Below are 444,884 nucleotides of genomic sequence, written 5' to 3' on the forward strand. Positions count from 1 at the left end.
CCAACCGCGTGGTCTCGGACGCCGTCGAACGCGACGTCGGGCCGGTGATTCGCACCGCACCGGGCCTGCTCAACACCGAAGCGCAAATCGACCAGATGCTGGCCGTGCTCGACAAAACCCTTTAACCCCAGACGCTGCCTTTTACCCTTTATCGAGATCAATGATGAACAGTGACCTGCGTAGTTTTTCCTTGAAGGCACTCCCGGCCCTGCTGTTGGCCGCTTTGGCCGCCAGCCTGATGCCGGGCGCGGCCCAGGCCGCCGCCCCGGCGCAACCGGGCAAGGTGTTCAAGGATTGCAAGGACTGCCCGGAAATGGTCGTGCTGCCCACCGGCACTTTCACCATGGGCACCCCGGAAGATGAAGTCGGTCGCGAACCCGATGAAGGCCCGCTGCACCCGGTGACCTTCGCCACGCCGGTGGCGATCAGCCGCTTCCAGGTATTGAAAGGCGAATGGGACGCCTACATCCACGACAGCGGTTACGTGATGCCCGACGGCGACACCCGCCCGGGCCGTGAATGCAAGGCTGGCATCCCGCGCTACGAATACACCGCCAAACACCCGGCCGTGTGCATGGACTTCCCCGAGGCCAACGCCTACGTGGCGTGGCTGTCGAAGAAAACCGGGCAGAATTATCGACTGGTCAGCGAGTCCCTGCGCGAGTACGCGGCCCGTGGCGGCACCAGCGGTCCGTTCCCCTTCCCGTTCGATGAAGGCAAGGAATACAGCATCGCCAAACACGCCAATACCTACGGCGCAGCGGACGGCTACAACTTCACCTCGCCGGCCGGCAGCTTCCCGCCCAACGCCTTTGGCGTGTACGACATGCACGGCAACGTCTACGAATGGACCGCCGATTGCTTCAACGATGACTACGTCGGCGCCCCGAGCGACGGCAGTGCCTGGCTGACCGGCAAGTGCGAATACCGGCGCATGCGCGGCAACGACTGGAGCGAAGCCCCGGTGTTCTCGCGCTCCGGCAACCGCAACGCCACCTCCCCGGATGACCGTGGCGACTGGCTAGGCTTTCGCGTAGCCCGAGACCTGTAAGGTCTAAATGTGGGAGCGAGCTTGCTCGCGATAGCGGTGGGTCAGGCGAGATTTTTTCGCAGGAAGCCCGCTCCCACAGGGGATCTGTGTCGTGCGCAAATTCTGCGACCACTGGAGATCTAATGTGGGAGCGGGCTTGCTCGCGAAGGCGGATGGTCAGCCAACAGGATGCGGACTGACACACCCACTTCGCGAGCAGGCTCGTCCCCACCCATCGCCAGACCTGTAAGAAACCCGTGCGCGGCTAAATCGCCGCTCACGGGTTTCGTCTTTTAAGCAGCCAAACTCTTGAACCATTGCCCCTAGCGGCACTTGAAGCGGAAACCTCCATGACCTCAAATTCCCGCGGAGCCATCAGTGAAGTCCTCGGCCTGCTCAAGCCATTCCGGGTCATCGTTGTGGTGTCGATCGCGCTCGGCATGCTCGGCGGCCTCAGCATCACCGCGTTGCTGGCGACCATCAATGACGCCTTGAACGCCGACGGCAGCCCGACACCCCGGGTACTGCTGACGTTTGTCGGCCTGTGCGTGGTGGCGTTGCTGACGTCGATCCTGTCGGACATCGGCACCAACCACGTCGGGCAGAACATCATTGCCGGGCTGCGCAAAAACCTGGGCGAAAAAGTCCTGCGCGCGCCGATTGAACAGATCGAACGCTTTCGCAGCTATCGGCTGATTCCGGTGCTGACCCACGACGTCGATACCGTCAGCGATTTCGCGTTTTCCTTTGCGCCGCTGGCGATTGCGATCACCGTCACCCTCGGTGTCCGGGCTACCTGGCCTGGCTGTCGCTGCCGATGTTCGCCTTGCTGATGGTGGCGCTGGTGATCGGCACACTGGTTCAACTGGTTGCACGGACCAAGGGCATTCAGGGTTTCGAGGCCGCTCGCGCCGCCGAAGACGAACTGCAAAAACACTACAGCGCGATTGCCGATGGTGCCAAAGAACTGCGTATCCATCGTCCGCGCCGCCAGCGCATGTTCAGCCAACGCATCGAAGCCACGGCCGACTACATCTGCAACACGCACATCCGCGCAGTGAACACCTTTGTGGTGGCCAAGACCCTCGGCTCAATGTTGTTTTTCGTGGTGATTGGCCTGGCGCTGGTGCTGCAATCGTTCTGGCTGGGCACCGATAAAGCCGTGCTCAGTGGCTTCGTGCTGGTGCTGCTGTACATGAAAGGCCCGCTGGAATACCTGGTGACCACCCTGCCCGTCGTGAGCCGCGCCAACATCGCGTTCAAGCGCATCGCCGATCTGGCGGAACAGTTTTCCTCGCCGGAGCCACACCTGCTGCTCAGCGACAAAGCCGCGCCGAAACCGCTGGTCGAACACCTGGAGTTGCGCGACGTGCACTACGCCTTCCCAGCCGTCGACGGCAGCAAGCCCTTTGCCCTCGGCCCGGTCAACCTGCCGCATCGCCCAAGGCGAAATCGTCTTTATCGTCGGCGAAAATGGCGGCGGCAAGACCACACTGATCAAGTTGCTGCTGGGGCTCTACGCGCCACAGGGTGGCGAAATCATCCTCAACGGCGCGCCGGTCATGGCCGAAAATCGTGACGACTATCGCCAGTTGTTCACCACGATTTTTGCCGACTACTACCTGTTCGATGAACTGGTGCAGGGCGATCAGGAAATTCCGGAAGACGCCAACCGCTACCTGGAACGCCTGGAAATCGCCCACAAAGTCACGATCCGCGACGGCGCCTTCAGCACCACCGACCTGTCCACCGGCCAGCGCAAACGCCTGGCGCTGTTAAACGCCTGGCTGGAAGAACGCCCGGTGCTGGTGTTCGACGAATGGGCCGCCGACCAGGACCCGGCCTTCCGCCGCATCTTCTACACCGAACTGCTGCCGGAACTGAAATACCTGGGCAAGACCATCATCGTTATTTCCCACGACGACCGTTACTTCGATGTCGCAGACCAATTGGTGCGGATGGAAGCGGGTCGGGTCATCAGCGAAAAAGCACCGGTCGCGACCGCCTGAGCCCTTTGCGAGAACCTTCATGAACGAATTGCTTGATGATGATCTGCTGGCGCTGCTGATGTCCGATGCCGCAGACGATGAACCCTGCGCGATGACGCAGCGACTGGACCGGGCGCCGCTGTCGTTTGCCCAGCAACGCCTGTGGCTGGAGCAACAACGGGCGCCGGACAGCTCCGCCTATAACTTGCCTCGCGCGTTGCGCCTGACTGGCGAACTGAATATCGAAGCGTTGGAAGTGGCGCTGAATCGCGTGATTGATCGGCATGACATTCTGCGCACAGCTTTCACTGAGCTTGATGGCGTGCCGACGCAAGTGGTCGAGCGTCAGGCTCGGCTGACGTTGCATCGTCAGGACCTCACGGCGCTCGATATTCAGGCCCGTGCCGATGAACTGGCGCAGCGTATCCAGAGCCAGGCCACGCAAGCCTTCGACCTGAGCCAGGCACCGCTGATTCGCGCGACGCTGCTCAAGACCGACACGCGTGAATATGTGCTGCTGCTGAACATGCATCACATCGTTTCCGACGCCTGGTCCAACGGGATTCTCATGCAGGACCTGTCCCGCGCTTACGCCCAGGCCTGCGTCGGCGATGATTCAACCCTGCCGCCGCTGACAATGCAGTACGCCGACCACACCGATTGGCAGCGTGGCGAATACCTCGACAGTGCCGCGTGCACCCGCAGCGGCGAGTATTGGCGTGAATACCTGGGCAGCGAATTGCCGGTGCTCGAATTGCCTCAAGACATCGCCCGCGCCACCGGTCAGCAGCATTTGGCCGGCCGTTTTCAATGGACGCTCGAACCCGCACTCAGCCAAGTCTTCAACGCGTTCTGCCAACGACAGGGTTTGACCCCGTTTGTGGTCGCGCTGGGCGTCTGGCAGTTGCTGCTCGGGCGCTACAGCAATCAAAACGACTTCACCGTCGGCGTGCCCAACGCCAACCGCAATCGCGGCGAAACCCAGGAACTGGTCGGCTTCTTCGTCAGCAGCCAGGTCTACCGCGCGCGCCTCGATTCGACTCAACCGGTTGCTGATTTTCTCCAGGACCTGCGCGGGCAATCCCTCGCGGCGCTGGAGCATGCCGAGTACCCGCTGGAGCTGATGCTCGATCAACTGCAACGACCGGGCGCCCAGAGCGCCAATCCGTTGTTCCAGGTGCTGTTCAACTGGCGCACCGGCGGCACCGAGACGCAGCCCGTTGAATGGGACGGCTTGGCGCTGGAGTTTCTCGACGCCGGTGAGAACCAGGCGAAATTCGACCTGTCGCTGGACATCGACTATTCGCACCAAGGCCTGACCGGGACCTTCGAATTCAGCCGCGACCTCTACCATCCGGCGACCATCGAACGGATGGCCGGGCATTGGCAGAACCTGTTGCGCGGGATCATCCAGGCACCGGAGCGTAGCCTCGGCGAACTGCAACTGCTGAGCGCGGACGAACAGCAACTGACCTTGGCTGACTGGAATCGCCAGCCAACCGTGCTGCCGCGCAAACAGTGCCTACATCAGTTGATCGAGGCCCACGCCGAGCACTCCGGTGATGCCATCGCCCTGAGCTTCGGCGAGAAACACATGAGTTACGCCGAGCTCAATCGCCAGGCCAATCGGCTGGCGCATCAACTGATCGGCGAAGGTGTCGGGCCGGACGTTCTGGTCGGCATTGCCGTGGAGCGCACGCCGCAAATGATCGTCGGCCTGCTGGCGATCCTCAAGGCTGGCGGCGCCTACGTGCCGCTGGACCCGGTCTACCCCGCCGACCGTTTGGCCTACATGATCGAGGACAGCGGCGTCGCACTCGTCCTGACCCAGACGCACCTGCGCGAACAGTTGACGCTGCCGGCCGAGGTTCGTTGCCTGCTGCTTGAGCCATCGTCCACCGGCCCCGAGCACAACCCCGACGTCACAGTGCACCCGGACAACCTCGCCTATGTGATTTACACCTCGGGCTCCACCGGCAAACCGAAAGGCGCGCTGCTGCCCCATCACAACGTGGTGCGGCTGTTCCAGGCCACCGCCGGTTGGTTTGATTTCAATCACCGCGACGTCTGGAGCCTGTTCCACTCCTACGCCTTCGATTTCTCGGTGTGGGAGATTTTCGGCGCGCTGCTGCACGGCGGCCGGTTGGTCATCGTGCCGCACGCGGTCAGCCGCTCTCCGCAAGAGGTGTATGCGCTGCTGTGCGCGGAAAAAGTCAGCGTACTCAACCAGACGCCGTCAGCTTTCAAGCAGTTGATGCAGATCGCCTGCGAGCCGGGGCAACCGCTGACCCAACACCTGCGCTATGTGATTTTTGGCGGCGAAGCGATTGACGTGCAGAGCCTGCGCCCGTGGTTCGAACGCTTCGGTGATCGCGCGCCGCAACTGATCAACATGTACGGCATCACCGAAACCACCGTGCACGTGACCTACCGACCATTGTCGTTGAATGACCTGGATTCGAACGCCGCCAGCCCGTTGGGCGTGCCGATTGTCGACCTGTCGTGGTACGTGCTCGACCCGCACCTGAACCCGGTGCCCAAGGGTTGTGTCGGCGAGTTGTACGTTGGCCGCGCCGGTCTGGCGCGGGGTTACCTCAAACGCACCGACCTGACCGCGACCCGCTTCATTCCCGATCCGTTCGACCCGCTGCCCGGTGGGCGCCTGGTACCGCACCGGCGACCTCGCCCGTTATGGCGCCGACGGCAGCATCGAATACATGGGCCGAATCGACCATCAGGTGAAGATTCGCGGTTTCCGCATCGAGCTGGGGGAAATCCAGGCGCGCCTGCAAAGTTTGCCGGCGGTGCAAGACTGCGTGGTGCTGACCCACGAAGGCCCGAGCGGTCTGCAACTGGTCGGCTATGTGATCGCCATTGAAGAGGCCAACTCAGAATTGCGCGAAGAGTTGTTGGACGCACTGAAGTTGAAGTTGCCGGACTATATGGTCCCGGCGCACTTGCTGTTCATCGAGCACTTCCCGCTCAACGCCAACGGCAAACTCGACCGCAAAGCCTTGCCCGAGCCGGATGCCAGCCTGTGGCAGCAAACCTATGTGGCGCCGAGCAATCATCTGGAAGAAGCGCTAGCCGGGTTGTGGCAGCAAACCCTGGGACTGGAACGGGTCGGCGTCACCGACAACTTCTTTGAACTGGGCGGCCATTCGATTCTGGCGATTCAATTCATCTCGACCCTCAAGTCCCGGCTCAATATCGAACTGCGCCTGCAAGAACTGCTGGCCCAGCCGAGCATTGGCGAGTTGGCGGCGTTCATTTCGCGCAAGCACCATGATCAGACTCAGTGCGTGGTCGAACTCAACAGCGCACCGGCCGGCGCACCGACGTTGTTCTGCGTGCACCCGAGCGGCGGCATCGTGTTTTGTTACCAACCACTGGCGAAAAAACTCAAGGCGCATGCCGGGGTCAGCGGCGTGATGCATCGTGGGTTCGGCAAGCAGCACAACGACCGGCAAACCTGGGACGAGATGATTGACGACTACAGTCGCGAAATCATCAAGGCTCAACCTCAAGGGCCTTACCACTTGATGGGTTGGTCCCTGGGCGGCGCGATTGCGCTGGACATCACCGCGACCCTCGAAGGTCTAGGCCACGAAGTGCGCTTCCTCGGACTGGTCGACAGCACCATCCCGGAACACGCCTACCCCGCCGACATGCCGCGTTATCGACAACTGAACCCGCACGAAACCAGCGATGAAGCGTCGGAAGAAATCCTCGACGCCATTCACTACTTCGACCTGCTGTTCCCTACGCTCTCGGACCGCACCGCGGCTTACCTGAAAGACTCGCCACAGAGTTCGGCCAAGGACTTCTATGACTGGGCTGCCGACCAGGTGGAACCGGGCCAGGGCGATTTGTTGGAGATCGTGCAGAACGTCAAAAATGAAATCATGAACGCCCAAGCGTTCTCGGTGCACGATCGATTGGTGGAGGCGTTTGCGGCGTTTACGTTCAAACCGGTCAACGTCAAGCCGAGTTGCTGGTGGGCGCTGCCGGAAAAAACCGAGCAGGAACGGGCGTTCGGCGAAGCGTTGATCAAGGGCTACAGCCGCTCGGGGGAATTGAACTGTTCGGTTTGCTCGCCGCTGCTGCACCGCAGCATGATCTTCGAAGATGAAATGATCGACTCGTTGATCGAGACCTTCCTGGCCAGCACCCTCCTGCGCTGACCTGCCTCGCGTGATTGCAACCCGCCGCAGCGCTACGGCGGGTTGCCCTTTCATTCACGCACCTGGCGGCTATCCAGGCTTGTGGTTATCCAGTACCCGATTGACCGCCATCTCACCCATCAGGAGCGAACGATGCAACACCAGCATCGTATGGCGTCGCGGTCCGTCCGTCAGCTCGACGAGATCGTTGACCATCTTGCGGGCCGTTGATAACGATTCGTAGACCTCGACCAGCAACGTTTCGTCATCCACCGCTGCCTCGATGGTGAAGAAGGTGCCGGAACTGCGGGGCGGTATCTGCGTTTTCGTCGCCCCGGGTTTGAGGTAATAGCTGAGCGCGCGGTCGGCCGCTTCTTTCATTTTCTTGGGATCAAGTTCAAAAGCGGCGTCGCAGGGTACTGGACCCGTATTCGGGGGATTGGGTGTGACTTTGAACATAGATGAAACTCCATCGCAAATTTTAAGGAGCCATCACCTTCGCTACCAAACGAATAGGTGGCGGCCATGCATGGGTTGGTAGACCGGTCGCGATAGAAAACCCGGCGCTCACAAAGGAGCCCCACGCATGACCACCATATAGAGCATGTCCTAACAACAGGGCTGCATAAGGTGTTGCCATACGACTATCACGACGGGCTACCAAACCCGATCACTGTTTTGCAGTGACCAGCAAACGATATAGCCCACCCCACAGCCGCACAAGCCGGCGGATTCTGGCGTACGCGTAGGCAACGGCGCAAGGCGTTGTAGCCGTTTATGACGTAACACTGAGTGTCTTTAAACACGCGCCATTCAACGCGTGAACCCACATCAAGAATTTCAGGAATTCTCTGACAGCATTCAGGGAAAAACCCACTTGCCCAACCCGCGACATTTGGCGCTATCATTGCGTCAAATGTCGTATTGGAGGGCATTGGTATGTCCGCAGCGAATCAGGTAGAAGAACGAGCAGCTAAATACATAGGAGCGAGCACAAAAAAGGTCAGCCGAAAGCCGACTGAGGTGCTGTTACATGGCCGCAGAGGTGACACGCTTATGTTGATCATCCAATACACGCAGGAGGGCTTTGACCTGAGTGATGTCCAGGACATGCTTTCCACGTCAACGCTGTACATGGAGCACAACCTTGTTCAGCGCATCACCGGCAAGTCCATCAGGACTGTCCAACGCCTGGTGAAAGAAACCAAGCCGGTGCGTCTGAACCAGCAGCAGAGCACGGTTGCCTTTCAGTATGCGCAAACCCTGGAGCACGCAACCAACGTATTTGGCGACCAGCAGTTGGCTGAGGACTGGCTGAAGAAACCCTGTAAGTACCTGGACGATCATGTCCCGCTGGAGCTGATCGACAACTCGCTCGGTTTCCAGGTGGTAGAGGATTACCTGACCCGGATTGAACACGGGGTCTATCAATGAATCCTTTACCCTGGGACGGGAAGTGGCACGCTTGGCGTCTGGATCGCGAGGTTTACAAGGACACATGGGACAGTGGTGTTGGTGCACAAAGAACCGGTGGTCGATGGAACCCTCCCGGCCGCCGGGTTATTTACGCCTCGGCCGATCCCTCGACTGCCATTCTGGAAGTCGCAGTCCATGCGGGCTTCGATACCCTTGACAGGGTGCCTCACGTACTGACGTGCTTCGAAGTGCTGGACCCGAACATCATCAAGATTGTTCAGCCCGACGATGTACCGAACCCGAACTGGCTGGTCCCGTCCCTGCCCTCGCCCAATCAGCAGCAATTTGCTGATGAGTTACTGGCCGAGCATCCTTTTGTGCTGATCCCTTCCGCGGTGACCCGCCATTCATGGAATTTGCTGGTGAGCTGCGACTTGGCCGGGGATCAATTCAAGCTTGTCTCGCAGGAGCGCTTTGGGTTGGATACGCGGTTGGTCAAGTAAGCGATCAGGCTATGGGCCCGTTAAAAATAGCGCGCTGCGAACGCAGACCTTGTGGCGAGGGAGCTTGCTCCCGTTGGGTCGCGAAGCGGCCCCTGCATTCTTCCAGGCACACCGAGTCGCCTGGATTTACGACTGCTTCGCAGCCGAACGGGAGCAAGCTCCCTCGCCACAGGTCAGCGTCACGCCTGAATGAGTGACATTGGGCGACATTTTTTCAGGCCATAAAAAACCCGACCCGCAATCTGCGGGTCGGGCTCGTTACCACTTACACAGCGCTTATCAGAACTGCGGCTTGTACGTCACGCTGAACATCATGTTGCGCGGGTCGCCGTAGTAGTTGTTGGCGCCGATCTGACTGTAGGACGGGATGAAGTACTTCTTGTCGAAGATGTTGTTGAAGTTCACCGCCAGGTTCACTTCGTCGTTCAGGTCGTAGCCGACGCGGGAGGCCCAAATGGCGAAGCCCGGTTGGTTGAAGTTGCGGTCGAAGCTGATGGTGCTGGTCTGAGCGTTGACGCCGCCACCGACGCTGACTTTGTGGAAGTCACCCGGCAAGCGGTAGTCGGCCCACAGGCGCGCCATGTGTTTCGGGGTCCAGGTGCTGAAGACTTTGCCTTTGAGGTCGGTGTCTTCCAGGAACTTGGTGGTGTTGTAGGTGTAGCTGCCAGACAGTTGCAAGCCTGGCGCCACTTCACCGCCGACTTCCGCTTCGAAGCCCTGGCTGCGGACCTTGCCCGATGCCTTGGAGCAGTACCAGCCGCCGCAGGCTTCGCTGCTTTCGATGTCGGTGCTCAGGTCGGTGACCGCGCGGTTTTTCTGCTCGGCACGGAAGATCGCGAACGAGGTGTTGAGCTGGCCATCCATCAACTCGCCTTTGAGGCCGAGTTCATAGTTGTGGCCTTCGATCGGCTTGAGTACCACGTGTTGCTTGTCCATATCCGTTTGCGGGATGTAGACGTCGGCGTAGCTGCCGTAGGCCGACCACTGTTCGTTCAGCGCATACACCAGGCCGGCGTATGGGGTGATCTTGCCGTTGTGCCGGGTGGTGCTGTTGACCGCGGCGGTCGGGTCCACGACGCGGGCAAAGGAGTTTTCGGCGTCGTACTCGTATTGATACCAGGTCGACCGCGCGCCCAGCGTCAGGGTCAGCGGGTCGGCTAGTTTGACGCGCCAGGTGCCGTAGAGGCCTTTCTGGCGCACGTCATAGGTACTGGTCGTCAGATTGGCGACGTCGGCAATCGAGTTGAAGCTTTGTTGCGGCCGATGGTGGTCGATGTCGTCGATATCAACGCCCGGCGTAAAGGCACGCGCGTATTGGTCGTCGGAGGTGTACTTGGAATAGTTGCCACCGAACATCACACTTTGCTTGAACGACAGCGCTTCGAAGTCGCCATTCACGTACACGTCAAAACCACGGTTCTTGTTGTAGAAGTCAGTGGAGTAATCGGCGTACTGCGGGCCGGTGGAGGTGCCCGGCGTCACGGCACCAGTGATGAACTGGTAGGTCGATTCGTTCGACTCGTTCATGGCCAGGGCGGTGGCCTTGATTTTCCAGTTGTCGTTGAAGTGATGCTCCAGGTCCAGGTAAACGGAGGTCTGGTTATTGAAGCCACGGTTCCAGCTCGAGCCGCCGTAGGCAGAACGCCCCAGGTTCAGCGCGGTGCCGTCAGCGTAGCGTGGCAGGCCGATCAGGTAAGGCGTGGAATGGCTGGTCTTGTTGCTGAAGCCGACGCCGAGCACGGTGTCCGGGCTCAAGTCGAAATCGAGGGCGCCGTAGACGGTTTGTTCCCAGTTCGACACGTAGTCGGTGAACGATTTACCGGTTTCGTAGTTGACCACCGCACGACCGCGGATGGTGCCTTCATCGTTCAACGGGCCGCCGACATCGGCCTGGGACGCGTAACGGTCCCAGCTACCGGCCTTGGCGCTCAGGGTCACGGTCGGCACGTCTTGCGGACGCTTGCGCACCATGTTGATCGCGCCGCCAGGGCTGTTCGCGCCTTGCAGCAGGGCCGACGAACCACGGAGGATTTCCATGCGGTCGTAGATCGCCATGTTCTCGGTGATGTAGCTGCCCAGCGAGTACATGTTGCGCGGCACGGGCACGCCGTCGTACTGCAACGACTCGATATCAAAACCGCGGGCATAGATGAACATGCCCGGCCCCGGAGTCTTGATCGAACTCATGCCCGGCGTGGCTTCCAGCGCCTGGGTCAGGGTGGTGATGTTCTGGTCGTCCATGCGCTTGCGGGTCAGGACGCTGACCGACTGCGGGATGTCCTTGAGTTTCTGCTCACCTTTGCCAATGGTCACGGCACCGGTGGTGTAGGAATTGGTGCCTTCGGTGGTGGTGCCCAACTGTTGCGCGTTGATGGTCGTCGCGCCCAATTCCAGGCCTTCGGTCGAACTGCCGCGCACCAGCATCAGCGTGTTGCCTTCAAAGCTGTAGCGCACGCCCGTGCCCTTCAGCAGTTGGGTAATCGCCGCTTCGCTACTCAATTTGCCGCTGACACGGGTGCTGCGCAGGCCGGCCATATCGTCGGCGTTGTAGATCACCTGTTGATTGGTCTGCGCGCCAAACGCCTGCAGGGCCTGAGGCAAAGGCTGGGCCGCAATATTGAGGGTGAATTCTTCAGCGCACACCTGCGCGCTGAGCGGCAGCAGACAGGCCATGCTCAAACCGGCCAACGAGCGACGCGAGCGCAGGGTTCGGGCAATGACCAAGGCCTTGAACAGAGGTTTCAACTCATGAATTGCTGACATCGTGCTCTCTATTATTGGTTGAAGTGGATAAGACCAATGGGCCAGCGAGTGCCCTGACGCTGCCTGGACCTGTGAACCGCTTCGCTCCCGCAAAAGTCGGTGACCGGCCCCTCCCCGGGCTCGATCGTTGGTCCGGGCAGCGGTAAAAATTCTTCTACATCAAGGAAAAACCGAACCCAGTGGCTACCCTGCCCGGCTCTATTTGCCTGCTTACGTTAGTAAGACGCAGCACCGGACCAAAACCGGAATGAGTTTATTTATCATTAACGCCAAATCTCAAAAAAAGGCCGACGCTTTGGACATCGGCCTTTTTTCCGCGAATAACTTGAAAACGGTACAAATCCCCTGTGGGAGCGGGCTTGCTCGCGAAAGCGGTGTGTCAGGCAACAATGATTTGTCTGACACTCCCTCTTCGCGAGCAAGCCCGCTCCCACAGGACTAAACGGGTGTCAGCCGTTTTGTGCAGCCTTGGCGTTTTGCAGTTGCCGGGCCTTTTCGGTGAGCAAGGCTTTTTCTTCGGGGCTCATGTTGTCCAGGCGTAACCGCGCCTGAGCGATTCTCTCCAGTTGACCGGGACTGCTTTCCCCGGATCTCAACGCCACCGCCAGACCCGCCACGGTCGGGTGATCAAACACCACGCCCGGCTGGATTTCGCACTGCAACAGCTTGCGAATCCCGGCCACCAGTTTGATCACCAGCAAGGAATGGCCACCGGCAGCGAAAAAGTCGCGGTCGATACCCAGCCGTTCAACGCCGAGCAATTGCGCCATGCGTGCAGCCAGCAATTGCTCAAGGGCATCGCGGGGTGCCATGCCCTCGTCGTCAGTCTTGGCTGCCGCGAGTTGCTGCAAGGCTTTGCGGTCGACTTTGCCGTTGGCCAGTCGCGGGAAGCTGTCGAGCCATTGCAGGTGCTGCGGCAGCATCACGCTGGGCAGGCGTAAGGCCAGTTCGTCGCGAATCTCGTCGAGCACAGTGGCCGAAGGTGTTTGATGCGGGACGATGAACGCCAGCATCCCCTCTTGACCCGGCAACACCAGTGCCTGAGCAACTTGAGGCAAACGCAGCAATTCAGCCTCGACCTCGGCCAGTTCGATGCGGAAACCGCGCACCTTGATTTGCTGATCCCGACGACCGTGCAGTTGAATCGCCAGATCCGGACGATAGCGGGCCAGGTCGCCGGTTCGGTACAGCCGCTCTTCAGGGTTGAACGGGCTCTGGATAAACACCTGAGAATCGGCTTCGACATTGACGTAGCCACGGCACACCTGCGCGCCACCGAGGTACAACTCGCCCAGCACGCCGACCGGCGCCAGTTGCAGGTTGTCGTCGAGGACAAACACCTGATTGTTGCCCAGCACTTGGCTCAGAACGGCGGCATCCGGCACCTCGGTATTCAGCGACAACGGATGAACCAGCACGCCCACCGTAGCCTCGGTCGGGCCGTAGTGGTTGAACACTCGGCAATCGCTGCGCAGGCGAGCGATGCGTTGTACCAGCGCCGGAGCAATCGGTTCGCCACCGAGAATCAGCGTGCGCGGCAGTTGCGCGCGCTCGCTTTCGAGCAACGCGGCGAGGTGCGACGGGACGATCTTCAGGCAATCAATCGCCCGCTGTTGCACGAAGTCGGCAAACAGGTTGCCATCCTGCATCTGCTCATCGCTGGCCACGTGCAGGGTCGCGCCGTTGAACAGTGCGCCGAACAGCGCGGTGTTGCCCAAGTCCGCCGCCACCGTGGAGGTGAAGCCGAACTGTTTGCACTGTTCCAGCGCCAAGGCCTGGCTGACGTGGGCGGTGTAGTTGAGCAATTGGCCGTGCTCGATCACTACGCCTTTCGGCACACCGGTCGAACCGGAGGTGAACAGCACGTAGGCGGCGTCTCCACCCTGCGTAGCGAGTTCGATGGCCGACCCGGCAGCCGGGGCCGATTGCAGCACTCGCTCCACCGTCGCCAAGGGCAACGGATGATCGTGCCATTGAGCGATGTTCCGGGCGTCGACCAGCAGCAACGCGGCGCCGGCCTGTTCCAGCATCAACGCCTGACGGGCCTGCGGCCATTGCGCATCCAGCGGAAGATACGCTGCACCGATCCGCCAGGCTGCCAGCATCGCGACCACCAGGTCCGCCGAGCGCGGCAAGGCCAGCGCGACAACCGCGCCTGCGGCCAGGCCTTGGGCTTTCAGTGCCTGGGCCAACGCCTCGACGTTCGCCTGCAACTGCCCGTAGCTCAGGCGTTGATCGCCGTCGGTCAGGGCGATGGCATCCGGCGTGGTCCGGGCCCAATCGGCAATCCGTTGCGGCAGGAACCAGCCATCGACCAATACTTGCGCTGGCGGGTTGATTGCCAGCAGACGCTGCAGTTCCGCGGCACCCAGCAAGCTCAATTGGCCGAGTTCGGCGTGAGGATTGGTGACGATGTTTTCGAGCAAGACGCGCAACTGCGCCAGCAACCCTTCAATCGCCTGAACTGAGTAACGGGACGCTGCGTAGTGCAGATGGAACGCCTGCGGGTTGCCCGATTCGTCCGTTTCCAGTTCAAGCATCAGCTCAAACAGCGCTTCCCGCGCCAGCGGACGCGCAACCGGCGTCCATTGCAGATTCGCGGATGTCTCGACCTGCGTCGCCCGGCGGACGGCAAAACCGTAGGCCGGGCGAGCGGCCGCCGGAGCCAGTTCAGGCGACCAGTATTCCTGCCAGGTACGGTGTTCATCCAGACGCGCCGTCAGCTCAACCGCCCACGAACTGAACGTGGTATTCGCCGGCAGCGAAAGGTTCAGCGGCAGGGTTTTCTCGAACACGCCCAAGGCGTCGCCGAAGTATTCGTAATCGTCGCGGCTGTCATGCCGCACGCCGACCAGCACCTGCTCGTGTCCGCTCAGTCGCCCAAGCAGCAACCACCAGGCGGCTTGCAGCACTACGCTCGGCGGTTGTTCCAGAGCACTGGCCAACCGCTGCAAACCGGGTTCGACGCAAACCGTCAGCGAGGCCGTGGCCGACGACGCAGGATTCGCGTTGCGATAAACCAGCCACGGCGTGCTCAGCTCAGCCTCAGCCCCTTGCAGATGTTGCTGCCAGTAGGCGCGAGCGCTGGCCGCGTCTTCGTCGAGCACCACTTCACTGCGCCATTCCAGGTACTGGGTGAATTCACCGGGCTCTTCATCGTCCGCCGTCGCCTGCAGCTCGTAGGCGCTCGGTAATTGCTGAAACAGCAACCGCACGGCGCTTTCGTCGAGGCTGTGCCGGGCCAGGCCCAACACCAGTTTCCAGCGCTCGTCGGCCAGGCGATAAAGCACCGCTTGCGCGCCCTCGGACTCAGCGATATCGAAAGAACGTTCCGCCCATTCGGTGAGTTGCGCCTGAATATCGGCCGGCGTTTCGACCCGAGTCTGCACGGTCAGCGGGAAGCGCTCGGCGCCCCCGACGAACTGTCGAAGGCCATGAAAACCCGCCGCCTTACCGAGTCGCGCCACCAGCATCGGCTGCTGCGCCAGCAAGGTATCGAGCGCCAGTTGCACCCGCTGCGGATCGAGGGCGCCGCTGATCTCGACCTCGAGAAAACGCAGCGCATCCGCGCAGGCCGGGGCCTTGGGCAGTTGTTCAATCAACAACTGCTGCTCGGGCGTCAAGGCGTAACCCAGGTCCTGCTGGTCCATCGATACCTCGTTCATGCTCCGGTTTCCTCGGTGTTCAGTGCGCGTTCAAGTGCACTGCGGTCGAACATGTCACCCATTGCCACGACAATTTTGCGTGGGCCTTCGAACGGATCACGGGCGTGGGCCACCAGCATGTTGTCCAGCAGGATGGCGTCGCCTTTTTGCCAGTCGAAGCGCACCGCGCATTCTTCGTACAAGTCGCCGATGCGTTGCATCACCTCGTCTTCGATCGGGGTGCCGTCGCCGTAAAACACATGGCGCGGCATGCGGTCCAGGCCAAACATCGACAGCAGGTCTTCGCGCACATCCGGCTCCAGCCAGTAGATGTGGTGCAGTTGCACTTGGTTGAAGAACGATTTGGCGCCGGTCACCGGGTGACGAATGATCGCCGGCCCTGGGGTGCGGGTTTGCAATTCGTTGTTGTCGAGCCAGCGCCATTCGATACCACCGGCGCGGCAACGGGCCTCGACTTCGGCGCGGTCTTTGGTCTTGAAGAAGTGCTGCCACGACACGTCGAGGTTGTCGGTGAAGGTGCGCACGTAGAGCAGGCCCTTTTCTTCGAACTTGTCACGCAGGTCCGCCGGCAGTTTTTCGTACATCAACCGGCAATCCACCACCGGCGTTGCCCCGCCGACTGGCGCGGCTTGCTCGCAATAGAACATCTGCTTGCGCGGCCAGCGGTCCTGATGGGAGCTCTCGTTGTGGAACAGGATCATCTTGCGTTCCGGGTACGGCGTGGAGCGGTAGGTGTTCTTGCCGCCCTCCTTCTTCGGCAGGTCGCCGTACTGACCGTAAAGTCCCGGCTGGATCGCTTCGGCGAAGGCCTCGAAACCCTGAATGCCGTCGAGCTCGAAACCGCGGAATAGAATCCCGGCATGGGTCGCCAGTTTTGCTTCGATCAGCGGCCGGTTGTGGTTGATCCACTCGATCAAGTCCAAGTGCGGCTCGTTCGGTTCCAGCAGCAGCGGGAACGGCTGTGGCGCGGCGATCAACGACTCGCGCATCGGCGCTGGCCGGGCCTTGGCCGCCGAGGCCACACCGCGTTTGAGGAACTTGCCGAGTTTGTCGGCCTTCGGTCCGGGGACGGCAGGCTTGGTGGCCACCGCTAAATTGTCGACTGGCATGCTGATAGCTCCCAATTGAATGTCCTGAACAGCGACGATCTGTTCCAACAGGGCTATCCAGGCCTTGACCAAGTGCTGAATGCGCTCGTGTCCGAACACGCTTGTGGCGAATTGCCAATTACCCAGCAATTGCCCTTCTTCATCGTCAACGAACAACGCCATGTCGAATTTAGAATGGGTGTCCAGCGCCGGCAGCGATTCGACGCTCAAACCGCCCATGGCCTGGGTGCGTCCCGGCAGGTTGTTCATCACGAACAATACCTGCACCAACGGGTTCATACCCTTGTGGCGCGGCACGCCCGAGGCGTCGACGATCATGTCGAACGGCAGGTCCTGATGCTCCATGGCACTGAGCAAGGTTTCCTGGGTCTGGGCGAGGAATTTGGCGAACGGCGTGCCGGCATCAAACTGCGAACGTAGCGGCAAGACGTTTACGAAGAAGCCGATCAAGCGCTCCAGTTCCGGCTGCTCACGCCCGGCTACGTCGGCACCGACCAGCACATCCGCACCGCCACTGACCTGATGCAACAACACCTGGAATGACGCCAGCAGCGTGCTGTACAGCGTGACGCCGGCGTCCCTGGACAGTTGACGCAACGCAGCGCTCAGCGTCGTGTCGAGCTGGAATTGCACCGCATCGCCCTCATAGGACGGCGTCAGGCCTCGTGGCTTATCCAACGGCAACGACAACTGCCCGTTGTAGCCGGCCAATCGCGTTTTCCAGTACTCGGCCTGGCGTGCCAGAACCCCTTGTTGCTCAAGCTCCTGCTGCCAAATCGCGAAGTCGGAATACTGCACCTCCAGCGCTGGCAGCGGGGTCAAATCACCGACCTTGCTGCGGTCGTAAATCTGCACCAGTTCGTTGACCAAAACGCCCATCGACCAGCCGTCGGAAATGATGTGGTGCATGGCGTAAAGCATCACGTGCTCGGTCGGCCCCAGGTGCAGGGTCCGGCCACGTAACAGCGGCGCGTGTTCCATATCAATCGGCGTCCGGGCGTTCTCCAGCGCCGCTTGCGCCACCCATTCTTCCTGGGCGCTGCGTGACAGGCCGGACAAATCGATCACCGGGAAATCCAGTTCGACCTGTTCGGCGATCATGGCAATCGGATCGCCTTCATCGTCCTGGGTATACGCGGTGCGCAGCACTTCGTGGCGGCGGACCACCTCGGCGAAGCTGCTGATCAAGCGCTCGACCGACAACTCACCGCGCAAACGCAGGGCCATCGGCATGCCATAAGCCGCCGTGCCGCCGGACAATTGCTCGGCGATCCACAAGCGCCGTTGCACCAGCGACAACGGTGCACTGTGCTGCGTGCCGTGGGCCTTGAGCACCACGCCATGGCCGCCAGACGCCGCTGTGCCTTGCTGCTGCGTCATCCATGCCGCCAGGTCCTTGAGGCGCGGATGGCTGAACAGATCACGCAGGCTCAGGGTGCACGCCGTGAGTTTGCGCAGACGCGAAACCACTTGAGTCGCGAGCAGCGAATGCCCGCCCAGTTCGAAGAAGTGATCGTCGCGGCCCACCTGATCCAGCTCCAGCACGTCCTGCCAAACCGCTGCAATTTGCTGTTCGAGTTCACCTTCAGGCGCGACAAAATCCAGCGCCGCGAGGCTAACATCGATGCTCGGCAAAGCCTTGCGATCGATCTTGCCGTTCGGGCTCAGCGGCAGGCGTTCGAGGAACATCACCTGGGTTGGCACCATGTAATTCGGCAAGGTCGCTTTCAGTCGCGCCTTGATATCATCGCGCAACGCCGCCAGCGTCGAGGCATCGGCGTTGGCTTGCGCCGGGTCGTCGAACACCACGTAGGCGACCAATTGCTGACCGATGGCGCCCGGTTGCGCGACCACCAGGGCCTGACGCACCGCAGGAATCTGCAACAGATGGGTTTCGATTTCACCGAGTTCGATGCGGAAACCGCGAATCTTCACTTGATGATCCAGACGCCCGACGTACTCAATCACCCCGTCGGCGCGGTAGCGCGCCAGGTCGCCGGTGCGGTACATGCGGCCACCGCCCAGTGGATCGAACGGATCAGGAATGAAGCGCTCGGCGGTCAATTCCGGACGCTGGAAGTAACCGCGAGCCAGCAGCTCACCGCCAATCACCAGTTCACCGACCACCCCGACCGGCGCCGGTTGGCCCTGGGTATCGAGCACATGAATTGCCCGGCCGCCCAACGCCTGGCCAATCGGCATGGTCACCGGCAACGCGCTGCGCCCCGACACGTAGTCGCTGCAATCGAGCACCGTGGCGCTGACCGTGGTTTCGGTCGGGCCGTAGGTGTTGAGCAAACGCACATGAGCCAGGCCAGCCTTGCCCCACGCGGCGACGCCTTCCGGCGGCATGGCTTCGCCACCGACGATCACCTGGCGCAACACGCCGTAGTCGCGATTGCCAGCGGCAGCAAAGTCCTTGGCCAACATGTTCCAGTAGGCGGTGGTCAGGTCGCTGACGCTGAATTGCTTGTCGAGCAATTCGCGATACCAGGTCTCGCTGTCCCAGATGTCCGGCCCGCGCAGCACCACCGAGGCACCGCAAATCAGCGCCGGGTAAAGCTGCTCGACAAAAGCATCGAAGTTGAACGTGGCAAATTGCAGCGAACGGTCCTGCGGTGTGAGACCGAGGAATTCCAGCGCAACCTGGGCGTGACGGGTCAGCGCCGAGTGGGTGATGCCGACGCCTTTCGGGCGCCCGGTGGAGCCCGAGGTGAACATCACATACGCAAGGTTCTGCGGGCCGCTGCGCTCGGGCAGGTTGTCGGTCTGAGTAGGGTAATCCAGCTGATCCAGGCTCAGGACCGTCACGCACGCCGCACGTGGCAATGCTGCCGCCAGATGGCTTTGGGTCAACAACACCCGCAGGCCACTGTCTTCGATCATCGCGCCGAGGCGCTCGGCCGGATATTCCGGGTCCAGCGGCACGTAGGCGCCGCCAGCCTTGAGCACCGCCAGCAGGCTGATGATCATCTGCGTCGAACGCTCGACCGCGATGCCGACCAAGGCCTCCGGGCCGACGCCGTGTTGCAACAGCACGCGAGCCAATTGGTTGGCCTGGGCATTGAGCTGCGCGTAGCTGAGGTGTTGCTCGTTGAAGATCAGCGCCAAGGCGTGCGGCGTGCGCTCGGCTTGCCGTTCAAACAAGCGCTGCACGCACACCTCATCCACCGGCAACACCAGCGGCTCGCGAACCGCTTTTGCGACCAACGCCAGATCGCCAACGCAACTGGCGGCCGGTGCCTCGACCATTTGCAACAGCAGGTGCGCAAGGTGCGCGGCCAGTTGTTCAATCGCAGCAAAATCGAACTGCTGACGGTCGTAACTCAGTTGCAGCGACAGCTCTTCACCCAGGTTGACCGCCAGGGTCAGCGGGTAGTTGGTCTGTTCGAAGTTGCCGACTTCACCGAAACGCAGCTCTTGGGTTGCGCCCTGTTGCAGGGCTTCGGAGATCGGGTAGTTCTCGAACACCAGGATGTTGTCGAACAGCGCTTCACCGCCCTGCCCGGCCCAACGCTGGATGTCGAACAGCGGCGTATGTTCCTGCTCGCGCAGTGCCAGGTTTTGCGCCTGCACTTGCTGCAACCACTGCGACAGCGGCTGCTCGGCACCCGGGCTGGCGATTACCGGCAAGGTGTTGATGAACAAACCGATCTGTTGCTCGACGCCCGCCAACTGCGCCGGACGCCCGGACACCGTAGCGCCGAAGCTGACCGTGTCGAGCCCGGTGTAGCGTTGCAACAGCAGCAGCCACGCGGCTTGCACCAGCGTGTTGAGGGTGACTTTCTGTTCCCGCGCAAACCCATTGAGCCCGGCAGTTTGCGTCAGGTCCAACTCCAGGAAGTGTTCGCCCTGAGTCGCGTTGCTTGCTTCGCTGCCGGTCCAGACCAGCGCTTTGGCCAGCCTTGTCGGTTCCTCAAAGGACGCCAATTGGCCTTTCCAGAAACCTTCGGTGACCTGCGCGTCCTGCTTCGCCAGCCACTCGATGTAGTCGCGATAACGCCCCGCCGTGTTCGACGGCAGCTCGCCGCTGTAGCGTTGCAGCACTTCGCCCAACAGCTGCGAGTTGCTCCAGCCGTCCATCAGGATGTGATGGCTGGTGTAGATCAGGTGATAACGCTCGGCGGCAATTTGCACCACGGTCAGGTTCAGCAACGGTGCGTTGGCAAGGTCAAAGCCCTGTTGGCGCTGGGTGGTCGCCAGTTCATTGAGTGCTTGGGCGACATCGCTGTGAGAGCGCCAATCGTGGAAAGTGAACGGCACGTTCAGTTGCTTGTGGATCACCTGCAACGGACGCTTGAATTCACCGTCCCAGACAAAACTGCTGCGCAGCACATCGTGGGCGTCCATCGCCGCTTGCCAGGCCTCGCGGAAGCGCTCGACATTGAGGCCTTCGATGTCCACGCACATCTGGTTGATGTAGTCGCCGCCCTGCTGCTCGTAGAGCGAATGGAACAGCATGCCTTGCTGCATCGGCGACAGCGGGTAGATGTCGGCAATCTGCTGCGGCGCCACCGGCACGCTGTCGAGTTGTACTTGAGTCAGGCCGGCCAGCGGGAAGTCCGACGGCGTCAGGCCCTGGACGCCCGGCGTCACGCAGTGAGCGATCAGCGCTGCCAGTTCTTTGGCGTAATCCTCGGCCAGGCGTTCAATGGTCGCGGTGTCGAAACGTTCGCTGCTGAAGGTCCAGCCGATCGTCAGTTGACCGCCATAAACCTGGCCATTGAGGGAAAGCCAGTTGCCCATCGGTGCATCGGGGCTTTGGTCCAGGCCGGAGCTCTCTGACGCAGGAGCAAACAGCGCCGCGTCGTCCTTGTCGAAGCTACCGTCGAACTGGCCGAGGTAGTTGAAGGTGATCCGTGGGCTTGGCAAGACGCGCAACGATTGCTGCGCTTGCTCATCGCCCAGATAACGCAAGGCGCCGAAGCCGATGCCTTTGTGCGGGATCGAACGCAGTTGTTCCTTGACCTGTTTGATCGAGTCGCTCAGTGCATCGGCCGGAGTCAGCCGGACCGGGAACAGGCTGGTGAACCAACCGACGGTGCGGGTCAGGTCAACGCCGTCGAACAGCTCTTCGCGGCCATGGCCTTCGAGTTGAATCAGCGTCGAGGCCAGGCCGGTCCAACGGACAATCACCCGCGCCAACGCGGTCAGCAACAGGTCGTTGACCTGAGTGCGATAGGCCGCCGGGGCTTCTTGCAGCAATTTCCGGGTCAGTTCCTGATTGAGCTGAGTGTGAACGTTGAGCGCCAGACGATTCTGCTGCCCGGCGTCCACGCGTTTGCACGGCAGATCGGTGCTGACATCGCTCAAACAGGCTTGCCAGTACGTCAGTTCCTGCTGCAACGCCGGGCTGTGGGCGTAACGCTGCAAGTGCTGACTCCAGTCCTTGAAGGCACTGGTCTTGGCCGGCAGGCTCAGGGCCTTGCCGTCCTGTAATTGCTGGTAAGCGTTCTGCAGGTCTTCGAGCAGAGTCCGCCACGACACGCCGTCCACCGCCAGGTGATGGATCACCAGCAGCAACCGCTGGCTGCCATCGTTCATCGTCGCCAGCACACCGCGCAACAGCGGGCCGTCTTGCAGGTTCAGGCTGCGTTGGGCCTGATTGGCCAGGACTTCCAGTGCCTCGGCGTCGGCCACGTCGGTGGTCCAGAGCAGGCTGTTTTGCGCCAGGACATCGCGGTGATTGGCCTGCCAACCTTCCGAAGTTTCGGAAAAGGACAAACGCAATGCATCGTGATGCAGCACCAACGCCTGCAACGCCTGTTCAACCAGTGCCGGTTGCATCGGGCGGGCCGCTTTCAGCAGCACCGATTGGTTGTAGTGATGACGCTCGGGGATCGCATCGGTGAAGAACGCTTGCTGGATCGGCAACAACAGCGCCGGGCCTTGAACCGGGGTTTGGTCGATGATCAGCCCTTCGCCGCCGACTTGGGCCACGGTCGCCAATGCCTGGACGGTCTGGTGCTGGAACAGATCTTTCGGGCTGAATCGAATCCCGGCCTGCCGCGCGCGGCTGACCACCTGGATGGAGATGATCGAGTCGCCGCCCAGCTCGAAGAAGTTGTCGGTCAGGCCCACGCGCTCCAGTTTCAGCACGTCCTGCCAGATTGCGGCGATCTGTTGTTCCAGTTCGCTTTGCGGGGCGACGTAGTCTTGCTGCACTTGGCTTACGTCGGGTTGCGGCAGGGCCTTGCGGTCGAGTTTTCCGTTGGCGGTCAGTGGCCAATGGTCGAGGAACAGCAGGTGCGTTGGCACCATGTAATCCGGCAGGTCGGCCTTGAGTTGGGTCTTGAGGTTGTCGCGCAGGGTCGCTTCGTTGTCGGTGGTTTGATGCGTGATCACGTAGCCGACCAGTTGCTGGCCGCTCGGGCCTTCCTGGGCCAGCACCACGGCTTCGCGCACGGCATCCAACATATTCAGTCGTGCTTCGATTTCGCCGAGTTCGATGCGGAAACCACGGATTTTTACCTGGTGGTCGATACGACCGACGTATTCGATCACGCCGTCGTTGCGGTACTGCGCCAGGTCGCCGGTGCGGTACAACCGCGCCCCGCTCTCGCCGAACGGATCGGGGATAAAGCGCAGCGCGGTCAGGTCGCCGCGATTGAGGTAACCGCGAGCCAGGCCGGCGCGGCCGACGTATAACTCGCCGATGCAGCCTTTCGGTACCGGGTTCAGGTCGCCGTCGAGCAAGTACCAGGACAGGTCGGTAATGGGCTCGCCGATTGGGCTGCTGGCTTCCAGTTCCAGATCGACCAGGGACAGTGGACGGTAAGTCACGTGCACCGTGGTTTCGGTGATGCCGTACATGTTGATCAGTTGCGGGGCTTGATCGCCGAAGCGTTCGAACCATGGACGCAGGGATTTCACGTCCAACGCTTCACCGCCAAACACCACGTAGCGCAATGCGTTGGCGCGTTGATCGGCGCAAGCGACGTGCATCAATTGCTTGAACGCCGACGGCGTCTGGTTCAACACCGTGACCCCGGCGTCGCATAGCAGCGCGTGGAAGTCTTGCGGGGAACGGCTGACGTCGTAGGGCACGATCAGCAGTTCGCCACCGTGCAGCAGCGCGCCGAAAATCTCCCACACGGAGAAGTCGAAAGCGTAGGAATGGAACAGGCTCCAGACGTCTTGCGGGCCGAACCCGAACCATGGCTCGGTGGCTTCGAACAGACGCAGGATGTTGTGGTGCGGCAGCAACGTGCCTTTCGGTTTACCGGTGGAGCCGGAGGTGTAGATCACGTAAGCGAGGTTCGACGAGTGCATCGACACGTGCGGATCGCTGTCGGCGTTACCGCTGACATCGGTCTCCAGCATCAACGCTTGAACACTCGACGGCACCGGCAATTGGCTTAACAACGACGCCTGAGTCAGCAGCAGTTGAATGCCGCTGTCCTCGATCATGTAGGCCAGACGATCCTGCGGATAGGTCGGGTCCAGCGGCACGTAGGCGCCGCCAGCCTTGAGGATCGCCAACAGGCCGACCACCATTACCAGACCACGCTCGGCGGCCAAACCGACCAGCACATCCGGACCAACGCCCTGCTCGATCAACTGATGAGCCAACCGGTTGGCACGGCTGTTGAGCTGCGCGTAAGTGAGGGTTTGCTGGTTGAACCGCACGGCAACTGCATCAGGACTACGGCGCGCCTGCTCGGCAATCAACTGATGCGCGCACGCCTCGTTCGGGAACGCCTGAGTCGACGGATTCCAGTCTTTGAGAATCGCCTGCTGCTCAGCCGAGTCGAGCAACGGCAATTCGCCGATGCGCTGTTGCGGGTTGGCGACGATGCCTTGCAGCAGGTTCAGCCAATGCGCAGCCATGCGCTGCACGGTAGAGGCGTCAAACAGGTCGGTGGCATAAGTCAGTGCAGCAGTGATTTCACCGTCGGCTTCCAGAGTGTCCAGCGTCAGATCGAACTGCGCGGTGTGGCTGTCCCAATCCTGCGTTTCGATGGTCAGTCCGGACAATGACGGCACAGCCTGACGCCCGGCGTTCTGGTGGTTATATAACACCTGGAACAGCGGGCTATGACTCAAGTTACGCTCAGGGCGCAGCGCTTCGACCAGTTGTTCAAACGGCAGATCCTGGTGCGCCTCGGCGCCCAAGGCTGCGTGTTTGACCTCAGCCAGCAACTCGCTGAAGCGCTGCTGCGGATTGACCTCGGCCTTGAGCACCTGAGTGTTGACGAAGAAGCCAATCAACCCTTCAGTCTCGACCCGGTTACGGTTGGCAATCGGCACGCCAACGCGAATGTCCGACTGACCACTGTAGCGATGCAGCAAGGTCTGGAACGACGCCAGCAGCAGCATGAACAACGTGCCGCCTTCGCGCTGGGCCAGCTGCAGCAACTGCTTGCCCAACGCCGGCGGCAGGTCGATGGCCAGGCGTGCGCCGGCAAAACTCTGTTGCGCCGGACGCGGACGGTCGGAGGGCAATTCCAGCAGCGGCTGGTCACCGTCGAGCACACCGGTCCAGTACGCCAGTTGCCGCTCGCGCTCGCCGGCCTCCATCCACTGACGCTGCCACACGGCGTAGTCGGCGTATTGAATGGGCAACGCCGCCAGCTCAACCTCACGACCTTCGCTGTAATCGGCATAACGCTGAATCAGTTCCTGCACCAGCAACTGCATCGACCAGCCATCGGAAACGATGTGGTGCTGAGTCAGCACCAGCACATGTTCGTCAGCGGCGATGCGCAGCAGGCCAACCCGCAGCAGTGGGCCATTTTTCAGGTCGAACGGCTGTTGCATCTGCCGTTCAACGAACGCGCGGATCTGGGCCGTTATTGTTGCCGGTCGCCTCAGGCAAAATCTCGGGCACCACGGTCGGCGCCAGATCCGCATGAATCACCTGGAACGCCCGATCATCGATCTGGACGAAGGTGGTGCGCAGGCTTTCATGACGTTGCACCAGCGCGCTGAAACTGCGTTGCAGGGCTGCAAGGTCGAGGGCGCCGTGAATCCGCAGCGCCGCCGGAATGTGATACGCCGCGCTCAAAGGCTCCATCTGCCAGAGGAACCACTGGCGTTGCTGGGCGTACGACAAAGCCAACGGCTCATCGCGAGACACCCGCGCAATGGCGACTGGGCGGCTGACCTGGGTTTGCTCCAGCGCCGCAACGCAGGCCTTGAGGCTGGCGTTTTCGAACAACTGACGCAATTGCAGGTTCAGGCCGAGGGTCTGGCGAATGCGCGAGACCATTTGCGTGGCCAGCAGCGAATGGCCGCCGAGTTCGAAGAAGTTGTCGGTCAGGCCCACGCGTTCCAGTTTCAACACGTCTTGCCAGATCGTGGCGATCTGTTGTTCCAGTTCGCTGTGCGGGGCGACGTAGTCTTGCTGCACTTGGCTTGCGTCGGGTTGCGGCAGGGCTTTGCGGTCGAGCTTGCCGTTGGCGGTCAGCGGCCATTGGTCGAGGAACAGCAGGTGCGTTGGCACCATGTAATCCGGCAGGTCAGCTTTGAGTTGGGTCTTGAGGTTGTCGCGCAGATTGGCTTCGTTGTCGCTGGTTTGATGCGCGATTACGTATCCGACCAGTTGCTGGCCGCTTGGGCCTTCCTGAGCCAGCACCACCGCTTCGCGCACGGCGTCCAACGCATTCAGTCGAGCTTCGATTTCGCCGAGTTCAATGCGGAAACCACGGATTTTTACCTGGTGGTCGATACGACCGACGTATTCGATCACGCCGTCGTTGCGGTACTGCGCCAGGTCGCCGGTGCGGTACAACCGCGCCCCGCTCTCGCCGAACGGATCGGGGATAAAGCGCAGCGCGGTCAGGTCGCCGCGATTGAGATAACCGCGAGCCAGGCCGGCGCGGCCGACGTATAACTCGCCGATGCAGCCTTTCGGTACCGGGTTCAGGTCGCCGTCGAGCAAGTACCAGGACAGGTCGGTAATGGGCTCGCCGATTGGGCTGCTGGCTTCCAGTTCCAGATCGACCAGGGACAGTGGACGGTAAGTCACGTGCACCGTGGTTTCGGTGATGCCGTACATGTTGATCAGTTGCGGGGCTTGATCGCCGAAGCGTTCGAACCATGGACGCAGGGATTTCACGTCCAACGCTTCACCGCCAAACACCACGTAGCGCAATGCGTTGGCGCGTTGATCGGCGCAAGCGACGTGCATCAATTGCTTGAACGCCGACGGCGTCTGGTTCAACACCGTGACCCCGGCGTCGCATAGCAGCGCGTGGAAGTCTTGCGGGGAACGGCTGACGTCGTAGGGCACGATCAGCAGTTCGCCGCCGTGCAGCAACGCACCGAAAATCTCCCACACGGAGAAGTCGAACGCGTAGGAATGGAACAGGCTCCAGACATCTGAAGGGCCAAACCCGAACCATGGTTCGGTGGCTTCGAACAGGCGCAGGATGTTGTGGTGCGGCAGCAACGTGCCTTTCGGTTTGCCGGTGGAACCGGAGGTGTAGATCACGTAAGCGAGGTTCGACGAGTGCATCGCCACGTGCGGATCGCTGTCGGCGTAACCGCTGACATCGGTCTCCAGCATCAACGCTTGAACACTCGACGGCACCGGCAGTTGGCTCAACAACGACGCCTGAGTCAGCAGCAGTTGAATACCGCTGTCCTCGATCATGTAGGCCAGACGATCCTGCGGATAGGTCGGGTCCAGCGGCACGTAGGCGCCGCCCGCCTTGAGGATCGCCAACAGGCCGACCACCATTTCCAGACCACGCTCGGCGGCCAAACCGACCAGCACATCCGGACCAACGCCCTGCTCGATCAACTGATGAGCCAACCGGTTGGCACGGCTGTTGAGCTGCGCGTAAGTGAGGGTTTGCTGGTTGAAACGCACGGCAATCGCATCAGGATGCAAACGTGCCTGCTCGGCAATCAGTTGATGCGCGCACGCCTCGTTCGGGAAGGCCTGAGTCGATGGATTCCAGTCCTTGAGGATCGCTTGCTGCTCAGCCGCATCCAGCAACGGCAATTCACCGATACGCTGTTGCGGGTTGGCGACGATGCCTTGCAGCAGGTTCAGCCAGTGGCCGGCCATACGCTGCACGGTGGTCGCATCGAACAAATCGGTAGCGTAAGTCAGCGTTGCCGTCAGTTCGCCGTCAGCTTCATGCGTGTCCAACGTCAAATCGAACTGCGCCGTATGCGAGCTCCAATCCAGGCTTTCAACCCGCAACCCCGGCAGTTGCAGCGCCTGCGCCGCGCCGCCGTTCTGGTGGTTGAACATCACCTGAAACAGTGGACTGTGGCTCAGGTGCCGCTCTGGAGCCAGGGCCTGCACCAGTTGCTCGAAAGGCAAATCCTGATGCGCCTGGGCGCCGAGCGAAGCCTGTTTGACCTGGGCCAGTAACTCGGTAAACGGCGTGGTTCCGTGAATCTGGGCGTCGAGCACCTGAGTGTTGACGAAGAAGCCGATCAAGCCTTCGGTTTCGGTGCGGTTGCGGTTGGCCACCGGCACGCCAACGCGAATGTCCGACTGGCCGCTGTAGCGATGCAGCAAAGCCTGGAACGAGGCGAGCAAGACCATAAACAGCGTCAGGCCTTCGCGTTGGGCCAGTTGCTTGAGCCGTTCGCTGAGGTCAGCGGGTACGCTCAGGTCCAACCGCGCACCGCGATGGCTCTGCACCGCCGGGCGCGCGCGATCAGTCGGCAATGGCAACACCGAACCGCCATCGCCCAGGCGACCGGTCCAGTAGGCCAGTTGCCGCGACAACTCGCCGGCCTCCATCCACTGGCGCTGCCAGATCGAATAGTCGGCGTACTGGATCGGCAGCGGCGTCAGGTTTGTCGCCTGATCGGCGCTGAAACCGGCATAGAGTTTGACCAGGTCACCGACCATGATCTGCGCCGACGCGCCATCGGAAATGATGTGGTGTTGAGTCAGCACCAACACGTGATCGTCCGCCGCCAGTTGCAGCAGTTTGATCCGCAGCAACGGCCCGCGCTGCAAATCAAAGAGCTGGGCGATCTCAGCGTCGATCAGCGCTTTGAGCGCGACGTCGTCCGGGGTCGCGTCCAGCACCACCGGGGTGATCGGCAGGCTCAGATGCGCTTGCGCCACTTGCATCGGGCCGTCCGCGCCATCAACAAACACGGTGCGCAACACTTCATGGCGTTCCAGCAGCGCATCGAAACTGCGCTGCAAGGCCGGCAAATCAAGGGTGCCGTGCAAGCGCAAAGCAGTCGGCACATGGTACGCCGCGCTGTCCGGGTCCAGTTGCCAGAGAAACCATTGGCGCTCTTGGGCATAGGACAGGCCAATGGTTTCGAACTCGTCGCGCATCGGCGGAATCGGCAGCGCGGCGAAGCTCATGTTCTTGCTGTGCAGCTTTTGCAAAAAGGCCTGACGCTGGGCGAGCGGCAAACGGATAAAGCGCTGAACCAGGGCCAGGTTATCGAACTGTGTCATGTCAAAGGGTCTCCAGGTCCGCGAGGAAGTCGTGCATTTCACTCAGGTCGTCGCTGGAGTGAGGGGTCAGGTGTACCGCCAGTTGTTCGGCGTATTCAGCCAAGGATGAAGTTCGGAAAAGCAGGTCCAGAGGCACGGCGGCCCCCTGTTCCATTTGCAGGCGTGCCGTTGCTTGTGTCGCCAAAAGTGAATGTCCACCCAGTTCAAAGAAGTTGTCGTCGCGCCCTACCCGTTCCAGCTTGAGCACGTCCTGCCAGATCACGGCCACGCTCTGCTCCAGCGCGCCCTGCGGCGCCACATAGGCGCGCAACAATTGGTTGGCGTCCGGCAGCGGCAAGGCCTTGCGATCGAGCTTGCCGTTCGGCGTCAGCGGGAAGCGTTCGAGCACCAGCCAGTGGGCCGGGATCATGTAGTCCGGGAGCATCGGCGCGAGGTGCGATTTGAGTTCGTCGCGCAGTGCAGCGTCGGACGCCGGCTCAGTCGCCGGAATGACGTAAACCACCAGTTGCGTGCCGCCCGGTCCTTCCTGAGGCACAACCACGGCCTCGCGAATCAGCTCGTGGGCGAGCAGGCAGGCTTCGATCTCGCCCAGTTCGATGCGGAAACCACGAATCTTCACCTGGTGATCGACCCGACCGAGGTACTCGACCATGCCGTCGATACGATGCCGCGCCAGGTCACCGGTGCGGTATAACCGCGCGCCCTTGCCGAACGGGTCCGGCAGGAAACGCTCGGCAGTCATGGCCGCACGCCCGTGGTAACCACGGGCCAGGCCGTCGCCGCCGATCAGCAGCTCACCGATCAGACCGGCCGGGTTCGGCGCAAAGTGGTCGTCGACGATGTACAGCGCAGTGTTGGCAATCGGCCGGCCCAGAAATGGCAGACGCTTGCGTTCGGTCAGTTGATAAGCCGCCGACCAGATCGTGGTTTCGGTCGGGCCATAGAGGTTCCAGACCTGTCCAGCCACACCCAGCAGCCGCTCGGCCAGATCCTCGGCCAACGCTTCGCCGCCGCACAGGCATTTGCGCCCGCGAAGGTTCGCCAGCAACGGGTGGTCGAGCAACATCCGCCAGGTCGATGGCGTCGCTTGCACAATGCTGACCTGTTGCTGCTCGATCACCCGCAGCAGCGCCTCGGGATCGTGGGCGCTGAGCTTGTCGACCAGCACCACCGCCGCGCCGCAGAACAGCGGCCCGTAGAGTTCCAGACCGAAAATATCGAACGAGAACGTCGTCAGCGACAGCATGCGGTCAACCGCTGTAATGCCCGGCTCCTTCGCCATGCTGACGACGAAGTTCACCAGTGCTTCATGGCGCACCATCACGCCCTTCGGCTTGCCGGTCGAACCGGAGGTGTAGATCGCGTAGCAGAGATTGTCGCCATCGACCGCCACGTGCGGGTCGTGGTCAGCAGCCGATTCGTCCGGCGCACCGAGCAGCAGGGTTTGCACCCCGACCGGAATCGGCAGTTGCTCCAGCAGCGACACCTGGGTCAGCAACAGTTGCAGGCCACTGTCCTCGATCATGTGCGCCAGGCGATCCGTCGGGTATTGCGGGTCCAGCGGCACGTAGGCGCCACCGGCCTTGAGGATCGCCAACAGGCCGACAATCATCTCCAGACCACGGTCCACGGCAATCCCGACCAATTGATCCGGGCCGACGCCTTTTTCAATCAAGCGATGGGCCAAGCGGTTGGCGCGGATGTTGAGTTGGCGGTAGGTCAACGACTGCTCGGCAAATACCAGAGCAGTGGCGTCCGGCGTGCGTCGGGCCTGGGCCTCGATCAGCCGATGGATGCAACGCTCGCTCGGGTAGTCGGCCTGACTGGCGTTCCACTCCAGCAGATGCTGTTGGGTTTCACGCGGGTCCAGCAAGGTCAGGTCGCCCAGCGATTGCTGTGGGTTGCCGATCATTTGCTGCAACAAGCGCTGAAGATGCGTGCCGATCTGCTCGATCGAGTCCTGGGCAAAACTGGCGCACTGGAAGCTGAACTGCACCGCCAGTTGCGCACCGAGGCTGACCGACAGCGTCAGCGGATAGTTGGTTTGTTCCAGGTTATCCACCGCGCCAAAGCGCAGACCTTGCGGTGAACCTTGCTCCAGTGCCTCGGAAATCGGGTAGTTCTCGAACACCAAAATGTTATCGAACAAGGCTTCACCGCCCTGCCCGGCCCAACGCTGGATGTCGAACAACGCCGTGTGTTCGAACTCGCGCAGCGCCAGGTTCTGCGCCTGCACGACGTGCAGCCAGTCGCCCAGACTCTGCTCGGCACGCGGGCTGGCGATGACCGGCAAGGTGTTGATGAACAGACCGATCTGCTGCTCGACCCCGACCAGATCCGCCGGGCGCCCGGACACCGTGGCGCCGAACGCGACGCTGGATTTGCCGGTGTAACGCTGCAACAGCAACAGCCACGCCGCTTGCACCAGGGTGTTGACGGTGACTTTCGACTCGCGGGCGAACTCGCTCAAGCGCAGGGTTTGACCATCATCCAGCGCGATGTGGTGCTGGCCGTACAGGTGAGTCGCGACCTCCTCGGTCGGCCGGGCAAACACTTGCGCCAGGCGCAGCGGCTCGTCGAGGCTGCGCAACTGCGGCGTCCAGAACGCTTCGCTGGCGGCCGCGTCCTGGCGTTGCAACCAGGCGATGTAATCGCGATAACGCCCTGGCTGGCGAACCACGCCCTGACCGCTGTAATGCTGCAGCACCTCGCCGAGCAACTGCGCACTGCTCCAGCCGTCCATCAGGATGTGATGGTTGGTGTAGATCAGGTGATGACGGTCGGCAGCGGTTTGCACCAGCACCAGACGCAACAGCGGCGCCTGAGTCAGATCGAGGCCTTGGGCCCTTTCTTCATCTGCAAGGGTTTGCAGCGCCGCATCGAGGTCGAGCTGATTACGCCAGTCCAGCACCGAAAACGGCACTTCGATGTTGCGATGAACCACCTGAATCGGCTGCTCCAGATCGCCCTGCCAGAAGAATCCGGTGCGCAGGATATCGTGAGCATCAAGCGCCGCTTGCCAGGCGTCGCGGAAGCGTTGCGGGTCGACGCCATCAACGTCCAGACGCATCTGGTTGATGTAGTCGCCGGTGCCTTGTTCAAGCAAGGTGTGGAACAGCATGCCCTGCTGCATCGGCGATAACGGGTAGATGTCGTCAATGGTTTGAGGTGCGACAGCCAGGTTGTCCAGTTGCGCCTGGGACAGTTGCGCCAACGGAAAGTCTGACGGTGTAACGCCGCGATTGGCGGTGTCACAGCAATGAGCGATGAGCGCGGTGAGTTCTTGCAGGTAGTCATCGGCCAGGCGCTGGATGGTCGCCTCGTTGAACATCTCGCCGCTGAAGGTCCAGCTCAGGTCCAGTTCGCCGCCAAACACTTGGCCGTCGAGGGCCAACTGATTGCCCAGCGGGCCTTGCAGGTTCACTTCCTGGCCGCCGGACTCGCTGGTCGGCACGAACAAGGCATCGCCCGCCGCATCGAAACTGCCATCGAACTGACCGAGGTAGTTGAAGGTCAGGCGTGGTTTTGGCAGCGCTTGCAGGGTTTGCCGCGCGTGGTCGTCGCCCAGATGCGCAAGGGCACCGAAGCCGATGCCTTTGTTCGGGATCGCCCGCAGTTGTTCCTTGATCTGTTTAAGCGAGGTGCCCAGCTCGGCAACCGGGGTCAATTTCGCCGGGAACAGGCTGGTGAACCAACCGACCGTGCGGGTCAGGTCCACCGCTTCGAACAGGTCTTCGCGACCGTGACCTTCAAGTTGTACCAAAACACTGTCGTCACCGGTCCAGCGCACCGTCACCCGCGCCAGCGCGGTCAGCAGCAGGTCGTTGACCTGCGTGCGATAGGCCGCCGGGGCTTCTTGCAACAGTTGGCGGGTCAGGGTTTTGTCGAGTTGGCTGCGAATCACCAACGCTTGCTGGTGTTGCTGCCCGCCCTCGGCGTTGTCGCACGGCAATGCGACTGGCGCGCCTTGCAATTGTTGCTGCCAGTAAGCCAATTCGGTCTGCAACGGAGCACTGGCGGCATAGTCTTGTAGCGCTTCGGCCCAAGCCTTGACGGGGCTGGTCTTGGCCGGCAATTGCACGGCTTTACCGGCCAGGCTTTGGCGGTAAGCGGTTTGCAGGTCTTCGAACAGGATGCGCCACGACACGCCATCGACCACCAGGTGGTGAACGACCAACAACAAGCGTTGAGTACCATCGGCCAGGTTCGCCAACACGGCGCGCATCAGCGAACCGTCACTGAGTTGCAGGCTGCGTTGGGCTTGATTACCCAAGGCTTCGAGGGCTGCCAGATCGGCGACGTTGGCTTGCCAAAGGATCGCTTCGAGTTTGTTATCACGGTACTGCGCGAACCAACCTTCGGCCTGCGAAACGAAGTTCAAACGCAAGCTGTCGTGATGAATCAGCAACGCGGCCAAGGCCTGTTCCAAGGCTTGAGGATTCAACGCCTGAGTCGGCTTGAGCATCACCGACTGGTTCCAGTGACGACGATCAGGAATCTGCTGAGCGAAGAACACCTGATGCACTGGCAACAGCGGAGTTTCGCCGGTCACCGGACGCTGATCGATCTGCTGCAACGGTTCGCCGGTCTGGACCACCGCCACCAGCGCTTGAATGGTCTGGTGCTGGAACAGGTCTTTCGGGGTGAAGCGCAGGCCGGCCTGACGGGCGCGGCTGACCACTTGAATCGAGATGATCGAATCGCCGCCCAGCTCAAAGAAGTTGTCGCTCAAACCCACGCGTTCGAGCTTCAGCACGTCTTGCCAGATCGTCGCCAGTTGCTGTTCCAGCGCGCTTTGCGGCGCCACGTAGGCCTGCTGCAATTGGCTGACGTCAGGGCGTGGCAGGTTCTTGCGGTCGAGCTTGCCGTTGGGGGTCAGCGGCATGCAGTCGAGCAGCAACACGTAGGCCGGAACCATGTGCGCCGGCAGTGCGGCTTTAAGCTGTTCACGCAATGATTCGGCGAAATCCTTGCCTTGGGCGTCGCCGACCACGTAAGCGACCAGCCGTTTGCTGCCGGCGCTTTCCTGAGCGACCACCACCGCTTCGCGGACACCATCGAAGGTCTGCAAACGCGCTTCGATTTCGCCCAGCTCGATACGGAAACCACGGATCTTCACCTGGTTGTCGATACGTTCCAGGTAATCGAAAGTCCCGTCGGCGCGTTGGCGCACCAGGTCGCCAGTGCGATAGAGCAAACCGCCGGTACTGCTGAACGGATCAGCCACAAACCGCTCGGCCGTCAGGCTCGGACGATTCAGGTAACCACGGGCCAGCCCGGTGCCGCCGAGGTACAGCTCACCGGCCATGCCTTGGGACAACAGGTTCAGGTCGGCGTCGAGCACGTAAGCGCTGCGATCACCGATGCGACTGCCAATCGGCGCATAAGCCGCGCCGCACTGCACCTCGCGGCCAGCCTTCCAGATCAGCGGTGTGACCACGGTTTCGGTCGGGCCGTAGCCGTTGATGATGTACTCCGGGTTCAGCGCACGCTTGACCCGTTCAAAACTGGCGTTCGGCACCGCATCGCCGCCGAAGCAGTAGATGCGCACCTTCGGCGGGTTGCCTTCACGTTCAGCGTATTCGGCCAGTTGTTGCAGGTAGACCGGCGGGAACGCGACCACGGTCACGCCGTGTTCGATCATCGCGTTGTAGGTCTGCTCCGGGGTCCACAGGCTGTCGTCGCGAATCAGCAGCGAAGCGCCGTGGGTCAGGCTGGTCAACCAGCGTTCATGGGCGCCGTCGAAGGCGAACGACATGAAGTGGAATTCGCAGTCGCTGTCACGCATTTCATAACGTTCGCCGATGGCCAGGCAATGCATCGCCAGCGGACCGTGGGTCACGCTGACGCCTTTCGGATTGCCGGTGGAACCGGAGGTGTAGATCACGTAGGCGAGGTTGTTCGGGGCGAGGTTTACAACCGGTGCCGTTGTTGGACGTGCCCTCAGGTCGAGGTGATCCAGCTCCAGAACGTTCATGACATCTTCAATCGGCAACTGCGCCGAAATCCGCGAGTCGGTCAGCAGCAGCGCCAAACCCGAATCCTGCATCAGGTACGCCAGGCGTTCGCGCGGGTAACTGGTGTCCAGCGGCACATACGCCCCACCAGCCTTGAGCACCGCCAGCAACGCGACGATCAAGCCTTCGCCACGCGGCAGCGCCACGCCGACCCGCACTTCCGGGCCGACGCCTTGCGCCACCAGTTCATGGGCGAGGCGATTGGCCCGCAGGTCCAGTTCGCCGTAGCTGAAACGCTGACCGTCGAAGATCACCGCCGTGCGCTCGGGACGCTGGGCCGCCAGCGCAGCGAAACGCTGATGCACCGCGACATTAACCGGGTACGGTTGCGGCTGGTTGTTCGCTTGTTGCAGGGCCTGTTCTTGCGGGGTGACCAGGGCGATTTCACCCAGGCGCCGCTCGGCGGACTCGGCAAAGCTGTCGAGCAAGTGCAGCAAATGGGCGCTGAGACGTTCGATGGTCGCGGCGCTGAACTTCGCCTGATCGAAACTCAAATGCAGCGCCAACGTTTCGCCAAGCGTCACGCCAATCGTCAGCGGATAGTGAGTTTGATCCTGATTGGCGACGTCGCCGAACACCACGCCTTGGGCAGTGCCGTGTTGCAGTGCTTCGGAGATCGGGAAGTTCTCGAACACCAGCAAGGTGTCGAACAGCGACTCACCGCCCTGCCCGGCCCAGCGCTGGATATTCGCCAGCGGCGTGTGTTCGAACTCGCGCAGGCTGAGGTTTTGCGCCTGCACCGCAGCCAGCCACGCGCCGACGCTTTGGTCCGGACGCGAGCCGGCGATCACCGGCAAGGTATTGATGAACAGACCGACTTGTTGCTCGATACCCACCAGGTCCGCCGGACGCCCGGCGACGGTGGTGCCGAACGCCACGCAGGCGCTGCCGGTGTAACGCTGCAACAGCAACAGCCACGCGGCCTGGACCAAGGTGTTGACGGTAATTTTCTGCTGACGGGCAAAATCGTTCAGGCGACGGGTCCGCAACGCGTCAGCCTCGAAATGACGCAACGTGTGGCCGGTTTCGACCAACACTTCGCCGCCGCTCGCCGCGGCTTGGGCCAACACGGTCGGTTCCTGTAAATCGCCGAGTTGCGCCAGCCAGAACGCTTCGCTGACGGCGCCATCCTGACGTTGCAGCCACTGGATGTAATCGCGATAACGACCGACCGGGCGCGGCGGTTGTTTACCGCTGTAACGCTGCAACACCTCGCCGAGCATCTGCGCGCTGCTCCAGCCATCCATCAGGATGTGGTGGTTGGTGAAGATCAGGTGGTGACGGGTGTCCCCGGTCTGGATCAAGGTCAGGCGCAGCAGCCCGGCCTGGGTCAGGTCGAAACCTTGGGCCAGGTCGGCGGCGGTGAAGTCGCTGAGGGCCTGGGCGATGTCAGTGCGTTCGCGCCAGTCGAGCAGCACATAAGGCAGCGGCAGGTGGCGATGGATGATTTGCAATTGTTCCTGCAACTCGCCCTGCCAGATGAAACCGCTGCGCAGGATGTCGTGGGCGTCCATGGTCGCCTGCCAGGCATCACGGAAACGCTCGGCGTCGAGGCCGTCGACATCGACGCACAACTGGTTGATGTAGGTGCCGGTGCCCTGTTCGTACAAAGTGTGGAACAGCATGCCTTGTTGCATCGGCGACAGCGGGTAGATGTCCTCGATGTCGGCGGCCGGGACCGGGATTGCGTCCAGTTGCGCCTGATCGATCCGCGCCAGCGGGAAGTCCGACGGCGTGACACCCATCGACTCCGGCAGGCAGCAATGGCTGATCAACGCTTCGAGTTCGCGAGTGTATTCATCGGCCAATCGGGCGATGGTCGATTCGTTGAACACCTCGCGGCTGAAGGTCCAGCGCAGGTCGAGTTCGCCTTCAAACACCTGACCTTCGACGCCCAGCCAGTTGTCCAGCGGCGCTTCGGCGCTTTGTTCGAGGCCGGCACTTCCGCCGGCCGGGCTGAACAATACGCCTTCATCGGCATCGAAACTGCCGTCGAACTGGCCGAGGTAGTTGAAGGTGATGCGCGGTGCCGGCAAGGCTTTGAGGCTGGATTGCACCGACTCACCGCCGAGGTATTTCAGCACGCCAAAACCAATGCCTTTGTTCGGGATTGCCCGCAGTTGTTCCTTGATCTGCTTGAGCGCCGAGGCCAGGGAATCGGCGGTTGTCAGGCGCACCGGGAACAGGCTGGTGAACCAGCCGACGGTGCGGGTCAGGTCGATCGCGTCGAACAAGTCCTCACGACCATGACCTTCGAGTTGGATCAAGGCGTCAGCGTGGCCGGTCCAGCGGCAGATCACCCGGGCCAGCGCGGTCAACAGCAGATCGTTAACCTGGGTGCGGTAAGCGGCGGGCGCCTGCTGCAACAGTTGTTGGGTGAAGGCTTTGTCCAGTCGGCTGTGAACCACTTGGGCATGACGGCTTTGTTGACTGCCTTGCGGGTTGTCGCATGGCAGTTCGACGGTCGCACCGTTGAGTTGCTGGTGCCAGAAACTCAGCTCCGCTTGCACGGCTTCAGTACGCGCATAAGCCTGAAGATGCTCGCCCCAGGCCTTATAGGAACTGGTTTTGGCCGGAAGTTTGGCACTCGCGCCCAGCGACGCTTGCTCGTAAGCGAACTGCAAATCCTCCAGCAAAATGCGCCACGAAACACCGTCCACGGCCAAGTGATGGATCACCAGCAACAGACGTTGGCTGCCATCGGTCAACGTCGCCAACACACCGCGCAGCAACGGACCGTTATGCAGGTCGAGGCTGCGCTGGGCCTTGGCGTAGAGGTCGTCCAGTTCGATGGTGCTGACGTTGTCGGCGGTCCAGAGCAATTCGTTATCGACCGCAACCGCTGCCACTTCGGCGCGTCCTTCGGTAAACCGCGAACGCAGTACGTCGTGGTGCGCCATCAACACATTCAGCGCTTGAACCAACGGTGCCGCTTGCAAGCCTTGATGGGCGCGCAGCAGCACAGCCTGGTTCCAGTGGTGACGCTGGGGAATCTGTTCTTCGAAGAAGGTTTGCTGGATCGGCAGCAACGGCTGTTCGCCGGTCACTGGGCCTTGATCGATGCTCAGCGCTACGACGCCTTGCTGCGCGACGCCCGCCAAACCCTGCACGGTTTGGTGCTGGAACAGGTCACGGGGACTGAAATGAATTCCGGCCTGACGCGAACGGCTGACCACCTGGATGGAGATGATCGAGTCGCCGCCCAATTCGAAGAAGTTATCGGTCAAGCCGACCTTCTCCAGCTTGAGCACGTCCTGCCAGATCCCGGCGATTTTCTGTTCCAGTTCGCTGCGCGGCGCCACGTAGGCCTGTTGCATCTGGCTGGCGTCGGGCGCCGGCAAGGCCTTGCGGTCGAGCTTGCCGTTCGGGCTCAGTGGCAATGCCGCGAGGAACAGCAGATGGGTCGGGATCATGTAGTCCGGCAGGTTGTCCTTGAGTTGAGCCTTGATCGCTTCGCGGACCACGCCTTGTTCTTCGGCGCACGCTTGCACCAGCGAAGTGTCGGTCGGCACCACGTAGCCGACCAGTTGCAGGCTGCTGCCGCCCTGCACGGCAAGGACCACGGTGTCGCCCACGGTGTCCAGTTCCAGCAGTCGCGCTTCAACTTCACCCAGCTCGATGCGGAAACCGCGAATCTTCACTTGATGGTCGACGCGCCCCACGTATTCGATCACCCCTTGGGCGTTGAACCGCGCCAGGTCGCCGGTGCGGTACAGGCGTGCGCCGGAACCGGAAAACGGATCAGGGATAAAACGCTCGGCACTCAAGTCCGGCTGTTGGAAGTAACCACGGGCCAGCAACTCGCCGCCGATCACCAGTTCGCCGATCACACCGACCGGCGCCGGTTGGCCGTTCTCATCGAGCAGGTAAGTGTGGCGGCCGGGCAAAGGCTTGCCGATGGGCAAGGTCAGCGGCAACGGCTGGCGACCGAAAATGTAATCGCTGCAATCCAGGGTCGTGGCAGTGACGGTGGCTTCGGTCGGGCCGTAGGTGTTGAGCAACTTGACCTGCTCCAGCCCGGCCTGACGCCAGGCCAACACGCCTTCCGGCGGCATCGCTTCACCGCCGCTGTGCACTTGGCGTAGTTTTGCGTAGTCACGCGGGCCGACGGCGGCGAACTCCTTGGCGACCATGTTCCAGTAGGCCGTGGTCAGGTCCATCACCGTGATGCCCTGCTCGACGATCTGTCGGTAAAGGGTTTCGCTGTCCCAGACTTCGTTACCGCGCAGCACCACCGACGCGCCGCAGGTCAGTGGCCCGAAGAGTTGCTCGCCAAAGGCATCGAAGTTGAACGTGGCGAATTGCAGCGCGCAATCGGCGGCGCTCAGGTCGTAATAGTGCTGACAGGCAAAGGCATGTTTGCTCAACGCGCCGTGACTGATGCCGACGCCTTTCGGGCGACCGGTCGAGCCCGAGGTGAACATGACGTAGGCCAGGTTGTCCGCCCATACCGGACAGGACAAATTGCTTTCATCGGTCGACTTCCAGGCGTCCTCCTGATCCAGGCACAAGCAAGCCACGCCGTCCGGCACCGGCAAACGCTCAAGCAGATGACTTTGGCTGAGGATCAACTGGCTGGCGCTGTCTTCGATCATGCCCAGCAAGCGATCGCGCGGGTATTGCGGGTCCAGCGGCACGTAGGCGCCGCCGGCCTTAAGCACCGCGAGCACGGCGACGATCAGGTCGAGTCCGCGATCCACCGCGATGCCCACCAACACTTCCGGTCCCACGCCTTGGGCCACCAACGTGCGGGCCAAACGGTTGGCCCGGGCGTTGAGCTGCCCATAAGTCTGTTGCTGGCCATCGAAGATTAACGCGATCGCGTCGGGAGTTTTCTCGGCTGCGGTTTCAAACAGTTGATGCACCGGGCGCTCGCTCGGCCACACGTTGTCGTTACGGCCCCAGTCGGCGACCAGTTGCTGATACTCGTCCGCCGCCAGCAACGGGATTTCACCCACCCGTTGCTGCGGGTCGTTGACGATGCTGCGCAGCAGGAACGTCCAGTGCCGGGCCAGACGCTCGATGGTTTCAGGCTCGAACAGGTCGCTGGCGTAGGTGAACGCCGCGTGCAGTTGCCCGCCCTTCTCATACGTATCCAGGCTCAGGTCGAACTGGGTGCTGCGGCTTTCCCATTCGATCACGCCCAGTTCCAGACCGGTGCCAACCTTCAGCGTGGTGACATCCGCCACTTCCGGCTGGTGGTTGTACATCACCTGGAACAGTGGGTTGTAGCTCAGGCTGCGTTCCAGTTTCAGCGCTTCGACAAGACGCTCGAACGGCAGGTCCTGATGGGCCTGGGCGCCGAGGGCAGTCTCTTTGAGGTCGCGCAACAGATCGCCGAGATGGGTCTGGCCGTCCAGTTGCACCCGCAGCACTTGGGTGTTGACGAAGAAGCCGATCAGCCCTTCGATTTCCCGGCGATTGCGGTTGGCAATCGGCACGCCGATACGCAGGTCGTTCTGGCCGGTGTAACGGTGCAACAGAATATTGAAGGTGCCCAGCAGCAGCATGAACAGCGTCACGCCGTGCTGACGGGCAACGCCGCGCAGTTGCTCAGCCAGTGCGGCGTCGACCACGTGTTCATGGCGACGACCGCGATAGCTCGGCAGCACCGGGCGCGGATGATCGAGCGGCAGTGCCATCACCGGGTGTTCGTCACCCAGTTTCGCCAGCCAGTAATCGAGTTGTTTTTGCTGCTCGCCGGCTTCCAGCCAGCGGCGCTGCCACAAGGCGTAGTCGCTGTATTGAATCAGCAGCGCGGCGAAATCAGGGGGTTGCCTTGATCGTGGGCATCGTAGAAGCGGCAGAACTCGTCGATCAACACGTTCATCGACCAACCGTCAGAAACGATGTGGTGCAAGGTCAGCAGCAGCACGGACTCCTGCTCGTCCAGCTTCAACAAGCGCACCCGCAGCAGCGGGCCCTGGGCCAGATCGAAAGGAATCAGCGATTGCTGTTCGGCGGCTTCGGCGACACGGGATTCACGTTCTGCCGGCGGTAAGGCGCTGAGGTCGATGCGTTCGATGTCCAGCGGTTGCTGCACCGAGACTTGCAACAGGCTGTCGTCGGGTTGTTGCTGGAATACCGTGCGCAGGGTTTCGTGGCGTTCGATCAGGCTGGCGAACGCTTGCTCCAGCGCAACCTGATTCAGGCGCCCTGTCAGGCGCACCGCCGCCGGCAGGTTATAGGCGCCGCTTTGCGGGTCCAGGTGCCAAAGAAACCACATGCGTTGCTGGGCATAGGACAACGCCTGGCGGTCCTGGGCCTCAACCCCGGCCGGGATCGGGAATTGCGAGAAATCCACGCCTTCCTTTTGCAAGGCCGCAAGGAACATCTGGCGCTTTTCCAGGGGCAACCCGATAAACCGGCGAGCAAGTTTCAAGGAGTCTTCAGCATTCATTTCTTAGCATCCGGATCAGTAGGCAGGAAGCACAAAGGCACGTCGTCCCTATAAAACGAATGCAGACCGGAAAAATTAGCGAATGAGAACAACTATCAGGAAGGAGGTATTGCGGGGAGTTTGAGGCTGTCGCAGATCAATGTGGGAGCGGGCTTGCTCGCGAATGCGGTGTGTCAGTCAACAACAATGCTCAATGACATACCGCATTCGCGAGCAAGCCCGCTCCCACAGGGTAAAGCAGTTGAGTCGTCAGGCGCTGGCGGCCAACGCATGCCGCCGCCGATGCCCTTCCAGTTGATCCTTGATCACCCGCAGCACCTTGGGCTCATGCTCATGGATGAAGAAGTGCCCGCCGGCCAGCATGTCCACCGAGAAGCTGCCGTGGGTTTCCTTGCTCCAGCCGATCAATTGTTCGGTGGTGGCCTTGTCGGCCTTACCGCCGAGCACGTGCACCGGGCATTTGAGCAGTGGGCGCTGGATCGGCTGAAAACGCCCGCACAGCAGGAAGTCGGCGCGCAGGATCGGCAGGGTCAGGCTCATCAACTCTTCATTGGCCAGCACTTCTTCGCTGGTGCCATTCAGGGTGCGCAACTGGTCGATCAGTTCGGCGTCAGTCTTGGGTTCGGCAAAACCGCGATCATAGTCGGCGCGCATGGTTGGCGCTGCGGTGCCCGAGGCAAACAGCGCCACCGGTTCCGGGCAACCGAGTGCACGAAACGCGTGGGCCAACTCGCACGCCATCAGGGCGCCCAGGCTGTGCCCGAACAAGGCGTACGGCGTCTTGAGCGTCGGGCGCAATTCCTTGGCCAATTGCATCGCCAGCCCGCGCATGTCGGTGTGCAACGGTTCGTCAAAACGGGCGCCACGCCCCGGCAACTCGACCGGTTGCAGTTGCAGCCATTCCGGCAACTTGCGCCGCCAGCGGCTGTAGACCATGGCGCTGGCGCCGGAATACGGCAGGCACAGCAGAGTCAGCTTGGTCACCGTGGGTTCCTCAAAAAGATGTCTGTAAAAAGGAACGCTCCGGCGCCTGGGTAAATTAGTCGTCGATCACGCAACGATCGGGAAGAGGTTGGTAACCCATTACCCCTGTGGGAGAGAGCCTGCTCCCACAGTTAGATCTCATTTCAAATGGCGGAAGCTCTGGATCGCCGACCCCAACACCACCGCCCCCGCCGCAATCGCCACCCAAAACCCGCTGCGCGCCCCGAACGCATCCACCAGCCACCCGGAACTCGCTGCGCCCATTGCAACGCCAATGCTCAACCCGGTGACCAGCCACGTCAGGCCTTCGGTCAGTTTGGCTGGCGGCACGATGCGTTCCACCAACGCCATCGCCACAATCAGCGTCGGCGCAAAGAACAGCCCGGCGACAAACACCGCCAGTGCCAGCCCGAATATGTTCGTCGCCAGCAGTAACGGCAATGTCGTCACCGCTGTCGCCACACCGCCATAAAGGAACAATCGCGGCAGCGGCACTTTCGAGCGCAATGCGCCGAACGCCAACCCGGCCAGGCACGAACCGATGGCGTACACCGACAGCACGATACTCGCTGCCGCCGGTTGGCCCTGCTGCTGGGCGAACGCCACGCTGACCACGTCCACTACGCCGACAATGGTGCCCATGGCGGTCATCAACAGCATCAGCAGGCGGATTTCACCGGAACGAATGATTGAGCCCTGATGGTGAACTTCATGGGGATGCACCGCCGGCTCGGTGCCGCGCTGCAACACAAACGCCGCGACCCCGATCGCAAGCATCAGTAACGCCGCCAAGGGACCTGCCTCGGGGAACGCCACCACGCATAAGCCCACCGACAGCGGCGGCCCGACAATAAAGCAGACCTCGTCCAGCACCGATTCCAACGCATAGGCGGTTTGCAGTTGCGGCTGACCGCGATAGAGCTCGGTCCAGCGCGCCCGGACCATCGCCGACATGCTCGGCATGCACCCGGCCAGGGCAGCGAACACGAACAGCGTCCAGTGTGGCGCCTGCAACCGTGTGCAGAGCAACAACAGCAACAGCGAACCGCCACCCACCAGCGCCGACACCGGCAGGATCCGGCCCTGGCCGTAGCGATCCACCAGACGCGAAACCTGCGGCGCACAGAATGCCGTGGCGAGGGCAAAAGTTGCCGCAACGGCGCCGGCCAAGCCGTAGCCACCCTGTAACTGCGAGAGCATGGTGATCAGGCCGATGCCGGTCATGGAAATCGGCATGCGCGCGATCATCCCGGCCAGCACAAAGGCCCGGGCGCCAGGGGCGTTGAACAGTTCGCGGTAGGGGTTTGCCATCGATTTCGGCCTCAATCAGGGCCTGCAAGTTGCCATAAAGGCTGGTTGAGGGGAAAGCGGGTAATTGTTGGTTGAATGTTAAGGCCCCTTCGCGAGCAAGCCCGCTCCCACATTGGATTTTTGGTGTAAACGCGATCGTGTGGGCGCGACCAAACCTGTGGGAGCGGGCTTGCTCGCGAAGGGGCCTGCACTGACGCCCGAAAATGAACTCTCTACCCAACAATCCAGTCAGCTAGTTAGGCCCTCCCTTCAAGGCGCTAACGCTCATGCAGATTTCTCTCGATCAACAAGTAGCCCTGGTCACCGGCGCCAGTTCCGGCATTGGTGCCGGCGCCGCCAAAGCGCTGGCCGCTGCCGGTGCTGCCGTCGTCATCAACTACAACTCCCAGGCCGCTCCCGCCGAAGAACTCGCCAAGCAGATCAACGACAGCGGCGGTCGCGCCATTGCCATCGGTGCCGACGTCTCGAAGGAGGAGGACGTCGAACGGCTGTTCGCCCAGACCCTCGACGCCTTCGGTTTCCTCGATATTCTGGTGGCGAATTCCGGCATGCAAAAAGATGCAAATGCCGTGGACATGACCCTCGCCGACTGGAACCAGGTGATCGGCGTCAACCTCACCGGCCAGTTCCTCGCTGCCCGCGCCGCCCTGCGGATTTTCAACAAACAGGGCATTCGCCAAGGCGTGTCCCGAGCCGCCGGCAAGATCATCCACATGAGTTCGGTACACCAGCGCATTCCATGGGCCGGCCACGTCAATTACGCAGCGTCCAAGGGCGGCGTCGACATGCTGATGCAGACCCTGGCCCAGGAAGTCAGCCAGCAGAAAATCCGCATCAACGGCATCGCGCCAGGGGCCATTCGCACGGCGATAAACCGCGCCGCCACCGAGGGCGACGCCGCGCAAGAACTGCTCAAGCTCATCCCTTACGGTCGTATCGGTGATGTCGAGGACATCGCCAACGCCGTGGTTTTTCTCGCCTCCGATCTGTCCGATTACATCGTCGGCACCACCCTGTTCATCGACGGCGGCATGAGCCTCTATCCGGAGTTCCGTGGCAATGGCTGATCATCATCCCGAACGACAAAGCGCCATCGACGCCCACGGCATCATTGGCGACATGCGCAGCGCGGCACTGGTCAACGACAAGGGCAGCGTGGATTTTTTCTGCTGGCCGGAGTTCGACAGCCCGTCGATCTTCTGCTCGCTTTTGGACACTCCCGAGGCCGGGATTTTCCAACTGGCCCCGGACCTGCCTGACGCACGCCGCGAGCAAATCTACCTGCCGGACACCAATGTCCTGCAAAGCCGTTGGCTGAGCGAACGCGCCGTGGTCGAAATCACCGACTTGCTGCCGATTGGCGACAGCGAAGATGACCTGCCGATGCTGATGCGCCAGGTGCGGGTGGTCAGCGGCACGGCGACGATACGCATGCGTTGCGCGGTGCGGCATGACTACGCCCGGGCAAAAACCCGTGCTCGCCTCGATGAACAGGACGCGGTGTTTGAAGCCACAGACCAACCGTCCCTACGCCTGTCTTCGGATCAAGCCCTGAGCCTCGACGGTAATTGCGCCGTCGCCGAGTTCACCCTTAAGCAGGGACAAAGCGCGAAGTTTCTGTTGGGCGCGGTCGACGATCCACGCTTCAAGGAAGGTGCCGCCGAACTGTGCCTGGAACGTACCTTGAAGTTCTGGCGCGACTGGATCGGTCAGTCCAACTATCGCGGTCGCTGGCGGGAAATGGTCAACCGCTCGGCCCTGGCCATGAAGTTGCTGACCTCGCGCAAACACGGCGCAATCCTCGCCGCCGCGACCTTCGGTCTGCCGGAAACCCCCGGCGGCGAACGCAACTGGGATTACCGCTACACCTGGATCCGCGACGCCTCGTTCACCGTCTACGCCTTTATGCGCCTGGGCTTCGTCGACGAGGCCAACGCCTACATGAACTGGTTGCGCGGGCGCGTCAGTGATTGCCACGGCAACTCGATGAAAATCAACATCCTCTACGCCATCGACGGTCGCCAGAAACTGCCGGAAACCGAACTCACGCACTTGGCCGGCCACGGCGGCGCGAAACCGGTGCGCATCGGCAACCAGGCTTACGATCAGATCCAGCTCGACATCTTCGGCGAGCTGATGGACGCGGTGTATCTGGTCAACAAGTATGGCGAAGCGATTTCCCATGAAGGCTGGAAGCACACCGTGGAAGTGGTCGATCAAGTCTGCGAAACCTGGGAGAGCGAAGACGTCGGCATTTGGGAAATGCGTGGCGAGCAGCATCACTTCCTGCATTCGCGACTGATGTGCTGGGTCGCCGTGGACCGGGCCATTCGCCTGGCGTCCAAACGTTCCCTGCCCGCCCCGTTTGCGCGCTGGGACCAGACTCGCCAAGCGATCTACACCGACATCTGGGCAAAGTTCTGGAACGAAGAACGCGGGCATTTCGTGCAGCATATCGGCGGCACCGCGCTTGATGGCTCGATGTTGCTGATGCCGCTGGTGCGCTTCGTCAGCGCCAAGGACCCGCGCTGGCTCTCGACCCTGGAAGCGATCCAGAAAACCCTGGTGCGCGATGGCATGGTCTACCGCTACCACAACGAAGACAGCCACATCGACGGCTTGGTCGGCACCGAAGGCGCCTTCGCTGCTTGCTCGTTCTGGTACGTCGAATGCCTGGCCCGAGCCGGCCAGGTGGAAAAGGCTCATCTGGAGTTTGAGCAACTGCTGAGGTACGCCAACCCGCTGGGCCTGTATGCCGAAGAGTTCGACAGCCATGCGCGGCACCTGGGCAATACGCCGCAAGCGTTGACGCACCTGGCGCTGATCAGTGCGGCGAGTTTTCTGGATCGCAAGTTGAGTGGGGAGAAGAATTACTGGCAGCCTTAAAAACTGTTCACTGCCGCTCGCTTTAATAAAACACCCACCATCAAGAAGCTTCTTTTATAAGAAGCTTTACTTTAAAACAGCAATACAACAAACCCAATACACCGAACTTGAATTTTATCGCCACACTTTAAAACTTCCTTCCCTACCTGATAACGAATTATAAGTACTTCAAGCTCAAACCCGGCACAACATACGCCAACCAGGGCTTATCTACTTTATAATCCATCATCTAGAACCTTTAACAATGAATCCAGCAAGCAACACCACAACCCGCAACAACTACGCCAATTGGATGAGCACTACGCCACATATTGACAGTTTGAAAATCGGCGAACTTGTCTGGCCTGGCTGTCACAATGCCGCCATGGACTGGGACATCGGTCATTCTTTCCCGGAGTCTGCATCGGCCAACTGGGCGCTTTGTCAGAACCACGACTTACTCTGGCAAATGAGGAACGGGGCACGGTCTTTTGATCTGCGGATGCTCTTGCAAAATAACGAATTCAAGGCCTACCACTGGAAAATCCGCGGGCGGCTACTTAAAGAAATCGTTGCCGCAGCCAACACTTTCCTTGATGAAAACCCGGATGAATTCATCATCCTTGACTTTAATACGCTCCATGATGAAAAAGACAATCGGTTTGATCACTCATTATTCAGAGAGGAAATACTGCGCCATTTAAAAGACCGTCTGATCCCATACAGCAATAAATACCTAAGCTTTGCGCAACTGAGGAAAATCAGCCGAAAGCAACGAGTTATTCTCTCCATCGAATATCATGAAAAATTTGGTTCAGAATTATTCTGGCCTGCCTTTCAAAATCGCTGGGAGGGAAGCACATTTATTTCTGTTGAAAAGCTAGCGCAATACGTTACTGAAGTGATGCAAAACCCTCCGTCCTTCACTTATCCGTGGAGACTGTCCATGACCCAATATACTGCCGCACGTGGCCCCACCAAGTTAACCAAGGAAATCAATGCCTGGTTCGACATGGAAAGCTACTTCCTTTACCGTTCGAGCATTATCAGTGTCGACTTTTTTGACGAAAGCAGACTCGTGGAATATTGCATCGGCGCAAACAGTCGGCTGGTTCGGGAGCCGCATTTAAAACGTCCTTTTAAATGAGTCGGATACATCCGTAGGCATTAACGCTATTGGCATTGATCCTTGCGGCGGATTTTCTCTATCGCAAGTTCAGCGCCGAGAAAAATTACTGGCAGCCTTGAACGTCATCCATAGCCGCCAGATCTTGTCGGAAATTTCCTTTTTCTAACCTCGACCTGTAGGAATTAGACCTACATGCGATAAACAAAACCCGGTTTATCTGCCAAAACACACGCCCTTGTGGTGAGGGGGCTTGCCCCGTTGGGTTGCGCAGCGGCCCCTTTAACTTTTGCCCCATTGCCTCAGATGCACCGTATTTGCTGGTTTTGCGACTGCTGCGCAGCCGAACGGGGGCAAGCCCCTCGCCACAGAGGTATGTAGGTCGGCCCCTACAATGTCTAAACGACAGGCTCCGATTCAAAGTCCAGAACGTCCGTCCTACCCCCACAAATACCTTGTTGCCAGCTGTTACATCCCCCCTAACATCCACCGTCAACGGGTACAGCGGAGCTGTCCAACAAAACCCGAATTCAAGGAAACAGAATGACCCAGCGCATCCACCGCACCATCGACGCCCCACTGCGCTCCGGCCTGAACCGGGATGAACTGTGGGAAGCCCACGACAAGGGCCTGATCAAATGCTGGGAAATCGGCCGCCAACGCGCCAGCCGATTCCCCGACATTGCCCAACAGTGCCTCGCTGGCGAACTGCCGGTGCTGGGCTGGAAAGGTGGCGTGAGCCGCAGCCTGAAGAAACTCGAAAAGTACGGATCGCTCAAGTACCTGGCGCAATGGCAGGGGTTACGTGGGGAAGATCTGGATATTGATCTGAGTGAAGAGCGGGCATTGACGTGTTCGCGGACCAGAATGGTGGTGACGTTTACGCCGGATCGGTCGAAGTATTTTAATCAGGTGGCAGAAGTCGAGGCCTGAGGCTGACACACTCCCTGTGGCGAGGGAGCTTGCTCCCGTTCGGCTACGCGGCAGTCGTAAAACCTGCAAAATGTGTTTTCCAGGGAGGAATGCGGTGATTGATTTGGGCCTGCTGCGCAGTCCAACGGGGGCAAGCCCCTCGCCACAGAGCTCCCTCGCCACAGGTTCAGTGCACCGCTCAAGTCGGGCTTCATCAGCTAATGTTCTCGGATGCCAGCGCTCAGGAGTTCCTCGTGACCAAGTCGCCAGTCGTTCAGTACGTTGAAACTCCAAGCCTGAAAATCGCCTACGAAGAACACGGTCCGACCACTGGCGATCCGATAATCCTGCTCCACGGTTTCCCTTATTCCCCCCGTGCCTATGACGACATCGCCCCAGCCCTCGCGGCTCAAGGCTACCGCGTCATCGTCCCGTACCTGCGCGGCTACGGCCCGACTCGCTTCAATAGCCCCGACACTCTGCGCTCCGGTCAACAAGCCGCCCTCGCCCAGGATTTGCTGGACCTGATGGACGCCCTGGCCATCCTGCAAGCCGCGCTCTGTGGCTACGACTGGGGCGGTCGGGCGGCGTGCATTGTCGCGGCGTTGTGGCCGGAGCGGGTTCGCTGCTTGGTCACCGGTGATGGCTACAACTTGCAAAACATTCCCCACTCCACCCAACCGCTGGACCCTGAGACTGAACATCGCCTCTGGTATCAGTACTACTTCCACACCCCGCGCGGGGTTGAAGGCCTGACCCAAAATCGCCGGGCCTTCTGCGAATTGCTCTGGCGCCTGTGGTCGCCGACCTGGGTCAGGAACGCCGAGCGTTATCCCTTGAGTGCGCCGGCCTTCGACAATCCGGATTTCGTCGAGGTGGTGATTCACTCGTATCGGCATCGGTTCATGTATTCGCCCGGCGATCCTGCGCTGGAGTGGATGGAAGAGGCGCTGGCCAAGCAACCGCCGATCAGCGTGCCGACAATTTCCCTGTGCGGCGCCGACGATGGCGTCGGACCGGCGCCGGAGATGGACGAAGACATCGAGCACTTCACCGGCCTTTACGAGCGCCGCGTACTGGCCGGTGTCGGGCATAACATTCCTGAGGAAGCGCCCGAAGCGACGATCAAGGCGTTACTGGATCTACTGAAGGGCTGACGCTGAAACGCTCGCGGTAGGACTGCGGCGTCACGCCCATGGCCCGCAGGAAACTGCGGCGCAGGGTTTCTTCGCTGCCAAACCCGCATTGCACCGCGACCCGTTTGATCGGCACGCCAGTATCGCTGAGCAGCCGTCGCGCGGTTTCAACCCGAATCAGTTCAATGGCCCGGGCCGGGGTCTGGCCGGTGTCGGCGCGGTAGTGACGGATAAAGCTGCGTTCGCTCATGCCGGCCTGCAGGGCCAGGGTCGGGACACCGAGGTCTTTGGTGAGATTTTCGCTGATCCAGGCATGAAGTTCGTCGAAGCGGTTGCCTTCCTGTTGCAGGGACAGGGTCACGCTGAACTGCGACTGACCGCCCGGACGCTTGAGAAATACCACCAGTTGCCGGGCGACATCCAGGGCCACCGCGCGACCGAGGTCTTCTTCGACCATGGCCAGTGCCAGATCGATGCCGGCGGTGACCCCGGCCGAGGTCCAGACCGGGCCGTCGTTGATGAAAATCGGGTTGGGTTCGACGTGCAGGCGTGGATACATCTGCGCCAACTGTTCGCAGCGGGTCCAGTGGGTAACCACTCGTCGACCATCGAGCCAACCACTGGCGGCCAGCAGAAACGCGCCCGTACACACCGAAGAAACCCGACGACACCGCGTCGCCTGCTCGCGCACCCACGCCACCAAGGGCTCCTCCTGTGCCGCCGAATAAACGCCCCAGCCACCCGCGATGATCAAGGTGTCGCTGCCACCCGCCGGCAACGGCTCGGCCAATATCGCCAGCCCCGCCGACGACATTACCGCCCCGCCACCGCTGGCAATCACAGACGGTGCATAGGGCGCAGGCAAACCCTGTTGACGGGCACTGTCGTTGGCCGAAGCGAACACTTGCAAGGGTCCGGTGACGTCGAGCAGTTGCACGTTGGCAAACGCGAGTACGTGAATGGTCTTCGGCATGATTGGCGTAATTCGTGGGGTAATTGGCGGATACGCCAAATCCTACGAGCCTACAGTGAAGCCGTCCACCCCAACCAGGAGAAAAAACGCCATGACGTTGCAGATCGGTTTTCTGTTGTTTCCGCAGGTTCAACAACTGGACCTGACCGGCCCTTATGACGTACTGGCTTCGTTGCCGGACGTGAAGGTGCATTTGATCTGGAAGGACCTGGTGCCGGTCACCGCCAGTACCGGACTGGTGCTGAAACCGACCGCCACGTTCGACGATTGCCCGGCGCTGGACGTGATCTGCATCCCCGGCGGCAGCGGCGTCGGGCCGTTGATGGAAGATGAACAGACCCTGTCCTTCATCAAGGCTCAGGCGGCGAATGCCCGTTATGTCACCTCGGTGTGCACCGGTTCGCTGGTGCTCGGTGCCGCGGGCTTGCTGAAGGGCAAACGCGCCACGACGCATTGGGCGTATCACGAGTTGCTCGAAACACTGGGCGCGATCCCGGTGAAAGATCGGGTGGTGCGCGACGGTAACCTGCTGACGGGGGCGGGATCACGGCGGGCATCGACTTTGCCCTGACCCTGGCCGCCGAGCTGTTCGATAAAGACACAGCGCAAGTTGTGCAACTGCAACTGGAATATGCGCCAGCGCCACCGTTCCAGGCCGGCAGCCCGGAAACCGCGCCGCAGAACATCGTCGAAGAGGTTCAACGGCGTTCGGCGCAATCGTTCCTGCAACGCAAGCTGATCACCGAACGGGTGGGAGCCAGGCTGAACCTTCGATAAACAATCCCGCAGCAGGACGATTCAGAACGGACTCGCTGTCGGTGTACTGTAGGAGCAAGCGGTGCAGCGATCCGACTTGCCCGCGAAGAACGGTGACGCGGTTTGTCTGTGGCACCGCGTCAACTTCTTCGCGGACAAGCCTTGCTCCTACAGGGGCGATGTTGTGGGGGGATTTTCGACAGGCGAAAAAACCCGCCGAAGCGGGTTTCTCAAGACCATTGCGACATCCTGTCGGCAGCCATCCTGGCTAATGGTCGATCATCCGTGATCCTGAGCACTTCCTGTGCTTCAGTTGATGGATCCAGAATAAGCGTATCGACGAGGCTTAAACAGACGACATACCCGCGAGTGCGTGTAAGCCTTTGACCATTATTGCCAATAATCCCCCTGTGGGGGCGGGCTTGCTCGCGAAGACGGAGTGTCAGGCAACATTGATGTTGAATGTGCCGGCCTCTTCGCGAGCAGGCTCGCTCCCACAAAGTCAGCCATAAATTTTTCGACAGACGAAAAAAACCCGCCGAAGCGGGTTTTTCCCAAGACCATTGCGACTCCCTGTCGGCAGCGAATCCTTGCTTATGGTCGATCATCCATGATCCTGAGCACTCCCTGTGCTTCAGTTGATGAGGCTAGATTACGCTTCGGATCCAATGTGCAATAGACGACATAGCTACCATCGCGTGTAAGACATTCGCTATAGCTGCCCTTCCGAAAACCCTTAGACCTATCAGGTATCAAGCGTAAAAGCCGCGAGTTTAGCGACCTGCAGCTGACCTTCGGCCGCCATCGTGTCGTTATCCTCAAGAAACCAGGCGGCAGACAACCCGGCAAAGGCCAGCACCCATTGCAGCAAGCGCCGCCGCTCAAGCCCCGCTGCTTTAGCCACTATCTTGATTTGCCGCTCGAAACGCAGCGGATCCGACGCTGTAGGCAGTTCGGGGTTGCAGATCAGGTTGGCGTAATCGAAACCGCGCTCACCGAGCACCCGTTTGGGATCGATGGCCAGCCAGCCTCGCGTTTCGAAATCCAGAATATTGTCGTGATGGAGATCGCCGTGCAGCACCACCACGTCTTGCGGCTCGGCCAGCAAGGCTTCGGCCGTGGAAAGGCTGAGAGCATAGAGCCCGCCGTGCTGTTCAGCAGCCAGGCGCAACGCGTTGAACCATTGCGTCAACGGAACCAGCGGCGGCAAGGGCGACAAGCGCGGTGCATGCAACCGCGCCACCGCCGCACACATGATCTGGTTGGCTTCATCGTCCTGCCCGTTGAGCGCCATGCGCATCAGCGAGCGCCGGCCCATGGCTCGTTCAATCAACAAACCGTCGCCGTGATGGGCGAACACCTGGGCGGCGCCCTCACCGTCCCACCAGGTCATCAGCAGATTGCCGAATTTCTCTTCGTCATCGACGGCGATCTTCAGCATCGCCGGCACATCGCCCATGCGCACCGGTAGCAAGCGACTGCCAAGTGTGATGATGGGTTCGCCGTCCGGCACCAGCGCCCAGCGCTTCAACCAAGGTTCAAACATGCAACCTTCACTCGCCCTGATGTTCACGGGCCTTGATGCTGACTTTGAGAAACTCTTCGATATTGCTCATCTGCTCGTCCCAGCCACGGCTGTCCATGCGGAACGCCTTGAGCCTGCGCGTCTGGGGAATGTGATCAAAACCGGACTCGGTAACCTTCAGCAACGTACCGTTATCCATGTCTTCGAGCTCGAACAGCACCAGTGTGGTGGGCTCCTGGGAGTAATCGACGTCCGGCTCCACCGCATACGGATGCCAGCGAAACGAGAACACCCGTTCCGGCTCGACCCGCTCCACCAGGACATTCCACAGCAAATGCTCATAACCGGGATACGTGATTTGCCCCTGGGTCCACTCACCGGCGACAAAACGCTTGCCCTCCAGTGATACGCCAAACCACTGGCCGAACGCTTCGGCATTGGCCAACACGCGCCAGACCTGCGAACGCGGCGCCTTGAGCAGAATCTTCCTTTCGATGCGATCTGATGCTGGATTCATAAGTCACCTCCTGTACTGAACAGTAGGCCTGTGAGACCACAAGACCAACCCTAAAGTTGTATCAAGTGGGTGCGGTTGTCGCTTTCGGGATCTTGGTCGCGCCTTCGCAAGGGCCTGACACGCGCATGTTAAAGTGCGCAACGTTTTAAATTCCGGCCAAGGATGACCCATGCAACGTCCCTCCCTGCACGGCAGTTGCCTGTGCAAAACCATCGAATATCAACTCGACGGCCTCGACATGCCGATCGTTCACTGTCATTGCCAAACCTGCCGCAAGGCCCACGCTGCGGCGTTCGCCTCGACGGCCGGGGTCATGCGCGAGCATTTTCGCTGGACCAAGGGTCAGGATCGGCTGAGCAGCTACGAATCGTCGCCGGGCAAGCTTCGGCATTTCTGTTCGGTGTGTGGCTCGCAGTTGATGGCGGAGCGGTTGGCTCAGCCGCATGTGATCGTGCGGGTGGCGACGCTCGATGATGATCCGGGGACGACGCCTCAGGCGCATATCTGGATGGCTCACGATGTGCCTTGGCTTGAATATGAAGCCATTGAACAATGCCATGAGTGGCAGACATAAATTCCCGAGACTACACAGAACCTGATGTGGGAGCGGGCTTGCTCACGAAAGCGGTGTGCCAGGCAATATCAATGTCGACTGACACGCCCTCTTCGCGAGCAAGCCCGCTCCCACAGTAGATTGGGGTGGTCTGCAGATTGATTGATTGACCGTCCGCGTCGCTACACTGCACCTCAATTTTCCATTGTCACCGCGAGAATCCCCTATGAACCCACGCTTTCTCCTGGCCCTGTTGCCACTGCTGTTCACCACCGTGGCGCATGCCGTGGACTGCGCCAACGCCAACGACCAGAGCACCATGAATCAGTGCTCCGCCGAGCAGTACAAGGCTGCGGATAAAGAGCTGAATGTGCTGTATCAGCAGATCACCAAAAGATTGAAGGACAGTCCCGATGCCAAGAAGCTGCTGGTCAGCGCCCAGCGTAGCTGGGTGGCGTTTCGGGATGCCGAGTGCGAGTTTTCGGCCTCCGGGGTGGCGGGTGGCAGCATGGAGGGGCTGATCTACAACCAGTGCACCACCCACCTCACCAAGGTTCGCGTCGAGACCTTCAAGAGTTACCTCAAGTGCGAGGAAGGCGATATGAGCTGCCCGGTGCCCTCCTACTCTTAAAAGCGAAAAGATCGCAGGCTACGCCAGCTCCTACAGGGATCGCGTAACACTGTAGGAGCTGCCGAAGGCTGCGATCTTTTGATTTTCTGCCGAGAATCAGCGCACAAAGATCTGCGCCGTGGTAATCGCCATATCCCCACCCGGCATTTTGATGCTGCCGATCTGTTTCAGGCTCTCGGCATCGAAGATCGCCACATCATTGAACGTCCCGGCCAGGTAGATCTTGCTGCCGTCCTTGTTGAAGGAAATGCAGTAGTAGGAGTGATCCAGCGTCGCCGACTGCAACAGTTTTTTCTGCTTGATGTCGTACTTGGCCAACCGGTTGAGCACACCGAACATCAGGTTCGGGTCCTTCGGTGAGCGCATGCCGCTGAAGTAGATTTCCGTCAAAGGACCAAAATCGGTGGTTTCGGTCTTGCCGGTTTTCAGGTCGATACTGAACAGCCCGTAGAGGTACTCGGCGGTCAGCGGGTCCTGCTTCTTGTCCTTGAATTTCGCCGCGGTGTAGAGCAGCGAGAAGTCATGGCGATAGGTCTGCTGGTTCCACACGTAGAGCACGTCCGGCGCGCTGTAGTTCTCGCGTTTCCAGTGACGGCTGGGGATCAGTACATCGAACTTGCCGGTTTTGACATCGACCTTGTAGACGTCCGCCCCCGCCACATACAGCGTGCCATCGTCGCCACTTTGCATGATGGTCAACTGCCGTGGCGCCGGGAAACTGCGCACGGGTTTGGCGTCCATGCCAGCGTCGGTGGCGTAGACATCGAGCCGCGGTTGCTGCACTTCATAGCGGTCGTTGAGCATCAGCGTCGGGTTGGCGACAGCGAACAGTTCCTTGCCGTCATGGCTGAGGGTGAAGGCGAACATCGAGCGCGCTTTCTCACCGGGTTTCTGGGTGATGCTGGTGTGGAACACCTGTTTGCAGTTATCCAGCTCAACGCCGTAGATGTCCGCATAGTGGTTGTTCAGCACGTACGCGGTCTTGTGATCCGGCGACAGTTGCACGGTGCCAGGACCGAAGGCGTCCGGCATTTTGCAGGTCTTGAACAAGGTGTCGGTGGCCAGGTCGATCACATTCAGGTTGTTCGGGTAATTAGTGGTCAACATGTACTCGTGACCGTCTTGCAGTGCAGTGTTTTCATCGGCCAGAACGTTAAGCGAACAGACGCTCAGGACGGCGAACGCGGCCAGGCCGCAGGCTTTGACAATAAGCATGCTGAAATCCTTCTGAGGTCCGATCACTTATCTTTTGGGAAAACAGTCCCGAGGTTGCGCCAACTCTCGTTCGAGGCCTGCGCGTCCTTGTTCCAGTCCGGGTAAGTGCTCATCATGTCGGGCACCTGGGCCGGCCACCAGCACGGGTCGGAACAGCCATAAAGATCCGCTTCCATCGGCTGGCACAGCGACGACACACCGCCAAAGGCGTCGATTTCCCAACCCGGGTCGGTGGTCGAGGCGCAGCCGGCGACCGAGCTCATCGCCACCACTTCTTCAATGCGGTTTTCGGCTGCGGCCTGATCGAGCTTCAGCGCTTTGTTATTGATTGCCTTGAGATGTTTCATATCAGTGAGCCTTGCGCGGAGTGATGTAGCTGCTGATAAACGCAGGGTTGTGGGCCATGATCCGGGTGTAGACCTCGATGCCGAAGTCGACCCAGTCACGCATCAGTTCGCAGTAGTGATAGGTCGGGTGGGTCGGGTCGCCGTAACGGGCATAGCTTTCGTGATAGCAGCCGCCGGAGCAGAGGTTGCGGATCTGACAGTCCTCGCAACCGGTGTTGGTGCGGTCCAGGCGCTGGGACAGGAAGTCGTTCAATTCGACCTGTTTTACACCGCTGTGAACGTTGCCAAACGTCGGCAGTGACGAGCCGGTAAAGCGGTGGCACAGGTTCAGCTCACCCTTGTGATCCACTGCCAGCATCTTCAAACCCGCGCCACATGGCAGGGCTTTTTTATGGCCTTCGTGGATGTCGGTGATCAACTGGTGCAGGTTGGAAAAACCGATATTGCGGTGCTCCAACGCGGCTTCCAGGTAACGCCGGCCGAGTTTCTTCATGTTGGCAAAGACTTCGATCAGCTCCTCGCTGGACAGGTTGAAGGTGCTGATGTCGCCAGACGTCACCGGGGCGAAACCGACTTCGGCAAACCCCAGTTCGTTGAACAGATGATCCCAGATGGTTTCGACATCGGTGACGCCGGTGGTCAGGGTTACCCGCGCGCCGACCGGGCGGCTGTTGTAGCGCGACAGCAGCATCTCGGCCTTGCGCCGCACCACGTCATAGGTGCCCTGCCCGCCCACGGTGATGCGATTGCGGTCGTGCACGGTTTTCGGCCCGTCGATACTCACAGAGAGCCCGAAACGGTGGGCGTTGAGGTAGTCCACGGTGTCTTCGGTGAGCAGCGTGGCGTTGGTGGTCATGACGAACTCGACGAACTTGCCCGCCTCGGCAAACCGCTTTTCACAATAATCGACCATGTACTCGATCAGCTTGCGGTTGCTCAACGGCTCCCCACCGAAAAACACCACGGTGAAACGCTCTTCATCCGGGGATTCGCGCAGCAGCATTTCTACCGACGCGACCGCCGTTTCAACGTCCATTTTCTTGCCGGCCGACGGCTTGTCGAGGTCTTCCTTGTAGCAGTAGGTGCAGCTCAAGTTGCAGCCGGTGTTCACGTTGAGCACCACGGTATTGATCGCCGTGCGCTCGACTCGTTTGGTGCCGATGTCCGGGGTCAGTGGCGAGCCGTCGCTGACCAGTTCCAGGGCCATCAGCTCGCGCAGGGTTTCGGTGATTTCGTCACCGTTAAAGCGTGCGGCCAAACGCTGGATCAGGTCCTCCGACGAACAGCCGGGACCGCGCAAGGTATCGATGATGGTGCCGGTCAGCTCATCGCTGGCGAACAGCGAACTGCTGGGGATGTGGAACAGCATGCGGTCGGCGTCGACGTGCACTTCGTGCAGATTGCGTTCAACCAGATTCAAAATAGCGCCCATTGCAACCTCCTGTGCAAACCCCGGTTTCGAGGCCTGCGGTCATTCCGAAAAAGTGTCTGAAGCCGTTGCGGTCAGCTAGCTCACGTTTTCAACATCATGGAATGGGTGGATTGTTCCAGCGTTGCACGGTGACGATCATGTGGCCTTCGCCGGTCAGGGATTTTCCTGCGTCGTCGACGGCGGCGATCGACTCGAGGTTGCCGGCATTGTTGGTGGACATTTTGCGCTGCGGGTTTGGCCCGGCATCGCCCGGTGTAAACACGCCGCTGTCGGCCTGCATGGTGCCGGCGAACTTGACGTCCTGGTCTTCCTTGGCGCGATCATCGAAGGCCTCGACCTTCCATTGCGCCGGGAACACGCCAATGCGATACGGCTTGCCATCGGCGCCCTTGCCCCAGGCTTCAGCATCGAAACGGCCCTGGACTTTCGGCGTCGAGCCACCGCCCTCGCCGATCCGCGCCACCGAGAATTCCGGCACGACTTTGACGGCATCGATGCTGCTGTAGACCGACAGGGTCGGGCCTTTCAGCATGCCGACAGTGACGTTGCGCAGGCCCGGTTGAGCATTCGCAGCAGCCTTGAGTTTGACCTTGATCCGGTCAGGGCTTTGCTCGACGACGGCGACCACTTCCACGCCTTTGCCGAAGTTCGGTTTGCCGGTGAGACCGCTGCCAATCAACGTCACTTCGGTTTCAGCACCAGCCTTCAGATAACCCGGTTGAACGGCCAGCAAACGGCTGCTGCCCTGCTTGGCGGCAACGAAGTCCAGACCACGCTCATCGTGCTCAGCCTCGAACATCCGGCCCTGCATCGCGGTGCCTTGGGCGGCGAACACCTGGCGCATGGTCACGCCGTCGATGGTCACGTTACCGCGCCATTCATAACCGCTGTAGAGAATCGCGCTACCGTCGCCGTTGAACGGGCTGCCATCGGCGTATTGGCCTTTGACGCTGACCTGGAAGGTGTCGCTGCCATCGGCCGTGACGCTCATCACGCCGGCCAGTTCGCCTTTACCCGGCAAGTGGCCGCTGAAGCTCCAGTCGCCCACCAGCGCATCGGCTTTCGGCGCGACTTTCAGCCAGGCTTTCCAGGCCGGGTTGTCCAGCGGATAACGCTTGGCCAACAGGGGCACCATGTCCTTACGGGCGATATCAAACCAGTCGCGATCCCGAGCCAGGGCCTGGTACTCCAGCGACGGCCATTGACCGAGGTGGAAGTTCACCAGACGCTCCCACTCCTGGGCCGGACGGCGTTGCAGCGCAACCCGCGCACCGGAGTGGCAGCGGCCGCACATCTGGCTGGTCTGGTCGTCGAAATGCTCGACGGTATTGAGCCGGCGCTCCAGCGCATAGCGCACGCCATCGGTCTCGCTCGGCGCCAGGCCCTGGGTGTCGGCCAGGTATTTGACCAGGGTGCGGCGGTCGTCATCGCTGATCTGCAAACCGTGCATGGTCTGCATCCGGGCGATGCTCATCAGCCAGCCTTCCGGGGTCTTGCGCTGGTGGCTGATGCGGCTCAGGGCGTTATCGGCTTCGGGGGTGTGACAGCCCTGACAGGTTTCCTTGAGGATGGTCTGGGCGTCGCGGGCTGCCAGGCTGTAAGGCGAATGCAGCGCCACACAAGCGGCCACGGCCAGCAGGCCGGCGCTCATGCCTGATCGGAGTTTTCTCTTCATCAACGTCGAACCTCGCACGGTGCTTTCTTATTGTTGTGGCTTATCGTTTTTATGGTTTCTGCCACCGGCGGCGAGCCGCTGGCGGAGGCAAGAGAAACGTCTGCGATGAGCAATACACGGAGCGTGCCAGCTTATTAATAGTCTTTTAAATCAATAAACTGTGATGAAAAATCAGTTTACAACCGGGCTTCGAAAGGCAAGCCGGCGTCTAATATCGCGACAGCTGTTGCAGTCTGAGACAAGGATAACCAACTCCCGAACCACTGCTACGCTTGCAGCGCGCACATCGTGTGCGTTACGCCTCAAACCACCGAAAACCTGAGGAACGCGTCATGGGATCAAACGGAAATGATCACAATTGCACCCATTGCGGCTGCGAAAACCCCATCTGGAATGCACTCAAACACACTTTCGACCCAACGGCCCTTGCGAGCCAGCTGCCCAAGCTCGGGCCAGAACCTGATAGCGAGTCGGTCATCTTTACCGGCGGGGTGATTTACCCGCTCAAGGACGGCAACATGGATGAGCGGGTCGAAGCGCTGGGCATCCATGGTGGCGACGTCGTCGCCTCCGGTAGCCTCGGCCACGTCCAGGCCCACATGAAAGCCAAAGGCATCGCCTGGACGACCCGGCAACTGGACGGCAAAACCCTGCTGCCCGGCCTGATCGAACCCCACGTGCACATCGTGCAGACGTGCGCGATTGAAGGCTGGCTGGACCTGGGCGCCATCCAGGATTCGTCGAATCCGGATGACGTCAAAGGCCCGCGCGACATCAAACAGGATCAGCGGCTACGCCCCCGCTATGACTGGAACTGGCTGAAGGAAGAAATCAACAAGCACATTCCCGAAGACACTTCGACCTGGATACTCGGCCGCATGGTCGACCCGGCTCTGATGCCATTCACGGAAGTGAAAAACGGCCTCAACCAACTCACAACCTTTTACTGCGATATCGATGAAACCGGGGATAACGTCGGCAACCTGGACAACATCGTGTCGCAAAACCCGTTGTTGATGGTCAGCGCTTCGATGCACACCTTTTACTTGAACACGGCCGCGTGCAAAGCCGTCTACAACAGCCACAACCCGAGCAGCAAAAAACTGCGCGAGCACTACGCAACCTGCCAGGATTTCATCGACGCCACGCGCGGCAATCTTCAGGAGGAGGCCGGCATGATGCCTGCCATTCTGTCGATTCCGCTCAAGCAGGCCCTCGACGTGTTGAACATCTTCAACCACCTCAAGGCCTATTTCGATAAAGCGTCCAGCCGGGGCGTCACCCTGCTCTACGACGCCATGATGGACACGTTCTCCAAAATCGTCCTCGGCATCTATGATCTCAAGCACCACAGCAACGTGCGGATCGGTTATGCCGCGCCCTACGATAGCATTGGGAAGAAATACCATCCCGTGACCAAAGAAGCCGCCAGGCGTTTTTATCAAGGTGGGCTCAAGTTGATTTCGGACGGCTCCAACCAGGGGCTGACGGGCTATCAGGCGCAGCCGTACTGCTGTGAGACGAAGCCCGAGTTGGGTAACTTCAACTTCTGTGATCCGGATGGAACTACAACCCCGACAGTCATTCCCGACGCCTATCAGACCACCATCAATACGGCCATGAAGGACGGCTGGCCGCTGATGATTCATGCCAACGGTGACCGGGCGATCAGTTTCACCCTCAGCGCTTATGAGGCCGCGCTGAAAAAACCAGCGGGCTTGAAAAACGTCACCGTATCGAACACTGCTCGCTGTTAACCGAAGACCATCTCAAAGACATGAAAAGACTGGGCATCTCACCGAGCTTTCTGATCGGTCATGTCGGCTACTGGGGCTACGCATTCGAAAAGGCTATTTTCGAGGAGAAAGCCACGAAGATGCTCGACCTGTGCAAGTCGGCCCTGGACCATGGATTGAGAATCTCGCTGCACAGCGATTGTTCGGTCACCCCACTGGGGCCGCTGCGCTCCATGGAGCAGGCCGTGACCCGGAAAATGGAAGGCATGCGTGATGCGCAGGGCCATTTCATCAGTGACCCGCGTCAGCAACCGATCCTCAACGAAGCCGAGTGCCTGACCCGCCAGCAAGCCTTAAAAGCCATCACCTATGACGCCGCTTGGCAGTGCCATGCCGACCAGTGGATGGGCTCGTTGCAGGATGGTCACTTTGCCGACCTAGTGATTCTCGAGCAGAACCCGCTCGACGAAAAAGTCCCAGCGACCAGCATCCGCGATATCAAGATCTGTGAAACCTGGAAAGGTGGCCGCAAGGTCTATGCCCACCCTGAAAAGTGATCGGTAGCACCGGGCGTCCGACGTGACAGGTCGGGCGCCCATCACCGCGAAACCGTCTCAAGCGCGTCTCAGATTGCGACACACGCGCCCCTTCCTCAGCCTCTTTTGAAAGCTGAAACCCCGTTAAACCGCCGCTGTTACTGCTCGCCAGCAAACTGGCACAACCGTTGCGAAAGCGCTGATCTCACGAATAAAAAGAGATCTCACCATGTCGCTTCCTTATTTGCTTCCCGCCACTTCGGCCTTCATCCAGCGCGCGCCGCGCATGCTGATCGGCGGCGACTGGGTCGAGGCCGCCGACGGCCAGACCATGCCGCTGCACAACCCGGCCACTGGCGAAATGCTGTGCGTGGTGCCACGGGCGACGCCCGAGGATGTCGACCGTGCAGTACTCGCCGCCCGCCAGGCCTTCGATGATTCAGCCTGGACCCGCACCCGCCCGCGTGAGCGGCAAAACCTGTTGTGGAAACTCGCCGACCTGATGGAGCGCGACGCCGAGCTGCTGGCGCAACTGGAATGCCTGAACAACGGCAAAAGTGCGGCGGTGGCTCAGGTGATGGACGTGCAATTGTCCATCGATTTCCTGCGCTACATGGCCGGTTGGGCGACCAAAATCGAAGGCTCCAGCGTTGAAGTCTCGTTACCGCTGATGCCCAACGATCAGTTCCACAGTTTCATCCGGCGCGAAGCAGTGGGCGTGGTCGGTGCCATCGTCGCCTGGAATTTTCCGTTGCTGCTGGCCTGCTGGAAACTCGGCCCGGCCCTGGCCACCGGCTGCACCATGGTGCTCAAACCCGCCGACGAAACCCCGCTGACCGCACTGAAACTCGCCGAACTGGTGCTGGAAGCCGGCTACCCCGAAGGCGTGTTCAACGTGGTCACCGGCACCGGCATCACGGCTGGCTCGGCCCTGACGCACAACCCGTTGGTGGACAAGCTGACCTTCACCGGCTCGACCGCCGTGGGTAAGCAGATCGGCAAGATCGCCATGGACTCCATGACCCGGGTGACCCTGGAACTGGGCGGTAAATCGCCAACCATCGTCATGGCCGACGCCGACCTGAAGACTGCCGCCGCCGGTGCTGCAAGTGCGATTTTCTTCAACCAGGGCCAGGTCTGCTGCGCCGGTTCCAGGCTGTATGTGCAGCGCAAGCATTTCGAGAATGTGGTGGCGGACATCGCCGACATCGCCAACGCCATGAAACTCGGCAACGGCATGGACCCGAGCGTCGAGATGGGGCCGTTGATTTCGAAGCGTCAGCAGGAGCGGGTTTACGGATATATCGAAAAGGGTCGGGAAAGCGGCGCGACCATCGCGTGCGGCGGCGAGCAGTTCGGGCCGGGGTTCTTCGTCAAACCGACAGTGATTGTCGATGTCGATCAGAAGCACTCGCTGGTGCAGGAAGAAATCTTCGGCCCGGTGCTGGTGGCAATTCCGTTTGATGACGAAGCCGATGCGCTGCGCATGGCCAATGACAGTCCGTATGGATTGGGGGCGAGTATCTGGTCCAATGATCTGGCGGCGGTGCACCGGATGATTCCGTGGATCAAGTCAGGGTCAGTGTGGGTCAATTGCCATAGCGCGCTGGACCCGGCGCTTCCGTTTGGCGGGTACAAGATGTCCGGGGTTGGGCGGGAAATGGGGTATGCGGCGATTGAGCATTACACCGAGTTGAAGTCGGTGTTGATCAAGTTGTAATCGGCGGCGTTCTTTAGGCCGCTATCGCGAGCAAGCTCGCTCCCACATGGGTTTTGTGTCGATCACAAATCCACTGTGGGAGCGAGCTTGCTCGCGATGAGGCCAGCCAAGTCACCCAACATGTCAGGGCTTGAAACCCTGCTGCAACAACCAACCCCGAACCACCCGCCCCTGCTCCACCGTCAACCCGGCCAACGCCTGCTCCGCTGGCTCGCTGCGCAACCGCCGCACCAACGGCGCCAACTCAACCCCCTGAACATGCCAGATCCCCAGCGGCTGATCCGCTGTCACCACCACTTCAACCTCATCTACAAACCCATCCCGCAGCACCGGCGCCCGCTCAATCCGCAACGCCGCAAAATCCGCCTCGGCATGCGCCACCTCGGCATCCGGCCACTGTCGCCGAGCCTGCCAGAACGGTTGATCCCGCCAGCGCTGCTCATCGGCATAAAAATCTCGTCCGATCCGGGCAAAGCGCAAAAACAACTGCTCCACCCGCCGCTGATGAAAGCGCTGGGCCAACGCCGTTCGCTGCGGCTTACGCAGCAAGGTGTTGATCACCGTGGGCGCCTGCAATGCCGAGGACAACGACTGAAAAATCCCGTTGCCCGATAACGGGTCTACCGCCATCGCCGCGTCACCCACCCGAATCCAGTTATCGCCGCAGACCTGTGGGCACAAAATCGCTGTGCTGCTGCGGGCGTGCAGTTGCAGATCGTATTCAGGTTGATGACCGAAAAACGCCCGAGCCACTTCCGAACCGTGGCGCCGCTGACGACAGTAATCAAGCAACTGAGCCTTACCCGGTAACGAAGCACTGGCCACGTCCACCGTCCATTGCCAATAACATTGACCGTCGGCCCGCCGCGCCATCCAGGCCCAGCCGTCCTCAAGACTTTCCACAGCGCTGGCGGTACTGCCCGGCGTGCCTTGCCAGCGATTGAGCAGGCTGACCGTCTCCGGCCCGCGCAAGCCTTTACCGAGCGCTGGAGCGGAACGTCCACGAGCCTCCACCAGAAAATCCGCGACCAACACGTCGTGTCCTTCAATTTCGACCCGATGCCCGGTAGCCGAGGACCGCACCGTCAGCACCCGCCCTTCGATCATCTCAACACCAGCCAGACGCAAATCCTCGCGCAATCCACGATCAAAACTCGGACGGTCCAACAAATATTCGATGTTCTGCGCATGCTGCTGACCATTCCACGACACCTGTCGCTGGGAAGGTAGCGCCGCGTCCGCCAATGCGTGATTCAGTCCCGCGCCGCGCAACGCCTCCAGCACTCGAATGGAAACCCCTTCGAGCGCGGCAAACCGTCGCCATTCGCTGACCAGCGTCACCGGGTAACCGAGTCGACGCAAACCCAAGGCAACCGCCGCTCCTGCGGGCCCTGCGCCAAGAATCAAAATCATGGCCCGCTGCGCCGTTCTGGACCACGATAACGAGCGTTCTCTCGCAGCCATTCAATGACCTGCTCATTGCTCACATCAGGATGAGCAACCAGGAAACCGGCAATGTGTCCGCTCAACGCCGCACACCCCAGACTGGCCCCGGACTGCCCCGGATACGTCCCATGCACACACGCCGCGAAATCCGCCTGGGCACTGTTGAGCCACGACCATTCGTTCTCGGCACAACGGGCATCACCAGTGACGCGCAACACCTGTGGATATTTCGCTGGATACACGCCCTCGCCCTGAGCCGGACTCGATGCACACAACAACACGCCGCTCGCCACGGCTGCCGCGCAGGCTTCGCGCAACAAGCTGCGGTCCTGCCGCAACCCCAGGCTCAAATTGATCAGCCGCACATCCTGCGCCACCAGCCAGTCAATCGCCGTGGCGATCTGCAAGGCACTGGTGACGCCACGCTGGTCAAACACCTGCGCCACACAAAACACCGCCGCCGGCGCGCGCCGCCCGATGGCCTCGATCACCGCGCTGCCGTGGCCAAGCGGATCGTCGCGTAAATCACTTTCCGCCAACCCATCCTCCAGCAACGAAAACCGGCGCCCCGCAACAACCTGCACTCGCTGCACCGCCGAATGACCGCTGTCCACCACGCCAATTCGCAGTTCAGGCTTCATGCATCACCGTTTTCGAGGTGAGCACACCGTCGAGCAATTCAAAGCGCAGATCGGCGTCCGCCAGAGTCGATGGACGATGGCTGATAAGGATGCGCGTACGCCCGGCAAACAGTCGGTCGATGGCTTCGATCACTTCACGCTCGGTGGCTTCATCCACCGCCGAAGTCGCTTCGTCGAGCACCAGAATCAATGGGTCCTGCAACAGCGCCCGGGCAATGGCGATCCGCTGTTTCTGCCCGCCGGAGAGCTGCTGACCGCGCTCACCCAACGGACTGTCGAGGCCTTCGGGCAAGGATGCGATCAGGCTGTCGAGTTGCGCCAACTGCGCAACACCGGCAATCGCCTCGCGACTGGCATCCGGCACCGCATACGCCAGGTTATCGGCGAGGCTGCCGCGAAACAGCACGATGTCCTGACTGACGATCGCAATCCGTCGACGCAGCTCGAACAGGTCCAGTTCCCGCAGATCGATTTCCCCCAACAACACCCGGCCAGATTGCGGATCGTGATGCCGTTGCAGCAGGTCGATCAGGGTCGATTTGCCGACACCCGAGCCGCCACTCAGGGCGACTTTCAAACCGTAGGGAATGCGTGCATCAATCCCGCGCAAGGTGCTCGGACGCCCCGGATGGCTGAAATGCACGTTGTCAAAACGCAGCTCGCCGCAGCGCGGTATCGGCTGCGGCGTGACCGGTGTGAGCACGGTCGGCTCTTCGCCGCGCAACTCCATGACGCGCCCGAGGCTGACGGTCATCCGCTGAATGGCGACATAGAGCCCGAGCAGACTTTGCACCGGCCCCACCGCCATCCCGAGATAAGTTGAAAACGCGATCAGCGCGCCGAGTTGCCACGTCCCCTGCACCACCCAATAACCGCCGATCAAAAACGCACAGGCCCGCGACAACGACGTCAGTGTGCCGGGCACAGCCTGGGTGAAAAACTCGGTGACTTGCAGGCGCAGCAACTGGCTCATATAACCCTGGCCCAAGCTCTCCAGCCGTCGCGCTTCGCGTTGTTGCTGGCCGGCGGACTGGATGAATTTCATCACCGGCAGGGTCTCGACCATGAATGACGACATGTCCGCCGAACGCTCGCGCAATTGCCGCACATCGCGCTCGACCTTGCGCCGCATCCAGCGCAGCCACAGCACGTCGAGGGGAATCAGCACCAGCGCCAGCAGCGAGAGTTTCCAGGACAAGGTCAGCAGCATCGCCACGGAGAAGAACAGCCCGATCACGCTCGATACCGCCGAAAACAACGAGTCCACGGCAAAGCGCTGAATCTCTGCGACGTCGCCATCGAGGCGCGACATCAGGTCGCCGATCCGCCGCTGGCCATAGAAGCTCGGCGACAAGGTCTGCAAGTGTCGATAAAGGTCATCGCGCAGGGCGAACAGGATCCGTCCGGACAGCCGCGTGTGCAGGTAACGGTTGATCCCCGACAGCGCCGTACCGAGCAAACCGGCGACGATCATCAACCCCGCGATCAGCACCAACACCGGGAAATTGCGCCCCAGCAGGCCGTCGTCAATCAGCAGTTTGGTCAACCACGGTTGCACCAGCACCAACAACGAAGCGCAGACCGACAACCCGAGCAACCCGGCAATCGCCAGTCGATGCGGTCGCACGAAGCTGTAGAGCCAGCGCAACGAAGATTGCAGGGCTTGCGGATTCTGGCTGTCGATCAGCCGAACGATCAGGCGCTGCATCACGGGCGCAACTGCTTGAGTTTGCGATACAGGGTCGCGCGGCTGATGCCCAACGCGTCGGCGGCGGCCGAGACATTGCCCTGATGCGCGTCGAGGGATTGGCGAATCAGCTCCAGTTCGTTTTCGCGAATGCTCCCGGCCTGCGGGCGTTCGGTGGCGGTCAAGTCATCGAGCATGCTGTCGGGCAAGTGGTCGAGGGTGAGCACGGTGTCCCCCACCTCGCGCATCGCCAACGCCGTGCGCAAGACCATCTCCAATTGGCGGATGTTGCCCGGCCAGTGATAGCCGCCGAGCAATTTGCTCAGGTCGTCGTGCAAGGTGACGGTCGGGGCGTCGAGTTTGGCCAGCAGTCGACCGACCAGGCCACTGAAATCTTCGCGTTCGCGCAGCGGCGGGAGCATCACGCTGATGCCGTTGACCCGGTAGAACAAGTCTTCGCGAAAGTGTTTGTCCTCGACCAGACGCTTGAGGTCGCGGTGGGTGGCGCAGATCAGTGCGACGTCGATGTCCTGCTCTTCGCCAGCGCCCAATGGCGCGACTTTGCGGTCCTGCAACACCCGCAGCAGTCGCGCTTGCAAGGCCAACGGCATGTCGCCGATTTCATCGAGGAACAAGGTGCCGCCGTGAGCCTGTTGCAGGCGCCCGACCATGCCGCCACGGCGTGAACCGGTGAAGGCGCCTTCGCGGTAACCGAACAATTCTGACTCGATCAGGCCTTCGGGGATCGCCGCGCAGTTCACCGCGACGAAGGGTTTGTCGCAGCGCGTGCCGGCCATGTGCAGGGCACGGGCGATGACTTCTTTACCAGTGCCGGTTTCGCCGAGCAGCAACACCGGCAGTTCATTCGCCAGGCCTTGTCGGGCCATGCGCAAGGCGCGGGCATAACGGACATTGCTGCCGGCCAGGGATTCGAGGTCCGGTTGTGGTTTGGCGGGTTTGGCAACCGGGCGCGGCGTGGTGCCGACGTTGATCGAACGCTGCGGTGCACGCAGGGTTTTGTAGAAGAATTCGCCCTTGGCGGTTTGCAGGCTGCCGATGCCGCCCTGTTGCAGCCGGGCCAGCAGTTGCAGGCCATCGACCCCGAGAAACTCCTCGCAGCGGTGCCCCACCAGTGCCGAACGCTCGGCGCGCAGCAATTGGCAGGCCTGGGCGCTGACCGCGAGGATCTGCCCGCCGAGGCTCACCGCCAGCAGGCCTTGCCACGGCGATTCGAGGTACTGCCGACGGCTGTGGAATGCGAGGACGATTTGATCCGGATAACTGGCGTTGAACACCCGGCTTTCAATCTGGCTGACGGCCATGGCCAACAACGCAGTGCTGTCGTGAACCCGGCCGAGTGGGCCTTCGCGAGTGAGGTCGAGGACGCCGAGGATGTCGCCTTGCGGGCAGTGGATCGGCACTGAGGTGCAGGAGAAATCGCTCAGCCGATCCAGGTAATGTTCGCCGCAATCGATCAGGGTCGGTCGGGCTTCGACCAATGCGGTGCCGAGGGCGTTGGTGCCGCGAGCGGCTTCACTCCAGCAGGCACCGAGGGTGATGTCTTGCAGGCCAGAGCCCTTGAGGCGGTCGGCGCGGCCTTCGACGGCGAGGATGGTCGCGTCGGAGTTGGCGAGGATAATCAGCCCTTCCTTGCCCTGGCGCTCGGCCAGGTAATCGATGGCCGGCATCGCGGCGTCGATCAGCAGGCGATTGCTCGCCAGCAACACTTCAAGGCTGGCGCTCGATTCGAGCGTCAGTTCGTGTTTGCCGTTGAAATGCACGCCGTGGCTGAGGCTGCGCCGCCACGAGGCATCGATTTCCGCACGCAATACGCCATCGGGGACTTCGCCTTCGAGGTGAAGCTTTTCCCGGGCCAGCCGTGCTTCCTGTTGCGGTTTGGGATGTGTTGTTTTTATGAGTGTCATCAAGCGCTCCGCAGCGGTCCGCTCGGCGCTTTTTGAAATCAGCGCCCTGATGCCAATCTTTACGTTAACGTCAGGGCGATGGCAAGAGTTAGGTAGAGGAAGGCTTGCCTGTGGCGAGGGGGCTTGCCCCCGTTCGGCTGCGAAGCAGTCGTAAAACCATCGCCTGCGGTTTACCTGACACCCCGCAGTCGCAGGTTTTGGGGCCGCTGCGCGACCCAACGGGGCAAGCCCCCTCGCCACAGGTCAAAGGTGCCAAACGTCGGAATTCACAAAAAACGCCCGGGCGTTGTCCTCAAGACTCTCCAGGTGATAACCGCCCTCCTGCACAATCAGGCACGGTAACCCAAGGCTGCGAATCCGCTCGCCCAACACTGCAAACCCTTCCCGCGTCACCGCCACTTTGCTCTGCGGGTCCAATTCAAAAATATCGAACCCCAGGGACAGCACCAGCACCTCGGCACCAAAGTCTTTCACCGCCGCCAACGCCACCTCAAGTTGCCCGAGGAAATCCGCCTCGCTAGCGCCGTGAGCCATCGGCAGATTCAGGTTGAAACCCTCCCCCGCCCCGACGCCACGCTCATCGGCAAACCCGGCCACCCCCGGATAGAAGTTGGTCGGATCGCCATGCACCGAGACGTACAGCACGTCATCACGCTCGTAGAAAATCTCTTGAATGCCCTGGCCGTGATGCATGTCGGTGTCGAGCACCGCCACCCGTTCAAACCCGCCGAGCAACACTTGGGCCGCGACTGCGGCGTTGTTCACGTAGCAGAAACCGCCGGCCGCTTCGGCTCGGGCGTGGTGCCCCGGTGGACGGCACAAGGCATACGCGGCCGGTTCGCCGTCGAGTAACGCCTGGGCACCGGCAATCGCGCTTTGCGCCGACCAATAAGCCGAACGCCAGGTCTGCTCACCCACCGGGCAACTGCCATCGGCCAGATAACGGGAAGCCTGGGCGAGAATCCCGCGCAGGGCGTTGGGCTCGCGGACGAAGATGTTCGACATGACTTCGTCGCCCCAGTCCTCGGGGATTTCCTTCCAGCGTTGATGGGCTTCCTGCAGGAACGCCAGGTACGGCGCACCGTGTACCGCCAGCAAAGGAGCGAGTCCCGCGTCGGCGGGTTGCTCGACTTTGAAGCCCAAAGAATGAGAAGCCTGTACCAATCTTTGAGCGCGCTCCGGCACTTCCTGTGGCGTGCGCATTTGCCCGCGGGAGTAGTAGCTGCGTGGATGGTGGAGCAATTGTTCGGGGTGAAAAAAACTGCGCATGGGATAAATTCCTGTCAGCTAAACGTAGATCTTGAAACCGGGTGCATCCTCCTGTGGGAGCGGGCTTGCTCGCGAATGCGGTGTGTCATTCAGCATCGATGTTGGCTGATACTCCGCCTTCGCGAGCAAGCCCGCTCCCACATTGGATCGGGTTTATTCAGCTCTTTGGGCGCGAGCCAGGACTGCGTGGAGCAACACGTCAGTGCCCTGTCGCACGTCCTCAGGCAACACGTCTTCCGCTTCGTTATGGCTCAACCCACCCACACATGGGATAAACACCATCGCTGTCGGGCAGAACCGCGCCAGGAGAATCGCGTCATGCCCGGCGCCACTGACAATCGATTGCTGAGCGTAGCCCAAGGCATCCACCGCGTGCTGCACCGCCGCCACGCACTCGGCGTCGAATGGCGTGGCCGGGCTGATCCAGTGTGGGGTGATGGTCAGATTCAGGCCACGACCGTCGGCAATCGCCTGAAGTCGTGCGCGGACTTGCTGCTCCATCGCCTCAATCGCTTCGTCACGGTGATGACGCAAGTCGACGGTGAAATTCACCAGACCCGGAATGGTGTTGCGCGAGGATTTATTGATGCCCAACTCGCCAACGGTGGTCAGGCCTTCCGGGGCGAAATCAGTGGCTAGAACTTCGATGGCCTGAATCATCTGCGCCACGCCGTAGAGGGCGTCCTTGCGCAACGGCATCGGCGTGGTTCCGGCATGCGCAGCCATGCCTTCGACCCGCACGTCGAGCCAGCGAATCGCCTGGCCGCCAGTGACCACGCCGATGCTCTTGGCATTGTCTTCGAGGATCGGCCCTTGCTCGATGTGCGCTTCAAAGTACGCATCCACCGCGCCGCCCAACGGCCGTTCGCCGGCATAACCGGTGCGTTGCAGCGCTCCGGCGACGCTGATGCCATCGATGTCACGCACCATCAGCGCCGCGTCCAGTTGCATGATGCCGGTGAACACCGCCGAGCCAAACATCGCCGGGGTGAAACGCGCGCCTTCTTCGTTGGTCCACACCGCCACTTCCAGCGGCTTGCGGGTCTGGATGCCAAGGTCGTTGAGGCAGCGGACCACTTCCAGACCGGCGAGCACGCCGTAGACGCCATCGAAACGGCCACCTTCAGGTTGAGTGTCGAGGTGACTGCCCATCATCACTGGCGCAGCGTCCGGGTCAGTGCCGGCGCGGCGGGCGAACAGGTTGCCGATAGCATCGACGCTCAGGGTCATGCCGGCTTCGCGGCACCAATGGGAAAACAGTTCGCGACCGGCCTTGTCTTCATCGCTCAACGCCAATCGGCAACTGCCACCGCGGGCCGTGGCGCCGATTTCCGCCATGGCCATCAAACTCGCCCACAGGCGTTCACCATTAATTTTCAACATAAGTTACTCCTGCAAACGTTGGATTAAGCGTTGGCCAATTCAAGGCGTTCAGCGCTGGCATGGCGACGGGCAAGGGACAAGACACAGATCAAGGAAGTGGCAGCGATCAGGCTGTAGAACACCGCCAGCGGCCACCATTGGCCGGCGAACTTGTGCGCCAGCAAAGTGCCGATCAGCGGCGTCAGGCCACCCGCCACCGCACCGCAAATCTGGTAGGCCAGGGAGATCGCGGTGTAGCGCACGCGCGTCTCGAACATACCGCTGACGTACCCGGCAATCACCGCGTAGAACGACGCCATGCACACCACCGCCAAGGCGATGCCAAGGATGATCAGCGGCGCCTGGGCCGAGCTGACCAGCACGAACATCGGGTACGGCGAGGCCATCGCCAGCAGCGACATCAGGCACAGGAACCGCGTCGCGCCGATCTTCTCGGCGACCCACGCTGCCAGTGGTTGAATACAGAACTGAATGACCGCCACCACAAACAGGCACTCAAGGATCAGCGAGCGCGGCAGCGCGAGTTGCTGGGTGGTGTAGGCGATCATGAAAGTGTTGGTGAAATACACCCCGGCGATTCCGAGTGTGTTGGCGCCGATGCACAGCAACAGTGGCCGCCAAGCCGTGCGCAAGACTTCCATCACCGGTGCCTGCTCTTTACGCGTGCTTTTGCTCGCCAATTCTCGGCTGGCGAGAAACTCCGGGGATTCATTCACGCCCAGGCGAATCGCCAGGCCGACCAGCAACAACAGCGAACTGGCGAGGAACGGCAGACGCCAGCCCCAGCTCATCAAGTCTTCTTCGGACAAACGAGTGACCGCGCTGAAAGCGAGCAGCGACAGGATTAAACCGGCCGGGCTGCCCAGTTGTGCAAACGAGGCGAAGAAATTGCGTCGCCCCTTCGGCGCGTGCTCACCCGCCATCAACACCGCCCCGCCCCACTCGCCACCAACGGCGATGCCCTGGACGATGCGCAGCAGGATCAACAGCGCCGGCGCAGCCACACCGATTTGCCCGTAAGTCGGCAGCAAACCGATGCACACCGTGACCACGCCCATCATCAGCAAGGTGATGATCAGCGACTTCTTGCGGCCAATACGGTCGCCAATATGGCCAAAGATAATCCCGCCCAACGGTCGAGCGAAAAAGCCCACGGCGAAGGTGCCGAACGCGGCCATGGTGCTGAACAGTTTGTCGTCGGAGGGAAAGAACAGCGCGCCGAACACCAGGGCGGCGGCGGTGGCGTAGATGTAAAAGTCGTACCACTCGATCATGGTGCCGATGAAGGCAGCCGCCGCGGCACGGCGCGGCTGAGACGAAGCAACAGGCTTCATGGGGTCAGGCTCCTTTGATTGTTTTTTTGGCAGGAGTGAAACAGCAAAACCGAGGCACTCTGGCGGTGCCTGTCTGGGGGTGATTTATCGTCCCGGGGCTATGATTAGTCAATTTTCTATTTATTATGCGAACTATTACGCCAACTTATAATCGAGAACCACCATGGCCGAACGCGACGTGCAACGCCTGCTCAATGACCGTCTGGACTGGAACCTGCTGCGCACCTTTCGGGTGATCGGCCAGGAACTGAGCATCAGCCGCGCCGCCGCCCGCCTGCACCTGACGCAACCGGCGGTGAGCCAGGCGCTGAAGCGGCTGGAAGAACAACTGGGGCGCCAATTGATCGCCCGACGTGGACCACGGTTTGCCCTGACAGAAGTCGGTGAGCAGATCTTCGAACTGGCCGGGGAAATTTACGGGCAGATGTCGCAAGTCAGCAGCGTACTGGAGCAACCGGCCGACGAAGTGATCGGCAAGGTGCGGCTGTTGATCATCAGCCGAATCTTCTCCGAGCGCTTCGATGACTTCCTCGCCGACTTCCATCGCCACCATCCGCGGGTGGATCTGGAAGTGGATGTGATGCGCAGTTCCGACATCGTCAGCGCCCTCCAGGAAAAGACTGCGACCCTTGGCCTGAGCCTCAATCGTCGGCCGCAACCGCGCCTGGAACAGCGATTGTTCCTGCGCCAGCGCTATGCGTTTTTCTGCGGCAAGCACCATGCCTTGTTCGGGCAGCTGAACGTTGCCGAAGGGGATTTGCAGCGGGAGAATTTCGTCAGTTTCACCAGCGACCAGATTGGCGGCATGCTTTCGCCGCTGACGATTTTCCGTGATCAGCAAGGTTTCAGCGGACGGATTGTTGCGTCTTCACCGAGCCTGGAAGAAGTCCGAAGACTGGTGATCGCCGGCTTCGGCATTGGCTGCTTGCCCGAGCACGTGGTGGCGGCCGACGTCGACGCCGGATTGCTCTGGCGCCTGCCACCCCACAAAGGGATTGCCGATGTGGACATTCATTTGCTGTGGAACCGCGAGCAGCGCATGAGCCGGGCCGAGACGATCTTCATCGAGAGCTTGCAACGCTGCCTGACGGCCTAGACGCGCAACACCTGCGCCACCGGCTCACCGGCCCGCAAACGCTCAAGCAAACGCGGTTCGGCAAGATCGGACGCCAACGCCTGATCGATGACCCCGGCTGCCGTTGGCCAGTCGAGAAACAGCACGCCGTTGTCGTCCGCCAGCACCAGATCCCCTGGATTGACCGTCACGCCGGCACACTGGATCGGTTGATTGATCTGGCTGTCCCCACGGCCATGCAACTTGGTGGTCAGCAGGCTGGTGCCACGGGCGAAGACCGGCAGCCCGGCCTCGCGCAGTTCCAGTAAATCGGTGACTGCGCCATCCACCACAATGCCCACGGCCCCCGCGCAACTCGCGGCGCAACTGGTGACGGCGCCGACCGGAGCGTGCTGCCAGTCGCCATCGGTGTCGATCACCAGCACATCGCCGGGTTTGATCAGCGCCAGGGCCTGGTTGACTGCGATGGCATCGGCGCCGACCAGTTTCAGGGTCAGCGCCCGGCCGACCAGTTTCACATTGGGGACCATGGCCCTCAGTTGCGAATCGGCAAAGCCCTTCTCCAGGAAGTGCCCGAGGGTCGGAAAACTCACGGTTTTGAACTGCTCGATCAGCTGGGACTCATCCATGTTGCGACTCCCTGACAATTAGCTCGGCAACGCAATCGATCTCCAGCGACACGCCCCACAACCCCACGCACACCGTGGTCCGTGCCGGCGGTGCATGGCCGAGAAACTCGCGATACACCGCATTGAACGGCTCCAGTTGCGCCGGATCGGTGAGGTAGGCGTTGACCTTGATCACGTGGCTGAAATCAGACCCGGCTTCAATCAGGATCGCCTCCAGGTTGCGCAAGGTTTGCCGAACTTGTTCGGTGAAATCGGCGGGTTGGTCATCAAGAGTGTTCTTGGCCGGAATCTGCCCGGCGGTGAATACCAGATGGCCGCTGATCACTGCCTGGGAGTAAGGGCCGACCGGGCCGATAAAGCCTGGGGCGGATTGAATTCTGCGCATGGTGTTGAGCTCCTTGGGTCAGGCCGCAGCTGATTTGAAGGGTTTGTTGTGAGTGTCGGCAGGCGCCCCAACCGGGACTTCACTGATGTCTCGCTTGAAGGTCTCGGTTAGCAGTAACAGCGCCAGCAACGAAATCAACGCCGCGCCGATCATGTACCAGGCCACCGAAGAACCTTTGCCGGTCGCCGCCAGTAGCGCGGTGGTGACGATCGGCGTCGCCGCACTGCCGAGCAGGCCGGACAACATGTAGCTGATCGACAGCCCGGAATAACGCACCCGCGTGCCAAACAACTCGGCGAGAAAAGTTGCGATCGGCCCGTAGTTGGCGGCGAACGCGGTCATCAACAACAAGTAGCCGAAGATCACCAGCGGCAGTTTTTTGGTGTCCATCAACCAGAACATCGGGAACGCCACCAATGCTTCGGCGACGATGCCGGCAACGATGATCGGTTTACGTCCGTAGCGGTCCGACAGCGCACCGAACACCGGCAACATAACGATGCACCAGACGCAGGACAGCAACACCACGCCGAGCATCGTGCTGCGGCTGAAGCCCAGATTTTGCGTGCCGTAAGTCAGGCCAAACGCGACGATGATGTTGAACGAAGCACCGGTCGACATCGTCGCGATCCCCCCGAGCACCACTTGCTTCCAGTACTTGCGAAAGACCTCCGCCAGCGGCATTTTCACCTGCACCTCAGCTTCCTTGACCTTGTTGAAGGCCGGGGTTTCAGCGATGTTCAAGCGGATATACAAACCCACGGCAATCAGCAGCACGCTGGCCAGGAACGGGATACGCCAGCCCCAGGCCAACAGGTCTTCGGGAGACAGGAAAGCGGCGATCAACAGGAAGGCCAGGTTGGCGATCATGGTCCCGGCCGGAACGCCGATCTGCACCCATGATCCGTACAAGCCGCGCTTGTTGGCCGGCGCATGTTCCACCGCCATCAACACTGCCCCGCCCCACTCGCCGCCCAACGCCAGGCCTTGAACCACCCGCAGCAATAACAACAGGATCGGCGCCCAGATTCCGATGGCTGCGTAGTTGGGCAACAAGCCAATGGCAAACGTGGCAGCGCCCATCGTCAGCAGCGAAATCAGCAACATCGACTTGCGACCCAAACGGTCACCGAAGTGCCCGAACAATGCCGCGCCGACGATTCGCGCCAGATACGCCGAAGCGAAGGTGCCGAAGGCCAGTAACGTGCCGATCAAGGGCACGAAGTCCGGGAAGAACACTTTGTTGAACACCAGCGCGGAAGCGGTGGCGAAGACAAACAAGTCGTACCACTCCACCGTGGTGCCGATGACACTGGCCACCGCGACTTTTTTCATGCTGATGGCAACTTCCGGCGGTGCGCCGGACTTTTCTGCGGACGATAGATCGCTCATCACTGACTCCAGGCATTTATTTAATTGTTTTTACTGGCAGTAAAACGTTTCGAGGCGAAGGATTTTTGTTATTGCTCGCCCAACTTAATGGGCGAGTTTGTTATTAGTAACCCAGTGTTCTGTCCGCACAATTGAGCAGCGGTTCGTCGGCGTTTAAACGGCGGAAGTTCTCTGCCACTTGTTCGGCAATACAATCGTGGGAGGCGGCCGAGGCCATGTGTGGGGTGATCGTGACGCCGGGCAGGGTCCAGAGGCGATGATCGGCCGGTAGCGGCTCTTGTTCGAAAACATCCAGCAAGGCGCCGCGCAGTTTTCCGGTTTTTAAAGCTTGGTCGAGATCGTCGATATTGAGATGCCCGCCGCGACCACAATTGACCAGTGCGGCGCCATTGGCCAATCGTTCGAAAGTTGCACGGCCGAGGATGCCGCGGGTTTCACCGGTCAGTGGCAAAAGATTAATCAACAACTCCACGCCATCGAGAAACGGGTTCAGTTGTTCGGCACCGGCGAAGGTCCGGACACCGCTCAAATCCTTGCTACGGCGCGCCCAGCCTCGAACGTCATAACCGGCGGCGACCAGATCCTCGGCGATGGCGCTGCCCAACGAACCCAGGCCCATCACCCCGACCTTGAACTGCCCCGCCGCTCGTTGCAGCGGTCGCTCCCAATGCTGTTTCTGCTGTTGCACCAGCACCTGATCGAAGCCACGGTGATAGTGAATAACCGCCCAGCGTACGTACTCGGTCATGCCCTGGCGGTGGCCGGGATCGACCACCCGACACACCGGCAAGTCCGGGCACGAGGGGTCGTGTTCCAGGTGATCGATACCGGCGGCCACCGAGTGCACGACTTGCAGGTTCGGCAACGCGCCGAGGCTACCCGGCAAGGGAAACCAGCACGCGGCGATCTGTGCGTTGGTGGCCAGTGGATCGTCGGCCAGCACCACCGTGAGTTGCGGTGCACTACGAGCAAACGCGGCTTGCAGTTGTTTGAGCAACAGGTTGTCGTGGGACAGCAGAACCACGGTGTTGATGACGGTTTTCACGATAAGTACGACTCGCGCTGGGATTCGATCAGGGTCAGAGCGGCCTCCCAGGCCAAGTCGATGATGTTGTCCTGTTCATCGCGGTCAAATTGCTCGGCGGTGTGCGCGCATACTTCCGGGGACGGATAATTCAACGCCGAACCACCGGCCAGTGCCGCCACCTGCGCCTGGCAAGCTCGCTCCAGAAAGTGAATCTCCTGAAACGCCTGGGCCACGCCGGAGCCGCCGACCAACAAGCCGTGATTGCGAAGGATCATTGCCCGGTGCGGTCCCAGGTCGGCGATCAACCGCTCGCGCTCATCCAGCGACAGTGCGATGCCTTCATAGGTGTGATACGCCAACTTGCCGTAGAACTTCAGCGCGTGCTGACTGATCGGCAGCAAGCCTTGCTTCTGCGCGGCGACCGCCATACCAGCGGCGGTGTGCGTGTGGATCACGCAGTTCAGGTCCGGGCGGGCCATGTGGATCGCCGAGTGAATGACGAAGCCTGCGGCGTTGACCCGGTGACCTTCGTAGGCCGGATCGACGATGCGCCCTTCCTGGTCGATACGCACCAGGTCCGAGGCGCGCATGCGGTCGAAAATCACCCCGTAGCGGTTGATCAAAAAATGGTGCTCAGGCCCCGGAATCCGCAGGGTGATATGGGTGTCGATCAGGTCGGTCATGCGAAAGTGCGCGACCAGCCGATACAGCGCCGCCAGTTCGCAACGGGCTTGCCATTCAACCGAGTCGATGTGTGCAGGTTTACTCACGAATACACCTCTTTAGCAGCGTGGGTGGCGATCGGGTTGGCGCGCAGGCGGGCCAGGCCGCAAACACCGATCAAGGACAGGGCCGAGAGCAAGGTGAAGTACACCGCCAACGGCAACCATTGCCCGGAAAATTTGCTCGCCAGCAGCGTGCCGATCAGCGGCGTAGTGCCGCCGGCCAGGGCGCAGCTCAACTGGTAAGCGATGGAAATGCCCGAGTAGCGCAGGTGTACCGGGAACGCCTGGGTCATGTAACCGGCAATCACTGCGTACAGCGCCGAGAGGATCACCACCGCCAGGGCGATGCCGACGGTCATCAACACAATGTTCTGCGTGCCGACCAACAGGAACATCGGGTACGGCGTGACCATGCACAGCAACGCGACGAGTTTGAGGAAACGGCCTTCGCCGATGCGCTCAGCCAGCAGCGCGGAGAGCGGTTGCGAGAGCAACTGAATGACCGTCACCAGAAACAGGCAATCGAGAATCGTCGAGCGCGCGATGCCCTGATACTGAGTGACGTAAGTAATCATGAAGGTGTTGGTGAAAAAGAACCCGGCCGAACCGATGGTCACGGCGGCAGCGGCGAACAGAATCTGCCGCCAGCAGGTGCGGATCACATCCTTCACCGGGTATTTGGAGGTCTCGTTGTTGTCCCGGGCCTTGGCGAATTCCGGCGATTCGTGGACACCGGAACGGATCATCAGGCCGACCATCATCAGCACGCCGCTGGCGAGGAACGGCAGACGCCAGCCCCAGGCGAGGAAGTCCGCCGGGTCAAGCGAGGTCACCAAGCGAAAAGCAATCAAGGCCAGCAGCAAACCCGCGGGGCTGCCGAGCTGGGCGAACGAGGCGTAGAAGGTTTTGCGCTTGGCCGGTGCGTGCTCGCTGGCCATCAGCACCGCCCCTCCCCACTCGCCACCGACGGAAATACCCTGGATCAGTCGCAGCACAATCAGACCGACCGGCGCCCAGATACCGACGCTGGCGTAGCTGGGCAGCAGACCGATGCCGGCGGTGGCCAGGCCCATCAATGCCATGGTGACCAGCAGCATCTTCTTGCGACCCAGGCGATCGCCCAAGTGACCGAAGACCATGCCGGCCATCGGGCGGGCGATGAAGCCAACGGCGAAACTGCCGAACGCTGCCAGGGTGCTCATCACCGGGTCACTGCTGGGAAAGAACACTTGCCCGAGCACCAATGCCGCGGCGGTGGCGTAGATGTAAAAGTCGTAGAACTCGATGGTCGTGCCAATGAAGGCAGCGGCCGCGGCTCGTCGCGGTTGAGGGGTGGTGTGCATGCAAGGACCCTGTGTATTTATAGTTTTGGGCAGGTACTGAAGGCTGAATACGGTTGCACTCTGTGGCGCTTGTGGGCTTTATCGCTTCCGTGCCAGGATTAGTCAATTTTCAAATTCTTATCTTTACTATTAGCGCTGCTACTACCTGGATTTATCATGACCTCAACAAACCCCTGGGTCGGTCGTCGCTTTTTGAATGACCGCCTCGACTGGAACCTGCTGCGTACTTATCTAGTGATCGGCCAGGAAGGCAGCATGAGCCGGGCTGCTGCGCGATTGCACATCACCCAGTCGGCGGTCAGCCAGGCACTGAAACGGCTGGAGGAACAACTCGAATGTGTGCTGATTGCCCGCAGCGGGCGACGGTTTGATCTGACCGAAACTGGCGAAGAAGTCCTGCGCATTGCGGCGGATATCTACGGTGATATTTCCCGCTTGGGCACCGTGGTCGAAAGTCGTCATGACGATGTGGTGGGTAAGATCCGCATCCTCACCGTCAGCGGTGTGCAGGCGCGGCACTACGATGAATTCCTTGCTGACTTCCATGAGACCCACCCGAAAATCGAGCTGGAAGTCGAGGTGATGGGTAGCTCGAATATCATCAGTTCATTGCTGCAAAAGACCGCGACCATTGGCGTCGGCCTGTGCCGTTTGCCACAGCCACGGCTGGAACAGCGGGTGCTGTTTCGCGAGCGTTACGCGTACTTTTGCGGCCAGCGTCATCGGCTGTTCGGGCAGGAGAACCTGACCCTGGAACAGCTCGCGGCGGAGAATTTCGTGAGTTTTACCAGTGACCAGTTAGGGGGCAATCTTTCGCCGTTGACGCTGTTTCGCGACGAACAAGGTTTTACCGGGAAGATCGTCGCATCATCCACCAGCTTCGAAGAGATTTACCGTCTGATCTGCGCAGGGTTTGGGATTGGTTGTTTGCCGGTGCATTTGGTGCGGCGGGATGTGGAGCAAGGATTGCTCTGGCGTTTACCGCCGGAAGAAGGGGTGGTGGATTTCGATATCCAGTTGCTGTGGAATCGCGAGCAGAAGATGACTCAGGCAGAAACGGTGTTCCTGGAAAGCTTCCAGCACATGCTCAGCATCCGTGAGCCTGTGCTGTGAAGCCTTGATCGCTTAGACGTGAGGATCGCCCGGCGGTTTGGCGGGCGTGGCGTACTGCGGCTTGAGATGGCCGTCCTGATCGAGCAGCCAGGCGTCCATGATCTGCCGCACCACAGGACCGGCCACACGACCACCGGCCTCGCCGTTTTCGATCATCACCGAGATCACAATCTTCGGATGTTCGGCCGGCGCGAAACCGACGAACAAGGCGTTATCGCGGTTACGTTCCAGGGTTTTCGCCCGGTTGTAACGCTCACCTTGCTTGATCGCCACCACTTGCGCGGTACCACTCTTGCCGGCGATTCGGTACTGAGCCCCCACCGCGGCCGCTCGGGCAATGCCGCGAGGGTCGTGCATCACCATTTGCATACCGTGGTTGACCTGTTCCCAGTCACGCGGATCCTTGAGCAGGATATTCGGCATCGGGTTCGCATCCACTGGGGCTACGCCGTCGACAGTCTTGGCCAGGTGCGGTCGGTTCCAAACGCCTTTGTTGGCGATCAGCGCGGTGGCTTGGGCTAACTGCAACGGTGTGACCTGCATGTAGCCCTGGCCGATGCCGAGAATCACGGTTTCGCCGGGAAACCATGGCTGACGGCGTGTGGCGCGCTTCCAGGCTTGAGATGGCATCAGACCGGCAGACTCTTCGAACATGTCCAGGGACACCTTCTCACCCAGCCCGAACATGGCCATGTAGTCGTGTAGTCGATCGATGCCCAGCTTGTGCGCCAGATCGTAGAAGTAGGTGTCGTTGGAACGCATGATCGCTGCGTCCATGTCTACCCAACCGTCGCCGCTGTGGTTCCAGTTGCGGTACTTGTGATCGAAATCTGGCAGTTGGTAGTAACCAGGATCGAAAACGCGGGTTTGCGGGGTGACCACACCAGCGTCGAGGCCGGCAATCGCCACTTCTGGCTTGATGGTTGAGCCGGGGGCATAGAGGCCACGCAGGACGCGGTTGAACAGTGGCCGGTCGATGGAATCGTGCAGCGCCGCGTACTCCTTGAAGCTGATGCCGGTCACGAACATGTTCGGATCGAAGCTTGGCTTGCTGACCATGGCCAGCACTTCGCCAGTCGACGGATCGAGCGCGACCACTGAGCCACGACGGTCACCCAAGGCATCCTCGGCGGCTTCTTGAAGCTTGACGTCCAGACTTAGAACGATGTTCTTGCCTGGCGTCGGGTCGGTGTGCTTGAGCACTCGCAGCACGCGGCCTTGAGCGTTGGTTTCGACTTCTTCATAACCGACGTGGCCGTGCAGCTCGGACTCGTAGAATTTTTCGATACCGGTCTTGCCGATGGATTGGGTGCCACGGTATTCCACCCCGTCCAGAGCCTTGGACTCTTTCTCGTTGATGCGACCGACGTAACCGATCGAGTGGGCGAAGTGCACGCCCAACGGATAATGACGGACGAACTGTGGTTCGACATCAAGCCCCGGTAGGCGGAACTCGTTAACCGCGAGAACGGCGATCTGCTCTTCGGTGAGCTCGTAGAACAAGGTTACCGGCACGAACGGATGCCGTGCCTGCTTCATAGCCTTGTCGAACAACGTGCGGTCTTCGGCTGGCAAATGCAGGAGGTTGACCACCTCATCCAACTCGCCTTTGACGTCGGAGGCGCGTTCGCGGGTGATGGTCAGGTTAAAGCTGGGCCGATTGTCCGCCAGGATCACGCCATTGCGGTCATAGATCAGCCCTCTCGTCGGGGTGATCGGCAAAACGTGGACGCGGTTGTTTTCGGAGATGGTCGAGTGGTAGTCGAACTCAACCACTTGCAGAACGTACATGCGCACCACCAGTGCGCAGGTGATGGCGACCACAAACAAGGCGCAGGCCATCAGTCTTTTATTGACCAGGCGCGTCTCTTTTTCGTGATCCTTGATGGGTATCGGTTCAGGCATTTCTGCAGCAGCTCTTGACGATGAAGGGGGTGCCGATCCTCAGCGTTGTAATCAGTCCGTTAAAAAACGAGCTGCACCATACCAAAAATGACGCCAGCACTTTAGCGCGATTTCCTCGAACGGTTGTCCTTGAGGGCCAAAACGACGGTCGGACGTGCTGGGGATCAAGGTGAATTCGTGCGTTTTACTCAAGATTGATATTCCCATTCCTGCATTTTTCTTGCAGATGGGCCTGTGGATACTGGGTGCATGTCATTCCCTTTGGAGTTTTTCATGCACTCGCGTTTTCAACGATTACTGGGTTCGAATGGGTTTTCTATCGGGCTTGAATTGCCGCTGGATAACGACTGGTCCAGTGATGGCCAACGGTTGAGACTGGCCGAGGACAGGCCTTTTGGAGTTCCGGACCTGAAACAGCATACGGCAATGGCTCGTTTGGCCGACCAATCTGGGTTTCGCGCCCTTTGGGTTCGCGATGTACCGGTTTACGACCCCAACTTCGGCGATGCCGCACAGGTATTCGAAACATTTTCCTACCTTGGCTACCTGGCGGGGATCACCGACAACATTATGCTGGGCACGGCTGCGGTGGTACTGCCGTTGCGTCAACCCTGGCTGACACTCAAGGCTGCCAATAGTATCGACGAGCTTAGTGACGGACGGCTTTTGCTTGGCGTGGCCAGCGGTGATCGTCCGATGGAGTATCCATTGTTTGGTGTGGATTACGCTCAGCGCGCAGAGATCTTTCGCAATACGGTTGAGTTGTTGCGTAACCAAGGTGAAGGGCGGCTGCCTGAAGGCGCTCGCCTGCTGCCGGAGCGCGATCAGCCGGTACCATTGCTGGTAGCGGGGCTTGGTCAACAGTCGCCGGCATGGATTGGCCAGCACATGGACGGCTGGCTCGCTTACCCGGGCACTCCGGATGAGCATCGTCGTCGAGTGGGGCTGTGGCGAGAGGTCGGTGGCGATAAACCTTACATCAGCTTTGTTCATCTGGATTTGGTAGCCAATCCCCATGCGCCGATGCGACGTGTGCGCTTCGGCGGCAGTTGCGGGCGGCTGGCATTGATCGATGAACTTCAGGCCTTGCGTGATGCAGGTGTGCAGCATGCTGGCCTGCATATGCGTCGTAGTGAACGGCCGGTGGCGGAGGTTATTGAGGAGATCGCGGAACACGTTCTGCCGATGTTTCACTGACGATGCGGCTGGAGCCAGGGATAGCCATTGGGCTGTCCCTTTTTCGTTTGACCACTTTCCTGCAGGCAAAACAAAACCCCTACCTGCATACGCAGATAGGGGTTTCGGAATTTAATCTTGACGATGACCTACTCTCACATGGGGAAACCCCACACTACCATCGGCGATGCATCGTTTCACTGCTGAGTTCGGGATGGGATCAGGTGGTTCCAATGCTCTATGGTCGTCAAGAAATTCGGTAGCCAGGTCGTTCTCCTTACGGAGTACGCTCCAGCGAATGGGTATGTGATAGATCTCGGTGTTTTGTGAGTGTCTCGAACTTTCGGTTCGTTTCGTCTTCACACACCGCAATCTGGTGCTCTTTCGCTTTTCAGCTCGAAGCAAGCAAATTGCTTGGGTGTTATATGGTCAAGCCTCACGGGCAATTAGTATTGGTTAGCTCAACGCCTCACAGCGCTTACACACCCAACCTATCAACGTCGTAGTCTTCGACGGCCCTTCAGGGGACTCAAGGTCCCAGTGAGATCTCATCTTGAGGCTAGTTTCCCGCTTAGATGCTTTCAGCGGTTATCCGTTCCGAACATAGCTACCCGGCAATGCCACTGGCGTGATCAACTGACACACCAGAGGTTCGTCCATCCCGGTCCTCTCGTACTAGGGATAGATCTTCTCAAATTTCCTGCGTCGCGCAGCGGATAGGGACCGAACTGTCTCACGACGTTCTAAACCCAGCTCGCGTACCGCTTTAATGGGCGAACAGCCCAACCCTTGGGACCTACTCCAGCCCCAGGATGCGACGAGCCGACATCGAGGTGCCAAACCATGCCGTCGATATGGACTCTTGGGCAAGATCAGCCTGTTATCCCCGAGGTACCTTTTATCCGTTGAGCGACAGCGCTTCCACAAGCCACTGCCGGATCACTAGTCCCGACTTTCGTCCCTGCTCGACTTGTCAGTCTCACAGTCAAGCTCCCTTGTGCACTTACACTCGACACCTGATTGCCAACCAGGTTGAGGGAACCTTTGGGCGCCTCCGTTACTTTTTAGGAGGCAACCGCCCCAGTCAAACTACCCACCATACACTGTCCTCGATCCGGATAACGGACCTGAGTTAGAACCTCAAAGTTGCCAGGAGTGGTATTTCAACGTTGACTCCACCTGAACTAGCGTCCAATCTTCACAGTCTCCCACCTATCCTACACAAGCCACACCGAACACCAATACCAAGCTGTAGTAAAGGTCACGGGGTCTTTCCGTCATGCTGCGCGTAACGAGCATCTTTACTCGTAATGCAATTTCTCCGAGTTCGCGGTTGAGACAGCTGGGAAGTCGTTACGCCATTCGTGCAGGTCGGAACTTACCCGACAAGGAATTTCGCTACCTTAGGACCGTTATAGTTACGGCCGCCGTTTACCGGGGCTTCGATCAAGAGCTTCGCGTTAGCTAACCCCATCAATTAACCTTCCGGCACCGGGCAGGCGTCACACCCTATACGTCCACTTTCGTGTTTGCAGAGTGCTGTGTTTTTAATAAACAGTCGCAGCGGCCTGGTATCTTCGACCGGCATGGGCTTACGCAGTAAATGCCTTCACGCCTCACCGGCGCCCCTTCTCCCGAAGTTACGGGGGCATTTTGCCGAGTTCCTTAACCACGAGTTCTCTCAAGCGCCTTGGTATTCTCTACCCAACCACCTGTGTCGGTTTGGGGTACGGTTCCTGGTTACCTGAAGCTTAGAAGCTTTTCTTGGAAGCATGGCATCAACCACTTCGTGTTCTAAAAGAACACTCGTCATCAGCTCTCGGCCTTAGAATCCCGGATTTACCTAAGATTCCAGCCTACCACCTTAAACTTGGACAACCAACGCCAAGCTGGCCTAGCCTTCTCCGTCCCTCCATCGCAATAACCAGAAGTACAGGAATATTAACCTGTTTTCCATCGACTACGCTTTTCAGCCTCGCCTTAGGGACCGACTAACCCTGCGTCGATTAACGTTGCGCAGGAAACCTTGGTCTTTCGGCGTGGGTGTTTTTCACACCCATTGTCGTTACTCATGTCAGCATTCGCACTTCTGATACCTCCAGCAAGCTTCTCAACTCACCTTCACAGGCTTACAGAACGCTCCTCTACCGCATCACCTAAGTGATACCCGTAGCTTCGGTGTATGGTTTGAGCCCCGTTACATCTTCCGCGCAGGCCGACTCGACTAGTGAGCTATTACGCTTTCTTTCAAGGGTGGCTGCTTCTAAGCCAACCTCCTGGTTGTCTGTGCAACTCCACATCCTTTCCCACTTAGCACGCGCTTTGGGACCTTAGTTGGTGGTCTGGGTTGTTTCCCTTTTCACGACGGACGTTAGCACCCGCCGTGTGTCTCCCATGCTCGGCACTTGTAGGTATTCGGAGTTTGCATCGGTTTGGTAAGTCGGGATGACCCCCTAGCCGAAACAGTGCTCTACCCCCTACAGTGATACATGAGGCGCTACCTAAATAGCTTTCGAGGAGAACCAGCTATCTCCGAGCTTGATTAGCCTTTCACTCCGATCCACAGGTCATCCGCTAACTTTTCAACGGTAGTCGGTTCGGTCCTCCAGTTAGTGTTACCCAACCTTCAACCTGCCCATGGATAGATCGCCCGGTTTCGGGTCTATTCCCATGCGACTAGAATCGCCCTATTAAGACTCGCTTTCGCTACGCATTACCCTACTCGGGTTAAGCTCGCCACTGAAAATAAGTCGCTGACCCATTATACAAAAGGTACGCAGTCACCCAACAAAGTGGGCTCCCACTGCTTGTACGCATACGGTTTCAGGATCTATTTCACTCCCCTCTCCGGGGTTCTTTTCGCCTTTCCCTCACGGTACTAGTTCACTATCGGTCAGTCAGTAGTATTTAGCCTTGGAGGATGGTCCCCCCATATTCAGACAAAGTTTCTCGTGCTCCGTCCTACTCGATTTCATGACTAAGAGATTTTCGCGTACAGGGCTATCACCCACTATGGCCGCACTTTCCAGAGCGTTCCGCTAATCTCAAAGCCACTTAAGGGCTAGTCCCCGTTCGCTCGCCACTACTAACGGAATCTCGGTTGATTTCTCTTCCTCAGGGTACTTAGACTGTTTCAGTTCCCCTGGTTCGCTTCTTAAGCCTATGTATTCAGCTTAAGATACCTAACTTATGTTAGGTGGGTTCCCCCATTCAGACATCTCCGGATCAAAGTCTGTTTGCCGACTCCCCGAAGCTTTTCGCAGGCTACCACGTCTTTCATCGCCTCTGACTGCCAAGGCATCCACCGTATGCGCTTCTTCACTTGACCATATAACCCCAAGCAATCTGGTTATACTGTGAAGACGACATTCGCCGAAAATTCGCAATTACTCACAAATTTTACCTTAGCCTGATCCGTTACCAGTGAAAGTAACGTCCAGTCTATCTTTCTATCACATACCCAAATTTTTAAAGAACGATCTAATCAAAGACTAGAAATCAATATTCACCGAGGAATACTCATTTCTAAACTCTAACGACACAAGCCACCTTAAAGGCTGGCTTCTCGTCTTCTTCAATGAATCAAGCAATTCGTGTGGGAACTTATGGAGCAGCTGATGTCGTCGATTAAGGAGGTGATCCAGCCGCAGCTTCCGCTACGGCTACCTTGTTACGACTTCAGTCCTAGTCATCGAATCACACCGTGGTAACCGCTCCTTCCCGAGAGGGTTAGACTAGCTAGCTTCTGGTGCAACCCACTCCCATGGCTGTGACGGGCGGTGTGTACAAGGCCCGGGAACGTATTCACCGCAGCGTTGCTGATCTGCGATTACTAGCGACTCCGACTTCATGAGGTCGAGTTGCAGACCTCAATCCGAACTGAGACCGGCTTTTTGGGATTAGCTCCACCTTGCGGTATTGCAGCCCTTTGTACCGGCCATTGTAGCATGCGTGAAGCCCAAGACATAAGGGGCATGATGATTTGACGTCATCCCCACCTTCCTCCGAGTTGACACCGGCAGTATCCCATGAGTTCCCACCATTACGTGCTGGCAACATAGGAAGAGGGTTGCGCTCGTTGCGGGACTTAACCCAACATCTCACGACACGAGCTGACGACAACCATGCACCACCTGTCTCAATGTTCCCGAAGGCACCAATCTATCTCTAGAAAGTTCATTGGATGTCAAGCCTTGGTAAGGTTCTTCGCGTTGCATCGAATTAATCCGCATGCTCCGCCGCTTGTGCGGGCCCCCGTCAATTCCTTTGAGTTTTAGCCTTGCGGCCGTACTCCCCAGGCGGGGAACTTAATGCGTTAGCTGCGACACGGAGACCGTGGAATGGTCCCCACATCTAGTTCCCAACGTTTACGGCATGGACTACCAGGGTATCTAATCCTGTTCGCTCCCCATGCTTTCGCTCCTCAGCGTCAGTTACGGCCCAGAGATCTGCCTTCGCCATTGGTGTTCCTCCTGATATCTGCGCATTCCACCGCTACACCAGGAATTCCAATCTCCCCTACCGCACTCTAGTCTGCCCGTACCCACTGCAGGCCCGAGGTTGAGCCTCGGGTTTTCACAGCAGACGCGACAAACCGCCTACGAGCTCTTTACGCCCAATAATTCCGGACAACGCTTGCACCCTACGTATTACCGCGGCTGCTGGCACGTAGTTAGCCTGTGCTTTTTCTGCAGGTACCGTCACTTTCGCTTCTTCCCTACTAAAAGAGGTTTACAACCCGAAGGCCGTCGTCCCTCACGCGGCGTTGCTGCATCAGGCTTTCGCCCATTGTGCAATATTCCCCACTGCTGCCTCCCGTAGGAGTCTGGGCCGTGTCTCAGTCCCAGTGTGGCCGGTCACCCTCTCAGGCCGGCTACCCGATCGTCGCCTTGGTGAGCCATTACCTCACCAACTAGCTAATCCGACCTAGGCTCATCTGATAGCGCAAGGCCCGAAGGTCCCCTGCTTTCTCCCGTAGGACGTATGCGGTATTAGCGTCCGTTTCCGAGCGTTATCCCCCACTACCAGGCAGATTCCTAGGCATTACTCACCCGTCCGCCGCTCGCCACCAGGTACAAGTACCCGTGCTGCCGCTCGACTTGCATGTGTTAGGCCTGCCGCCAGCGTTCAATCTGAGCCATGATCAAACTCTTCAGTTCAAACATCTTTGGGTTTTTAAGAAACCCTAAACTTGGCTCAGCAATCGTTGGTTACATCTTTGATTTCTCGCGGAGTAACTTGTGATGCTGATAATCTTGTTGACTATCAGTCTGACTCCACAAGCACCCACACGAATTGCTTGATTCAGTTGTTAAAGAGCGGTTGGTTAAGATCTTTCGTCTCAACCGAGGCGCGCATTCTACAGCAGCCTCTGTCACTGTCAAGCGGTTATTTTCAGAAGTTTTCAAAGTTTCCTTTGCAACTTCAACCACTTGCGCTTCCGATCTCTCGTTAGCGGGAGGCGAATTCTACAGCGTTACTCGCTGCTGTCAACACCTCTTTTCCGCTACTTTCGACCGAGAAGATCGAACCGTTAATAGAGCCACACAACACCGCTCTACCAACTCCTTCTGGGCTTCGATGACCTGAAGCAACTCGCTGTCGAAAACTGCATAACTCTTTGTTTACCAAGGAGTTTTCCGTTTCGACTGCGCCGGAAGTGGGGCGAATTATAGACTTCCAGAATCTGCCGTCAAGCCCTGATTTAGCTTTTCTATCAGGATGCTGAAAATCCCTGCTTATATATAGACGCGACCACAACGAATGCGCAGTATATTGCCCAAACCATATAGCAATACTTTCGCTACCCACTTCGGACGATGCCTTGCAATGAATGACCAACCCCGCAGCCTTGCCTCGACCCTCTTTTCGGTTGGCCTGCTATTAATAGCCATGGCATCGATCCAGTCCGGCGCGTCCCTGGCTAAAAGCATGTTTCCTGTAGTCGGTGCTCAAGGGACCACCACCCTACGACTGGTATTTGCCAGCGTGATCATGCTGCTGCTATTGCGTCCATGGCGAGCGAAGCTCACCGCAAAATCCTTGCGCACCGTCATCATCTACGGGATGGCGCTGGGCGGCATGAACTTCCTCTTCTATATGTCCCTGCGTACTGTCCCGCTCGGCATTGCCGTAGCCCTAGAGTTCACCGGGCCGCTGGCCGTCGCGATCTATGCCTCACGTCGCGCCATCGACTTTCTGTGGATCGCACTTGCCGCTGTGGGTTTACTGCTATTGATACCGACGGGCGCCACAACGGCCGGAATTGATCTGGTGGGGGCTGGCTATGCATTGGGAGCCGGTGCCTGCTGGGCGCTGTACATTCTGTTCGGCCAGAAGGCGGGGGCTGACAATGGCGTAACCACCGCCGCGCTGGGCGTCATGATTGCCGCACTGTTCGTCGCGCCTATCGGGATTGTTCACGCAGGTGCTGCTTTGCTGACGCCGTCACTGATCCCCGTGGCAATCGGCGTTGCCATTCTTTCCACCGCCCTGCCCTACACACTGGAAATGGTCGCTCTGACCCGAATGCCAGCACGCACCTTCGGCACATTGATGAGCATTGAGCCGGCATTCGGCGCGCTGTCGGGCCTGCTTTTCCTCCACGAGTACCTTTCGTTATCACAGTGGATGGCCATCATGTGCATCATTCTTGCCTCAGTCGGCGCGACCATGACCATGGGCAGTGCCGCCAAGCCGGCGGTCGCTGCAGATTGATACAGGATTTGACGAAGCTCTGGCATTTGCCGCTCAATTAGGCCATGTTTAGGCCCGCAACCCAGTGCCACACATGGACTTTTTTCAGATAGGGACATTAGAGCGCGTCAAACGAAAGCGAATGCAGCCAGACTTGGGCGAAAGATCCGGGCCGCTATAAGGACAGCAATGAAACGAATTTTGATACTGATCGCCGTTCTCGCAGTTGCGGGCTGCGCGGCGACCACTAAAACCCAGGTCAAACACGGCAAAAAAGGGCTGCATATCAACTGTTCGGGGCTCTCATCGTCTTGGGACAAGTGCTACACCAGCGCCGCCGACTCGTGTGCGCCAAAGGGCTACAAGGTTATCGCCAAGTCGGGGGACGCGGTGGAAGAGCCTGGCGACTATCCGTTCGGCCTTAATCCTGCCGGCTACACCAGTCGCAGCATGATCGTCATTTGCAAATAGCCTGAGGCCGCCCGGCGATCTGGCGGCCAATCTCATCGTGACAGGACTGCAGCACGGTGCGCTGGATGTCCGCAGTGGCCAACATTCGCGCCACGACCAACGCACCGATGCATTGCGACAGAATCGCCCACGCCAGGCTGTCGCTATCCAGAATCCGCGCCCAACTCTCCTGAAGCCGACAAATCCAGATCTCTGCCTGCTGGCGTACCACGATGTCTGAGCGGGCAATCTCCGCACCTAACACAGGCAATGCACACCCGGACTCAGGCTGCTCGACATGGGCCATGCTCAGGTAGTGCTTGAGGCAACGCTCCAGCCTTGCGCGATCCTGCTCACCATGACCGCCTAACCGGGCCAGGCTTTGGCACAACTCTCGCTCGACGATCGCCGCAAACAGTTCATCCTTTGACGAAAAGTGACTGTAGAACGCCCCGCCACTCAAGCCGATCGCCTTCATCAAACCATCGACACCGACCGTTGCAAAACCAGACTTCTTGGCCGACACCGCACTGCTTTCCAGCAATTTCTCTTTGGTTTCCAGCTTGTGATTGGGCGAGTAACGCATTGCCTTGTCCTCAGGATTGATCACCTTGACGTTAGCCGGATCGTAGCATAACGTTCGTTTAGTTAACGATCGTTTACCAAAGGGATCTACCCATGAATAACAAGAAGGTCGTACTGATTGTCGGCGCTGGGGATGCTACCGGTGGCGCTATTGCCAAACGCTTTGCGCAAGAAGGTTTTATCGCCTGCGTCACCCGACGCAGCGCCGACAAACTCCAGCCGTTGGTGGATGCCATCAAGGCCAGTGGTGGCGAAGCTCACGGTTTCGCCTGTGACGCGCGCAAGGAAGAGGACGTGATTGCGCTGGTCGAGCAAATCGAAACCCAGATCGGCCCCATCGAAGCATTCGTGTTCAATATCGGCGCCAATGTGCCGTGCAGCATTCTCGAAGAAACCGCCCGCAAGTATTTCAAGATCTGGGAAATGGCCTGTTTCTCGGGGTTCCTCAACGCTCGCGAAGTGGCCAAGCGCATGGCCACACGCCAACGGGGAACGATCCTGTTTACCGGCGCCACCGCTGGCATGCGTGGAGCGGCAGGGTTTGCAGCGTTCGCCGGCGCCAAACACGGCATTCGCGCCCTGGCCCAAAGCATGGCCCGAGAATTGGGACCGATGAACATCCACGTCGCCCACATCGTGGTCGACGGTGCCATAGACACCGACTTTATCCGTGACAACTTCCCGGAAAAGTACGCGACCAAAGATCAGGACGGCATTCTCAACCCCGAGCACATTGCCGAAAACTACTGGTACCTGCACAGTCAGCCTCGGGACGCCTGGACCTTCGAGCTCGACCTGCGCCCCTGGAGCGAACGCTGGTAAGCCCTCCCCCAACAACAATAAGCAGAGCGCATTGACCATGAGCAAAACCGTGGAGTTCTACTTCGATCTGGGCAGCCCCGCCACCTATCTGGCGTACACCCAACTGCCGAAGATCTGCGCGCAGACCGGCAGCCAACTGATCTACATTCCCATGCTGCTGGGCGGCGTCTTCAAAGCCACCGGCAACGCTTCACCGGCGACCATCCCAGCCAAGGGTCGCTACATGTTTCAGGACCTGGACCGCTACGCCAAACGCTACGGCGTTCCGCTGAAGTTCAACCCGCATTTCCCGATCAATACACTGATGCTCATGCGCGCCGTCACCGGCATGCAATTGCGCCATCCCGAGCGTTTCCAGGCGTTCATCGATTGCCTGTTCATCGCCCTCTGGGTCGAAGGTCGCAGTCTCAATGATCCGGCGACCGTCGCGGCCGTATTGACGCAGAACGGTTTCGGCCCGAACGAGGTACTGGCCCTGACCGCCGACGAGGAAGTCAAAGCCGCCCTCAAGGACAACACCGAGAAAGCCGTGCAACGCGGCGTATTCGGCGCACCGAGCATGTTTATCGACAGTCAACTGTTCTTCGGCCAGGACCGCTTGGACTTCGTCCTTGAAGCCTTGCGTTAAATCTCGATAACCAATCGCCCTTTGGCCGCTCCGGCAGTGAGCATGTCATAGGCGGCCTCGGCAGTTTCCAGCGTGAACTGCCGGGGATCGAGTAACGGCGTCAGTTGACCCGCCTCGATCAATTGCGCAGCCTCCCGAAGTATCTGCCCGTGATGCTCACCGCCCGTGCCAGTCAGCAACGGCAACAAGGTAAATACCCCAGAGTAGGTCGCCCCACGAAACGAGAGCGGCGCCAGGCTGTGTTGTCCCCACCCGAGGCAGCTCACCACATGGCCGTGATAAACCCGAGCGGCCTTGAATGACGCATCCAGGGTCGCGCCGCCTACCGTGTCATAAACAATATCAAAGCCCTCACCCGCGGTGTGTTCAGCCACGTACTCTTCAACCGTAGACTTGCGGTAATCAATGAAAGTCGCACCGAAGCTCTCGATGATTGCCTGTTGTCCCGCCGATCCGGTGGCAAACACTTCAGCCCCGAACGCCCGAGCCAGTTGCACAGCCACATGCCCGACCCCGCCCGCGCCGCCATGAATCAATACCTTCTGGCCGGCCCGCACCCGAGCACGATCCACCAACCCTTCCCACGCTGTAATCAATACCAGCGGTAAACCCGCCGCCTCACGCATACTCAGACTCGCCGGTTTGCGCGCCAACAACCGTGAATCAACTACGGCGAATTCAGCCAGGGAACCCTGGACCCCGCCGATACCGGTGGCCATGGCATAGACCTCATCACCCGGCAGCCATCCACTGACACCTGCCCCTACCCCTTCAACGGTCCCTGCCAGGTCCATGCCCAATACCGCCGGCAATGGTTGGCGAGCATGGACAGCCTGACCCGCACGAATTTTCCCATCCAGCGGGTTCACGCCGCTGGCCTTGATCCTGACCAACACCTGCCCCACTCCCGGCACAGGCCGCTGAATCGAAGCCAAGCGTAACGGCCCGTTGGCCGAGTCAACAATCAGAGCGCGCATTTCCAGTAAGTCAGTCATTTCGTCAATTCCTGTAAGAGGTGAGTAACCCCATCCTCCTGCAATGCACTCATGCCGATAAGACGCTATATAGCTATAGTGACCATGCCCATTTGGCATCAATGAGAAACCCCGTGGACAAACTCAACGCAATGGCGGTTTTCGTCCGGGTAGTCGAGCGCGGCAGCTTTTCGGCAGTTGCCCGGGAATTGCAGACCAGCCAGCCGACCATCAGCAAAGTCCTGCGGGCGCTGGAAACCGAACTGGGCGGAAAGCTGATTTCCCGCAGCACTCGGCAACTGTCCCTGACGGACGAAGGTCAGCGGTACTACAGCGAATGCCGACAGATCCTCGCCGCCGTCGACGCCGCAGAACACAGTTTTCAATCGGGACGCGAGACCGTCGCCGGCAATCTAAGGATCGGCTCATCGGTGAGTTTTGGACGCATGCAAATTGCGACGCGACTGCCAGGTTTCCTCAAAAAATACCCACAAGTACACATCGACCTGCAATTAAGCGACCAAAACCAGGACCTGGTCAGCGAAGGACTGGACGTCAGTTTCCGGATCGGCGAGCTGAATGACAGCGGCATGATTGCTCGCCATATCGGCACCACGCACCGAGTGACCGTGGCTGCGCCCGATTACCTCAAGCAACACAAAACACTACAAACGCCACAGGACTTAAGCGAGCACAACTGCCTGCAGTTCAACCTGCTGAACAGCCAAAACCTGTGGGTTTACGAGAAAGACGCCCAACGCCACGAAGTGCGGATCAAGGGGAATGCACAGAGCAACAACTCCGAGGCGATCCGCGAAATGGTCTTGGGGGGATTGGGGATTGCACTGTCGCCGGTATGGCTGTTCAGCGAGGATCTGAAGGCAGGCCGTGTCACAGCGATTCTTAAAGACTACAGCGCACAGCCACTGCCGATTCATGCCGTGTCCCCGGCCAATCGTCGCCAATCGGCCAGGGTTAAAGCCTTTGTCGATTACATGAGTCAGGCGCTGGAGACAGCGCCTGAACTCAAACCGGTCAGATAGCTGCGGTCCGGGTTTTCAACCATTCAAGGGCAGCACCGTCGAGCAACGGGCTCAAGCGCTCACACACTTCGGCGTGATAGGCGTTGAACCACTGTTTTTCGTCCAGCGTCAGCAACGACGGCTCAAGGCATCGAGTGTCGATCGGGCACAGGGTCAGGGTTTCGAATTTCAGGAACTCACCGAACTCGCTCTTGCCTGCTTCACGGTTCAACACCAGGTTTTCGATCCGCACGCCCCAACGACCCGGACGATAAGTCCCCGGCTCAATGGAGGTAATCATCCCCGGCTGCATCGCAGTTTGCGGTGCGGCTGCGGCTTGATAGGCTATCACTTGAGGGCCCTCATGAACGTTCAGGAAGTAACCGACGCCATGACCGGTGCCGTGACCGTAATCCACGCTCTCCGCCCAGATCGGCGCGCGAGCGATGGAGTCCAGCAGCGGCGACAGAATGCCCCGAGGGAATTGCGCACGGGACAACGCGATCACGCCCTTGAGCACCCGCGTGCAATCGCGTTTCTGCTCATCGGTCGGCGTACCGACCGGAACCATCCGCGTAATGTCGGTGGTGCCGCCCAGGTACTGGCCGCCGGAGTCGATCAACAACAGGCCGTCACCCTCGATAACTGCATGTTCTTCTTCAGTGGCGTGGTAGTGCGGCATCGCGCCATTGGCGTTGAATGCGGCAATGGTGTTGAAACTCAGCGACACATAATCCGGACGCCGGGTACGGGCGGCGGTCAGGTGTTCGTCGATGGTCAGTTCGGTGATGCGCTCGCGGCCCCATGCCGACTCCAGCCAGGCGAAAAATTCGCACAGCGCCGCGCCGTCCTGCTCCATGGCCTGACGAATGTGTTCAGCGTCGGCCAGGCTTTTCTGTGATTTGGCCAAAGTAGTCGGGTTCAGGCCTTCCAGCAGTTTCACGCCACTGCTCAGGTTATCCAGTAGACCGGCAGTAACGCGGGCCGGATCGACCTGCAGGCTCGCGCCGTTCGGCACAGCGCGCAGGGCATCGGCCACTTCGCTGTAGTCGCGCAGTGTCACGCCGTCCTGTTCGAGGATCGCACGCAGTTCGGCGCTGACTTTGCTCAAGGCCACGAACAAGGTGGCCTGCTTCTGGCTGATCAAGGCGAAGGACACGAACACCGGATTAAACGACACATCGCCGCCGCGCAGGTTGAACAGCCAGGCGATGTCATCAAGGGTGGCGATGAAATGCCAGTCGGCACCGCGCGCCTCAAGCGTTTCGCGCAGCTTGGCGAGTTTCTCGCCACGACTGACGGTCGCTTGCGGCGGCAAATGTTGATAGATCGGCTCGTTCGGCAGCGTCGGACGGTCGCTCCAGACTTCGCTCAACAAATCGATGTCAGTGCGCAGTCGGGCACCGCGTTCTTCGAGTTTGCCGCCCAGCGTCCGCGCCGACGCCACAGCCATCACTGCACCATCGACGGCAACGACGCCACCTTCAGGGGTTTGTTCCGCCAGCCAGTCCAGCGGCCCGGGTTGACCCGGTTGCAGCTTGACCAGTTCGATGCCACTGCCCTTGAGCTCCTTGCTCGCTTGCTCCCAATAACGACTGTCGGCCCAGACACCGGCAAAATCCGGCGTGACGATCAGAGTGCCGACCGAGCCGTGGAAGCCCGACAGCCATTGCCGACCTTGCCAGTAACCCGGCAGGTATTCCGACAAATGCGGGTCGGCCGACGGCACCAGCAGGGCATGAATACCCTCCCGGCTCATCAGCTCGCGGGTTTGCGCCAGGCGCTGGGGTACCAATCCATTGATCAAAGGCTGCGTACTCATCATGTCTCCTGCTAACCACTTCATCATTATTGTTGAATGCCGATCTGAGTCGGCGCTTTCATAGCCCTATTGCCAGAATGCCGGCGCACTGGCGCAAGCCGCTTTAATCAGTTCGACCGCTTGATCGATGTCTTGCTCGGTGGTGAAACGCCCCAGGCTCAAGCGGATGGTGCGGCCGGCCGAGCGAGCGTCGTGCCCCAGCGCCAGCAACACATGGGACAGAGCATTGCTGGCGGAGTTGCAGGCCGAGGTCGCGGAAAATGCGATCGAATGGCCCAGCGCCGCCGCATTGAACTCACCTTCACCGAAGGTCAGGCTCAGCGTATGAGGAATACGTTGGGTCGCGCTGCCGTTGAGGCGCACGCCGGGGATATTCAATAGTTGTTCGAGCAGACGCTCACGCAGATGAACGACGGTCGCTTTTTCGTCATCGAACAAGGTCGCCGCCAACGCAAACGCCTCGCCCATCGCGACGATCTGGTGAGTGGCCAGGGTGCCGGAACGCAACCCGCCCTCGTGGCCGCCGCCATGGATCTGCGCCTGCAAACGCTGGTGTGCACGCGGACCGACATAGAGCGCGCCGATGCCTTTGGGGCCATAGATTTTGTGAGCGGAAAATGACATCAGATCCACCGGCCATTCGGCCAGGTCGATCGCGACTTTACCTGCACCCTGGGCGGCGTCGACGTGAAACAACGCGTCACGATTTCGCACCACCTGGCCGATGGCCGGGATGTCGTTGACCGTGCCCAATTCATTATTAACCAGCATCAGCGACACCAGAAACGTGTCGTCACGCATGGCTTCGCTGACCGCTTGCGGGGTGATCAGGCCTTCAGCGTCCGGCACCAGATAGGTGACCGCCACACCGGCGTCCTGCAATTGTTTCGCGGTGTCGAGAATCGCCTTGTGTTCGATCTGGCTGGTGATGATGTGGCCGCCGGACACACCACGGGCCTGGGCGACACCTTTGAGCGCGAGGTTATTGGACTCGGTGGCGCCAGAGGTCCAGACGATTTGATCAGCCTGGGCCCCCACCAGTTTGGCCACTTGCTGGCGCGCCTGCTCGACCGATTGCCGGGCCTGCTGGCCGAACGCATGGGAGCTGGACGCCGGGTTGCCGAAATTGCCGTTGAAACCCAGACACTCGACCATGACCTTGATGACCCGCTCATCCACCGGCGTGGTGGCGGCGTAGTCGAAATATAGCGGACGTTTATTCATAAAAAGACTCGCAGAGCATGTTCCGGGATCAGGAAGCTCGTGACTGGATAGGTCAAAGCGTCGCCTTGTGAGCGACGCCGAATAATCCGCACGTAAGCAATACCTGATCGGAGGCCGTTAAAGAAGAACAACTTCATTTAAAAGTGCGTAGGAACGCTCCTGAAGTCGAGCTTAACAGGCATCGGCCAACCGGTTGAAGCAATGCGTCAGCGAAAGCTTTCGATCAACAACGGATACAACGAAGCCACCAGCAGCAGGGCCATGCCCCAGTTGAAGATCCGCAACCAACGGCGATCCTTCAACACATTGCGCAACAAAGTACCGCAACCCGCCCAGACACCAACGCTAGGCAGGTTGATCAAGGCGAACACTGCCGCAATCACGATCACATTGGTGAAGTAGCCCTGCATCGGCGTGTAGGTACTGATGGCACCGATGGCCATGATCCAGGCCTTGGGATTGACCCACTGAAACGCCGCAGCGCTGAGGTAACTGATCGGTTTACTTTCGCCCTTTTCGCTCTCGGAGACGGGACCGGAATGGGCGATCTTCCACGCCAGGTAGAGCAAGTACGCCGCGCCGACGTAACGCAAAACCGTGTAGAGCAACGGATAGGTTTGAAACACCGCGCCCAGGCCGAAACCCACCGCGACCACCAGGACAAAGAAGCCGCAAGTGATGCCGAGCATATGGGGGATGGTGCGATTAAAGCCGAAGTTCACGCCCGATGCCAGCAACATGGTGTTGTTCGGGCCGGGAGTAATTGAGGTGACGAGGGCAAACAGGGCGAAGCCCAGCAGCAGATCGAGCGAGAGCGTCATCGGTGGCAGTCCGTCAGGGTCAGTCAGGTATTGACCCTATCGCACGCCTTGCGCAAAACCCACGGACAGTTACGTGAAAGTTCGAGCAGTACAGTCGCGAATCAGCTTGGGCGACCGTGAAGGTGTACGGCACGCTCGGCGTTCATTTCGCCTTGGCTATCAAAACCGTAGGACTTCTGTGGCTGGCCGAGCAATGCAGCTTTTTTCATTTGGTATTCATCGAAGGACAAACCCCGGCGGTTCAAGGCTTCCAGCGCCAGTTCCTTGGTTTCTTCGGCGGTGTAGGGGCGCAATTCCGGGGAAACATGGCTTGCACATCCAGTGAGTACGGAGACGGCGAGCAGCAAGGAAACAGCGAGTAACCGATTCATGGGGAGCGTCCTGACATTCTTTTGTTTAGCGATGGGTGAAGGCTACGCCCGGCCTGGGTTTGGTAGAAATCAACGCTCTCGATAGTGGGTATCAGGGTTGGAGGCAATGAGGCTTAAAAATCAAAAGATTGCAGCTTTCGGCAGCTCCAACAGGGATAAGTGCATATTCATTTATGATCTATAAATATCTTTTAATGATCTTTTGAGGAATAACAACAAGCCTTTATAACAACTCCATCGCTTCAACCACTGTTGCCCACGCAACTGTTTGCCAGGCAACAGTCATTCAACAAACAGCCCTGGAAATCGCACAGCTTGCGCTGTTCACGGCGCTGAAAGCCCCGAAAACAGGGGCCTCGAAGGATTGGTACAGGTCTTGCTCAGGCCCAGTGACTATTCACTGCTCCCTGAGCAACTGTTTAAAAAGGAACTGATCATGTCGCGTCCACTGAAAGTCGTTGCCCTCTCCGGCGGTACCTGGCGTCCGTCCCGCACTTTGGTACTGACCCAAGCCCTGTTGGCGGAACTGGCCGAACAGTTGCAGATCGAGAGCAAGCTGATCGAACTGGGCGACATTGCCCGACCACTGGGCGCCGCCCTCGCCCGCCAGGAACTGAGTGCCGAGATTGAAGCCGAACTGCAAGCCATCGAAAGCGCTGATCTGCTGATCGTCGCCGCCCCGGTTTATCGCGGTTCGTACCCCGGCTTGCTCAAGCACCTGTTCGACCTGATCGATCTCAATGCGCTGATCGACACCCCCGTGCTGTTGGCCGCGACCGGTGGCAGCGAGCGGCATGCACTGATGCTCGATCATCAACTGCGGCCGCTGTTCAGTTTCTTCCAGGCCCTGACCCTGCCGATTGGCGTCTACGCCACCGAAGCCGATTTCTCGAATTATCAAATAACCAGTGAGCCCTTGAAGGCCCGCATTCGCCTTGCTGCAGAACGCGCTGCGCCATTGTTTGGCGTGCACCCCAAAAATCTGCTGAAAATCGCTTAAGGATTTCTTCATGGATGTTTTCTGGTTCCTGCCGACCCACGGCGACGGTCATTACCTGGGCACTACCCAGGGCGCCCGCCCGGTGACGCTCAACTATCTGAAACAAGTGGCCCAGGCCGCGGACAGCCTTGGTTACCACGGTGTACTGATTCCCACCGGTCGCTCCTGCGAAGACTCGTGGGTGATCGCCTCGGCGCTGGTGCCGTTGACCGAACGACTGAAGTACCTGGTGGCGATTCGTCCGGGAATTATTTCGCCGACGGTCTCGGCGCGCATGGCCGCCACACTGGATCGTCTGTCCAATGGCCGACTGCTGATCAACGTGGTGACTGGCGGCGACCCGGATGAAAACCGTGGCGACGGGATCTTCCTCGACCACAGCGAGCGCTACGAAGTCACCGACGAATTCCTGCAGATCTGGCGTCGGGTGCTGCAAGGCGAATCCGTCGACTTCGAAGGCAAGCACCTGCAAGTACAAAACGCCAAGGCGTTGTATCCGCCGGTGCAGAAACCCTATCCGCCGCTGTACTTCGGTGGTTCTTCTGAAGCGGCCCATGAACTCGCTGCCGAACAGGTCGATGTTTACCTTACCTGGGGCGAGCCACCGGCCGCCGTGGCAGAAAAACTCGCCGATGTGCGTGAGCGTGCTGCACGCAACGGGCGCACGGTGAAGTTCGGAATTCGCCTGCACGTGATCGTTCGCGAGACGGCCGAAGAGGCCTGGAAAGCTGCCGACAAACTGATTGAGCACATCAGCGACGAGACCATCGCCGCCGCACAGAAGTCGTTCTCGCGTTTTGATTCCGAAGGCCAGCGGCGCATGGCCGCGTTGCATGATGGACGTCGCGACAACCTGGAAATCGCGCCCAACCTGTGGGCCGGTGTCGGCCTGGTGCGCGGCGGTGCCGGGACTGCACTGGTGGGCGATCCGCAACAAGTGGCGGCGAGGATCAAGGAGTACGCGGACCTGGGGATCGAGAGCTTTATCTTCTCCGGTTATCCGCACCTGGAAGAGGCGTATCGCTTTGCCGAGCTGGTGTTCCCGCTGCTGCCAGAACCGTATGCGAGCCTGGCTGGCCGGGGCGTCACCAACCTCACCGGGCCGTTTGGCGAAATGATTGCCAATGATGTGCTGCCCACCAAAGCGACAGCCTGATAGAACCGGTCTGTGGGCTGTCGGGATTAATTGTGGCGAGGGGGCTTGCCCCGTTCGGCTGCGCAGCAGTCGTAAAACAGGCTGACGCGCAGTATCAATAAATGCTCGGCTCTCAGGTTTTGGGGCCGCTTCGCAGCCCAACGGGGGCAAGCCCCTCGCCACAAAAGCCAGCTCCCACAGGGATTACGTCGACTTCAATGAGGAACCCCCGCGTGACGGCCAAACCACAAAGCGCCCTGCTATCCCCTTTGCACACCGCTCGCCAGTTGGCGGCCGAGTTTGCCCTGACCGCCGTCGAGCGCGACGAACGCGGCGGTACGCCCAAGGCTGAACGTGATGCCTTGCGCCACAGCGGTCTGCTCGCCTTAAGCATTCCCACCCAGTACGGCGGCCTCGGCGCCAGCTGGAGTGACACCCTGAGCATCGTCCGCGAGTTCGCCAAGGTCGACAGCTCGATTGCCCATGTCTTCGGTTTCCATCACCTGATGCTCGCCACCGTGCGCCTGTTCGCCAAACCCGAACAGTGGCAACCGTGGTTCGAACAAACCGCGCGCAAGAACTGGTTCTGGGGCAACGCCCTCAATCCGCTGGACACCCGCACCGTGGTGAAGAACCTCGGCGGCTGGCGCGAGTTTTCCGGCAAGAAGAGTTTCTGCTCCGGCGCCAGCGATTCACAAATGCTGATCGCCTCGGCGGTCGATGAAAGCGCTGGCGGCAAGCTGTTGATCGCCGCGATCCCCAGCGGTCGCAGCGGTATCACCCTGCACAACGACTGGAACAACATGGGCCAGCGCCAGACCGACAGCGGCAGCGCGACGTTCGAACGGGTGCGGGTCGAGGAATCGGAACTGCTGCTCGATCCGGGTCCGTTGAGCACACCGTTCGCTTGCCTGCGGCCATTGATTGCTCAACTGACGTTCACCCACATGTTCCTTGGCATTGCCGAAGGGGCGTTCGAAGAAGCGCGGCAATACACCCTCACCGAAACCCGACCCTGGCATAAATCCAGCGCCCAGGATGTGCGTGAAGATCCCTACGTACTCGGCCATTACGGCGAATTCTGGGTCGCTCTCGAAGGGGTTCGATTGCTGGTGGAACGCGCCGCCGAACTGCTCGACAAGGCCTGGGCCAAAGGCCCGAATCTCAGCGCCGAAGAACGCGGGCATCTGGCGACAGCGATTGCCACGGCCAAGGTCGCTGCCACCCGCAATGGCCTGGAACTCTGTAGCCGCTTGTTCGAAGTGACCGGCGCGCGCTCGACCCACGCCTCGCTGCGACTGGACCGCCACTGGCGCAACCTGCGCACGCAAACCCTGCACGACCCGGTGGATTACAAACTCCATGAACTGGGTGATTGGGCGTTGAACCAGTCCCTGCCGATTCCGACTTTCTATTCATAGCCTTCTCTTCATGGAGCCTGCTGCCATGCAACTGCTGACCCTACCGCCCTCACCCGCCCTCGCTACGTCGATCCGCGCCACCGCGCAGGTGTTCGAAGATCCGAAATCCCAGGCGTTGCTCGCGCATTTACAACAGGTCGCCCCGAGTGAAGCCAGCGTGCTGATCATCGGTGAAACCGGCACCGGCAAGGAGCTGGTGGCGCGGCACATCCACAACCTCAGCGCCCGGCGTAACCGGCCGTTCGTGGCGGTGAACTGCGGCGCGTTCTCCGAATCCCTGGTCGAAGCCGAGCTGTTCGGCCATGAAAAAGGCGCCTTCACTGGCGCCCTCAGCGCCAAGGCCGGGTGGTTTGAAGAGGCGGATGGCGGCACCTTGTTCCTCGATGAAATCGGCGATTTGCCGATGGCGATTCAGGTCAAGTTGTTGCGGGTGTTGCAGGAGCGTGAAGTGGTGCGACTCGGTTCGCGCAAGAGCATTCCCATCGACGTGAGGGTGCTGGCGGCGACCAATGTGCAACTGGAAAAAGCCATCAACGCTGGGCACTTCCGCGAAGATCTGTATTACCGCCTCGACGTCGTCAGCCTTGAATTAAGTCCGCTGCGCGACCGTCCCGGCGACATCCTGCCGCTGACCCGGCACTTCGTCGAAGCCTACAGCCAGCGCCTCGGCTACGGCACGATCACCATCAGCAAAGAAGCCGAACTGAAACTGCGCAGCTACAGTTGGCCGGGCAACATCCGCGAACTGGAAAACGTCATTCACCACACTCTGCTGATCTGCCGTAACGGCGTGATCGAACGCGATGACTTGCGCCTGTCGAACATGCGCATCGAGCGCCAGGACGATCACCACGGCAACGTCGACGATTCGCCGGAAGCCTTGCTCGACCGAGCCTTTCAAAAGCTCTTCGAGGAACAGGCCGGGGCGCTGCACGAAAAAGTCGAAGACGCGTTGTTGCGCGCGGCTTACCGCTTCAACCATTACAACCAGGTGCACACCGCCGCATTGCTGGGCTTGAGCCGCAACGTGACCCGCACGCGGTTGATCAAGATCGGCGAACTGGCAGTGAACAAACGCCGCCCGACGGAAAACGTGCAAGGCGAGCGCTTGATGCAGTTGTCGATCTAGGCGCTTACCGGGAATGCACCAAATTGCAGTGCAGCGCGTTGTCGTGACTGCGCTCCAGGCTGTGCAGCACCTGGAAGGAGCCGAACGTTACGGCTTTCGCCTTGTGGGCGCGGATCAGTTGCCAGAAATCCTGCTCGCCGCTTTCAAAGTGCTGGAATGCGGCTTCCCCGGCCTCGCGGGATTGCCATTGCAGGTAATTGAGCACCCGCCGACCATCGTCGCTGGCCTGGATGCTCGCACTCAGAAACCCGCTGAAATCCTGGGCCAGACGCTCGGTCTGGACAGACAGCGCCGACACTAGAGCCGGTTGCTGATGCGGTTCAATCTCGAATTCGATCAATTGGGTGAAACTGCGGTTTTTCTCTGACATCGGCATAAAGACTCCCCACTCACCGGTTAACCGGACCTTGCGATCCGAAGGCTTGCAGGGTAAAACCTCGAGTTAACTAGAGGTCAAGGAGTTTTTCCAATGATCACCGCGCAGAACCTGCACAAAGAACTCACCGTCGGCGAGGTTGCCACCCGCAGCGGCGTGGCCGTGACCGCCCTGCACTTCTATGAAACCAAGGGCTTGATCAAGAGCCATCGCAATCAGGGCAACCAGCGCCGTTATCCGCGGGAAGTGTTGCGCCGGGTGGCGCTGATCAAGGTCGCGCAACGGCTAGGGGTTCCGTTGGCGGAGATTGGGGACGCGTTGAAGAACTTACCGGACAACCGCGCACCGACGGCGGCGGACTGGAAAGTGATGTCGGCGCAGTGGAGCCAGGATCTGGATCAGCGGATCAAGCAGTTGACCCTGATGCGGGACCGGTTGAATGGCTGCATCGGGTGTGGGTGTTTGTCGATGGAAGCGTGTCCGTTGCGCAATTTTGGCGATGTGCTCGGGGAGCGTGGACCGGGGGCGCAGTTGCTCGAGTGATCGTTCCCACCCTGTGGCGAGGGGGCTTGCCCCCGTTGGGTCGCGAAGCGGCCCTGAAACCAGCGAATTAGGTTCTTCAGACAGACCGCGCGCTGGTTTTACGACTGCTGCGCAGCCGAACGGGGCAAGCCCCTCGCCACAATGAGATCACTCAACCACTCAGATGAACTCAGAACCCCGGCGCAATCTGCCCTTTGTATCGGGTCAAAATGAACTGCCGAACTTCATCGGAATTCAACGCCTTGGCCAGTTTCTGGATACGCGGATCGTTGATGTTGTCCGGCCGGGCGACCAGGAACTCGATGTACAGGCTCTTGCCCTTCTCGACGATCAACGCGCTGTTGGTGTCGATCCCCGCTTCCAGGGCGTAGTTGGCAAAAACAAACGCCAGGTCCACCTGACTCACCGAGCGCGCCAGCAATGCACCTTCCAGTTCACGAATCTTCAGGTGCTTGGGGTTGTCGATAATGTCGCGCTGAGTGGCCAGGGTGTTGCTTGGGTCCTTGAGTTTGATCAGCCCGGCCTCGTGCAACAGCACCAGTGCGCGCCCCGTGTTCACCGGGTCATTGGGGATCGACACCGTGGCGCTATCCTTCAACTCGGCGATGTTTTTGATCTTGGTCGAGTAAGCACCGAACGGTTCGATGTGCACGCCGACCACCGGCACCAGGTCGGTGTGGCGAGTCTTGTTGTAGTCGTCGAGGAACGGCCGGTACTGGTAATAGTTGGCATCGAGGTTTTTCAGCGCCAGTTGCTGGTTGGGCTGGATAAAGTCATTGAAAACCTTGATGTCCAGGTCCACGCCTTCCTTGGCCAGGATCGGTTTGACGAATTCGAGGATTTCCGCGTGCGGCACCGGGGTGGCGCCGACGATGAGTTTTTCGTTGGCGTGAACGCTGAACGACAGGACGGCAGCCAGAATGGCCAGGGTCTTTTTCATGGTGTGCTCCAAGGCAGATTGAGTGGCCGTCGTGGGGCGGACGTGGGGCCTGATTTTTTTGAATGAAATTGAATCGAATGTTTAGCGTCGGCTGTAGCGCGCCACCAACCGGTCGCCGGTCATTTGCAGGGCCTGCACCAGGATCAGCAGCAACATCACGGTGACCACCATCACGTCTGCCTGAAAACGCTGATAGCCGTAGCGGATCGCCAGGTCGCCCAGCCCTCCGCCACCAATCACCCCGGCCATCGCCGTGTAATCCACCAGCACAATCGCGGTCACCGTGACCGCCGCCAGCAACCCTCCCCGGGCTTCGGGCAACAAGGTGTGGCGGATGATTTGCCAGGTGGTTCCGCCCATCGCCTGCGTCGCTTCCACCACCCCGCGATCGACCTCGCGCAACGCGGTTTCCACCAGCCGCGCGAAGAACGGCGTGCAACCGACCACCAGCGGCGGAATCGTCCCCGGCACCCCGAGCGAGGTGCCGACCAGCAGCGTGGTCAAGGGAATCATCACGATCAGCAAAATGATGAACGGCAGCGAACGCAGCATATTCACGATCACCGACAACACCCGGTAAACCCCGACAGCCTCATGCAACTGGCGCTTGCCGGTGAGGAACAGCACCACTCCCAGTGGCAGCCCCAGCAACACGGTAAAACCGAGGGCCGCACCCAGCATGCTCAGGGTGTCGAGGCAGGCCTGGGCGATGTCCGCCCAATAGATGTGTTTCAGTAACTCGGCCATGGTCAGGACCAATCGTGGCGCGGCGGCTTCACGCCGTTGAGCAGCCAGTTGCCGACCACGTGGTACTTCCAGCGCACCGGGTCGTGCAGGGTGTGGACCCGAGCGTTGCGCCAGTGACGGTCGAAGTTGTGCTTCTTCAGAGTCGAGCGGGTGCCGCCGAGCTCGAAGAGTTTGTTGCTGGCCTCAATCGCAATTTCGGTGGTCAGCACTTTGGCCTTCGCGACAGCCAGCGAGGCGCGGGCGACGTTGTCTTCATCGGGTGCCGGACGTGCTGCGTCCAGCGCCCAACCGGCCCGTTCGAGTAAGGCTTCGGCGGCTTCCAGGCGAATTTCCAGGCCACCGACCTGGATGATGGTCAGTGGGTCTTCGCTGGCCTTTTCCACACCGGCGTCGATCCATGGCCGGGCGAATTGCTGGACGAAGGCGATGGTGTCACGCAGGGCCGCGCGGGCGATGCCGGCGTCGATGGCGGCGGTGGTCAGTTGCGCGAACGGGCCGGCCAAGGTTGGGCTTTCATAGGAACGCCAGGTCGGGAACACATTGAACGCTGGCACGTGCAGGTCCTCGGCCAACACCGTGCCGCTGGAGGTGGTGCGCTGGCCGATGCTGTCCCAATCGTCGACGATCACCAGCCCGGTTGTGCCGCGCTCGACGAACGACAACTGGCCCTTCTGCTCTTCATCCAGCGCCAGCACCGCCAGCCAATGTGCGTAGAGCGAACCGGTGCAGTACCCCTTGCGCCCGTTGATTACGTGCCCATCGCCGAACGGGCGAATGGTCGCCTGGATGTCCTGCACGTTCTTGCCACCAGTTTCCGACAGCGCGTTGGCGAACCGATGACCTTGCAGCGCGAGGCCAAAGAAATGCGCCTGTTGCTCGGGCGTGCCTTGCAGGCGAATGTCTTCCAGCAGGCAATAGTGGTTTTGCGGGATCTGCCCGAGGGATGGATCCGCGGCCGAAATGATCGCGATCACCTGCGCCAGTACCGCATAGGACACCTGCGCGCCACCGAACTCCCGAGGCACGCTGATGCCCCACAGACCGCTGTTGGAATACAGATCGACGATCTCGGCGGGCACCTGGCGACTACGGTCGCGCTCGGCGTCTTGTTCCAACAAAACGGCGGCCACGCGTTCGGCGACGCGCAGGGCTTCGGTTTCGTCGGCGATCCGATGGGCGGCCGGCGGGTTGATCGGATAAACGGCAGATTCAGGCATGCAAGACTCTCGACAACAGTGTTTTGAGGAGGTCATTGCAGCTTCTGTGCCGACTGTATCACCCAATGTTTTCGGGGGTTTACCGGGTTTCCTGGTGACAAACCCGAGCAATCTGCTGCTTCACTGTTGATGGCTGAACAGTGGCGTTTTTGCGCCCAACACCTGTAGGAACTGCCGAAGGCTGCGATCTTTTGATCTTGATCTTTGGTGGTTTCGGCATTGAGAAGATCAAGAACCAAGTCAAAAGATCGCAGCCTTCGGCAGCTCCTACTATATTTGTCCGCTCGTAATACTTTTGACCCATAACAAAAAACAGGGAGAACCGTCATGAGCGTCAAACCCATTCCAGAGGGTTATCACAGCATCACCCCGTACCTGGGCATTCAGAAAGCCGCTGAAGCCATCGAGTTCTACAAAAAAGCCTTTGGCGCCATTGAAGTCATGCGCCTGTCCATGCCCGACGGCGGTATCGGCCACGCTGAACTGCGCATCGGCGACTGCCCGATCATGCTCGGCACGCCGTGCGATCAAGGACCGTTGAGCAACCCGGACAAGTCACCGTCCGTGGGGTTGCACCTGTATGTGACCGATGTCGACAAGTCCTATGCCAAGGCAATTGCTGCCGGTGGCACGGTGGTGTCCGAGGTCAAAGATCAGTTTTATGGCGACCGCTCGGGGACCTTGAAGGATCCCTACGGGCATTTGTGGTTCCTGGCGACACGCAAGGAAGACCTGACGCAGGAGCAGATTGAGCAGAGGGCGAAGGAGATGTTTAGTCAGGGTTGAGTCTTCAGTGCCTGACCGGGCCTCTTCGCGAGCAAGCCCGCTCCCACAGGGGATCGGTGTGGATCACATATTTTGTGTACACAGCCGATCTACTGTGGGAGCGGGCTTGCTCGCGAAGGCGGCATTCCAGACAGCGCATATTCCTCGAACACACTTCATGAACAAACGCCCCACGCTTTGCGCCTTGCCCTAACACGCCAACAATTTCAGGATGCAGGCAACTACAACAAGGAGTCACTCCCCATGTTCGCCGGATTCCTGAAAGACCAGCGCCACGTCAACGGCGTGGACATTGCCTACCGCATCGGCGGCACCGGGCCGGGCCTGCTGTTGTTGCACGGTCACCCGCAGACTCACGTCATCTGGCACAAAATCGCCGAACAACTGGCCGAGCATTTCACCGTGGTCGCCGCCGACCTGCGCGGTTACGGCGACAGCGCCAAACCGCTGGCCAACGATCAGCACACCCACTACTCCAAACGCGAAATGGCCAAGGACGGTGTGGCGCTGATGCAGTCCTTGGGCTTCGAGCGGTTCTCGGTGCTGGCCCATGACCGTGGCGCCCGGGTCGCCCATCGTCTGGCGCTGGATCATCCCGATGCCGATGCAACGCATGGTCCTGCTCGATATCGCCCCGACCCTGTCGATGTACGCGCAAACCAACGAAGCGTTCGCCCGCGCCTACTGGCACTGGTTCTTCCTGATCCGCCCGGCACCGTTGCCGGAAACCCTGATCGAGGCCGATCCCGAAGCGTACCTGCGCAGTGTGATGGGCAGCCGCAGCGCCGGGCTCAAGCCGTTCACCGCCGAGGCGTTTGGCGAATACCTGCGTTGCCTGAAACTGCCCGGCACCGCGCGCGGGATCTGCGAGGACTACCGCGCCAGTGCCAGCATTGATCTGGACCACGACCGCGCCGACATCGACGCCGGCCATCAGTTGAATCTTCCCCTGCTGGTGTTGTGGGGCGCCGAAGGCACGGTCGGCCGCTGCTTCGAGCCGCTCAAGGAGTGGCAACGCGTGGCCACGGACGTGCGCGGCAAAGCGCTGCCCGCCGGCCATTACATCGCCGAAGAAGCCCCCGAACTGCTACTCGCCGAAGTCCTGGATTTCCTGCGCTGATAGCCGCGCCTTACTGACCTGAACCCGCCGCTCGTCGCGGGCCGTCACTGGCCCGTGCGGGATCGGCATGCCCAAAAAACCTCTGGAGATAATAAAAATGACAATCAGAAAACTGCTGGGAACCCTCTATGTGCAGGTGCTGATCGCCATCGCCCTGGGCATTGTGATCGGGCATTACTGGCCGCAGGTCGGCATCGATCTCAAGCCGTTGGGCGACGGCTTCATCAAGCTGATCAAGATGATCAAGATGATCATCGGCCCGATCATCTTCTGCACCGTGGTCTCCGGGATCACCAGCATGCACGACGTAAAACAGGTGGGCCGGGTCGGTGGCAAGGCGCTGCTGTATTTCGAAGTGGTCTCCAGCATCGCGCTGTTGATCGGGTTGCTGGCCGCTCATGCACTGCATCCGGGTGCGGGTTTCAATATCGACGTGAAGACCCTCGACACGTCGGCCATCGCCGGTTTCGTCGGCCAGGCCCAACATGGCGAAGGCGTCACCGGGTTTCTGTTGCACGTAATTCCGACGACGTTTTTCGAGGCGTTCTCACAGGGCGAAATTTTGCCGGTGCTGTTTGTTTCGGTGCTGTTCGGGATTGCACTGGTGATGGTCGGGGAAAAGGGTCGCCCGCTAGTGGGCATCATCAACCAGGCCAGCGAGGTGTTTTTCCGCATTGTCGGGATCATCAGCCGCGTGGCGCCGATCGGGGCGTTCGGCGCGATTGCCTTCACCATCGGCAAGTACGGTCTCGGTTCGCTGTTGCCGCTGCTGAAGTTGATCGGCACGTTCTACCTGACGGCGTTTATCTTCGTCGCTTGCGTGCTGGGCAGCATTGCCCGCTATGCCGGGTTCAGCATTTTCAAACTGCTGGCGTACATCAAGGCTGAACTGTTGATCGTGCTCGGCACCAGCTCTTCGGAATCGGCACTGCCGCAGTTGATCCAGAAGCTGGAAAGCCTCGGCGCGTCGAAAGGCGTGGTCGGCATCGTGGTGCCGACCGGCTACACCTTTAACCTGGACGGCACCAACATCTATATGACCCTCGCGGTGTTGTTCCTGGCCCAGGCAACCAACATTGACCTGACGCTGGAGCAGCAATTGACGCTGCTGGCAGTGGCGATGCTGACTTCAAAAGGCGCGGGCGCGGTGGTTGGTGCAGGCTTTGTCGCTTTGGCGGCGAGCCTCGCGGTGGTGCCGACGGTTCCGGTGGCAGCGATGGTATTGATCCTCGGGGTCGACCGCTTCATGGCTGAATGCCGGTCCCTGACCAACATCATTGGTAACGCGGTGGCAGCCTTGGTGGTGGCCGCGTGGGAAGGTGAACTGGATCGCAGCAAAATGGCGCCGATTGCGCTCAAGCGCGGACGTCATGCCCGGGCCGCAGCCAAGCTTTCCGCAGAATAGAAAGCCTGCACACCGATGCTATGCTGGCGGCTCATGCCGCCAGTGCTCGTTCTGTCATGACCATCAAGAAAGACACCGTGCCCCTACCCGAAGACCTGCGTGTTTTACTCACCGTCATCCGCAAAAGCGGTTTCGCCGCAGCTGCCGATGAGCTGGGGCTGTCCCCCGCCTACGTCAGCAAACGCATCCAGATTCTCGAGACCACCCTCGGCACTCGCCTGCTGCATCGCACCAGCCGCCGCATCGCGCTGACCGAGGATGGCGAGCGGGTGCAGCGCTGGGCCTTGCGCATTCTCGATGACTTTCAGCAACTGCACGACGAACTCTCCGACGCCCACGACAGCCCTCGCGGGCGTCTGCATTTGTGCAGCAGTTTCGGTTTCGGCCGTAACCATGTGGCGCCGGCTGTGTCGCTGTTGGCCGAGCGTTATCCGGAGCTGGAGATTCGCCTGGACCTGTTTGATCGAGTGGTGGACATCGTCAGCGAAGGCTTTGACCTGGAGATCCGCGTGGGCGATGACATTCCCGGCCAGCACATCGGTCGGCGGCTGGTGAGTAACCGTCGTGTTTTATGTGCGGCGCCCGGTTACCTGGAACGTCACGGTACGCCGCAGACGCTGGCGGACCTGGAACAGCATCATTGCCTGGTGATCAAGGAACGCGACAACGCGTTCGGCATCTGGAACCTGGAGCGCGATGGGGTTCAGGAGAGCGTGCGGGTCAGCGGGCCGCTGTCGTCCAATAACGGCGAGATTGTCTTGCAGTGGGCACTGGATGGGCGCGGCGTGCTGCTGCGCTCATTGTGGGACGTGAAGCCGTTGCTGGAACAAGGGCGGTTGGTGCAGGTGCTGGCGGATTACACCCAGAGCGCGAATGTCTGGGCGGTGTACCCGACGCGGTTGGCGTATTCCGGGAAGTTACGGGCGTGTGTGGAGTTTTTGCAGGAGCATTTCAAGGGGTTGTCGGTTTGAGGTGTGTTGTCTGTGCGGGCCTCTTCGCGGGCAAGCCTCGCTCCTACAGGTACAGTGTTGTTCGCGAATAATGCGCGATCCTGTAGGAGCGAGGCTTGCCCGCGAAAGCGATTTCAGCCCAACCAGGGATTCGCGGCCAGATGCTCGCGCTCGAAGGCTTTGATCTGCTCGCGGCGCTGAAGGGTGCTGCCGATGGCATCCAGCCCGAGCAGTAAGGCGGTTTTGCGCAAGGTGTCGATCTCGAACGGGATGACCTGGCCATCGCTCAGGCGAATCTGCTGCGACTCCAGATCAACGCTGATTTCAGCGCTGTCCGGCTGGCTGACCACCTGCCCAAGCCGCTGCAACACCGCCTCTTCCAGCGTGATCAACAAGACCCCATTGCGCTGGCAATTGTCGTAAAAGATCCCGGCGAAACTGCTGCCAATCAACGCTCGAATCCCCATCTGCTTTAACCCCCACACCGCATGTTCCCGGCTCGACCCGCAGCCGAAATTCGGCCCGACCACCATGAAGCTCGCGCCTTGCCACGCCGGTTGGTTCAGCACGAACTCGGGATTGAGCGAACCGTCCGGCATAAACCGCAGATCGAAAAACAACCCGCGATCCAGCCCGGCACGGTCGATGCCCTTGAGGAATTGCTTGGGCATGATCACGTCGGTGTCGATGTTGGCCGCCAGCATCGGCGCAGCTTTACCGCTGACTTGAGTGAAGGGTTGCAGGCTCATGCGCGGTCTCCAAAGTGACGAATGTCGGTCAGGCGCCCGGTGATGGCGGCCGCAGCGACCATCGCCGGGCTCATCAGATGGGTGCGGGCGCCGGCGCCCTGCCGGCCTTCGAAATTGCGGTTGGTGCTGGAAGCGCAGCGGTCACCTGGGGCCAGCACATCGTCATTCATTGCCAGGCACATCGAGCAGCCGGACTGGCGCCATTCGAACCCGGCATCGATAAAGATCGCCGCCAGGCCTTCGGCTTCGGCCTGATCGCGCACTTCGGTGGAGCCCGGCACAATCATCGCCCGCACATGGCTGGCGACGTGTTTGCCGCGCACCACGCTGGCGGCATCGCGCAGGTCTTCGATGCGGGCGTTGGTGCAGGAACCGATAAAGGCATGGCTGATGACGATCTCGCTCAGCGGCATGCCGGCCTCCAGGCCCATGTAGTTCAGGGCGCGGCGCATGTCCTGGCGCAGGATCAGGTCGCTGACGGCTTGCGGGTCCGGGACCCGCGCGCCGATGGGCGAGGCCTGGTCCGGGCTGGTGCCCCAGGTGACCATCGGTTCCAGAGTGCTGGCATCCAGTTCCACTTCGCAGTCGAACTGCGCGCCCGCATCCGTGTGCAAGGTGCGCCATTTCTCCACCGCGCGATCCCAGACCTGACCTTTGGGCGCCCGGGGTTTGTCCTTGAGGTAGGCGAAGACTTTCTCGTCCGGCGCCATGAAGGCGCCGCGGGCACCGGCCTCAACGGCCATGTTGCAGATGGTCATGCGGCTTCGACGCTTAAGGCATCGATGGTCGAACCGCGAAATTCGATGGCATACCCGGTGGCGCCCGATGCGCCGATCTGGCCGATCAGCGCCATGATCACGTCCTTGGAGGTCAGTCCGATTGCCAGTTCACCGTCCACAGTCACGCGCATGCTTTTCAGGCGTTTGTAGACCAAGGTCTGGGACGCCAGCAGGTGTTCGATCTCCGAGGTACCGATGCCGAAACCGAAGGCCCCAAGGGCGCCGTAAGTGGTGGTGTGACTGTCGCCCGCGGCGATCACCATGCCCGGCAGGATGAAACCCTGTTCCGGGGCGATTACATGTTCGATGCCCTGGCGCTTGTCGAGGATGTCGAGCAGTTCGATGCCGAAGTCCCGGCAGTTTTCCGCCAGGTACGACACCTGCCGCGCACCGCCGGCATCCGGCATCGCGGCGATACGCACCGGCGCCGTCGGGTTGACGTGATCGACCACCGCCAGTGCGGTTTCCGGGCGCCAGACATTGCGTTTGGCCTCGCGCAGACCGCTGAAGGCTTGAGGGCTGGTGTATTCGTTGATGACCTGGCGATCGATATACAACAGGACATGGCCCTGGTCATCGAGGCGACACACCGTGTGGGCATCGATGTGTTTGTCGTAGAGGGTTTTGGCTGAGGTCATGGAGGTGCTCGCTCGGGCGTGTGAGTTCCATCTTAGAGAGCGAGGGTTGGGCATCAATGGCCTGAGAGTGATCCCGTAAACCATGTTTCGTGTTGGATCTCGATCCAAAGGTCAGTGAAGACCCCTTGTGGGAGCGGGCTTGCTCGCGAAAGCGTCGTGTCAGCCGACATCAATTTTGACTGCCCCCGCTTTCGCGAGCAAGCCCGCTCCCACCAAAAGCCGACCTTCATGAAAATGCGAAATATTTTCTTTCATCTCTGCCTTCGGGATTTCCCCTGCTCATCCGTCCTATATAGATGCAGTCCGGCCGCGTAGGCAAAAGTCACGGCCGGGCTTTCAGGGGTCACCGCGCTACGAAGCCCGCAGCACGGCCCTCTCATCGATACAAGACCTTTAATCATGTCGAAGAAATCCCGCTCAAAACTCTGGTTTCTGGTCCATAGCTGGCTGGCGTTGCCGATCTGGTTTTTCGTCTTGATCGTCTGCGTGACCGGCACCCTGGCCGTCGTCAGCCAGGAGATCGTCTGGCTCGCCAACCCACAAATGCGCGCCAGCCCGCCTTCTGACGATGCCCGGCGGCTCAGCTATGACCAGATCCTCGCGGCCATGAAAAAAGCCGAACCCCAAACCCTCGTCTCAGCCATCAACCGCCCCGACGAATCGCACTTCGCCCTCGACGTGGACGTCAACTACCCCGACGGGCGCTCGGTGACGGTCTACGTCAATCCTTACACCGGGGTGATCCAGGGCGTCGCGCCAACGTTCAACTTCAAGGCGTTCACCCGCGCCTTGCATGGCTGGTGGCTGGTGCCATTTACCAACGGTTTCAGTTGGGGCTGGTACCTGGTGTCGTTCCTTGGCTTGCCGCTGCTGGTTTCACTGATTACCGGGCTGGTGGTCTACAAAAATTCTGGAAAGGCTTCTTCAAGCCGACCCTGCGTTTTCGTCACGGTGCGCGGATTTTCTGGGGCGACTTTCACCGACTCAGCGGCATCTGGTCGATCTGGTTCATCGCGGTCATTTCCGTCACCGGTACCTGGTTTTTGATTGAAGCCCTACTGTTCGACAACCAGATTTCCATCTCCAGCGAACCGATCATTCCGGCCATGGCCCGTGAAGCCGTGCCGTTGTCGCCGGATGGTTCGCCGGCACCGCAGATCCCGCTGGATCGGGCGATTGAAATCGCCATGCAGAAAATCCCGGGGCTGGAAGCCAGTTTTATCAGCCTGCCGGGCAATGCTTACAGCCACCTGGATATTGGTGGCCGTGGCTGGTATCCGCTGATGTACCAGACGGCGACCATCAACCCGTACAACGGCGAAATCGCTGCTTCGCGACTGCTCTCGAACCGGACCACGCTGGAGTTCGTCACCGAATCCATGCGGCCATTGCACACCGGGGATTTCGGTGGTTTGTGGATCAAGTTGATCTGGTTTTTCTTCGGCCTGGTGCTGAGCATGATGGTCCTCAGCGGCTTGCTGATCTGGACCAAGCGCACCGCCCTGGCCACCGCCAATGCGCTTAAGCGCAGCAGCAAGAAACAGCGCACTGCCACGGCGCAACCGAGCATGAGCCGCGAGACGTCGGAGGCTAGCCTGTGAGCAAAACCGCTGCCGCCCCCCAGCCCTCGCGCCTGAACGTGCTTTGGCACAAATGGCGTTTTCACCTGAACATTCTGTTGCTGCTGATCCCGTTGGGGTTCATGCCCAAATACTTCACCAACGCCGCGTTGATTCGCGGCGACACGGGGCTGGGCGAGCACGAAATCGGCGAGATCCAGGTCGGTCCCTGGAGCCTGCGCCTGGCCGAGTTGCGCGATGAAGCGCCGCGTCGGGATGGCGCGACCGGCCACGTAAAAGCCTTCAACGCAGCCCTGTGCGACGCCTGTATCGAACAGGTCAAAGCCACTTACCTGCGCATCGGCAAACCCCGCAGCCTGCGCGCCGCCGGGGTAATTTTCTTCGGTACACCGTACCGCATGGGTGCTTCGTTACCGGTGCCGAAAAAACCCAGTCCGACGCCGAGCTGTGGATAACCATGGAAGGCTGGGACGGCGCCATGCATCAAGCCGCTATCCCGCTGAGCCAGGCATCCCCGGCCACCATCGCTTGGCTGAACAAACAAGGAGGCAAACCATGAGCAACGCTTTTCGCCCTCTGCGCGCCGCGTTACTGGTGCTCTGCACCGGTTTCAGCGCCAGCGCCATGGCCCACAACCCGATGTGCGAATGCAAAGCCATCGACGCCGAGCAGATCAAATGCACTGGCGGTTTTTCCGATGGCAGCAGCGCGCCGGGGGTGACGCTGGATGTGATCGGCTACGACGAAACCATTCTGTTGCCGGGCAAGCTTGGGGCCGACTCGACCCTGATCTTCAAGAAACCCGCCGCTGAGTTTTATGTGCTGTTCGACGCCGGTCCCGGCCACGTGGTCGAGATCGACCAAGCCGACATCGAGGCGCCCTGATGAGTACGCCCACCACGCAAGTCGTCCGCCCGGCCGGTGCCGGCCATGAAACCCTTTATGTGCTGCTGTTGTGCCTGATGATCCTCGCGGTTGCGGGCTCGGTGGTCGCTTGGCGTCACGAGTCCCAAGTTGTGAGCAACGTCGGCAGCCATCAACTGGATGGCCGCCGCGACTTGAGTGCGTCCGAACAAGGCATCTACGCCGATCTGCGGGTGACCCTGGACGAGATTCAGCTGCTGCGTCAGGAGCAACAGGTACTGCCCACGCCAGAAGCACTGGCCGGTGAAGGCTTTGCACCGTTTGCGCAAGACGCCAGTTCGGTCAGCCGCGGTGGGCATGTCTGGCAGTTGCTTGAGACCAAGGCCTACTTCGGCCAGAGCCAGACGCCGAGCGTGGCCGGTTCGTTTTTGATGCGTTTGATCGCAGCTGATGACGCGCCGTCGGACATCTGGCTCAACCGCGCAAGCGACATCAAAGCCCCGTCCGACCTGACTGACGCCGCGCTCGAAAGTGCCGGCTGGCAGCAGATCGTCGCGCAATTCGATGCCGGCGTAACCCGCCAGCACCGGGACTAACCCCTCGCCTTCACCCGAGAGAAGACCGCTTGCCCATGCCTAGTTCATCTCAACGTTCTTTACTGCGCTTGTTGCTTGTCGGGCTGTTTGCCCTACTGCTGACACCACTGGCCAGCGCCGATCAGGCCAAGCGCCTGCGCATCGGCATCACCCTGCACCCTTATTACAGCTACGTGGCCAATATCGTTGGTGACAAGGCCGACGTGGTGCCGCTGATCCCGGCCGGTTTCAATCCCCACGCCTACGAGCCACGTGCCGAAGACATCAAGCGCATTGGCGGGCTCGACGTGATCGTGCTCAACGGCGTCGGCCACGATGACTTCGCCGACCGCATGATCGCCGCCAGCGAAAAACCGAACATCCCGGTGATCGAGGCCAACGAAAACGTGCCGCTGCTGGCCGCCACCGGGACCGCCGCGCGCGGCGCCGGCAAGGTCGTCAACCCGCACACCTTCCTGTCGATCAGCGCCTCAATTGCCCAGGTCAATAACATCGCCCGGGAACTGGGCAAACTCGACCCGGACAATGCCAAGACCTACACCACAAACGCCCGTGCCTATGGCAAACGCCTGCGGCAGATGCGCGCCGACGCCCTGGCCAAACTGACCCAGGCACCGAACGCCGAACTGCGGGTGGCCACGGTTCACGCCGCCTACGACTACTTGCTGCGCGAATTCGGCCTGGAAGTGACCGCCGTGGTCGAGCCGGCCCACGGCATCGAACCGAGCCCGAGCCAGTTGAAAAAGACCATCGATCAACTGCGCGAGCTGGACGTGAAAGTGATCTTCTCGGAGATGGATTTCCCGTCCACCTACGTCGAGACCATTCAGCGTGAATCCGGGGTCAAGCTGTACCCGCTGTCGCACATTTCCTACGGCGAATACACCGCCGACAAGTACGAAAAAGAAATGACCGGCAACCTCAACACGGTAGTGCGGGCGATTCAGGAGTCCGGTTCATGACGGCTAAAGAAACCATCAGTTCGACCAACCCCGAATCCCCTGTGGGAGCGGGCTTGCTCGCGAAGGCGGTGGGTCAGTCCACATCAATGTTGAATGATGAACCGCTTTCGCGAGCAAGCCCGCTCCCACAGGTTTCGGGGCCGACTCTGGATTTCGCGGAGGTCAGTCTGACGCTGGGGCGCACCACGATCCTCGATCAAGTCACCTTCACCGTTCAGCCCGGCAGCGTGCATGCACTGGTCGGCCCGAACGGCGGTGGCAAAAGTTCGCTGATCAAAACCCTGCTCGGGCAGATGCCGCATCAGGGTCGCTTGAGTCTGCAATGGCCCGGCGATCCCGGCACCATCGGTTACGTCCCGCAAGCGCTGGAGTTCGACCGGGGCTTGCCGATGACCGTCGACGATTTCATGGCCGCGATGTGTCAGCGGCGTCCGGCGTTTCTCGGTTTGAGCAAGCACTACGCAGCGGAGATTGGCGAAGCGCTGGAACGGGTCGGCATGCAGGACAAACGCAAGCGCCGCATGGGCGCGCTGTCCGGTGGTGAACGTCAGCGAGTGTTGCTCGCCCAAGGCCTGATCCCGGCGCCGAACTTGTTGGTGCTCGACGAACCGATGTCAGCGCTGGATGAAGCCGGGATTCAGGTGTTCGAACGACTGCTGGGTGACTGGCGCCAAAGCGGCATCACCGTGCTGTGGATCGAGCATGACCTGGAAGCGGTTGCACGCTTGGCCGATCGGGTTACCGGGCTGAATCGCCGGGTGCTGTTTGACGCGACGCCGAAACAGGCACTGACACCGGAGCGTCTGCTGACCCTGTTCTCGACCCATCCACGGAGCGCTGCCTGATGAGTTATGAAGCCTTTCGTTTGATGGTCCAGGGCTGGGCCTCTTCGGGTTATCTGCCGGAAGCGCTGGCTTATGGATTTGTGGTTAACGCGCTGATCGCCGGCCTGTTGATCGGCCCGGTACTGGGCGGGTTAGGCACGCTGGTAGTGGTTAAGCGCTTTGCGTTTTTCTCCGAAGCGGTGGGCCACGCGGCGCTGACCGGCGTGGCCATCGGGATTCTGCTTGGCGAACCCTACACCGGGCCGTATGGCAGCTTGTTTGGTTACTGTTTGCTGTTCGGCATCCTGCTTAATTACCTGCGAAACCGCACTGGTCTGGCCCCGGATACGCTGATCGGGGTGTTCCTCTCGGTGTCGTTGGCGCTGGGCGCCAGCCTGCTGTTGATTCTGGCGGGCAAGATCAATGTGCATATCCTCGAAAACGTGCTGTTCGGTTCGGTGCTGACGGTCAACGGTAACGACCTGTTGGTGTTGGCGATTGTCGGTTCGCTGGTCATGGCCCTCGCCCTGCCGCTGTACAACCGCATCATGCTCGCCAGCTTCAACCCGCAACTGGCGGCGGTGCGCGGCGTGGCGGTGAAGACCCTGGATTATCTGTTCGTGATTCTGGTGACGCTGATCACCGTCGCCGCGGTGAAAGTCATCGGCGCGATTCTGGTCGGTGCTTTGCTGGTGATTCCGGCGGCGGCCGCGCGGTTGCTCAGTCAGTCGCTGAAGGGGTTCTTCTGGTGCTCGGTGCTGATCGCCACGGTCAGCACGCTGTGCGGCATCCTGGCGCCGATAGTCTTCGACCTGCCGATCCCGTCCGGCGCCGCGATCATTCTGGTCGCCGGTATTGCTTTCGCCCTGTCCGCCATTGCGCGCGGCGGCGTCCCAAGTCTGAAAGGGAATCTCGGATAAATGTCATTTTCTCTGCGTCAATTAACCCTGGTCATAGCCCTATGCGGGCTGACCGCACCGCACGCGTTCGCGGACGACAACTTCGAACCGATGCGCCTGGTGGCCAATCACGGTGTCGGCAATACGCCGCTCTTCGCCTCTTCATCGGCGCACAAAGTCCTGGTCCTCGCGTCGTTGCCGGTGACTTATGGCCTGGGCTCGGTGCTGCTGGAAGGCACCGATGTTGCCATTCAGCGCGCCGCACCGGCCAACCTGCCTGGTTCGCGCCAGACCGCGTATTTCACCGGCCGTGGCGCGCCAGAACTGAGCAAGCTAGCGACCGATGCCGACGCAGTCATTGGCCTGCGCTCACTGTGGCCGGACGATCCGCTGTACCCGAATGCCCGCCGCAGCAATATCCGCATCATTGAAATCGACGCCGCCCGCCCAGTAGACGGCGCCCTGCCCGGTATCGCCGTGCAGCCGGGCAACAAGGTCGACGGCTTGAACAGTCAGCCATGGCTGGCGAGCAACAACATGGGGCGCATGGCGGACGTGATGGCCGCGGACCTGGTGCGCCTGGCGCCTGAGGCCAAGCCGAAGATCGAAGCGAACCTGGCGGCACTCAAGCAACGTCTGCTCAAGCTCAGCGCCGATAGCGAAGCGCGGCTGGCCAGCGCTGACAACCTCACGGTGATGAGCCTGAGCGATCACTTTGGCTACCTGATCGGCGGGCTCAACCTGGAACTGGTCGGCCTTGATACGCGGCCGGATGCCGAGTGGACGCCTGAAGCGCTGAAGCAATTGGGCGCGACACTCAAGGCCTATGATGTGGCGGTGGTGTTGCATCATCGTCAGCCTTCGCAGGCGTTGAAAGCGGTGATTAGCGAGGCAGGGAGTCGGTTGGTGGTGTTGAGTACCGATGCGCAAGATCCGGTGGTCGAATTGGAGGGGAATGTGGATTTGGTGATCAAGGGGTTGAGCGGGGCGTAACGTCAGTTGGACCGCGTTATCGTTCTTCGCGGGCAAGCCTCGCTCCCACATTGGATCTACGGCACGACGAAATTCCAATGTGGGAGCGGGCTTGCTCGCGAAGACGTCCTGACAGGCAACACAAATTCCAGGCCAATAAAAAGCCCGTTGACCTATCGGTTCAACGGGCTTTTTATTACACCGTGACTTACTGAGCCACAGCCGCCTGTTCTTCCATCTTCTGCCGCAAGCTCAGTGGACGCATGTCGGTCCAGGTTTCTTCGATGTAGGCCAGGCATTCCTTTTTCAGGCCGCTCTTGCCCACGGTGCGCCAGCCTTGGGGTACGGCTTTGTAGTCGGGCCAGATCGAGTATTGCTCTTCGTGGTTGACCACGACCTGAAAGAGGATGTCCTCGCGGTCGAATACTGACGTCATGCTATGTCTCCATCGCTATAGGGGTGGGCTGCACTGCGTGTACAGCCGGTATGTAGAAGGAACGTTCGAGTCGCTGAAAAATTTAGAGGCTGGCAATTGCTGCCGCCAACGCCCGGCCAAAAATCTCCGCGACCTGGTCGATTTCCGCAGCAGTGATCACCAGTGGCGGCAGGAAGCGCACCACCGCGCCATACCGGCCGCCCAGTTCGAGGATCAAGCCGCGTTTGAGGCATTCACGCTGAACCAGCGGTGCCAGGCGACCGAACGCCGGTGGATGACCTTGCACGTCCGGTGTGCCCGTCGGGTCGACCAGCTCGACGCCAAGCATCAAGCCGCGACCGCGGATATCGCCCAATTGCGGGAAGTCCCGCTGCAGGATGCGCAGGTGTTCGCTCAAGCGTTCGCCCATGGCCGCAGCGTGCGTACACACGTTGTTTTCGACCAGATAACGCATCACCGCCGAACCCGCGGCCATGGCCATCTGATTGCCACGGAAGGTCCCGGCGTGAGCACCCGGCAACCAGGTGTCGAGCCAGTCGCGATAAACCACCACCGCCAACGGCAGACTGCCGCCGATGGCCTTGGACAGCACCACCACGTCCGGAATGATCCCGGCATGTTCAAAGGCAAACATCTTGCCGGTGCGGGCAAAACCGCTCTGGATTTCATCGACGATCAGCGCCACGCCCGCCTGCTCGGTGATGCGCCGCAAGCCGCGCAGCCAGTCGAGATCCGCCGGGATCACCCCGCCCTCACCCTGCACCACTTCAACGATCACCGCCGCTGGCAATTGCACGCCGGCCTCGGGGTCGTTGAGCAGGTTTTCCAGGTAGTTGAGGTTGACCTGAACCCCTTGCGCACCGCCGAGCCCGAACGGGCAGCGGTAGTCGTAAGGGTACGGCATGAATTGCACGCCATTGCTGAGCAACGCGCCCAAGGGCTTTTTCGGCCCCAGGCTGCCCATCAGGCTCAGCGCGCCCTGACTCATGCCGTGGTAACCGCCCTGAAACGACAACACGGTGCTACGCCCGGTGGCGGTGCGCACCAGTTTCAGCGCCGCTTCCACGGCGTCGGTGCCGGTCGGGCCGCAGAACTGGATTTTTGCTTCAGCGGCCAGGGCCGGCGGTAGCAGGCCGAACAGGTCCTGGACGAATTGATCCTTGACCGGCGTGGTCAGGTCGAGGGTGTGCAGCGGCAACTCATCGGTCAGCACTTGCTGGATCGCTTCGATCACCACCGGATGGTTATGCCCCAGCGCCAGCGTCCCGGCGCCTGCCAGGCAATCGATAAAGCGACGGCCCTCGACGTCATCGACATAAATGCCCTTGGCGCGTTTGAGCGCCAGGGGAATCCGTCGCGGGTAGCTGCGGGCATTCGATTCCTGCTGGCTCTGACGGGCCAGTAATGGCGATTCGTTGAACTGGTAAAGCGTCTCGGCAGGCGTCGGGGCAACCCGGGCCGGCTGATCTTCGATAAGGCTGGTAGCGACTGACATCTCTCGACCCCTCAATACGCTGTAGATAGTGACCAAAACTGCACACCGGGCAGGTGCGCGTTCCGGTCACGGGGCGCACTTGCAGGTTTTCCTGTTCTGGAAACGCATCGGGGGCTTGAGGATTTAGACCTGCGATCAGCTTTCTATGAAGGTGGCGCCAGCGCTTTATGCATCGGGATGGCTTGCAGCCCCGCCACGCTGAAGATTTCGGCGCTGGCGCGATAACCCTGGCGCCGATAAAAGGCTTCGCTGGTGCGAGTGCTGTTGAGTCGCGACTGGCGCAAGCCCTGACCGAGCAACCAGGCTTCCAGGTCGTGAATCAAAGCCTGCCCGGCGCCACGACGAAACCATTCCGGTTGCACGTAGCAGAACGCGACCTGGCCGCTGAGCGCGGCCATGGCGACGCCAATGGGTTTGTCCTGAAGTAAGGCGATATTGAGGTACAACCGTGGGTTGGTGAGCCAGGTGTGGATGTGTTCGGCGGTTTTGTTGTGGGTCCAGGCGGCGACGATTTTTGCGTCGTTGCGGTGGTCGAGCGCGCAACCGACCCGGATCGAGCGTTCGACGATCCGGCTGATAATGCCGGCGTCGGCGGGCGTTGCCTTGCTGATGTGCAGGGGTGCATCCATGGCGCTGTTACCTCAATCCATTGAGTCAAAGCTGCCGGGGACGATAGCGCTAGCGCGGGCAGGAAAGCCAATGGAGAGAAGTTACATTTGATGTTCAACACCGATCCCCGAGGGGATTGGTGGTGTTGGTCAGGCCGGTTGCAACGGCATGGTCAGCTCGACCCGCAACCCGTCCGGGCGACTGTCGAAACGCAAGGTGCAGGCGCAACGCTGAACAATCGCCTGAACAATCGCCAGTCCGAGGCCGCAACCGGTGCTCTGGCCATTGCGCCAGAAGCGCTGGGTCAGGTGCTGAAGATCAGCCTCAGCAATTCCCGGCCCATGGTCGCGCACCACGAACCGCACACGGTTATCGGTGGTTTCAAGGCTCAACTCCACGGCACCGTCGCTCGGCGTATGACGCAAAGCGTTGTCCAGCAAGTTGCGCAACGCAGCAATCGACAGCACCGCGGGCATTTGCACCGGGGCGGCCGAGACTTTCGTCGGCACCTGAAACTTGATGCGTTGGCGATCACCACTGGCGGCATCCTGAATCGCCAGTTTTGCCACTTGCTCGGCGCTGCACTGAACGCCGTCATCGAACGACAGACTGCCCTCGACCCGCGCCAGCAACAGCAATTGTTCAAGGGTGCGGTGCAGACGGTCGGCGCCCTCCTCGGCCCGAGCCAGGGATTGATCCCGGGCTGCGCCGTCGGTCATGCGCGCCACTTGCAGGTGGGTCTTGATCGCGGTGAGCGGGCTGCGCAACTCGTGGGCCGCATCCCCGGTCAGGCGTCGTTCACGCTCGATGGTCCTGCCGATACGCTGGAACAGCTGGTTCTGGGTATCCAGCAACGGTTGCAGCTCACTGGGCAGCGGCTGGATCAGCAACGGTTCAAGGGAATCGGCACTGCGGCGCATCAAAGCATCGCGCATGCGATTGAGCGGCGCCAACCCCTGGCCGATGCCCAGCCAGAGCAGGCACAGACAACCGAGCAACGCCACGCCGACTGGCACCGACGCGGCCAGCAGGATCGACATGTTCAGCGCCTCGCGCTCGATCTGCCGATCCGCCGTGGTGATCCGCAGATCACCGCGCGCCAGGGTAAAACTGCGCCACGGCGCGCCATCAATCATCTGATCGTGGAAGCCCATTTTCTCGGCTTCCAGTTTTTGTTGCGGGTCGGTGTGACTACGGGCGAGGATTTCGCCGCGCAATGAACTGACCTGACAGGCCATGCCACCGGGGACATTCAATTGCTCAGCACTGAAATGAGTGCCTTCGCCCTTGGTCGGCAGCGCCGGCAGTTGCTCCATCAACCCGGCGACCATCCGCGCCGACGCCACCAGCCGCTGGTCGAGGGAAAACATCATCTGGTTTCGCAGGTCGCTGAGCATCCAGGCCGCCGCCAGCGCCCAGATCAGCGCAAACGCGGCGCCGAGGGTCAGGCTCAGGCGCAAACGCAGGCTCATCACTTCGATTGATCTCCGCCATCCGCCGGCCCCAGGCGATAGCCCAGGCCGCGCACCGTCTCGACGATGCCATTGCCGAGTTTACGCCGCAGGTGATGGATATGGACATTGAGGGCATTGCTTTCCAGTTCATCGTTGAAGCCGTAGACGCTGTCCTTCAATTGCTCGGTGGACAGCACTCGGCCACGGTTGTGCAACAGGGCTTGCAACAGCGATTGCTCGCGGCGCGACAGGTCAACCGGCTGGCCGCCGAGCATGGTTTCGCGGCTGCTTGGATCGTATGTCAGCGCGCCGTGTTCGATCAGGTTGACGCTGCGCCCGGCCACCCGCCGCAACAGCGTGTGCAGGCGCGCGGCGAGTTCACGCAGGTCGAAGGGTTTGAGCAGGTAATCGTCAGCGCCGGCTTGCAGGCCGTCGACGCGGTCAGTGACCGAATCCCGGGCAGTGAGGATCAGCACCGGAATCTCCAGGCCGCTATTGCGCAGCTGTTGAAGCAGCTTGAGCCCGTCTTCGTCCGGCAGGCCGAGGTCAAGCACCATGACGTCGAATTCAGCGACCTTGAGCATCGCCCGCGCAGCAGACGCGGTGGCGACGTGCTCCACGGTCAGGCCTTGGGCGGTGAGGCCGGCGACAATGCCGCTGGCGATCAGCTCATCGTCTTCGCATACCAGTACGTGCATGAGTGCTCCATGAGCAAAAGCGTGAGTCAAGCAGGTGAGTATTAAGCACCGATTATGGCAAGCCCGGCGAAAGACGAGAAGATCAACGTCTGCTCGCCCCCTCGGGCGTACCGAAAACAAGCCACATCGCCACGCCCCTCAAACAACTTAAAATTATTAATACTCAAGCCTGCCGTTTAAAACTGAAACACTATACCACTAACACTCTTATAAAAAGCCCCGTATAAAAAACGCATCTTTAAACCCACAAAAAGCACCTTAACCATGAAAACACTTAAAAACTTCGTTGCCGTTGACTGGCGCTCAGGCAAAGATCGTTTCTACTTCTTTTTCAAAGACACTAATACCTATACTCGATTTGACCTTGGGGATAACGAAACCCCCAAGAACTACCCAAGGACCATCAACGGTTACTGGGGCGATATGGATGCCAAACTTAAAAACCTGCGTTTTGGGTTTGCCACTACCGGCATCAGCCCGGCCAACTACCTAGAGCTCGATTCCGACATTTTATGGCTGTTCTATTATGAAGACGGGATTCCCATGGTCTGTAAGTACGACCAGGACACTGACAAGGTCAACAAGGTGTATCGACTGGCCGACTCCATCTGGCATAGATTACTTCCTTACTTTGATCGCATCGTCGCAGGCACGTGGTGGGAACAATCGCCGCACCCTCGGCTTTTTCGTTTCCTTATGAACGATGGAAACTGCCTTACCCTCAACCTTGCCATCGATAAATTGACGCAAGAGACCATCAGTGAAACCTGGTCTGGGCTGGCCCCCTATAAAGATCGAATCATTACAGCGGTGCAGAACGACCGGACGTTGGCCCACAACTATTACTATATATTCCTCACTGATAATGAATACCTACGGTACAGCGTCCCCTCCAGGCAGCTACTTGCCGGTCCGATTGCCATCGATGACGCTTCCTGGCCAGGGTTATTACGCGACTGAAAACACGTCAAAGCGCAACCCAAACACCATCACTTAACATTGAAAGAAATCAAGAATGCCCAAACTAAAAAATGTGGTCGCCGTCGACTGGCGCGCGGAAAAAGATAAAATCTTCTTCTTTTTCAAAGACAGTAATACTTATACAAAATTCGTTATAGACGGTAACGGAGTTCCTGATGGGTACCCCGCACCGATCAGATTCGGTAACTGGCATGATTTTCATATGCACGCAAAAAACTTGCGATTTGGGTTCACCACCACAAACTTTCAACGAGAAGACAGGTTTGGCCTTGATCAGGATTTTCTCTGGCTATTTTATGACGATGGCGGTACGCCAATGGTCTGCACCTATTATCAAGACGAAGACAAAGTAATAGGAAACTCTCGTGTTGCTGATTCGATATGGCACATGATTCTTCCTTATTTTGATCGTATCGTCGCGGGTACCTGGTGGCAGAACTCCACACCTCCACACCTGTCGTTTCGATTCCTCATGAACGACGGTAATTCACTATTCCTTAAATGGTATCCCCCTCGACAAAATCCGATGGCGACTGGGCACATAAAGTGACGCTTCAACCCATCACTAACAAAACATGGCCTGGCCTGGAGCCCTACAAGGACCGGATCATTACGGCCGCACAAAATGATCGAACACTTGCCGATAGTTATTACTATATTTTCCTGACAGGTAACGAGTACATCACCTACAACATCCAGCAAAACAAAGTCGAATATGGCCCGTATAAAGTCAGTGACTCTACCTGGCCCGGACTGTTACGCGACTGAACGCCAACCAGTCCCCATGGCAGCCAAGCGGCGGTTAATCATCGGTTAATCGCCGCCCACCATTGTGCACCTCACTTGCACAGGGATAAGGCCTACCCATGCGTCGACTGTTTTTCCTCTTTGCTCTCTTGATCTCGGGTCTGGCCCAGGCTGGCACCAATCCGTTCGAGACCAAACCCGACTTTCTCCCCGTCGATCAGGCGTTCATCTTTACCTCCGAACGCCTTGAATCCGGTGAAACCCAACTGTTCTGGCAAATCGCCGACGGTTATTACCTGTATCAAAAACGTCTGAAATTCGACGGACTGGAACCGCAGCAGCACCCCGCACTGCCTGAGGGCGAGTCGCATAGCGATGAGTTCTTTGGTGAGCAGCAGGTCTATCGCCAGGGTCTGGAACTGAAGATCCCGGCCGGTGCCACCGGCCAGATCAAGGTTGGTTTCCAGGGCTGTGCCGATGCTGGCCTGTGTTATCCGCCACAGACCCAGGTCGTGAACCTGGGCAACGCTGCCGACGCGCCCGCTATCAATGAAGCCCCGGACCAAGCCCTGGCCAGCAACCTGCAACAGCGGGCGCTGGGCTGGAGTTTGCTGGTGTTCTTCGGCCTGGGTCTGCTGCTGGCCTTCACCCCCTGCACCTTGCCGATGCTACCGATTCTGGGCGGTTTGATCGTTGGCAGCGGCGCAACGCCCAAACGCGGTTTCGCGCTGGCCGGCAGTTATGTGGTCTGCATGGCGCTGGTGTATGCGGCGATGGGCGTTTTGGCGTCTCTGCTGGGGGCCAACCTTCAGGCACTGCTGCAAAATCCCTGGTTGCTGGGCAGTTTCGCTGCGGTATTTGTGTTGTTGGCACTGCCGATGTTCGGCTTCTTTGAGCTGCAACTGCCGGTGGCCGTGCGCGATCGGCTGGAAAACGTCTCGCGCAATCAACGCGGCGGCAGCCTGATCGGGGCCGGTGTGCTGGGGGCCTTGTCCGGTCTGTTGGTCGGTCCGTGCATGACCGCGCCACTGGCCGGTGCCCTGCTCTACATCGCCCAGAGCGGCAACGCATTGCACGGCGGGCTGATTCTGTTCGCCATGGGCATCGGCATCGGTGTGCCGCTGTTGTTGCTGGTGACCGTCGGCAACCGCTTCCTGCCCAAGCCCGGCGCCTGGATGAACCTGCTCAAAGGCGTGTTCGGTTTCCTCTTCCTCGCCACCGCGCTGCTGATGCTGCGCCCGGTGCTGGACGAGTCGCTGTGGGTCGGACTGTGCGGCGCCTTGCTGTTGATCGCCGCCTACAGCGCCTGGAAACAGGCGGAAGGCTTTAGTCGCGTCGCCCATGTGTTCGGCGCCAGTTCGCTGCTGCTGGGTATATGGGGCAGCCTGTTGATGATCGGTGCAGCGGGCGGCAGCGATGATCTGTTCAAGCCGTTGCAGGTTTATGCCGGTTCCAGTTCCAGCAATACCGCCAGCCCGGTCGGCCATGATGCGTTCACCACGATCAAGGACCCTGCGTCACTGCAACGGGAGTTGGATGCCGCGCAGGCGCAGGGCCAATGGGTGTTGCTGGATTATTACGCCGACTGGTGCGTGTCGTGCAAAGTCATGGAAAAACAGGTCTTCGCCAAACCTCAGGTGCTTGAAGCCCTGAGCGATGTACGCTTGCTACGGCTGGACGTCACCGCCGACAATGCCGCCAGCCGCGAACTGCTCGGCCGTTATAAAGTGCCGGGGCCGCCTAGCCTGCTGTGGATTGGTGCCGACGGCGTCGAGCGCCGCAGCCAGCGCATCACCGGCGAGGTCGATGCCGACACCTTCCTGCAACGCTGGACCACCACCCGAGATGCCCGTTAATGCTGACCTTTACCCTCGGCACCTTTGCCATCGCGCTTAATCACCTGCTGCTGATCAGTGCCCTGGCGCTGGCCACCTTTGTCGGCTGGCGAGTGGCCAAGCGCGGCGGCGATAACCCCGAGTCGGTGCTGTTCGGCCTGTTTTTGCTGGGCATGCTGGGGGCGCGGATCAGTTTCGTGGTCGCCTACTGGGCGCAGTACCGCAACGATCCGTGGCAGATCATCGACCTGCGCGATGGCGGCTTTCTCGCTTGGCCGGGCGTGATCGTGCTGGTGCTCGCCGCGTTGTATCGCGGTTGGCGCCGACCGGGTTTGCGCCGGCCACTGGGTTTCGGTGTCGGCAGCGGCCTGCTGTTCTGGTTGCTGGCGACCTTCTCCTTGAGTCTTTACGAACAAGGCACGCGCCTGCCGGAAATCACCTTGCGCAATGCCGCCGGCGAAACCGTGCAACTGGCCGACTATCAGGGTGGCCCGCTGGTCATCAACCTCTGGGCCACTTGGTGTCCGCCGTGCCGCCGGGAAATGCCGGTGCTGGAAAACGCCCAGCAACAGCGCCCGGACCTGACCTTCCTGTTCGTCAACCAGGCCGAAAGCATGCAAAGCGTCAGCACTTTCCTGGAAACCCAGGGCCTGAGCCTGTCCAATGTGCTGTTCGATGGCAGCGGCCGACTGGGTCAGGCCGTCGGCTCCATGGCCTTGCCGACTACGCTGTTTTATAGCCACGACGGTCGCCTGCTGGGCAGCCATCTGGGCGAATTGTCGCAAGCAAGCCTGGCCCGAGCCCTGGAAAACTTCGACACCCCTAATCCTGCCGCACCGGCTACCTCTGCAAGGAAATTACCATGCCTCGCCTCCGCCACCTGCTGACGCTGACCCTGGGCGCTGCCCTGCTACACCTGCCGTCGGTACAGGCTGCTGAAGAACTGCCCGATGCGATCAAAAAGATCGAAGCCAAAGGCGCGAAAATTGTCGGCCAGTTCGATGCACCGGACGGTTTGCGTGGTTACGCGGCGCAATACCAGAACCGCGGCATGGCGCTGTACCTGACCCCGGATGGCAAGCACGTGCTGCTCGGTAACCTGTACGACGCTGACGGCAATGACCTGAGCAGCGCGCCGCTGCAGAAGCTGGTCTACGCGCCGATGGCCAAGGAAGTCTGGGGCAAGATGGAAGCGAGCAACTGGATCGGCGACGGCAACAAGGACGCACCGCGCGTCGTGTACCTGTTCAGCGATCCGAACTGCCCTTACTGCAATATGTTCTGGGAACAGGCGCGGCCGTGGGTCAAGGCTGGCAAGGTGCAATTGCGGCACATCATGGTCGGGATTATCCGCGAAGACAGCCCGGGCAAATCCGCCGCGCTGTTGGCCGCCAAGGACCCAAGCAAAGCCCTGGAGGAACACGAGAAATCCGGCAAGGCCAGTTCGCTCAAGGCCTTGAAAGAGGTGCCACCGGCGATTCAGGCGAAACTCGCGGCGAACATGAAATTGATGGAGGACCTGGAGTTGTCAGCGACCCCGGCGATTTTCTACATGGATGACAAGGGCGAGTTGCAGCAACAACAAGGCGCGCCGTCGCCGGACAAGTTGTTGTCGATTCTCGGGCCGCGTTCGGACGATCTTTTTCTTAAACGCTATACCTGATGTTGCTCAGCCAAAAACTTCAGCAGCGCCGCCGTCACAAACCCCGGATTCTCCAGATTGGAGATATGTCCCGCCTCCGGCACCAACACACACGGGCAACCAATCAGCTCAGCCATCTCTCGGGCCTCGGATGGCGGCCGTGGCTTGTCCTGATCACCACACATCACCAACGTGGTTTCAGCATTCAACTCAGCCAGTCGCGGCAACAGATCATCCCGACCAAACGTAATCCGCCCCATCGGCACGATGCCCTCGCGCAGACGTTCAGCGGGCAACGCCGCCAGCGATGCGCGGAATTGCTGATACAGCGCCGACTGCGGATCAATGCCCGGACGGAAGAAGATCGGCACCACGATGTCCAGTAGTTGCGGCGAGATCACGCCGGTGTCTTCAATCTGTTTGAACAGCGAAAAATAGTATTGGCGAGTCGGCTCGGGTTCGACGCCGACGTAAGTGTCCATCAGCACCAGGCCGTTGAGCCGCTGCGGTGCCGACAGCGCCAAACGCACGCCCCACATGCTACCGACCGACAACCCGACCAGGGTGACGCGATCGATGTCCAGATGATCGAGCAGCGCCAATGCCTGACGTGCAATGTCATCCAGTGACGTTGTGCCTTCGGGCAGCCGTCCGGACTCACCGTGGCCCCAGAGGTCCAGGGCAATCACCCGATACTGCTGCGACAGCGCGGCAATCTGCGGCGCCCACATGGCCTGGTCCCACAGGTAGCTGCCAGCCAGCAGGACTGCCGGGCCAGTGCCTTGATCTGTGTAGTGAAGGGGTTGTCCGTCTATTGTTGCGAAGGGCATCGAATGTCTCCTCTCCAAAAAATGGCATGGGCAGACTGTGCCGCTGGCGATCTACAGTCAACCTTATGGTGCTTTTGCCGGCCCTTTCGCGAGCAAGCCCGCTCCCACATTGGAATGCGTTCCCCTGTGGGAGCGGGCTTGCTCGCGAAGAGGCCGGTACAGGCGCCAGAGAACTACAGCCCCTCCAACTCCGCCATCAGATCATTCAGTCGATCAACTTTCTCTTCGGTGATGTCACTCGCCGCCAACCCCTCGATGTATTCGGCCAACGCTTCCACCGTGCTGCACTCGAACATTGCCCGCAGCGGCACGTTACGTTGCAGGGCTTTTTGCACCCGCGAGGCGATTTGTGTCGCCAGCAGCGAATGGCCGCCCAGCTCGAAAAAATTGTCGCGAATGCCGACTTTCTCCACCTTCAACACTTCAGCCCAAATGTCAGCCAGGGTCTGCTCCAGTTCATTGCGAGAGGCCAGATAATCCTGGCTCTGCAACTGGCCAATCTCCAGCGCCGGCAGCGCCTTGCGATCAAGTTTGCCGTTGGCGTTCAGCGGCATTTTTTCGAGCCACAACCAGTGCAGCGGCACCATGTATTCCGGCAATTCGGCGCGCAGACGTTGCTTGATACGCTCCAGTCGTTCACTCGGGTTGAGCGCTGAATTCGCCGCGACCAGATAGCCGACCAAGTGCTTGCCGTTTACACCTTCTTGCACGCCAACCGCCGCATCGCGAACTTCCGGTTGTTCGTACAGGCGCGCTTCGATTTCCCCCAACTCGATGCGGTAACCGCGAATCTTCACCTGATGATCGATGCGGCCAACGTATTCCAACACGCCGTCACTGCGCCGACGGGCCAGGTCGCCGGTGCGATACAACCGGTCACCGGGCTCGCCAAACGGGTTCGGCACAAACACTTGGGCGGTGCGCAGCGGATCACTGACATAACCGCGACCGACGCCGGTCCCCGCGACGCACAACTCACCCACCGCACCCAACGGCACCAGTTCCAGCGCGCCATCGAGCAGGTACAAACGGTTGTTGTCGGTTGGCGTACCAATCGGCAAATAACTGCCGCGGGTCGAGGCCATGTCGACGCGGAAGAACGCCACATCGTCCGAGCATTCCGCCGGGCCATAGGCGTTGACCAGCCCGATACCCGGGTAGCGCAGCAACCATTGGTGTGCCAGTTCCGGCGGCATCGCTTCACCGGTCGGCAGCATCCAGCGCAGGCCGTCGAGGCTCATGCGGTCCTGGGCGAGCATGCCCTGGATCAGCGACGGCACGCTTTCGAGCACGGTGATGCCCTGGCTCTGGACGTGAGCCAACAAGCCCTGCGGATCATGGGCGATGGTGTTCGGCACGATGTCTACCCGCGCGCCGAACAGCGGCGCGGCGAGGAACTGCCAGACCGAAATATCGAAACTTTGCGAGGCGGTTTGCGCAATCACATCCGCAGCGCTCAGGCTCAGGTACGGCACCTTGCTCAACTGGTTATTGAGCATGCCGCGCTGCTCGACCATCACACCTTTCGGCAAACCGGTGGAGCCCGAGGTATAGATCACGTAGGCCAGGTTATCCGGCCCGCTGTAGATGCCCGGGTTTTGCACCGAGGCATCACTCGCCTGCACCTCCTCCCAGACCAGCAATCGAGGTCGATGGGCGCAACCAAACTCTTCCAGCAACGCCACCGCTTGTTCACGGCAAGCCTTAGTGCAGACCAGCAACGGTGTATGACTCAGGTCGATGATCCGGCTCAAACGCTGGCTCGGCAGCGCTGGGTCCAGCGGCAGGTAACCGGCACCGGCCTTGAAGCTGCCGATGATCATGCCGAGCAGATCGAGGTTACGTTCCGCCAGCAACGCCACCGGTTGATCCAGCCCGACGCCGGCCGCGATCAACGCATGACCGAGGCGGTTACTGCGCTGGTTCAGCTCGACGTAACTGTGCAGACGGTCGAGGCAACTGGCGGCGATGCGCTGCGGATGCTGGGCAACCTGGGCTTCGAACAACTCGACGTAGCTTTGCTCCAGCGGGTAGTCGTGTTCGCTCTGGTTACAGCCGTGGATCAAGAAGTCCTGCTCCTCCGCGCCCAGCAACGGCAAGTCAGCCATGTCGCCATGGAAGCCCGCTACCAACGCCAGCAGCAAACGCTTGAACTCACCGAGCATGCGCTCGACCGTGGATTCGTCGAAATAGCGCTGATCGTAGGACAGGTGCAAACCGAGGTCATCGCCCGGATAGCAAACCGCCGTCAGCGGGAAGTTGGTGTGGGTGCGACCCGAATCCGAGCGTGGCGTTGAGGCTTTGCGCACGGTCCAGCACCGAGACTTCCACCGGAGCGTTTTCGAACACGAACAGGCTGTCGAACAGCGGCTGGCCCTTGGGCAGTTCGCTGTTTTCCTGAATCGTTACCAGCGGCAGGTATTCGTACTCACGTAGTTGCATGTTGTTGTCGAGCAAACCGCTGAGCCACTGACGCACGCTGCAACGCTGATCGTCTTCCGGCATCTTCACCCGCAGCGCGATGCTGTTGATGAACAGCCCGACGGTGCGCTGCATCTGCGGCATGTCCACCGGGCGCCCGGCCACCGTGACACCGAACAGCACGTCGCGATCACCGCTCAAGCGTCGCAGCACCAAGGCCCACGCCGCTTGGGCGAAGGTGTTGATGGTCAACTGATGAGCCTGGGCCAGTTCACGCAGTTGCGCACCGTCCCGGGCATCGAGTCGGGTGTAGCGGTCGCCCACCACCATGCCGCCGCTGTCGCCAGCGTGTTCACGCAGGAACGGCCGGTCACTTGGTATCGGCGTGGTCCGCTCAAAGCCTTGCAGGTTGGTTTTCCACCACTGCCGCGCTTCGGCAAGGCTTTGGCGTTGCAGCCAGCCGATGTAGTCGCGATAACGCGGCGGCACGGCCAACTGTGCTTCGCGCCCTTCGTCTAGCGCCGTGTAGATTTCGAAGAAATCGTTCATCAGCAGCGAGCGACACCACGCATCGATCAAGATGTGGTGGTTGCTCATCATGAACCAGTAACGCGCCTCGCCAACCTTGATCAAACGCAGGTGGAACGGTGCCTGGTTGAGCAGATCGAACCCGGCTTCACGCTCACTTTTGAGCAGCACTTGCAGCTTCGGTTCTTGCTCGGCATCGGCAATTGCAGTCCAGTCGAGGTACTCGATGGGCGTGCTGCCTGGCTTGTGGATCACTTGCAGCATGTCTTCGCCGACGTTCCAGCAGAACGAGGCGCGCAAGGCTTCGTGACGGGCGATCACCGCTTGCCAGGCCTGGGCGAAACGCTCGGGGTCGAGTTCGCTGTTGATGCGGTAGCGGTCCTGCATGTAGTAGAGGCCGGTGCCCGGTTCCAGCAAAGTGTGCAGTAGCATGCCTTCCTGCATCGGGGTCAGCGGGTAGACGTCTTCGATGACGGCCGCCGGGATCGGCAGTGCATCGAGTTGCGGCTGGGTCAGTCTGGCCAGCGGGAAGTCCGACGGCGTCAGGCCTCCGGCATCGTCTTGCAGGCAATGCTCGATCAGGCTTTGCAACTCACCGACGTAAGCCTGCGCCAGGTCGCTGATGGTTTGCGAGTCGTGGCGTTCGGCGCTGAAGGTCCAGCGCAGCACCAGTTCACCGCCGTAAACCTGACTGTCGACGCTCAGTTCATTAGGCAGCGGCGCGTGTGGATCATGGGCGGCGCCGACCGGCTCATCGAGCGGACGGAACAAGGCGTGCGCACCGAAACTCTGGTCGAACTGGCCGAGGTAGTTGAAGGTGATCGGCGCCACCGGCAACGCGGCCAGGGTCTGGCGGCACAGCTCATCGGCGAGGTAACGCAGCGCGCCATAGCCCAGACCTTTGTGCGGCACGGCGCGCAGTTGTTCCTTGATCGCTTTGATCGAGGCGCCCTGCTCGTCCATTGGCACCAAGCGCAGTGGGTAAGCACTGGTGAACCAACCGACGGTGCGAGTCAGGTCGATCTCGTCGAACAGGGTTTCGCGGCCGTGCCCCTCGAGTTGAATCAACGCCGATTCATGGCCGCTCCAGCGGCACATGACCCGGGCCAATGCAGTCAGCAATAAGTCGTTGACCTGCGTGCGATACGCGGCCGGTGCCAGTTGCAGCAATTGCCGGGTGCGCTCGACATCCAGCCGCACACTGACGGTTTGTGCATGACGATTTTGCTGGCCGCCCTGGGGGCGATCACACGGCAGACCGGCGCTTGACCCGGCCAGTTGCGCCTGCCACCAGCCCAGTTCTTCGCGCAGTGATTCGCTGCCGGCATAGGCCTGCAAGCGTGCGGCCCAGTCCTTGAAGGCACTGGTTTTGGCCGGCAATTTGACCGACTGCTGAGCATCGAGTTGACGGTAGACCGTTTGCAGATCGTCCAGCAGCACTCGCCACGAAACGCCGTCCACCACCAAGTGGTGAATGGCGATGAACAACCGTTGTTGGCCTTCAGGTCCATCGACCAGCAAGGCACGCATCAGTGGCCCTTGCTCCAGATCCAGACTGCGCTGGGCATCAGCGAACAGCGCCGTGCACTTGCCCATCGATGCGACGCGAATCTGCCACAGCACTGGGATGTCATTGACCGCTTGGTGTTCGGCGTGCCATTGCGCGCCGGATTGGGTGAAGCGCAGGCGCAAGGCGTCGTGTTGTTCGATCACCGCCAGCAGCGATTGCTCCAGGCGTTGGGGCTCCAGCGCCACGGTGGGTTCCAGCAGCAATGCCTGGTTCCAGTGCTGACGCTCGGGGATGTCGGTGTCGAAGAACCAGTGCTGGATCGGCGTCAAACGCGATTCACCGGTGAGCAAACCTTGCTCGGCGGTGACCTGCTCGGTGCGGGTCGCCACGGCGGCGAGGGTTTGCACGGTCTGGTGCTGGAACAGATCACGCGGACTGAAGTGAATGCCCTGCTGCCGCGCCCGGCTGACCACCTGGATCGACAGAATCGAGTCGCCGCCCAGTTCGAAGAAGTTGTCGTTGAGGCCGACCTGCGCGACGTTCAGCACTTCACACCAGATGCCGGCCAATGTCAGCTCCAGCTCATTGCTCGGCGCCACGTAGTGCTGACGGTTCAACTCCGGGTCCGGTGCCGGCAGTGCGCGGCGGTCAAGTTTACCGTTGGCTGTGAGCGGCATGCTCGCCAGCAGGATCAGATGCGTCGGCACCATGTAGTCCGGCAGCTGGGATTTGAGGTGAGCCTTCAATGCTTCGCGCAATGCGGATTGTTGCGCTTCCTCCTGTTCGGCGACGTCGGTGACTAGGTAGCCAACCAATTGTTTGCCGCTTGGGGCATCCAACGCCAGAACCACGGCTTCACGGATCGACGCATGTTCCAGCAGACGGGTTTCAATCTCGCCCAGTTCAATGCGGAAACCGCGAATTTTCACCTGATGGTCGATACGACCGAGGTACTCGACCAAACCGTCATCACGCTGACGCACCAAGTCGCCAGTGCGATAGATGCGCCCGCCGTTATCAGCAAACGGATCCGCCACAAAACGCTCGGCGGTCATGCCCGCCCGCCCGTGATAACCCTGGGCCAGACCGGCACCGCCGACGTACAACTCGCCGGTCGCGCCTTGCGGCACCAAGGCCAGGTCGGCGTCGAGAATGTAAGCCACCCGCGCGCCAATCACGCTGCCAATCGGCACGCTGCCCAACCCTTCTTCCAATTCCTCAGGCGCAAGACTGGCCAGTGGCATGACCACAGTTTCAGTCGGGCCGTAAGCGTTAAAGAACACACTCGGTTTGAACGCCGCGCGAATCCGCGACAAGTGTTCGCCGGTCAGGGCTTCGCCGCCGGTGATGCACATGCGCACCGGCAAGGTTTCGCCCTGGGTCGCCAGCCACTGCGCCAACTGACTGCCGTAACTGGGGGTGAAGCCGAGGATGTTGATCTGATGCCTACGAATCAGGCCGCAGATTTCTTCAGCGTCCCATTGCCCTTGAGCGCGCAACACCACTTGGGCACCGCTCAACAGCGGCACCAACAGACGCTCGGTGGCGGCGTCGAAGTTGATTGAATAGAAGTGCAGTTCGCAGTCGTCGGGGCGCATGCCGAAACGCTCGATCACCGCTTGGCAGTGCATGGCGATTTCGCCGTGGGACACCACCACGCCTTTCGGTTTGCCGGTGGAGCCGGAGGTGTAAATCAGGTACGCCTGATGCTGCGGCAGGCTGATAAACGGCAGCTCGCTGGCCGGGTAGTTGGCCAGTTCGGCGGTGTCTTCTTCGAGGCACCAGAGGGCTACGGTCGATGGCAATTCACCGAGGGCCTTGAACATCGCCGCGTCGCTGAGCAGCAGACCAATGCCGCTGTCTTCGATCATGTAATGCAGGCGATCGAGCGGGTATTCCGGGTCCAGCGGCACGTAAGCGCCGCCAGCCTTGAGGATCGCCAACAGGCCGATGACCATTTCCAGCGAACGTTCCAGCGCCAGGCCCACCCGCACTTGCGGGCCGACACCGCGCTCGCGCAGCATCCAGGCCAGGCGATTGGCGCGGCTGTCGAGTTCGGCGTAACTCAGGGTTTGCCCGGCGAAAGTCAGGGCCGGCGCGTCTTTGCGGGCCAACGCTTGTTCGCTGAACAGGTGATGAATGCACTGGTCCAGACGCTGCTCGCCCGGCTCGATGCCGAGGGCTGTCCAGCAGGTTTTTCTGTTCCGTGGTTTCAAGCAACGGCAGTTCACTGAGGCGTTGTTGCGGATCGGCCAGCAAGGCCTCCAGCAGGTTGCGCCAGTGCCCTGCCATCCGTGCAATGCGCGGTTCATCGAACAAATCGGTGCTGTAAGTCAGGCAGCAACCGAGTCGATGATCGAGGTCGGTGACTTCCAGGTTGAGGTCGAACTTGGTCGCCCGGGCATCGTTGGCCAGGTACTCGACGGTCATGCCGGCCAGCGTGCGGCTCTGCTGGAATTCCCAGCGCTGGACGTTGCACATCACCTGGAACAACGGGTTGTAAGCGGCGCTGCGCGGTGGCTGCAAGGCTTCCACCAGATGATCGAACGGCAGGTCCTGATGGGACTGACCTTCGATCACGGTGTGGCGAACCTGCTCGAACAACTCACCGACGGACATCTGTCCGTCGAGCTGGCAACGCAGCACTTGGGTGTTGAGGAACGCGCCGATCAGCCCTTCGCTTTCCGGGCGAATGCGGTTAGCTACCGGCGCGCCGATGCGCAGATCAGTCTGGCCGCTGTAGCGGTAAAGCAGCACGGCCAGGGCGGCGGTCATGGTCATGAACAGGGTCAGACCGTTTTGCGCATTGAAGGCACGAACCCGTGCAGCTAGCTCATCGCTCAGGTCGAAACGGAACAGTTCGCCCTGATGGCTTTGCACCGGTGGACGCGGACGGTCGGCAGGCAATTCCAGCAACGGATGTTCGCGACCGAGTTGCCCGGTCCAGTAGTCGAGTTGGCGTTGACGCTCGCCGGATTCCAGCCACTGCCGCTGCCAGACGCTGTAATCCAGATATTGCACTGGCAGCGGTTCCAGCGGCGACTCGCGGTCATCGACGAAGGCTTCGTAAAGCGCGCTCAGTTCACGGGCGAAGATGTCCATCGCCCAGCCTTCGGTGACGATGTGGTGCAAGGTCAACACCAAGTAGTGTTCCTCCTCGCCGGTCTTGACCAGACAGGCGCGCAGCAGCGGGCCGGTTTCCAGATCGAATGGCTTGTGCGCCTCATCGTCCGCCAGTTGCTGGACCTGCCACTCGCGGCCGTCGGCATCCAGAGAGGTAAAGTCCTTCCAGTCCATGCGCATGCCGGTGTCGACGTGCACCTGTTGCCGGGCCACGCCATCGACGCTCGGGAACGTGGTGCGCAGGGTTTCGTGACGGATGATCAGCGCTTGCAGCGCCGCTTCGAAACGCCCGACATCCAGCACCCCGCGCAACCGCGCCATGCCGCCGACGTTATAGGCCGGGCTGTCCGGCTCCATTTGCCAAAGGAACCACATGCGCTGCTGGGAATAGGACAGCGGCACCGGTTGGCTGCGATCGACTTTCTCGATCGGCGGCTGCTGGTTGGTTTTACCGCTGGCCTGGATCAACCGGACCTGTTCGGCGAACACCCCCAGCTCACTGTTTTCGAACAGCGCCCGCAGCGGCAATTCGACGTCGCAGGTTTGACGGGTGCGGGAAATGATTTGTGTGGCTAACAGCGAATGACCGCCAAGGGCGAAGAAATCGTCGCGCAGACCGATCTGGTTTTGGCCCAATACTTGGCGCCAGATGCAGGCGATTTGTTGCTCAAGTGCGCTGACCGGTTCGACGTGTTCACGAACCTGCCACTGCGGTTCCGGCAAGGCGCGGCGGTCGAGTTTACCGCTCGGGCTCAACGGCATTTCATCCAGACGCATCAGTTGCGCAGGGACCATGTATTCCGGCAGCTCGGCAACCAGCGCAGTGTTCAGGCGCTGATTTTGCACATCGATGTCTTCCGAGGAATCGGTGGTGGTGTAGTAACCGATCAACTGCCCGCCAGCGGCTGTTTCGCGCACCAGCACCACAGCTTGAGCGACGCCGTCCTGAGCCAGCAGGCGTGCTTCGATTTCTTCCGGCTCAACCCGGAAGCCACGCAGTTTGACCTGCTGATCGAGGCGCCCGAGGTATTCGATCACGCCATCAGTTGTCCAGCGTGCCCGGTCGCCGGTGCGGTACAGCCGCGCGCCCTGCTCGCCCAATGGATCGACGACAAAACGTTCGGCAGTCAGGGACGGACGACCGAGGTAGCCTCGGGCCAGGCCGATACCGCTGATGCACAGCTCTCCCGGCACGCCAGCCGGTACAGGATTGAGGTCGTTATCGAGCACGCGGCAGACCACGTTGCCCAACGGCCGGCCAATCGGCGAGCGCTCCCCATCGGCGCTGGTGCAATGCCAATGGGTGACGTTGATCGCGGTTTCGGTCGGGCCGTAACGGTTATGCAATTGCACCGCTGGCAGTTGCTCAAGTACGCGGTTGCGCAGTTCGGCGGGCAAGGCTTCGCCGCCGGAGAACACCCGGTGCAGGCTGGTGCATTCGGCGGTCAGTGGCTCTTCGATAAACAGCGCCAACAGTGGCGGGACGAAGTGCAGCGTGGTCACGCCATACTGCTGAACCAGTTGCGCAATGCGATGTGGGTCGCGGTGTTCGCCGGGCCCGGCAATCAGCAAACGCGCGCCTGTGATCAACGGCCAGAAGCACTCCCACACCGACACGTCGAAACTGATTGGCGCTTTTTGCATCAGCACATCGGTTTCATTCAGACGATAAGTGGTCTGCATCCATTGCAGGCGTTCAGCGAGGGCCGCGTGGGTGTTGCCGACCCCTTTCGGCTGACCGGTGGAGCCCGAGGTGTAAATCACGTAGGCCAGGTTGTCGCCGTGCAGGTGCAGGCCCGGTGCCTGGCTCGGCCAGTTCTCCAGGTGCAGAGCGTCCATGGCGATCACGCTGACGCCGTCGGTCGCTGGCAAGCGGTCGAGCAATTCGGTCTGGGTCAGCAGTAATTCGACGCCGCTGTCGCTGAGCATGTAGGCCAGGCGATCAGCCGGGTAATCCGGGTCCAGCGGCACGTAGGCGCCGCCGGCCTTGATGATCGCCAGCAGGCCGATCAACAGCTGCGGCGAACGCTCGGCGGCGATGGCCACGCACACATCCGGGCCGACACCTTTGTCGCGCAGGTAATGGGCCAGACGGTTGGCCTGGGCGTGCAATTCGGCGAAGTCCAGTTGACCGCCATCCCAGATCAGCGCGTTGCGTTCCGGGGTCTGGCGCAGTTGTTCATTGAGCAGCTCTGGCAGCCATTGGCTGGCGGGTGAGCACGGGGCCGCACTCCACGAATTTTGCTGATCGTGCTCGCACGGGGTCAGTAGTTGAAGGTCGCCGATGGCCTGTTGTGGCCGCTCGCAGACTTCACGCAGCAGGTTAGTGAAGTGCTCGGCCAGACGCTCGATGGTCGCGGCATCGAACAGTTCGCTGGCGTAATCGAAGGACAGGCTCAGCCGACCATTTCGGTCTTCTTCGCTGTGCAATTGCAGGTCGAACTTGGCTTCGCGGCTGTGCCACGGCAATTCTTCGGCCAGCAGTCCCGGCAAACGGCGCAGTGCGCCCAAGTCCCGTTGCTGGTGGTTGAACATGACCTGGAACAAACCGGATTCCCGAGCTTGCGCGAAGGCTTCGAGCAGTTGCTCGAACGGCAGGTCCTGATGGGCTTGCGCGCCCAACGCGGCTTGGCGGGTTTGCGCCAGCAGCTCAACGAATGGCAGCCGTGAATCAACCTCGGCGCGCAGAACCTGGGTGTTGATGAAGAAGCCGATCAGCCCTTGGGTTTCCAGGCGCGGACGGTTGGCGTTCGGCACGCCAATGCGAATGTCACGCTGGCCGCTGTAGCGGTGCAGCAGACTTTGGAACGCACTGAGCAACAGCATGAATGGCGTGGCTTCGTGGGCCTGGGCAGTCTGGCGGATCGCCTCGCTCAAGCTCACGCCCAAACGCACGGTATGCCGCGCGGCGCTGTGTGTCTGTTGCGCGGAACGTGGATGATCGGTGGCCAGGTTCAGCACCGGATATTCATCGCCCAACTGGTTTTTCCAGTAGGCCAGTTGCCGCTCGCCCTCGCCTTGCGCCAGCCATTGGCGCTGCCAACTGCCGTAGTCGGCGTATTGAGTCGGCAATGCCGGGAGGGTCGCTTTTTGCCCTTGGGATGCCGCTGCGTACAGGCGCGAGAACTCGTCGATCAATACGTTCAGCGACCAGCCGTCGGCGATGATGTGGTGCATCGTCACCAGCAACTGATGGTCCTCGTCGTCGAGGCGCACCAGGGTTACCCACAGCAGCGGGCCTTTTTCCAGGTCGAACTGGGTGTGCGCTTCGTCCTCACGAATTTGTTGCGCACGAGCCTCTCGTTCGGCAGCGGGCAGGTCGCTGATGTCGATCAATTGCAGGTTGAATTCACCGGCCGCATCGACCTTTTGCAGCGCCACGCCGGCACGCTCGAAGAAGCGCGTGCGCAGGGATTCGTGGCGTTCGATCAACTGTTGGAAACTGGCACGCAGCGCGTCTTCGTCCAGCTCGCCACGCAGACGCAAGGCGCCGGGAATGTTGTAGGCGCTGCTCTGCGAATCAAGTTGCCAGGTGATCCACAGACGGTTTTGCGCCAGGGATTGCGGCATCGCTTCGGTGCGCGACAACGCGGTGATCGTGCCTTGGGCGAGGCCGCCGTCCTGTTGCAGTCGAGCGACAGCATCAGCGAAGGCGCCGAGGGTCGGGGCCTCGAACAGCAGGCGCAGGTTCAGCTCCAGGCCGAGTTCTTCACGCAAACGCGCAACCACTTGGGTGGCGGCGATGGAGTTACCGCCGAGCAGGAAGAAGTGGTCGTCGGCGTTGACCTGTTTGACGCAGAGTTGCTCGCACCAGATCTTCGAGATCAGGCTTTGCATCTCGGAAGCGGATTGCGCTGAGGACTCGCTTTCAATGTTTGCCGACGGGAACAACGCATAGCTGTCGAGGCTGCCGTCCGCCAGACGATTGCGGCACGCCGAGCGTTGCAGTTTGCCGCTGGAGGTCTTCGGCAACGCACCCGGATTGAGCAGCACCACCACGCTCGGCGCTTCCTGATACGCCTCGGCCACCGCTTGGCGGATGGCTTTGATCAGCGCCTCGGGCGGGAGGATTTTCTGCACGCTGCGGCTGATTTCCGCAGCAATGCCGATGCCTTCCTGGCCGTCGATATTGACGGCGAATGCAGCGACGCGACCTTTGCGCACCACTTCCACTTCGCGCTCGATGGTTCGCTCGATGTCTTGCGGATACAGGTTGTGGCCGCGAACGATCAGCATGTCTTTCAGGCGCCCGGTGATAAACAGTTCATCGTCACGCATAAAGCCCAGGTCACCGGTGCGCAGCCAGGTGCGGCCGGCATACTGAACGAAGGTTTTGGCGCTGGCCTCGGGGTTGCGCCAGTAGCCGTGGGCGATGCTCGGCCCGGTGGCCCAGACTTCGCCAACGGCGTTATCCGCCAGTTCGGTGAGCACAAGCGGATCGATGATTAGCACCGCGTGATCCGGCTGGCTGACGCCGCAACTCATGATCGCTGCGCCCTCGCCCGGTTCGGCACGGTTTTGTGCCAAGGCCTGATCGTCCACCTTCAGGTTACCGATGCCTTGACCGCGAGGCGTGCCGGCCACGAACAGCGTGGCTTCCGCCAAACCGTAAGACGCCATGAAGCTGTCCGGGGTGAAGCCGCACGTCGCGAACTTCTCGGCGAAGCGTTCCAGCGTATCAAGACGAATCGGCTCGGACCCGGAATACGCCACGCGCCAGCCGCTCAGGTCGAGGCGTTCCAGCGCCGATTCGCTGACCCGCTCGCTGCACAGCCGATAGGCAAAGTCCGGCCCGCCGCTGATGGTGCCACCGTATTCGCTGATCGCTTCGAGCCAGCGCAACGGCCGGCCGAGGAAGTAGGCCGGCGACATCAACACGCATGGCACGCCACTGAAAACCGGCTGCAACAGGCCGCCAATCAGGCCCATGTCGTGGTACAGCGGCAACCAGCTGACGATCACATCGTCCGGGTTCAGATCAATGCCGAAGCCATGGCGGATCAGCAGTTCATTGGCCACCAGATTGCCGTGGCTGACTTGCACACCTTTAGGCAACGCGGTGGAACCGGAGGTGTATTGCAGGAAGGCGATGTGGTCGTCTTCAAGGTCAGGCGCAATCCAACCATCAGCCAGCGCAGCGTCGAGGGTATCGACGCAGAGCAACGGTGGTGCCCCGTCGATTTGCAGCAAGGCATCGCGCAGGCCGACGCTGGTCAGCAGCAAGCGCGGCTCGGCATCGCTGATGATCGACAGCAGACGTTCCTGGTGATGACGCTTGGTCGACTCCGGCGGATAGGCCGGCACCGCAATCACTCCGGCATACAGGCAACCAAAAAACGCCGCGACGTAATCCGGGCCGCTGGGAAACAGCAGCACCGCGCGATCACCCAATGCAGCCTCGGACTGCAACGCGCCGGCAATGGTCCGCGCCCGCTGATCTAGCTCGCGATAACTGAGCACTACGGCCTGATCCGGGGTTTCAGCGAGAAACCGCAAAGCCACGCGGTCCGGCGTCAGGGCCGCGCGGCGCTGAAGGGCTTGGACCAGTGTGCTGGGGAGTTCGAACGCGTCGGTCATGAGGTTTCCTGCCTGAATTCGGCTTGCAAGTTGAAATCGGTTTTCGTACGTCACGCTCATTTAGAGGGCGTGCAGGACGCGGTCTTCGCCGACCGCGCAAGGCTTGGGAATGCTGTTGTGGCCGGAACGTATCCGGACCCATTCACCAATGAGAACGATTGATGTCTTTAAATAATTAGTCCGCAGGCTTGAACCCAACCGGGCCGGGCCTGCCTGCGTGTCGCAGTTCGCACTCTGCACTTTTGTGGAGCATTAATTCTCTTTCTCAATTGACAATCATTATCATTCAACATAATTTGGCGCTCGATGTGTAGGACGGCTCCGAAACGCTTGTCGTCCCACAACCCTATTTGCAGCAAGGTGATTTCCATGACGGAACAAGTATCCACAGGCAGGTGCGATTCACCGCTACTTCAGGCCTTTGTCGACAACCGACTGATTCTGGTCAAAATTGCAGCCCGCATTACCGGCTGCCGGTCGCGGGCTGAAGACGTGGTGCAAGACGCGTTCTTCCGGCTGCAATCGGCGCCGCAGATCACCTCTTCATTCAAGGCCCAGCTGAGCTACCTGTTCCAGATCGTGCGTAACCTGGCGATCGACCACTACCGCAAACAGGCGCTGGAGCTGAAGTACTCGGGCCCAGAAGAAGAAGGTCTGAACGTGGTGATTCAGGGCGCTTCGCCGGAAACCTCGCACATCAACTTCTCGACCCTGGAACACATCGCCGACGCGCTGACCGAACTGCCGAGCCGCACGCGCTACGCCTTCGAGATGTACCGCCTGCACGGCGTGCCGCAAAAGGACATCGCCAAGGAACTCGGCGTCTCGCCGACCCTGGTGAATTTCATGATTCGGGATGCGTTGGTGCACTGCCGCAAAGTGTCGGGCAGTCGTGCGGATACGTTTGCCCGTCGGTAAGATCCGAAATTTCATCGCCCCCAATCGCGAGCAAGCTCGCTCCCACAGGTTCAGCGCAATCCCTGTGGGAGCGAGCCTGCTCGCGATGGCGGACTCAAGATCGCAACGGATCTTGAGTCCTACACCTCACGCCAATTTGCACCGATCAAAAAACCGCTCACGCCCCAGCACCATCAGCGCCGCGCGCTTGTGCGGGAAGTCGAACTCTTTTTCGCAGTGGAAACACTGGTTGTGCATATACCCGATCATCTTCGCGTTGTCGGCGCGAGGCTCGGCAACCACGTGCTGGGTGCGTGGATCGTCGAGAAACAGGTAATGCACCAGCGCCGATAACCAACTCGCGACTTTATGCGGGCCGCGATGCGCTTCTTCCCCCACCAGCATGTGAATGCCGCGGTCGTAATCGCCGGCGTCGTAGAACGGCGCGATGACGATCTTCCTTGGCCCAGTAGGCTTCAAAGTAAGCGAATGGCTGATCATCAAAACAACCGATCAGCGTCAAGGTGTGCGGGTCGGCATCGAGTTTGCTCAGGTACTCGCGATGCTTCTCGAGGCTGCCCTCTTCTTCCCAGAAACTCGCCACCCGCGGGCTGTTCTGCCAGCGATTAAACCGCGTCAGGTCATTTTCGATTTCCACTGTACGCAAGGAAACCCACGCACCGAGTCGCGCATCGAAACGTCGATAGACCTCGCCACGTGGTTTGGCCGGGCGTAATGGATGACGCTTGCCACCGCTGATGACCATCTGCTGCGGATAGCTGCCGGTCAGTGATTGCCCCAACCACGGCTGCGGCAACTGCCAGAACAAGGTGCGCTCACAGCGATACTCGCCAACCACGTCCGTCGGGATCAGCAAACCGCTGAGCAAGGCTTCGGTCGGTGCTTCATCCAGACGCCAGGTCAACTGCTGGCAGCCCGGGTCACGGGCAAACAACCAATAGCAAGCGGCCCAGAACGCCTGACTGGCAGGCAAACCAAAGCGCTCATCGACTTCGATGTGCAACTCGGGCTCGCGGCTCAGACGCAAGCGAATCAGCGGCTGCCCTTCCAGGCTGAGGCTCAGGCGGCTTTCGGTTTCATCGGCTACAAGACTGCGCCCTGACGGCAAGGCCAGGGCAGTCAGGTCATTCAGATTGGACATGGGTCGGGCTCACAGTAATCGTCGACAGTTCAACGATGTGACGTGAGCCGGGGCGGGAAATTTAAGCGAAGTGGTTAAATCCGCGACTTGCGGCACGCTTTCAGGTTTTGGGTACCGGCACCAAAGAGATTTTGTACGGCTCGAAAATCTTCAGCATCTGGCCGTTATCGCGCAAGCCTTGCAACAACTTGCTAAACGCCGGGCCACTGATCGGTGCAGCCGGACTGAGCAGTGCGTAATGGTGATAGACCTGATCGATGCGCTGGGACACCAGCAACTGATCGGCGACCTTCTCGTTGCGCAGCAGGTAATCGAACAGGTAAGAGCGCGTCACCAAGGCAATGTCCGCGCGCCCGCGCAGCACCATCAGCAGGTTGCTGTCGTGGGAATAGGTCAGCGTGGCGTTGTAGTTCTGCGCGAGGAATTTCGGGTCGGCATTGAAGTTGGCGAATTCGTAGTGATAACCGCTGAACAGGGCCAGGCGCTTGCCGGCGAGGTCGGCAAAGTAACTTTCACGACGATCAGGTTCGCGTTGCGCAACGAAAATCTCGGCGTCTTCCAGACCCATGTCGACGGTAGTGTGAGGAATGTCCTTCCAGCCCCAATCCGGGTTCTCGAAGATCGCCATGTCGACGCGACCTTGCTTGAAATCACCGAAACGCCGGGGAATGGAAGTGGGCACCAGTACAAACTGGTAATCGGTTTGCAACTGGTTCAAGGCTTCGACCAGTTGCGGCAGCAGACCGGTGTCGGCCCCGGACTCCGGGCGCACGGTGTAAGGCGGGAAATGCGCCGCACCGACCCGCACCTGTTGCGCAGCCTGGGAAGGCATTACCCAGACCACCGCAAGTGCCGTCAGCAATAACCGCGAGACCGTCCAAATTGGCGAAGACATCAAAAAACCCCACTCCCCGAAAAAAATACCCATCAATTCATTCAAGCTAGGCGGTTTCGCCTGTTTATCCAGTTTATTGTTGAGATAGACGTCTCATGGCTTCTCCTCAAGCACCAGAATCAACGCTTCATCAGCCAATTGATCAAGGCTCATGCTGCCACCGGCGCGAAACCAGGTGGTGGTCCAGGACAAGGCGCCCGTCAGGAACCGTCGAGTGATGAACACATCACCGCGAATAAAACCGGCGTCCTTGGCCTCGCCCAGCACATGCAACCAGATGTCTTCATAAATGTCCCGCAGCGCCAGTACCTGGGCCTGCCCTTCTTCGGATAACGACCGCCATTCGTAGACCAGCACCGCCATGGCTTCGCCGCTACCGCCCATGATCGACTGCAACTCGCAACGAATCAGCGCCAGCACCCGTTCACGCACGTTGGCCGCGTCGGCCAGGGCGGCGCGCATCAGCGCGGTGTTGTAGCGAATGGTTTCCTCCATCACGGCGCGCAGGATCTCGTCCTTGCTTTTGAAGTGATGAAAAATACTGCCCGACTGAATGCCCACCGCGCCGGCCAGGTCGCGCACGGTGGTGCGTTCAAAGCCTTTGTTGCGGAACAGGTGAGCCGCCACTTGCAGCAGTTTGCCACGGGCGCTGTCCGGGTCGGTCAATTGGCCGTTATCGACCAATTCGCGCATCACCCTCAGGGCTTTTTGCTCGTCCACCCGTTCTCTCCTACAGTCGTTCAGTCAAATACGCTACTCGCCGTTAAAACAGCGGGGTTGCGCGGGCAATTTAAGCTGGGCGGGGCGACCAAGCAAGCGCTTGGGAAGAAGATATTTCAGGCGTTTACAAACCAAGCGCTTGCTTGGTAGTCTCAAGCCACTTCTGTCGGACATGACCATGGAGTTGACCGTGCCAAAAACTATTCGCATCGGTTGTGCCAGTGCCTTCTGGGGCGACACCTCAACCGCCGCCGCGCAACTGGTGCAAGGCGGGCGCCTGGACTACCTGGTGTTCGATTATTTGGCCGAGATCACCCTGTCGATCATGGCCGGCGCACGGATGAAAGATCCCCAGGCCGGTTACGCCAGTGACTTCATTGAAGTGCTCAGCCCCCTCCTCACTCAACTCGCCGAACATAAAATTCGCGTCATCAGCAATGCCGGCGGGGTTAATCCGCAAGCCTGCGCGGCAGCCCTGCAAGCGGCGTGCGACAAGGCCGGTGTGGCGCTGAAAATCGCCGTGCTGTTGGGTGATGACCTGCAACCGCAATTCAAACAGCTGAGCAGTCAAGGCATTCACGAAATGTTCAGCGACGCGCCATTGCCGCCGATGTGTGTGTCCACCAACGCCTACCTCGGCGCACCGGGCATCGTCGAAGCCTTGCGTTTGGGCGCGGACATTGTGATCACCGGGCGGGTGGTCGACAGCGCCGTGGTCAGCGCTGCGCTGGTACATGAATTCGGCTGGTCCTGGCACGACTACGACAAACTGGCCCAGGCCGCACTGGCCGGGCACATCATCGAATGCGGCGCCCAGTGCACCGGCGGCAACTTCACCGATTGGCGCGAGGTGCCGGACTACGAGCACATCGGTTTCCCCATCGTCGAAGTCAGCGCCGACAGCCAGTTCATCGTCAGTAAACCCGAAGGCTCCGGTGGGCTGGTCACGCCACTGACCGTCGGCGAACAGATGCTCTATGAAATCGGCGACCCGCGGGCCTATCTGCTACCGGACGTGGTCTGCGACTTCAGTCAGGTCAAACTTCAGCAACAGGGTAAAAATGCGGTTCAGGTGCACGGCGCCAAAGGCTTGCCGCCCACCGATCAGTACAAGGTCAGCGCCACTTACCCGGACGGTTTCCGCTGCACCGCCAGTTGCCTGATCGCCGGGATCGATGCGGTGGACAAGGCCCGGCGTGTCAGCGAAGCGATCATCAACAAGACTTCAGAGATCTTCAGCCAGCGCGGCTGGGCACCCTACAGCGAAGTGAACATCGAACTGCTCGGCACCGAGGCCACCTACGGGCCCCACGGCCAGCGCCAGGACAGCCGCGAAGTGGTGATCAAACTCGCCGTGCGCCATCCAAGCAAACAAGCGTTGATTGTGTTTTCCCGGGAAATCGCCCAGGCCGCCACTGGCATGGCACCGGGGCTTACCGGGATCGTCGGCGGGCGTCCGACGGTGTATCCGCTGATCCGGCTGTTTTCGTTCCTGATCGACAAAAGTACCTGCACGCTGGACATTGATCTGCAGGGTCAGCGCCATCCCTGCGCCTTGCCGACGCTTGAGCCGCTGGACACAAACGCCCTGCCCGCCCCCCACGAACTGCCCAAACCCCAGGGCCGGGCCGACGCCAGTGTTGCGTTGGTCAAACTCGCGGTGGCCCGTTCCGGCGACAAGGGCAATCACAGCAACATCGGGGTCATGGCGCGTCAGCCGCAGTTCCTGCCGTGGATCGCCGAAGCGCTGACACCGGAAGTGATCGTCGACTGGATGAGCCACGTGCTCGACCCGGTCCACGGACGTGTCGGGCGCTGGTACCTGCCCGGCACCCACAGTTTGAATTTTCTGCTGGAAAACGCCCTCGGCGGTGGTGGCGTGGCCAGTCTGCGGATCGACCCGCAAGGCAAGGCCTTCGCCCAGCAACTGCTGGAGATCCAGATTCCGGTGCCCCAGAGCATCGCCGACCAGGTCAATTAGAGGACCGCTGCCATGGCTTACGACTCGATTTTCAAACCCGACCTGTTCGCTGGCCAGACCATCATTGTCACCGGCGGCGGCAGCGGCATTGGCCGTTGCACCGCCCACGAACTGGCAGCGCTCGGCGCCCATGTGCTGCTGGTGGGACGCAAGGCCGAGAAACTCAAAAGCGTTGCCATCGAGATTATCGAAGACGGTGGCAAGGCTGACTGGAAGGTCTGCGACATTCGTGAGGAAGACGCGGTCAAGCATCTGGTCAGTGAGTTGATCCGCCAATACGGACCGATTCACGGCCTGGTCAACAATGCCGGCGGGCAGTTCCCGTCGGCCTTGGCCTCGATCAACCAGAAGGGTTTCGAAACCGTGATGCGCACCAATCTGGTGGGCGGTTTCCTGATGGCCCGAGAAGTCTTCAACCAGTCCATGAGCAAGCACGGCGGCAGCATCGTCAACATGCTCGCCGACATGTGGGGCGGCATGCCCGGCATGGGCCACTCGGGCGCGGCGCGCTCGGGCATGGATAATCTGACCAAGACTGCTGCGTTCGAATGGGGTTATGCCGGGGTGCGGGTCAATGCCGTGGCGCCGGGCTGGATCGCGTCCAGCGGCATGGACACTTACGAAGGCGCGTTCAAGGCCGTAATCCCGACCCTGCGCGAACATGTGCCACTCAAGCGCATCGGCACCGAATCGGAAGTCAGTGCAGCGATTGTTTTTCTACTCAGCCCCGCAGCGGCGTTTGTCAGCGGCAGCACCTTGCGCATCGACGGTGCCGCGAGCCTTGGCGGTCGGGCGTGGCCGATCCACAAGGCACAAAACAGCGAATCGTATAACGGCTTTCACCGGGCGTATTTGCCGGACGTGCTCAAGGACAAGGAATAAGCCATGCCGGTTATCCAGTCGCAAATCGACCCTTTCAGTGAACAGTTCGCCCGCAATCGAGCGGCGATGCTGGTCGGCATCGAGCACGTCCGCCAGCTCGAACAAAACCTGCTGAACAAGGCCGCCGAAGCCAAGGCAAAATTCGACAAACGCGGGCAGTTGCTGCCCCGTGAGCGCCTCAATCTGCTGCTCGACCCCGGTGCACCGTTCCTCGAACTGGCGAGCCTGGCCGGCTACAAATTGCACGACGACAAGGACGGCAGTTCCGCCGGCGGCGGCTTGATTGCCGGGATCGGCTACGTCTCCGGCGTGCGGGTGCTGGTGGTGGCGAACAACAGTGCGATCAAGGGCGGGACCATTTCCCCCAGCGGTTTGAAAAAGTCCCTGCGCCTGCAACAGATCGCCATGGAAAACAAACTGCCGGTGATCACCCTCGCCGAGAGCGGTGGCGCCAACCTCAATTATGCCGCCGAGATTTTCGTCGAAGGCGCCCGCAGCTTTGCCAATCAGGCGCGGATGTCGGCCATGGGTTTACCGCAGATCACCGTGGTCCACGGCTCGGCCACGGCGGGCGGTGCCTATCAGCCGGGGTTGTCGGATTACGTGGTGGTGGTGCGCGGCAAAGCCAAGCTGTTTCTCGCCGGCCCGCCGCTGCTCAAGGCCGCCACCGGTGAAGTCGCCAGCGATGAGGAACTGGGTGGCGCCGAGATGCACGCGCAAACCGCCGGCACCGCCGAATACCTGGCCGAGAACGATGCCGACGGCGTGCGCCAGGTGCGCGAAATTCTCAGTCTGTTGCCGTGGAACGATCAACTGCAATGGTTACCCGAACGTCAGTGGAAAGAACCGCTCTACCCCATCAACGAACTGCTGGGGCTGATCCCGGATGATCCGAAAAAACCCTACGACGTGCGTGAAATCATCGCCCGGATTGCTGACGGCTCGAACTTCCTCGAATTCAAGGGAGAGTTCGATCAGCAGACTGTTTGCGGCCACCTGCACATTCAGGGCCGCGCCTGCGGCTTTATCGGTAACAACGGTCCGATCACGCCTAAGGGTGCGAGCAAAGCGGCGCAGTTTATTCAGCTCTGCGACCAGAGCCAGACGCCGCTGCTGTTTTTCCACAACACCACGGGGTTTATGGTCGGCACCGAATCGGAACAGCAAGGGGTGATCAAGCACGGCGCGAAGATGATTCAAGCGGTGGCCAACGCCCGAGTGCCGAAACTGACCATCGTCGTCGGCGGCTCCTACGGTGCCGGCAACTACGCGATGTGCGGCCGTGGCCTCGATCCGCGTTTCATCTTCGCCTGGCCCAACAGCCGCACTGCAGTCATGGGTGGCGCTCAGGCCGGCAAGGTGCTGCGGATCGTCACCGAGGCCAAGCAGCTCAAGGATGGCCTGGTGCCGGACCCGAAAATGCTCGACATGCTGGAGCAAGTCACCGCGCAAAAACTCGACAGCCAATCCACCGCGCTCTACGGCAGCGCCAGTTTGTGGGACGACGGGCTGATCGATCCGCGGGATACCCGCACCTTGCTCGGGTATTTGCTGGATATCTGCCAGGAGGCCGAGGTTCGGCCGCTGCAAGCCAACAGTTTTGGTGTAGCCCGCTTCTAGGGCGTTCAGGAGAACAATAAAAATGATCTTCACCCAGGAACACGAAGCACTGCGCCGCACCGTTCGCCAATTCGTCGATCACGAGATCAACCCGCACGTCGAGGAATGGGAAAAATCCGGGCGCTTTCCGATCCACGAGATCTTCCGCAAGGCTGGCGATCTTGGCCTGCTGGGCATCTCCAAACCGGAAAAATTCGGTGGCATGGGCCTCGACTACAGCTATTCGATCGTCGCCGCCGAAGAGTTCGGCACCATCCATTGCGGCGGGGTCCCGATGTCCATCGGCGTGCAGACCGACATGTGCACCCCGGCCCTCGCCCGCTTCGGCTCCGATGAACTGCGTGAAGAGTTCCTGCGCCCGGCGATCACCGGCGAACAAGTCGGCTGCATCGGCGTCTCGGAAGTCGGCGCCGGTTCCGATGTCGCCGGGTTGAAAACCACCGCCCGAAAGGATGGCGACGACTACGTAATCAACGGCAGCAAGATGTGGATCACCAACTCACCGAGTGCTGATTTCATCTGCCTGCTGGCCAACACCTCGGACGATAAACCACACATCAACAAGTCGCTGATCATGGTGCCGATGAACGCCCCCGGGATCAGCCTCAGTTCGCACCTGGACAAGCTCGGCATGCGCAGTTCGGAAACCGCCCAGGTGTTTTTCGACAACGTACGCGTGCCGCAACGCAATCGCATCGGCCATGAAGGCGCGGGTTTCATGATGCAGATGTTGCAGTTCCAGGAGGAACGCTTGTTCGGCGCGGCGAACATGATCAAAGGCCTGGAGTACTGCATCGATAGCACCATCGAGTACTGCAAGGAGCGCAAAACCTTTGGCAATGCGCTGATCGACAACCAGGTCATTCACTTTCGCCTGGCTGAGCTGCAAACCGAAATCGAATGCCTGCGGGCGCTGGTTTATCAGGCGACCGAGCAGTACATCAAAGGCCAGGACGTCACCCGCCTGGCTTCGATGGCCAAACTCAAGGCTGGCCGGCTCGGCCGGGAAGTCAGTGACAGTTGCCTGCAATACTGGGGCGGCATGGGTTTCATGTGGAACAACCCGGTAGCCCGGGCCTACCGCGACGTGCGGCTGGTGTCGATCGGCGGCGGCTCTGACGAAATCATGCTCGGGATCATCTGCAAACTCATGGGCACCCTGCCCGGGAAAAAGAAATGAACAGCCTGCCGGTTTGCCAGACACTGCTGCTCGAGTCCCACAATGGTGTGCTGCACATCACCCTCAATCGCCCGGAAAGCCGTAACGCCATGAGCTTGCAGATGGTCGCCGAACTGCGTGCGGTGCTGGCGGCGGTGAGCGAGGACCGAACCGTTCGAGCCTTGGTGATCGGCGGTGCCGGCGGACACTTCTGCGCGGGCGGCGACATCAAGGACATGGCCAACGCCCGGGCTCAAGGCCCGAGCGCTTATCGCGACCTGAATCGAGCGTTCGGTGCGCTGCTGCAAGAAGTGCAACACGCCCCGCAAGTGGTGATCACGGTGCTGCAAGGCGCAGTGTTGGGCGGTGGCTTGGGGCTGGCCTGTGTCAGCGACGTTGCGCTGGCCGATCATCAAGCGCAGTTCGGCCTGCCGGAAACCAGCCTCGGCCTGCTACCGGCGCAGATCGCACCGTTCGTGGTCCAACGCATCGGTCTGACCCAGACCCGAAGACTGGCCCTGACCGCAGCGCGATTCGACGGCACCCACGCCCGGCGAATGGGCCTGGTGCATTTTGTCGAGCATGACGCGCAAGCCCTGGCCGAGCGTCTTGATGAAGTGCTGGCCCATGTATTGTGCTGCGCACCGGGGGCGAACGCGCTGACCAAAAAGCTCTTGCTGGCAAGTGCCGGGCAGACTTGCGATGCGCTGCTGGATCAAGCGGCCGAGTGGTTCAGCGAAGCGGTGACCGGGGACGAGGGTATCGAAGGGACCATGGCATTCGTGCAAAAACGTAAACCGGGGTGGGCCTCTTAAAAGCTTCGCGGGCAAGCCTCGCTCCCACAGGGGTTATGTGTCGTTCACAAACCTTGTAGGAGCGAGGCTTGTCCGCGAAGAGGCCATCACATTCACCGCACAACAAAAGGGAACGCCCCATGCCCGGATTCAGCAAAATCCTGATCGCCAACCGCGGTGAAATCGCCTGCCGCATCCAGCGCACCGCCCAGGCCCTGGGCTACCGCACGGTCGCCGTCTTCAGCGACGCCGACGCTGATGCCCTGCACGTGCAAATCGCCGACGAAGCCGTGAACATCGGCCCGGCGCCTGTACAGCAGTCGTACCTGAACATCCCGGCAATCATCGATGCCGCCCGCCGCACTGGCGCCGATGCGATACACCCCGGCTACGGCTTCCTTTCCGAAAACGCCGAGCTTCGCCCTCGCCTGCCAGCAAGGCCGGCATCACCTTCATCGGCCCGAGCCCCGAAGCCATCGAGCTGATGGGAAGCAAGCGCCTGTCAAAACTCGCCATGATCGACGCGGGCGTACCCTGCATCAAAGGCTATCAGGGTGCCAAACAGGACGACGCGACCCTGAGCCGTGAAGCCGAACGCATCGGCTATCCGCTGATGATCAAGGCCAGCGCCGGTGGTGGCGGACGCGGCATGCGCCTGGTACACGACGCGGGTGATCTGCTGGAGCAACTGCGCACCGCACGTTCCGAGGCCCTGCACGGGTTTGGCAGCGATGAGCTGATCCTCGAACAGGCGCTGATCGATCCGCGTCACGTTGAGGTTCAGGTGTTCGGTGATCAGCACGGCAACCTGATCTACCTTGGCGAGCGCGACTGTTCAATCCAGCGCCGGCATCAGAAAGTCATCGAGGAAGCGCCTTGCCCGGTCATGACCGTCGAACTGCGCCAAGCCATGGGCGAAGCGGCGCTCAAGGCCGGGCGAGCGGTGAATTATGTGGGCGCTGGCACGGTGGAGTTCCTGCTCGATGCTCGCGGGCAGTTTTACTTTCTGGAGATGAATACCCGACTGCAGGTGGAACACCCAGTGACCGAACTGATCACCGGCCTGGACCTGGTTGCCTGGCAACTGCACGTCGCTGAAGGCCTGCCGCTGCCGCTACGTCAGGATCAGGTGCAGCTCAATGGGCATGCCATTGAAGTGCGCCTGTACGCCGAAGACCCTGCCCAAGGATTCCTGCCGCAGACCGGGCATATCGACGCCTGGGAGCCGGCGCTGCAACACGGCGTACGAATCGACCATGGCCTGATCGAAGGCCAGAACGTCAGCGTCTTTTATGATCCGATGCTGGGCAAACTCATCGCCCACGGCGCCACTCGCGAAGAAGCCCGGCGTAAGTTATTGCGGGCGGTGCAGGACAGCGTGCTGCTGGGCATTCAGAGCAATCAACGCCTGCTCGCCAGCCTGCTGGAGCATCCGCAATTCATCCGTGGCGAATTCAGCACCGGTTTTATCCCGACGCACTTCGCCGACCACCCCTGCCTGCATGCCCACGTCCCGAGCGCCGAAGAACTGGCCATCGCGGCGGCGCTGTTCTATCAGGCATCAGCGCAACATCACGCGGCCCCTTTGGCCGGTTGGCGCAACAACGCCAGCGTGCCATTGCACTATCGCATCGGTGTAGAGGACCAGGACTGGACCGTAGAACTGAACGCGGTGCCTGACGCGCCCTTCCGGCTTCGGATCGGCGACCGGACGCTCGAATTGAAGCTCATCCACTGCGACAGCCGTTGGACCACCCTGGAAATCGACGGCATCCGCCAGCGTCACGCCTATCGCCTCGACGCCGGGCAACTCTGGCTGTTCACCCGCCCCGGCAGCCTGCGGCTGGTGGATCGCACTCAGTTGCCGGTCAGCAGCCAGGCTAGCGTCGGCTCCGGCACGCTCAAGGCACCGATGGACGGGGCGATCATCGACGTATTGGTCAGCGAGGGCAGCACGGTCAGCAAGGGGCAATTGCTGGTGGTGCTGGAGGCCATGAAAATGGAGCATCCGCTCAAATCCGGGATCGACGGCGTGCTCAAACGCTTGCAAGTCAGGGTTGGCGATCAGGTTAAAAATCGTCAGATTTTGTTGGAGGTCGAATAAGGTGCCAGGGGCGTTCTCAATTAGTTTCCACGCGCGGAAACTAATTGAGAACGCCCCTAGGCGGATCCGCCGGGTTTGGCTACGCTCAAGCCCTATCGGGACGCGGATACCAGGAACCCTGCGATGCCTCACTGGTTGGTCATTGATCTGGAAGCCACCACCGATGAGGGCGGCTGGCCAGTCACAGAAATGGAAATCATCGAAATCGGTGCCACCCTGGTGGACCGAAAAGGTCGAGAACTGGATCAGTTCCAGCGTTTCGTACGCCCGACGCGCCGGCCTTTGCTGACGCCGTTTTGCCGGGAACTGACCCACATCACCCAGGCCAACATCGATGCGGCGCAGCCGTTGGTCGAGGTCTGGGACGCGTTCGAGCACTGGCTCACCCAGCATCACTCGCGCTTGGAAGGCTGGGCCAGCTGGGGCGATTACGACCGCCAACAATTGGTTCAGGAATGGCAACGCCTGCAACTCGACAGCTTTTTGAGCCAAGTGCCGCACATGAACCTTAAGCAGCGATTCGCCAAGGCGCGTCGACTGGATCGCCCGCTGGGGCTCAACGGCGCGCTGCAACTGGCGGGCATGCAATTCAATGGTCAGCAGCATCGGGCACTGGAAGACGCGCGCAATACGGCGCGGTTATTACCGCTGATTCTTCCCATCTAGGAAGGTGACGGCGCAAGGGGCGTTGTGCATACTGGCCGGCCCTTTTAAGCCCTTTTCGAGGAATCGCCCATGTTTAAAGTCAACGAGTACTTCGACGGCACCGTCAAGTCGATCGCCTTTGGCACCGCACAAGGTCCAGCGACTATCGGCGTCATGGCACCGGGCGAATACGAATTCGGTACCAGCCAGCGTGAAATCATGCACGTGGTGACCGGCGCCCTGACCGTCAAACTGCCAGACAGCACCGACTGGGAAACCTTCGCTGCCGGCAGCCAATTCAATGTGCCTGCCAACAGCAAGTTCCAGCTGAAAGTGGCCGTCGACACCGCTTACCTGTGCGAATACCGCGGCTAAAACCCTGGGTTTCACAGCAAAAAATGCCCGTGTCTAACGACACGGGCATTTTTCGTTTGCAGCCTTTTTACTCGAGAATGGTCACCGGCATACCGACTTCAAGTCGACCATTGCTGTCGTTGACCAGGTTCTGGCCAAACATCGCGCCGTCCGCCTCTGCGCGATACTTCTGCAAACTGGCCAGCGGCTCGCGATCATCGCTGCGCTCACCGGTCTTCGGATCAATCGTCGTCAGAATGCAGCGCGAGCACGACTTGACCACCCGGAACTCGACGTCGCCGATGCGAATGCGCTTCCAGCCGTCTTCAGCAAATGCTTCGCTGCCCTCGATCACCAGATTGGGCCGAAAGCGCAGCATCTCCAGCGGACGACCCACCTTGCTCGACAAGTCTTCCAGTGACGCCTGGCCGATCAGCAATAGCGGGAAACCATCGGCGAACGCTACCTGATCATCATCCTTGCCGTAGCCGGCCTCGGTGGTGCGCGCGCGATCCAGCGGCACTTGTACCAGTCGTGTTGGTTTTCCAATGAATCGGCTGACCCAGGCACCGGCCGCGTCGCCAGCATCGGGCACCCGCAGGGTGTCACGCCAAATGGTTACGCCACGCAGCTCGGCGTCGCTGCCGGGCAAGGCAATATCGATCGGTGAGTGGCCAGGAGCATTGAGGGTCAAGCCACCGTCGGCATTCCACAGCGCCGACAGCTGACTCATCTGCGCCACTGCGCGCTGGGTCAGGAAGCGTCCGCTGGCCTCGTCCACCAACATCCAGCGTCGATCCCCGTCCAGGCCCAGTTTGTCGAGGCTGACCTGTTGCAGGGTCTCGCCCTTGGCGGATTTCAACGGATAACGATAAAGCGCGCTCAGATGCAGCATGGCCAGCTCCCTGGTGGGCAAAAACGCCACCCTATACGAGCTTGATCGCCGAATCAAAGGCTGAGAACACTACATACCTTGTGGGAGCGGGCTTGCTCGCGAAAGCGGTGTGTCAGTCAACATTGATATCGACTGACACGGCCTCTTCGCGAGCAAGCCCGCTCCTACAGGTAGGCCAAGTCGTTATCAGGCCGGCACTTCGTCGAGCATCAGGCGTTGGCGCACCACATCGACGAGTTTGTCGGGCTGAAACTTGGAGAGGAAGTTGTCGCAACCGACTTTCTTGACCATCGAATCGTTGAAGCTGCCGGACAACGAGGTGTGCAGGACCACATAAAGGCCACGCAGGCGCGGATCGTTACGGATTTCGGTGGTCAGGCGATAGCCGTCCATTTCCGGCATTTCCGCATCGGTGAAGATCATCAGCAGTTTGTCGGTCATGACAACGCCGGTATCGGCCCAGGCTTTAAGCATGTTCAGGGCTTTCAGGCCGTCGCTGGCGATATGCATCTTCACGCCCAACTGGCCGAGGGTGTCGCGCAATTGCGACAGCGCCACGTTGGAGTCGTCCACCAGCAGCACTTCACGGCCACGAGCACGTTCCAGAACCGGGTCATCCAGTTTGTCCTTGGACACCTTGGCGTTGTACGGAACGATTTCGGCGAGGACTTTTTCCACGTCGATGATCTCCACCAACTGGTCATCGACCTTGCTGATGGCGGTCAGGTAATGCTGGCGACCGGCGCTGGTCGGCGGCGGCAGAATGGCTTCCCAGTTCATGTTGACGATGCGGTCCACGCCACCGACCAGGAACGCCTGCACCGAACGGTTGTACTCGGTGACGATGATGGTACTGGTAGGGCTTGGCACCAGTGGACGCATGCCGATGGCCTGGGACAAGTCGATGACCGGCAGGGTCTGGCCACGCAGGTTGACCACACCGCAGACAAACGGATGGCGCTGGGGCATCAGGGTCAGTTTCGGCAGTTGCAGCACTTCCTGAACCTTGAACACGTTGATCGCGAACAATTGCCGCCCGGCCAACCGGAACATGAGAATTTCCAGGCGATTCTCACCCACCAGTTGCGTGCGTTGGTCTACCGTGTCGAGAATGCCGGCCATTAATGACTCCTGGGCTTGTTCTGATGAATTCACTAAAGAGGGTTATCGGCTGTTATTGCCGGACCTTGACCCTCAGACAAAATGCCATGCCCAGCCATTGATGTCACATTAACATCATGCTTTACTGACCCGGTGATTTTCATCACTCCTGATTCCCTGACGCGCGACCTCGGTTTGCACGTTAGGTTCCCCTGCGTAAGGGATTCCCCTAGTAACAATCAGGCCCAACCTGATATTCGCAATATCCAATAGCCATTAATGTGACGCCATTCTCATTGCATGAACGGAGTCAGGCTTTTGTGTGCGATCGCAGGTCAGTGGCCCTCCACCCTCTCGAGTTCTCCAGCGTGCGCAATAGCCTGCCGGGGTGCGTTCGCGCAAAAACTCGTGATTATCGACACGCACGACATTCCCTCATCTGACATGACGTTGTGGAGATAAGCATGCCGTACGACCATAAAGAGGGCGCTCAACGGCTTCCCGAGTTTCTCGTCGAGGCTGAAACACTCCTGGCTAAATCCGAGGAATGTCTCTGTCATCTGCAACTGATCAGCAATGACACCGACGCCATTGACTGCATGCTCAGCACCCTCCTGAAGCTGGCGAACAAGGCCGATGCCCTGGCCCTGGAAGCGGTTTCAGAGTTTTCGCTGCATATTCATGGCTTGTTGAATCACGCCCAACACCACATGGCCCTGAACGATCAAGCTCTCGATGCGCTGAAAGACTGCTTTACGCTGATGGCCTGGCAACTTGAACTCATCGATCAGAAAACCGGACAGTTGACCCTCGATGACAGCGAGCAAGCGTCTTTGATTGAGGCGTTTGCCTTTCAACTCGGGCAAAACCGTTTTCAGCCACCCGCCCACGCCAAGCCGCTCACCCTCGTGGCCTTCTCGGAACGGCAAGCTTAGATTTGCCGGCCAACTAGGCGTTGCCTGGTTTTCTTAATACCCAGACCCGACTCAATAACTTGAGCGCACCTGTCGCAATTGAAACTTTCTTACCTGTCAGCGACAGCACTAAACAAATAATTGTTTCTGTCGCGCAAGGACTATTGCTCTAGCACTCAGGTAATACCTGACCATAAAAATAAATGGCCAATTACCTTCGGCATCCTCGCGTGACAATAACCACACTTTTTCCATTATGGAACTAACGTCCAGAACAGCTGAATTCCTGACTGTCTGGACATATATACCAAACGCGACCAACGGTATCTTAAGTGGTATTATGCCGCCCATTAGTTGGCTTCAATTAATGGCGTCGTGATTCCAGACGAGAGCGGCTCGATAAACTTCAAGGCCGATTTCAACCACTGGTTTCACCCCTTGAAGTCGCTGTTTCACCCAATAGTTTTTTTCAGACAGAGATCCGTCAGGCCCCCTGACCGATTTTCCCGCAGCGAACATCCATTGGCTCCATCCGCTATGTACGCCAGCCTCAAGTCAATCACCACGTGGCCACCTTCCAGAGAAAACGCGCGTCGGTTCACTCTGGTGCTATGTACCTGCTCAGCACTTGGCAGCCTGTTGGTCTATGGCCTGTCCACTCAACTGCCGGCGGGTCTGCTGGTGCTCAATCTGGCAGCACTTGCCTGCGTCTGGGTCGGGCATCGCCTCTCGCGCAAATCAATAAAGTTTCAGCCACAAGAGCTGGCCGATCGGCTTCTGGAAGTACAGGAAAACGAACGCCATCGGCTCAGCCGGGAGTTGCACGACGACATCGGCCAGTTACTGACGGCAGCGAAACTTCAAAGCGAATGGCTCAAACGTCGGCTACCCGAAGACCTGCAGGACCAGTGCTCGACGCTCTGCGATACCCTGGAAGAAACGTTGACCAAGGTGCGTGACGTGTCGGCTATCCTCAACCCCCGGCAACTGACCAGTCTTGGGCTGGAAGCCAGTTTGCGGGCACACTTGCTCAAGACCCTGGCCAATACGTCGGTGCACTGGAGCCTGGAGTGTCATCAGCGCTTGACCGGGCTCTCTGAAGAAATGGCCCTGGCAGCCTTCCGGATTACTCAGGAAGCGGTGACCAATATCCTGCGCCACGCCGAGGCCAGAAATTTATTGGTACGCCTGCAACGCCTGCCTCAGGGCCTGACATTGCTGATCAGCGACGACGGCCAGGGCTTTGAGCCCGCGGTAAACCCCGCGCGTGAAGGGCAGCGCGGAATGGCCGGGATGTCGGAACGGATCGATCAATTGGGCGGGACCTTGACCGTGACCAGCGAGCCGGGCAAAGGCACTCAAATCGAAGCACTTTTCCCCTGGGCGCCCCGCGCACTCGAGCGGGCCAGCACGAATAAGGTTCTGCGTTGACTTGTAACTTACTTCTGGTGGATGACCACTCGCTTATCCGGGCAGGCGTGCGCGCTCTGGTGCTGGATATTCCCGGCTACGCGGTCGTTGGCGAGGCCAATGACGGCTCGCAACTACTGGAGATGGTCGAGCAACTGTCCCCGGACATCGTCCTGCTGGATATTTCCATGAAGGAAACCGGCGGCCTCGAAGCCTTGCAGCGACTCAAAAGAGTTCGCCCACAAAGCAAAGTACTGATCCTGTCGATGCACACCGACCCGACACTGATCATGCAAGCTTTGGAGTCCGGCGCCCACGGTTATTTGCTCAAGGACACCACGGCCACCGAGCTCGAACACGCACTGGACGCCTTGCGCAATAACGAACGCTATCTGAGCCCGGCCATTGCCCACACGGTGATCAACCAGGCACTGACGCGCACTCAGAAAAACCAGCCGACTATTGCGGACTCTCACAACCTGACGGCCCGTCAGCTGGAAATCCTGCGCCTGATCGTTCGCGGCAAATCCACCCGGGAAATCGCCAACGGTCTGGGCCTGAGTATCAAGACTGTCGAAACCCACCGCTCGCAGATCATGAAACGCTTGCAGATCTACGACGTGGCGGGCCTAGTGCTGTTTGCCGTGCGCGAACAGATCATCAGCCTGGATGATTGACAGCCGGCGATGAACCCAGCAGCGGTGAGTTCGGCGGCAAATGCACACGCAATGCCGCCTCACGCGCCTCGAAACGCAAGCTGTCCCCCTCCAGAGGCTCACCATCAAGGTTGATGTGCAGGCCTTCCGAGACTTTGATCTCGACCCACGGCAAACGGGCTCGCACGAACATGTTGTCGATGCCGAAGCCATCGGCCAGCAGGTTTTTCAAGGTGCCTACCACCTCCTGCGGCGCTGGCAGAATGCTGATATCCAGCAATCCATCGTCAACCAGCGCTTGCGGGCACAGCACACGACCACCACCGGCCTGTCGGCCATTTCCGATACCCAGTGCCAACAGCTCGCCACGCCAGTAAAAGTCCGGTCCCTGCAATTCGCCATAGGCCGCATGCAATTCACTGAAGCGCGATAAACCGGTGAACAGGTACGCCGCCCCGCCCAGAACCTTTTTCAGGTCCTCCGACGTATTGGCCGTGACATTACTGCCAAAACCGCCAGTGGCCATATTCAGAAACACTTGTCCGTCTACCTCGCCCAGGTCGATGGAGACCGGGGCGCTGTCCAGAAGCTCCAGTGCCCGGGCAGGCTCCAGAGAGATGCCGGCAGCGCGCGCAAAATCATTAGCGGTACCCAATGGCATCAGCACCAGGCTGGACTCGTTCGAATGCGCTGCCATGGCCTCGGCGATATCGCGCAAGGTGCCATCGCCGCCGCCGGCAATGATCTGCGTATAACCCGCTGCCAGCGCTTCACCCACCAGACGCTGGGCGTCGCCCGCCTCCCAAGTCAGCCGAACGGCCAGATTCCAGCCCTCCTTGCGCTTGCCTTCGACGGCCGCGCGCACGTCTTCGTTGAGTGCCTGCTTGCCATGCAGAATCAACAGCGCCTTGCGCTCATCCATTGCGATAACTCCCCATGATTAGAATCCGTATGGGAGATGTTGACCTCACAGGCACCGAAAAAAGTCAGCGGATCTTGAATTAATTCAGGCCTCGGCGCCTCGCGTCCTACAGAGCGGGATATTTTCTTACAAAACGTGAGGAATCGGCTCAATTGACCGAGCCTGGTGATTGGTACACCTTTGGAGGCCTGCGGTTTCAATCACCAAAATACATACACACAAGGATGTGCACGCAATGAATGCAAACGCCTTAAGGGCTCATCAGGCTGAATTCAAAAACAGCGCAAAACCCACTGGAGAAGTTGATATGGAACCTCGCGTCATTGAACTGGAGACACACCTCAAGTACATCCGCAGGGACATGGATGAGGTGCGTGGTGACGTGAGATCCATCAAACACCGACTGGCCTATTCCACCGGTGCAACGGCCGTGATCCTGGGACTTCTGGGGTGGGTCGCCAACAGCCGGTTCGAACAGGTCGTAACGCTCCTGGCGCATTAAGCGGCATGGATGCACGCAAGACCCGGCTCATGCTACCGGGGCTTGCGTTGGTCAGCCAACAGCAGGCATCAGCTCAAGACTTCACTCAGGGGAATGAAATTGACGTATTCACCCTCGATCAGCGTCCGGTCCTCCAGCACTTCAACCAGGCCCTCGGCCCAAGCGGCGCTGCGTAGTACCCCGGAACTCTGGTTCCTGTAGATGGTTGCCCGACCATTCTCGAGACGCCCGCGCAGGTACTCGCGTCGATTGCCGGCCTTGGGCCAGACAAACCCTGCCAGCACTGGGAACTTCAGCGGTTCGACGTCTTTGACGCCTTGACGGCGAAAGATATAAGGCCGCGCCAGCAAGGCAAAGGTCACTAGCGTCGACGCCGGGTTACCCGGCAAACCAATCACCGGCACACCACGGAAATGCCCGAACGTCAGCGGTTTACCAGGCTTGATGGCGAGCTTCCAAAGCGTCAGTTCGCCCTCTTCGCGCAAGGCTATGCCGAGGAAATCAGCTTCGCCCACTGATACACCACCCGTGGACAAAATCAGGTCGACATCCGTCAGCTCGCTTAAACGAGCGCGAGTTATTTCCAGATCATCCACCAGGATGCCGGCGTCAATGACCTCGCAACCCAAACGCTGCAACCAGCTACAGAGCAACACGCGATTACTGTTGTAGATCTGCCCCGGGCCCAGGGCCCGACCGGGTTCGACCAGTTCATCGCCGGTGGACAGCACCGCGACGCGAACCTTGCGCACCACATCAAGCTCGGCACAGCCCAGTGATGCCGCCAAGCCCTGCTCGATCGGTCCAAGACGCGTGCCCGCCGACAAGACCAACTCGCCGACGGTGGTTTCCTGGCCTTGCGGACGAATGTTTTGACCCGCCGTCATGGCCTCGAAGAACACTACGCGTTCGTCTGCCCGAACCTCAGCGTTCTCCTGCATTTCCACGCAGTCCGCACCCTCCGGCACCGGCGCGCCGGTGAAGATTCGTGCGCAAGTCCCAGGCTGCAAGGGTTGCGGTGCCTGGCCAGCAAAAATCCTCTGGCTAACCACCAACGGTTCGCCGGTCCAATCGGCTAGGCGCAGGGCATAACCGTCCATGGCACTGTTGGGCCAGGGCGGTAAATCCAGCGTCGAGATCAGATCGTCCGCCAACACTCGACCCTGAACCTGCGCCAGCGGCAGGCGTTCACGTTCACGAATCGGCGCCGCTTCGGCCATTTCCAGCAAACGCGCGAGCGCCACTTCGACTGGCATCAAACTGCCGGTCTTGCCAGGCTTACCCGCGGGATTCACAGGGTGCCGCCTGTTTCAGATGAGGGACGAAATTGCACGGACGGTGCCGCGAATCCAGTTGTTCGGCGAGGATGCCATCCCAACCAGTACGCACGGCATTGGTCGAGCCCGGCAAGCAGCACACCAGCGTGCCGTTGGCCAGACCGGCCAGGGCTCGGGACTGCACGGTCGAGGTACCGATGTCTGCCACCGAAATCTGCCGGAACAGCTCGCCAAAACCATCGACCTGTTTATCCAGCAGGCAACTCACCGCTTCCGGCGTGCTGTCGCGGCCGGTGAACCCGGTGCCGCCAGTGATCAGCACCACCTGCACGACATCGTCGGCAATCCAAGTGGCGACTTGCGCACGAATTTTGTAGAGATCATCTTTAAGCAGCACCCGCGCCGCGAGGTTATGACCGGCAGCGCTCAGGCGGTCGACGAACACCTGGCCTGAAGTGTCGGTTTCCAGGGTACGGGTATCACTGACAGTCAGCACCGCGATGTTGAGCGGTGCGAAAGGTACATCAGCCTTGGCTTTCATAGGCTCGTCCAGTTGTAGGGGAAACAGCCCGGTGTTATATCACAGCACCTCATTTTTTTGCCGCCCCCAGGGAGAGTTGCCATGACGTCAAATACACCGCTGTCGCTGTGTTCCATTCTGCTCCTGGCGGGAGGGCGCGGCCAACGCATGGGCGGCCAGGACAAGGGGTTGATCGAATGGCATGGCGAACCGCTGATTGCCCACCTGCACCGTAAGACCCGTGCACTCAGCGATGACCTGATCATCTCCTGCAATAGAAACCAGGAAAAATATGCGCCGTACGCCGACCGATTGGTCGTTGATGATCACACCGATTTCCCTGGGCCTCTGGCCGGTATTCGTGCTGGCCTGAAGGCCGCCCGCCATCCGCATCTGCTGGTGTTGCCCTGTGATGTGCCGCGTATTGATGATGCGCTGCTGCAAAGCATGCGCGAAACGGCCGGGCTTCATCCGGACAAGCCGCTAATGCTGCGCCACGGCGAACATTGGGAGCCGTTGCTGTGCGTTATCCCCGTCGCCCTTTTAGATGCGTTCGAAAACGCCTGGAACGAGGGTGAACGCAGCCCGGGCCGGATCATGCGCCAGCTCGGCGCCATTGCCCTGCAATGCCCTGACAATGACCCTCGCCTGGCCAACCTGAACACCCCCGAACTGTTAAGTGCACATAACACTGTGTCAGACTGACACGAGAAGGAACTTGCGCGCGTTGCATACGTCTACAAGCTCAGTAACCAAAAGAATTCATATTCGGAGACACGCTCATGACTCAACGGACCCTCGCCACATTCATGCTCGCACTGGGCCTTGCCACCCTCGCCGGTTGCGCATCGCCAACAGTGATCACCTTGAATGACGGTCGTGAAATCCAGGCCGTCGACCAGCCTAAATTCGATTCCGAGTCGGGTTTCTACGAGTTCGAACAGCTGGATGGCAAGCACACTCGCATCAACAAGGATCAGGTTCGTACTGTTAAAGAGTTGTAATCTTTGCGGTGATAACCGGATACAGAAAAGCCCGCGAAATGCGGGCTTTTTCGTGGGCGAAGCATAGTGCGGCGACCGATCACCACTGCAAGGTGATGGTGCTTTCGAAGGCCCGCTCCTGACCGGTGACCGGGTCCACAAAGCGCAGTCCCTGGGCCAGCAATTTCAGGGGTTGGCGTAATCATCCTCGACGTCCTTGAGCACCTGTGGGTAGAACGGATCATTGCAGATACTCGCGCCCAAAGCCGTCATGTGCACGCGCAACTGGTGCTTCTTGCCGGTGACCGGATAGAGCCCGTAACGCCAGAGTTCGCCGTTTTTCTCCCTGACCTCGACCGCCGTCTCGGTGTTGCTGACGCCCGGACCTTCCTGCATGCGAAAGAACGGTTCGCCATCGACAAGCCGGCTTTTATGGACCAACGGAAAGGCCAGCTCAGGCAACGCCGGGGCAATGGCCTCGTAGCGTTTTTCGATTTGCCGCGTTGGGAACAACGACTGATACGCCGAACGCGTCTGAGGATTGGCTGAAAACAGCACGAGCCCCGCGGTATGCCGGTCGATGCGGTGCAAAGGCACCAAGTGGGGATTATCCAAGCGGTGGATCAGCCGCCGTAGCAGAGTCTGCTCCACGTATTCGCCAGCCGGCGTTACGGGCAGAAAGTGCGGTTTGTCCGCGACTACCAGATGTTCGTCGGCGTACAGGATCGACTCGATCACCGGAATAGGTTTTTCGTCCGGCACCTCACGAAAATAGTGAATCCGCAGACCTTCCTTGTAGGCCAGGTCAAGGGCGATTGGCAGGCCTTGTCCGTCGAGGACACGACCGCGAGCGATCCGGTCCAGCCACTGTTCACGACCAATTGCGCGAAAGTGCTCGCACAGGCAATCGAGGACGGTCTGCCACGGGCCGGGTGGCAAGTAGAGGGTGCTGGCCTGGCTGTGTGCAGCAGAAAAAGACGAAGTGGACATACGAAAGCTCTAACCCTCAATGCAGGGCGGCATTATCCAACAGTGACCGGAGCGAACCTAGCGAAGAATCCTCAAGCCGGGATCGACTGGGTCCGCGCGGCAGCCTCAGTGAACTCCTTGAGCCAGCGCAATACATCCACCGCTTCCCAGCGGCCGGGATCGTAAAGCGCATACATCAAGCCTTGATAACCCACGACATCCAGTTGCCGGTGATAGCCCGCGCGCTGGAACAAGGCTTCGATTTCGGCGAAACAGGTGTTGAAATGCAGCTTGTTGAACGGGGTTTTACCTTCGGTGACCAGGCCATCCAGACGCAATTCGAGGACCGCCTCGCGCACCACGTCGGCCGACATCCGGTTCACGCTGTTCTTCAATTGTTCGACATTGACCACGGTTCATCCCTCTGACTCACGGGATCACCTGGCCAACTCCGAAAGAGAAGGATGCAGGGCAGGCAATCCGAATAACTGTACATACATACAGTAACCGAATAACCTGTTTTGCGCCAATGGATGAACGCAACACCGCGACGGGTGGAAACGTTCAGCGCAAGAACGCCACGACCTGCTCGGCATCGAAGGGCCAATCGAGTTCAGCGCCGCTATCAAGACGCCGCAACACCGGGATACGCAGGCCATAGTCCTCGACCCAATCTTCGTTTTCCGCGATATCGACCAACTCCACCAACAAACCGTGCTCGACCAAGGGCATCAGTTCTTCTTCGGCAAGTTCACACAGATGGCAACCCAGGGTGCCGAATAGCTGACATTCAGGAGGCATGACAAACAGACCAGGCAAAGTGAGGTTTCATTCTAGGCCCACCAAAGCTGTCGAGCCAATGACCGTAAGGCCTGGAGACATCCCCGGCAGTCGATTTCAAAAGGTTTCGGCAATTTCCTGATGCATATCATTTGCGCCGAATCCCGTTTGCGCGATGCTCTCGACTTTTTTGCCTCTACGCTTGGGTAGCCCGAAGTCGTCACCGGAGTTTTTTGTGTTTGCCAATCTGTTGATCATCCTTGCCTCCTCCCTGGTGGTCATTGCCTTGTTCCGGCGCCTGCGCTTGCCGCCGGTGCTGGGCTACCTTTGTGTGGGACTGATGATCGGGCCTACAGCACTCGACTGGGTGAACGAAAGCGACGAGCTACCTGACCTCGCTGAGCTGGGCGTGGTGTTCCTGCTGTTCTCCCTCGGGCTGGAGTTTTCCCTGTCGAAAATGCTCGCGCTGCGCCACGTCGTGTTCGGCCTTGGCAGCTTGCAAGTGCTGGGCTCCGGGATGCTGCTGGGGGCTTTGCTGATGCTGTTTGGTATGTCTGTCACACCAGCATTATTGCTCGGTGCCGGCCTGGCGTTGTCTTCCACGGCCATTGTCAGCAAGGAGCTTGGCAGCCTGGGTGAGATTTTCAGCAGTCACGGCCAGAATGCCATCGGCGTGTTGCTGTTCCAGGACGTAGTGGCGGTGTTGCTGCTGACCTTGGTGCCGGTGTTTGCCGGTAGCAGCGATCAAGCCTGGTATTGGGCGCTCCCCCTGACACTGGCCAAGACCGTGCTGCTGTTTGTTGGCCTGCTGCTGGCCAGCCGCTGGTTGCTGCCCCGATTGTTCCATGAGGTGGCCGCGTCGCGTTCCGCGGAACTGTTCGTGCTACTGGCCCTGGTGATTGTGCTGCTGACGGCCTGGCTGACGCACTTGCTCGGCCTCTCCCCCGCCCTCGGCGCTTTCCTGGCCGGCATGTTGCTGGGGGAAAGCCATTACCGACATCAGATCGAGGCCGATATCCGGCCGTTTCGCGACATTTTGCTCGGGTTGTTTTTTGTCAGTATCGGCATGTTGATCGACTTGCAGCTGTTTGCCAGCCACGGTCTGCTCATCCTCGGTTTGACCCTCTGCCTACTCTTGATCAAGGGCAGCGTGGTAGCCCTGCTGGTCAAATGGCGTGGCAGCGATGACGAGACAGCCTGGCGCAGCGGTCTGGCATTGGCCCAGGGTGGCGAGTTCTGCTTTGCCTTGATGGCGCAGATGCAGCAACACAAACTGATGCCCGCCGACCTCGGCGGCCTGCTGCTGGCCGCGACGTTCTGTTCGATGCTGGTCACGCCGCTGTTGCTGCGCGCCGCGCCACGCATCGCCGCACGCCTGCACCGTAAACCCAACGAAGAAGCAAAGCTTGAGGAAATCAGCGCGCTCAATGCCGGCCTGCAAGGCCATGTGGTGATTTGTGGCTACGGTCGTGTGGGGCAATCCATTGGCCGGTTTCTGCACAACGCGCAACAAACCTACATTGCCCTGGATAACGACCCCGTGCGGGTTCAGGAGGCTGCCGTCGGTGAACGCAGCGTGCACTACGGCGACTCACGCCGTGGCGAACTTCTGGCTGCCGTGGGGCTGGAACGGGCCAGGTTGCTGGTGATCGCGGTGGACAATAGCGACATTGCGTTACTGATCTTGAAGGAAGCACGCCGATATAACCCGAGCGTGCCAATCCTGGTACGCACTCGGGACGACAGTCAGTGGGCCGAATTGAAAGCGGCCGGCGCCAATGAAGTGGTGCCGGAGCTGCTGGAGTCGAGCCTGATGCTCGCCTCCCATGCGCTGATCATGCTGGGTTTGCCCGCGCATCAGGTTCAGGAGCGTGTCGATCAGGTGCGCCACGATCGCTATCGCCTGCTGCACCGGTTTTATCCCGGTGCAGAAGATGAAGAAAACTAGTCCTGGCTCACGGCGCCGATCTTGTGCACCGACAGGTCCGCGCCGTAATACTCCTCTTCCTGACTCAGGCGCAGCCCGTGGAACGCCTTGATCGTGCCATACACCGCAAAGCCACCGGCCAGTGCCACGACCACGCCCAACGAGGTCCCAAGCAACTGGCTGATCAGGCTCACCCCGCCCAAACCGCCCAAGGCAGTCTGACCGAAGATGCCGCAAGCGATCCCGCCCCACACGCCACACAGACCATGCAATGGCCAGACACCCAGCACATCATCGATGCGCCATTTGCCTTGGGCAGCGGTGAAGCACCAGACGAACAACGCCCCGGCAATCGCCCCGGTCACCAGTGCACCCACCGGGTGCATCAGGTCGGAACCGGCGCAAATCGCCACCAGCCCGGCCAGCGGGCCGTTATGCAAAAAGCCCGGGTCATTGCGCCCGACGATCAACGCCGCCACGGTGCCGCCGACCATGGCCATCAGCGAATTCACCGCCACCAACCCGCTGATACCTTGCAACGTCTGTGCACTCATGACGTTAAAGCCGAACCAGCCAACGATCAGAATCCACGACCCCAAAGCCAGGAACGGAATACTCGACGGTGCGAACGCCACCAGTCGACCGTCGCGATAACGCCCCTGCCGTGGCCCGAGCAACAATACCGCCGCCAGCGCCAACCAACCGCCCATGGCGTGGACCACCACGGAACCGGCGAAATCATGGAAACTGGCGCCAAAATGCTCCAGCAACCAGGCTTGAAAACCGAAGTTACCGTTCCAGATCATGCCCTCGAAAAACGGGTAGATGAACGCCACTATCAGCGCGGTCGCGCACAACTGCGGAACGAAGCGTGCACGCTCGGCAATGCCGCCAGAAATGATCGCCGGGATCGCCGCGGCAAACGTCAGCAGAAAAAGAACTTCACCAGCGCGTAACCATGATCGGCATTGATCACCGCCGCCGGTTGCATGAAAGTGACGCCGTAGGAAATCCAGTAGCCTATAAAGAAGTAGGCCAGCGTCGAAATGGCGAAGTCGCTGAGGATCTTCGACAAGGCGTTGACCTGGTTCTTTTGTCGAACCGTGCCGACTTCCAGAAACGCGAAACCGGCGTGCATGGCCAAAACCATGACGGCACCGATCAGAATGAACAACGTGTTGGAGCTGTGGACCAGACTGTCCACAGCGCTTTGCAGATTTTCCATGGGGTTGGCAGACCTGAAGGCTAAAAAAGCACCAAAGCAGTTCGCGCAGGCAATCCATGCACCAAGTTGCGCCTTATCGGAACCAACGTATTGATTCCAATGAACCGCTTTGGCGCACAAGGCCGGAACCTTTGCGCGGGTTTTGATTATTTGAGTTATGGTTTTGCTCAAATCATGCACAGCAACAGCGCAACGGCGCGAGCTGACGCACCACGACATAGCAAAAGTTGTACCAGTCATTTGTACTGAACCTTCGCCCAAGGCTCATACTCGAACGCATCAGAAGCCACTTACGGAGATCTACCCATGGCCAGCATCAAGGCAAAGACTGCTCAAGAAATCCTGATGAACGATTTTCAAACCCTGGTCAACGACACCGAACGGTTGCTGGAACACACCGCGTCCCTGGCCGGCGACCAGGCCGATGAATTGCGCGACCAGATCCACGACAGCCTGCTGCGCGCCCGCGAAACCCTGAAGCTGACCGAAGACTCCTTGCGTGATCGCGGCCAGGCTGCGGTCACCGCCACCGAGGATTATGTTCAGGCCAACCCATGGCAATCGGTCGGCATCGCCGCCGGCGTGGGTTTCCTCATCGGCCTGCTAGCCACGCGTCGCTGATATGTCTATCGGCGAATCCGGCTCGTCCGCGACGGGCACCAGCGCTACAACGCGGCGCCTGGGTGCCGCATTTCTAGGGTTGCTGCACAGCCATGTCGAACTGTTCGGCATCGAATTGCAGGAACAGAAAGCACGCACCGTCAGCCTGTTGCTGTTTGCAGGCCTGGCGCTGGTCTTTGCCTTGCTGTTGCTGGTGGGGTTATCGACGCTGGTGATGATCCTGTTTTGGGACACCTACCGCCTGGCCGCGATCATTGGGCTTTGCGTGTTCTACACCCTGGCTGCGATATTTTGCGGGATGCGGCTCAAGGCTGCGGTCTTCGATGAGTCCTCACCCTTCCATGGCACCTTGGAAGAATTGGCCAACGACCGGGAGCGCCTGCTGCCATGAGCCTGCCTCAGCTACCTCAAAACAGTTCCCGCGCCGAAATGCGCAAGGCGCTGATCCGCTTGCGCATGGAAATGCACCGCCAGGAAATCCGCCAGGAATCCCGGCAACTGCTGCAACCCTTGCAGCGAGTGCGCGGGATGACACAAAACCTGCAGGACGGTTTCGGCATCAAGCACGCCCCGCTCTGGGGCGTGGCCGCCGTGACCCTGCTCGGTTTTCTCACCGGCAAGAGCGCCAAAAACGGTGGCGTCAGCAGCCTGACTCGCCTGGTTCAACTCGGCGCCAGCCTGGGGCCGCTGATCAAACTGGTCATGCAGGGCTCCTCACGTAAACCCTGATCAGCCGCTATCTGGCTGCATTCTTGCAATACCACCGGGATGAACCTCTCTATCGAGGGGTTCGATCCTGCCTACCTACCCGGTGACCAGGTTTATCCAAAAACAAGACCTTACCAAGGAGGCCTCGTGATCGACGGGCAACCGCTCGCCTGCTTTCAGCCGTTCATCGATACCGCCACTGGCCGTATCGCCGGCGTCGAGGCACTGGGTCGACTGCGTCAGGCCGATGGTCAATTGACCTCTGTGGGACCGTTGTTCGCCGACCCGCGAACCCCGGCCATCGCCCTGCGCCGTCTCGACCGACAGATCCGCGATAACGCCCTGAGTCGTTTGCACGAGGCCCCTGCGGACTGGTTTCTGAGCCTGAACATGTCACCACGCTGGATCAGCCGCCTGCGCCCGGACCAAGCTTTGCCAAGTCTCAAGCAATTGGCCAGGCATAGCGTCGATCCGCAACGCATTGTCTTCGAGATCACTGAACTGGGGGGCGACAGCCAACGTCTGGCCGAAGTGGTCGCGCGCTACCGACAGGCCGGCGCACGGATTGCGATCGATGACTTCGGTGCCGGTTACTCCCAACTCGATCGTGTGCTGGCCCTGCAACCGGACATTCTCAAGCTCGACATGCGCCTGTTTCAGGCCGCCGCCTTGGGCGGGCCGAGCAGCGAAGTGGTCAAGGCCCTGGCGCAAATGGCCGAGAAAACCGGGTGCTGGATCATCGCCGAAGGGGTGGAAACCGAGGCCCAGCTTAATTTCGCCCTGGAGTGCGGTTCACGCTATGTGCAGGGGTTTCTGTTCGCCCGGGCGCAAACCGGTTTCTTTGCCACCGATGCCTTTGTCGAACAGTTCGCGCAACTGCGCCAACGTTATGTTCAGCGCAAGCTGACGGAACGTGGCCGGCTGATGATCATGCGCCGGCAACTCACCGAGCTGATGGCCATCCTGCAAGACTGGGCTCAGGCCCGCGCGCCCCTCAGCGCTTTACCGCAACTGGATGCTTTTCCCTGGCTGTTGCGCTTCTACCAATGCGACCGTCACGGCACGCAACTGACGCCCAACCTTGAATGGCGCAACAACTGTTGGGAGGCCGACAACCGCTACCTGGGCCACAACTGGTCATGGCGCCCGTACTTCTATCACCTGCTGGCCGAAGGTTGGGATGAGCGTCGGCTAACCCTTTCCAATACCTACCGCGACGCCACCAGCAATCAGTATTGCCTGACGGCGGGACAGTTTTTCGACAATGGCGAGCGACTGCTGCTCATCGATATCGACGCCGCCGGGTTGTAGTTCTGCTTGCAGGCACTGATGCGAGTAAGGACACTGGGCCATCAGTCACTTGACGGAGAGACCCAGCCTTGGATTGGCAAACCCTGCTCACCCGAGAACGCCTCGGAAAGCCGCTGCACAGCCCGGAAGAACTCGGCCGCAGCCCTTTTCACAAAGACCACGACCGCATCATTTTCTCCGGCGCATTCCGCCGCCTGGGGCGCAAGACTCAGGTCCATCCGGTCTCCAGCAACGATCACATCCACACGCGTCTGACCCACTCACTGGAAGTCAGTTGCGTCGGCCGCTCCCTTGGGATGCGCGTCGGCGAAACCATCCGCAACGCCCTGCCCGACTGGTGCGAACCGAGCGACCTGGGCATGGTCGTGCAATCGGCTTGCCTGGCCCATGACATCGGCAATCCACCCTTCGGTCACTCCGGCGAAGATGCGATCCGTCACTGGTTCCAGCAAGCCGCCGGGCGTGGCTGGCTGGATGCAATGAGCGAGGTCGAACGCAACGACTTCCTCAACTTCGAAGGCAATGCCCAAGGCTTCCGCGTGCTCACGCAACTGGAGTATCACCAGTTCGACGGCGGTACCCGGCTGACCTACGCCACCCTCGGCACTTATCTGAAATACCCGTGGACAGCCAAGCACGCCGATTCTCTGGGCTATAAGAAGCACAAGTTCGGCTGCTATCAGAGCGAACTGCCGCTGCTGGAACAGATCGCGCACAAACTTGGCCTGCCGCAACTGGAAGACCAGCGCTGGGCCCGTCATCCGCTGGTGTACCTGATGGAAGCGGCCGATGACATTTGCTACGCGCTGATCGACCTTGAAGATGGCCTGGAGATGGACCTGCTGGAATACGCCGAAGTCGAATCCCTGCTGCTGGACCTGGTGGGCGACGATATACCGGAAACCTATCGCCTGCTCGGCCCACAGGATTCGCGCCGACGCAAACTGGCGATCCTGCGGGGCAAGGCCATCGAACACCTGACCAACGCGGCCGCGCGGGCCTTCGTCGAGCAACAGGACGCGTTGCTGGCCGGCACATTGCCGGGCGACCTGGTGGAGCACATGCACGGCCCGGCCAAGCGCTGCGTGCTGAATGCCAAGGACATGGCGCGTAAAAAGATCTTCCAGGACAAGCGCAAGACGCTGCATGAAATCGGCGCCTACACCACCCTGGAAATCCTGCTCAACGCCTTCTGCGGCGCTGCACTGGAACAGCACAACGGTCGCACACCGTCCTTCAAGAGCCGCCGCGTACTCGACCTGTTGGGTATCAACGCGCCCGATCCCCATGGCCCGCTGCATACATCGTTCCTGCGCATGATTGATTTCATCGCCGGCATGACCGACAGCTATGCCAGCGAAATGGCCCAGGAAATGACCGGCCGCTCGGTCCACGGATAAAAACGCTGAATCAGCCGTGTCAGATTCTTCTGACCGGCTGATTGAAGTGGCTTGCCCTTCACCGCATTTCAACGCGCGCAGAGTGGCCCTAAAAGTTGCTTTGATCCAGCTTGCCGGCCGCCGGGGAATGATCCGATACCCCTTGCTGGCATACATGACCAAGCCACTGAAAAACCCGGCTTTAGAAACTAATTGACCTTGGTCCAAATATAAACCCTGGCAAACTCCCGACACTTTCAAGTGCAATCAATTACAGCATGTAACTTGCAATGTAAACATCATCACTTTCCGATTACACAATCAGAACTTTCACATTTCCTCATTGGAAACCTAGTTGATACGTAGGCCCATTCCTTATCAATTGTAGGAAACGTCCTGTATTGCCGCTATAGACCCGCCAGTTCATGCGCCCCCTCAATTAACTGAGCTAAGGTGCGCGCTTTATTCGCGCTCGTATGGGACTTGATTATGAACTCCGTTTTTATTGTCGACGATCACCCCGTCATCCGGCTTGCTGTCCGGATGCTGCTGGAGCATGAGGGTTATAAAGTCGTGGGCGAAACCGATAATGGGGTCGATGCCATGCAGATGGTTCGCGAATGCATGCCTGATTTGATCATTCTCGATATCAGTATTCCCAAACTCGACGGACTGGAAGTACTCGCTCGTTTCAATGCCATGAGCACACCGTTGAAAACACTGGTACTGACAGCACAATGCCCAACACTTTTCGGCATTCGCTGCATGCAATCCGGGGCCTCGGGGTATGTGTGCAAACAAGAAGATCTCAGTGAACTGGTAAGCGCCATCAAGGCTGTACTTTCCGGTTACAACTACTTCCCCAGCCAGGCCTTGAACCCCGTGCGCCCGGATGACGCAAGGTATGCAGAACTTGAGCTGTTCAAGTCAGTCAACGACCGTGAATTGATGGTATTGCAACTGTTCGCCCAAGGGCGCACCAACAAGGAAATCGCCAAAGGCATGTTCCTGAGCAACAAGACTGTCAGCACTTACAAGAAACGACTCATGCAAAAACTCAAGGCCAAATCCCTGGTAGAACTCATCGAGATGGCAAAACGTAACGCGTTAGTGTGAGAGACAGGATGCCCAGTCGCATAAAGGACTATCTAATAACATTGAGCGCGGGTTTATGCCTGAGCACCTCAGTGTCCGCAGCACACACTGACGTCGAGAACTACAGCCTGCTCAGCCGCTCAACCGGCGGACACGTGGAAGTCCAACTGGATAAATCTCAACGTCAATGGGCACACAACAAGCGCGAACTGACACTGGGCACATCAGCCCCCGACTACCCGCCTTTTGACCTGACGGTCAGTGGCCGTGACTATGAAGGCTTCACCGCCGACTTCGCCGGGATCCTCGGCCGGGCCATGGGGTTGCCGGTGAAGGTTCAGCGCTACGCTTCGCGCCAGGCTGCCATCGAGGCGCTGCAAAAGGGCGAGGTCGACCTGCTCGGCACAGCCAATGGATTCGAAGCAGGCAATTCCGATATTGTGCTTTCTGCGCCCTATGCCGTAGACCAGCCGGTGCTGGTGACCCGCGAGGGGAAACCCGATCGCTGACCGACGGCCTCGCCGGGCTGCGACTGAGCATGGTGTATCACTATTTACCGCGCGAGGAAGTGAAGGCGCTGTACCCGAAAGCGATCATCACCGACTACCCCTCCTACCAGAATGCAATCAATGCAGTGGCCTTCGACCAGGCTGATGTCTTTCTCGGCGACACCATTTCAACCCACTACATGATCAACAAGGGTTACCTGAACAACGTCCGCATGGCCAACTTCGGTAAACACGAAGCCCACGGCTTCAGCTTCGCGGTGCACAAGGACAACCCGGATCTGTTACAGATCATCAACGCGACGCTCAAGGCCGTCCCCACCAGCGAGCGGGAAAGCATCGCCAAGCGCTGGAGTGCCGGCAGCGACATTCTCCTCACCGATCACAAGCTGCAACTGACTGAACGCGAACAACGCTGGCTGGCAAAACACCCGGTGGTGCGTGTGGTGGTCAACGAGGCGTTTGCGCCGCTGACGTTTTTTGACAGCAACGGAAACTTTCGCGGCGTCACCGCCGACCTTCTCGAACTGATCCGCTTGCGTACCGGTTTGCGCTTTGACATCCAGCGCAGCCGCGGCGACAACCAAATGATCGCCCTGGTCAAAGACAATCAGGCCGACTTGATCGCCGCGCTGCTCCCCAGCGCGCAACGCGAGACCCAACTGAACTTCAGCCGCCCCTACCTGGAAAACTCTTTTGTCCTGCTGACGCGTAAATCCGCCGACAGCGCGACAAACCTTGCGCAACTGCACGGCAAACGCCTGGCCATTGCCCAGGGCAACCCACTGATGGATTACTTGCGCCGCGAGTTCCCACGGATCCAGCTGATTGAAACGCCGGACACCTTTCACGCGGTGGAACTGCTCGCCGAGGGGCAAGTGGAAGGCGCCGTCAACTCGCTGATCATCGCCAACTACTTCATTTCATCGCGAATCTTCGAACACAAACTGCAAATCACCACCACCATCGGCACCGAGCGGGAGGCCGCGTTCTCCATGGCCACCGCGCGGGGTGCTACGGAACTGAATGCCATCCTCGATAAAGCGCTGCTGAGCATTGCGCCGGAAGAGCTGGGGGTCATCAACAGCCGTTGGCGTGGCTACTCGGCGGCCTCGGAAAAAACCTGGAACAACTTTCACCGGGTGTTCTATCAGATTGTGATCGGTGCCAGCGTGCTGTTGCTGATTTCCATGGCCTGGAATGCCTGGATGCGCCGTCAGATCAAACAACGTCAGGCGGCTGAGCGCGCGCTTAACGATCAGTTCGAATTCATGCGCTCGCTGGTCAACGGCACGCCTCACCCGATATATGTACGCGACCGCCAGGGGCTGCTGCAAAGTTGCAACGACAGCTACCTGGAGGCTTTCCAGGCGAAGCGCGAAGACGTGATCGGTAAGAGCATCATGCAGGGCAACATGAATAATGCCTTCGAAGCCCGGGAATATCAGGCTGACTATCAACGGGTCGTCGCCGAGGGCTCACCGTTGATCGTCGACCGCCCGCTGCACATTGGCGGCCGCCGGCTGACGATCTATCACTGGATCCTGCCCTATCGCGATTCGAGTGGTGAAGTGCAAGGCATTATCGGCGGCTGGATCGACATTAGTGAACGGCGACAACTGTTCGATAAGTTGCGCGCGGCAAAAGAACAGGCCGATGAGGCAAACCGGGCCAAGAGCACCTTTCTGGCCACCATGAGCCACGAAATCCGCACGCCGATGAACGCAGTGATTGGCATGCTTGAATTGACCCTCAAACGCATGGATCAGGGTCATCTGGATCGTTCGTCCATCGAAACCGCGTACTACTCGGCGAAGGACTTGCTGGAGTTGATCGGCGACATTCTCGATATAGCGCGGATCGAATCAGGGCGCCTGAGCCTGAGCCCGGAGCGCGTCAACCCGGGTGAAATCGTGGCCTCGGTGGTGAGGATTTTCGACGGCCTGGCCCGGCAAAAATCTTCGCCTGCTGCTGGAGTTCAATCCGCCGCAGCCGCCCGTGGATGTGATGCTGGACCCACTGCGCTTCAAGCAGGTGCTGTCCAACCTGGTCAGCAATGCCATCAAGTTTACCGAGCAGGGTCAGGTCAAAATTAGCGTCGACTTGCTTCCTGACGATGAGCCCGGACGTACGCAGATGCAGGTGCAGGTACACGACAGTGGTGTCGGCGTCAGCGAACAGGATCAGCAGCGGCTGTTTGAACCCTTCGCCCAGATTGACAACAACGGGCAGTTGGCCCGGGGCGGCGCAGGGCTCGGTCTGGTCATCAGTCGCAGTTTGTGCGAAATGATGGGGGGCAGCCTGCAACTGAGCAGCCAGCCGGGGGTTGGTACTCAGGTCAACGTTTCACTGCACTTGGCGACGCTGCCGCGCGAGCTGGCACCAGACCGGGTCGAACCACACATCCCCACCAGCGACGCGCCCTTGAACGTGCTGGTGGTCGACGATCATCCCGCCAACCGCTTGCTCATGTGCCAACAACTGGAATACCTCGGGCATCGTTTTACCGGTGCCTGCGATGGCCAGGCGGGACTGGAAGCCTGGACGCACGAAGCCTTCGATCTGGTGGTGGTTGATTGCAACATGCCCATCATGAATGGCTACGACCTGGCCTGCGCCATTCGCCTGCTGGAACAGCAACAGCACCGCCCTCCCTGTACCGTGCTGGGTTTTACCGCCAACGCACAGCCGGAAGAAATACACCGCTGCAAGCAAGCCGGAATGAACGATTGCCTGTTCAAACCCTTGAGCCTGGCTGCGTTGAGCCAATGGGTCGAAAGCATCAGGCCGGCCCTGCGCAACCAGCCATTCAATGTCGAAGGACTGGACCTGTTGACGGGTGGCAATCCGGAGCTGGCACAGCGCCTGATGGCCGAGCTACTGAACAGCAATCGCCTGGATCGACAGGAGTTGCTGGCCTTAACGCGACTGGAGCCCCGAGTCGAAGGCCGCCAGGCACTGATCAACGTCGCACATAAAATCAAAGGGGCGGCCCGAATTGCCCAGGCTACCCGATTGATCGAGTGTTGCGAGGCCCTCGAAAAAGCCTGCCACGACGCAGCGCCGGCGGATGAAGTCGCCCGATGCAATCAAGCCATGGACCAGGCCATGCTCGAACTGGAGCGAGCGTTACTGCACCAGATTGGCCTCAACACCAACAGCAAAATAGTGGAGCCTTAACTATGCTTGGACGCTGAGCAGTGCGTTAACCACTATGGAGAGACCAGCGATGCCCAGCCCACTGCGCCCGGATCAACGCCGGTTTCCCCTGCACGTCCATATCAGCGTCATGTTCACGTTCCTGTTGTTACTGACCGGCGTGGTGCTGGGGATTTTCAATTACCGACAAACCACGCAGATCATTCTTTCCAGCAGTGAAAAGCTCTTCAATCGCATCGAGCAGGATGTACGCCTGGACCTGCAAACCACCTATGAACCCATTCGCCACCTACTAAGCCTGTTGGCCGATCTGCCGGCCACCCAGGCCCCGGCTCTTGAACCACGGCTGGCATTGCTCAAGCCGTTCAGCCAATCGCTCAAGGACAACCCCGACCTGGCTTCGCTGTACCTGGGCTACGGCAATGGCGATTTCTTCATGGTTCGGCCGCTGCGCACCGATGCCCTCAAGACGCTCCTCAAGGCCCCGGATACCGCGGCCTATCAGGTCTGGAGCATCGAGCGTCACGACAGCGCCAATCAGGTCGTTTCCCAATCCTTGTTCTACGATCAGGCCCTGAACCTCATCAGCCGCCAGGACGTGTCCGACGAAAACTACGACCCTCGGACCCGCGCCTGGTTTACCAGCGCTCGTGCGGATGCAGACCAGATCACCACCGAACCCTATATCTTTTTCTCCACCCACAACGTCGGCACCACTCTGGCTCGACGCAGCGGCGACGGCGCGGTGATGGGCGCCGACCTGACCCTGGCCGAACTCTCCGCAACCCTGGCCAAACACGTCGTCACCCCCAGTACCGAAATCGTCCTGTTCGATGCCCAAGGCAATGCCATTGCCTACCCGGACGCCAGCAAACTGATCATCGACGACCAGAGCGCCCGCCTCAGCAAAGCTGCGGACCTGAGCCCTGGCCTCGGCGCGCTGCTCGCCAATTCGCCAGCAGGCAATCGCCTGGAGGTTGACGGCCGGCAGTGGATCTTTGCCCGCAGCAGCATGCAGGAAGGTGGCCCCCAGGGCTTGCAATTGGCACTGCTGGTGCCTGAAGACGAGTTACTCGTCGATGCCTATCGCATGCGCTGGCAAGGCGCTCTGATCACCCTGGCCACTTTGCTGCTGTGCCTGCCGCTGGGCTGGCTGACGTCGCGAATTCTGGTCAATCCCCTGCATGCCTTGGTGAAGGAAGCCGATGCAATTCGCAGTTTCGATTTCAACTTTCCGGTGAGCCGCCGCTCGCCAGTGCTGGAAGTCGATCAGTTGAGCGTGTCGATGGCGCGGATGAAGGACACCCTGGGGAGTTTTTTCCAGATCACCGACAGCCTGTGTGCCGAAACCCGCTTCGCGCCGTTGCTGCAGCGAGTGCTGTTTGAAACGGTAAAAATCGCCCAGGCCCAGGCCGGTCTGATCTACCTGCGCGAAGGCGACGGTGATCGAATTGAACCCCATGGCCTGGTCATCAATGGCCTGTCCCAGGCCTTGCCGTCGTTTGATATTCAAGGGCATGAACTGCAAAACCCACAGAACCCAGCGTGGTTACAACGGCTGGCGAATACCGAGAACGTGGTTGCCAGCCTGGGTTTCGAACAGGCCGGGGATTTGCAGAAGGTGCTGCTCGCGATGGAGAGCCCGCGGGTGCACCTGATCGGTATTCGATTGCGCAACCGGCATAACGAAACCGTGGGCTTGCTGGTTCTGCTGCTGGCCGACAGCGGCAGCCAAAGCGACCTGGAAAAACTTCGACCGGATCGCATTGCGTTTCTTCAAGCGGTGTCCGGCGCCGCAGCGGTGAGTATCGACAGCCAACGTCTGCAGGCGAAACAAAAACAACTGCTCGATTCCTTCATTCAACTGCTGGCCGGCGCGATCGACGCCAAGAGCCCCTACACCGGCGGCCATTGCCAGCGGGTGCCGGCGCTGACCCTGATGCTCGCCCAGGCGGCTGCGGCCAGTCAGGCCCCGGCCTTCAGCGGCTACCATCCCACCGAAGATGAGTGGGAAGCCTTGCACATTGCGGCCTGGCTTCACGATTGCGGCAAGGTCACAACGCCCGAGTATGTGGTCGACAAGGCCACCAAACTGGAAACCCTGAACGATCGCATCCACGAAATTCGAACCCGCTTCGAAGTGCTCAAGCGCGATGCCTGGATCAACTATTGGCAGGCCATCGCCCTGGGTGGCGACGAGCAGCACCTGGCCGAACTACGCAATGCCGTGCTGGCGGGGCTGGACGATGACTTCACCTTTGTCGCCCGCTGCAATCTGGGCAGCGAAGCCATGGCCGAAGCCGACCTCAAGCGCCTGAACACCATCGCTCAACAGACCTGGACCCGAACCCTGGATGATCGACTGGGGGTTTCCTGGGAAGAGAACCGTCGTCAGGCGCGCACCCCGGCGTCGACACTGCCGGTCAGTGAACCGCTGCTGGCGGACAAACCCGAGCAACTGTTCGAACGCGCCGAAGGCGAACTGATCCCGGCCGACAATCCCTGGGGCTTCAAACTTGATGTGCCGCGCTACAAATACAATCGCGGCGAGCTCTACAACCTGAGCATTCCCCGGGGCACCCTGACACGCGAAGAGCGCTACATCATCAATCACCACATGGTGCAGACGATCCTGATGCTCAGCCACCTGCCCTTTCCAGGCCATCTCAACAACGTTGCCGAGATCGCGGGCGGCCACCATGAAAAAATGGACGGCACCGGTTATCCCAAACAGTTGAAGCGCGACGACATGAGCCTGCCGGCTCGGATGATGGCAATTGCCGATATTTTCGAGGCGCTGACGGCGGCAGATCGCCCCTACAAAAAGGCCAAGTCCTTGAGCGAAGCGTTGGGCATCATGGCCACGATGTGCCGTGACGCCCATATCGATCCGCAATTGTTCGAGCTGTTTATCAACGAACAGATTTACCGGCAGTACGCCGAGCAATTCCTCGATCCAAAACAGATCGACACCGTGGACCCGGCAAGCCTGCTGGTCAGGGCAGGCTTGATCTGATGCCAGTCAGTTAAAGATTTGAACACCGCAATCCATGTGGGAGCGAGCTTGCTCCCACAGGTTGCACTCTTCACTTATGGACTGGACCTACTTTTATTGAAACCTACATCTAACGCGGGTAGTGGAGATACTTAATATTCTGAGTACCCGTTTTGTACCACCGTTTCACCATCTAACTGATTTTTTACCACGGTTTCCTACCGCCTTCTAATCTCATCCGCAAAGCCCATCACCTCTCGGCCGCATCAAGCTGCCAGGCCACTCGATTCAGCATCCCCAGTGGTGAATGAAAACAGTACACCTTTCTATCGATAACGAACGTTTCCAAGGTTTTTACAGACTTGACTCTATGCAAATATCCGTAGCAGACCTTACAATAGTAATTTGGCAGCGAGCGTAAAAATGAAAATACCCACTTTCCACAACACTCGAGTCTCTATTATATTTTCTGCGGACCTGCCCCAATGAGAGGGACACTTACAGCTCTATTTAATATATTTTTAATACTTATATTACCTATCTTGGCCTGGGGTACCTTTTTAGATGTTTTCTACCCAAAGTTTGGCACACCAATACTTGACCGGATAATTTTCGCAACCTTGCTCTTACTTCCACTGGTAGGTATTTATATAAAAACCGTTGAATGGCCGATATTCTTACGAATTGTTCTAGGGCTTTCTTGCCTGCTGATTTTACTCTTCGTATTTATACTTTTTGCATTCGCGGCAGCCCTGACGGGAGCGACGGTAATGCCATAGCTGTTGGCCACTGACTGCAATGCACGGTAGTACAAATGAGACAGCCGCCTTGGGCATAACACCTTTCTAGCGGCCATCTCACTTGCACCCTATGGCAGGCCTGATCAGCAATCAGTCAGTCGCAGGAAAATAGCTGCCAGTTGTTCGATGCCAGCCTGATCATCGGTGGTAAAACGCGCCAGTTTCGGGCTGTCCAGATCCAATACGCCGATCAGTCGACCGTCCTTGATCAAGGGCACCACCAACTCACTGTTCGACGCGCTGTCGCAGGCGATGTGCCCTGGAAACGCGTGAACGTCTTCGACGAGTTGAGTCTGCAAGGTCGCCGCAGCAGCCCCGCACACGCCCCGGCCAAACGGAATTCGCACACAGGCGATCTGACCCTGGAATGGGCCAAGCACCAGTTCTTCGTTGCGATTGAGGTAAAAACCGGCCCAGTTCAGGTCATCGAGCTGGTTAAACAGAAACGCCGAAAACTGCGCCGCGTTGGCGATGAAATCCCGCTCGTCCGCCAACAGCGACTCCAACTGCGCCCAGAGCATGCCGTAGCCTTCGAGGCCCTGGCCGCTCTTTTGTAAATCGATCATGCCTTGTGCTCCAACAGCTTGAGCCCGACCCAATAGCGAGCAAATTGATAGGCGCAACGTCCATTGCGATTACCCCGGCCAGTGGCCCAACGGACCGCGAGGATGTCCAGCTCTTCAGTGCGCTGCCAGGCCAGGCCGGCCTTGTCGGCCAATTGCCCGATCCAGTGCTCGACGACGTTGAGGAAGTGTTCCTGGGTAAACGGATAGAACGACAGCCACAGACCGAAACGATCCGACAGTGCAATCTTGTCCTCGACGGCCTCACTTGGGTGAAGCTCACCATCAACGCGTTTCCAGTTCTCGTTGTCGCTTTCCTTTTCCGGCACCAGGTGGCGACGGTTGGAAGTGGCGTACAGCAGAACATTGTCCGGCGCCTGTTCAAGGGAGCCGTCGAGCACGCTCTTGAGCACGCGGTAGTCGCCCTCGCCCGACTCGAACGACAGGTCATCGCAGAACAGCACGAAACGCTGAGGGAATTTGGCGATCTGCTCGACGATACGCGGCAAGTCCGCCAGGTGATCGCGTTCGATCTCGATCAAGCGCAAACCGGCCTCGGCGTGTTCGGCGAGCAACGCGCGAACCAGCGACGATTTACCGGTGCCACGCGAACCCCAGAGCAACGCGTGGTTGGCCGGCATGCCGTCGAGGAACTGTTGGGTGTTGCGCCCCAGTTGTTCAACCTGGCGGTCGACACCGATCAAGTCGGTCAAACGGGTGTCGAGGCTGACTTGCAGCGGCAGCAGAAAACCGCTGCGGCCCTCACGCTGCCAGCGCGCGGCCAGGCAGTGCGCCCAGTCGATAGTTTGTCTCGGTGCCGGCAACAGCGGCTCGATTCGGGCCAGAACGGCATCGGCGCGTTCAAGAAAAGCATTCAATCGGGAATCCACGTCTTCTCCTCGGGCACGTTTCACAGTAATGATGGCGACAAGAGCAACCCAACACAGTGTTCAATAACCGGCCCATCGTTGAATCTTGGGGCCGGGGAACATCGGTATCCCTGCATGATCGACTATGCTGGAGCAGCGAAGGGAAACGGAAGTGGTTCAACACCCAATGGATATCAAGTTCACCCACCGGCTTTCTTACAAGCAAGCCCGGCTTACTGTGCTGGTCGGTTTCATATTGGGCACATTGCTCAGTCTGGTGCAAATAGGCATCGATTATGCCAGCGAAGACGCCTCCATCAACCGCGAAATACTGTCTTTGCTGGAAATCAGCCATAACCCGGCGTCACGTATCGCCTACAACATCGACGCCGAACTCGCCCAGGAATTGACCATGGGCTTGCTGCGCTCACCAGCGATCATCAGCGCGCAATTGACCGACAACAACAATACCGTGCTGGCCAGCGTCAAACGCCAGGGCATGGAAAGCGGTTATCGGGTGATCAGCGACTTCCTGTTCGGCGCCAACCGCCAGTTCGAAGATCGCCTCTTCCTCGACCACTTGCCCGACGAATCCCTCGGCACCCTGCAGCTGGAGGTCGACACCTATTCCTTCGGTAGCCGCTTCCTGCGCCGGGCCGAAGTGACATTGCTCAACGGTTTCGCCCGCAGCCTGATCCTGACCGGCATCCTGCTGGCGCTGTTTTACGTGATGCTGACCAAGCCACTGGTACGGGTCATCCGCGAACTCAGCGGCCGCGATCCACGTAGCGCGGAGCCGACATGGCTGGAGTACCCGGCGGGGCATGAAAACGATGAAATCGGTGTGCTGGTCAAAGTGGCCAATCAACAGTTCGAAAACATCGCCACGGAAATCCAGCAACGGCGCAATGCTGAAAACCGCCTGACCGACTACCTCGAGCAACTGGAAAATATAGTCTCGGCCCGCACCGCCGAACTCAAGGCCATCAACACCCGGCTCAGTCAGTCCAACGAAGAACTGGAAGTCGCCCGCCAAACGGCCCTGGACATGGCCGAAGCGCGCTCGGCGTTCCTGGCCAATATGAGCCATGAAATCCGCACGCCGCTCAACGGCCTGCTGGGAATGATCGCCCTCTCGCTCGACGGCCCGCTCAATGCCGAGCAACAGCAACAACTGTCCATCGCCCATGACTCGGGCAAAGTACTGGTGGAACTGCTCAACGATATTCTCGACCTGTCGAAATTCGATGCCGGCCAGCTGGAGCTCGAACACATTCCGTTCGACCTTGGCTCGCTGATCGAGGACACCGCCAACCTGCTGTCCCAGAATGCCGCGCCCAGCGTCGAACTGGCCTGCCTGATCGATCCGCAGTTTCCGGCGCTGGTACTGGGCGACCCGACCCGCGTCCGGCAGATTGTCAGCAACTTGCTGTCCAACGCCCTCAAATTCACCCGTTTCGGGCGGGTCGATGTGCGTCTTTCAACGTTCGAGGATGGTGTGCGCATTGAAGTGTGCGACACCGGCATCGGGATCGCCCAGGACGCGCAGGTCAAAATCTTCCAGCCCTTCACCCAGGCCGGCGCCGGCATTACCCGGCAATTCGGCGGCACCGGGCTGGGCCTGGCCCTGACGTACAACCTCTGCGAAGCCATGCAAGGACGGCTGACGATCAGTTCGGAAGCCGGGTTTGGCAGCCAGTTCTGCGCCGACCTGCCGCTGCCCGCCCACACCCGCGCCATTGCGCCTGCACCGCTGCAAGGCAAGGTCATAGCGATTACGGCAGCCAGCAGCGGCTTGGCGGAACTATTGAAAGGCCTGCTGCCTTTATGGGGGCTCGAATATCAGCAGCGCTCCATTGAAGATTCGTTGCTCGGCCTGGAACCCGATGTATTGATCACCGACTGCCCGGAATGCCTGTTTGGCCTGCGCCCTACGTTCACGGCGCCGATCCTGTTGGTGACGGCCTATGGCAGTTTCATGCCCAGCCAAGAAGCTGCCGCCTTGGCGCCCTTGCAGCAACAGGCGCGGCCATTGGCGCGCAACGCGCTGTACCAGACGCTACGACGAGTCTTGCAACCGGACACCACGACAATCAACGACGCCCGCCTCGACGCCCTCACCCCGCAACGCCGCGGTCGGGTGCTGCTGGTGGAGGACAACCCGGTCAATCAGTTGGTGGCCAAAGGCATGCTCGGCAAGCTCGGTTGCGAGGTGATTGTCGCCGCCCACGGCGCCGAAGCCCTGGATCAACTTGAGCTGGGGGAATTCGACCTGGTGCTGATGGACTGCAACATGCCGGTGATGGACGGCTATGAAGCCAGTCGGCACATCCGCCGCAGCGGGCGCTGGCCACAATTGCCGATCGTCGCCCTGACCGCCAACGCCATGTCCGAAGAACGCGAGCGCTGTCGGGTGGCGGGCATGAGCGACTACCTGGCCAAACCCTTTCGACGAGAGGAACTGGCCGCTTTGCTCGACCAGTGGATACCGGCTAGGACAGCGCTTTGATCTGCCCCAACAACTGATCAAGGCCATCGCGCAGTTCATTCAGGCGATTCAGGTCCACACCGCTGTCGCACAGGAGGCGCGCCTTCAGCGGCCCGACCTGCTCGCGCAAGGCCAGGCCGGCTGGCGACAGGCTCAAGTGCACTTCCCGCTCATCTCGCGCCGAACGCTGACGCTGGACCAGTTGCAACTGCTCAAGCCGCTTGAGCAACGGCGTGAGCGTGCCGGAGTCCAGCGCCAGGCGTTCGCCCAAGGCCTTGACGGTCGGTTGCTCCGGGGCCGCTTCCTGCCATTCCCACAACACCAGCATCGCCAGGTATTGCGGGTAGGTCAGGCCGAGCTTATCGAGCATCGGCTTGTAGCCACGAATCACCGCCCGGGACGCGGCATACAGCTTGAAGCAGAGCTGGCTGTCGAGCTTCAGGGAGTCGGCGGACACGGTGTTCATTTGAGCAAGGCTTCGATCTCGGCGCTCAAATCCTGCGGCTTGGTCGCCGGGGCAAAGCGCTTGACCATTTGGCCGTCCTTGCCGATCAGGAACTTGGTGAAGTTCCACTTGATGCCCTGGGAACCCAGCAGGCCTGGTGCACGTTTTTTCAGTTGAACGAACAGCGGATGGGCGTCAGAGCCGTTGACGTCGATTTTTTTGAACAGCGGAAAGCTGACGCCGAAGTTCAACTCGCAGAATTCGGAAATCGCCCCTTCGTTACCGGGTTCTTGCTTGCCGAACTGGTTGCAGGGAAAGCCGAGCACTACCAGGCCTTGATCCTTGTAGGTCTGCCACAGCTCTTCCAGACCTTTGTATTGCGGGGTAAAGCCGCACTTGCTCGCGGTATTGACCACCAGCACCGCTTTGCCGGCGAAGTCGGACAGGGTCTTTTGTTCACCCTTGATGGTGGTGACCGGGATGCTCAGCAGGTTGTCGCTCATGATTCGGGCTCCAGATGTAGGAAGAAGCACTGAACATAGCGAGCAATTGAATTGTGTGCAATTTAATAAATCAATAGTCGATTACCTGTAGGAGCGAAGCTTGCTCGCGAAGAGGGACTGACATTCAACATTGATGTTGACTGAAAATCCGCCTTCGCGAGCAAGCTTCGCTCCTACAGGGCTCGCATTACGAGCGCGGAACGAGGTCCAGGCACACCGAGTTGATGCAGTAACGCAGGCCGGTCGGTGGCGGGCCGTCCGGGAATACATGCCCCAGGTGCGCATCGCAGGTGGCGCAGACTACTTCGGTGCGAATCATGCCGTGGCTGACATCGCGGATCTCGACCATCGCACTGTCGCCAATCGGCGCGTAGAAGCTCGGCCAGCCACAGCCGGAATCAAACTTGGTTTTCGAATCGAACAACGGCTCGTTGCAGCAGATGCAGTGGTAAACGCCGTCAGTCTTGGTGCCGTTGTACTTGCCGGAGAACGGTCGTTCGGTGCCTTTGAGGCGACAAACGTTGTATTGCTCCGGATCGAGCATGGCCTTCCATTCTTCCAGGGTTTTTTCCAACTTTTCCATCGTCACACCTCAGCAGCTGAAAAAGCCCGATCTGTACCTTTTCCACGGATCGGGCGGCACGTATGATTGCGCCTCGTCAAACGCCAGTCTGGCAGCCAGACCACGCGCATTCAAACGGATTTATGGGTGCTGCCTCTCAAGGCGTCAGGCCTGTGTGATTACGCAGGATTCCCAGTACGGTAGTTCATACGCCGCCTGGATCGTTCATTTTCGGGAACACATCGCCATGCAGGTCAGCAAATCGAACAAGCTCGCCAACGTCTGCTACGACATTCGCGGCCCAGTGCTCAAGCACGCCAAACGCCTGGAAGAGGAAGGCCATCGCATCCTCAAGCTGAACATCGGCAACCCGGCGCCCTTTGGTTTCGAAGCGCCGGATGAAATTCTCCAGGACGTGATCCGTAACCTGCCGACGGCCCAAGGCTACAGCGACTCCAAGGGTCTGTTCAGTGCGCGCAAGGCCGTCATGCAGTATTACCAGCAGAAGCAGGTCGAAGGCGTCGGCATTGAAGACATCTACCTGGGCAACGGCGTTTCCGAACTGATCGTGATGTCGATGCAAGCGTTGCTCAACAATGGCGACGAAGTACTGGTGCCGGCTCCCGACTACCCTCTGTGGACCGCCGCAGTCAGCCTGGCGGGCGGCAACCCGGTGCACTACTTGTGCGATGAGGGCGCCGACTGGTTCCCGGACCTGGCCGACATCAAGGCCAAGATCACCCCGAACACCAAGGCCCTGGTGATCATCAACCCGAACAACCCGACCGGCGCGGTGTACTCCAAAGAAGTCTTGCTGGGCATGCTCGAATTGGCCCGCTCGCACAACCTGGTGGTGTTCTCCGACGAGATCTACGACAAGATCCTCTACGACGACGCCGTGCACATCTGCACCGCCTCCCTGGCGCCGGACTTGCTGTGCCTGACCTTCAACGGTCTGTCCAAGTCCTACCGCGTCGCCGGCTTCCGCTCCGGCTGGATCGCCATTTCGGGCCCGAAACACCACGCCCAGAGCTACATCGAAGGCATCGACATGCTGGCGAACATGCGCCTGTGTGCCAACGTGCCGAGCCAGCACGCGATCCAGACCGCACTGGGTGGCTACCAGAGCATCAATGACCTGGTGCTGCCTCAGGGTCGCCTGCTGGAACAGCGCAACCGTACCTGGGAATTGCTCAACGACATTCCGGGCGTGAGCTGCGTCAAGCCGATGGGCGCGCTGTATGCCTTCCCGCGAATTGACCCGAAAGTCTGCCCGATTCACAACGACGAGAAATTCGTCCTCGACCTGCTGCTCTCCGAGAAGCTGCTGGTGGTTCAAGGCACGGCTTTCAACTGGCCATGGCCGGATCACTTCCGCGTCGTCACCCTGCCCCGGGTCGATGAACTGGATCAGGCCATCGGCCGGATCGGCAACTTCCTCAAGACCTACCGTCAGTAAGCTGACGTTCACCGTGCGACCCGGGTCGCACGGTGATTAATTCAGCAACACATCTCTGCACCCTGCCGCACATCTTTGTTGCCATCGCTGCCTGGTGACCGGTTTCGTGCGCGCGTCCAACAAAGACAGGGGCCACACAGTCAATCGACTGACAAACCCTTCCTGCGTCCACGCCGGAAATGCCCTGCATACAGCTAAACTATTGCTGTAGGACACAGTTTGAAATAGTCACTCGGTTGAATAGCACCGTGCAGCACCTTATATACCCCGCAGTACGCTACATCTTTAGCATGAGGAGATTTCTACAACCATGATGCGCATCCTGCTGTTTTTGGCCACTAACCTGGCGGTCGTGCTGATTGCCAGCATCACCCTGAGCCTTTTCGGCTTCAACGGGTTCATGGCGGCCAACGGGGTTGATCTCAACCTCAATCAGCTGCTGATTTTCTGTGCGGTCTTTGGTTTCGCCGGTTCCCTGTTCTCGCTGTTCATCTCCAAGTGGATGGCGAAGATGAGCACCAGCACCCAAATCATCAGCCAGCCGCGCACCCGTCACGAACAATGGCTGCTGCAAACCGTTGAGCAACTGTCTCGCGAAGCCGGGATCAAGATGCCCGAAGTCGGGATTTTCCCGGCCTACGAGGCTAACGCCTTCGCTACTGGCTGGAACAAGAACGACGCGTTGGTTGCGGTCAGCCAAGGCCTGCTCGAGCGGTTCTCGCCGGATGAAGTCAAAGCCGTCCTGGCCCACGAAATCGGGCACGTGGCCAATGGCGACATGGTCACCCTGGCGTTGATCCAGGGCGTGGTGAACACCTTTGTGATGTTCTTCGCGCGGATCATCGGCAACTTTGTCGACAAGGTGATCTTCAAGAACGAAGAAGGCCAGGGAATCGCCTACTACGTGGCGACCATCGTCGCCGAACTGGTGCTGGGTATCCTCGCCAGCTCGATCGTCATGTGGTTCTCGCGTAAACGCGAGTTCCGTGCCGACGAAGCCGGTGCACGCCTGGCCGGCACCAGCGCGATGATCGGCGCCCTGCAACGCCTGCGAGCCGAACAAGGACTGCCGGTGCACATGCCGGACACCTTGAACGCCTTCGGCATCAACGGTGGCGTCAAACAAGGGTTCGCCCGGATGTTCATGAGCCACCCACCGCTGGAAGAGCGTATTGACGCGCTGCGTCGTCGGGGCTGAGTCGCCCCGCACTAACAGAAAAGGCCCGCAGAGATGCGGGCCTTTTTTTGTCTGCTGATTGTTGTGGTATTTATCAGGGCCTCTTCGCGAGCAAGCCCGCTCCCACATTGGAATGCGTTCCCCATGTGGGAGCGGGCTTGCTCGCGAAGGCATCGGTACAACCAACACAAATCTATCGGCTGGAAACCCGGTAAACCCGCTCTTCAAGCCGCGTAACACCACCTTCCAGGAACTTCCAGCTCTGGCCCAGGATGTCCTGATCTTCCAGAATCTTCAGCTCCCACGAAGCGCCCAACAACCGTTGCACTTCGTCATCAAGCACAGCAAACGGCGGTCCGTCCATTTGCGCCTGGTCGTAGTCCATGGTGATCAAAAGCCCCAGGGAATCCTTTGGCAGAATCCGCTTCAAATGCTCGGCGTATTGCTCACGCATCGTCGGCGGCAAGGCGATCAACGCCGCGCGATCGTACAGCGCGCTGCAATCGGCGACATCGCCAGCGGTCAGCGCGAAGAAATCACCGCACCAAATCTCGATCGAACCCGCCCGATACACGGTGAAGGGGCCTTGGTCGCTGACGTCAGGGTCAAATTGATGCTCGTGGAAAAAGTCTTCCACCGCTTTTTCCGACAATTCGACGCCCAACACTTCATGACCACATTTAGCCAGCCACAGCAGGTCCAGGCTTTTCCCACATAAGGGCACCAGTACGCGCGCGCCCTCCTCCAGGCCCAGTTGCGGCCAGTACCGTTGCAGATATGGATTCACTTCCGGCAGGTGAAAGCCGATCTGATTCGACGTCCACCGCTTGTGCCAAAACTCCGGCTGCATAATTAATCCCGAAAATTCGATCAAAAGACGCTAAAACTTATATTAGATTTAGATCAATGATCTGACTGAAGATGGTGCCATCTTACCCCTCAGGAGCTCATTCATGTTCCCCAGCCTCTACATATCCCATGGTTCGCCGATGCTGGCACTGGAACCGGGGGCCAGCGGCCCGGCCCTGGCGCGCTTGGCTGCAGAAATGCCGAAGCCCAAGGCCATCGTGATTGTGTCGGCGCACTGGGAAAGCAACGAGCTGCTGGTCAGCGGTAACCCGCAGCCTGAAACCTGGCATGACTTCGGCGGCTTCCCAAAGGCCTTGTTCGAAGTGCAATACCCGGCGCCAGGCAATCCACAACTGGCGGCAGAGGTGGTCGAGTTGCTGAAAGCCGATGACTTGCCTGTGCGCATCGACGCCAAGCGACCGTTCGATCACGGGGTCTGGGTGCCGTTGTCATTGATGTACCCGCAGGCCGACATTCCGGTGGTGCAAGTCTCACTGCCAACCCGTGGCGGCCCGGCCCTGCAAACCCGCGTGGGTCATGCGCTGGCCAGTCTGCGCGAACAAGGCGTGTTGCTGATCGGCTCCGGCAGCATCACCCACAACCTGCGTGAACTGGACTGGCATGCCGGCCCGGAAAGCGTCGAGCCGTGGGCCAAGGCGTTCCGTGACTGGATGATTGAAAAACTGGCCGCCAACGATGAAACGGCGTTGCACGATTATCGCCAGCAGGCGCCGAACGCTGTGCGCAACCATCCGAGTGATGAGCATTTGCTGCCGTTGTACTTTGCTCGCGGGGCTGGGGGTGAGTTCGGGATTGCGCACCAGGGATTCACCATGGGGGCGCTAGGCATGGACATTTATCGTTTCGGGTAACGTTAAGATCAAAAGATCGCAGCCTTCGGCAGCTACGCGCCTGTGGGCGCTGCCGAAGGCTGCGATCTTTTTCAGGCAAAAAAATCCCCGAACCTGTCGGGGATTTTTTATGTTCGATCAATCAGCCCGAGAGCGGATTAATCTTCGCGGTAGCGACGCAGCTTCAACTGCTTACCAGCAACGCGAGTGTCCTTCAGTTTGGTCAGGAGTTTTTCCAGACCATCTTCCGGCAGTTCAACGAGGCTGAAGCTGTCACGCACCTGGATGCGACCGATTGCTTCACGAGCCAGGCCACCCTCGTTGAGGATAGCGCCCAGCAGGTTCTTGGCAGCGATACCATCACGCGCACCCAGCGCGGTACGGCAACGAGCACGGCCTTCAGCCAATGCAACCGGAGCACGACGCTCACGATCACCACGGTCCGGACGATCACCGGTACGCTCTGGACGATCGCCGCGCGGTGCGTTGTTCGGCACCAGTGGACGTTCTTTCTCGATCGCAGCCAGGGTCAACGCCTGAGCGTTGGTGGCCTTGCGCAGCAGAGCAGCAGCCAGTGCACGCGGAGTGCAACCGATGTCAGCGGTCAGGCGATCCAGCAGATCACCGTGAGTCGATTCGGCATCAGCAACCAGCGGCGACAGGCTGTTGGTCAATTTCTTGATGCGAGCATCGAGAACAGCTTGGGCGTCCGGCAGGCGAACTTCAGCAACCTTTTGACCGGTTACACGCTCGATCACTTGCAGCATGCGGCGCTCACGCGGAGTCACCAGCAGCAGTGCACGACCTTCGCGACCGGCACGGCCAGTACGGCCGATACGGTGAACGTAGGATTCCGGGTCGTACGGCATGTCAACGTTGAACACGTGAGTGATACGCGGAACGTCCAGACCACGAGCAGCTACGTCGGTCGCAACAACGATGTCCAGACGGCCATCCTTGAGGGATTCGATCACGCGCTCACGTTGGTTCTGAGCAATGTCACCGTTCAGCGCAGCGGCTTTGTAGCCTTTGGCTTCCAGGGCACTGGCCAGATCCAGGGTCGCTTGCTTGGTGCGCACGAACATGATCAGGGCGTCGAAGTCTTCAACTTCCAGCAGGCTCAATACAGCCGAGGTCTTCTGGTCAGCGTGAACCAACAGGTGAGCCTGTTCGATCGCGGTAACGGTCTGAGTCTTGGTCTGGATCTTCACGTGCTGCGGATCACGCAGGTGACGCTCGGCAATGGCACGGATCGACTGCGGCAGGGTCGCCGAGAACAATACGGTCTGACGGGTTGGAGGCAGAGCCTTGAAGATAACTTCGAGGTCGTCCATGAAACCCAGTTTGAGCATTTCGTCCGCCTCGTCGAGAACCAGGTGGTTCACGGTAGACAGGACTTTTTCGTCACGACGCAGGTGGTCGCACAGACGACCCGGAGTGGCGACAACAATCTGTGCGCCATTACGGATTGCTTTCAGTTGTGGACCCATAGGGGCGCCGCCGTAAACGGCCACAACGGTAACGCCCGGCATTTGCTTGGCGTAGGTTTCGAAAGCGGTTGCTACTTGCAGCGCCAACTCACGGGTTGGCGCCAGGATCAGGGCTTGCGGCTCGCGCTTAGCAGGATCGATGCGATGCAGGATTGGCAGAGCGAACGCGGCGGTTTTACCGGTACCGGTTTGCGCCTGGCCAATCATGTCGTGGCCGGCCATGATGATCGGGATCGATTGCTGCTGAATAGCCGAAGGCTCTTCGTAGCCAGTCGCGATGACGGCTGCAAGAATATTCGGATTAAGATTAAAAGCGGCGAAGCCGCCGGTTTCCTGGGTCATGGGTCTGCCTCTAAGTGCATCCGCAAAGACCCATGCTCCAAAGCTGCGCATGCCGTGTAAGACTCAAGAGTCGCCCTGGCTGCTTTGTCGGCGGGGATTTGCGAAAACGAATGAATGAAAAAGATTCGTCAAGGAAGAGTCCGCTGTGCGGACGTGCAGCCGAAGCTGACTTCGGGGAATTGCGCTACCTAAACGCGGCCCGGTTAAAGGCCGGCGCGCACTATACCGGAATTCGCCCAAAAAGGGAGCATTATTTGTCGGAAAAATGACGCATACACCGTTATGTCACAGGCTTTGCGGATAATCGTGCAACGGTCTATTTTTCAAAGGCCCGGCCCTGCTGGCGATGGCGCTAAAACGGTTCACCCTTGAGATACAGACCTTCGGTCTGACACCCCCCATCCCGCCCCTTCCCGCCCGAGGAAATGCCTCATGAATCAGCCCGTTTCCAGCCGTGTCAGCCGCGAACGACGCGGCCATGTCCTGTTGATCGGCCTGGACCGGGTCGCCAAGCGCAACGCCTTCGACCTTGATCTGCTCAATGAACTGAGCCTGGCCTACGGCGAGTTCGAGGCCGACAGCGAAGCGCGGGTGGCGATCGTGTTCGGCCATGGCGAGCATTTCACTGCCGGGCTCGACCTGATCAATGCCAGCGCCGCCCTCGCCAACGGTTGGCAGGCACCACCTGGCGGCTGTGATCCATGGGGGTGTTCGCCGGGCCCAGGGTCAGCAAACCGGTGATTGTCGCCGCCCAGGGTTATTGCCTGACCATTGGCATCGAGCTGATGCTGGCCGCCGATATCAACCTCTGTGCCAGCAATACCCGTTTCGCCCAGATGGAAGTGCAGCGCGGGATCTTCCCGTTCGGCGGCGCCACCCTGCGTCTGCATCAAGTGGCCGGTTGGGGCAACGCCATGCGCTGGCTACTGACCGGCGATGAATTCGACGCCCATGACGCCTTGCGTCTGGGGCTGGTGCAGGAAGTCATGGCCAGCGAGGATTTGCTGCCGAGGGCGATTGAACTGGCCGAGCGCATTGCCCGACAGGCGCCGCTGGGGGTTCAGGCGACGCTGATGTCGGCCAGGCAGGCACGTTACGAAGGGGAAACGGCGGCGGCGCAGGCGTTGCCGCCGATGGTGAAGAAGTTGCTGGCGAGTGAGGATGCAAAGGAAGGCGTGCGGTCGATGGTTGAGAAGCGACCCGGCGTTTTCAAAGGCTGCTGACCACAGCGCTTTTGTGGCGAGGGAGCTTGCTCCCGCTGGGCTGCGAAGCGGCCCCAAAAACCTGGTATTCCATGCAGATTTTGTGAGTGCTGCGCACTCAAGCGGGAGCAAGCTCCTTCGCCACAGGTAACCTCATCGCTTTACGTCGCCGGGCGAATCGCCTTGATCAAGGACGTCAACGAATACCCCAATCGCGGCGCCAGCCCTTCGGCCCGGGCGATCAAGCCGTCCATGTCCAGTTCCTGATCCAGCTCCGACGGCACGATCAGGATCACATTGCCCTCCTTCACCGGCAGCTCCCAGTAATGGCGGTGGTAGAGCCCGCGCAACAACGCCGCACCCAGCGGTTTACCATCGTCGGTCGCCCACTGATTGATCACCAGCCAGCCACCCGGATTCAAGCGTTTCTGGCAATCGGTCAGAAACCCCCAGGCCAGATGCCCGACGCCGGGCCCGACATCGGTGTAAAGATCGACGAAAATCAGGTCCGCCGGCTCGGCCGTGTCGAGCAGTTCCAGCGCATCGCCAACCCGGATGTACAACCGAGGATCGTCATCCAGCCCCAGGTATTCGATGGCCAGGCGTGGCACGTCGGGGCGCAACTCGATGGCTTCGACGTCTTCCAGCGGCAGGAACTTGAGACAGGCCTGGGTCAGCGTGCCGGCGCCAAGGCCCAGGAACAGCGCGCTTTCCGGCTGTTCATGGCACAACGCGCCGATCAGCATGGCGCGGGTGTAGTCGTACTCCAGCCAGCTCGGATCGGCAGTGAACACGCAGCTTTGCTCGATGGCATCGCCGAATTCGAGAAAACGGTAATCGGCCACTTCCAGCACGCGAATCACGCCGAACTCATCCTGTACCTCGGCGAGCAGATGCTCGACGCGCTCCTCAGTCATTTCGTCTCCTGATCGTCACCGGGTCTGCCACTTGGCAAACGGTGACGCAATACACCGCAACATGAAGCGGCAAAGGCGCGATTGTCCGCGAAGCGACGGGAATAGGTCACGCACTAATTGCTGATAACATGAGCGCCCGTGCGTAAACACTAGAGAACGTGATGAGCCAACCCTGGAGCCCTGACAGCTGGCGCGCCTTGCCGATCCAGCAACAACCCCAATACCCCGACGCAGCGCATTTGCTGCAGGTCGAGCAAACCCTGGCCAGCTATCCGCCGCTGGTGTTTGCCGGTGAAGCCCGGGAGTTGCGCCGTCAGTTTGCCGAAGTGACCCAGGGCCGCGCGTTTCTGTTGCAGGGCGGCGATTGCGCCGAAAGCTTCGCCGAGTTCTCCGCCGCGAAAATCCGCGACACCTTCAAAGTGTTGCTGCAAATGGCGATCGTCATGACCTTCGCCGCCGGTTGCCCGGTGGTCAAGGTCGGGCGCATGGCCGGTCAGTTCGCCAAGCCACGTTCGGCCAACGACGAAACCATCAACGGCGTGACCCTGCCCGCCTACCGTGGCGACATCGTCAACGGCATCGGTTTCGACGAAAAAAGCCGCGTCCCGGACCCGGAACGCCTGTTGCAGTCCTATCACCAGTCCACCGCGACCCTGAACCTGCTGCGCGCCTTCGCCCAGGGCGGGTTTGCCGACCTGCATCAGGTGCACAAGTGGAACCTGGATTTCATCGCCAATTCGGCGCTGGCCGAGAAATACAGCCATCTGGCCGATCGCATCGATGAAACCCTGGCCTTCATGCGCGCCTGCGGCATGGACACCTCGCCACAACTACGCGAAACCAGTTTCTTCACCGCCCACGAAGCGCTGCTGCTGAACTTCGAACAAGCCTTTGTCCGTCGCGACAGCCTGACCAACGATTACTACGACTGCTCGGCCCACATGCTGTGGATCGGCGACCGTACCCGTCAGCTCGACGGCGCACACGTCGAGTTCCTGCGCGGCGTGAACAACCCGATCGGCGTGAAAGTCGGCCCGAGCATGAACCCCGAGGACCTGATTCGCCTGATCGACGTGCTTAATCCGGACAACGATCCAGGTCGCCTGAACCTGATTGCACGGATGGGCGCGAACAAGGTCGGCGATCATCTGCCGCAGTTGATTCGCGCTGTTGAGCGTGAAGGCAAGAAAGTGCTGTGGAGCTGCGACCCGATGCACGGCAACACCATCAAGGCCAGCAGCGGCTACAAGACCCGCGATTTCGCGCAAATCCTCGGCGAGGTTAAGCAGTTCTTCCAGGTCCACGAAGCGGAAGGCACCTATGCCGGCGGTATCCACATCGAAATGACCGGGCAGAACGTGACCGAGTGCATTGGTGGCGCGCGGCCGATTACCGAGGATGGGTTGTCGGACCGTTACCACACCCATTGCGATCCGCGGATGAATGCTGATCAGTCGCTGGAGTTGGCGTTTTTGATTGCCGAGACGTTGAAGCAAGTCCGCCGGTGAGTCAGCCAGTCTCTGGTTGATTGACCTACCGCTATCGCGAGCAAGCTCGCTCCCACAGTGGATCACCTAACCCCTGTGGGAGCGAGCTTGCTCGCGATGACGTCAGCTCAATCACCACAAATTTGAGCCAATGCCACTCTTAACCGCCCCGCACTCACCCGCTGACAATTCAACTGCACCCGCTCCAAGCCCAACCAATCCGCCATCTGCCGCAAATTGACCGCCAACGCCATCATCCCCGCCTCATCCAGCCCCGGCTCTTCTTCATGCACGGCGTGCACCGCCAAACGGCCCAACGCCCGTTCAGCTCGCAAATCCACCCGCGCAGCAATCCGTTCGTTGTGCAAAAACGGCAACACGTAATAGCCGTAGACCCGTTTGTCCTTCGGCGTGTAGATCTCCAACCGATACCGGAAATCAAACAACCGCTCGGTGCGGCTACGCTCCCAGATCAGCGAATCAAACGGTGACAGCAAGGCGCTGGCCTCGACCTTGCGCGGCACCTTGGGCTCGGGCAGGCAATAAGCCGGATGCCGCCAGCCCTCGACTTCGCAGGTCAGCAGCTCACCGGCCTCGACCAACTCCGCCACACGCCGTCGGCTGTCGGCCGGGTTCAGGCGAAAATAGTCCCGCAGGTCCTTTTCCGTCGCCACACCCAAGGCATTCGCGGCATGCAACAACAGACCGCGTTGGGCTTCGGCTTCTGTGAGCAAAGGCTGCTGGAGAACGGCCGAGGGAATGACTCGCTCTGGCAAATCGTAAAGCCGTTCGAACCCGCGCCGGCCAGCGACAGTCACTTCCCCAGCGGCAAACAGCCATTCCAGCGCATGCTTTTCGGCGCTCCAGTCCCACCACGGCCCGGCCCGTTCCTGACGGGTCGACAAACTGCCAGCGCCCAGCGCGCCCAATTCCTCAACCGAACCCAGCACCCGGCGAATCGTGTCCTGTTCCTCACGCCCAAACCGCGCCAGTTGCTGGTAGATGTCTTCGCCACGGGTAGCGCGCTGCATGCGCCAGCGCATCAGCGGGTACATGGACAACGGCAACAACGAAGCTTCGTGGCCCCAATATTCGAACAACGTGCGTCGACGGCCCTGACTCCAGGCAGCCTGGTCGAGCAAGTCGGATGAATAGTTGCCGAGGCGGGAAAACAAGGGAAGGTAGTGCGAGCGCACTAACGCATTGACCGAATCGATCTGCAAAATGCCCAGGCGTTCGATCAGTCGGTTGAGTTGTACCGGCTTGATCGCCGCTGGCGGCTGGCGCCCGTTGAACCCTTGGGCAGCCAGTGCCAGACGTCGAGCCTGTTTGTTGGAAAAGGACAGCGTTGCGGGCATGAGCATCTCCTTGTCTGCTCGCAACCTACCTCACCAGGAAGGGGTTTGTGTAGCAATGGAATCATCATTTATGCATCGGATCGTCCCAGAACGGCCGGATCGATTCGTGCTCGACATCCGCACGACTCACGCCGATGTCCTTCAGCGCTTCATCGCTCAGGCTCGCCAATAGCTCACGTTCGCGGTGAAGTTCGTACCAGCGACTAAACTTGTGCAGCAAATCGGAAACCGCGTGGATTGAGAATTTTTCTGCCGTTACATGCTCGTGTTGACCTTTCATCATGTCGCCCTCCTTTAGGGATGGCTCAAGTCTCGCGCCGAAGCTAAGATCAATCCAACGAATGTTTCTGATGGTATGCATCTCGGAGATTGATGAATGTCGGCGTACCCAAGTATCGATACTGATGTACTGCGCACCTTTGTTGCCATCGCCGACCAGGGCGGCTTCACCCGTGCCGGCGAAATGGTCAACCGCACTCAGTCTGCGGTGAGCATGCAGATGAAACGCCTGGAAGAGGACGTGTTGCAGCGCCAGCTGTTCGAACGCGACGGGCGCCAGGTCAAGCTGACCGCCGAAGGCCAGGTGCTGCTCGGCTATGCGCGACGCATCCTCAAACTCCACAGCGAAGTCTTCAATACCCTGCGCGAGCCGCACATGGTCGGCACGGTGCGCATCGGCACGCCGGATGATTACGTGATGCGCTTTCTGCCGGGGATCCTGTCGCGCTTCGCGCAGTTCTACCCGCTGATCCAGATCGAAGTTCATTGCGAATCGACCAAGCAACTGTTGCAGCGCCAGGACCTGGACTTGTCGATCGTCACCCGTGAGCCGGGCACCGAGATTGGCCAGTTGCTGCGCAAGGAACGTTTTGTCTGGGCCGAAGCGCAATGTTTCAGCGCCCACGAGCAAACGCCCCTGCCCCTGGCGATGTTCAACAGTGATTGTTTCTGCCGGTTGTGGGCGTGCAACGCCCTCGACGCGATGGGCCGCGATTACCGCATTGCCTACAACAGCTCGAGCCTGTCGGCGCTGATGGCGGTGGTCAGCGCCGGGCTGGCGGTGACCGCGCAACTGGAAAGCCTGATCACCCCGGACATGCGTATCCTCGGCGCCGCCGAAGACCTGCCGCTGCTGCCCGAGGCCTGCATTATGCTGGTGCGCAACCTGCACAACCCGTCGCCAATCACCGAATGCCTGGCCGAGCACATCGTCGAAGGCTTCAAACTTTAAACGCGAGCATCACCGCACAGAACACCAGGAAACCACAGAACAGCCCGCGCAGCAGACCGTTCCGGCATGGCGTGAGCGACTTTCACACCCCAACTGATGCTCAGCAATCCACCGACTGCCAAGGGCAGGCCAATCATCCAGTTCACTTGATGATGCGCCGCGTAAGTTACCAAGGTAACGCCGGTGCTCGGCAACGCCAGCGCCAGCGACAAACCTTGGGCCACCACCTGAGTGGTGCCGAACAGGCTGGTCAGCACCGGCGTCGCCACCACCGCCCCGCCCACACCAAACAACCCGCCCATGGTCCCGGATGCCGCGCCCAGCACGCCCAGCCATGGCCATGAGTAATGCATTTGTGAGGATGCCGGCGCGTTGGCAGTGAACATTCGCACAAGGTTGTAGGTCGACAGGGCGACCAGGAACGCGACAAATCCCACGCGCATGGTTTGCGCATCAATGCCCACTGCCCAGATCGAACCGATCCAGGCAAAGCAGAACCCCATCGAAGCCAGTGGCAATGCATGGCGCAATTCAATGCGATTGCGTTGGTGATAACGCCACAGCGCGAGCATCACGTTCGGCACCACCATCACCAGCGCCGTGCCTTGGGCCAGTTGCTGGTCGAGCCCGCACAACACGCCGAGCAGCGGAATGGCGATCAGACCACCGCCAATGCCGAACAAACCACCCAAAGTGCCCAGGGCCGCGCCAAAGATCAGGTACATCAAAAACTCAATCACAGGCCAATTCCCTCTCGTCAGGTCTTTCATCCTACGCAGTCGGCGCTAGCGGGGAAACGCACAGCAACGCACAATGGCTGTGCCGATTTCGCACAGGCACTGGTAGAACCATGAACCCCAATCAATTGACCGACCAACTCGGGCTGTTCCTCGATGTGCTGGAAACCGGGAGCTTTTCCGCCGCGTCCCGGCGCCATCCGCTGACGCCTTCGGCGGTGGCCCGACGCATCGACAGTCTGGAAAACGCGGTCGGCAGCCAGTTGTTTCTGCGTAGCACCCACGCCGTGCGCGCGACCCCGGCCGGGTTGGCGTTTGCCGAACGTGCGCGGCGGATCGTTGCCGAGCTGCGCCTGGCCCGGGCCGAAGCGGTGTCCCTGAGCAGCGCGCCCGAAGGCTTGATTCGGGTCGACGCGCCAGCGGCATTCGGACGCCGGCATCTGGCCCCGGTCATTGCCGATTTTCTGATGCTGTATCCCGGCCTCGACGTGCAATTGCACCTGATCGACAGCTTTGTCGACATGCAGGGCTTGAACCTGGGCAAGGTCGATCTGGTGCTGCGCGCCGGGCAGATCGCCGATACCCGGCTGGTGGCCACACCGCTGGCGAACATGGTGCGCATTGCCTGCGCCAGTCCCGACTATTTGAAGCGCCGAGGCGTGCCGACCGATCCGTCGCAACTGAGCGAACACGATGGTCTGGACTGGGACGGCCTGGCCCCGCCCTTCGCCTGGCGCTTTGAACGGGACGGGCACATGCAGTTGCACCGACCCGCGCGCATCCGCATGAGCGCCAACAATGCCGAAGCGCTGGTCTGCGGCGCACTGGCCGGGCTGGGCATCGCGCACCTGCCGACATGGCTGGCCAGCGAATACCTGCTGCGCGGCGAACTGCTGCCGCTGTTCTGCGAAAAGGGCTTGCCAAAACCCGAGACCGCAGGGATTTACGCTCTGCGCCTGGAGCAACAGGCCAGTTCTCGCAGTCGTTTGCTGCTGGAATACCTGAAAACCCGCTTCAGCCCGATTGCCCCATGGGATCTGGCGCTGCAAAGCGATCTGGGCCGGCACTAGCCATAATTATCTGGCGCATTAAAGATTCGCCCGCTAGATTCATGACGATCACTGATCAAGGCTTTGACATGACCACCGAACGCAACACCCCGGACAACTGCGACAACCTGCTGCTGGACAATCAGGTCTGCTTCGCCTTGCACTCCACTTCGCTACTGATGACCAAGGTCTACAAACCTTTGCTGCAAGCACTGGGGCTAACCTATCCGCAGTACCTGGCGATGATGGTGTTGTGGGAACGGGATGGATTGACCGTAGGCGAAATCAGCACGCGACTGCTGACCGATCCGGGGTCGTTGACGCCGCTGCTTAAACGCCTGGAAGTCGAAGGTTTGCTCAGCCGGACCCGCAGCCGTGAAGATGAACGGGTGGTGATTGTCGAACTGACCGAACAGGGTCGCGCCCTGCGGGACAAGGCTCGGGACATTCCGCAGTGCATCCTTGGCGCCAGCGGGCAGACAATTGAGCAGTTGAAGAAGCTGCAAGCGGATCTCCAGGAGCTGCGCAGCCACCTGCAAGACAGCCTCTGATCTCCAATCCACCACAATTCCCCTGTGGGAGCGGGCTTGCTCGCGAAAGCGGTGTGTCAATCTGCATTGATGTCGACTGACACACCGTTTTCGCGAGCAAGCCCGCTCCCACATTTGTCTTATGGCGTTGCTGAAGCCATCGTTCACTCCCTCTTCGCAAAAAAATCACTCGCCGAAGATCCTGAACCAATCGCTCTAACTCAATAGTCTTTCCGGCATTCGACGCCCCGCTCATTCGAGTTCGCCAAACTTTTTCAAAAATTTATATTGCGCGCAAACTATTAGCGAACTACATTTACCTCGCAGTTACTTAGCGCGCAAACATTTAGCGCAAAACACCAAAAACCCGAATGAGACTCACACCATGCAAACTCTCTACACCGCAATCGCAACCTCCACCGGTGGCCGTGACGGTCGTGCGGTTTCCAGCGACGACATCCTCGACGTCAAACTCGCCACTCCGAAAGAACTCGGTGGTGCTGGCGGCTCGGCGACCAACCCGGAACAACTGTTCGCCGCCGGCTACTCCGCCTGTTTCATCGGCGCACTGAAGTTCGTCGCCAGCCAGACCAAACGCACCATCCCGAACGACGCTTCGATCACCGCCCATGTCGGCATCGGCCAGATCCCGGGCGGTTTCGGACTGGACATTGACCTGCACATCAGCCTGCCGGGTCTTGAGCAAGCCGATGCACAAACCCTGGTTGATGCCGCTCACCAGGTCTGCCCGTACTCGAACGCCACCCGTGGCAACGTCGATGTGCGCCTGCACGTCACCGTTTAACTGCTGATTCCAGGCCCGAACAGGAAACGACCATGAACACATTCAGCAAAGTCTTGACCGGTACCCTTCTCGCCCTGTCCGTCCACAGCGCATTTGCAGGCGATGGGGTTGAACACAACACCCAGGCGTTCCTCGATGCTCTGAACGCCGGCACCGGCAAACCGATGGAACAGCTCACACCTAAAGAAGCCCGCGCGGTTCTGGTGGGTGCGCAAGCCGGGGTGAAACTGACGCTGCCAAAAGCCGATGTCAGTCAGAAGACCATTCAAGTCGATGGTCAACCGATTAGCCTGACCATCGTCCGGCCAGCCGGGGTCAAGGGCGAGCTGCCAGTGTTCATGTTCTTCCATGGCGGCGGCTGGGTGCTGGGGGATTTCCCGACCCACGAACGGCTGGTTCGGGACTTGGTAACGGGTTCGGGTGCGGCGGCGGTGTTCGTCAATTACACCCCGTCACCGGAAGCGCACTACCCGGTGGCGATCAACCAGGCCTACGCCGCCACGAAGTGGGTGGCCGAGCACGGTAAAGAGATCAACGTCGATGGCAAACGCCTGGCGGTGGCGGGTAACAGTGTCGGTGGCAACATGGCCGCAGTGGTTGCGCTGATGGCCAAGGACAAAGGCACGCCGGCCATCAAGTTCCAGGTGCTGCTGTGGCCGGTTACTGATGCAAGCTTCGAGACCGCCTCCTACAACCAGTTTGCCGAGGGGCACTTCCTCACCAAAAACATGATGAAGTGGTTCTGGGACAACTACACCACCGATGCCCAGCAACGTAACGAGATCTACGCATCACCGCTGCGAGCGACCACCGCACAGCTCAAAGGCCTGCCTCCGGCGCTGGTACAGACCGCTGGCGCCGACGTGTTGCGCGATGAAGGCGAGGCCTACGCCCGCAAACTCGACGAGGCCGGCGTGCCGGTCACGGCGGTTCGCTACAACGGCATGATCCACGACTACGGGTTGCTCAATGTGGTGAGTCAGGTGCCGGAGGTGCGTTCGGCGATTCTGCAAGCGTCCGAAGAACTCAAGCAACACCTGAAGAAATAACACCGCTCGCTCCTACAAAGGTCATGCGTATTTCTGGCAGGCACAAAAAAGCCCGACTCAATGGTCGGGCTTTTTCATTACTCAAGCTGTGCTTATTTAGCACGGCCTTTGTAGGAACCGCCTTCGCGGGTGTCGATTTCGATGCGATCACCGATTTCGATGAAGTCGGCAACTTGCAGCTCAGTACCGTTGCTCAACTTGGCAGGCTTCATGACTTTGCCGGAAGTGTCACCGCGAGCGGAACCTTCGGTGTAGTCAACTACGCGCACGATAGTGGTCGGCAGTTCTACGGAAACCAGGCGCTCTTCGAAGAAGATCGCTTCGCAAACATCGGTCATGCCTTCTTCAACGAAAGGCAGAACGGCTTCGATGTCCTCAGCGTTCAGCTCGTACATGGTGTAGTCAGTGGTGTCCATGAACGTGTAGGTGTCGCCGCTGATGAAGGACAGGGTCGCTTCTTTACGGTCGAGGATTACGTCGTCCAGTTTGTCGTCAGCGCTGTAAACGATCTCGGTCTTGTAACCGGTCAGCAGGTTCTTCAGCTTGGTCTTCATGATCGCGCTGTTACGACCGGACTTGGTGAATTCAGCTTTCTGAACCAGCCAAGGATCGTTTTCGAGACGGATCACGGTACCGGGTTTCAGTTCTTTACCAGTTTTCATTGCGAATATCCGAATTTGGATGGGATTTACAAAAATCTAGGCCGCGTATCATATCCAATTTACATAAAACTGTACCAGCGCTGCGGCAAGATCAGCCTGCAAGGCTTGTTCCAGACACCACGCCTCGGCATGTTTTTCCAGCTCCGGCCAGTGTTTACGGGTCGCCAGCCACTGGTCGGCCATGTCTTCGCCAGCATTCCACGCCCGCCAAAGACCGCTGATCGCCTCGCTGGCCGGCGTCGACAAGCCTTTTGTATAGAGCGCGATGAAGGCTTCGAGCTTCTCCAGGTGCACATCTTCTTCCTGCTGATAGATGTGCCAGAGCATCGGCCGCCCTGCCCATTGGGCGCGGACAAACGAGTCTTCGCCGCGTACAGCATTGAAATCGCAGCACCAGAGCAGGTGATCGTATTGATCCTGCCGGACGAACGGCAGCACCTGAACAGTCAGTGCATCGCGCACATGCAACGCACCGGCCACCAGGCCGCTGACCCCGAGCCAGCGTTCAACATCACCGAGAATCCGCCCTTCGGGCACCAGCAGATGCGTGGGTGTCGGGTCGGTCGACAGCCTGTCAAGCCAGCTCGCCAGCCCAGTGTTTTCGTAGGCAAACAGCGAGATCAACCGGGCTGCGGGTGCACGATCAACGCCCAAACCTTGCAGGAATTCTCGCTGGGCTTCGGGGCTTTGCTGAAACTGCCGACGCCGCTCGAGCAATCCGCTTTCACGCAGCAAGCCACCGGTGTCCTTCTGGAACCCCGGGAAGAAGAAGTACTTCTGCACGCTCTTGTACTTCACCGACGGCAAACCGTGACAACCGATGACCCAGTCCTCGGCGCTTAGGTAATCCAGATTCAGCCACAACGGCGGTTTCTCCCGCTCGACCATGGCGTCCATGTACACGCCGGGCAGTTGGCAGGCGAACGCGGCGATCACCACGTCGGCGGCAGCAACCGGTTGCCATTCGGTCGGCCAGTGACACACCTCGACTCCCTGCTGCCATTGCTGGGGCGCATTGATGTCGATTTCCGGGCACAGGCGTTCGAAGGCGCGCAGGTCGTCAACCCATAGGCGCACGACCACAGAATGTTCGGCCACCAGTTGCCGGGCCAGGCGCCAGGTCACGCCGATGTCGCCAAAGTTGTCGACCACCGTGCAAAAAATATCCCAGCGGGTTTTCAGTTCAGGCATTGCGGGCTCCCGTTGGCAAAGGCGCCGATTGTCCGCATAAATTACCCCGTGCAGAAGAGCCGACGGCGATTAATCTTCGTGCGACAATCGCCATCCGCCCGCGACTACCCGCCAGGAGGCAGCCATGCCCTACCGTCCCAACCCGCGCCGCCCGTTGCCGATTCGCCTCAATGCCATGCAATTGACCGCCAGTATTGCCGTGGGTCTTTGGCTGGGGTTCATCGCCATCGCGCTGACCTGTTGGCTCGCTTCGCGTTTTTTGCCCTCCGAGCAATTGGCGCCCGTGGCTCAGGTCGTCCAGCGGCTGACCCAACCGACGGCAGTGGTGCAACCGGTGCCGGACATCCCGCCTCAGAGCCCGCTGTTCGAACAATACAAAGAAAACCTGCGCAAGAACGAACAGCAACAAACCCTGGATCAGGCCCGCACGAATAACCGCAACCTGTCGAATCCGAAATGCCAGTTCTGGCTGCAACAGGACCAGACCGCGCCGAGCGAAAAAAGCCGCGCCAACGTCCTGCAATTCTGCGATTGATCATGAAGCTCTCTATGCACAAGCCGACCGTCCACCAACTGATTCTCGACAAGCTGCGCATCGATCTCGACATCGCCGAACGCGCTGCGCAAACCGCCTACGAAACCGCGACCCACGAAGAAAATATCGCCGAAAACAAGTACGACACGTTGGGGCTGGAGGCGTCTTACCTCGCGGCCGGGCAGGCGAAACGGGTCGAGGAAATCCGTCATTCACTGACGCTGTGCCAAAACCTGACATTGCGCCCGTATGACGATCAGCGCGGTATCGAGGTCGGCGCCCTGCTCTGGCCTGGAGGACGAGAAGGGTCGTGAACAATGGCTGTTCCTGGCCCCCGATGCGGCGGGTTTGAAGGTTGACTTGGTGGGGCAGATGATCACCGTCATCACCCCCGCTCGCCGCTGGGCAAAAGCCTGCTGGGCAAGTTCGAAGGGGACGATGTGGAGATTCTGGTGGCGGGCGCTCGGCAACAGTTTGCTGTCACCGAGGTTGTGTAAGGCAGATTAATGGACTGGTAATTCGACGCCGTCGAACAGCTCTTCCAGTTCCTGCTTGTTGTGGCACTGAATGGCTTTGGCCATGACTTCGCGGGTCAGGTGCGGGGCAAACTTCTCGATGAAGTCGCACATGAAACCACGCAGGAACGTGCCGCGACGGAAACCGATTTTGGTAATACTGGACTCGAACAGATCGCTGGCATCAAGCATCACCAGGTCGCTATCGAGTTTGGCGTCGACCGCCATTTTGGCGACGATGCCCACGCCCAGACCCAGGCGAACGTAAGTCTTGATCACGTCGGCGTCGGCGGCGGTGAACACCACTTTCGGCGTCAGGCCACGATGGCTGAAGGCTTCGTCGAGTTTCGAGCGGCCGGTGAAACCGAACACGTAGGTCACGATCGGGTATTCGGCCAGGGCTTCGAGGGTCAGCTTCGGCAGCTTGGTCAGGGGTGCCCCTGAGGCACAACCACGCAGCGGTTCCAGCGGTAGCACGGCATCATCACCAGGTCGCCGAACAGCTCGAGGGCTTCGGTGGCAATGGCAAAATCAACGGTGCCGTCAGCGGCCATTTCGGCGATCTGCATCGGCGAACCCTGGTGCATGTGCAGGGCTACGTCCGGGTATTGCTTGATGAAATTGCTGATCACCGGCGGCAGCGCATAACGCGCTTGGGTGTGGGTGGTGGCGATCGACAGGGTGCCTTTCTTCTCGTTGGAGAATTCCTGGGCGATCTGCTTGATGCTTTCAACCTTGCGCAGGATCTCGCCGGCGGTGGTGATGATACGCTCGCCGGCCGGGGTGACGCGGGTCAGGTGCTTGCCGCTGCGAGCGAACACCTCAACGCCCAATTCGTCTTCCAATAGGCGGATCTGCTTACTGATGCCCGGCTGCGAGGTGTAGAGACTTTGGGCTGTAGCGGAAACGTTGAGGTCGTGGTGCGCCACTTCCCAGATGTAGCGCAATTGTTGAAGCTTCATATGAATCCCTCAAAGCAGGTAGACGCCACGGGCATCAGCGACGGTATATAACTATATTAATGGCTTGAAGAATAAATCTAGAACTTTTTTATCAAAACGCCATTATTCGTGTTCTGGCGTCCTGCTTCGTGAATACGCTCCTCTTTTGACGAGGGACTGTTGCTGCCAGGCAACGCACCATGGCAGTAACAGGCCCCGTCAAAAAGGAACAGTATTTGCGAAGCAGGACACTAACGATCACCTTGGCGCCGACGTTCCACCAACGGCACCAGATAGACCGGCACCCGCGCCAGTTGCAGCACACGCGCCGCCGTACGCCCCAAAGGTGTTTCCGCACCAGCACGATGGCTATGACTACCTAGGATCAGCAAATCCACCGAGAGTTTCTGCGCCTGCTCAAGAATCACCTGCGACGGATCGCCCTGAAGCACCCGCACCGCTTTGATCCGCTCCAGATCCTGCTCGCCCTCCTCCCCCAGCTCTTCACGAAAGCTTTCGAGCACCCGTTGCTCAATATTGGCGATTACCGTGCTCAGGCCCTGACTGTGAAACTCGTTCAGCGCCTGTTCATCGAGATAACTTTGCAGCACCGATTCGGCGAACAGCCCCATGGGTTCCACCGCGTGCACCACATACAAGTCGGCATTGAATGTTCGCGCCAATGCCAAGGCGTGCTGCATCACCAAAGGTGCGTACAGGCCGAGGTCGGTGGCATACAGCATGGAACCAATCATATGACCTCCTTGCGTGCCAACTTGGCGGAGATTTGATTCAGCTTAGCAGTGCCTTGGCGTGTACGACGGGCCGCGTAACGCCTTGAAGCAAGGGCTTAAACTTTCTGCTCGTTGCTGATGCCGTGAGGCACATGACCGGTGGCGACCACTTCGCGAGCCAGTTCGCAATGGCCGGCCTGATCATCGAAAAACACGTCGGCGGCAAAGGCTTCCAAAAACGCCGCTTTGGTCAGGCCGCCGAGAAACAGCGATTCGTCCAGGCGAATGTCCCACTCGCGCAGCGTGCGGATCACACGCTCGTGGGCCGGTGCCGAACGTGCAGTCACCAGCGCCGTGCGGATCGGGCAAGCGTCGTCGGGGAATTCGCGCTGCAACAGATTGAGCGCCGCCAGGAAGCCTTTGAACGGCCCACCGCGCAAGGGCTCGCGGGCAGCTTCACGTTCACTGGCCTGAAATGCCGCAAGGCCACCCGATTGATACACGCGCTCCGACTCGTCGGAAAACAGCACCGCGTCACCGTCGAAGGCAATGCGCAATTCGTCACTGGCCGCACGGCTCGCGCCGCCCGACAGAATGGTCGCGGCGGCAAAGCCGGCATCGAGTGCGCTGCGCACATCTTCGGCATGAGTCGACAGAAACAGGTCGCAACCAAAAGCCTTGAGGTACGGATAAGGACTGCGCCCGCCGACAAACGCCGCACGGGAAATCGCCAGGCCGTAGTGGTGAATCGAGTTGAACACCCGCAGGCCGGTGTCGGCACTATTGCGCGACACCAGCACGACTTCGACCCGGGCGCGGCCAAGGCTGGTATTGAGTTTCAGGAGTTTTTCCACCAGCGCAAAGGCATCGCCGGGCTCGAGGATCTCGTCTTCGTGCTCGATCTGGTATTGCCGATAGGCTTCGACGCCGCTCGACTCATACACCTTGTGGCTCTCGCTCAAGTCGAACAACGCTCGCGATGAAATCGCCAGCACCAACTTGTCATCTATGTCCTTGGCCATGCCCTTCCCCTCTGGTTGATCGACTTAAACGTTTCGTCGATCGATAAAACCGAGCGCCCGATACAGGGCCTCGATGCGCGGCAATTCACATCCCGCCGCTTTCGCCGCCGCCAGGGGCCGTGCGTAGATCGCTTCCAGCTCCAGCGGTCGTTTGTGCTGGAAATCGTGGTACATGCTCGGCCAATAGTCAGGCATTTTTTCGGTCACCATAAACAGGTGATCGGCATACCCGGCCGGGATGTCGTGACCGCAGGCGATTGCGCCCCGAACCACTTCGGCCATCAACGCCTTGATCAGTTCCCGACTGTCGGCGTCGGCCATCAGCGGTGTAGTGCTCGCCCCAAGCAGCACCGACAGACCGTTGTAAGGGATATTCCAGACCAGTTTTTGCCAGCGCGCCTGATGCAGGTTCGGCATGCCCTGAGAGTCGATGCCAGCCGAGCGGACCAATCCTGCGCCCTCTTCGACGATTGCCTGGCGGGCCTGCTCATCACCGGCCGGGCCACTGTGATAGCCGACATTCACCGCGCCGAGCGCCTGATGGGTAATGACGCCAGGCCCGGCGCGATGGACGCAGATAAAACAGAGCCCGCCAAGCACGTGCAGCGAATCGGGGAGCAATTCGCGCAAGCTGTCCTCAACATCCAGGCCGTTTTGCAGCACCAGTATTTTGGCATCGGGTGCGGCGGCCTGGAGGATGGCCGGTGCGAGATCGGCGTTGTTGGTGGTTTTGGCGCCGACCAGCAGCCAGTCGCAGGGCGGCATGTCCTCGGCACACGAATAGGCCTGGGCCGGGTTCAGGCTCAGCGCGCCATGCACTGCACTGTTGAGTTGCAGGCCGCGCTCGGCGACCGCTGAAAACTCACTGCGCAACAGAAAATGCACATCGAAACCGGCGCGCGCCAGCATCACCCCGTAGAAACCACCGATCGCGCCGGTCCCGATAATACCGATTGTCGGCTTGGCAACTGCTCCCATCATGGCAACTCCTCAGCAATTCGATTCAGCGCCTGCCCTACCGCCTCATTAAGTTCGGTGCTGGTCAGGCGCGACTGTACCGCCCCAAAGAACTCACCGTCGCGCACCACAAACAGCGCCGGCAAATGAAAGACCTCATAACGTTCCACCAACCCGCCATTGTTGCCGGCGTCGATCCAGCACAACTGATCGACCACCAGATCAAGCCTTGGCAATTGCTCGCGGGCAAAACGGCAACTGGCGCAGCCGACGCTGGTGAAAATCACTAGTGAAGTACCGCTCATCGCCAGCAGCCGTTGGTCGGCGTCGAAATCGGTCAGTTCCGATTCGAACACTATACTGGGGGAAACAATGTCAAATGGGCGACACAGGGAGTCCGTGTTCATGGGACGTTTTCTTCCTCATCCTGACGATGTGCCCGTGGAGCTGACGCTACTCAAACATGAGTGCATTTCACGGCAACGGCTGCACACTATCAGCCTCGGCGGCATGGCTTGCAATTACCACCGCGCCTGGCGCCACGGCACGGCGCTGGAAGTTCGCATGCCGACCTTGAACCCCGACTTGCGTTACCTGGGCTATGTAGCCTGGTGCCTGCGACGAAAGCGCGGCTATCTGGTGGGCATTGCCTTTGTTGACGAGCAGATGCTGTTCAGTGCCCGGATGGGCGAACAGGCATGCCAGATCGAACGCTATTGCCGCCTGCACGAGGTGCAGGAGGACTTGCAGGATATTCAAGCGCTGGCCCTCGAATGGGTCCAGCAGCATGCCGACGAGTTCTCCCACGACACGGTTCGCAAGGCTTTTGCACAGCCTGTGCTGGATTAGGTCCACGCGCAAACTAACTGAGAATGCCCCCTAAACCAGTGTTTGCCCATTGTCGAGCCACGGTGTAACGCGCTAAGGTTCCGCTCCCGACGCGCTTAATTTGCTGTGCTCCGCCGCGCGGGTTCGCTGGCGGCCGGCACCCGTGACCTGACGAGTAAACGATGGCTGATTTACCGATCAACGACCTAAACGTCGCTTCCAACGAGACGCTGATCACCCCTGATCAGCTCAAGCGTGATATCCCTCTGAGCGACGCTGCCCTGCGCACCGTGACCAAAGGCCGCGAAGTCATTCGCAACATTCTTGATGGCACCGACCACCGCTTGTTCGTTGTGATCGGGCCTTGCTCGATCCACGACATCAAGGCTGCCCACGAATACGCCGAGCGCCTGAAAACACTGGCCGCCGAAGTGTCCGATACCTTGTATCTGGTCATGCGCGTGTATTTCGAGAAGCCACGTACCACCGTTGGCTGGAAAGGTCTGATCAACGATCCGTACCTGGACGACTCGTTCAAGATTCAGGACGGTTTGCACATCGGTCGCAAATTGCTGCTGGACCTGGCCGAGATGGGTCTCCCGACCGCGACCGAAGCCCTCGACCCGATCTCCCCGCAATATTTGCAGGACCTGATCAGTTGGTCGGCCATTGGCGCGCGCACCACCGAATCCCAGACTCACCGTGAAATGGCCTCCGGCCTGTCCTCGGCAGTCGGCTTCAAGAACGGCACCGACGGCGGCCTGACCGTGGCGATCAACGCCCTGCAGTCGGTTTCCAGCCCGCACCGTTTCCTGGGCATCAACCAGGAAGGTGGCGTGTCGATCGTCACCACCAAGGGCAACGCCTACGGTCACGTGGTATTGCGCGGTGGCAACGGCAAGCCGAACTACGATTCGGTCAGCGTCGCACTGTGCGAGCAAGCGCTGAACAAAGCCAAGATCAAGCCAAACATCATGGTTGATTGCAGCCACGCCAACTCCAACAAGGACCCGGCCCTGCAACCACTGGTGATGGAGAACGTCGCCAACCAGATCCTCGAAGGCAACCAGTCGATCATCGGCCTGATGGTCGAGAGTCACCTGAACTGGGGCTGCCAGGCGATCCCGAAAGACCTCGCCGATCTGCAATATGGCGTATCGATCACCGATGCCTGCATCGACTGGTCCGCCACCGAAAACACCTTGCGCAGCATGCATGCCAAGCTCAAGGACGTGCTGCCGAAACGCGATCGCAGCTGATCGCCGTTTTCTGCGCACACAAAAACGCCGGGCTAAACCCGGCGTTTTTTTATGCGTTGTGTTTACTGGCTCAGCTTGGCAGCGTGCCGCTGGTGACGCTCCATGTAGCGCTCCACGTAGGAGCACGATGGAATGACTGTGTAACCCATTTCCTCGGCGTACTGCAGCGCCTGCTCGGTCAATGCCGCCGCAATGCCGCGGCCACGCAAGGCGTTGGGCACGAAAGTGCGATAGATATCCAGGGTCTGTTTCCCCAGATCCATATAGGTCAGGTAGGCACGATGACCGTCCACATTGGTCTCGAACTGATGACCAGCCTGGTCATGGTGGATGGACAACGCCTCGCTCATCACTACTCCTCGCGGGTCTTGGATTCTGACCCCTACCTTACCGATGTTTTTCCGGCGAAGGAACATCTACGCCACCCTGTGCCTGAATGGACACCGAGAAGAGCTGCACCTATCTCGCGCAACCGGGCACGTATCAAATAGTAGGCACCATTGGCAGAAATGCTCAAGGTGCGCTCGTCATCACGTTGGGGGCGGCAGGTACGGCTCCGGGTTACGCAGGGACGGCTCGACCGAGGATCTTCCCCGGGTCGAAAGCCTGAACATTGCCGGATGTTGAGACTTAAGACGAGCGCCCTTTGTTAAAGTCACCTCAACATGCAGAAAGATATGAGAGGCGCTGCGCAAAATCCGAACAAAAGTGTAGACGACAGCATGTAGACAGACTTTAACAAAGACTGAAAATACCGCCTTTTTGATCGGGAACTTTTTGCGCACGGCTCGCTCAGCTCGGGCTTTCTAGCTGGATATTTTTTATCCAGTGCAGTTAAAAGTTGCTCGAAAAAGAATCAACGCCTACAATTTTTTTTGCTTCTTGCTTTACGTCAGTTTACTTACGACAAGTAATGGGTAGTATGTACGCCGGCTATTTCCTCACTCTGAGGAGACAGCTACTTAATAGAAAGTCCTTGAAGGGGAACACGATGAACAACGTTCTGAAATTCTCTGCTCTGGCTCTGGCCGCAGTTCTGGCTACCGGTTGCAGCAGCGTATCGAAAGAAACCGAAGCACGTCTGACCGCTACTGAAGACGCAGCTGCTCGCTCCCAGGCTCGTGCAGACGAAGCTTACCGTAAAGCTGATGAAGCTCTGGCTGCTGCTCAAAAAGCACAACAGACTGCTGACGAAGCTAACGAGCGTGCTCTGCGCATGCTGGACAAAGCTAGCCGCAAGTAATAATCCTTCGGGGTTGTTATCAAGCCGATCCATTTATGGGTCGGCTTTTTTATGCCTGGCGTTTAGTCCCAGGCATAAAAAACCCGCCGACACAGCCTGCGTCGGCGGGTTCTTTTCAGCGTTTACTGCTGCAGGTCGATCGGCGCACTCGACGCCATCGGTGCAGAAGTATTCGGCACGGCAATCTCTACCGGCATGCCATCTTCGGCAGCAACCACGTCACGCACCACATCCCAGTTCATGCGCAGGTTGTTGGTGATGTCTTCACGCTTGAGCATCGCGTTGATCACGGCGGTGTGCTTGTCGACCACCGACGGGTTGCCGTTGTCGTCCAGCGGCGTATGCGCCTCCAGATAAACCTTGCCGCCACTCATGCCGAACTTGTACGGGTCGTTGATGATCCGCACCGACGTACCGACCGGCACCATGCCCGCCATTTCCAGCACGTTGTTGTTGAACATGCGGAAGCAGCCGTGGCTGGTGCGCATGCCGATACCGAATTTTTTGTTCGAGCCATGAATCAGGTAGCCCGGCGTGCCGAGGCTGAACTTGAACGGCCCCAGCGGGTTATCAGGGCCGGCCGGCACCACATTCGGCAACGGGTCACCATCAGCGGCGTGCTCGGCCTTGATCGACGCTGGGGGGTCCAGGTCGGGTTAGGCGTTTTGGCGGTGATGGTGGTGTGAGCGATTGGCGAACCCCAGCCTTCACGACCGATACCCAGCGGGAAGGTGTACACCACGTTCCGGCCTTTCGGGTAGTAGTAGAGACGGTATTCAGCCAGGTTGATCACAATGCCTTCACGCGGACCCGGCGGCAGGATGAAGCGGGTCGGCAGAATGATTTCGGTGCCGGCGCCCGGCAGCCAGGCATCGACGCCCGGGTTGGCCGCGACCATTTCCGAATAGCCCAGATCGTAAGTGGTACCAAGGTCGGCGAAGGTATCTTCGTACTTGGCCTTGATCACTTGCACCTGACCGATGATGTCTTCACCAGGGGGTGGTAGAGGCAGCTCCAATGCTGAAACAGGACCGGCCACACAGAGGGCAGCAAGGGTCAAGCAGCGGGTGACGGCGGGAAAGCGCGGCAACATCCAGAAAATCCTTCGCATGAACGACTAGAGGTATAAGACGGCGATTGTACACCGACACCCGTAAATTCGGGGAGATCGAGAACATTGCAGGCGATACATGACGTTTTTTTCATGTGGGCTTGTTTGGCGAAGGGACTTGGCCTAATCCCGATGAATTGAGGACGTCTGGCGTCGAACTCATACCTGTGGCGAGGGGGCTTGCTCCCGCTGGGCTGCGCAGCAGTCCTGAAATCAGGCAACTGGTTCTATAGATGGACCACATAATCGGAATTGGGGTCCGCTTCGCGACCCAGCGGGAGCAAGCTCCCTCGCCACAGGGACAATGGTCACCCGTAACTTACCGGCGCCTGCCACCGCAGTCTAAAGCTCGAAACGCAGTTCCGGCCAGATCGGCGAGGTGCCGCGTTTTTGCGACTCGAGGATGGCCCGGCACAACGAGCACAAACGCTGATCCTGAAACACCCTGCGGTCCACACTCGACCAGCGCGGTTGCGCCGGCAGCAAGCTGCCGCAGAGGGTCCGGTCCGCCGAGCCGCCGAGTTCCAGCTGACGGGTCACCAGATGCACCCGCACTTCCTGGCAGGCGAACAGATCCAGCTGCTCGTCAGGCTCGATCAGTTGGTAGGCAAAAAGGGACCAGGCGGGACGCGGCATCGGGGGCTCCAAATCGGGGCGCCACCTTAGCCGAAACACCGCCACTAGAAAAGCGTCAAAGCAGCGGTTTCAGTGTCGGCCAGACATTTTCCAGCAACTGGCCCTGAGCCCCTGCCGCCGGGTGCAGGCCATCGGCTTGCATCAGCTCCGGATGACCGCCGATTCCTTCGAGAAAAACGGCACCAGCGGGATCTTTTTCTCGGTGGCCAGGTTGCCGTAGACCTCGGCAAAGGCTTCGGTGTAGCGCTTGCCGTAGTTGGGTGGCAATTGCATGCCCAGCAACAGGACCTTGGCGCCACTGGCCCGGGAGCTGTCGATCATCGCCGCAAGGTTTTGTTGCAATTGTGTTGGCAGCATTCCGCGCAAGCCGTCGTTGCCTCCCAATTCGAGGATCACCAACTCGGGTTTATGCTCTGCAAGCAGCGCCGGCAGGCGTGCCTGGCCTCCGGCACTGGTGTCGCCGCTGATGGAGGCGTTGATCACTTTATCGTCGAAACCTTCGCGCTTGAGCCGTTGCTCAAGCAGCGACACCCACCCCAAACGGGTATCCAGTCCGAAACCGGCGCTGATACTATCGCCAACGATCAGGACTGTACCCGCCGCTGCGTTCTGGGCCATGCACATCAAGGCCAGGCCAGCACTCAAAAACCACACACGCATCGGATTCTCCATGGGCGCAAGCATTCTCACCGCGAAGAACCTCAGCAAAGTGGTTCCCAGCGCGGAAGGTGAACTGACTATCCTGCACGAACTCAGCCTGGAACTGAACAAGGGCGACAGCCTGGCCATCGTTGGTGCCTCCGGTTCCGGTAAATCGACCCTCCTGGGCCTGCTCGCCGGCCTCGATCTGCCGAGCAGTGGCGAAGTCATCCTCGCCGGCCAGGCCCTGAGCAATCTCGACGAAGATCAACGCGCGCGCATCCGCGCCGAGCACGTGGGTTTTGTCTTTCAATCGTTCCAGTTGCTCGACAGTCTTAACGCGCTGGAAAACGTCATGCTGCCGCTGGAACTCGACGGCCGCAAAGACGCCCGGGAGCGCGCCACCGAATTGCTGCAACGAGTTGGCCTGGGCCAGCGCCTCACCCACTCGCCACGCCAGCTCTCCGGCGGTGAACAGCAGCGCGTGGCCATTGCCCGCGCGTTTGCCGCCGAACCTGACGTGTTGTTTCGCCGACGAACCCACCGGCAACCTCGACAGCCACACCGGCGAGCGCATCAGCGACTTGCTGTTCGAACTGAACCAGGAACGCGGTACGACCCTGGTGTTGGTAACCCACGACGAACGCCTGGCACATCGCTGCCGGCGCCTGATCCGCCTTGAAGCCGGCCTGCTGGTCGCCCCTCTGGAGCCTTGATGGCACGCTTGCCGCTATTGCGCCTGTTCAGCCTCGCCATCCGCCAACTGCTGCGCGACGCCCGCGCCGGGGAGCTGCGGGTGTTGTTCTTCGCCTTGCTGGTGGCCGTGGCGGCGAGTACTGCCATCGGTTATTTCGGCGCCCGCCTCAATGGCGCCATGATGCTGCGTGCCACCGAGTTTCTCGGTGCCGACCTTTTGCTCGAAGGCAGTTCACCTGCGCGCCCCGAGCAGATCAAAAGCGGTACGGAGTTGGGCCTGGAACATGCGCAGGTGGTGGAATTCTCCAGCGTCATCGCAACGGACAAGGGCATTCAGCTGTCCAGCATCAAGGCGGCCGACGATGTCTATCCACTGCGCGGCGAACTGAAAAGCGCCCCCACGCCATTTGCCCCGGAAGTTTCCGGCGGCGGGCCAAAACCCGGCGAAGCCTGGGTCGAAGCACGCCTGCTGACGGCTCTGGATCTGAAGATCGGCGACAGCATCGACGTCGGCATGAAAACCCTCAAGCTGTCGCGGGTGTTGACGTATGAACCGGACCGCGCCGGCAATTTCTACAGCCTGACGCCGCGCGTGTTGATCAACCTCAGCGACCTTACGGCGACTGGCGTGGTGCAGCCCGGCAGCCGGGTCAGTTATCGCGAACTCTGGCGCGGCAATGCCCAGTCGCTGGAAACCTATCGGCAACTGGTCAAGCCGGGCCTCGCCGCCAACCAGCGCCTGCAAGATGCCCGGGATGGCAACCGACAGATCGGTGGTGCACTGGGCAAGGCCGAGCGCTACTTGAACATGGCCAGTCTGGTGGCGGTTTTGCTGTCCGGTGTGGCCGTGGCACTGTCAGCGACACGCTTCGCCATGCGTCGATTCGATGCCAGCGCCTTGCTGCGCTGTCTGGGTCTGTCCCGTCGGGAAACCATGCTGCTGTTCAGTTTGCAGCTGACAGTGCTTGGCTTGCTCGCCAGCCTCAGCGGCGCCCTTCTCGGCTGGTTGGCGCAACTCGGGCTGTTTGCGCTGCTGCATGACTTGCTGCCCACTGACGTTCCACCGGGCGGCTTGCTGCCAGCCATTGCCGGGATCGGCACCGGGCTGGTGGCACTGGCCGGTTTCGCCCTCCCACCGCTGGCCGCCCTTGGCCGGGTACCGCCATTGCGCGTATTGCGTCGAGACATGCTGCCAATCCCGTCCAGCACCTGGATGGTCTATGGCGCGGCGCTGGGCGCACTCGGGTTGATCATGTGGCGTTTGAGTCTGGACCTGGTGCTGACCTTCGCCCTGCTGGGCGGTGGCGTGATCGCTGCGGTAGTGCTCGGCGGCTTGCTGCTGTTGCTGCTCAATAGCCTGCGTCGAATGTTGGCCCGTGCGTCATTGCCGTGGCGCCTGGGTCTGGGCCAACTGCTGCGTCATCCATTGGCGGCCGCTGGCCAATCCCTGGCCTTCGGTTTGATTCTGCTGTCCATGGCGCTGATTGCATTGCTGCGCGGCGAGCTGCTGGACACCTGGCAGAACCAGTTGCCGAAAAACGCACCGAATTATTTCGCGCTGAATATTCTCCCGGCGGACAAACAGGCGTTCACCGATCGCCTGATCGAACTGTCGGCACAATCGGCGCCGCTGTACCCGGTGGTACCAGGCAGGCTGATCAGTATCAATGGCGAAGCGGTGCAGGACATCGTCAGCAAGGATTCGGCCGGTGACCGGGCGATCCAGCGTGACCTGAGCCTGACTTGGGCGGCGGACCTGCCAGCGGGCAACAAGCTCACTTCGGGAACCTGGTGGACCGAACAAACGCCGGAGGATGTTCCCGGTGTGTCGGTGGAAGGCAAGGTTGCCGAGAGCCTGAAGCTCAAGCTGGGCGATCATCTGGTGTTCACCGTCGGCGGGGTCAATCGCGAAGCGAAAGTCACCAGCCTGCGGGAGATCAACTGGGACAACTTCCAGCCGAACTTCTTCATGATCTTTCAGCCTGGCACGTTGAAAGATCTGCCCGCGACCTACCTCACCAGTTTTTATCTGGCAGCCGGTCACGATCAGCAGATTGTCGATCTGTCCCGGGCGTTCCCGGCGGTCACCATTCTGCAAGTTGAAGCCTTGCTGGAACAGCTGCGCAGTATCCTTGCCCAAGTCACCCTGGCGGTGGAATACGTGTTGTTGTTCGTGCTGGCGGCGGGCATGGCCGTGCTGTTCTCCGGCCTGCAAGCAACACTGGATGAACGAATTCGCCAAGGGGCGCTGTTACGCGCCCTAGGGGCCGAGCGCCAATTGCTGGTCAAGGCCCGGCGCATCGAGTTCGGCTTGCTCGGCGCCGTCAGCGGCCTGCTGGCGGCCCTGGGTTCGGAGCTGGTCAGCCTGGTGCTTTACCGTTACGCCTTCGACCTGCCCTGGCACCCGCATCCGTGGCTGCTGGTGCTGCCATTGATCGGTGCCGTGCTGATTGGTGGCGCCGGTGTGTTCGGTACGCGTCGCGCCCTGAACGCCAGCCCGCTGACAGTCCTGCGCGAGGGTTGATAGACTCCAGCACTCTCTACCACAAGAAGTCGCCATGAGCCGTTATCGCCCTCCCCGCACCGCTGGCACCGCGCTGATCACCCCCGAAGGTGAAGCGCGGATGCGTGCCGAGTTTCACGAACTCTGGCACGTGCGCCGACCGCAGGTAACGCAATCGGTCAGCGAGGCAGCGGCCCAGGGTGATCGCTCGGAAAATGCCGAATACACCTACGGCAAGAAAATGCTGCGCGAGATCGACAGTCGTGTGCGTTTTCTCACCAAACGACTGGAAGCCCTGAAAGTCGTCAGCGAAAAACCCAGCGATCCGAACAAGGTGTATTTCGGCGCCTGGGTGACGATTGAAGATGAGGACGGCAAAGAGTCGCGCTATCGCATTGTCGGCCCGGACGAACTGGACCTCAAACTGGGACTGATCAGCATTGATTCGCCACTGGCCCGCGCCCTGATCGGTAAGGCGCTGGACGCAGAAGTCCGGGTCCAGACACCCACCGGTGAGCAGTGCGTGTATATCGTGGCGATCGAGTATCTGTAGCGTCCTGAAACCTCAGCGCCGGGTAATCAACCCTTGTCGAGCGACACGGGTTAATTGTTTGATCACTTCGGGCGCATCTTCAAGGCTCGGCGACTGAATCACCGCCAGATCAAAACTGTCGTTGGCAAACCGAGCCAGTGACTCACCATCTTCGACAAACTGGATCAGGAAAGCTGCGGGGCCGCCAGTACGACGTGGCCAGCCGTCGAGATAACGCAGAAGCGTCGGCTGATGTTTGCCGCCAAGCAGGATTTTTGGATTGCGCTGGGTGAGGTGTGCCGTGATCGGCGCGGGGCGTACAACGGGGCTTAGTGCATTCATTGGGTCGTGTCTCTGCCTCAAAAGTCTGCATGGCAGGTGAGAGGCAACACCGAACCAGCGCTTTAGCGGTATTTCGAAGCCTGTTTCAAGCTTCTATCGGCAACTGGATGAGTCACCTGGCGCCCCGCAAGTAGCTGTTTAAATCGGCGCATGAGCAACATCCTAGAGAACGTGACCGGACAGTGTCAAGAATCCCGAGCAACAAAAAAGGCCCGCGCAATGCGGGCCTTTTCGTTAAGCCAGAGCGGTCAGCCGGCGATGGCGCGGTCTGCTGAAAGCTTGCCGGCGCCTTCGATCAGCACCGCGATGCTGCCACCGAGCAAAGCCAGGGCAAACTCGTAGCCATTGTTGGCCAAGAACAGACCGTTATGGATGTGCACCGAGAAGATCGCCACCAGTGAGAGGAAGGTCAGCCCCAGTGCCGCCGGACGAACCAGCAAACCGATGATCAAGGCCAGACCAGCGAAGAATTCCGTACCACCCGCCAGGATCGCCATCAGGTGACCCGGTGCAAGGCCAAGGCTTTCCATGTACTGCGCGGTGCCGGCAATCCCGTAACCACCGAACATTCCGAAGAGCTTCTGCGAACCGTGAGCCGCGAAGATAATGCCGACGAAAATACGCAGAACAGTCAGGCCGTAGCCAGCGCGGGTAAACAGTACCTTGTTGATCAGAGTGCTCATGCTGTGTCATCCATTGTGAGTATGTGTGTTGGTTGGCCGCCATATTAATCTGAAAATCGAATGATAAAAGCGGAAATATCCCACCATAACAATCAGTTTAGTCGATCATTTTCGCGAGACCACTTTTTGCCCTTTAGGCTCCAACGACTCCCGCTCCCGATCAAACGCCAAGTAATACTTGTTCACGCTATTAACATAGCTGACGGCGCTCATCCCCACTTGCTCCATGGCAATGCGCTCGACCTGAAAGAACCACTGATTAGGGTTCAAACCCCGTCGCCGGGCCTCAGCACGCATGCCCTGAACCCGTTCCGGCCCCATGTTGTACGCCGCCAGCACGAACGCCATCCGTTCGCGCTCGTTGAGTTTGGGGCTGGAGAAGAATTTTCGGCGGATCATCGCCAGGTACTTGGCCCCTGCCTGCACATTGGCGTCGAGGTTCTGCACATTGTTGACCCCGACCCGCTGTGCCGCCGACGGGGTGATCTGCATCAAGCCAGTGGGGCCACCGCCACTGCGGGCCTCGGGTTGCAGCGCCGACTCCTTAAACGCCAACGCCGCCAGGTTCAACCAGTCCATGCCTTGGGCATCAGCGTGTTTTTGCAACACCGGCCGGAGTTTTTCCAGCCGCTCCCGATCGGCCTTCGCCAACGGATAGTGCACTTGATACAGGCGCCGGTAGATCCGCAGAAACGCCACGTCCTCATCCGACGGTTTCTTGTAGGTGGTCAGGAAGCGATCAATGCTCGCCCGCAACATCGAGGCATCGCGGCGCACGAACCAGTATTCCTCGCCGGGCGCACCGATCAGCACCTGCCGATCAAACCGCAGCTTGGGCAGAATCTTGCCCCAGCGCTCGGCGATCGGCTGCTCGACGATGGTCAGGTGGAAGATGCCACCCTGGACCATCTCCAGCACGTCCTCAACCGCCAGGCTCGGGTCGACCCACTCAACCTTTACCGGTGCCAGTTTGTGCAAGGCGAGCTTTTGATTGATCTGACTGACCGCGTCCCCGGCCGCACTGCCCGTGGGCAATGCCAGGGTTTTGCCAGAGAGTTGTTCGAGATGGGTGTAACGTCGTTCACCCTTGATGCCGACCAGGATCAGCGGCACGTTGCTGGCAATCGGTTCGCTGGTACTCACGGCGTGGCCGGATTGCGGATCGAGCAATTCCCCGGGAGCCACCAGATCGCCCTCGCCGCGCTGCAACGCGCCGAGCAGTTGATCCTTGGCTTTGGGGATGATCTTGAGGGTGATTTCCTGGCCGTCACGTGCGTGGCCATTGAGGTATTGCTCGAAGGCCCGCAGGCGATGGTACTCGACACCGATGGCCTGGCCCTCAACTTCACCGGAGCTGTTACGGCTCTGATTGACCAGGACCTTCAGCACGCGGCTGCTGCGGATTGCCGCCAGATCGCGGACCTGGGTGGACGGCACGGCTTGCAGCGGCCCGGCGAGGCGCGCAACCGCCGGCATCGGCAGCAGCAACGAACAACACAGCAGTAGCAAAACCGAGGGACGTGTCATCCACTCTCCGGAAAGAATACTGGTCCGGCTTCAGGGTAAATTCCGTGAAGCAAAACGACAGAAACAGAGCGCCTGGAGCGCTGGCAAAGTGCGAAAGACTGGCACAGTGATGGCAGTTTCACCAACCCGACCTGTCTCGCGGCATCAAAAGACAGCTTTAACTCGTTGTAGTTCTTGGCTTTTCTTATAAATCTACAGCTCTGATATGCTTTCCGGCCTTTGGTCCGAGGTAGCACCATGCAACTCATCGATATCGGCGTCAACCTGACCAACCCCAGTTTCGACGATAAACACCAGGCCGTACTCGACCGCGCCTACGCTGCCGGGGTCTGCCAATTGGTGCTCACCGGGACCAGTGTCGACGGCAGCGAACAGGCTCTGGAACTGTGCCGGCAACTGGACGAAAGCGCGCAACGGCTGTTCGCCACCGCCGGCATTCACCCGCACTCCGCCAGCGACTGGAATGCCGATAGCGAGCGGCGCCTGCGCAGTTTGCTCAAAGAGCCGAACATGGTGGCCGTGGGCGAATGCGGGCTGGATTTCAATCGCGACTTCTCGCCGCGTCCGCAACAGGAAAAGGTCCTCGAAGAACACCTGGCCATGGCGGTCGAACTGCAATTGCCGGTGTTCCTCCATGAACGCGATGCCAGTCAGCGCTTGCTCGAAATCCTGCGCGACTACCGTGATCAGTTGCCAGCCGCCGTGGTGCATTGCTTCACCGGCGAAAAGAAAGCGCTGTTCAGTTACCTCGACCTGGATTTGCACATCGGCATCACTGGCTGGATCTGTGATGAACGACGGGGCACGCACCTGCATCCGCTGGTGAAAGAGATCAAGCGCGGACGCTTGATGCTGGAGAGTGATGCACCGTACTTGCTGCCGCGCAGTCTAAGGCCCAAGCCAAAGAACGGGCGCAACGAGCCGGCTTATCTGACCGAGGTGTTGCGCGAAGTGGCGTTGCATCGCGAGGAAAGTGAAGAAGACCTGGCGGCTCATACCACTGCTTGCGCCCGGGCATTCTTCGGCCTGCCTACGTTCCCCCAGTAACACCTAAATCCCCTGTGGGAGCGGGCTTGCTCGCGAAGGCGGCAGCACATCCAACATTGATGTGACTGACACACCGCTTTCGCGAGCAAGCCCGCTCCCACATTGGAACCGTGGTGGTTGTTGACCTGCATCAACGTCCGAATCCCTGCATAGCGGCACAATGCTGGCACCTTGCCAATGCTGTTTCCGCTATCAGAGAAGACCTCCTATGGGTGCCTGGCTTAGCAACATCTCGCTGAAATACAAATTCTGGGCGGTCAACGCGGTCGCCTTCGTCACCACCCTGCTGTTGGTGTTGTACGCCGTACAACTTGAACAGCAAGCCCGCAGCCATGCATCCCAGGCATCGGCTCAGGCTCAGGCACGTTTGCTCAACGCCTGGCCTGCCGGGCAGCCGCTGCCCCAGGCTGACAACGTACTGACCTTCAGTCACGGCCAGGCACCACGGATCAACGATCAACCAGTGCTGGAACTGACCGACACCAATGGCTGGGTCGATATCAACCGCATGCCGCTGTTCGGCGACAACCCGTTGATGGGCGCCGAGGTGTTCAGCCGCGCCGACGGCCAGCAAATCGCAGTGATCGCTTACGGCCCGAGCCTGACCCAAGTGTTCGGCGAACGTTTCTTCAACTATGCGATGGCGGTGGCGATCCTGATGCTGGCGATGCTCGGTGCTTCGCAGTTGTTGATCCGTTTCTTGCTCAGCCAGCTCAATACCTTGAAAGACGTGATGCTGCACGTCGAGAAAACCGGCGACCTGTCGGCCCGCGTGCCACTGGCCTGCAAGGATGAAGTCGGGCAGATGGCCAACGCCTTCAACGCCATGCAGGCCGGTTATCAGCGGGTGGTCAACACCGTCGCCAACACCGCCCGGCAACTGGATGTCGGCGCGGCACGGCTGGCGTCGAGCATGAATGAAGTGCGCCACGGCATGCTCGGCCAGCAAAGCGAAACCGATCAAGCCGCCACCGCCATCAACGAAATGACCGCCACGGTTTATCACATCGCCCAGCATGCCGGCGCCACCCGCGACCTCTCGCAAAGCGCCGACACCCTGGCCGGCAGCGGCCAGGAAGTGGTCAGCCGAGTGCAGAAGTCGATTGCCGGATTGTCCAGCGGCGTGCAGCAGACCGCCGAGATGATCCAGCGCCTGGCCGAGGACAGTCAGAAGATCAATGGCGTGGTCAGCGTGATTCACAGCATTGCCGAGCAAACCAACCTGCTGGCGCTCAACGCGGCCATCGAAGCGGCGCGGGCCGGAGAAATGGGCCGCGGCTTTGCGGTGGTCGCCGATGAAGTACGCAACCTGGCCAAGCGCGTGCAAACCTCGACGGATGAAATCACGCTGATGGTTGCTGCCTTGCAGGCCGGGACCCGAGACGCCGTGGACTTCATGCAGGAGAGCTCGTTCAAGGCCGACGATTGCGTCCAGCAGGCTCAGGAAGCCGGGGCAGCCTTGGCGCAAATCACCAGCGCGGTGGCGCAGATGCGTGAAAGCAATACGCAGATCGCAGTGGCCGCCGAGCAGCAGAGCCATGTGGCCGAAGAGATGAATCGGGCGGTGGTGAGCATTCGTGACGTGACCGAGAACACGGTGCAACAGACGGTGGATTCAGCGACCACCAGTAATGAGTTGGCGACGTTGGCTGGGGAGTTGAGCAAGGCTATCGGGCAGCTAAAGCTTTAAAGTCAAAAGATCGCAGCCTTCGGCAGCTCCTACATTGGATCGGCGTACACCTGTAGGAGCTGCCGAAGGCTGCGATCTTTTTGCCCATTACACCTATCGAGTCAATAGCCAACCTTGATTCGCCGCCCACCCCTGCCCCGCCTATTCTTCAAGCATGTGTTCAACATGTATCGAGGAGTTTCAACATGGGCAAACGTCATCCTAACCTTCCAGCCTGGCAATGGAAGTCGCACCCGCAAAATGACCAACACGCAACCCATCATGCTTTGAATCTGATCGCCGTTGCGCTGGTCATCATCGGGTTTCTGCTGCTCGTTTCAGGCGTTTTCAGCCTGAGCCCGATCAATGTCGTGATTGGCGCCATCGGTGTGTTCGCCGCGCTGGGTATTCAGCGCCGCGGTCACAGCCTGAAGGCGTGAGTCTGAGTGATGTCGTGCTTGCTGGCCGATCAATTCCTGACGTTCTCAGCGGTGGCGGGTGGCGCGCTTGGTGTAAGCAGCGCCACCCTTGCTGAGTCAGGCAAAAATCGTCACGGTCTGCCGGCTCATGGCAATCAACTGACCGTCTGTGCTCCACAGTTTCGCCGCCGCATGCCCATAGCCATCTGCAGCATATTCGATGTCCACCAGGTACTTGCACCAGTCCAGCGTACTCAACGCCAGCAACGGCTGGACGAATTCGATGGTCCAGGTCAGCGTACTGCCCGCCGCCGGTTTGTTCAGGTGCGGCAGCAAGGCCGGTGGCCAGGCGTCGACCAGCGCGAGGATATACGCCTCGCTGAGCGGCTCGTCCTTCACATCCCCGCGCAAGCGCACCCAACCGCCCATGTCCCGGGATTTGTTCCCGGTGAACGGCAACCCACCGACGCTCCAGCGCATCGCCAGATGTTTCATGAACTCCGGGGTCACGCCTTTGATGTAGGGCAGTTCCTGGCATTCGTCCCAGTGTTTCATCTCGGGCGCAGATTGCGCCGTCACCGCCACTTCGGACGGTCGCGAGGCACCGAAACTGCCCTGGACCAGTGTCACCACCTGACCTTTCTGCATCACCCGGCCCAGCACTTGGCTGACGGCCTTGCCTTCGCGCAACACGTCGACTTCAAAACTGACCGGCACATCGGGTTCTACCGGGCCGACAAAAGTGATCGCCAGCGAACGCACTGGCCGATCCGCCGGGACTTTTGCGCGCATGGCTTCGTACTGCAACGCGGCGACCAGGCCACCAAAACTGGCACGGCCCTGGCCCCATTCGGCGGGAATCGACAGCGCCTGCGGCTGGCTGCGGACAGCGTCGAGCAGATCGGAAAATCGCATGAAAACCTCAGAACGCGGAAAAGGATGAAGGGATCTTAACCAGCCTCTGAGGGCGGCACAGCGCTTATTCCGGCCAAAAGCACTGACAGATGAGCCGCGTTTGGCTCTAACACACCTTCCAAACTCAAACACAAAACCAATGTGGGAGCGGGCTTGCTCGCGAAAGCGGTCTGTCAGTCAACTTTGATGTTGAATGTATCGACCTCTTCGCGAGCAAGCCCGCTCCCACATTTGATCCGTGGTGTTCTCAGGATTTGAAGCAGGCAGCGCTTAGTTTATCGAGCACTCGGTCGGCACGCCTTTCAGCCTGGGTCATGGTGGTTTTCCAGACCGCGACGCAGGATTGTAAATCCGCTTCCTGTTCCGCCCGCAGCAGCCACTGCCAGCAGTCGTGCCAATCACCCAGCGCGGCCTGGGCCGATTTGAGTCTGGGCATGGCGGCTTTGGGTAAACGGTCGAGTTCGGGATAGGCCTCGATGCCATAGCGCACGCGCTTGATCAACAAGCGCAGCAAATGACGATCATGGGCCGGGTCGTGCAGGGTGTGGTCGAGTTTCTTCCACTGTTTGGCCAGGCGCTTTTCGATGCGCTTGCGCAAGCCCTTGAGCAACCCCTGACGCTGGGACGCGCGCAGGAAGCGCGGAAACGCGTCGAGGATCATCAGCAATTGAATGACTTCAGGGCTGGTCGCGACCGTCGGATAAGCCACGTCCATTTGCGCCATGCGCCGCTTTCGCCGCCTCGGGTTGACCATGTTCAAGCAGGTACGCCGCCAACACTTCGCGATCGCGCAGCGGCGTGGTCAGTTGACCGACCCCGGACGCCGCCACTTCCAGTTGCTCGACCCCAGGTAAACCACGAAGGGGCCGCAACAGGCTGCGCAAACGGCGCACCGTGGTGCGCAATTCGTGCAATGCTTCAGGGTCGGTACGGGCAGTCAAGCGTGCCTGACAGGCCAGCAAACGGACTTCCAGGCTCAGAACCTGAGCCACCAATCGGTCAACCAAGGCAGACATCGTTTGCTCCCTGAATCGAATTCCCTACGGCACTCGATGCATCTTGCCTGTATCGAAGCTCGCCGCCATTGAGCTACATCATAGTCTTAACGGCCCGCGCGGGATTCACGAATGTAGAAACGCGCCTTCTCGGCTTTGCTGGTGCAACCTTCGTAGGCTTCAAATTGCTGTTGGGTCTTGGCGCCGGTCAACAGCGACAGGGCCTTGGAGTAACTGACGGTGCCGGCGAAACCTTCGGCCTTGGCCAGGTCCAGTTCATGCCAGGCCGCATCAATCTGGCTGCCACAACTGTCACGGTACGCAGTTTTCCCAGCACAACCGGCCAGCGCCAGGGCAATCAAAGGCACACAGATCCAGGCTTTCATCGATAACACCTCAAAGATAAATAAACAGTCGTGCAGGTAAGACGTTTGGGCGCGTAAAAAGTGCCTTGACCCCGCTGCACAAACTACAGCGCCCGCGAGCATACCCATCTGTCGCCATGCAGTGTCGAAAAAACGACGCCCCTGCCCCGCCCAACGACCTTAACGATTGAAGCACGCCCCTCGATGGGTGCATTGTTGAACCTTGTCAGATGAGGGCGGTTCATGAAAAAGCGTGTCGCACTGGTGCTGGGCTCAGGTGGAGCCCGGGGCTACGCCCATATCGGTGTCATTGAAGAGATCGAACGGCGTGGCTACGACATCGCCTGCATCGCCGGTTGCTCGATGGGCGCGGTGGTCGGCGGGATTTATGCCGCCGGCAAACTCAACGAGTATCGTGACTGGATCGAAAGCCTGGATTACCTCGATGTGTTGCGCCTGGTGGACGTCAGTTTTCGCCTGGGGGCGATTCGCGGGGAGAAAGTCTTTGGCCAGATCCGCAAGATCGTCGGCGAGATCAATATCGAAGACCTGCGCATCCCTTACACGGCGGTGGCCACCGACCTGACCAACCAGCAGGAAATCTGGTTCCAGGCAGGCTGCCTGCACCAGGCCATTCGCGCCTCGGCGGCGATTCCCAGTTTGTTCACGCCGGTGATGCAGGGCAATCGCATGCTGGTCGATGGCGGCCTGCTGAACCCGCTGCCGATTGTGCCGGTAGTGTCGAGCCATTGTGATTTGATCATCGCGGTCAACCTCAACTCGACCAACCAGCGTCATTATCAACTGCCGGTGATCCAGCGCCCGGCGGCGTTCAAGTCGCGCTTCGATAACCTGATCAATTCCCTCGGCTCGAAGATGCCGTTCCGGCGCAAACAGGCTGAACAATTGCTGCTGCTGGAACAGGAGGCGTTGAAAGCCGAGGCGGCGGAAATCAATCCCTGGATCGAATCTGCCGAACCCGAAGCCCAGCAGCCCGCCGCTGCGCCGCAAGGCGAAGGTGCGCCGAAATCCGCTACGGGCTCGTTCATCATCGACAACGTTGGGCCGGCTTCTTTGCTGGACCTGATCAACCAGAGTTTCGAAGTGATGCAGACCTCGTTGGCGCAGTACAAGATTGCCGGGTATCCGCCGGATGTCTTGATCAACGTGCCGAAGCGCGTGTGCCGGTTTTTCGAGTTTTACAAAGCACCGGAGTTGATCGCGTTGGGACGGGAGATTGCGCGGGATACGATGGACCGGTATGAGAATGAGCAGAACTGAGAATCTGAAAATTCTCGGGTGACTGTCAGGACCTCATCGCGAGCAAGCTCGCTCCCACAGTGGATCTTTGGTGGACACACCATATGTGATCAGCCCCAATCAAATAATGAAATGGCTCCCCCGCCGCCCCCTGTGATCACCCACTAAGCTTTCACAGGGGGCTCATCGGAGACCGTTGCCATGAACAAAGTAGCTATTGTCGCCATCGATCTGGGAAAACACACCTTTCATCTGCATGCACAAGATGATCGTGGTCATGAGCTTTACCGCAAAAAGTTTAATCGGGCGGCGCTCATCCAACATCTGGCCAATCTCGAACCCTGCACCGTTGCGATGGAAGCTTGCGGCGGAGCCCACTTCATGGCGCAGGAAGTCTCAAGACTGGGGCATATACCCAAACTCATTGCTCCGCATCTCGTGCGTCCGTATGTGAAAAGCAACAAGAACGACTTCGCTGATGCCGAAGCGATCTGCGAGGCTGCAACTCGTCCAACAATGCGCTTTGTGCCGCCTAAGAATCAGGCTCAGCAGGCGCTGGCCATGCTCAACTCGACACGTGATTCGTTCATCAAAGAACGTACTGCTACCGTCAATCGGATTCACGCAGCCCTCCTGGAAGTCGGAATCAGCTTGGCCCCAGGCTTCAAGTCCATCAAAGATCTTCCAGCGCTGCTTGAAGCACATCCACTTCCCGATTCCATCAAAAAACTACTGACCAGGCTGCGTGAGCACTTCAATTACTTGCACGAGCAGGTCAAGGCTTTGGATAAGGAAGTGGAGTGCCAAGCCGCTGAAGATGATCTGGCTGTTCGCTTGATGACGATGCCGTGTGTCGGCCCGATCACCTCCAGCGTCCTGGCTGCCGAGTTGGGCGATGGCAAACAGTTCAAGTGCGGCCGAGGCTATTCGGCCTCGATCGGGCTAGTGCCCAAACAACACTCCACGGGCGGAAAAACCGTACTTTTAGGCATCAGCAAGCGGGGTGACCGAAACCAGAGACGCCTGCTGATCCAGTGTGCCCGCGTCTATCTGATGCAGTTGGATCGACAGAAAGGAGCGCTGGCGGACTGGGTCCGACGGCTATGGGACAACCATCACTCCAATCATGTGGTCTGCGCACTGGCCAACAAACTGGCGAGAATCGCCTGGGCGATTGCAGCACACCACACCGAATTCGATGCGGGGCCAGGCGCGATGAACGCCTGACCCCGCTGTCACCCGAGCACCACCCACCTGGTTTGCGATGCTGGATAACAGATGACGTGAACGGCCAACCGGCCTGACGAAAACCCTGAGCTCCCACACGGCTGAAAGGCCGTCCAAGTAATTAGGATCGCCGGGCATCGATTCTCATCAAGGCGCGAATGGACCAACCTCCACTCAGACGCCGGATAGATGAAAGCAAGCCAAACACATCATCAAAAACAGTATTGCAGAAAAGGGGGGAACCATAGATGTGGGAGCGAGCTTGCTCGCGATGAGGCCGGCTCAAACAATACAATTCCTAAAGACTGTCCTCGTTCAACAACCGATACCCCACCCCCGCCTCGGTCACGATAAACCGCGGCTGAGTCGGATCATCTGCGAGTTTCTGGCGCAAATGCCCAACCACAATCCGCAGGTAATGACTGTCCTCGGTATGGGTCGGCCCCCAGATGTCCTTGAGCAATTGCTGCTGGGTGATGACCCGCCCCGGATGCCGCGCCAGTTGCGCCAGCACCGCGTACTCCTTGCGGGTCAGCGCGACTTCAACACCGTCGAGCAACACTCGGCGATACGCCAGGTCTACGGTCAGCGGGCCGAACGTCAGGGCCGCTTGCTGAGCCTCACCGGCCGGCGCCTGTCGCAACAACGCCCGAACGCGCGCGAGGAATTCCTGAATGCCAAACGGCTTGGTCACGTAATCGTTGGCGCCGCCATCCAGCGCTTCAACCTTCTGCCCTTCGCTGGCGCGCACCGACAGCACCAGCACCGGCACCGTCGACCATTCGCGAAACTCGCGCAGCACTTGCTGGCCGTCCATGTCCGGCAGCCCCAGGTCGAGCACCAGCAGATCGGGTTTGTTCAGCGCCGCTTGCGCCAAACCTTCGTTGCCAGTGCCGGCCTCCAGCACTTTGTAGCCCTGGGAGGCGAGGCTGATGCGCAGGAACTTGCGGATCTGCGGTTCGTCGTCGATGACCAAAATGGTCGCGGTCTGGCTCATGAGTTCACATCAACAAATAGAAGTGGCAAGAGAGTAGCGCAAGCGCGATCAGGCTTCACTTTCGTAGCCCGGTTGCGCCTGCAACGGCAGGTGCAAGGTGATGCAGGTGCCACGCCCTTCAATGCCATCGGCAACGCTGATCCGCCCACCATGGGCGCCGACCATGCCCTGACAAATCGCCAGCCCCAACCCCGTGCCCTGCCCGCCACGATCACCACGCGCGGCGGTGTAGAACATGTCGAAAATCTTCGCTCGCTCGTCCTCCGGAATCCCCGGGCCTTCATCGCTGACGGAAAAAAACAGCTCGCTGTCATCGGCCCCGGCGCGCACTTGCAGGCGTCCGTGAACCGGTGAAAACCGCGCGGCGTTTTCGATCACGTTGACCAGCGCCTGTTCGATCAATGCCGCATGCACGTACAGCAGCGGCAGCTCGGCCGGCACTTCGGTGCTGACCTGCAACGGCGCCAACACCGCGCGCAGGCGATTGAGCGAACTGCCGACGATATCGGCGGGCGACACCCAGTCCCGGGCCAGTTTCAGCGCGCCGTGACCGAGGCGGGTCATGTCCAGCAGGTTTTGGATGTAGCGGTCGAGACGCTCCGCTTCATCGCGGGTGCCTTCGAGCAGCTCGCGGCGATCCTCCAGCGGGATCGCTTCGCCGAGGGCCAGCAGGCTGTCGATGCTGCCACGCATGGAAGTCAGCGGCGTGCGCAAATCGTGGGACACCGAGGCCAGCAAGGCACTGCGCAGTTGCTCGGTTTCACCGTGCAGCCGCGCTGCTTCGAGGTCTTCGGCCAATTGTGCACGGGCCAGGGCCTGGGCCAATGGCTGGCTCAGCGCAGTCAGCAAACGCCGGCGCTGGCCGCTCAAGGTCTGGCCTTCTTTGGCGCAGACACCGAGCAACGCCAGCGGCCCATCTTCGACCGACAACGGCCACCACCACCAACGCCCGAACGGCAGCGTGCCGGTGCCGGCGCCCGCCGGCTGATCGTGTTGCCAGGCCCAATCGGCAGCGGCACGTTCGGCCTCGGAGAACTCCAGCGGACCGCCGGTTTCGACTTTCCAGCCACCCTGCCCGTCGCGGTTGAGCAGGCACAGTTGCAGATCGCTCCAACCATTCAAATGCTGGGCGGCGGCACTGACCACGGCCTGGCGGTCGGTGGCGGCGGTGAGTTTGCGCGACAGGTCGAGCAGTTCGGTGGTTTCTTCCTGTGTGTCGCGCAAAGCCTCCAGTTGTCGACGTTGCCGCGCGGCGAGGTTGCCGGTGAGCGCCGCCATCAGCAGGAAAAACAGCAACGTCAGGACGTCTTCTTCGCGCTGGATGGCGAACGAGAAGTTTGGCGGTATGAACAAAAAGTCGTAGGTCAGAAACGACAACGCCGCACAGGCCAGCGCCGGGCCAAGGCTGCTGCGCACCGCCACCAGCAACACGGCGGCAAGGAACACCAGGGAGATATTCGGCAGCGGCAAAACACTTGCCACTGCCCAGGCCAAAGCACTGGCCAAAACGGTTGCCACCAAGGCCAGCGCGTAGTCGAACCAGACCAATGAATGCGCCGAACGCTGACGGGTTGCGGGCACTTCATGGTCGCTGTCGAGGACGTTGATTTCCAGCCCACGGGCATCGCGCAACAAGCGTGACGCCAGACCGCCGCCGAACACCCTTCGACGCAAACGCTGGCGCGACTGACCGACCAACACCAGGCTCGCGCGACGTTCGGCGGCGTGCTGGATCAGGGTTTTCGCCACCTCGCCGGCCCGCAGCAACACCACTTCGCCGCCGAGGCGCTCGGCCAGTTGCTGGGCGCTTTGCAGGCGCAGGCGCGATTGCTCGTCGCGCACGCTGCCGTTGTCCACATGCACCAGGCTCCACGGCAAATGCCGACGCTGGGCGACGCGGCTGGCGTGACGCACCAGACGTTCGGCCTGAGCATCGCCATCGACCCCGACCAACAAGCGACCGCGCACCGCAGGTGCCGCCTGGCCGAGCTGGCGATAACCCTGGGCCAGATCATCATCGACCTGAGCCGCAGCGGTTTGCATGGCCATTTCACGCAGGGCGGTGAGGTTGGTTTGCGTGAAGAACGCATCGATGGCCGCCCGCGCCTGCTCCGGCACGTAGACCTTGCCATCGCGCAGACGCTCCAGCAATTCCCGGGGCGGCAGGTCGATCAAGAGCAGTTCGTAGGCTTCTTGCAGGACCCAGTCCGGCAGGGTTTCGCGGACCTGGACGCCAGTGATGCCGCGCACCTGATCGTTGAGACTTTCCAGGTGCTGGACGTTGACCGTGGTGTACACGTCGATGCCGGCGGCCAGCAGTTCCTGGATATCTTGCCAGCGCTTGGCGTGACGACTGCCGGGGGCGTTGCTGTGGGCCAGCTCATCGACCAGCACCAGTTTCGGCTTGGCTTTGAGCAGGCCGTCGAGGTCCATCTCTTCAAGCATCACGCCACGGTATTCCGAGCGCACCAGCGGTTGTTGCGGCAAGCCACCGAGCAGCGCTTCGGTTTCGGCGCGGCCATGGGTTTCGACCACGCCAGCGATGATTTTCACGCCTTGGCGCAGTTGGGTGTGGGCCGCTTCGAGCATGGCGTAGGTCTTGCCGACGCCCGGTGCGGCACCGAGGAACACCTTGAGCCGGCCACGGCCATCCCGAGGCAGATCTGCTAACAACGCATCGGCGCGGCCGGAGTCACTCATGCTTGGGAATCTCTTTTTTCAGATGTTGATTAAGTGCCTGTGAGACCGTCTTCGCGAGCAAGCCCGCTCCCACATTTTGAAATGCATTCCAATGTGGGAGCGGGCTTGCTCGCGAATGGCCGCGCCACCGATTTACAGTTTTTCCAGCGCGATGTTCAACGCCAACACATTAACCACCGGTGGCCCCACCAATGGTCGCTCGATGTTTGCATTCATCAGTTGTTCAACCGTCGCCACCGGCAGGTTACGCGCAGCTGCAACACGCGCCAGTTGATAGGCAATCGCTGCCGGTGGCAAGTGTGGATCGAGGCCGCTGCCGGAGGTGGTCAGCATCGCCAACGGCACCGGGCCCTGGCCTGGCACGATCAGTTTGTTGGCATCGTCGATCACTCGAGTGGCCAGCGCCGGGTTGCTCGGCGAGAGGTTGCTGGCGCTGCTCGACACGGTGGCAAACGCACCTGCCGATGGCCGTGGATGGAACCAGGCGTCGCCGACGAAAACCTGGGCAATCAGCGACGAGCCACGGACCTTGCCGTCGGCGTCACGCACCAGGCTGCCATTGGCCTGGTCCGGGAAGGCGACCTGAGCCACGCCGGTGACCACCAAGGGGTAAGCGACGCCAGTGATCAGCGTCATCAGGACCAGCAGGCTCAGGGCCGGACGTATCATTGTGGACATTTCAAAATCCTCGAATTCGGAAAATACTGTGAAGGCACACACATCACCTGTGGCGAGGGAGCTTGCTCCCGTTCGGCTGCGAAGCAGTCGTCAACCCGGCGAATGCGCTTTGCCTGAACAAACGCGGTGGCTGGGATGGGGCTGCTTCGCAGCCCAGCGGGAGCAAGCTCCTCGCCACAAAAAGCAGCTCCCACCCACCCGTTAACTGTTAAACCAAATGCAACGCCGTCAACACCATGTCGATCGCCTTGATGCCCACGAACGGCACCAGAAGCCCGCCCAGGCCGTAGATCAGCAGGTTGCGGCTGAGCACGCTCGCGGCGGCGGCCGGACGGTAGGTGACTCCGCGAAGCGCGAGCGGGATCAGTACGACGATGATGATCGCGTTGAAGATGATGGCGGACAGGATCGCCGAGGCTGGCGAGTGCAGCTGCATCACGTTCAGCACGGCGAGGCCGGGGAAGACCCCTGCGAACATGGCCGGGATGATCGCGAAGTACTTGGCGATGTCGTTGGCGATCGAGAAGGTGGTGAGGGCGCCGCGGGTGATCAGAAGCTGTTTGCCGATTCGGACGATATCGATGAGCTTCGTCGGGTCAGAGTCGAGGTCGACCATATTGCCGGCCTCCTTCGCGGCGCTGGTGCCGGTGTTCATCGCGACCCCGACGTCGGCCTGGGCGAGTGCCGGTGCGTCGTTCGTTCCGTCGCCCGTCATGGCGACGAGATTGCCGCCCTCCTGCTCACGCCGGATGAGGGCGAGCTTGTCCTCTGGGGTGGCCTCGGCGAGGAAGTCGTCGACGCCGGCTTCCGCTGCGATCGTCTTGGCGGTCAGCGGGTTGTCGCCGGTCACCATGATCGTGCGGATGCCCATGCTGCGCAGTTCGGCGAAAACGCTCACGAATGCCAGGCTTGACCACGTCCTTGAGGTGGATCGCACCGAGCAGTTTGCCTTCGGCGCAGACCAGCAACGGAGTGCCACCGCTCTGGGCGATCTTGTCGATTTCCCGGGACAGCGACGGCGCCAAATCAGCACGTTTCAGACCGACGAAGGCCAGCAATGAATCCACCGCGCCTTTGCGATACACGCGGCCTTGATGGTCGACACCGGACAGGCGAGTTTCGGCGCTGAACGGCACCGCCGTCAGCAGCTCAGGGCTTGGCTCTGGCTGCGGATGCAGGCCACGCAGGTACTCGACGATGGATTTGCCTTCAGCCGTGTCGTCGGCCAGCGAGGCAAACAACGCACCTTCGGCCAGTTCCTTGGCGGTAACACCCGGTGCCGCGTAAACGGCGGTGCAACGACGGTTACCGAAGGTGATGGTGCCGGTCTTGTCCAGCAGCAGGACGTGCACGTCCCCCGCCGCTTCCACGGCGCGACCGGATTTGGCGATCACATTCAAGCGAACCAGGCGGTCCATGCCGGCGATACCGATGGCGGAAAGCAGGCCGCCGATGGTGGTCGGAATCAGCGTGACCAACAACGCCACCAGGAACACCAGCGGCAGGCTGCCGTTGGCGAAGTGGGCGAACGGTTGCAGGGTGACGACCACCAGCAGGAAGATCAGCGTCAGGCCGATCAGCAGGATGTCGAGCGCCACTTCGTTCGGGGTTTTCTGACGTTTGGCGCCTTCGACCAGAGCGATCATGCGATCGAGGGTCGACTCGCCAGGGTTGGCAGTAATGCGTATCAGCAGCCAGTCGGAGACCAGGCGGGTGTTGCCGGTGACGGCCGAACGGTCACCGCCGGACTCACGAATCACCGGCGCGGACTCACCGGTAATTGCCGCTTCGTTGACCGCCGCGATGCCTTCAATCACCTCGCCGTCACCGGGGATCATTTCCCCGGCTTCGACGCGCACCACATCATCCTTGCGCAGGCTGGTGGCCGGCACCACTTGAAAGGTGCCGTTGGAGGTTTTGCGGCGGGCACTCAAGCCTTCGCTGCCGGCCTTGAGGCTGTCGGCGCGGGCCTTGCCCCGACCTTCGGCCAAGGCTTCGGCGAAGTTCGCGAACAGCACGGTAAACCACAGCCACAGCGCGATTTGCGCCGCGACGAAGGTCGGCACGCTGCCGTCGGGAATGAAGCACAGCACGGTGGTCAGGATGGCGGTCAGTTCGACCACCAGCATCACCGGCGCACGCTGCAATTGCCGAGGGTCGAGCTTGACGAAGGCTTGCACCAGCGCCGGGCGCCACAGGGCCGACATCGCAGTTTTCGGTTGTTCCGGCGCCTTGACGATCACCGGTTTATTTACGGGCATATTCATTCATTGATTCCTTAGAAGCCCATGCTCAAGTGTTCGGCAATCGGACCCAGCGCCAACGTCGGCAAGAAGGTCAGGCCACCCACGAGCAAAATGGTCACAGTCAACAAGGTCACGAACAACGGGCCATGCGTCGGGAAGCTGTTCTGGCCAATCGGTGCGGTTTTCTTCATCGCCAGGCTGCCGGCCAATGCCAGAACCGGGAGGATGTAACCGAAGCGACCGATCAACATGCCAAGACCGAGCATCAGGTTGTGGAACGGGGTGTTGGCACTCAGACCGCCGAATGCCGAACCGTTGTTGGCACTGGCCGAGGTGTAGGCGTACAGCAACTGACTGAAACCATGCGGGCCAGGGTTACTGATGGCACCGGCAGGTCCCGGCAGGCTGGCGGCGATTGCACCCAGCACCAGCACGCCGACCGGCATCACCAGCAAGGTCACGACCAACAATTGCACTTCCTTGGCTTGAAGTTTCTTGCCGAGGTATTCCGGTGTGCGGCCGATCATCAGGCCGGCGAGGAACACCGCGATCAACACGTTCAGCAACATGCCGTAGAGCCCGGCACCGACGCCGCCGAAGATCACTTCGCCGACCATCATGTTGACCAGTGCGACCATGCCGCTCAGCGGGTTAAGGCTGTCATGCATGCCGTTGACCGAACCGTTGGACGCCGCGGTGGTAGTCACCGACCAGAGCACGGTGGCGGTGGTACCGAAGCGCGCTTCCTTGCCTTCCAGCGGTGCGGTCTGTTCGACGGCAGCGTTGGCCAGCGCAGGGTTGGGTTGGTATTCAGCCCACATCGACGTCGCGCCGCCGATCAGGAACAGCGCCAGCATGCAGGCGATGATCGCGCGGCTCTGACGCAGGTCTTTCACGTAATGACCGAAGGTGAACACCAGGGCGACCGGGATCAGGATGATCGAACCCATTTCAAACAGGTTGCTCCACGCGGTCGGGTTTTCGAACGGATGCGCCGAGTTCACGCCGAAGAAGCCACCACCGTTGGTGCCCAGTTGCTTGATCGCAATCTGGCTGGCGGCCGGGCCAAGCGGGATCACTTGATCGACGCCTTGCATGGTCACGGCATTCACGTAGTGCGCGAAGGTTTGTGGCACGCCCTGCCAGACCAGATACAGCGCCAGCAGCAAGCAGATTGGCAGCAGGCCGTAGAGGGTGGCACGGGTCATGTCGACCCAGAAGTTACCCAAGGTCTTGGTGGACTTGCGACCGATACCGCGGCACAGGGCAACCAGCACGGCGAGGCCGGTGGCGGCGCTGACGAAGTTCTGCACGGTGAGGCCGGCCATCTGACTCAGGTAGCTCAAGGACGCTTCACCGCTGTAGGACTGCCAGTTGGTGTTGGTCATGAAGCTGATGGCGGTGTTGAACGCCAGCGTCCACTCTTGACCCGGCAGGTTTTGCGGGTTGAGCGGCAAGTGGTCCTGGAACAACAGGATCGCGAACAACAGCAAGAAGCCCGCAAGGTTGAAGGCGAGCAAGGCCAGGGTGTATTTCTGCCAGCTCTGTTCTGCCTGCGGGTCTACCCCGGCTACGCGATAACAGCCGCGCTCCACCGGGCCAAGGATCGGTGACAGCCAAGTGCGCTGCCCCTCCATCACCTTGTAGTAAAAACGCCCCAGAAACGGTGCCGGAATCAGCACCAGGGCGAAGAAGGCCAGGATCAGCCAATAGTCATAACTGTGCATAGCCGCTCCTAGTTCCGATCCGCGCGCAACAGCGCAACCAACAGATAAATGAACAGCCCCACTGCCAGTAGCAGTGACACCCCGTCCAGAACGCTCATGGAAGTTCTCCGTGTTACGGCGTATTGCCGCGTGTGGAGTCATTGTCCGCAGGGTGGCTGTAAAGGAACGAGACCGAGGGGTGTGACGGGGCATAAAGAAAGCGTAAAGAGTGGCTTTATGCCGGCGTTACAGCGGGGTTGGGGCGGACGCCATCGCGAGCAAGCTCGCTCCCACAGGGATCGGTGTTGTTTGGGCGAACGCATTCCAACTGTGGGAGCGAGCTTGCTCGCGATGGCGGCATAAATGACGACACCGCCCCCAACTGGCGCACAAAAACAGGCCATTGCGCGGCGATCATCCCCGATACGACAGCTTTCACCCCTTTACGACGCACAAATACAAAATGGCACGCCCACTGCAAAGCCCTCCCCCGAGCTTTCCAAACCGTTCAGGGAGCAACGCATGAACACACAACTCAAACCCACGCTGGGCACGCTGCACTTGTGGGGCATCGCCGTCGGGCTGGTGATTTCCGGTGAGTACTTTGGCTGGAGTTACGGCTGGGGCGTGGCCGGGACATTGGGCTTTCTGGTGACTTCCTTTATGGTCGCCACCATGTACACCTGCTTCATCTTCAGCTTCACCGAACTGACCACGGCGATTCCCCATGCCGGCGGTCCCTTTGCCTACAGCCGCCGCGCCTTTGGCGAGAAAGGCGGATTGATCGCCGGGATGGCGACACTGATCGAATTTGTCTTCGCCCCGCCCGCGATCGCCTTGGCGATTGGCGCGTACCTGAATGTGCAGTTTCCAGCGCTTGATCCGAAACACGCAGCCGTCGGCGCCTACATCGTGTTTATGGGCCTGAACATCCTCGGAGTGAAACTGGCGGCGACGTTCGAATTGGTGGTCTGCGTATTGGCCGTGGCCGAACTGCTGGTGTTTATGGGCGTGGTCGCCCCGGCGTTCAGCTTCAGCAACTTTGCCCTTAACGGCTGGGCCGGTTCCGATGTGTTCAGCATGCCGGCGATTGCCGGGATGTTTGCGGCGATCCCGTTTGCGATCTGGTTTTTCCTGGCCATCGAAGGCGCGGCAATGGCGGCCGAAGAAGCCAAGGACCCGAAACGCACGATTCCGAAAGCCTACATCAGCGGTATCCTGACCCTGGTGCTGCTGGCCATGGGCGTGATGTTCTTTGCCGGTGGCGTCGGTGACTGGCGCACCCTGTCGAACATCAACGACCCGCTGCCGCAAGCGATGAAAGCGGTGGTTGGCGAAAGCTCCGGCTGGTTGCACATGCTGGTGTGGATTGGTCTGTTCGGTTTGGTGGCGAGTTTCCACGGGATCATTCTTGGCTACTCGCGGCAGTTCTTTGCCCTTGCTCGGGCCGGTTACTTGCCGAAATCCCTGGCCAAGCTGTCACGCTTCCAAACCCCGCACCGGGCGATTATTGCCGGCGGCCTGATCGGCATCGCAGCGATTTACAGCGACGGCTTGATCAACCTCGGCGGCATGACGCTGACGGCGGCGATGATCACCATCGCGGTGTTCGGCGCGATTGTGATGTACATCATGAGCATGCTCAGCCTGTTCAAACTGCGTAAAACCGAGCCGAACCTGGAACGGACTTTCCGCGCGCCGTGCTATCCGCTGGTGCCGATGATTGCGCTGGTGCTGGCGGTGGTGTGCCTGGTGGCGATGGCCTGGTTCAACGCATTGATCGGGGTGATCTTCCTCGGCTTCATGGCGGTGGGATTCGTGTACTTCATGCTCACCGCACAATTGCGTGCCGATGCGCCAGCAGATGCGATGCTGACCGGGCTCTGACATGCCGAGCCATCCGATCCTAGGGTGGCAACACACCCTTCGGCAGCTCCTACAAGGGTGTTTCGGGCGACCGTGACACCGTGCAGGTGAACGAGGCATAACAGGCATAGAATGGAACCACTGCGATTTTCCATCGCTCAAAGTGGTATGCACGATCGGTTGGCGAAATCCGTCAACCGGCCTGCCCTCAAGGAGAGCCCTATGCCCTGGTATGCCTGGTTGATTCTGGTCGTTGCAATCGGCTCGATCGTTGGTGGTTTGATGATGTTGCGCGACACCGCCACCAAGGTCGATATGACCGAAGAGCAACGTAAACGCGTCGCCGAACGCAATGCGGAAATGGATGCCAAGGAAGCGCAGGACCGCTAAACGAAAAACCCCACTCTTGCAGGTGGGGTTTGCTATTGGTCTCAACACAAATCCCTGTGGCGAGGGAGCTTGCTCGCGCTGCGTCGCGCAGCGGCCCTAAAACCGCCGCCTCCTTTCTTGCAGACATACGCATGCATAGGCCTGACGGCTGCTTCGCAGCCGTACGGGAGCAAGCTCCCTCGCCACAAAAGCACGGCTACTTTTCCCAATCGGCCTTGGCGATATGCAAGCCATGCAGCCCTTTATATGCAGCACGTTCAGGCTGGCTCCAGCCTTCGAGCAACGAATCCTCCAACCGATAAATCTCCACCCCCAACGGGCGACACACGCTCAGCGGATCCTGCGCATCCGGCCCCCACATGGCCAGAGACAGGTCGCCACCCGGGCAGGTCGACAGCGCGCACAACAAATCGATTTCGGCAAAGAACTCCAGGTAGTCGCCCTTCTGCGCCGGGCAGGCCTTCATGAAATACATGTCGTCGTGGTTAAGGCCGGTGCACTGGAAGATATTCAGCACGTCATGCACGTCGAACTCGGTCAGGCCATGGGGCAACACGGCGCGGGTCAGGTTCGAATGGCAGTGATGATGGAAGTCTTCGCCGGTGAGCATTTTGTTCACATACGGATCGCAGCGCGTGCCCAGCAAATCGTGCAGCCGGCCACCGTGCTCGTCGATGCCGTAACCGGCCAGGCTGTCATCGGTGATGGTCACCAGCGGACGCAAAAACGGCAGGTTCGACCAGAGCCGGTCATGGGTGCTGACGTGGGCGCCCTGCAACTGGCGGGTGCGCGCGGCCCACAGACGTTCCCGTGGGTCATGGGCATTCCAGACGTTGAAATCCCCGACCTGCGGGCCGACCGGCGTGGTCACCCGAAACACATGCCCGGCCGGCACATGCCAGGCGCGCCCGGTGCGGATCGGCACTTCGAATTGCTCGATCAGCGTGCGCCCGTCCTTCGCATCGCGGACCCGTTCATAGAACGCCTTGTCAACCTGCAAGGCCGAGCCTTTGCTGACTTGATAGGCCGCCGGATAGTCTTTGTACATGGCACGAATCCTCGATCAGTGATGGGAAACAGGGGTCAGCATCTGCAACAGCAGTTGCTCGGAATCGTCGAGATACAGGCTCATTTCATCCAGAGCCAGCGCTTTGTTACCGTCTGCCAGCAAGTCGTGGATCAAACGGTCGCGGGCCAGCCACGGCGCTTGAAAACGCGATTCATCGGGGGCGCTGCAAAACACCAGGCGCAGTTGGGCGACGACGTTGGTGAAGAACTCGTCGAACAAGGGGCTACGCAACAACCCGACGATGTGTTGATGAAAGGCCAGGCTATGGGTGCCGACCGCGCGCCAGTCTTCACGATCCCGAGCCAGTTCGGTGGCCTCCAGGGCTTCGAGCATCCGGTCCGACTGGTACTCACGCAGCGGTTGGCTGGCGCTGATGGCTTGCAATTCCAGGGTACGGCGCACGTTAAACAGATCCCGCACGTCTTCGACACCGACCCTGCGCACCATCACGCCTTTGTTGCGCACATAGCGCGTCAGCCCTTCCTGCCCCAGACGGTGCAGCGCTTCGCGAATGGTATTGCGCGATGCGTTGTAGGCCGACACCAGATCGTTTTCCACTAGCGCCATGCCCGGCAGCAAGCGACCGCCAATGATGTCGGCGCGCAACTCCCGGGTGATGTGGTCAGCCAGGGACAGTCCGCTGTTCATGCTCATCGCCTCATGATTGTTCAACAATCGTTGACGAGAGAGTAATCATTATTCATGCCAAGTAGCTGGACACCTCTGGACCCAGTCAGACGCATCTGCATGCTTTTTAGAAGTAGAAGTACAGTCACCATTCAACATTCATTGGTTAATATGGCGCATTGTTGTGGAGAATAAAGATGCGTTACTCGCAGGACCATAAAGCCCAGACCCACCAACGCATCATCAAGGAAGCATCAGCACGCTTTCGCCGCGACGGTATCGGTGCGACTGGCTTGCAACCGCTGATGAAAGCGCTGGGCCTTACCCATGGCGGCTTTTACTCACACTTCAAATCCAAGGATGAACTGGTTGAAAAGGCCTTGGTGGCCGCTGGCGAAGAAGTCGAGGGATTGTGCGCCGAGCTGTTCGCGTCGGAGCATCCGCTGGACGCGTTCATCGACACCTATTTGTCCGAATGGCACCAGACATCGCCCCATGAAGGGTGCCCGCTGCCAACCATGTCGTCGGAGCTCGGGCTGCGCGGGCAGCCGAGCCCGACCAGCGATACGGTGCTCAATGCACGACTCGAACAGGTGCAAGGCACCCTTGAAGGCGAAGATGCCGCCGAGCGCAGCATCGTTATCATGTCGACCCTGATTGGCGCACTGCTGCTCTCTCGCAGTGTCGAGAACACCGAGCTGGCTCAGCGGATTCTCGACGTCACTCGCGATCACCTCAAGCAGTCCAAAGACTAGCCCTGCCAGCGCTTGAACAATACGCTGGCATTTACCCCCAAATCCGAAGCCGTTGGACAGCGCGTATTCGATAGGCATCGAACGTGCCTGGCCATGGACGATGTCCACCCCTTGCGCCGCCGGATCCGGGCTATCGAAATTGAGGGTGGCGGGAACGATCTGATCTCGGATAGCCAACAGCGTGAAGATCGCCTCGATCCCGCCGGCCGCACCAAGCAGATGTCCGGTAGCCGACTTGGTCGATGTCACTGCAATCTTGTTATCCGTCCCGAACAACGACTTGATCGCTGCCAACTCACCCAAATCACCGACGGGTGTCGAGGTAGCGTGTGCATTGAGGTGCTGGACCTGCGCCGGCGAAATGCCTGCCTGCGCCAATGCCAACGACATCGCCCGACGCGCTCCGCTGCCATCCTCGGGGCCAGCAGTCAGGTGATAGGCATCAGCGCTGGTGCCGTAGCCGACCAGTTCCGCGATGGGCTGAGCACCACGAGCTAACGCGTGTTCAAGGGATTCGATCACCAGAAGACCGGAGCCCTCCCCCATCACAAAGCCATCGCGACCACTGTCGAACGGCCGCGAGGCGCGCTCCGGAGTCTCGTTGAAGCCGCTGGACAAGGCCCGGGCAGCGGCAAAACCGGCCAAGCTGACGCGATCGATTGCCGCTTCCGCCCCACCGCACACCGCAATATCCGCCTCACCACAACGAATCAGCCGCGCCGCATCACCAATTGCCTGAACACCCGCCGCACAGGCGGTGACCGGTGCGCCCAACGGGCCTTTGAAACCATGCTGGATCGAAACATGGCCAGCCGCGAGATTGACCAGAAACGACGGAATAGTGAACGGCGACAAACGTCGTGGCCCCCGACTGTCAGTGGTGCGCACCGCATCGGCTATCGCGCCAAAACCGCCAACACCCGAGCCGATGATGGTCGCCGTCCGTTCCTGAGCGTTGGCGTCCAGGGCTTGCCAATCGGCTTGCTCCAGCGCCTGGCGTGCGGCCTCCATGGCAAACAGGATGAAGCGATCCATCTTCTTTTGCTCTTTGGGCAGCGTTGCCCGATCCGGGTCGAAACCCGCTTCCGCATCTTCAGCCAGGGTCGGCACAGCGCCACCGACCTTGGCCGGCAAATCGGCAACCACCTCATCCGGCAACGCCCGCAATCCGGAACGTCCGGCCAACAAACGCGCCCAGACCGCCTCGACACCGCTACCCAGCGGCGACACCAGGCCCATTCCTGTTACAACCACTCGACGATCATTCATACCGCATTCACCTCAAGCCGATACATGGCGCCTCACTTATAGCGTGCGGCGGCTTTGTCTCGGGACAAGTTCGGCGCCATCACATGACGGGCCGCAACAAAGGCTTCCCATTCGCTGGCCTGTGGCAAGGAAGGAATGGTGATCAACTCACCCTGGTCCAGACCAGCCAAGGCAGCGTCGACCATTTCCCCTGCGTCCATGACCATTTCCGCCGGTATGCCACTGGCGTCGATACCGGAACGCTCCCAGATTTCGGTGCGTGTTACCCCAGGCAACACCGCTTGAACCTGGACCCCGGTGCCATTGAGTTCAGTGTTCAATGACTGAGTCAGACTCAGAACATACGCCTTGCTGGCGCTGTAAGTCGCGTTGAACCGCTCAGGGAACAAGGCGACTACCGACGCGATATTGATGATCGTCCCTCGCCCAGCCTTGGTAAAACTAGCGGCTGCGGCCGAGGCCAATCGTGTAACCGTGGTGACGTTGAGCTGAATCAGGCGCTCCAGTTGCTCCATATCGGCGTTGGCCAACAAACCATCGGCCGCGACGCCGGCGTTGTTGAGCAACAGGCTGATACTGGAATCACTGCGCAGGCGTTGCTCGAGTTTGAGCACTTCATCCTTTTGCGTCAGGTCTGCCTTGAGCACTTCGACCTTGATTCCATACTCTGAACGCAGCTTGCTCGCCGCCGCCTCCAGCCGCTGCTCGTCGCGTGCCACCAACAACAAATCAAAACCACGGGCCGCCAAACGCTCGGCGTAAACCGCCCCGATGCCCGAAGAGGCGCCGGTAACAAGGGCCGTGCCTTGAGACTGGACTGAATTCATGACTGTGCTCCTGAGGAATGCTTGAGGAAGACGAGCGCCAGTGCGCTTCGGCAATTTATTATAGGCATAATCAAAACACCATATGATAGTCGTAATTTTTTAAATCCCGACGAAAGGGAGCACATCGACGCTTTCGCCAGAATGCAAAAAGGCCGGTCAATGACCGGCCTCTTGGCGTTGATCTACAAGCTTAGTTCACTTGGAGCTTTTCACGATTCCTGTCCAGAATCGCCTTGCCGATCCCTTTCACTTCCAGCAACTCGTCCACGGATGCAAACGGCCCGTTTGTCTCACGATACGCAACAATCGCCTTGGCCTTGGCTTCACCGACGCCGGCCAGTTCGCGCTGCAGTGTCGGGGCATCCGCACCGTTCAGATCAATTTTTTCGCCCTGCGCCTTGGCGGCAACGTCCAGCACCATCGGTGCATTGACAGCCTCAGGCTTGGCCGCGGGTGCCGCGATCGCCGCGATAGAAGCGCTGGTAAGCAGTGCAAAAACCAAGGAGGAGAAATAGCCTGTACGCATAAGTGAAGCTCCATGACATCGATTGAGAAAAGCAGCTTTTCCGAAGCTGCTCCCCAAATTTAGGCGATGTGATGAAGCTGTCAAAAGTGTGTACGTTACAGGATGTGAAACAATCAGGGTTCGAGACGACGTTCCTGATAAATCCAGTCGACGATCTCGCCATCCGGGTTGTAGCCGCTGACGGTGTCGCGCAGGAGTTGACGGACGCGGGAGTAATCGTCTTGCTCAACGGCGTTAAGCAAATCCGTCAAACGCCCCTTGAGCACGTCCCATGGCAGGTGATCTTCATTGGCGCTCATAATCATCGGATGCTGAGTCGCCACGACGTTGTCACCGATCAGCAATTCTTCGTAGAGTTTTTCGCCCGGCCGCAACCCTGTGAACTCGATGGAGATGTCGCCTTGAAGATTTTTATCAGAACGAATACTCAAGCCGGACAAGTGAATCATCTTCTCCGCGAGCTCGACAATTTTTACCGGTTCGCCCATGTCCAACACGAAAACATCACCACCCTGCCCCATGGAACCGGCCTGGATCACCAGTTGTGCGGATTCGGGGATGGTCATGAAGTAGCGAGTAATTTTCGGGTGCGTGACGGTCAATGGGCCACCCGATTTGATCTGGCTGTGGAACAGCGGAATCACTGAACCGGAAGAGCCCAGTACATTGCCAAAGCGCACCATGGTAAATCGGGTCTTGTTCACGCGCGACACATTGGCCTTGTCGCCGAACAACACGGGAGCAATTTCGCGGCTGAGAGCTTGAAGGGTCAACTCGGCGAGACGCTTGGTACTGCCCATGACATTAGTCGGACGTACAGCTTTGTCGGTAGAGATCAATACGAAATTGGCAACACCCGACTGTAAAGCAGCCTGAGCCGTGTTGAGTGTACCGATGACGTTATTGAGCACTCCTTCGGCGATATTGTGCTCGACCATGGGCACATGCTTGTAAGCCGCGGCATGGTAGACCGTGTCTACGCGCCAAGTCTTCATCACATCCAGGAGTTTATCCTTATGGCGGATAGAGCCCAGGATCGGCAACAACTTGACCGATACTGACTCGCGACAGCCACGCTGTTCCAACTCCGAAATAATGCTGTAGAGATTGAACTCACTGTGCTCAAACAGCAAAAGCGTGGTCGGACCCAGCGAGAATATCTGTCGGCAAAGCTCAGAACCGATCGACCCGCCCGCACCAGTCACCATGACAGTCTTGCCCTTGATACAACGAGCGAGCAGATCAGGTTGCGCGGGTACGGAGTCGCGGCCCAGCAAGTCCGCGATATCGACTTCCTGAATATCCTCGACCTTCACCCGCCCACTGGCGAGGTCGGTGAAGTTGGGAACACTGCGAATGTGAAGCGGAAAACCTTCCAGCAGATTGAGAATTTCCCTGCGACGTGCACGAGTAGATGATGGCAGGGCCAAGAGGATTTCCTGGGCGCCCGTAACATCGATCATCTGTTGAATGTGTTTTGGTTTATAGACCTGGAGGCCGGAAATAGAGCGGTCCGCGATACTCGCGTCGTCGTCGATAAATGCCACAGGGCGCATCACTCGGCCCATGCGAAGTGCCGCCACCAGCTGATTGCCAGCGACGCCTGCGCCATAGATAGCAACCTTGGTCAAGCCATCGTCCCGATTGGTGAACGGTACGTGCTGCGCAGCGGTGAACCAATCACCCATGAAGTATTGGCGCATGCACAGGCGCAGACCGCCGATGATCACCATGCTCAACCACCAGTAGTTGAAGATGATGGAGCGTGGGACGACGGCCTGGTGATTGCTGTACCAATAGACGACAACCGCCAGGATCAGCGATGACAGGCTAACCGCCTTGACGATTGCGATCAGGGCATCGTTACCGAAATAACGCATGACCGCGCGGTACATGCCGAAACGTATGAAGAGCGGGATAGCGACAATTGGGGCACAGGCAAAAAGCCACAGATGGGCTTTGAGCGGATTGTACATATCGTCTATGCCAAGGCGGACAATGAACGCCAACCACAGGGCAAGCCACACCAATACCGTGTCGGTGGCCACCTGAATCAACCTTTTGCGCCGCCGGGGAAGCCCCAGCAGATACGCTCTGACCTTATCCATAAATCCGCCCACCACTCAGTACTCTCTCTTAAACAGCCTACATCGTTCGGCTAAGCCTTCCGGTACAGGAATAGCACTGTAATCCCAAACGACAAGAGTTTCCGTCAGTTCTTTGACGAATTACCCTCAAGCTGGCCTGCCTGATACCTCATTGCCAACAAAATCAGCGGTACATAAGCCAGCACCAATGCCCAGGCGCCGTCCAGATTGTAGAAAACAACGCAAAACGCTATTGGCAGCAACCAAAATATATTGATCAAGCCCACCGACAAGGTAACGGTCAGATGCTTGCCAAATCGACGCGATGCGAACTGATAAGCATGGCTGCGATGTGCTTCGTAAATTTTATCTCCCCGCACCAAACGGCGTAGCAGAGTGAACGTCGCATCGACGATAAAAACGCCAAGAAGTATCAACCAGCCCCAGAAAAGACCGAAGGAAACCCAGGCAGCCTGGAGCGATAACACGCCGATCACCACACCCAGAAAACCACTCCCGGCATCGCCCATGAAGATTTTTGCCGGAGGAAAATTCCAGCAGAGGAACCCTGCGACACACGCAGCCAGCAGAACCGGAGCCCCAATCTTATCCGGCGCACTGCTTACCCAATAAAGTAGACAGCCCCCAAGGCAAACTGTTACCGCTTCAACGCCGGCGATGCCATCAATGCCGTCCATGAAATTGTAAAGATTGAGCATCCAGACCAGATAAATCACCGCGAGTAGATGTCCGAACCAACCCAACTCCACGCTGACACCAAACAGACTGATAGCCGGCAGCCCTCCAAGCCAGTAAGCCCCCCAGATCGCCGCCAGAAAATGCGCCAGCAATCGCCACCGCGCGGCGATGTGCCCATGATCATCCAGAAAACCGATAATAGCGGTCAGTGCTCCGGCGCCTGCCAGCGCAAAAAAACCGTTTGGTCTATCACGCCCCCCGAATAGAGAACCACGAGTGCCACGAGAAAGGTCAGTACGATCGCGACTCCGCCACCACGCGGCGTGGGTACCGAATGGGAGCTGCGGCCGTTGGGGATATCCAGCAGACTTCGAGACAGGGCGTAACGGCGTAGAATGGCAGTCAGCACATAGGAAATGCCGGCTAGCGCCGGAATGAGCCACCAGTAGTTCATGATTTGCGGGATTCCAAAAATGGCTGCACGGCAGCACTTAATCCCCTATCAAGAGTGACGGGGGGGTCCATCCCAAGAGGCGTTCGTTCTTGCTTATATCAACCTGAAGAGAACCAAAGAGTCTTTGGGCCATAGCGCCTTTACCGACAAGTCTTGCCATGAAACTCATCAACCCGATCGGCAACGGAAGCAAGATGGCACGCTTGTTTAGAACAGTGGCAATTTTACGCAACAACTCTGTAGTGGAAACGTCTTCACCATCACTGGCCAAAAAGGTTTGATTCGCAGCGGATGGATGCTCGAAGCAAGTGACAATAAGGTCAATAAGGTTGTCCAGACTCACCAAGCTACGCTTATTGTTTACTGCACCGAATGGCAATGGGACACCTCGGTTCAGCCAGCGAATCATACTGAGAAAATTAGCCTTCACACCCGGACCGTAAACCAGCACTGGACGAATTATCACAATCTCCATGTGAGTGTTCGCGGCCAAACTACGCAGCCCTGACTCTGCTTCAAGTTTGGAAATACCGTAAGGGTCCACCGGAGCCGGCGTGTCATCAGCTGTAAATGCAGTTCCAGGTTTAGAGAGTTCCCCGTTAACCTTGATTGAGCTGATGTAAATAAAACGCTTTACGCCCGCCTCTGCAGCTTGTCGAGCGAGATTCAACGTGGCGTCAACGTTAACGAATCGAAACTCCGCCAGGGGATCGGCCGCTTCCTCATTCATGACATGCACTCGCGCAGCAGCATGAACAATGACATCGACGTCGGTTAATGCCTCTTGCCAATTATTGGAAGGCGTCAACTCCCCGAGTGTAACCGTGCGTATTGATTGAGGGAGATCCGTGCGAGCACTTCTCAGCGAGGTGATCAAGGAGTACTCACCTGAGCATGCCAGATAACGCAACAAAGCGGCTGCCAAAAAACCCGAGCCACCAGTCACAAGTATGGTTCTAGGAATCATCTATCTTGCTCTGACAACGCAACATGAAAACTTATTGCAGCGAAACCACGCGTCACCGTTGAAACGACCCATAATGCTTAGTTACCTCCGAAACACGAAAACCGGCACCCGTAAAATCATCAAATAACAAAAATCAAAGTGACTCGGAACGCGACTCAAAAAATAATATATGCGGTCCTGATGCAAATTAAACTCGTCCAGATCCGCAAGAGTCTGCACCAGCCCGAAGTCTATCAGGAGAACACATCATGGTCTCCAACCAGAACGCACCGCCCGAGGTGCTGGCTAAGACTGGCGCAACGATGGGCATCGCATTGCAAGGCTCCAACCGTGTCTGAACAGCGACCGCAAGCCCGCTCCCCGCCGGGTCGCCGCTCATCCAGCTACTGCAATGACGATCGAGCAATCGCGACAACACCTTCCACGCCGGGCTCTTCGAGAAGCGGAGAAAGGATCACAGGGTGATGCAGTGGCTTACTGGCCTGCACCCATGCCCATCGAAAATCACTGACTTGACGCCCCGAGCCTCCCGGGGCGAACAGGATCTAGTACGAACTATTCCAAGCCCCCTGGGGACGCCCTGAGCGTAAATAGTCGGCAAACGGATCGCTTTCGGATACAGCGGTACCGTGCAAATCCAGGTAAGTAGCAGGATCGAAATCCGAACGCGGCTTGCGCGTGTTAATCCCACACGCCCACTCACGAACATAACGAATAACATCTCGCTCATCCGGTGGGCCGCCAGCATTTTCTGCGCCTGTATTGTCGAAGCAATACAAATCGGATTCGATAATAGTTTTTACATCAGACTCTTGCTGACGAATTCTCCGGGAGGAAAGGCTGCCTAATGCCTCAAGCCGTTCAACATATTTTTTCATGTCAAAATATGAAGAAGCTGCCTCATAGCACTTACTGGACACCTGCTTATACAATGACTCTGAAGTACCAAGCGCAATTATTTTATGAACGGCATCATCAGTATCAAGGTAGTCAGCCACGCAGAACTCGCTCAAATCATTAGCGGCGAGGAAATCCGCAATACCTGTGGCTTTATCGAAACAAACCACCGGCACCCGATTAGCCAAGGAATCAATAGCGACATTTGGCAAAGGGTCTAGTCGTGACGAAACAAACAGTAAGTCCGCCTCCTCATAGACTGTCTCAATGGCGGCTGTCTCGTCTAAAAACGTAAAATAATCATGAAGACCTGAACGCTTAATTTGGTCCGCAATATAAACAGAATACCCATCATCTGTATTGGGGCTGTAACCACCACCAATCCAGACGAAACGGAAATTATCGCCTTCAGGTGATTGCATTATTTTTGAGGCGCACTGAAGAAAAAGATCAACACCTTTGCGATAGTTTGCATATCCAGCACCAAGAACGATGAACTTTTTGTTCACTGCACCATCAGGTCGGATTTTTTTGCGCAACCGTTCAGACTCAACCTCCAACTGTTTGCTACTAAGCTCTTTGTCAGGCAGTACGCATTGCCCTTGAGGAATGATATGCGCCGTTACTCTGGAGAGTTCCGGGCACTGTTCAAGAGCACTATCCCATGTCAAAGTTGCAGAAAAAACCAGTTCACTCGACCAAAGCCCTACACTTGAGAACAACTTGCGAGAGTTGGGATAGGCGGACGCAAACTCATGGATTAAGCTGATAGTAGGAATAAAGTTATTAGCCAGCAACTCTAAAACCACATGTGATTCAATACTATTAACCAACGAAAACTTGAAGCTGAATTTTCTGCACAAATCTTGTATCGCAGAACCGGCGTATTCAATATTGTAATTTAGGGTTGAGTTTATAACTATAGCAATGGCCGTCTCCTGAAATGCCTCAACCAGCGCACCTTCACCCAGTAGCAACACAACCACGTTATATCGAGAAGACAATACCTCAACCAAATTAAGCGCCAGTATCGGGGCTCCAGATCTGGAAGCCGCGTGACTGACGATCAAGATTGTCTCAAACTCTGGGTTGGCTGCACGCGTCTTCGAAAAATGAATCTCTGGGTAGGCAAAGATACGCCAACTGTCCTGATATCCATGATTCAAGTAATGAGCTACAGGATCGGTATCAGGCCCGAGATCAGAGTTGTACTTCAGGTACAAGGCAGCATCAAAATTCTTTGGCAGTAATGACAAGTTCGAACTCTCTGAAATCATTATAGGAGCAGCAACAGAAACTGGGACAGCTGAAATATCATCCATCAATTCGTTAGAGGAAGAACCCGGCAAACTAACCGCTGTTAGCTTCTTAGAAAAAAACTTAAGAGCTCGCGATAAAAAACTATTGTAAACCAAAGCCCACTCCTCCTATATGACTCATTTATAAGCATACAGAGTCCGCATTACGGATTAGCCCAGAAAAAAACAAGACTGTTTAACGCAAGAAGTTATCACCAATACGCCCTGGAGGCAAACACATCCACCAACAACTTGCTAATGATCTCTATCATCACGTCGATTTCGAAGGTGATCACTTTGATTTTTTGTAGGATGTATTTATATGGTCGTGCGGATCGCACGATGAGCTTCAGGCCAGGGTATTGGATCGTAGCATTGGGCTGATGCCGTGGTTACGGGAATATAATGCTTGCCAATGGCATTTGGTAAGTTATCAAAAGCTTACACCGGCCTTGTAAAAATGAGGCAAGGCCGGGAGGGCGGTAAGACGGGGTGAAAATGAGACGAAGGATGAACGGGTTAATTCTTCCGCTTTTTCCTACCGCATGCTGGCTGCAATCCGGACAGCCAAGGTCTTCGCATAAACTCTCAATTCCGGTACGGCCGTGGCTTCCCAAAACTGAGCCTTGAGCATCGGGCCAACATAGCTTAACCAGGTTGAGGGAGCTCCATTGCTATCCCTAACCGCGAGAGATTCGTCTACACACACACCAAGCCCGAGAGAATCCAACTGTATCAACCCGGCCTTACGAAGCTGAACAATCAACTGATCATCAACCCGGGCAAGATTTGAATTGGGCCCAGTGCAATTGATGATATGGGAAACCTCAATGGACTCAATGCAACCAGATCCGCGCAACCCGACTTGAACACGCAAACCGTCTGGCTGTACTTCTATACCGCAGATTCTACCGGCCATTGGCAGGAGCCTACGTTCTTTGATCCGATCAGAAAAAATCGCAAATGATGCCGGCGCGACCCTGTGACGATGTGCGTCCCAGTAAACTTGCGCATGGCGCAAAAACCGTTGCTTCTCCTTATCAGGCAGCCGACCCCACAACTTGGCGGTCACAGGTCTCAACGCACCAATAATATCCCGCCAATCGATATCGTCTTGTTGCCCGGCCGCCGCCAGCGAACGCATCTTTCGAAGGTAACTCACCACTGTCGGTTTGGACGATAGAAGCTGCTCGACTATGTCACTAGCAACAACTGACGAATTCCGGCTGGCGCGATGCGGCAATGGCTGAACGCCTCGTCGCGAAAGCATATAAACCGGCCCAGTATGACCTTGCTGATCTAACGTCAAGGCCACATCAAGAGCGGTTAAGCCTGCGCCCAATAGCAGAACGGGTGCCAGCGGATTGATCGGCACTTCCAGCGCCCCGGACCATGGGTCAGCAAGGTAACGCCCTTCAGCCCGCGCTACTGCGGTAACGGGTGGATTAAAAGGTGAAAAATTACCAAAAGCGAGAATCACATGATCCGCCGCCAATTGTCGACCGTCAGCCAGATGAACCAAGGCCGTTCCATTCTTCGGCTCAAGAACGTGAGCCTCGACGGTCATGCGCTCAAAACTTACACCAGGACCACAACGAAATGCAGCATCGGCCAGCAGACCGGATAGATACTCGCCATAGAGTTTGCGCGGGACGAAGGAAGACGCCCGTGTACCAGGCAACCGACTTTCACAAAAACGTAGAAAGTGGTCCGGCTGATCGACCAACGCCGACATATTACCAGCAGGTACATTCAGCAAATGCCTGGAGCTACTCGTTCCATAAGCCAGCCCCCTGGCCATTTCACCCGAACGGTTAAGGAGGATGACGCGAGTGTTCGGCGCGCACACCTGCAAAAACTGAATGGCCGTAACCGCACCACTAAAGCCGGCACCAATAATAACCAGCGTTTTCACAGTTCAAACCGCCCAACCAAAAAACTCATGATTTTTGCGACAGCCGTCGGAACATCATCCTCCAGCGTATTGATGCAAATATCCGGACTCACTGGCGGTTCATACAAAGAGTCGATACCAGTAAAGTTCTTTATCAAACCAGAGCGTGCCTTCCCGTAAAGCCCTTTGGGATCGCGGCGCTCGCACTCAACCAAAGAAGTATTGATATAGACCTCGACAAAGTAGGCCTCACCAATAACTTCCCGCGCCATAGCCCGATCACGTCGAAACGGAGAAATAAATGCACTAACGACAATCAAACCTGCGTCGACAAATAATTTGGCAACCTCAGCAATTCGCCGGATATTTTCAGCCCGATCATCATCGTTAAATCCCAGGTCGCGACAAAGACCGAGGCGCAAGTGATCGCCATCCAACAAATAGGTATGACGATGATGCTCGAGCAATGCTTGCTCAAGGGCATTGGCGATCGTCGACTTCCCGGCGCCACTGAGCCCGGTAAACCAAAGCACTGCAGGCCGTTGTTGCTTGATGGCGCTACGTTGCGCCTGGTCAACGGACGTTTTATGAACGACAAGGTTTTCAGTCATCGCTTCCTACACCGCAGCCATGTACACATGGACATGAATTCAAAATTTCAGCTCCAAAAAGTCGATTTGATCTCTAAACAACGAAGCCGAACCCATCAAATAGAACCGGAGAATAGACCCGGAGAACGTGTACGCCAAGGAAACCCGGCTCCGAAAAATACGCAGCCTATTCAGTTTACTGCCGAATGCCATGCATCTAACAGCTCATCTACATACGATGAAACAGACTTCGGCGACTTCGAGTTCAGGGCAAGACCCGCCAGCAACCCGGGACAATCAAGCAGGCGACGCAGGGCCCGCTCCAACTCGCTCGCGCTCCCAGGCTCGAACAGCAGACCATCGACGCCGTCAGCTACGACTTCAGCAATGCCCGGCACATCGGACGCCACTACAGGACACCCGGCTGCCTGAGCCGAGTAAACGACAAGAGGTGTGTTTTCATTCCAGACAGAGGGAACGACCAAGGCATCAAGCTGCCCAAAAACGCCAAAAATCTCATTATTTGGAAATGTACCGCAAAACTCCACACTCGCATTATCACCAGCCAATTGTCGCAGCCGAGCGGCGTACTCAGGAAAGTCCGTTTGCTTGCCGTAGATTTTGAGATTTATGTCGCTGGATGAAAGGCCCTGCAAGGCCTGCAACAGGACGTGACACCCCTTGTGTGGCGCAAGCGTTCCTATAAATCCGAGCCGCAAGGGACGAGTGCCGCCATTTCGTTCCCGAGGAACCACAGCCAAATCAAGATTGATGCCGTATGGCGATCTGACAAGAATGTCCTTTCTGACACCGTGGCGTAACAACAGTTCTTCGATCATCTTGTTGGGAGCAAAGATGCGGTGCAAAACATTGAGCCTGTTGACGTTGCGCTCAAGTCGACCGTCAAGGGCACGGAGTTCCTGGACAAAGGAAACGCTAGGCATCAATGGAGAGCGAGCAATACGCACCAAATAATCGCTGAAAACATCCGGAACTGCTGTGATCAGCTTGCCTACCCGATCGCCGAGCATATTGGCGGCAAAATGGATTGCACAATTGCCTGCATCGGGACTGGGGCCCGCACAGGCGCGACCACCACAACGCAGCAACTGCGCAGTCGGGCATACACTCCAAAAGTCGGTAGGGGTGTAAAAAGCCGGCACGCCTGCAGCCACCGCTTTATCGATCAGGCCAGTGCCCAAACGATTAAGGTGAAAAAAATGAACGACGTCAGGCTTGAACTCGACAAGCAAGCGCCCAAAGAAATCGGCAGCCAGGTGATTATCAAAGCCAATTTCGATCTTCGAAGTCTGCCCCCCATTGGCACATATGAATGCAGGAAGCGGTAGACCCGAATACCCTCGTACAGATAATCATCGGTGCGCTCAGCGTCCGTGAGCACATCGTTAGCGGGGTAACCCGTGAGGATGATCACTTCATGCCCACGGGCTATCAAAGCGTTAGCCACGGACAAAGTCAGGACTTCGGTACCCGCGGAGAACTCCGGAAAAAACTGATGTACCGTGAGCAGTACCTTCATTCCAGACCGCAACCAACGCGTCTGCAGAGGCCGCCGCGGATCATCTGGCCGGCCTCACTTTTCACTTTCTTTTTGCCCATTCGAATGTTCTGGCGATCCCCTCTTTCATCGAGACTTGAGGCGACCAGCCCAACTCTTCCCGCGCAAGATCATTGCTTAGTACGCTGACAGGCACATCAAAAGAGCGCCCCGGCTTATAGACCCTGGACACTTCCGCGCCACTGACTTCGCCGATCAGCTCCAACAGACTATTGAGGCTGGTCCCGACACCCGAACTGATATTGAACACCCCGGCATTGCCGGAGTAGCTGATGGACTTGGCGAAAGCCTCTGCCACATCGCTGACATGCAGGAAATCACGCTGGACACTGCCGTCCCCCCAAATCTCGATAGGGACTTGCTTCAACACATTGTGGATAAATACGCCAACCGCACCCTGCGCTGTCTCCACACGCTGCCGCTCGCCATAGGGATTCGCGACCCTGAGAATAACCGGCTTGATGCCGTGGATATGGCCGTACATCAAGATATACTTCTCAATGGCCAACTTGGTTATGCCATAAGAAACTTCTGGATCTGTAGGGTGTTTTTCATCAATCGGAATGTACTTTGGAGAACCATATACAGTTCCCCCCGAAGAAATGAATACAATCCGCCCTACTTTGTGAGCAACCATTGCATTAAGCAGTTGCAAACTTGCAATCAGGTTGCTCTGTACATCATAAATCGGATCTTCGTTCGAACTTTTAGGCAGCGTCGTAGATACGAGATGCAGCACCGCATCAACGCCCTCTACCGCCTTATTGATATCACTCGTCGCTAACAGGTCGCCGGTCATCCACTCGACGTTTTCGTGGGGAAGAAACTTCCGATATTCGCCAACTCGTGGACGCTCGAATACCCGGATCGAATGCCCATCAAGCAACAACCGATCAACAATGGTTGAACCGATAAAGCCGCCGCCACCAAACACTGTTATTTTCATAAAAACTCTCGACTGACATCGAACGCATGACTATAAATTTTATGTTATGCAACAATGCAAAAACGAAAAAACTAACACAAGAACAGCAATACGTCAAGAAATCAACAATTTCATTCTTCTTACTACCTTCTGAGTCAAGGGCTTATCGAGAATATATTTCCCTAAACGATAATGACGAACTCGCGCGACCAAAAGATAAATAAAACCACGTTTAAAGGACACCTCGGTCTGCGCGTCATTAGTCAGGCAATGCGTCGCATAAATTTGATCGAGGTAGGTGGTAACACGCCTGCTTTCCAGAGCCCACGTCGCCAGCTCTTTCGCAAGTCCCAAGGCGAGAGGCGGGTGTGACGAAGCAATCCTGTTGCGATGCGCCTCATCCAGAATCTCAAGCCACTGGCGATTTGTCGCTGCCGAAGTGTAATGGGCCGCAATCAGCCGCTTACACGCCTGCGCCTTGCGTTCACGCATGGACACATCGGCTGCAACGGCCTGCAATACACCAACATAGCGACTGACCTCATCCTCACCATGAGCGACCAGATATCCCATCTCTTCGCCAACCAGTTCGTCCTGTCCGCCCACATCCGCTACTACGGGAACGACGCCCGCGGCCATGGCCTCGAGAAGCGCGACCGAAATACCCTCGTATTCCGACGGCATCAGCAGGACGTCAGATACCGCCAGCAAGGAAAGCCACTCGGCGTGCGGCCTGGCGCCCAGCACCCTGACATTGTCCCCAAGCTCATAATCCTTGATCAGCCCTTCGAATGCTGGCCTTAGTTCGCCATCACCAATAACAAGTGCATTGAAGCGCACACCGGCGAGCTTCAACGTATGGAGTATCTCGGCAAGCTTCAACGGCCTTTTCTGATCGCACATACGACCGGCAAAAATGATGGTGAGCGCACTCTCGTCCAAATCGAAACGACGCAACGTATCGCCGCGCTCGGATGCTGTCATGGAAACCGGGTTCGACTTGATGCCTGTATACATAACCCGGATCTTTTCTTGGTCAGCTCCGCGCTCAGCCATCCACTCCGCCAAGTGGCGAGTGCTCACGACATTTATGTCGAGTGCATCCTGATACCCCACAGAAAACCGCGGATGCCCGCCATTGAGCCAGTGCATTTCCTCTGTGTGGCTAAGATCCAGGAATGCAGTTTCAGGCGCCGCACTCTTAAGATAAGGAAGCAACTGATAACCCAGGGTACTTCCAGTAATAAGCACCGTATCAATACCCCGAGAGGCGATAAGGTACAAAAGAAAGCGTGGAAAGTCGGACAGCGAGAGGAAGTTCGGAAGTACGAAAATATCCGGGGTCAATTCGGCAAACTTGTGCTCCCAGCGATGCTCAGCCTCAAGCGTGGCGCAAACAGTGACATCAGCACCGCCAGCAATCAGTCCTTCGATAAGGTCAATACTGACCCGATCCGCCCCGCCCTCAACCATCCAGGGCAAAAGGAACATAACTCTCCTGCCACGAACATTGGGCTTGAGCGGATTCTGAAAGGCAAATTCGACCGGCAATGTTTCATAGGCTGACGGGTAACGTCGGTGCGGATGCGGGACTTCTTTCTTGAAGCCTGCAAAGACACTCTCGGCCTCTTGTGCCACCGCCGTCAGTCTGCACCACTGCAAATGCTCGGGAATTGTAAAGCCCCAGTGACCCGCCCCAGCCAATCGGGTAAGCGTAGAGATGGGATCGCGACCATCCGGCAAGACAGCGATGTCATCAAAAGCCTCGATCAGAGCCGATGTACGAACAACCATGCCCCTGACTTTGACCTGAGGGTTGCCGAGGTAATATTTACCCTCACTACAACGTTGCTCGACCAGAAAATCTTCAGCCCCATGAATCACGCCGAAAGAGTTGCAAAAGGCAAATTCGGGATTGGAGGCGAGACACCAGAGCGCCTTCTCAATGAATGTTGCCCCCAGTCGAGTCGATGTATCGACAAGTACAATATACTCAGGCTGTGCCCAAATCGTACTCGTGACTGCACATTCCGCGTGTTCGCGAATGGATACCCGCGCGTCTCCCGCCACCTCAGCAACAAGCGCATCATGAACTTGCGCATCGAGATTTACGTCATGACAAACAAGCCACTTCCAGTTCTGAAAGGTCTGGCGTCGTAACGACTGATAGACTTCGGAAAAATCCAGGCTACGCCCATTAAAGTAGCTCACAACTAGAACTTTAGAGCCTTGTGCATCACTCACAGGCTCGGGTTCGTAACGGCCCGCTATCGTAGCCATGCCTGAATAATTGGAGAAATCAGAGGGGGCGGAGTTTAACATTGTGAGAACTATTTCCCTGCGCCGAGACGCTGAAGGCTCTTCATTAGCTTGAAAAGCGAAAATCCATTGTAATCACGAAGTTTGAGAAATGGTTTTTCTACAAACAGGTACGTCATGTAGGCAAGCGCATAAACACACGCCATAAATATCGGGTACACCAACCACGGGTTGTTATAAACGCTCTCATGCAGCCCAAAACGATTTATGACTGCTATCACCAATATGAAAGCAAATATGTGACCCAGATAAATAGAATATGAAATCAGGCTTGTGAATTTCACAAAACGATTAACCAAAGTCCAACGCGAAGGACGCAAGTTAAAAAAAGCCGGGACCAGAGCCGCAAAGAAAATTGCCGAACATGTAAAAAACAACGTAAGCACAGCTTTGTTATTTACGGTCCAAGGCCATCCTTGCTTGGTCAACACAATGATTGCAGCAACGAACGCTAAAGGTATGTACCAGTACTTGATCAGCCGATCAAACAACGACCGATGCCAGGTATAAAGATAAGCAATCGCGACCCCACCACCGATAGCATCCAGGCGAAAAAGCACAATATAACGAGCATCGTCATACCTGTCCGTCCCGATAGATATACCCAAACGGGCCAAAAAAGGAACAACGATGAACAATCCGATGGTGAAAGTGGCTGCGCGCTTTACCCCCGCGCCAAGCCCAATCATAAGCAACAGCGCTAAAGGAAAAGCGTAATAGAACCACTCTTCTACAGCCAGACTCCAAGACAACCGATAGAAATCAGTCATTGGCCAAGCAAAGTTCTGTGCGAAAACAAGATACTGGAACTGCTCGGCAAAAGTGGTCGCGCCCTTCCAGTCAAACCGCAACGAAATAAAGAAATAGAAAACGTAAAGTGGAAGCGTCCTCATCCACCTCCGGTACCAGAACCCGGTCAAGCCAATGGTCCTCATTTCCCCCCAATGGGCAGCCTCTTTTAATAGAATCCTGCCAATCAGAAAGCCGCTCAGACAGAAAAACAGATCCACACCAAAAATCGCAAGGAAAGCAAAGGATTGCAGAATAGGATTAGGCAGTGAATGCCCGAGCATGTGCCCGAATACGACGAGCAGACAGGCAAGCGTACGACAGACATCCAACCCGAAGGATCGATTCGTAGCTGTAGCTGATGAGTTCATAGGAATTGACACTCGGGTGCTATTTATTGGCATTTATTTGCTTGGTCCACAGTATTTCGCAGCAATGACCGGCCGGGGATTTAAACTGTCCCAAGGCAACCCGATCAACTGCAGCGGGTCCAAACTCTATTCGGTACTTACAGTAGGCAACGCCCGACCGCGTGCTGGTACTCTTTGGCGTAAGTGATTTCAAACTGAAATCCATATTAATAAAGCCTTCAGGACCGGCCTTAGAAAGATCAACCGGATATGCATGAAGAAAAAAGGATCCTCAAAACGCCCGACTTCACAATCCTTGAGTTCGAACTCCACCCCAGAGCTTGCAACCGCTACCTGCAGTCCTTCCGCGACCGCAACCGAGGCGACACTCTCGCCCCCATCCCAACGAGTGAAATATAAAGTGCCAATAGCGAGCACGACAAACAAAGAAACTGCACCTAGAATCCTAAAATCAATTTTCACTCGGTTTCCCTTCACTGTTGAAATACACCTGCTCACAATAAAACCAAAGACTCCTTCCAGGGCACACACCCCGAAATAATCGTTGGCTCCGGCGAAGCGTCCGCAGCTACTCAAGTAACCACGGACGAGCGCTTGATGTTACGCAGATCTCAATTTTCGAATAACTTTATCTGCAAAACCACGCAGACCACCTGACGCAACAGTTTGAGCAGGAGCGGCTACCAGAGCAGCAGAACTGAAAAAGTCTTCCTTGCCGGTGAGCGCAATAAAATCCAGATAATTGAAGCCGTGGATCGATTCGATATGCTCCTGCTCTTTGGGGCACGTCATCAATTGATAGAGCAACTCAATACCGAAAAGACGAGTACCTGGGCAAGTGCCAGCATGAATGGCGACCATAGCGAGTAGATACTTGGGGCTGGCGCCCGCAGGCGTCACCCATTGCTCGGACTCCGGAAATGCTTCAAGGATGTCCGCGAGCGGCAAGTCGATATAATGCTGCTTCTGCAGATGCCATTCCAGCTTCAACCGTGCCCGCCGGTCCGGCCGGTCCCCGCTGGCATTGGATTGATCCGAGAAAATCCGATGTAAGGTCAGATTTTCCTGAACCACATGGATGTCGGTGACCTTGAGCAAACGAGTCCAGAGTTCCGCGTCATCAATCTGGGCATGGGCACACTTGTACAACCCACTCTGCTCATAGGCACTTCTTCTGACCAATGCACTAGGGTGGCACAGTTGATTCATATTGAAGAAGAGTGCACGTAGCCACGCCGCTCGGGACTTATTTGGCTGGTTAAACCAGTCGAGATTCAACGAACGGTTATTTTCATCAATACACTGAACATGGGAAAACACCGCACCTATTTGCGGATTCGCCTCGAGCACAGCAACTTGCTTTTCCAGCTTATCGAGCGCCCAAGCATCGTCCGAGTGATGAATGGCGATGTAGTCGCCAGTGGATTGGGTTTCGATAGCACGGTTGATGTTATAGATATAACGACGAGTCCTATCATTCCGGACCTTGATAATTCTCGGGTCGTTGTAGGCCTGAATCACCTCCCAAGAAGCATCCGTCGATACATCATCAACGATAATCAACTCCCAATCACTGAAGGACTGATTGACAACAGTGTCGATCGCCTGCTTTACAAATTTATCGTGATTGAACGACGTGAGTACAACCGACACTTTTGCCACTTTAATCTCCTTTGCGCTTCTTTGTAGGCTGCACAATCCTGCGCAATCGAGCAACAATCGCGGTTTCAAAAAATCCATAAACACTAAGGTATCGTTTATGTTTCCGGTGGAGCTCATTAATCCTATGACTGAGTAGCGCAGAGCTCGCCCTCAACTCTTCCAAATTCGAATTAGCCAACCCTAAACTTACCTTCAAAGCCTGCAGCTCCGTGCTGGTTAGCGCGTAGCTTGCCCTCGACTCCTTCAGTTCGGAAGTGGTTAACTCATAACACACCCTCAGTTCGTCCAGCTCATTGCTGGTCAGCGAAAAACTCGCCCTCAACTCCTTCAACTCGGAAGAGGTCAACTCGGACCTCAGCTTCAGCGCCACCAGTTCTTTGCTGGTCAGCGCAAAGCTCGCCCTTAATTCTTCCAACTCGGAAGTAGCCAGTCCCGAGCTGACCTTCAACTCTTCTAGCTCTTTACAAGTCAGCGCAAAACTCGCCCTCAACTCCTCCAGCTCGGAATTGGCCAATCCTGAACTCACCCTCAACGCCTCCAGCTCTGTGCTCGTCAGCGTGAAGCTTGCCCTCAATTCCTCCAACTCTGCGCTGGTCAACTCAGAACTTACCTTCAACCCCTCCAGCTCTGCGCTGGTCAGAGTGAAGCTTGCCCTCAACTCCTTCAATTCGGAATTGCTCAACTCAGAACTTACTTTCAACCCTTCCAGCTCTGTGTTGGTCAACGCAAAGCTCACCGTCAACTCTTCCAGCTCGGCATTGGTTGACTTAGAGCTAACCTTCAACTCCAACAGCTCTGTGCCAGTGAGCAAGTAGTTTGCCTTCAACTCCTCCAACTCGGATTTGGTTGACTCAGAGCTTACTTTCAACCCCTCCAATTCTGTGTTGGTAAGCGCGAAGTTCGCCCTCAACTCAGCCAGCTCCTCCGACTCACCCCGAACAGAGTGAAGCGCCTGAGGATCACTGGCAATGCTGGCTTGCAACGCCAACAACTGGCTTTCTTTTTCCTGACATGCGGTCATCCAGGCAGCACGCTGCTCCAACAACCACTCTTTGTCTTTGGTCAGCACTTCGAGTTGATTACTGTAATGTTGGCGCATCTCAGCTATGCGTTGATGCCGACCTCGCAGCAGTTCGATCCCCTTCAGCACAGAAGACAACTGCTCTTGCGAAAACGTTTCCTTGGCCGGCGGAAGTTCAGTCGAGTAGCCAAATAGTTCGAAGTCGCGAGCATACAACTGGTCGATAATCTCTTTAGATCGCGCATTTATAAACTCGGGCAAATAAGGGATCAGGCTCTCGTTCGCACGCGTCGTCGTAAAAGGGTTTATGTAGGCATCTCCAAGATGCGCACTCAAGGCTGCATTAAGTTTTTTAGTATCCTCTATCTTCGATACTATGGTGTATGAAAAAAGATCAGGCCTTAGCAAGTCGTACTGGGGCGTCCAATGGCTGTCCTGGTACTGAGGGGCTTCGTGCGCATACAGAAACTCTACAAACTGCTCAAAAGAAGTCGCTACATCACTAATCGATGAAATATCACAACTGACAAACTCTTGCCCTTTGTAGCGTTCCATTTGCAAGGGCTCACACAGCAACACTTTTGATTGCCATGCAGAGAAAATTCTCTTGTAGGGATTTCTCACCACTGCAAAGGTTAAATACCCCTCAGTCTTGATCTGATCCAATCGCTCCTGCGTAGAAACAAACAGCTGGGGAGCCACGTACCATAACGAATCGTGAACAACCAGTTCAGGATCCGACTCAGTACTAGTTTTTAACTCTCGAACCGCTTCGGCAACACCCTCAAGCTCCGAAATCCACCATTTCAGGGAAGTACAAGCTACTTTGGGGGTCGCAACATAAAACAGCTTATTTTTTTCAGAAGCGTAGCTATTCCACAAAAAATAATCCAACAAGCGCTGGTCATCAATGCTCGTCATTGGCGGCCTCTCAGGCTCTTTTTCTTAAAAACGGAGACTTTTCCGATACTCAAGCACTCTTCGTACCGCGTTGCGAGTGACTCGTTGATCCGGATGCGAGGACGGGGCCTGGTCGAGTCATCATAAGCTATGCAAGCACCTTCGGCCGCACTGGACAGCCAGCACTCGAAACCCGGCTCACGATACGAGCCAGCCACGACAATACCGTCCAACTGCACCTGACTGCCCAGGGAATAGACAGCATGTACACCTGCGAAAGTATTTTCAGAGCAGTTCAAGAGCTGGCTCATTAGTAGACGCGTCCATATAACCGAAAGACCTGACACCTTGATCCGATACAAGACGGAACATCAGCGCATCCAAAATTCTGTGGCTGCAGGAGGGTTCGCTTTCCGACCACACTCCACCACCCACAAAGTATACGCCAGGCAGCATCACCATCTTGAAGCTGAAAGTGATTCTGAACGACTGCTCGCCACTCTCAAGCTCGACGTACCTTCCCTCCTCGGGATAACGCTGGCCGGTAATAACCACTCCGGAGATAGAGCGAATATGGACAGCGATAAATGCCCTTGAAACAGACTCCTTGAGAACGCCTGACATGACGATATCGTAATCTCCGCCAGCCTGGAGCACATTGCAGCGTCGCCCTTGCTTGTCGAAAATTTCGAAACTGTCGATCCGTGCCCCCAACTCCGGATAGACCGTCGTCGAATCGGGCACCATCCCTGCGTCGAAATACTGTTCGTCGGCGATCGAAACCGGCTCGATACTGACCTCTTGGGTCTTGGCAACAGCGCTGGCATCACCCAGAAGCCGAAACTCCTCGATTAACCGAGGCTGCTCGTCTACAGGCGCGTAGATCAGTTTTTGATACGCACGAATCACATCCATCGGCGCAGCGGTACAGATGTGCTCGCCCCGCTCCATCAAAATTGCCCGATCGCAGAACTCAACGACCTGAGGACCGGAATGGGACACGAAAAGAATCGAAGTACCCTTGGCCTTCAATTCATCGAGACGAGCGAAACATTTGCGCTGAAATCGCTCATCACCCACGGCCAGCGCTTCGTCGACGATGAGGATATCCGGATCTATCATGGCCTGTACGGCAAACGCCAGACGAACAATCATACCGCTCGAATATGTCTTCGTCGGTTGATGGATGAACTCTCCAATGTCGGCAAAGGCCACAATATCATCGTAACGCTCATCGACTTCAGCGCGGCTTAATCCGAGGATAGCGGCATTCATGTAGACGTTTTCGTGCCCTGTGAACTCGGGATTGAAACCGGAGCCCAACTCAAGCAATGCACCAATTCGCCCTTTGGTCTCGACCTCGCCGGCGCTCTGGCTCAACGTGCCGCAGATGACCTGAAGCAGCGTCGACTTGCCACTACCGTTACGACCCACGATACCGACCGTCTCACCCTTCTTGATCTCGAACGAGATATTTTTGAGTGCCCAAAACTCTTGGTAGTATTTTTTTCGCTGCCCCGCAAACATTTGGGCAAGGCGGTCACGAGGCTTGCCATAAATATGGTAGCACTTGCTGACATCTTGAAGCTTGATTGCGATCTCAGAGGACATCAGCAAACCCCTTTCTTGTCTTCTGAAACCAGGCAAAACCCATGTAAGCCACAAAAACCCCTACACCTGCGTAAATACCAAGTACTTGCCAGTCTGGTTGCACACCCCAGAAGAGAACATTTCTGACGCCTTCTACCGCAGTCGTCAGCGGATTGAATTGCAGGTACGAACGGTACTCTTCGGGCACTGCAGTGGCTGGGTAAAATATTGGGGCGAGGAACATCAGGCCAGTGGTCACAAGTCCGATGAAGTGAGCGACGTCGCGCATATAAACGCCTATCGATGCCAACCCCCAGGACAACCCGAGAATGATCAATAACAGCGGCGCAATAACCAATGGCAGATAAAAAATAGTCACCGGCGGCAGACCAAAAGCGAAAGAGTACGCTATCAGCCACACAATAAGACTGACCAAGGCGTGAAACAGCGACGCCCCTACTATGACGCAAGGTAATATCTCCAGAGGAAACACAACCTTTTTCACATAATTGGCATTTGAAATAATCAATGATGGCGCCCGAGTAACACACTCGGAAAACAGGTTAAATACCATCAAACCGGCAAACAGGATCAGCGCAAACTCGGCTTTCGAATCACTGGCTGCAGTCCATCTGGAGTTGAAAATAAAGCTGAATACGAATGTGTAAATAGCAAGCATCACAATCGGGTTAAAAAACGACCAGAGAATCCCCATAAAGGAACCCCGGTAGCGACCTATAACTTCTCGCTTGATCAGCGCAGTGATAAGCGCGCGATTATGCCAAAAGCTCGAAAACATGACGCCGGGCGAAGCTGAAAATTTCTGCATCAGCCGGCAACCTCAATAACACCCATCAACAAACTCCTTTGACAATATTCACTATCAAACCCCTTTGAAAATGGCGGCAACCAAAAGGCCGACATTACCCATGAAAGTCTGACGGTATATACCCGAACGCCAGATACCGATCACGCGGCCTGGCAAGTTACGGGCTCGAGCAGACTTGAACCGTTGAAGTACTTCCCGATTAGTTTCCGTCAGGAGGTAGTCTATGGCATCCAAATTCGCGATGTTCTGATCAATCCAGCGACTCAGGCGTCCCTGAAAAAGTTTGTGGATCCGCACCAAAGCAGCCTTTAAGCCGATAGCCGCGCCAATGGAATTCAACGGGTGCTGGCGATAAAAAATATGCGGCGTCGTATCGTAAAAAAAACGGCCTCCGGCACCCGTCACCAGCATGTATGCCCACCAATCATGGGCAACAATATTATCCTGCTGGCCCGCAGACTGTAGGAGTTCCCGGGCCGCATGGTTGAACACCATCGTGTTTCCGGCAGCAACGTTTTCCACCAAGGCATTGGAAAAACCAAAGGCACCGGAAAACCGTGATGTTAGCCCAGTATGATTTCCCGCTTCATCAACCAATGTGGTTCGCGAGGAGTAAAGTGCGGGAATATCTTTTGGCATTTTATTTAGCCAGGTCAGCGCCGCTTTGAGCTTATCGGCAGCCCAGATATCGTCCTGATCAGACCATGCATAAAAATCAGCGCTCGCGTCTTGATGGCAAGTAAGCGACATGAAATTACTGGCAAAACCACAGCCCGGGCCGGACAAAAGTTTTACTTTCTCCAAACCCAGTCGTGCCTGAAAAGCTTTAGTTATTTCGAGAGTTGAATCAGTTGAACCATCATCAGAAACATACAAGACCCAATTAGAGTAATCCTGCTGCTGAATAGAGGCCAATTGCTCAGAGAGAAAGCGCTCGCCGTTGTAGGTGCACATCAAGATCGCGACACGCCCCCCACGTCCGACCTTTCGACAGAATCCGGATTCAGGCTAGCGTTCGCGGACTCTGCTGATAAAAGGCCTACCACTGCACTCTCCACTTCACAATTAAGGGCTGACCGCGAAGCTCAGGAAAATCGTCTTCCAGGCTCCCGCTAGCCTCCAATTCGATACCTTCGCGAAATCGATGATTATAAAGAATTTTTGCCGGTGGTTGATAGGCCTCGCGCGATATCAACAACCCAATCACCCCTCAAAAAAAGACAAAAAAACATCAATACCACAAAAAAACCACCAAAAACTCATGAAAATCGTCGATTCACCTCGACCACAGCTGAAATCAACCGACTTAAATTCTGTTCACGGCAGATCTCACAAAAGGGGCCGAGACGCTACCATGGACTGTGACCCTGCTGCAGGAACGAGACCATGAGTCGAACATGAAAGGCGTTCCAATCCCAGGACAAAAACCATGCAGTCAATACACCGCTAATCATAATTTGATCATTCAGCTTTTTTACCGATGACGGCAGTCAAACAGCAAACAAAGAAAAACAAAAATTTATCGCGCAACCGCCGGCGACACTGCCCGCCTTTTAATGAGAGTGCGAACAGATCCCAACGCCTGAAGCGCAACCACTTTTTTACAAATGGGTCATTACTCTTACCTACAAGGACTGCTATTTCTCTGACCTGGTTAAACCACCAGCCCTCATGAATAGTTAAATAGCGCTGAAATAGAGATGAAAGCCCCGTATTCGCACCTACTTGATTATGCTCATGCTGGCGATAAAGCATGGTAGACCGGGAATCAATGAACCAACTAAATCGATGGCTTCGCGCAAATGCATAACAATACCAATCATGCAAACTTACTTGCTGCAGTTGATTCCAATCGCGGATAACAGAGTATTTCAATGCCCGAGCAAGCTCTTTATTCAATACATAGGTGCAACCTGGCCCTGCCGCCTCGAACAAAAAGTCCCAAGCGACCTGAGGCTGGCTTTTATCAAGCAGGATCTTTTTTCCGTCAGGCCAAAAGGCCGTGACATTACTCGAGTACGCATCAGCCTTACGCAAAGACATCATTTGCGTAGCGCGAAGCAGTTTATCGAAGTCCCAGATATCATCCTGGTCGGCAAAGGCAACGAGATCGTAACCCTCCAGATCCACGTCGCGAATCAGTCGAAAGAAGTTACGCGCAGCACCACCGAATCGCCCCGAATCAGGCAACAAAAAGACGCGCTCGTGTGTGGCACAAAATGCAGCGCACCAAGCCTCTGTTCCGTCGGTAGACGGATCGACACTGATAAAGACTGTGATGTCTACGGCCGACTGAGCAAGGATCGAGGCCAACTGCTCCTCGATCCACTGCATGCCATTGTAGGCAGCCAGCAAAACCGCAACCTTGGGATGTTTTACTGGCATGCCATATCTGCTTGCACCGATTAAAACACTATCACACGATAGAGCTAAGCTTTTGAATCAGCGGGAAGGCGAGTCCAGCAACTTCTGCAGGTATTGGCCGTAGCCAGTCTTCTTCAGAGCCTCAGCCTGAGCCCCCAACTGCTCGGCGGTGATCCAGCCGTTGTGGTAAGCGATCTCTTCCAGACAGGCCACTTTCAGACCCTGACGCTGCTCGATGGTATGCACAAAGTGACTGGCTTCAAGCAGAGAATCATGGGTACCCGTATCCAGCCAGGCAAAACCGCGGCCGAGCATTTCTACGTTGAGAGTCTTCCGCTCTAGGTAGGCACTGTTGACATCCGTAATTTCCAGCTCGCCGCGCTCGGATGGCTTGATGTTTTTTGCAATTTCGACAACATCATTGTCGTAGAAGTACAGACCGGTCACTGCATAGTTGGACTTTGGCTTCAGCGGCTTCTCTTCAATACTCAGAGCGCGACCGGTTTTGTCGAACTCAACAACGCCAAAGCGCTCCGGATCGGAGACGTGATAGCCAAATACAGTAGCGCCATTCTGCTGAGAGCTGGCGGAGCGCAAGTTATCCGAGAAGTGCTGACCGTAGAAGATGTTGTCACCCAGAATCAGGCAGCAAGGATCTTTGCCAATGAACTCTTCACCAATAATAAAAGCTTGTGCCAGACCATCAGGGCTTGGCTGCTCGGCGTACGTCAAATTGATACCGTACAAGCTGCCATCACCCAACAGCTTACGAAAACACGGCAGGTCTTCCGGAGTGGAGATGATCAGGATTTCACGCATACCCGCGAGCATCAGCACCGACAACGGATAGAAGATCATCGGTTTGTCGTAGATTGGCAGCATCTGCTTGGACACACCAAGAGTCAACGGATGCAGGCGCGTACCCGAGCCACCAGCGAGGATGATGCCTTTACGATTTGTCGTGGTCATTTGTTCAGAACTTCCCTAAGCATTCGGGTTACACCACTTCGCCAATCCGGCAAGTGTAGAGAAAAATTGTCACGCAGCTTCTGAGTATTCAAACGAGAATTCAGAGGCCGGCGTGCAGGTGTTGGATAAGCGGTCGTCTCGATCGGGTTAATCGCCTTTACAGCGAACTCTTCGCCATTTTCCCTGGCAAAACCGATCACGTGGCAGGCATATTCATGCCATGACACTTCGCCGCTGGCTACCAAGTGATACAGGCCCGCCAACTCTGGCTTCAGCAATACCTGGCGAATAGCCAACGCTGTCACATCGGCGATCAACTCGGCGCCAGTAGGGGCGCCAATCTGGTCCGCGATGACATTTAGCGTTTCACGATCCTTGGCCAGGTGCAGCATTGTTTTTGCAAAGTTGTTGCCGCGAGCGCTATAGACCCAGCTGGTACGGAAAATCAAATACTTGCAGCCGGATGCAATAATTGCCTGCTCACCAGCCAGCTTGCTGACGCCATAGCGATTCACAGGTCCAGCGACATCCTCTTCCTGCCATGGGGCTTGGCCCTGCCCATTGAACACGTAGTCGGTTGAATAATGAATAAGCCAGGCACCAACAGCCCTGGCCTCCTCAGCCATGACCTGAGTTGCATGACTGTTCACCCGATCAGCCAACTCCGACTCGCACTCGGCTTTATCAACAGAGTTATAGGCAGCAGCATTGACAATTACGTCAGGCCGAACCTGACGAATCGCTGCACGCAACCCATCAAGATCAGAGAGATCACCGCACAAACCGTTAACAGAATGGCGATCCAGGGAAATCAACTCACCAAGGGGCGCAAGGGAGCGCTGAAGCTCCCAGCCCACCTGGCCGTTTTTTCCCAGCAAGAGGATTTTCATGCCTTGCTCGAGCGATCCGAGTAGTTTTGGTCGATCCACTGCTGGTAGCTGCCGCTCTTTACATGAGCCACCCATTCAGTGTTAGACAGGTACCACTCCACAGTCTTGCGAATACCGGTTTCGAACGTTTCTTCCGGCGTCCAACCCAGCTCGCGCTGAATTTTGCTCGCATCAATTGCGTAACGCTGGTCATGGCCCGGGCGATCCTGAACGTAAGTGATCAGGCTGGCGTGGGGACGATGAGCGGAGTCAGGACGCAATTCATCGAGCAGTGCACAAAGAGTGTGCACAACTTCGATGTTTTGCTTTTCGTTATGGCCGCCGATGTTGTACGTCTCGCCGATAACACCTTCGGTCACGACCTTGTACAGAGCACGAGCATGGTCTTCGACGTAGAGCCAATCACGAACCTGGTCGCCCTTGCCGTAAACCGGCAGTGGCTTGCCTTCCAGCGCATTGAGGATGATCAGCGGGATCAGCTTCTCAGGGAAGTGGCACGGGCCATAGTTGTTCGAACAGTTGGTAACCAGTGTCGGCAGACCGTAAGTGCGGCTCCAGGCACGAACCAGGTGATCAGAGCTCGCCTTGCTCGCCGAGTAAGGAGAGCTTGGCTGATACGGGGTGGTTTCGGTGAAGAGGTCTTCCGGACCTTCAAGGTCGCCGTAAACTTCGTCGGTGGAAATATGGTGGAAACGGAAGTTGGCTTTGCGCCCATCATCCAGTGCAGCCCAGTAGTGGCGCGCAGCTTCCAGCAAAGTGTAAGTACCGATGATGTTGGTCTGAATGAACTCAGACGGACCAGTGATCGAGCGGTCTACGTGGGATTCTGCGGCCAGGTGCATGATGGCATCTGGTTGGTGTTCACGCAGAACACGGTCGATCTGATCGCGATCGCAGATGTCGACGCGCTCGAACACGTAACGCGAGTCCTGGCTAACTTCGGCCAACGACTCAAGATTACCGGCGTAAGTAAGCTTATCGACGTTAACAACCGAGTCGGTAGTATTGGAAATGATGTGACGGATGACTGCCGAGCCGATGAACCCGGCGCCGCCGGTTACTAGAATTTTCACGCGAAACCATACCCTTGAGTTGCTGACAGGGCCGCCAAACCGAGCACTGTCTAATCCATGAATGCAAAAGCCATCAAACCAGCTGTGGCCTCTGATAGAGTCAGCCTGAACCGATGCAGGACTACGCCATTATCGAACAAGCCCAGCATTTTACAGCTTAATGACGGTTTTACTAATGGATATAGATAAGCTGCAGCGCAAATTCGAACGGTTAGTGGCCTTTGTCGTATTTAGACAAGGCGCTTGCGTGAAAGCCTGGACGCACGCCCCAAAAACCAGCCCAGAATCGGCCCGATCAGCATGCCGATCAATAGTGCGATAACCATGACCACCGATACCGGTAGCTGTGGACCTGCCCAGCCGAGAAACAGCAGCGAAACGGATTGCTGATTTTCAAGAACAAACGCCAGAATCACCAGAATCAGCAACAGAATAAATACGCCAAGGAGTACACGCTTAAGATTGCGCATGCGTCGCCCCTTTAGTTATGGAGATCAAAGCCTTCCTCCTCTTCCTCATTCACCCGGTCACGCAACTCTTTGCCCGGCTTGAAATGCGGAACAAACTTGCCATCAAGGCTGACGGACTGACCGGTTTTCGGGTTACGACCTACCCGTGGGGCGCGGTAGTGCAGGGAGAAGCTGCCAAAACCACGGATCTCAATACGATCCCCAGTGGCCAGACATTGGGACATTTGCTCAAGCATGGTCTTGATGGCCAGCTCAACATCCTTGGATGAGAGCAGCCCTTGATGGGTGACAATTCGTTCGATCAACTCCGACTTCGTCATATTTTTCCCTTCTTTTTCAAGCAGCTAGATCAGCGCTTCAAAGGTTTTAGCATGCCCGGATGAATTTGAACAGCCCGTGTATTGACATATATTTAGCAAAGATGTGACGCCCATTTGCGGAGCACCACAACACGACAAAATCATTACGCACTCACCGACAAATAACCAACATGGTGCGCGTCACAAACCCTGCCGGATTGAAGCCGAACGGAAATTCGTCCTCGTCCTTAGCATCATCAGATCTGGCGACAACCTTGTAACCACTACCCTTACACTCCCTGTCAGCTCGCTTGCGGCACTTCTCCCACCCGGAACCCAAACCGGAACAATCAACCTCGATACCACTGACGCCACGCACGACGTGAGTCTTGGCATTGGTGGTACAACCTGCCAGTGTCAATAACGCTACTGCGACAATGAGCCTGTTCATTCACTTCCTTATACCGGGCGCTCCGCCCTACCGTCGTTCGTATCAAGCCTAAGCCTAGCTGCAAATAAACGATTGATCCTGTTAAAGAAAGAGACAGCAGGTGTTAGGGATTGGTTTCATAAGGGTCGTTTTTTGGGACGCTAGAAACATTACCAGGATCGCAGCCTTCGACATCCCCGAGCGACTCAGGGAGCTAGCCAAATCGCAGGCACAAAAAAGGGCGACCGAAGTCGCCCTTTTTCTATGGTCTGACAGAACTTAGTTCTGTTTTTCCATTTGTGCACGCAACAGGTCGCCCAGAGTGGTAGGACCAGCAGCAGGTTCCGAAGTCGCTGGCTTGTCGCGCAGGCTCTGGATTGCTTCTTTCTCGTCTTCAACGTCTTTCGACTTGATCGAGAGCTGGATTACGCGGCTCTTACGGTCAACGCTGATGATCTTGGCTTCTACTTCTTCGCCTTCTTTCAGAACGTTACGCGCGTCTTCAACGCGGTCACGGCTGATTTCGGAGGCTTTCAGAGTCGCTTCGATATCGTCGGCCAGAGTGATGATGGCGCCTTTAGCGTCAACTTCTTTCACGATGCCTTTAACGATTGCGCCTTTATCGTTCTCTTGAACGTACTCGGAGAACGGATCGCTTTCCAGTTGCTTGATACCCAGGGAGATGCGCTCGCGCTCTGGGTCAACCGACAGGATAACGGTGTCCAGCTCGTCGCCCTTCTTGAAGCGGCGAACGGCTTCTTCGCCCACTTCGTTCCAGGAGATGTCGGACAGGTGAACCAGACCGTCGATGCCGCCGTCCAGACCAATGAAGATACCGAAATCGGTGATCGACTTGATGGTGCCGGAGATTTTATCGCCCTTGTTGAACTGGCCAGAGAAATCTTCCCATGGGTTAGATTTGCACTGCTTGATGCCGAGGGAGATACGACGACGCTCTTCGTCGATGTCCAGAACCATAACTTCCACTTCGTCGCCGACTTGTACGACTTTCGAAGGGTGGATGTTCTTGTTGGTCCAGTCCATTTCGGAAACGTGTACCAGACCTTCAACGCCTTCTTCCAGCTCAGCGAAGCAGCCGTAGTCGGTCAGGTTGGTTACACGAGCGGTAACGCGAGTGCTTTCTGGGTAACGGGCTTTGATAGCAACCCATGGATCTTCGCCCAGTTGCTTGAGGCCCAGGGAAACACGATTGCGTTCGCGATCGTACTTCAGAACCTTGACATCAATCTCGTCGCCAACGTTGACGATTTCGGAAGGATGCTTGATACGCTTCCAAGCCATGTCGGTAATGTGCAGCAGGCCATCGACGCCACCCAGATCGACGAATGCGCCGTAATCGGTGAGGTTCTTGACGATACCTTTGACTTGTTGGCCTTCCTGCAGGGATTCCAGCAGAGCTTCACGCTCAGCGGAGTTCTCGGCTTCGAGGACGCTACGACGGGAAACGACAACGTTGTTGCGTTTCTGGTCGAGCTTGATGACCTTGAATTCCAGCTCTTTGCCTTCCAGGTGCGTGGTGTCGCGCACTGGACGGACGTCAACCAGAGAACCTGGCAGGAACGCACGGATGCCGTTAACGTCGACAGTGAAGCCGCCTTTAACCTTACCGTTGATAACGCCCTTGACCACTTCTTCGGCTGCGAAGGCTGCTTCCAGAACAATCCAGCATTCAGCGCGCTTGGCTTTTTCACGGGACAGCTTGGTTTCACCAAAGCCGTCTTCAACCGAGTCCAGAGCAACGTGAACTTCGTCACCGACGTTGATAGTCAGTTCGCCAGCATCGTTGTAGAACTGCTCAAGCGGGATGAGTGCTTCAGACTTCAGGCCAGCGTGAACGGTTACCCAGCGAGCTTGGTAATCGATATCAACGATAACACCGGTGATGATGGAGCCTGCCTGAAGGTTCAGGGTTTTTAGGCTTTCTTCAAAGAGTTCCGCAAAGCTTTCGCTCATTTTAATTCCTGTTGAATAAGGGCGAAGAATACGCCCATCTCCACATCCCAGACGATGTGGGTTACGTTCATTAGAAGAAGCATCGCAAGACTATGACTGGTCCCCTGCAAAGCTTCTTGGTCACCCGGCGATATCGCGAATGGCGATCTCGCTCATGATGCGTTCCAGCACCTGATCGATGGATAATTCCGTGGAATCCAGCTGTATGGCGTCAGCCGCCGGTTTGAGCGGGGCTACCGCTCGCTGGGTGTCACGCTCATCGCGGACACGTATCTCATCTAGCAGACTCGACAGACTAACACCATCGACTTTGCCCTTCAACTGCAAGTATCGACGGCGCGCACGCTCCTCGGCACTGGCCGTAAGGAATATCTTCAGCGGAGCATCGGGAAACACCACTGTGCCCATGTCGCGACCATCGGCCACCAGGCCCGGCGCCTCCTGAAACGCCCGCTGGCGCTGTAGCAGCGCATCGCGCACAGCCGGCAGTGCGGCGACCTGAGAAGCCCAGGCGCCGACTTGCTCATTACGCAGGTCGTCGGTGACATCGTCACCTTCGAGAATGATCCGCTGCGGATGACCTTCCGTCGCGCCGACAAACTGCACGTCCAGATGAGCGGCCAACAGCTTCAGCGATTCTTCATTGGTCAGGTCGACGCCATGGTTGCGCGCAGCGAATGCCAATAAACGATACAGCGCACCGGAATCCAGCAGACACCAACCCAGACGCTTGGCCAGAATCCCGGCAATAGTGCCCTTGCCCGAGCCGCTTGGCCCGTCGATGGTGATGACCGGTGGCTTGATAATCACGACTGAGCCTCTTGTGCAACACGGATACCGACCTGCGCGCACAGCGCGAGGAAGTTCGGGAACGAGGTCGCGACGTTGGCACAGTCGTGGATGCGGATCGGTGCAGTGGCGCGCAGCGAAGCAACGCTGAATGCCATCGCAATCCGGTGATCGCCGTGACCATGCACTTCGCCGCCGCCGATCTGGCCGCCGTCGATGATAATGCCGTCCGGGGTCGGTTCGCACTTGACGCCCAGCGCCAGCAAGCCATCAGCCATGACCTGAATCCGGTCCGACTCTTTGACTCGCAACTCTTCGGCACCGCGCAACACGGTGCGCCCTTCGGCACAGGCCGCAGCCACGAACAATACCGGGAACTCGTCGATGGCCAGCGGAACCAGCGCTTCGGGAATCTCGATACCTTTGAGTTTAGCTGCCCGCACGCGCAAGTCCGCAACAGGTTCGCCACCCACTTCACGCTGGTTTTCCAGGGTGATGTCGGCGCCCATCAGGCGCAGGATGTCGATCACGCCAGTGCGGGTCGGGTTGATGCCAACGTGCTCGAGCACCAACTCCGAACCTTCGGCGATCGACGCGGCCACGAGGAAGAACGCCGACGACGAGATGTCGCCCGGCACTTCAATGTGGGTCGCAGTCAGTTTGTGGCCGGACTCGACCGACGCGGTGGCGCCGTTGACGGTCACCGGGTAGCCGAAGCCGCGCAGCATGCGCTCGGTGTGGTCGCGAGTCGGCGCTGGCTCGGTGACGGTGGTCTTGCCTTCTGCGTACAGACCCGCCAGCAGCAGGCAGGACTTAACCTGGGCGCTGGCCATCGGCATGGTGTAGGTCAGGCCTTTGAGCTTGTTGCCGCCACGGATAGTCATCGGAGGACGACCTTCTGCGGCGGTCTCGATCACGGCGCCCATTTCACGCAGCGGATTGGCCACGCGATTCATCGGACGCTTGGACAGCGAGGCATCACCGGTCAGGGTGCTGTCGAAGCTTTGCGCAGCCAACAGGCCAGACAACAAACGCATCGATGTGCCGGAGTTGCCCAGATAGATCGGACCTGGCGCAGGCTTCAGGCCATGCAGGCCCACACCGTGAATGGTCACGCGACCGTGGTGCGGACCTTCGATCACAACACCCATGTCGCGGAAGGCTTGCAAGGTCGCCAGGGCATCTTCGCCCTCAAGGAAACCTTCCACTTCGGTGGTGCCTTCGGCTAGGGAGCCAAGCATGATCGAACGGTGGGAAATCGATTTGTCGCCCGGTACACGAATCCGCCCAGTCAGGCGGCCACCAGGTTGTGCCAGGAAAATCAGGTCGTTGGAGTTCATAGCGTCCACATAAGCCCGGCGGGCCAGGATTTTACTGAAATGTTCGCGGGCAACCCGGGCGCGAGTGAATACGCCCAACAATTGGTGCCCATCCCCTGCATCGACCGCGTCGCGCAAGGCGTCGAGGTCGCTGCGAAATGTATCGAGTGTGCGCAGGACAGCTTCGCGGTTGGCGAGGAAGATGTCATGCCACATGACCGGGTCGCTACCGGCGATTCTTGTGAAATCGCGGAAACCGCCCGCAGCGTAACGGAAGATCTCAAGATTTTCATTGCGCTTGGCCAATGAGTCGACCAAACCGAATGCCAGCAAGTGTGGCAAATGGCTGGTTGCCGCCAACACTTCGTCATGGCGCTCGACCTGCATGTGCTCGACGTCGGCGCCCAATTCGCGCCACAAACGGTCGACCACAGCCAGAGCTGCCGGATCGGTCTGATCCAGCGGCGTCAAAATCACTTTATGGCGACGGAACAGCTCGGCATTGGAGGCTTCCACCCCGCTCTGCTCGGAACCGGCTATCGGATGCCCCGGCACGAAACGCGCCGGCATACCGCCGAACGCCTCAGTAGCCGCACGTACCACGTTGCCTTTGGCACTGCCAACGTCAGTCAGGATCGCTTGCCCCAGATCCATGCCAGCCAGTCGGCCGAGCATTTTTTCCATGGCGAGGATCGGCACGGCCAACTGAATCACGTCTGCGCCCTGACAAGCAGCTGCCAAGTCTTCTTCACAGCGATCCACCACGCCCAACTCAACCGCCAGCTTGCGCGACTGCGGATCAAGATCGACCCCGACCACTTCGCGGCACAGGCCACTTTCACGCAAGCCCTTGGCAAACGAACCGCCGATCAACCCCAGACCGACCACCACCAGGCGACCAATCATAGGTTCAGCAGATTGCAGTGCAGTGACATCAACCACGAGCCAGAACCTTGGTCAGCGCCTCAAGGAAGCAGCTGTTTTCAGCCGGCAGACCAATGGTGATGCGCAAGTGATTCGGCATGCCGTAATTAGCCACCGGACGCACGATCACGCCTTCGCGCAACAAGCCCTGGAAGACCGGCGCGGCAACCTGCCCCAGATCAACACAGATAAAGTTGCCCTTGGACGGAATCCAGCTCAGCCCCAGCTCACGGAAACCCGCTTGCAGTTGCAGCATGCCGGCTTCGTTCAGGCGACGGCTTTCGGCCAGATAGTCGGCATCCTGAAGTGCGCCGCAAGCAGCGACCAGGGCCAGGCTGTTGACGTTGAACGGCTGGCGTACGCGGTTCAGCACATCAGCGACCACGGCGTAGGACAAGCCATAACCAACCCGCAGCGCCGCCAGGCCGTAGGCCTTGGAGAACGTGCGCGAGACCAGCAGATTCGGGTACGCCGCCAGGAAGTCCAGGCCATCCGGCAAGTCACTGCCTTCGGCGTACTCGATGTAGGCCTCGTCCAGTACCACCAGCACATGAGCCGGTACATCCTGCAGGAATTCGTCCAGTGCTTCGGCGCCGAACCAGGTCCCGGTCGGGTTGTTCGGGTTGGCAATGAAAACCACACGGGTGTCGGCATCGATCGCGGCCAGCATGGCCGGCAAATCATGCCCCCAGTCTTTGGCAGGGATAACGCGCGCGTCAGCACCCACGGCCTGGGTCACGATTGGGTAGACCGCAAACGCGTGCTCGCTGAACACGGCGTTCAGGCCCGGCGCCAGATACGCACGACCGACCAGTTCCAGAATGTCATTGGAACCGTTGCCCAGCGTCACTTGATTGAGCTCGACGCGGCATTGATCGGCCAGCAGGGTCTTGAGCGCAAAACCATTGCCATCCGGATAACGGGTCATCTCAGCCAATTCTTCGCGAATGGCTGCTAATGCCTTGGGACTGGCGCCCAGCGGATTTTCGTTGCTCGCCAGTTTGACGATTTTGGCCGGATCGATATCCAGCTCACGCGCCAGTTCGTCCACGGGCTTGCCCGGAACGTAGGGCGAAAGTTGTTGCACGCCCGGCTGTGCCAGAGCGAGGAAGTCACCACTCATTTGCTACCGCCCTTAGAGAACTGCTTTCGGGTAGGAACCCAGCACTTTGAGTGCCACTGCTTCCTGACTGATCTTTTCCAACACACTCTTGACCAGTGGGTCGCGGTGGTGGCCGACGAAGTCGATGAAGAACACGTAGGTCCATTTACCGCTGCGCGACGGACGGGTCTCGATCCGTGTCAGATCGATGCCGTTGTCGTGGAACGGCACCAGCAACTCGTGCAGTGCGCCGGGCTTGTTGCTCATGGATACGATGATCGAGGTCTTGTCGTCGCCGGTCGGCGGCACTTCCTGGCTGCCGATCATCAGGAATCGCGTGGAGTTGTCCGGGCGATCCTCGATTTTCTCGGCCAGACGGGTCAACCCGTACAAACCTGCAGCCATATCGCCGGCAATCGCCGCCGAGTTCCACTCACCCTTGACCCGCTTGGCCGCTTCGGCGTTGCTGGACACCGCAACGCGCTCGACATTCGGGTAATGGGCGTCCAGCCACTTGCGGCACTGGGCCAGGGACTGGGCGTGGGAATAGATGCGACTGATACTGTCGGTCTTGGTGTTCTCACCGACCAGCAGGTGATGGTGGATCCGCAGCTCGACTTCACCACAGATCACCATGTCGTGTTCAAGGAAGCTGTCGAGGGTGTGGTTGACCGCGCCTTCGGTGGAGTTTTCCACCGGGACCACGCCAAAGTTCACCGCACCGGCCGCCACTTCACGGAACACTTCGTCGATCGCCGCCATCGCGCTTGCTGATCACCGCATGACCGAAATGCTTCATGGCAGCGGCTTGGGTGAAGGTGCCTTCAGGGCCGAGATAAGCCACTTTCAATGGCTGCTCGAGGGCCAGGCACGAGGACATGATTTCGCGGAACAGTCGCGCCATCTCTTCGTTGCCCAGCGGCCCTTGGTTACGCTCCATTACGCGTTTGAGCACCTGAGCTTCGCGCTCAGGACGATAGAACACCGGCACTTCGCCTTCGGCCAGCGAGGCCATCTTTACTCGCGCAACTTCCTGGGCGCAGCGTGCACGCTCGCTGATCAGCTCCAGGACTTTGGTGTCCAGGGCATCAATGCGAACGCGCAGTGCCTTGAGTTCTTGCTCAGACATTAGCCGTGTTCCTTCTCGAACTCTGCCATGTACGAAATCAGTGCGTTGACCGCAACGATGTCGACGGCGTTATAGATGGAGGCACGCATGCCGCCCACGGAACGGTGACCCTTGAGATTCAGCAGGCCGCGCTCATCGGCACCGGCCAGGAATGGCTTGTCCAGGCGATCATCGGCGAGGCGGAACGGCACGTTCATCCACGAGCGGTCCGACTTGTTGATCGGGTTGCTGTACATGCCGCTGGCGTCGATGAAGTCGTACAGCGTGCGCTGTTTCACTTCATTGAGCTTGCCGATGGCTTCAACACCACCCTGCTCTTTCAGCCACTCGAATACCAGCCCCGACAAGTACCAGGCGAGGGTCGGCGGGGTGTTGTACATCGAGCCGTTATCCGCTGCGACCTTGTAGTTGAGCATGGTCGGGCACAGGGAACGGGCATGACCGAGCAGGTCTTCACGAATGATGTTCACGACGATGCCGCTCGGACCGATGTTTTTCTGAGCGCCAGCGTAGATCATGCCGAAGCGCGACACATCGACCGGACGCGAGAGGATGTCGGAAGACATGTCAGCGACCAGTGGTACATCACCGGTTTCCGGGATCCACTGGAATTCCAGGCCGCCAATGGTTTCGTTCGGCGCGTAGTGAACGTAGGCAGCGTCTTTCGACAGCTTCCACTCGTTCTGACCGGGAATTGCGAAATAGTCGTAAGGCTTGGCGGTAGCGGCGACATTGACGTGGCCGTAACGCGAGGCTTCTTCGATGGCTTTCTGCGACCAGATACCGGTGTCGATATAGTCGGCCGAGCCGCCTTCAGGCAACAGGTTCAGAGGGATCTGAGCGAATTGCTGGCTGGCGCCGCCTTGCAGAAACAGCACTTTATAGTTCGAAGGGATATTCAGCAGATCACGCAGATCCTGCTCGGCCTTGGTGGCGATGGACACGAACTCATCACTGCGATGGCTCATTTCCATGACCGACAAGCCCTTGCCGTGCCAATCAAGGAGTTCACCCTGGGCGCGTTTCAGGACAGCTTCAGGAAGTGCCGCAGGACCGGCACAGAAGTTATAGGCTCTCTTGCTCACATCCAATCTCGCTCTGATTTGGTGGTATCACGCAATAAATCTATTTGATCTGTAGGAGCTGTCGAGCGGAGCGAGGCTGCGATCTTTTCGTACGGACCCACATAACAAAAGCGAGAGCAAGATCAAGAGATCGCAGCCTCGCTTCGCTCGACAGCTCCTACAGCCCTACATTAAAAACAATCCCACAGGACAAACAACAAGGGGGCGAATCTTCATCCGCCCCCTGTTTGTCCGCTTATTCCTGCGGTTCTTCGTCGGCTGCGGCGTCGAGTTGCTGGTCTTCGACAGCGTCGTCGATCACGACCTCGCCGTCGAACACTGCACCTTCTTCACCTTCCAGCTCTTCGCCCTCGACTTCCGACGGCTCCTGAACCCGCTCCAGACCGACCAGCGTTTCATCGCTGGCGAGCTTGATGAGGGTCACGCCCTGGGTGTTACGACCCAGGCTGGAGACTTCGTCGACACGAGTACGAACCAAGGTGCCCTGGTCGGAAATCAGCATGATTTCCTCGCCGTCGAGCACCTGGACTGCACCGACCAGACGGCCGTTACGCTCGTTGCTGACCATGGCGATAACGCCCTGACCGCCGCGCTTGTACTCAGGGAACTCGGTAATCGCTGTACGCTTGCCGAAACCACGGGCCGAAGCGGTCAGGATCTGGCTGCCTTCTTCCGGGATCAGCATGGAAATCAGTTTCTGGCCTTCCGGCAGACGCATGCCGCGGACACCGCGAGCGGTACGGCCCATGGCGCGAACGTCGGTTTCCTTGAAGCGAGTTACCTTGCCGCCGTCGGAGAACAGCATGACTTCGCGATCGCCATCGGTAATGGAGGCGGAAATCAGCACGTCGCCTTCATCCAGCTCCAGCGCGATCAGACCAACGCTGCGCTGACGGCTGAAGGATTCCAGAGGAGTCTTCTTCACGGTGCCGTTAGCGGTAGCCATGAAGATGAAGTGACCTTCGGTGTACTCATCGACCGGCAGCATGGTGGTGATGTATTCACCATCGCCCAGCGGCAGCAGGTTGACCAACGGACGACCACGGGCAGCGCGGGATGCTTCCGGGATTTCGTAGGTTTTCAGCCAGTACACTTTGCCTTTGCTGGAGAACAGCAGCAGCGTGGTGTGGCTGTTGGCAACCAGCAGGTGAGCGATGTAGTCCTCATCCTTGACGCCGGTCGCCGATTTGCCTTTACCGCCACGACGCTGAGCCTGGTACGCAGCCAATGGCTGGGTCTTGGCATAGCCACCGTGGGAGATGGTCACGACGCGCTCTTCTTCCGGGATCATGTCACCCAGGGTCAGGTCGAGACGGGCATCGAGGATTTCGGTGCGACGCACGTCGCCGTATTCGGCGCGGATCACTTCCAGCTCTTCGCGGATCACTTCCATCAGGCGCGTGGCGCTGCTGAGGATGCGGATCAGTTCGCCGATCTGGTTGAGGATCTCTTGATACTCGGCCAGCAGCTTCTCGTGCTCCAGACCGGTCAGACGGTGCAGACGCAGTTCCAGAATGGCTTGCGCCTGTTCTGGCGACAGGAAGTACTTGCCTTCGCGCAGACCGTATTGCTCGTCCAGGGTCTCTGGACGGCAGGAATCGGCACCGGCACGTTCAACCATCGCGACTACGGCGGAAGATTCCCACGCGGTCTTGATCAGCGCTTCCTTGGCTTCCGACGGCGTCGGCGAAGCCTTGATCAGGGCGATGATCCTGCGGTCGATGTTCGACAGGGCAACCGCTTGACCTTCAAGGATGTGACCGCGTTCGCGGGCTTTACGCAGTTCGAACACGGTGCGGCGGGTAACGACTTCACGACGGTGACGAACGAAGGCTTCCAGCAGGTCCTTGAGGTTCAGGATCCGCGGACGGCCGTCGATCAACGCAACGATGTTGATACCGAACACGGCTTGCAGCTGGGTCTGGGCGTAGAGGTTGTTGAGAATGACCTCAGGCACTTCGCCACGACGCAGCTCGATCACGACGCGCATACCGTCCTTGTCGGACTCGTCGCGCAGTTCGGTGATGCCTTCGAGCTTCTTCTCTTTTACCAGCTCGGCGATCTTCTCGATCAGACGGGCCTTGTTCAGCTGGTAAGGGAGTTCGGTGATGACGATCTGTTGGCGACCACCGACCTTGTCGATGTCTTCGATCATCGAGCGGGCGCGCATGTAAATGCGACCGCGACCGGTGCGGTAGGCTTCGATGATGCCGGCGCGACCGTTGATGATCGCAGCGGTCGGGAAGTCCGGACCCGGGATGTATTGCATCAGCTCATCGATGGTCAACTCTGGGTTGTCGATGAGCGCCAGGCAACCGTCGATGACTTCACCGAGGTTGTGCGGCGGAATGTTGGTCGCCATGCCCACGGCGATACCGCTGGAGCCGTTGACCAGCAGGTTGGGAATACGGGTCGGCATGACCGCCGGGATCATTTCGGTGCCGTCGTAGTTCGGCACCCAGTCCACGGTTTCTTTGTGCAGGTCAGCCAGCAGCTCGTGCGCCAGCTTGGTCATGCGCACTTCGGTGTATCGCATGGCCGCGGCGTTGTCGCCGTCCACCGAACCGAAGTTGCCTTGACCGTCTACCAGCAGGTAGCGCAGGGAGAATGGCTGCGCCATCCGAACGATGGTGTCGTACACCGCGGTATCACCGTGAGGGTGATACTTACCGATCACGTCACCGACAACACGGGCAGATTTCTTGTACGGCTTGTTGAAGTCGTTGCCCAGCTCGCTCATCGCGAACAGCACACGCCGGTGCACGGGCTTCAAGCCATCGCGCGCATCCGGCAGTGCCCGCCCGACAATTACGCTCATCGCGTAGTCGAGGTAGGACTGCTTCAGCTCGTCTTCGATATTGACCGGGAGGATTTCTTTGGCCAGTTCGCCCATGAGAAGCTCGATTCCTTTTTCTGGTGAAACTTCGTCACATCCATATGGGACGAACGAAGCTCGCCGACGCAGGCTGAGTGCCATGCACCGACTTACGACAAATCAACGAGTTAAGCCATGGATCTGCGCAGTAAAGACAACCCCGTGGGACTGCCTCGGAAAACGCCGGATGTTATCACAAGAGCCGCCACGCACCTATCCCCCAGATGCGCATGGAGCATAGTTAGTTGACCGGTGACAGGCTTAACGGGGACGAGAGAGGCTTAGAGCTGCCACAGCCCCAGATTTGCTAGCGAAATGCGGGAGCTCGGAAGCAGGAGACCGTGTCATCGTTCTTCGCGGGCAAGCCTCGCTCCTACAGGTTTGTGTGTTCAGTAGGAGCGAGGCTTACCCGCAAAGGCGATTTATCGGACAACAAATACCGTCAATGTAGACGCTTGCGGCACATCAACTGCGCCATTTTCGCCGTGTCCGGCCGCTCGACAATGCCCTTTTCAGTGACGATCGCATCGATCAGGTCGGCCGGCGTCACATCGAACACCGGATTGAAGGCGTCAACATTCGCCCCGACCCGCTTGCCGCCGACGTCCAGCAATTCGCTGCCGTCGCGCTCTTCGATAGGAATGTCATCGCCGCTGGCCAGGTTCATGTCGATGGTCGAACTCGGCGCCACCACCATGAACCGCACGCCGTGGTGCATGGCGCTCACTGCCAGTTGATAGGTACCGATTTTGTTGGCCACGTCGCCATTGGCGGTGATCCGGTCGGCGCCGACGATGACCCAGGTAATGCCCTTGGTCTTCATGATGTGCGCGGCAGCAGAGTCAGCATTGAGGGTTACCGGAATGCCTTCATTGGCCAATTCCCACGCGGTCAACCGCGAACCTTGCAGCCAGGGACGGGTTTCGTCGGCGTAGACGCGCTCGACCATGCCCTCGATAAACGCGCCGCGAATGACGCCCAGTGCCGTGCCGAAACCGCCAGTGGCCAAAGCGCCAGTGTTGCAGTGGGTCAGGATCGCCTGAGCGTTGCCCTGATGCTTACGGATCAGGTCGACACCCAGTTGCGCCATGGTCAGGTTGGCTTCGCGGTCGCTTTCGTGGATGGCGATAGCTTCAGCCTCCAGCGCCGCCAGAGGGTCTGCATCTCCCTTGAGACGATCCAGGCGATCCCGCATGCGACTCAAGGCCCAGAACAGATTCACCGCCGTCGGACGGGAATCGGCCAGCACCGCGTAGTCCTCCTCCCACGCTGCCTGCCAGTCACCGCCCTCGGCAATTCGGGCGCGGGCTGACAACACCATGGCATACGCGGCGCTGATGCCAATCGCCGGCGCACCGCGCACCACCATCGAACGAATGGCTTCGGCCACGCCAGCAGCGCTGGTGTAGGCGATCCAGGTTTCCTCGAACGGCAAAATACGCTGATCCAGCAGGTACAGGGCGCCATCACGCCAATCGATGGCCTTCACCTTCTCCGCAGCCAACAGTCGATCGCGCATCATTCACCCCGCACTCATGAACAAAAGCCGCCGATTATAGCGATCCCCCCGCGAAGACGCTCGGGTATACTTCGCCATCCTTTACAAAAGCACTGGAACCGACCCTCGATGCCGAAACCTGCCGTTGCGCTCGACTTATTATTGCTGCCGACCTGGCTGGTACCCGTCGAACCCGCAGGCGTGGTCCTCAAAGAGCACGGCCTGGGTATCCGCGACGGTCGCATCGTGTTTATCGGCCCGCGTGCCGAAGCGCTGAAGTGTAACGCGACTGAAATTCGTGAGCTGCCAGATGTTTTGCTCAGCCCCGGCCTGATCAACGCCCATGGCCACGCGGCGATGACGCTGTTCCGCGGCCTGGCCGATGATTTGCCGTTGATGACTTGGCTGGAAAACCACATCTGGCCGGCCGAGGCCAAATGGGTCGATGAAGATTTCGTGCGCGATGGCACGGATCTGGCCATCGCCGAGCAAATAAAAGGGGGCATCACCTGCTTCTCTGACATGTATTTCTTCCCGAAGGTTGCCAGCGAGCGGGTGCATAACAGCGGTATTCGCGCGCAAATCGCGATTCCGATCCTCGATTTCCCGATTCCAGGTGCTGCCACTGCGGATGAAGCCATTCGTCAGGGCGTTGAACTGTTCGGCGATCTCAAGCACCACGAGCGGATCAAAATCACCTTCGGCCCCCACGCCCCCTACACCGTGGGCGACGAAAACCTGGAGAAAATCCGGGTAATCGCCGAGGAACTGGACGCGGCGATCCACATGCACGTCCATGAAACCGCCTTCGAAGTGCAGCAATCGCTCGAACAGCGCGGCGAACGCCCGCTGGCGCGCCTCGGTCGGCTGGGCTTGCTCGGTCCGCGCTTCCAGGCCGTTCACATGACCCAGATCAGCGATGAAGACCTGGCGTTGCTGGTAGAAAGCAACACCAATGTGATTCATTGCCCGGAATCAAACCTGAAACTGGCCAGCGGCTTCTGCCCGGTGGAACGCCTGTGGCAGGCCGGGGTTAACGTCGCCGTCGGCACCGATGGCGCGGCCAGCAACAATGACCTGGACCTGCTCGGCGAAACCCGTACCGCCGCGTTGCTGGCCAAGGCTGTCGCCGGCTCGGCCACGGCGCTGGACGCCCACCGCGCCTTGCGCATGGCCACGCTCAACGGTGCCCGCGCGCTGGGAATCGAAGCTGAAGTCGGCTCGCTGGAAGTCGGCAAAGCCGCCGACATCGTCGCTTTCGACCTGTCCGGCCTGGCACAGCAACCGGTCTACGACCCGGTTTCGCAACTTATTTACGCCACCGGTCGCGACTGTGTGAAACACCTTTGGGTCGCCGGCAAGCAACTGCTCGACGACCGGCGCCTGACGCGGCTGGATGAAGAACAACTGTGCGCCACGGCCAAGGCCTGGGGCCAACGCATCAGCGGCCATACAGAATCGTAAGCCCCCGGACCGAACACCGGGGCAACAGGATTTTTCAAGTTTTAGAGGACTTAAACCATGAGCAACGTCGACTACGCCGAAATCGCCAAATTCGAAGCCCTGGCCCATCGCTGGTGGGACCGCGAAAGCGAGTTTAAACCGCTGCACGACATCAACCCGCTGCGGGTCAACTGGATTGACGAACGAGTCAACCTGGCCGGCAAGAAAGTCCTCGACGTCGGTTGCGGCGGCGGCATCCTCAGCGAAGCCATGGCTCAGCGCGGCGCTACCGTCATGGGCATCGACATGGGCGAAGCACCGCTGGCGGTCGCGCAACTGCATCAGCTGGAATCCGGCGTGACGGTCGAATACCGGCAGATCACCGCCGAAGCCCTGGCCGAGGAAATGCCCGAGCAATTCGACGTGGTCACTTGCCTGGAAATGCTCGAACACGTGCCGGACCCATCCTCGGTGATCCGCGCTTGCTTCCGCATGGTCAAGCCTGGCGGCCAAGTGTTCTTCTCCACCATCAACCGCAACCCGAAGGCGTACCTGTTCGCCATCATCGGCGCCGAATACATCATGAAGCTGCTGCCGCGCGGCACCCATGACTTCAAGAAATTCATTCGCCCGTCCGAACTGGGCGCCTGGAGCCGCATGGCCGGCCTGACCGTCAAGGACATCATCGGCCTGACGTACAACCCGCTGACCAAGCACTACAAACTGGCGGCCGACGTGGACGTCAACTACATGATCCAGACCTTGCGCGAGGAGTAAGCCGATGCGAATCAGAGCAGTCCTTTTCGACATGGACGGCACTCTGCTCGACACCGCGCCGGACTTCATTGCCATCTGCCAGGCGATGCGTGCCGATCGCGGCTTGCCGCCGATGAATGACAAGCACGTTCGCGACGAGATTTCCGGCGGCGCCAAGGCGATGGTCGCAGTGACGTTCTCCATGGACCCGGAATCGCCGGGGTTCGAGGAATTGCGCCTGGAGTTTCTGGAGCGTTACCTCAAGGATTGCGCAGTTCACAGCAAACTCTTTGACGGCATGGGCGAACTGCTGGCCGACATCGAGAAGGCCAACCTGATCTGGGGCGTGGTCACCAACAAGCCGCTGCGCTTTGCCGAACCGATCATGCAGCAACTGGGGCTGGCGGAGCGCTCTGCGCTGCTGATCTGCCCGGATCACGTAAAGAACAGCAAGCCTGACCCGGAGCCATTGATCCTGGCGTGCAAGATGCTCAATCTGGACCCGGCCAGCGTGTTGTTTGTCGGCGATGATTTGCGTGATATCGAGTCTGGTCGCGATGCTGGCACCAAGACTGCTGCCGTGACGTATGGCTACATCCATCCGGACGATAACCCGCGGCATTGGGGTGCGGACGTGGTGGTGGATCATCCGCTGGAGTTGCGCAAGGTTCTGGATAGCGCGCTCTGCAGTTGCTAAACCGAGCGTCTTTTTGTGGCGAGGGAGCTTGCTCCCGCTGGGTCGCGAAGCGGCCCCTCTGTCTACCACCGCAATCTGTCAGGCACACCGCATTGCTGGTTTTACGACTGCTTCGCAGCCGAGCGGGAGCAAGCTCCCTCGCCACAAGTGCAACGCCTGCCTACTGCTGAATTGTTGTGAGGTTTTTTATGTTTGATTATTCCGCCCGCCCTGAATTGCTCAAGGACCGGGTCATCCTGGTCACCGGTGCTGGCCGTGGCATCGGTGCTGCCGCCGCGAAGACCTATGCCGCCCACGGCGCCACCGTATTGCTGCTGGGCAAGACCGAAGCCAACCTGACTCAGGTCTACGACGAAATCGAAGCGGCCGGTCACCCACAACCAGCCGTGATCCCGTTCAATCTGGAAACCGCCCTGCCCCATCAATACGATGAGTTGGCAGCGATGATCGAGACCGAGTTCGGCCATATTGATGGCCTGTTGCACAACGCCTCGATCATTGGTCCGCGCACGCCGATCGAGCAGTTGTCCGGCGAAAACTTCATGCGGGTCATGCATGTCAACGTCAACGCCATGTTCATGCTCACCAGCACCTTGTTGCCGCTGCTCAAGCTCTCGCAGGACGCCTCCGTGGTGTTCACCTCCAGCAGCGTCGGGCGCAAGGGTCGGGCGTATTGGGGAGCTTATGGCGTGTCCAAGTTTGCCACCGAAGGCTTGATGCAAACTCTGGCCGACGAGGTCGACACCGTGGCACCGGTACGCTCCAACAGCATCAACCCCGGCGCGACCCGCACCAGCATGCGCGCCCAGGCGTATCCCGGTGAAAACCCGCAGAACAACCCAACGCCTGAGGAGATCATGCCGGTCTACCTTTACCTGATGGGCCCGGACAGCACCGGCATCAACGGCCAGGCATTCAACGCCCAGTAACGGCCGTGCGTCGCTTTTGTGCTGCGGCATTTTATTGCCGCTGCACGCTTCAACCGCTGCAACCCCTGCCCTTTACAGTCAAACAAATGCCGCCGAACTGCGCGGCACTTCTTCAAAAGCGTCCTAACCAAATGATTTAGAACGGCTTTTATCCGAATGAACCGAATGGCACGACTTTCGCTCTAATTTTGTTCAGACACGCAGTGTGAAAGCAGTTGGCAGCAGCGCCTGAGTCGGCAGGTTACTAATCTTCGACAAAGCGGACTAGACTCGGACCAAATGTCCTACGGGACTGATGGACCAGTATGACGCGCAGCCCAAAGCCGCTCTCACCCAGCCTGTAAGACAGCCTTACTGCTTAGGGGCTCACGCCATATGAAATCACCTTCCCAGACCAACGCAATTGACTTCGATAGCGCCAAATTGCAACGCCTGGGCTTTGGTCAGCAGCCTCCTCTTCCGGAACGGCCGGTCAGTCTTGCGCAATTGCGTCAGCAACTGAGCTTGCAGCTGCAAACCAGTCTTGAGCCGCAACGCATTCTCGGGCTCTTTTTTCGTGAAATTCAGCGTCTAGTACCGCTCGATGCCTTGGGCTATCAGCACAAGGCCAGTGACTTGCGGCTGGAGTTTGGTCTTCGCGGTCATCATTCGGTCAGCTACAGCCTGAGCCATGAAGGTGAACATCTGGGTGAACTGGTGTTCCGCCGCAATCAGCGTTTCAGCGAGCAGGAACTGGGCAACCTGGAGTCGCTACTGTCTGCACTGCTCTATCCAATGCGTAACGCCCTGCTCTACCGCGCAGCGACCCAAAGTGCCTTGCGTGACCCGCTCACCGACACCGGCAACCGCGTTGCCATGGACCAGACCCTGCAACGGGAAATCGAAATGTCGCGGCGGCATTTGCAGCCCTTGTCGTTGCTGATGCTCGATATCGACCACTTCAAACGCGTCAATGACAGCCATGGGCACAGCGCTGGTGATGAAGTGCTCAAAGCGGTTGCCGCCTCGATCAAGGGCCAATTGCGCAACGTGGACATGGTGTTTCGGTTTGGCGGCGAGGAGTTTTTGATTCTGCTGTCCAACACCACTCGGGAAGCGGCGGCCATGGTCGGCGAGCGCCTGCGGTTTGCCGCCCAGGCTCAGGAGTATCACGCCGATGGCCAGTTGATCGAGCTGACCGTTAGCCTGGGTTGTTCGACCCTGCTGCCCGGTGAATCCGCCGAGAGCCTGTTGCGCCGAGCCGACAGTGCGCTGTACGTGGCCAAGCGCGAGGGGCGCAATCGACTGGCGATGGCGGGCTGAGCGTTCACGAACAATACAAAACAATGTGGGAGCGGGCTTGCTCGCGAAAGCAGTGTGACAGTCGACTTAAATGGTGACTGTCAGTCCGTCTTCGCGAGCAAGCCCGCTCCCACATTAGGTTGTGTGTTGCAGTTAGATCAGCTTTCAGCCAGCGCCATCCGCCCACGAACTACCGGCGCCCGTTCCGCGTGTTCCTGCTGCATGCAGCGCTCCAGAAACAGAAACATGTAGTCGTAGCTTTTGCACACAGCCTGGCGCAGTTCCACTTGCAGGGATTTGCTCGGGTTCTGGCCCGCCAGGGTGCAGATGATTTCCAGCGCTTCCCACGGGTGGGCATCGTCGTACTGGGCGTGCATCTTCAGCCACTTCATGGCCCGCTTGCGATCTTCCTCAGGGAAGGCTGCCGCGTACACGCCACTGGAACAGACCAGCGCCGACCACTCCCCGGTCGCGCCCTCAATGGCGTAGTTGGTAGCGGCGATGGCCACGATCAGCGAATCCGCTGAACTTGTGTGCCAGCACCAGTGGCTCAACGCATGAAGCTCCGGGGGCACTTGTTGCGCTTGCAGATCTTCCAGGCTGACACCGTGAGCCCGACTCCAGTGCACCCAGTAATCGGCGTGGTTCAGTTCGACGCGAATGTTACGCATCAACCAGCGGCGCGCCATGTCTTCACCAGGATGGCGGGCAAAGCGGGTTTTAGTCAGGTTTTGTGCCATATACAACGCGAACTGCTCGACTACCGGCCAGCCACCTATCAGGTACTGACGCATCGTCTTGGCGCTGAGTTTGTTATCTCGCATGCGCTGATACAGTTCGTGCTCGACAACCCGACGTTTGCTCTCGCTGCAATCCTGGATCAGTTGCTGAGCCCAGGCGGGATAACTTGCAGCTTCCATGAGTGGTCCGGTTCGGTTGAATGTGTCGATCACTGTTCGGCTCCTTTTGATTTGTGATTGTAAGGATCAGCAAGAGATTTCAACGGAACGTGCCAGGCGCCTTGAATAACAGCGGTTGCGGTCTGGCGGGACGACTTTGCAAGCTATCGCAGGTAAACAGTTGCGGGCGTTCGATGACATACCCTTGAGCGTAATCCACACCGATCTCGAGCAACGCCTGCTCGATCTGGGGTGTCTCGACAAACTCGGCAATGGTGCGTTTACCCATGACATGGCCGATGTGATTGATCACCTCGACCATAGCGCGGTTAATCGGGTCGTCCAGCATATCCTTTACGAAACTCCCGTCGATCTTCAAGAAGTCTACAGGTAAATGTTTCAAGTAAGCGAACGAGGACATTCCGGCGCAAAAGTCATCTAGCGAGAAGTGGCAACCTAAACCTTTGAGTTCATTAATAAATCTGATTGCACTTCCTAAATTCGCAATAGCGCTGGTTTCTGTAATTTCAAAACAAATCATTTCAGGAGGAATAGCGTAAGTAACAAACTGTTCACGCAGGAAGTCCAGGAACGCCTCATCTCCGATAGTAATGCCTGACAGATTAATCGCACACATGGCCAACGGGCCTTTGCGCTGTTCGGCAATACATTGGGCAATGATCTTGAATACGTTCTCCACAACCCAGCGATCCAGCGACGTCATCAGCCCATAACGCTCAGCGGCCGGGATGAAACTGTCGGGCAAAATCATCCGCCCGGCCTCGTCATGCAGCCGCAGCAGTATTTCGATATGCCCACCGCCCTGCTCGACATGCCCCAAAGGAGCGATTTCCTGGGCGTACAGGCAGAACCGGTTTTCTTCCAGCGCCATGTGCAAACGCTGCACCCAGGCCATTTCACCAAAACGCAGAGACAGTTCCGAGTCGTCGGCATGGTAGACCTGAACCCGGTTGCGGCCCTTTTCCTTGGCCATGTAACAGGCCATATCAGCGGCGCGCAGCGAGGATTCGAGCGTGGTGGGTGTCTGCGCTACATGGACCAGACCGATGCTGACGGTGGTCAGGAACGGCCGGCCTTTCCAGACAAAATGCAGGTTTTGCACGGTCTGGCGCAGTACCTCGGCGATTTTCTCCGCATGCTCCGGTGCGCAGTTCTCCAACAGGATGCCGAACTCGTCGCCACCCAATCTGGCCAGGGTGTCGCCTTCGCGCAAACCGGATTGCAGCAAGGCGCAGATATGCCGCAGCAATTCGTCGCCCGCCGCATGGCCGCAGGTGTCGTTGACCAGTTTGAACTGGTCCAGGTCGAGGAACATCAAGGCGTGGCGCCCCGGCTGCCGTGTCAGGTTGTGCAGCGCCTGCTCCAGGCGATATTCGAATTCGCGGCGGTTGGCCAGCCCGGTCAGGGCGTCGTGGGTGGCCTGCCAGGACAGATTGGCGATGTATTGCCGTTCCTGGGTCATGTCATGCAGCACCAGCACGGTGCCGCTGACCTTGCCGGCGTTGCGGATCGGTGCGCCGACCAGGGTCACCGACACGGTGCTGCCATCCAGACGCTGGATCAGTTTGGAATGCTCGCTGCCGCCGCTGAGCTGGCCACTCAAGATGTGCTCGATCAAGGTAAAGCCGTCGGCCTGGGCGTTCTCGTCCAGCAGATTGAACAGCGCGGCCAAGGGCAACCCCGTGGCCTGCTCGGCTTTCCAGTGGGTCATGGCCTCGGCTGCCGGATTCATGTAGGCAATCGCCCCTTCGACATCCGTGGTGATCACGCCATCGCCAATTGACTGCAGGGTGATCTGCGCCCGGTCTTTCTCCAGTTGCAGGGCCTCGGCGAAGGCGTGGCGCTGTTTGAGCAGTTTGTGAGTGCGCAGCAACGCCAGGACGATCAACCCCAGCGCAGTGGCCAGGTTGGTCACCAGCAACAGCCGCAGAATCACCCGCGAGCCCTCGCCCAATGCATCACTGAAGGCCTTGGCGGCCGGGGTTACGCCGTCGTTAATCGCAAAAATCTGATCCTTCCAGCGCTTGATGTCGGCAGAGGTGGCCTGATTATCGACGACACCCTGGTGCATCTCCCGAGCAACGTCATCGAGTTGCACCAGGTAAGCGTCGCCCACGGTCCAGCGATCAATGGCCTTTTCCAGATAACTGAAATGCCGGAAGTTCAGGTACAGCCAGATCAGGCTGGAGACGTCGTCCGGGTGATTGCCGCCCTTGAGAATCCCCACCCGCGCGGCGTCGAGATCCGGCGGCTGCTTGTCCAGCGCCAGACGCAACTCATGCCCGCCCTGAGGCACGGCAATTGCGTTCTGGTATTTGAGGAAGATCGCCTCATCGCGGCTGTCGGCGTAGAGATTGAGGTAATAAATGGCGTCTTTCTGGCCCTTGGACCACAGGCTTTCACCGGCCACATAGCCGCGAACCGCCGACAGCACATACAGGCTGACGCCACCGAGCAACGCTTGAAATAGCACGACGGCGATAAACGGCCAGACGATGCCCAACAATCGTGGCGTTCCGAGAGTCCGTTTTGGCTTCATGAGGTCCCTTGCATAGGCACTGCCCTGATCATCATCCAGATCCGACCACTCCCGCAAGACTAGGAGGCGTTCCCACTCCCCGCAAGGGGCAGGACGTACACCGAAAAAGACGCATCATCCCAGCATAGAGGAACAACGCGACCTTCGCCGTCAGTTGAGCGTTGCCGGGCACGAATGCCCGCCTCCCGGTTAAAGGGTTTCTATATATATGCACCGCACTAGAGCTTCTCGGACTCGCTTAACTGGGCGCCGGTCCTGCCCTTCGGTACGTCAATGAAGTGCAGGTTAAGCAAGCAACTTTGCGAAGAGAATCATTATTAATGTCTGCTGCATTACCAAACACCACCGAATTATCCTCACCGTCATATGCACAACGGCATCAAGGCCAGCTGGAAGATTACGATCTGTTGCTGTCGTCGATGCGCGCCCGTGAACAACCTGCCAATACATTGGCAATGAAGTTGTTGCGACCCAGTCGCTATTCCCCCATGGATCTGGACAGCCAAACAGCACAAGAAGCACTGAAGGCACTGGAAGTGCTTTATGCGAACGAAAACAAAAGTGCACTGGTTATTGAGTCCTACAGTAGTAACGTCCCTTCCGCGACCGGCAACTGGGTCGCGGCCACAACGCTCCCGCCCTTGTCGACCAACAACCCGCAATGGCGTCTTTACAAGGATGCCCTCGACAATGCCGTGCAATCTTTGGGAGGAACGATTCGCCGCGATGGCCTGTTCCCCCTTCAACAGATGGCGCTGTATTACGGCATCGCGCCGTGGGACCCGCAGAACGCGACCCAGCATCAATCGGTCATCGATACCCTGGAAGAAAAACGCGCCTGCCATTCTCTGGAACTTGAAAATGGCCTGGACCTTGACGAACTGCGACGCCCCGTGAGTTCGAAAGACCGAAAAGCCTACGACTCCATACGCAAAAGCGCTCCGCACCTGATCGAAACGCTGACGTTTGAGCGCTATCTGGCTAAACGGACGAATACCCTGATTATCGAGACCGTACGGGATTTTTTACCGCTACAGACATCGTTGATCGGCTATTTGAGCGATGAGGTTGACGCTAAGGTAGCGCTTGAAACGATGCGAGCAAAACCGAGCGTCTACCTGGAAAAACTGCTGAAATCGCCCAAGGCTCAGGCCCTCGCGAACCTTTTGATCAAGGCACTGGACTGGTACGGCGAAAAGCCCGGGGAGCAAACCTCACCGGCCATGCGCGCCAAACTGGTCTGCCGGGCCATCCGCCTTCATCGCCATGCTCCCTCCGGGGATGCGCCGCAAGAAACCGCCGGTTATGACTGGCGGCAATCCGCTCATTGGGGCAAGAGTTATCAGTCGATCCGCATTGCATTCGAAGCCCACTTGCTCAGCACCCGGCGCGTTGCTACAGCCAATGAGGCGGTCATTCTCGCCCGCCTCTATCAATCGCAACTGACGAAGGATTTTGCGGTACATGATGTCCCCGCCGAACTGCCATATAGAAGTTCTGTGGTGTGGGTGAACTTCATGCACGGCGTCTTGCTCTCCGATGCCATGGGATCGGGCTGGATTCAACGACAGACTTTCCAGCAACTGGTCAATCTGCCAATGGCGCTATCGACCGACGCCTCTGCCGAAGAGCTGGAAGCCATTGCGTTTGCGCGGTTGGTCCCAACAATCCATTGGGCAGTGACCCAGGGCATCATTCCCGATCGCGCCGATCGGGATTACAGCCAGGATGAACTCGAACGCGCTTCGAAAGCGCTTGATGCTCACAGCCAGGACCTGCAAAAAGCCATTGTTGAACTGGATGTTCCCCCGCCTGAAAGACTGAAGATGACCAAGCAAGAGATGGCCAATCTGTTCGGAAGCAAAACCTTCACCAGCGATGGACGCAAATTGGTCGTGCAGGATAAAACCCGCGCGGCTGGCGGCTTTCGCAGTACACCGCTGTTAGATAATCCCCGTGTTCAGGCTTTCACCTTTCTGGACGTTTACGCAGGGGAAAATTCGACAACGGCGAAATTTGGGGAATGACCGGCAGCGATGGAAAATCTCAAACAGACCGAATATTCAAATTGGGAAATGAGCGCGAGTTACTGACGTCGGTGACGGCTAACACCACTGATCACGACAGGAACGGCTTTTTTATATTCAGCTCCAGAGCCAAGAAGCTGCCCGATGTGAACAAGCTGTTCGAATCGGCATTCGACCTTCACATAGCATCGATCAAAGGGGCTTATGAATCACTGATCATCAGCCAGATCGCCTCTCTGCCGCTGGCCGAGCGCCAGTTGTTCAAGCTTGGAAAGCTAAGAATGCTGGCACTGCGAAAGGAAACGGAAAACCTCAGAGAAGCCGATGAAACCGAAGACATCATCCGGCAGAAGACCGCTCGAATGGGCTTTCTTTTACAGATTATCCACGAGCGTAAAACCTATTTTTATGAGCTGTTTCCGCGGGCCGGCACGATTCGCCAACGCCCGGATTTGACCCTTGACATCACGGGTGCCGTTCGAACAACCGCAGAGTTCGAAGGCTGGTTCTTCGGAGAAAAGTTTGATGCGCCTGTTCTACGAGGCAAACAGCTTCCGCTGGATTGGTCAGCCTATGCAAACGGTACGGCACCCAAAAAAGGGGCGAGCTGCCGAGCGATTCTGGAACAACGAGGAGCAATACTGCTCGCGCCCTCCGCTACAACCGGCGAAAGCGTTGACCCCTCCGGCTGGTCTCGTTTCAAGGAAATTGCCCAACTCGTCTCATCGAACCACCTTTACGTCGATGAAAAACAACTCCGTACCGAAGCGCGTGGCAGAACGGCTTTCGACGAAATCGAAAGCGCTTTCGAAAACAAACTCGACACCGTGAAATCGTTCATCCCGTTCTGGGGCAGCATTGAGGATTTGATGTCTGGGGACACGGATCGAATCTACAGCGGATTGCTTGGCCTCATGATGGACTTGACGGCGTTTGCCTTGCCCATCGGAAAATTCGTTTCCGGCTCGGTCAGGTTGGTCAAATTGGCCGGCACCGCCTCCGTGGCCGGGCGGTTAGGCAGCCAGGCCACGCTCCCCTCATTCTCCACGCTGACCCGCAAGCTGCTGGTTTCGACCGTGCAAAACCTGAACCCGCTGGATGGCATGCCGACCCTGCTTGCGTCGCTCGGCAAAGGGGTTTTATGGCTCGGAAAATTCGGTGCTCGCAAGGTCAGGACACTGGCCGGGGTATCAGGTCAGTACAACTTCATCCAGGGCTTTGCTCAAGCGACAACACCCGGTCGCTGGATGCCGCTCAACAGTGGTGATCAGTTGGCCACCGTCAAAGCCGTCGACGACGTTCCGGTGCGCAACGTTCCTCATGCTGGCTCGCCCCGACACTATTTGGTCGATCCTTTATCCTCCCTGCCTTATGGGCCACAACTGACCACCAGGAAGAAGGATTTTTCACCAGGAAGATCTGCGTTCACGCCCCTGGAAATAAACCACAGCCACGTCATTGTCGAGCTCCCCGAAAACGCCCGGGTGCTTGAAGTGCTTGAGGTCGACGGCCGAACTACCCTGTTCATCGATGACGTACCGTATCGCCTGGATGGGGACACACTGCGCCGAGCGGACAAGATTGATATCGGTGACACCCCCAAGGCGTTGCCATGCCGGATACGTCGCGCCTTGGGTGCGGATGTTTGTCAGACCCGCTACGTCATCCGCACACCGGGGCCCACACCTCACCTCGGGGTCTTCGATGAAACCAAAAGCTGGGCGCCCTGGTTCGGAAACAGTATTTACACGCCAGCCCCCAACAGAATGCCCATAAGCAGAACCTCGCTTGCCGCACATCCCACCCTCGAAGCCACGATGGAGTTTCAAACCGGTATTTATGGGTGGGTGAAAGTCCGTGTCCCCACACCCGAGCAGGATTTTTTCCATACCTTTAACGCAGGGGCGGTGATTGTCGAAGCCATAGACGACTCCAAACACTATCTTTTCACCCGCCTGAACGCTGGAGACTTTTACGTTGCCGAAGTCACCAAAGGTCAAAGCCTGCGCGATGCGCTGATTTTCAGGAAAGCGTCCTCCCTTCCCGACGAAGTAAGGAAGGAGTTGCTGGTGGTTTACACCGGGTCCCTCAACGCCAATAACACGGTGCGAATCCATGGTTTGAATTCCGTTGAGCGCGCCGTGAAGACCATGGAGGAAATCGCCATTCCGATTGGCGGCCACGCCAACCCACCCGAGACGCTCAAATGGCTGAAGGTCGATACCAGCCCTGGTGAGGCAGCGATGTTCGATCATCGGTCGCGGATGATCATCAGCAAACTGCCAGAAGGTTCCACGTCCTGGACCCGCAGCAAGGAAGCCCCGGAGGCCTTGCGCCAGAGAACGGCGGAAATCTTCGATACGCTGTTCCTGGAACCGGTCATTACCCTGAGAAAAGACAGTGCCTTGAAGATCGACGCCACGATGCAACGCCTCCAGAAACTGATCCCGCGTAGACAGCGCCCCCACAACGCTCGGAACATCGCCTATGCCCAAGTCACTACTGCAGCGGGCAAGCAGGAAGTCTATGTCAGTGTTTCAGGCGCTCAGGGGGCTACCGCGCATCTTCCGCTGTTCAAGCACAATGGGGGCACCCATCCGGTCATCGTCGGTGAAACGACCTACTTCAATATCGACCATAACCAGTCGTTTCCCAGTACCGCCCTCAACGTTACGGAGGACGGGAAACTGCTCGCCGTGCCACGCACCATCGACAACATCGACACCTACCGCCCGGAGCTGACCAGCCGACCTACTTCGCTGGACAGTGAAAGCAAGTTGATCAGCGTGATTCGCAAGAAATACCCAGATCGCACGTCGATCAAATCGGTCGACGTCGCCACGACGATGCCGCCGTGTGATTCCTGCTCGGTGGTGATGAAGGAGTTCGCCTACGACGGCGGGGAAAATGCGCTGCAAGTCTTGTGGAAATGACTTACAGCTGCTGCAGATGCCCGTAAAGCTTGGCGTACAAACCACCCTCAGCAATCAATTGCTGATGGTCGCCATCCTCGGCAATGCGCCCGCCATCGAACACCAGCACGCGGTCAGCCTGCTTAACGGCTGACAGTCGGTGGGCAATGATCAGGGTGGTGCGCTCGCTGAGGAACCGCGCCAGCGCCTCGTGCAGGTTGTATTCGGTGGCGGCATCAAGGGCCGAGGTGGCTTCATCGAGGATCACCACTTTCGGTTGGGCCAGGACCATCCGGGCAATCGCCAGACGCTGGCGCTGCCCGCCGGACAAGCGCACGCCGGAACGACCTACAACACTGTCCAGGCCCTGGGGCAAGGCGCGAACCGTGCCATCGAGCTGAGCGATTTCCAGGGCCTGCCAGCAGGCTTCGTCACTGCGTTCGCGGCCCATGGTCAGGTTCGCCCGCACGGTGTCGTTGAACAACGCCGGATGCTGCAGCACCACCGCGACATTTTCCCGAACCGTTTCCAGGCCGATCTCCTGCTGGGTCGAGCCGCCGAAGCGGATCGTCCCGGCCAGCGGCGTGTACAAGCCCAGCAGCAACTGCACCAGGGTGCTCTTGCCGCCACCGCTGGCGCCGACAATCGCGACTTTTTCACCGGGGGCGATGGTCAGGTTCATCTGGTCCAGCACCAACTCGTCGCCGTAACTGAAACTCAAGCCCTGCACGTCGATGCCCACCGTGTCGCGCCCCTGGAACGGATCGACGCCACCCGGGTATTGCGGCTCATCGGCGCGGGCCAGCAACTCGTTGATCCGTGACAGCGCACCACCGGCAGCGTAGTAGGCGTATTGCAGATTCAGCAATTGCTCCACCGGGCCGATCATGAACCACAGGTAGCTGAACACCGCGAGCATCTGGCCGATGGACAGGTCGGAGAACAGTACGGTGAGCATCGCCGCCGCGCGAAAAATATCGATACCAAACTGGAACAGCAAGCCGCTGGCACGGTTCGACGCATCGGTTTTCCACTGGGAATTCACCGCGTAGTCGCGCACTTCCCGGGCGCGTTGGCCGAGTCGTCCGAGGAAGAAGCCCTGACGGTTGCCAGCGCGCACTTCCTGAATCGAATCCAGGGTTTCGGTCAACGCCTGGGTGAAGCGCGAGGTGCTGTCGTTCTCCAGCTTCTTCAGGTGCTTGACCCGCTTACCCAGTTGCACCGTGGCGTAGATCACCAGCGGGTTGAACAGCATGATCAGCAGCGCCAGTTTCCAGTGCATCCAGAACAAAATGCTCGCGGTGCCGACCAGGGTCAGCATCGCCACGAGGAAACGACTGAGGGTTTCGCCGACAAACTTGTCGAGGGTGTCCAGGTCGGTAACCAGGTGCGTGGTCACCGTGCCGCTGCCCAGGCTTTCGTATTCGCCCAGGGAAATACGCTTGAGACGTTCGATCAGCCGCACACGGATCCGATAAACGATGTCCTTGGCCAAACCTGCAAACAACTTCGCCTGCACCACGTTGAACAGCAATGCCGCACAACGCAGGGTAAACGTCACGAGCAGCATCAACCCGATATAGCCGGCGGCTTTCTGCCAGGCATCGGGCAGTGCGTGGTTCATGATCTTCAGGGCCGAGTCGCCGTGACCCAGCAACACTTCGTCCACCAGCAACGGCAAAAGCAAGGGAATCGGCACGCTGCACAGGGTCGCCAGAACGGCGACGCCGTTGGCGATCCACAGGGATTTCTTGTGATGCAGGGCCAGTCGACGGATTTCCGCCCAGCTCAGTCGATCGACACGCGGTGGAGTTGGGGCGTCATCGGGCAGGTCATGCACAGGCAGCGCGCTCCAGCCAGCGGCCGAGCAGCGGTGACAGGACACTCAGCGGCTGATAGCCGTTGGTCAGTAACGCCAGTTGACCATCACGTTCGGCCAGCAAGGTCGGGAACCCGGCAATGCCGAGGTCCTGAACCCAGGTGAAATCGGCCGCGGTGGCGGCGTGTTGATCGGCGCGGTCGAATGCGGCGGCGAACTCGATACGCGGCACACCGGCCTGCTCCGCCAACTCCACCAGCACGCTGGCATGAGTGACGTCGCGCCCTTCGGCGTAAAACGCGTGTTGAATCAGCCCCAGCAGCGTCCAGGCGCAATCCGGCGCCAGGCTGCGCGCCGTCACCAAGGCCCGGCAAGCAGGCTCGGTGTCGTAGACAAAGCCCTCAGGCAGCGCGCCGTCGAGCTTGAACGGCTGACCGGTAGCCTCGGTGACCGCCTGCCAGTGCTCAAGGATGTAGCGCCGGGTGGTCGGCTCCAGAGCCGCGCCACTGCCGGTGCGCAAGCCGCCTACAACCAGATGCAACTCCACCCCTGCCGCCTGCGCCTGCTCGACCAGCGCTTCGGCCACCGGCGCAAAACCCCAGCACCAGGAACACATCGGGTCCATCACATAGAGCAGGCGGGCAGACATGGATTCAAGCCTCGGAAGGTGATTGCTTGTAGTTGTAACCAATCGGGTGCGGCAGGTTGCGCGCCTTGGCCAGTTCGATCTGCTTCTGCCGGTCGATGGCGCTGCGACGGGTTTTCTCGCTCAGCTTATCCCAGCAATGCGGGCAACTGATGCCGGCCACGTAGTGCTCGGATGCGCGGTCGCAGGCGCTGATCGGTGTACGACAGGCATGACATTGATCGTAGTCGCCTTCGCTCAGGTCGTGGCGCACGGTCACGCGGTTATCGAACACAAAGCAGTCGCCCTGCCACTTGGTTTCTTCCTGCGGCACCTCTTCGAGGTACTTCAGAATCCCGCCCTTGAGGTGGTAGACCTCATCGAAGCCCTGGCTGAGCATGTAGCTCGAAGCCTTCTCGCAACGAATGCCGCCGGTGCAGAACATCGCGACTTTTTTGTGCACGGCCGGGTCGAAGTGTTCTTTGATGTAGTCGGGGAACTCGCGAAAACTGGTGGTTTTCGGATCGATGGCGCCTTCGAAGGTGCCAATCGCGACTTCGTAGTCGTTGCGGGTGTCGATCAACAGGACTTCCGGATCACTGATCAGCGCGTTCCAGTTCTCTGGATCGACGTAGGTGCCGACCTTTTTGTTCGGGTCCACGCCTTCGACGCCGAGGGTGACGATTTCTTTCTTGAGTTTGACTTTGGTGCGGTAGAACGGCTGGTCGTCGCAGTACGATTCTTTGTGATCGATATCGTCCATGCGCGGGTCGTTCTTGAGCCAGGCCATCAGCCCGTCAATGCCTTCGCGGCTGCCGGAGACGGTGCCGTTGATGCCTTCTTCGGCGATCAGCAGCGTGCCTTTGACGCCGTTGTCGACCATCGCTTGCAGCAGTGGCTCGCGCAGCTCAACGTAGTTTTCCAGGGTGACGAACTTATAAAGTGCCGCCACGACAATCTGTTGTGTCATGGGTGATTCTCCAGGTGGCTACCCTCGTAAGGGGTGAACCGGATGCGAAAAAAACGCGCCGGGTAAGCGGCGCGTTGCGGATTCTAGCAAAAACGGTGTGGTTTTAGGACTGCGAGATGCCTTTGTGGCGAGGGAGCTTGCTTGTGGCGAGGGGGCTTGCCCCGTTGGGTCGCGAAGCGGCCCTGAAAATACAGGGATCACCTCGGTGCATCTGTCCAACCGAGTTTGCCGGTTTTACGACTGCTTCGCAGCCGAACGGGGGCAAGCCCCCTCGCCACAACAAGCTCCCTCGCCACAACAGCCCATCAGCCCATCAGCCCACTACCTTAATGCGTGCTACCGCCAGCACAGGTCGGCGAGGCCGGGGCCGCGTCGATCTGTGCCCATTCTTCAGGCGTGTAGGTATGCAGCGCCAACGCATGAAACTCACCCATCAGCTCACCCAGAGTGCCGTAGACCTTCTGGTGACGCTTGACGCGATTGAGACCTTCGAACTGCTGACTGACCACCACAGCCTTGAAGTGGGTTTGCAACCCACGGCTGTGCATGTGGCTTTCATCCAGCACTTGCAGGTGCTCGGGCTGCAACAGCCCCAACGTCGACTCGATGCGTTGTTGCATGGTCATACCGAACTCCGCTTAAGGCTTTTTCTTGACAGCTGGAGCAGCGGCGCCTTTAGGCACCAGCTCGTTGGTCATGTCATCCAGCAGTTTGTTGACCACAGGCACTGCGCTTTCGAGCTTGGCTTGAGTCATCTGGGCCGATTGCTGAGTCAGCTGCGGCATTTTTTCCAGGACTTTTTTACCCAGTGGCGACTGGTAGAACGCAACCAGATCTTTCAGCTCGGATTCGCTGAAGTTGGTGGTGTAGAGCTTGACCATGTCCGGCTTCAGCTTGTTCCAGCCAATGGCTGCGTCCAGCGCGGCGTTGGCCTTGGCCTGGTAGGTATCCAGCAGGGCTTTTTTCGATTCAGGGGCTTTGGTTTGCTCAAAGCGCTGAGCGAACATTTGCTGCACTTGCATGTACACCGGAGTGCCCAATTTGTCAGCGTGCGCCAGGGTCAGGAAAGCTTCGGCACTGGCGTTGTGGCTGGCGGTATCGGCAAAAACCTGGCCGCTGGCGCAAACCAGTGCAACCGCGGTACAGATGGCACGAAGACGAGTCATCGAGTTTCCTTTTCTAGCAGGCGAGGTAAAACCCCAAGGGCGACCATTCTGCGCCTAAAAAACGTCATGGCTCAACCCCCACCCCTTATGGGGCTTGATTTCTAAGGCTCAGTGGTCAAAAAACAGACTGATGGAACCACTGCTGCCGAACACGGCCTAAACTGCGCAATCAGACCTACAGGAGTGTGACCGATGAGCCGTATCGAAACCGACAGCCTTGGTGAAGTGAACGTCCCGGATGACGCCTACTGGGGCGCCCAGACCCAACGTTCGCTGATCAACTTCGCCATCGGTCAGGAACGCATGCCCCTGGCTGTGCTGCACGCCCTGGCGCTGATCAAGAAAGCCGCGGCCCGGGTCAACGACCGCAACGGCGACTTGCCCGCGGACATCGCCCGGTTGATCGAGCAAGCGGCCGACGAAGTACTCGACGGCAACCACGACGATCAGTTCCCGCTGGTGGTCTGGCAGACCGGCAGTGGCACCCAGAGCAACATGAACGTCAACGAAGTGATCGCCGGTCGCGCCAACGAACTGGCCGGCAACGCCCGCGGCGGCAAGTCGCCGGTACACCCCAACGATCACGTCAACCGCTCCCAAAGCTCCAACGATTGCTTCCCTACCGCCATGCATATCGCCACCGTTCAAGCGGTGCAGCAGCATTTGCTGCCGTCGATCAATGAGTTGTCTGGCGGGCTGGCCGAGCTGTCGGCCCGGCACATGAAACTGGTCAAGACCGGGCGTACCCACATGATGGACGCCACGCCGATCACCTTTGGCCAGGAACTGTCCGCGTACATCGCACAATTGGATTACGCCGAGCGGGCGATCCGCAGCGCACTGCCAGCCGTGTGTGAACTCGCGCAGGGCGGCACCGCTGTCGGCACCGGGCTGAACTCGCCTCACGGCTTTGGCGAGGCGATCGCCGCCGAACTGGCCGCGCTCTCCGGCCTGCCATTCGTCACTGCGCCAAACAAATTCGCCGCGCTCGCCGGCCACGAACCGCTGACGACGCTGTCGGGAGCGCTGAAAACCCTCGCCGTGACGCTGATGAAAATCGCCAACGACCTGCGTTTACTCGGCTCCGGACCACGCGCCGGTATCGCTGAAGTGAAACTGCCGGCCAACGAGCCAGGCAGTTCGATCATGCCTGGCAAGGTCAACCCGACCCAGTGCGAAGCCTTGTCGATGCTGGCTTGCCAAGTGATGGGCAACGACGTCGCCATCGGCTTTGCTGCGAGTCAGGGGCACCTGCAATTGAACGTGTTCAAACCGGTGATCATCCACAATTTGCTGCAATCGATTCGCCTGCTGGGCGATGGTTGCAGCAACTTCCAGCAGCATTGCATCGCCGGGCTGGAACCGGATGCAGCGAAAATGGCGGAACACCTGGAACGTGGCTTGATGCTGGTGACCGCGTTGAACCCGCACATTGGTTACGACAAGTCCGCCGAGATTGCCAAGAAGGCTTACGCCGAAGGACTGACCTTGCGTGAGGCGGCGTTGCAGTTGCGTTATCTGACCGATGAACAGTTTGATGCCTGGGTGCGGCCGGAGAATATGTTGGAGGCCGGCGCCAAGGGCTGAGATGTGTAGCGCCTGAAAGTCAGTTTTCGCGGGCAAGCCTCGCGCCTACAGGTGATCGCATTCCCCTGTGGGAGCGTGGCTTGCCCGCGAAGAACGATGACGCGGTCTATCGACCGACCGCCATCCGCGTCCGCCGCGCCCTGAGCCCGGCCATCAACGATGGCCCCAACGCCACCAGCGCCGACCCGAGCACCACCAACACCGCCCCGCCATAACCCAGGCCATTGATCGTTTCGGCATGCACGTACTCCGGCCACAACGATGCGGCCAGTGCCACGGCGACAAACGTCACCAGCGGCGTAATGGCCAATGTCGCGCTGACCCGCGAAGCCTCCCAGTGCGCCAACGCTTCAGCAAATGCGCCATAAGCGATTAGTGTGTTCAGGCAGCACGCCAGCAGCAGCCAGCCTTGCAGCGGGCTCAGATTCAGCGCCTCCAGAGGATGCACCCACGGCGTCAGCAGTAGCGCGCAGAACAGATAAATCACCATCATCACCTGCAACGAATTCCACACCGTCAGCAATTGCTTCTGGCCCAGCGCATAGAAGGTCCAGACCGTGGACGCCGCCAACACCATCAATACGCCAGCGGTGTAGTCAGTCAGGGAGGTGAGCAATTCGCTCAGGCGCTGATTGAAAAACAGCCCGAAACCGATCAGCAGCACCAGCAGGCCAATCCCCTGCCCCACGCTGAACCGCTCCTTGAACACAAACAGACTGGCGATCAGCAACATGATCGGTCCCATCTGCACCACCAATTGCGCGGTGCCGGGACTGAGCAGGTTTAGGCCCATCAGGTACAAAACGTAATTGCCCACCAGGCCGAGCACCGCCATCAGCACCAACCAGCCACCCTTCGGGCCGAGCGCTTTGCGGCTCGGCAGACGCTTGGTCGTCGCCAGATATAGAAAGAGGCAACCGCCGGACACCAGCAAGCGAAACCAGGTCACCGTCACCGGGTCCATCACCAGCAGCACTTGCTTGAGTTTGATCGGCAGGATTCCCCACAGCAGGGCCGTCAGCAACGCCAGGAACAGCCCGTAAACCCAGCGACCTGATGAAATGTGCATGCTGCCCCCGAAGCCCAATGGCGAGAGCGGTCATTCTAGGCCCAGCGCCCGGAGGCACACAGGGGCAGTTGCTCGCTGGCCGCAAATGAAACGGTGCAGGTCGCAACGCTAAATTGACGAAGTGCCGTCGATCAGGTCGCCAGGCGCCGCAAGTACTTCAGGCATAAGCTCATTGGATCCGTAAACAGGACCTACACTCAGGAGATTGCCATGTACGGCATGCGCGCCCAGGACAACGCCCCTACCACGCACTTTCGCAGTGACCGGTTGTGCAGGGTGAATGGGGAGTTGTATTTCAGCACTCGGGAAAACACCCTCGAGGGGCCGTTTGACAGCCCTGAAGCGGCGATGCGGGAGATTCAGGCGTATATCGAGCGGATGCAACTATTGAGTACCAGTCACTAGACCGCAGTGCTGCTTTCGCGAGCAAGCCCGCTCCCACATTTAACCGAGTTCTCCCAGGAGAATGCGGTTAAATGTGGGAGCGGGCTTGCTCGCGAAGGCTATTCAACAGGCAATACAAATCTATCGATTTAACGCACCGCCTCAAACAACCCCGTAGCCCCCATCCCGCCACCGACGCACATGGTGACCACGCCATAACGCAAATTGCGCCGTTGTAGCTCACGCACGATATGCCCGACTTGACGCGAACCGGTCATGCCAAACGGATGACCAATGGAAATCGACCCGCCGTTGACGTTGTATTTCGCGTTGTCGATTTCCAGTCGATTGCGGCTGTAGAGGCACTGGGAGGCAAACGCTTCGTTGAGCTCCCACAAGTCGATATCAGCGATCTGCAAACCCTTGGCCTTGAGCAACTTCGGCACCGAGAACACCGGGCCGATGCCCATTTCATCCGGGGCGCAACCGGCCACGGTGAAACCACGGAAGAAGGCTTTAGGCTTGAGCCCCAACTCCAGGGCTTTTTCCAGGCTCATCACCAGGGTCATCGACGCACCGTCCGACAGCTGCGACGAGTTGCCCGCCGTCACCGAGCCGTCCTCGGCAAACACCGGCTTCAAACCGGCGAGGCTTTGCAGCGTGGTGTCAGGACGGTTGCAGTCATCGTGATCAACAACACCATCGAGGATCTGCACCTGGCCGGTGGCCTTGTCTTCGACCCGGTACTTGACCGCCATCGGCACGATTTCATCATCAAACAACCCGGCGGCCTGAGCCTGGGCTGTGCGTTGCTGGCTCTGCAACGCGTAAAGATCCTGCTCTTGGCGGCTGACGTGGTAGCGACGGGCGACGATTTCGGCGGTCTGGCCCATTGGGAAGTAGATGCCCGGCACCTGTTCCTTGAGCAACGGGTTGATCAGGTTGTCGGTGTTGACGCTTTTCATCGTCAGGCTGATGGACTCGACGCCGCCGGCGACGATGATGTCGCTGCAACCCGAGGCGATCTGGTTGGCGGCAATCGCAATGGCCTGCAAGCCTGAAGAACAGAAACGGTTGAGGGTCATGCCGGCAGTGCCGATGCCCAGGTGCGACAGCACCGCAACGTTACGCCCGATGTTGTAACCCTGGGCGCCTTCGTTGGAACCGGCGCCAACGATGCAATCCTCGACGCTGGCCGGGTCAATGTCATTGCGTGTGAGCAGCGCATTGACACAGTGGGCCGCCATGTCGTCCGGACGGGTCATATTGAACTTGCCGCGAAAGGATTTGGCCAGGCCGGTCCGTACGCTGTCGACGATCACCACTTCACGCATGGCATACCTCATTGTTGTTGTCGGTTGAGAGTGGACCGAGCATAAGTCCACCCCATTACCGACCGCGACAATCATTCACCCGGCGTATGCGTAACCATCGTCTTAGTGCTTGTGCTTCTTGGCCTTCTTGTCGGCCTTTTCGAACGCCACTTCCAGCGCCCGGTTGATCGTGCGCAACACTTTGACCCGGGCCCAGCGCTTGTCATTGGCTTCCACCAGGGTCCAGGGCGAGATCTCGGTGCTGGTGCGATCGACCATGTCACCGACGGCGTCGCGGTAGGCGTCCCACTTGTCACGGTTGCGCCAGTCGTCCTCGGTGATCTTGAAGCGTTTGAAGGGAATCTCTTCCCGCGCCTGGAAGCGCTCCAGTTGCGTCTGCTTGTCGATGGCCAGCCAGAACTTGACCACGATGACGTTTGACTCGGAAATCTGCTCTTCGAAATCGTTGATCTCGCTGTAAGCCCGCAGCCAGTCCGCTGGCGGGCAAAAGCCCTCAATGCGCTCCACCAGGACCCGGCCGTACCATGAGCGATCGAACACCGTGAACTTACCCTTGGCCGGGAGGTACCGCCAGAAGCGCCAGAGATACGGTTGCGCCCGTTCCTCCTCAGTGGGCGCGGCAATCGGGATGATGCTGTATTGACGTGGATCGAGTGCGGCGGCAACCCGGCGAATAGCCCCGCCCTTGCCCGCCGCGTCATTGCCTTCAAACACCGCCACCAAGGCGTGCTGGCGCATGCGTTTGTCGCGCATCAGGCCAGAGAATCGTGCCTGTTCGGTAATCAGTTGTTCTTCGTAATCGTCCTTTTCCAGGCTCTGGGTCAAATCCAGGCTGTCGAGCACGTTCATCTGATCAATATGGGTGGGCAGCGGCGCGGCACTGACTTTGTCGGGATGGACCTTGGGCCGCTTCAGCGCATTTTGCAGGCCTTCGAGAAGGATCTGGCCCACCATCAGACTGCGGTAATACGGGTCTACACCTTCAACCACATGCCACGGCGCATAGTCGCGACTGGTGCGGCGTAACACCCGCTCGCCGAACTTCACAAATTTGTCGTAGGTTTGCGATTGCTGCCAGTCCAGCGGGCTGATGCGCCAACTGTGCAGCGGGTCGTCGGCGAGCGCCTTGAGGCGCGCCTTCATTTGCTGCTTGGAGAGATGGAACCAGAACTTGAAGATCAGCGCGCCTTCATCGCAGAGCATTTTCTCCAGGCGTTCGGACTGGTTGATCGCCTGGTCCAGCACCGCGTTCTTGAAATCGCCATGGACTCGCCCTTGCAGCATCTGGCTGTACCAGTTGCCAAAGAAAATACCCATGCGACCCTTGGCCGGGAGCATCCGCCAGTAGCGCCAGGCCGGTGGCCGCGCCAGTTCTTCGTCGGTTTGCTGGTCGAAGGTGCGGACCTCGATCAGGCGCGGGTCCATCCATTCGTTGAGCAACTTGACCGTCTCGCCCTTGCCAGCGCCTTCGATACCGTTGATCAAAATGATCACCGGAAAACGCTTTTGCTGCTGCAGTTCGAACTGCGCTTCAAGCAAGGCTTCACGCAGGGCCGGCACTTCAGCGTCGTAGGATTCTTTGTCGACGGCGTGACCGATTTCGGCAGATTCGAACATGGGCGGCTCCCTTCCAAGATTGAGCAAGACTAGCGGATTGGGCTGGTGATCATCAGAGAAATTCCCTGTTGCGTGGGGCTTTTGGCTTTTGTGGCGAGGGAGCTTGCTCCCGCTCGGCTGCGAAGCAGTCGTGAAATCAGCCAACTCGATTTACCTGATAAATCGAGTCGTCTGGTTTGAGGGCCGCTTCGCGCCCCAGCGGGAGCAAGCTCCCTCGCCACAAAAGCTTTCAAACCCAATCGCGGATGTTCCCTGACATCTCGTCATCAAGGCTTGCCATGGATCAAGCACACAAGCCCTGATCAGCTAGAATGCCCGCCTTGCCGTTGCCGAGCCTGCCATGAAACCTGTAATGCCTAACGCCCAGCTCGACTGGGACGATCAGGGTCGCCCGTATTCGCGGGTGTTCGATGATGTGTATTTCTCCGACCTGTCAGGGCTTGAGGAAACCCGCTACGTGTTCATCGAGCAAAACCGCCTGAAGGAACGTTTTGCCGCGTTGCCTGCGGACGGTCGACTGGTGATTGGCGAGACCGGTTTCGGCACCGGGCTGAACTTCCTGTGTGCCTGGCAACTGTTTGAAGAGCAGGCCGTGGCCGGTGCACGACTGCATTTTGTCAGCGTGGAAAAGTACCCGTTGACCGCCCCTGACCTGAAGCGGGCGCTGGCGTTGTGGCCAGAACTGAAACCGTTCGCCGATCAACTGCTGGCCCAGTACGTGGCGATCCATCAGGGCTTTCAACGCCTGATTCTGGATAACGGCCGCGTGACCCTGACGCTGCTGATTGGCGATGCGCTGGAACAATTGCCGCAGCTGGATGCGCAGATCGATGCGTGGTTTCTCGACGGTTTCGCCCCGGCGAAAAACCCCGACATGTGGACCGCCGAACTGTTTGCCGAACTGGCGCGCCTGGCCGCACCCGACTCGACCATCAGTACCTTCACCAGCACGGGCTGGGTGCGTCGATTACTCAATGCGGCAGGCTTCAAGATGAAGCGCACGCCGGGCATCGGGCACAAATGGGAAATCCTTCGGGGTGCCTTTATCGGCTGGCCGGCCGAGGTGGCGACACCGACACCGGCCAAGCCGTGGTTCGCTCGCCCGCCTCGACCTGAAGGCGAACGCCGCGCCTTGGTGATCGGCGCCGGCCTCGCCGGTTGTGCCAGCGCTGCGAGCCTGGCAGCACGGGGCTGGCAGGTGAGTTTGCTGGAACGTCACGCCGACATCGCCCAGGAAGCCTCGGGCAATCCGCAAGGCGTGCTGTACCTCAAACTCTCGGCCCACGGCACCGCATTGTCGCAACTGATTGTCAGCGGTTTCGGGCATACCCGGCGCGTGCTCGAACACCTGCATCGCGGCGTCGACTGGGACGGTTGCGGCGTGTTGCAACTGGCGTTTAATGCCAAGGAAGCCGAGCGTCAGGCGCAATTGGCGGCGGCGTTTCCTGCTGACCTGCTGCATTTGCTGGACCAGCCACAGGCCCAGGCTCAAGCCGGCATCGCGTTGGCCCACGGCGGATTGTTCTATCCCGAAGGCGGCTGGGTTCATCCTCCGGCGCTGTGCCAGTGGCAAGCCACGCAACCCAATGTTCAACTGCTGACTCATCGCGATGTGTTGGAGCTACGCAAGGTGGATGACCAATGGCAAGCCTGGGACGGCGACACCTTGCTCGCCAGTGCCCCGGTCGTGGTGCTGGCCGGTGCCGCCGAGATCAAACGTTTTGCGCAAAGTGCCGACTTGCCGCTCAAACGCATTCGCGGGCAAATCACCCGATTGGCGCAAACCACCGAGAGCCAGAGCCTGGCTACGGTGGTCTGCGCCGAAGGTTACGTGGCACCAGCACGCCTGGGCGAACACACCCTGGGCGCCAGCTTCGATTTCAACAGCGACGACCTGACGCCGACCACTGCCGAGCACTTGGGCAATCTGCAGCTACTGGAAGAAATATCCAGCGATCTGGTCAGCCGCCTGCACGCCGAGCAACTCGACCCGGAGCAACTTCAGGGCCGCGCCGCATTCCGTTGCACCAGCCCCGATTACCTGCCCATCGTCGGGCCTCTGGCCGACGGCCAAGCGTTCAACCAGGCCTATGCCGCCCTCGGCAAGGACGCCCGTCAAGTGCCGAATGTCCAGTGCCCATGGCTCGACGGTTTATACGTCAACAGCGGTCATGGTTCACGAGGCTTGATCACCGCCCCGCTGTCCGGTGAGTTGCTGGCGGCATGGCTGGATAACGAACCGTTGCCGTTGCCGCGCAGCGTGGCTGAAGCCTGCCACCCCAACCGCTTTGCCTTGCGCCGGTTGATCCGCGGGGCCTGATCACAGCTGCGGTATCGCGCAAATACCCTGGTCGGCGAGCGCCCCTGTGCCTGCCGTCCGCGATAGCCCAGCCTCACGGCTTATAACCGATCGATCTAAAACTCCCATCAATCCACCAGGTCAGTTTCAGAGTACCCGCCGTTTTGGCGCGGTTTTGATTGACCCTCCCCAACGGAAAAACCGGTAAGGACTTTATGTGTGGATTAGCTGGCGAGTTACGCTTTGATCATCAACCTGCCGACCTCGCAGCGGTTGAGCGAATCACCCATCACCTGGCCCCCGTGGCCCGGATGCGTGGGGCTTTCATGCCCAAGGGCCGATTGCCCTGGGCCATCGTCGCCTGAAAATCATGGACCTGTCGGACGGCTCGGCGCAGCCAATGATCGACAACCAACTGGGCTTGTCCCTGGCCTTCAACGGCGCGATCTACAACTTCCCGGAACTGCGCACCGAGCTTGAAAGCCTTGGTTATGCCTTCTATTCCGGCGGCGACACCGAAGTGCTGCTCAAGGGCTATCACGCCTGGGGCGAAGCACTGCTGCCCAAACTCAACGGCATGTTCGCCTTCGCCATCTGGGAGCGCGACGCCAAACGGCTGTTCATCGCTCGCGACCGTCTCGGTGTGAAACCGCTCTACCTGTCGCGCACCGGCCAGCGTTTGCGCTTTGCCTCGGCCTTGCCGGCGCTGCTCAAGGGTGGCGATATCAGCCCGATGCTCGACCCGGTGGCGCTGAACCATTACCTGAATTTCCACGCGGTGGTCCCGGCCCCGCGCACGTTGATCGCCGGCATTGAAAAACTGCCGCCAGCGACCTGGATGCGCATCGAGGCCGACGGCACCACCGAGCAGAAAACCTGGTGGACCCTGCCCTACGGCCCCCACGCCGACGAGATGAACCTGACGCTCGAAGACTGGCGCGACCGGGTGCTCGACAGCACTCGTGATGCGGTGGCGATTCGTCAGCGGGCGGCGGTAGATGTCGGCGTGCTGCTGTCCGGCGGTGTCGATTCGAGCCTGTTGGTCGGTTTACTCCGCGAAGTCGGCGTCGAGAACCTGTCGACCTTTTCCATCGGTTTCCAGGATGCTCGGCGGCGAGCGCGGCGACGAGTTCCAGTATTCGGACCTGATCGCCAAGCACTACGGCACCCAGCATCACCAGTTGCGCATCCAGGAGAGCGAAATCATCGAGCAACTGCCCGCGGCGTTCCGCGCCATGAGCGAGCCGATGGTCAGCCATGACTGCATCGCCTTCTATCTGTTGTCCCGTGAAGTGGCCAAGCACTGCAAGGTTGTGCAAAGCGGCCAGGGCGCGGACGAGTTGTTCGCCGGTTATCACTGGTACCCGCAAGTGGATGGCGCGGCCGATCCGTATACGGCCTATCGCGATGCATTTTTCGACCTCAGCTACGAAGACTACGCCGCCACTGTGCAGCCGAAATGGCTGACGGCCAACGATGCCGCGGGCGACTTCGTGAAGGAGCATTTCGCACAACCCGGCGCCGATGCGGCAGTGGACAAAGCCCTGCGGCTGGACAGCACGATCATGCTGGTGGACGACCCAGTCAAACGCGTCGACAACATGACCATGGCCTGGGGCCTGGAAGCGCGAACACCGTTTCTCGACTATCGCCTGGTGGAGTTGTCGGCCCGCGTGCCTGGCAAATTCAAACTGCCGGACGGCGGTAAACAGGTCTTGAAAGAAGCGGCACGACTGGTCATTCCAAGCGAAGTGATCGACCGTAAAAAGGGCTACTTCCCGGTGCCCGGTCTCAAGCACTTACAGGGCGATACGCTGAACTGGGTGCGCGAACTGCTGCTCGATCCAAGCCAGGATCGCGGCCTGTTCAACCCGGCCATGCTCGACCGCCTCACCGATCCGCAAGGCCAGTTGACCCCGTTGCGCGGCTCCAAGCTGTGGCAATTGGCGGCGCTGAACCTGTGGCTCAGTGAACAAGGAATCTGATTGATGAAACCCCACGCCACGGCTTACAGCCAACGCTTGTTGCGCGGCCAGTCACCCTCCTACGAACGCTTGCAGGCGTGACCTGGCCGAGGACGGCAGTGAACTCGGCGCGGCACCGATTGCGGTGCATTGCGGTTGGGGCCGGCTGCTGATCGGCCATACCTTTCCCGATGCCGCGAGCATCGCCCAGGAGTTGCTCAACGAGCAGCCCGGCGAGCGCGACATCGCGCTGTATGTCGCCGCGCCCCAGCAGGTTTTGGGGCTGGAACCGGCGCAGTTGTTTCTCGACCCGTCGGACACTTTGCGCCTGTGGTTCAGCGATTACCGCCAGGCGACCCGAGTGTTTCGCGGCTTCCGGATTCGCCGGGCGCAGAGCGAGGCGGACTGGCAGGCGATCAATGTTCTGTATCAGGCCCGCGGCATGCTACCGATCGACGCGTCGTTGCTGACCCCACGTCATCAGGGCGGCCCGGTGTATTGGCTGGCCGAAGACGAGGACAGCGGCGTGATCATCGGCAGCGTCATGGGCCTCAATCATCATAAGGCCTACAACGATCCGGAAAACGGCAGCAGCCTCTGGTGCCTGGCGGTTGACCCACACTGCTCGCGGCCCGGCGTCGGCGAAGTATTGGTGCGGCATTTGATCGAGCACTTCATGAGTCGTGGGCTCAGCTACCTGGACCTGTCCGTGTTGCACGACAACCACCAAGCGAAAAGTCTTTACGCCAAGCTCGGTTTTCGCAACTTGTCGACCTTCGCCATCAAGCGCAAGAACGGCATTAATCAGCCGTTGTTCCTTGGGCCGGGGCCTGAGGCTGAATTCAATCCTTATGCGCGGATCATCGTCGAAGAAGCTCACCGTCGCGGCATTGATGTACAGGTCGACGACGCTGACGCCGGGATGTTTACCCTCAGTCATGGCGGGCGCCGGGTGCGTTGCCGCGAATCCCTGAGCGACCTGACCAGCGCCATCAGCATGAGCCTGTGCCAGGACAAAAGCCTGACCCACAAGGTGTTGAAAGCGGCCGGTCTAACCCTGCCCTCCCAGCAACTGGCCGGTAATGCCGACGACAACCTGGCGTTTCTCGACGAGCACCAACGGGTGGTGGTCAAGCCGCTGGACGGTGAACAGGGCCAGGGTGTGGCGGTGGATTTGCAGACGATCGAAGAGGTCCAGCAAGCCATCGACGCGGCGCGTCAGTTCGACACTCGGGTGTTGCTGGAAAGCTTCCACGAAGGTCTGGACCTGCGAATTGTAGTGATTGGCTTTGAGGTGGTCGCCGCAGCGATTCGGCGTCCGGCGGAAGTGGTTGGCGATGGGCAGCATTCAATCGGTGCGCTGATCGAAGCCCAAAGCCGTCGACGTCAGGCGGCCACCGGCGGTGAAAGCAAGATCCCGCAGGACCACGAAACCCAGCGCACCCTGCACGCGGCGGGTTACGACTACAGCAGCATTCTGCCGGCCGGAGAGCATCTGTTCGTACGGCGTACGGCGAATCTTCATACCGGCGGCGTGCTTGAGGATGTCACCGCGATCCTTCACCCGACACTGGTGGATGCCGCCGTGCGTGCGGCGCGGGCGCTGGATATCCCGATGGTCGGACTCGACCTGATGGTGCCGGCCGCCGACCAGCCGGAGTATGTGTTTATCGAAGCCAACGAGCGCGCCGGCCTGGCCAATCATGAACCGCAGCCGACGGCGGAGCGGTTTGTGGATTTGTTGTTTCCGCACAGTCAGCCGGCGGTTTCCTAGCGATGTAGCGCCTGGACTGGCTTGCTCGCGAAGGCGTCAGCCCAGGCAACAATTGTTTTTCCCTTCATCGAAACCATCGATGTTCGTTACTCATCAGGAGTTTCCATGACCAGCAAAATTCCCGAACCGGATCTCAACTACCTGCAAAAGGTCCTGCTGGAAATGCTCGCTATTCCCAGCCCGACCGGGTTCACCGACACCATCGTGCGTTACGTCGCCGAGCGGCTCGAAGAGCTGGGCATTCCGTTCGAAATGACCCGGCGCGGTACTATCCGCGCCACCCTCAAGGGCAAGAAGAACAGCCCGGACCGCGCGGTATCCGCTCACCTGGACACCATCGGCGCAGCCGTTCGGGCGGTGAAGGACAACGGGCGCCTGACCCTGGACACCGGTCGGCTGCTGGTCCAGCCGTTTTGCCGAGGGCAGCCGAGTCAGCCTGTTTACCGACAATGGCGTGATCCGTGGCAGCGTGTTGCCCTTGATGGCTTCCGGGCATGCGTTCAATACCGCAGTGGATGAAATGCCGATCAGTTGGGACCACATCGAATTACGGCTGGACGCCTACTGCGCCACTCGCGCCGATTGCGACTCTCTAGGCATTAGCGTCGGCGATTTCGTGGCGTTCGACCCGTTGCCGGAATTCACCGAAAGCGGCCACATCAGCGCTCGCCATCTCGACGACAAGGCCGGGGTTGCGGCCCTGTTGGCCGCGATGAAGGCGATTGTCGACAGCGGCGAAGAGTTGATGATCGACTGCCATCCGCTGTTCACCATCACCGAGGAAACCGGCAGTGGCGCGGCGGCAGCGTTACCGTGGGATGTCAGCGAATTCGTCGGCATCGACATCGCGCCGGTCGCACCCGGCCAGCATTCCAGCGAACACGCGGTGAGCGTGGCGATGCAGGATTCCGGCGGGCCGTATGACTATCACCTGTCGCGGCACCTGCTGCGCCTGGCCAGTGACAACGAATTGCCAGTGCGCCGTGACCTGTTCCGTTACTACTTCAGCGATGCCCATTCGGCGGTGACCGCCGGGCATGACATTCGCACAGCGTTGCTGGCGTTTGGCTGCGATGCGACTCACGGCTATGAGCGGACTCACATCGACAGTCTGGCGGCGCTGAGTCGTCTGCTCGGCGCGTACATCCTCAGCCCGCCCGTGTTTGCCAGCGATGCGCAACCGGCCAAGGGTTCGCTGGACCGGTTCAGTCATCAGATCGAACATGACACGCAGATGGAAAGCGATACGCGGGTGCCGTCGGTGGACAGTTTGGTGGGGCAGCGTAGCGATAGCTGAACCTGGCCTTGTGCTGATGGAAAAATCGCCTTCGCGAGGCTTACCCGCGAAGGCGTCAGATCAGACACCTCAGGACACCAAAGCTAGCCGCAATCCATCATTCGCCGTAGCATCGCGCCATTGTTTTCGCCGAGGTGCCCATGCTGATCCCCTATGACCAACTTGAAGTCGACACCCTGACCCGCCTGATCGAGGATTTCGTGACCCGCGACGGCACGGACAACGGTGATGACACACCGCTGGAAACCCGGGTGCTGCGAGTTCGCCAGGCACTGACCAAGGGCCAGGCGCTGATCGTTTTCGACCCGGAAAGCGAGCAGTGCCAGTTGATGCTCAAGCACGATGTGCCCAAGCACCTGTTCGACTGATCCTTAACGACCTTTGCTTTTCGCCAGTTTGGTCTGGATGCGTTCGTAGACCTCGGCCCGATGCACGTTGACGTTTTGCGGCGCTTCGACGCCGAAGCGTACGCTGCCGCCATTGACGGCCAGAATGCGCACGGAAATGTTGTCACCAATGGAAATCAACTCGCCTACAACTCGACTGAGTACAAGCATGGCATTCGTCCTTCAGGGTTACTGGCCCCTGAAGATGCCCCGCGTGCGTCGGCGCTTCAATGTGACAGCCGCAAATCAGTCCTGCCCTACGGCACAGGACGAATCCCCCGACAGACGCTTCATGCAAACCGTCTGGATGAAGGACCGTTCCTTCAGGATGCGGAGAAGCGCGGGCCGAACAGAATGACACTCGCACCGATCACGCACAGCGCCACGCCGATCCAGTCCGAGCCCAGCGGACGCACTCGCTCGACCACCGCCAGCCAGCCAATGGACGCAATGATGTAGATGCCACCGTAGGCGGCATAGGCGCGGCCGGCGTAGGTTGCTTCGACGCGAGTCAGCAGCAGGGCGAACAAGGTCAGGCTCAGCAATGCCGGGACAACCCACAAGGCACTCTTGCCCTGGCGCAGCCACATCCAGAACGCGAAGCAACCGGCGATTTCGAACAGCGCGGCGAGGAAAAACCACAAGTAATTGAGCATGCAGACGTCTCGTGAGGATGGCCGATGGCGGCCACCCTAACGGCGGTGCTGGCTGCGGGCAAGATCAGCTGGCGGTTTGTTTGGCCTTGGCGCGCATTTTGTCGGCCATGACGGTCATTTCGTTGTAGAGCAGTTGCGGGTTCTTCTGCTTGATCGCCCAGGCCATGCGGCCCTGCTCGTGGGGCAGGATCATGAACTCGCCGGCGGCCACCTGGGTGTAGATGTAGTCGGCAATGTCAGTGGCAGTGATCGGCGAACTTTCCAGCAACTTGCCGACCTGGGCTTTCATGGCCGGCGTCGGGCCGCGGAAAGAATCCAGCAGGTTGGTCTGGAAGAACGACGGGCAAACCACATGCACGCCGACTTCCTGCTGCGCCAGTTCGATCAGCAAGCTCTCGGACAATGCCACCACTCCGGCCTTGGCCACGTTGTAGTTGCTCATGGCCGGGCCTTGCATCAGGGCTGCCATCGACGCGATGTTGATGATCTTGCCTTTGCTTATTTCCAGCAGTGGCAGGAAGGCCTTGCACCCCTTGACCACGCCCATCAGGTTGATTGCGATCTGCCAGTCCCAGTCTTCCAGGGACAATTCGCTGAAGAACCCGCCCGAGGCCACGCCGGCGTTGTTGACGATGATGTCGATGCCACCCAGTTTCTCTTCGCAAGCCTGGGCGAACGCGGTCAGTTGGCTGTAATCGCGCACATCGCAACGCTGGGTAAAACCGTCGCCGCCCGCTTCGCGAACCAGCTTCAGGGTTTCTTGCAGGCCGGGTTCGCTGACATCCGACAAGGCCAGTTGCCAGCCTTCGCGGGCCCAGCGCAGCGCGATTTCGCGACCCAGGCCAGAGCCCGCGCCAGTGATCATCATGCGATTTTGCATAGCAAACAGCCTTGTTGTTCTGGGGAAGATGCCCCGAGTGTAGCGAAGGATATTGCCCGACCCACGCTCCATCAGATTGCTGAATGGTCCGGGCAAACCGGCGCGCGTCTTTGGATCGAGTCGCGGCCTTCGCGAAGAACGATAACGCGGTTCAACTAACCAACTAGCGAGACTGCATAAACGAAATAAGCCTGCTTTCTAAAAAACATTAAAAAACTTTGAATTATCTTTCGCACGCACCGGTCGGATTTTGTAAGCAGTTCGGATTTATCGCATTCCGGCTGATAGTTAAAACATTCGGTCAATCCAGAACACTTCCAGTAAGGAAATCGTCATGGGCACAATTCTTATCGTAATTCTGATCCTCTTGGTGATCGGTGGTTTGCCAGTCTTCCCGCACTCCAGAAGTTGGGGGTACGGCCCGTCAGGCATCCTCGGCGTGGTGTTGGTGGTGCTGTTGATTCTGCTCTTGCTTGGCAAGATATAAAGTTTTAAACAGGCAAAAAAAGAGGCCCTTGAAGGGCCTCTTTTTATTGGGTCACCGGTTAGTCCGGCTTGCCGTTCACCACACCGGCCGTATTATCCAGCAGGCTCTTGGTCGCGGTTTGCAGGAACGCCTCGAGTTTCAGCTTGAGGGCCGCCTCATCACTCGACTCTGGAATCACTTCGCCTTTCGGGTCAGCGCCCAATTCGTAGTGATAAAGCTTTGGCGGCATCTCTTTAGGCAATACCAGCACGCGGTCTGCGGTCAGCAATGCCACGGTCTGATCACTGCCCGAAGGCTTGATCACGCCGAAACCCTTGTCGCCTTCCGGCAGGTTCAGCAGGTCACGACCCCAGCATTGATGAACCACATCACCACCGACACGGCCCATGATGGTCGGCACGATGTCGATCTGGGTGCCCACGGTGTGGTCACGCTGACCGAATTTTTCCTGGATGCCAGGTGCGATCATCAGCATCGGCACGTTGAAGCGGCCCAGGTCCATTTCGGTGATCTGTTGCTCGTCGCCGAAACCATGGTCGCCGACAACCACGAACAGGGTTTCTTTGAAGTAAGGCTCTTTACGCGCCTTCTCGAAGAACTGACCCAGCGCCCAGTCGGAGTAGCGCATGGCGGTCAAGTGTTCGTTCAGGCTGCCACGATCGGTCACACGCTCTACCGGCAATGGCGTCGGCAAGGCGTACGGCGTGTGGTTGGACAGGGTTTGCAGCAAGGCATAGAACGGTTTTTTGTCCTTGCCATCACGTGCCTTCAGTTCTTCCAGGCCGCGGTTGAACATGTCCTGGTCGGACACGCCCCACGTCGGGTCGGAGAACACCGGGTTAACGAAGTCGTTGCGTCCGATGAAGTTGGTCATGCCCTGGTTGCTGAAGAAGCCCGACTGATTGTCCCAGGCAAAGTCACCGTTGTAGACGTACACGTCGTCGTAGTCACGGGCGCTGAGCAATTGCGGCAGGCCGGACAACTTGTGGCTGCCTTCCGGGGTTTGCATCAGGTATTCGAAACCCGGCAGGTTCGGGAAGCAGGCCATGGTGGCGAACATACCCTGGTGGGTATGGGTGCCGTTGGAGAAGAAGCGGTCGAACAGCAGGCCTTCCTTGGACAGTTTGTCGAAGGCTGGCGTGATGTTGCCCGGACGACCCAGCGCGCCCACCGAGTGACCGGCGAAGCTTTCCATCAGGATCACGACGACGTTCTTGATCGGCAGGGTCTTGGTGGTGTCCGGCGTGTAGTTACGGCGTACCGCGGCGATGTCGGGATCGACCAGTTTATCGCTCGGGGTCAGCAACATGTCACGCACGGTCTGCTGGGCCAATGGCTGATCCAGCGTGGCTTTCCAGATATTGCTGCGCTCGTCCGACATCCGGCTCTTGGCAGCAGCAATCAGTTGCAAGGTGCCGTTAAGGCCCAACTGGTTGGCGAAGTTGGAATCGGTGGTGTAAACGTCCCCCCAGCGCAGCGGCGGGCCTTGGCGCAGGGTGCCACGGGCGGCGACCACGCAGATCACAAGGCAAACCACGAACACCGCGATGCGCGCATACCACGGCGCAACCTGGCGCGTGCCGATGCTGCCACCGCTGAACGGACCACGAGGACGGGTCGCGCGGTCGGCGCCCTTGAACGCCAGGGTCAGGATCACGGTACCCACGGCCCAGGCCAGCAGGTAGCGAACCACCGGAAAACCGTACCAGAGCATGCTCATCACGGTTTTCGGGTCTTCTTTCACATACTGGAAGACCAGGCCGTTGAGGCGCTGGTGGAACTCGCGGTAGAAGTCCATTTCCATCAGGCCGAGGAACAGCGCGATGCTGGAGGTCACGGTCAGCCAGAAACGGAAGAGCCCGCGAGCCGCCATGGCCCGGGCACTGAACAGCGCCAACAGCAATGGAATAATGAGATAGACCACGATGCGCAGGTCGAAACGCAGACCGTTGGCAAAAGCCTCAAGGAAGGTCGCGGCTGGCGTATCGAGGATCATCGAGCGGTTGTAAACCAGCAGCGCGACGCGCAGCAGGCTGAACATGACCATCATGACCAGGGCGCACAGTAGCGTGTAGGCCAGATGCGATTTGACGGTCGGTTGCAGCAAGCGACTAGAAGCTCGCTGCTGATTCAGGGCGTCCGGGTTTGCCATGTCGTTTTAGGACCCATTGGAAGTTTAAGTTTCAAAAATATAGCTGCGCCCTGCCCTCTGTTGGCCAGTACCTGGCCCCGGGGCTTGCGCGGGTGCGCAAATGTTGCACGATCAGTCGCGTCATTGCCATTGATTACTGTTCGAGGCGTCCAACTCTGTGCTGTAGCGCTCTGGAACACGGGCATTGAGGCTAAGTCGTGGGGAAAGTGGCGAGGTCGGATTGTCTTGGAGACTTTGTGAAAATTTCGTGCAACGCATATCTGGAAACACAATAAAGCCGCTGCACTGATACCTCTCAGCCAAGCCCGCTCCCACATTGGATTGCGCACAACCGGCTGATATCGGCTCACCCCCAAACAAAAACGCCCCGAACTAAGTCGGGGCGTTCTCACAAGCGCGGCGCTGTTACTTCTCGGCGCGTTCTTTCAGGGCTTTCAAGGTATTAAACGGGGCATCGACCACGAACTTGTTAGCGATCATCGACGGCACACTGCCACCTGGCTCGGTGTGCACCTGATAGGTCACTTCGACCTGATCACCCTTGGGCACGAACTTCCAGAAGCCGTCGACCTTGGTGACCCGTACAAAGCCTTTTTCCTCAGGAATGTACTTCGGCACGCCTTCGAGTTTGCGGGTCAGGCTGCCATCGGCACCTTCGATGGTGGTGACGTGCAACACCGAATCACGCGCGGTCACTGGCCATGGAGTGTTGAACTGGGTGTAGGTCCAGCTCTGGTCGCCTTCGTGCTTCAGCAACTTCTGGGCTTTGCATTCGTGAATCCAGGTGCAGGCTCCCGCCACGTCTTCCTGGAGCGCACGCAGTTTGGCGATGGTGGTCTTCATCAGGGTGACGCCCTGATAGGCCTTGTAATCGGAACCGGCCACTTCACTCAGGGAAACCTTGATGCCGTCTTCGTTTTTGGCGACTTTCCAATCGTCGGCCTGAGCAGCCGAGGTGGCCAGCAGAACCGTCAAACCACACAGCACAGCAATACGATGCAGCGAACCCATAGTCTTATTCCTTATTGTTGAAGTTCCGTTCTTTGACACATCACGCGGCCGTCATTTGCTCCCACCAGCCAATCAACCGGATGGCTTCTTCACTGCTGTTTCCGCAGACCTCGACATCGGCTTCAAAGGCCGAACAGACTGCCGGGCGCTCTGCCTGGCCGAAAATATTGCACAAGTTTTCGACAGACAGTTGTATGCAACGTTCTCCGGCGGCTTTGCCATTGGGCATGCCGGGAATCGCTGAACTGATGGAAGGGGCAATACAACAAGCGCCACAGCCTTCACGGCATTTCATGACGACAAGCACCTCGCGACGGGCAATATGTAAAAGGGACGTGGCACAGAGTAACCGCTAAAACGACTGTTTAAAATTACCTGGACCGGGGTTTTTTCGCTCAAGCGAACGTGACTGAGCAGTCTCCGACGAAGTGTCTGGCCTGCGGCTTACAGATGGGCATGATTTACTGCTTGAACTCGAACTCCAGCGCCGCACCTTCAACGTCACGCCGCTCTTCGTTACGCAGTTGCAGCTGCATTTCGTTGCTGATCAGACGACCATTGAGTTGGAACTGACTGGTCTTGTCGCCGAACATTTGCGGCAGTACCCCGTCGTGTTTGGGCAATGCCACGGTACCGGAGGGTTTGAGCTGTTCAACCATGTGCTGAGGCAAGCTCAAGTCGAGACTGACGGGAGGCAGTTGGGTTTTCACCACTTCGCTGGCCGGCTTGGACTTGGAAGCAATCGGCGGACGTTTCTTTATCGGCGTGGCTTTCTTTTGGACCGGAGCCGCTTTTTTGGCCGCAACCGGCTTCTTCGTCGTTGTCTGGGTGGTGTTGGTGGCCGGGTTTTCCTGAGCAGCCGCCATGACACCTTCCGGTAACACAGTCATCAACAGGCAAATCGACAGCCCGACGGCAGTAAAAATCGGTTTCATGGACCCAACGGCGCTAACGGCAGAGGTCCATATGCTCGCTTGTTGGAAGCGACATGACAAGCGCGGGCAGTGGATGTCCTGCCCGCGGAATCAAAAACCGCTGGCCGTCTCCTGGCAGAGTTGGGTCGCCAGCATGCCAAGCGTCATCAATGCCCGCTCGGCCTCGCGGTTCCAGGGTGTGCCACAGTTCAGGCGAATGCAGTGATTGAACTGCTCCGTATTACTGAAAATCAGCCCCGGCGCAATACTGATGCCCTGCTGCAGTGCGCGCACATGCAACTCCTGAGTGTTGACCCGTCCCGGCAGACTGACCCACAGAATAAAGCCACCCGTTGGCCGACTCATCTGCGTACCCTCAGGGAAATACTGCTGTACCGCCAACTGGAAAGCGCTGAGGTTTTTGCGATACTCCTGACGGATATAGCGCAAATGCCGGTCGTAGCCACCGTTTTCCAGGTACGCCGCGATGCCCATCTGCGTGACGCTGCACGCCGAATGGGTGCTGAACGTTTGCAAACGCTGGATCTCCTGCTGGTACTTGCCGGCAATCATCCAGCCGATCCGCACCCCCGGCGACAGGGTTTTGGAGAAGCTTGAGCAATAGATCACCCGATCCAAACGGTCGTAAGCCTTGAGCGCTTTGGTACGGCCCTGCTCGAACATCAATTCGCCATAGATATCGTCTTCGACGATCTGGATGTCGAAATCCGAGGCCAGGCGCAGCAATTGCTTCTGGCGCTCTTCAGGCATGGTGCCGCCCAGCGGATTGCTCAGGCGGGTGGTCAGCACCAAGGCCTTGATCGACCACTGGTTCGCGGCCAGTTGCAAGGCTTCCAGGCTCATGCCGGTGGCGGGATCGCTGGGAATTTCGATGACTTTTAGACCGAGCAAGTCGGCCAGTTGCAGCAGTCCGTAATAGGTCGGTGACTCGGCGGCGATCAGGTCGCCCGGCCGGGTCAGGACCCGAAGCGACATCTGCAAGGCATCGACGCAACCGTGGGTGATCACCACTTCAGACGGATCGACCACCACGCCAGCATCGCGCATGCGGATCGCGACCTGACGGCGCAACGGTTCGAAACCTGGGCTGAACATGTAGCTGAACGCCCGCGGACTATGAAATCGGGTGACCTTGGCCAACTGCTGATGCAGCGCCCGCACCGGCAAATAGTCGACGCTCGGCACGGCAGCGCCCAGAGGGAAGACGCCCTCGCGACGGGATTCAACCAGTACTTGCTGAATGATGCTGCTGCGGGTAACCAGCCCAGGCCGTTCGACCCTGGCAATGTCGGGTGTCGGCGCGGTCAGGGCCGGGGTCTGGTGCACGTAATAACCGGACTGCGGCCGGGCGCGGATCAGGCCCTGGTCTTCGAGGTTGGCGTAAGCCTGCAATACCGTTGCATGGCTGACATTGAGCTGCGAGCTCATCTTACGCACCGAAGGCACGCGCTCCCCCGGTTGGTAGACACCACGGCGGATGTCCTCGGCCAGTTGCTGAGCAATACGTTGGTAGAGCAAAAGATTGGTCATGACGCAGCACTCGATTTCACGGGCATTTTATTCTTGTGTGAAACAATACCGGAACAGTTTAGAAGTGTACTGGGACAGTTGCCACAATAGTCGACCGTACAGTGCGGTGTCAGCAAAATCTGTACTGCTTTGCGAAGCAATTGGCAGGCGCAAAAAAACCCGGCGCTGACTGGCAGGCCGGGTTTTCCAGTGACGCAGCCCTTATCGGGCGGCGCCGAGCTGGCCTTTTTCGTCGGAGAACACAATTTCCACCCGACGGTTCTGCGCGCGACCGCGCTCAGTGGCGTTCACGTCTACCGGGTATTCATCGCCGTAGCCTTCGACCTGAATGCGTTTGTCTTCGATGCCCAGGTCCATCAGCACGTCTGCCACCGATTGCGCACGGTCGCGGGACAGCTTGAGATTGTCCTGCTTGCCGCCGGTGCTGTCGGTGTAGCCCTCGATCCGCACCACGCGCTTGGGATTGAGCTGCAGGAACTGAACGATCTTCAGCACCACACGGTTCGCCGAGTTCTTCAACTCTGCTTCGCCGGTGTCAAACAATACGTCGCCCAAGGTCATCACCAGCCCGCGATCAGTCTGGGTGGTGGCCAGCGCCACGATCTGTTCTTCCAGCCACTTGCCCTGCTGCTGCACGCTGAGCAACTTGGATTCGCGCAGGGCCAGTTGCAGGCGCTGACGCTCCAGTTCGAGCTTCGCGGCTTGCTCCTCGTTGAGCACCTGATTGGTGTGTTCGCGGGCAATTTCGCTGTAGCGCTGGCTCAGATACGCGTAATGCACCACGTCGTAACCGCTACCCCAGTAGGTGGACAGGCGATCGGCCCGAGCCAGGGACTCGCCGGCGCGGATAACGTCCTTGGGCGCGATTCGCAGCACGTTGGAATCTTCCTTGACCTTCTGGAAGTCCGTACCAGCCTGCTGCAACGCGACGTCGCTGTGCTGACCGGCGCAGCCATACAGGCTGGCGCAGCCTGCCAGGATCAAACCACCGATTGCTTTGGTCTTGAGGCTCATTGGGCATCTCCCAGTTGCTTGCGCAGACGAGCGATGCGGGTATTGAGTACGTCCAACTGCTCCTGGCTCTTGAGGGTCAGGACCTTGGCTTCGGCCAGACGCGCGTCCAGCTCGGCTTGTTCGGCCCGCATGCGCGCATTCCTGTAGGACTGGTCGGTCATGTTGCCCTTGGCACGGTTGAACTTGTCTTCGGCCAGTTTCAGTTCTGGCACATCATCAACAGTGGCGCCAACGGCTTTGGCTTGTTCGAGTGCCTGCTCGGTCAGGCGTATTTGTTCATTCGGCGCCGGATCGGCTGCACAACCCGCCAGAGCCAGAACGGCCAGGGCAGCGAAAAGAGGTCGAATACTCACTAAAAATCCCTACTGTTTTGGGGTACTGGCGGGTTGTGGCTGCAGTTGCTGTTGTTGCGCCTTCCAGCGCTCGATATTGCGTTGCAGCACGGCTTCCGTCAGTCCGGACGCGGGCAATTCTGTCATCTTTTTGGCCAGCTGTCCGCGCAACCAAGGATCGTTGCAGGCGGAGTTATGGGAAACCGCGAGGAACAGGCCAGGTTTGTCGACCGGCTGCGGGAATGCCTGCAGGTCATTGACCATGCCCAATGCCTGCGCGGCGGCCATGCCCGCGTAGCGCCCGGCGAGTACATATTCCACCTCACCCAACAGCAATTTCTGAAAGGCCTGGGTCAGGTTTGGAGTACGGCTGAGGGTTAATTGCTGCTCGGCGAAAGTGCCGAATTCCTGGGTCAATCTAGCCTTTTCCGACACGGCGCCGGGATGTCCGTGCAGGTCTTTCGCTTCGCTGTAGGCCAGGGCCGAGCCTTTGCGAGTCCAAACCAGATAGTCGTTTTCCAGCAGCGGCGGGTGGATGTAATCGAGATTTTCCAACTCATTGAACGTCAACGGTGCGTCCGCCAGCATGTCCATGCGCCCGCTGCGCACTTCGTCCAGAGCCTGGGAGCGTTTGCCGGCGTAGAGCATTTCGACCTTGATGCCCAACTCCCCCGCCACTTGCTGCAACAAGTCAGCACTGGCGCCGATCAGATGTTTGGGGTTTTGCGGGTCTTGCCACAGATAAGGCGGCGCATCCGGGCTGCCGGTGACCACCAGGCGCTCACACTTGCCCGCGGCGACAGTTAGCCCTGGAAAAACCGCCAATCCCATCAGCAATGACCAGCCACATAGGCGGCGCAGATCCATGGCAAAGCTCTCCCACTCAAATTCGGAACAAAAAAAGCCCGACCAAAAGGTCGGGCTCTTTATAAGTCAAGCGACTGGATTAGACCAGTTTCTCGAACTCAGGGATTGCTTCGAACAGGTCTGCCACCAGGCCATAATCGGCCACCTGGAAGATCGGCGCTTCTTCGTCCTTGTTGATCGCAACGATCACTTTGGAGTCTTTCATGCCGGCCAGGTGCTGGATCGCGCCGGAGATACCGACCGCGATGTACAGCTGTGGAGCAACGATCTTGCCGGTCTGACCGACCTGCATGTCGTTGGGTACGAAACCTGCGTCGACCGCAGCGCGGGAAGCGCCGACTGCCGCGCCCAGCTTGTCGGCCAGGGCGTACAGGTGTTTGAAGTTGTCGCCGTTCTGCATGCCGCGGCCGCCGGAAACGACGATTTTGGCAGCGGTCAGTTCCGGACGATCGGACTTGGCCAGTTCTTCGCCAACGAAGCTGGAAGTGCCAGCGTCGTGAGCAGCAGCAACCGCTTCAACCGAAGCCGAACCACCTTCAGCGGCAACCGGGTCGAAACCGGTGGCACGCACGGTGATCACTTTGACCGCAGCGTTCGATTGAACGGTAGCGATGGCGTTACCGGCATAGATCGGGCGCTTGAAGGTGTCAGCGCTTTCAACCGAGATGATCTCGGAGATCTGGTCAACGTCCAGCTGAGCGGCAACGCGCGGGAGGATGTTTTTACCGTTGGAAGTCGCGGCAGCCAGGATGTGGCTGTAACCAGCGCCCAACTCTGCAACCAGAGGAGCGACGTTTTCCGGCAGTTGGTGAGCGTAGGCGGCGTTGTCGGCCACCAGCACTTTAGCTACGCCTGCGATTTTCGCGGCGGCTTCAGCCACGGCGCCAACGTTCTGGCCAGCGACCAATACGTGGATGTCGCCACCGATTTTCGCAGCGGCAGCCACGGTGTTCAGGGTGGCCGGGGCCACTACCTTGTTGTCGTGCTCTGCGATTACCAAGATAGTCATGATTAGATTACCTTCGCTTCGTTTTTCAGTTTCTCGACCAGTTCAGCCACCGACTTGACCTTGATACCCGCGCTGCGTGCAGCCGGCGCTTCGACTTTCACGGTCTTGTTGGTGGAGGCGGTGGAAACGCCCAAAGCTTCAGGAGTCAGCACTTCGAGAGGCTTCTTCTTGGCTTTCATGATGTTTGGCAGGGACGCGTAGCGCGGCTCGTTCAAACGCAGGTCGGTGGTGACGATGGCCGGCAGTTTCAGGGAAACGGTCTGCGCGCCGCCGTCGACTTCACGGGTCACGGCAACGCTGTCGCCGGACACTTCAACTTTCGAAGCGAAGGTGCCCTGACCGTAGCCGCTCAGTGCAGCGAGCATCTGGCCAGTCTGGTTGTTGTCGCTGTCGATCGCTTGTTTGCCGAGGATCACCAGCTGAGGCTGTTCCTTGTCGACAACGGCTTTCAACAGTTTGGCAACGGCCAGGGACGTCAGATCTTCAGCGGATTCGACGAGGATGGCGCGGTCGGCACCCAGAGCCAGCGCGGTGCGCAGTTGCTCTTGGGCGGTGGACGGGCCGATCGAGACGACGACGATTTCAGTCGCAACACCTTTCTCTTTCAGGCGTACGGCTTCTTCCACTGCGATTTCGCAGAACGGGTTCATCGACATCTTCACGTTGGCGAGGTCGACGCCGGAATTGTCCGCCTTGACGCGAACCTTGACGTTGTAATCCACAACGCGTTTGACAGCTACAAGAACCTTCATGGATTCCTCGTTACTCTCCGGTGAAAAGAAAGTCGCCTAGGCGAACCTGGCGGTTGATGCTCGTGGGCGCAAGGGCACCTCTAAAAACGCTGGCATCTGAACGGGGTGACACTGTTCGCAGTAGATGACGACCGTTCGTCAGTGGTGACTGACGAGTCATTCATTACCGCGGCGTGTAAACTGCGCGCCGAATCTTCGCTGCGCATCACCTTGTACTGCCATCGCCCTGTCTTTAGAGGTGCTCTTGAAACCAACAGTCAGCCTACGGCGAGCGCAAAACCGCCCGTATCTTGACCGGAACGCCTATTCCGGTCAATACGGCAAAATGGCCAGTCATAAGCCGAGTTACTTTGATTTCTCTGGCCTGGAGCCGATTCAAACAAACGTTTGTATTGGACGCTAGGAGTGGTGTAGATATAATGCGCCACCTAGAGAGAAAGGTGGTTCATCGATTGTCCACTTCCGGCATTGCGCTGGGGTTCATGGATGCGACACCAAACCTCCATATTAGAAAAAAACTGTTGAGCCTTGAGTAGGAGATAACCTGTGGAACGCGAATACATGGAATTCGACGTGGTCATCGTCGGTGCCGGCCCCGCGGGTCTTTCCGCCGCTTGCCGCTTGAAGCAGAAAGCCGCCGAAGCCGGTAAGGAAATCAGCGTCTGCGTGGTCGAAAAAGGCTCCGAAGTCGGTGCTCACATCCTGTCCGGTGCGGTGTTCGAACCCCGCGCCCTGAACGAATTGTTCCCGGACTGGAAAGAACTCGGCGCCCCGCTGAACACGCCGGTCACCCGCGATGACATCTTCGTTCTCAAGAACGCCGACAGCGCGCAAAAATTCCAGACCTCCTTGTGCCCAAGACCATGCACAACGAAGGCAACTACATTATCTCCCTGGGCAACCTGTGCCGCTGGCTGGCCCAGCAAGCCGAGAACCTGGGCGTAGAAATCTACCCAGGCTTCGCCGCTCAGGAAGCGCTGTTCGACGAGAACGGCGTAGTCCGCGGGATCATCACCGGTGATCTGGGCGTTGACCGCGAAGGCCATCCGAAAGAAGGCCTGTACACCCCAGGCATGGAACTGCGTGGCAAGTACACGCTGTTCGCCGAAGGTTGCCGTGGCCACATCGGCAAGCAACTGATCAAGCGCTTCAACCTCGACAGCGAAGCCGACGCCCAGCACTACGGCATTGGCCTGAAAGAAATCTGGGAAATCGACCCGGCCAAGCATCAGCCAGGCCTGGTGGTGCACACCGCCGGTTGGCCGCTGGACATCATGGGCACCGAGAACACCGGGGGCTCGTTCCTCTATCACCTGGAAAACAACCAGGTGGTGGTCGGTCTGATCGTCGATCTTTCCTACAGCAACACTTACTTGTCGCCATTCGATGAATTCCAGCGCCTCAAGCATCACCCGGTGCTCAAGCAGTATCTGGAAGGCGGCAAACGCATCAGCTACGGCGCTCGCGCGATCGCCAAGGGCGGCCTGAACTCGCTGCCGAAAATGGTCTTCAAGGGCGGCGCGCTGATCGGTTGCGACCTCGGCACCCTGAACTTCGCCAAGATCAAAGGCAGCCACACCGCGATGAAGTCCGGCATGCTCGCCGCTGAATCGGTGGCCGAGGCGTTGTTCGCTGACAAGGACGGCACCGAAGAGCTGACCACCTACGTCGACGCCTTCAAGAAGAGCTGGCTCTACGATGAACTTTTCGCCAGCCGCAACTTCGGCCCGGCGATCCACAAGTTCGGCGCTATCGTTGGTGGCGGTTTCAACTGGCTCGACCAGAACATCTTCGGCGGCAAACTGCCGTTCACCTTGCACGACACCAAGCCGGATTACGCTTGCCTGAAGCTCGCGGCGGACTGCAAGAAGATCGACTACCCGAAACCGGACGGCAAGATCAGCTTCGACAAACTCAGCTCGGTGTTCATCTCCGGTACCAACCACGAAGAAGAGCAACCGTGCCACCTGAAGCTGACCGACCCGAGCATCCCGATCAGCAAAAACCTGCCGCTGTACGATGAGCCCGCCCAGCGTTATTGCCCGGCCGGTGTGTACGAAGTGGTGACCAAGGAAGACGGCGAGAAGCGCTTCCAGATCAACGCCCAGAACTGCGTTCACTGCAAGACCTGCGACATCAAGGACCCTTCGCAGAACATCACCTGGGTGGCACCGGAAGGCTCTGGCGGCCCGACTTACCCGAACATGTAAGCCGAACGCTTGAACATCAAGGCTCCCGAAATGGGGGCCTTTTTGTTGCCCACGATTCAAGCAACAACACAAGCCCCCTGTGGGAGCGAGCTTGCTCGCGATAGCAACTTATCATTCAACATCAATGCAAGCTGACCCACCGCCATCGCGAGCAAGCTCGCTCCCACAGGGAATCAACGTCAACTCAAGCGGCGCGCTCATCCCCGGGATTACGCTCAAAGTAGCGCTTGTACTCGCGACTGAACTGCGACGTACTCTGATACCCCACCCGGTGCGCGACCTGCGCCACGCCCAACCCTTCCGACATCAACAACTGCTGCGCCTTGAGCAACCGCAAGCGCTTCAAATACTGCACTGGCGACAACAACGTGCTGCGCTTGAAATGCTCATGAAAGGTCGACGCACTCATGTTCGCGCAACTGGCCAGGGTCTCGACATTCAACGGCTCGGTGAAATGCCCGTGCAGATGGTTGAGTGAAGCCGCAATCCGCGCGAACTGTCCCTGCTGCTCCACCAGCGCGCGCAATACATCAGCCTGCGGACCACGCAATGCGACGAACAACAATTCCCGCAAACGCGCCTGGCCCATGATCTGGCATTCCAGCGGATCGTGCAGACAGCGCAACAACCGCTCCACGCAACCGCGCATGCCATCATCGAGCACCGTCGAGGTCATGGACTCCAGTGTCTGCGCAGGAATGTTACGCCCCGACACCAGCCCCATGGCCAACACCAATTCGCCAAGCAGTACCCGGTCGATGGCGATGGAAATCCCCAGCATCGGCCCCTCCGGCGCGGCAAAGGTTTCGCACTCGAACGGCACCGGCAGCGCCTGAATCAGATAATGCCCGGCGCCATATTCCAGCGTACGAGCCCCCAAATACGCCAGTTTGCTGCCCTGAACGATGATGACCAGGCTCGGCTCATAGATCTGCGGACCACGGGCCACATCGCAACTGGCGCGCAACACCTGCACACCCGGCAACGCCGTCGGGGCGAAACCGTCGCGATTGGTCAGAGGTTGGAGCAGTGAAACCAACGTGGCATTGGCATCGAGATGACGGGTCAACAACATGGGAAGTTCATCACAGAAAAAGTTGCAGAAATCGGGATGAAAACATCATCGCAGGTCTGAGGACCAATGCGACCAATCCGAGGCACATGCCGGAGGATTAGGCATGACACCCGGAGGAATCGCCATGGCCGCCCTCAGGCACCACGCCCAGAATGGCCCACCTCACCTGTCACCGTTTTTGCGAGGTTCCTCATGTACACCGCTATCGGATACGCCGCCCAGTCGGCCACCACTCCCCTCGCCCCCGTGAAATTTGAACGCCGCAGCCCTCGGGCCAACGACGTGGCGATCGAGATTCTCTACTGCGGCGTCTGCCACTCCGACATCCACCAGGCACGCAACGAATGGGGCATTGCCGTTTACCCGCTGATGCCTGGCCACGAGATCGTGGGTAAAGTTACCGCCATCGGTACGAACGTGACCAAGCACAAAATCGGCGATCTGGTCGGCGTCGGTTGCATGGTCGATTCCTGCCGCAGCTGCGAAGCCTGCCAATCCAACCTCGAGCAATACTGCCTCGAAGGCCCGACCATGACCTACGCCACCCCGGACCGGGTCGATGGCAGCAACACCATGGGCGGCTACTCCGACAGCATCGTGGTCAGCGAGCACTTCGTGGTGCGCATTCCGGAAAAACTCGACCTGGCCAGTGCCGCGCCGATTCTCTGCGCCGGTATCACCACTTACTCGCCGCTCAAGCACTACGGCGTGAAGGCAGGCGACAAGGTCGGGATTCTCGGCATGGGCGGCCTCGGCCACATGGGCATCAAGTTCGCCAAGGCCATGGGCGCTGAAGTGACGTTGTTCACCCGCTCGGCGAGCAAGGCTGAAGAAGCTCGCCGTCAGGGCGCGGACCACGTGATTGTGTCCACCGATGCTGAGCAGATGAAAGCTGCGGCCGGCCATTTCAACTTCCTGCTGGACACCATTCCGGTGCAGCACGACCTCAATCCCTACCTCGATACACTCCGTTTCGACGGTGTGCACATTCTGGTGGGCTTGATCGAACCGGTCGATCCGCCGGTGCATGCAGCCAAACTGGTGTTGGGTCGTCGAGTGCTGGCCGGCTCGCTGATCGGTGGCGTCGCAGAAACCCAGGAAGTGCTGGATTTCTGCGCCGAGCACAACATCACCTGCGACATCGAGATGCTCAACATCCATCAGATCAACGAAGCGTTCACCCGCATGATTGCCGGTGATGTGAAATACCGCTTCGTGATCGACATGGCGACGCTCAAGGTCTGATCAGACTTTAGCCCCGAGCTCCGCCGAGAGCCGAGCCGTGACCCCTTTGATCAGGGGAATCAGCTCGGCCATTTTTTCCAGCGGCATGTACGGCACCGTACTGGCGATGCTGATGCCAGCAACGATGCGCTTACTGGCATCACGGATCGGCGCTGCCACGCAGCGGATCGACGGTTCGTTGTCTTCCAGATCGAACGCGTAACCGCCCGCCACATATTCAACCATGCGCTGCTGAAATTGCTCCCAGGACTGCTCCGGGTGCTGCGGCCAGAACTGACTTTTCCCACCCGCCGGCAGACTGACTTCGTACAGCCGTTTCCAGTCTTCCTGCGTGTCATCGAGCATCAGCGCCTTGCCGATCCCGGTGCGCGCCAACGGCATACGATGGCCAACCCGTGAACGCATTTCCGGGCCGTTGCGCCCCGGATTCTTGTGCAGGTACAGCACCTCGTCGCCCTCCCGGATCGCCAAGTGAACGGTGTCGCCGGTCAATGCCGACAACTCATCCAGATACGGCCCGGCCAAGGTCACCAATGGCAACTCTTCGCGCGCCTGGAAACCCAGCTCGATCAGCTTCGGCCCCAGCAAATAACCGACTTGCGGGACCACACGCAGGTAACGCTCGTCCACCAGGCAACTGGCCAGACGATGGGTGGTGCTACGCGTGGTGCCGATCAGTCGGGCGATTTCCTTGAGATCGCGGGCGCCACTGGCCACGGCCTGAACCACACCCAAACCACGAAGCAGTGTCTGGGTGCCGGTCGGCGCGGCGTCCTTGGCGATTTTTGGGGCGTCTTCCTGCATATCCAGCCTTTACCGTTGAGCGAGTGAACGGGCGGCATTATGGTCGCCCGACGGCTGCGACTACAACTTGATACGTTCGACCTTGCCGACCAGCAACACGTAGGAAAGCGCACCAATCAATGCGAGAACCGCGATGTAGGTAATCGCCGGGGCAAACGAATCACCGCTGGCGAGGAAACCGATGACAATCGGCGTGGTAATCGCCGACAGGTTGCCAATGAAATTGAACACCCCGCCGGTCAGCCCGAGCAACCGCGCCGGGGCCAGGGTCGAGACCAGCGACCAGGTGATCGACGCGAGGCCGTTACCAAAGAACGCCAACGCGAGGAAGGCAATCACCAGCGGCGTCGACTCGACGAAGTTGGCGCCGATGATCGAGGTGGAAATCAGCAGGCCGCCAATGATCGGCAGCTTGCGGGCGAAACCGACGGTGTAACCACGACGGATCAAGAAGTCCGAAAAGAACCCGGAACACAGCACGCCGACAAACGCCGCGAGAAACGGCAGCGACGCCAACAAGCCAGACTTGATGAAGTCCATGCCGCGATATTTCACCAGGTAGGTCGGGAACCATGTCAGAAAGAACCACAACGTCGAGTTGAGGCAGAACTGGCCGAGGTAAATGCCCCAGAGTTTGCGTTTGCTCAGGACAATCCCGAGGTCGATCCAACTGAATTTGGCTTTGACTTTGGCTTGCTCGGCCTGGATATCCACCAGCCCGCCGCCCTCGCGGATCAGGTCGATTTCAGCGTCGTTGGCGCCCTTGAAATCCCGAGGCTCGCGATATACCGCGTACCAGATCACCGCCCAAATAATGCCGACGATACCGGTGCTGACGAACACCATGTGCCAGCCGTATTGGTGTTGCAGCCAGGCCAGTACCGGCGTGAGAAACGCCAGCCCGACAAACTGCCCGGAGGTGTAGAAACCAATGGCCGTGGCGCGTTCGCGTTCAGGGAACCAGGTGGTAACTACACGGCTGTTGATCGGATACGCCGGGGCTTCCAGCGCACCCACCGCCATGCGCAGGACGAACAACGCGATGAAGCTGGCGGCAAAGCCGAGCATCACCGTGGCCAGCGACCATAGCAGCAGTGCAACGCTGTAGAGAATTCGTGGCGGCACGCGATCCACCAGCCAGCCGCCGGGAATCTGCATGGCTGCATAAGTCCAGCCGAACGCCGAGAAAATCAGCCCGACATGGATTGGGTCGATGCCCAGTTCGCTGGTCAGCGCCGGAGCGGCAATCGACAGGTTGCTGCGGTCCAGGTAGTTGATCACCACCGTGATAAACAGCAGCACCATAATGAAAAAACGCTTGCGACTGGGCGTCACCAACGTCGCCTGCCCGGTGAGGGTTTGCGGTTGCATGGGGTGTGCCTCTTCTTATGTTTATTGAAGGCGATCTAAAGACTGGCGCTGAAACCCTGTGGGAGCGGGCTTGCTCGCGAATGCGGTTTGTCAGTCGAAATCGATGCTGAATGACACACCGCATTCGCGAGCAAGCCCGCTCCCACATTGGATTTGTGTTGAGTCAGAGCGAACTCACCACTCCGCAAAACTGCCATCGGCATGGCGCCAGATCGGGTTGCGCCAGCGGTGGCCGACTGCCGCGCGTTCGATGACGTATTCCTCGTTAATCTCAATCCCCAGGCCTGGGCCATTCGGGATTTTCACGAAGCCTTTGTCGTAATCGAACACCCGCGGATCCTTGACGTAATCCAGCAGGTCGTTGCTCTCGTTGTAGTGGATGCCCAGGCTCTGTTCCTGGATGAATGCGTTGTAGCAAACCGCGTCCAGTTGCAGGCACGCCGCGAGCGCGATCGGGCCCAATGGGCAATGCAGCGCCAGCGCCACATCGTAGGCTTCGGCCATGTTGGCGATCTTGCGGGTTTCGGTGATGCCACCGGCGTGGGACGCATCGGGCTGAATGATGTCGACGTAGCCTTCGCTGAGCACCCGTTTGAAATCCCAACGGGAGAACAACCGCTCACCGAGGGCAATCGGGGTGCTGGTCAGCGGCGCCAGTTCCTTCAACGCTTCGTAGTTTTCGCTGAGCACCGGCTCTTCGATGAACATCAATTTGTACGGATCAAGTTCCTTCATCAGCACCTTGGCCATGGGTTTGTGGACCCGGCCATGGAAGTCGACGCCGATGCCGACGTTCGGGCCGACCGCGTCACGCACGGCGGCGACGTTGGCCAGGGCCAGATCGACTTTCTCGAAGGAGTCGAGGAATTGCAGCTCTTCAGTGCCGTTCATTTTCACCGCAGTGAAACCGCGCTCGACCGCTTCTTTCGCTGCACGCGCGGTGTCTGCCGGGCGGTCGCCGCCGATCCACGAATACACGCGGATCTTGTCGCGCACCTGTCCGCCCAGCAAGTCACTGACCGAGACGCCCAAGGCTTTGCCCTTGATGTCCCACAACGCCTGGTCAATACCGGCCAGAGCGCTCATGTGGATCGCGCCGCCGCGGTAGAAGCCGCCGCGGTACAGCACGGTCCAGATATCTTCGATGTTGCGTGGGTCTTTGCCGATCAGGTAGTCGGACAATTCCTCGACGGCAGCCGCAACCGTGTGGGCGCGGCCCTCGACCACGGGCTCGCCCCAACCGGTCACGCCTTCGTCGGTTTCGATCTTGAGGAAGCACCAGCGTGGCGGGACGATGAAGGTGGTCAGTTTGGTGATTTTCATCTTTTGCCTCTCTTATTAGATGCAGCGCGCTCGGCGCCAAAAAGTCTTAACGCAGAGCGTTCCATGCCGCGACGTAGGCCTTGGCATTTACCGCGACGTCTTCAGGTGTCATGCCCGGTTTGAACAACCCGGAACCGAGACCAAAGCCTTTGACGCCAGCGTCAATAAACACCTGCATGTTGTCCGGCGTAATCCCGCCGACCGGCGCCAAAATAGTTCCGGCGGGCAACACGGCGAGCCAGGCTTTCACTACGGCTGGGCCCATCTGCTCGGCCGGGAACATCTTCAGCACATCCGCGCCTTCGGCCAATGCAGCAAAGGCTTCAGTCGGCGTCGCTACACCCGGCGACAAGAACAACCCCGCCGCCTTCGCCGCGCGCAACACCTTGGGATCGCTGTGGGGCATGACGATCACCTGGCCGCCCGCCGCTTTCACTAGCTCGACCTGTTCCGGCGTCAGCACTGTGCCTGCGCCGATCAGGCAATCGGCGGGCAAGGTGCTGCGCAGGATGCGGATACTTTCGTACGGCTCGGGGGAATTAAGCGGCACTTCGATGACGCGAAATCCGGCGGAATACAGGACGTTTCCGATGGCCGCTGCTTCCTGCGGGCGCAGGCCACGCAGAATCGCGATCAGGCCGTTTTGCGCCAGGGCTTGCTTGAGCATGTCAGACCTCCAGTCAGGTTTAACGGGATGGGTTGTGTTTGATCAGTCCGGCGGCAACCGCCAGTTGCCACAACCCGTGCTCGGTGGCTTGCTCGGCCAGCGTCACTCGGGCAAAGCCGCAAGCGTCGAGGGCCCGGCTGTAGCGGGCACAGAGTTGTGAATTACCAATAAGAATGATCGAGGGCAGGTGCACGCTGTTGCGTCGGCGCCGCTGAACATTGGCCAGGGCCGACAGTTCATGGCCGATCAACAGGCCGGACAGATAGTCCGGCTGGGCCGTGGCGCTGAGTTCGCCGGTCAGCCCGAGGCTGCGGGCGCTGAATAACGTCGACAGCGGCCCGATCTCGCCGTCCGCCGACAAGGCCACTTGCACACCACGGTCAAACGCCGGGCCATCGAACGACGCGCCCTGTTGCTGGGTGCGCCCGAGAATGCTGTGTTCACTGAGCACGGCGAAGACTTCGCCGGTCATGAAGGTGTCGAAATGAACGATGCAGCCATCGGCCACTTCGACCCATTTCGAATGGCTGCCCGGCAAACCGATCAACAGATCGTTGCCCGCCCCGCTCGGCAGATTCTGCAACACGCCAAGGACCTGGGTTTCTTCGCCGCGCATCACGTTCGGCAGACGCGAACGCTGAATCACACCCGGCACGATGTGCACATCGACACCGCGAAGACTGCGAACGGTTTGTAGGGAAGTTCCGAGATTGGCAACGTTTGCCGGCGTGTCGCAGTAGGCTGCTTCGGCCCAGCCCTGATTGCTCCCGACCATGCCGCAGGCAATCACCGGCAAATCGGGTTGGGCATCGAGCCAGTCACCGCAGGCCTCATCGAACGCCAGTTCAAAACCGTTGGTGCATTCCTGGCCGTTGATGATTCGCGGCGTGCGTGGCAATTGCATGATGCCGGACGACAGCGAACGCTGTTCCAGCACCTGGCCACCCGCGGCGAGTTTGTAAGCACGTAATGAGGTTGTCCCCCAATCGAGCGCGATCAATTGCGCCAGCATCGCTTCACCTGTTTTGTTTTTGGCAGTGAGTGAGCTGGACTATAAACCCGGACGCGGGAAAATCTCAATATATAAATATCACTCCCATATTATGGGATATCCAATAACAAAAAAATACCCGCCGGCGCAGATTTCGGCATTCAATCAGGGATTATGTGCAATGCAGAGCGGCCTCGATGAGATCAAGGCCGGAGAGCTTTCAGAGAGTAGTGCGACAAGCGCCAAATGGTTGGGCCGTTAGAGGCGGGCAAACACGTGGCGGGCGATGCAGGTACCGCTTGTATTTGCGCAAGTGAGCCTTGTGGCAGATGCCCGCGTTTACTGTTTCGTCGCCGCTTTTAGCAACTCACTCGTCGGGACGCGCATAACCTTTGAGAAGTACGTCTTGTAGGTTGTGGTCTGGACTCTAAATACACATGAAATAAAATCGCATCGTTTCAACAGCGGGACCAAGGTTTCACCGTCTAGATAATTTTCCCCGCCCTTGCCACTTTCCGATTCCCTGAAAATGACATTCGCGCGATACCGCAACGGCAGATCGCCCGCCACGGGTTCTACCAGACCAAAACCAGAACGTTTTATGTGATGGGCTTCGGTAAAGTCGAGGTCATCTTCCAACGCACAGACAAGCCCCTGACCAATCCTGGACTTAAACAACTGCAGAACATCGACGTCAGAGCTGAAATAAATCTGATAGAGCCCAGTATTACGAAGCTCCTCCACACTCAAATACTCGAGAGTGGCCTCTGGTTTTCCGTGATTTAACGAGCATCCGGCACTCATCAATATAAATAGACATAGAAGAACCTTGCGCACCCGGACTTACTTCCTGAAATAGATCAAAATTGATTCATAAAATATTTGTCGAGCCGATTTGCCGCCGGGCAGTATTTGCAAAAACATCCTGTCGGCATCCGCATGATTGACGTCAACGCGACCCATGACATTAGGGCCTTGCGTCACTTCCCACTGTTCACCAAAGTCGGCAACCAGGTCCGACACGTTCCAGTCGACGGCGGCAGCCGGGATATTCAACCAGTAGTCAGCCTTGGGTTTAGGCTCGCGCCGGTAGATATTGGAAATGCCGTAGACAATCTTGCCTTCGCCTACCGGGTCCAGCGTCATTAACTTTTTTACTTTAAAGCCTTTATCCGTCAGCACACTGGACAGGTGAGCACCTGTTCCAGCCTCCCAGGCTATGGCCCACAATGTAAATCGCAGTGGAACAATTTGGTATCCGGCTCAGTACGTTCTTTTCGAGATCTTCATCACTGATAAACGCGTTATAACTGAGCGGCCAGGACGGGCAGCGCTTCAATATATTCAACTGCGTTGCATCGTCAATGGTGATCTTTCGGACATAGTCAATATTATTATTCGGCCCCGTCCCGTAGTAACTTTCCTGATCGCCCGCACCGCCAATAAAGAATATGACCAAATCGCGCAAGGCCACAGGAACCGGCTTGACGGATTGGTCGGTCTTGCACGTTAACGTGTGAGTTTTTACTTCTCTTTTTGGCAGTTCTTCCTTCACCGCCGGCGCTGCACCTGCCATCCCGATCACTCCACAAACAGTTTGATAGTTTCAGCCAGATGCGAACTGACGGTGTGGGTGAATCCGGACACGTCCGTAATCCCATGCTCTTCGCTGCCGTCGCCACGCTGAATGGTGTAAGGGTGATAAGGCACCGGTTCTCCAGAGGCCTCGTTAACCACCTGTAGCCTGTCAGTGAAATGCACCGGCATCGGCAACAACCCACTAAACGCAGCCCCGCCGCCACTCTGGCCAATAATCACAGTCCCGGAGCCACCGATTACCACGTTGCCGTGACCACCGGTGCTGTCGAGGGTGGCGGCGTTGAGACCGTTGATGAACACCGCGCCGGTAATCGGGCTACCGCAGGCGGATTTGTCGGTCATGCGGGCGGCGGCGAGAATACGTCCGGGGAGCCAGAAGCGATCGGGTTGGTGCCATGGCCTGGCAATGGGCACGCGGTAGGATCGGTTACACGCGCGGCGGGTTTTCCACTCAAGTCAAAGCTCCTTGCTCATGAGTTATAAGTAATGGCGGGGAGATAGCCATGTCGCTCACGGCGAAGACTCCACGGGCGTGGAGATAGAGTGCCAAATGCATTGCAAGTGTCGTCCGTGAGCGCGCAAAAGGCGCGCACAATTCCGGACTAGAGCGGTCGGCACAACAAAATCATCAGATTGCCATCATCCACCTTCGGCAAATTCCCGGAGCACCGTCCCATCCATCCGATACCGCACCCACTCTTCCTGTGGTTGCGCGCCGAGGGATTTGTAGAAGTCGATGGCCGGTTTGTTCCAGTCCAGCACGCTCCATTCAAAACGCCCGCAATCATTGGCGCAGGCGATTTTTGCCAAGTGGCGCAGCAACGTTTTGCCGGCGCCACCGCCGCGTTGTTCGGGGGTGATGTAGAGGTCTTCGAGGTACAGGCAATTGCTGCCGAGCCAGGTGGAATAGCTGAAGAAGAACACCGCAAAACCAATCGGTAAACCGTCCCGCAGGCAGATCAGGCCGTGGGCGGTGGCGCCTTCGCTGAACAGGCTGCGCTCGATGTCGGCAACGCTGGCGATGACTTCGTGGCGGGCACGTTCGTAGTCGGCCAGTTCAGTGATGAACGCGAGAATTTGCGGTGCATCGCTGGGGGTCGCCGGGCGGATCTCGATCGTCATGGACGTGCCTTGTCAGAAGTTGAAAACGCCATACTAAGGCGGCAATCGGCGCTCGTCATATGGGAATGCAAAAAGTACCCTACAAATGGCTTTGTTGGGCCTTGTGTGGGAGCGGGCTTGCTCGCGAAAGCAGTCTTCCAGACACATGAACTTTGAATGTGAAACCGCTTTCGCGAGCAAGCCCGCTCCCACATTTTTACCGCGCATGACCAAAAGGATGTTTATGACCGCCGCCGCTTTCGTACCACTGCAAACCCTCGCCGAGACACTGCTGCCCCACGCGCTGGAACCCTCGGAGGACGGCGCCCACGACCTGTCGCACTTGCAGCGGGTATGGCACAACGTACGCACGCTTCATGCGCAAGAAGGCGGAGATCTAGAAGTGCTGCTGGCGGCGGTGTTGCTGCACGATTGCGTGGCGGTGGAAAAGAACTCGCCCCTGCGTTCCCAGGCGTCTCGATTGGCAGCAGAAAAAGCCGCAACGCTACTGACGACACTGGATTGGCCAAACACAAAAATCGCTGCCGTCGCCCACGCCATCGAAGCCCACAGCTTTTCCGCCAACATCGCCCCGACCACCCTCGAAGCCAAAATAGTGCAGGACGCCGACCGTCTCGATTCCCTCGGCATGCTCGGTGTCGCCAGAACGTTCTATATCGCCGGGCGCATGGGCAGTGCGCTGTACGACCCGCAAGACCCGGAAGCCAAGGCGCGGGACTACGACGACAAGCGCTTTTGCCTCGATCATTTCCAGACCAAGCTGCTGCACCTGGCGGACGGTTTCCAGACGACCACAGGCCAACGCCTGGCGCAGACTCGCCATCAACGGCTCAAGGGTTTCATGGAACTGTTCAAGGAAGAAATCGGCGTCTGCTGAACCCCTTACTCCGGTCCGCGCTAACCCTGAAATCGGCAACCTCGGACCTAACATCGGCGACTTGCATGGTAGATAGATGAAGCGCTCATTTATCTGGTCAAGGAACCGCCTCATGTCTACCGCCCCACCCCAGGTCTCAAGCAAGTTGTTCGGCCTGTTTTGCCTCGCCAGTTACCTGCTGTCGCTGTCCTATGGCGCGACGTTTTTGCTCTCGCTGCTGATCGGTTCCCGGGGCGGTAATGAACATGACGCCGGCAGCGTGATTTCGGCGGCAATGCTCAGCACCTTTGCGGCGGTGATTGTCTCCGGGCATCTATCGGACCTGCTCGGTGCAGCGCGTTCGATCGCCCTGTTCGGTCTATTGCTGGTGGCGGCGAGCCTGGGCTTCGCGCTGACACCGGGCTTCGGTAACTTGCTGCTGTTTTTCGGTCTGTTGCTGGGGCTCGGCTGGGGCGTGTTCTACACCTTGGGGCCGATCATTGTGGCGAGCCTGGTCACGCCGTCCCAACGAGCCAAATACTTTGCGTTGCTGTCGGGCAGCATGATGACCGGCATTGGCAGCGGCCCGTTGCTGGGTCGCGCCGCCAGCGCGTTGGGCTATCCGGTGACAGCGGCGTTTTACCTGGCAGCGCTGGCCAGCCTGATCGGCGTGGTGCTGTTCTGGCGATTGGATTCGCACCTGAAAAAGCCCACACCAACCCGACAGCGGTGTCGCGAATTTCCTGGGGCGCCGCACAGCAAGTGCTGTCCTCCAAAGCGCTGTTCCCCATCATCATGGTCGGTCTCGGCGGGTGCGTTTTTGGTGGACTGTCGAGTTTTCAGACCAGTTACGCAGCGTCGCGCGCACTGGATTACTCGCTGTTCTTTTTCGGGTTCATGGGTGCGGCCATCAGCAGCCGCATGCTGATCGCCAGTTTCGTGGTCAGGCGTGATCCGTTCCGGGCGTCCTGCCTGTTGTCGGGGCTGATGATGGGTTCGATCCTGATGTTCGGCTTCGTGGTCGATAGCAGCTTCACTTACCTGCTGGCGGCGGTGATGCTCGGGGTCGGTTACGGCCTGACCTATTCGGTGATCAATGGCCTGGCAGCAAACGAAGCGCCGACCGGCACCACCGCGCAAGCCTTGCTGCTGTTCAGCCTGTCGTACTTTATCGGCGTGTTCGGCTTTCCGCTGCTGGCCGGAAAAATCATCGTCGAGCACGGGATGGCGACATTATTGTTTGCCGTTTTGCTGATTGCCGCGTTGAACTGGCTGATCACGGTGGGCCGGCTGCTTTGGCGTCGAACTACACGCGCCAAAGCGCTGCAGCAAGCCTAGACCGTTCGTCATTCATCAGGCACCAATCCAGATCGGGGGCGGACCAACATCAGGTAAGGACTCTAATAATTGGAGACGACACCATGATCATGTCCCGGCTGACCGCCCTCGCTCTCGCTGCCCTGCTGTCCTCTACTGCCTTCGCCGCCACCATGGCCTCCGGCACCGGCCCGACCGACCCGGTCGAAAAACCCAAAGCCCCGGCCATCCAGGGTGCCCCGGGCATGAACAGCAATGGCTCGGGCATCGACAGCAGTTTGCCGCCAGCCACGGGCACTGACCCGCGACTCCAGGGCAGCGACGCCGGCCGTCAAGGCGGGATGAACATGCCGGACACCCAGACACCCGATAACGCTGGCAGCGGCATCGGCTCGAAAACCACAACCAGTGGTTCGGATTCCGAAGGTGCCGACCAATAGTTCGCCGACGCGAGTACCGCAACACCCTATCCACATCCATGAAAGAGGTAACCATGAACGTCGATAAAAACCTGGAAAAAGAAGTCCTGACCCGTCTGTTGCACGCCCACCCAAGCGGTTTGGGCAAGGAGGTCCTGGACAATTACCGGGGGAGAAAGTCGTGGCCAATACCCTCGCCGCTTTGCAGGATCGCGGACTGATCCACCATGGGCATGTGACCTGTAACGAGGCTGGCGAGCATTCACTGAGCTTGCCGATCAAACTCAGCGCGGCGGGGGTTGAGGCGGCGCGCAAGTTGGACGTTTAACCGCAGCAAGATCAAAAGATCGCAGCCTGCCACAGCCCCTACACGGTAGTGCCATACCCGTAGGAGCTGCCGCAGGCTGCGATCTTTCAAAAAATTCGTGAAGCCAGGAGAAATCCCATGCCTCGTGGAAGCAAAGACAAATACACCGCCGAGCAAAAACGCAAGGCCGAGCACATTGAAGAAAGCTACGAACACAAAGGTGTTTCGAAGGATGAGGCCGAAGCCCGGGCCTGGGCGACGGTGAACAAGCAGTCGGGCGGCGGCGAACGGGCCGGTGGTTCCGGGCGCAGGAAACCGGCAAGTGCCAAATCTGAAGATCGTAAAGAGTCGTCCCGTCGGGCGGTGGCCAGCCGTGAAGGTCATTCGCGTAACAGCAAGGCTTCGCGGGACACGCAAACCGTCGACAGTTTGATGAAAGAAGCCCGGGCGAAGAAGATTCCGGGGCGGTCGGGGATGCGTAAGCAAGAGCTGATAGAGGCGTTGCGCAAGGCTGGCTGACGGTCAGGATTTGTGTTGGGTTTGAAGGCCCCTTCGCGGGCAAGCCTCGCTCCTACGGATATACGCGATCCCCTGTAGGAGCGAGGCTTGCCCGCGAAGACGTCGGTTCAATCACCAAAAGTCTTACGGATCAACGCATCCACTTCAGCAGCCCCCGGCGAAGTCGCCGGCCCCCACCGTGTAACGGCCAAAGCCGCCGCCGCATTTGCCCGCCGTGCCGCCTCAACCGCCGCCAACCCTTGCGCCAACCCGGCCACAAACACCCCAGCATGGGCATCCCCGGCACCGTTGCTGTCCACCGCATCAACCTTGAACCCCGGCACGTGCTGACGCTCGCCACGCTGGCTGATCCAGCAGCCCTGCGGCCCATCGCGCACCACCATCAACACCTCGGCCGGCAGATGATCGACCAACCGATCCAACGCCTCGGCGATGTTTGGCGCGCCGGTAAACTTCAGCGCCTCGACGCCGTTGCTGGTCCACAAATCGATACGCGCCAGCAAGGCTTGCATCAATGGTTCATCCGGCGAATCCACCAACGGTCCCGGATCGAACACCACGTTGATCCCCTTCGGCAAACCCAGCACCCAATCCACCAGCGCCTGGGCCTTGCCGCTATGCAGCAGGCTGTAGCCACTGACGTAGACATAGTCACCCACCTCGGCCGGCACGCTGGCCAAATCTTCAGCAGTCACTTCGCCTTCAGCGCCGATGTAGGAAATGAAACTGCGCTCAGCCGAGGCGTCGGTCACCGCGACGCACAATCCGGTATCGCGCTCGGCGCTGTGAGTGATGCCGATCCGAATGCCTTCGGTCCTCATCGCCTCCCGGGCCAGGTCGCCAAAACGCCCGGTGCCATGGCGACCTAGGTAGACCACCGGCAAGCCATTACGCTGGGCCGCAGCCATCACGTTGAACCCGCCGCCGGCTTCGAAACTGGCGGATTGCGCCAACACGTCGCCGCCCGCCTGAGGCAGTTTATCCACGGCCATGACCAGGTCGATGATGACCTGGCCGGTGTGCAACAGCTTAGGCATGAGCGTTCTCAATCAGTGCAGCGCGACGATCCTTGGCCCCGCCGAGTACAAAGTAAATCCCGCCGGCCACCAGGAAGGTCACGATCCAGCCGAGGCCGTTATGGCCCAGCCAGGAGTCGGACAGGAAGCCGCGGAACCAGATGTTTTCTGCAGTGGTGCCGATGGTGGTGAAGCTGAAACCCAGCACAATCGCGAATGCCCACGCACCGAAGGCGCGCCATTCGATGCCGCCGCGATACCAGTAGGCGCTGCTCGGGCTGACGTCCAGCAAGTCTTTGGGGCTGTAGTAATGACGATGAATCAGGTCGACCACGAAGATCCCGACCCACGCGGTGATGGGCACTGCCAGCAGGGAAATGAAGGTGATGAACGGACCGTAGAAACTGTCGGCAATCAGCATGAAGTAGATCGAGCCGGCGAAGATCGCGACGATATCAACCACCACTGCGTACACCCGCTTGACCTTCAGGCCGAGGGTCAGCGTGGTCAAACCGGCGGAGTACACCGACAGGTTGTTCGACAGCAGCAGCCCGCCGAACGCGGTGATCAGGTACGGCACGGCCATCCAGGTCGGCAGCATGTCGCGGATCGCGATGATCGGGTCAGTGGCTTGGGCCAGGTCGTTATTGCCCACCGAGAGCAAGCCGCCGAGGGTGATCAGCAGCACCAGCGGAATCCCCGCACCGAATGCGGCCGAGGCCACCAGGCGCACGGCTTTGACGCTGCGGTGCTGATAGCGCGACATGTCCGCGCCAGCGTTGGCCCAGCCAATCCCGGTGCCGGCCGCCATGGTGCCGACGCCGATAATCATTGCACTCAGTGGTGCCGGCGTGGCGTTGAACACCGCGCTCCAGTCGATGGTCGCGCAGAGGAAACCGCCGACCACAATGTTCAGCGCGCCGAACACATAGGTCGCCCACTTCTGGATCACCAACAACGTAGCGTGGCCCAGGCCAGACACCGACAGGGTCAACAGGACGAAAATCGCAATGAAGATCAGCGTCAGCACGGGTGCGCTTTTGGCTTCTACAGGCGAACCGAACAGGATCGAGCACAACGACAACAACACGAACGCGGCGGTGGTGGTGTTGACCGTTTCCCAACCCAGGCGGGACATCAGCGAGACCACGGTCGGGCCGATGTTGCCGCGCACGCCGAAGATCGCTCGTGACAGGGTCAGACTCGGTGCGCGACCACGACGGCCGGCGATGGAGATGATCCCGACCACCGCGAACGAACCGGCTGCACCAAGGATTGCGACGATGATCGCCTGCCAGATGGCCAACCCGCGAAAGGCCACGAGGGTCGCGCCCAACGGCAGACCGAGGATTGAAATATTGGCGGCGAACCAGACCCAGAACAGTTGCAGCGGATGACCGTTGCACTCGCTTTCCGGCACCGGCTCGATACCGCGGGTTTCCAGTTGCCCGGCGCTTGGCCCGGCGTTCGATGAACTCATGTTGGATGCTCCTGTTGCCATTGTTTTGGTTGTGGGCAGTTTCGGAAGTCGACATCACATCCCGGCAGTCCTGGCCGTCTTCGTGCTTTCCGTTGCGGGTAAAAAAATCAGATCGGCGGCGCGCCCTTCGCGAGCAAGCCCGCTCCCACAGGGGATTTGTGTCGTGCACAGATCAAATGTGGGAGCGGGCTTGCTCGCGAAGGCGTCAGCCCGGTCAGCGCAAAGCCAACAGGCCTTTCACCAACGGTTCAAGCTCCAGACCATTCACGGCTTTGATCTCGTCGATCATCGCCACCGGCCAACTCTCAAGCCCCAGACAGGCCCCGAGCATTGCGCCGAGAATCGCCGCAATGGTGTCGGTGTCGCCGCCCAGACTGGCGGCCATGCACACCGCTTCGAAGGCGTTCATCTCGCCAATGGCCACTTGCTGAGCCAGGGCAAACGAGACCACCACCGATTCCTGCGAAGCCACCGAGGTGCCGATCACGTCGTACAGCAAGTCCGCCAACAAGGCCTTGTCGCTGTCGACGCTGATGGTCCGCGCCCAACTGATCCGCGAGGCGATACGTCCGCCAGCGACCCAGTGACCATGGCTTTCAGCTTGCTGGGCGATCTGCATGCCCAGGTTCAAAGCCTCGCCCAGGTCCATGCCATTGATGCCGGCCGAGACCACCGCCGCCACCGCCGCCGCACTGGAAATCCCCAGCGTGGTGTTGTGGGTGACTTGGCAGGCTTGCACCACGGCTTTAATGAAGCGCTGCGGATCGGCGACATCCGCCGCGATCCCGACCGGGGTGATGCGCATCGCTGCGCCATTGGTGGTGCCGTAGCGCCCCGCCTCTTCCGGCGAATGACCGGCGAGAATCATCTCGATCGCGCGTTTGGTCGAAGGGCCGAGCAAATCCTGCGAGCCCTTGGCCTGCATCTCGGCTTCCCACTCGATCAGCCGCTGGGCGAGCACGGCCGGTTCGATCCGGCCCTCGCCTTCAATCAGCAACTGGCCGACCAGGATCGCCTGTTCGGTGTCGTCGGTGATCGAGCCTTTGGGCATGTTGGCGGCGATTGGTTGATCGGGACCGGCATCTTCCAGGTCAGTGATTTCGCCGAAGCGCGCCTTGATTTCGGCACGGCTCAGGGATTGGGTCGGCATGCCCAGGGCGTCGCCCAACGCCAGGCCATAGAACGCGCCCAAGGCACGGTTGAGCGCGGTCACTTTGACTCTCCAAATTGCAGGTGCAAACGAAAATGCACCGGGTCGAGCAGGCTTTCGACCTGTTCCATAAACCGGCCCTGACGGTCGTACGTGGTGCGCAGGGCCTTGAGGAATACCGTGCCGTGCGGACGACCGAGCAGGTCGGCGTCTTCGGCACTCAACGGCTCGGCGCCGATCCACTGATCACCGCGTTCGCCGATGTAGCCGTAGGCAGCCAGGGTGATGGTCAGCGAGTTATCAATCAGGCCCACTCGCGGCAGGCTTTCCAGGCCCCCGGTGGCAGGCATCAGTGAACGTTCGAGGGACACCAGCGTGCCGTCGTTGGAACGGCGGCGACGATCAAGGGTGATGAACTTCTCGGTGCCGAACCGCGGCAGCAAGTCAGGACGAGTGACCGCCTCGAGCCGCAGCACTTCGGTATTGATCAGCGCCCCGCTGTCCGCCAGGGCCTGGGCCCAACCACTGCGCTGATCGAGCACCACACCGTCGAAGGTGACAATGGAGCCGACTCCGCTTTGCGTGGCGATGTAGTTGCGCCTCTTCAGTTCGGCCAGGGCTTCACGCAGCGTGCCGCGGCTGACCTTGAATTCTTGAGCCAACTGATGCTCGCCCGGCAACAGAAAACCGTCCTCCATGAGGCCGCTTTCGATGCGCCGGATGAGTTCGTCGACCACCCGTTGTTTCTTGTCAAATCGAACCTGTCTAATCATGTACAAAGTGATAACCGAAACAGGGTCGGGCGAGCAAGGAATTTTTTGAGGGAGGTGATGGAAGGAAGGAGGATCATAGATGTGGGAGCGGGCTTGCTCGCGAAAGCGGTCTGTCTGACACATCAATATTGAATGTGCCGACGCTTTCGCGAGCAAGCCCGCTCCCACACTGGACCTCCTGCCCCCACACATTTTGTGTGAGGCAGGTGAATTTATTTAGCGTTGTTTCAGTCGGTCAATCACCACCGCCAGCAACAGGATCGAACCGCGAATCACATACTGATAAAACGTATCGATGTTCTTCAGGTTCATCGCATTTTCGATGATCGCCAGAATCAACACCCCGGCAATCACATGCCGAATCATGCCGATCCCGCCACTCAACGACACCCCGCCCAACACACAGGCGGAGATCACCGTCAGTTCAAAACCCTGGCCAATCATCGGCTGGCCCGAGGTCATGCGCGAGGCGAGAATCACCCCGGCCAACGCCCCGATCAAACCGTGCACGGCGAAGATGATGATTTTGGTCCGATCAACGTTCACCCCGGCCAGCAGCGCCGCTTCCTGGTTACCGCCGATGGCCATGGTGTTGCGCCCGTAGGTGGTGTAGTTCAGCAGCCAACCGAAAAACAGGAAGCAGACGATGGTGATCAGGATCGGCACCGGCACGCCGAACAACTGGCCGTTGCCGAATACGAAGAACTGCTCCTGCGACACGCCCACCGCTTTACCGTTGGCAAAAATGTACGCCAGACCACGGACGATCTGCATGGTCGCCAGCGTGGTGATTAACGCATTGACCCGCAACTTGGCGATCACAATCCCGTTGATCAACCCGACAATCAGGCCCATGAACAGCGCAGCGACAACACCGAGGAACACGCTGTCGGTGTCGCGCATCACCACCGCCGCGACCACGCCGGCGCAGGCAATCACCGAGCCCACCGACAAGTCGAAATGCCCGGACGCCAGGCAATACAACATGGTGCACGCGGCAATCCCGGTGGTGGAAATCGCCAGCCCCAGGCCGCGCATGTTCAGCGGCGACAGGAAGTTGTCGATCAGCAAAGTACACGCCAGAAAGATCCCGACGGCCGCCAGCAACATGACCCAGTCGTCGAGAAAACGCCGCAGGTCCAGAGGTTTGCGCGGGGTCGGCAGAGCGTTGTTTTGGATTGTCATCATAGTCACCTCTCAGTTCGCCACGCTGTCAGCGCGTTGGCGCGGCAAAGCCAGTTGCAGCAAGTTGGATTCATTCGCTTCGTCGCGGGACAGTTCACCGCGCAGCGCGCCTTCGCAGAGCACCAGGATGCGGTCGGAAATGCCCATGACTTCCATCAAGTCGCTGGACACCACGATCACCGCGATGCCGCTTTCAGCGAGACTGTGGATGATCTGGTAGATCTCGGCCTTGGCGCCGATGTCGATGCCGCGAGTCGGCTCGTCGAGCAGCAGGACTTTCATCGGCATCGACAGCCAGCGACCGAGAATGGCCTTCTGCTGATTGCCGCCGGACAGGTACATGATTTTCTGCGACGCACTGGGCGTCTTCACTTTAAGCGCGGCAATCTGCTTGTCGGCGTTGCCCTTTTCCCACAGGCCGCGCAACAGGCAACCGAAGGTGGAATGGGCGCCACGGGCGCTGATGTTGATGTTCTCGGCGACGCTGGAGAGCGGCATGATGCCCTCCTTCTTGCGGTCCTCGGGGCACAGCAAAATCCCGGCGGCAATCGCATCCCGCGGTGAACGCAGTTTCAGTTCATGACCGCGCAGCTCCAGGCGTCCGGCGGTGTTGCGCGTCAGCCCGCTGAGCATCCGGAACAACTCGGTGCGACCCGCGCCGACCAGACCGAACAGCCCGAGAATTTCGCCTTTGTGCACCTCGAAACTTACCGGCTCACGCAGGCCCGGCCCGAGCAACCCGTCGACCTTCATCGCCACTGCACCTCGCTGGCGTGGGCGGTAATCGTAGATGTCCTGAATGTCGCGACCGACCATGCAGGTCACCAATTGGTCGTGGGTCAGTTCGCTCATGTTCTCGAACGTGCGCACGAAGCGGCCGTCCTTGAACACCGTCACCGCGTTGCAAATGCGGAACACTTCTTCCATGCGATGAGAGACGTAGAGCACCACTTTGCCTTCGTCCCGCAGCCGCCCAATGATCGCCATCAAACGATCAATCTCTCGGGCCGAGAGGCTGCTGGTCGGTTCGTCGAACGCAATCACATGGGCACCACGGGACAACGCCTTGGCGATTTCCACCAGTTGCCGCTGGCCGAGGGACAGCCGTCCGACTTTCTCTTGCGGATCGATTTCATCCGCCAGGCCCTTGAGGCAGGCCAATGCTTGCTGGCGCAAGGCGCCGCGATTGATCAGACCGAAACTCGCCGGCAAGTGACCGAGGAACAGGTTCTCCGCCACGGTCATTTCCGGGACCAGGTGCAGCTCTTGGTGGATCACCGCCACGCGGCTGGCGATGCTGTCGGCGGTGGACTTGAAGACCATCGTCTGCTCGCCGATCTGCAGATCGCCGCTGCTCGGGATGTAGGCGCCACCGAGGATTTTCAGCAGCGTCGATTTGCCCGCGCCGTTCTCGCCCATCAAGGCATGCACCTGCCCCGGATGCGCAACGAAGCTGATGCCGTCCAGCGCCTTCACGCCGGGAAAGGTCTTGCCGATCCCGTTGAAGCGCAAGCTGTCGCCGCGGTGTTCTTGTGTTTGTGTTTGCGCTTGCATAACCACCTCATCACACAGATCAGGCAGCCCCGTCGCCAGGGCCGCCGATGAAATCAACCGGCCTTCAGTTCCACAGGCCGATCTTTTCCAGTTCCTGCTTGAAGTTTTCACGCGTGATCAGCGTCACATCGTCCATGGCGGTGTATTTCGGCGGTTCTTTGCCGGTGGTCACCCACTCATACATCATCGCCGCAGTGTTGTAGCCCTCGATGTGCGGGCTAGGCAGCATTGAGCCGAAGAAGCCGCTGTTAGGCTTTTTCAGTTCGCCGATGGCGTCGGTGCCGTTGATGCCGATGCCGATTACGTTGGCCGCCGCAAACCCGGCGCTTTCGGTGGCGCGCACGCCGCCGAGCACGGTGTTGTCGTTCATGCCGCCGATGATCAGGTTTTTCGCACCGCTGGGCAGTTTCACCAGCGCCGAGTTGGTGGCGTCCATGCTGCCCGGTACGTCGAGGGTTTTCTGTGCGGTGTAGAGGATGTGGTCTTTCGGGAAGCCCGCATCTTCCAGCGCCTTGGCCGAACCGTCGGTGCGTTTCTTGCCGGTGTCGAGTTCGTTGAAGGTGTTGATCACCGCGTAGGTTTCTTTCCAGTCCCAGCCGCGCTTTTTAGCTTCGGTGGCCATGGCGGCACCCTGTTTCTGGCCGACTTCGAAAGCCGCCATGCCGAGGTAAGGCACGTCTTCCATGAACTTGCCGTTGGCATCGACAAACCGGTCATCGACCGCCATCACTTTCAAACCGTTGAGCTTGGCCTTGGCCTCGATGGCCGGGCCGAGGCCGACGTCCGGCGGGCAAATGACGAAGCCCTTGGCGCCGTTGGCCGCCAGGCTGTCGATGGCCGAGAGGGTTTTCTCGCCGTCAGGCACGGCGATCTTGATCACGGTGAAGCCCTTCTCTTTCCCGGCCTTTTCAGCGAAAGCCCATTCGGTCTGGAACCAGGGCTCTTCCGCCTGCTTGACCAGAAAACCGATCTTCACTTGCTCGGCCGCCAGCAGCGAACTGCTCAGGCTGACCGCCGTGACCGCCAAAGCGGCACAGCACAGGGAACGGATCCCACGACGACGATTCATAAGCTGACTCCTTGTTATTTTTTTTGAGCGTTATTTGAAAGCCGATGCAGCGGTCAAACCGTGAAGCGAATAGTCATATCGTATTATGATTGGAATTCAGACGGAGTTCCGCGCTGAAATCCACTTACTCAGTCGTGGTACATCACCGAGCGACCACCATCGATGGTGATGCATGAGGCATTGATGAATGGCGCTTCATCGCTGGCCAGGAATACGGCAGTCATCGCCACTTCCATCGGCTGACCGATGCGGCGCGGTGGATGCAGGTCAAACGCCCGCTGACGCTCAGCATGTGGGTCGGCAAAACCGTTCCAGTAGTCGACGTTCAGTTGGGTTTCGATGTAGCCCGGCGCAATGGCGTTGACGCGAATGCCCTTCGGCGCGTACTCGATGCCGAGGGCGCGGGTCAGGCCGAGCAAGCCGTGTTTGGCTACCGGGTACGGGAAGCAACCGGGAATGATGTGGGTGGAATGGGTCGAGGCAATGTTGATGATGCTGCCGATACCCTGCTCGATCATCTGCGGCAACACGGCTTTGCAGCCATACCAGGCGCCGTCCAGGTCGATGGCGAAGCAACGGCGCCAGTCTTCGTCGGTCATTTCCAGCGGATCGCGGAACACGTTGACCCCGGCGCAGTTGACCAGCACGTCGATCCGGCCGTGACGTTCGACGGCCAGTCTGGCCATGGCGTGCAGGTCTTGCTGGCTGGACACGTCAGCCTTGATCGCCTGGACGTCAAAACCTTTGTCCCGCCAATGGGCCGCGACTTTTTCGACTTTCTCGCCCTGGATATCGCTGATGATCAGCTTGGCTTGCTGGGAAACAAAGGTGGCGACGATGGCTTCACCGATGCCTTGAGCCGCACCGGTCAACAGCACGACTTTGTTTTTCAGTCGTTCGCCCTTCGGCGGCTCGGGCACCGGTGGCAAGGAAAGAGGTTCAGCCATGAATCCAGACTCCCTTTTTCAGGCACGACAAAAACCGGGCATCTGTCGATGTCCGGCCGAAAAGCTTTTGAGAAAATCGCTGCATCACTTCACCTGTTTTGTTTTTTTAAGTGTGAGTGCGTGTAACTGATGGAGCCGACTATAAACCCGACCACCAAATAATCTCAATATATAATTTTACGTCTCATATATTGGGATTTATCCGGCAAACCGGATGCAGGTTTTTCCAGGCACATCGAGCCGAATCGATAGCACCGCGCCGTCCAACGGATGGTTAAACGGGCTGGCGGCACTGGTGATGTACAGGGTTTTCAAGTCTTCGCCGCCGAACACACAGCTGGTTGGGCGGCTGATCGGCAGTTCAATGATTTGATCGACATGGCCTTCGGGACTTAATCGCAGCAGACAGCTGCCGTCCCATCGGGCGTTCCAGAGATAGCCCTGCGCGTCCATCGCCGAACCATCCGGGCCGCCGCGTTCGTGGGGGCCGAACCAGGCTTGCGCAGGTTCGAGGCTACCGTCGGTGCGAATGACATGTTGATAGAGCGTGCGGTCGAGGCTGTCGGCGAAATACACGCGGGTCAGGTCATCGCTCCACAATAGGGTGTTGGGAATGCCCAACCCTCGGAGCAGCGGCGTCACCCGTGCGTCGGCATCAATGCGGAACAAGCCACCGGAGCGGCGCTCGATGGGCAAGTCCTCGCCCTGTAAACCGATGTTGTTCTGCATGGTGCCGAGCCAGAGCCGGCCGAGTGCATCGCAGCGGGCTTCGTTGGGGCGATTGCCGGGTTGCGGGTCAGCGACACAAAGCAAGGTGAGGCGCGGTTCCAGGCCTGGCGAATCCAGGTCCAGCCGATACACTCCGCTGGTCATGGTCACCAGCGCATCGCCGCTTTCGCAGGGGATGAAGGCGGACACGTGTTCGGGCATTTGCCAGATCTGCACGTTGGCACCGATCAGCCTCAGCGCTTGCTTGCCGGCGATGTCTACCCAGTACAACGCCTGGGTTGACGCATCCCAGAACGGGCCTTCACCGAGCTGTGCCCGGTGTTGGGTAACGGCAGTCCACGTCATGAAACCTCCTGCATTGTTCTTGTTTTAGGTGGGAGGGGGCTTGCTCCCGAAGGCTGTGTATCTGTGACACCCATGTTGAATGTGTCGACGCCTTCGCGGGCAAGCCTCGCTCCTACAAGGGCACTTGTGTGGTCAGCTGGCTTTTTTGTCGGCCATGACTTGCGGGTAGAAACGCTTGATGGCCAGGTCGGCGTTGTCGATCAGGGTCATGCAGGCCCACACACCCCGCGCGGCGTCCCGGGCGGCGATGGCGTCGGCCATGTCTTTGTGGATTGGCAGTGTGCGGCGCAGTTCGTCCGGGTCGGCAGCGGACACTTCGAACGACACCGCCAGCAGCGCGCCGAGGGCCGGGACCATTTGTTCGATGAATTGATTGTGGCTGGCGGCGAGGATGCACTCGTGGAAGAACTGGTCGGCGCGGTTGTAGTCGATGCCGCTATCCACCGCTCGTTCCAGCGCGTTGTAAGCCTGAAGGATCGCTTGAACCTGTTCGACAGTGGCCCGCTCGCAGGCCCAGCGCACCGCCATGGGTTCGATGGTGCGGCGCAAGTCGAGCAAGTCGTCGACAAAGTTTTCCGGCAAGCCGCTGCGGGACAACCAGCCGACGACTTGCGGATCAAACAGGTTCCAGCGGCGCACCGGCAGCACTCGTGTGCCGACCTTCGGCCCGACTTCGAGCATGCCTTTGGCAACCAGGGTTTTGATGGCTTCGCGGATCGACCGTGCGACTGACCCCGAGCTGCTCGCCCAGGTCGGCTTCAACCTTGATGGTTTCGCCGGGCTTAACTTGGCCGGCGGCAATCCAGCAGCCTAGCCAATCGACCGTCGACGCATGAAAACTGCTGGACATGAAAACCTCGAGGCAGGGACGGCAAAAAGCCGTTCGCGATGGAGGTCACGCTAATCATCATATGATTGGGTGTCAATTTGATTTTTTCTGATCCGGCAAACGGCCCTTCCAGGCTGACGGTGCTTTTCTCAAGCGATTTGAAACAACCCATTTTGTGACCTACGGTTAGCCCGCGACAGATCAGGCAGTCAATAGCATCTGTTTCACTAAAGTCCGCTATCGACAGGTATGAGCATGAACATGGATGCGTCTACGCAATACCCAATTGTTTTGGTCCACGGCCTTTTTGGCTTCGACACAATCGCCGGCTATCCCTACTTCTTCGACATCAAGGAAGCGCTGGAACGGGCCGGCGCCAAAGTGTTTACCGTTAACATTCCAGCGGTTAATGGAAACGAGGAACGCGGTGAAAAACTGCTCGAACACGTCAATCGCATTTTGCTGGAAACGGGAGCAGCCAAGGTCAATCTGATCGGCCATAGCCAAGGTCCACTGTCCGCACGCTATGTAGCAGCGCTGCACCCGGAAAAGGTAGCGTCAGTCACCTCGGTCAGTTGCCCCAATCATGGTTCCGAAATTGCCGATCAGTTGCATAAGGCTTTGACGCCCGGAGAGTTGCCGGAAGCGTTCGTGCTGGCGCTGTTTGGAGCGGTCGGCACCTTCATATCGCTGATCAGTGGCCACCCGCAAAACCCACAGGACCCTCAAGCAGCTTTCGAATCGTTGACCAGCGCGGGATTGGCAGCCTTCAATAAGAAATACCCACAAGGGGTGCCGAAACACTGGGGCGGGGAAGGCAACGAAGTTGAAAACGGGGTCTATTACTATTCCTGGAGCGGGATCGTACAAAACTTTCAAAGCCTGCAACCACTCGATCCGACTCATTTGAACTGTATCGTGCTGTCGAAGTTATTTTATAAAGAGAAACACGCCAACGATGGACTGGTCGGACAGTACAGCTCGCACTTGGGCAAGGTCATTCGTTCGGATTACCCCATGGACCATTTTGATGCGGTCAATCAAATGGCCGGGATCACGAGTTGGAACGTAAGCCCGGTCCACCTCTATCTTGAGCATGCCGCTCGGCTCAAGGACAAAGGTTTGTAGACCCCAAAAAAATGGCCCGCTTAATAGCGGGCCATTGTCCGGAACAAAAAAACATCGCGCGTTACGGCTCAAGCCCGATGGGAAAGAACTCCCCGCCGCTCCACACACCCAACCATCGCTGCCCGTCGATTTCACGGCTCACCGCCAGTTCCACCAATTGGTAGAACACATTGCGATGGATCAACGCTTCAAGGTTGGTCCGCACGTGCACGTACGGCGCAGGCTCCTGGGTCACTGGATCAATCATCACGCGAATGGGATGTTCAGTGCCCGCCTCGGCGGTCTCATCGACATTGGTGGTGAAGCGCAAGACCTGGGCTTCGCCCTCGCCTTCGACGTCCACGGCAATCGCCACAAACGGTGCGTCATCGACCTTGATGCCGACTTTCTCGACCGGGGTGATCAGGAAGTAATCATCGCCGTCGCGGCGAATGATGGTGGAGAACAGCTTGACCATCGGCTTACGCCCGATCGGCGTACCCAGGTAATACCAGGTGCCGTCGCGGGCGATGCGCATGTCGATGTCGCCGCAAAAGTCGGGGTTCCACAGGTGGACCGGGGGCAAGCCTTTGGTCTTGGGGATTTGCCCCAACAGGTCGACGGCTTTTTGCGGGCCACTCATGGCGATCTCCTTTGAATTACTGGTCGCTGAGCCCTAACAAGCCGCGAGCATATTGCGCCAGCGGCGGGCCTATCAGGTCTTCAGGCTTGGTATCGTGGAACGTCAGTAAACCGCCACGACTCTTGATCCGTGCAGTATCAATCAAATACTGGGTGCTGGTCTCGATCAACATGATCTGAATCACGCCGCTGTCGAGACCGAGGCGATCTACGGCTTCCTGGTCGATCAATTCGTCCGAGTTGCCGATACGGTCGTCAGCCTTGGCGAAACGGGTGTAGAGCAGGTAATGCGCGCCAGCAGCACGAGCTTCACCCATGGCAGCATCGAGACCTTCCGGCGCCTGGGCGCGACGGACCATGGGGAAGTATTCGATAAAGCCTTCGAAGGCGGTTTCCGCCACCACGTTAGGGCGTGGGTAGGCGCTGCCCGGTGGCGCGAAAGCACCTTGGGCGATGAAGATGAACGAGTCCGGCTGAATGCGGAAGTTGTTCGAGCGCTGACTGTTGCTGTGATCCAACAGCCCCGCGTCGCTCATGTGGTAGCGAACACCTTCGCCCATATCGCTGACATTCATGCAGCCACCAAGCGCCAAAACGGCCAGCAGCAAAACCAGGCTACGCATCCTACCCTCCAGAGGCCGGTGACGGAAAACCGGCGAATGGGCGTTGAATGCAGCTTCCGCGCCAGTCCTTGAGTTGATCGAGATTTCAGGCTTGGGAATACAAACCTGTGGCGAGGGGCTTGCCCCTGTTCGGCTGCGCAGCAGTCGTAGAGTCGGTGAATGCGGTGTTTCTGACGCAACACGGGAATGATTGGGGGCCGCTTCGCGGCCCAACGGGGCAAGCCCCTCGCCACAGAGGGGCTTTCAGCCGCCGATAATTTTCATGATGGTCGCGCCACCGGAGAACGCCACTTCCTGCTTATCCCCCAGGGCTTTTACCAGCAGTCGCTGCAAGGCCGGCAGCGCTTGATGACGTGGCTTGTCCAGCAGGTCGCCGACATAGTGCCGATTACTCGACGACAGGCAGCCATGGAGCCAACCGGTGGACGACAGCCGCAGGCGTGAACAGGTCCGGCAGAACGGCACGCTTTCGTTGGCGATCACGCCGAAGTGGCCCAGCTCCGGAATCGCGTAGCGTACCGCCGTGGCATCCACCGGTGCGTCGGCTTGCAGGTATTCGTAGCGTTCGCCGATCAGGCTCAGCAACTGCTGAAGGCTGACGAACTGTTGTAGGAAGGCGTTGTTGTCGCTGGCCAGGTGGCCCATGCGCATCAGCTCGATAAACCGCAGCTCATAGCCACGTTCCAGGCAGTAATCGAGCAGCGGCATCACCTGATCGAGGTTCTGCCCACGCAACGGCACCATGTTGACCTTGATCTTGATGCCGGCAGCAGCGGCCTGATTCATGCCGTCGAGCACCGTCGCCAGATCGCCACCACGGGCAATGGTGCGAAACGCACTGGCGTCCAGGGTATCGAGGGAAACGTTGATGCGCCGAATGCCGGCATCCACCAGCAGCGGCAGTTTTTTCGCCAGCAACTGACCATTGGTGGTGAGGCTGATGTCCTCAAGGCCCATCTGGCCGACGGCAGTCATGAAGGCTTCGAGTTTGGGGCTGACCAGAGGCTCGCCGCCGGTGATGCGCAAACGCTCGATGCCGGCGGCTTCGATCAGATACGCCACGCCACGCGCCATGGCCTCGGCCGACAGTTCATCCTGCGCTGCCACCAACCGCTTGCCGTTAGGCACGCAATAGGTACACGCGTAATTGCAGGCTGAGGTCAGGCTGATCCGCAAATTGCGAAAACGCCTGCCTTGACGGTCAACGATCATGATCACTCCGGCGAAAGGATATTCGGACCGCTAAAACTTGACTCACAAATCAAGTTTTAGCAAGTCCTAAGCCTGAGTATATTCCTGCGGTACTGCGCCATGTAGCGAAATAATGGCGCAATAAGGGCGCTGAATGATTTAGCTGCTTGGCGTGTCGGTATCGCGCTTGCGCTTGTTGCCCATGCGCACGCCGATGTCCATCAGGAACTGGAAGAAGCCTTCCTGATCTTCCAGCACATTGCTCCAGAACGGCGAGTGATACAGCGCCACGGCGCCGTGCACCAGCGCCCAGGACGCGCAGTAATGGAAATACGGCGGCACGTCTTCGAGCTTGCCTTCGCTGATCCGGCCCTTGATCAGCAGGGTCAGGCGTTCGAAGTTCGAGGCACGGATCTTGTGCAGCTCCACGACCATCTCCGGCACCTGGTTGCCCTTGACCACCTTTTCTTCCAGGCGATCGAACAAGCGATAGCGTTGCGGATCGCGCATGCGGAATTCGAAGTAGGCCCGGGACAGGGCTTCCTTGTCCTTGTCGACATCGGCCGAATGCAACAGCTCGTTCAAATCGCGCTCGTAATCGAGCATCAGGCGCAGGTAGATCTCCGCCTTGGATTTGAAGTGCTTGTAGATCGTGCCTTTGCCGATACCGACGGCATCAGCAATCATCTCGACGGTGACACTGTCTTCACCTAGTTCGAGGAACAGCTTGAGCGCGGTATCGAGAATTTCTTGCTCGCGGCGACGAAACTCACGGACCTTACGAGGTTCTTTATGCATAAGAAAAGGTCTGTTGGGGTCAAAATTCGAAGCCGCGTATTATGCCTAACTTGCGCCAAAATGCACGGATCATCCGAGCATATCTGTGTTTCTTGATGATTTCATGCAGGGTCGACGATTGATGAGAACTCTTCCGAAGCGCCCGTATTCCAAATTTGTTTAAAAACCGGGGCGGCGAAACTGGCGTCGGCGCAATACTGATCAATACTTGAACTGTCGGCGAGGCATCTCCCCCAAGTGTCGCGCCGATATAGGTACCAACGGACCGCGTACCTTTGTTTTACTCCTAATGGTCTTAACCCGGATTCACCCCCCAGAACCCGGGTTTTTTTGCCTGCGATTTAACCTTTCACATGCGCAAGCGGGAACAGTCGCTTGAAGTTTTCCGTCGTCTGCTCGGCAAAACGCTCGTAGGACTCACCGCGCAGCATCGCCAGAAACTCTGCCACTTCCCGCACATATTGCGGCAGGTTCGGTTTGCCGCGATAAGGGATCGGCGCCAGGTACGGCGAATCGGTTTCCACCAGCAAACGGTCGGCCGGCACTTTGCTCGCGACGTCGCGCAGGGCATCGGCATTGCGGAAGGTCACAATCCCGGACAGAGAAATGTAATAGCCCATGTCCAGCGCTGCCTTGGCCATGTCCCAGTCTTCGGTAAAGCAATGCAGCACGCCAGCCTGCGGCAATGCGGCCTCGCGCAACAGGTTCAACGTATCGGCGCGAGCACCGCGGGTGTGGATGATCACCGGTTTGCCGGTCTGCTGGGCGGCTTGCAGGTGCAGGCGGAACGATTCCTGCTGGAGCTCGGCCGCTTCCGGCTCGTAGTGATAATCCAGGCCGGTTTCACCGATCGCCACCACGCGTGGATGATTCAGCTCCTGCAGCAGCCAATCGAGCGCGGGCGCGGCACCGGGTTGAACATCCAGCGGATGCACGCCCACCGAACAATCGACGTCGTCATAGCGCTCGGCCAGGGCTTTGACATCGGCGGCATTTTCGACGCTGACGCCGATACACAGAAAGTGCCCTACCCGCGCTGACGCGCGGCATCGAGTGCGGCATCCAGAGAGCCGTCATGGGCGGCGAGGTCGAGGCGATCAAGGTGACAATGGGAATCTACGAGCATAAAGGGCTGCAACTTACATCGTATGAGTGGGACGGTCGGATTTCAGGGCTCCGGCCAGATGGGTTTCGATTCGACTGCGGGCGGTGTTGTCACCGTCATTGAACTGCACGCCAACTCCGGCGGCCCGGTTACCCTGCGCACCTTTGGGAGTGATCCAGGTAACTTTGCCGGCGACCGGAATTTTTTCCGCCTCGTCCATCAGGTTCAGCAACATGAACACTTCATCCCCCAGCTTGTAGCTTTTGTTGGTCGGGATGAACAGGCCACCGTTCTTGATGAACGGCATGTAGGCGGCGTACAGCACGGACTTGTCCTTAATGGTCAGGGACAAGATGCCGTTACGGGGTCCGGTGTTGAGCGGTTCATTCATGCTGACCTCCACTGCTGATGGTCAGAGTCTAGGCGCACACGGTCACTTCTGGATAGGCAAAGAGGCCCATTGCACCAGCAGCGCCTCAAGCAGCAACGCCGGATTGAGGTTGGCTTTGCTCATCACTTTCTGACGCTGGGCGAGGATCCAGTCCTGAATGGCGAGCACTTTGCCCTGCGCGGTTTTCTGCGCCAGGTATTGGATGACCTTGCGCATGTCCGTCAGGCCCAGACCTTCCTCATCCTGGGTCAACTGATAACGCAGGATCAGGCTCGACCAATCGCAGAACCAGTCGAACAACAGCAATTGCGGGATGCTTTTCCATTCTTCCGCAAGCTGGGTCGGTGATTTTTGCTGTTTGAGCAACTGCTTCACGCCTTCAACCACCAGCAAACGCTGTTCGCGCACACCCTGGGTCTGCAACTTGACCGCGGCCAATGGCGAACCGGCGGCGAGGGTCAACAGTTCGACGCGTTCTTCTTGCGAGCAATCCGGCAGCGCCGTCGCCAACCAGGCCAGGCTCATCGCCTCGCTCGGCAGCGGACAGGCCTGCTGCTGGCAGCGGCTCTTGATCGTTGGCAGCAAACGACTGGTCTGGTGGCTGACCAGCAGCAACACCGTATCGCCGGACGGCTCTTCAAGACTTTTGAGCAAGGCGTTGGCGGCGTTGACGTTCATCGACTCTGCCGGCTCGATCAACACCACTTTGCGCCCGCCCATCTGTGCAGTCTGAACCACGAAGCCGACCAGATCACGGACCTGATCGACCTTGATCGCCTTGTCCGCCTCTTCCGGCTCGAGGATGTAGTTGTCGGGGTGACTGCCGGCCTTGAGCAACAGGCAGGATTTGCACTCACCGCAAGCATCCTGCGCGGTTGGACGCTGACACAGCAAATGCGCCATCAGCCGTTCGGCCAAGGCACGCTTGCCGATTCCGGCCGGGCCATGCAGCAAATACGCGTGAGCGTGCTGTTTACGCCCCGCCAATTGCTGCCAGAGGGCGTCCTGCCATGGGTAGGCCTCAGCCACGGGACAACTCACCAAGCGCGGCAACAACGCATCCAGCGACTGCTGAACCTGCGGCAACGTCTGGGCAGCATCCACCAGCACATAACGCGCAGGATCTGCTTCAGCACGCTTGAGAAAAGCACTGCGCACGGCATCGAAAAAGGCTCGACCTTCGAGTTCGAAGCGATCCAGTCGACCGCGCGCACTGGCGCGGGCCAGGCCGACTTCTACCGGCAGATCGAAAATCAGCGTCAGGTCCGGGCGCAAGTCACCTTGGACGAAGGTTTCCAGCGTCGCGATGCGCTCCAGCGACAAACCGCGACCGCCACCCTGATAAGCGTAAGTCGAGTCGGTAAAACGGTCACACAAGACCACCGCGCCCCGCGCCAGCGCCGGGCGAATCACCTCGGCCAGATGCTGGGCTCGCGCGGCAAACACCAGCAACAGCTCCGTGTCGGGGTTCATGACTTCGTCCACCGGCGCCAGCAGCACTTCGCGGATGCGCTCGGCCAACGGCGTACCACCCGGCTCGCGGGTCAACAGCACTTCGATACCGGCGGCGCGCAGGCGCTCGGCCAGGTATTCGCGATTGGTGCTCTTGCCGGCGCCTTCAGGGCCTTCGAGGGTAATAAACAAGCCAGTCACAGGCAGTCCTTAATCAGAGTCATTGCGGGCTTTGCGGCGCGGGTGCATCCGGCACAGGCGCGGGTGCGGGTGCGGGTTCTGGCGCCGGCGCTGGTGTTGGCGGTGATGGTTCAGGCGCGGCCGTCGGTGCAGGAGCGGGCTTCTGCGTCGGCACCTGAGGCACTTCTTCGGCCGCGGTATCGGGGGATGCGGCGGGTATCGGCGTTTCGGCATCCGGCGTCACCGGAGCGTTGGCCGGTGCCGGGCTGGAGCGGTAATCGGCACGACGCTTGAGCTGGAACTCGCGCACTGCCGTGTTGTGGGCGTCCAGGTCATCGGAGAACACATGGCTGCCGTCACCGCGGGCCACGAAATACAGGCTGTTGCCGGCCACCGGGTTCAACGCCGCATGAATCGCTTCACGGCCGACCATGGCAATCGGCGTCGGCGGCAGTCCGGAGATCATATAGGTGTTATACGGCGTCGCTTCCTTGAGATGGGCGCGAGTCAACTTGCCCTGGTAACGATCACCGAGGCCATAGATCACCGTCGGATCGGTCTGCAGCAACATGCCGATCGCCATCCGCCGCACAAAGACGCCGGCGATCTGCCCACGTTCTTGTGGCACGCCGGTTTCCTTCTCCACCAGCGAGGCCATGATCAGCGCCTGATAGGGTTCGGTGTACGGCGCGTCAACGGATCGTTTGTCCCATTCCTTGGCGAGTACTTCGTCGAGTCGGTCATAGGCTTTTTTCAGCAGCTCGGCGTCGGACATGCCACGCACAAAGCTGTAAGTGTCCGGAAAGAAGCGGCCCTCAGGGAAAATTCCGCTATGGCCCAGCTTGTCCATCACTTGCGTATCAGTCAGCCCCGTCAGGGTTTGTTTGAGCTTGTCGTCCTTGGCCAGCGCCGCGCGGACCTGACGGAAATTCCAGCCCTCGACCAACGTCACGCTGTACTGCACCACTTCGCCGCGCTTCCACAGATCGATCAAACCGTCGACGGTCATGCCGGGCAGCATGCGGTACTCACCACTGTGGATCGGTGTGCCGGCGAGGTTGAAACGCCAATAGACGCGCAACCAGAACGCGTCTTTGATGACGCCATCGGTTTCGAGTCGAATGAATGTGCCGGTCGGCGTAGAGCCTTTGGGCACCTCCAGCAGTTCTTCCTGGGTGATGTTCAGCGGCTGTTCCAGCGCCGAATTGATTTTCCAGGCCGAAGCGCCCAACAGCAGCCCCGCCAGAACCAGTCCGGTTTCCAGCAGCAGCAAGAATTTACGTCTCACGTATCAAGCATCCAGTAGCGCGCGGGCAATGGTTTGGAGTTTACGGGTGAGCGGGCCAACCGACCAGCTCAGTGCTGCATAGGCGCGCACCGGCCAGATGCCATACACGCTGTTGCAGATGAATACTTCATCGGCCCATTGCAGCTGATCGAGGCTGATGTCGGTAATTTGCGTGGGGATTCCCAATGACGCAGCCTGAAACAATAACTCAGCGCGCATCACGCCGGCCACGCCGCAACGTTTGAGATCGGCAGTGATCAGTACGCCATCGCGGACCATGAACAGATTGCTGAAGACACATTCGATCACCCGACCGGCCTGATCGAGCATCGCCTTCGGCGTGCTCGGCGTCTTGCCACTCGGAACGGGCGATAACCTGTTCAAGTCGATTCAGGTGCTTGAGGCCGGCGAGCAAAGGTTGTTTGGACAATCGTGTCGCACAAGGGAACAAACGAACGCCCTGCTCCCCATGAATAACAGGATAAGCAGCGGGAGGATTGCCTTGCAGAATGCGCCGGGCGCGGGCCGCAGGATCGGGGGCGTAACCGCGCAATCCGTCGCCGCGGGTGAGGATGAGTTTGAGCACGCCTTCACCCAGCACGGCGGCATAGGCTTGCAACTCGCTGCGAATCAACAGGTGATCGGCAGCGATCGCCAGGCGCGAACAGCCGTCAGCCAGACGCGACAGATGCCGATCCAGCAACAACGGTTGCCCACGCCTCACAGCGATAGTCTCGAACAGACCATCACCGTAAGCCAGGCCGCGATCCTTCAGCGACAGAGCGTCAGCCGGCTGACCGTCGACCCAGCTGTCCATCAGTCCGCGAACCGGCGGAACACCAGCGAGCCGTTGGTACCGCCAAACCCGAAGGAGTTGGACAGCACCACATCGATATCCATGTTGCGCGCGGTGTGCGGCACAAAATCGAGGTCGCAGCCTTCGTCCGGCTCATCAAGGTTGATGGTCGGCGGCGCTACCTGGCTGTTGATCGCCAGCACACTGAAGATCGCCTCGACCGCGCCCGCTGCACCCAGTAGGTGACCGGTCATGGACTTGGTCGAACTGACCGCCAGTTTGTAAGCGTGGTCGCCAAACACCGACTTGATCGCACGGGCTTCGGCGAGGTCGCCGGCCGAAGTCGAGGTGCCGTGGGCATTGATGTACTGAACCTGGTCGCCATTGATCTTGGCGTCGCGCAGGGCATTGGTGATGCAACGTGCAGCACCGGCGCCATCGGCGGGAGGCGAAGTCATGTGGTAGGCATCGCCACTGGTGCCAAACCCGATCAGCTCGGCGTAGATCGTCGCGCCGCGAGCCTTGGCGTGCTCCAGTTCTTCGAGAACCAGTGCACCAGCACCGTCAGACAACACGAAGCCATCACGGCCCTTGTCCCATGGACGGCTGGCGCGGGCTGGTTCGTCGTTGCGGGTCGACAGCGCGCGGGAGGCACCGAAGCCGCCCATGCCCAGACCGCAGGCCGCCATCTCGGCGCCGCCGGCAATCATCACGTCGGCTTCGTCGTACATGATGTTGCGTGCCGCCATGCCGATGCAGTGCGTACCGGTGGTACATGCGGTGGCGATGGCGTAGTTAGGTCCCTGTGCACCCAAGTGGATGGACAGGAAACCGGAAATCATATTGATGATCGAGCCAGGCACGAAGAACGGTGAAATTCGACGAGGGCCGGAATCATGCAGCGTGCGGCTGGTTTCTTCGATATTGGTCAAACCGCCAATACCCGAACCCATGGCCACGCCGATGCGCTCGCGGTTGGCGTCAGTGACTTCCAGACCGGAGTTGCGCACAGCCTGGAACCCTGCGGCCAGACCGTATTGAATGAACAGGTCGAGCTTGCGAGCTTCCTTGACCGACAGATACTCCTCGACATTGAAGCCCTTTACCGAGCCGCCAAAGCGGGTGGAATAGGCAGAAAGGTCGGTGTGTTCGATCAGACCAATGCCACTGCGGCCAGCCAGAATGCCCTGCCAACTGCTCGGCACATCCGTGCCCAGTGGCGACAACATACCCATACCGGTGACTACGACGCGTCTACGCGACACAGCACTCTCCTTTTTCAAATGACGACTTTGCATCAGGCCTAAAGAAAAAACCGCACGCCGTGATGGCAGTGCGGTTTTTCCATGACAGCAAGCAACGATTACAAGCTATTAAGCCTGGTGGTTAGTAACGTAATCGATTGCAGCTTGTACAGTAGTGATCTTCTCAGCTTCTTCGTCAGGGATTTCGGTCTCGAATTCCTCTTCCAGAGCCATCACCAGCTCAACGGTGTCAAGGGAGTCGGCACCCAGGTCTTCAACGAAGGAAGCAGTGTTGACCACTTCTTCTTCTTTAACGCCCAGTTGCTCAGCAACGATTTTCTTGACGCGCTCTTCGATGGTGCTCATACCTTGTTTTCACTCCTAATGGACAAATTCAGGCAGCTGGCCAGTGGGTAAGTGTATAGAAAGACTTTTCAGTTTTTCAACTGAAAGCTTCACTCCTCAAACCCAGGGACCCTCTGCCTATAAATAGATTGCAGCTTTATAACGGATTTTAGACAGCTCGTATGACATTTTTTTGAAGCAATCCGTCACATTTAACTCATGTACATCCCGCCGTTCACCGGGATTGTAGCCCCAGTAACGTAAGCCGCACCGTCGGAAGCAAGAAAAGCGACCACAGACGCGATCTCTTGAGCTTGCCCCAGACGGCCCAGCGGAATCTGCGTCTGCAAGGCTTCACGCTGCGCCTCGGGCAGTTCGCGGGTCATATCGGTGTCGATGAACCCAGGGGCCACCGAGTTTACCGTAATCGAACGCGAACCGACTTCACGCGCCAGTGCACGGCTGAAACCTTCCAGACCGGCCTTGGCGGCTGCGTAGTTTACTTGGCCTGCGTTGCCCATGGCACCCACAACAGAGCCAATACTGATAATTCGTCCCCAACGGGCTTTGGTCATGCCGCGCAGAACGCCCTTGGACAGGCGAAACAGACTGTTCAGGTTGGTATCGACGACGTCATGCCATTCGTCATCTTTCATGCGCATCATCAGATTATCGCGGGTGATGCCAGCATTATTGACCAGGATCGCCGGCGCACCGAACTGTGCACTGATGCTCGCCAGTACCGCAGCAACGGACTCGTCGCTGGTGACGTTGAGTTCCAGGCCAGTGCCCTGGATACCATTTTCTTTCAGGGTAGCGGCAATGCGCTCGGCACCCGAGGCGGAGGTCGCGGTGCCGATGACGATGGCGCCCTGACGACCCAGTTCCAGGGCGATAGCCTGGCCGATGCCGCGGCTCGCGCCGGTGACCAGTGCAACTTTACCTTGCAGACTCATGCAAGCTTCTCCTGATTCAGACCAACGCTGCACGGGCGGCAGCGAAAGCGTCTGGGGTATTGAGGTTGGATGTCGACACGCCTTCGGCGCAGCGTTTGTTCAGACCGGCAAGCACTTTGCCTGGACCGCACTCGACCAATTGGGTCGCGCCCTTGGCAGCCAGTGCCTGGACTGATTCAACCCAGCGCACAGGCTTGTAGAGCTGTTCAAGCAAATCGCGCTTGAGGGTTTCCAGATCGGCCGGCACGCTGGCGCTGACGTTCTGCACCACCGGAATCTTCGGCGCCTGCCAATCAATGGCAGCGATGGACTCGGCAAACCGTTCGGCCGCCGGACGCATCAGTTCGCAGTGGGACGGCACGCTGACCGGCAATGGCATGGCGCGCTTTGCACCACGGGCCTTGCAGCCTTCGATAGCGCGCTCGACCGCAGCCTTTGCACCAGCGATAACAACCTGGCCAGGGGAATTGAAGTTGACCGCACTGACCACTTCGCCTTGCGCCGCTTCGGCACAGGCTGCCAGCACATCGGCATCTTCCAGGCCGAGGATAGCGGCCATGCCGCCCTGCCCGGCCGGAACGGCTTCCTGCATCAACTGGCCACGACGCTCAACCAGTTTAACGGCGTCGCCCAGGCTCAGGCTGCCTGCAGCTACCAGGGCGCTGTATTCGCCCAGGCTGTGACCGGCAACGTAAGCCGGACGCGCGCCGCCTTCTGCCAACCACAGACGCCACAAGGCGATCGAGGCCGTCAGAATGGCTGGCTGGGTTTTATCGGTTTGATTGAGTTGCTCTTCCGGCCCTTGCTGGGTCAGTGCCCACAGGTCGTAACCCAGGGCATCGGAAGCTTCTTTGAATGTTTCGAGGACAATCGGATGTTGCGCGCCCAACTCGGCCAGCATGCCGAGGGACTGCGAACCCTGTCCTGGAAAGACGAATGCGAGGGAAGCAGACATGTAACAAGCCCCTAATGATCTTGTCGTCGGAGAATTGACGTCCCGCTTGGGGGACGCAAGAAACTGACAGTTGGATGGCCAATTGAACTGAGCGGTCACATTTAAGCATTGTCCGACGAAAACGCCTAAGGCAACAAATCCTCCAGACGACCGTGAAGCCGCTCCGGGAGGTTTTCCTGAATTTCGATCAGTGCGCGCTGTATCGCACTCTGAAAACCCTGCACCCCGGCCGAACCATGGCTTTTGACCACGATACCCTGCAAGCCGAGAAAGCTTGCGCCATTGTGCCGTGCCGGGGCCAGATCCGCCTGCAAGCGCTTCATCAGCGGCAACGCCAGTGCACCGACTATTTTCGACGCCAGGTTTTTCCTGAACAAGGCTTCGATGCGCCCGGCGATCATGGTCGCCAGGCCTTCGCTGGACTTGAGCAGGATATTGCCGACAAAGCCGTCACACACCACCACGTCCGCCTCGCCCCGGTACAAACCGTCGCCTTCGACAAAACCGATGTAATTGATACCACGGGCACTTTGCAACAATGTTGCAGCAAGCTTGACCTGCTGATTGCCCTTGATGTCTTCGGTGCCGATGTTCAGCAACGCCACACGCGGGCGAACGACACCCAGGGTTTCTGCCGCCACCGACCCCATGATCGCGAACTGCAGCAAGTGCTCGGCACTGCAATCGACATTGGCGCCCAGGTCGAGCAACTGGCAATAACCCTTCTGGGTCGGAATGGCCGCGACCATCGCCGGCCGATCGATGCCCGGCAAGGTCTTGAGCACAAACCGCGACAACGCCATCAGCGCCCCGGTATTGCCGGCGCTGACACAGGCCTGAACCTTGCCATCACGCAGCAACTCTAGCGCCACGCGCATTGACGAATCAGGTTTGCCACGCAAGGCCTGGGCAGGCTTTTCGTCCATGGCGATGACTTCGGACGCCGGCGTAATCGACAGGCGCGCGCGATCCACAGCCGGATGACTGGAGAGCAGCTCTTCTAAAAGGGTGGCTTGACCGACGAGGGTCAGGTGCAGCGAGGGCGTAGCAGACAGGCAAGCAAGGCTGGCCTGAACAATGCTGCGGGGACCGAAGTCCCCGCCCATTGCGTCAATCGCGATGACTTGAGCAGACAAGTGATTACTCGTCAGCGCCCTTGTCGATCACTTTACGGCCACGGTATACGCCTTCTGGCGATACGTGGTGACGCAGGTGAATTTCACCGGTGGTTTTTTCTACAGACAGAGTGCTTGCCGTCAGGGCGTCGTGCGAACGACGCATGTCACGGGCAGAGCGGGATTTTTTGTTCTGCTGAACAGCCATAATTGATTAACTCCTAAACGTTTGGGTCACGCTTTAACTGCGCCAATACACTGAACGGGTTGGACCGCGTTACCTCGTCCTCGCTCGGTTCGGGCTCATCGAGACCCGCCGGCTGCTGGCATTCTTCCGGATGATGAGCAGGCACAATGGGCAAGGCGAGCAGAAGCTCCTCCTCGATCAGTGACTGCAGATCCAATGGATCTTCGCCCAGTTCCAGCACGTCATAACCTTTCGGCAACGACTGGGTATTCGCACCCTCCTTCACCACAGCATAACTGCATTCGCTATGGATCGGCAGGGTGACCAGCTCAAGACAACGCTGGCAAACCATTTTGACCTCGGTGTCGATAAAGCTGTGGATGACCACAGATTTACGTTCATCTCGTTCAAAAACGAATTTAGCCTGCACCGTACCGACAGTGTCGGAAAGCGGGTCGCAGAGTCTCTCCAAATCGGCCAGCAGCATTTCACCTTGAAGGGTGGTGCCACGATCAGCCAATTTGCGCGGGTCAACGTGAGGTGGAATCGGGTCATTCAACATAGGCGCAGCATTATAGGGATGCACCCAGCCATGTCAAAGGAAATTCAACCCTGTCCGTCACTTGGAAGCCTCGCTAGAATTCGCCCCTGCCTTTTGGAGATGCGCATGCTGCCTTTATTACTCGCTTCAAGCTCGGTTTATCGCCGGGAATTGCTGGCCCGCCTGCAGCTTGAATTCACCTGCAGCTCGCCAGACATTGACGAAAGCCACCGTCACGACGAATCCGCAATCGACCTGGTAAAACGCCTGGCCGAAGAGAAAGCGCGCGCACTGGCCGGCAGTCATTCCGCTCATCTGATCATCGGCTCAGACCAGGTGGCGGTACTCGGCGAACGGATTATCGGCAAACCCCACACCTTCGAAAAGGCTCGTGAGCAGTTACTGGCCTCCAGCGGCGCCAGCGTGACCTTCCTGACCGGCCTGGCGCTACTCAATAGCCAGACCGGCCAGTGCCAGGTCGATTGCGTGCCCTTCACCGTCCACATGCGCACACTCGATCAGGCGCGCATCGAGCGCTATCTACGCGCAGAGCAGCCCCACGACTGCGCTGGCAGCTTCAAGGCCGAAGGTTTGGGGGTGAGCCTGTTTCAAAGCACCGAAGGCCCTGACGCCACCAGCCTGATCGGGCTGCCACTGATTCGCTTGATTGATATGTTGTTGGCTGAAGGTGTGCGGATCCCCTGAGCGGCAAAAGATCAAAAGACCGCAGCCTTCGGCAACCCCTACATGCCTGTGGCCGCCGCCGAAGGCTGCGATCTTTTGACTTAAAAAAACCGGCCACGAAGGCCGGTTCTTTTGTGCATCAAAGAGACTTATCGCAATGACGGGCCATGAAACCCCATCCACATCGCCAACTGCTCGGCCACGCTGGCACCGAGCTTCTTCGAGAAGCGATCAAACGTCGACTCCTGAATAGTGAAGTCCACCAGTTCTTTCTCGCCGATCACGTCACGCGCGACTGAGCTGGTGTTACCCAGCCCATCGATCAAGCCCAGCGGCAGCGCCTGCTCGCCAGACCAGACCAACCCGGAGAACAACTCCGGATGCTCTTTGTCCTTGAGACGATCGCCACGCCCCTTCTTCACACTGTTGATGAACTGCTGATGCGTGGTATCGAGCACGCCCTGCCAGAACTGAGTTTCCTCAGGCTTCTGCGGCTGAAACGGATCGAGGAACGATTTGTGCTCGCCAGAGGTGTAGGTGCGACGTTCGACACCAAGCTTCTCCATGGTCCCGACAAAACCGTAGCCGGCCGCCGTCACACCAATGGAACCTACCAGGCTCGCCTTGTCGGCATAGATCTCGTCCGCCGCGCTGGCGATGTAATAAGCGCCGGAAGCGCCCAGATCGGAAATCACCGCATACACCTTGGTATCCGGGTGCAGACCACGCAGGCGTTTGATCTCGTCGTACACGTAACCCGACTGCACCGGACTGCCGCCCGGGCTGTTGATGCGCAGGATCACGCCCTTGACCTTGGTGTCTTCAAAGGCTGCACGCAGACTGCCAACGATGTTGTCGGCGCTGGCAGATTCCTTGTCGGCGATCACGCCATTCACGTCGATCAACGCTGTGTAACTGGAGCCGCGGGTGGCGCTTTTTTCCATGTCCATCAGCGGCGTGAACAACAGCAACGCCGCAAACAGGTACACAAAGGTCAGCAGTTTGAAGAAAATCCCCCAGCGACGGGAGCGACGCTGTTCCTGCACGCTGGCCAGCAAGGTCTTTTCCAGCAGCTTCCAGCTCTTATCGTCACCGCCATCCGCGCTTGCCTTGGCAGGCGCTTTCCATTCGTCGGTCATGCCATCTACCCCAGCAAAAACGTATTAAGCCCGGTTGAGCCAGGCGTGCAATTCTGAAAAACGATCAATGGCCAGCTTCGGCTCGAACAACTTCAGCGCTTCGATGGATTGGGCGCCATAACTCACCGCAACCGAATCCATGCCGGCGTTACGCGCCATCTGCAGGTCAAAAGACGAATCCCCGACCATCAGCGCCTGTGCCGCCGGCACATCGCAATGAGCGAGGATCTCTTCAAGCATCAGAGGGTGAGGCTTGCTGGCAGTTTCATCCGCCGCACGGGTGATATCGAAATAGGTTTCCCAGCCGTGCGCCTTGAGTACCCGATCCAGCCCGCGACGAGCCTTGCCGGTAGCTACCGCCAAACGGTAGCCCTGAGCCCGAAACGCTGTCATCGACTCGACCACACCTTCAAACAACGGCGAAGGCACAGCCTCTGCGGCGATGTAGTGATCGGCATAGTGCTGACGGAACGCTATCAGTTCGTCATCGTCGATTTCCGGGTACAACGTGCGAATGGCCTCGGGCAACCCAAGGCCGATGATGCCTTTGACGGCAAAGTCATCGCACAACGGAAAACCGGAACGCTCGGAAGCGACATGCATCGCCTCGACAATCCGACCAATGGAATCGGCCAGGGTGCCGTCCCAATCGAAAATCAGCAGTTTGTAATCAGATGGGTGCACTCAGGCGCTCCACAGTCTTGGCCCACATCTCATCCACAGGCGCCTGCAGCTTCAGCTCGCCGCCATCAGGCAACGGCACGGTCAGCATGTAGGCGTGGAGGAACAGGCGCTTGCCACCCAGGTCACGAATTTCCTTGCTGAAATCGTCATCGCCGTACTTGGTGTCGCCAGCAATGCAGTGTCCGGCGTGCAAGGTATGGACGCGGATCTGGTGAGTCCGGCCGGTGATCGGTTTGGCTTCGATCAGGGTGGCAAAATCGCCGAAACGACGCAGGACCTTGAACACGGTCACAGACTCCTTGCCCTCCTCCTCGTCGACCTCGACCATGCGCTCGCCGGAGCGCAGATTGCTCTTGCCCAGCGGCGCACGGACTTGCTTGATCGAGGCCGCCCAGTTACCGCGGACCAGTGCCATATAGCGCTTATCGATACCATCACCGCGCAATGCCGTGTGCAAGTGACGCAGCATGCTGCGTTTTTTGGCGATCATCAGCAGGCCGGAGGTGTCACGGTCGAGACGATGAACCAGCTCGAGCTCCTTGCAATCAGGACGCAACTGACGAAAGGCTTCGATCACCCCGTAAGTCAAGCCGCTACCGCCGTGAACAGCGATGCCGCAAGGCTTGTTGATCACAATCAGGGCCTTGTCCTCGAAGACAATCGAGGCTTCGAGGCGCTGGAGCAGGCCTTGTGCCAGTGGCACTGGCTCATCGCGCTCAGGCACGCGAACCGGCGGCACGCGCACGATATCGCCCGCCTGCAGCTTGTATTCGGGCTTGATCCGACCCTTGTTCACTCGCACTTCGCCTTTACGCAAAATGCGGTAAATCAAGGTCTTGGGCACGCCTTTGAGCCGAGCGAGTAGGAAGTTATCAATGCGTTGGCCGGCATATTCCGGCGAGACCTCCAGCAGTTGTACGGCTGGGGTCGAAGGGGCAGTAGTCGTCATGGCGCGGATGATAACAATTTTTTATGGAATTGAAGCACTTAATCATTGCTGCTATAGTCGCGAACGCCGCCAAAAGCGGCCTGGACAGCGGACTAACGGTCAAAAACCGGCCCTGACCAACGCAATTCACCAGGACGCGAGGCCGTCCTACGGGGCTTTCGCTACGTAACGGTGGAGTTTGCAGGTGTAACGAGCGCAGGTGACATGAGGCCTGAATCAAGCGGCAAAGCAGAGTTTTCACTCGCCTTGCGAGCCAATATTCATGGCCAGTTCACAAAGTGCAGTCAGCTGCGAATGACCCCGAGCGAACGCTTCGGAAACAACGCCTAAATTAGCCATGATGCGTGACCTCCCCTTTCGGAGCTCACGGTAAATGCCAACCCGCTGCGGATTCTGCGCGCGGCAGCACCCGAATTATCAGGGATACGTGTAGGGTGGAGATGCACAACCGCTGGACTGTGTAGCAATAGGCTTTATCAAGACGCTTCATCTCGTCCACAGCCGCTGGTTGATTCCTCCTCCTGACTGAGTGCTTAAGTAGCCACAGCAAGCAGGACGCGTACGTCGCGACGCCGGCCCACATTGGCCGGACATCGCTAGACACTGGAGTGTCCAACCACACTCCTGACGCACCTGACACCGACCGTGAGAAGTCGTGTGTGCCGAACGCCGTTTCCGGCAGCCCGGAAACCGACGGTACTACATGAAAAGAATGCTGATTAACGCAACTCAACCCGAAGAGTTGCGTGTTGCACTGGTAGATGGCCAACGCCTCTACGACCTGGACATCGAATCCGGTGCACGCGAGCAGAAAAAGGCCAACATCTATAAAGGCCGGATTACTCGCATCGAACCAAGCCTTGAGGCTGCCTTTGTCGATTTCGGCTCTGAGCGCCACGGCTTCCTGCCCCTCAAAGAAATCTCCCGCGAATACTTCAAGAAAGCCCCCGAAGGCCGCGTCAACATCAAGGACGTCCTGACCGAAGGCCAGGAAGTCATCGTTCAGGTCGAAAAAGAAGAACGTGGCAACAAAGGCGCAGCCCTGACCACTTTCATCAGCCTGGCCGGTCGTTACCTGGTTCTGATGCCGAACAACCCGCGTGCCGGCGGTATCTCCCGTCGCATCGAAGGCGAAGAGCGCAACGAACTGCGTGAAGCCCTGAACGGTCTGGTTGCTCCAGCCGACATGGGTCTGATCGTTCGCACTGCCGGCCTGGGCCGCAGCAGCGAAGAAATGCAGTGGGACCTCGACTACCTGCTACAACTGTGGACCGCTATCAAAGAAGCCTCGCTGGATCGCTCCGCGCCGTTCCTGATCTACCAGGAAAGCAACGTGATCATCCGCGCCATCCGCGATTATCTGCGCCAGGACATCGGCGAAGTGCTGATCGACAGCGTTGAAGCCCAGGACGAAGCCCTGACCTTCATCCGCCAGGTGATGCCGCAGTACGCCAGCAAGATCAAGCTGTACGAAGACAGCGTTCCGCTGTTCAACCGTTTCCAGATCGAAAGCCAGATCGAGACCGCTTTCCAGCGCGTCGTTGAACTGCCTTCCGGCGGCTCCATCGTTATCGATCCGACCGAAGCCCTGGTGTCCATCGACATCAACTCGGCGCGCGCCACTAAAGGCAGCGACATCGAAGAAACCGCCCTGCAGACCAACCTTGAAGCCGCCGAAGAAATCGCCCGTCAGTTGCGCTTGCGCGACATCGGCGGCCTGATCGTCATCGACTTCATCGACATGACCCCTGCCAAGAACCAGCGCGCCGTGGAAGAGAAAGTCCGCGAATGCCTGGAAGCCGACCGCGCTCGCGTGCAAGTCGGTCGCATCTCGCGCTTCGGCCTGCTGGAAATGTCCCGTCAGCGCCTGCGTCCATCGCTGGGCGAAAGCAGCGGCATCGTTTGCCCGCGTTGCAACGGCACCGGCATCATCCGTGATGTTGAATCGCTGTCGCTGGCAATCCTGCGCCTGATCGAAGAAGAAGCCCTGAAAGACCGCACCGCCGAAGTTCGCGCGCAAGTGCCGATCCCGGTGGCCGCGTTCCTGCTCAACGAAAAACGCAACTCGATCACCAAGATCGAACTGCGCACCCGTGCCCGCATCGTCATTCTGCCGAACGATCACCTCGAAACGCCGCACTTCGAAGTTCAGCGTCTGCGCGATGACAGCCCGGAAGCCCACATCAACCAGTCCAGCTACGAAATCGCTGCTGCCGCTGCCGAAGTGGAAGAAGTCCAGCCAGCCGCTGCGACCCGCACCCTGGTTCGCCAGGAAGCCGCGGTCAAGACTGCACCGGCCCGCGCCAACGCTCCGGTTCCGGCCGAAGTCGTCGCTGTCGCTCCGGTTGCTGCACCGGTTGCCGTACCAGAGCCAAGCCTGTTCAAAGGCCTGGTGAAGTCGCTGGTCAGCCTGTTCGCGACCAAAGAAGAGCCTGTTGCTCCAGTCGTGGTTGAGAAGCCAGCGACCACCGAGCGTCCGGCGCGTAACGAAGAGCGTCGCAACGGTCGTCAGCAGAGCCGCAACCGTAATGGTCGCCGCGATGAAGAACGCAAGCCTCGTGAGGAACGTGCACCGCGTGAAGAACGCGCACCACGTGAACCGCGTGAAGAGCGTCAGCCACGCGAAGCCCGTGAAGAGACCACCACGCCAGTAGTTGCTCGCGAAGAACGCGCACCACGCGCCCCTCGTGAAGAACGTGCACCGCGCGCTCCACGTGAAGATCGCAAGCCACGTGGCGACCGCGAAGAGCGTCCGGTTCGTGAACTGCGTGAACCACTGGATGCCGTTCCTGCTGTTGCAGCCGCTGCCGTTGATGCTACCGCTGAAGAGCGTCCAGCCCGTCAGCCACGCGAAGAACGCGCTCCACGCCCACCCCGTGAAGAACGTCAGCCACGTGCCGAACAGGAAACTGTTGCGGCCGTCGCCGAAGAAGAGCTGCTGACCAACGAAGAGCAACTGCAGGAAGACGGTCAGGAAGGCGCCGAAGGCGATCGTCCACGCCGCCGCTCCCGTGGCCAGCGTCGTCGCAGCAACCGTCGCGAGCGTCAACGTGATGCCAACGGCAACGTGATCGAAGGTTCGGAAGAATCCGAGTCCGCCGAAGGCGAAGCCAACGAAACCAACAAAGCGCCAAGCGTTGCCGATCTGGCCGCCGGCCTGGCTGTTACCGCGGCCGTTGCCAGCACCGTGATCAGCGCTCCTGCTGAAGCCCAGGCTAACGAGCAAGCCGAACGCGCCACCGCTGCCGTGCAGGAAACTGCCCCGGTAGAAGCGCCGGTTGTTGAAGCGACTACTCCGGTAGAAGCTCCAGCGGCTCCGGAAGTTGAAGTGGCACCGGTACGTGAAGCACAGCCTGAAGTTCAAGCTGCCGCCGAACCTGCTTTCGTCGCTGAGCCAGTGGTTGTCGCAGAACCGGTTGTCGAAACGATCACCGAGACCGTGACCGAAGCTGTCCGCGAAGTTCGTGAAGAGCAAACCGCGTTCAACTGGGTTGCAGAGCCAGTCGTTGAAGCGCCAGCGCCAGTCGCTGAAGCTCCGGTAGCTAAAGCGATGGTCTCCGAGCCAGTGGTTGTGGCTGCCGAGCCTGCTCCAGTGGTTGAAGCCCCGGTTGTAGCCGAAGTGGTTGCACCGGTGGTCGAAGCCGCCCCAGCCAGTGCCCTGACCGAAAATGGCCGTGCGCCGAACGACCCGCGTGAAGTGCGTCGCCGCAAGCGTGAAGCCGAGCGTCTGCAGAAGGAAGCCGAACTGGCTGCCACAGCTGCACCGGTTGCTGCTGAAGTTGTCGAGGCAGCCCCTGCCCCGACTGCCGACGTTGCTGCCGAGCCGGTTGAGTCTGTGATCGACGAAGCACCACGCTCCGTTCAGGATGCGGTACAGCAACACGAACAAGCCCTGGAAAAAGAGCACGAGCCTAAACCTCTCGTCTGATTCCATCGGCCACTAAAAAGCCCCGCTTGGTGATCCAGGCGGGGCTTTTTTTGCCGGTCCATAAATAGGCAGGCGAGTATTACGAAAGCGTCGCCCAACAGGCAGAATAGAGCGCTTGCAGGGCCCAAAGCACGCCCTGTCACGGCCCGAAAGTCTTCGGCCGGTTATGGAGCAAAGAGTGCATGACGATGGAAATTGCTGAACTGGACGCCTTCAAGGCGATTGTCGACTATGGCAGTGTCACGCAAGCCGCGATCAGGTTGAACCGCGCTCAATCCAGTATTTCCTTTCGGATCAAGACCCTCGAATCACGGCTCGACGCCAAGTTGTTCGAGCGCTCCGGCCGCGGCATAACGATGACGGCTCAAGGCAAGGAGCTCTATACCTACGCCTCACAAATCCTCGAACTGGTCGCTCGCGCCCAAGCCAGCCTGAGCCAGGCCAAAACCGAAACGCGGGTTCGTCTGGGGGTTATCGAGAACCTCTCCATCACTCGCCAGAACCTGCTGCAAGGCATTGTCGCCAATACCGACGGCCTAGCGGTGGATATCAGCATTGGTAACACCCAGTCACTGCTCAATGATCTTGAGGCTGACAAACTCGATGCGGTGATTGTCGGCGCCGGCTTCGCACCTGCGCATTATCGCCGGGTGACGTTGTTCAATGACCCACTGGCCCTGATCTACAGCGCGACACAGCCCGCCATCCAGGATCTGAAAGCCTTTAGCGGCCAGGTATTCCTGGTCAACAGCCGGCGCAGCGCTTCGCAACGCAACCTCGACGAGCTGTTTCTGACGGGAAGCATCACCCCGAAAAAGATCATCGAGTGCGGCTCTTATCCTCTGTTGTTTTCAAACGTGATCAACGGCATGGGCGTCGCTCTGGTGCCCTTGTCACTGATCGATTCGTGCTGCGACAACGAACAGGTGCAGACCTACCGCCTGAACGATTCGTATGGCTCACTGACCACTGAATTCGTATTTTTCGATCATCCCGGCAAGCCTGCACCCAAGGCCTTGGCACAATGGGTGCTGGACTTCGAAAACCCGGATCGCTCACAAACATCAGGCGATCCTGGCGAGCAGTTCAGTTGATGCGCGCCGCTTGATCGAACAGAGGATGACCCCGAAAACGATCAGCACCAGGCTGACCAGGTGATAGGCGTGTAATTGAACGTCGAGAAACACAATGCTGAACAAGCCACCTGACAATGGGACCAAGTGAGTGAAGATCTCGCCGCGTGTAGCCCCGATTTCACCGATGCCTTTGCTCCAGAACAGGTATGAAAGCCAGGACGGGAACACCACCAGATAGGCCAGACCGAGCCAGGGTGCAGCGCCCTCCCCCAAATTGAACGTCAGATCCGGGTGCAAAATCAAAACCCCGACGCTGAATGGAATCAGGCACAACGCCCCCACCACGGCGCAATAAGTCACGAACGCATTGCCGGCGATGGTTTTGGGCTTTGTCCGCAGAAAAGAACAATAGAAAGCCCAACTGACGGCCGAGGCCATTGTCCAGAAATCCCCTTTGTTAAAGCCTTCCAGAAAGCTCAGATCGGAAAGATGTCCCATGGTCACCAGCCAGAACACGCCGACCGTACTGATGAGGACGCCGAACATGTTCGACCTGGAGATGAAATCACCAAAAACGAAACGATTGAGGGCCAAGACCAGGCAAGGCGTGGCCGACAGATAGATCGCGGCATTCAAAGAACTGGTGTACTGCAATCCGATGTACAAGGTCAGCGGGAATACAACTTGCCCGCACACCGCCAACATCACCAGGGTCAACCATGACTGGCGCGCCGCCGGCAAACTGGCGATCACCGCTTTATAGTTGATCAACACCAGCAACCCACTGGTTATGAGCCATCGAAGTTGTGACAGCAGCACCGGGTCGACGTCCACCACCATCAACTTGCCGACAACATAGTTACCGCCCCAGAACACGGCGGCGAGTGAAAGTAATAAGTACGGCATTGACGTCTCCGTTAGGTCTTCCTCAGCAACAGGAAGGGAGGCGGTGTCGGACTCGACACCACACGTCAAATGATCGTAAGTGGGATAAAACCCGTTGAATAACGAGTTCTATAGCTGGCACCCATCGATAAATACGAATGGGCTAAGTGTTTACCCAAACACCAGTTTCTCAGGCACATCCACATCCCATAACACGCCAGGATCGTCCAGCGTCACCTCGACCACCCTCGCCTGCGCGAACAACGGCTTGGCCCCACGATCACCCGACAACCCCATCAACCCCGGACCAAAACTGCGCCCGAACCCGACGGGGTGCCCGAACTCGCCCTCGTGTACCGGCACACTGATGCAATCGTCCGCAATGCCTGCCAGCACCCGTTCGATACTCGATGGCAGGATGAACGGCATATCCCCCAGCGCAATCAGCCAGCCACCGAGCTGCGAACAGGCGGCAACACTCGCAGCAATGCTGTCGCCCATGCCGGTGGATTCGATCAATACGATCTCGTAACCGTAAGCCTGAGCCATGCGAATCACCTGCGGGCGATCCTCGGTGGTCACCAGCACACGTTTCTCAATCGACGCTGGCAGATTCACCAGCACCTGCTCAATCACCGAGCGCACCGCGCCGTCGCGTCCGACACAGTCGGCCAGCAGCTTGTCCTTGTCAGCACCCGCGACTTGCCGAAACCGACTGCCCTGCCCCGCCGCCAGCACGATGACGCCGATGGATTCACTCATACGTCCTCCCGCAACGGCTTCTTCTGCTTCAGCTCGACGCCATTCTTGATCGCCACAATCTCGGCCAGCAGCGACAAGGCGATTTCCGCCGGAGAGTGGCTGCCGATGTGCAGACCAATCGGGCCGTGCAGCCGATTGATGGCCTGTTCAGACAAGCCTAGCTGAGCCAGGTTGTCTCGGCGCTTCAGGCTGTTGACCCGCGAACCCAGGGCACCGACGTAAAACGCCTTGGAATCGAGGGCGGTGAGCAGCGCCATGTCATCCAGCCGTGGGTCGTGGGTCAGGGCGACGATGGCCGTGCGTTCGTCGGTCTGGATGTTCAGCACGGCCTCGTCGGGCATGCCCGGCACGAAGCGACCGTGTTGCTCTTCCCAGCCGTAGACGAACTCGGTGCGTGGATCGCAGATCAGCACTTCGAAATCCAGCAGTCGAGCCATTTCCGCGACGTATCGCGACAGTTGCCCGGCACCGATCAGCAACAATCGCCAGCGCGGACCGTAAATGGCGCGCAAGGTGTTGCCGTCAAAACTTAGCACGTCGGTTTTGCTGGCCGAATGCAAAAGCACTTCGCCGGTCGTGAGATCCAGCGAGCGCGAGACGATTTCATGCGCCTCGCAACGGGCCAGCAACTCGGCAACCCATGCCGGATCACCGACGCGTTCCTCGGTCAGGCGCAACGTGCCGCCACAGGGCAAACCGAAACGCGCCGCCTCCTCACGGGTAACGCCGTAGGTGATCAACTGTACCGGCGGTCCGTCGGCTGGAATGCGGCCATCGTGCAGCCGCGCGATCAGATCGTCCTCGACACAACCGCCCGACACCGAGCCAATTACCACGCCGTCTTCACGCAAGGCCAGCATGGCGCCCGGCGCCCTAGGCGCCGTGCCCCAGGTCTGGACCACGCTGTACAACACCACTCGCTGGCCGGCGCGGCGCCATTCGAGCACGCTGCGCAGAACGTTCAGATCGACGCTGTCCATCAGGCGTCAGCCTTCTGCCAGCCTTGCAATTGATAGCGAACCGGCAGGCTGCGGACGCGTTTGCCGGTGGCGGCAAAGATCGCGTTGCACAGTGCCGGCGCAATCGGCGGCACGCCCGGTTCACCGACCCCGCCCAACGGCACCTCACCCGGCGGCGTGACCAAATGCACCGCGACTTCTTTCGGCGCCAGGGACATGCGCGCCACTTCGTACATGTGGAAGTTGTCCTGCTGAACCTTGCCGTCCTTGAAGCTGATTTCGCCCAGTACCGCGTTGCCCAGGCCCATGACGCAGGCGCCTTCGAACTGTGAGCGAATCCGCTCCGGGTTGATCTGCGGGCCGCAATCGACGGCGATGTCAGCCTTGTGCACGATCAAAGTGCCGTCATCTTTGACTTCCACTTCGATCACCGCCGCCACATAGGTGACGAAGCTGTAATGCACCGCCAGTCCCAAGCCTCGGCCCTTGGGCAACTTGCGGCCCCAACCGGCAGCCTTGGCGGCGGTTTCCAGTACCGTGCGCATCCGCGCGGTGTCGATCGGATAACGCTCGGGGGATTCGCCGTAGTTCCACTCTTCACTCAAGGTGCGCGGATCGATCTGACGGTCCGGGCCGAGCAACTTGATCTGGTACTTGAGCGGATCTTGCCCAGCCTTGTGGGCCAATTCATCAACGAAGGTCTGAATCGCGAAGCCGTGGGGAATGTTCGACACCGAGCGATACCAGCCGACCCGGGTGTGAACCGTCGCTTCCGGGTTTTCCAGACGCACGTTGGGGATCGCGTAAGCCATGTTGGTAAAACCCATGCCCAACTCGAACGCCGCCTCGTGGTTCATACCGGGGGCGAACAGCGCGGTGATGCTCGGCGCGACGGTCCGGTGCAACCAGCCGGACGGCATGCCGTCCTTGTCGAGGCTGGCCTTCAGGTATTCGGCGGACACGGTGTGGAAATACGAACAATGGATGTCGTCTTCCCGAGTCCACTGCACGCGCACTGCCTTGCCGGGGAATTCCTTGGCGAGGATCGCCGCTTCGACAACGAAATCCGGCTTGGATTTACGCCCGAAACCACCGCCCAGCAAGGTGACGTTAAACGTGACGTTATCGAAGGGCAGGCCGAGGCGTTCGCCAATCCGCTCGCGGGTGACTTGCGGCGCCTGGCTTGGTGCCCAGGCTTCGCACACGCCATCCTTGTAGCGGGCGATGGCGACCATTGGCTCCATCGGCGATTGCGCGAGATGCGGTAAGTAGTAGGACGCTTCCAACGTGCTGTTGGCATTACCCAAGGCTTTGTCGATGTCGCCAGTATTGCGCACCACTTTGCCGGGTTTGAGGGACGCGGCTTCCAGCTCTTTGCGATAGGCAATCGAGTCGTAACTGGCGTTCGGGCCGTCGTCCCACTCGATTTTCAGCGCTTCGCGGCCCTTGATTGCGGCCCAGGTGTTGCTGCCACCACCGCCACGCCACCCAGTGGCTGGAACTCGGACGGCAGCGGACGGCTTTCGATCTGCAAGACCTTGATCACACCCGGGACTTTCATCGCGTCACTGGCATCGAAGGATTTGACCTTGCCGCCATACACCGCAGGCCGGGCGATGGTCGCGTAGAGCATGCCGTCGAAATGCACATCGGCACCGTAGACCGCCCGACCGTTGACGATGTCAGCACCGTCGATGGCGCGCACGCCTTCCTTGCCGATGTAGCGAAACTCCGACGGTTGCTTAAGCCGCAGGCTGTCGCGGGCCGGTACCGCCAGCGCACCGGCAGCGGCGGCCAACGCGCCATAACCCAGTTCGCGACCGGTCGGCTGGTGAATGACCTTGTGCAGGTTTGCGTGGCATTCGCCGACCGGGACTTTCCACTGCTCGGCGGCGGCCTGCTCCAGCATGGTCCGCGCGGCGGCACCGCAACGGCGCATCGGTTCGTACCAATGGCGCATGCTGCGCGAGCCGTCGGTGTCCTGGTTGCCGAAGCGCACTTCATCGCCCGGCGCCTGTTGCACCTTGACCAGCGCCCAGTCGGCGTCCAGTTCATCGGCCACCACCATGCTCAGGCTGGTGCGCACGCCCTGGCCCATTTCCGAACGGTTACAGACCACGGTCACCGTGCCGTCGGCGGCAATGCTGACGTAGACCTTCGGATCGTCGATCCAGCCGTTGGGCATCCCATCAGCACCGAATTTCTTCGGTTTGTCTTCGGCGAAAGCGTCCTGCCAGCCCCAACTTGCGGCGAGCACCAGCGCACTGGTGGCGCCCACACCTTTGAGAAAACCGCGACGGCTGAGGTTGCTCAGCGCGAAATCATTCGGGAGCTGGCTCATGCCTTGGCCTCCTTCAGGTGAGCGGAGGCCTGGCGGATGGCGGTCTTGATGCGGTTATAGGTGCCGCAACGGCAAATGTTGCCGACCATGGCTTCTTCGATCTGCTCGTCGCTGGGATTGGAATTGGTCTTGAGCAGCGCGGTGGCGGACATGATCTGCCCGCCCTGGCAGAAACCGCACTGGGCCACGGCGGTGTCGAGCCAGGCTTGCTGGACGATCTGGCCGACGGGGTCAGCGTGCAGGTTGTCGATGGTGCTGACGTTTTGGCCAACCACCGAACCGATTGGCGTGATGCAACTGCGAGCCGGCAAACCGTCGATATGGATGGTGCAGGCGCCGCACAGGCCCATGCCACAGCCGAACTTGGTGCCGTTGTAACCGGCTACATCGCGGATTGCCCAGAGCAGCGGCATATCCTCGGTGACATCGAGTTGATGATCTTGACCATTGAGTTTCAGGGTAATCATGGGCACGCCCGCATAGTATTTCGGTTATGGGGTCGAGCAATCTGCCGCCAGGGGTTAGCGGTGGGTTCATGCAGATCGGCTCAGGCTAAATGGGCTCTCTTACGCGGACGGCAACGTCTGCATCGGGCTTTGGATGGAGCAAAAGATTGCATCGTTAGGGTGCTAAGTTAACCCAGCATTAACAAAAAAGCCCTGCACATTTGAAGTGTGCAGGGCTTCGAAATTCGCCTTGAAAGCGTAGCTTCAATAGCGATTGGGCTCCATTTCCAGCTCGACGCTGAATCGTTGCCAAATATCTTTCTGGATCCGTTGCGCCAGTCCCAGCAGTTGCAAACCGGTCGCGCCGCCGTAATTGACCAGCACCAGCGCCTGCAATTTATGCACGCCGGCATCAGCCTCACGGAAACCTTTCCAGCCAGCCTTCTCGATCAACCAGCCAGCCGCCAGTTTCATTTGCCCATCGGGTTGCGCATAGGCGACCAGATCAGGGTATTCACCCTTGAGCCGGGCCACCAGCGCCGCCGGCACCAAAGGGTTTTTGAAGAAACTGCCGGCATTGCCAAGCACCAGCGGGTCCGGGAGTTTTTCGCTGCGGATGCTGCAAATTGCCTGGCTGACATCGGTCGGCGTCGGCTGATCGATGCCTTGCTCGGTCAGGCGCTGACGCACCGGGCCGTATTCCAGATGCAAATGTGCGGTGCGGTTCAGGGTGAACCGAACCCGCAAGATCAACCATCGGCCCGGCTGCTGTTTGAACAGGCTGTCGCGGTAGGCGAAATTGCATCCTGCCAGCGTGAAGTCACGCAACTCGCCGGTCTGGCGATCCAGCGCGGTGAGGCCGGCGAACACGTCTTTGATCTCGACGCCGTAAGCGCCGATGTTCTGCATCGGCGCCGCGCCGACAGTGCCGGGGATCAGGCTGAGGTTTTCCAGGCCCGACAAACCCTGCGCCAAAGTGTGTTGCACGAACGGATGCCAAGGCTCGCCGGCCTCGGCTTCGATCACCACCTGACTGCCGTCATCACTTAATACACGAATCCCGCGTGTCGCCATGCGCAGCACCAGTGCCTGGATATCAGCGGTCAGCAACAAGTTGCTACCGCCGCCAATCACCAACAGTGGCACAGCGTTCGTCGCTGCATAGGCCAGGGCTTCGCGCACGTCGGCATCGCTGTGGGCTTCGGCGAACAGTTGCGCCTGGACGTCTACGCCAAAACTGTTGAACGGCTTGAGGGAAACGCCGGGGTGTACCTGCAAACTCATAACCGTCCCTTTAACTCGATCACCAGCAGATCACTGGCGCGCTCGATCAAATCCAGTACTTGCTCGAAGCCTTGGTCACCGTCGTAATACGGGTCCGGCACTTCGTCGACTTCTGAAGCGTAGCGGCGCAGGAACAAGTCCAGCTCAGCCTTGCTCTTGGCCGGTTGCAGGACCTTGAGATTGCGCAGGTTGCTGTTGTCCATCGCCAGGATCAGGTCGTAGGTGGCGAAATCGGCACGGCTGACTTGCTGGGCACGTTGGGCTGACAAGTCATAACCGCGCAACTTGGCCGCAGCCTGGCTGCGCTTGTCCGGGGCCTTGCCGACGTGCCAGTCACCTGTACCGGCGGAGGCCACTTCGATTTGATCGGCCAGCCCAGCCTCGCGCAATTTGTGCCGCAGCACACCTTCAGCCGTAGGCGAACGGCAGATGTTGCCCAGGCAGACGAACAGAACCCGCATCAGGCCTCCAGCAGGCGACGAACGCGCTCAAGGTCTTCGACGGTATCAACGCCGGTCGGCGGTGCCATCAGCGCATCGGCAACGTGAATCCGCACGCCGTGCCACAGGGCTCGCAGTTGCTCCAGGGATTCGGTGTTTTCCAGCCAGCACGGGCCCCAACTGACGAAGTCATGCAGGAAACCGGCGCGGTAGGCATAAATGCCAATGTGGCGGCGATACGGCACGCCTTCCGGTAACTGGTCGCGGCTCTTGGCGAACGCGTCACGGGCCCACGGCAAGGTGGCGCGGCTGAAGGTCAGCGCCAGGCCATTGAGGTCGCTGACGACCTTGACCACGTTGGGATTGAACAGGGTTTCCACGTCTTCGATCGGCTCAGCCAACGTGGCCATGCTTGCTTCAGTGTGGGCAGCCAGGTTGGCAGCAACCTGATCGATCACACTCGGCGGGATCAACGGCTCGTCGCCCTGGACGTTGACCACAATGGCGTCAGGCGCCAGACCGAGTTTCGCGGCGACTTCAGCCAGGCGATCGGTGCCGGAATTGTGGTCTTCACGGGTCAGTACCACTTCAGCGCCAAAGCCTTTGCAGGCCTCGACGATGCGGCTGTCATCCGTGGCGACTACCACGCGCTGGGCGCTGCTTTTGCTCGCCTGTTCCCAGACGTGCTGGATCATCGGCTTACCGGCGATCAACAGCAGTGGTTTGCCCGGCAAGCGGGTGGAGGCGTAACGCGAAGGAATGACAACGGTAAAGGCTGTGGTCATTTATCCAGACGCTCGTCGGTGGTCAGGGTGCGGGCTTCGGTTTCGAGCATCACCGGGATGCCGTCGCGAATCGGGTACGCCAGGCCTGCGCCTTTGCTGATCAGCTCGGTCTTGTCGGCGCTGAGCTTGAGCGGGCCTTTGCAGACCGGGCAAGCGAGGATATCGAGCAATTTGGTGTCCATGAGCATTCCCTGGATAAAAACGGATTTAAGGCAAAAGACGAGCCGGCAACAGGCGTATCAGCTGCGTATCGAACCAAGCCACGAAGGCCGGCGACGGCACAGCATCAACCGCCAGGTACCACCAATCGGCGGCGGCAAAGGCACGGCACTTCACCGCATCCTTTTCAGTCATCACCAACGGCAATGACGGTGTGAAATTCAAGGCCTGCACGCTGTATTCGGCGTGGTCGGCAAATGCGTGGGGTACTGGCTGCCAGTGTAGCGTTTCGAGGGTTTTGAAGAAACGCTGCGGATTGCCGATCCCGGCGACCGCGTGCAGGGTCTGGCCTGCCGGGAAATGGTCGAATGGTCGACGTTCGCCCGTTTTCAGATTGATCAGCGCAGTGGGTTGCAGTTGAAAGGCAAAACCGTCGTCGCGATCATTGGCGGCGCCGTTGTAGAGCACGGCGTCGACGCTTTGCAGACGCTCGATCGGTTCGCGCAATGGCCCGGCGGGCAGGCAACGTTTATTGCCCAGGCCACGGACGGCATCGATCAGCACCAGTTCCAGATCCCGGGCCAATCGATAATGCTGCATGCCGTCGTCGGACAGGATCAGGTCCAGCGGTTCATTGGCCAACAAGGCTTTGACGGCGCTGCTGCGGTCCGGGTCGATCATCACCGGCACGCCGGTGCGCTGGACGATCAACAGCGGCTCGTCGCCCGCGATGTCGGCGCTTTGATCGGCCTCGACCCTCCACGGCAATTGCGGCGGCTTGGCGCCGTAGCCACGGCTGACCACGCCAACCCGCAATCCGCTTCTCTGACAATGCTCGATCATCCACAGAATCATCGGCGTCTTGCCGGTGCCTCCGACGGTGATATTACCGACGACAATCAGCGGCACCGGAGGTTGATAAATTTCGCCCTCACCCGCCAGAAAACGTTCGCGCTTGGCGTTAACCACCCGCCGATACAGCCATTCCAGTGGCTGCAACAACTTCAGGGCCGGATGACCTTGGTACCACGCGGCGAGCAAACGATCAGACATGGCCATCAGTGCGCCGGCGCTGCCTCTACGGTGGTCATGCGCAGATGGCTGAAACCGAGCTTGCCGGCGGCGTCCATGGCGGTGATGACAGACTGATGTTGAGTCTTGCCATCGGCGCTGATGGACAGCGGCATGTTGGTGTCGCCGTTTGATTCTTTCTGCATTGCGTCCATCAGGCTGGCCAGGTCGTTCTTGGGCAACAACTGGTTGTTCACCGAGAACACGCCTTCGGCACTGATGGCGATGTCCAGCTGCTTGAGCTGCTGGTCTTCGGCCGGCGAGCCGCTGACGGCTTCCGGCAATTCGACGCGCAACTGGGTTTCACGGGTAAAGGTGGTGGTCACAACGAAAAACAGCAGCAGGACAAATACCACGTCGATCAGCGACACGAGATTGATGTCCACATTCTCCCGTTGCTTGCGGCGGAATTTCACGCTTTGCCCTCAGCCAGATCCACGTCACGGTCGCCCTGCACCACTTCGACCAGCTTGATGGCTTCCTGCTCCATCCCCACCACCAGCTCATCGATGCGCCGTTGCAGGAACCGGTGGAAGAATACCGACGGGATACCGACGATCAGGCCCGAAGCCGTGGTGATCAAGGCTTTGGAAATACCGCCGGCCAGCACCGCGGCGTTGGTGGTCATGCCCGTGCCCATGAACGAACTGAAGATATCGATCATGCCCAGCACCGTCCCCAGCAACCCGAGCAACGGGGCCATGGCGGCGATGGTGCCCAGGGCGTTGATGTAACGCTCCAGTTCGTGGATGACCCGGGCGGCGGCCTCCTCAATGCACTCTTTCATGATCTCGCGACCATGCCTGGAGTTGGCCAGGCCCGCGGCCAGGATCTCGCCCAGCGGCGAGTTGGCGCGCAGTTCCTTGAGTTTCTCTTTATTGAGTTGCTTGTCTTTGATCCAGACCCAGACCTGCCCGAGCAAATGCTCCGGGGTCACACGGCTGGCACGCAGGGTCCACAGACGTTCGGCAACGATCGCCATGGCCGCGATGGAACTCAGAATGATCGGCAGCATCATCCAGCCGCCGGATTTGACCAATTCCCACACAGTGACAGTCCCCTCGAAAAAGTGCGCCACTCTAACATAGGGGGTCGGCGCACCGAAGACCGTGATGTCGCATCCCGTCCGGCTGTAATAACTCATGGTTATTTGTTCAACCCGGGCGCATCACGCCAGAAGCGTCGTTGCTGACGCAGGGTCCGGGGTGGCTTGAAGCTGCCCAGTTGCAGACGGACGGCACCATCCTCGGCGCTGTCATAGATGTGCAGACCACGCTTGCGATAGCGCGCCATCACCGTGGGATGGGGATGCCCGAAAGAATTGCCGTGGCCGCGGGAGATCAGCACGGCTTTGGGTTGCAGGGTTGTGAGCAGTGCCATGGATGAAGAACTGCGACTGCCGTGGTGTGGCGATTGCAACCAATCGGTGGGCACCGCCAGTGGACTGTCCAGTAATGCGCGCTCGGCATGGGTATCGATGTCGCCGGTCAGCAGCAGTCGCTCGCCGTTGGCTTCGATCTGCAGGACGCAGGATTTCTGATTGCTTTCACTGGCTGATGACCATTGCCAGAGCCGGAACGTCACGCCATCCCAGGTCCATTGCTCGCCACTTTCGCAGCCTTCAGCTTGCAGCTCGACGGGCAGCGCCAACGGATCGCCACTGAGTACCCGCGCAACGGGCAGTCCGCTGGCGATTGCTCGCGCACCACCGGCATGGTCGGCGTCAGCATGGCTTAGCAGCATCAGGTCGAGCCCGTTCACCCCCAGTTTGCGCAATGACGGCAGCACCACTCGCTCACCGAGGTCGAAATCACCGAAACGCGGGCCGGCGTCATACAGCAGTGTGTGATGGCGAGTGCGCACCAAAATCGCCAAACCCTGGCCAACGTCCAACTGCCAGATATCAGCCAGTCCTTCGGGAACGTCCTCGCGCGGTGAAAAAACCAACAGCAACAACATCGGCCATCCCAGCGGACGTAAGGGCACGCCTCGCGGCATTAAAAGAAGAAAGGCGCCTAATGCGCCGATGGCCCCGATCCATATCGGCACGGCCACTGGCTCCCACGCCGGTAATTGATTCGCCATCAATGCCAGCGCCTTGAACAGCAGGTCGATCAGACCACCAGCCAACCACAGCAACCCTTCTCCCACGTAGGGGACCGGCAGCAACAAGGTTCCCAGCAAGGCGGGTGGCAATACCACCAGACTGATCCACGGCACCGCCAGCAGATTGACCAGCGGCCCGCTGACACTGATGGGTAATCCCAGCACCAGCAACAACGGCCCCAGACCAATCGCGATCAGCCACTGGGCGCGGGTCCAGGTTTGCCACCAACGCCATGGGCCGAGACGGCCACCGAAGGTGAAAATCAACACTGCCACCGCTGCAAAGGACAACCAGAAACCCGGTTGCAGACTCGCCAGCGGATCGAGCAGCAAAACGCCATTAAGCGCCAGCAACAATGGCCACCAAGCGCCGAGATGACGAAAGCGCAGCCGCCACAACAGCACCAGACCGATCATCACGCACGCCCGCCGCACCGGCACCTCGAATCCGGCCAGCAGCCCGTAACCGAGAGCGGCGGCAAACGCCAGGCCGCAAGCCCACGGCAACCAGGGCCAGCGAGCCGGCCACACGCCATAACGGGCCAGCCCGGCGATCAGCAAATAGACCAACCCCGCCAACAAACCGATGTGCTGACCGGAAATCACCAGCAAATGCACGGTGCCGGTGTCCTGCAATACTTGCCAGTCCTCGCGGCTCAACCCGCCACCATCCCCCAGCACCAGCGCCGTCAGTGCTCCCGCTCGACCTTGGGCATCGACACTGAGCAAACGCTGGCGGATGCCGTCGCGCCAGGCCCAGCGGGCAGGCGACAGGCGCTGGCCATCCTTGACCGTGCCAGTGGCGCCGATGCCTTGGGCCAGCAGCCAGGCGTCGTAATCAAAGGCATGGGGATTGAGCAGCCCGGTTGGACGCTTCAACTTCACCGCCAGACGCCAGCGCTCGCCGCTGTTGACCGGCGGCCCGCCGTACCAGGCCAGGCGCATCAGCGACGGAAGCGTCCCGTGGCGCGAGCGCGCGTCCGCCAGTTCGAATCGCACCACCGCTTCATTGTTCTGCGGCAACCCCGTGACCCGGCCTTCAACCCAGCGGGTTTCGCCGTCCAGGCTCGCCCGTAGCCGATCATCCAGCGCCGACTGCGCCTGCCCGCAGGCCCAACTGAAGCCGAAGAGGAAAAACGCCAGCGGATATGTGCGAAACGGCAGCAGCATCAAACCCGCGACCGGCAACAACAGCCATAACCAGACCGGCGGTAAAACCGGTAAAAAACGCAACGCCAATAACCCAAGGGCCAGCGCCACCATCCCTGTGCGCATAAGCCCGTCCTTGAGAGTCCCCCTCCTAGGCATAGCCGGCTAGTTGCACGGGCGTCGTTATTAATTGTCACAAAGTCTGAATGGGCGGCTAATAGAATCCAGACATACTTGCCGCCTGAACCGACCGAGAAGCCTTATGCCCCGGCGCTTATTCAAACGTTACATGCCAGACCCGACCAGCATCAGGGAACACAAATCCTTACGCTTTCTCGGCACGTTGCTGCATGACCCGAACCTTTGGCACCTCAACCGCCATTCGGTGGCCCGGGCGATGGCTGTCGGTCTGTTCGCCGCATTCCTGCCGATTCCGCTGCAAATGCTCCTCGCCGCCTTCCTTGCGATCATGGTGCGCGGCAACATGCCGATTGCGGTGAGCCTGGTCTGGCTGACCAACCCGATCACCATGCCGGCGGTGTTCTTCTGCACGTACCAGACCGGCGCCTGGCTGATGGACGTGCCGGCCCGTTCACTCCCGGACGAGCTGACCTGGGAGTGGATCAGCGGCGAACTCTCGACGTTGTGGCAACCGTCTCTGCTTGGCTCAGTGGTGACCGGGCTAGTGCTGGGCGCCCTCGCCTATTGCCTGACGATGATGTATTGGCGTTGGTGGGTCGGACGACAATGGAAGCGGCGCAAGCAACGCCGGATGTAAGAATGCAAAACGGCCTCCGCTTGGGAGGCCGTTTTTATGCGGTGTCTGAGCTGGCGCCTTCGCGGGCAACTCGGTCCCGAATCAGGTACGCATCCCACGCCCACTCACCAGCAACCGCGCACAACCGACGTACAACACCACGGTCGCGACCAGCATGAAGGTGATCGCCACGCTGATCTTGATGTCCGAAACGCCGAGGATGCCGTAACGGAACGCGTTGACCATGTGCAGCACCGGGTTGGCCAGGGACACGGTCTGCCAGAACGGCGGCAGCAAAGTGATCGAATAGAACACGCCGCCCAGGTACGTCAGCGGTGTCAGCACGAAGGTCGGGATGATCGAGATGTCATCGAAGTTGCGTGCAAACACCGCGTTGATGAAGCCCAGCAGCGAGAAGATCGTTGCCGTCAGCACCACCACCAGAATGGTCACGCCCAGGTGATGAACCTGCAAATCGGTGAAGAACAGCGACAGCAGGGTCACGATGACCCCGACCATCAACCCGCGCAGCACGCCGCCCAGGGTGTAGCCGATCAAAATCGTATGCGGTGATACCGGCGAGACCATCAATTCTTCGATGGAGCGCTGGAACTTGCTGCCGAAGAAGCTCGACACCACGTTGCCGTAGGAGTTAGTGATCACCGACATCATGATCAGCCCCGGCACGATGTACTCCATGTAGGTGAAACCACCCATGCCACCAATCTGCTTGCCGATCAGGTTGCCGAAGATCACGAAGTACAAAACCATGGTGATGGCCGGCGGCAGCAAGGTCTGCGGCCAGATCCGGGTAAAGCGCCGGACCTCACGGTAAACGATGGTATTGAGGGCAACGAGGTTGGGTTGCAGCTCGGAACTCATACCGCCACCTTCGACAGATTTTTCTCCACCAGGGACACGAACAACTCCTCGAGGCGATTGGTTTTGTTACGCAGGCTCAGCACTTCGATGTTCTGCTGCGCCAATTGAGTGAACAACGCGGTGATGCCCATGGCCTTGTCCACCTGGACTTCCAGGGTGTGAGCATCGAGCAGTTTGGTCGGGTAACCGAGCAACTGTGGGACCACGGCCAGTGTGTTCTTGGTGTCGAGCAGGAAGGTTTCCACATGCAGTTGGCTGAGCAACTGCTTCATGCTGGTGTTTTCGACAATGGTGCCGTGGTCGATGATGCCGATGTTGCGGCACAACTGCTCAGCCTCTTCCAGATAGTGCGTGGTGAGGATGATGGTGATGCCTTTCTGGTTCAGCTCGGTGAGGAAGGCCCACATCGAACGACGCAGTTCAATGTCCACCCCCGCCGTCGGTTCGTCGAGGATCAGCAGGCGCGGTTCGTGAACCAAGGCGCGGGCGATCATCAGTCGACGCTTCATGCCGCCGGACAGCGAACGCGACGGCACATCGCGTTTGTCCCACAGGCCCAGTTGCGTCAGGTATTGCTCGGCGCGTTCCTTGGCGATTTTCGGCGGGATGCCGTAGTAACCGGCCTGGGTCACGACGATGTCGAAGGTCTTTTCGAACTGGTTGAAGTTGAATTCCTGAGGCACCACGCCGATGGAGCGCTTGAGCTGCGCAGGATTCTTGTCCAGGTCGTGACCGAAGATATTCACCGTGCCGCTGGTCTTGTTCACCAGGGTCGAAAGGATGCCGATGGTCGTGGATTTGCCGGCGCCGTTAGGGCCGAGCAAGGCAAAAAGTCACCTTCGGCGACATCCAGATCGATACCACTCAAGGCCTGGAAACCGTTGCCGTAGGTTTTGGTTAGCTGCCGGATGGACAGAGCGGAACTCATATCGGGATACGCACCAAGAAGGGAAGAAAGGAATAAATAAGGGCGGGCGGCGACTTATACAACCACGGCGCACGAACGCAATGGTGCTTGTCGCCGCCACACAAGTACAGTCAAGTGTGTCGATAGTGAGTATTAAGTCAACGCGGTCATGACGGCTTTCTGATACGCCGGGCGCTGTTTCAGTCGCGCATACCAGGCCTCTAGATGGGGCTGCGGCGCGCGCTCGATCGGCATCTCGAACCAGGCATAAATGAAACTGCCCAAGGGAATGTCGCCCATACCGACCTCATCGCCGGACAGGTACGGTTTGTCTGACAACGCCTGATCGGCCATCGACAGCAAGCCTTCGCATTCCTTGATCGCCGCGTTGATGGCCGACCAGTCCTGCTGATCTTTCGGGGTGCGCAACACGCCCCAGAACACAGTACGGAACGGGCCGGCAAAGCTTGAAGTGGTCCAGTCCATCCATTTGTCGGCGGTGGCGCGGGCCTGCAGATTTTCCGGATACCAAGCGGTGTTACCAGCATGACGAGCCAGCAGATAACGCACGATGGCGTTGGATTCCCACAGTACGAAACCGTCGTCCTGGATCACCGGCACGCGGCCATTGGGATTCATCGCGCGGTACTCAGGCGTATCCACCACACCGAAAGCGCCGCCGGCATCGATGGCTTCATAAGCCAGGCCCAGTTCCTCGGCGGCCCATAGCGGCTTTCTGACATTCGACGAATTTTTCCGACCCCAGATCTTCAGCATGACCGCCTCTTTATGGATGAATGCGCAGGCAGCATACGCCGGATCAGGCGCGACTCAAATCGCTCTGCATATCGCCCAACAGCGATGGCAGTTGCTCGCCGAACAGGTGCGGATAGCTCTTTTGCAAATGCTCGAAAAAGAACGCTTCGGGCACGTCGGAGAACTGGCCATGGTCCACCACGTACTCCATCAGCTTCGCGCCATCGCGGTTGAACGGATGGAAAACGCTGTCGTTGATCCCGTCAAATTCCAGCGGCGCGACATTGAACACTTCGCACAAGCCTTGATTGAACGCGGGCGTGGCTTTGACCCAGCGCTCGTTCAAGTACAGCTCGGTGTAGCCGTGCATGGCGAACACATCGCTCTCGAGCAGTTCGAGCAGGCGCGGGGTCGACAGGTGATTACGCACGTCCGCCAGACCGATCCTTGCCGGGATGCCGCAATGCCGGGCGCACCCGGCCAGCAGCGTAGCCTTGGGCACGCAATAACTTTCGCCCGTCGCCAACGCATAACTGCCGCGCAAGGTGTCTGGGTCGCGGCTGAAGGTGTAGGGGTTGTAGCGCACCGCCTCGCGCACGACGTAATACAGATTGATCGCTTGCTCGCGAGGATCACGACTGACGCCGCGATGTTTTTCCGCGAACTCCACCACCGAAGGATGGTCACTATCGATGAAGCGGCCGGGACTCAGGTACTCGTGCATGAGGATGATCTCCTGGGGGAATCTCGAGTCTATCGACACCTTCAGCACAGAGATAACGACGATTCGGCCAAACATGGGCGCTTTGCCGCTTGCTCCACGAACGATTTCCCACGCCTGTTGCCCACAGGTCTTACAAAACCCATCTAAGGTTTCCCACGATTTCAATCACCTTGCTCTGACCACCTGTTTTGCGGATGCCGTCTAAGCTCTGAAGGTTGGTTTTGCCTTGGCTTCACGGAGGATTAAATATGCTGTTGTTGTGGATACTGGTTCTGATCGTCGGAATTGCCTATTTGGCCCACCGCCGCATCGCCCCGTTACCTGCTTTGGGTATCGTGGCTGTCTATGTGGTGGCGATGGGTGCCTTCAGCCACCACGCACCAGGCTGGCTGCTGCTGATTCTCTGGGTGTTGATCGCGGCGGTCGCGGCGCCACTGTTGCTACCTGACCTACGCCGCAAATTCTTCAGCGCGCCGCTGTTCAGCTGGTTCCAGAAAACCCTGCCGCCGATGTCGCAAACCGAACGCGATGCGATCGATGCCGGCACGGTCTGGTGGGACGGCGAACTGTTCAGCGGCCGTCCTGACTGGAACAAGCTGCTGTCCTATCCAAAAGCGCAACTGAGCGAAGAGGAACAGGCCTTCATCGACGGCCCGACCGAAGAACTCTGCGCAATGGTCACCGACTGGCAGATTGGCCAGCACATGGACCTGCCAGCCGAAGCCTGGACCCACATCAAGGAACACGGCTTCTTCGCGCTGATCATCCCCAAGGAATTCGGTGGCAAAGGCTTCTCCGCCTACGCCCACTCCCAGGTGGCGATGAAACTCGCGACCCGCAGCGGCGACCTCGCGTCCACTGTGATGGTCCCCAACTCCCTTGGCCCGGCCGAACTGTTGCTGCATTACGGCACCGACGAACAACGCAACCATTACCTGCCACGGTTGGCCCGCGGCGATGACATTCCGTGCTTCGCCTTGACCGGGCCTCTAGCCGGTTCCGATGCTGGCGCGATGCCCGACACCGGGGTGATCTGCAAGGGCGAATGGGAAGGCCAGGAAACCCTTGGCCTGCGCCTGAACTGGGAAAAGCGTTACATCACGCTGGGCCCGGTGGCCACCCTGCTCGGCCTGGCCTTCAAGGCCTACGACCCGGATCATTTACTGGGCGAGAAAGAAGATTTGGGCATCAGCCTTGCGCTGATCCCGACCGACACCGCCGGGGTTGAAATCGGTCGCCGTCACCTGCCGCTCGGCGCCGCGTTCATGAACGGCCCGAACTCTGGCAAGGACGTGTTCATTCCACTGGACTTCCTCATTGGCGGCCAGGAAATGCTCGGCAAAGGCTGGATGATGCTGATGAACTGCCTGTCGGTGGGGCGTTCGATTTCCCTGCCGGCGGTCGGTACTGGCGCGGCGAAGTTCACCAGTCTGGTCACCGGCCAGTACGCTCAGGTCCGCGAGCAGTTCAACGTACCGCTGTCGGCGTTCGAAGGGATTCAGGAAGCCATGGCCCGCATCGGCGGCAACGCCTGGATGATGGACGCCGCCCGGATGCTGACCGCGAATGCAGTGGATCTTGGCGAAAAACCGTCGGTACTGTCGGCGATTCTCAAGTACCACCTGACCGAACGCGGCCGCGAGTGCATCAGCCACGCCATGGATGTGCATGGCGGCAAGGCGATCATCATGGGGCCGAACAACTATCTGGGCCGCAGCTGGAATGGCGCGCCAATCTTCATCACCGTGGAAGGCGCGAACATTCTCTCGCGCAACCTGATGATCTTCGGCCAGGGCGCGATTCGCTGCCATCCGTTTGTACTCAAGGAAATGGCGCTGGCCGGTCGTGAAGACAAGGACCAGGCACTCACCGAGTTCGATGGCCTGCTGCTCAAGCACATCGGTTTCGCGGTGAGTAACGCCGCCAGCACACTAGTGCTGAACCTTGGTTTTGGTCACTTCGAACATTCACCGGGTAACACACTCAGCCAGGGTTACTTCCGCGCGCTGAACCGTCAGGCTGCCGCGTTCGCCATGCTCGCCGACCTCAGCATGATGCTGCTGGGCGGTGAATTGAAACGTCGCGAACGCCTATCGGCCCGTTTGGGGGATGTGCTCAGCAACATGTACCTGGCCTCGGCCGCGCTCAAGCGTTATCACGACCTCGATTCGCCGGAGCACATGGCACCGTTGTTTAACTGGGCGATGGAAGAAAGCCTCGGGCAGTCGGAACGGGCATTGGATGAACTGCTGACTAACTTCCCGAATAAGGTGCTGGGTTGCCTGCTACGGGTGATCGTGTTCCCGTTCGGTCGTCGTCACAAAGGCCCGTCGGACAAACTCGGCGCCGAAGTGGCTGCAGTGATTGGTCGGGCCAAGGGCGATCCGACCCTCGAAGAATTGCTCGGCGGTTGCTACCGTCCGCAATCGGCCGAGGATGCCGTTGGTGCTCTGCAACACGCCTGCAACCTGCTGAATGCAGCGCAACCGTTGCAGAAAAAGCTGCATGTGGCGCTAAAAAGTGGCCAAGTCAAACCGGCGGCCGGGGAGCACGCCATCGATGCCGCGCTGGAAGCCGGGGTGTTGCAGCCGGGTGAAGCGCAGACCCTGCGTGACGCCGAAGTGGCGCGGCGCAAGGTGATCGACGTCGATGATTTCGACAAAGAGGAGTTGGCGCTGGCCGAAGGAAAGGTCCGCTGATCCAGCCATCGATGTAAAAATGGGCGCAGGAGCTTTATACTCCTGCGCCCGTTTTGCTCTTGAGGACTTATCTCGTGTCCAATGTCGTTGCCGACCATCTCGTCTTGCTTGACCACTTGCGCAGCATCCTGGTCGCCGTAGGTGAGGCCGAACAGGTTCCCGAAGAAAGCCATGCCTTGTTCCTGGAGCGCTTCGACGAATTGCGTGCGTTGCTGCCGGTCGATCCGATCGAAAGCCAATACCTGGGCCAGGACATCCTGTGCCAGGTGATCACCCGCTACCCGCAAATCGCTCATCTGGTGCCGCGCGACCTGCTGTGGTACTTCGCTGGTGACTGCCTGCATTACATGCCCGATGATGAAATCGACTTGTATCAGGCGCTGGAAGAGCGTCGTTTCGAAGCCGAACAGAACGATGAACCGTTCGACTGGAACCAGGAAAAACAACTGCTGGCGATGTCGAACCAGGACAGCAAGCACTGATCCCGGATCAGTAATACAAAAGGCCCGCATGGTTGAACATGCGGGCTTTTTTTGTGTTTTGAAGATCACAAGATCGCAGCCTTCGGCAGCTCCTTGCGCCTGTGGGCGCTGCCGAAGGCTGCGATCTTTTGATCTTGACTTCAGAGCAACCCATCACGCTCGGGTAACTCATACTCCGCCGCCACCTTACCCAACGCACCGGGCTTACCCGGCTTACTCAATGTTGGCTCCTTCTCCAGGCACTCCACCAGATAATCGATAAACACCCGAAGCTTGGGCGGCAGATAGCGGGTCGGTGAGTGCAACAACCAGGCACCGCCATGGTAGGAGGCCAGAAAGGTCCAGTCCGGCAGCACTTGCACAATCAACCCCTGCTCCAACGCATAACGGGCGGTGAAGTACGGAAGGCTGCCAATGCCGATGTGCTGCAACACCGCGCCCAAACGCACGCCAGTGTGATTGGCGGCGTATCGCCCGCGCACACCGACGGTCACGGCTTTAGTGCCTTTCTTGAATTTCCAGCGCGCATCGCTCGGGGTTTCGCCCAGGTAGATGCAGCTGTGATTGAGCAAGTCGTGGGGATGCATCGGCGTGCCGTGCTCGGCCAGGTACTGCGGCGTCGCACAGAGCAAGTGGTCAATGGTCAGCAACTGCCGCCCTACCAGTCCTGCGGGCGGCCGATCAGTAATACGGATCGCCAGATCGACATGGTCATCGATCAAGTCCACCTGCCGGTCTTCGAGCAACAACTCCACATCCACTTTGGGATATCGGCGCAGAAATTCCGGCATATGCGGGTGAATCACAAATCGCCCCACTGCTTTGGGCACGCTGACCCGCACCAGGCCTTCAGCCTCATGGGTGAACTGGCCGCTGATTTCCATCACTGACTTGGCTGCGCTGACCATCTCCTGGCAACGCTTGAACACCTCTTCGCCACCGTCGCTCAGCCGCAGCTTGCGTGTGGTGCGCTGCAGCAACCGGGTGGCCAGGGCTTTTTCCAGACGCGAAATACTGCGACTGACTGCCGAAGGTGACGAGCCCAACTGACGTGCCGCTTCGGAGAAGCTGCCGGTTTCGACAACCTTGACGAAAATCGCCATTTCACCCAACAGCGGTAGCGGTAGATTTATGCTCACAGCGCAACAGTCCTTTGATGTTTGAACGGATTATCACGCAATTCCACGCTTCATATAATAAAAATAGAAACTTTAATAAGGGCATGGAATATGACGCTTCGCCTCTTTTTCCATAGTGATGACCTCAAAGCTAATGTGGAAGTCCTGGATTGCACGCCCCACGAGAATGAATTCGCGGTCGTTTTGCGCGCCACACTGTTTCACCCCCAGGGCGGTGGACAGCCCTTTGATACCGGCTGGATTGGTGAAAGCCAGGTGCTACGGGTGGTCCAGGATCCGGACCGGATCATCCATTACGTCGACCACCCGGTAAAACTCGGCATGACTCAGATACGGGTCGACGAGCAACGCCGCCAATTCAATACCCGCATGCATTCGGCCGGCCACCTGATTGGCCACTTCGTTCAGGCGCTGGGCTGGATGCCGACCAAGGCGCATCACTGGCCCAACGAAGGCCGTGTGCAGTTCAAACCGGCAGACTCGGCACAAGAGGTTGATGCGCAGATCGTTCAGAGCGGCATCGAACAGTGGATCGCCCATGACCTGCCACGCCTGACTTCACTGCGCGAAGGCGCCCGGGAAATCGGTTTCGGTGAACTTCCGGCCTACGGCTGTGGCGGCACCCATGTACGTAGCCTGAAGGATTTGGGCACAGTCTCGATCGACTCCCTTTCTCAGAAAAAGGGCACGTTGTCCGTCCACTACCACGTGGATTGAGCATTTTGGCGATGTCGACACCGTCATCGCCTGACGCGGGGGCGCCTGCATTCGCGGGCTCCGTTGACTACTCGATAGATGGACCTAAACCATGATGCTTGACGTCGAGCGTCTCGATGAGACGTGCATAAAAAAACTGGCCAATGAAGAAGTCCTCGCCATCCGCGTCAAAGGCTTTTTGCCTCAGCCGCTGGCGGTGCAGATTGGCGACAAGATTCTTGCACCGGGCTTTGAAGGCTATATCAATGCGCCGAGCATCGGTCGCATCGGCATGGCGTTTTACGAAGCGGAAAACCAGCCACTGCTGATCGAAGACTATTTCGAGCGCGCCACCAGCAACATCGAGGAACTGCGCAACCGATGCGCGCCCTACTCGTCCCCGGTCGACACCCTGCGTTGCATGCTTGATGAGTCCTGGCCAGCAGGCGCGCACCTGGAGAACCTCTACGGTCGCAAAATGTATGTCGGGCTGTCCCGAGTGGTGAAGCCCGGGGTGTGCTTTCTCGCCCATCACGACATTTTCGCCAAGGACGCCCCGGACAGTTTCCAGGCCAAAAGCCTGGAGGCGCAATTTGCCTGCAACGTGTACCTGAACATGCCCACCGAGGGCGGCGCGTTGCAGATGTGGGACCACGACATTACCCCCGACCAGTTCGACGAAATGCGTGGCGACAGTTACGGCATCGAGCCGACCCTGCTTGGACCTCCAACCCTGGAGATTCGCCCCGACCCGGGCGATTTCATCATGTTCAATTCGCGCTGCATGCACTCGGTGACCCCGGGTGTGGCAGACCCGCGATTGAGCCTTTCGTTCTTTGTCGGCTACCGCGGCAATGCTTCACCCCTTACCTTTTGGAGTTGAGATGCTTTCGAATTACCTGGGCGAGTTTCTGGCGCTGGCGACCATCCACTTCCTGGCCGTGGTCGCACCCGGACCGGACTTCGCCGTGACCATTCGCCAGAGCGTGCGCTTTGGTCGACTGGTGGGTATCTGCACCGCACTGGGCATCGGTGCGGGGATTTCCGTGCATGTGCTTTACACCCTGCTGGGCGTTGGCGCGCTGATGCACACCACGCCCTGGTTGCTGACAGTGGCCAAGGTCGTGGGCGGCGCCTACATTCTGTATCTCGGCGTCAGTCTGTTGCGCAGCAAACCGAAAACCGCGCTGGAAGGTGACAAGGCGGCAGACGAACCAGTGGTCGAGCAAACACTGTTGAAGGCATTCACCACCGGCTTCCTGACCAACGCGACCAACCCGAAAGCCACGCTGTTTTTCCTGGCGATCTTCACCACCATCATCAGCGCCACGACGCCGCTAAAGATCCAGGCTTTGTATGGCCTTTGGATGTGCTTCGTGAACGCATTGTGGTTTGTGATCGTTGCGCTGTTCTTTTCCAGCGCTCGAGTGCGACTGCTGTTTATGCGCATGGGGCATTGGTTCGAACGCACCATGGGAGTGATTCTGATCCTGTTCGCCGGGCGCCTGATTTTATCGATGTAAACCTCGCGCTCATGCAAAAGGCCCGCTCAGTCTGACTGGCGGGCCTTTTTCGTTTGTGCGTCGCTTTTGCGTTTCTGTGCGACAGATCCCACTTCGAGGGCTCCCCTATCGCTCCCTCATGGTGTTAGTTTAAAAAATGTTTCTGACCTATCGATCAGACATTTCTCACAAACCGCCTGCAAAGGAATGCCCCCAGCAATGGATTTTTCTCTCAAACAACTGGCCGCAACTACATTGATGCTGGCCAGCCTTTCGTCGTTTACCACACTTGCGCACGCCAGCATCACCCCGCAACAGAGCGCGACCATTCTCAAGACTTTCAGTGACGCCTCGGTGACAGACTTCAGGCAGTTCCTGGGAAGCCTGGCCAAGAGCGATCTTGCCAAAACCGACGACCTCGGCCCGGCAATCAGTGCTTTCCTCGACAACAAGACACTTTCCCCAGATCAGCAGAACGAGATATATCGCCTGCTTGGCCTCTATGCACGAGTGAAGTATGGCGCCGCTGCCACCGAGACTCTGCGCGAACTGGTGGAAATCCCGACCTTCCAAGTGGAAGGTGTTGCCCAGCATGACAACCCGCAATTCATCAAGATCGCCGACAAGATCAAGGGCCTTGCCCAGGCCTTCAACCTGAACTTTCGCAACATCGACAACCGTGTCTATGAAATCTCCCTGGAAGGCAGTGGCGATGAAGTCGTGGGCATTCACGCGCATGCCGATGTGGTGCCCGTGACGCCGGAGAACTGGGTCCTGAAAGATGGCACCAAACTCGATCCATTCAAGATCACCCTGATCGGCGACCGCATGTACGGCCGGGGCACCGAGGATGACAAGAACGGCATCGTCGTAGCGCTCTACGCCATGAAGATCATCAAGGAAGAGAAGCTGCCACTGGCGAGGAATTTCAAGCTGCTGGTCGACACCACCGAGGAAACCACCGGCGACGCCATCCCCTATTACTTCGAACACAACCCGATACCCAACTACAACCTGGCGCTGGATGGCGGCTATCCGGTAGTGATTGCCGAGAAAGGCTACGGCACCGTCATGGCGAGCTTTGCCAAGCGCAAGGCAGAGGGCAAAGGCGCCGAAATCATCTCGATGACGGGCGGCCTGGCCACTAACCAGATTCCGTCGGCTTCGGTCGCCACCCTGGTGACTGACAAACCCGCCGAATTGGCTGCCAGCCTGCAGACGGCCGGGACTGACTATGCCAAGCGCAATGGCGGCAACTTCGAAGTGAGCGCCAAGGTCGACGGCAAGGACGTCAAACTGACGGTCACCGGCGTCTCCGCCCACTCCTCCGAGCCCGAATCAGGCGTCAACCCGGTAGCCAGGATGCTGGACTTCATCAACAGCCTCGACGGCAAGGTTGCGCTCAAGCACAACCACATCACTGACGCCGCCCGTTACGCCGCCGATAACTGGGGCCTGGACTATCTGGGTGGCAAATTGGGCGTTGGTTTTTCCGATGCCTTCATGGGGCCGCTGACCACGTCCCTGACCTATGTCGGGATGGATAAGAAAGCCTTCAAGCTCGCGGTCAATCTGCGCGTGCCGAAGGGCGAGTCCCCGGAAGCGCTCAAGACGAAAATTGCTGAAAAGATTGGCGCCTGGAGCAAGAAGTCCCACGTTGCAGCAACCTTCAACTACTCGATCGCTGAGCCTATGTACCGCAACCCTGAGGGCGAATGGGTCAAAGCCCTGCTGGCCGTGTCCACTGAAAACCTCGGCATGGAACACAAGTTTGGCAGCTCCGCTGGCGCCACTTCGGTCCATGAGCTGCCCAATGGCGTGCAGTTCGGCCTGGCCCGGCCAGAGGTCAAGTACACCGGGCACACTGACAACGAGTTCAAGACTGTCGACCAGTTCCTGCTGGACCTGCAGATCGTGACCGAGATGATGGGGCGTATCGGGCAGTTGCCGAAGCTCTGATTCGCTAGTCGGGCCCGCTCTATTGGCGGGCCCTACGCAAAAATGTGGGAGCGAGCCTGCTCGCGATTGCGGTGTATCAGTCGAAAAGTGCGCCAACTGACAGACCGTAATCGCGAGCAGGCTCACTCCCACAAAAAAATGCGCAAACAAAAACGCCGCTCATCACTGAGCGGCGTTTTTGTTAAATATGGAGCGGGAAACGAGACTCGAACTCGCGACCCCGACCTTGGCAAGGTCGTGCTCTACCAACTGAGCTATTCCCGCAAATGGCGTCCCCTAGGGGACTCGAACCCCTGTTACCGCCGTGAAAGGGCGGTGTCCTAGGCCACTAGACGAAGGGGACACGCTAACTGAAACACATGGTGTGTATTCCAGTGCCCAAATCCGTATCCGAAGATATCGGTTCTGGTTTCACTCAGCTTTGCCCGAAAGCAACGCTGTTTAAAATTGGAGCGGGAAACGAGACTCGAACTCGCGACCCCGACCTTGGCAAGGTCGTGCTCTACCAACTGAGCTATTCCCGCATATGGCGTCCCCTAGGGGACTCGAACCCCTGTTACCGCCGTGAAAGGGCGGTGTCCTAGGCCACTAGACGAAGGGGACACACGTACAACATTCACTACCTACCGCGTTTCGCTGTGTGCTTTACGCTGTAAGTGGCGCGCATTCTATGGATGGATTGAGGGGTCGTCAACCCCCTGATATAAATTTATTTAAATCAATGACTTCGCCCCGCTTTGGGAGGCGAATCCGGGTTTTCCGTCGTCCGGCGTTTGACGCCTATATTCTGGCACCCGCCAAGGCGCTATAGTCCACCCACGCAACAAATGATGGCAATGTGCACCTCGCGCGCTATTACTTATATAAGCAGCCTTGCGGCCGATATAAGTAGAGTCGTGGCCGATTCAACTCGTCGAGCGGCCCTATGCGCCCCCATGCCAAGCCACTACACTCGCACGCGAACCCTATAAAGAGGTCTTACCGGTGACACCACTCATGATCACCCTGCTAGTCATAGCCGGGATCGCACTATTGATCGCCATTGGCTACATGAACCATGTGGTGGAAAACAATAAGCTGGAAAAGGCCCGTACCAAGGTTGAACTCAACGACCGTTTGCGTCGCTGTGGCGAAATCACCGAGACCTTCCCCGGTCAGTTGATGACACCAGCGCTCAAGCTGCTGCTGACCCGTCTGGAGCTGAACGTCTGCCAGCGCCTGCTGAACCTTGAGAAAACCAGTGCATCGGTCAAGGCACGAATCGCCGAGCTGAACACCCTGGTTGCCCAAGGCGAATCGATCCCGGTGAACAACCCCCGGCACCGATCCAGACCGAGGCCAAGGCCAAGGACGTGCGCTTCCTGCTCGAAGCCTTGCATGGCCAGATCACCCGCGCTGCTCAGGACGGCTTCTTGCCGACCAATGAAGCCAAGCGCTGGATCCGCGAAGTGCGCCACATCCTGGTGCTGCTGCACATCGAGTTCTTCAACAACCTCGGCCAACACTCCCTGCAACAGAACCAGCCTGGCCAGGCTCGCCTGGCGTTCGAACGCGGCGTGCAATACCTGCGCAAGCAACAAGAACCGCAGATATACGCCGAACAACTCGAATACCTGGAAAAACTCCTGGCTCGCGCCAACGCCCAAGTCATGGACAAAACTGCCCCGGCAGAAGGCGAGGTCAACCAATTGACCGAAGGCCTCAAAGACGTCGAGGCCGATGCCGACTGGAAGAAGAAAGTGATTTACGACTGATTGGAAGAAAAAAGAGCCACCGAGAGGTGGCTTTTTTTGCCTTGGATTTGATGGGGGAAGATCAAAGGATTGCAGCCTTCAGCGCCCACAGAAACCATTGCACTAACAATAGATTGATAGGCCTTCAGTGCGCCTTCGCGAGCAAGCTCAACTCCTACAATGGGGGTGAGTACATCCGAGGGAGATTGGTCGGCTGTCAGGCCGCCTTCGCAGGCAAGCCAGCTCCCACAATTGGACCGAGTGCATCCGAAAGATATGGGTCGGCTGTCAGGCAGCCTTCGCGGACAAGCCTCGCTCCTACAAAAGCAGAATCAAAAGCAGAGCGGCGTACACCCACCCGCTCCTCACCACTCATTAGGCCGAGCGTTAGCTCGCCTGCTCTTGATCTTGCTCTACCCGCCCCTTCGGGAGGCTGAGTGGAGGTGTTCATCTGGGGGGTGGGCGCGTAGCGCCGTTCGACGAAGTCGAACACATCGAGAGGAGGTCGAAGCGAAGCCGACCGTAGGCAATGCCCCCAGATGAATACCGAAACGAAGGCACGCCGAGCCTAAGCGAGGGGCCGGACGCCGGGGCGAGACCTTTTGGTTACTTTTGGGGCGTTTGCCAAAAGTGACCCGCTGTAAGAGCGGAACCATAAGAAGCCGTTACCGCAACAAAGGATATGTACTCAACCAACAAGAACCTGGTCGGCCCTAAGGCCGCCAAGTCAACGCGTCAAAGTCGAAAATGCCCGACCATCCCCTTAAGCTCAACCCCCAACTGCGCCAACTCAATACTGGACGCCGCATTCCCCCGCATCGCCAACGAAGACTGATCCGCACTCGCACGAATACTCGTCACACTGCGATTAATCTCCTCAGCCACCGAACTCTGCTCCTCGGCCGCCGCCGCAATCTGCTGGTTCATCTGCTGAATCAACGACACCGCCGCCGCAATACTCCCCAACGCACTCTCAGTCTGCAGCGCATCACTGACCGCCAACTTAACCAACTCACCACTGTTCTGAATCTGCCGTACCGACGACTGCGCCGCCGAACGCAAGGCACTCACCAACCGCTCGATCTCCTCAGTCGATTGCTGAGTACGCTTGGCCAGCGCCCGTACTTCGTCGGCCACCACCGCAAAGCCCCTGCCCTGCTCACCCGCCCGGGCTGCCTCGATGGCCGCGTTGAGGGCCAACAGGTTGGTCTGCTCGGCCACGCTTTTGATCACGCTGAGCACCGTGCCGATGTTCTGGATCTCCGCACTCAGGCTCTCGATACTGGAACTGGCCGAAGTCGCCGAATCCGCCAGTTGCTCGATCCGCGCCATGCTCTGGCGTACGACCTGCTGACCACTCTCGACCTTGTCGTCCGCGGTCTGCGCCGCCGTCGGCGGCTTCCTCCGCGTTACGGGCGACGTCATGCACCGTGGCGGTCATCTGATTCATTGCCGTGGCGACTTGCTCGGTTTCTTCTTTCTGGCTGCTGACTTCCAGGTTGGTCTGCTCGGTCACCGCTGACAGCGATTGCGCGGAACTGGCCAACTGTTCGATGCCGGCCTGCAAACCACTGACGATACTGCTCAGGCCTGCGCCCATCTGTTGCATGGCCTGCATCAACTGACCGATTTCGTCGCGGCGGGTTACTTCAACCGTCGCACTCAAATCACCCGAGGCAATCTGCTGAGCGACACGAATCACACTGCGCAGCGGCGCCACAATCAACCGGGTAATCACCCACGCCGCGATCAGCCCGACCAGCAGCGCCAGCGCCGAGGAGCCAATGATCAACAACGAGTTCTTTTTCAGCTCGGCCTGCATCGCCCCGTCTTCAGCCACGTAGGCCTGATCCACCCGCTCCACCACTTGAGCGGCGCGCTGGTGCAGTTGCTCATAGACGGTTTTTTCCTGGGCCAGGAGGCCGGTGTACTCGGTGAGTTTGTCACTGAAACTGGCGATATGACCGGTCACTTCATTGAGGACAGTCTGGTAACCCTCGTCCTTGACCGTGGTTTTCAGCTGCTCGGCCTGAGCCAGTGCCTGGTCGGCCTGCTCGATCTTGCCCTTGCCGGCGCTGTCGTCGTCACCCTTGCGGCTCTGGTCGAGGCGCACACGGGCCTCATTCATGGCCTGCAACATCAACCGTGACACTTGGCTGACCTGATTGGCCTGCTCAATGAACTGCGAACCATCCTTGCCCTCGGACTCCTTCAAGGCATAGGCGCCATCGTCTGCGAGGCCGGCCTGCAATACATCGAGGTTATTGGCCACGCTGGACACCGACCAACTGGCCATTTCCAGGGCCAGGTCCTTGGCCTGGGTCAATGAGACAAATTCGTCGAAGGCCTTGCGATAGGCACCAAGCGACTGCTCGACATCGTTCATGACCGGCACGTTGAGCGCCGACTGCGCCTTCAACTGAGTCGCCAGGGCAATCAGCGCATCAACCCCCTGATGCAGCGCATCGGCGGTTTTCGGGTTGCCGTGCAAGGCGTACTCCTGCTCTAGCAAACGCACCTTGAGCAAGCCGCTGTTAAGCGATGACATCTGCTTGAGCCCGTCGAAACGCTGACTGATGGTTCGCAGGGACCATACGCCAATGGCTGCCACCAAGGCTGTCAACAACAGCACCAGGACAAACCCGACACCCAGTTTTTTTGCCATACCGAGGTTGGCAAAACGTCCTTGCACGGCCGAAATCATTGCTCGTAGTCCCCTGCCAAAGTCTGTAGATGGAGATTCGCAACGGGCCTGTGTCAACACAAGTCTCTGGCGTCGGAATAATGGCAAAAAGCTACGCCTACGTCGTTTTCAGAACGTTTTAGGTCGATCCACAGCGGTGGCCTGAAAAAACCGCCGGGCACGCGGATCGCAGGCACTGGCGACATTGATCCGTTGCCAGTCATTGGCTTCACCGGTCGGGCTGAATGCCGTAGGAGAAGACAGCAGCACACCGAAACGCCGCGCCTGCACGCGCAGCTGAGCGTAGTCGGACATCGGCGGTCGCGCCCAGATGAACAAGCCTCCGGCAGGCTTGCCGAAGACTTCCCACTCGGCATCTTCGAGCAACTGCAACGCCGCAACCCGGTCCATGCTCAGACGCTGACGCAGGCGTTGTACCAATTTGCGATAGGCACCTGAGGCCAACAACCCGGCCAGCACCGACTCGCAAAACCGCGAGCCGCCCATGCTGCTGATCATCTTGACCTCGGCCAGCCGTGAAATGAGCCCGGCACCCGCCACCACAAACCCCACCCGCAATGAGCTGCTGAGGGTCTTGGAAAAGCTGCCGACGTAGATCACCCGGGCGTCGTCATCCAGCGCGGCGAGGCGTGTGCCCGGACCATGGTGCAAATCCGCATAGACATCATCTTCGATCACCAGCACGCCATGGGTTTTGCACAGTTGCAGAACCCGCTGCGCCACTGCCGGCGTCACGCAACTGCCGGTGGGGTTGTGGTGGTAGCTATTGATGAACAAGGCTCGAGGATTGTGTTTGATCAACAACCGCTCGAGCGCTTGCGTGTCGGGCCCACGCGGCGTGCGGGGCACCTCGAGCATGCTGACCCCGTGCAGCCGGAGCAAATCGAACAGATGAGAAAAACCGGGGTTTTCCACCACCACGCAGTCCCCCGGCCTGAGCAAGGTCCGCACAATCAGGTCGAGCCCTTGGCTGGCGCCGACCGTGGTCAGGACACAACTGTCGTCCACCTCGATATTGAGCGGCTTCAAGCGCTTGAGGATCTGCTGACGCAGCGCAAGCAAGCCCAGTGGCGTGCTGTAGTTGAACAGACCGGCCATGTCGGTACGGGCCACCTGACGGATCGCGTAACTGAGGTCGTCGGTTTCGCGCCAGCTTTCGGGCAGCCCGCCACACCCCAGCATCAGCTCACCCGACAGACTGTTGCTGAAATCCGTTTGCATCGCCTCCGCGCCTTCGAACCTGGGAAGATCCCACGCATCCGGCACCACCGGTGCTGATGCGGCGACAAAGAACCCCGAACCATGACGCGAGGCCAGGACCCCTTGGGCGACGAGGCGCTCACAGGCTTCAACGACACTGGATTGACTGAGCAAATTGATCCGCGCGATGTGTCGCACAGAAGGCAAGCGAGTCGCGGGCGGCACTTCGCTTTGACGGATCCAGCCCGCGAGTCCGTCGACGATTTGCTGTACGACGGGCACCATTGCCTGTCGATCAATTCTCAATTCCATGAGCAAGCCAACTCCTGTCCATTTTGCTGACAGCAGTTAATCACAGGAACACTCGTTCGGCTGTGCGACAACACCGCCAAAACCGCCGGTTCTAACCATTTGAAACACATTGTCCGGGGTCTTCACGGAACCTGTGGGAGCGGGCTTGCTCGCGAAGGCGGTATAACAGTCAACAGAAGTGTTGAATGCCAAGCCGCCTTCGCGAGCAAGCCCGCTCCCACACGGTTCGCGTTAGCAACATTCAGAATGCAGTGACGCCACCATCCACGGCCAGCGAATGCCCGGTAGTGAAGGCCGCGCCGTCACTGCACAGATACAGCACCGCGCTGGCGATTTCCTCGACCTTGCCGATGCGACCTACCGGGTGCATGGCATTGGCGAACTCACCCTTCTTCGGGTCAGCCTCATAGGCGCGACGGAACATGTCGGTGTCGATCACCGCCGGGCACACTGCGTTTACGCGGATCTTTTTCTTTGCATATTCAATGGCGGCCGATTTGGTCAGGCCGATCACCGCGTGCTTGGAGGCGGCGTAAATGCTCATCTTCGGCGCAGCACCCAGGCCGGCTACCGACGCAGTGTTGACGATCGCCCCGCCGCCCTGGGCCAGCAGCAACGGCAACTGATACTTCATGCACAACCAGACGCCTTTGACGTTGACGCCCATGATCGCGTCGAACTCATCGATCGTGCCGTCGGCCAGCTTGCCTTTTTCGATCTCGATACCGGCGTTGTTGAAGGCATAGTCGAGACGGCCGTAGGTATTCACCACTTCGTCCATCAGATGTTTTACCTCGCTTTCCACGGTGACGTTGCAGCGCACGAAGGTCGCTTCGCCGCCCGCCGTGCGAATCAGCGCTACCGTGCCTTCGCCGCCCGCCGTGTCCAGATCGGCAACCACGACCTTCAACCCTTCAGCCGCAAAGGCCTGGGCGGTGGCGCGGCCAATACCGTTGGCGGCACCGGTCACAACGGCTACCTGGCCGGAAAACGTCATGCTCATTGTTATGTCCTCGAAGAGAAGAATGCGGCGCGATTGCGTGCTTGCAGTCTAGCCACAGGGGCCTGCCGCGCGGCAGCACTATCAGAAGGCCGGTTGAGCGCCCATGAATCGCAGTGATAGAAGCGACCGCCCGACTATCACTGCACTGGATCGACCTGCATTCGCCGCATCAGCCAACCTTGCGGCATCAGCCATGAAGGTCTATCAACAAAGCTTCATTCATCTTGAGTGCCTGTCATGACTACCCAGACCAATCGCCAGTTCCTGCTCGCCAAACGCCCGGTAGGCCCGGCGACCCGCGAAACCTTCACCTATCAAGAAGTACCGGTCGGCGAACCGGCCACGGGTCAGATCCTGGTCAAGAACGAATACCTGTCCCTGGACCCGGCCATGCGTGGCTGGATGAACGAGGGCAAGTCCTACATCCCGCCGGTCGGCCTGGGTGAAGTAATGCGCGCATTGGGTGTAGGCAAAGTGATTGCGTCGAACAGCCCGGGCTTTGCGGTGGGCGACTACGTTAACGGCGCCCTGGGCGTTCAGGATTACTTCCTCGGCGAGCCGCGAGGCTTCTACAAGGTTGATCCGAAACTGGCGCCACTGCCGCGCTACCTGTCGGCGTTGGGCATGACCGGCATGACCGCCTACTTCGCTCTGCTCAACGTCGGCGTACCGAAGGCCGGCGACACCGTAGTGCTGTCGGGCGCGGCAGGCGCGGTGGGGAGCATTGCCGGGCAGATCGCCAAGATCAAGGGCTGCCGCGTCATCGGCATTGCGGGCGGCGCCGACAAGTGCAAGTTCCTGATTGATGAACTGGGTTTTGACGGGGTCATCGACTACAAGAACGAAGACGTGGTCGCCGGGCTCAAGCGCGAATGTCCGAAGGGCGTGGATGTGTATTTCGATAACGTCGGCGGCGATATTCTCGATGCTGTACTGAGTCGCCTGGCAATGAAAGCGCGAGTGGTGATTTGCGGCGCCATCAGCCAATACAACAACAAGGAAGCGGTCAAGGGCCCGGCCAACTACCTGTCGCTGCTGGTCAATCGCGCACGGATGGAAGGTTTTGTAGTGATGGACTACGCCGCGCAATTCACCGCCGCCGGACACGAAATGGCCGGCTGGATGGCCAAGGGGCAGTTGCAGAGCCGGGAAGACATTGTGGAAGGACTGGAGACGTTCCCCGAGACGCTGATGAAGTTGTTCAGCGGGGAGAATTTCGGGAAGTTGGTTCTGAAGGTTTAACCCGATATTTCAAAGCACCACAAAACCAATGTGGGAGCGAGCTTGCTCGCGATAGCGGTGTGTCAGACAACATTGATGTCGACTGACATGCCCTCATCGCGAGCAAGCTCGCTCCCACATTTTGATCTTCAGCGTTTGGTCAGGCGATTTCGGCTACAACCGCCGCCAACGCCTTCGCCGGATCCGCCGCCTGGCTGATCGGACGGCCGATCACCAGATAGTCGGAACCAGCATCCAGCGCCTGACGTGGGGTCAGGATGCGGCGTTGATCGTCCTGGGCGCTGCCCGCCGGACGAATCCCCGGGGTGACCAGTTGCAGCGACGGGTGGGCCGCCTTCAGGGCCTGGGCCTCCAGGGCCGAGCACACCAGACCGTCCATCCCGGCTTTTTCCGCCAACGCGGCCAGACGCAGCACCTGCTCCTGCGGCTCGATATCCAGGCCAATAGCCGCCAGATCCTCACGTTCCATGCTGGTCAGCACGGTCACGCCGATCAACAACGGCTTGGGGCCGGTACGCTGGTCGAGCACTTCACGGCAGGCTGCCATCATGCGCAAGCCGCCGGAGCAGTGCACGTTGACCATCCACACGCCCATTTCCGCCGCAGCCTTGACCGCCATCGCGGTGGTGTTCGGAATGTCGTGGAACTTGAGGTCAAGGAACACTTCGAAACCCTTGTCGCGCAAGGTGCCGACGATTTCCGAGGCGCAGCTGGTGAACAACTCTTTACCGACTTTGACCCGGCACAATTTAGGGTCCAACTGGTCGGCCAGCTTCAGTGCGGCGTCACGGGTGGGGAAATCCAGGGCGACGATGATAGGAGTCTGGCAGACGGACATGTGCGGGCTCTCAGGCAGGACGAAATCGGCGCGCATTGTAGCGGAACCAGCGCCGCTGCGGGACCCGATGATCGGTAATTCGTCGTCGCAGCTCAAGCAAGACTAGCCCTTTGGCCAATTGCTGTCTCAGCCGGATACACTCACGACACGCCCACAACATCCTTCATCGCTACCCTCGGGAGCCGCAACACGCCCTTACAGCACTTCCCGCCTTCGGGCAGGACGCCTATGCTGAAGCCACAACCTCGCAGCCCATCTTTGTGGTTGGCAGCCTACCTGGCAGATGAACGCACGCATGCAAAACACCCCTGCACCTGTGAACGACGATCAAAAAGCGCCCGGCGACGACAAACGCTGGAGCATTCGCGCCCTGATCGTCGACGATGACGTCCCGATCCGCGAATTGATGATCGACTATCTGGCCCGGTTCAATATCCACGCCAGCGGCGTCACCGATGGCGCAGCCATGCGTCTGGCGCTGCAAGCGGAACATTTTGACGTGGTGGTGCTCGACCTGATGCTTCCCGGCGAGGACGGCTTGTCTCTGTGCCGTTGGCTGCGTGCCGAATCGGACATCCCGATCCTGATGCTCACCGCGCGCTGCGAACCCACCGACCGGATCATCGGCCTGGAACTGGGCGCCAACGACTACATGGCCAAGCCGTTCGAGCCACGGGAACTGGTGGCGCGGATTCAGACCATTCTGCGTCGGGTGCGCGACGATCGTACCGAACAGCGTGCGAATATTCGATTCGACAACTGGCGCCTGAACAGCGTTTTGCGCCAGTTGATCGCCGCCGATGGCCTGGTGGTGCCACTGTCCAACGCCGAATTCCGCCTGCTCTGGGTGTTCATCGAACGTCCGCGCCGGGTGCTCAGTCGCGAACAATTGCTGGATGCTGCTCGTGGTCGTTCGATCGAAGCCTTTGATCGCAGCATCGACCTGCTGGTGTCGCGCCTGCGCCAGAAACTCGGGGATGACCCCAAGGCACCGCAGTTGATCAAGACCGTTCGCGGTGAGGGTTACCTGTTCGACGCGAGGGACATCGGCTGATGCGTGCGCGCTTCGATACGCTGTTCGGCCGCCTGTTTGGTGTGTTGCTGATCGCGATCATCCTGGCGCACCTGTTGGCATTTTTCTGGTTTCACCATTACGGCCCGCCTCCCCTCCGCCGCCACCTGGGTTCTCCGAGAACTTCGACGGGCAACAGCCGCCGATGGACCCGCGCTTCCAGAAACGGCCACCACGGCCCTGGTTCGGCGGCCCGTTGGTGCCGCTGACCTTTCAGCTGATCTCACTGGTCATCGCGGCCTGGTACGGCGCCAAACTGCTGAGCCGGCCGATTCAACGCCTGAGCGATGCGGCCGAACGCTTGAGCGAGAACCTCGATAGCCCGCCACTGGACGAGTCCGGCCCCCGGGAAGCACGGCAAGCAGCCCACACCTTCAACAAGATGCAGCGACGCATCATCGAGCAAGTGCAGCAGCGCTCTCGGATGCTCGGTGCGGTGTCCCACGACCTGCGCACCCCGCTGTCGCGACTCAAGCTGCGACTGGAACAAATCGAAGACGACAAGCTACAAGGCCAGATGCGTCAGGATCTGGACGACATGATCGGCATGCTTGACGCCACCCTCACCTACCTCCACGAACAGCGCACCAGCGAGGCCCGCCAGTGGATGGACGTGCAGGCACTGGTGGAATCCCTGAGCGAAAACGCCCAGGACCAGGGCGCCGATGTTCAGGCCAGTGGTCATTGCGCACCGCTGCAAGTCCAGCCCATGGCCCTGCGTTCGTGCATAAACAACCTGATGGACAACGCCCTGCGTTATGCCGGGCAAGCACTGATCACCCTCGAAGACAGCCGTGGGCAACTGGTGATCCGGGTAATCGACCACGGGCCAGGGATTGCAGAAGACAAACGCGAAGCGGTGTTCGAGCCATTCTTTCGGCTGGAGGGTTCACGTAACCGCAACTCCGGTGGCGTCGGCCTGGGCATGACCATCGCCCGGGAGGCGGCGGAACGCCTGGGCGGGCAACTGAGCCTGGAAGAAACCCCCGGCGGCGGCCTCACTGCGGTCATTCGCCTGCCCCGCACCTAAGCCCAACACCTATCCAATGTGGGAGCGGGCTTGCTCGCGAAAGCGGTGTATCAGTCAACATGGATATCGACTGACACACCCTCTTCGCGAGCAAGCCCGCCCCCACAGGGTTTGCTTCAGCCTGACGACTGTGTACCAACCGGTACAAACGCCACATACCCACGACAACTTGCCCCTTGAGGCTGCATAAGCCGGTGCACTCACCGGTTTTCCATCCCAAGGAGTGAGCCCAATGATCGGTAGCGTTAGCAGCAGCAACACGAGCTATACCAGCACGAGCACCAGCAGCACGTCGGCCAACGCCGCGCGCCGTGCACAGTTCCAGAAAGAGCTGTTCACCAAGCTCGACACTAATGGCGACGGTAAGGTCAGTCAGGACGAGCTGAAGACCGCCCAGGCAGAGAAACCCAACAGTCGCCTGTTGGCCGACCTGAGCAAGAATTTCACCAGCCTGGACAGCGACAGCAGCGGCAGCCTGAGCAGTGAAGAAATGGCCGCAATGGCGCCGCCGGCACCGCCCGCGCAGGATCAAGCGCCTAACACTGATCTGGCTGACGCGATCCTCGGCGCTCTGGATGCCAACGGCGACGGCAACCTCAGCAGTGCGGAACTTAGTAACGGCCTGACCAATGCCGGCAGCAGCGCCGACAGCAGCGCAATTTTCTCGGCCCTGGACAAAAACCAGGACGGCACCGTCAGCAAGGACGAACTCGCCGCCGCCCTCAGCCCTCCGCCACCGCCACCGCCGCAGCAGGCATCCAGCGATCAGTTGTTCAGCCAGCTCGACACCAACAACGATGGAAGTATCAGCGCCACCGAACTGAGCAGCGCGTTGCAGGCCAGCACCAGCAGCTCATCGACCGCTACGTCGAACGCCACCGACACAAGCGCCGCATTAATGAAGATTCTTGACCGCGACAACAGCGGTGGCGTCAGCAACTATGAACTCAAAGCCGCCATGCAAGCTGGCCGCGAGAAAAACAGCGACAGCTCCACCGCTCAGTCGAACGTCAGTGCAGCCCTGGACAAAATGATCGCCAGCCTGAGCCAGCAGTATTCGCTCGACAACGTAGCGAGCGCGGGCAAGAACCTGAGCGTCGCGACCTAAGCCAAAAGCTTCGCGGGCAAGTCGGATCGCCGCACCGCTCGCTCCTACAGGTTTTTGTTGTATCGCGATGAGGCGAACAACGCATGACCTGAAGGAGCGAGCGGTGCGGCGATCCGACTTGCCCGCGAAGAGGCCATCACAGACACAGAAAAGCCCACTGACCTTCACAGGTTCAGTGGGCTTTTCAAGATCAAAAGATCGCAGCCTTCGGCAGCTCCTGCATAAGTAAATCAGCGGCGATCTTCGACCCGCGCCTGGCTTTTGCTCCAATCGGTCAACAGGCTGTAAGCCACCGCCAACAACGTCGGGCCGATGAACAAACCGATAAACCCGAACGCGATCAACCCGCCAAACACACCCAACAGCACAATCACCAACGGCAAATTTCCGCCGCGACTGATCAGGTATGGCTTCAGCACGTTGTCCACGCCACTGATGATGAACGTCCCCCAAATCCCGAGGAACACCGCCAGCCCGTACTCGCCCTTCCACGCCAACCAAGCCGTGGCCGGGATCCAGATCAGTGGCGGCCCCATCGGAATCAGGCTCAACAGGAACGTCACGATCCCCAGCACCAACGCACCAGGAACCCCGGCGATCAAGAAGCCGATCAATGCCAGAATCGCCTGGGCCGCCGCGGTGCCGATCACACCGTTGACCACCCGTTGCACCGTCCCGGCGACCAGTTCGATGTAGTACCCGGCGCGGTCACCGATCAACCGCTCCAGCAACCCATGGACAAACGCCGCCAATCGCGGCCCGTCACGGTAGAAAAAGAACACGAAGACAATGCTCAACGTCAGTTCGAGAATCCCGCCGCCGATCTGCGCACTGCGCGCCAGCAACCAGTTGCCGACCTGCCCCAGATAAGGTTTGACCGCCAGCATCATCGCCGCACCTTGCTCATCAATGCTGTTCCAGACACCCACCAGGCGTTCACCGACCAAGGGAAGTGTACCCAGCCAGGCCGGCGCTTCCGGCAGGCCGTCGACCTGCACATCCTTGATAAACACCGTGGCATCGCGCACGTGATCCGCCAGGTTGAACCCCAGCCACACCAACGGCACCGCCACCAGCAACATCCAGCACAGGGTCAGCAACGCCGCCGCCAGGGATTCACGGCCATGGAGCCAACGGGTCAGTAAACGCATCAGCGGCCAACTGGCGAACGCCAATACCGCGCCCCAGAACAATGCCGACCAGAACGGCGCCATCACCCAGAAGCTCGCGCCAAACAGCACCAGGAGCAGAATCTGCACCAACAGCCGATCGTTATTGAGCATGTAAGGTCTCGAAAAAGTCAGTTCGCAAAGAGTAGGCGAACGCGCGGGACGCGTTCGCCTGATGCAGCTTATCGCAACAATTCGATGTGCAGCCCAGCACCTTCGACGTTGCCGGCTTCCATCCGCGCCGCACGCACGCCCTGGGCGATCAGCGATTGGCGCCAAGCCTCGGCTTTAGGCCCGGAAACACTGACTCGCAGCGTAGTGTCCAGGTTCAAACCGCGAGAAATCAAACGCAGCCAGGTGTCGTCGGGATCGGCACTCAGTTTCGGGAAATCGAGCTCACCGGTGCTTTTGAGCTGGCGAAGCAAGGTCGCGGACGTTGGCAACAAATCCCCCAGCGGCGCGGCGGCTTCAAATTGCTCGACGTGCAGGTAGGCTTTGCGATTGCCGCGAGTGATGCTGTAGAGCGCCACCAGCGAATTGTCCTTGGGTGCCGCCAGCCGCAGCAACAAGTAAGACTGTTGATCGTCGGCGCCAAACAGCTTGGCGTTGCCGAAGACTTCATTGGCCCACAGGCTGCTTTCGCCGCAATCGCGGGCCTGGCACCAGAACAGCAGTTCGGCGCCCTGCTTTTGCAAGGCTTCGCGCGCAACGGTAAACGCTTCGGTGGCGGAATGTTCCGGCGGTAGCTCGTAGGTCACCGAGGTGGTTTGCCCGCGGGCGCTGACCTGGCCGTCGAAACGCAACTGGCCGCTGATCTTGCGGATCGAGCCCAGCGGATAAATCCGCTCAAGATCCACCGGTGGGCGAAAGTCGACGATCTGCGCATCGGCCAGACGCGGCACAATGGGCAAGTCCTGACTGCCCGGCACATCGGCGGCAAACAATAAAGGGCTGAAACAACACAACGCCAGCAGACTGAGTGATCGCATGGGCAGGCTCATCGGATCAGCATGGCCTGGGCACCCTTGACGATACTGGCGTCATCGACGTACTCCGGCACCAACAAACCACGCTGTACCGCCGGGCGTGCTTCCATGGCTGCCAGCCAACGCTGCAAGGCCGGCAAGCCTTCGACTTCGACCCCGGACCAGTCGTGACTACGCACCCACGGGAAGGTCGCGATGTCGGCAATGCTGTACTCGCCGGCCAGAAATTCCACAGTTTGCAAACGCGTGTCGATCACTTCGTACAGGCGCCGGGTTTCATGCTGGTAGCGGTCGATGGCGCCCTGAAGTTTTTCCGGAAAATAACGGAAGAACACGTTGGCCTGGCCCTGCATCGGGCCGATGCCACCCATCTGGAACATCAGCCACTGCAACACCACCGAGCGCCCCTTGGGGTCCTTGGGCATGAGCTGGCCGCTCAGTTCAGCGAGGTAAATCAGGATAGCGCCGGATTCGAACACGGCGAAATCGCCGTTGGCGCGGTCGACAATCGCCGGAATCCGGCCATTGGGATTGATCTTGAGGAAGTCCGCGGACTTCTGTTCCTTTTGTCGAAACTCAAGGCGTGCACCGTATAGGGCAGGCCGAGTTCCTCGAGCACGATAGAGACCTTGTGGCCATTCGGGGTCGCAGCGGTGTAGAGATCTATCATGGTTGTCTCCCATTTCAACCCGCCCAGCCTCGACAGTTGCCCGGCGCAAGTCAAGGAACGGCGAAGAACCGATTGAAACAGTCTGCGACAAGGTCGGCGCCGGGTTCGTCATTCAGGTGCAAATGATGGCCGCCGGGCAGCTGTTCACGGCTAAAGGGTAGACGCTCCAGCAACTCGGGATGTTTGGCGAGCATGCCGTCAGCCGCGACCACCAGTTTCGCAGGACAACTGATGCGCTGGACGAAGGCCATCGCTTGTTCTTGTGTCAGACGCAGCGGCGATGGCAGCGTCAGGCGGTTGTCGGTGCGCCAGGTGTAACCACCCGGCACCGGCATCAGGCCCCGTTGCGCCAACAGTTCGGCGGCTTCGCGACTGACCGCCACCAGGCCTTTCATGCGCGCTTCGATGGCGCGGTCGAGGGTGCTGTAGACCGGTTTGCGTTTCTCCCGCAGATCCAGTTGCGCTTGTAGGGCCATGCCCATGCGTTCGGCGGCGTTTTCACCTTTATCTGTCGGAGGAATCACGCCATCGATCAAGGCCAGATGCGTGACACGCTCAGGCATCGACCCGGCAATAATCAATGAAGCAATCGCGCCCATGGAGTGCCCCATCAGCGCAAACCGCTTCAAACCCAGCTGTTCTGCGACTTGTAACACGTCGTGGGCGTAGTCCCACATCGCGTAGCCGGCGCCAATCGGACGATGCCCGGAATGACCGTGACCGGCCATGTCCAGCGCAATGATGCGCAAGCCTTTGAGCTTGGGCGCCAGCCGGGCAAAGCTGTTGGCGTTGTCGAGCCAGCCGTGCAAGGCAATCACCGGCAGACCGTCCTCGGGGCCGAACAGGTGCGCCGCCAGCTCGATGTGCGGCAGGCTCAGGCGGACTTCTTCGACAACGTGGCTCATGCGCAATCCTGTTGGTGGCGACCGTCCCAGCGACTGAACAGATCCTTCAGCAGCGTGGCGGTGTCCTGCGGACGTTCGAGGGGAAACATGTGGCCGCCGGGCATGGTCAGCGACTCGCCCAACGGCATGCGCCCGACAGAGCTGACGTGGTGACGCATGACCACACGGCTGTTACGTCCGCGCACCACCGCCAGTGGCACTTTCAACTGTCGTGCACGGCCGGGGCTGGTGTGGGGCACGCCACGGTAGATGCTGATTTCCGTGGCCGGATCGAAGCGCAGGCGCAGCTTGTCGCCGACCTTGTGCAAGCCGTGCTGCAAGTAGGCGTCGAAGCATTCCGGGTCAAAACCGCGAAACAGGGTTTTGCCGGCAAAATAACTGCGTGCGCTGTCCAGATCGGCAAACTCTTCGCGCCGGCCCAAGGTGCGACCGGCCGGGGTCAGGCGATCAATGAAACCAAAGCGCTTGGCGGCGAGGATCACCCATTGATCGGCACGGGTCAGTACCGGCGAATCGAGCATCACCACACCGCGATACAGCTCGGGGCAACGCAGGGCCGCGTGCAAGTGCAGCACGCCGCCAAAGGAGTGGCCGACGCCCCAGACTGGTTCTGGTTGCTGCTTGAGGTGATGGATCAGTTCGTCCACCAGGTTGTACCAGTTGTCATCCGCCGGGAAGCGCGGATCATGGGCGTGCTGCTCCAGATGCGTCACCTGATACTCAGGTGCCAACGCCGCGAACAACTTGCCGTAGGTCCCCGAAGGAAAACCATTGGCGTGGGCGAAAAAGATCTGCTGCGACATACCGGTCAATCCATGGGCGAGAAACATGGGGTTGATTGTCCGCAAGACGCCGTCCTACAGCAATGACCGTAACTGACAGGAATGATGACAGTCCGGCCAGAGCTATAACCCATTAAGCATTCACGCATAACCCTGTGGCGAGCGAGCTTGCTCGCGCTCGGTTGCGTAGCAGCCGCAATACCGGCGAACGCGGAACATCTGGGGAGCGATGGTGCCGGGGTTGGCGCCGCTTCGCGACCCAGCGGGAGCAAGCTCCCTCGCCACAGAACTCCGTCTGCAGATAAAACGTCGTTTAACGCGTCGGAGGATTCTCACCCAACGGCACCACAGCCATGGTCAACCGCGAAACACAACTGGCCTTGCCTTCATCACTGCTCAACCGAATATCCCAAACATGCGTGGTGCGCCCAATGTGAATCGCCTTGGCCACCGCCGTCACCCGCCCGCTGCGCAAGCCGCGCAAATGGTTGGCGTTGATTTCCAGGCCCACGCAGTAAAACTTGCTGGCATCGATGCACAGGTAGCTGGCCATCGAGCCGACGGTTTCGGCCAGCACCACCGAGGCGCCGCCGTGCAGCAAACCGTAAGGCTGGTGCGTGCGATGGTCGATGACCATGCTCGCGGTCAGGGACTCGTCGTCGAAGGCTTCGAAGCGGATATCCAGCACTTCGCCGATGGTGTTTTTCTGGATCGCGTTCAACTGTTCGATGTTGGGAGCGGTACGCCAAAGACTCATCGCCGTTTTTCCTTTGTTGGTTTTGTTCGTCACTCAATCCTGCCACAGCACCGCTTCGTTGCGCTCGCTCCATTCTTCGAAACGGGCGCCATACGCGGCTTCGATGACGTTGCGCTTGATCTTCAGGGTCGGGGTCAGAAAACCGTTTTCCACCGCCCAACTGTCCTTGACCACCACTAACCGGCGCAAGCGCTCATGCTTGTCGAGGACGGCGTTGACCTCTTCCAGGAGTTTTTCCAGGCTGGAATGCAAACCCGCGCGCGCCGTGCCAATGGCATCCTGCTGCCCGACTGCCGAGAGCACGCACAACCCTAGCGGCGCACTCAGGCCATCGCCGACCACGCATACCTGCTCGATCCGCGAATGCACCGCCAGGCGATTCTCGATGGGTGCCGGAGCCACGTATTTTCCTTTGCTGGTTTTGAAGATTTCCTTCAGGCGCCCGGTCAAGCGCAGGTTGCCTTCGGCATCTTGTTCGCCCTTATCGCCGGTACGCAAAAAGCCGTCCTCGGTGATGGTTTCGGCGGTTTTTTCCGGTTCCTTGAAGTACCCGAGCATGGTCGCGCCGCTGCGCACCATGACCTCACCGGACTCGGCAATCCGCACCTCGACCTCGGGGCAGGGCTTACCGATCCAGCCGGGTTTGTTCTCACCCGATCGGCCGATGTGCGAGTAACCACAGCTTTCGGTCATGCCATACACCTCCAGCACATCCAGCCCCAGTTTGCGGTACCACAATAACAAGGTCTGCGGCACAGGAGCCGCACCGGACAGCGCGATGCGCAACGCATCCAGCCCCAACCCGGCGAGGACTTTGTGCCCTACCCGCTTGCCGATAATCGGCAGGCCAAGCAGGAAATCGAGGCGCTTTGCCGGAATCTTGCTGTACACGCCCATCTGGAATTTGGTCCAGATGCGCGGCACGCCAAATAGCGCTGTCGGCCGGGCGCGCTGCAAGTCGGTGAGGAAAGTGTCGAGGCTCTCGGCAAAGAACACGGTTTGCCCGGTATAGATCGACGCGAGCTCAACGAACATCCGCTCGGCAACGTGGCACAGCGGCAAGTAGGACAACAACCGATCCGACTCATTGAGGCCAAACAACTGCGTACCACGGGTGGTGGCGAACCCCAGATTGCCGAAGCTGTGCATCACGCCTTTGGGCAGGCCAGTGGTGCCGGAGGTGTAAATGATGGTCGCCAGCTGATCGGCGGCGGGTTTCGGGTCGTCCTGGATCGGCGAGCTTTTTTGCAGGTCGTCCCAACTGAAATCAAAGGTGCCGGGCGGATGCAATGGCAGGCTGATGGTCGGCAGGTCGGGGCTGACGCCACGGGACATGCCGGGCCAGTCATCGAGTTTGCCGATGAACGCCAGCGCGGCTTCGGAGTGAGTCAATACTTGAGCCACGGACTCGGCAGTGAGGTTGGGGTACAACGGCACCGACACATGCCCGGCCATCCAGATCGCCAGGTCAGCGATGATCCAATGGGCGCAGTTTTTCGAGATCAGGGCGATGTGACTGCCTTGCGGCAATTCCCGGGCGCGCAGCCAGTGAGCGGCGCAGCGAGCCTGATGGCCGACGTCGGCCCAGGTCAGCGTCTCGACCTGGCCACCGCCCACCGGCTGCACCAAAAAGCGCTGGCGGGGATGACGGGCTTCACGCTCGTAGAACACGTCCAGCGGCAAACGAAAGGCAGCAGACATAAGGCTTGCTCCTGATTTTTTGGTCTGGAGCAAGCGTAGTCAACCAAGCAAGTGCTTGGTTGACTATTTCACACAAAAAATCAGGTACACCGCAAAACAATGTGGGAGCGGGCTTGCTCGCGAATGCGGAGGATCAGTCGACATAAATGTTGCCTGACACACCGTATTCGCGAGCAAGCCCGCTCCCACATTAGTCCTGCGCTCACCGAGCTATGGGTGTTTGATACCGTTGAGCTTCATCGCCCCGGCCAGCGGCAAGTCGCCTTCCAGCTCGGCCAAGCCAGCGGTTTTTACCGCTTCCGGCTGCTGCACATGACCGTGCTGCAAGTAGCCCAACAAGTTGCCCACCAACGGGTTATGGCTGACCAGCAACGCGTAATCCACCGACACCAACTGCTCCGCCACCGCTTGCGGGCGGTTGTCGGGGGTCAGCCACTCGACGGTACGAATCTCCGGTTCAAAGCCCAAGGCCTCACGCACCAACTGCGCAGTCTGCTGTGCTCGCAGGTAAGGGCTGGCGTAGATCGCGCTGATCGGCTGACCGATCAACTCGGCAGCGCTGCGCAGCGCCTCTTCACGACCGTGGGCGGTCAGTGCCCGTTCGGAATCGGGACGCGAGCCATAAGGCTCGGCTTCACCGTGACGCAATACCCAGAGTTTCATAGCTTGGGTTCCTCATCTCGAACCGGATGCGGAGCAGGCGCCACCACATGCGGCGCTTCACCTTCCGGTGTACGCGGCGCCGGCCAGTCGGCGAACGGCCAAGGTTTCTGGTCGCTGTGAAAGCTGCCGAAACGACCGATCTGCGCCAGGAACTGGCTCAGGCTGTCGCCGAAGTTCATCAGGCTGGCGCTCGGGGCGCCATAGATCAAACGATAGATCAACTGCACCAGCACTACCGCGCCGAGGATGAATTGCGCCACTTGCCAGACCAGCAAGAAGACGATCATCCACAACACCCGCAGCAGGATGGATTCGTACTTGGCTTCTACTTTCGGATCGTTCATGTCTCGTTCTCCCTGCCCGTAGATTAAGGATTCAGTTGAAACCGCTGGTGGAGATAAAGTCGACGTCGGTTTTCGGCTCGGCACGCATTAGCAGCCCGATCACCTGCTCAAGCGTGCGCCCTTCGAACAAAATCGCGTGCAGGCCGGCGACCAGTGGCATGTACACGCCCACTTCCTGAGCCTTGGCCTTGAGCACTTTCAAGGTGTTCACACCTTCGGCGACTTCGCCCAGGCGCGTCACCGCGTCTTCCAGGCTCAAGCCCTGGCCGAGGGCGAACCCGACCTGGTAGTTACGGCTTTTCGGCGACGAACAGGTGACGATCAAGTCGCCCACGCCCGCCAGTCCGAGGAAGGTCATCGGGTTGGCACCCTGATTCACCGCAAAACGGGTCATTTCCGCCAGCGCCCGAGTGATCAGCATGCTCTTGGTGTTTTCGCCCATGCCCAGCGCCACCGCCATGCCGGCAATGATCGCGTAGACGTTTTTCAACGCGCCGCCCAGCTCTACGCCGAAGCGATCGGCACTGGCGTACACGCGAAAGGTGCGACCGTGCAGCGCTTCCTGCACCCGCACGCACAGCTCTTCGTCTTCACTGGCGACGACAGTGGCGGTCAGCGCATGTTCGGCGATTTCACGGGCCAGGTTCGGCCCGGACAACACGCCAATACGCGCTTGCGGAGCGATCTCTTCGAGGATCTCGCTCATCAGTTTGAACGTGTGGGCTTCGATGCCCTTGGTCAGGCTGACCAGCAGCTTGCCGCTCAAACGATTGGCAAAAGGGACCAATACCGAGCGTAGCGCGCTGGATGGCAGTGCGACGAAGCACAGGTCGCAGGCTTCCAGAGTGGCTTGCAGGTCAGTGACTGCCGTAACACCCGGCAGAATCTTGATGCCTTTAAGGTAACGCGGGTTCTCGCGATTGACCCGAATGGCCTCGGCCTGCTCGGGGTCACGCATCCACTGCAAGACCTGATGTCCGTTCTCGGCCAGAAGATTAGCCACGGCGGTACCAAAACTTCCGCCTCCCAGGACCGCAATTGGGCGCTGTTCAGTCATATGCAATCCGTTAATCCATACCAGTGGCGATGCCAGCATTATACGGAGCGGCCCAGTGGCGGCCAGCCCCTGCGTCAATTACCGGCACTTGTAGGAAGAAGACCAATAAAACCGAGGAAAATGCCCCTAACGTGACTGGAAAAGTCACTGAGCTCGGTTAACATGCGCGCCAATTAATCGCTATCAAGGCTGTGTTGTGTCTTTTGGCCCGCCCTCACCTCGCTCGCCGCTGCTTCTGGCGCTGGTCTTCAGCCCGGCATTGCTGGCCGACGATCTGTTCCTGGACAGTGAAACGTTGCCGCAAGTGCTGACAGCCACGCGATTGAAGCAGTCGCCAGCGGCGGTGCCAGGCAGCATGACGGTGATCGACAGCGAACTGATCAACGCCAGCGGCGCCCGGGACATCAGCGAATTGCTGCGACTGGTGCCGGGCATGATGGTCGGCAACATTACCGGCAATCAGCCAGCGGTGAATTACCACGGCACCAACGCCAGCGAAGCCCGGCGTATGCAGGTGTTGATCGATGGCCGTTCGGTGTACCGGGCCGGCCTGGCCACAGTGGACTGGAGCGATATTCCGGTGGCCATGGAAGACATCGAACGTATCGAAGTCTTTCGCGGCCCGAACACCGTCAGCTATGGTGCCAACGCGCTGATGGCGGTGGTCAACATCATCACTCGCAACCCCGCCGACAGCCATGGCACGCGGCTGAAAGTCACCCAGGGCCAGCGCGGCATCAATGACTTTTACGCCAGCCAGGGCACCGGTTGGGACGGTGGCGATTTGCGCCTGTCACTTTCCGGCCAGCAAGACGATGGCTTCGACTCGGACCGCACCGGCGCCGATTACCGCGACAGCCGACGCTTGAACCGCTTCAATCTCGCGGTCAGCCAGACGCTCAACGACAGTCAAAGCATCGACTGGCAATTGAACGCCAAGGACGGGACCAACCAGCGCCCCTACACCTACCGCCCGGTGTTTTCGGGGATTACCGCTGCCGGGAACAATTCCGACGTGATCGCCAAGGATTACGCCGGCTCGCTGCGCTGGAATCTGGACATCAATCCCGAGCACAGCCTCTATATCCAGGGCTCGGCGCAACACTGGGATCGCCAGCAGACCTGGCGCGCCTGCGACGCCGAAGTGTCGTTCAGCCCACAACTGACTGATCTGTGGCAACTCAGCCCGAACTATGCCGAACGCCTGGCGCGCAACATGGAGCGCTACACCGGCCCCGGCGCACCGGCCGGCAGCCCGGCTGAACGCGCATTGGGCAATCAGGTGCTGGACCAATGGAGAAACGGCGCCCGGCAAACCCTGTGCGGCGACATTGACCAAAGCGCCCGGGAGTCGCGCTATGACCTCGAACTGCAAGACACCCTGAGCCTGTCCGATAGTCTGCGACTGGTCAGCGGCATGAACTATCGTTACGACCGGGCAGACTCCGAGACCTACTTCAATGGCACGCTCGACGACACCACCTGGCGTACGTTCGGTCAACTCGAGTGGCGCGCCAGCGAACACTGGCTGCTGCAGGGCGGTGCCATGTTCGAAGACTCGAAGCTGACCGGCAACTCGCTGACGCCACGGGTAGCGGTCAATTATTTGATCAACCCGCGCCATGGCCTGCGCGCGGTGTATTCCGAAGCGATCCGCTCCCCGGACATGTTCGAGAACAATGTGAACTGGAGTTATCAGGTGACCAACCTGCGGCCCAGCGCCTATGGCCAGACCAGCGCCCGCTACTTTGTGAAGACCCGCGGCCCCGGCGACCTCGACAAGGAGCGCATGCGTTCACGGGAACTGGGCTACAACGGCTACTTCGCCGAACTGGGCCTGGCGGTGGATGTGAAGCTGTTCTACGACGAAATCACCGGCATGATCAGCGAGCCGTTGCGCAACAATCAGTACATTGCCAGCAACGCCAACAACTCGCGGTTCAGCGGGACTGAAACCCAGCTCGACTGGCGCCTCAGCAACGCCGATCGCCTGCGCCTGACGTATGCCTACGTCGATGCCAAGGCCAGCAACCCGCTGGACCAATTGCAGACGGCGCGTAACAGTGGTTCCGCCGGTTGGCTGCGCAATTGGGGCCGGGGCTGGAACAGCGCGCTGTTCTATTATGGTGACGACGCCCTCAACGGCTACCGCTTCGAACGGCTCGACACACGCATCGCCAAACGCATCGGCCTGGGCAAGGCCAACCTGGAACTGGCAGGCGTGTTGCAGCAACGCCTCGACAATCAACCCACCACCTTCGTCGACAATAATTACGACGAACGCCGAGTGCTCTACTTCAGCGCGGAGCTGGCGTTTTAGATGCAGCCTTCGTCACGGAAGACGCCAACCCTTGGCCGCCTGCTGGCCGGGTTGTGCCTGGCCGTCAGCGGCCTGCTGTGCAGTCTGCCGGTCAGTGCCGCGGACATTCTGTTGACCGGCGCCGAAGACAGCCCCGGCGTGCAATCCTTCACCCAGGCCCTGAGCGAGTTACGCCCCTCCGACAGCGTGCGCTTCAAGCTGCTGGCCAGCCTGCCGGCGCCGGGCAAACTGCCCAGCGACACGCGCTTGATCCTGCTCGATTTGCCGAGCCTCGACTGGCGCCTGCAAGACAGCCAGGGCCCGGCGACACTGGTGCTGCGCATCAGCCGCCTGCAAGCGCGGCAACGGCTGAACAATCTGCTGCCATCCCATTTGAGCCTGCTGTGGAGCGATCCGCCGATTGAGCGGCAATTGCGCCTGACCCGGCTGATCCTGCCCCAAGTCCGTCGGGTCGGCGTGCTGTATGACCGGCACAGCGAATTCCTTTTGAAAGAACTGCGCCTGGCCGCCCTGCCCCTGGGCCTTGAGATCGTCACGCAACGTTGGGAAAACACCAGCGACAGCCGTCCATTGCAGGCGTTGCTGAAAAACAGTGACGTGCTGCTGGGGCTCGACGACCCCGACCTGTACAACCCCAAAACCGCGAAAAATCTGTTGCTCAGCAGCTACGCGCGGCAGATGGCGCTGATCGGCCCCAATGCCGGTTTCGTCAAGGCCGGCAGCCTGGCCAGCACTTACAGCGACCAGAGCGACTGGCTGGCGATTCTCGACGACTTGCTCGACCAGTCACCGGCCAGTTGGCCACGCACGCTCTACCCCAAACACTTCAAAGTCTTAAGCAACCCGCAAGTGGCTCGTTCATTAGGTATTGAACAGATGGATGAAGCATCGGTCGCAAGCCAGTTGGCCGAAGGAGAACGCCGCCCATGACCTTCCGCCGTTGGGACATCAACACCCGGACCCAGATCATCAGCCTCGGCCCTGCCCTGCTGTTGACCTTGCTGCTGATCAGTTTCTTCACGTTCGTACGGATCCAGGACCTGCGCCAGGAGCTCAACCACACCGGTCAACTGATCGCCAACCAACTGGCACCGGCCACCGAGTACGGCGTGATCTCCGGCAACAACGATGTGCTGGAAAGCCTGCTCAAGGCCACGCTTGCGACGCCCAACGTGCGTTTTCTGGAAGTCCAGGACAGCGCCAACCGCATTCTGGTGTACGTCGAGCAACCGTCGGAGTCGCACACCCGTTCGCAGCAAGTCGAAGTGTTCCAGGCGCCGGTGCGGTTGCAACGCATCGCGCTGAACAATGACTTCTTCCAGAACACCCGCACCTCGGTCAGTGCGCCGAGCGAGGACTACCTGGGGCGAGTGATCGTCGGCCTGTCCAACGACGCCTTCAGCCAGCGCCAGCAAGAAATCCTGTTCAAGGCCGGGATCCTCGCGCTGTTCGCCCTTCTGTTTACTTTCCTGCTGGCCCGGCGCCTGGCGGGCAGCCTGTCGCAGCCGATCCGCGACATCGGCAACGCGGTCAAGGCGATCCAGAAAGGCGACTACACCACGCCCCTGCCGATCGTCGATGACACCGAGCTGGGCGCCTTGTCGCAACACATCAACAACCTCGCCGAGGGGCTCGAACAGGCCAGCCGCGAACAGCATCAAGCGATGGCGCAGCTGATCCAGACCCGCGAAGAAGCGGAAAAGGCCAACAACGCCAAATCCGACTTCCTGGCGATGATGAGCCACGAACTGCGTACGCCGATGAATGGCGTGCTGGGCATGCTGCAACTGTTGGAAACTACTGACATGACCGAGGAGCAGGTCGAATACGCGGCGCTGGCCTCGGAGTCCACCGAACACTTGCTCAAGGTCATCAACGACATTCTCGACTTCTCGCGCATCGAACGTGCAGAGCTGGAACTTGAGCATATTCCGTTCAACCTCGCGGACCTGATCGGCAGTTGCGCCCAGTCTTTCCTGCACAGTGCCGCGCAACGCAAACTCGACCTTGAGCTATTGATCCCTGAAGACATGCGCGCCTTGCAGGTTCAGGGCGACCCGACGCGGATCCGGCAGATTCTGGTGAACCTGATCGGCAACGCATTGAAATTCACCGAACAGGGTCGCGTAACCATCGAGCCGCAGTGGCAATCGCTGGATCACGATCTGTTGTGGTTTACCTGCACCGTGCGTGACAGCGGCATTGGCATTTCGGCCGAAAGCCTGGAATTAATGTTCAACGCGTTCCAGCAGGCCGACAGTTCCATTTCAAGACGTTACGGCGGCACCGGGCTCGGTTTGCCAATTGCCCGCACCCTGGCCGAGCGCATGGGTGGCACATTGCGGGCCCAGAGCGAAGAAGGTCGCGGTTCGGTGTTCACCCTGGAAATCCCCCTCGCCCTTTATAAACAGGCGCTGCCGGAACTGGCGCCGCCGCGGGTACCGACAGGCAATGGCAATGGCGAAGGACGCAATGTGCTGCTGGTGGAGGACAACCCGGTCAACCAGACTGTTATTGAGGCCATGTTGCGCAGCTTGGGCTTTACTGTGAGTGTCGCCACCGATGGCGCGCAGGCGGTACGCAGTGCCGAGAGTCTGATTTTCGAGGCCATTTTGATGGACTGCCGATTGCCGATCATCGACGGCTATGAAGCCACCCGACAGATCCGCCAACTGCCCGGCGGCCTGGACGTGCCGATCATCGCCCTGACGGCCAATGCCTTGCAGGGTGACCGCGAAGCGTGCCTGTCGGCGGGCATGAACGATTACCTGGCCAAGCCCTTCAAACGGACTGATCTGCAGCAAATTCTGCAACGATGGGTGCAGTAGAACTGTCCTTTCGGCTATCTGCGACTGGCGTGAAAGGCGAAAGTGCGGCAGTCTTAGGCACCCGAACAGGCCCGAAAAGGGGCTTGAATAATAATTTCAGTGCACAAGTGTACATTCATGTCCTTGGTGCTGTGACTTTCACCACAACGCAATAGTCTATGAGTAGGCTGTCGACTCGAGGCATGAATGCTTCGATCGGCCGGGAAGATTCGCCCCACCTGCCGCACGGGACTATTGAGGAGCTCGCATGACCAAACAAAACGCCTTTACTCGGGAAGACCTGCTGCGCTGCAGTCGCGGTGAGCTGTTCGGCCCAGGTAACGCGCAACTGCCCGCGCCTAACATGCTGATGGTGGATCGCATCACCCATATCAGCGAAGAGGGTGGCAAGTACGGCAAAGGTGAATTGGTCGCCGAGCTGGATATCACTCCGGACCTGTGGTTCTTCGCCTGTCACTTCGAAGGTGATCCGGTGATGCCGGGCTGCCTGGGCCTCGATGCCATGTGGCAACTGGTCGGTTTCTTCCTCGGCTGGCAGGGTCTGCCGGGCCGTGGTCGTGCGCTGGGTTCGGGCGAAGTGAAGTTCTTTGGTCAGGTCCTGCCGACCGCCAAAAAAGTTACGTATAACATTCAGATCAAGCGTGTCCTCAAAGGCAAGCTGAACCTCGCTATCGCCGATGGTTCGGTCAGTGTCGACGGCCGCGAAATCTACACCGCCGAAGGCCTCCGGGTCGGCGTGTTCACCTCCACTGAAAACTTCTAAGGGTTATCCGCATGCGCCGCGTCGTTATCACTGGTCTGGGCATCGTTTCGTGCCTGGGCAATGACAAAGAGACCGTCTCCGCTAACCTGCGTGCAAGCCGCCCTGGCATCCGGTTTAACCCGGAATATGCTGAAATGGGTCTGCGTAGCCAGGTTTCCGGCTCCATTGACCTTCCTCTCGAAGAGTTGATCGATCGCAAGATCTATCGCTTCGTTGGCCACGCAGCGGCTTACGCCTACCTGGCCATGAAAGACGCTATTGCTGACTCCGGCCTGACCGAAGAGCAAGTGTCCAACCCGCGTACCGGCCTGATCGCCGGTTCCGGTGGCGCCTCCACGCTGAACCAGATGGAAGCGCTGGACATCCTGCGCGAGAAAGGCGTGAAGCGCGTTGGCCCATACCGTGTAACGCGGACCATGAGCAGCACCGTTTCCGCTTGCCTGGCCACCCCGTTCAAGATCAAGGGCCTGAACTACTCCATCGCTTCTGCCTGCGCCACCAGTGCTCACTGCATCGGTACCGCCATGGAACAGATCCAGATGGGCAAGCAGGACATCGTGTTCGCCGGCGGCGGTGAAGAAGAACATTGGAGCCAGTCGTTCCTGTTCGACGCCATGGGCGCATTGTCCAGCAAGCGCAACGACACCCCTGAACAAGCCTCCCGTGCCTACGATGCCGACCGTGACGGTTTCGTCATCGCTGGCGGTGGCGGCATGGTCGTGGTTGAAGAGCTGGAACACGCTCTGGCTCGCGGCGCGAAGATCTACGCGGAAATCGTTGGCTACGGCGCGACGTCCGACGGCTACGACATGGTCGCTCCAAGCGGCGAAGGCGCCATCCGCTGCATGCAGATGGCCATGTCCACCGTTGACACCCCGATCGACTACCTGAACACCCACGGCACCTCGACTCCGGTCGGCGACGTCGCGGAAATGAAAGGTGTGCGTGAAGTGTTCGGCACCAACGCTCCGGCCATCAGCTCCACCAAGAGCCTGTCGGGTCACTCCCTGGGCGCCGCCGGCGTTCACGAAGCGATCTACTGCATGCTAATGATGGAAGGCAACTTCATGGCGGGTTCCGCCAACATCGACGAACTGGACCCGGAAGTGGCGGACATGCCGATTCTGACCAAGACTCGCGAAGATGCCACCATCAACACTGTGATGAGCAACAGCTTCGGTTTCGGTGGCACCAATGCCACGCTGGTACTGAAGCGCTGGGCCGGCAAGTAATACCCCGCCGCCTCGCTGCACACAAAAACGCCCCGACTGGTTCGGGGCGTTTTTTTCGTCTGGAAAAACTGGCTCGTCCTGCCAACACAAAACCTGTGGGAGCGAGCTTGCTCGCGATGGCGTCGGCATAGCTAAAATAAAGGTTGCCTGACACAACGCTATCGCGAGCAAGCTCGCTCCCACAGGGGATTAGCGCCTGGTTCAGGCAACGGTTTTGTTCAGTGCGAACATGAAACTTTTGTCATTTAACTCAGCAGCCTGCGACCGAATGTCGCGTGTTTAGCGGCCTGCGGGACTTTTGCAGATTTCGCAATTATTCGTTACCGAACGAAAGCGTTTACTTAGGAAGCTAACAAAATATATAACAGAGGCCTGCACACGCCTTGGTGCAGGTAACTGAGATTGGAGCTAGCAGATGACTGTAAAAGTAACTGAACGCGACGATTCACATAAATCCCACGAAGGCATCGCCGCCGGTATCCGCATCTGGGATGTACATCAACAAGACATGCTGGTGGGGATGTTCCATTCCGAGACTGACGCCCACAACTACAAGTCCGAACTGGAAACACTGGAGCAAAAACGCGAAGCGCGTTCCGCCTAGGCGCAAAGCATAAGCAATTACAGCATTGAAAACGACAAACCCCGCCATGAGCGGGGTTTGTCGTTGTTGCAGGCCTTAAAGGCTTACCACATCAGATCATCAGGAATCTGATAGGCCGCGTACGGATCGTCCTCGGCAGCGACTTCTTCTGTCTTGACGTTCAGCTGCACGATCCGCTGTGGATCACGCTCCTGGATCTTCAGGGCCGCCTCACGCGGGATCACTTCGTAACCGCCAGCATGGTGCACGATCGCCAGGAAACCATTGCTGAGCTGGTTGCGCATCAGCGTGTTGACCGAGAGGCGCTTGACCTTCTTGTCGTCCACGAAGTTGTAGTAGTCCTCGGTGGTCAACTTCGGCAGGCGCGAGACTTCGATCAATTGCTTGACCTGGGCCGCACGAGCCTTCGCCTCAGCCTTTTCTTGCTGCTGACGGTTGAGCTCCTGGTCACGCTTGACCTTCTCGGCCAAGGCTTCCTGAGCCAGGCGCTGCTGGGTGTCATCCTGTTCGATCTGGCCTTTGTGAACCAGACGTTGCTGCTTCTGCTTGTCTTTGCCGACCTGTTTGGCCTGCTTTTGGTTGACCAGCCCTGCTTTGAGCAACTGGTCGCGAAGGGAAATGCTCATGGTGCTTATTTCTCACTTAGGCAACTGCTCAACCGCAGCTGGGCAAATTCTTTTCCTGACGTTTGGCTTCGCCCCACAAGGCGTCCAACTCTTCGAGGGTGCAATCTTCTATGGGACGGTGGGTGTCGCGCAATGCCTGTTCGATAAAACGGAAGCGTCTTTCGAATTTGCTATTCGCGCCGCGCAAGGCGGTTTCCGGATCGACCTTGAGATGCCGCGCCAGATTGACCACGGAAAACAGCAGATCACCGACTTCGTCGGCAATCGCCGCCGAGTCATTGTCGGCCATGGCTTCGAGCACTTCATCGAGTTCTTCGCGGACCTTATCGAGCACCGGTAACGCATCGGGCCAGTCGAAACCGACCTGCCCTGCCCGCTTCTGCAACTTCGCCGAGCGGGACAGTGCTGGTAGCGCAGCAGGCACATCATCGAGCAAGGACAGTTGCTGCGGCGCGGCTGACTTCTCGGCCCGTTCTTCAGCCTTGATCTCTTCCCAGCGCTGCTTGACCTGTTCTTCATTCAGACGCGGGACGTCCAGCGGTGCGTACAGATCACCGGTAGGGAATACGTGAGGATGACGACGAATCAGTTTGCGGGTGATGCTGTCGATGACGCCGGCAAATTCGAAGCGCCCTTCTTCCCGGGCCAGTTGGCTGTAATAAACCACCTGGAACAGCAAATCGCCTAACTCACCCTGCAAGTGATCGAAGTCACCACGCTCGATGGCGTCGGCGACTTCGTAAGCTTCTTCCAGGGTGTGCGGGACGATGGTGGCGTAGGTTTGCTTGATGTCCCACGGGCAGCCGAACTGCGGGTCGCGCAGGCGGTTCATCAGGTGCAATAAATCTTCGAGTGAATACATCAATCAATCTCTACACAAAACCAATGTGGGAGCGAGCTTGCTCGCGATTGCGGTGTGTCAGGCAACGGTGATGTCGACTGACACGCCCTCATCGCGAGCAAGCTCGCTCCCACAGGGATAATCATCACGGCGTGCGGTTACGCCGGGTTTCGATGATGTTCGGCAATTGGGAAATTCGTCCCAGCAACCGGCCCAATGCATCCAGCCCTGGAATCTCGATGGTCAGGGACATCAACGCAGTGTTGTCCTCTTTGTTCGAGCGGGTGTTGACCGCCAGCACGTTGATCCGCTCGTTGAGCAGCACCTGGGACACGTCACGCAGCAGACCGGAACGGTCGTAGGCGCGGATGATGATGTCCACCGGGTAGGTGAGCACCGGCACCGGGCCCCAACTGACCTGAATGATCCGCTCCGGCTCGCGCCCGCCCAGTTGCAGCACCGAGGCGCAGTCCTGACGGTGAATGCTCACGCCGCGGCCCTGGGTGATGTAACCGACGATTGCATCGCCCGGCAACGGCTGGCAGCAGCCGGCCATTTGGGTCATCAGGTTGCCGACGCCCTGGATCTGAATGTCGCCGCGCTTGCCAGGCTTGTAGCCGGTGGCTTTGCGTGGAATCAATTCCAGCTGTTCGTTGCCGCGTTCCGGCTCGACCAGTTGCTGCGCCAGATTGACCAGTTGCGCCAGACGCAAATCGCCGGCACCGAGGGCGGCGAACATGTCCTCGGCAGTCTTCATGTTGGCCTTTTCGGCCAACTTGTCGAAATCCACCGCTGGCAAACCCAGGCGCGTGAGTTCGCGCTCGAGCAAGGTCTTGCCGGCCGCGACGTTCTGATCGCGAGCCTGCAATTTGAACCAATGAACGATCTTCGCACGCGCCCGCGAGGTGGTGACGTAACCCAGGTTCGAGTTCAGCCAGTCACGGCTCGGGGTACCGTGTTTGCTGGTGATGATCTCGACCTGCTCACCGGTTTGCAGGCTGTAGTTGAGCGGTACGATGCGCCCGTTGATCTTCGCGCCACGGCAGTTGTGACCGATTTCGGTGTGTACGCGGTAAGCGAAGTCCAGCGGCGTCGAGCCTTTCGGCAAGTCGATAGCGTGACCGTCCGGGGTGAAGATGTAGACCCGGTCCGGCTCGATATCGACCCGCAGCTGTTCCGCCAGGCCACCAATGTCGCCGAGCTCTTCGTGCCACTCGAGGACCTGACGCAGCCAGGAGATTTTCTCTTCGTACTGGTTGGAGCCGGCTTTGACGTCGGTGCCCTTGTAGCGCCAGTGCGCGCAAACCCCCAACTCGGCTTCTTCGTGCATGGCGTGCGTTCGGATCTGCACTTCCAGCACCTTGCCTTCCGGACCGATTACCGCGGTGTGCAGCGAGCGGTAGCCGTTCTCTTTCGGGTTGGCGATGTAGTCGTCGAACTCTTTCGGGATGTGCCGCCACAAGGTGTGGACGATGCCGAGCGCGGTGTAGCAGTCGCGCATTTCCGGCACCAGCACGCGCACGGCGCGCACGTCGTAGATCTGGCTGAACTCCAGACCCTTGCGCTGCATTTTGCGCCAGATAGAATAGATGTGTTTGGCCCGGCCGCTGATGTCGGCATCGACGCCGGTGGCGGTCAGCTCATTCTTCAACTGACTCATCACGTCGGCGATGAAGCGCTCGCGATCCAGTCGCCGCTCATGCAGCAACTTGGCGATCTGCTTGTACTGGTCAGGCTCAAGGTAACGGAAGGACAAGTCCTCCAGCTCCCACTTGATATGACCGATACCGAGGCGGTGGGCGAGCGGCGCGTAGATGTCGAAGACTTCACGGGCGACGCGGTTGCGCTTTTCGTCGTCGGCGGTTTTCACCGCTCGGATCGCGCAGGTGCGTTCGGCCAGTTTGATCAGCGCGACGCGAACGTCGTCGACCATGGCCACGAGCATCTTGCGCAGGTTTTCCACCTGGCCCTGAGTGCCCAGCACCAAGGATTGACGGGGGCTCAGGCTCGCGCTGATCGCCGCCATGCGCAACACGCCGTCGATGAGTTTGGTGACGACAGGGCCAAAGCGCTGGCTAACCGCCGGCAACTGGATCTGGCCTTCGCGCACGCCGCGATACAGGATCGCGGCCACCAACGAATCCTGATCGAGCTTGAGGTCAGCGAGAATTTCGGCGATCTCAAGGCCCGTGCGAAAACTCGAGGTCCCTTCGGACCAGAGGTTTTTCGCCGCATTGGCTTGCTGTTCAGACGCACGAGCGAACTCGCACGCTTCTTTCAAGGCTTCGCGATCCAGTGCCTGATCGACAGTGACCGCGTGATCGAGCCAAGCCTCGAGATTGATACTGCCGTCGGTGTTGATCGGCTGGTGTGCTCTCACCTGTACCATCTTGCTTTACCTTCCCTACGACGCAGATTCAATGCGTCAAATCGCTGACCTTCATTGCCCGTGAGCCCGCGCCGGGCTGGAGCGCGGCTGCACAGGCGGCCAGTCGGACCAGACGAGCCATCCTAGCTCGCTTCAAATAACGCCATGGCCTCGACATGTGCCGTTTGAGGAAACATATCGAGAATCCCGGCACGTTTTAACCGGTAGCCCTGCTTGATCAATTCGACCGTATCGCGCGCCAGAGTTGCAGGGTTGCACGACACATACACCAACCGTTCGGCGCCCAGGGACTTGAGCTTGCGCACCACCTCAAAAGCACCATCACGTGGTGGGTCCAAGAGTACCGCACAAAAGCCTTCGCGCGCCCATTCGGCATCAGTCAAAGGCTGGGATAAATCGGCCTGAAAAAACTTCGCGTTATGCAGATTGTTGCTAGCGGCGTTCGCGGCAGCGCGCTCGACCATCGCTTGCACACCTTCCACCGCCACCACTTCGCGAACGGTTTTGGCCAGCGGCAAGGCAAAATTGCCTAGACCACAGAACAGATCGAGGACACGCTGATCCGCTTGCGGTTTGAGCCAGTCCAGCGCCTGGGCGACCATCGCTTCGTTGACCCCGGCGTTGACCTGGATGAAATCCCCCGGCCGATACGCCAGGCTCAAGTCCCACTGTTCCAGGCGATAACCCAGCTGTTGAGTGACATCGACCGGTTGCGGCTCGCCATCGCCATGCAGCCACAACTGGGCTTCATGGAACGCACAAAAATCCTTGAGGATCGTCATGTCGGCGTCGGACAACGGCGCCATGTGCCGCAGCAATACCGCCAACGACGAACCACTGAACAATTCCACATGCCCCAGCGCCTGAGGTTTGCTCAAGCGGCGGAGCATCTCCGGCAAGCGGGTCATGATCGGTTGCAAGGGCTGTACCAGCACCGTGCATTCGGTGATCGCAACGATGTCCTGACTGCCCGCAGCGCGAAAACCGACTTCGAGTTTTTTCGCCTTCATGTCCCAGCGCACCGCCACACGGGCGCGACGCCGGTAACCGAATTCCGGACCGCTCAACGGCGCGGCCCACTCTTCGGGTTCGACCCCGGCCACCTTGGACAACTGCTCGGCGAGCATGCGCTGTTTCAGGGCGAGTTGTTCGTTGTGGGGCAAGTGCTGCACGCTGCAACCGCCACAGCGACCAGCGTGCGGGCACGGTGCCGGGCGACGCAGTTCGCTGGCCTGGAACACCCGTTCGGTGCGTGCCTCGACCACTTTACCGTGGGCACCCAAGACTCGCGCCTCGACTTCCTCACCGGCCAATGCGCCGATGACGAACCAGGTGCGACCTTCAAAAAACGCGATACCGCGACCGTCGTTAGCCAGGCGCTCGATGTTCAAGCGCTGCTTTTTGCCGGTCGGAATTTGCGGGGCCTTGCTGCCGCCCGTGGGCTGGAAGCGCAGGCCTCTCTCTTGCTTGGCCATCAGTTAGGCGCGTCGAAAATGCCGGTCGACAAGTAACGGTCGCCACGGTCGCAGATGATCGCGACGATCACCGCGTTTTCAACTTCCTGGGACAGACGCAGCATCGCTGCCACCGCACCGCCCGAGGACACACCACAAAAAATGCCTTCTTCGCGTGCCAGACGACGGGTCACGTCTTCGGCTTCGCTTTGCGCCATGTCGACGATGCGGTCGACACGATCAGCTTGATAAATCTTCGGCAGGTATTCCTGCGGCCAGCGACGGATGCCCGGAATCGCCGAGCCTTCCATCGGTTGCAGACCGACGATCTGCACGTTGTCGTTCTGCTCTTTCAAGTAGCGCGACACGCCCATGATGGTCCCGGTGGTGCCCATCGAACTGACGAAATGAGTGATGGTGCCCTCGGTCTGGCGCCAGATTTCCGGGCCGGTGGTGGTGTAGTGCGCCTCGGGATTATCCCCGTTGGCGAACTGGTCCAGCACCTTGCCACGGCCTTCGGCTTCCATTCGCTGAGCGAGGTCGCGAGCGCCTTCCATGCCTTCTTCCTGGGTGACCAGAATCAGCTCGGCGCCATAGGCGGTCATCGCAGCTTTGCGTTCGGCGCTGGAGTTGTCCGGCATGATCAGGATCATCTTGTAACCCTTGATCGCGGCGGCCATGGCCAGCGCAATCCCGGTGTTACCCGAGGTCGCTTCGATCAGCGTATCGCCGACGTGGATCTGCCCACGCAACTCGGCGCGAGTGATCATCGACAACGCCGGCCGGTCCTTGACCGAACCCGCCGGGTTATTCCCTTCGAGCTTGAGCAAAAGGGTGTTGCTGGTGGCGCCAGGCAGGCGCTGCAAACGAACCAGCGGAGTGTTGCCGACGCAATCGGCAATGGTTGGGTACTGCAAGGTCATGGCGTATTCGCAATCCAGACTGCGGGGGCGCCTATCATACCGGCAAACGTTGGCAGGCCATATCACGCAAAGTGCGGTGCTTATGGCTTATGGGAATAAGCGCGGGGTTTGCAGCGAAAGAAATCCTACACAAATGGGTAATAGCTCCGTAGGAACAAGGATTGCCCACGATGATTCTGCAATACACAACGATGTTTCCGGACAATCGCCTAGGATATTTCCCGCAGGTTTTGGCGGCTTTCATGAACTAGTGAGTAAAAGATTTCATTGATAGTCTTTTGGTCGCATTCCGCGCTCCCTAGCGAAATGAAGCACATGCAAACATCCTGAAGGACTCTAAATCAATGTCCGAAACCTTGACTTTATTTCGCTCTGAAGTTGCTAACGCGAAGAACGAACAACACTTCGGTCGCGTGCTGATCCATCAACCCTGGGGATATGGTGTAGCCGCCATCTTGGCTAGTATGTTGATACTACTGTTGATGACCTATGCCTACTTCGGAACCTATACCCGTAAATCAACTGTTAATGGCTTGCTTATGCCAGAGCAGGGAATGTTGCGTTTAACGTCTGTGGGCACAGGATTACTAACAGAGGTTCTTGCTAAGGAGGGACAAGCCGTTGAGATCGGCCAAGCTTTATTCATAGTTTCTGGCGAACGCTTCGGTACAACGGGCGGTGTACAAAATCTCATCTCAGAGCAACTTACTCAACGCATACAGATAACTGAGCGAAACCTCAACTTGGCGAACGAGCGTCGGAGAGGACAGCTACTCATGCTTGATGGTCGCCTCACTGCGATTACCGAAGAACTGAGTCAATTTCGAGAAGAAATACGACTGCTAAAACGGCGGGTAGCACTGGCTGAAACACAACAGCAACGACAGCACGAACTGGCAGCAGTTGACTTCATTTCGGTTGCACAGCTTCAAAAAGGAGAAGGGGAATTTCTAGCGCTGCAGGGGCAACAGCAAAGTATTCAACGCGCTCGTGCGAGTCTCAATCGCGAACGCATGGAACTGGTGGCGCAAAGACAAGAGGTCGAATTGCGACATCGCGCTGAGACTGCAGAGATAGATAACAGTATTTCCCTGGTCAGGCAGGAGCAGGCGGAAAACGAAGTTCGCCGAAAACAGATAAGCGTGGCACCGTTTGCCGGTACCGTCACTGGTTTGAACGTGCAAAAAGGTCAACAAGTCGAGGCCGGCTCACTGCTGGCTAGCCTTATCCCTCAAGGAGAAAATCTTACTGCTCACTTATATGTCGCTTCTCGTCAAGCGGGGTTTATAGAGAAAGGGCAGACCGTGTTAATCCGCTACGCCGCCTACCCTTATCAGAAATTCGGCATGGCCCGAGGACGGATCTTAGAATTGACGAAGAGCCCCTACGCAGCTCAGGAGTTACCTACCCATATTGCAAGTGCTCTTTATAGCACCGCTCCGCCGTCTGAGCTTTTTTATCGCGTAACCGTTGCACTCGATTCACAGAACATCGCCGTCTACGGTAATTCACACCCCCTGCAAGCAGGCATGCTATTGGAAGCCGATATTCTCCAGGACGAACGTCGCCTTTATGAATGGGCTCTGGAACCGATTTACTCTCTCACAGGCAAACATCTCTATTAAACAGCATTTAAACAGAAACAACAGGGAGCGGTAAACATATGACAAAAAGGAGCAAGAAGTCCTAAAATCACTTCTCCAAGGACATACCAACAAACAAATCGCCATATTACTTGGAATAAGCAATTTCACAGTACGCGATCACGTTTCTTCAATTCTACGTAAGAAAGGAGCCGGATCAAGGGCGGAGTTATTCGCAGCAGAAATAGGCCAAAGAAAGCCTTAACCCCTACATTTATAGGATTAAAAAATCTCGCCAAGTGAATTACACTTCCAATCACACCCAAAACAATACAATCCGTTTTTATTGCCAATGATACAGCGCCCAGCAAATACCAATTATCGGCTACCACCTTGACAAGTAAAAGCGCAACCAATTCAACCCCATCCTTAAACCAAAGATAAAAACAGAGGACTTAAGCCCAATGGTCGACCACAACCTTGGAGAATCGAGTGAAGGATGGAGCATAGTTGTATTGGTATTCGCTTTGTAGAAGGCACTGTATCGAACGCCCTAATCTCCGCCCTTCCAATAACTCTTTATTTTATTTTCTTTTATTGGATATTCAGATTGTTACGCTTACGATGGGACCACCTAAAAGCTTATTCATTACTCTCCTTACTTCATATAATTCCC

The 444,884-nt window shown here is 59.2% G+C and carries 331 protein-coding genes, 4 tRNA genes, 3 rRNA genes and 45 pseudogenes (1 of these 383 only partly in view); 143 read left to right on the forward strand and 240 right to left on the reverse strand.

Features of this window, described 5'->3' with window-relative positions:
- From RHM58_RS31930 to RHM58_RS31945, 4 genes and pseudogenes are all read left to right on the forward strand, one after another.
- Nucleotides 1-125, forward strand: the end of a protein-coding gene (locus tag RHM58_RS31930; RefSeq protein WP_201255724.1) for an aminotransferase class V-fold PLP-dependent enzyme. 1,156 nt of this gene lie to the left of the window's left edge; the window shows 125 of its 1,281 coding nt (coding positions 1,157-1,281); its start codon lies beyond the left edge, outside the window; its stop codon occupies nucleotides 123-125.
- A 38-nt stretch (nucleotides 126-163) separates the two neighbouring features.
- A complete protein-coding gene (locus RHM58_RS31935; RefSeq protein ID WP_201255723.1) occupies nucleotides 164-1,051 on the forward strand; it encodes a formylglycine-generating enzyme family protein in 888 nt (295 codons plus the stop codon).
- 329 nt (nucleotides 1,052-1,380) lie between these two features.
- A pseudogene (locus RHM58_RS31940) lies at nucleotides 1,381-3,039 on the forward strand (cyclic peptide export ABC transporter).
- Nucleotides 3,040-3,058: 19 nt separating this feature from the next.
- Nucleotides 3,059-7,202 (forward strand): annotated as a pseudogene (locus RHM58_RS31945) (amino acid adenylation domain-containing protein).
- A gap of 69 nt (nucleotides 7,203-7,271) precedes the next feature.
- Here the strand turns inward: RHM58_RS31945 and RHM58_RS31950 are convergent.
- Nucleotides 7,272-7,640: a DUF6124 family protein gene (locus RHM58_RS31950; protein ID WP_322269170.1), complete on the reverse strand. Its 369-nt coding sequence runs from the start codon at nucleotides 7,638-7,640 to the stop codon at nucleotides 7,272-7,274.
- Between the two features lie 480 nt (nucleotides 7,641-8,120).
- Here RHM58_RS31950 and RHM58_RS31955 point away from each other — a divergent pair, with 480 nt between their 5' ends.
- Together RHM58_RS31955 and RHM58_RS31960 are read left to right on the forward strand one after the other, a co-directional pair.
- Nucleotides 8,121-8,615, forward strand: coding sequence for an antitoxin Xre/MbcA/ParS toxin-binding domain-containing protein (locus RHM58_RS31955; RefSeq protein ID WP_201255719.1), 495 nt, complete (start codon nucleotides 8,121-8,123; stop codon nucleotides 8,613-8,615).
- Nucleotides 8,612-9,100: an RES family NAD+ phosphorylase gene (locus RHM58_RS31960; protein ID WP_322269171.1), complete on the forward strand. Its 489-nt coding sequence runs from the start codon at nucleotides 8,612-8,614 to the stop codon at nucleotides 9,098-9,100. Before RHM58_RS31955 ends, RHM58_RS31960 begins: the two co-directional genes overlap by 4 nt.
- 279 nt (nucleotides 9,101-9,379) lie before the next feature.
- Here the strand turns inward: RHM58_RS31960 and RHM58_RS31965 are convergent, their stop codons facing one another.
- The 8 genes from RHM58_RS31965 to RHM58_RS31990 form a co-directional block, all read right to left on the reverse strand.
- Nucleotides 9,380-11,863 (reverse strand): TonB-dependent siderophore receptor, encoded by a 2,484-nt coding sequence (locus RHM58_RS31965; protein WP_322269172.1) that lies wholly within the window; start codon nucleotides 11,861-11,863, stop codon nucleotides 9,380-9,382.
- A 449-nt stretch (nucleotides 11,864-12,312) separates the two neighbouring features.
- Nucleotides 12,313-15,528 (reverse strand): non-ribosomal peptide synthetase, encoded by a 3,216-nt coding sequence (locus RHM58_RS31970; RefSeq protein ID WP_322269173.1) that lies wholly within the window; start codon nucleotides 15,526-15,528, stop codon nucleotides 12,313-12,315.
- Nucleotides 15,525-25,397 carry an amino acid adenylation domain-containing protein gene (locus RHM58_RS31975; protein ID WP_416195284.1) on the reverse strand — a complete coding sequence of 3,291 codons (9,873 nt, stop codon included), beginning with the start codon at nucleotides 25,395-25,397 and terminating at the stop codon, nucleotides 15,525-15,527. The genes RHM58_RS31970 and RHM58_RS31975 overlap by 4 nt, the downstream gene beginning before the upstream one ends.
- A gap of 7 nt (nucleotides 25,398-25,404) precedes the next feature.
- Nucleotides 25,405-29,025 carry an amino acid adenylation domain-containing protein gene (locus RHM58_RS34260; RefSeq protein WP_416195285.1) on the reverse strand — a complete coding sequence of 1,207 codons (3,621 nt, stop codon included), beginning with the start codon at nucleotides 29,023-29,025 and terminating at the stop codon, nucleotides 25,405-25,407.
- 1 nt (nucleotide 29,026) lies between these two features.
- The gene (locus RHM58_RS31980; RefSeq protein WP_416195286.1) at nucleotides 29,027-40,771 is read right to left on the reverse strand and encodes a non-ribosomal peptide synthase/polyketide synthase; all 11,745 of its coding nucleotides are present in this window, start codon (nucleotides 40,769-40,771) and stop codon (nucleotides 29,027-29,029) included.
- 20 nt (nucleotides 40,772-40,791) lie between these two features.
- A complete protein-coding gene (locus RHM58_RS34265) occupies nucleotides 40,792-41,442 on the reverse strand; it encodes a condensation domain-containing protein (RefSeq protein ID WP_416195287.1) in 651 nt (216 codons plus the stop codon).
- A 249-nt stretch (nucleotides 41,443-41,691) separates the two neighbouring features.
- Nucleotides 41,692-42,426: a thioesterase II family protein gene (locus tag RHM58_RS31985; protein WP_201255845.1), complete on the reverse strand. Its 735-nt coding sequence runs from the start codon at nucleotides 42,424-42,426 to the stop codon at nucleotides 41,692-41,694.
- Nucleotides 42,427-42,564: 138 nt separating this feature from the next.
- On the reverse strand, nucleotides 42,565-43,737 hold the full coding sequence (locus tag RHM58_RS31990) for an MFS transporter (RefSeq protein WP_201202193.1): 1,173 nt from the start codon (nucleotides 43,735-43,737) through the stop codon (nucleotides 42,565-42,567).
- 266 nt (nucleotides 43,738-44,003) lie between these two features.
- Between RHM58_RS31990 and RHM58_RS31995 the strand changes: the two genes are divergently transcribed.
- The 5 genes from RHM58_RS31995 (at nucleotide 44,004) to RHM58_RS32015 (ending at nucleotide 49,797) form a co-directional block, all read left to right on the forward strand.
- Nucleotides 44,004-44,804, forward strand: a complete 801-nt coding sequence (locus tag RHM58_RS31995) for a glucose 1-dehydrogenase (protein WP_322269174.1) — start codon at nucleotides 44,004-44,006, stop codon at nucleotides 44,802-44,804.
- Nucleotides 44,797-46,623 carry a glycoside hydrolase family 15 protein gene (locus tag RHM58_RS32000; protein WP_201202191.1) on the forward strand — a complete coding sequence of 609 codons (1,827 nt, stop codon included), beginning with the start codon at nucleotides 44,797-44,799 and terminating at the stop codon, nucleotides 46,621-46,623. Before RHM58_RS31995 ends, RHM58_RS32000 begins: the two co-directional genes overlap by 8 nt.
- A 244-nt stretch (nucleotides 46,624-46,867) precedes the next feature.
- Nucleotides 46,868-47,749 (forward strand): phospholipase, encoded by an 882-nt coding sequence (locus RHM58_RS32005; RefSeq protein ID WP_322269175.1) that lies wholly within the window; start codon nucleotides 46,868-46,870, stop codon nucleotides 47,747-47,749.
- Between the two features lie 522 nt (nucleotides 47,750-48,271).
- Nucleotides 48,272-48,661: a hypothetical protein gene (locus RHM58_RS32010; protein ID WP_322269176.1), complete on the forward strand. Its 390-nt coding sequence runs from the start codon at nucleotides 48,272-48,274 to the stop codon at nucleotides 48,659-48,661.
- A gap of 233 nt (nucleotides 48,662-48,894) precedes the next feature.
- Nucleotides 48,895-49,797, forward strand: coding sequence for an alpha/beta hydrolase (locus RHM58_RS32015; RefSeq protein WP_322269177.1), 903 nt, complete (start codon nucleotides 48,895-48,897; stop codon nucleotides 49,795-49,797).
- Here RHM58_RS32015 and RHM58_RS32020 read toward each other — a convergent pair.
- Nucleotides 49,766-50,749 (reverse strand): GlxA family transcriptional regulator, encoded by a 984-nt coding sequence (locus RHM58_RS32020; RefSeq protein ID WP_201202176.1) that lies wholly within the window; start codon nucleotides 50,747-50,749, stop codon nucleotides 49,766-49,768. The genes RHM58_RS32015 and RHM58_RS32020 overlap by 32 nt on opposite strands.
- Before the next feature lie 91 nt (nucleotides 50,750-50,840).
- On the opposite strand from RHM58_RS32020, the pseudogene inhA reads away from it, so the two are divergent.
- Nucleotides 50,841-51,526, forward strand: a pseudogene (gene inhA, locus RHM58_RS32025) (isonitrile hydratase).
- Between the two features lie 724 nt (nucleotides 51,527-52,250).
- Here the strand turns inward: inhA and RHM58_RS32030 are convergent.
- Together RHM58_RS32030 and RHM58_RS32035 are read right to left on the reverse strand one after the other, a co-directional pair.
- Nucleotides 52,251-53,051 (reverse strand): aminoglycoside phosphotransferase family protein, encoded by an 801-nt coding sequence (locus RHM58_RS32030; RefSeq protein WP_322269178.1) that lies wholly within the window; start codon nucleotides 53,049-53,051, stop codon nucleotides 52,251-52,253.
- Nucleotides 53,052-53,058: 7 nt separating this feature from the next.
- Nucleotides 53,059-53,547, reverse strand: coding sequence for an SRPBCC family protein (locus tag RHM58_RS32035; protein ID WP_201255841.1), 489 nt, complete (start codon nucleotides 53,545-53,547; stop codon nucleotides 53,059-53,061).
- A gap of 169 nt (nucleotides 53,548-53,716) precedes the next feature.
- On the opposite strand from RHM58_RS32035, the gene RHM58_RS32040 reads away from it, so the two are divergent.
- The gene (locus tag RHM58_RS32040) at nucleotides 53,717-54,121 is read left to right on the forward strand and encodes a GFA family protein (RefSeq protein WP_201255840.1); all 405 of its coding nucleotides are present in this window, start codon (nucleotides 53,717-53,719) and stop codon (nucleotides 54,119-54,121) included.
- Between the two features lie 205 nt (nucleotides 54,122-54,326).
- Nucleotides 54,327-54,731, forward strand: a complete 405-nt coding sequence (locus RHM58_RS32045; protein WP_322269179.1) for a lysozyme inhibitor LprI family protein — start codon at nucleotides 54,327-54,329, stop codon at nucleotides 54,729-54,731.
- Between the two features lie 96 nt (nucleotides 54,732-54,827).
- Here RHM58_RS32045 and peaD read toward each other — a convergent pair whose 3' ends face one another.
- From peaD to peaA, 4 genes are all read right to left on the reverse strand, one after another.
- Nucleotides 54,828-55,946, reverse strand: a complete 1,119-nt coding sequence (peaD, locus tag RHM58_RS32050) for a quinohemoprotein amine dehydrogenase subunit beta (protein WP_201191082.1) — start codon at nucleotides 55,944-55,946, stop codon at nucleotides 54,828-54,830.
- Nucleotides 55,947-55,969: 23 nt separating this feature from the next.
- Nucleotides 55,970-56,293 (reverse strand): quinohemoprotein amine dehydrogenase subunit gamma, encoded by a 324-nt coding sequence (qhpC, locus tag RHM58_RS32055; protein WP_201205012.1) that lies wholly within the window; start codon nucleotides 56,291-56,293, stop codon nucleotides 55,970-55,972.
- Between the two features lies 1 nt (nucleotide 56,294).
- Complete coding sequence (gene peaB, locus RHM58_RS32060) at nucleotides 56,295-57,725, reverse strand: quinohemoprotein amine dehydrogenase maturation protein (protein ID WP_201191091.1); 1,431 nt, start codon at nucleotides 57,723-57,725, stop codon at nucleotides 56,295-56,297.
- Between the two features lie 94 nt (nucleotides 57,726-57,819).
- Nucleotides 57,820-59,400 (reverse strand): quinohemoprotein amine dehydrogenase subunit alpha, encoded by a 1,581-nt coding sequence (gene peaA, locus RHM58_RS32065; protein ID WP_322269180.1) that lies wholly within the window; start codon nucleotides 59,398-59,400, stop codon nucleotides 57,820-57,822.
- Between the two features lie 599 nt (nucleotides 59,401-59,999).
- Here peaA and RHM58_RS32070 point away from each other — a divergent pair.
- Both RHM58_RS32070 and RHM58_RS32075 read left to right on the forward strand, forming a co-directional pair.
- Nucleotides 60,000-61,693: pseudogene (locus tag RHM58_RS32070) on the forward strand (amidohydrolase).
- 208 nt (nucleotides 61,694-61,901) lie between these two features.
- Complete coding sequence (locus RHM58_RS32075; protein ID WP_322269181.1) at nucleotides 61,902-63,392, forward strand: aldehyde dehydrogenase family protein; 1,491 nt, start codon at nucleotides 61,902-61,904, stop codon at nucleotides 63,390-63,392.
- A gap of 123 nt (nucleotides 63,393-63,515) precedes the next feature.
- Here the strand turns inward: RHM58_RS32075 and RHM58_RS32080 are convergent, their stop codons facing one another.
- The 7 genes from RHM58_RS32080 to RHM58_RS32115 all read right to left on the reverse strand — a co-directional run bounded on the left by RHM58_RS32080 (nucleotide 63,516) and on the right by RHM58_RS32115 (nucleotide 73,077).
- On the reverse strand, nucleotides 63,516-64,805 hold the full coding sequence (locus tag RHM58_RS32080) for an NAD(P)/FAD-dependent oxidoreductase (protein WP_322269182.1): 1,290 nt from the start codon (nucleotides 64,803-64,805) through the stop codon (nucleotides 63,516-63,518).
- The gene (locus RHM58_RS32085) at nucleotides 64,802-65,479 is read right to left on the reverse strand and encodes a S8 family serine peptidase (protein WP_322269183.1); all 678 of its coding nucleotides are present in this window, start codon (nucleotides 65,477-65,479) and stop codon (nucleotides 64,802-64,804) included. Before RHM58_RS32085 ends, RHM58_RS32080 begins: the two co-directional genes overlap by 4 nt.
- Complete coding sequence (locus tag RHM58_RS32090; RefSeq protein ID WP_201191679.1) at nucleotides 65,469-67,187, reverse strand: ABC transporter ATP-binding protein; 1,719 nt, start codon at nucleotides 67,185-67,187, stop codon at nucleotides 65,469-65,471. The genes RHM58_RS32085 and RHM58_RS32090 overlap by 11 nt, the downstream gene beginning before the upstream one ends.
- Nucleotides 67,187-69,091, reverse strand: a complete 1,905-nt coding sequence (locus RHM58_RS32095) for a sigma-54-dependent Fis family transcriptional regulator (protein WP_201255836.1) — start codon at nucleotides 69,089-69,091, stop codon at nucleotides 67,187-67,189. The genes RHM58_RS32090 and RHM58_RS32095 overlap by 1 nt, the downstream gene beginning before the upstream one ends.
- 243 nt (nucleotides 69,092-69,334) lie before the next feature.
- A complete protein-coding gene (locus RHM58_RS32100; protein WP_322269184.1) occupies nucleotides 69,335-70,360 on the reverse strand; it encodes a histone deacetylase family protein in 1,026 nt (341 codons plus the stop codon).
- A gap of 153 nt (nucleotides 70,361-70,513) precedes the next feature.
- Complete coding sequence (locus tag RHM58_RS32110) at nucleotides 70,514-71,743, reverse strand: Zn-dependent hydrolase (RefSeq protein WP_322269185.1); 1,230 nt, start codon at nucleotides 71,741-71,743, stop codon at nucleotides 70,514-70,516.
- Nucleotides 71,744-71,766: 23 nt separating this feature from the next.
- A complete protein-coding gene (locus RHM58_RS32115; RefSeq protein ID WP_201191111.1) occupies nucleotides 71,767-73,077 on the reverse strand; it encodes an MFS transporter in 1,311 nt (436 codons plus the stop codon).
- Between the two features lie 163 nt (nucleotides 73,078-73,240).
- Between RHM58_RS32115 and RHM58_RS32120 the strand changes: the two genes are divergently transcribed.
- On the forward strand, nucleotides 73,241-74,173 hold the full coding sequence (locus RHM58_RS32120) for a LysR family transcriptional regulator (protein ID WP_322269186.1): 933 nt from the start codon (nucleotides 73,241-73,243) through the stop codon (nucleotides 74,171-74,173).
- Here the strand turns inward: RHM58_RS32120 and RHM58_RS32125 are convergent.
- The 6 genes from RHM58_RS32125 to RHM58_RS32150 all read right to left on the reverse strand — a co-directional run bounded on the left by RHM58_RS32125 (nucleotide 74,170) and on the right by RHM58_RS32150 (nucleotide 79,653).
- On the reverse strand, nucleotides 74,170-74,781 hold the full coding sequence (locus RHM58_RS32125) for an RraA family protein (RefSeq protein WP_322269187.1): 612 nt from the start codon (nucleotides 74,779-74,781) through the stop codon (nucleotides 74,170-74,172). The genes RHM58_RS32120 and RHM58_RS32125 overlap by 4 nt on opposite strands.
- The gene (locus RHM58_RS32130; protein ID WP_322269188.1) at nucleotides 74,774-75,166 is read right to left on the reverse strand and encodes a RidA family protein; all 393 of its coding nucleotides are present in this window, start codon (nucleotides 75,164-75,166) and stop codon (nucleotides 74,774-74,776) included. Before RHM58_RS32130 ends, RHM58_RS32125 begins: the two co-directional genes overlap by 8 nt.
- 18 nt (nucleotides 75,167-75,184) lie before the next feature.
- Complete coding sequence (locus tag RHM58_RS32135) at nucleotides 75,185-76,558, reverse strand: MFS transporter (protein ID WP_322269189.1); 1,374 nt, start codon at nucleotides 76,556-76,558, stop codon at nucleotides 75,185-75,187.
- Nucleotides 76,559-76,661: 103 nt separating this feature from the next.
- The gene (locus RHM58_RS32140) at nucleotides 76,662-77,603 is read right to left on the reverse strand and encodes a 2-hydroxyacid dehydrogenase (RefSeq protein ID WP_322269190.1); all 942 of its coding nucleotides are present in this window, start codon (nucleotides 77,601-77,603) and stop codon (nucleotides 76,662-76,664) included.
- Complete coding sequence (locus RHM58_RS32145; protein ID WP_322269191.1) at nucleotides 77,600-78,355, reverse strand: class II aldolase/adducin family protein; 756 nt, start codon at nucleotides 78,353-78,355, stop codon at nucleotides 77,600-77,602. Before RHM58_RS32145 ends, RHM58_RS32140 begins: the two co-directional genes overlap by 4 nt.
- Nucleotides 78,352-79,653: an MFS transporter gene (locus RHM58_RS32150; RefSeq protein ID WP_322269192.1), complete on the reverse strand. Its 1,302-nt coding sequence runs from the start codon at nucleotides 79,651-79,653 to the stop codon at nucleotides 78,352-78,354. The genes RHM58_RS32145 and RHM58_RS32150 overlap by 4 nt, the downstream gene beginning before the upstream one ends.
- Nucleotides 79,654-79,809: 156 nt before the next feature.
- Between RHM58_RS32150 and RHM58_RS32155 the strand changes: the two genes are divergently transcribed.
- Nucleotides 79,810-80,766 carry a LysR family transcriptional regulator gene (locus RHM58_RS32155; protein ID WP_207200136.1) on the forward strand — a complete coding sequence of 319 codons (957 nt, stop codon included), beginning with the start codon at nucleotides 79,810-79,812 and terminating at the stop codon, nucleotides 80,764-80,766.
- A 12-nt stretch (nucleotides 80,767-80,778) separates the two neighbouring features.
- Here the strand turns inward: RHM58_RS32155 and mrdA are convergent, their stop codons facing one another.
- A complete protein-coding gene (gene mrdA / locus RHM58_RS32160; protein WP_201205028.1) occupies nucleotides 80,779-82,671 on the reverse strand; it encodes a penicillin-binding protein 2 in 1,893 nt (630 codons plus the stop codon).
- A gap of 273 nt (nucleotides 82,672-82,944) precedes the next feature.
- Here mrdA and RHM58_RS32165 point away from each other — a divergent pair, with 273 nt between their 5' ends.
- Nucleotides 82,945-83,868, forward strand: a complete 924-nt coding sequence (locus RHM58_RS32165; protein WP_322270935.1) for a TIGR03571 family LLM class oxidoreductase — start codon at nucleotides 82,945-82,947, stop codon at nucleotides 83,866-83,868.
- A 115-nt stretch (nucleotides 83,869-83,983) separates the two neighbouring features.
- On the opposite strand, the gene rrf is transcribed toward RHM58_RS32165, so the two are convergent.
- The 3 genes from rrf to RHM58_RS32180 all read right to left on the reverse strand — a co-directional run bounded on the left by rrf (nucleotide 83,984) and on the right by RHM58_RS32180 (nucleotide 89,006).
- Nucleotides 83,984-84,099: ribosomal RNA gene (gene rrf / locus RHM58_RS32170) — 5S ribosomal RNA — on the reverse strand.
- 173 nt (nucleotides 84,100-84,272) lie between these two features.
- Nucleotides 84,273-87,175: ribosomal RNA gene (locus tag RHM58_RS32175) — 23S ribosomal RNA — on the reverse strand.
- Nucleotides 87,176-87,475: 300 nt separating this feature from the next.
- Nucleotides 87,476-89,006 (reverse strand): 16S ribosomal RNA (locus RHM58_RS32180).
- The 16S, 23S and 5S rRNA genes sit together here, the layout of an rRNA operon.
- Nucleotides 89,007-89,676: 670 nt before the next feature.
- Between RHM58_RS32180 and rhtA the strand changes: the two genes are divergently transcribed.
- On the forward strand, nucleotides 89,677-90,564 hold the full coding sequence (rhtA, locus tag RHM58_RS32185) for a threonine/homoserine exporter RhtA (RefSeq protein ID WP_201191129.1): 888 nt from the start codon (nucleotides 89,677-89,679) through the stop codon (nucleotides 90,562-90,564).
- Between the two features lie 168 nt (nucleotides 90,565-90,732).
- A complete protein-coding gene (locus RHM58_RS32190; protein ID WP_201205359.1) occupies nucleotides 90,733-91,014 on the forward strand; it encodes a hypothetical protein in 282 nt (93 codons plus the stop codon).
- Here RHM58_RS32190 and RHM58_RS32195 read toward each other — a convergent pair.
- The gene (locus tag RHM58_RS32195) at nucleotides 91,001-91,579 is read right to left on the reverse strand and encodes a TetR/AcrR family transcriptional regulator (protein WP_201205361.1); all 579 of its coding nucleotides are present in this window, start codon (nucleotides 91,577-91,579) and stop codon (nucleotides 91,001-91,003) included. The genes RHM58_RS32190 and RHM58_RS32195 overlap by 14 nt on opposite strands.
- A 92-nt stretch (nucleotides 91,580-91,671) precedes the next feature.
- Between RHM58_RS32195 and RHM58_RS32200 the strand changes: the two genes are divergently transcribed.
- Together RHM58_RS32200 and RHM58_RS32205 are read left to right on the forward strand one after the other, a co-directional pair.
- Nucleotides 91,672-92,400: an SDR family oxidoreductase gene (locus RHM58_RS32200; RefSeq protein WP_201205363.1), complete on the forward strand. Its 729-nt coding sequence runs from the start codon at nucleotides 91,672-91,674 to the stop codon at nucleotides 92,398-92,400.
- Nucleotides 92,401-92,437: 37 nt separating this feature from the next.
- Entirely contained in the window at nucleotides 92,438-93,028 is a 591-nt protein-coding gene (locus RHM58_RS32205) for a 2-hydroxychromene-2-carboxylate isomerase (protein ID WP_322269193.1), read from the forward strand.
- On the opposite strand, the gene RHM58_RS32210 is transcribed toward RHM58_RS32205, so the two are convergent.
- Nucleotides 93,025-94,023, reverse strand: coding sequence for a zinc-dependent alcohol dehydrogenase family protein (locus RHM58_RS32210; protein WP_201256336.1), 999 nt, complete (start codon nucleotides 94,021-94,023; stop codon nucleotides 93,025-93,027). The two genes, RHM58_RS32205 and RHM58_RS32210, sit on opposite strands and share 4 nt — an antisense overlap.
- 101 nt (nucleotides 94,024-94,124) lie before the next feature.
- Here RHM58_RS32210 and RHM58_RS32215 point away from each other — a divergent pair, with 101 nt between their 5' ends.
- Nucleotides 94,125-95,045 (forward strand): LysR family transcriptional regulator, encoded by a 921-nt coding sequence (locus RHM58_RS32215; RefSeq protein ID WP_322269194.1) that lies wholly within the window; start codon nucleotides 94,125-94,127, stop codon nucleotides 95,043-95,045.
- On the opposite strand, the gene RHM58_RS32220 is transcribed toward RHM58_RS32215, so the two are convergent.
- The 4 genes from RHM58_RS32220 to RHM58_RS32235 form a co-directional block, all read right to left on the reverse strand.
- Nucleotides 95,038-96,846 carry an aminopeptidase P family protein gene (locus RHM58_RS32220; RefSeq protein WP_322269195.1) on the reverse strand — a complete coding sequence of 603 codons (1,809 nt, stop codon included), beginning with the start codon at nucleotides 96,844-96,846 and terminating at the stop codon, nucleotides 95,038-95,040. The two genes, RHM58_RS32215 and RHM58_RS32220, sit on opposite strands and share 8 nt — an antisense overlap.
- Nucleotides 96,847-96,912: 66 nt before the next feature.
- Nucleotides 96,913-98,070 (reverse strand): aminotransferase class V-fold PLP-dependent enzyme, encoded by a 1,158-nt coding sequence (locus RHM58_RS32225; RefSeq protein WP_322269196.1) that lies wholly within the window; start codon nucleotides 98,068-98,070, stop codon nucleotides 96,913-96,915.
- A gap of 206 nt (nucleotides 98,071-98,276) precedes the next feature.
- Nucleotides 98,277-98,891 (reverse strand): LysE family translocator, encoded by a 615-nt coding sequence (locus RHM58_RS32230; protein ID WP_201191143.1) that lies wholly within the window; start codon nucleotides 98,889-98,891, stop codon nucleotides 98,277-98,279.
- A 101-nt stretch (nucleotides 98,892-98,992) separates the two neighbouring features.
- A complete protein-coding gene (locus RHM58_RS32235; protein ID WP_201205369.1) occupies nucleotides 98,993-99,262 on the reverse strand; it encodes a hypothetical protein in 270 nt (89 codons plus the stop codon).
- Between the two features lie 436 nt (nucleotides 99,263-99,698).
- On the opposite strand from RHM58_RS32235, the gene msuE reads away from it, so the two are divergent.
- The 4 genes from msuE (at nucleotide 99,699) to RHM58_RS32255 (ending at nucleotide 103,947) form a co-directional block, all read left to right on the forward strand.
- Nucleotides 99,699-100,262, forward strand: coding sequence for an FMN reductase (gene msuE, locus RHM58_RS32240; RefSeq protein WP_322269197.1), 564 nt, complete (start codon nucleotides 99,699-99,701; stop codon nucleotides 100,260-100,262).
- Between the two features lie 10 nt (nucleotides 100,263-100,272).
- Entirely contained in the window at nucleotides 100,273-101,418 is a 1,146-nt protein-coding gene (gene ssuD, locus RHM58_RS32245; RefSeq protein WP_123409526.1) for an FMNH2-dependent alkanesulfonate monooxygenase, read from the forward strand.
- Between the two features lie 197 nt (nucleotides 101,419-101,615).
- Nucleotides 101,616-102,818: an acyl-CoA dehydrogenase family protein gene (locus RHM58_RS32250; protein ID WP_201256341.1), complete on the forward strand. Its 1,203-nt coding sequence runs from the start codon at nucleotides 101,616-101,618 to the stop codon at nucleotides 102,816-102,818.
- 25 nt (nucleotides 102,819-102,843) lie between these two features.
- Nucleotides 102,844-103,947 (forward strand): sigma-54 interaction domain-containing protein, encoded by a 1,104-nt coding sequence (locus RHM58_RS32255; RefSeq protein WP_322269198.1) that lies wholly within the window; start codon nucleotides 102,844-102,846, stop codon nucleotides 103,945-103,947.
- A gap of 4 nt (nucleotides 103,948-103,951) precedes the next feature.
- Here the strand turns inward: RHM58_RS32255 and RHM58_RS32260 are convergent, their stop codons facing one another.
- Nucleotides 103,952-104,323: an antibiotic biosynthesis monooxygenase gene (locus RHM58_RS32260; protein WP_201205379.1), complete on the reverse strand. Its 372-nt coding sequence runs from the start codon at nucleotides 104,321-104,323 to the stop codon at nucleotides 103,952-103,954.
- Nucleotides 104,324-104,416: 93 nt separating this feature from the next.
- Here RHM58_RS32260 and soxR point away from each other — a divergent pair, with 93 nt between their 5' ends.
- Nucleotides 104,417-104,866 carry a redox-sensitive transcriptional activator SoxR gene (soxR, locus tag RHM58_RS32265; RefSeq protein WP_201256342.1) on the forward strand — a complete coding sequence of 150 codons (450 nt, stop codon included), beginning with the start codon at nucleotides 104,417-104,419 and terminating at the stop codon, nucleotides 104,864-104,866.
- 169 nt (nucleotides 104,867-105,035) lie between these two features.
- Here the strand turns inward: soxR and RHM58_RS32270 are convergent, their stop codons facing one another.
- The 3 genes from RHM58_RS32270 to RHM58_RS32280 all read right to left on the reverse strand — a co-directional run bounded on the left by RHM58_RS32270 (nucleotide 105,036) and on the right by RHM58_RS32280 (nucleotide 107,770).
- On the reverse strand, nucleotides 105,036-105,806 hold the full coding sequence (locus RHM58_RS32270; RefSeq protein ID WP_322269199.1) for a MetQ/NlpA family ABC transporter substrate-binding protein: 771 nt from the start codon (nucleotides 105,804-105,806) through the stop codon (nucleotides 105,036-105,038).
- 81 nt (nucleotides 105,807-105,887) lie between these two features.
- The gene (locus tag RHM58_RS32275) at nucleotides 105,888-106,553 is read right to left on the reverse strand and encodes a methionine ABC transporter permease (protein WP_322269200.1); all 666 of its coding nucleotides are present in this window, start codon (nucleotides 106,551-106,553) and stop codon (nucleotides 105,888-105,890) included.
- A gap of 2 nt (nucleotides 106,554-106,555) precedes the next feature.
- Complete coding sequence (locus tag RHM58_RS32280; RefSeq protein ID WP_322269201.1) at nucleotides 106,556-107,770, reverse strand: SfnB family sulfur acquisition oxidoreductase; 1,215 nt, start codon at nucleotides 107,768-107,770, stop codon at nucleotides 106,556-106,558.
- A gap of 327 nt (nucleotides 107,771-108,097) precedes the next feature.
- On the opposite strand from RHM58_RS32280, the gene RHM58_RS32285 reads away from it, so the two are divergent.
- The 4 genes from RHM58_RS32285 (at nucleotide 108,098) to RHM58_RS32300 (ending at nucleotide 112,052) form a co-directional block, all read left to right on the forward strand.
- Nucleotides 108,098-108,556 (forward strand): VOC family protein, encoded by a 459-nt coding sequence (locus tag RHM58_RS32285; RefSeq protein WP_201191158.1) that lies wholly within the window; start codon nucleotides 108,098-108,100, stop codon nucleotides 108,554-108,556.
- Between the two features lie 243 nt (nucleotides 108,557-108,799).
- Nucleotides 108,800-109,453, forward strand: coding sequence for an alpha/beta fold hydrolase (locus tag RHM58_RS32290; RefSeq protein WP_416195288.1), 654 nt, complete (start codon nucleotides 108,800-108,802; stop codon nucleotides 109,451-109,453).
- Nucleotides 109,454-109,773: 320 nt separating this feature from the next.
- On the forward strand, nucleotides 109,774-111,081 hold the full coding sequence (dctA, locus tag RHM58_RS32295) for a C4-dicarboxylate transporter DctA (protein ID WP_322269202.1): 1,308 nt from the start codon (nucleotides 109,774-109,776) through the stop codon (nucleotides 111,079-111,081).
- 20 nt (nucleotides 111,082-111,101) lie between these two features.
- Entirely contained in the window at nucleotides 111,102-112,052 is a 951-nt protein-coding gene (locus RHM58_RS32300; RefSeq protein WP_201256345.1) for a LysR substrate-binding domain-containing protein, read from the forward strand.
- 113 nt (nucleotides 112,053-112,165) lie between these two features.
- Here the strand turns inward: RHM58_RS32300 and leuD are convergent, their stop codons facing one another.
- A complete protein-coding gene (gene leuD, locus RHM58_RS32305) occupies nucleotides 112,166-112,780 on the reverse strand; it encodes a 3-isopropylmalate dehydratase small subunit (RefSeq protein WP_322269203.1) in 615 nt (204 codons plus the stop codon).
- Nucleotides 112,777-114,197 (reverse strand): annotated as a pseudogene (leuC, locus tag RHM58_RS32310) (3-isopropylmalate dehydratase large subunit). Before leuC ends, leuD begins: the two are co-directional and overlap by 4 nt.
- 399 nt (nucleotides 114,198-114,596) lie before the next feature.
- Between leuC and RHM58_RS32315 the strand changes: the two are divergent.
- The 8 genes and pseudogenes from RHM58_RS32315 (at nucleotide 114,597) to RHM58_RS32350 (ending at nucleotide 120,915) form a co-directional block, all read left to right on the forward strand.
- A pseudogene (locus RHM58_RS32315) lies at nucleotides 114,597-115,798 on the forward strand (PepSY-associated TM helix domain-containing protein).
- Nucleotides 115,795-116,336: pseudogene (locus RHM58_RS32320) on the forward strand (thiamine pyrophosphate-binding protein). Before RHM58_RS32315 ends, RHM58_RS32320 begins: the two co-directional pseudogenes overlap by 4 nt.
- Nucleotides 116,333-116,662, forward strand: a complete 330-nt coding sequence (locus RHM58_RS32325) for a hypothetical protein (RefSeq protein WP_201205389.1) — start codon at nucleotides 116,333-116,335, stop codon at nucleotides 116,660-116,662. Before RHM58_RS32320 ends, RHM58_RS32325 begins: the two are co-directional and overlap by 4 nt.
- Complete coding sequence (locus tag RHM58_RS32330) at nucleotides 116,662-117,237, forward strand: DUF6162 family protein (RefSeq protein WP_322269204.1); 576 nt, start codon at nucleotides 116,662-116,664, stop codon at nucleotides 117,235-117,237. The genes RHM58_RS32325 and RHM58_RS32330 overlap by 1 nt, the downstream gene beginning before the upstream one ends.
- Nucleotides 117,238-117,272: 35 nt before the next feature.
- Nucleotides 117,273-118,199: a metal ABC transporter substrate-binding protein gene (locus RHM58_RS32335; protein WP_322269205.1), complete on the forward strand. Its 927-nt coding sequence runs from the start codon at nucleotides 117,273-117,275 to the stop codon at nucleotides 118,197-118,199.
- An 86-nt stretch (nucleotides 118,200-118,285) separates the two neighbouring features.
- On the forward strand, nucleotides 118,286-119,044 hold the full coding sequence (locus RHM58_RS32340) for a metal ABC transporter ATP-binding protein (RefSeq protein ID WP_201206731.1): 759 nt from the start codon (nucleotides 118,286-118,288) through the stop codon (nucleotides 119,042-119,044).
- A complete protein-coding gene (locus RHM58_RS32345; protein ID WP_322269206.1) occupies nucleotides 119,044-119,943 on the forward strand; it encodes a metal ABC transporter permease in 900 nt (299 codons plus the stop codon). Before RHM58_RS32340 ends, RHM58_RS32345 begins: the two co-directional genes overlap by 1 nt.
- Entirely contained in the window at nucleotides 119,944-120,915 is a 972-nt protein-coding gene (locus RHM58_RS32350; protein ID WP_322269207.1) for a metal ABC transporter substrate-binding protein, read from the forward strand.
- 187 nt (nucleotides 120,916-121,102) lie between these two features.
- On the opposite strand, the gene RHM58_RS32355 is transcribed toward RHM58_RS32350, so the two are convergent.
- The 5 genes from RHM58_RS32355 to RHM58_RS32375 all read right to left on the reverse strand — a co-directional run bounded on the left by RHM58_RS32355 (nucleotide 121,103) and on the right by RHM58_RS32375 (nucleotide 125,586).
- Nucleotides 121,103-121,330 (reverse strand): MbtH family protein, encoded by a 228-nt coding sequence (locus tag RHM58_RS32355; protein WP_201191179.1) that lies wholly within the window; start codon nucleotides 121,328-121,330, stop codon nucleotides 121,103-121,105.
- Between the two features lie 82 nt (nucleotides 121,331-121,412).
- The gene (locus tag RHM58_RS32360) at nucleotides 121,413-122,825 is read right to left on the reverse strand and encodes an aspartate aminotransferase family protein (protein WP_322269208.1); all 1,413 of its coding nucleotides are present in this window, start codon (nucleotides 122,823-122,825) and stop codon (nucleotides 121,413-121,415) included.
- A gap of 143 nt (nucleotides 122,826-122,968) precedes the next feature.
- Nucleotides 122,969-123,454, reverse strand: coding sequence for a GNAT family N-acetyltransferase (locus RHM58_RS32365; RefSeq protein WP_322269209.1), 486 nt, complete (start codon nucleotides 123,452-123,454; stop codon nucleotides 122,969-122,971).
- A gap of 129 nt (nucleotides 123,455-123,583) precedes the next feature.
- Nucleotides 123,584-124,909: an ATP-binding protein gene (locus RHM58_RS32370; protein WP_322269210.1), complete on the reverse strand. Its 1,326-nt coding sequence runs from the start codon at nucleotides 124,907-124,909 to the stop codon at nucleotides 123,584-123,586.
- Entirely contained in the window at nucleotides 124,906-125,586 is a 681-nt protein-coding gene (locus tag RHM58_RS32375; RefSeq protein WP_201205408.1) for a response regulator, read from the reverse strand. The genes RHM58_RS32370 and RHM58_RS32375 overlap by 4 nt, the downstream gene beginning before the upstream one ends.
- A gap of 264 nt (nucleotides 125,587-125,850) precedes the next feature.
- Between RHM58_RS32375 and RHM58_RS32380 the strand changes: the two genes are divergently transcribed.
- The 5 genes from RHM58_RS32380 to dsbG all read left to right on the forward strand — a co-directional run bounded on the left by RHM58_RS32380 (nucleotide 125,851) and on the right by dsbG (nucleotide 130,812).
- Nucleotides 125,851-126,546 carry a hypothetical protein gene (locus tag RHM58_RS32380; protein WP_201255322.1) on the forward strand — a complete coding sequence of 232 codons (696 nt, stop codon included), beginning with the start codon at nucleotides 125,851-125,853 and terminating at the stop codon, nucleotides 126,544-126,546.
- A 55-nt stretch (nucleotides 126,547-126,601) separates the two neighbouring features.
- Complete coding sequence (locus tag RHM58_RS32385; RefSeq protein WP_322269211.1) at nucleotides 126,602-127,117, forward strand: hypothetical protein; 516 nt, start codon at nucleotides 126,602-126,604, stop codon at nucleotides 127,115-127,117.
- 316 nt (nucleotides 127,118-127,433) lie between these two features.
- Nucleotides 127,434-129,170 (forward strand): protein-disulfide reductase DsbD, encoded by a 1,737-nt coding sequence (gene dsbD, locus RHM58_RS32390; RefSeq protein ID WP_201255324.1) that lies wholly within the window; start codon nucleotides 127,434-127,436, stop codon nucleotides 129,168-129,170.
- Entirely contained in the window at nucleotides 129,170-130,036 is an 867-nt protein-coding gene (locus tag RHM58_RS32395; RefSeq protein WP_201205411.1) for a TlpA disulfide reductase family protein, read from the forward strand. Before dsbD ends, RHM58_RS32395 begins: the two co-directional genes overlap by 1 nt.
- A complete protein-coding gene (gene dsbG, locus RHM58_RS32400) occupies nucleotides 130,012-130,812 on the forward strand; it encodes a thiol:disulfide interchange protein DsbG (protein WP_322269212.1) in 801 nt (266 codons plus the stop codon). Before RHM58_RS32395 ends, dsbG begins: the two co-directional genes overlap by 25 nt.
- Here dsbG and RHM58_RS32405 read toward each other — a convergent pair.
- Both RHM58_RS32405 and RHM58_RS32410 read right to left on the reverse strand, forming a co-directional pair.
- Entirely contained in the window at nucleotides 130,803-131,621 is an 819-nt protein-coding gene (locus tag RHM58_RS32405; RefSeq protein WP_322269213.1) for an alpha/beta fold hydrolase, read from the reverse strand. The genes dsbG and RHM58_RS32405 overlap by 10 nt on opposite strands.
- A gap of 173 nt (nucleotides 131,622-131,794) precedes the next feature.
- Nucleotides 131,795-144,780: pseudogene (locus RHM58_RS32410) on the reverse strand (non-ribosomal peptide synthetase).
- 369 nt (nucleotides 144,781-145,149) lie between these two features.
- Between RHM58_RS32410 and RHM58_RS32415 the strand changes: the two are divergent.
- Nucleotides 145,150-145,698 (forward strand): RNA polymerase factor sigma-70, encoded by a 549-nt coding sequence (locus RHM58_RS32415; RefSeq protein ID WP_201205415.1) that lies wholly within the window; start codon nucleotides 145,150-145,152, stop codon nucleotides 145,696-145,698.
- Between the two features lie 126 nt (nucleotides 145,699-145,824).
- Here the strand turns inward: RHM58_RS32415 and RHM58_RS32420 are convergent.
- The 3 genes and pseudogenes from RHM58_RS32420 to RHM58_RS32430 form a co-directional block, all read right to left on the reverse strand.
- A pseudogene (locus tag RHM58_RS32420) lies at nucleotides 145,825-146,839 on the reverse strand (GNAT family N-acetyltransferase).
- A gap of 100 nt (nucleotides 146,840-146,939) precedes the next feature.
- Complete coding sequence (locus RHM58_RS32425) at nucleotides 146,940-147,734, reverse strand: substrate-binding periplasmic protein (protein WP_201255327.1); 795 nt, start codon at nucleotides 147,732-147,734, stop codon at nucleotides 146,940-146,942.
- Between the two features lie 93 nt (nucleotides 147,735-147,827).
- On the reverse strand, nucleotides 147,828-148,454 hold the full coding sequence (locus RHM58_RS32430; protein ID WP_201205421.1) for a TetR/AcrR family transcriptional regulator: 627 nt from the start codon (nucleotides 148,452-148,454) through the stop codon (nucleotides 147,828-147,830).
- Nucleotides 148,455-148,644: 190 nt separating this feature from the next.
- Here RHM58_RS32430 and RHM58_RS32435 point away from each other — a divergent pair, with 190 nt between their 5' ends.
- The 8 genes and pseudogenes from RHM58_RS32435 to RHM58_RS32470 all read left to right on the forward strand — a co-directional run bounded on the left by RHM58_RS32435 (nucleotide 148,645) and on the right by RHM58_RS32470 (nucleotide 158,014).
- Entirely contained in the window at nucleotides 148,645-150,435 is a 1,791-nt protein-coding gene (locus RHM58_RS32435) for an acyclic terpene utilization AtuA family protein (protein WP_201255328.1), read from the forward strand.
- A gap of 12 nt (nucleotides 150,436-150,447) precedes the next feature.
- The gene (locus tag RHM58_RS32440; RefSeq protein ID WP_201205425.1) at nucleotides 150,448-151,317 is read left to right on the forward strand and encodes an SDR family oxidoreductase; all 870 of its coding nucleotides are present in this window, start codon (nucleotides 150,448-150,450) and stop codon (nucleotides 151,315-151,317) included.
- A gap of 3 nt (nucleotides 151,318-151,320) precedes the next feature.
- Nucleotides 151,321-152,937 (forward strand): geranyl-CoA carboxylase subunit beta, encoded by a 1,617-nt coding sequence (gene atuC, locus RHM58_RS32445; RefSeq protein ID WP_201255329.1) that lies wholly within the window; start codon nucleotides 151,321-151,323, stop codon nucleotides 152,935-152,937.
- Between the two features lie 22 nt (nucleotides 152,938-152,959).
- Entirely contained in the window at nucleotides 152,960-154,117 is a 1,158-nt protein-coding gene (gene atuD / locus RHM58_RS32450) for a citronellyl-CoA dehydrogenase (RefSeq protein ID WP_322269214.1), read from the forward strand.
- Complete coding sequence (locus RHM58_RS32455) at nucleotides 154,114-154,911, forward strand: enoyl-CoA hydratase/isomerase family protein (RefSeq protein ID WP_322269215.1); 798 nt, start codon at nucleotides 154,114-154,116, stop codon at nucleotides 154,909-154,911. The genes atuD and RHM58_RS32455 overlap by 4 nt, the downstream gene beginning before the upstream one ends.
- 119 nt (nucleotides 154,912-155,030) lie before the next feature.
- Nucleotides 155,031-156,994 (forward strand): annotated as a pseudogene (locus RHM58_RS32460) (acetyl/propionyl/methylcrotonyl-CoA carboxylase subunit alpha).
- Nucleotides 156,995-157,117: 123 nt separating this feature from the next.
- A complete protein-coding gene (locus RHM58_RS32465; protein WP_201205435.1) occupies nucleotides 157,118-157,660 on the forward strand; it encodes an exonuclease domain-containing protein in 543 nt (180 codons plus the stop codon).
- A 69-nt stretch (nucleotides 157,661-157,729) separates the two neighbouring features.
- Nucleotides 157,730-158,014, forward strand: coding sequence for a pyrimidine/purine nucleoside phosphorylase (locus RHM58_RS32470; protein WP_201205437.1), 285 nt, complete (start codon nucleotides 157,730-157,732; stop codon nucleotides 158,012-158,014).
- Between the two features lie 67 nt (nucleotides 158,015-158,081).
- Here the strand turns inward: RHM58_RS32470 and RHM58_RS32475 are convergent, their stop codons facing one another.
- Both RHM58_RS32475 and RHM58_RS32480 read right to left on the reverse strand, forming a co-directional pair.
- Complete coding sequence (locus tag RHM58_RS32475) at nucleotides 158,082-158,888, reverse strand: MOSC domain-containing protein (RefSeq protein ID WP_201205439.1); 807 nt, start codon at nucleotides 158,886-158,888, stop codon at nucleotides 158,082-158,084.
- 186 nt (nucleotides 158,889-159,074) lie between these two features.
- A complete protein-coding gene (locus tag RHM58_RS32480; protein ID WP_054052105.1) occupies nucleotides 159,075-160,010 on the reverse strand; it encodes a chemotaxis protein CheV in 936 nt (311 codons plus the stop codon).
- Nucleotides 160,011-160,453: 443 nt separating this feature from the next.
- On the opposite strand from RHM58_RS32480, the gene RHM58_RS32485 reads away from it, so the two are divergent.
- The 3 genes from RHM58_RS32485 (at nucleotide 160,454) to RHM58_RS32495 (ending at nucleotide 162,990) form a co-directional block, all read left to right on the forward strand.
- A complete protein-coding gene (locus RHM58_RS32485; RefSeq protein ID WP_201205441.1) occupies nucleotides 160,454-160,924 on the forward strand; it encodes a hypothetical protein in 471 nt (156 codons plus the stop codon).
- A gap of 516 nt (nucleotides 160,925-161,440) precedes the next feature.
- A complete protein-coding gene (locus RHM58_RS32490; protein ID WP_201206733.1) occupies nucleotides 161,441-162,334 on the forward strand; it encodes a sensor histidine kinase in 894 nt (297 codons plus the stop codon).
- Nucleotides 162,331-162,990, forward strand: a complete 660-nt coding sequence (locus RHM58_RS32495; protein WP_201205443.1) for a response regulator transcription factor — start codon at nucleotides 162,331-162,333, stop codon at nucleotides 162,988-162,990. Before RHM58_RS32490 ends, RHM58_RS32495 begins: the two co-directional genes overlap by 4 nt.
- Here the strand turns inward: RHM58_RS32495 and yegS are convergent.
- Nucleotides 162,974-163,891 carry a lipid kinase YegS gene (yegS, locus tag RHM58_RS32500; RefSeq protein ID WP_201205445.1) on the reverse strand — a complete coding sequence of 306 codons (918 nt, stop codon included), beginning with the start codon at nucleotides 163,889-163,891 and terminating at the stop codon, nucleotides 162,974-162,976. The two genes, RHM58_RS32495 and yegS, sit on opposite strands and share 17 nt — an antisense overlap.
- 235 nt (nucleotides 163,892-164,126) lie before the next feature.
- Between yegS and RHM58_RS32505 the strand changes: the two genes are divergently transcribed.
- Entirely contained in the window at nucleotides 164,127-164,393 is a 267-nt protein-coding gene (locus RHM58_RS32505; protein ID WP_242486242.1) for a hypothetical protein, read from the forward strand.
- A 68-nt stretch (nucleotides 164,394-164,461) separates the two neighbouring features.
- Here RHM58_RS32505 and glp read toward each other — a convergent pair whose 3' ends face one another.
- Nucleotides 164,462-165,688, reverse strand: coding sequence for a gephyrin-like molybdotransferase Glp (glp, locus tag RHM58_RS32510; protein WP_322269216.1), 1,227 nt, complete (start codon nucleotides 165,686-165,688; stop codon nucleotides 164,462-164,464).
- Nucleotides 165,672-166,211, reverse strand: coding sequence for a molybdenum cofactor biosynthesis protein B (gene moaB / locus RHM58_RS32515; RefSeq protein WP_092279602.1), 540 nt, complete (start codon nucleotides 166,209-166,211; stop codon nucleotides 165,672-165,674). The genes glp and moaB overlap by 17 nt, the downstream gene beginning before the upstream one ends.
- 81 nt (nucleotides 166,212-166,292) lie before the next feature.
- On the opposite strand from moaB, the gene mobA reads away from it, so the two are divergent.
- Together mobA and RHM58_RS32525 are read left to right on the forward strand one after the other, a co-directional pair.
- Nucleotides 166,293-166,895 (forward strand): molybdenum cofactor guanylyltransferase MobA, encoded by a 603-nt coding sequence (mobA, locus tag RHM58_RS32520; RefSeq protein WP_201205451.1) that lies wholly within the window; start codon nucleotides 166,293-166,295, stop codon nucleotides 166,893-166,895.
- Between the two features lie 77 nt (nucleotides 166,896-166,972).
- Nucleotides 166,973-167,194, forward strand: coding sequence for a YgdI/YgdR family lipoprotein (locus RHM58_RS32525; protein WP_201191232.1), 222 nt, complete (start codon nucleotides 166,973-166,975; stop codon nucleotides 167,192-167,194).
- Nucleotides 167,195-167,273: 79 nt separating this feature from the next.
- On the opposite strand, the pseudogene RHM58_RS32530 reads toward RHM58_RS32525, so the two are convergent.
- From RHM58_RS32530 to RHM58_RS32540, 3 genes and pseudogenes are all read right to left on the reverse strand, one after another.
- A pseudogene (locus RHM58_RS32530) lies at nucleotides 167,274-168,163 on the reverse strand (pseudouridine synthase).
- Between the two features lie 71 nt (nucleotides 168,164-168,234).
- Entirely contained in the window at nucleotides 168,235-168,555 is a 321-nt protein-coding gene (locus RHM58_RS32535) for a transcriptional regulator (RefSeq protein WP_201205505.1), read from the reverse strand.
- Nucleotides 168,556-168,706: 151 nt separating this feature from the next.
- Nucleotides 168,707-168,943, reverse strand: a complete 237-nt coding sequence (locus tag RHM58_RS32540; protein WP_201191238.1) for a glutaredoxin family protein — start codon at nucleotides 168,941-168,943, stop codon at nucleotides 168,707-168,709.
- 214 nt (nucleotides 168,944-169,157) lie between these two features.
- Between RHM58_RS32540 and RHM58_RS32545 the strand changes: the two genes are divergently transcribed.
- A complete protein-coding gene (locus tag RHM58_RS32545) occupies nucleotides 169,158-170,870 on the forward strand; it encodes a cation:proton antiporter (RefSeq protein WP_201205507.1) in 1,713 nt (570 codons plus the stop codon).
- Here the strand turns inward: RHM58_RS32545 and RHM58_RS32550 are convergent.
- Nucleotides 170,867-172,074: pseudogene (locus RHM58_RS32550) on the reverse strand (ammonium transporter). The gene RHM58_RS32545 and the pseudogene RHM58_RS32550 overlap by 4 nt on opposite strands.
- 306 nt (nucleotides 172,075-172,380) lie before the next feature.
- On the opposite strand from RHM58_RS32550, the gene RHM58_RS32555 reads away from it, so the two are divergent.
- The 8 genes and pseudogenes from RHM58_RS32555 to RHM58_RS32590 all read left to right on the forward strand — a co-directional run bounded on the left by RHM58_RS32555 (nucleotide 172,381) and on the right by RHM58_RS32590 (nucleotide 183,869).
- Nucleotides 172,381-172,695 carry a DUF883 family protein gene (locus RHM58_RS32555; RefSeq protein WP_201205511.1) on the forward strand — a complete coding sequence of 105 codons (315 nt, stop codon included), beginning with the start codon at nucleotides 172,381-172,383 and terminating at the stop codon, nucleotides 172,693-172,695.
- A gap of 1 nt (nucleotide 172,696) precedes the next feature.
- Entirely contained in the window at nucleotides 172,697-173,086 is a 390-nt protein-coding gene (locus RHM58_RS32560; RefSeq protein WP_201191242.1) for a phage holin family protein, read from the forward strand.
- The gene (locus RHM58_RS32565; protein WP_201205513.1) at nucleotides 173,083-173,424 is read left to right on the forward strand and encodes a hypothetical protein; all 342 of its coding nucleotides are present in this window, start codon (nucleotides 173,083-173,085) and stop codon (nucleotides 173,422-173,424) included. Before RHM58_RS32560 ends, RHM58_RS32565 begins: the two co-directional genes overlap by 4 nt.
- A 126-nt stretch (nucleotides 173,425-173,550) precedes the next feature.
- Complete coding sequence (locus tag RHM58_RS32570) at nucleotides 173,551-174,714, forward strand: EAL domain-containing protein (protein ID WP_201205515.1); 1,164 nt, start codon at nucleotides 173,551-173,553, stop codon at nucleotides 174,712-174,714.
- A 68-nt stretch (nucleotides 174,715-174,782) separates the two neighbouring features.
- Nucleotides 174,783-176,114: a deoxyguanosinetriphosphate triphosphohydrolase gene (locus tag RHM58_RS32575; RefSeq protein WP_322269218.1), complete on the forward strand. Its 1,332-nt coding sequence runs from the start codon at nucleotides 174,783-174,785 to the stop codon at nucleotides 176,112-176,114.
- 468 nt (nucleotides 176,115-176,582) lie between these two features.
- A complete protein-coding gene (locus tag RHM58_RS32580; RefSeq protein ID WP_201206739.1) occupies nucleotides 176,583-177,209 on the forward strand; it encodes a response regulator transcription factor in 627 nt (208 codons plus the stop codon).
- Nucleotides 177,210-177,217: 8 nt separating this feature from the next.
- Nucleotides 177,218-180,874, forward strand: a pseudogene (locus RHM58_RS32585) (transporter substrate-binding domain-containing protein).
- Nucleotides 180,875-180,923: 49 nt separating this feature from the next.
- Nucleotides 180,924-183,869, forward strand: coding sequence for an HD domain-containing phosphohydrolase (locus RHM58_RS32590; protein ID WP_322269220.1), 2,946 nt, complete (start codon nucleotides 180,924-180,926; stop codon nucleotides 183,867-183,869).
- Nucleotides 183,870-184,731: 862 nt separating this feature from the next.
- Here RHM58_RS32590 and RHM58_RS32595 read toward each other — a convergent pair.
- Nucleotides 184,732-185,214, reverse strand: coding sequence for a GAF domain-containing protein (locus tag RHM58_RS32595; protein ID WP_201205524.1), 483 nt, complete (start codon nucleotides 185,212-185,214; stop codon nucleotides 184,732-184,734).
- On the reverse strand, nucleotides 185,211-186,101 hold the full coding sequence (locus tag RHM58_RS32600; RefSeq protein ID WP_201191251.1) for an ATP-binding protein: 891 nt from the start codon (nucleotides 186,099-186,101) through the stop codon (nucleotides 185,211-185,213). Before RHM58_RS32600 ends, RHM58_RS32595 begins: the two co-directional genes overlap by 4 nt.
- A 166-nt stretch (nucleotides 186,102-186,267) precedes the next feature.
- Between RHM58_RS32600 and RHM58_RS32605 the strand changes: the two genes are divergently transcribed.
- Entirely contained in the window at nucleotides 186,268-188,589 is a 2,322-nt protein-coding gene (locus RHM58_RS32605; protein ID WP_322269222.1) for a hybrid sensor histidine kinase/response regulator, read from the forward strand.
- Here the strand turns inward: RHM58_RS32605 and RHM58_RS32610 are convergent.
- The 3 genes from RHM58_RS32610 to msrB form a co-directional block, all read right to left on the reverse strand.
- Nucleotides 188,573-189,034: a MarR family winged helix-turn-helix transcriptional regulator gene (locus RHM58_RS32610; RefSeq protein ID WP_201205528.1), complete on the reverse strand. Its 462-nt coding sequence runs from the start codon at nucleotides 189,032-189,034 to the stop codon at nucleotides 188,573-188,575. The two genes, RHM58_RS32605 and RHM58_RS32610, sit on opposite strands and share 17 nt — an antisense overlap.
- The gene (locus RHM58_RS32615) at nucleotides 189,031-189,516 is read right to left on the reverse strand and encodes a glutathione peroxidase (protein ID WP_201205531.1); all 486 of its coding nucleotides are present in this window, start codon (nucleotides 189,514-189,516) and stop codon (nucleotides 189,031-189,033) included. The genes RHM58_RS32610 and RHM58_RS32615 overlap by 4 nt, the downstream gene beginning before the upstream one ends.
- 187 nt (nucleotides 189,517-189,703) lie before the next feature.
- Nucleotides 189,704-190,099 (reverse strand): peptide-methionine (R)-S-oxide reductase MsrB, encoded by a 396-nt coding sequence (gene msrB, locus RHM58_RS32620; protein WP_201205533.1) that lies wholly within the window; start codon nucleotides 190,097-190,099, stop codon nucleotides 189,704-189,706.
- A 226-nt stretch (nucleotides 190,100-190,325) separates the two neighbouring features.
- Between msrB and RHM58_RS32625 the strand changes: the two genes are divergently transcribed.
- Nucleotides 190,326-191,537, forward strand: a complete 1,212-nt coding sequence (locus RHM58_RS32625; RefSeq protein ID WP_054052048.1) for a pyridoxal phosphate-dependent aminotransferase — start codon at nucleotides 190,326-190,328, stop codon at nucleotides 191,535-191,537.
- Between the two features lie 310 nt (nucleotides 191,538-191,847).
- Complete coding sequence (gene htpX / locus RHM58_RS32630; protein WP_201205535.1) at nucleotides 191,848-192,735, forward strand: protease HtpX; 888 nt, start codon at nucleotides 191,848-191,850, stop codon at nucleotides 192,733-192,735.
- Nucleotides 192,736-192,907: 172 nt separating this feature from the next.
- Here the strand turns inward: htpX and RHM58_RS32635 are convergent, their stop codons facing one another.
- Nucleotides 192,908-193,564, reverse strand: coding sequence for a thiopurine S-methyltransferase (locus RHM58_RS32635; RefSeq protein ID WP_322269225.1), 657 nt, complete (start codon nucleotides 193,562-193,564; stop codon nucleotides 192,908-192,910).
- Nucleotides 193,565-193,667: 103 nt separating this feature from the next.
- On the opposite strand from RHM58_RS32635, the gene RHM58_RS32640 reads away from it, so the two are divergent.
- On the forward strand, nucleotides 193,668-194,435 hold the full coding sequence (locus RHM58_RS32640) for a DODA-type extradiol aromatic ring-opening family dioxygenase (RefSeq protein ID WP_322269226.1): 768 nt from the start codon (nucleotides 193,668-193,670) through the stop codon (nucleotides 194,433-194,435).
- Between the two features lie 137 nt (nucleotides 194,436-194,572).
- On the opposite strand, the gene RHM58_RS32645 is transcribed toward RHM58_RS32640, so the two are convergent.
- Nucleotides 194,573-196,246: a DEAD/DEAH box helicase gene (locus RHM58_RS32645; protein WP_123510266.1), complete on the reverse strand. Its 1,674-nt coding sequence runs from the start codon at nucleotides 196,244-196,246 to the stop codon at nucleotides 194,573-194,575.
- 432 nt (nucleotides 196,247-196,678) lie between these two features.
- Between RHM58_RS32645 and RHM58_RS32650 the strand changes: the two are divergent.
- Nucleotides 196,679-197,469: pseudogene (locus RHM58_RS32650) on the forward strand (crotonase/enoyl-CoA hydratase family protein).
- Nucleotides 197,470-197,609: 140 nt separating this feature from the next.
- On the opposite strand, the gene RHM58_RS32655 reads toward RHM58_RS32650, so the two are convergent.
- The gene (locus RHM58_RS32655; protein WP_201191269.1) at nucleotides 197,610-198,365 is read right to left on the reverse strand and encodes a spermidine synthase; all 756 of its coding nucleotides are present in this window, start codon (nucleotides 198,363-198,365) and stop codon (nucleotides 197,610-197,612) included.
- 161 nt (nucleotides 198,366-198,526) lie between these two features.
- Here RHM58_RS32655 and RHM58_RS32660 point away from each other — a divergent pair, with 161 nt between their 5' ends.
- A complete protein-coding gene (locus RHM58_RS32660) occupies nucleotides 198,527-199,873 on the forward strand; it encodes a class II 3-deoxy-7-phosphoheptulonate synthase (RefSeq protein WP_201205460.1) in 1,347 nt (448 codons plus the stop codon).
- A gap of 107 nt (nucleotides 199,874-199,980) precedes the next feature.
- Here the strand turns inward: RHM58_RS32660 and RHM58_RS32665 are convergent, their stop codons facing one another.
- Both RHM58_RS32665 and RHM58_RS32670 read right to left on the reverse strand, forming a co-directional pair.
- Nucleotides 199,981-201,210: a winged helix-turn-helix domain-containing protein gene (locus RHM58_RS32665; RefSeq protein ID WP_322269228.1), complete on the reverse strand. Its 1,230-nt coding sequence runs from the start codon at nucleotides 201,208-201,210 to the stop codon at nucleotides 199,981-199,983.
- A 64-nt stretch (nucleotides 201,211-201,274) separates the two neighbouring features.
- Complete coding sequence (locus tag RHM58_RS32670; RefSeq protein WP_123410637.1) at nucleotides 201,275-201,490, reverse strand: DUF1127 domain-containing protein; 216 nt, start codon at nucleotides 201,488-201,490, stop codon at nucleotides 201,275-201,277.
- 96 nt (nucleotides 201,491-201,586) lie between these two features.
- Here RHM58_RS32670 and RHM58_RS32675 point away from each other — a divergent pair, with 96 nt between their 5' ends.
- On the forward strand, nucleotides 201,587-202,441 hold the full coding sequence (locus tag RHM58_RS32675) for a LysR substrate-binding domain-containing protein (protein WP_201191277.1): 855 nt from the start codon (nucleotides 201,587-201,589) through the stop codon (nucleotides 202,439-202,441).
- Here the strand turns inward: RHM58_RS32675 and RHM58_RS32680 are convergent.
- Nucleotides 202,431-203,181: pseudogene (locus RHM58_RS32680) on the reverse strand (sulfite exporter TauE/SafE family protein). The gene RHM58_RS32675 and the pseudogene RHM58_RS32680 overlap by 11 nt on opposite strands.
- 110 nt (nucleotides 203,182-203,291) lie before the next feature.
- Between RHM58_RS32680 and RHM58_RS32685 the strand changes: the two are divergent.
- The 4 genes from RHM58_RS32685 to RHM58_RS32700 all read left to right on the forward strand — a co-directional run bounded on the left by RHM58_RS32685 (nucleotide 203,292) and on the right by RHM58_RS32700 (nucleotide 206,611).
- On the forward strand, nucleotides 203,292-204,248 hold the full coding sequence (locus tag RHM58_RS32685; RefSeq protein WP_201205465.1) for a LysR family transcriptional regulator: 957 nt from the start codon (nucleotides 203,292-203,294) through the stop codon (nucleotides 204,246-204,248).
- 68 nt (nucleotides 204,249-204,316) lie between these two features.
- The gene (locus RHM58_RS32690; protein WP_322269230.1) at nucleotides 204,317-204,778 is read left to right on the forward strand and encodes a MarR family winged helix-turn-helix transcriptional regulator; all 462 of its coding nucleotides are present in this window, start codon (nucleotides 204,317-204,319) and stop codon (nucleotides 204,776-204,778) included.
- 364 nt (nucleotides 204,779-205,142) lie between these two features.
- A complete protein-coding gene (locus RHM58_RS32695; protein ID WP_201205469.1) occupies nucleotides 205,143-205,562 on the forward strand; it encodes an organic hydroperoxide resistance protein in 420 nt (139 codons plus the stop codon).
- Nucleotides 205,563-205,594: 32 nt separating this feature from the next.
- Nucleotides 205,595-206,611, forward strand: coding sequence for an alpha/beta hydrolase (locus tag RHM58_RS32700; protein ID WP_322269233.1), 1,017 nt, complete (start codon nucleotides 205,595-205,597; stop codon nucleotides 206,609-206,611).
- Nucleotides 206,612-206,703: 92 nt separating this feature from the next.
- Here the strand turns inward: RHM58_RS32700 and RHM58_RS32705 are convergent, their stop codons facing one another.
- Complete coding sequence (locus RHM58_RS32705; protein ID WP_032626910.1) at nucleotides 206,704-207,273, reverse strand: elongation factor P; 570 nt, start codon at nucleotides 207,271-207,273, stop codon at nucleotides 206,704-206,706.
- Nucleotides 207,274-207,321: 48 nt separating this feature from the next.
- Nucleotides 207,322-208,464: an elongation factor P maturation arginine rhamnosyltransferase EarP gene (gene earP / locus RHM58_RS32710; RefSeq protein ID WP_322269235.1), complete on the reverse strand. Its 1,143-nt coding sequence runs from the start codon at nucleotides 208,462-208,464 to the stop codon at nucleotides 207,322-207,324.
- Between the two features lie 124 nt (nucleotides 208,465-208,588).
- Between earP and RHM58_RS32715 the strand changes: the two genes are divergently transcribed.
- Both RHM58_RS32715 and RHM58_RS32720 read left to right on the forward strand, forming a co-directional pair.
- Nucleotides 208,589-208,999 carry a hypothetical protein gene (locus tag RHM58_RS32715; RefSeq protein ID WP_201205473.1) on the forward strand — a complete coding sequence of 137 codons (411 nt, stop codon included), beginning with the start codon at nucleotides 208,589-208,591 and terminating at the stop codon, nucleotides 208,997-208,999.
- 14 nt (nucleotides 209,000-209,013) lie between these two features.
- Nucleotides 209,014-209,496 (forward strand): annotated as a pseudogene (locus RHM58_RS32720) (GreA/GreB family elongation factor).
- Between the two features lie 6 nt (nucleotides 209,497-209,502).
- Here RHM58_RS32720 and cysB read toward each other — a convergent pair.
- From cysB to RHM58_RS32745, 5 genes and pseudogenes are all read right to left on the reverse strand, one after another.
- Nucleotides 209,503-210,476 (reverse strand): annotated as a pseudogene (gene cysB / locus RHM58_RS32725) (HTH-type transcriptional regulator CysB).
- A 230-nt stretch (nucleotides 210,477-210,706) separates the two neighbouring features.
- A complete protein-coding gene (locus tag RHM58_RS32730; protein ID WP_201205477.1) occupies nucleotides 210,707-211,210 on the reverse strand; it encodes a universal stress protein in 504 nt (167 codons plus the stop codon).
- A gap of 95 nt (nucleotides 211,211-211,305) precedes the next feature.
- Nucleotides 211,306-212,211: a 5'-nucleotidase gene (locus RHM58_RS32735; RefSeq protein ID WP_201205479.1), complete on the reverse strand. Its 906-nt coding sequence runs from the start codon at nucleotides 212,209-212,211 to the stop codon at nucleotides 211,306-211,308.
- A gap of 24 nt (nucleotides 212,212-212,235) precedes the next feature.
- A complete protein-coding gene (locus RHM58_RS32740; protein ID WP_322269238.1) occupies nucleotides 212,236-213,192 on the reverse strand; it encodes a putative 2-dehydropantoate 2-reductase in 957 nt (318 codons plus the stop codon).
- Complete coding sequence (locus RHM58_RS32745; RefSeq protein ID WP_201256819.1) at nucleotides 213,189-213,575, reverse strand: thioredoxin family protein; 387 nt, start codon at nucleotides 213,573-213,575, stop codon at nucleotides 213,189-213,191. The genes RHM58_RS32740 and RHM58_RS32745 overlap by 4 nt, the downstream gene beginning before the upstream one ends.
- Here RHM58_RS32745 and RHM58_RS32750 point away from each other — a divergent pair.
- Complete coding sequence (locus tag RHM58_RS32750) at nucleotides 213,574-214,017, forward strand: PilZ domain-containing protein (protein ID WP_201205485.1); 444 nt, start codon at nucleotides 213,574-213,576, stop codon at nucleotides 214,015-214,017. The two genes, RHM58_RS32745 and RHM58_RS32750, sit on opposite strands and share 2 nt — an antisense overlap.
- A gap of 161 nt (nucleotides 214,018-214,178) precedes the next feature.
- A complete protein-coding gene (locus RHM58_RS32755; RefSeq protein ID WP_149660118.1) occupies nucleotides 214,179-215,255 on the forward strand; it encodes a 3-deoxy-7-phosphoheptulonate synthase in 1,077 nt (358 codons plus the stop codon).
- 62 nt (nucleotides 215,256-215,317) lie between these two features.
- Here the strand turns inward: RHM58_RS32755 and RHM58_RS32760 are convergent, their stop codons facing one another.
- Nucleotides 215,318-215,605, reverse strand: coding sequence for a GNAT family N-acetyltransferase (locus RHM58_RS32760; protein WP_020800382.1), 288 nt, complete (start codon nucleotides 215,603-215,605; stop codon nucleotides 215,318-215,320).
- Between the two features lie 641 nt (nucleotides 215,606-216,246).
- On the opposite strand from RHM58_RS32760, the gene oprI reads away from it, so the two are divergent.
- Nucleotides 216,247-216,498, forward strand: a complete 252-nt coding sequence (gene oprI / locus RHM58_RS32765) for an outer membrane lipoprotei OprI (protein WP_002553018.1) — start codon at nucleotides 216,247-216,249, stop codon at nucleotides 216,496-216,498.
- A 122-nt stretch (nucleotides 216,499-216,620) separates the two neighbouring features.
- Here oprI and RHM58_RS32770 read toward each other — a convergent pair.
- The 3 genes and pseudogenes from RHM58_RS32770 to RHM58_RS32780 form a co-directional block, all read right to left on the reverse strand.
- Nucleotides 216,621-217,591: pseudogene (locus tag RHM58_RS32770) on the reverse strand (L,D-transpeptidase family protein).
- Nucleotides 217,592-217,951: 360 nt separating this feature from the next.
- Nucleotides 217,952-218,245, reverse strand: a complete 294-nt coding sequence (locus RHM58_RS32775; RefSeq protein ID WP_003226812.1) for a hypothetical protein — start codon at nucleotides 218,243-218,245, stop codon at nucleotides 217,952-217,954.
- 55 nt (nucleotides 218,246-218,300) lie between these two features.
- Nucleotides 218,301-218,905 (reverse strand): annotated as a pseudogene (locus RHM58_RS32780) (arylesterase).
- Between the two features lie 10 nt (nucleotides 218,906-218,915).
- Between RHM58_RS32780 and RHM58_RS32785 the strand changes: the two are divergent.
- The 3 genes and pseudogenes from RHM58_RS32785 to greB all read left to right on the forward strand — a co-directional run bounded on the left by RHM58_RS32785 (nucleotide 218,916) and on the right by greB (nucleotide 222,636).
- Nucleotides 218,916-219,600: pseudogene (locus tag RHM58_RS32785) on the forward strand (ABC transporter ATP-binding protein).
- On the forward strand, nucleotides 219,600-222,104 hold the full coding sequence (locus RHM58_RS32790; RefSeq protein WP_322269241.1) for an ABC transporter permease: 2,505 nt from the start codon (nucleotides 219,600-219,602) through the stop codon (nucleotides 222,102-222,104). Before RHM58_RS32785 ends, RHM58_RS32790 begins: the two are co-directional and overlap by 1 nt.
- Nucleotides 222,105-222,138: 34 nt before the next feature.
- Nucleotides 222,139-222,636 carry a transcription elongation factor GreB gene (gene greB / locus RHM58_RS32795; protein WP_033057207.1) on the forward strand — a complete coding sequence of 166 codons (498 nt, stop codon included), beginning with the start codon at nucleotides 222,139-222,141 and terminating at the stop codon, nucleotides 222,634-222,636.
- Nucleotides 222,637-222,648: 12 nt separating this feature from the next.
- On the opposite strand, the gene RHM58_RS32800 is transcribed toward greB, so the two are convergent.
- The 3 genes from RHM58_RS32800 to RHM58_RS32810 form a co-directional block, all read right to left on the reverse strand.
- A complete protein-coding gene (locus tag RHM58_RS32800; RefSeq protein WP_201205501.1) occupies nucleotides 222,649-222,957 on the reverse strand; it encodes a class I SAM-dependent methyltransferase in 309 nt (102 codons plus the stop codon).
- A 248-nt stretch (nucleotides 222,958-223,205) separates the two neighbouring features.
- Nucleotides 223,206-223,640 carry a DoxX family protein gene (locus tag RHM58_RS32805; RefSeq protein WP_201205537.1) on the reverse strand — a complete coding sequence of 145 codons (435 nt, stop codon included), beginning with the start codon at nucleotides 223,638-223,640 and terminating at the stop codon, nucleotides 223,206-223,208.
- Between the two features lie 105 nt (nucleotides 223,641-223,745).
- The gene (locus tag RHM58_RS32810; protein ID WP_201205539.1) at nucleotides 223,746-225,167 is read right to left on the reverse strand and encodes a transglycosylase SLT domain-containing protein; all 1,422 of its coding nucleotides are present in this window, start codon (nucleotides 225,165-225,167) and stop codon (nucleotides 223,746-223,748) included.
- A gap of 237 nt (nucleotides 225,168-225,404) precedes the next feature.
- Here RHM58_RS32810 and RHM58_RS32815 point away from each other — a divergent pair, with 237 nt between their 5' ends.
- The 3 genes and pseudogenes from RHM58_RS32815 to RHM58_RS32825 all read left to right on the forward strand — a co-directional run bounded on the left by RHM58_RS32815 (nucleotide 225,405) and on the right by RHM58_RS32825 (nucleotide 228,418).
- A complete protein-coding gene (locus RHM58_RS32815) occupies nucleotides 225,405-226,214 on the forward strand; it encodes a TatD family hydrolase (protein WP_201205541.1) in 810 nt (269 codons plus the stop codon).
- Nucleotides 226,215-226,422: 208 nt separating this feature from the next.
- Entirely contained in the window at nucleotides 226,423-227,904 is a 1,482-nt protein-coding gene (locus RHM58_RS32820; protein ID WP_201205543.1) for a methyl-accepting chemotaxis protein, read from the forward strand.
- Nucleotides 227,905-228,089: 185 nt separating this feature from the next.
- A pseudogene (locus RHM58_RS32825) lies at nucleotides 228,090-228,418 on the forward strand (terminase).
- A 1-nt stretch (nucleotide 228,419) separates the two neighbouring features.
- Here the strand turns inward: RHM58_RS32825 and RHM58_RS32830 are convergent.
- The 3 genes and pseudogenes from RHM58_RS32830 to RHM58_RS32840 all read right to left on the reverse strand — a co-directional run bounded on the left by RHM58_RS32830 (nucleotide 228,420) and on the right by RHM58_RS32840 (nucleotide 230,598).
- Nucleotides 228,420-229,217, reverse strand: coding sequence for an acyl-CoA thioesterase (locus RHM58_RS32830; protein WP_201205545.1), 798 nt, complete (start codon nucleotides 229,215-229,217; stop codon nucleotides 228,420-228,422).
- Nucleotides 229,218-229,464: 247 nt separating this feature from the next.
- Nucleotides 229,465-230,233, reverse strand: a pseudogene (locus tag RHM58_RS32835) (CHAD domain-containing protein).
- A gap of 86 nt (nucleotides 230,234-230,319) precedes the next feature.
- Entirely contained in the window at nucleotides 230,320-230,598 is a 279-nt protein-coding gene (locus tag RHM58_RS32840; RefSeq protein ID WP_157711547.1) for a hypothetical protein, read from the reverse strand.
- Between the two features lie 222 nt (nucleotides 230,599-230,820).
- Here RHM58_RS32840 and RHM58_RS32845 point away from each other — a divergent pair, with 222 nt between their 5' ends.
- Nucleotides 230,821-231,858 (forward strand): patatin-like phospholipase family protein, encoded by a 1,038-nt coding sequence (locus tag RHM58_RS32845; protein ID WP_201191347.1) that lies wholly within the window; start codon nucleotides 230,821-230,823, stop codon nucleotides 231,856-231,858.
- A gap of 180 nt (nucleotides 231,859-232,038) precedes the next feature.
- Nucleotides 232,039-233,064, forward strand: coding sequence for an IS110 family transposase (locus tag RHM58_RS32850; protein ID WP_201256610.1), 1,026 nt, complete (start codon nucleotides 232,039-232,041; stop codon nucleotides 233,062-233,064).
- 298 nt (nucleotides 233,065-233,362) lie between these two features.
- On the opposite strand, the gene RHM58_RS32855 is transcribed toward RHM58_RS32850, so the two are convergent.
- From RHM58_RS32855 to kdpF, 6 genes and pseudogenes are all read right to left on the reverse strand, one after another.
- Nucleotides 233,363-234,061, reverse strand: coding sequence for a response regulator (locus RHM58_RS32855; protein WP_201256594.1), 699 nt, complete (start codon nucleotides 234,059-234,061; stop codon nucleotides 233,363-233,365).
- 48 nt (nucleotides 234,062-234,109) lie between these two features.
- A complete protein-coding gene (locus RHM58_RS32860) occupies nucleotides 234,110-236,761 on the reverse strand; it encodes a sensor histidine kinase KdpD (protein ID WP_322269244.1) in 2,652 nt (883 codons plus the stop codon).
- A gap of 132 nt (nucleotides 236,762-236,893) precedes the next feature.
- Nucleotides 236,894-237,439 (reverse strand): potassium-transporting ATPase subunit KdpC, encoded by a 546-nt coding sequence (gene kdpC / locus RHM58_RS32865; protein WP_322269246.1) that lies wholly within the window; start codon nucleotides 237,437-237,439, stop codon nucleotides 236,894-236,896.
- Between the two features lie 208 nt (nucleotides 237,440-237,647).
- Nucleotides 237,648-239,706: pseudogene (gene kdpB / locus RHM58_RS32870) on the reverse strand (potassium-transporting ATPase subunit KdpB).
- Nucleotides 239,707-239,717: 11 nt separating this feature from the next.
- The gene (kdpA, locus tag RHM58_RS32875; protein ID WP_201205559.1) at nucleotides 239,718-241,412 is read right to left on the reverse strand and encodes a potassium-transporting ATPase subunit KdpA; all 1,695 of its coding nucleotides are present in this window, start codon (nucleotides 241,410-241,412) and stop codon (nucleotides 239,718-239,720) included.
- Between the two features lie 8 nt (nucleotides 241,413-241,420).
- Nucleotides 241,421-241,510, reverse strand: a complete 90-nt coding sequence (kdpF, locus tag RHM58_RS32880) for a K(+)-transporting ATPase subunit F (protein WP_007899818.1) — start codon at nucleotides 241,508-241,510, stop codon at nucleotides 241,421-241,423.
- Nucleotides 241,511-241,913: 403 nt separating this feature from the next.
- Between kdpF and eat the strand changes: the two genes are divergently transcribed.
- Both eat and RHM58_RS32890 read left to right on the forward strand, forming a co-directional pair.
- Complete coding sequence (gene eat, locus RHM58_RS32885) at nucleotides 241,914-243,278, forward strand: ethanolamine permease (protein WP_201256593.1); 1,365 nt, start codon at nucleotides 241,914-241,916, stop codon at nucleotides 243,276-243,278.
- 201 nt (nucleotides 243,279-243,479) lie between these two features.
- Complete coding sequence (locus RHM58_RS32890; RefSeq protein ID WP_123406749.1) at nucleotides 243,480-243,647, forward strand: DUF2897 family protein; 168 nt, start codon at nucleotides 243,480-243,482, stop codon at nucleotides 243,645-243,647.
- 196 nt (nucleotides 243,648-243,843) lie between these two features.
- Here the strand turns inward: RHM58_RS32890 and RHM58_RS32895 are convergent, their stop codons facing one another.
- Nucleotides 243,844-244,695, reverse strand: a complete 852-nt coding sequence (locus tag RHM58_RS32895; protein ID WP_322269250.1) for an urea carboxylase-associated family protein — start codon at nucleotides 244,693-244,695, stop codon at nucleotides 243,844-243,846.
- Nucleotides 244,696-244,710: 15 nt separating this feature from the next.
- Nucleotides 244,711-245,364: a GntR family transcriptional regulator gene (locus RHM58_RS32900; protein WP_322269251.1), complete on the reverse strand. Its 654-nt coding sequence runs from the start codon at nucleotides 245,362-245,364 to the stop codon at nucleotides 244,711-244,713.
- 176 nt (nucleotides 245,365-245,540) lie between these two features.
- Between RHM58_RS32900 and RHM58_RS32905 the strand changes: the two genes are divergently transcribed.
- Complete coding sequence (locus RHM58_RS32905) at nucleotides 245,541-246,098, forward strand: TetR/AcrR family transcriptional regulator (RefSeq protein WP_322269253.1); 558 nt, start codon at nucleotides 245,541-245,543, stop codon at nucleotides 246,096-246,098.
- On the opposite strand, the pseudogene fabF (RHM58_RS32910) reads toward RHM58_RS32905, so the two are convergent.
- The 34 genes and pseudogenes from fabF (RHM58_RS32910) to mtnA all read right to left on the reverse strand — a co-directional run bounded on the left by fabF (RHM58_RS32910) (nucleotide 246,095) and on the right by mtnA (nucleotide 288,802).
- A pseudogene (gene fabF / locus RHM58_RS32910) lies at nucleotides 246,095-247,367 on the reverse strand (beta-ketoacyl-ACP synthase II). The gene RHM58_RS32905 and the pseudogene fabF (RHM58_RS32910) sit on opposite strands and share 4 nt — an antisense overlap.
- A 32-nt stretch (nucleotides 247,368-247,399) precedes the next feature.
- On the reverse strand, nucleotides 247,400-248,194 hold the full coding sequence (locus tag RHM58_RS32915) for an SDR family NAD(P)-dependent oxidoreductase (protein WP_322269254.1): 795 nt from the start codon (nucleotides 248,192-248,194) through the stop codon (nucleotides 247,400-247,402).
- Nucleotides 248,195-248,384: 190 nt separating this feature from the next.
- A complete protein-coding gene (locus RHM58_RS32920; RefSeq protein ID WP_201256587.1) occupies nucleotides 248,385-248,720 on the reverse strand; it encodes a ComEA family DNA-binding protein in 336 nt (111 codons plus the stop codon).
- 113 nt (nucleotides 248,721-248,833) lie between these two features.
- Nucleotides 248,834-250,828 carry a polysaccharide biosynthesis protein gene (locus RHM58_RS32925; RefSeq protein ID WP_322269255.1) on the reverse strand — a complete coding sequence of 665 codons (1,995 nt, stop codon included), beginning with the start codon at nucleotides 250,826-250,828 and terminating at the stop codon, nucleotides 248,834-248,836.
- A 104-nt stretch (nucleotides 250,829-250,932) separates the two neighbouring features.
- A pseudogene (locus RHM58_RS32930) lies at nucleotides 250,933-251,960 on the reverse strand (MraY family glycosyltransferase).
- Nucleotides 251,957-252,927: pseudogene (locus RHM58_RS32935) on the reverse strand (UDP-glucose 4-epimerase family protein). Before RHM58_RS32935 ends, RHM58_RS32930 begins: the two co-directional pseudogenes overlap by 4 nt.
- A gap of 545 nt (nucleotides 252,928-253,472) precedes the next feature.
- On the reverse strand, nucleotides 253,473-255,239 hold the full coding sequence (locus RHM58_RS32940; RefSeq protein ID WP_322269257.1) for a glycosyltransferase family 4 protein: 1,767 nt from the start codon (nucleotides 255,237-255,239) through the stop codon (nucleotides 253,473-253,475).
- Between the two features lie 421 nt (nucleotides 255,240-255,660).
- Nucleotides 255,661-257,037: an FAD/NAD(P)-binding protein gene (locus RHM58_RS32945; RefSeq protein WP_322269260.1), complete on the reverse strand. Its 1,377-nt coding sequence runs from the start codon at nucleotides 257,035-257,037 to the stop codon at nucleotides 255,661-255,663.
- On the reverse strand, nucleotides 257,034-257,627 hold the full coding sequence (gene cysC / locus RHM58_RS32950; protein WP_322269261.1) for an adenylyl-sulfate kinase: 594 nt from the start codon (nucleotides 257,625-257,627) through the stop codon (nucleotides 257,034-257,036). Before cysC ends, RHM58_RS32945 begins: the two co-directional genes overlap by 4 nt.
- A gap of 170 nt (nucleotides 257,628-257,797) precedes the next feature.
- On the reverse strand, nucleotides 257,798-258,859 hold the full coding sequence (locus RHM58_RS32955) for a glycosyltransferase (RefSeq protein ID WP_322269262.1): 1,062 nt from the start codon (nucleotides 258,857-258,859) through the stop codon (nucleotides 257,798-257,800).
- A gap of 348 nt (nucleotides 258,860-259,207) precedes the next feature.
- The gene (locus tag RHM58_RS32960) at nucleotides 259,208-260,131 is read right to left on the reverse strand and encodes an NAD-dependent epimerase/dehydratase family protein (RefSeq protein ID WP_322269264.1); all 924 of its coding nucleotides are present in this window, start codon (nucleotides 260,129-260,131) and stop codon (nucleotides 259,208-259,210) included.
- A gap of 93 nt (nucleotides 260,132-260,224) precedes the next feature.
- Entirely contained in the window at nucleotides 260,225-262,432 is a 2,208-nt protein-coding gene (locus RHM58_RS32965) for a glycosyltransferase family 4 protein (RefSeq protein ID WP_322269266.1), read from the reverse strand.
- Between the two features lie 8 nt (nucleotides 262,433-262,440).
- Complete coding sequence (locus RHM58_RS32970) at nucleotides 262,441-263,589, reverse strand: acyltransferase family protein (RefSeq protein ID WP_322269268.1); 1,149 nt, start codon at nucleotides 263,587-263,589, stop codon at nucleotides 262,441-262,443.
- 189 nt (nucleotides 263,590-263,778) lie between these two features.
- Nucleotides 263,779-264,051, reverse strand: a complete 273-nt coding sequence (locus RHM58_RS32975; RefSeq protein WP_322269269.1) for a hypothetical protein — start codon at nucleotides 264,049-264,051, stop codon at nucleotides 263,779-263,781.
- Between the two features lie 138 nt (nucleotides 264,052-264,189).
- On the reverse strand, nucleotides 264,190-265,251 hold the full coding sequence (locus RHM58_RS32980; protein ID WP_322269271.1) for a glycosyltransferase family 2 protein: 1,062 nt from the start codon (nucleotides 265,249-265,251) through the stop codon (nucleotides 264,190-264,192).
- Between the two features lies 1 nt (nucleotide 265,252).
- Nucleotides 265,253-267,193: a sulfotransferase family 2 domain-containing protein gene (locus tag RHM58_RS32985; protein WP_322269273.1), complete on the reverse strand. Its 1,941-nt coding sequence runs from the start codon at nucleotides 267,191-267,193 to the stop codon at nucleotides 265,253-265,255.
- A 264-nt stretch (nucleotides 267,194-267,457) separates the two neighbouring features.
- A complete protein-coding gene (locus RHM58_RS32990) occupies nucleotides 267,458-268,783 on the reverse strand; it encodes an ABC transporter ATP-binding protein (protein WP_322269274.1) in 1,326 nt (441 codons plus the stop codon).
- A complete protein-coding gene (locus tag RHM58_RS32995; protein ID WP_322269276.1) occupies nucleotides 268,773-269,591 on the reverse strand; it encodes an ABC transporter permease in 819 nt (272 codons plus the stop codon). Before RHM58_RS32995 ends, RHM58_RS32990 begins: the two co-directional genes overlap by 11 nt.
- Nucleotides 269,592-269,645: 54 nt before the next feature.
- On the reverse strand, nucleotides 269,646-270,545 hold the full coding sequence (locus RHM58_RS33000; protein ID WP_322269278.1) for a glycosyltransferase family 2 protein: 900 nt from the start codon (nucleotides 270,543-270,545) through the stop codon (nucleotides 269,646-269,648).
- 507 nt (nucleotides 270,546-271,052) lie between these two features.
- Nucleotides 271,053-271,976 (reverse strand): glycosyltransferase, encoded by a 924-nt coding sequence (locus RHM58_RS33005; protein ID WP_322269280.1) that lies wholly within the window; start codon nucleotides 271,974-271,976, stop codon nucleotides 271,053-271,055.
- 57 nt (nucleotides 271,977-272,033) lie between these two features.
- Nucleotides 272,034-272,924 (reverse strand): glucose-1-phosphate thymidylyltransferase RfbA, encoded by an 891-nt coding sequence (gene rfbA / locus RHM58_RS33010; protein ID WP_322269282.1) that lies wholly within the window; start codon nucleotides 272,922-272,924, stop codon nucleotides 272,034-272,036.
- Nucleotides 272,921-273,814 (reverse strand): dTDP-4-dehydrorhamnose reductase, encoded by an 894-nt coding sequence (gene rfbD / locus RHM58_RS33015; protein ID WP_322269284.1) that lies wholly within the window; start codon nucleotides 273,812-273,814, stop codon nucleotides 272,921-272,923. The genes rfbA and rfbD overlap by 4 nt, the downstream gene beginning before the upstream one ends.
- Nucleotides 273,811-274,887, reverse strand: coding sequence for a dTDP-glucose 4,6-dehydratase (gene rfbB / locus RHM58_RS33020; protein WP_322269285.1), 1,077 nt, complete (start codon nucleotides 274,885-274,887; stop codon nucleotides 273,811-273,813). Before rfbB ends, rfbD begins: the two co-directional genes overlap by 4 nt.
- 230 nt (nucleotides 274,888-275,117) lie before the next feature.
- A complete protein-coding gene (locus RHM58_RS33025; protein WP_322269287.1) occupies nucleotides 275,118-275,357 on the reverse strand; it encodes a LapA family protein in 240 nt (79 codons plus the stop codon).
- A gap of 11 nt (nucleotides 275,358-275,368) precedes the next feature.
- Nucleotides 275,369-275,677, reverse strand: a complete 309-nt coding sequence (gene ihfB, locus RHM58_RS33030) for an integration host factor subunit beta (protein ID WP_054051920.1) — start codon at nucleotides 275,675-275,677, stop codon at nucleotides 275,369-275,371.
- Nucleotides 275,678-275,828: 151 nt separating this feature from the next.
- Nucleotides 275,829-276,107 (reverse strand): hypothetical protein, encoded by a 279-nt coding sequence (locus RHM58_RS33035; protein WP_201256572.1) that lies wholly within the window; start codon nucleotides 276,105-276,107, stop codon nucleotides 275,829-275,831.
- A gap of 258 nt (nucleotides 276,108-276,365) precedes the next feature.
- Nucleotides 276,366-278,060: a 30S ribosomal protein S1 gene (gene rpsA / locus RHM58_RS33040; protein ID WP_059406800.1), complete on the reverse strand. Its 1,695-nt coding sequence runs from the start codon at nucleotides 278,058-278,060 to the stop codon at nucleotides 276,366-276,368.
- 120 nt (nucleotides 278,061-278,180) lie between these two features.
- Nucleotides 278,181-278,870 (reverse strand): (d)CMP kinase, encoded by a 690-nt coding sequence (gene cmk / locus RHM58_RS33045; protein WP_008148720.1) that lies wholly within the window; start codon nucleotides 278,868-278,870, stop codon nucleotides 278,181-278,183.
- Entirely contained in the window at nucleotides 278,867-281,074 is a 2,208-nt protein-coding gene (locus RHM58_RS33050) for a bifunctional prephenate dehydrogenase/3-phosphoshikimate 1-carboxyvinyltransferase (protein ID WP_242486218.1), read from the reverse strand. The genes cmk and RHM58_RS33050 overlap by 4 nt, the downstream gene beginning before the upstream one ends.
- A 28-nt stretch (nucleotides 281,075-281,102) precedes the next feature.
- Nucleotides 281,103-282,215, reverse strand: coding sequence for a histidinol-phosphate transaminase (gene hisC / locus RHM58_RS33055; protein WP_322269290.1), 1,113 nt, complete (start codon nucleotides 282,213-282,215; stop codon nucleotides 281,103-281,105).
- 12 nt (nucleotides 282,216-282,227) lie between these two features.
- A pseudogene (gene pheA / locus RHM58_RS33060) lies at nucleotides 282,228-283,323 on the reverse strand (prephenate dehydratase).
- A complete protein-coding gene (gene serC, locus RHM58_RS33065) occupies nucleotides 283,323-284,408 on the reverse strand; it encodes a 3-phosphoserine/phosphohydroxythreonine transaminase (protein ID WP_201205613.1) in 1,086 nt (361 codons plus the stop codon). Before serC ends, pheA begins: the two are co-directional and overlap by 1 nt.
- 235 nt (nucleotides 284,409-284,643) lie before the next feature.
- The gene (gene gyrA / locus RHM58_RS33070) at nucleotides 284,644-287,301 is read right to left on the reverse strand and encodes a DNA gyrase subunit A (RefSeq protein WP_322269292.1); all 2,658 of its coding nucleotides are present in this window, start codon (nucleotides 287,299-287,301) and stop codon (nucleotides 284,644-284,646) included.
- Nucleotides 287,302-287,725: 424 nt separating this feature from the next.
- Nucleotides 287,726-288,802 carry an S-methyl-5-thioribose-1-phosphate isomerase gene (gene mtnA / locus RHM58_RS33075; protein WP_201206747.1) on the reverse strand — a complete coding sequence of 359 codons (1,077 nt, stop codon included), beginning with the start codon at nucleotides 288,800-288,802 and terminating at the stop codon, nucleotides 287,726-287,728.
- 108 nt (nucleotides 288,803-288,910) lie between these two features.
- On the opposite strand from mtnA, the gene RHM58_RS33080 reads away from it, so the two are divergent.
- From RHM58_RS33080 to RHM58_RS33100, 5 genes are all read left to right on the forward strand, one after another.
- Nucleotides 288,911-290,245, forward strand: coding sequence for a TRZ/ATZ family hydrolase (locus tag RHM58_RS33080; protein ID WP_201205617.1), 1,335 nt, complete (start codon nucleotides 288,911-288,913; stop codon nucleotides 290,243-290,245).
- 57 nt (nucleotides 290,246-290,302) lie between these two features.
- Entirely contained in the window at nucleotides 290,303-291,001 is a 699-nt protein-coding gene (ubiG, locus tag RHM58_RS33085) for a bifunctional 2-polyprenyl-6-hydroxyphenol methylase/3-demethylubiquinol 3-O-methyltransferase UbiG (protein WP_201191408.1), read from the forward strand.
- A gap of 4 nt (nucleotides 291,002-291,005) precedes the next feature.
- Nucleotides 291,006-291,677, forward strand: coding sequence for an N-acetylmuramic acid 6-phosphate phosphatase MupP (gene mupP, locus RHM58_RS33090; RefSeq protein WP_322269295.1), 672 nt, complete (start codon nucleotides 291,006-291,008; stop codon nucleotides 291,675-291,677).
- A gap of 188 nt (nucleotides 291,678-291,865) precedes the next feature.
- Entirely contained in the window at nucleotides 291,866-292,606 is a 741-nt protein-coding gene (locus RHM58_RS33095) for a YciK family oxidoreductase (protein ID WP_201205621.1), read from the forward strand.
- A 375-nt stretch (nucleotides 292,607-292,981) separates the two neighbouring features.
- Nucleotides 292,982-293,908, forward strand: a complete 927-nt coding sequence (locus tag RHM58_RS33100; RefSeq protein ID WP_201205623.1) for a GGDEF domain-containing protein — start codon at nucleotides 292,982-292,984, stop codon at nucleotides 293,906-293,908.
- A 137-nt stretch (nucleotides 293,909-294,045) separates the two neighbouring features.
- On the opposite strand, the gene RHM58_RS33105 is transcribed toward RHM58_RS33100, so the two are convergent.
- Both RHM58_RS33105 and RHM58_RS33110 read right to left on the reverse strand, forming a co-directional pair.
- Nucleotides 294,046-294,807 (reverse strand): TenA family transcriptional regulator, encoded by a 762-nt coding sequence (locus RHM58_RS33105; protein WP_207200039.1) that lies wholly within the window; start codon nucleotides 294,805-294,807, stop codon nucleotides 294,046-294,048.
- A 79-nt stretch (nucleotides 294,808-294,886) separates the two neighbouring features.
- Complete coding sequence (locus tag RHM58_RS33110) at nucleotides 294,887-297,346, reverse strand: EAL domain-containing protein (RefSeq protein ID WP_201205627.1); 2,460 nt, start codon at nucleotides 297,344-297,346, stop codon at nucleotides 294,887-294,889.
- Between the two features lie 320 nt (nucleotides 297,347-297,666).
- Here RHM58_RS33110 and RHM58_RS33115 point away from each other — a divergent pair, with 320 nt between their 5' ends.
- Together RHM58_RS33115 and RHM58_RS33120 are read left to right on the forward strand one after the other, a co-directional pair.
- Nucleotides 297,667-299,373, forward strand: a complete 1,707-nt coding sequence (locus tag RHM58_RS33115) for a hypothetical protein (RefSeq protein ID WP_322269297.1) — start codon at nucleotides 297,667-297,669, stop codon at nucleotides 299,371-299,373.
- Nucleotides 299,370-302,306 (forward strand): deaminase domain-containing protein, encoded by a 2,937-nt coding sequence (locus RHM58_RS33120; RefSeq protein ID WP_322269298.1) that lies wholly within the window; start codon nucleotides 299,370-299,372, stop codon nucleotides 302,304-302,306. The genes RHM58_RS33115 and RHM58_RS33120 overlap by 4 nt, the downstream gene beginning before the upstream one ends.
- Before the next feature lies 1 nt (nucleotide 302,307).
- On the opposite strand, the gene RHM58_RS33125 is transcribed toward RHM58_RS33120, so the two are convergent.
- The 5 genes from RHM58_RS33125 to RHM58_RS33145 form a co-directional block, all read right to left on the reverse strand.
- On the reverse strand, nucleotides 302,308-304,125 hold the full coding sequence (locus RHM58_RS33125) for an ABC transporter ATP-binding protein (protein WP_201254930.1): 1,818 nt from the start codon (nucleotides 304,123-304,125) through the stop codon (nucleotides 302,308-302,310).
- On the reverse strand, nucleotides 304,118-304,720 hold the full coding sequence (locus RHM58_RS33130; protein WP_201206749.1) for a DsbA family protein: 603 nt from the start codon (nucleotides 304,718-304,720) through the stop codon (nucleotides 304,118-304,120). The genes RHM58_RS33125 and RHM58_RS33130 overlap by 8 nt, the downstream gene beginning before the upstream one ends.
- 37 nt (nucleotides 304,721-304,757) lie before the next feature.
- Nucleotides 304,758-305,699, reverse strand: coding sequence for a rhodanese-related sulfurtransferase (locus RHM58_RS33135; RefSeq protein WP_322269300.1), 942 nt, complete (start codon nucleotides 305,697-305,699; stop codon nucleotides 304,758-304,760).
- Between the two features lie 326 nt (nucleotides 305,700-306,025).
- Nucleotides 306,026-306,325 (reverse strand): BolA family protein, encoded by a 300-nt coding sequence (locus RHM58_RS33140; protein ID WP_201254931.1) that lies wholly within the window; start codon nucleotides 306,323-306,325, stop codon nucleotides 306,026-306,028.
- 12 nt (nucleotides 306,326-306,337) lie between these two features.
- On the reverse strand, nucleotides 306,338-306,865 hold the full coding sequence (locus RHM58_RS33145) for a DUF2059 domain-containing protein (protein WP_201191427.1): 528 nt from the start codon (nucleotides 306,863-306,865) through the stop codon (nucleotides 306,338-306,340).
- A 192-nt stretch (nucleotides 306,866-307,057) separates the two neighbouring features.
- Here RHM58_RS33145 and RHM58_RS33150 point away from each other — a divergent pair, with 192 nt between their 5' ends.
- Entirely contained in the window at nucleotides 307,058-308,452 is a 1,395-nt protein-coding gene (locus RHM58_RS33150; protein ID WP_201205636.1) for a class II fumarate hydratase, read from the forward strand.
- A gap of 106 nt (nucleotides 308,453-308,558) precedes the next feature.
- On the opposite strand, the gene RHM58_RS33155 is transcribed toward RHM58_RS33150, so the two are convergent.
- Entirely contained in the window at nucleotides 308,559-309,521 is a 963-nt protein-coding gene (locus RHM58_RS33155) for a DMT family transporter (RefSeq protein ID WP_322269302.1), read from the reverse strand.
- Nucleotides 309,522-309,731: 210 nt separating this feature from the next.
- Here RHM58_RS33155 and RHM58_RS33160 point away from each other — a divergent pair, with 210 nt between their 5' ends.
- Entirely contained in the window at nucleotides 309,732-309,926 is a 195-nt protein-coding gene (locus RHM58_RS33160; protein WP_201191433.1) for a DUF6316 family protein, read from the forward strand.
- A gap of 128 nt (nucleotides 309,927-310,054) precedes the next feature.
- Here the strand turns inward: RHM58_RS33160 and RHM58_RS33165 are convergent, their stop codons facing one another.
- Entirely contained in the window at nucleotides 310,055-311,239 is a 1,185-nt protein-coding gene (locus RHM58_RS33165; RefSeq protein ID WP_201205640.1) for a thiolase family protein, read from the reverse strand.
- A 102-nt stretch (nucleotides 311,240-311,341) separates the two neighbouring features.
- Nucleotides 311,342-312,856 (reverse strand): polyphosphate:AMP phosphotransferase, encoded by a 1,515-nt coding sequence (pap, locus tag RHM58_RS33170; protein ID WP_322269303.1) that lies wholly within the window; start codon nucleotides 312,854-312,856, stop codon nucleotides 311,342-311,344.
- Nucleotides 312,857-313,196: 340 nt separating this feature from the next.
- Between pap and mnmC the strand changes: the two genes are divergently transcribed.
- The 5 genes and pseudogenes from mnmC to RHM58_RS33195 all read left to right on the forward strand — a co-directional run bounded on the left by mnmC (nucleotide 313,197) and on the right by RHM58_RS33195 (nucleotide 320,558).
- Nucleotides 313,197-315,176 (forward strand): bifunctional tRNA (5-methylaminomethyl-2-thiouridine)(34)-methyltransferase MnmD/FAD-dependent 5-carboxymethylaminomethyl-2-thiouridine(34) oxidoreductase MnmC, encoded by a 1,980-nt coding sequence (gene mnmC / locus RHM58_RS33175; RefSeq protein ID WP_322269304.1) that lies wholly within the window; start codon nucleotides 313,197-313,199, stop codon nucleotides 315,174-315,176.
- A 194-nt stretch (nucleotides 315,177-315,370) separates the two neighbouring features.
- A pseudogene (locus tag RHM58_RS33180) lies at nucleotides 315,371-317,140 on the forward strand (N-acetylglutaminylglutamine amidotransferase).
- A gap of 3 nt (nucleotides 317,141-317,143) precedes the next feature.
- Nucleotides 317,144-318,893, forward strand: a pseudogene (ngg, locus tag RHM58_RS33185) (N-acetylglutaminylglutamine synthetase).
- Between the two features lie 105 nt (nucleotides 318,894-318,998).
- A pseudogene (locus tag RHM58_RS33190) lies at nucleotides 318,999-320,190 on the forward strand (osmoprotectant NAGGN system M42 family peptidase).
- 140 nt (nucleotides 320,191-320,330) lie between these two features.
- A complete protein-coding gene (locus RHM58_RS33195; RefSeq protein WP_007945785.1) occupies nucleotides 320,331-320,558 on the forward strand; it encodes a YheU family protein in 228 nt (75 codons plus the stop codon).
- A gap of 3 nt (nucleotides 320,559-320,561) precedes the next feature.
- Here the strand turns inward: RHM58_RS33195 and csrA are convergent, their stop codons facing one another.
- The 3 genes from csrA to RHM58_RS33210 all read right to left on the reverse strand — a co-directional run bounded on the left by csrA (nucleotide 320,562) and on the right by RHM58_RS33210 (nucleotide 322,112).
- Nucleotides 320,562-320,747, reverse strand: coding sequence for a carbon storage regulator CsrA (gene csrA / locus RHM58_RS33200; RefSeq protein WP_201205657.1), 186 nt, complete (start codon nucleotides 320,745-320,747; stop codon nucleotides 320,562-320,564).
- A 152-nt stretch (nucleotides 320,748-320,899) separates the two neighbouring features.
- On the reverse strand, nucleotides 320,900-321,232 hold the full coding sequence (locus tag RHM58_RS33205; protein WP_201205659.1) for a YnfA family protein: 333 nt from the start codon (nucleotides 321,230-321,232) through the stop codon (nucleotides 320,900-320,902).
- Nucleotides 321,233-321,296: 64 nt separating this feature from the next.
- Entirely contained in the window at nucleotides 321,297-322,112 is an 816-nt protein-coding gene (locus RHM58_RS33210; RefSeq protein ID WP_201205661.1) for an SDR family oxidoreductase, read from the reverse strand.
- Nucleotides 322,113-322,440: 328 nt separating this feature from the next.
- On the opposite strand from RHM58_RS33210, the gene RHM58_RS33215 reads away from it, so the two are divergent.
- The gene (locus tag RHM58_RS33215) at nucleotides 322,441-322,599 is read left to right on the forward strand and encodes a DUF3309 family protein (protein ID WP_201206751.1); all 159 of its coding nucleotides are present in this window, start codon (nucleotides 322,441-322,443) and stop codon (nucleotides 322,597-322,599) included.
- 58 nt (nucleotides 322,600-322,657) lie between these two features.
- On the opposite strand, the gene RHM58_RS33220 is transcribed toward RHM58_RS33215, so the two are convergent.
- From RHM58_RS33220 to RHM58_RS33265, 10 genes are all read right to left on the reverse strand, one after another.
- Nucleotides 322,658-324,751 carry an LTA synthase family protein gene (locus RHM58_RS33220; RefSeq protein WP_322269307.1) on the reverse strand — a complete coding sequence of 698 codons (2,094 nt, stop codon included), beginning with the start codon at nucleotides 324,749-324,751 and terminating at the stop codon, nucleotides 322,658-322,660.
- A gap of 405 nt (nucleotides 324,752-325,156) precedes the next feature.
- Complete coding sequence (locus RHM58_RS33225; RefSeq protein ID WP_201205665.1) at nucleotides 325,157-325,762, reverse strand: START domain-containing protein; 606 nt, start codon at nucleotides 325,760-325,762, stop codon at nucleotides 325,157-325,159.
- 40 nt (nucleotides 325,763-325,802) lie between these two features.
- Nucleotides 325,803-326,057, reverse strand: coding sequence for a YkgJ family cysteine cluster protein (locus RHM58_RS33230; RefSeq protein ID WP_201205667.1), 255 nt, complete (start codon nucleotides 326,055-326,057; stop codon nucleotides 325,803-325,805).
- Between the two features lie 166 nt (nucleotides 326,058-326,223).
- On the reverse strand, nucleotides 326,224-326,697 hold the full coding sequence (locus tag RHM58_RS33235; protein ID WP_201256923.1) for a translation initiation factor 2: 474 nt from the start codon (nucleotides 326,695-326,697) through the stop codon (nucleotides 326,224-326,226).
- A 90-nt stretch (nucleotides 326,698-326,787) separates the two neighbouring features.
- Nucleotides 326,788-328,227 (reverse strand): PLP-dependent aminotransferase family protein, encoded by a 1,440-nt coding sequence (locus tag RHM58_RS33240; protein ID WP_123510082.1) that lies wholly within the window; start codon nucleotides 328,225-328,227, stop codon nucleotides 326,788-326,790.
- Between the two features lie 201 nt (nucleotides 328,228-328,428).
- Complete coding sequence (locus RHM58_RS33245) at nucleotides 328,429-329,241, reverse strand: OmpA family protein (RefSeq protein ID WP_201205673.1); 813 nt, start codon at nucleotides 329,239-329,241, stop codon at nucleotides 328,429-328,431.
- Nucleotides 329,238-329,594, reverse strand: coding sequence for a DUF4398 domain-containing protein (locus RHM58_RS33250; RefSeq protein WP_201205674.1), 357 nt, complete (start codon nucleotides 329,592-329,594; stop codon nucleotides 329,238-329,240). The genes RHM58_RS33245 and RHM58_RS33250 overlap by 4 nt, the downstream gene beginning before the upstream one ends.
- 9 nt (nucleotides 329,595-329,603) lie before the next feature.
- The gene (locus tag RHM58_RS33255) at nucleotides 329,604-330,440 is read right to left on the reverse strand and encodes a substrate-binding periplasmic protein (protein WP_322269310.1); all 837 of its coding nucleotides are present in this window, start codon (nucleotides 330,438-330,440) and stop codon (nucleotides 329,604-329,606) included.
- A 79-nt stretch (nucleotides 330,441-330,519) separates the two neighbouring features.
- Nucleotides 330,520-331,449 (reverse strand): electron transfer flavoprotein subunit alpha/FixB family protein, encoded by a 930-nt coding sequence (locus RHM58_RS33260; RefSeq protein ID WP_201205677.1) that lies wholly within the window; start codon nucleotides 331,447-331,449, stop codon nucleotides 330,520-330,522.
- Nucleotides 331,450-331,451: 2 nt separating this feature from the next.
- Nucleotides 331,452-332,201, reverse strand: coding sequence for an electron transfer flavoprotein subunit beta/FixA family protein (locus RHM58_RS33265; RefSeq protein WP_201191463.1), 750 nt, complete (start codon nucleotides 332,199-332,201; stop codon nucleotides 331,452-331,454).
- Nucleotides 332,202-332,747: 546 nt separating this feature from the next.
- Between RHM58_RS33265 and RHM58_RS33270 the strand changes: the two are divergent.
- Nucleotides 332,748-334,411, forward strand: a pseudogene (locus RHM58_RS33270) (electron transfer flavoprotein-ubiquinone oxidoreductase).
- A gap of 184 nt (nucleotides 334,412-334,595) precedes the next feature.
- Here the strand turns inward: RHM58_RS33270 and RHM58_RS33275 are convergent.
- Nucleotides 334,596-335,486 (reverse strand): AraC family transcriptional regulator, encoded by an 891-nt coding sequence (locus RHM58_RS33275; RefSeq protein WP_201256924.1) that lies wholly within the window; start codon nucleotides 335,484-335,486, stop codon nucleotides 334,596-334,598.
- A 192-nt stretch (nucleotides 335,487-335,678) separates the two neighbouring features.
- Between RHM58_RS33275 and RHM58_RS33280 the strand changes: the two genes are divergently transcribed.
- Entirely contained in the window at nucleotides 335,679-336,731 is a 1,053-nt protein-coding gene (locus RHM58_RS33280) for an NAD(P)-dependent alcohol dehydrogenase (RefSeq protein WP_322269311.1), read from the forward strand.
- On the opposite strand, the gene RHM58_RS33285 is transcribed toward RHM58_RS33280, so the two are convergent.
- The 10 genes and pseudogenes from RHM58_RS33285 to RHM58_RS33325 all read right to left on the reverse strand — a co-directional run bounded on the left by RHM58_RS33285 (nucleotide 336,732) and on the right by RHM58_RS33325 (nucleotide 344,608).
- Nucleotides 336,732-337,535, reverse strand: a complete 804-nt coding sequence (locus RHM58_RS33285) for an IclR family transcriptional regulator (protein ID WP_201205687.1) — start codon at nucleotides 337,533-337,535, stop codon at nucleotides 336,732-336,734.
- Nucleotides 337,536-337,595: 60 nt separating this feature from the next.
- Entirely contained in the window at nucleotides 337,596-338,906 is a 1,311-nt protein-coding gene (locus RHM58_RS33290; RefSeq protein WP_201205689.1) for an MFS transporter, read from the reverse strand.
- Nucleotides 338,907-339,080: 174 nt separating this feature from the next.
- Nucleotides 339,081-340,229, reverse strand: coding sequence for a galactonate dehydratase (gene dgoD, locus RHM58_RS33295; RefSeq protein WP_090186690.1), 1,149 nt, complete (start codon nucleotides 340,227-340,229; stop codon nucleotides 339,081-339,083).
- A 46-nt stretch (nucleotides 340,230-340,275) separates the two neighbouring features.
- Nucleotides 340,276-340,896, reverse strand: coding sequence for a 2-dehydro-3-deoxy-6-phosphogalactonate aldolase (locus tag RHM58_RS33300; protein WP_322269313.1), 621 nt, complete (start codon nucleotides 340,894-340,896; stop codon nucleotides 340,276-340,278).
- 19 nt (nucleotides 340,897-340,915) lie between these two features.
- Nucleotides 340,916-341,908: a 2-dehydro-3-deoxygalactonokinase gene (locus tag RHM58_RS33305; protein ID WP_322269315.1), complete on the reverse strand. Its 993-nt coding sequence runs from the start codon at nucleotides 341,906-341,908 to the stop codon at nucleotides 340,916-340,918.
- Nucleotides 341,909-342,226: 318 nt separating this feature from the next.
- Nucleotides 342,227-342,724 carry a hypothetical protein gene (locus RHM58_RS33310; protein WP_322269317.1) on the reverse strand — a complete coding sequence of 166 codons (498 nt, stop codon included), beginning with the start codon at nucleotides 342,722-342,724 and terminating at the stop codon, nucleotides 342,227-342,229.
- A gap of 6 nt (nucleotides 342,725-342,730) precedes the next feature.
- Nucleotides 342,731-343,069 (reverse strand): hypothetical protein, encoded by a 339-nt coding sequence (locus tag RHM58_RS34270; protein ID WP_416195289.1) that lies wholly within the window; start codon nucleotides 343,067-343,069, stop codon nucleotides 342,731-342,733.
- The gene (locus RHM58_RS34275; protein WP_416195290.1) at nucleotides 343,056-343,463 is read right to left on the reverse strand and encodes a hypothetical protein; all 408 of its coding nucleotides are present in this window, start codon (nucleotides 343,461-343,463) and stop codon (nucleotides 343,056-343,058) included. Before RHM58_RS34275 ends, RHM58_RS34270 begins: the two co-directional genes overlap by 14 nt.
- A 5-nt stretch (nucleotides 343,464-343,468) precedes the next feature.
- A pseudogene (locus RHM58_RS33320) lies at nucleotides 343,469-343,941 on the reverse strand (PAAR domain-containing protein).
- A 184-nt stretch (nucleotides 343,942-344,125) separates the two neighbouring features.
- Entirely contained in the window at nucleotides 344,126-344,608 is a 483-nt protein-coding gene (locus RHM58_RS33325) for a GNAT family N-acetyltransferase (protein ID WP_201205701.1), read from the reverse strand.
- A gap of 223 nt (nucleotides 344,609-344,831) precedes the next feature.
- On the opposite strand from RHM58_RS33325, the gene RHM58_RS33330 reads away from it, so the two are divergent.
- The 5 genes and pseudogenes from RHM58_RS33330 to RHM58_RS33350 all read left to right on the forward strand — a co-directional run bounded on the left by RHM58_RS33330 (nucleotide 344,832) and on the right by RHM58_RS33350 (nucleotide 348,026).
- Entirely contained in the window at nucleotides 344,832-345,485 is a 654-nt protein-coding gene (locus tag RHM58_RS33330) for an HD domain-containing protein (protein WP_322269318.1), read from the forward strand.
- Between the two features lie 112 nt (nucleotides 345,486-345,597).
- Nucleotides 345,598-346,802 (forward strand): annotated as a pseudogene (locus RHM58_RS33335) (MFS transporter).
- Between the two features lie 83 nt (nucleotides 346,803-346,885).
- Nucleotides 346,886-347,221 carry a hypothetical protein gene (locus RHM58_RS33340; protein ID WP_322269319.1) on the forward strand — a complete coding sequence of 112 codons (336 nt, stop codon included), beginning with the start codon at nucleotides 346,886-346,888 and terminating at the stop codon, nucleotides 347,219-347,221.
- Between the two features lie 53 nt (nucleotides 347,222-347,274).
- Nucleotides 347,275-347,528: pseudogene (locus RHM58_RS33345) on the forward strand (hypothetical protein).
- A gap of 117 nt (nucleotides 347,529-347,645) precedes the next feature.
- Nucleotides 347,646-348,026: a Rho termination factor N-terminal domain-containing protein gene (locus RHM58_RS33350; RefSeq protein WP_201205707.1), complete on the forward strand. Its 381-nt coding sequence runs from the start codon at nucleotides 347,646-347,648 to the stop codon at nucleotides 348,024-348,026.
- A 107-nt stretch (nucleotides 348,027-348,133) separates the two neighbouring features.
- On the opposite strand, the gene RHM58_RS33355 is transcribed toward RHM58_RS33350, so the two are convergent.
- The 10 genes and pseudogenes from RHM58_RS33355 to RHM58_RS33400 form a co-directional block, all read right to left on the reverse strand.
- Complete coding sequence (locus RHM58_RS33355; RefSeq protein WP_201205709.1) at nucleotides 348,134-349,063, reverse strand: PfkB family carbohydrate kinase; 930 nt, start codon at nucleotides 349,061-349,063, stop codon at nucleotides 348,134-348,136.
- Nucleotides 349,056-350,522 carry a purine-cytosine permease family protein gene (locus tag RHM58_RS33360; RefSeq protein ID WP_201205711.1) on the reverse strand — a complete coding sequence of 489 codons (1,467 nt, stop codon included), beginning with the start codon at nucleotides 350,520-350,522 and terminating at the stop codon, nucleotides 349,056-349,058. The genes RHM58_RS33355 and RHM58_RS33360 overlap by 8 nt, the downstream gene beginning before the upstream one ends.
- Before the next feature lie 214 nt (nucleotides 350,523-350,736).
- The gene (locus RHM58_RS33365; RefSeq protein ID WP_322269320.1) at nucleotides 350,737-351,735 is read right to left on the reverse strand and encodes an ADP-ribosylglycohydrolase family protein; all 999 of its coding nucleotides are present in this window, start codon (nucleotides 351,733-351,735) and stop codon (nucleotides 350,737-350,739) included.
- Nucleotides 351,732-352,445 (reverse strand): GntR family transcriptional regulator, encoded by a 714-nt coding sequence (locus tag RHM58_RS33370; RefSeq protein WP_201205715.1) that lies wholly within the window; start codon nucleotides 352,443-352,445, stop codon nucleotides 351,732-351,734. Before RHM58_RS33370 ends, RHM58_RS33365 begins: the two co-directional genes overlap by 4 nt.
- A gap of 216 nt (nucleotides 352,446-352,661) precedes the next feature.
- A complete protein-coding gene (gene araH, locus RHM58_RS33375) occupies nucleotides 352,662-353,630 on the reverse strand; it encodes an L-arabinose ABC transporter permease AraH (RefSeq protein WP_322270936.1) in 969 nt (322 codons plus the stop codon).
- Nucleotides 353,631-353,642: 12 nt separating this feature from the next.
- The gene (gene araG, locus RHM58_RS33380) at nucleotides 353,643-355,184 is read right to left on the reverse strand and encodes an L-arabinose ABC transporter ATP-binding protein AraG (RefSeq protein WP_322269322.1); all 1,542 of its coding nucleotides are present in this window, start codon (nucleotides 355,182-355,184) and stop codon (nucleotides 353,643-353,645) included.
- A gap of 64 nt (nucleotides 355,185-355,248) precedes the next feature.
- The gene (locus tag RHM58_RS33385; RefSeq protein WP_322269323.1) at nucleotides 355,249-356,253 is read right to left on the reverse strand and encodes a substrate-binding domain-containing protein; all 1,005 of its coding nucleotides are present in this window, start codon (nucleotides 356,251-356,253) and stop codon (nucleotides 355,249-355,251) included.
- 128 nt (nucleotides 356,254-356,381) lie between these two features.
- Nucleotides 356,382-357,200, reverse strand: coding sequence for an SDR family oxidoreductase (locus tag RHM58_RS33390; protein ID WP_201205721.1), 819 nt, complete (start codon nucleotides 357,198-357,200; stop codon nucleotides 356,382-356,384).
- Nucleotides 357,201-357,398: 198 nt separating this feature from the next.
- A complete protein-coding gene (locus RHM58_RS33395) occupies nucleotides 357,399-358,274 on the reverse strand; it encodes an SMP-30/gluconolactonase/LRE family protein (protein ID WP_322269324.1) in 876 nt (291 codons plus the stop codon).
- A 132-nt stretch (nucleotides 358,275-358,406) separates the two neighbouring features.
- Nucleotides 358,407-359,124: pseudogene (locus RHM58_RS33400) on the reverse strand (FadR/GntR family transcriptional regulator).
- Between the two features lie 234 nt (nucleotides 359,125-359,358).
- On the opposite strand from RHM58_RS33400, the gene RHM58_RS33405 reads away from it, so the two are divergent.
- Nucleotides 359,359-360,231 carry an esterase/lipase family protein gene (locus tag RHM58_RS33405; RefSeq protein WP_201257006.1) on the forward strand — a complete coding sequence of 291 codons (873 nt, stop codon included), beginning with the start codon at nucleotides 359,359-359,361 and terminating at the stop codon, nucleotides 360,229-360,231.
- A 61-nt stretch (nucleotides 360,232-360,292) separates the two neighbouring features.
- Here the strand turns inward: RHM58_RS33405 and RHM58_RS33410 are convergent, their stop codons facing one another.
- The 17 genes and pseudogenes from RHM58_RS33410 to RHM58_RS33490 all read right to left on the reverse strand — a co-directional run bounded on the left by RHM58_RS33410 (nucleotide 360,293) and on the right by RHM58_RS33490 (nucleotide 374,040).
- Nucleotides 360,293-360,853: a DUF1285 domain-containing protein gene (locus RHM58_RS33410; protein WP_322269325.1), complete on the reverse strand. Its 561-nt coding sequence runs from the start codon at nucleotides 360,851-360,853 to the stop codon at nucleotides 360,293-360,295.
- A 16-nt stretch (nucleotides 360,854-360,869) separates the two neighbouring features.
- The gene (locus tag RHM58_RS33415; RefSeq protein ID WP_201205729.1) at nucleotides 360,870-361,475 is read right to left on the reverse strand and encodes a DUF4823 domain-containing protein; all 606 of its coding nucleotides are present in this window, start codon (nucleotides 361,473-361,475) and stop codon (nucleotides 360,870-360,872) included.
- Nucleotides 361,476-361,718: 243 nt separating this feature from the next.
- Nucleotides 361,719-362,687 (reverse strand): GTP 3',8-cyclase MoaA, encoded by a 969-nt coding sequence (locus RHM58_RS33420; protein WP_201205731.1) that lies wholly within the window; start codon nucleotides 362,685-362,687, stop codon nucleotides 361,719-361,721.
- 138 nt (nucleotides 362,688-362,825) lie between these two features.
- On the reverse strand, nucleotides 362,826-363,464 hold the full coding sequence (locus tag RHM58_RS33425; protein WP_201191498.1) for a TetR/AcrR family transcriptional regulator: 639 nt from the start codon (nucleotides 363,462-363,464) through the stop codon (nucleotides 362,826-362,828).
- 341 nt (nucleotides 363,465-363,805) lie between these two features.
- Nucleotides 363,806-364,590 (reverse strand): annotated as a pseudogene (locus RHM58_RS33430) (TatD family hydrolase).
- 13 nt (nucleotides 364,591-364,603) lie between these two features.
- Complete coding sequence (locus RHM58_RS33435; protein ID WP_123406950.1) at nucleotides 364,604-364,960, reverse strand: PilZ domain-containing protein; 357 nt, start codon at nucleotides 364,958-364,960, stop codon at nucleotides 364,604-364,606.
- Between the two features lie 42 nt (nucleotides 364,961-365,002).
- Nucleotides 365,003-365,989 (reverse strand): DNA polymerase III subunit delta', encoded by a 987-nt coding sequence (locus RHM58_RS33440; protein WP_201205736.1) that lies wholly within the window; start codon nucleotides 365,987-365,989, stop codon nucleotides 365,003-365,005.
- 9 nt (nucleotides 365,990-365,998) lie between these two features.
- Nucleotides 365,999-366,613, reverse strand: a pseudogene (tmk, locus tag RHM58_RS33445) (dTMP kinase); the annotation flags it as partial.
- A gap of 19 nt (nucleotides 366,614-366,632) precedes the next feature.
- Entirely contained in the window at nucleotides 366,633-367,880 is a 1,248-nt protein-coding gene (gene mltG / locus RHM58_RS33450) for an endolytic transglycosylase MltG (protein ID WP_322269327.1), read from the reverse strand.
- Between the two features lie 3 nt (nucleotides 367,881-367,883).
- A pseudogene (gene pabC / locus RHM58_RS33455) lies at nucleotides 367,884-368,697 on the reverse strand (aminodeoxychorismate lyase).
- Nucleotides 368,697-369,941 (reverse strand): beta-ketoacyl-ACP synthase II, encoded by a 1,245-nt coding sequence (fabF, locus tag RHM58_RS33460; protein WP_201205744.1) that lies wholly within the window; start codon nucleotides 369,939-369,941, stop codon nucleotides 368,697-368,699. Before fabF (RHM58_RS33460) ends, pabC begins: the two are co-directional and overlap by 1 nt.
- A 108-nt stretch (nucleotides 369,942-370,049) precedes the next feature.
- Entirely contained in the window at nucleotides 370,050-370,286 is a 237-nt protein-coding gene (gene acpP / locus RHM58_RS33465; RefSeq protein ID WP_003442511.1) for an acyl carrier protein, read from the reverse strand.
- A gap of 191 nt (nucleotides 370,287-370,477) precedes the next feature.
- The gene (gene fabG / locus RHM58_RS33470; protein WP_201191512.1) at nucleotides 370,478-371,221 is read right to left on the reverse strand and encodes a 3-oxoacyl-ACP reductase FabG; all 744 of its coding nucleotides are present in this window, start codon (nucleotides 371,219-371,221) and stop codon (nucleotides 370,478-370,480) included.
- A 16-nt stretch (nucleotides 371,222-371,237) separates the two neighbouring features.
- Nucleotides 371,238-372,176, reverse strand: a complete 939-nt coding sequence (fabD, locus tag RHM58_RS33475; protein ID WP_201205746.1) for an ACP S-malonyltransferase — start codon at nucleotides 372,174-372,176, stop codon at nucleotides 371,238-371,240.
- A gap of 125 nt (nucleotides 372,177-372,301) precedes the next feature.
- Entirely contained in the window at nucleotides 372,302-373,312 is a 1,011-nt protein-coding gene (gene plsX, locus RHM58_RS33480) for a phosphate acyltransferase PlsX (RefSeq protein ID WP_201205749.1), read from the reverse strand.
- Between the two features lie 4 nt (nucleotides 373,313-373,316).
- Entirely contained in the window at nucleotides 373,317-373,499 is a 183-nt protein-coding gene (rpmF, locus tag RHM58_RS33485) for a 50S ribosomal protein L32 (protein WP_008152339.1), read from the reverse strand.
- A gap of 13 nt (nucleotides 373,500-373,512) precedes the next feature.
- Nucleotides 373,513-374,040, reverse strand: a complete 528-nt coding sequence (locus RHM58_RS33490) for a YceD family protein (protein WP_008152342.1) — start codon at nucleotides 374,038-374,040, stop codon at nucleotides 373,513-373,515.
- 105 nt (nucleotides 374,041-374,145) lie between these two features.
- On the opposite strand from RHM58_RS33490, the gene RHM58_RS33495 reads away from it, so the two are divergent.
- Nucleotides 374,146-374,724: a Maf family protein gene (locus RHM58_RS33495; protein ID WP_322269330.1), complete on the forward strand. Its 579-nt coding sequence runs from the start codon at nucleotides 374,146-374,148 to the stop codon at nucleotides 374,722-374,724.
- Nucleotides 374,725-374,852: 128 nt separating this feature from the next.
- Here RHM58_RS33495 and sppA read toward each other — a convergent pair whose 3' ends face one another.
- From sppA to rluC, 3 genes are read right to left on the reverse strand one after another with little or no spacing between them, the layout of a single operon-like run.
- Nucleotides 374,853-375,842, reverse strand: coding sequence for a signal peptide peptidase SppA (sppA, locus tag RHM58_RS33500; protein WP_201205753.1), 990 nt, complete (start codon nucleotides 375,840-375,842; stop codon nucleotides 374,853-374,855).
- 24 nt (nucleotides 375,843-375,866) lie between these two features.
- Nucleotides 375,867-376,526: an HAD-IA family hydrolase gene (locus RHM58_RS33505; protein ID WP_201205755.1), complete on the reverse strand. Its 660-nt coding sequence runs from the start codon at nucleotides 376,524-376,526 to the stop codon at nucleotides 375,867-375,869.
- Nucleotides 376,513-377,475, reverse strand: a complete 963-nt coding sequence (gene rluC / locus RHM58_RS33510) for a 23S rRNA pseudouridine(955/2504/2580) synthase RluC (protein WP_201205757.1) — start codon at nucleotides 377,473-377,475, stop codon at nucleotides 376,513-376,515. Before rluC ends, RHM58_RS33505 begins: the two co-directional genes overlap by 14 nt.
- A 703-nt stretch (nucleotides 377,476-378,178) precedes the next feature.
- Here rluC and rne point away from each other — a divergent pair.
- Nucleotides 378,179-381,403, forward strand: a complete 3,225-nt coding sequence (gene rne / locus RHM58_RS33515; RefSeq protein ID WP_322269332.1) for a ribonuclease E — start codon at nucleotides 378,179-378,181, stop codon at nucleotides 381,401-381,403.
- Between the two features lie 182 nt (nucleotides 381,404-381,585).
- On the forward strand, nucleotides 381,586-382,497 hold the full coding sequence (locus RHM58_RS33520; protein WP_322269333.1) for a LysR family transcriptional regulator: 912 nt from the start codon (nucleotides 381,586-381,588) through the stop codon (nucleotides 382,495-382,497).
- Here RHM58_RS33520 and RHM58_RS33525 read toward each other — a convergent pair.
- From RHM58_RS33525 to RHM58_RS33585, 13 genes and pseudogenes are all read right to left on the reverse strand, one after another.
- Nucleotides 382,468-383,385, reverse strand: coding sequence for a DMT family transporter (locus RHM58_RS33525; RefSeq protein WP_322269334.1), 918 nt, complete (start codon nucleotides 383,383-383,385; stop codon nucleotides 382,468-382,470). The two genes, RHM58_RS33520 and RHM58_RS33525, sit on opposite strands and share 30 nt — an antisense overlap.
- A gap of 150 nt (nucleotides 383,386-383,535) precedes the next feature.
- Nucleotides 383,536-384,126 carry a nucleotidyltransferase family protein gene (locus RHM58_RS33530; protein WP_201256100.1) on the reverse strand — a complete coding sequence of 197 codons (591 nt, stop codon included), beginning with the start codon at nucleotides 384,124-384,126 and terminating at the stop codon, nucleotides 383,536-383,538.
- Nucleotides 384,123-385,106, reverse strand: a complete 984-nt coding sequence (locus RHM58_RS33535; RefSeq protein WP_201256101.1) for an XdhC family protein — start codon at nucleotides 385,104-385,106, stop codon at nucleotides 384,123-384,125. Before RHM58_RS33535 ends, RHM58_RS33530 begins: the two co-directional genes overlap by 4 nt.
- A pseudogene (locus RHM58_RS33540) lies at nucleotides 385,106-387,426 on the reverse strand (molybdopterin cofactor-binding domain-containing protein). The gene RHM58_RS33535 and the pseudogene RHM58_RS33540 overlap by 1 nt, the downstream one beginning before the upstream one ends.
- Nucleotides 387,423-387,893 carry a (2Fe-2S)-binding protein gene (locus RHM58_RS33545; protein ID WP_201205767.1) on the reverse strand — a complete coding sequence of 157 codons (471 nt, stop codon included), beginning with the start codon at nucleotides 387,891-387,893 and terminating at the stop codon, nucleotides 387,423-387,425. The pseudogene RHM58_RS33540 and the gene RHM58_RS33545 overlap by 4 nt, the downstream one beginning before the upstream one ends.
- 243 nt (nucleotides 387,894-388,136) lie before the next feature.
- Nucleotides 388,137-389,156 carry a UDP-N-acetylmuramate dehydrogenase gene (gene murB, locus RHM58_RS33550; protein WP_201205769.1) on the reverse strand — a complete coding sequence of 340 codons (1,020 nt, stop codon included), beginning with the start codon at nucleotides 389,154-389,156 and terminating at the stop codon, nucleotides 388,137-388,139.
- On the reverse strand, nucleotides 389,153-389,617 hold the full coding sequence (locus tag RHM58_RS33555; RefSeq protein ID WP_201205771.1) for a low molecular weight protein-tyrosine-phosphatase: 465 nt from the start codon (nucleotides 389,615-389,617) through the stop codon (nucleotides 389,153-389,155). The genes murB and RHM58_RS33555 overlap by 4 nt, the downstream gene beginning before the upstream one ends.
- Nucleotides 389,617-390,381 carry a 3-deoxy-manno-octulosonate cytidylyltransferase gene (gene kdsB, locus RHM58_RS33560; protein ID WP_322269335.1) on the reverse strand — a complete coding sequence of 255 codons (765 nt, stop codon included), beginning with the start codon at nucleotides 390,379-390,381 and terminating at the stop codon, nucleotides 389,617-389,619. The genes RHM58_RS33555 and kdsB overlap by 1 nt, the downstream gene beginning before the upstream one ends.
- Nucleotides 390,378-390,563: a Trm112 family protein gene (locus RHM58_RS33565; protein WP_007945752.1), complete on the reverse strand. Its 186-nt coding sequence runs from the start codon at nucleotides 390,561-390,563 to the stop codon at nucleotides 390,378-390,380. The genes kdsB and RHM58_RS33565 overlap by 4 nt, the downstream gene beginning before the upstream one ends.
- Before the next feature lie 25 nt (nucleotides 390,564-390,588).
- Nucleotides 390,589-391,599: a tetraacyldisaccharide 4'-kinase gene (gene lpxK, locus RHM58_RS33570; RefSeq protein WP_201256102.1), complete on the reverse strand. Its 1,011-nt coding sequence runs from the start codon at nucleotides 391,597-391,599 to the stop codon at nucleotides 390,589-390,591.
- Nucleotides 391,599-392,027, reverse strand: a complete 429-nt coding sequence (locus RHM58_RS33575; RefSeq protein WP_201205777.1) for an ExbD/TolR family protein — start codon at nucleotides 392,025-392,027, stop codon at nucleotides 391,599-391,601. Before RHM58_RS33575 ends, lpxK begins: the two co-directional genes overlap by 1 nt.
- Nucleotides 392,024-392,659 (reverse strand): MotA/TolQ/ExbB proton channel family protein, encoded by a 636-nt coding sequence (locus RHM58_RS33580; RefSeq protein WP_167368554.1) that lies wholly within the window; start codon nucleotides 392,657-392,659, stop codon nucleotides 392,024-392,026. The genes RHM58_RS33575 and RHM58_RS33580 overlap by 4 nt, the downstream gene beginning before the upstream one ends.
- 98 nt (nucleotides 392,660-392,757) lie before the next feature.
- Nucleotides 392,758-394,992, reverse strand: coding sequence for a DNA internalization-related competence protein ComEC/Rec2 (locus RHM58_RS33585; protein WP_201256103.1), 2,235 nt, complete (start codon nucleotides 394,990-394,992; stop codon nucleotides 392,758-392,760).
- 136 nt (nucleotides 394,993-395,128) lie between these two features.
- Between RHM58_RS33585 and RHM58_RS33590 the strand changes: the two genes are divergently transcribed.
- Nucleotides 395,129-395,644, forward strand: coding sequence for a DUF2062 domain-containing protein (locus RHM58_RS33590; RefSeq protein ID WP_322269338.1), 516 nt, complete (start codon nucleotides 395,129-395,131; stop codon nucleotides 395,642-395,644).
- 81 nt (nucleotides 395,645-395,725) lie between these two features.
- Here RHM58_RS33590 and RHM58_RS33595 read toward each other — a convergent pair whose 3' ends face one another.
- The 4 genes and pseudogenes from RHM58_RS33595 to RHM58_RS33610 all read right to left on the reverse strand — a co-directional run bounded on the left by RHM58_RS33595 (nucleotide 395,726) and on the right by RHM58_RS33610 (nucleotide 398,892).
- On the reverse strand, nucleotides 395,726-396,505 hold the full coding sequence (locus RHM58_RS33595; RefSeq protein WP_322217348.1) for an ABC transporter permease: 780 nt from the start codon (nucleotides 396,503-396,505) through the stop codon (nucleotides 395,726-395,728).
- Nucleotides 396,502-397,433 (reverse strand): annotated as a pseudogene (locus RHM58_RS33600) (ABC transporter ATP-binding protein). Before RHM58_RS33600 ends, RHM58_RS33595 begins: the two are co-directional and overlap by 4 nt.
- Before the next feature lie 132 nt (nucleotides 397,434-397,565).
- A complete protein-coding gene (locus tag RHM58_RS33605; RefSeq protein ID WP_322269339.1) occupies nucleotides 397,566-398,189 on the reverse strand; it encodes a glutathione S-transferase family protein in 624 nt (207 codons plus the stop codon).
- A gap of 43 nt (nucleotides 398,190-398,232) precedes the next feature.
- A complete protein-coding gene (locus RHM58_RS33610) occupies nucleotides 398,233-398,892 on the reverse strand; it encodes a transglutaminase family protein (RefSeq protein WP_322269340.1) in 660 nt (219 codons plus the stop codon).
- A 248-nt stretch (nucleotides 398,893-399,140) separates the two neighbouring features.
- On the opposite strand from RHM58_RS33610, the gene RHM58_RS33615 reads away from it, so the two are divergent.
- Entirely contained in the window at nucleotides 399,141-401,591 is a 2,451-nt protein-coding gene (locus RHM58_RS33615) for an acyl-CoA dehydrogenase (protein WP_201256104.1), read from the forward strand.
- Nucleotides 401,592-401,665: 74 nt separating this feature from the next.
- Nucleotides 401,666-402,073 carry a PA2817 family protein gene (locus RHM58_RS33620; protein WP_007905217.1) on the forward strand — a complete coding sequence of 136 codons (408 nt, stop codon included), beginning with the start codon at nucleotides 401,666-401,668 and terminating at the stop codon, nucleotides 402,071-402,073.
- A 140-nt stretch (nucleotides 402,074-402,213) separates the two neighbouring features.
- On the opposite strand, the gene RHM58_RS33625 is transcribed toward RHM58_RS33620, so the two are convergent.
- Nucleotides 402,214-403,212: a LysR family transcriptional regulator gene (locus RHM58_RS33625; RefSeq protein ID WP_201205793.1), complete on the reverse strand. Its 999-nt coding sequence runs from the start codon at nucleotides 403,210-403,212 to the stop codon at nucleotides 402,214-402,216.
- A gap of 90 nt (nucleotides 403,213-403,302) precedes the next feature.
- On the opposite strand from RHM58_RS33625, the gene RHM58_RS33630 reads away from it, so the two are divergent.
- From RHM58_RS33630 to RHM58_RS33645, 4 genes are all read left to right on the forward strand, one after another.
- On the forward strand, nucleotides 403,303-403,929 hold the full coding sequence (locus RHM58_RS33630; RefSeq protein ID WP_201205795.1) for an alanyl-tRNA editing protein: 627 nt from the start codon (nucleotides 403,303-403,305) through the stop codon (nucleotides 403,927-403,929).
- Nucleotides 403,930-404,020: 91 nt separating this feature from the next.
- Nucleotides 404,021-404,791 carry a 2OG-Fe(II) oxygenase gene (locus RHM58_RS33635; protein ID WP_201205797.1) on the forward strand — a complete coding sequence of 257 codons (771 nt, stop codon included), beginning with the start codon at nucleotides 404,021-404,023 and terminating at the stop codon, nucleotides 404,789-404,791.
- A 1-nt stretch (nucleotide 404,792) separates the two neighbouring features.
- Nucleotides 404,793-405,431, forward strand: a complete 639-nt coding sequence (locus tag RHM58_RS33640; protein WP_201205799.1) for a LysE family translocator — start codon at nucleotides 404,793-404,795, stop codon at nucleotides 405,429-405,431.
- A 198-nt stretch (nucleotides 405,432-405,629) separates the two neighbouring features.
- Nucleotides 405,630-407,369, forward strand: coding sequence for a dipeptidase (locus tag RHM58_RS33645; protein WP_201205801.1), 1,740 nt, complete (start codon nucleotides 405,630-405,632; stop codon nucleotides 407,367-407,369).
- Between the two features lie 188 nt (nucleotides 407,370-407,557).
- Here the strand turns inward: RHM58_RS33645 and RHM58_RS33650 are convergent.
- From RHM58_RS33650 to RHM58_RS33665, 4 genes are all read right to left on the reverse strand, one after another.
- A tRNA-Gly gene (locus tag RHM58_RS33650) sits at nucleotides 407,558-407,633 on the reverse strand.
- Between the two features lie 3 nt (nucleotides 407,634-407,636).
- Nucleotides 407,637-407,712: transfer RNA gene (locus RHM58_RS33655), tRNA-Glu, on the reverse strand.
- Nucleotides 407,713-407,817: 105 nt separating this feature from the next.
- A tRNA-Gly gene (locus tag RHM58_RS33660) sits at nucleotides 407,818-407,893 on the reverse strand.
- A 3-nt stretch (nucleotides 407,894-407,896) separates the two neighbouring features.
- Nucleotides 407,897-407,972, reverse strand: a tRNA-Glu gene (locus RHM58_RS33665).
- Nucleotides 407,973-408,365: 393 nt separating this feature from the next.
- Here RHM58_RS33665 and RHM58_RS33670 point away from each other — a divergent pair.
- A pseudogene (locus tag RHM58_RS33670) lies at nucleotides 408,366-409,123 on the forward strand (hypothetical protein).
- A gap of 714 nt (nucleotides 409,124-409,837) precedes the next feature.
- On the opposite strand, the gene RHM58_RS34280 reads toward RHM58_RS33670, so the two are convergent.
- The 4 genes and pseudogenes from RHM58_RS34280 to RHM58_RS33685 form a co-directional block, all read right to left on the reverse strand.
- Nucleotides 409,838-410,527, reverse strand: a complete 690-nt coding sequence (locus RHM58_RS34280) for a methyl-accepting chemotaxis protein (RefSeq protein ID WP_416195291.1) — start codon at nucleotides 410,525-410,527, stop codon at nucleotides 409,838-409,840.
- Nucleotides 410,528-410,747: 220 nt separating this feature from the next.
- A pseudogene (locus RHM58_RS34285) lies at nucleotides 410,748-411,806 on the reverse strand (methyl-accepting chemotaxis protein); the annotation flags it as partial.
- A gap of 108 nt (nucleotides 411,807-411,914) precedes the next feature.
- Nucleotides 411,915-413,318 carry a PLP-dependent aminotransferase family protein gene (locus RHM58_RS33680; RefSeq protein ID WP_201256105.1) on the reverse strand — a complete coding sequence of 468 codons (1,404 nt, stop codon included), beginning with the start codon at nucleotides 413,316-413,318 and terminating at the stop codon, nucleotides 411,915-411,917.
- A gap of 241 nt (nucleotides 413,319-413,559) precedes the next feature.
- Complete coding sequence (locus RHM58_RS33685; RefSeq protein WP_201191566.1) at nucleotides 413,560-414,321, reverse strand: SDR family oxidoreductase; 762 nt, start codon at nucleotides 414,319-414,321, stop codon at nucleotides 413,560-413,562.
- Between the two features lie 237 nt (nucleotides 414,322-414,558).
- Here RHM58_RS33685 and RHM58_RS33690 point away from each other — a divergent pair, with 237 nt between their 5' ends.
- Nucleotides 414,559-415,563, forward strand: a complete 1,005-nt coding sequence (locus tag RHM58_RS33690; RefSeq protein ID WP_201205807.1) for an NADP-dependent oxidoreductase — start codon at nucleotides 414,559-414,561, stop codon at nucleotides 415,561-415,563.
- 139 nt (nucleotides 415,564-415,702) lie between these two features.
- On the opposite strand, the gene pyrF is transcribed toward RHM58_RS33690, so the two are convergent.
- Nucleotides 415,703-416,401: an orotidine-5'-phosphate decarboxylase gene (pyrF, locus tag RHM58_RS33695; RefSeq protein ID WP_201256106.1), complete on the reverse strand. Its 699-nt coding sequence runs from the start codon at nucleotides 416,399-416,401 to the stop codon at nucleotides 415,703-415,705.
- Between the two features lie 295 nt (nucleotides 416,402-416,696).
- Here pyrF and RHM58_RS33700 point away from each other — a divergent pair, with 295 nt between their 5' ends.
- The 3 genes and pseudogenes from RHM58_RS33700 (at nucleotide 416,697) to xopAW (ending at nucleotide 419,611) form a co-directional block, all read left to right on the forward strand.
- Nucleotides 416,697-417,455, forward strand: a complete 759-nt coding sequence (locus RHM58_RS33700; RefSeq protein ID WP_322269342.1) for a response regulator — start codon at nucleotides 416,697-416,699, stop codon at nucleotides 417,453-417,455.
- Nucleotides 417,455-418,503, forward strand: a pseudogene (locus RHM58_RS33705) (sensor histidine kinase). The gene RHM58_RS33700 and the pseudogene RHM58_RS33705 overlap by 1 nt, the downstream one beginning before the upstream one ends.
- A gap of 232 nt (nucleotides 418,504-418,735) precedes the next feature.
- On the forward strand, nucleotides 418,736-419,611 hold the full coding sequence (gene xopAW, locus RHM58_RS33710; RefSeq protein WP_201256107.1) for a XopAW family type III secretion system calcium-binding effector: 876 nt from the start codon (nucleotides 418,736-418,738) through the stop codon (nucleotides 419,609-419,611).
- 230 nt (nucleotides 419,612-419,841) lie between these two features.
- Here the strand turns inward: xopAW and RHM58_RS33715 are convergent, their stop codons facing one another.
- From RHM58_RS33715 to RHM58_RS33760, 10 genes and pseudogenes are all read right to left on the reverse strand, one after another.
- Nucleotides 419,842-420,894: an AI-2E family transporter gene (locus tag RHM58_RS33715; RefSeq protein WP_201256108.1), complete on the reverse strand. Its 1,053-nt coding sequence runs from the start codon at nucleotides 420,892-420,894 to the stop codon at nucleotides 419,842-419,844.
- Nucleotides 420,895-420,962: 68 nt separating this feature from the next.
- The gene (locus RHM58_RS33720; RefSeq protein ID WP_201205818.1) at nucleotides 420,963-421,769 is read right to left on the reverse strand and encodes a DUF4892 domain-containing protein; all 807 of its coding nucleotides are present in this window, start codon (nucleotides 421,767-421,769) and stop codon (nucleotides 420,963-420,965) included.
- 8 nt (nucleotides 421,770-421,777) lie between these two features.
- A pseudogene (locus RHM58_RS33725) lies at nucleotides 421,778-422,436 on the reverse strand (glutathione S-transferase family protein).
- 50 nt (nucleotides 422,437-422,486) lie between these two features.
- A complete protein-coding gene (locus RHM58_RS33730) occupies nucleotides 422,487-423,341 on the reverse strand; it encodes an alpha/beta hydrolase (RefSeq protein ID WP_201205820.1) in 855 nt (284 codons plus the stop codon).
- Nucleotides 423,338-424,144: an alpha/beta fold hydrolase gene (locus tag RHM58_RS33735; RefSeq protein ID WP_322269345.1), complete on the reverse strand. Its 807-nt coding sequence runs from the start codon at nucleotides 424,142-424,144 to the stop codon at nucleotides 423,338-423,340. Before RHM58_RS33735 ends, RHM58_RS33730 begins: the two co-directional genes overlap by 4 nt.
- Before the next feature lie 292 nt (nucleotides 424,145-424,436).
- Nucleotides 424,437-424,880 carry a hotdog fold thioesterase gene (locus RHM58_RS33740; RefSeq protein WP_201205824.1) on the reverse strand — a complete coding sequence of 148 codons (444 nt, stop codon included), beginning with the start codon at nucleotides 424,878-424,880 and terminating at the stop codon, nucleotides 424,437-424,439.
- 33 nt (nucleotides 424,881-424,913) lie between these two features.
- Nucleotides 424,914-426,581 carry an AMP-binding protein gene (locus tag RHM58_RS33745; protein WP_201256110.1) on the reverse strand — a complete coding sequence of 556 codons (1,668 nt, stop codon included), beginning with the start codon at nucleotides 426,579-426,581 and terminating at the stop codon, nucleotides 424,914-424,916.
- A gap of 210 nt (nucleotides 426,582-426,791) precedes the next feature.
- On the reverse strand, nucleotides 426,792-427,244 hold the full coding sequence (gene sixA / locus RHM58_RS33750) for a phosphohistidine phosphatase SixA (RefSeq protein WP_201256111.1): 453 nt from the start codon (nucleotides 427,242-427,244) through the stop codon (nucleotides 426,792-426,794).
- Nucleotides 427,241-427,588: a DUF4389 domain-containing protein gene (locus RHM58_RS33755; protein WP_201205830.1), complete on the reverse strand. Its 348-nt coding sequence runs from the start codon at nucleotides 427,586-427,588 to the stop codon at nucleotides 427,241-427,243. Before RHM58_RS33755 ends, sixA begins: the two co-directional genes overlap by 4 nt.
- A 31-nt stretch (nucleotides 427,589-427,619) precedes the next feature.
- Complete coding sequence (locus tag RHM58_RS33760) at nucleotides 427,620-428,645, reverse strand: NAD(P)H-dependent glycerol-3-phosphate dehydrogenase (RefSeq protein ID WP_201205833.1); 1,026 nt, start codon at nucleotides 428,643-428,645, stop codon at nucleotides 427,620-427,622.
- Between the two features lie 196 nt (nucleotides 428,646-428,841).
- Between RHM58_RS33760 and RHM58_RS33765 the strand changes: the two genes are divergently transcribed.
- The 6 genes from RHM58_RS33765 to RHM58_RS33790 all read left to right on the forward strand — a co-directional run bounded on the left by RHM58_RS33765 (nucleotide 428,842) and on the right by RHM58_RS33790 (nucleotide 436,392).
- Nucleotides 428,842-430,965 carry a TonB-dependent receptor plug domain-containing protein gene (locus RHM58_RS33765; protein WP_322269346.1) on the forward strand — a complete coding sequence of 708 codons (2,124 nt, stop codon included), beginning with the start codon at nucleotides 428,842-428,844 and terminating at the stop codon, nucleotides 430,963-430,965.
- Nucleotides 430,966-431,895: an ABC transporter substrate-binding protein gene (locus RHM58_RS33770; protein WP_201205838.1), complete on the forward strand. Its 930-nt coding sequence runs from the start codon at nucleotides 430,966-430,968 to the stop codon at nucleotides 431,893-431,895.
- Nucleotides 431,892-433,793, forward strand: a complete 1,902-nt coding sequence (locus RHM58_RS33775; RefSeq protein ID WP_201256112.1) for an ATP-binding protein — start codon at nucleotides 431,892-431,894, stop codon at nucleotides 433,791-433,793. The genes RHM58_RS33770 and RHM58_RS33775 overlap by 4 nt, the downstream gene beginning before the upstream one ends.
- Before the next feature lie 247 nt (nucleotides 433,794-434,040).
- The gene (gene fabA / locus RHM58_RS33780) at nucleotides 434,041-434,556 is read left to right on the forward strand and encodes a 3-hydroxyacyl-[acyl-carrier-protein] dehydratase FabA (RefSeq protein WP_042560484.1); all 516 of its coding nucleotides are present in this window, start codon (nucleotides 434,041-434,043) and stop codon (nucleotides 434,554-434,556) included.
- Between the two features lie 11 nt (nucleotides 434,557-434,567).
- Entirely contained in the window at nucleotides 434,568-435,788 is a 1,221-nt protein-coding gene (fabB, locus tag RHM58_RS33785) for a beta-ketoacyl-ACP synthase I (RefSeq protein ID WP_201205842.1), read from the forward strand.
- 415 nt (nucleotides 435,789-436,203) lie between these two features.
- On the forward strand, nucleotides 436,204-436,392 hold the full coding sequence (locus RHM58_RS33790) for a hypothetical protein (protein WP_201205844.1): 189 nt from the start codon (nucleotides 436,204-436,206) through the stop codon (nucleotides 436,390-436,392).
- An 83-nt stretch (nucleotides 436,393-436,475) separates the two neighbouring features.
- Here the strand turns inward: RHM58_RS33790 and RHM58_RS33795 are convergent, their stop codons facing one another.
- The 5 genes from RHM58_RS33795 to cysM all read right to left on the reverse strand — a co-directional run bounded on the left by RHM58_RS33795 (nucleotide 436,476) and on the right by cysM (nucleotide 442,625).
- Complete coding sequence (locus tag RHM58_RS33795) at nucleotides 436,476-437,018, reverse strand: DUF2058 domain-containing protein (RefSeq protein ID WP_201205846.1); 543 nt, start codon at nucleotides 437,016-437,018, stop codon at nucleotides 436,476-436,478.
- A gap of 28 nt (nucleotides 437,019-437,046) precedes the next feature.
- Nucleotides 437,047-437,880, reverse strand: a complete 834-nt coding sequence (mazG, locus tag RHM58_RS33800; RefSeq protein ID WP_201205848.1) for a nucleoside triphosphate pyrophosphohydrolase — start codon at nucleotides 437,878-437,880, stop codon at nucleotides 437,047-437,049.
- 124 nt (nucleotides 437,881-438,004) lie between these two features.
- Nucleotides 438,005-440,248: a GTP diphosphokinase gene (relA, locus tag RHM58_RS33805; RefSeq protein WP_201191607.1), complete on the reverse strand. Its 2,244-nt coding sequence runs from the start codon at nucleotides 440,246-440,248 to the stop codon at nucleotides 438,005-438,007.
- 122 nt (nucleotides 440,249-440,370) lie between these two features.
- Entirely contained in the window at nucleotides 440,371-441,723 is a 1,353-nt protein-coding gene (rlmD, locus tag RHM58_RS33810) for a 23S rRNA (uracil(1939)-C(5))-methyltransferase RlmD (protein ID WP_201205850.1), read from the reverse strand.
- Nucleotides 441,723-442,625 carry a cysteine synthase CysM gene (gene cysM / locus RHM58_RS33815; RefSeq protein WP_201205853.1) on the reverse strand — a complete coding sequence of 301 codons (903 nt, stop codon included), beginning with the start codon at nucleotides 442,623-442,625 and terminating at the stop codon, nucleotides 441,723-441,725. The genes rlmD and cysM overlap by 1 nt, the downstream gene beginning before the upstream one ends.
- A 344-nt stretch (nucleotides 442,626-442,969) precedes the next feature.
- Here cysM and RHM58_RS33820 point away from each other — a divergent pair, with 344 nt between their 5' ends.
- Both RHM58_RS33820 and RHM58_RS33825 read left to right on the forward strand, forming a co-directional pair.
- The gene (locus RHM58_RS33820) at nucleotides 442,970-444,250 is read left to right on the forward strand and encodes an HlyD family secretion protein (protein WP_322269348.1); all 1,281 of its coding nucleotides are present in this window, start codon (nucleotides 442,970-442,972) and stop codon (nucleotides 444,248-444,250) included.
- 46 nt (nucleotides 444,251-444,296) lie between these two features.
- Nucleotides 444,297-444,473, forward strand: a pseudogene (locus RHM58_RS33825) (LuxR C-terminal-related transcriptional regulator); the annotation flags it as partial.
- Between the last annotated feature and the right edge of the window lie 411 nt (nucleotides 444,474-444,884).

Origin of the sequence: Pseudomonas sp. 10S4 (genome assembly GCF_034344865.1) — a bacterium.
Lineage (GTDB): Bacteria > Pseudomonadota > Gammaproteobacteria > Pseudomonadales > Pseudomonadaceae > Aquipseudomonas.

Excerpts from the sequence above, each read along its gene's own strand:
- RHM58_RS32850 (WP_201256610.1), top strand. The coding sequence starts at position 232,039 with ATGAACAAAGTAGCTATTGTCGCCATCGATCTGGGAAAACACACCTTT.
- RHM58_RS33770 (WP_201205838.1), top strand. The coding sequence starts at position 430,966 with ATGCAGCCTTCGTCACGGAAGACGCCAACCCTTGGCCGCCTGCTGGCC.
- RHM58_RS32115 (WP_201191111.1), bottom strand. The coding sequence starts at position 73,077 with ATGAAGCCTGTTGCTTCGTCTCAGCCGCGCCGTGCCGCGGCGGCTGCC.
- RHM58_RS32525 (WP_201191232.1), top strand. The coding sequence starts at position 166,973 with ATGACTCAACGGACCCTCGCCACATTCATGCTCGCACTGGGCCTTGCC.
- RHM58_RS33225 (WP_201205665.1), bottom strand. The coding sequence starts at position 325,762 with ATGGGTTCGCTGCATCGTATTGCTGTGCTGTGTGGTTTGACGGTTCTG.
- RHM58_RS33585 (WP_201256103.1), bottom strand. The coding sequence starts at position 394,992 with ATGCGCACAGGGATGGTGGCGCTGGCCCTTGGGTTATTGGCGTTGCGT.
- RHM58_RS33265 (WP_201191463.1), bottom strand. The coding sequence starts at position 332,201 with ATGAAGGTTCTTGTAGCTGTCAAACGCGTTGTGGATTACAACGTCAAG.
- RHM58_RS33530 (WP_201256100.1), bottom strand. The coding sequence starts at position 384,126 with ATGAGTGAATCCATCGGCGTCATCGTGCTGGCGGCGGGGCAGGGCAGT.
- RHM58_RS32830 (WP_201205545.1), bottom strand. The coding sequence starts at position 229,217 with ATGCGATTTTCCGATCTGCTCGACGCTGTCCGCAGCCAGCCGCAGGCG.
- RHM58_RS33595 (WP_322217348.1), bottom strand. The coding sequence starts at position 396,505 with ATGAGTTCCGAGCTGCAACCCAACCTCGTTGCCCTCAATACCATCGTT.
- RHM58_RS33525 (WP_322269334.1), bottom strand. The coding sequence starts at position 383,385 with ATGCCGTACTTATTACTTTCACTCGCCGCCGTGTTCTGGGGCGGTAAC.
- RHM58_RS32035 (WP_201255841.1), bottom strand. The coding sequence starts at position 53,547 with ATGAATCCAGCATCAGATCGCATCGAAAGGAAGATTCTGCTCAAGGCG.
- qhpC (WP_201205012.1), bottom strand. The coding sequence starts at position 56,293 with ATGAAACATCTCAAGGCAATCAATAACAAAGCGCTGAAGCTCGATCAG.
- RHM58_RS32670 (WP_123410637.1), bottom strand. The coding sequence starts at position 201,490 with ATGAAAGGTCAACACGAGCATGTAACGGCAGAAAAATTCTCAATCCAC.
- RHM58_RS32560 (WP_201191242.1), top strand. The coding sequence starts at position 172,697 with ATGTCTATCGGCGAATCCGGCTCGTCCGCGACGGGCACCAGCGCTACA.
- RHM58_RS33640 (WP_201205799.1), top strand. The coding sequence starts at position 404,793 with ATGCTTTCGAATTACCTGGGCGAGTTTCTGGCGCTGGCGACCATCCAC.
- RHM58_RS32925 (WP_322269255.1), bottom strand. The coding sequence starts at position 250,828 with ATGGATAAGGTCAGAGCGTATCTGCTGGGGCTTCCCCGGCGGCGCAAA.
- RHM58_RS32920 (WP_201256587.1), bottom strand. The coding sequence starts at position 248,720 with ATGCGTACAGGCTATTTCTCCTCCTTGGTTTTTGCACTGCTTACCAGC.
- RHM58_RS31975 (WP_416195284.1), bottom strand. The coding sequence starts at position 25,397 with ATGCAACAGCCGTTCGACCTGAAAAATGGCCCACTGCTGCGGGTTGGC.
- RHM58_RS33300 (WP_322269313.1), bottom strand. The coding sequence starts at position 340,896 with ATGCTCAAGCAAGCCCTGGCGCAAAACGGCCTGATCGCGATTCTGCGT.
- RHM58_RS33555 (WP_201205771.1), bottom strand. The coding sequence starts at position 389,617 with ATGCGGGTTCTGTTCGTCTGCCTGGGCAACATCTGCCGTTCGCCTACG.
- RHM58_RS32660 (WP_201205460.1), top strand. The coding sequence starts at position 198,527 with ATGAGCCAACCCTGGAGCCCTGACAGCTGGCGCGCCTTGCCGATCCAG.
- RHM58_RS33390 (WP_201205721.1), bottom strand. The coding sequence starts at position 357,200 with ATGGCTGAACCTCTTTCCTTGCCACCGGTGCCCGAGCCGCCGAAGGGC.
- RHM58_RS33690 (WP_201205807.1), top strand. The coding sequence starts at position 414,559 with ATGACTACCCAGACCAATCGCCAGTTCCTGCTCGCCAAACGCCCGGTA.
- RHM58_RS31965 (WP_322269172.1), bottom strand. The coding sequence starts at position 11,863 with ATGTCAGCAATTCATGAGTTGAAACCTCTGTTCAAGGCCTTGGTCATT.
- RHM58_RS33080 (WP_201205617.1), top strand. The coding sequence starts at position 288,911 with ATGCCGAAACCTGCCGTTGCGCTCGACTTATTATTGCTGCCGACCTGG.
- dgoD (WP_090186690.1), bottom strand. The coding sequence starts at position 340,229 with ATGAAAATCACCAAACTGACCACCTTCATCGTCCCGCCACGCTGGTGC.
- RHM58_RS32695 (WP_201205469.1), top strand. The coding sequence starts at position 205,143 with ATGCAAACTCTCTACACCGCAATCGCAACCTCCACCGGTGGCCGTGAC.
- RHM58_RS32645 (WP_123510266.1), bottom strand. The coding sequence starts at position 196,246 with ATGACCCAGGAAACCGGCGGCTTCGCCGCTTTTAATCTTAATCCGAAT.
- RHM58_RS32220 (WP_322269195.1), bottom strand. The coding sequence starts at position 96,846 with ATGAGTACGCAGCCTTTGATCAATGGATTGGTACCCCAGCGCCTGGCG.
- RHM58_RS33325 (WP_201205701.1), bottom strand. The coding sequence starts at position 344,608 with ATGACGATCGAGATCCGCCCGGCGACCCCCAGCGATGCACCGCAAATT.
- RHM58_RS32385 (WP_322269211.1), top strand. The coding sequence starts at position 126,602 with ATGCCCAAACTAAAAAATGTGGTCGCCGTCGACTGGCGCGCGGAAAAA.
- dsbG (WP_322269212.1), top strand. The coding sequence starts at position 130,012 with ATGCCTCGCCTCCGCCACCTGCTGACGCTGACCCTGGGCGCTGCCCTG.
- RHM58_RS33205 (WP_201205659.1), bottom strand. The coding sequence starts at position 321,232 with ATGCTCAATTACTTGTGGTTTTTCCTCGCCGCGCTGTTCGAAATCGCC.
- RHM58_RS32355 (WP_201191179.1), bottom strand. The coding sequence starts at position 121,330 with ATGACGTCAGTATTCGACCGCGAGGACATCCTCTTTCAGGTCGTGGTC.
- rne (WP_322269332.1), top strand. The coding sequence starts at position 378,179 with ATGAAAAGAATGCTGATTAACGCAACTCAACCCGAAGAGTTGCGTGTT.
- RHM58_RS32270 (WP_322269199.1), bottom strand. The coding sequence starts at position 105,806 with ATGAAAAAGACCCTGGCCATTCTGGCTGCCGTCCTGTCGTTCAGCGTT.
- lpxK (WP_201256102.1), bottom strand. The coding sequence starts at position 391,599 with ATGGCCATGTCTGATCGTTTGCTCGCCGCGTGGTACCAAGGTCATCCG.
- RHM58_RS34275 (WP_416195290.1), bottom strand. The coding sequence starts at position 343,463 with ATGGCAGGTGCAGCGCCGGCGGTGAAGGAAGAACTGCCAAAAAGAGAA.
- RHM58_RS33305 (WP_322269315.1), bottom strand. The coding sequence starts at position 341,908 with ATGCTGGCGCAATTGATCGCGCTCGATTGGGGGACAACCTCATTACGT.
- RHM58_RS33235 (WP_201256923.1), bottom strand. The coding sequence starts at position 326,697 with ATGAAACCGATTTTTACTGCCGTCGGGCTGTCGATTTGCCTGTTGATG.
- RHM58_RS32705 (WP_032626910.1), bottom strand. The coding sequence starts at position 207,273 with ATGAAAACTGGTAAAGAACTGAAACCCGGTACCGTGATCCGTCTCGAA.
- msrB (WP_201205533.1), bottom strand. The coding sequence starts at position 190,099 with ATGGAAAAGTTGGAAAAAACCCTGGAAGAATGGAAGGCCATGCTCGAT.
- hisC (WP_322269290.1), bottom strand. The coding sequence starts at position 282,215 with ATGAGTGGTGACTTCCTCGCTCTGGCACAGCCGGGCGTGCAACAACTT.
- RHM58_RS33395 (WP_322269324.1), bottom strand. The coding sequence starts at position 358,274 with ATGACGTGGACTGCCGTTACCCAACACCGGGCACAGCTCGGTGAAGGC.
- RHM58_RS32260 (WP_201205379.1), bottom strand. The coding sequence starts at position 104,323 with ATGCCGATGTCAGAGAAAAACCGCAGTTTCACCCAATTGATCGAATTC.
- RHM58_RS33645 (WP_201205801.1), top strand. The coding sequence starts at position 405,630 with ATGGATTTTTCTCTCAAACAACTGGCCGCAACTACATTGATGCTGGCC.
- rpmF (WP_008152339.1), bottom strand. The coding sequence starts at position 373,499 with ATGGCTGTTCAGCAGAACAAAAAATCCCGCTCTGCCCGTGACATGCGT.
- peaD (WP_201191082.1), bottom strand. The coding sequence starts at position 55,946 with ATGCTTATTGTCAAAGCCTGCGGCCTGGCCGCGTTCGCCGTCCTGAGC.
- RHM58_RS33155 (WP_322269302.1), bottom strand. The coding sequence starts at position 309,521 with ATGCACATTTCATCAGGTCGCTGGGTTTACGGGCTGTTCCTGGCGTTG.
- RHM58_RS32485 (WP_201205441.1), top strand. The coding sequence starts at position 160,454 with ATGCCGTACGACCATAAAGAGGGCGCTCAACGGCTTCCCGAGTTTCTC.
- RHM58_RS33700 (WP_322269342.1), top strand. The coding sequence starts at position 416,697 with ATGCAAAACACCCCTGCACCTGTGAACGACGATCAAAAAGCGCCCGGC.
- RHM58_RS34260 (WP_416195285.1), bottom strand. The coding sequence starts at position 29,025 with ATGACACAGTTCGATAACCTGGCCCTGGTTCAGCGCTTTATCCGTTTG.
- RHM58_RS31955 (WP_201255719.1), top strand. The coding sequence starts at position 8,121 with ATGTCCGCAGCGAATCAGGTAGAAGAACGAGCAGCTAAATACATAGGA.
- RHM58_RS32900 (WP_322269251.1), bottom strand. The coding sequence starts at position 245,364 with ATGAACAGCGGACTGTCCCTGGCTGACCACATCACCCGGGAGTTGCGC.
- RHM58_RS32730 (WP_201205477.1), bottom strand. The coding sequence starts at position 211,210 with ATGATTGGTTCCATGCTGTATGCCACCGACCTCGGCCTGTACGCACCT.
- RHM58_RS32005 (WP_322269175.1), top strand. The coding sequence starts at position 46,868 with ATGAATCCAGCAAGCAACACCACAACCCGCAACAACTACGCCAATTGG.
- RHM58_RS33610 (WP_322269340.1), bottom strand. The coding sequence starts at position 398,892 with ATGCACGAGTACCTGAGTCCCGGCCGCTTCATCGATAGTGACCATCCT.
- RHM58_RS33360 (WP_201205711.1), bottom strand. The coding sequence starts at position 350,522 with ATGAGTTCATCGAACGCCGGGCCAAGCGCCGGGCAACTGGAAACCCGC.
- RHM58_RS33100 (WP_201205623.1), top strand. The coding sequence starts at position 292,982 with ATGAAATCACCTTCCCAGACCAACGCAATTGACTTCGATAGCGCCAAA.
- RHM58_RS33050 (WP_242486218.1), bottom strand. The coding sequence starts at position 281,074 with ATGATTGGTCGCCTGGTGGTGGTCGGTCTGGGGTTGATCGGCGGTTCG.
- RHM58_RS33195 (WP_007945785.1), top strand. The coding sequence starts at position 320,331 with ATGCTGATCCCCTATGACCAACTTGAAGTCGACACCCTGACCCGCCTG.
- RHM58_RS32745 (WP_201256819.1), bottom strand. The coding sequence starts at position 213,575 with ATGAACACGGACTCCCTGTGTCGCCCATTTGACATTGTTTCCCCCAGT.
- RHM58_RS32815 (WP_201205541.1), top strand. The coding sequence starts at position 225,405 with ATGCAACTCATCGATATCGGCGTCAACCTGACCAACCCCAGTTTCGAC.
- RHM58_RS33035 (WP_201256572.1), bottom strand. The coding sequence starts at position 276,107 with ATGAACAGGCTCATTGTCGCAGTAGCGTTATTGACACTGGCAGGTTGT.
- RHM58_RS33115 (WP_322269297.1), top strand. The coding sequence starts at position 297,667 with ATGTCTGCTGCATTACCAAACACCACCGAATTATCCTCACCGTCATAT.
- RHM58_RS32915 (WP_322269254.1), bottom strand. The coding sequence starts at position 248,194 with ATGAATTCAGTCCAGTCTCAAGGCACGGCCCTTGTTACCGGCGCCTCT.
- RHM58_RS31995 (WP_322269174.1), top strand. The coding sequence starts at position 44,004 with ATGCAGATTTCTCTCGATCAACAAGTAGCCCTGGTCACCGGCGCCAGT.
- RHM58_RS32080 (WP_322269182.1), bottom strand. The coding sequence starts at position 64,805 with ATGATTTTGATTCTTGGCGCAGGGCCCGCAGGAGCGGCGGTTGCCTTG.
- RHM58_RS32425 (WP_201255327.1), bottom strand. The coding sequence starts at position 147,734 with ATGTCTTCGCCAATTTGGACGGTCTCGCGGTTATTGCTGACGGCACTT.
- soxR (WP_201256342.1), top strand. The coding sequence starts at position 104,417 with ATGATCACCGCGCAGAACCTGCACAAAGAACTCACCGTCGGCGAGGTT.
- sixA (WP_201256111.1), bottom strand. The coding sequence starts at position 427,244 with ATGAAACTCTGGGTATTGCGTCACGGTGAAGCCGAGCCTTATGGCTCG.
- RHM58_RS32130 (WP_322269188.1), bottom strand. The coding sequence starts at position 75,166 with ATGCGCAGAATTCAATCCGCCCCAGGCTTTATCGGCCCGGTCGGCCCT.
- mazG (WP_201205848.1), bottom strand. The coding sequence starts at position 437,880 with ATGTATTCACTCGAAGATTTATTGCACCTGATGAACCGCCTGCGCGAC.
- RHM58_RS32985 (WP_322269273.1), bottom strand. The coding sequence starts at position 267,193 with ATGACGAGCATTGATGACCAGCGCTTGTTGGATTATTTTTTGTGGAAT.
- RHM58_RS32280 (WP_322269201.1), bottom strand. The coding sequence starts at position 107,770 with ATGCCTGAATCTGCCGTTTATCCGATCAACCCGCCGGCCGCCCATCGG.
- rpsA (WP_059406800.1), bottom strand. The coding sequence starts at position 278,060 with ATGAGCGAAAGCTTTGCGGAACTCTTTGAAGAAAGCCTAAAAACCCTG.
- RHM58_RS33240 (WP_123510082.1), bottom strand. The coding sequence starts at position 328,227 with ATGACCAATCTTTTGCTCTACCAACGTATTGCTCAGCAACTGGCCGAG.
- RHM58_RS33255 (WP_322269310.1), bottom strand. The coding sequence starts at position 330,440 with ATGGATCTGCGCCGCCTATGTGGCTGGTCATTGCTGATGGGATTGGCG.
- RHM58_RS32615 (WP_201205531.1), bottom strand. The coding sequence starts at position 189,516 with ATGAGCGACAACCTGCTGAGCATCCCGGTCACCACCATCAAGGGTGAA.
- RHM58_RS32790 (WP_322269241.1), top strand. The coding sequence starts at position 219,600 with ATGGCACGCTTGCCGCTATTGCGCCTGTTCAGCCTCGCCATCCGCCAA.
- RHM58_RS32205 (WP_322269193.1), top strand. The coding sequence starts at position 92,438 with ATGAGCAAAACCGTGGAGTTCTACTTCGATCTGGGCAGCCCCGCCACC.
- RHM58_RS32685 (WP_201205465.1), top strand. The coding sequence starts at position 203,292 with ATGAACCCCAATCAATTGACCGACCAACTCGGGCTGTTCCTCGATGTG.
- dctA (WP_322269202.1), top strand. The coding sequence starts at position 109,774 with ATGACAATCAGAAAACTGCTGGGAACCCTCTATGTGCAGGTGCTGATC.
- moaB (WP_092279602.1), bottom strand. The coding sequence starts at position 166,211 with ATGAAAGCCAAGGCTGATGTACCTTTCGCACCGCTCAACATCGCGGTG.
- greB (WP_033057207.1), top strand. The coding sequence starts at position 222,139 with ATGAGCCGTTATCGCCCTCCCCGCACCGCTGGCACCGCGCTGATCACC.
- RHM58_RS32235 (WP_201205369.1), bottom strand. The coding sequence starts at position 99,262 with ATGAATCGGTTACTCGCTGTTTCCTTGCTGCTCGCCGTCTCCGTACTC.
- RHM58_RS32715 (WP_201205473.1), top strand. The coding sequence starts at position 208,589 with ATGCCCTACCGTCCCAACCCGCGCCGCCCGTTGCCGATTCGCCTCAAT.
- mrdA (WP_201205028.1), bottom strand. The coding sequence starts at position 82,671 with ATGCCTGAACCGATACCCATCAAGGATCACGAAAAAGAGACGCGCCTG.
- msuE (WP_322269197.1), top strand. The coding sequence starts at position 99,699 with ATGTCGCGTCCACTGAAAGTCGTTGCCCTCTCCGGCGGTACCTGGCGT.
- RHM58_RS33280 (WP_322269311.1), top strand. The coding sequence starts at position 335,679 with ATGTACACCGCTATCGGATACGCCGCCCAGTCGGCCACCACTCCCCTC.
- RHM58_RS32095 (WP_201255836.1), bottom strand. The coding sequence starts at position 69,091 with ATGACACTCATAAAAACAACACATCCCAAACCGCAACAGGAAGCACGG.
- RHM58_RS32290 (WP_416195288.1), top strand. The coding sequence starts at position 108,800 with ATGTTCGCCGGATTCCTGAAAGACCAGCGCCACGTCAACGGCGTGGAC.
- RHM58_RS33715 (WP_201256108.1), bottom strand. The coding sequence starts at position 420,894 with ATGCTCAATAACGATCGGCTGTTGGTGCAGATTCTGCTCCTGGTGCTG.
- yegS (WP_201205445.1), bottom strand. The coding sequence starts at position 163,891 with ATGGATGAGCGCAAGGCGCTGTTGATTCTGCATGGCAAGCAGGCACTC.
- RHM58_RS33410 (WP_322269325.1), bottom strand. The coding sequence starts at position 360,853 with ATGAGTGGCCCGCAAAAAGCCGTCGACCTGTTGGGGCAAATCCCCAAG.
- RHM58_RS33105 (WP_207200039.1), bottom strand. The coding sequence starts at position 294,807 with ATGGAAGCTGCAAGTTATCCCGCCTGGGCTCAGCAACTGATCCAGGAT.
- RHM58_RS33590 (WP_322269338.1), top strand. The coding sequence starts at position 395,129 with ATGCCCCGGCGCTTATTCAAACGTTACATGCCAGACCCGACCAGCATC.
- RHM58_RS32010 (WP_322269176.1), top strand. The coding sequence starts at position 48,272 with ATGACCCAGCGCATCCACCGCACCATCGACGCCCCACTGCGCTCCGGC.
- RHM58_RS32635 (WP_322269225.1), bottom strand. The coding sequence starts at position 193,564 with ATGCAGCCGGAGTTTTGGCACAAGCGGTGGACGTCGAATCAGATCGGC.
- RHM58_RS33745 (WP_201256110.1), bottom strand. The coding sequence starts at position 426,581 with ATGTCTGCTGCCTTTCGTTTGCCGCTGGACGTGTTCTACGAGCGTGAA.
- RHM58_RS32020 (WP_201202176.1), bottom strand. The coding sequence starts at position 50,749 with ATGCCGAAGACCATTCACGTACTCGCGTTTGCCAACGTGCAACTGCTC.
- RHM58_RS32905 (WP_322269253.1), top strand. The coding sequence starts at position 245,541 with ATGCGTTACTCGCAGGACCATAAAGCCCAGACCCACCAACGCATCATC.
- RHM58_RS32075 (WP_322269181.1), top strand. The coding sequence starts at position 61,902 with ATGTCGCTTCCTTATTTGCTTCCCGCCACTTCGGCCTTCATCCAGCGC.
- RHM58_RS32395 (WP_201205411.1), top strand. The coding sequence starts at position 129,170 with ATGCTGACCTTTACCCTCGGCACCTTTGCCATCGCGCTTAATCACCTG.
- RHM58_RS32380 (WP_201255322.1), top strand. The coding sequence starts at position 125,851 with ATGAAAACACTTAAAAACTTCGTTGCCGTTGACTGGCGCTCAGGCAAA.
- RHM58_RS32890 (WP_123406749.1), top strand. The coding sequence starts at position 243,480 with ATGCCCTGGTATGCCTGGTTGATTCTGGTCGTTGCAATCGGCTCGATC.
- kdpF (WP_007899818.1), bottom strand. The coding sequence starts at position 241,510 with ATGAGCGTTCTGGACGGGGTGTCACTGCTACTGGCAGTGGGGCTGTTC.
- RHM58_RS33260 (WP_201205677.1), bottom strand. The coding sequence starts at position 331,449 with ATGACTATCTTGGTAATCGCAGAGCACGACAACAAGGTAGTGGCCCCG.
- RHM58_RS31960 (WP_322269171.1), top strand. The coding sequence starts at position 8,612 with ATGAATCCTTTACCCTGGGACGGGAAGTGGCACGCTTGGCGTCTGGAT.
- RHM58_RS32565 (WP_201205513.1), top strand. The coding sequence starts at position 173,083 with ATGAGCCTGCCTCAGCTACCTCAAAACAGTTCCCGCGCCGAAATGCGC.
- relA (WP_201191607.1), bottom strand. The coding sequence starts at position 440,248 with ATGGTACAGGTGAGAGCACACCAGCCGATCAACACCGACGGCAGTATC.
- RHM58_RS33165 (WP_201205640.1), bottom strand. The coding sequence starts at position 311,239 with ATGCGTGAAGTGGTGATCGTCGACAGCGTACGGACCGGCCTGGCCAAA.
- RHM58_RS33535 (WP_201256101.1), bottom strand. The coding sequence starts at position 385,106 with ATGGACAGCGTCGATCTGAACGTTCTGCGCAGCGTGCTCGAATGGCGC.
- RHM58_RS32990 (WP_322269274.1), bottom strand. The coding sequence starts at position 268,783 with ATGTCCTCTGAGATCGCAATCAAGCTTCAAGATGTCAGCAAGTGCTAC.
- rfbA (WP_322269282.1), bottom strand. The coding sequence starts at position 272,924 with ATGACCACGACAAATCGTAAAGGCATCATCCTCGCTGGTGGCTCGGGT.
- eat (WP_201256593.1), top strand. The coding sequence starts at position 241,914 with ATGAACACACAACTCAAACCCACGCTGGGCACGCTGCACTTGTGGGGC.
- RHM58_RS32040 (WP_201255840.1), top strand. The coding sequence starts at position 53,717 with ATGCAACGTCCCTCCCTGCACGGCAGTTGCCTGTGCAAAACCATCGAA.
- rhtA (WP_201191129.1), top strand. The coding sequence starts at position 89,677 with ATGAATGACCAACCCCGCAGCCTTGCCTCGACCCTCTTTTCGGTTGGC.
- RHM58_RS32595 (WP_201205524.1), bottom strand. The coding sequence starts at position 185,214 with ATGATCGATTTACAAAAGAGCGGCCAGGGCCTCGAAGGCTACGGCATG.
- peaA (WP_322269180.1), bottom strand. The coding sequence starts at position 59,400 with ATGAAGAGAAAACTCCGATCAGGCATGAGCGCCGGCCTGCTGGCCGTG.
- RHM58_RS33245 (WP_201205673.1), bottom strand. The coding sequence starts at position 329,241 with ATGAGCCTCAAGACCAAAGCAATCGGTGGTTTGATCCTGGCAGGCTGC.
- RHM58_RS33820 (WP_322269348.1), top strand. The coding sequence starts at position 442,970 with ATGTCCGAAACCTTGACTTTATTTCGCTCTGAAGTTGCTAACGCGAAG.
- RHM58_RS33405 (WP_201257006.1), top strand. The coding sequence starts at position 359,359 with ATGAACATGGATGCGTCTACGCAATACCCAATTGTTTTGGTCCACGGC.
- RHM58_RS32760 (WP_020800382.1), bottom strand. The coding sequence starts at position 215,605 with ATGAGCGAGGCGTTGTCCATCCACCATGACCAGGCTGGTCATCAGTTC.
- RHM58_RS33150 (WP_201205636.1), top strand. The coding sequence starts at position 307,058 with ATGAGCCGTATCGAAACCGACAGCCTTGGTGAAGTGAACGTCCCGGAT.
- RHM58_RS33355 (WP_201205709.1), bottom strand. The coding sequence starts at position 349,063 with ATGCCTAAGCTGTTGCACACCGGCCAGGTCATCATCGACCTGGTCATG.
- pap (WP_322269303.1), bottom strand. The coding sequence starts at position 312,856 with ATGTTCGAATCTGCCGAAATCGGTCACGCCGTCGACAAAGAATCCTAC.
- RHM58_RS31935 (WP_201255723.1), top strand. The coding sequence starts at position 164 with ATGAACAGTGACCTGCGTAGTTTTTCCTTGAAGGCACTCCCGGCCCTG.
- RHM58_RS33605 (WP_322269339.1), bottom strand. The coding sequence starts at position 398,189 with ATGCTGAAGATCTGGGGTCGGAAAAATTCGTCGAATGTCAGAAAGCCG.
- RHM58_RS32110 (WP_322269185.1), bottom strand. The coding sequence starts at position 71,743 with ATGTTGAAAATTAATGGTGAACGCCTGTGGGCGAGTTTGATGGCCATG.
- RHM58_RS33135 (WP_322269300.1), bottom strand. The coding sequence starts at position 305,699 with ATGACACAACAGATTGTCGTGGCGGCACTTTATAAGTTCGTCACCCTG.
- RHM58_RS32365 (WP_322269209.1), bottom strand. The coding sequence starts at position 123,454 with ATGGATGCACCCCTGCACATCAGCAAGGCAACGCCCGCCGACGCCGGC.
- RHM58_RS33790 (WP_201205844.1), top strand. The coding sequence starts at position 436,204 with ATGACTGTAAAAGTAACTGAACGCGACGATTCACATAAATCCCACGAA.
- RHM58_RS32610 (WP_201205528.1), bottom strand. The coding sequence starts at position 189,034 with ATGAACACCGTGTCCGCCGACTCCCTGAAGCTCGACAGCCAGCTCTGC.
- araH (WP_322270936.1), bottom strand. The coding sequence starts at position 353,630 with ATGACAATCCAAAACAACGCTCTGCCGACCCCGCGCAAACCTCTGGAC.
- RHM58_RS33415 (WP_201205729.1), bottom strand. The coding sequence starts at position 361,475 with ATGCGTAGCCTGGTTTTGCTGCTGGCCGTTTTGGCGCTTGGTGGCTGC.
- RHM58_RS32325 (WP_201205389.1), top strand. The coding sequence starts at position 116,333 with ATGAGCAACGCTTTTCGCCCTCTGCGCGCCGCGTTACTGGTGCTCTGC.
- RHM58_RS32840 (WP_157711547.1), bottom strand. The coding sequence starts at position 230,598 with ATGAAAGCCTGGATCTGTGTGCCTTTGATTGCCCTGGCGCTGGCCGGT.
- dsbD (WP_201255324.1), top strand. The coding sequence starts at position 127,434 with ATGCGTCGACTGTTTTTCCTCTTTGCTCTCTTGATCTCGGGTCTGGCC.
- RHM58_RS33330 (WP_322269318.1), top strand. The coding sequence starts at position 344,832 with ATGACCGCCGCCGCTTTCGTACCACTGCAAACCCTCGCCGAGACACTG.
- RHM58_RS32090 (WP_201191679.1), bottom strand. The coding sequence starts at position 67,187 with ATGCAGCGCCTGATCGTTCGGCTGATCGACAGCCAGAATCCGCAAGCC.
- RHM58_RS32540 (WP_201191238.1), bottom strand. The coding sequence starts at position 168,943 with ATGCCTCCTGAATGTCAGCTATTCGGCACCCTGGGTTGCCATCTGTGT.
- RHM58_RS33420 (WP_201205731.1), bottom strand. The coding sequence starts at position 362,687 with ATGATCGTTGACCGTCAAGGCAGGCGTTTTCGCAATTTGCGGATCAGC.
- RHM58_RS32085 (WP_322269183.1), bottom strand. The coding sequence starts at position 65,479 with ATGAAGCCTGAACTGCGAATTGGCGTGGTGGACAGCGGTCATTCGGCG.
- RHM58_RS32250 (WP_201256341.1), top strand. The coding sequence starts at position 101,616 with ATGAGGAACCCCCGCGTGACGGCCAAACCACAAAGCGCCCTGCTATCC.
- RHM58_RS33615 (WP_201256104.1), top strand. The coding sequence starts at position 399,141 with ATGCTGTTGTTGTGGATACTGGTTCTGATCGTCGGAATTGCCTATTTG.
- RHM58_RS33110 (WP_201205627.1), bottom strand. The coding sequence starts at position 297,346 with ATGAAGCCAAAACGGACTCTCGGAACGCCACGATTGTTGGGCATCGTC.
- RHM58_RS32505 (WP_242486242.1), top strand. The coding sequence starts at position 164,127 with ATGAATGCAAACGCCTTAAGGGCTCATCAGGCTGAATTCAAAAACAGC.
- RHM58_RS32135 (WP_322269189.1), bottom strand. The coding sequence starts at position 76,558 with ATGAGCGATCTATCGTCCGCAGAAAAGTCCGGCGCACCGCCGGAAGTT.
- fabB (WP_201205842.1), top strand. The coding sequence starts at position 434,568 with ATGCGCCGCGTCGTTATCACTGGTCTGGGCATCGTTTCGTGCCTGGGC.
- RHM58_RS33140 (WP_201254931.1), bottom strand. The coding sequence starts at position 306,325 with ATGACCATGCAACAACGCATCGAGTCGACGTTGGGGCTGTTGCAGCCC.
- RHM58_RS32555 (WP_201205511.1), top strand. The coding sequence starts at position 172,381 with ATGGCCAGCATCAAGGCAAAGACTGCTCAAGAAATCCTGATGAACGAT.
- RHM58_RS32030 (WP_322269178.1), bottom strand. The coding sequence starts at position 53,051 with ATGTTTGAACCTTGGTTGAAGCGCTGGGCGCTGGTGCCGGACGGCGAA.
- RHM58_RS33545 (WP_201205767.1), bottom strand. The coding sequence starts at position 387,893 with ATGATTACCCTGAAACTCAATGGTCAAGATCATCAACTCGATGTCACC.
- oprI (WP_002553018.1), top strand. The coding sequence starts at position 216,247 with ATGAACAACGTTCTGAAATTCTCTGCTCTGGCTCTGGCCGCAGTTCTG.
- RHM58_RS32155 (WP_207200136.1), top strand. The coding sequence starts at position 79,810 with ATGACCTCAACAAACCCCTGGGTCGGTCGTCGCTTTTTGAATGACCGC.
- RHM58_RS33370 (WP_201205715.1), bottom strand. The coding sequence starts at position 352,445 with ATGATTAGACAGGTTCGATTTGACAAGAAACAACGGGTGGTCGACGAA.
- ihfB (WP_054051920.1), bottom strand. The coding sequence starts at position 275,677 with ATGACGAAGTCGGAGTTGATCGAACGAATTGTCACCCATCAAGGGCTG.
- pyrF (WP_201256106.1), bottom strand. The coding sequence starts at position 416,401 with ATGTCCGTCTGCCAGACTCCTATCATCGTCGCCCTGGATTTCCCCACC.
- RHM58_RS32860 (WP_322269244.1), bottom strand. The coding sequence starts at position 236,761 with ATGAGTGACTCCGGCCGCGCCGATGCGTTGTTAGCAGATCTGCCTCGG.
- murB (WP_201205769.1), bottom strand. The coding sequence starts at position 389,156 with ATGAGTTTGCAGGTACACCCCGGCGTTTCCCTCAAGCCGTTCAACAGT.
- RHM58_RS33160 (WP_201191433.1), top strand. The coding sequence starts at position 309,732 with ATGTACGGCATGCGCGCCCAGGACAACGCCCCTACCACGCACTTTCGC.
- rluC (WP_201205757.1), bottom strand. The coding sequence starts at position 377,475 with ATGACGACTACTGCCCCTTCGACCCCAGCCGTACAACTGCTGGAGGTC.
- RHM58_RS33385 (WP_322269323.1), bottom strand. The coding sequence starts at position 356,253 with ATGAATCGTCGTCGTGGGATCCGTTCCCTGTGCTGTGCCGCTTTGGCG.
- peaB (WP_201191091.1), bottom strand. The coding sequence starts at position 57,725 with ATGGGCGCTATTTTGAATCTGGTTGAACGCAATCTGCACGAAGTGCAC.
- kdsB (WP_322269335.1), bottom strand. The coding sequence starts at position 390,381 with ATGACCACAGCCTTTACCGTTGTCATTCCTTCGCGTTACGCCTCCACC.
- RHM58_RS32470 (WP_201205437.1), top strand. The coding sequence starts at position 157,730 with ATGTTTAAAGTCAACGAGTACTTCGACGGCACCGTCAAGTCGATCGCC.
- RHM58_RS32805 (WP_201205537.1), bottom strand. The coding sequence starts at position 223,640 with ATGAGCACTCTGATCAACAAGGTACTGTTTACCCGCGCTGGCTACGGC.
- ssuD (WP_123409526.1), top strand. The coding sequence starts at position 100,273 with ATGGATGTTTTCTGGTTCCTGCCGACCCACGGCGACGGTCATTACCTG.
- RHM58_RS33720 (WP_201205818.1), bottom strand. The coding sequence starts at position 421,769 with ATGCGATCACTCAGTCTGCTGGCGTTGTGTTGTTTCAGCCCTTTATTG.
- RHM58_RS32970 (WP_322269268.1), bottom strand. The coding sequence starts at position 263,589 with ATGAACTCATCAGCTACAGCTACGAATCGATCCTTCGGGTTGGATGTC.
- RHM58_RS32230 (WP_201191143.1), bottom strand. The coding sequence starts at position 98,891 with ATGACGCTCTCGCTCGATCTGCTGCTGGGCTTCGCCCTGTTTGCCCTC.
- sppA (WP_201205753.1), bottom strand. The coding sequence starts at position 375,842 with ATGACCGACGAATGGAAAGCGCCTGCCAAGGCAAGCGCGGATGGCGGT.
- fabA (WP_042560484.1), top strand. The coding sequence starts at position 434,041 with ATGACCAAACAAAACGCCTTTACTCGGGAAGACCTGCTGCGCTGCAGT.
- fabG (WP_201191512.1), bottom strand. The coding sequence starts at position 371,221 with ATGAGTCTGCAAGGTAAAGTTGCACTGGTCACCGGCGCGAGCCGCGGC.
- RHM58_RS32340 (WP_201206731.1), top strand. The coding sequence starts at position 118,286 with ATGTTGAATGATGAACCGCTTTCGCGAGCAAGCCCGCTCCCACAGGTT.
- fabD (WP_201205746.1), bottom strand. The coding sequence starts at position 372,176 with ATGTCTGCTTCCCTCGCATTCGTCTTTCCAGGACAGGGTTCGCAGTCC.
- mnmC (WP_322269304.1), top strand. The coding sequence starts at position 313,197 with ATGAAACCTGTAATGCCTAACGCCCAGCTCGACTGGGACGATCAGGGT.
- xopAW (WP_201256107.1), top strand. The coding sequence starts at position 418,736 with ATGATCGGTAGCGTTAGCAGCAGCAACACGAGCTATACCAGCACGAGC.
- RHM58_RS33435 (WP_123406950.1), bottom strand. The coding sequence starts at position 364,960 with ATGAATGAACCGCTCAACACCGGACCCCGTAACGGCATCTTGTCCCTG.
- RHM58_RS32285 (WP_201191158.1), top strand. The coding sequence starts at position 108,098 with ATGAGCGTCAAACCCATTCCAGAGGGTTATCACAGCATCACCCCGTAC.
- RHM58_RS32455 (WP_322269215.1), top strand. The coding sequence starts at position 154,114 with ATGAACAGCCTGCCGGTTTGCCAGACACTGCTGCTCGAGTCCCACAAT.
- rfbD (WP_322269284.1), bottom strand. The coding sequence starts at position 273,814 with ATGAAAATCCTCTTGCTGGGAAAAAACGGCCAGGTGGGCTGGGAGCTT.
- gyrA (WP_322269292.1), bottom strand. The coding sequence starts at position 287,301 with ATGGGCGAACTGGCCAAAGAAATCCTCCCGGTCAATATCGAAGACGAG.
- RHM58_RS32225 (WP_322269196.1), bottom strand. The coding sequence starts at position 98,070 with ATGAATAAACGTCCGCTATATTTCGACTACGCCGCCACCACGCCGGTG.
- RHM58_RS32125 (WP_322269187.1), bottom strand. The coding sequence starts at position 74,781 with ATGGATGAGTCCCAGCTGATCGAGCAGTTCAAAACCGTGAGTTTTCCG.
- RHM58_RS32750 (WP_201205485.1), top strand. The coding sequence starts at position 213,574 with ATGGGACGTTTTCTTCCTCATCCTGACGATGTGCCCGTGGAGCTGACG.
- leuD (WP_322269203.1), bottom strand. The coding sequence starts at position 112,780 with ATGAGCCTGCAACCCTTCACTCAAGTCAGCGGTAAAGCTGCGCCGATG.
- RHM58_RS32330 (WP_322269204.1), top strand. The coding sequence starts at position 116,662 with ATGAGTACGCCCACCACGCAAGTCGTCCGCCCGGCCGGTGCCGGCCAT.
- RHM58_RS33285 (WP_201205687.1), bottom strand. The coding sequence starts at position 337,535 with ATGCAGGAAGACGCCCCAAAAATCGCCAAGGACGCCGCGCCGACCGGC.
- RHM58_RS33565 (WP_007945752.1), bottom strand. The coding sequence starts at position 390,563 with ATGGACACCAAATTGCTCGATATCCTCGCTTGCCCGGTCTGCAAAGGC.
- RHM58_RS33425 (WP_201191498.1), bottom strand. The coding sequence starts at position 363,464 with ATGCATAAAGAACCTCGTAAGGTCCGTGAGTTTCGTCGCCGCGAGCAA.
- RHM58_RS33210 (WP_201205661.1), bottom strand. The coding sequence starts at position 322,112 with ATGCAAAATCGCATGATGATCACTGGCGCGGGCTCTGGCCTGGGTCGC.
- RHM58_RS32200 (WP_201205363.1), top strand. The coding sequence starts at position 91,672 with ATGAATAACAAGAAGGTCGTACTGATTGTCGGCGCTGGGGATGCTACC.
- RHM58_RS32480 (WP_054052105.1), bottom strand. The coding sequence starts at position 160,010 with ATGGCCGGCATTCTCGACACGGTAGACCAACGCACGCAACTGGTGGGT.
- RHM58_RS31970 (WP_322269173.1), bottom strand. The coding sequence starts at position 15,528 with ATGAACGAGGTATCGATGGACCAGCAGGACCTGGGTTACGCCTTGACG.
- RHM58_RS32440 (WP_201205425.1), top strand. The coding sequence starts at position 150,448 with ATGGCTTACGACTCGATTTTCAAACCCGACCTGTTCGCTGGCCAGACC.
- RHM58_RS33120 (WP_322269298.1), top strand. The coding sequence starts at position 299,370 with ATGACCGGCAGCGATGGAAAATCTCAAACAGACCGAATATTCAAATTG.
- RHM58_RS33005 (WP_322269280.1), bottom strand. The coding sequence starts at position 271,976 with ATGCCAGTAAAACATCCCAAGGTTGCGGTTTTGCTGGCTGCCTACAAT.
- RHM58_RS32735 (WP_201205479.1), bottom strand. The coding sequence starts at position 212,211 with ATGGCCAAGGACATAGATGACAAGTTGGTGCTGGCGATTTCATCGCGA.
- RHM58_RS33730 (WP_201205820.1), bottom strand. The coding sequence starts at position 423,341 with ATGAGCCACGTTGTCGAAGAAGTCCGCCTGAGCCTGCCGCACATCGAG.
- RHM58_RS32640 (WP_322269226.1), top strand. The coding sequence starts at position 193,668 with ATGTTCCCCAGCCTCTACATATCCCATGGTTCGCCGATGCTGGCACTG.
- mupP (WP_322269295.1), top strand. The coding sequence starts at position 291,006 with ATGCGAATCAGAGCAGTCCTTTTCGACATGGACGGCACTCTGCTCGAC.
- araG (WP_322269322.1), bottom strand. The coding sequence starts at position 355,184 with ATGCAAGCGCAAACACAAACACAAGAACACCGCGGCGACAGCTTGCGC.
- RHM58_RS32335 (WP_322269205.1), top strand. The coding sequence starts at position 117,273 with ATGCCTAGTTCATCTCAACGTTCTTTACTGCGCTTGTTGCTTGTCGGG.
- RHM58_RS33760 (WP_201205833.1), bottom strand. The coding sequence starts at position 428,645 with ATGACTGAACAGCGCCCAATTGCGGTCCTGGGAGGCGGAAGTTTTGGT.
- RHM58_RS33290 (WP_201205689.1), bottom strand. The coding sequence starts at position 338,906 with ATGCAACCGCAAACCCTCACCGGGCAGGCGACGTTGGTGACGCCCAGT.
- RHM58_RS32775 (WP_003226812.1), bottom strand. The coding sequence starts at position 218,245 with ATGCCGCGTCCCGCCTGGTCCCTTTTTGCCTACCAACTGATCGAGCCT.
- RHM58_RS34265 (WP_416195287.1), bottom strand. The coding sequence starts at position 41,442 with ATGAATGCTGAAGACTCCTTGAAACTTGCTCGCCGGTTTATCGGGTTG.
- RHM58_RS33735 (WP_322269345.1), bottom strand. The coding sequence starts at position 424,144 with ATGTCGCAGCAGATCTTTTTCGCCCACGCCAATGGTTTTCCTTCGGGG.
- RHM58_RS32195 (WP_201205361.1), bottom strand. The coding sequence starts at position 91,579 with ATGCGTTACTCGCCCAATCACAAGCTGGAAACCAAAGAGAAATTGCTG.
- RHM58_RS32350 (WP_322269207.1), top strand. The coding sequence starts at position 119,944 with ATGTCATTTTCTCTGCGTCAATTAACCCTGGTCATAGCCCTATGCGGG.
- RHM58_RS32100 (WP_322269184.1), bottom strand. The coding sequence starts at position 70,360 with ATGCGCAGTTTTTTTCACCCCGAACAATTGCTCCACCATCCACGCAGC.
- RHM58_RS33775 (WP_201256112.1), top strand. The coding sequence starts at position 431,892 with ATGACCTTCCGCCGTTGGGACATCAACACCCGGACCCAGATCATCAGC.
- cysC (WP_322269261.1), bottom strand. The coding sequence starts at position 257,627 with ATGACTGAAAACCTTGTCGTTCATAAAACGTCCGTTGACCAGGCGCAA.
- RHM58_RS32960 (WP_322269264.1), bottom strand. The coding sequence starts at position 260,131 with ATGAAAATAACAGTGTTTGGTGGCGGCGGCTTTATCGGTTCAACCATT.
- RHM58_RS33095 (WP_201205621.1), top strand. The coding sequence starts at position 291,866 with ATGTTTGATTATTCCGCCCGCCCTGAATTGCTCAAGGACCGGGTCATC.
- RHM58_RS33350 (WP_201205707.1), top strand. The coding sequence starts at position 347,646 with ATGCCTCGTGGAAGCAAAGACAAATACACCGCCGAGCAAAAACGCAAG.
- RHM58_RS33130 (WP_201206749.1), bottom strand. The coding sequence starts at position 304,720 with ATGTGTTCCTGGTGCTGGGGTTTTGCGCCGGTGGCCGAAGCGCTGGTC.
- kdpC (WP_322269246.1), bottom strand. The coding sequence starts at position 237,439 with ATGTCCACAATGATACGTCCGGCCCTGAGCCTGCTGGTCCTGATGACG.
- RHM58_RS32590 (WP_322269220.1), top strand. The coding sequence starts at position 180,924 with ATGCCCAGCCCACTGCGCCCGGATCAACGCCGGTTTCCCCTGCACGTC.
- RHM58_RS33025 (WP_322269287.1), bottom strand. The coding sequence starts at position 275,357 with ATGCGCAATCTTAAGCGTGTACTCCTTGGCGTATTTATTCTGTTGCTG.
- RHM58_RS32625 (WP_054052048.1), top strand. The coding sequence starts at position 190,326 with ATGCAGGTCAGCAAATCGAACAAGCTCGCCAACGTCTGCTACGACATT.
- rlmD (WP_201205850.1), bottom strand. The coding sequence starts at position 441,723 with ATGGCCAAGCAAGAGAGAGGCCTGCGCTTCCAGCCCACGGGCGGCAGC.
- earP (WP_322269235.1), bottom strand. The coding sequence starts at position 208,464 with ATGCCTGAACTGAAAACCCGCTGGGATATTTTTTGCACGGTGGTCGAC.
- RHM58_RS32605 (WP_322269222.1), top strand. The coding sequence starts at position 186,268 with ATGGATATCAAGTTCACCCACCGGCTTTCTTACAAGCAAGCCCGGCTT.
- RHM58_RS32190 (WP_201205359.1), top strand. The coding sequence starts at position 90,733 with ATGAAACGAATTTTGATACTGATCGCCGTTCTCGCAGTTGCGGGCTGC.
- RHM58_RS32665 (WP_322269228.1), bottom strand. The coding sequence starts at position 201,210 with ATGCCCGCAACGCTGTCCTTTTCCAACAAACAGGCTCGACGTCTGGCA.
- RHM58_RS33275 (WP_201256924.1), bottom strand. The coding sequence starts at position 335,486 with ATGTTGTTGACCCGTCATCTCGATGCCAATGCCACGTTGGTTTCACTG.
- RHM58_RS32820 (WP_201205543.1), top strand. The coding sequence starts at position 226,423 with ATGGGTGCCTGGCTTAGCAACATCTCGCTGAAATACAAATTCTGGGCG.
- RHM58_RS33680 (WP_201256105.1), bottom strand. The coding sequence starts at position 413,318 with ATGGAATTGAGAATTGATCGACAGGCAATGGTGCCCGTCGTACAGCAA.
- RHM58_RS32995 (WP_322269276.1), bottom strand. The coding sequence starts at position 269,591 with ATGCAGAAATTTTCAGCTTCGCCCGGCGTCATGTTTTCGAGCTTTTGG.
- RHM58_RS32465 (WP_201205435.1), top strand. The coding sequence starts at position 157,118 with ATGCCTCACTGGTTGGTCATTGATCTGGAAGCCACCACCGATGAGGGC.
- cysM (WP_201205853.1), bottom strand. The coding sequence starts at position 442,625 with ATGACCTTGCAGTACCCAACCATTGCCGATTGCGTCGGCAACACTCCG.
- RHM58_RS33630 (WP_201205795.1), top strand. The coding sequence starts at position 403,303 with ATGACGCTTCGCCTCTTTTTCCATAGTGATGACCTCAAAGCTAATGTG.
- RHM58_RS32215 (WP_322269194.1), top strand. The coding sequence starts at position 94,125 with ATGAGAAACCCCGTGGACAAACTCAACGCAATGGCGGTTTTCGTCCGG.
- RHM58_RS33230 (WP_201205667.1), bottom strand. The coding sequence starts at position 326,057 with ATGAAATGCCGTGAAGGCTGTGGCGCTTGTTGTATTGCCCCTTCCATC.
- RHM58_RS33220 (WP_322269307.1), bottom strand. The coding sequence starts at position 324,751 with ATGGCAAACCCGGACGCCCTGAATCAGCAGCGAGCTTCTAGTCGCTTG.
- RHM58_RS32345 (WP_322269206.1), top strand. The coding sequence starts at position 119,044 with ATGAGTTATGAAGCCTTTCGTTTGATGGTCCAGGGCTGGGCCTCTTCG.
- RHM58_RS32165 (WP_322270935.1), top strand. The coding sequence starts at position 82,945 with ATGCACTCGCGTTTTCAACGATTACTGGGTTCGAATGGGTTTTCTATC.
- RHM58_RS33795 (WP_201205846.1), bottom strand. The coding sequence starts at position 437,018 with ATGAGCATTTCCCTTCGCGACCAGTTGCTCAAAGCAGGGCTGGTCAAC.
- kdpA (WP_201205559.1), bottom strand. The coding sequence starts at position 241,412 with ATGCACAGTTATGACTATTGGCTGATCCTGGCCTTCTTCGCCCTGGTG.
- RHM58_RS32895 (WP_322269250.1), bottom strand. The coding sequence starts at position 244,695 with ATGTACAAAGACTATCCGGCGGCCTATCAAGTCAGCAAAGGCTCGGCC.
- htpX (WP_201205535.1), top strand. The coding sequence starts at position 191,848 with ATGATGCGCATCCTGCTGTTTTTGGCCACTAACCTGGCGGTCGTGCTG.
- mobA (WP_201205451.1), top strand. The coding sequence starts at position 166,293 with ATGACGTCAAATACACCGCTGTCGCTGTGTTCCATTCTGCTCCTGGCG.
- RHM58_RS32210 (WP_201256336.1), bottom strand. The coding sequence starts at position 94,023 with ATGACTGACTTACTGGAAATGCGCGCTCTGATTGTTGACTCGGCCAAC.
- atuC (WP_201255329.1), top strand. The coding sequence starts at position 151,321 with ATGCCGGTTATCCAGTCGCAAATCGACCCTTTCAGTGAACAGTTCGCC.
- RHM58_RS33490 (WP_008152342.1), bottom strand. The coding sequence starts at position 374,040 with ATGTTGAATGACCCGATTCCACCTCACGTTGACCCGCGCAAATTGGCT.
- RHM58_RS32300 (WP_201256345.1), top strand. The coding sequence starts at position 111,102 with ATGCTGGCGGCTCATGCCGCCAGTGCTCGTTCTGTCATGACCATCAAG.
- RHM58_RS32255 (WP_322269198.1), top strand. The coding sequence starts at position 102,844 with ATGCAACTGCTGACCCTACCGCCCTCACCCGCCCTCGCTACGTCGATC.
- RHM58_RS32810 (WP_201205539.1), bottom strand. The coding sequence starts at position 225,167 with ATGACACGTCCCTCGGTTTTGCTACTGCTGTGTTGTTCGTTGCTGCTG.
- RHM58_RS34280 (WP_416195291.1), bottom strand. The coding sequence starts at position 410,527 with ATGACGTCGCCCGTAACGCGGAGGAAGCCGCCGACGGCGGCGCAGACC.
- RHM58_RS33495 (WP_322269330.1), top strand. The coding sequence starts at position 374,146 with ATGCTGCCTTTATTACTCGCTTCAAGCTCGGTTTATCGCCGGGAATTG.
- RHM58_RS32000 (WP_201202191.1), top strand. The coding sequence starts at position 44,797 with ATGGCTGATCATCATCCCGAACGACAAAGCGCCATCGACGCCCACGGC.
- RHM58_RS32375 (WP_201205408.1), bottom strand. The coding sequence starts at position 125,586 with ATGCACGTACTGGTATGCGAAGACGATGAGCTGATCGCCAGCGGCATT.
- csrA (WP_201205657.1), bottom strand. The coding sequence starts at position 320,747 with ATGCTTGTACTCAGTCGAGTTGTAGGCGAGTTGATTTCCATTGGTGAC.
- RHM58_RS33520 (WP_322269333.1), top strand. The coding sequence starts at position 381,586 with ATGACGATGGAAATTGCTGAACTGGACGCCTTCAAGGCGATTGTCGAC.
- RHM58_RS32150 (WP_322269192.1), bottom strand. The coding sequence starts at position 79,653 with ATGCACACCACCCCTCAACCGCGACGAGCCGCGGCCGCTGCCTTCATT.
- RHM58_RS32120 (WP_322269186.1), top strand. The coding sequence starts at position 73,241 with ATGGCCGAACGCGACGTGCAACGCCTGCTCAATGACCGTCTGGACTGG.
- RHM58_RS32275 (WP_322269200.1), bottom strand. The coding sequence starts at position 106,553 with ATGGCCGAGTTACTGAAACACATCTATTGGGCGGACATCGCCCAGGCC.
- RHM58_RS31950 (WP_322269170.1), bottom strand. The coding sequence starts at position 7,640 with ATGTTCAAAGTCACACCCAATCCCCCGAATACGGGTCCAGTACCCTGC.
- RHM58_RS32700 (WP_322269233.1), top strand. The coding sequence starts at position 205,595 with ATGAACACATTCAGCAAAGTCTTGACCGGTACCCTTCTCGCCCTGTCC.
- mtnA (WP_201206747.1), bottom strand. The coding sequence starts at position 288,802 with ATGCGCGATCGACTGTTGGCTGCGGAGAAGGTGAAGGCCATCGATTGG.
- RHM58_RS32415 (WP_201205415.1), top strand. The coding sequence starts at position 145,150 with ATGACGGAACAAGTATCCACAGGCAGGTGCGATTCACCGCTACTTCAG.
- RHM58_RS32405 (WP_322269213.1), bottom strand. The coding sequence starts at position 131,621 with ATGCCCTTCGCAACAATAGACGGACAACCCCTTCACTACACAGATCAA.
- RHM58_RS33685 (WP_201191566.1), bottom strand. The coding sequence starts at position 414,321 with ATGAGCATGACGTTTTCCGGCCAGGTAGCCGTTGTGACCGGTGCCGCC.
- RHM58_RS32655 (WP_201191269.1), bottom strand. The coding sequence starts at position 198,365 with ATGACTGAGGAGCGCGTCGAGCATCTGCTCGCCGAGGTACAGGATGAG.
- RHM58_RS32965 (WP_322269266.1), bottom strand. The coding sequence starts at position 262,432 with ATGTTAAACTCCGCCCCCTCTGATTTCTCCAATTATTCAGGCATGGCT.
- RHM58_RS32755 (WP_149660118.1), top strand. The coding sequence starts at position 214,179 with ATGGCTGATTTACCGATCAACGACCTAAACGTCGCTTCCAACGAGACG.
- RHM58_RS32360 (WP_322269208.1), bottom strand. The coding sequence starts at position 122,825 with ATGTCAGTCGCTACCAGCCTTATCGAAGATCAGCCGGCCCGGGTTGCC.
- RHM58_RS32845 (WP_201191347.1), top strand. The coding sequence starts at position 230,821 with ATGAAAAAGCGTGTCGCACTGGTGCTGGGCTCAGGTGGAGCCCGGGGC.
- RHM58_RS33740 (WP_201205824.1), bottom strand. The coding sequence starts at position 424,880 with ATGAGTCTTTGGCGTACCGCTCCCAACATCGAACAGTTGAACGCGATC.
- RHM58_RS32855 (WP_201256594.1), bottom strand. The coding sequence starts at position 234,061 with ATGAGCCAGACCGCGACCATTTTGGTCATCGACGACGAACCGCAGATC.
- RHM58_RS33340 (WP_322269319.1), top strand. The coding sequence starts at position 346,886 with ATGATCATGTCCCGGCTGACCGCCCTCGCTCTCGCTGCCCTGCTGTCC.
- RHM58_RS32740 (WP_322269238.1), bottom strand. The coding sequence starts at position 213,192 with ATGATGGGAGCAGTTGCCAAGCCGACAATCGGTATTATCGGGACCGGC.
- RHM58_RS32675 (WP_201191277.1), top strand. The coding sequence starts at position 201,587 with ATGTCGGCGTACCCAAGTATCGATACTGATGTACTGCGCACCTTTGTT.
- RHM58_RS32475 (WP_201205439.1), bottom strand. The coding sequence starts at position 158,888 with ATGCTGCATCTGAGCGCGCTTTATCGTTATCCGTTGAAATCCGCCAAG.
- RHM58_RS32490 (WP_201206733.1), top strand. The coding sequence starts at position 161,441 with ATGTACGCCAGCCTCAAGTCAATCACCACGTGGCCACCTTCCAGAGAA.
- RHM58_RS31990 (WP_201202193.1), bottom strand. The coding sequence starts at position 43,737 with ATGGCAAACCCCTACCGCGAACTGTTCAACGCCCCTGGCGCCCGGGCC.
- RHM58_RS32800 (WP_201205501.1), bottom strand. The coding sequence starts at position 222,957 with ATGAATGCACTAAGCCCCGTTGTACGCCCCGCGCCGATCACGGCACAC.
- acpP (WP_003442511.1), bottom strand. The coding sequence starts at position 370,286 with ATGAGCACCATCGAAGAGCGCGTCAAGAAAATCGTTGCTGAGCAACTG.
- RHM58_RS33145 (WP_201191427.1), bottom strand. The coding sequence starts at position 306,865 with ATGACTCGTCTTCGTGCCATCTGTACCGCGGTTGCACTGGTTTGCGCC.
- atuD (WP_322269214.1), top strand. The coding sequence starts at position 152,960 with ATGATCTTCACCCAGGAACACGAAGCACTGCGCCGCACCGTTCGCCAA.
- RHM58_RS32045 (WP_322269179.1), top strand. The coding sequence starts at position 54,327 with ATGAACCCACGCTTTCTCCTGGCCCTGTTGCCACTGCTGTTCACCACC.
- RHM58_RS33000 (WP_322269278.1), bottom strand. The coding sequence starts at position 270,545 with ATGTGCACCTACAACGGCGAGCGCTTTCTCTCTGAGCAATTGGCCTCT.
- RHM58_RS32690 (WP_322269230.1), top strand. The coding sequence starts at position 204,317 with ATGACCACCGAACGCAACACCCCGGACAACTGCGACAACCTGCTGCTG.
- RHM58_RS33635 (WP_201205797.1), top strand. The coding sequence starts at position 404,021 with ATGATGCTTGACGTCGAGCGTCTCGATGAGACGTGCATAAAAAAACTG.
- ubiG (WP_201191408.1), top strand. The coding sequence starts at position 290,303 with ATGAGCAACGTCGACTACGCCGAAATCGCCAAATTCGAAGCCCTGGCC.
- RHM58_RS32580 (WP_201206739.1), top strand. The coding sequence starts at position 176,583 with ATGAACTCCGTTTTTATTGTCGACGATCACCCCGTCATCCGGCTTGCT.
- RHM58_RS33755 (WP_201205830.1), bottom strand. The coding sequence starts at position 427,588 with ATGAACGATCCGAAAGTAGAAGCCAAGTACGAATCCATCCTGCTGCGG.